The 461,373-nt window shown below is 43.0% G+C and carries 400 protein-coding genes, 1 tRNA gene, 1 other RNA gene and 26 pseudogenes (1 of these 428 only partly in view); 141 read left to right on the top strand and 287 right to left on the bottom strand.

The window, feature by feature from the left end; translation table 11 throughout:
- Window positions 1-11 precede the first annotated feature (11 nt).
- The 21 genes and pseudogenes from FM037_RS10010 to rfaH all read right to left on the bottom strand — a co-directional run bounded on the left by FM037_RS10010 (window position 12) and on the right by rfaH (window position 25,062).
- Window positions 12-1,178, bottom strand: coding sequence for a nucleotide sugar dehydrogenase (locus tag FM037_RS10010; protein WP_144045887.1), 1,167 nt, complete (start codon window positions 1,176-1,178; stop codon window positions 12-14).
- A gap of 8 nt (window positions 1,179-1,186) precedes the next feature.
- A complete protein-coding gene (locus FM037_RS10005) occupies window positions 1,187-1,945 on the bottom strand; it encodes a glycosyltransferase (protein ID WP_144045886.1) in 759 nt (252 codons plus the stop codon).
- Window positions 1,946-1,952: 7 nt separating this feature from the next.
- Window positions 1,953-2,705 carry a glycosyltransferase family A protein gene (locus tag FM037_RS10000; RefSeq protein WP_229381140.1) on the bottom strand — a complete coding sequence of 251 codons (753 nt, stop codon included), beginning with the start codon at window positions 2,703-2,705 and terminating at the stop codon, window positions 1,953-1,955.
- Window positions 2,706-2,711: 6 nt separating this feature from the next.
- Window positions 2,712-3,548 carry a glycosyltransferase family 2 protein gene (locus FM037_RS09995; protein ID WP_185976999.1) on the bottom strand — a complete coding sequence of 279 codons (837 nt, stop codon included), beginning with the start codon at window positions 3,546-3,548 and terminating at the stop codon, window positions 2,712-2,714.
- 31 nt (window positions 3,549-3,579) lie between these two features.
- Window positions 3,580-4,626 carry an EpsG family protein gene (locus FM037_RS09990; RefSeq protein ID WP_144045884.1) on the bottom strand — a complete coding sequence of 349 codons (1,047 nt, stop codon included), beginning with the start codon at window positions 4,624-4,626 and terminating at the stop codon, window positions 3,580-3,582.
- Window positions 4,627-5,016: 390 nt separating this feature from the next.
- On the bottom strand, window positions 5,017-6,483 hold the full coding sequence (locus FM037_RS09985; RefSeq protein WP_144045883.1) for a hypothetical protein: 1,467 nt from the start codon (window positions 6,481-6,483) through the stop codon (window positions 5,017-5,019).
- Window positions 6,473-7,492 carry a CgeB family protein gene (locus FM037_RS09980; RefSeq protein ID WP_144045882.1) on the bottom strand — a complete coding sequence of 340 codons (1,020 nt, stop codon included), beginning with the start codon at window positions 7,490-7,492 and terminating at the stop codon, window positions 6,473-6,475. Before FM037_RS09980 ends, FM037_RS09985 begins: the two co-directional genes overlap by 11 nt.
- Window positions 7,492-8,517, bottom strand: a complete 1,026-nt coding sequence (locus FM037_RS09975; protein ID WP_144045881.1) for a glycosyltransferase family 10 domain-containing protein — start codon at window positions 8,515-8,517, stop codon at window positions 7,492-7,494. Before FM037_RS09975 ends, FM037_RS09980 begins: the two co-directional genes overlap by 1 nt.
- Window positions 8,514-9,947, bottom strand: coding sequence for a lipopolysaccharide biosynthesis protein (locus tag FM037_RS09970; protein WP_144045880.1), 1,434 nt, complete (start codon window positions 9,945-9,947; stop codon window positions 8,514-8,516). Before FM037_RS09970 ends, FM037_RS09975 begins: the two co-directional genes overlap by 4 nt.
- A gap of 104 nt (window positions 9,948-10,051) precedes the next feature.
- Window positions 10,052-11,224, bottom strand: a complete 1,173-nt coding sequence (locus FM037_RS09965; RefSeq protein WP_144045879.1) for a DegT/DnrJ/EryC1/StrS family aminotransferase — start codon at window positions 11,222-11,224, stop codon at window positions 10,052-10,054.
- A complete protein-coding gene (locus FM037_RS09960; RefSeq protein WP_144045878.1) occupies window positions 11,217-12,143 on the bottom strand; it encodes a GDP-L-fucose synthase family protein in 927 nt (308 codons plus the stop codon). Before FM037_RS09960 ends, FM037_RS09965 begins: the two co-directional genes overlap by 8 nt.
- Window positions 12,144-12,149: 6 nt before the next feature.
- Window positions 12,150-13,257 (bottom strand): annotated as a pseudogene (gene gmd, locus FM037_RS09955) (GDP-mannose 4,6-dehydratase).
- A 1,100-nt stretch (window positions 13,258-14,357) separates the two neighbouring features.
- On the bottom strand, window positions 14,358-14,528 hold the full coding sequence (locus FM037_RS28505; protein ID WP_185976998.1) for a hypothetical protein: 171 nt from the start codon (window positions 14,526-14,528) through the stop codon (window positions 14,358-14,360).
- Window positions 14,529-14,603: 75 nt separating this feature from the next.
- Window positions 14,604-16,043: pseudogene (locus FM037_RS09950) on the bottom strand (phosphomannomutase).
- 2 nt (window positions 16,044-16,045) lie between these two features.
- Window positions 16,046-17,458, bottom strand: a complete 1,413-nt coding sequence (locus FM037_RS09945) for a mannose-1-phosphate guanylyltransferase/mannose-6-phosphate isomerase (protein WP_144045877.1) — start codon at window positions 17,456-17,458, stop codon at window positions 16,046-16,048.
- A gap of 30 nt (window positions 17,459-17,488) precedes the next feature.
- A complete protein-coding gene (locus FM037_RS09940) occupies window positions 17,489-17,938 on the bottom strand; it encodes a GDP-mannose mannosyl hydrolase (RefSeq protein ID WP_144045876.1) in 450 nt (149 codons plus the stop codon).
- A gap of 41 nt (window positions 17,939-17,979) precedes the next feature.
- Window positions 17,980-18,969 (bottom strand): sugar transferase, encoded by a 990-nt coding sequence (locus FM037_RS09935; protein WP_144045875.1) that lies wholly within the window; start codon window positions 18,967-18,969, stop codon window positions 17,980-17,982.
- A gap of 19 nt (window positions 18,970-18,988) precedes the next feature.
- Complete coding sequence (locus FM037_RS09930) at window positions 18,989-19,945, bottom strand: Wzz/FepE/Etk N-terminal domain-containing protein (RefSeq protein ID WP_144045874.1); 957 nt, start codon at window positions 19,943-19,945, stop codon at window positions 18,989-18,991.
- Window positions 19,946-20,216: 271 nt separating this feature from the next.
- Window positions 20,217-20,447: a four helix bundle protein gene (locus FM037_RS09925; protein WP_229381139.1), complete on the bottom strand. Its 231-nt coding sequence runs from the start codon at window positions 20,445-20,447 to the stop codon at window positions 20,217-20,219.
- A gap of 199 nt (window positions 20,448-20,646) precedes the next feature.
- The gene (locus tag FM037_RS09920) at window positions 20,647-23,382 is read right to left on the bottom strand and encodes an SLBB domain-containing protein (RefSeq protein WP_144045873.1); all 2,736 of its coding nucleotides are present in this window, start codon (window positions 23,380-23,382) and stop codon (window positions 20,647-20,649) included.
- 1,137 nt (window positions 23,383-24,519) lie between these two features.
- Window positions 24,520-25,062: a transcription/translation regulatory transformer protein RfaH gene (gene rfaH, locus FM037_RS09915; protein WP_144048912.1), complete on the bottom strand. Its 543-nt coding sequence runs from the start codon at window positions 25,060-25,062 to the stop codon at window positions 24,520-24,522.
- Between the two features lie 579 nt (window positions 25,063-25,641).
- Between rfaH and FM037_RS09910 the strand changes: the two genes are divergently transcribed.
- Window positions 25,642-27,174 carry an MBL fold metallo-hydrolase RNA specificity domain-containing protein gene (locus FM037_RS09910; RefSeq protein ID WP_144045872.1) on the top strand — a complete coding sequence of 511 codons (1,533 nt, stop codon included), beginning with the start codon at window positions 25,642-25,644 and terminating at the stop codon, window positions 27,172-27,174.
- 577 nt (window positions 27,175-27,751) lie between these two features.
- Window positions 27,752-29,230, top strand: a complete 1,479-nt coding sequence (locus FM037_RS09905) for a peptide MFS transporter (RefSeq protein WP_144045871.1) — start codon at window positions 27,752-27,754, stop codon at window positions 29,228-29,230.
- 369 nt (window positions 29,231-29,599) lie between these two features.
- Here the strand turns inward: FM037_RS09905 and FM037_RS09900 are convergent, their stop codons facing one another.
- The 3 genes from FM037_RS09900 to FM037_RS09890 form a co-directional block, all read right to left on the bottom strand.
- On the bottom strand, window positions 29,600-29,947 hold the full coding sequence (locus FM037_RS09900) for a four helix bundle protein (protein WP_144045870.1): 348 nt from the start codon (window positions 29,945-29,947) through the stop codon (window positions 29,600-29,602).
- Between the two features lie 381 nt (window positions 29,948-30,328).
- On the bottom strand, window positions 30,329-31,432 hold the full coding sequence (locus FM037_RS09895) for a response regulator (RefSeq protein WP_144045869.1): 1,104 nt from the start codon (window positions 31,430-31,432) through the stop codon (window positions 30,329-30,331).
- A gap of 66 nt (window positions 31,433-31,498) precedes the next feature.
- Window positions 31,499-32,326, bottom strand: coding sequence for an MlaA family lipoprotein (locus FM037_RS09890; RefSeq protein ID WP_144045868.1), 828 nt, complete (start codon window positions 32,324-32,326; stop codon window positions 31,499-31,501).
- Between the two features lie 236 nt (window positions 32,327-32,562).
- Here FM037_RS09890 and FM037_RS09885 point away from each other — a divergent pair, with 236 nt between their 5' ends.
- Together FM037_RS09885 and FM037_RS09880 are read left to right on the top strand one after the other, a co-directional pair.
- A complete protein-coding gene (locus tag FM037_RS09885; RefSeq protein ID WP_144045867.1) occupies window positions 32,563-34,713 on the top strand; it encodes a hypothetical protein in 2,151 nt (716 codons plus the stop codon).
- Window positions 34,714-34,769: 56 nt separating this feature from the next.
- Window positions 34,770-35,114 carry an EscU/YscU/HrcU family type III secretion system export apparatus switch protein gene (locus FM037_RS09880; protein WP_144045866.1) on the top strand — a complete coding sequence of 115 codons (345 nt, stop codon included), beginning with the start codon at window positions 34,770-34,772 and terminating at the stop codon, window positions 35,112-35,114.
- Between the two features lie 292 nt (window positions 35,115-35,406).
- Here the strand turns inward: FM037_RS09880 and FM037_RS09875 are convergent, their stop codons facing one another.
- From FM037_RS09875 to FM037_RS09625, 51 genes and pseudogenes are all read right to left on the bottom strand, one after another.
- The gene (locus tag FM037_RS09875; protein WP_144045865.1) at window positions 35,407-35,811 is read right to left on the bottom strand and encodes a DUF2802 domain-containing protein; all 405 of its coding nucleotides are present in this window, start codon (window positions 35,809-35,811) and stop codon (window positions 35,407-35,409) included.
- 69 nt (window positions 35,812-35,880) lie between these two features.
- Window positions 35,881-36,372 carry a chemotaxis protein CheW gene (locus FM037_RS09870; RefSeq protein ID WP_144045864.1) on the bottom strand — a complete coding sequence of 164 codons (492 nt, stop codon included), beginning with the start codon at window positions 36,370-36,372 and terminating at the stop codon, window positions 35,881-35,883.
- 7 nt (window positions 36,373-36,379) lie between these two features.
- A complete protein-coding gene (locus FM037_RS09865) occupies window positions 36,380-37,369 on the bottom strand; it encodes a chemotaxis protein CheW (RefSeq protein WP_144045863.1) in 990 nt (329 codons plus the stop codon).
- Entirely contained in the window at window positions 37,353-38,144 is a 792-nt protein-coding gene (locus FM037_RS09860; protein WP_144045862.1) for a ParA family protein, read from the bottom strand. The genes FM037_RS09865 and FM037_RS09860 overlap by 17 nt, the downstream gene beginning before the upstream one ends.
- Before the next feature lie 33 nt (window positions 38,145-38,177).
- Entirely contained in the window at window positions 38,178-38,819 is a 642-nt protein-coding gene (locus FM037_RS09855; protein WP_144045861.1) for a hypothetical protein, read from the bottom strand.
- Window positions 38,812-39,933 carry a protein-glutamate methylesterase/protein-glutamine glutaminase gene (locus tag FM037_RS09850; protein WP_144045860.1) on the bottom strand — a complete coding sequence of 374 codons (1,122 nt, stop codon included), beginning with the start codon at window positions 39,931-39,933 and terminating at the stop codon, window positions 38,812-38,814. Before FM037_RS09850 ends, FM037_RS09855 begins: the two co-directional genes overlap by 8 nt.
- Before the next feature lie 26 nt (window positions 39,934-39,959).
- Window positions 39,960-42,116: a chemotaxis protein CheA gene (locus FM037_RS09845; RefSeq protein WP_144045859.1), complete on the bottom strand. Its 2,157-nt coding sequence runs from the start codon at window positions 42,114-42,116 to the stop codon at window positions 39,960-39,962.
- 15 nt (window positions 42,117-42,131) lie between these two features.
- Entirely contained in the window at window positions 42,132-42,869 is a 738-nt protein-coding gene (locus FM037_RS09840) for a protein phosphatase CheZ (protein WP_144045858.1), read from the bottom strand.
- 13 nt (window positions 42,870-42,882) lie between these two features.
- Window positions 42,883-43,266: a chemotaxis response regulator CheY gene (gene cheY, locus FM037_RS09835; RefSeq protein WP_012324268.1), complete on the bottom strand. Its 384-nt coding sequence runs from the start codon at window positions 43,264-43,266 to the stop codon at window positions 42,883-42,885.
- Window positions 43,267-43,307: 41 nt separating this feature from the next.
- Window positions 43,308-44,027: an RNA polymerase sigma factor FliA gene (locus FM037_RS09830; protein ID WP_144045857.1), complete on the bottom strand. Its 720-nt coding sequence runs from the start codon at window positions 44,025-44,027 to the stop codon at window positions 43,308-43,310.
- On the bottom strand, window positions 44,020-44,901 hold the full coding sequence (locus tag FM037_RS09825) for a MinD/ParA family protein (RefSeq protein WP_144048911.1): 882 nt from the start codon (window positions 44,899-44,901) through the stop codon (window positions 44,020-44,022). The genes FM037_RS09830 and FM037_RS09825 overlap by 8 nt, the downstream gene beginning before the upstream one ends.
- 4 nt (window positions 44,902-44,905) lie before the next feature.
- Complete coding sequence (gene flhF, locus FM037_RS09820; protein ID WP_144045856.1) at window positions 44,906-46,297, bottom strand: flagellar biosynthesis protein FlhF; 1,392 nt, start codon at window positions 46,295-46,297, stop codon at window positions 44,906-44,908.
- A gap of 11 nt (window positions 46,298-46,308) precedes the next feature.
- Window positions 46,309-48,408, bottom strand: a complete 2,100-nt coding sequence (flhA, locus tag FM037_RS09815) for a flagellar biosynthesis protein FlhA (protein WP_144045855.1) — start codon at window positions 48,406-48,408, stop codon at window positions 46,309-46,311.
- A gap of 282 nt (window positions 48,409-48,690) precedes the next feature.
- Entirely contained in the window at window positions 48,691-49,824 is a 1,134-nt protein-coding gene (gene flhB / locus FM037_RS09810; RefSeq protein ID WP_144045854.1) for a flagellar biosynthesis protein FlhB, read from the bottom strand.
- Between the two features lie 48 nt (window positions 49,825-49,872).
- The gene (fliR, locus tag FM037_RS09805; RefSeq protein WP_144045853.1) at window positions 49,873-50,670 is read right to left on the bottom strand and encodes a flagellar biosynthetic protein FliR; all 798 of its coding nucleotides are present in this window, start codon (window positions 50,668-50,670) and stop codon (window positions 49,873-49,875) included.
- Window positions 50,671-50,725: 55 nt separating this feature from the next.
- Window positions 50,726-50,995, bottom strand: coding sequence for a flagellar biosynthesis protein FliQ (gene fliQ, locus FM037_RS09800; protein ID WP_144045852.1), 270 nt, complete (start codon window positions 50,993-50,995; stop codon window positions 50,726-50,728).
- Window positions 50,996-51,003: 8 nt separating this feature from the next.
- The gene (gene fliP / locus FM037_RS09795; protein ID WP_407695660.1) at window positions 51,004-51,750 is read right to left on the bottom strand and encodes a flagellar type III secretion system pore protein FliP; all 747 of its coding nucleotides are present in this window, start codon (window positions 51,748-51,750) and stop codon (window positions 51,004-51,006) included.
- A gap of 2 nt (window positions 51,751-51,752) precedes the next feature.
- The gene (gene fliO, locus FM037_RS09790; protein ID WP_144045850.1) at window positions 51,753-52,124 is read right to left on the bottom strand and encodes a flagellar biosynthetic protein FliO; all 372 of its coding nucleotides are present in this window, start codon (window positions 52,122-52,124) and stop codon (window positions 51,753-51,755) included.
- A gap of 7 nt (window positions 52,125-52,131) precedes the next feature.
- Window positions 52,132-52,527: a flagellar motor switch protein FliN gene (gene fliN, locus FM037_RS09785; RefSeq protein WP_144045849.1), complete on the bottom strand. Its 396-nt coding sequence runs from the start codon at window positions 52,525-52,527 to the stop codon at window positions 52,132-52,134.
- A 68-nt stretch (window positions 52,528-52,595) separates the two neighbouring features.
- Window positions 52,596-53,624 (bottom strand): flagellar motor switch protein FliM, encoded by a 1,029-nt coding sequence (fliM, locus tag FM037_RS09780; RefSeq protein ID WP_144045848.1) that lies wholly within the window; start codon window positions 53,622-53,624, stop codon window positions 52,596-52,598.
- Window positions 53,625-53,740: 116 nt separating this feature from the next.
- Window positions 53,741-54,262, bottom strand: coding sequence for a flagellar basal body-associated protein FliL (fliL, locus tag FM037_RS09775; protein ID WP_144045847.1), 522 nt, complete (start codon window positions 54,260-54,262; stop codon window positions 53,741-53,743).
- 105 nt (window positions 54,263-54,367) lie between these two features.
- Window positions 54,368-56,050, bottom strand: a complete 1,683-nt coding sequence (locus FM037_RS09770; protein ID WP_229381138.1) for a flagellar hook-length control protein FliK — start codon at window positions 56,048-56,050, stop codon at window positions 54,368-54,370.
- Window positions 56,051-56,253: 203 nt separating this feature from the next.
- Window positions 56,254-56,700 (bottom strand): flagellar export protein FliJ, encoded by a 447-nt coding sequence (gene fliJ, locus FM037_RS09765; RefSeq protein ID WP_144045845.1) that lies wholly within the window; start codon window positions 56,698-56,700, stop codon window positions 56,254-56,256.
- Between the two features lie 45 nt (window positions 56,701-56,745).
- The gene (gene fliI / locus FM037_RS09760; protein WP_144045844.1) at window positions 56,746-58,086 is read right to left on the bottom strand and encodes a flagellar protein export ATPase FliI; all 1,341 of its coding nucleotides are present in this window, start codon (window positions 58,084-58,086) and stop codon (window positions 56,746-56,748) included.
- Window positions 58,055-59,137 carry a flagellar assembly protein FliH gene (gene fliH / locus FM037_RS09755; protein WP_144045843.1) on the bottom strand — a complete coding sequence of 361 codons (1,083 nt, stop codon included), beginning with the start codon at window positions 59,135-59,137 and terminating at the stop codon, window positions 58,055-58,057. The genes fliI and fliH overlap by 32 nt, the downstream gene beginning before the upstream one ends.
- Window positions 59,137-60,174, bottom strand: a complete 1,038-nt coding sequence (gene fliG / locus FM037_RS09750; protein ID WP_144045842.1) for a flagellar motor switch protein FliG — start codon at window positions 60,172-60,174, stop codon at window positions 59,137-59,139. Before fliG ends, fliH begins: the two co-directional genes overlap by 1 nt.
- A complete protein-coding gene (gene fliF, locus FM037_RS09745) occupies window positions 60,164-61,867 on the bottom strand; it encodes a flagellar basal-body MS-ring/collar protein FliF (RefSeq protein ID WP_185977070.1) in 1,704 nt (567 codons plus the stop codon). The genes fliG and fliF overlap by 11 nt, the downstream gene beginning before the upstream one ends.
- A 72-nt stretch (window positions 61,868-61,939) precedes the next feature.
- The gene (gene fliE / locus FM037_RS09740; RefSeq protein WP_144045840.1) at window positions 61,940-62,284 is read right to left on the bottom strand and encodes a flagellar hook-basal body complex protein FliE; all 345 of its coding nucleotides are present in this window, start codon (window positions 62,282-62,284) and stop codon (window positions 61,940-61,942) included.
- Between the two features lie 228 nt (window positions 62,285-62,512).
- Window positions 62,513-63,874: a sigma-54-dependent transcriptional regulator gene (locus FM037_RS09735; protein ID WP_144045839.1), complete on the bottom strand. Its 1,362-nt coding sequence runs from the start codon at window positions 63,872-63,874 to the stop codon at window positions 62,513-62,515.
- Complete coding sequence (locus FM037_RS09730; RefSeq protein WP_144045838.1) at window positions 63,867-64,988, bottom strand: sensor histidine kinase; 1,122 nt, start codon at window positions 64,986-64,988, stop codon at window positions 63,867-63,869. Before FM037_RS09730 ends, FM037_RS09735 begins: the two co-directional genes overlap by 8 nt.
- A gap of 208 nt (window positions 64,989-65,196) precedes the next feature.
- Complete coding sequence (locus FM037_RS09725; protein WP_144045837.1) at window positions 65,197-66,630, bottom strand: sigma-54 dependent transcriptional regulator; 1,434 nt, start codon at window positions 66,628-66,630, stop codon at window positions 65,197-65,199.
- A gap of 287 nt (window positions 66,631-66,917) precedes the next feature.
- The gene (gene fliS, locus FM037_RS09720) at window positions 66,918-67,328 is read right to left on the bottom strand and encodes a flagellar export chaperone FliS (protein WP_144045836.1); all 411 of its coding nucleotides are present in this window, start codon (window positions 67,326-67,328) and stop codon (window positions 66,918-66,920) included.
- A 10-nt stretch (window positions 67,329-67,338) separates the two neighbouring features.
- Window positions 67,339-67,659: a hypothetical protein gene (locus FM037_RS09715; RefSeq protein ID WP_185977069.1), complete on the bottom strand. Its 321-nt coding sequence runs from the start codon at window positions 67,657-67,659 to the stop codon at window positions 67,339-67,341.
- Between the two features lie 28 nt (window positions 67,660-67,687).
- Window positions 67,688-69,061 carry a flagellar filament capping protein FliD gene (fliD, locus tag FM037_RS09710; protein WP_144045834.1) on the bottom strand — a complete coding sequence of 458 codons (1,374 nt, stop codon included), beginning with the start codon at window positions 69,059-69,061 and terminating at the stop codon, window positions 67,688-67,690.
- Window positions 69,062-69,118: 57 nt separating this feature from the next.
- Window positions 69,119-69,508, bottom strand: coding sequence for a flagellar protein FlaG (locus FM037_RS09705; RefSeq protein WP_144045833.1), 390 nt, complete (start codon window positions 69,506-69,508; stop codon window positions 69,119-69,121).
- Window positions 69,509-69,609: 101 nt separating this feature from the next.
- A complete protein-coding gene (locus FM037_RS09700; protein ID WP_144045832.1) occupies window positions 69,610-70,428 on the bottom strand; it encodes a flagellin N-terminal helical domain-containing protein in 819 nt (272 codons plus the stop codon).
- Between the two features lie 231 nt (window positions 70,429-70,659).
- Complete coding sequence (locus tag FM037_RS09695) at window positions 70,660-71,481, bottom strand: flagellin N-terminal helical domain-containing protein (protein ID WP_144045831.1); 822 nt, start codon at window positions 71,479-71,481, stop codon at window positions 70,660-70,662.
- 80 nt (window positions 71,482-71,561) lie between these two features.
- Entirely contained in the window at window positions 71,562-72,752 is a 1,191-nt protein-coding gene (gene flgL / locus FM037_RS09690; protein ID WP_144045830.1) for a flagellar hook-associated protein FlgL, read from the bottom strand.
- 11 nt (window positions 72,753-72,763) lie between these two features.
- Window positions 72,764-74,680, bottom strand: a complete 1,917-nt coding sequence (gene flgK, locus FM037_RS09685) for a flagellar hook-associated protein FlgK (RefSeq protein ID WP_144045829.1) — start codon at window positions 74,678-74,680, stop codon at window positions 72,764-72,766.
- Window positions 74,681-74,768: 88 nt separating this feature from the next.
- Complete coding sequence (gene flgJ / locus FM037_RS09680) at window positions 74,769-75,776, bottom strand: flagellar assembly peptidoglycan hydrolase FlgJ (protein ID WP_144045828.1); 1,008 nt, start codon at window positions 75,774-75,776, stop codon at window positions 74,769-74,771.
- A 224-nt stretch (window positions 75,777-76,000) separates the two neighbouring features.
- Complete coding sequence (locus FM037_RS09675; RefSeq protein WP_144045827.1) at window positions 76,001-77,092, bottom strand: flagellar basal body P-ring protein FlgI; 1,092 nt, start codon at window positions 77,090-77,092, stop codon at window positions 76,001-76,003.
- A 40-nt stretch (window positions 77,093-77,132) separates the two neighbouring features.
- The gene (gene flgH, locus FM037_RS09670) at window positions 77,133-77,819 is read right to left on the bottom strand and encodes a flagellar basal body L-ring protein FlgH (protein WP_144045826.1); all 687 of its coding nucleotides are present in this window, start codon (window positions 77,817-77,819) and stop codon (window positions 77,133-77,135) included.
- Between the two features lie 10 nt (window positions 77,820-77,829).
- The gene (gene flgG / locus FM037_RS09665) at window positions 77,830-78,618 is read right to left on the bottom strand and encodes a flagellar basal-body rod protein FlgG (RefSeq protein ID WP_144045825.1); all 789 of its coding nucleotides are present in this window, start codon (window positions 78,616-78,618) and stop codon (window positions 77,830-77,832) included.
- A gap of 10 nt (window positions 78,619-78,628) precedes the next feature.
- A complete protein-coding gene (gene flgF, locus FM037_RS09660) occupies window positions 78,629-79,372 on the bottom strand; it encodes a flagellar basal-body rod protein FlgF (protein WP_144045824.1) in 744 nt (247 codons plus the stop codon).
- A 184-nt stretch (window positions 79,373-79,556) separates the two neighbouring features.
- On the bottom strand, window positions 79,557-80,918 hold the full coding sequence (gene flgE, locus FM037_RS09655) for a flagellar hook protein FlgE (protein WP_144045823.1): 1,362 nt from the start codon (window positions 80,916-80,918) through the stop codon (window positions 79,557-79,559).
- A gap of 212 nt (window positions 80,919-81,130) precedes the next feature.
- Window positions 81,131-82,494, bottom strand: a pseudogene (gene flgE / locus FM037_RS09650) (flagellar hook protein FlgE).
- Between the two features lie 210 nt (window positions 82,495-82,704).
- Window positions 82,705-83,520 (bottom strand): flagellar hook assembly protein FlgD, encoded by an 816-nt coding sequence (flgD, locus tag FM037_RS09645; RefSeq protein WP_144045822.1) that lies wholly within the window; start codon window positions 83,518-83,520, stop codon window positions 82,705-82,707.
- Window positions 83,521-83,533: 13 nt separating this feature from the next.
- Entirely contained in the window at window positions 83,534-83,950 is a 417-nt protein-coding gene (flgC, locus tag FM037_RS09640; RefSeq protein ID WP_144045821.1) for a flagellar basal body rod protein FlgC, read from the bottom strand.
- 2 nt (window positions 83,951-83,952) lie between these two features.
- Window positions 83,953-84,351 (bottom strand): flagellar basal body rod protein FlgB, encoded by a 399-nt coding sequence (flgB, locus tag FM037_RS09635; protein ID WP_144045820.1) that lies wholly within the window; start codon window positions 84,349-84,351, stop codon window positions 83,953-83,955.
- Window positions 84,352-84,673: 322 nt separating this feature from the next.
- A complete protein-coding gene (locus FM037_RS09630; protein ID WP_185977068.1) occupies window positions 84,674-85,513 on the bottom strand; it encodes a CheR family methyltransferase in 840 nt (279 codons plus the stop codon).
- 135 nt (window positions 85,514-85,648) lie between these two features.
- A complete protein-coding gene (locus FM037_RS09625) occupies window positions 85,649-86,569 on the bottom strand; it encodes a chemotaxis protein CheV (RefSeq protein ID WP_144045818.1) in 921 nt (306 codons plus the stop codon).
- A gap of 222 nt (window positions 86,570-86,791) precedes the next feature.
- Here FM037_RS09625 and flgA point away from each other — a divergent pair, with 222 nt between their 5' ends.
- The 4 genes from flgA to FM037_RS09605 all read left to right on the top strand — a co-directional run bounded on the left by flgA (window position 86,792) and on the right by FM037_RS09605 (window position 88,667).
- Entirely contained in the window at window positions 86,792-87,496 is a 705-nt protein-coding gene (gene flgA / locus FM037_RS09620) for a flagellar basal body P-ring formation chaperone FlgA (protein ID WP_144045817.1), read from the top strand.
- Window positions 87,497-87,580: 84 nt separating this feature from the next.
- On the top strand, window positions 87,581-87,904 hold the full coding sequence (gene flgM / locus FM037_RS09615; RefSeq protein ID WP_144045816.1) for a flagellar biosynthesis anti-sigma factor FlgM: 324 nt from the start codon (window positions 87,581-87,583) through the stop codon (window positions 87,902-87,904).
- A 4-nt stretch (window positions 87,905-87,908) separates the two neighbouring features.
- Window positions 87,909-88,334 (top strand): flagella synthesis protein FlgN, encoded by a 426-nt coding sequence (locus FM037_RS09610; RefSeq protein WP_144045815.1) that lies wholly within the window; start codon window positions 87,909-87,911, stop codon window positions 88,332-88,334.
- A 147-nt stretch (window positions 88,335-88,481) separates the two neighbouring features.
- On the top strand, window positions 88,482-88,667 hold the full coding sequence (locus tag FM037_RS09605) for a hypothetical protein (protein WP_144045814.1): 186 nt from the start codon (window positions 88,482-88,484) through the stop codon (window positions 88,665-88,667).
- A gap of 60 nt (window positions 88,668-88,727) precedes the next feature.
- Here FM037_RS09605 and FM037_RS09600 read toward each other — a convergent pair whose 3' ends face one another.
- Together FM037_RS09600 and FM037_RS09595 are read right to left on the bottom strand one after the other, a co-directional pair.
- Window positions 88,728-89,174, bottom strand: a complete 447-nt coding sequence (locus FM037_RS09600; RefSeq protein ID WP_144045813.1) for an LPP20 family lipoprotein — start codon at window positions 89,172-89,174, stop codon at window positions 88,728-88,730.
- Window positions 89,171-89,800, bottom strand: coding sequence for a FlgO family outer membrane protein (locus tag FM037_RS09595; RefSeq protein ID WP_144045812.1), 630 nt, complete (start codon window positions 89,798-89,800; stop codon window positions 89,171-89,173). Before FM037_RS09595 ends, FM037_RS09600 begins: the two co-directional genes overlap by 4 nt.
- Window positions 89,801-90,317: 517 nt before the next feature.
- On the opposite strand from FM037_RS09595, the gene FM037_RS09590 reads away from it, so the two are divergent.
- The 7 genes from FM037_RS09590 (at window position 90,318) to FM037_RS09565 (ending at window position 95,641) form a co-directional block, all read left to right on the top strand.
- Window positions 90,318-91,478: a flagellar assembly protein T N-terminal domain-containing protein gene (locus FM037_RS09590; RefSeq protein WP_144045811.1), complete on the top strand. Its 1,161-nt coding sequence runs from the start codon at window positions 90,318-90,320 to the stop codon at window positions 91,476-91,478.
- 108 nt (window positions 91,479-91,586) lie between these two features.
- Window positions 91,587-91,662, top strand: a tRNA-Arg gene (locus tag FM037_RS09585).
- A 50-nt stretch (window positions 91,663-91,712) separates the two neighbouring features.
- Window positions 91,713-91,976: a hypothetical protein gene (locus tag FM037_RS29315; RefSeq protein ID WP_229381137.1), complete on the top strand. Its 264-nt coding sequence runs from the start codon at window positions 91,713-91,715 to the stop codon at window positions 91,974-91,976.
- Window positions 91,973-93,007, top strand: coding sequence for a motility associated factor glycosyltransferase family protein (locus tag FM037_RS09580; RefSeq protein ID WP_229381136.1), 1,035 nt, complete (start codon window positions 91,973-91,975; stop codon window positions 93,005-93,007). The genes FM037_RS29315 and FM037_RS09580 overlap by 4 nt, the downstream gene beginning before the upstream one ends.
- Entirely contained in the window at window positions 93,004-93,261 is a 258-nt protein-coding gene (locus FM037_RS09575; RefSeq protein WP_144045810.1) for a hypothetical protein, read from the top strand. The genes FM037_RS09580 and FM037_RS09575 overlap by 4 nt, the downstream gene beginning before the upstream one ends.
- 297 nt (window positions 93,262-93,558) lie before the next feature.
- Window positions 93,559-94,470, top strand: a complete 912-nt coding sequence (locus FM037_RS09570; RefSeq protein ID WP_144045809.1) for an FkbM family methyltransferase — start codon at window positions 93,559-93,561, stop codon at window positions 94,468-94,470.
- Window positions 94,471-94,693: 223 nt separating this feature from the next.
- Window positions 94,694-95,641, top strand: coding sequence for a glycosyltransferase family 2 protein (locus tag FM037_RS09565; RefSeq protein WP_144045808.1), 948 nt, complete (start codon window positions 94,694-94,696; stop codon window positions 95,639-95,641).
- Here the strand turns inward: FM037_RS09565 and FM037_RS09560 are convergent.
- From FM037_RS09560 to pseB, 18 genes are read right to left on the bottom strand one after another with little or no spacing between them, the layout of a single operon-like run.
- Complete coding sequence (locus FM037_RS09560; protein ID WP_144045807.1) at window positions 95,634-96,797, bottom strand: ATP-grasp domain-containing protein; 1,164 nt, start codon at window positions 96,795-96,797, stop codon at window positions 95,634-95,636. The two genes, FM037_RS09565 and FM037_RS09560, sit on opposite strands and share 8 nt — an antisense overlap.
- 5 nt (window positions 96,798-96,802) lie before the next feature.
- Window positions 96,803-97,849 carry a Gfo/Idh/MocA family protein gene (locus FM037_RS09555; RefSeq protein ID WP_144045806.1) on the bottom strand — a complete coding sequence of 349 codons (1,047 nt, stop codon included), beginning with the start codon at window positions 97,847-97,849 and terminating at the stop codon, window positions 96,803-96,805.
- A gap of 47 nt (window positions 97,850-97,896) precedes the next feature.
- Window positions 97,897-100,227 (bottom strand): glycosyltransferase, encoded by a 2,331-nt coding sequence (locus FM037_RS09550; RefSeq protein ID WP_144045805.1) that lies wholly within the window; start codon window positions 100,225-100,227, stop codon window positions 97,897-97,899.
- Between the two features lie 41 nt (window positions 100,228-100,268).
- Complete coding sequence (locus FM037_RS09545) at window positions 100,269-101,333, bottom strand: DegT/DnrJ/EryC1/StrS family aminotransferase (protein ID WP_144045804.1); 1,065 nt, start codon at window positions 101,331-101,333, stop codon at window positions 100,269-100,271.
- A complete protein-coding gene (rfbA, locus tag FM037_RS09540; protein ID WP_144045803.1) occupies window positions 101,330-102,202 on the bottom strand; it encodes a glucose-1-phosphate thymidylyltransferase RfbA in 873 nt (290 codons plus the stop codon). The genes FM037_RS09545 and rfbA overlap by 4 nt, the downstream gene beginning before the upstream one ends.
- A complete protein-coding gene (rfbB, locus tag FM037_RS09535; protein WP_144045802.1) occupies window positions 102,202-103,263 on the bottom strand; it encodes a dTDP-glucose 4,6-dehydratase in 1,062 nt (353 codons plus the stop codon). The genes rfbA and rfbB overlap by 1 nt, the downstream gene beginning before the upstream one ends.
- A gap of 11 nt (window positions 103,264-103,274) precedes the next feature.
- The gene (locus FM037_RS09530; RefSeq protein WP_144045801.1) at window positions 103,275-104,456 is read right to left on the bottom strand and encodes an acyl-CoA reductase; all 1,182 of its coding nucleotides are present in this window, start codon (window positions 104,454-104,456) and stop codon (window positions 103,275-103,277) included.
- Between the two features lie 2 nt (window positions 104,457-104,458).
- A complete protein-coding gene (locus FM037_RS09525) occupies window positions 104,459-105,541 on the bottom strand; it encodes a LuxE/PaaK family acyltransferase (protein ID WP_144045800.1) in 1,083 nt (360 codons plus the stop codon).
- Window positions 105,538-105,939, bottom strand: a complete 402-nt coding sequence (locus FM037_RS09520; RefSeq protein WP_144045799.1) for an acyl-CoA synthetase family protein — start codon at window positions 105,937-105,939, stop codon at window positions 105,538-105,540. The genes FM037_RS09525 and FM037_RS09520 overlap by 4 nt, the downstream gene beginning before the upstream one ends.
- Complete coding sequence (locus FM037_RS09515) at window positions 105,896-106,927, bottom strand: AMP-binding protein (RefSeq protein ID WP_185976997.1); 1,032 nt, start codon at window positions 106,925-106,927, stop codon at window positions 105,896-105,898. Before FM037_RS09515 ends, FM037_RS09520 begins: the two co-directional genes overlap by 44 nt.
- Window positions 106,928-106,944: 17 nt before the next feature.
- Window positions 106,945-107,175 carry an acyl carrier protein gene (locus tag FM037_RS09510; protein WP_144045797.1) on the bottom strand — a complete coding sequence of 77 codons (231 nt, stop codon included), beginning with the start codon at window positions 107,173-107,175 and terminating at the stop codon, window positions 106,945-106,947.
- An 11-nt stretch (window positions 107,176-107,186) separates the two neighbouring features.
- A complete protein-coding gene (locus tag FM037_RS09505; protein WP_229381135.1) occupies window positions 107,187-107,939 on the bottom strand; it encodes an SDR family NAD(P)-dependent oxidoreductase in 753 nt (250 codons plus the stop codon).
- Between the two features lie 7 nt (window positions 107,940-107,946).
- On the bottom strand, window positions 107,947-108,501 hold the full coding sequence (locus tag FM037_RS09500; protein WP_144045796.1) for a GNAT family N-acetyltransferase: 555 nt from the start codon (window positions 108,499-108,501) through the stop codon (window positions 107,947-107,949).
- Entirely contained in the window at window positions 108,491-109,561 is a 1,071-nt protein-coding gene (gene pseI, locus FM037_RS09495) for a pseudaminic acid synthase (RefSeq protein WP_144045795.1), read from the bottom strand. Before pseI ends, FM037_RS09500 begins: the two co-directional genes overlap by 11 nt.
- Window positions 109,554-110,624, bottom strand: a complete 1,071-nt coding sequence (gene pseG, locus FM037_RS09490) for a UDP-2,4-diacetamido-2,4,6-trideoxy-beta-L-altropyranose hydrolase (RefSeq protein WP_265575346.1) — start codon at window positions 110,622-110,624, stop codon at window positions 109,554-109,556. The genes pseI and pseG overlap by 8 nt, the downstream gene beginning before the upstream one ends.
- Before the next feature lie 9 nt (window positions 110,625-110,633).
- Window positions 110,634-111,362: a pseudaminic acid cytidylyltransferase gene (pseF, locus tag FM037_RS09485; RefSeq protein WP_144045793.1), complete on the bottom strand. Its 729-nt coding sequence runs from the start codon at window positions 111,360-111,362 to the stop codon at window positions 110,634-110,636.
- Window positions 111,362-112,507 carry a UDP-4-amino-4,6-dideoxy-N-acetyl-beta-L-altrosamine transaminase gene (gene pseC, locus FM037_RS09480; protein WP_144048909.1) on the bottom strand — a complete coding sequence of 382 codons (1,146 nt, stop codon included), beginning with the start codon at window positions 112,505-112,507 and terminating at the stop codon, window positions 111,362-111,364. The genes pseF and pseC overlap by 1 nt, the downstream gene beginning before the upstream one ends.
- Entirely contained in the window at window positions 112,507-113,505 is a 999-nt protein-coding gene (gene pseB / locus FM037_RS09475) for a UDP-N-acetylglucosamine 4,6-dehydratase (inverting) (RefSeq protein ID WP_144045792.1), read from the bottom strand. Before pseB ends, pseC begins: the two co-directional genes overlap by 1 nt.
- A gap of 436 nt (window positions 113,506-113,941) precedes the next feature.
- Between pseB and FM037_RS09470 the strand changes: the two genes are divergently transcribed.
- The 3 genes and pseudogenes from FM037_RS09470 (at window position 113,942) to FM037_RS09460 (ending at window position 117,668) form a co-directional block, all read left to right on the top strand.
- Window positions 113,942-116,425, top strand: a complete 2,484-nt coding sequence (locus FM037_RS09470) for a motility associated factor glycosyltransferase family protein (RefSeq protein WP_144045791.1) — start codon at window positions 113,942-113,944, stop codon at window positions 116,423-116,425.
- A gap of 111 nt (window positions 116,426-116,536) precedes the next feature.
- Window positions 116,537-117,015 (top strand): annotated as a pseudogene (locus FM037_RS09465) (DUF2947 domain-containing protein).
- Window positions 117,016-117,074: 59 nt separating this feature from the next.
- Complete coding sequence (locus FM037_RS09460; RefSeq protein WP_144045789.1) at window positions 117,075-117,668, top strand: chalcone isomerase family protein; 594 nt, start codon at window positions 117,075-117,077, stop codon at window positions 117,666-117,668.
- 55 nt (window positions 117,669-117,723) lie between these two features.
- On the opposite strand, the gene FM037_RS09455 is transcribed toward FM037_RS09460, so the two are convergent.
- Entirely contained in the window at window positions 117,724-118,347 is a 624-nt protein-coding gene (locus FM037_RS09455; protein ID WP_144045788.1) for a TetR/AcrR family transcriptional regulator, read from the bottom strand.
- Window positions 118,348-118,491: 144 nt separating this feature from the next.
- Between FM037_RS09455 and FM037_RS09450 the strand changes: the two are divergent.
- Both FM037_RS09450 and FM037_RS09445 read left to right on the top strand, forming a co-directional pair.
- Window positions 118,492-119,621 (top strand): annotated as a pseudogene (locus FM037_RS09450) (efflux RND transporter periplasmic adaptor subunit).
- 5 nt (window positions 119,622-119,626) lie between these two features.
- Window positions 119,627-122,715: pseudogene (locus tag FM037_RS09445) on the top strand (efflux RND transporter permease subunit).
- Between the two features lie 243 nt (window positions 122,716-122,958).
- On the opposite strand, the gene FM037_RS09440 reads toward FM037_RS09445, so the two are convergent.
- Complete coding sequence (locus tag FM037_RS09440) at window positions 122,959-123,768, bottom strand: hypothetical protein (protein ID WP_229381133.1); 810 nt, start codon at window positions 123,766-123,768, stop codon at window positions 122,959-122,961.
- A gap of 280 nt (window positions 123,769-124,048) precedes the next feature.
- Window positions 124,049-124,474 (bottom strand): MarR family winged helix-turn-helix transcriptional regulator, encoded by a 426-nt coding sequence (locus tag FM037_RS09435; protein WP_144045786.1) that lies wholly within the window; start codon window positions 124,472-124,474, stop codon window positions 124,049-124,051.
- Window positions 124,475-124,592: 118 nt separating this feature from the next.
- On the opposite strand from FM037_RS09435, the gene FM037_RS09430 reads away from it, so the two are divergent.
- Window positions 124,593-125,177 (top strand): NAD(P)H-dependent oxidoreductase, encoded by a 585-nt coding sequence (locus FM037_RS09430; protein ID WP_185976996.1) that lies wholly within the window; start codon window positions 124,593-124,595, stop codon window positions 125,175-125,177.
- 516 nt (window positions 125,178-125,693) lie between these two features.
- Here the strand turns inward: FM037_RS09430 and dsbB are convergent.
- The 3 genes from dsbB to FM037_RS09415 all read right to left on the bottom strand — a co-directional run bounded on the left by dsbB (window position 125,694) and on the right by FM037_RS09415 (window position 129,118).
- On the bottom strand, window positions 125,694-126,236 hold the full coding sequence (gene dsbB / locus FM037_RS09425) for a disulfide bond formation protein DsbB (protein ID WP_144045784.1): 543 nt from the start codon (window positions 126,234-126,236) through the stop codon (window positions 125,694-125,696).
- A 189-nt stretch (window positions 126,237-126,425) separates the two neighbouring features.
- The gene (locus tag FM037_RS09420; RefSeq protein WP_144045783.1) at window positions 126,426-127,808 is read right to left on the bottom strand and encodes a serine hydrolase domain-containing protein; all 1,383 of its coding nucleotides are present in this window, start codon (window positions 127,806-127,808) and stop codon (window positions 126,426-126,428) included.
- Between the two features lie 95 nt (window positions 127,809-127,903).
- On the bottom strand, window positions 127,904-129,118 hold the full coding sequence (locus tag FM037_RS09415) for a C45 family autoproteolytic acyltransferase/hydolase (RefSeq protein WP_144045782.1): 1,215 nt from the start codon (window positions 129,116-129,118) through the stop codon (window positions 127,904-127,906).
- Between the two features lie 445 nt (window positions 129,119-129,563).
- Between FM037_RS09415 and FM037_RS09410 the strand changes: the two genes are divergently transcribed.
- Window positions 129,564-131,567, top strand: a complete 2,004-nt coding sequence (locus FM037_RS09410; RefSeq protein WP_144045781.1) for a methyl-accepting chemotaxis protein — start codon at window positions 129,564-129,566, stop codon at window positions 131,565-131,567.
- A 314-nt stretch (window positions 131,568-131,881) separates the two neighbouring features.
- On the opposite strand, the gene cydX is transcribed toward FM037_RS09410, so the two are convergent.
- The 4 genes from cydX to purL all read right to left on the bottom strand — a co-directional run bounded on the left by cydX (window position 131,882) and on the right by purL (window position 139,880).
- Entirely contained in the window at window positions 131,882-131,998 is a 117-nt protein-coding gene (cydX, locus tag FM037_RS09405) for a cytochrome bd-I oxidase subunit CydX (RefSeq protein WP_012324199.1), read from the bottom strand.
- Window positions 131,999-132,013: 15 nt separating this feature from the next.
- On the bottom strand, window positions 132,014-133,153 hold the full coding sequence (gene cydB, locus FM037_RS09400) for a cytochrome d ubiquinol oxidase subunit II (protein WP_144045780.1): 1,140 nt from the start codon (window positions 133,151-133,153) through the stop codon (window positions 132,014-132,016).
- Window positions 133,154-133,167: 14 nt separating this feature from the next.
- Window positions 133,168-134,724: a cytochrome ubiquinol oxidase subunit I gene (locus tag FM037_RS09395; RefSeq protein WP_144045779.1), complete on the bottom strand. Its 1,557-nt coding sequence runs from the start codon at window positions 134,722-134,724 to the stop codon at window positions 133,168-133,170.
- A gap of 1,274 nt (window positions 134,725-135,998) precedes the next feature.
- Window positions 135,999-139,880: a phosphoribosylformylglycinamidine synthase gene (gene purL, locus FM037_RS09390; protein WP_144048908.1), complete on the bottom strand. Its 3,882-nt coding sequence runs from the start codon at window positions 139,878-139,880 to the stop codon at window positions 135,999-136,001.
- A 314-nt stretch (window positions 139,881-140,194) separates the two neighbouring features.
- Here purL and mltF point away from each other — a divergent pair, with 314 nt between their 5' ends.
- Window positions 140,195-141,637, top strand: coding sequence for a membrane-bound lytic murein transglycosylase MltF (gene mltF / locus FM037_RS09385; protein WP_144045778.1), 1,443 nt, complete (start codon window positions 140,195-140,197; stop codon window positions 141,635-141,637).
- A 271-nt stretch (window positions 141,638-141,908) separates the two neighbouring features.
- Here mltF and tadA read toward each other — a convergent pair whose 3' ends face one another.
- From tadA to guaB, 3 genes are all read right to left on the bottom strand, one after another.
- Window positions 141,909-142,388 carry a tRNA adenosine(34) deaminase TadA gene (tadA, locus tag FM037_RS09380; protein ID WP_144048907.1) on the bottom strand — a complete coding sequence of 160 codons (480 nt, stop codon included), beginning with the start codon at window positions 142,386-142,388 and terminating at the stop codon, window positions 141,909-141,911.
- A gap of 184 nt (window positions 142,389-142,572) precedes the next feature.
- Window positions 142,573-144,150 (bottom strand): glutamine-hydrolyzing GMP synthase, encoded by a 1,578-nt coding sequence (gene guaA, locus FM037_RS09375; RefSeq protein WP_144045777.1) that lies wholly within the window; start codon window positions 144,148-144,150, stop codon window positions 142,573-142,575.
- A gap of 141 nt (window positions 144,151-144,291) precedes the next feature.
- A complete protein-coding gene (gene guaB, locus FM037_RS09370; RefSeq protein WP_144045776.1) occupies window positions 144,292-145,764 on the bottom strand; it encodes an IMP dehydrogenase in 1,473 nt (490 codons plus the stop codon).
- A 118-nt stretch (window positions 145,765-145,882) separates the two neighbouring features.
- Between guaB and xseA the strand changes: the two genes are divergently transcribed.
- Window positions 145,883-147,211: an exodeoxyribonuclease VII large subunit gene (gene xseA / locus FM037_RS09365; RefSeq protein WP_144045775.1), complete on the top strand. Its 1,329-nt coding sequence runs from the start codon at window positions 145,883-145,885 to the stop codon at window positions 147,209-147,211.
- A 295-nt stretch (window positions 147,212-147,506) separates the two neighbouring features.
- On the opposite strand, the gene FM037_RS09360 is transcribed toward xseA, so the two are convergent.
- The 9 genes and pseudogenes from FM037_RS09360 to FM037_RS09320 all read right to left on the bottom strand — a co-directional run bounded on the left by FM037_RS09360 (window position 147,507) and on the right by FM037_RS09320 (window position 157,639).
- Window positions 147,507-147,947 carry a DUF1772 domain-containing protein gene (locus tag FM037_RS09360; RefSeq protein ID WP_144045774.1) on the bottom strand — a complete coding sequence of 147 codons (441 nt, stop codon included), beginning with the start codon at window positions 147,945-147,947 and terminating at the stop codon, window positions 147,507-147,509.
- Window positions 147,948-148,562: 615 nt separating this feature from the next.
- Window positions 148,563-150,035, bottom strand: coding sequence for a ribosome biogenesis GTPase Der (gene der, locus FM037_RS09355; RefSeq protein WP_144045773.1), 1,473 nt, complete (start codon window positions 150,033-150,035; stop codon window positions 148,563-148,565).
- A 178-nt stretch (window positions 150,036-150,213) separates the two neighbouring features.
- Window positions 150,214-151,400 (bottom strand): annotated as a pseudogene (gene bamB / locus FM037_RS09350) (outer membrane protein assembly factor BamB).
- Window positions 151,401-151,410: 10 nt separating this feature from the next.
- Entirely contained in the window at window positions 151,411-152,031 is a 621-nt protein-coding gene (locus FM037_RS09345) for a tetratricopeptide repeat protein (RefSeq protein ID WP_144045772.1), read from the bottom strand.
- 13 nt (window positions 152,032-152,044) lie between these two features.
- Window positions 152,045-153,319 carry a histidine--tRNA ligase gene (hisS, locus tag FM037_RS09340; protein WP_144045771.1) on the bottom strand — a complete coding sequence of 425 codons (1,275 nt, stop codon included), beginning with the start codon at window positions 153,317-153,319 and terminating at the stop codon, window positions 152,045-152,047.
- Window positions 153,320-153,476: 157 nt separating this feature from the next.
- On the bottom strand, window positions 153,477-154,592 hold the full coding sequence (gene ispG, locus FM037_RS09335; protein ID WP_144045770.1) for a flavodoxin-dependent (E)-4-hydroxy-3-methylbut-2-enyl-diphosphate synthase: 1,116 nt from the start codon (window positions 154,590-154,592) through the stop codon (window positions 153,477-153,479).
- Window positions 154,593-154,713: 121 nt separating this feature from the next.
- On the bottom strand, window positions 154,714-155,697 hold the full coding sequence (locus FM037_RS09330; protein WP_144045769.1) for a RodZ domain-containing protein: 984 nt from the start codon (window positions 155,695-155,697) through the stop codon (window positions 154,714-154,716).
- Window positions 155,698-155,699: 2 nt separating this feature from the next.
- Window positions 155,700-156,485, bottom strand: a complete 786-nt coding sequence (gene pilW, locus FM037_RS09325) for a type IV pilus biogenesis/stability protein PilW (RefSeq protein WP_144048906.1) — start codon at window positions 156,483-156,485, stop codon at window positions 155,700-155,702.
- Window positions 156,486-156,517: 32 nt separating this feature from the next.
- Window positions 156,518-157,639 (bottom strand): bifunctional tRNA (adenosine(37)-C2)-methyltransferase TrmG/ribosomal RNA large subunit methyltransferase RlmN, encoded by a 1,122-nt coding sequence (locus FM037_RS09320; protein ID WP_144045768.1) that lies wholly within the window; start codon window positions 157,637-157,639, stop codon window positions 156,518-156,520.
- Between the two features lie 288 nt (window positions 157,640-157,927).
- Between FM037_RS09320 and FM037_RS09315 the strand changes: the two genes are divergently transcribed.
- Window positions 157,928-159,025, top strand: a complete 1,098-nt coding sequence (locus tag FM037_RS09315; RefSeq protein WP_144045767.1) for a CNNM domain-containing protein — start codon at window positions 157,928-157,930, stop codon at window positions 159,023-159,025.
- 128 nt (window positions 159,026-159,153) lie between these two features.
- Entirely contained in the window at window positions 159,154-160,902 is a 1,749-nt protein-coding gene (locus tag FM037_RS09310; protein WP_144045766.1) for a bifunctional metallophosphatase/5'-nucleotidase, read from the top strand.
- Window positions 160,903-160,988: 86 nt separating this feature from the next.
- Here FM037_RS09310 and FM037_RS09305 read toward each other — a convergent pair whose 3' ends face one another.
- The 3 genes from FM037_RS09305 to FM037_RS09295 form a co-directional block, all read right to left on the bottom strand.
- On the bottom strand, window positions 160,989-161,489 hold the full coding sequence (locus FM037_RS09305) for a GNAT family N-acetyltransferase (RefSeq protein WP_144048905.1): 501 nt from the start codon (window positions 161,487-161,489) through the stop codon (window positions 160,989-160,991).
- 140 nt (window positions 161,490-161,629) lie between these two features.
- Complete coding sequence (locus FM037_RS09300; protein ID WP_144045765.1) at window positions 161,630-161,932, bottom strand: NrfJ; 303 nt, start codon at window positions 161,930-161,932, stop codon at window positions 161,630-161,632.
- Between the two features lie 151 nt (window positions 161,933-162,083).
- Complete coding sequence (locus tag FM037_RS09295; RefSeq protein WP_144045764.1) at window positions 162,084-162,305, bottom strand: DUF3820 family protein; 222 nt, start codon at window positions 162,303-162,305, stop codon at window positions 162,084-162,086.
- A 614-nt stretch (window positions 162,306-162,919) separates the two neighbouring features.
- On the opposite strand from FM037_RS09295, the gene FM037_RS09290 reads away from it, so the two are divergent.
- The 5 genes and pseudogenes from FM037_RS09290 to FM037_RS09270 form a co-directional block, all read left to right on the top strand.
- The gene (locus FM037_RS09290; protein WP_144045763.1) at window positions 162,920-163,672 is read left to right on the top strand and encodes an AAA family ATPase; all 753 of its coding nucleotides are present in this window, start codon (window positions 162,920-162,922) and stop codon (window positions 163,670-163,672) included.
- Entirely contained in the window at window positions 163,632-164,123 is a 492-nt protein-coding gene (locus FM037_RS09285) for a CopG family transcriptional regulator (protein ID WP_144045762.1), read from the top strand. Before FM037_RS09290 ends, FM037_RS09285 begins: the two co-directional genes overlap by 41 nt.
- A 191-nt stretch (window positions 164,124-164,314) precedes the next feature.
- Window positions 164,315-165,139: a M90 family metallopeptidase gene (locus FM037_RS09280; protein ID WP_144045761.1), complete on the top strand. Its 825-nt coding sequence runs from the start codon at window positions 164,315-164,317 to the stop codon at window positions 165,137-165,139.
- Between the two features lie 301 nt (window positions 165,140-165,440).
- Window positions 165,441-165,779, top strand: a complete 339-nt coding sequence (locus tag FM037_RS09275; RefSeq protein WP_229381132.1) for a nuclear transport factor 2 family protein — start codon at window positions 165,441-165,443, stop codon at window positions 165,777-165,779.
- A 404-nt stretch (window positions 165,780-166,183) separates the two neighbouring features.
- A pseudogene (locus FM037_RS09270) lies at window positions 166,184-166,303 on the top strand (nuclear transport factor 2 family protein); the annotation flags it as partial.
- Between the two features lie 69 nt (window positions 166,304-166,372).
- Here the strand turns inward: FM037_RS09270 and FM037_RS09265 are convergent.
- From FM037_RS09265 to FM037_RS09245, 5 genes and pseudogenes are all read right to left on the bottom strand, one after another.
- The gene (locus tag FM037_RS09265) at window positions 166,373-167,776 is read right to left on the bottom strand and encodes an HDOD domain-containing protein (RefSeq protein WP_227993095.1); all 1,404 of its coding nucleotides are present in this window, start codon (window positions 167,774-167,776) and stop codon (window positions 166,373-166,375) included.
- Between the two features lie 493 nt (window positions 167,777-168,269).
- A pseudogene (locus tag FM037_RS09260) lies at window positions 168,270-169,472 on the bottom strand (malate synthase); the annotation flags it as partial.
- 1,146 nt (window positions 169,473-170,618) lie between these two features.
- The gene (locus FM037_RS09255) at window positions 170,619-172,580 is read right to left on the bottom strand and encodes a tetratricopeptide repeat-containing diguanylate cyclase (RefSeq protein WP_185976995.1); all 1,962 of its coding nucleotides are present in this window, start codon (window positions 172,578-172,580) and stop codon (window positions 170,619-170,621) included.
- A 104-nt stretch (window positions 172,581-172,684) separates the two neighbouring features.
- Complete coding sequence (locus tag FM037_RS09250) at window positions 172,685-172,891, bottom strand: hypothetical protein (RefSeq protein ID WP_144045757.1); 207 nt, start codon at window positions 172,889-172,891, stop codon at window positions 172,685-172,687.
- Window positions 172,892-173,032: 141 nt separating this feature from the next.
- On the bottom strand, window positions 173,033-173,854 hold the full coding sequence (locus tag FM037_RS09245) for an SAM-dependent methyltransferase (RefSeq protein ID WP_144045756.1): 822 nt from the start codon (window positions 173,852-173,854) through the stop codon (window positions 173,033-173,035).
- Between the two features lie 476 nt (window positions 173,855-174,330).
- On the opposite strand from FM037_RS09245, the gene FM037_RS09240 reads away from it, so the two are divergent.
- Window positions 174,331-174,840 (top strand): outer membrane protein assembly factor BamE, encoded by a 510-nt coding sequence (locus FM037_RS09240; RefSeq protein ID WP_144045755.1) that lies wholly within the window; start codon window positions 174,331-174,333, stop codon window positions 174,838-174,840.
- A gap of 67 nt (window positions 174,841-174,907) precedes the next feature.
- Here FM037_RS09240 and FM037_RS09235 read toward each other — a convergent pair whose 3' ends face one another.
- Together FM037_RS09235 and FM037_RS09230 are read right to left on the bottom strand one after the other, a co-directional pair.
- Complete coding sequence (locus tag FM037_RS09235; RefSeq protein ID WP_144045754.1) at window positions 174,908-175,240, bottom strand: RnfH family protein; 333 nt, start codon at window positions 175,238-175,240, stop codon at window positions 174,908-174,910.
- 119 nt (window positions 175,241-175,359) lie between these two features.
- Entirely contained in the window at window positions 175,360-175,791 is a 432-nt protein-coding gene (locus tag FM037_RS09230) for an SRPBCC family protein (protein WP_144045753.1), read from the bottom strand.
- Between the two features lie 301 nt (window positions 175,792-176,092).
- On the opposite strand from FM037_RS09230, the gene smpB reads away from it, so the two are divergent.
- Window positions 176,093-176,590 (top strand): SsrA-binding protein SmpB, encoded by a 498-nt coding sequence (gene smpB, locus FM037_RS09225; protein WP_144045752.1) that lies wholly within the window; start codon window positions 176,093-176,095, stop codon window positions 176,588-176,590.
- A 215-nt stretch (window positions 176,591-176,805) separates the two neighbouring features.
- Window positions 176,806-177,160, top strand: a transfer-messenger RNA (tmRNA) gene (ssrA, locus tag FM037_RS09220).
- Window positions 177,161-177,359: 199 nt separating this feature from the next.
- On the opposite strand, the gene FM037_RS09215 is transcribed toward ssrA, so the two are convergent.
- Entirely contained in the window at window positions 177,360-177,851 is a 492-nt protein-coding gene (locus tag FM037_RS09215) for a HEPN domain-containing protein (protein ID WP_144045751.1), read from the bottom strand.
- Window positions 177,852-177,932: 81 nt separating this feature from the next.
- Here FM037_RS09215 and FM037_RS09210 point away from each other — a divergent pair.
- Window positions 177,933-178,639: pseudogene (locus FM037_RS09210) on the top strand (IS6 family transposase).
- A gap of 93 nt (window positions 178,640-178,732) precedes the next feature.
- Here the strand turns inward: FM037_RS09210 and FM037_RS09205 are convergent.
- Window positions 178,733-179,635, bottom strand: coding sequence for a LysR family transcriptional regulator (locus tag FM037_RS09205; protein WP_144045750.1), 903 nt, complete (start codon window positions 179,633-179,635; stop codon window positions 178,733-178,735).
- Window positions 179,636-179,850: 215 nt separating this feature from the next.
- Between FM037_RS09205 and FM037_RS09200 the strand changes: the two genes are divergently transcribed.
- The 10 genes and pseudogenes from FM037_RS09200 to FM037_RS09155 all read left to right on the top strand — a co-directional run.
- A complete protein-coding gene (locus FM037_RS09200) occupies window positions 179,851-181,551 on the top strand; it encodes an L-lactate permease (protein WP_144045749.1) in 1,701 nt (566 codons plus the stop codon).
- A gap of 13 nt (window positions 181,552-181,564) precedes the next feature.
- Window positions 181,565-182,317, top strand: a complete 753-nt coding sequence (locus FM037_RS09195) for a (Fe-S)-binding protein (RefSeq protein ID WP_144045748.1) — start codon at window positions 181,565-181,567, stop codon at window positions 182,315-182,317.
- Window position 182,318: 1 nt separating this feature from the next.
- On the top strand, window positions 182,319-183,764 hold the full coding sequence (locus FM037_RS09190) for a LutB/LldF family L-lactate oxidation iron-sulfur protein (RefSeq protein ID WP_144045747.1): 1,446 nt from the start codon (window positions 182,319-182,321) through the stop codon (window positions 183,762-183,764).
- Window positions 183,761-184,489, top strand: coding sequence for a LutC/YkgG family protein (locus FM037_RS09185; RefSeq protein WP_227993086.1), 729 nt, complete (start codon window positions 183,761-183,763; stop codon window positions 184,487-184,489). The genes FM037_RS09190 and FM037_RS09185 overlap by 4 nt, the downstream gene beginning before the upstream one ends.
- Before the next feature lie 697 nt (window positions 184,490-185,186).
- Window positions 185,187-185,966 (top strand): winged helix-turn-helix domain-containing protein, encoded by a 780-nt coding sequence (locus tag FM037_RS09180; RefSeq protein WP_152830532.1) that lies wholly within the window; start codon window positions 185,187-185,189, stop codon window positions 185,964-185,966.
- Window positions 185,951-186,469 (top strand): regulatory protein ToxS, encoded by a 519-nt coding sequence (locus FM037_RS09175; RefSeq protein WP_144045745.1) that lies wholly within the window; start codon window positions 185,951-185,953, stop codon window positions 186,467-186,469. The genes FM037_RS09180 and FM037_RS09175 overlap by 16 nt, the downstream gene beginning before the upstream one ends.
- A gap of 333 nt (window positions 186,470-186,802) precedes the next feature.
- Window positions 186,803-187,168 carry an IS66 family insertion sequence element accessory protein TnpA gene (gene tnpA, locus FM037_RS09170; RefSeq protein WP_144045744.1) on the top strand — a complete coding sequence of 122 codons (366 nt, stop codon included), beginning with the start codon at window positions 186,803-186,805 and terminating at the stop codon, window positions 187,166-187,168.
- Window positions 187,169-187,519, top strand: a complete 351-nt coding sequence (gene tnpB / locus FM037_RS09165) for an IS66 family insertion sequence element accessory protein TnpB (RefSeq protein WP_144045728.1) — start codon at window positions 187,169-187,171, stop codon at window positions 187,517-187,519.
- Window positions 187,520-187,599: 80 nt separating this feature from the next.
- Window positions 187,600-189,099 (top strand): annotated as a pseudogene (gene tnpC, locus FM037_RS09160) (IS66 family transposase).
- Window positions 189,100-189,115: 16 nt separating this feature from the next.
- A pseudogene (locus tag FM037_RS09155) lies at window positions 189,116-189,316 on the top strand (DDE-type integrase/transposase/recombinase); the annotation flags it as partial.
- A gap of 87 nt (window positions 189,317-189,403) precedes the next feature.
- Here FM037_RS09155 and FM037_RS09150 read toward each other — a convergent pair.
- The 30 genes and pseudogenes from FM037_RS09150 to FM037_RS09010 all read right to left on the bottom strand — a co-directional run.
- Window positions 189,404-190,561 (bottom strand): type VI secretion system protein TssA, encoded by a 1,158-nt coding sequence (locus tag FM037_RS09150; protein WP_144045743.1) that lies wholly within the window; start codon window positions 190,559-190,561, stop codon window positions 189,404-189,406.
- Window positions 190,562-190,632: 71 nt separating this feature from the next.
- Window positions 190,633-191,244 (bottom strand): hypothetical protein, encoded by a 612-nt coding sequence (locus FM037_RS09145; protein ID WP_144045742.1) that lies wholly within the window; start codon window positions 191,242-191,244, stop codon window positions 190,633-190,635.
- Window positions 191,245-191,520: 276 nt separating this feature from the next.
- Complete coding sequence (locus FM037_RS09140) at window positions 191,521-191,979, bottom strand: protein kinase domain-containing protein (protein ID WP_185976994.1); 459 nt, start codon at window positions 191,977-191,979, stop codon at window positions 191,521-191,523.
- A 66-nt stretch (window positions 191,980-192,045) separates the two neighbouring features.
- On the bottom strand, window positions 192,046-195,507 hold the full coding sequence (gene tssM, locus FM037_RS09135) for a type VI secretion system membrane subunit TssM (protein ID WP_144045740.1): 3,462 nt from the start codon (window positions 195,505-195,507) through the stop codon (window positions 192,046-192,048).
- Window position 195,508: 1 nt separating this feature from the next.
- Window positions 195,509-196,639, bottom strand: a complete 1,131-nt coding sequence (gene icmH / locus FM037_RS09130; RefSeq protein WP_144045739.1) for a type IVB secretion system protein IcmH/DotU — start codon at window positions 196,637-196,639, stop codon at window positions 195,509-195,511.
- A gap of 7 nt (window positions 196,640-196,646) precedes the next feature.
- Entirely contained in the window at window positions 196,647-197,963 is a 1,317-nt protein-coding gene (tssK, locus tag FM037_RS09125) for a type VI secretion system baseplate subunit TssK (RefSeq protein ID WP_144045738.1), read from the bottom strand.
- Window positions 197,963-198,415 carry a type VI secretion system lipoprotein TssJ gene (gene tssJ, locus FM037_RS09120; RefSeq protein ID WP_144048903.1) on the bottom strand — a complete coding sequence of 151 codons (453 nt, stop codon included), beginning with the start codon at window positions 198,413-198,415 and terminating at the stop codon, window positions 197,963-197,965. The genes tssK and tssJ overlap by 1 nt, the downstream gene beginning before the upstream one ends.
- An 8-nt stretch (window positions 198,416-198,423) precedes the next feature.
- Window positions 198,424-199,449, bottom strand: coding sequence for a type VI secretion system-associated FHA domain protein (locus FM037_RS09115; protein ID WP_144045737.1), 1,026 nt, complete (start codon window positions 199,447-199,449; stop codon window positions 198,424-198,426).
- A 97-nt stretch (window positions 199,450-199,546) separates the two neighbouring features.
- Window positions 199,547-200,725 carry an AAA family ATPase gene (locus FM037_RS30525; protein WP_456114959.1) on the bottom strand — a complete coding sequence of 393 codons (1,179 nt, stop codon included), beginning with the start codon at window positions 200,723-200,725 and terminating at the stop codon, window positions 199,547-199,549.
- A 135-nt stretch (window positions 200,726-200,860) separates the two neighbouring features.
- Window positions 200,861-201,631 (bottom strand): annotated as a pseudogene (locus FM037_RS30520) (AAA family ATPase); the annotation flags it as partial.
- 308 nt (window positions 201,632-201,939) lie between these two features.
- Window positions 201,940-202,137 carry a hypothetical protein gene (locus tag FM037_RS29295; RefSeq protein ID WP_229381126.1) on the bottom strand — a complete coding sequence of 66 codons (198 nt, stop codon included), beginning with the start codon at window positions 202,135-202,137 and terminating at the stop codon, window positions 201,940-201,942.
- Window positions 202,138-202,145: 8 nt separating this feature from the next.
- Window positions 202,146-203,129 (bottom strand): type VI secretion system baseplate subunit TssG, encoded by a 984-nt coding sequence (locus FM037_RS09105; RefSeq protein WP_144045736.1) that lies wholly within the window; start codon window positions 203,127-203,129, stop codon window positions 202,146-202,148.
- A complete protein-coding gene (tssF, locus tag FM037_RS09100; protein ID WP_144045735.1) occupies window positions 203,111-204,889 on the bottom strand; it encodes a type VI secretion system baseplate subunit TssF in 1,779 nt (592 codons plus the stop codon). The genes FM037_RS09105 and tssF overlap by 19 nt, the downstream gene beginning before the upstream one ends.
- Window positions 204,882-205,304 carry a GPW/gp25 family protein gene (locus tag FM037_RS09095; RefSeq protein WP_144045734.1) on the bottom strand — a complete coding sequence of 141 codons (423 nt, stop codon included), beginning with the start codon at window positions 205,302-205,304 and terminating at the stop codon, window positions 204,882-204,884. Before FM037_RS09095 ends, tssF begins: the two co-directional genes overlap by 8 nt.
- A 4-nt stretch (window positions 205,305-205,308) precedes the next feature.
- On the bottom strand, window positions 205,309-206,661 hold the full coding sequence (locus FM037_RS09090; RefSeq protein ID WP_144045733.1) for a type VI secretion system contractile sheath domain-containing protein: 1,353 nt from the start codon (window positions 206,659-206,661) through the stop codon (window positions 205,309-205,311).
- Window positions 206,662-206,697: 36 nt separating this feature from the next.
- Window positions 206,698-208,188, bottom strand: a complete 1,491-nt coding sequence (gene tssC / locus FM037_RS09085) for a type VI secretion system contractile sheath large subunit (protein ID WP_144045732.1) — start codon at window positions 208,186-208,188, stop codon at window positions 206,698-206,700.
- A complete protein-coding gene (gene tssB, locus FM037_RS09080) occupies window positions 208,188-208,697 on the bottom strand; it encodes a type VI secretion system contractile sheath small subunit (protein ID WP_144045731.1) in 510 nt (169 codons plus the stop codon). The genes tssC and tssB overlap by 1 nt, the downstream gene beginning before the upstream one ends.
- Before the next feature lie 73 nt (window positions 208,698-208,770).
- The gene (locus FM037_RS09075; RefSeq protein WP_144045730.1) at window positions 208,771-209,295 is read right to left on the bottom strand and encodes a type VI secretion system tube protein Hcp; all 525 of its coding nucleotides are present in this window, start codon (window positions 209,293-209,295) and stop codon (window positions 208,771-208,773) included.
- Between the two features lie 1,145 nt (window positions 209,296-210,440).
- Window positions 210,441-211,061, bottom strand: a pseudogene (locus tag FM037_RS29290) (IS66 family transposase zinc-finger binding domain-containing protein); the annotation flags it as partial.
- Between the two features lie 126 nt (window positions 211,062-211,187).
- Window positions 211,188-211,538 (bottom strand): IS66 family insertion sequence element accessory protein TnpB, encoded by a 351-nt coding sequence (tnpB, locus tag FM037_RS09050; RefSeq protein WP_144045728.1) that lies wholly within the window; start codon window positions 211,536-211,538, stop codon window positions 211,188-211,190.
- Entirely contained in the window at window positions 211,539-211,862 is a 324-nt protein-coding gene (gene tnpA / locus FM037_RS09045; protein ID WP_144045727.1) for an IS66 family insertion sequence element accessory protein TnpA, read from the bottom strand.
- A gap of 82 nt (window positions 211,863-211,944) precedes the next feature.
- Window positions 211,945-212,358: pseudogene (locus tag FM037_RS09040) on the bottom strand (transposase); the annotation flags it as partial.
- A 105-nt stretch (window positions 212,359-212,463) separates the two neighbouring features.
- Window positions 212,464-212,988, bottom strand: coding sequence for a hypothetical protein (locus FM037_RS09035; RefSeq protein WP_144045725.1), 525 nt, complete (start codon window positions 212,986-212,988; stop codon window positions 212,464-212,466).
- A 117-nt stretch (window positions 212,989-213,105) separates the two neighbouring features.
- Window positions 213,106-213,401, bottom strand: a pseudogene (locus FM037_RS09030) (PAAR domain-containing protein).
- An 8-nt stretch (window positions 213,402-213,409) separates the two neighbouring features.
- On the bottom strand, window positions 213,410-213,973 hold the full coding sequence (locus tag FM037_RS09025; RefSeq protein WP_144045724.1) for a DUF6931 family protein: 564 nt from the start codon (window positions 213,971-213,973) through the stop codon (window positions 213,410-213,412).
- Complete coding sequence (locus FM037_RS28810; protein ID WP_407695659.1) at window positions 213,973-214,578, bottom strand: bacteriophage T4 gp5 trimerisation domain-containing protein; 606 nt, start codon at window positions 214,576-214,578, stop codon at window positions 213,973-213,975. Before FM037_RS28810 ends, FM037_RS09025 begins: the two co-directional genes overlap by 1 nt.
- 226 nt (window positions 214,579-214,804) lie before the next feature.
- Window positions 214,805-215,485: pseudogene (locus tag FM037_RS29960) on the bottom strand (contractile injection system protein, VgrG/Pvc8 family); the annotation flags it as partial.
- Window positions 215,486-215,531: 46 nt separating this feature from the next.
- The gene (locus tag FM037_RS29955) at window positions 215,532-215,945 is read right to left on the bottom strand and encodes a contractile injection system protein, VgrG/Pvc8 family (protein ID WP_221937494.1); all 414 of its coding nucleotides are present in this window, start codon (window positions 215,943-215,945) and stop codon (window positions 215,532-215,534) included.
- Window positions 215,946-216,066: 121 nt separating this feature from the next.
- A complete protein-coding gene (locus tag FM037_RS09015; RefSeq protein ID WP_144045723.1) occupies window positions 216,067-216,375 on the bottom strand; it encodes a hypothetical protein in 309 nt (102 codons plus the stop codon).
- Window positions 216,376-217,984: 1,609 nt separating this feature from the next.
- Window positions 217,985-218,085: pseudogene (locus FM037_RS09010) on the bottom strand (IS6 family transposase); the annotation flags it as partial.
- Between the two features lie 183 nt (window positions 218,086-218,268).
- Between FM037_RS09010 and FM037_RS30380 the strand changes: the two are divergent.
- Complete coding sequence (locus FM037_RS30380; RefSeq protein ID WP_407695658.1) at window positions 218,269-218,481, top strand: Tn3 family transposase; 213 nt, start codon at window positions 218,269-218,271, stop codon at window positions 218,479-218,481.
- Between the two features lie 300 nt (window positions 218,482-218,781).
- Here FM037_RS30380 and FM037_RS29950 read toward each other — a convergent pair whose 3' ends face one another.
- The 15 genes from FM037_RS29950 to FM037_RS08930 form a co-directional block, all read right to left on the bottom strand.
- On the bottom strand, window positions 218,782-219,294 hold the full coding sequence (locus FM037_RS29950; RefSeq protein ID WP_185976990.1) for an ATPase, T2SS/T4P/T4SS family: 513 nt from the start codon (window positions 219,292-219,294) through the stop codon (window positions 218,782-218,784).
- Window positions 219,295-219,310: 16 nt separating this feature from the next.
- Complete coding sequence (locus FM037_RS29945) at window positions 219,311-219,778, bottom strand: ATPase, T2SS/T4P/T4SS family (protein WP_144045720.1); 468 nt, start codon at window positions 219,776-219,778, stop codon at window positions 219,311-219,313.
- A gap of 257 nt (window positions 219,779-220,035) precedes the next feature.
- The gene (locus FM037_RS08990; RefSeq protein ID WP_144045719.1) at window positions 220,036-220,554 is read right to left on the bottom strand and encodes a hypothetical protein; all 519 of its coding nucleotides are present in this window, start codon (window positions 220,552-220,554) and stop codon (window positions 220,036-220,038) included.
- 49 nt (window positions 220,555-220,603) lie between these two features.
- Window positions 220,604-220,882, bottom strand: coding sequence for a prepilin peptidase (locus FM037_RS30375; RefSeq protein ID WP_407695657.1), 279 nt, complete (start codon window positions 220,880-220,882; stop codon window positions 220,604-220,606).
- 32 nt (window positions 220,883-220,914) lie between these two features.
- Window positions 220,915-221,937, bottom strand: coding sequence for a type II secretion system F family protein (locus FM037_RS08980; protein ID WP_144045717.1), 1,023 nt, complete (start codon window positions 221,935-221,937; stop codon window positions 220,915-220,917).
- The gene (locus tag FM037_RS29940; RefSeq protein WP_144045716.1) at window positions 221,915-222,847 is read right to left on the bottom strand and encodes a GspE family protein; all 933 of its coding nucleotides are present in this window, start codon (window positions 222,845-222,847) and stop codon (window positions 221,915-221,917) included. Before FM037_RS29940 ends, FM037_RS08980 begins: the two co-directional genes overlap by 23 nt.
- Window positions 222,844-223,467, bottom strand: coding sequence for an ATPase, T2SS/T4P/T4SS family (locus FM037_RS29935; RefSeq protein ID WP_144045715.1), 624 nt, complete (start codon window positions 223,465-223,467; stop codon window positions 222,844-222,846). The genes FM037_RS29940 and FM037_RS29935 overlap by 4 nt, the downstream gene beginning before the upstream one ends.
- A 5-nt stretch (window positions 223,468-223,472) precedes the next feature.
- Complete coding sequence (locus tag FM037_RS08965; RefSeq protein WP_144045714.1) at window positions 223,473-223,958, bottom strand: hypothetical protein; 486 nt, start codon at window positions 223,956-223,958, stop codon at window positions 223,473-223,475.
- Window positions 223,959-224,567 (bottom strand): hypothetical protein, encoded by a 609-nt coding sequence (locus tag FM037_RS08960; protein WP_144045713.1) that lies wholly within the window; start codon window positions 224,565-224,567, stop codon window positions 223,959-223,961. It abuts the gene before it with no gap.
- A gap of 200 nt (window positions 224,568-224,767) precedes the next feature.
- A complete protein-coding gene (locus tag FM037_RS08955) occupies window positions 224,768-225,262 on the bottom strand; it encodes a hypothetical protein (RefSeq protein WP_144045712.1) in 495 nt (164 codons plus the stop codon).
- Window positions 225,259-225,984: a hypothetical protein gene (locus FM037_RS08950; protein ID WP_144045711.1), complete on the bottom strand. Its 726-nt coding sequence runs from the start codon at window positions 225,982-225,984 to the stop codon at window positions 225,259-225,261. The genes FM037_RS08955 and FM037_RS08950 overlap by 4 nt, the downstream gene beginning before the upstream one ends.
- Complete coding sequence (locus FM037_RS08945; RefSeq protein WP_144045710.1) at window positions 225,963-226,685, bottom strand: hypothetical protein; 723 nt, start codon at window positions 226,683-226,685, stop codon at window positions 225,963-225,965. The genes FM037_RS08950 and FM037_RS08945 overlap by 22 nt, the downstream gene beginning before the upstream one ends.
- On the bottom strand, window positions 226,672-227,082 hold the full coding sequence (locus FM037_RS08940; protein WP_144045709.1) for a hypothetical protein: 411 nt from the start codon (window positions 227,080-227,082) through the stop codon (window positions 226,672-226,674). The genes FM037_RS08945 and FM037_RS08940 overlap by 14 nt, the downstream gene beginning before the upstream one ends.
- Window positions 227,079-228,491, bottom strand: coding sequence for a type IV pilus modification PilV family protein (locus FM037_RS08935; RefSeq protein ID WP_144045708.1), 1,413 nt, complete (start codon window positions 228,489-228,491; stop codon window positions 227,079-227,081). The genes FM037_RS08940 and FM037_RS08935 overlap by 4 nt, the downstream gene beginning before the upstream one ends.
- An 89-nt stretch (window positions 228,492-228,580) precedes the next feature.
- The gene (locus FM037_RS08930) at window positions 228,581-229,201 is read right to left on the bottom strand and encodes a type II secretion system protein (RefSeq protein WP_144045707.1); all 621 of its coding nucleotides are present in this window, start codon (window positions 229,199-229,201) and stop codon (window positions 228,581-228,583) included.
- 1,051 nt (window positions 229,202-230,252) lie between these two features.
- On the opposite strand from FM037_RS08930, the gene FM037_RS08925 reads away from it, so the two are divergent.
- Complete coding sequence (locus tag FM037_RS08925; RefSeq protein WP_144045706.1) at window positions 230,253-230,507, top strand: hypothetical protein; 255 nt, start codon at window positions 230,253-230,255, stop codon at window positions 230,505-230,507.
- Between the two features lie 34 nt (window positions 230,508-230,541).
- On the top strand, window positions 230,542-230,823 hold the full coding sequence (locus FM037_RS08920; protein ID WP_144045705.1) for a hypothetical protein: 282 nt from the start codon (window positions 230,542-230,544) through the stop codon (window positions 230,821-230,823).
- 337 nt (window positions 230,824-231,160) lie between these two features.
- Here FM037_RS08920 and FM037_RS08915 read toward each other — a convergent pair whose 3' ends face one another.
- Window positions 231,161-231,628 carry a response regulator gene (locus FM037_RS08915; RefSeq protein ID WP_185976989.1) on the bottom strand — a complete coding sequence of 156 codons (468 nt, stop codon included), beginning with the start codon at window positions 231,626-231,628 and terminating at the stop codon, window positions 231,161-231,163.
- A gap of 279 nt (window positions 231,629-231,907) precedes the next feature.
- On the opposite strand from FM037_RS08915, the gene FM037_RS08910 reads away from it, so the two are divergent.
- Window positions 231,908-232,684: a phage integrase gene (locus FM037_RS08910; protein WP_229381125.1), complete on the top strand. Its 777-nt coding sequence runs from the start codon at window positions 231,908-231,910 to the stop codon at window positions 232,682-232,684.
- 68 nt (window positions 232,685-232,752) lie between these two features.
- Window positions 232,753-232,953 (top strand): tyrosine-type recombinase/integrase, encoded by a 201-nt coding sequence (locus tag FM037_RS29270; RefSeq protein WP_229381124.1) that lies wholly within the window; start codon window positions 232,753-232,755, stop codon window positions 232,951-232,953.
- Between the two features lie 239 nt (window positions 232,954-233,192).
- On the opposite strand, the gene FM037_RS08905 is transcribed toward FM037_RS29270, so the two are convergent.
- The 4 genes and pseudogenes from FM037_RS08905 to madL all read right to left on the bottom strand — a co-directional run bounded on the left by FM037_RS08905 (window position 233,193) and on the right by madL (window position 237,281).
- Window positions 233,193-234,695 carry a malonate--CoA ligase gene (locus FM037_RS08905; protein ID WP_144045703.1) on the bottom strand — a complete coding sequence of 501 codons (1,503 nt, stop codon included), beginning with the start codon at window positions 234,693-234,695 and terminating at the stop codon, window positions 233,193-233,195.
- A 43-nt stretch (window positions 234,696-234,738) separates the two neighbouring features.
- Complete coding sequence (locus tag FM037_RS08900; RefSeq protein WP_144045702.1) at window positions 234,739-236,052, bottom strand: malonyl-CoA decarboxylase; 1,314 nt, start codon at window positions 236,050-236,052, stop codon at window positions 234,739-234,741.
- Between the two features lie 20 nt (window positions 236,053-236,072).
- Window positions 236,073-236,836: pseudogene (madM, locus tag FM037_RS08895) on the bottom strand (malonate transporter subunit MadM).
- A 64-nt stretch (window positions 236,837-236,900) separates the two neighbouring features.
- Window positions 236,901-237,281 carry a malonate transporter subunit MadL gene (gene madL, locus FM037_RS08890; protein ID WP_144045701.1) on the bottom strand — a complete coding sequence of 127 codons (381 nt, stop codon included), beginning with the start codon at window positions 237,279-237,281 and terminating at the stop codon, window positions 236,901-236,903.
- A 1,066-nt stretch (window positions 237,282-238,347) separates the two neighbouring features.
- Here madL and FM037_RS08885 point away from each other — a divergent pair.
- The 3 genes from FM037_RS08885 to FM037_RS08875 all read left to right on the top strand — a co-directional run bounded on the left by FM037_RS08885 (window position 238,348) and on the right by FM037_RS08875 (window position 243,823).
- Window positions 238,348-239,898 carry a phosphatidylserine decarboxylase gene (locus FM037_RS08885; RefSeq protein WP_144045700.1) on the top strand — a complete coding sequence of 517 codons (1,551 nt, stop codon included), beginning with the start codon at window positions 238,348-238,350 and terminating at the stop codon, window positions 239,896-239,898.
- Window positions 239,899-239,990: 92 nt separating this feature from the next.
- Window positions 239,991-241,073 carry a linear amide C-N hydrolase gene (locus FM037_RS08880; RefSeq protein WP_185976988.1) on the top strand — a complete coding sequence of 361 codons (1,083 nt, stop codon included), beginning with the start codon at window positions 239,991-239,993 and terminating at the stop codon, window positions 241,071-241,073.
- Between the two features lie 260 nt (window positions 241,074-241,333).
- A complete protein-coding gene (locus tag FM037_RS08875; RefSeq protein ID WP_185976987.1) occupies window positions 241,334-243,823 on the top strand; it encodes a penicillin acylase family protein in 2,490 nt (829 codons plus the stop codon).
- A gap of 183 nt (window positions 243,824-244,006) precedes the next feature.
- On the opposite strand, the gene FM037_RS29265 is transcribed toward FM037_RS08875, so the two are convergent.
- From FM037_RS29265 to paaG, 12 genes are all read right to left on the bottom strand, one after another.
- A complete protein-coding gene (locus FM037_RS29265; RefSeq protein ID WP_229381123.1) occupies window positions 244,007-245,296 on the bottom strand; it encodes a 3-hydroxyacyl-CoA dehydrogenase in 1,290 nt (429 codons plus the stop codon).
- Window positions 245,254-246,006, bottom strand: coding sequence for an enoyl-CoA hydratase/isomerase family protein (locus FM037_RS29260; RefSeq protein ID WP_229381122.1), 753 nt, complete (start codon window positions 246,004-246,006; stop codon window positions 245,254-245,256). The genes FM037_RS29265 and FM037_RS29260 overlap by 43 nt, the downstream gene beginning before the upstream one ends.
- 227 nt (window positions 246,007-246,233) lie before the next feature.
- Complete coding sequence (locus tag FM037_RS08865) at window positions 246,234-246,551, bottom strand: EthD family reductase (protein WP_144045697.1); 318 nt, start codon at window positions 246,549-246,551, stop codon at window positions 246,234-246,236.
- Between the two features lie 24 nt (window positions 246,552-246,575).
- Window positions 246,576-247,502, bottom strand: coding sequence for a PaaX family transcriptional regulator (locus FM037_RS08860; RefSeq protein WP_144045696.1), 927 nt, complete (start codon window positions 247,500-247,502; stop codon window positions 246,576-246,578).
- 66 nt (window positions 247,503-247,568) lie between these two features.
- Window positions 247,569-248,666, bottom strand: coding sequence for a 2Fe-2S iron-sulfur cluster-binding protein (locus tag FM037_RS08855; RefSeq protein WP_144045695.1), 1,098 nt, complete (start codon window positions 248,664-248,666; stop codon window positions 247,569-247,571).
- Window positions 248,667-248,697: 31 nt separating this feature from the next.
- Entirely contained in the window at window positions 248,698-249,240 is a 543-nt protein-coding gene (gene paaD / locus FM037_RS08850) for a 1,2-phenylacetyl-CoA epoxidase subunit PaaD (RefSeq protein WP_221937493.1), read from the bottom strand.
- 4 nt (window positions 249,241-249,244) lie between these two features.
- Window positions 249,245-250,027 (bottom strand): 1,2-phenylacetyl-CoA epoxidase subunit PaaC, encoded by a 783-nt coding sequence (gene paaC / locus FM037_RS08845; protein ID WP_144045693.1) that lies wholly within the window; start codon window positions 250,025-250,027, stop codon window positions 249,245-249,247.
- A 13-nt stretch (window positions 250,028-250,040) separates the two neighbouring features.
- A complete protein-coding gene (paaB, locus tag FM037_RS08840) occupies window positions 250,041-250,331 on the bottom strand; it encodes a 1,2-phenylacetyl-CoA epoxidase subunit PaaB (protein ID WP_407695637.1) in 291 nt (96 codons plus the stop codon).
- 25 nt (window positions 250,332-250,356) lie between these two features.
- A complete protein-coding gene (paaA, locus tag FM037_RS08835) occupies window positions 250,357-251,313 on the bottom strand; it encodes a 1,2-phenylacetyl-CoA epoxidase subunit PaaA (protein ID WP_144045692.1) in 957 nt (318 codons plus the stop codon).
- A gap of 2 nt (window positions 251,314-251,315) precedes the next feature.
- Window positions 251,316-252,518 (bottom strand): 3-oxoadipyl-CoA thiolase, encoded by a 1,203-nt coding sequence (gene pcaF / locus FM037_RS08830; protein WP_144045691.1) that lies wholly within the window; start codon window positions 252,516-252,518, stop codon window positions 251,316-251,318.
- A gap of 14 nt (window positions 252,519-252,532) precedes the next feature.
- On the bottom strand, window positions 252,533-252,970 hold the full coding sequence (gene paaI / locus FM037_RS08825) for a hydroxyphenylacetyl-CoA thioesterase PaaI (RefSeq protein ID WP_144045690.1): 438 nt from the start codon (window positions 252,968-252,970) through the stop codon (window positions 252,533-252,535).
- A 12-nt stretch (window positions 252,971-252,982) separates the two neighbouring features.
- Complete coding sequence (gene paaG, locus FM037_RS08820; protein ID WP_267874872.1) at window positions 252,983-253,792, bottom strand: 2-(1,2-epoxy-1,2-dihydrophenyl)acetyl-CoA isomerase PaaG; 810 nt, start codon at window positions 253,790-253,792, stop codon at window positions 252,983-252,985.
- 86 nt (window positions 253,793-253,878) lie between these two features.
- On the opposite strand from paaG, the gene FM037_RS08815 reads away from it, so the two are divergent.
- Window positions 253,879-254,535 carry an acyltransferase gene (locus FM037_RS08815; protein WP_144045689.1) on the top strand — a complete coding sequence of 219 codons (657 nt, stop codon included), beginning with the start codon at window positions 253,879-253,881 and terminating at the stop codon, window positions 254,533-254,535.
- On the opposite strand, the gene paaZ is transcribed toward FM037_RS08815, so the two are convergent.
- Window positions 254,494-256,542 carry a phenylacetic acid degradation bifunctional protein PaaZ gene (gene paaZ, locus FM037_RS08810; RefSeq protein ID WP_144045688.1) on the bottom strand — a complete coding sequence of 683 codons (2,049 nt, stop codon included), beginning with the start codon at window positions 256,540-256,542 and terminating at the stop codon, window positions 254,494-254,496. The two genes, FM037_RS08815 and paaZ, sit on opposite strands and share 42 nt — an antisense overlap.
- Window positions 256,543-257,130: 588 nt before the next feature.
- Here paaZ and paaK point away from each other — a divergent pair.
- The 10 genes and pseudogenes from paaK (at window position 257,131) to FM037_RS08760 (ending at window position 266,715) form a co-directional block, all read left to right on the top strand.
- On the top strand, window positions 257,131-258,423 hold the full coding sequence (paaK, locus tag FM037_RS08805; RefSeq protein ID WP_144045687.1) for a phenylacetate--CoA ligase PaaK: 1,293 nt from the start codon (window positions 257,131-257,133) through the stop codon (window positions 258,421-258,423).
- 25 nt (window positions 258,424-258,448) lie between these two features.
- Window positions 258,449-259,868, top strand: a pseudogene (locus FM037_RS08800) (aldehyde dehydrogenase family protein).
- A 137-nt stretch (window positions 259,869-260,005) separates the two neighbouring features.
- Window positions 260,006-261,220: an amine dehydrogenase large subunit gene (locus FM037_RS08795; RefSeq protein ID WP_144045686.1), complete on the top strand. Its 1,215-nt coding sequence runs from the start codon at window positions 260,006-260,008 to the stop codon at window positions 261,218-261,220.
- Complete coding sequence (locus tag FM037_RS08790; RefSeq protein ID WP_144045685.1) at window positions 261,220-261,753, top strand: MauE/DoxX family redox-associated membrane protein; 534 nt, start codon at window positions 261,220-261,222, stop codon at window positions 261,751-261,753. The genes FM037_RS08795 and FM037_RS08790 overlap by 1 nt, the downstream gene beginning before the upstream one ends.
- Before the next feature lie 11 nt (window positions 261,754-261,764).
- A complete protein-coding gene (locus tag FM037_RS08785; protein WP_144045684.1) occupies window positions 261,765-262,376 on the top strand; it encodes a thioredoxin-like domain-containing protein in 612 nt (203 codons plus the stop codon).
- Between the two features lie 2 nt (window positions 262,377-262,378).
- The gene (locus FM037_RS08780) at window positions 262,379-262,903 is read left to right on the top strand and encodes a methylamine dehydrogenase light chain (RefSeq protein ID WP_144045683.1); all 525 of its coding nucleotides are present in this window, start codon (window positions 262,379-262,381) and stop codon (window positions 262,901-262,903) included.
- Window positions 262,900-263,325, top strand: a complete 426-nt coding sequence (locus FM037_RS08775) for a cytochrome c, class I (protein ID WP_229381121.1) — start codon at window positions 262,900-262,902, stop codon at window positions 263,323-263,325. The genes FM037_RS08780 and FM037_RS08775 overlap by 4 nt, the downstream gene beginning before the upstream one ends.
- Before the next feature lie 68 nt (window positions 263,326-263,393).
- Window positions 263,394-263,987 (top strand): c-type cytochrome, encoded by a 594-nt coding sequence (locus tag FM037_RS08770; RefSeq protein WP_185976986.1) that lies wholly within the window; start codon window positions 263,394-263,396, stop codon window positions 263,985-263,987.
- Window positions 263,988-264,016: 29 nt separating this feature from the next.
- Entirely contained in the window at window positions 264,017-265,600 is a 1,584-nt protein-coding gene (locus tag FM037_RS08765; RefSeq protein WP_221937492.1) for an amidase, read from the top strand.
- A gap of 152 nt (window positions 265,601-265,752) precedes the next feature.
- The gene (locus FM037_RS08760; protein ID WP_144045681.1) at window positions 265,753-266,715 is read left to right on the top strand and encodes a porin; all 963 of its coding nucleotides are present in this window, start codon (window positions 265,753-265,755) and stop codon (window positions 266,713-266,715) included.
- A 293-nt stretch (window positions 266,716-267,008) separates the two neighbouring features.
- On the opposite strand, the gene FM037_RS30115 is transcribed toward FM037_RS08760, so the two are convergent.
- Both FM037_RS30115 and FM037_RS30110 read right to left on the bottom strand, forming a co-directional pair.
- The gene (locus FM037_RS30115; RefSeq protein ID WP_322619463.1) at window positions 267,009-267,239 is read right to left on the bottom strand and encodes a hypothetical protein; all 231 of its coding nucleotides are present in this window, start codon (window positions 267,237-267,239) and stop codon (window positions 267,009-267,011) included.
- A gap of 3 nt (window positions 267,240-267,242) precedes the next feature.
- The gene (locus tag FM037_RS30110) at window positions 267,243-267,422 is read right to left on the bottom strand and encodes a type I restriction-modification system subunit M N-terminal domain-containing protein (RefSeq protein ID WP_324617117.1); all 180 of its coding nucleotides are present in this window, start codon (window positions 267,420-267,422) and stop codon (window positions 267,243-267,245) included.
- Between the two features lie 340 nt (window positions 267,423-267,762).
- Between FM037_RS30110 and FM037_RS08750 the strand changes: the two genes are divergently transcribed.
- The gene (locus FM037_RS08750) at window positions 267,763-268,089 is read left to right on the top strand and encodes a hypothetical protein (protein WP_144045680.1); all 327 of its coding nucleotides are present in this window, start codon (window positions 267,763-267,765) and stop codon (window positions 268,087-268,089) included.
- 148 nt (window positions 268,090-268,237) lie between these two features.
- On the opposite strand, the gene FM037_RS08745 is transcribed toward FM037_RS08750, so the two are convergent.
- The 3 genes from FM037_RS08745 to FM037_RS08735 all read right to left on the bottom strand — a co-directional run bounded on the left by FM037_RS08745 (window position 268,238) and on the right by FM037_RS08735 (window position 270,818).
- The gene (locus FM037_RS08745; RefSeq protein WP_185976985.1) at window positions 268,238-269,545 is read right to left on the bottom strand and encodes a HipA domain-containing protein; all 1,308 of its coding nucleotides are present in this window, start codon (window positions 269,543-269,545) and stop codon (window positions 268,238-268,240) included.
- On the bottom strand, window positions 269,529-269,825 hold the full coding sequence (locus tag FM037_RS08740; protein ID WP_144045679.1) for a helix-turn-helix domain-containing protein: 297 nt from the start codon (window positions 269,823-269,825) through the stop codon (window positions 269,529-269,531). The genes FM037_RS08745 and FM037_RS08740 overlap by 17 nt, the downstream gene beginning before the upstream one ends.
- A gap of 405 nt (window positions 269,826-270,230) precedes the next feature.
- Window positions 270,231-270,818, bottom strand: a complete 588-nt coding sequence (locus FM037_RS08735) for a hypothetical protein (RefSeq protein ID WP_144045678.1) — start codon at window positions 270,816-270,818, stop codon at window positions 270,231-270,233.
- Window positions 270,819-271,383: 565 nt separating this feature from the next.
- Here FM037_RS08735 and FM037_RS08730 point away from each other — a divergent pair.
- The 4 genes from FM037_RS08730 (at window position 271,384) to FM037_RS08715 (ending at window position 276,847) form a co-directional block, all read left to right on the top strand.
- Window positions 271,384-272,748 (top strand): phosphatidylserine decarboxylase family protein, encoded by a 1,365-nt coding sequence (locus tag FM037_RS08730; protein ID WP_144045677.1) that lies wholly within the window; start codon window positions 271,384-271,386, stop codon window positions 272,746-272,748.
- 157 nt (window positions 272,749-272,905) lie between these two features.
- The gene (locus FM037_RS08725; protein ID WP_144045676.1) at window positions 272,906-275,005 is read left to right on the top strand and encodes a ferritin-like domain-containing protein; all 2,100 of its coding nucleotides are present in this window, start codon (window positions 272,906-272,908) and stop codon (window positions 275,003-275,005) included.
- An 18-nt stretch (window positions 275,006-275,023) separates the two neighbouring features.
- Window positions 275,024-275,965, top strand: a complete 942-nt coding sequence (bufB, locus tag FM037_RS08720) for an MNIO family bufferin maturase (protein WP_221937491.1) — start codon at window positions 275,024-275,026, stop codon at window positions 275,963-275,965.
- Between the two features lie 18 nt (window positions 275,966-275,983).
- Window positions 275,984-276,847: an HvfC/BufC N-terminal domain-containing protein gene (locus tag FM037_RS08715; protein ID WP_144045675.1), complete on the top strand. Its 864-nt coding sequence runs from the start codon at window positions 275,984-275,986 to the stop codon at window positions 276,845-276,847.
- Between the two features lie 177 nt (window positions 276,848-277,024).
- Here FM037_RS08715 and FM037_RS08710 read toward each other — a convergent pair.
- Window positions 277,025-278,982, bottom strand: a pseudogene (locus FM037_RS08710) (exotoxin A binding domain-containing protein).
- Window positions 278,983-279,410: 428 nt separating this feature from the next.
- Window positions 279,411-279,977 carry a hypothetical protein gene (locus FM037_RS08705; RefSeq protein WP_144045674.1) on the bottom strand — a complete coding sequence of 189 codons (567 nt, stop codon included), beginning with the start codon at window positions 279,975-279,977 and terminating at the stop codon, window positions 279,411-279,413.
- A 940-nt stretch (window positions 279,978-280,917) separates the two neighbouring features.
- On the opposite strand from FM037_RS08705, the gene fliB (FM037_RS29930) reads away from it, so the two are divergent.
- Both fliB (FM037_RS29930) and fliB (FM037_RS08700) read left to right on the top strand, forming a co-directional pair.
- Window positions 280,918-281,241: a flagellin lysine-N-methylase gene (gene fliB / locus FM037_RS29930; protein ID WP_267874871.1), complete on the top strand. Its 324-nt coding sequence runs from the start codon at window positions 280,918-280,920 to the stop codon at window positions 281,239-281,241.
- Between the two features lie 56 nt (window positions 281,242-281,297).
- Entirely contained in the window at window positions 281,298-282,098 is an 801-nt protein-coding gene (fliB, locus tag FM037_RS08700) for a flagellin lysine-N-methylase (RefSeq protein WP_324617133.1), read from the top strand.
- Between the two features lie 321 nt (window positions 282,099-282,419).
- Here fliB (FM037_RS08700) and FM037_RS29250 read toward each other — a convergent pair.
- The 22 genes and pseudogenes from FM037_RS29250 to FM037_RS08590 all read right to left on the bottom strand — a co-directional run.
- Window positions 282,420-282,736, bottom strand: a pseudogene (locus FM037_RS29250) (transposase); the annotation flags it as partial.
- Complete coding sequence (locus FM037_RS08690; protein WP_229381120.1) at window positions 282,717-283,439, bottom strand: c-type cytochrome; 723 nt, start codon at window positions 283,437-283,439, stop codon at window positions 282,717-282,719. The pseudogene FM037_RS29250 and the gene FM037_RS08690, both read right to left, overlap by 20 nt.
- Window positions 283,440-284,693 (bottom strand): molybdopterin-dependent oxidoreductase, encoded by a 1,254-nt coding sequence (locus FM037_RS08685; RefSeq protein WP_144045673.1) that lies wholly within the window; start codon window positions 284,691-284,693, stop codon window positions 283,440-283,442.
- Between the two features lie 85 nt (window positions 284,694-284,778).
- Window positions 284,779-286,245 carry a cytochrome-c oxidase, cbb3-type subunit III gene (ccoP, locus tag FM037_RS08680; protein WP_144045672.1) on the bottom strand — a complete coding sequence of 489 codons (1,467 nt, stop codon included), beginning with the start codon at window positions 286,243-286,245 and terminating at the stop codon, window positions 284,779-284,781.
- The gene (locus FM037_RS08675; RefSeq protein ID WP_144045671.1) at window positions 286,245-286,862 is read right to left on the bottom strand and encodes a cbb3-type cytochrome c oxidase subunit II; all 618 of its coding nucleotides are present in this window, start codon (window positions 286,860-286,862) and stop codon (window positions 286,245-286,247) included. The genes ccoP and FM037_RS08675 overlap by 1 nt, the downstream gene beginning before the upstream one ends.
- On the bottom strand, window positions 286,862-288,190 hold the full coding sequence (locus FM037_RS08670; RefSeq protein ID WP_229381119.1) for a cbb3-type cytochrome c oxidase subunit I: 1,329 nt from the start codon (window positions 288,188-288,190) through the stop codon (window positions 286,862-286,864). The genes FM037_RS08675 and FM037_RS08670 overlap by 1 nt, the downstream gene beginning before the upstream one ends.
- Before the next feature lie 942 nt (window positions 288,191-289,132).
- Window positions 289,133-289,552, bottom strand: coding sequence for a hypothetical protein (locus FM037_RS08660; protein ID WP_144045670.1), 420 nt, complete (start codon window positions 289,550-289,552; stop codon window positions 289,133-289,135).
- A gap of 277 nt (window positions 289,553-289,829) precedes the next feature.
- Complete coding sequence (locus FM037_RS08655) at window positions 289,830-290,597, bottom strand: outer membrane protein OmpK (protein ID WP_144045669.1); 768 nt, start codon at window positions 290,595-290,597, stop codon at window positions 289,830-289,832.
- Window positions 290,598-290,703: 106 nt separating this feature from the next.
- Window positions 290,704-292,080: an NCS2 family permease gene (locus FM037_RS08650; protein ID WP_144045668.1), complete on the bottom strand. Its 1,377-nt coding sequence runs from the start codon at window positions 292,078-292,080 to the stop codon at window positions 290,704-290,706.
- A gap of 222 nt (window positions 292,081-292,302) precedes the next feature.
- Window positions 292,303-293,619: a guanine deaminase gene (guaD, locus tag FM037_RS08645; RefSeq protein WP_144045667.1), complete on the bottom strand. Its 1,317-nt coding sequence runs from the start codon at window positions 293,617-293,619 to the stop codon at window positions 292,303-292,305.
- A 65-nt stretch (window positions 293,620-293,684) separates the two neighbouring features.
- Complete coding sequence (locus FM037_RS08640) at window positions 293,685-295,097, bottom strand: nucleobase:cation symporter-2 family protein (RefSeq protein WP_144045666.1); 1,413 nt, start codon at window positions 295,095-295,097, stop codon at window positions 293,685-293,687.
- Window positions 295,098-295,257: 160 nt separating this feature from the next.
- Window positions 295,258-298,128, bottom strand: a complete 2,871-nt coding sequence (locus FM037_RS08635) for a molybdopterin-dependent oxidoreductase Mo/Fe-S-binding subunit (protein ID WP_144045665.1) — start codon at window positions 298,126-298,128, stop codon at window positions 295,258-295,260.
- 2 nt (window positions 298,129-298,130) lie between these two features.
- A complete protein-coding gene (gene ygfM / locus FM037_RS08630; RefSeq protein ID WP_144045664.1) occupies window positions 298,131-298,925 on the bottom strand; it encodes a molybdopterin-dependent oxidoreductase FAD-binding subunit in 795 nt (264 codons plus the stop codon).
- Between the two features lie 371 nt (window positions 298,926-299,296).
- A complete protein-coding gene (gene pyrI / locus FM037_RS08625; RefSeq protein ID WP_144045663.1) occupies window positions 299,297-299,755 on the bottom strand; it encodes an aspartate carbamoyltransferase regulatory subunit in 459 nt (152 codons plus the stop codon).
- Window positions 299,755-300,687 (bottom strand): aspartate carbamoyltransferase, encoded by a 933-nt coding sequence (pyrB, locus tag FM037_RS08620; protein WP_144045662.1) that lies wholly within the window; start codon window positions 300,685-300,687, stop codon window positions 299,755-299,757. Before pyrB ends, pyrI begins: the two co-directional genes overlap by 1 nt.
- Window positions 300,688-300,781: 94 nt before the next feature.
- Window positions 300,782-301,633: an FAD binding domain-containing protein gene (locus FM037_RS08615; RefSeq protein ID WP_144045661.1), complete on the bottom strand. Its 852-nt coding sequence runs from the start codon at window positions 301,631-301,633 to the stop codon at window positions 300,782-300,784.
- On the bottom strand, window positions 301,627-302,109 hold the full coding sequence (locus FM037_RS08610) for a (2Fe-2S)-binding protein (RefSeq protein WP_144045660.1): 483 nt from the start codon (window positions 302,107-302,109) through the stop codon (window positions 301,627-301,629). The genes FM037_RS08615 and FM037_RS08610 overlap by 7 nt, the downstream gene beginning before the upstream one ends.
- Window positions 302,106-302,876: a xanthine dehydrogenase family protein molybdopterin-binding subunit gene (locus FM037_RS29240; RefSeq protein ID WP_267874889.1), complete on the bottom strand. Its 771-nt coding sequence runs from the start codon at window positions 302,874-302,876 to the stop codon at window positions 302,106-302,108. The genes FM037_RS08610 and FM037_RS29240 overlap by 4 nt, the downstream gene beginning before the upstream one ends.
- Before the next feature lie 14 nt (window positions 302,877-302,890).
- Window positions 302,891-304,294 carry a xanthine dehydrogenase family protein molybdopterin-binding subunit gene (locus tag FM037_RS08605; protein WP_267874870.1) on the bottom strand — a complete coding sequence of 468 codons (1,404 nt, stop codon included), beginning with the start codon at window positions 304,292-304,294 and terminating at the stop codon, window positions 302,891-302,893.
- Between the two features lie 183 nt (window positions 304,295-304,477).
- A complete protein-coding gene (ssnA, locus tag FM037_RS08600; protein ID WP_144045659.1) occupies window positions 304,478-305,806 on the bottom strand; it encodes a putative aminohydrolase SsnA in 1,329 nt (442 codons plus the stop codon).
- Between the two features lie 11 nt (window positions 305,807-305,817).
- Window positions 305,818-308,928 (bottom strand): putative selenate reductase subunit YgfK, encoded by a 3,111-nt coding sequence (gene ygfK, locus FM037_RS08595; protein WP_144045658.1) that lies wholly within the window; start codon window positions 308,926-308,928, stop codon window positions 305,818-305,820.
- A gap of 431 nt (window positions 308,929-309,359) precedes the next feature.
- Complete coding sequence (locus FM037_RS08590) at window positions 309,360-309,953, bottom strand: NTP transferase domain-containing protein (protein ID WP_144045657.1); 594 nt, start codon at window positions 309,951-309,953, stop codon at window positions 309,360-309,362.
- A gap of 24 nt (window positions 309,954-309,977) precedes the next feature.
- Between FM037_RS08590 and yqeC the strand changes: the two genes are divergently transcribed.
- Window positions 309,978-310,910, top strand: a complete 933-nt coding sequence (gene yqeC, locus FM037_RS08585; protein ID WP_144045656.1) for a selenium cofactor biosynthesis protein YqeC — start codon at window positions 309,978-309,980, stop codon at window positions 310,908-310,910.
- Between the two features lie 33 nt (window positions 310,911-310,943).
- On the top strand, window positions 310,944-312,539 hold the full coding sequence (yqeB, locus tag FM037_RS08580; protein ID WP_144045655.1) for a selenium-dependent molybdenum cofactor biosynthesis protein YqeB: 1,596 nt from the start codon (window positions 310,944-310,946) through the stop codon (window positions 312,537-312,539).
- A 475-nt stretch (window positions 312,540-313,014) separates the two neighbouring features.
- Here yqeB and nifJ read toward each other — a convergent pair whose 3' ends face one another.
- The 7 genes from nifJ to ygeW form a co-directional block, all read right to left on the bottom strand.
- Complete coding sequence (nifJ, locus tag FM037_RS08575; RefSeq protein ID WP_144045654.1) at window positions 313,015-316,656, bottom strand: pyruvate:ferredoxin (flavodoxin) oxidoreductase; 3,642 nt, start codon at window positions 316,654-316,656, stop codon at window positions 313,015-313,017.
- Between the two features lie 9 nt (window positions 316,657-316,665).
- A complete protein-coding gene (locus FM037_RS08570) occupies window positions 316,666-318,297 on the bottom strand; it encodes an NAD(P)-binding protein (RefSeq protein WP_144045653.1) in 1,632 nt (543 codons plus the stop codon).
- Between the two features lie 114 nt (window positions 318,298-318,411).
- A complete protein-coding gene (gene arcC / locus FM037_RS08565) occupies window positions 318,412-319,314 on the bottom strand; it encodes a carbamate kinase (protein WP_144045652.1) in 903 nt (300 codons plus the stop codon).
- Between the two features lie 92 nt (window positions 319,315-319,406).
- A complete protein-coding gene (gene hydA, locus FM037_RS08560) occupies window positions 319,407-320,807 on the bottom strand; it encodes a dihydropyrimidinase (RefSeq protein WP_144045651.1) in 1,401 nt (466 codons plus the stop codon).
- A 116-nt stretch (window positions 320,808-320,923) separates the two neighbouring features.
- The gene (locus FM037_RS08555) at window positions 320,924-322,135 is read right to left on the bottom strand and encodes a YgeY family selenium metabolism-linked hydrolase (RefSeq protein WP_144045650.1); all 1,212 of its coding nucleotides are present in this window, start codon (window positions 322,133-322,135) and stop codon (window positions 320,924-320,926) included.
- 106 nt (window positions 322,136-322,241) lie between these two features.
- Complete coding sequence (gene dpaL, locus FM037_RS08550) at window positions 322,242-323,453, bottom strand: diaminopropionate ammonia-lyase (protein ID WP_221937487.1); 1,212 nt, start codon at window positions 323,451-323,453, stop codon at window positions 322,242-322,244.
- Between the two features lie 73 nt (window positions 323,454-323,526).
- Window positions 323,527-324,717 carry a knotted carbamoyltransferase YgeW gene (ygeW, locus tag FM037_RS08545; RefSeq protein WP_185976984.1) on the bottom strand — a complete coding sequence of 397 codons (1,191 nt, stop codon included), beginning with the start codon at window positions 324,715-324,717 and terminating at the stop codon, window positions 323,527-323,529.
- A gap of 386 nt (window positions 324,718-325,103) precedes the next feature.
- Between ygeW and FM037_RS08540 the strand changes: the two genes are divergently transcribed.
- Window positions 325,104-326,843, top strand: coding sequence for a sigma-54 interaction domain-containing protein (locus FM037_RS08540; protein ID WP_227992583.1), 1,740 nt, complete (start codon window positions 325,104-325,106; stop codon window positions 326,841-326,843).
- Between the two features lie 746 nt (window positions 326,844-327,589).
- Window positions 327,590-328,150 (top strand): CBS domain-containing protein, encoded by a 561-nt coding sequence (locus FM037_RS08535; RefSeq protein ID WP_144045648.1) that lies wholly within the window; start codon window positions 327,590-327,592, stop codon window positions 328,148-328,150.
- A 129-nt stretch (window positions 328,151-328,279) separates the two neighbouring features.
- On the opposite strand, the gene FM037_RS08530 is transcribed toward FM037_RS08535, so the two are convergent.
- A complete protein-coding gene (locus FM037_RS08530) occupies window positions 328,280-328,666 on the bottom strand; it encodes a DoxX family protein (protein ID WP_144045647.1) in 387 nt (128 codons plus the stop codon).
- A gap of 114 nt (window positions 328,667-328,780) precedes the next feature.
- The gene (locus FM037_RS08525) at window positions 328,781-329,203 is read right to left on the bottom strand and encodes an organic hydroperoxide resistance protein (protein WP_144045646.1); all 423 of its coding nucleotides are present in this window, start codon (window positions 329,201-329,203) and stop codon (window positions 328,781-328,783) included.
- Between the two features lie 304 nt (window positions 329,204-329,507).
- Between FM037_RS08525 and FM037_RS08520 the strand changes: the two genes are divergently transcribed.
- Window positions 329,508-329,978 (top strand): hypothetical protein, encoded by a 471-nt coding sequence (locus FM037_RS08520; protein ID WP_144045645.1) that lies wholly within the window; start codon window positions 329,508-329,510, stop codon window positions 329,976-329,978.
- A 236-nt stretch (window positions 329,979-330,214) separates the two neighbouring features.
- Window positions 330,215-331,225, top strand: a complete 1,011-nt coding sequence (locus tag FM037_RS08515; RefSeq protein ID WP_144045644.1) for a lipid A deacylase LpxR family protein — start codon at window positions 330,215-330,217, stop codon at window positions 331,223-331,225.
- 108 nt (window positions 331,226-331,333) lie between these two features.
- Here the strand turns inward: FM037_RS08515 and FM037_RS08510 are convergent, their stop codons facing one another.
- From FM037_RS08510 to FM037_RS08490, 5 genes are all read right to left on the bottom strand, one after another.
- Window positions 331,334-332,488, bottom strand: a complete 1,155-nt coding sequence (locus FM037_RS08510) for a response regulator (protein ID WP_227992585.1) — start codon at window positions 332,486-332,488, stop codon at window positions 331,334-331,336.
- Between the two features lie 28 nt (window positions 332,489-332,516).
- Window positions 332,517-333,437: a diguanylate cyclase gene (locus FM037_RS08505; protein WP_144045642.1), complete on the bottom strand. Its 921-nt coding sequence runs from the start codon at window positions 333,435-333,437 to the stop codon at window positions 332,517-332,519.
- Window positions 333,430-337,041 (bottom strand): response regulator, encoded by a 3,612-nt coding sequence (locus tag FM037_RS08500; RefSeq protein WP_229381118.1) that lies wholly within the window; start codon window positions 337,039-337,041, stop codon window positions 333,430-333,432. The genes FM037_RS08505 and FM037_RS08500 overlap by 8 nt, the downstream gene beginning before the upstream one ends.
- 122 nt (window positions 337,042-337,163) lie before the next feature.
- Entirely contained in the window at window positions 337,164-337,835 is a 672-nt protein-coding gene (locus tag FM037_RS08495) for a PDC sensor domain-containing protein (RefSeq protein ID WP_144045640.1), read from the bottom strand.
- 13 nt (window positions 337,836-337,848) lie between these two features.
- Window positions 337,849-339,000 carry an ABC transporter substrate-binding protein gene (locus tag FM037_RS08490; protein ID WP_144045639.1) on the bottom strand — a complete coding sequence of 384 codons (1,152 nt, stop codon included), beginning with the start codon at window positions 338,998-339,000 and terminating at the stop codon, window positions 337,849-337,851.
- A gap of 488 nt (window positions 339,001-339,488) precedes the next feature.
- Here FM037_RS08490 and FM037_RS08485 point away from each other — a divergent pair, with 488 nt between their 5' ends.
- The gene (locus FM037_RS08485; RefSeq protein ID WP_144045638.1) at window positions 339,489-341,630 is read left to right on the top strand and encodes an LruC domain-containing protein; all 2,142 of its coding nucleotides are present in this window, start codon (window positions 339,489-339,491) and stop codon (window positions 341,628-341,630) included.
- A 49-nt stretch (window positions 341,631-341,679) separates the two neighbouring features.
- Window positions 341,680-342,168: a hypothetical protein gene (locus tag FM037_RS08480; RefSeq protein ID WP_185976983.1), complete on the top strand. Its 489-nt coding sequence runs from the start codon at window positions 341,680-341,682 to the stop codon at window positions 342,166-342,168.
- A 127-nt stretch (window positions 342,169-342,295) separates the two neighbouring features.
- Here FM037_RS08480 and FM037_RS08475 read toward each other — a convergent pair whose 3' ends face one another.
- The 3 genes from FM037_RS08475 to FM037_RS08465 form a co-directional block, all read right to left on the bottom strand.
- On the bottom strand, window positions 342,296-343,900 hold the full coding sequence (locus tag FM037_RS08475) for a PepSY-associated TM helix domain-containing protein (protein ID WP_144045637.1): 1,605 nt from the start codon (window positions 343,898-343,900) through the stop codon (window positions 342,296-342,298).
- 97 nt (window positions 343,901-343,997) lie between these two features.
- Window positions 343,998-344,249: a hypothetical protein gene (locus FM037_RS08470; RefSeq protein WP_144045636.1), complete on the bottom strand. Its 252-nt coding sequence runs from the start codon at window positions 344,247-344,249 to the stop codon at window positions 343,998-344,000.
- Window positions 344,239-344,562 carry a hypothetical protein gene (locus FM037_RS08465; protein WP_144045635.1) on the bottom strand — a complete coding sequence of 108 codons (324 nt, stop codon included), beginning with the start codon at window positions 344,560-344,562 and terminating at the stop codon, window positions 344,239-344,241. The genes FM037_RS08470 and FM037_RS08465 overlap by 11 nt, the downstream gene beginning before the upstream one ends.
- Before the next feature lie 232 nt (window positions 344,563-344,794).
- Here FM037_RS08465 and FM037_RS08460 point away from each other — a divergent pair, with 232 nt between their 5' ends.
- The 4 genes from FM037_RS08460 (at window position 344,795) to yecR (ending at window position 350,339) form a co-directional block, all read left to right on the top strand.
- Window positions 344,795-346,819: a TonB-dependent receptor gene (locus FM037_RS08460; protein ID WP_267874869.1), complete on the top strand. Its 2,025-nt coding sequence runs from the start codon at window positions 344,795-344,797 to the stop codon at window positions 346,817-346,819.
- Window positions 346,820-346,947: 128 nt separating this feature from the next.
- Window positions 346,948-347,112: a hypothetical protein gene (locus FM037_RS30105; RefSeq protein WP_324617116.1), complete on the top strand. Its 165-nt coding sequence runs from the start codon at window positions 346,948-346,950 to the stop codon at window positions 347,110-347,112.
- 412 nt (window positions 347,113-347,524) lie between these two features.
- Window positions 347,525-349,762, top strand: a complete 2,238-nt coding sequence (locus FM037_RS08455; RefSeq protein ID WP_144045634.1) for an acyl-CoA dehydrogenase — start codon at window positions 347,525-347,527, stop codon at window positions 349,760-349,762.
- A 253-nt stretch (window positions 349,763-350,015) separates the two neighbouring features.
- Complete coding sequence (gene yecR / locus FM037_RS08450) at window positions 350,016-350,339, top strand: YecR family lipoprotein (RefSeq protein WP_144045633.1); 324 nt, start codon at window positions 350,016-350,018, stop codon at window positions 350,337-350,339.
- A gap of 22 nt (window positions 350,340-350,361) precedes the next feature.
- Here the strand turns inward: yecR and FM037_RS08445 are convergent, their stop codons facing one another.
- Window positions 350,362-351,366, bottom strand: a complete 1,005-nt coding sequence (locus tag FM037_RS08445) for a diguanylate cyclase domain-containing protein (protein WP_144045632.1) — start codon at window positions 351,364-351,366, stop codon at window positions 350,362-350,364.
- Window positions 351,367-351,541: 175 nt separating this feature from the next.
- On the opposite strand from FM037_RS08445, the gene FM037_RS08440 reads away from it, so the two are divergent.
- Together FM037_RS08440 and FM037_RS08435 are read left to right on the top strand one after the other, a co-directional pair.
- Entirely contained in the window at window positions 351,542-351,952 is a 411-nt protein-coding gene (locus FM037_RS08440) for a VOC family protein (RefSeq protein ID WP_144045631.1), read from the top strand.
- Window positions 351,953-352,261, top strand: coding sequence for a YncE family protein (locus FM037_RS08435; protein WP_144045630.1), 309 nt, complete (start codon window positions 351,953-351,955; stop codon window positions 352,259-352,261).
- A gap of 80 nt (window positions 352,262-352,341) precedes the next feature.
- Here FM037_RS08435 and FM037_RS08430 read toward each other — a convergent pair whose 3' ends face one another.
- Complete coding sequence (locus FM037_RS08430) at window positions 352,342-352,692, bottom strand: winged helix-turn-helix transcriptional regulator (RefSeq protein ID WP_144045629.1); 351 nt, start codon at window positions 352,690-352,692, stop codon at window positions 352,342-352,344.
- A 168-nt stretch (window positions 352,693-352,860) separates the two neighbouring features.
- Here FM037_RS08430 and FM037_RS08425 point away from each other — a divergent pair, with 168 nt between their 5' ends.
- The 4 genes and pseudogenes from FM037_RS08425 to rsgA all read left to right on the top strand — a co-directional run bounded on the left by FM037_RS08425 (window position 352,861) and on the right by rsgA (window position 355,950).
- Complete coding sequence (locus tag FM037_RS08425) at window positions 352,861-353,628, top strand: SDR family NAD(P)-dependent oxidoreductase (RefSeq protein ID WP_144048890.1); 768 nt, start codon at window positions 352,861-352,863, stop codon at window positions 353,626-353,628.
- Between the two features lie 94 nt (window positions 353,629-353,722).
- Window positions 353,723-354,223: pseudogene (locus FM037_RS08420) on the top strand (cupin domain-containing protein); the annotation flags it as partial.
- A 23-nt stretch (window positions 354,224-354,246) separates the two neighbouring features.
- A complete protein-coding gene (locus FM037_RS30370; RefSeq protein WP_407695656.1) occupies window positions 354,247-354,393 on the top strand; it encodes a cupin domain-containing protein in 147 nt (48 codons plus the stop codon).
- A 405-nt stretch (window positions 354,394-354,798) separates the two neighbouring features.
- On the top strand, window positions 354,799-355,950 hold the full coding sequence (gene rsgA / locus FM037_RS08415) for a ribosome small subunit-dependent GTPase A (protein WP_144045628.1): 1,152 nt from the start codon (window positions 354,799-354,801) through the stop codon (window positions 355,948-355,950).
- A gap of 214 nt (window positions 355,951-356,164) precedes the next feature.
- Here rsgA and FM037_RS08410 read toward each other — a convergent pair whose 3' ends face one another.
- Window positions 356,165-356,413 carry a hypothetical protein gene (locus FM037_RS08410; RefSeq protein ID WP_144045627.1) on the bottom strand — a complete coding sequence of 83 codons (249 nt, stop codon included), beginning with the start codon at window positions 356,411-356,413 and terminating at the stop codon, window positions 356,165-356,167.
- 410 nt (window positions 356,414-356,823) lie between these two features.
- Between FM037_RS08410 and FM037_RS08405 the strand changes: the two genes are divergently transcribed.
- Window positions 356,824-357,228: a hypothetical protein gene (locus tag FM037_RS08405; protein WP_144045626.1), complete on the top strand. Its 405-nt coding sequence runs from the start codon at window positions 356,824-356,826 to the stop codon at window positions 357,226-357,228.
- Window positions 357,229-357,350: 122 nt separating this feature from the next.
- Here the strand turns inward: FM037_RS08405 and FM037_RS08400 are convergent, their stop codons facing one another.
- Window positions 357,351-357,569: a YbaM family protein gene (locus FM037_RS08400; protein WP_144045625.1), complete on the bottom strand. Its 219-nt coding sequence runs from the start codon at window positions 357,567-357,569 to the stop codon at window positions 357,351-357,353.
- A gap of 301 nt (window positions 357,570-357,870) precedes the next feature.
- On the opposite strand from FM037_RS08400, the gene FM037_RS08395 reads away from it, so the two are divergent.
- The 3 genes from FM037_RS08395 to FM037_RS08385 all read left to right on the top strand — a co-directional run bounded on the left by FM037_RS08395 (window position 357,871) and on the right by FM037_RS08385 (window position 359,358).
- On the top strand, window positions 357,871-358,122 hold the full coding sequence (locus FM037_RS08395; protein WP_144045624.1) for a hypothetical protein: 252 nt from the start codon (window positions 357,871-357,873) through the stop codon (window positions 358,120-358,122).
- A 115-nt stretch (window positions 358,123-358,237) separates the two neighbouring features.
- Entirely contained in the window at window positions 358,238-358,753 is a 516-nt protein-coding gene (locus FM037_RS08390) for an NUDIX hydrolase (RefSeq protein WP_144045623.1), read from the top strand.
- A 161-nt stretch (window positions 358,754-358,914) separates the two neighbouring features.
- Window positions 358,915-359,358, top strand: coding sequence for a universal stress protein (locus FM037_RS08385; RefSeq protein WP_144045622.1), 444 nt, complete (start codon window positions 358,915-358,917; stop codon window positions 359,356-359,358).
- Between the two features lie 78 nt (window positions 359,359-359,436).
- Here the strand turns inward: FM037_RS08385 and gltS are convergent, their stop codons facing one another.
- The 3 genes from gltS to FM037_RS08370 all read right to left on the bottom strand — a co-directional run bounded on the left by gltS (window position 359,437) and on the right by FM037_RS08370 (window position 361,781).
- On the bottom strand, window positions 359,437-360,666 hold the full coding sequence (gltS, locus tag FM037_RS08380) for a sodium/glutamate symporter (RefSeq protein ID WP_144045621.1): 1,230 nt from the start codon (window positions 360,664-360,666) through the stop codon (window positions 359,437-359,439).
- Between the two features lie 194 nt (window positions 360,667-360,860).
- Window positions 360,861-361,292 carry a hypothetical protein gene (locus FM037_RS08375; protein WP_227992589.1) on the bottom strand — a complete coding sequence of 144 codons (432 nt, stop codon included), beginning with the start codon at window positions 361,290-361,292 and terminating at the stop codon, window positions 360,861-360,863.
- 36 nt (window positions 361,293-361,328) lie between these two features.
- Complete coding sequence (locus tag FM037_RS08370; protein ID WP_144048888.1) at window positions 361,329-361,781, bottom strand: DUF3291 domain-containing protein; 453 nt, start codon at window positions 361,779-361,781, stop codon at window positions 361,329-361,331.
- 172 nt (window positions 361,782-361,953) lie between these two features.
- Here FM037_RS08370 and FM037_RS30365 point away from each other — a divergent pair, with 172 nt between their 5' ends.
- Window positions 361,954-362,151, top strand: a complete 198-nt coding sequence (locus FM037_RS30365; RefSeq protein ID WP_407695655.1) for a nucleotidyl cyclase domain-containing protein — start codon at window positions 361,954-361,956, stop codon at window positions 362,149-362,151.
- A 77-nt stretch (window positions 362,152-362,228) separates the two neighbouring features.
- Here FM037_RS30365 and FM037_RS08360 read toward each other — a convergent pair whose 3' ends face one another.
- Complete coding sequence (locus tag FM037_RS08360; RefSeq protein WP_144045619.1) at window positions 362,229-363,518, bottom strand: dicarboxylate/amino acid:cation symporter; 1,290 nt, start codon at window positions 363,516-363,518, stop codon at window positions 362,229-362,231.
- Between the two features lie 344 nt (window positions 363,519-363,862).
- On the opposite strand from FM037_RS08360, the pseudogene FM037_RS08355 reads away from it, so the two are divergent.
- Window positions 363,863-365,115, top strand: a pseudogene (locus tag FM037_RS08355) (dicarboxylate/amino acid:cation symporter).
- 166 nt (window positions 365,116-365,281) lie between these two features.
- Here the strand turns inward: FM037_RS08355 and FM037_RS08350 are convergent.
- The 3 genes from FM037_RS08350 to FM037_RS08340 are packed head-to-tail and all read right to left on the bottom strand — an operon-like array spanning window position 365,282 to window position 367,066.
- Entirely contained in the window at window positions 365,282-365,737 is a 456-nt protein-coding gene (locus tag FM037_RS08350) for a YaiI/YqxD family protein (protein WP_144045618.1), read from the bottom strand.
- A gap of 40 nt (window positions 365,738-365,777) precedes the next feature.
- The gene (locus FM037_RS08345; protein ID WP_144045617.1) at window positions 365,778-366,317 is read right to left on the bottom strand and encodes a regulatory protein ToxS; all 540 of its coding nucleotides are present in this window, start codon (window positions 366,315-366,317) and stop codon (window positions 365,778-365,780) included.
- On the bottom strand, window positions 366,302-367,066 hold the full coding sequence (locus tag FM037_RS08340) for a winged helix-turn-helix domain-containing protein (protein ID WP_185976981.1): 765 nt from the start codon (window positions 367,064-367,066) through the stop codon (window positions 366,302-366,304). Before FM037_RS08340 ends, FM037_RS08345 begins: the two co-directional genes overlap by 16 nt.
- 521 nt (window positions 367,067-367,587) lie before the next feature.
- On the opposite strand from FM037_RS08340, the gene FM037_RS30360 reads away from it, so the two are divergent.
- Together FM037_RS30360 and FM037_RS08330 are read left to right on the top strand one after the other, a co-directional pair.
- Complete coding sequence (locus FM037_RS30360) at window positions 367,588-368,001, top strand: response regulator (RefSeq protein WP_144045615.1); 414 nt, start codon at window positions 367,588-367,590, stop codon at window positions 367,999-368,001.
- Between the two features lie 39 nt (window positions 368,002-368,040).
- Window positions 368,041-370,998, top strand: a complete 2,958-nt coding sequence (locus tag FM037_RS08330; RefSeq protein ID WP_144045614.1) for an ATP-binding protein — start codon at window positions 368,041-368,043, stop codon at window positions 370,996-370,998.
- A gap of 44 nt (window positions 370,999-371,042) precedes the next feature.
- Here the strand turns inward: FM037_RS08330 and FM037_RS08325 are convergent, their stop codons facing one another.
- Window positions 371,043-371,840, bottom strand: coding sequence for a FimV/HubP family polar landmark protein (locus FM037_RS08325; protein ID WP_144045613.1), 798 nt, complete (start codon window positions 371,838-371,840; stop codon window positions 371,043-371,045).
- A 513-nt stretch (window positions 371,841-372,353) separates the two neighbouring features.
- Between FM037_RS08325 and FM037_RS08320 the strand changes: the two genes are divergently transcribed.
- Window positions 372,354-372,512 (top strand): DUF3012 domain-containing protein, encoded by a 159-nt coding sequence (locus FM037_RS08320; RefSeq protein ID WP_144045612.1) that lies wholly within the window; start codon window positions 372,354-372,356, stop codon window positions 372,510-372,512.
- A 100-nt stretch (window positions 372,513-372,612) separates the two neighbouring features.
- A complete protein-coding gene (locus FM037_RS08315) occupies window positions 372,613-373,122 on the top strand; it encodes a hypothetical protein (protein ID WP_144045611.1) in 510 nt (169 codons plus the stop codon).
- Between the two features lie 54 nt (window positions 373,123-373,176).
- Here the strand turns inward: FM037_RS08315 and FM037_RS08310 are convergent, their stop codons facing one another.
- Window positions 373,177-374,565 (bottom strand): agmatine deiminase family protein, encoded by a 1,389-nt coding sequence (locus FM037_RS08310; protein ID WP_144045610.1) that lies wholly within the window; start codon window positions 374,563-374,565, stop codon window positions 373,177-373,179.
- 212 nt (window positions 374,566-374,777) lie between these two features.
- Here FM037_RS08310 and FM037_RS08305 point away from each other — a divergent pair, with 212 nt between their 5' ends.
- From FM037_RS08305 to FM037_RS08295, 3 genes are all read left to right on the top strand, one after another.
- The gene (locus FM037_RS08305) at window positions 374,778-376,175 is read left to right on the top strand and encodes an aminotransferase class III-fold pyridoxal phosphate-dependent enzyme (protein WP_144045609.1); all 1,398 of its coding nucleotides are present in this window, start codon (window positions 374,778-374,780) and stop codon (window positions 376,173-376,175) included.
- Window positions 376,168-377,598, top strand: a complete 1,431-nt coding sequence (locus FM037_RS08300) for a Na+/H+ antiporter NhaC family protein (RefSeq protein ID WP_221937486.1) — start codon at window positions 376,168-376,170, stop codon at window positions 377,596-377,598. Before FM037_RS08305 ends, FM037_RS08300 begins: the two co-directional genes overlap by 8 nt.
- Window positions 377,599-377,745: 147 nt before the next feature.
- Window positions 377,746-378,414, top strand: a complete 669-nt coding sequence (locus tag FM037_RS08295; RefSeq protein ID WP_221937485.1) for a TorF family putative porin — start codon at window positions 377,746-377,748, stop codon at window positions 378,412-378,414.
- Window positions 378,415-378,532: 118 nt separating this feature from the next.
- Here FM037_RS08295 and FM037_RS08290 read toward each other — a convergent pair whose 3' ends face one another.
- Together FM037_RS08290 and FM037_RS08285 are read right to left on the bottom strand one after the other, a co-directional pair.
- Window positions 378,533-380,038: an aldehyde dehydrogenase family protein gene (locus tag FM037_RS08290; RefSeq protein WP_144045607.1), complete on the bottom strand. Its 1,506-nt coding sequence runs from the start codon at window positions 380,036-380,038 to the stop codon at window positions 378,533-378,535.
- 99 nt (window positions 380,039-380,137) lie between these two features.
- Entirely contained in the window at window positions 380,138-381,367 is a 1,230-nt protein-coding gene (locus FM037_RS08285; protein ID WP_144045606.1) for a M20 family metallo-hydrolase, read from the bottom strand.
- Window positions 381,368-381,630: 263 nt separating this feature from the next.
- Here FM037_RS08285 and FM037_RS08280 point away from each other — a divergent pair, with 263 nt between their 5' ends.
- Window positions 381,631-382,512 (top strand): LuxR C-terminal-related transcriptional regulator, encoded by an 882-nt coding sequence (locus FM037_RS08280; RefSeq protein WP_144045605.1) that lies wholly within the window; start codon window positions 381,631-381,633, stop codon window positions 382,510-382,512.
- A gap of 71 nt (window positions 382,513-382,583) precedes the next feature.
- Here the strand turns inward: FM037_RS08280 and FM037_RS08275 are convergent, their stop codons facing one another.
- Entirely contained in the window at window positions 382,584-384,635 is a 2,052-nt protein-coding gene (locus FM037_RS08275; RefSeq protein ID WP_144045604.1) for a hypothetical protein, read from the bottom strand.
- Window positions 384,636-385,075: 440 nt separating this feature from the next.
- On the opposite strand from FM037_RS08275, the gene FM037_RS08270 reads away from it, so the two are divergent.
- From FM037_RS08270 to FM037_RS08260, 4 genes are all read left to right on the top strand, one after another.
- Window positions 385,076-386,113: a hypothetical protein gene (locus FM037_RS08270; protein ID WP_144045603.1), complete on the top strand. Its 1,038-nt coding sequence runs from the start codon at window positions 385,076-385,078 to the stop codon at window positions 386,111-386,113.
- 484 nt (window positions 386,114-386,597) lie between these two features.
- Window positions 386,598-387,494 carry a malate synthase gene (locus FM037_RS08265; protein WP_227992591.1) on the top strand — a complete coding sequence of 299 codons (897 nt, stop codon included), beginning with the start codon at window positions 386,598-386,600 and terminating at the stop codon, window positions 387,492-387,494.
- Window positions 387,442-387,636: a hypothetical protein gene (locus FM037_RS29235; protein ID WP_227992592.1), complete on the top strand. Its 195-nt coding sequence runs from the start codon at window positions 387,442-387,444 to the stop codon at window positions 387,634-387,636. The genes FM037_RS08265 and FM037_RS29235 overlap by 53 nt, the downstream gene beginning before the upstream one ends.
- 297 nt (window positions 387,637-387,933) lie before the next feature.
- Window positions 387,934-388,692 (top strand): GntR family transcriptional regulator, encoded by a 759-nt coding sequence (locus tag FM037_RS08260; protein WP_144045602.1) that lies wholly within the window; start codon window positions 387,934-387,936, stop codon window positions 388,690-388,692.
- Between the two features lie 136 nt (window positions 388,693-388,828).
- Here FM037_RS08260 and uraD read toward each other — a convergent pair whose 3' ends face one another.
- Window positions 388,829-389,344, bottom strand: coding sequence for a 2-oxo-4-hydroxy-4-carboxy-5-ureidoimidazoline decarboxylase (uraD, locus tag FM037_RS08255; RefSeq protein WP_144045601.1), 516 nt, complete (start codon window positions 389,342-389,344; stop codon window positions 388,829-388,831).
- Window positions 389,341-390,269 (bottom strand): annotated as a pseudogene (puuE, locus tag FM037_RS08250) (allantoinase PuuE). Before puuE ends, uraD begins: the two are co-directional and overlap by 4 nt.
- Before the next feature lie 613 nt (window positions 390,270-390,882).
- Here puuE and FM037_RS08245 point away from each other — a divergent pair.
- On the top strand, window positions 390,883-392,247 hold the full coding sequence (locus FM037_RS08245; protein ID WP_144045600.1) for an 8-oxoguanine deaminase: 1,365 nt from the start codon (window positions 390,883-390,885) through the stop codon (window positions 392,245-392,247).
- A gap of 394 nt (window positions 392,248-392,641) precedes the next feature.
- Here FM037_RS08245 and FM037_RS28500 read toward each other — a convergent pair whose 3' ends face one another.
- The 4 genes from FM037_RS28500 to FM037_RS08220 all read right to left on the bottom strand — a co-directional run bounded on the left by FM037_RS28500 (window position 392,642) and on the right by FM037_RS08220 (window position 398,945).
- Window positions 392,642-394,783 (bottom strand): leukocidin subunit S, encoded by a 2,142-nt coding sequence (locus FM037_RS28500; RefSeq protein WP_221937484.1) that lies wholly within the window; start codon window positions 394,781-394,783, stop codon window positions 392,642-392,644.
- Window positions 394,784-396,014: 1,231 nt separating this feature from the next.
- Window positions 396,015-397,190 carry an Ig-like domain-containing protein gene (locus tag FM037_RS08230; RefSeq protein ID WP_185976979.1) on the bottom strand — a complete coding sequence of 392 codons (1,176 nt, stop codon included), beginning with the start codon at window positions 397,188-397,190 and terminating at the stop codon, window positions 396,015-396,017.
- On the bottom strand, window positions 397,190-398,449 hold the full coding sequence (locus tag FM037_RS08225; RefSeq protein WP_144045598.1) for an Ig-like domain-containing protein: 1,260 nt from the start codon (window positions 398,447-398,449) through the stop codon (window positions 397,190-397,192). Before FM037_RS08225 ends, FM037_RS08230 begins: the two co-directional genes overlap by 1 nt.
- A gap of 226 nt (window positions 398,450-398,675) precedes the next feature.
- Window positions 398,676-398,945, bottom strand: coding sequence for a helix-turn-helix domain-containing protein (locus FM037_RS08220; RefSeq protein WP_144045588.1), 270 nt, complete (start codon window positions 398,943-398,945; stop codon window positions 398,676-398,678).
- 328 nt (window positions 398,946-399,273) lie between these two features.
- Between FM037_RS08220 and FM037_RS08215 the strand changes: the two genes are divergently transcribed.
- The gene (locus FM037_RS08215; RefSeq protein ID WP_144045587.1) at window positions 399,274-400,176 is read left to right on the top strand and encodes a LysR family transcriptional regulator; all 903 of its coding nucleotides are present in this window, start codon (window positions 399,274-399,276) and stop codon (window positions 400,174-400,176) included.
- 491 nt (window positions 400,177-400,667) lie between these two features.
- Window positions 400,668-400,985 carry a hypothetical protein gene (locus FM037_RS08210; RefSeq protein ID WP_144045597.1) on the top strand — a complete coding sequence of 106 codons (318 nt, stop codon included), beginning with the start codon at window positions 400,668-400,670 and terminating at the stop codon, window positions 400,983-400,985.
- A 204-nt stretch (window positions 400,986-401,189) separates the two neighbouring features.
- On the opposite strand, the gene FM037_RS08205 is transcribed toward FM037_RS08210, so the two are convergent.
- From FM037_RS08205 to FM037_RS08175, 7 genes are all read right to left on the bottom strand, one after another.
- Window positions 401,190-402,128, bottom strand: a complete 939-nt coding sequence (locus FM037_RS08205; RefSeq protein WP_144045596.1) for a hypothetical protein — start codon at window positions 402,126-402,128, stop codon at window positions 401,190-401,192.
- A 1-nt stretch (window position 402,129) separates the two neighbouring features.
- On the bottom strand, window positions 402,130-402,924 hold the full coding sequence (locus FM037_RS08200; protein WP_144045595.1) for a hypothetical protein: 795 nt from the start codon (window positions 402,922-402,924) through the stop codon (window positions 402,130-402,132).
- Window positions 402,921-403,154, bottom strand: coding sequence for a hypothetical protein (locus FM037_RS08195; protein ID WP_144045594.1), 234 nt, complete (start codon window positions 403,152-403,154; stop codon window positions 402,921-402,923). Before FM037_RS08195 ends, FM037_RS08200 begins: the two co-directional genes overlap by 4 nt.
- A complete protein-coding gene (locus FM037_RS08190; RefSeq protein ID WP_144045593.1) occupies window positions 403,141-403,872 on the bottom strand; it encodes a hypothetical protein in 732 nt (243 codons plus the stop codon). Before FM037_RS08190 ends, FM037_RS08195 begins: the two co-directional genes overlap by 14 nt.
- Window positions 403,865-406,663 (bottom strand): TcfC E-set like domain-containing protein, encoded by a 2,799-nt coding sequence (locus FM037_RS08185; RefSeq protein ID WP_144045592.1) that lies wholly within the window; start codon window positions 406,661-406,663, stop codon window positions 403,865-403,867. The genes FM037_RS08190 and FM037_RS08185 overlap by 8 nt, the downstream gene beginning before the upstream one ends.
- Window positions 406,660-407,142 (bottom strand): hypothetical protein, encoded by a 483-nt coding sequence (locus tag FM037_RS08180; protein WP_144045591.1) that lies wholly within the window; start codon window positions 407,140-407,142, stop codon window positions 406,660-406,662. The genes FM037_RS08185 and FM037_RS08180 overlap by 4 nt, the downstream gene beginning before the upstream one ends.
- Before the next feature lie 334 nt (window positions 407,143-407,476).
- On the bottom strand, window positions 407,477-407,992 hold the full coding sequence (locus FM037_RS08175) for a hypothetical protein (RefSeq protein ID WP_144045590.1): 516 nt from the start codon (window positions 407,990-407,992) through the stop codon (window positions 407,477-407,479).
- A gap of 811 nt (window positions 407,993-408,803) precedes the next feature.
- Between FM037_RS08175 and FM037_RS28495 the strand changes: the two genes are divergently transcribed.
- On the top strand, window positions 408,804-408,956 hold the full coding sequence (locus tag FM037_RS28495) for an RNA-dependent RNA polymerase family protein (protein ID WP_185977105.1): 153 nt from the start codon (window positions 408,804-408,806) through the stop codon (window positions 408,954-408,956).
- Window positions 408,957-409,153: 197 nt separating this feature from the next.
- On the opposite strand, the gene FM037_RS08170 is transcribed toward FM037_RS28495, so the two are convergent.
- The gene (locus FM037_RS08170; RefSeq protein WP_144045589.1) at window positions 409,154-411,511 is read right to left on the bottom strand and encodes an Ig-like domain-containing protein; all 2,358 of its coding nucleotides are present in this window, start codon (window positions 411,509-411,511) and stop codon (window positions 409,154-409,156) included.
- A 226-nt stretch (window positions 411,512-411,737) separates the two neighbouring features.
- A complete protein-coding gene (locus FM037_RS08165; RefSeq protein ID WP_144045588.1) occupies window positions 411,738-412,007 on the bottom strand; it encodes a helix-turn-helix domain-containing protein in 270 nt (89 codons plus the stop codon).
- 328 nt (window positions 412,008-412,335) lie between these two features.
- Here FM037_RS08165 and FM037_RS08160 point away from each other — a divergent pair, with 328 nt between their 5' ends.
- Window positions 412,336-413,238: a LysR family transcriptional regulator gene (locus FM037_RS08160; protein WP_144045587.1), complete on the top strand. Its 903-nt coding sequence runs from the start codon at window positions 412,336-412,338 to the stop codon at window positions 413,236-413,238.
- Window positions 413,239-413,437: 199 nt separating this feature from the next.
- On the opposite strand, the gene FM037_RS08155 is transcribed toward FM037_RS08160, so the two are convergent.
- Both FM037_RS08155 and FM037_RS08150 read right to left on the bottom strand, forming a co-directional pair.
- The gene (locus FM037_RS08155; protein ID WP_144045586.1) at window positions 413,438-415,033 is read right to left on the bottom strand and encodes an Ig-like domain-containing protein; all 1,596 of its coding nucleotides are present in this window, start codon (window positions 415,031-415,033) and stop codon (window positions 413,438-413,440) included.
- Between the two features lie 20 nt (window positions 415,034-415,053).
- Window positions 415,054-416,454 (bottom strand): Ig-like domain-containing protein, encoded by a 1,401-nt coding sequence (locus tag FM037_RS08150; RefSeq protein WP_144045585.1) that lies wholly within the window; start codon window positions 416,452-416,454, stop codon window positions 415,054-415,056.
- A 427-nt stretch (window positions 416,455-416,881) separates the two neighbouring features.
- On the opposite strand from FM037_RS08150, the gene FM037_RS08145 reads away from it, so the two are divergent.
- The 7 genes from FM037_RS08145 to FM037_RS08115 all read left to right on the top strand — a co-directional run bounded on the left by FM037_RS08145 (window position 416,882) and on the right by FM037_RS08115 (window position 423,367).
- A complete protein-coding gene (locus FM037_RS08145) occupies window positions 416,882-417,271 on the top strand; it encodes an Hpt domain-containing protein (RefSeq protein WP_144045584.1) in 390 nt (129 codons plus the stop codon).
- Window positions 417,272-417,605: 334 nt separating this feature from the next.
- Window positions 417,606-418,313, top strand: a complete 708-nt coding sequence (locus tag FM037_RS08140; RefSeq protein WP_185976978.1) for a response regulator transcription factor — start codon at window positions 417,606-417,608, stop codon at window positions 418,311-418,313.
- A 319-nt stretch (window positions 418,314-418,632) separates the two neighbouring features.
- Window positions 418,633-419,370: a sulfite exporter TauE/SafE family protein gene (locus tag FM037_RS08135; RefSeq protein WP_144045582.1), complete on the top strand. Its 738-nt coding sequence runs from the start codon at window positions 418,633-418,635 to the stop codon at window positions 419,368-419,370.
- 115 nt (window positions 419,371-419,485) lie between these two features.
- Window positions 419,486-420,505, top strand: a complete 1,020-nt coding sequence (locus FM037_RS08130; RefSeq protein WP_144045581.1) for a D-cysteine desulfhydrase family protein — start codon at window positions 419,486-419,488, stop codon at window positions 420,503-420,505.
- A gap of 21 nt (window positions 420,506-420,526) precedes the next feature.
- Entirely contained in the window at window positions 420,527-421,981 is a 1,455-nt protein-coding gene (locus FM037_RS08125; protein ID WP_144045580.1) for a Na+/H+ antiporter NhaC family protein, read from the top strand.
- Between the two features lie 15 nt (window positions 421,982-421,996).
- Window positions 421,997-422,380, top strand: a complete 384-nt coding sequence (locus FM037_RS08120; protein WP_144045579.1) for a Rid family detoxifying hydrolase — start codon at window positions 421,997-421,999, stop codon at window positions 422,378-422,380.
- Between the two features lie 81 nt (window positions 422,381-422,461).
- Complete coding sequence (locus tag FM037_RS08115) at window positions 422,462-423,367, top strand: LysR family transcriptional regulator (protein ID WP_144045578.1); 906 nt, start codon at window positions 422,462-422,464, stop codon at window positions 423,365-423,367.
- An 18-nt stretch (window positions 423,368-423,385) separates the two neighbouring features.
- On the opposite strand, the gene FM037_RS08110 is transcribed toward FM037_RS08115, so the two are convergent.
- Entirely contained in the window at window positions 423,386-424,597 is a 1,212-nt protein-coding gene (locus FM037_RS08110) for a hypothetical protein (protein ID WP_144045577.1), read from the bottom strand.
- 199 nt (window positions 424,598-424,796) lie between these two features.
- Here FM037_RS08110 and FM037_RS08105 point away from each other — a divergent pair, with 199 nt between their 5' ends.
- Together FM037_RS08105 and FM037_RS30355 are read left to right on the top strand one after the other, a co-directional pair.
- Entirely contained in the window at window positions 424,797-425,111 is a 315-nt protein-coding gene (locus FM037_RS08105) for a hypothetical protein (protein WP_144045576.1), read from the top strand.
- A 199-nt stretch (window positions 425,112-425,310) separates the two neighbouring features.
- Window positions 425,311-425,523: pseudogene (locus FM037_RS30355) on the top strand (YHS domain-containing (seleno)protein); the annotation flags it as partial.
- Window positions 425,524-425,573: 50 nt separating this feature from the next.
- Here the strand turns inward: FM037_RS30355 and FM037_RS08100 are convergent.
- Together FM037_RS08100 and FM037_RS08095 are read right to left on the bottom strand one after the other, a co-directional pair.
- Window positions 425,574-426,047, bottom strand: coding sequence for a DUF924 family protein (locus FM037_RS08100; protein ID WP_144045575.1), 474 nt, complete (start codon window positions 426,045-426,047; stop codon window positions 425,574-425,576).
- A 570-nt stretch (window positions 426,048-426,617) separates the two neighbouring features.
- Window positions 426,618-427,499, bottom strand: a complete 882-nt coding sequence (locus FM037_RS08095; protein WP_144045574.1) for a LysR family transcriptional regulator — start codon at window positions 427,497-427,499, stop codon at window positions 426,618-426,620.
- A 267-nt stretch (window positions 427,500-427,766) separates the two neighbouring features.
- Between FM037_RS08095 and FM037_RS08090 the strand changes: the two genes are divergently transcribed.
- From FM037_RS08090 to FM037_RS08065, 6 genes are all read left to right on the top strand, one after another.
- Entirely contained in the window at window positions 427,767-428,150 is a 384-nt protein-coding gene (locus FM037_RS08090) for a RidA family protein (protein WP_144045573.1), read from the top strand.
- 52 nt (window positions 428,151-428,202) lie between these two features.
- Window positions 428,203-429,651, top strand: coding sequence for an aldehyde dehydrogenase family protein (locus tag FM037_RS08085; protein ID WP_144045572.1), 1,449 nt, complete (start codon window positions 428,203-428,205; stop codon window positions 429,649-429,651).
- Between the two features lie 10 nt (window positions 429,652-429,661).
- A complete protein-coding gene (locus FM037_RS08080) occupies window positions 429,662-430,654 on the top strand; it encodes a membrane dipeptidase (RefSeq protein WP_144045571.1) in 993 nt (330 codons plus the stop codon).
- Window positions 430,655-430,888: 234 nt separating this feature from the next.
- Entirely contained in the window at window positions 430,889-432,457 is a 1,569-nt protein-coding gene (locus FM037_RS08075; RefSeq protein WP_144045570.1) for a BCCT family transporter, read from the top strand.
- A gap of 75 nt (window positions 432,458-432,532) precedes the next feature.
- Window positions 432,533-434,296 carry a hypothetical protein gene (locus tag FM037_RS08070; RefSeq protein ID WP_229381117.1) on the top strand — a complete coding sequence of 588 codons (1,764 nt, stop codon included), beginning with the start codon at window positions 432,533-432,535 and terminating at the stop codon, window positions 434,294-434,296.
- A 3-nt stretch (window positions 434,297-434,299) separates the two neighbouring features.
- The gene (locus FM037_RS08065) at window positions 434,300-435,040 is read left to right on the top strand and encodes a DUF3726 domain-containing protein (RefSeq protein ID WP_144045569.1); all 741 of its coding nucleotides are present in this window, start codon (window positions 434,300-434,302) and stop codon (window positions 435,038-435,040) included.
- Between the two features lie 194 nt (window positions 435,041-435,234).
- On the opposite strand, the gene FM037_RS08060 is transcribed toward FM037_RS08065, so the two are convergent.
- The 9 genes from FM037_RS08060 to FM037_RS08020 form a co-directional block, all read right to left on the bottom strand.
- Window positions 435,235-435,465, bottom strand: coding sequence for a hypothetical protein (locus FM037_RS08060; RefSeq protein WP_144045568.1), 231 nt, complete (start codon window positions 435,463-435,465; stop codon window positions 435,235-435,237).
- 36 nt (window positions 435,466-435,501) lie between these two features.
- On the bottom strand, window positions 435,502-435,678 hold the full coding sequence (locus FM037_RS08055) for an EAL domain-containing protein (RefSeq protein WP_144045567.1): 177 nt from the start codon (window positions 435,676-435,678) through the stop codon (window positions 435,502-435,504).
- A gap of 173 nt (window positions 435,679-435,851) precedes the next feature.
- Window positions 435,852-436,157 carry a hypothetical protein gene (locus FM037_RS08050; RefSeq protein WP_144045566.1) on the bottom strand — a complete coding sequence of 102 codons (306 nt, stop codon included), beginning with the start codon at window positions 436,155-436,157 and terminating at the stop codon, window positions 435,852-435,854.
- Between the two features lie 165 nt (window positions 436,158-436,322).
- Entirely contained in the window at window positions 436,323-436,865 is a 543-nt protein-coding gene (locus FM037_RS08045) for a hypothetical protein (RefSeq protein ID WP_144045565.1), read from the bottom strand.
- 283 nt (window positions 436,866-437,148) lie between these two features.
- Entirely contained in the window at window positions 437,149-437,613 is a 465-nt protein-coding gene (locus FM037_RS08040) for a winged helix-turn-helix domain-containing protein (protein WP_144045564.1), read from the bottom strand.
- 278 nt (window positions 437,614-437,891) lie between these two features.
- Entirely contained in the window at window positions 437,892-438,749 is an 858-nt protein-coding gene (locus FM037_RS08035) for an EAL domain-containing protein (RefSeq protein WP_144045563.1), read from the bottom strand.
- Between the two features lie 295 nt (window positions 438,750-439,044).
- The gene (locus FM037_RS08030; RefSeq protein ID WP_144045562.1) at window positions 439,045-440,091 is read right to left on the bottom strand and encodes an outer membrane beta-barrel protein; all 1,047 of its coding nucleotides are present in this window, start codon (window positions 440,089-440,091) and stop codon (window positions 439,045-439,047) included.
- Window positions 440,092-440,526: 435 nt separating this feature from the next.
- The gene (locus tag FM037_RS08025; RefSeq protein WP_144045561.1) at window positions 440,527-440,802 is read right to left on the bottom strand and encodes a hypothetical protein; all 276 of its coding nucleotides are present in this window, start codon (window positions 440,800-440,802) and stop codon (window positions 440,527-440,529) included.
- A gap of 257 nt (window positions 440,803-441,059) precedes the next feature.
- Window positions 441,060-441,311, bottom strand: a complete 252-nt coding sequence (locus tag FM037_RS08020) for a GlsB/YeaQ/YmgE family stress response membrane protein (RefSeq protein WP_144045560.1) — start codon at window positions 441,309-441,311, stop codon at window positions 441,060-441,062.
- Window positions 441,312-441,723: 412 nt separating this feature from the next.
- On the opposite strand from FM037_RS08020, the gene FM037_RS08015 reads away from it, so the two are divergent.
- Window positions 441,724-444,438, top strand: coding sequence for a TonB-dependent receptor (locus tag FM037_RS08015; protein WP_144045559.1), 2,715 nt, complete (start codon window positions 441,724-441,726; stop codon window positions 444,436-444,438).
- A 464-nt stretch (window positions 444,439-444,902) separates the two neighbouring features.
- On the opposite strand, the gene FM037_RS08010 is transcribed toward FM037_RS08015, so the two are convergent.
- The 3 genes from FM037_RS08010 to FM037_RS08000 are packed head-to-tail and all read right to left on the bottom strand — an operon-like array spanning window position 444,903 to window position 445,568.
- Window positions 444,903-445,151 carry a hypothetical protein gene (locus FM037_RS08010; protein ID WP_144045558.1) on the bottom strand — a complete coding sequence of 83 codons (249 nt, stop codon included), beginning with the start codon at window positions 445,149-445,151 and terminating at the stop codon, window positions 444,903-444,905.
- Window positions 445,144-445,377 carry a hypothetical protein gene (locus FM037_RS08005; protein WP_144045557.1) on the bottom strand — a complete coding sequence of 78 codons (234 nt, stop codon included), beginning with the start codon at window positions 445,375-445,377 and terminating at the stop codon, window positions 445,144-445,146. Before FM037_RS08005 ends, FM037_RS08010 begins: the two co-directional genes overlap by 8 nt.
- Window positions 445,374-445,568 carry a hypothetical protein gene (locus FM037_RS08000; protein ID WP_144045556.1) on the bottom strand — a complete coding sequence of 65 codons (195 nt, stop codon included), beginning with the start codon at window positions 445,566-445,568 and terminating at the stop codon, window positions 445,374-445,376. Before FM037_RS08000 ends, FM037_RS08005 begins: the two co-directional genes overlap by 4 nt.
- A gap of 426 nt (window positions 445,569-445,994) precedes the next feature.
- Between FM037_RS08000 and FM037_RS07995 the strand changes: the two genes are divergently transcribed.
- From FM037_RS07995 to FM037_RS07985, 3 genes are all read left to right on the top strand, one after another.
- Window positions 445,995-446,345: a hypothetical protein gene (locus tag FM037_RS07995; protein WP_144045555.1), complete on the top strand. Its 351-nt coding sequence runs from the start codon at window positions 445,995-445,997 to the stop codon at window positions 446,343-446,345.
- Window positions 446,346-446,374: 29 nt separating this feature from the next.
- The gene (locus FM037_RS07990) at window positions 446,375-446,647 is read left to right on the top strand and encodes a hypothetical protein (RefSeq protein WP_144045554.1); all 273 of its coding nucleotides are present in this window, start codon (window positions 446,375-446,377) and stop codon (window positions 446,645-446,647) included.
- Between the two features lie 983 nt (window positions 446,648-447,630).
- The gene (locus FM037_RS07985) at window positions 447,631-448,341 is read left to right on the top strand and encodes a response regulator transcription factor (RefSeq protein ID WP_144045553.1); all 711 of its coding nucleotides are present in this window, start codon (window positions 447,631-447,633) and stop codon (window positions 448,339-448,341) included.
- Between the two features lie 86 nt (window positions 448,342-448,427).
- Here FM037_RS07985 and FM037_RS07980 read toward each other — a convergent pair whose 3' ends face one another.
- Window positions 448,428-450,233, bottom strand: a complete 1,806-nt coding sequence (locus FM037_RS07980; protein WP_144045552.1) for an aryl-sulfate sulfotransferase — start codon at window positions 450,231-450,233, stop codon at window positions 448,428-448,430.
- Window positions 450,234-450,536: 303 nt separating this feature from the next.
- On the opposite strand from FM037_RS07980, the gene FM037_RS07975 reads away from it, so the two are divergent.
- From FM037_RS07975 to FM037_RS07935, 10 genes are all read left to right on the top strand, one after another.
- Window positions 450,537-451,292 carry an outer membrane protein OmpK gene (locus FM037_RS07975; protein ID WP_144045551.1) on the top strand — a complete coding sequence of 252 codons (756 nt, stop codon included), beginning with the start codon at window positions 450,537-450,539 and terminating at the stop codon, window positions 451,290-451,292.
- Between the two features lie 36 nt (window positions 451,293-451,328).
- Complete coding sequence (locus FM037_RS07970) at window positions 451,329-452,792, top strand: sulfatase family protein (RefSeq protein WP_221937524.1); 1,464 nt, start codon at window positions 451,329-451,331, stop codon at window positions 452,790-452,792.
- Between the two features lie 53 nt (window positions 452,793-452,845).
- Entirely contained in the window at window positions 452,846-453,511 is a 666-nt protein-coding gene (locus FM037_RS28790) for a radical SAM protein (protein ID WP_324617115.1), read from the top strand.
- Window positions 453,512-453,519: 8 nt separating this feature from the next.
- Window positions 453,520-454,062, top strand: coding sequence for an SPASM domain-containing protein (locus FM037_RS28785; RefSeq protein WP_221937482.1), 543 nt, complete (start codon window positions 453,520-453,522; stop codon window positions 454,060-454,062).
- A 148-nt stretch (window positions 454,063-454,210) separates the two neighbouring features.
- Complete coding sequence (locus tag FM037_RS07960; RefSeq protein ID WP_144045550.1) at window positions 454,211-454,999, top strand: DsbA family protein; 789 nt, start codon at window positions 454,211-454,213, stop codon at window positions 454,997-454,999.
- Between the two features lie 495 nt (window positions 455,000-455,494).
- Entirely contained in the window at window positions 455,495-456,481 is a 987-nt protein-coding gene (locus tag FM037_RS07955) for a SphA family protein (protein ID WP_227992601.1), read from the top strand.
- A gap of 79 nt (window positions 456,482-456,560) precedes the next feature.
- Entirely contained in the window at window positions 456,561-457,352 is a 792-nt protein-coding gene (locus FM037_RS07950; RefSeq protein WP_144045549.1) for a hypothetical protein, read from the top strand.
- Window positions 457,353-457,497: 145 nt separating this feature from the next.
- The gene (locus tag FM037_RS07945; RefSeq protein ID WP_221937481.1) at window positions 457,498-459,090 is read left to right on the top strand and encodes an arylsulfatase; all 1,593 of its coding nucleotides are present in this window, start codon (window positions 457,498-457,500) and stop codon (window positions 459,088-459,090) included.
- A gap of 44 nt (window positions 459,091-459,134) precedes the next feature.
- Window positions 459,135-459,548: a DUF6491 family protein gene (locus tag FM037_RS07940; protein WP_144045548.1), complete on the top strand. Its 414-nt coding sequence runs from the start codon at window positions 459,135-459,137 to the stop codon at window positions 459,546-459,548.
- Between the two features lie 34 nt (window positions 459,549-459,582).
- Window positions 459,583-461,373: the 5' portion of a DUF3604 domain-containing protein gene (locus FM037_RS07935; RefSeq protein WP_229381115.1), read on the top strand. The gene runs 126 nt beyond the window's last position; only the first 1,791 of its 1,917 coding nucleotides appear in the window; the start codon lies at window positions 459,583-459,585; the stop codon falls past the right edge of the window.

Here is a 461,373-nt window from a genome sequence, read left to right as displayed (position 1 = left end):
AAAAATAAAAGTTAGTCGCTACCAAACAGATCGCGAGTATAGACCTTATCTGATACATCCTTGAGCTCTTCAACCATACGGTTTGAAACGATCACATCAGACATCATCTTAAACTCTTCGAGGTTTTTTATGACTTTTGAATGATAAAATTCAGGTTCATCTAACACCGGCTCGTAAACCACAACTTCGATACCTTTAGCCTTAATCCGTTTCATTATCCCTTGAATAGATGAAGATCTGAAGTTATCTGAACCACTTTTCATGATTAAACGATAGATTCCAACTCTAGACGGGTTTCTCTTTAGAATAGAATCTGAAATAAAATCTTTACGAGTAGTATTTGCATCTACAATCGCACTAATTAAACAATTAGGTACGTCGGCATAATTTGCTCGTAATTGCTTCGTATCTTTCGGAAGACAATAACCACCATAGCCAAATGAAGGATTGTTATAGTGACTACCAATACGAGGATCTAAACAAACACCTTTTATTAATTGATTTGAATCCAGTCCATGCGACTCAGCATAGCTATCTAATTCATTAAAATAAGCGACACGCATTGCCAGATAAGTATTAGAAAATAGTTTAACCGCTTCAGCTTCAGTAGAATCAGTAAATAGAATTTCTACATCTTCTTTTACAGCAGCGTTAGCAAGTAAGTTAGCGAACACTTTAGCTCGTTCGGAGCGTTCACCAACAATTATACGTGAGGGGTGTAAATTGTCATATAATGCACGACCTTCACGTAAGAACTCAGGTGAAAAGATAATATTTTGTGTTTTAAATTTTTGTTTAATCGATTCAGTATATCCTACTGGCACAGTTGATTTAATAACCATTACTGCGCTTGGGTTAATTGTTAATACATCCTGAATTACAGATTCAACCGATGAAGTATTAAAATAGTTTGTAGCAGAATCATAATCTGTTGGTGTAGCTATAATCACGAAGTCTGCATCATGATAGGCAAAATTTTTATCAAGCGTTGCAGTTAAATTTAGTTTATGATTAGCTAAATAATCTTCTATCTCTACGTCAGCTATGGGTGAACGCCCTTGATTAATCATCTCTATTTTTCTAGAAACAATATCAACCGCGATGACTTCATTATGTTGCGATAATAATACCGCATTAGACAAACCTACATACCCTGTCCCAGCAATAGCTATTTTCATAAAACCTCTTACTTCCTACTCTTCATATAACCTTTACAAGCGTAAACAAAAAAAGTTATTGACGATCTAAAAAAACTTAGGCCAACAATCTTGCGATAAAATTCCCACTGATAACTCAAGACTTTTAATTTATTTTGAGTCATACCGCTGTCAGTTCTATACATAGCTAACACCTCATCTAGACAGTACGCTTTATTGACAGATTTTAAAATTTCTAACCATAAGCCCATATCTTGCCTTTTTCTGATTAAAGGCATATATTTCTTCCCTATCTCACTGGTATCGTAAATAACAGTTAAGCATCCAATTTCATTACTAAAAAGTAATTTGTTGTAGTTTATCTCTTGAACAGGACTAATAACACCCGCAATGCCTTTAGAAGAGAACTTTTGATACGCAGTATAAGTAAAATAATAGTTTTTTTCTAACATGAAAGTGATTTGTTTTTCTAACTTTTTTGGCAACCAAAGATCGTCTGCATCTAGAAAGGCTATGAACCTTCCATTGGCTTTTGAAATGCAATTATTACGTGCTTTACCTGCGCCTCCATTTTCTAAGGAAGTATATAATTTAATTCTATGATCTACTTTAGCAATTTCTCTTACAATATTTACAGTATTATCAATAGATAAGTCATCTGTAATGATTAATTCCCAGTTTGAATAACTTTGCTTTAATACAGAGTTAATACTAGCTTCTATAGTTTCAGCTGAATTATATGAAGGCATAATTACAGAAACCAACTCACTACTATTATAGATGCTCATTATGCCCCTAGTTATGGTCTAACGAAAACTTTTTGATGTTTTTCAAAATAAATACTATGAAAATAAAAGAACCAAAAAAATGTCCAAATATATAGCGGAAAGCTATGAACCGGGACATGAGACTAGGAAATCCTCTAAGACTATTACCCGATGATTCGACTGGATGCTTACAAATAGTTTTATTAATGTGCGCACCAACTTTACCAGACTTTATAAACTTAGATAGATAAACTGGTTCATCGCAATTTGGATATTTAGAACCTGCACCTAGATCTAATGGGAATTTTATTCTCTTAGTTGCATCATTCAAACGAATCGCTATTTGAATAGTGCCGACGCCTAATATACTTCTTAGGTTATGAAAGGAATCACACAAAGGAGGTTTTAACAGGTCACCATCTGGTGATTCAATATTAAATGTAAGAAAATCACATTCGGGTAAATCTGAAAAAGACTTTAGCACCAACTCGAAAAAATCAGACTCTAGCGTAACATCATCATCTGTAAATAAAGCCATATCGCCAGTAGCAATATCTATTGCTTTGTTTCTACTAAAAGTAACGCCTACATTATTATCGAAGATTACCTTGATATCATTACGTTCGGAGAAGAAGTTTAGCTCATTGAATTTGAAAACTTCCTCATTATTCGCTCCCTGCACAATAACAATATATTCAACATTATTGTTAACCGGTAAGACCATACTATAAACACCATCTAGACGATTATACAAACAAGAAATCAATACACTTAACAACATACTCTCCTACTTAGCTAACAAATATAAAAATAAAAATATACTATGAAAAAACTTCCCCTGCATTAATAATCGACTACATAATTTTAAATTAAGAATATAATCTTTGTTTTGTTTCCGGCTAAACAACATATATTCAGCTTCAGAATAGTCGTTAACAAATGAACAATAACTAACTAGTAAACCAATTGATTTACTCGATTGGCTGCTCGAATTCAAGCGGGAAATACTTGTAGGCAATACTCTATAATTGAACATTAAATCTCTTAAATTACCAAACTTATAGCCTAATTGTCGACAACGTAACCATAATTCATAATCTTCACAATGATGGTGTTGTTCACTATAAAATAAATCCTTCCCGAGTATTTCACTATCAAACAATACAGAAGGATGACAAAAAGGGGAGCCTAAATCCATCATCCAAGAAATCAATCTGTGCTCAGTAGGTAATAATCGGTGTCCAATATCATTGTTCTTCATATCAACATAACGATATGAAGAGCCAATGATAGCCAACTTTTTAGATTTCATTTCAGCTAACTGTAGTTCTAACCTATGACATTCACAAATGTCATCAGCATCCATTCTTGCTATATACCGGTATTTAGATAAAGAAATTGCTTGATTCAGTGTAGCAACCAAGCCTCTATTCTCTCTTGAGATAATCACTATACGATCATCTAAATCAATATACTTTTTTAAAATTTTTAAGCTATTATCAGTTGAACCATCATCAATGCAGATCAACTCAAAATCGCGATATGTTTGACTTAATATACTACATATTGCCTCTTCTAAATACAACTCAGCATTAAATATAGGGAGGATTATTGAGATACTCATATCTTTACACCTTAAATAAGAGCAATCACTCTTATTTTTTAACCCATCCGTATGGACGAATATCATGGATAGTTTTGTTGAAAAAAGTTTGGTATGGAACGCTAGGGCTACGAGTTCCAACTTTTGAATTTGAATATAAAGAAATAATAAAGAGTGTAAATGTTAGAGCTATTAATAACAGTGTAAATTGTTTTTTTCGTATCCTTGAACCAAAAGAAGGAACTAATAAAATAAGAAAAATCAAAAAGTAATAGCTTACTCTTGTAGCCGAAAAACCAATAGGCTGAAAAGTATTATATATACACGCCCCAATAATAAAGGTCACAAAATAAAAATCTGACTTTTTATTATTAATAAGACGTCTAAACATAATAAATAATAAAAACAAAAGAATTAATAGAGCTTGAAAAGACTTCCCTCCTTCTACCTTTACATCTAAGTAATGTGAGTAGAAAGGTAGTAAAGTATCAATTATATTTTGAGCTAATGGGAAAGCAAAAAATGAACTAGCAAAGAAAACAATCAAAAACACACTGGGAATTTTACGACCATATAAATAATACAAACAAACACACATAATAGCAGTGTAATGCAAAAGACTAGCGATAAATATGACAAATATAAAACTTAAAAGTTTCCGTTCAAAAATATATCTTATACTATACAAGACTAAAACCATTGCCGTAAATTGTTTAATAAAATTAAAAGACATAAGGAAGAAAAATGGAACCCCTATGAATATTAAAATTGAATACAGATAGTTTTCACTATGTTTATTCAAACTCAAATGTATAAAAAAATATATGACAGCGGATGTAACTATGAAGTAAAGCTGAGTAAAACCGATGTAATTTGAAAACTCAATTAATCCACCATGTAACAGACCAAATCTAATATATGTCATATCATGAGGTTGAAAGAGTTCAATTGAATTGTAATATGATAAGAAATCAAACCCAACATCAAACCTAGCTGCTGAAACAACAAATAAAGTTATAGCAATAAATTCGTTTTTATTCTTTAACTTTGACAAACCGAGTAACATAACAATAAGGAAAAGTAAAATATAGAAAAACATTTATAATCCAATAAGGGTAATTCATATGATAACAAAGGCAACTCAAGTAATTTGTAACGTACACGCTAGTAGTTTTAATAAAAACAAACATTATCACCAACTAGAATGAAAACTGAACGTTCCTGTTCAACCTTACCATCATTAAGACTTATTTTAACAAATTTATTAATAAACAATACAAACAAAACATCTATCTATATGTATATATCTGAGTCATAATATCGGGGTGATGTGTTAAAACTGCAAATACACACTATATTATAGAGGGTGTCCTATATTAGTTCCCCCGCCCCCCAACCTTGTAATTGTACTAAAATAACATAATAGTATAATACTGAAGTACCCAAAGTTGAATAACCCACTTCAGGTCTAACTAGAAAAACATAAGCATCATTTAAGAGCTTTATACAAATTATAGACAAAATCAAATAGGCCAACTCGTTTTAATATCAAAACTAAGATCTTAAATAGTTTTGCTTTTGTGTAAAAAACTTTCTGCTTAACCCTTCCAATAAATTGTTTTATTATATTATTTTCTAACATACCTTTCATAACCTGAATGTCATTTATATCCTTTACTTCACCTCGATTTAATTTCATATTGTACACTTGATTAAAACAAATAAACTTAACGTTTTTAAAGTAAAAATAAAATTCAGGATCTAGTAATAGATTAGATTTATCTTGGGCATGAAAGATCAAACTATTATCGTGAGATTCAATGTTGTCAGAAACTTCAGTATGTATCTCTACTAAAGATAAATAATCTATATCAGAAGCAGGTCTTATCCCATACAAAGCCAAAAGCATTCCTGTATCTAATGCCACTTCATTTTTATTTAATTTATGTATATCCATAAATTCAATAAACTCATTTAGTTTTATATGAGTATTAATGTAAGTATTTGGTTTTCCATAATTAAGGAAGTGCAAAGCATTATCATTGAAAACAAGATGAGCGAGCTCTATCGCCTCGTTGGTTGTATCTGTAATATGAACAGAGTGTTTCCCAATTTTAAATATTTCTCTAATACACTCTTTAACTTCTAATACCTCTTGTAGACAACTTGCCTGGAAAGCGATAAATCGAACATCATCATTATTGCTAAAACATTCCGAAAGCTTCCCTTTCACTCCTTTGTAATTATTTTTGACATCACCTAACCATTTTTCTCCAGAGTATATTTGAGACAATAAATTATGAGCACCAGTTAAATTTATAGGCACATTTTTTCTATACACTATGTTGGGGATAACCTTTTCTAACTGATCATCATGTCCGATAGCTGATGGCCATATACAAGCAATATAGATGTTATTAGCTACCTCTACAAATTTCGTTGCTGCAGAATCCAGCATTTTAATTGGTACCTGCCTGGAAAAAAAGAACCTATAATCATATTTTTTTGAATCAGCATTCGATTCTATGCAACTTACTTTTTTCCCTAAATGTATAGCACTCGCTAAACGATGAGCTCCATCAAGTATAGAACCATTGCAGGATAACGGTATAAGCGACTCTGTAGAATCAAAACCAATTCTTTGAATTTTTTCATATGTGACATGAAATGATTGATAGAAACTTTCAATATTATTCTTTTTATCATTCCCTGGCTCGGTATACCTGCCGAGACTAAAAGCCCTAATGTGTTCCTTATAAGACTCTTTCGAAAAATAAGACTTAAAACAGATACCATCTAAATAAAGCAACTTAAAAGCCAAATCAAAACGATTATGGGTCAACAGATCTACTGAATTCAATGTGATAATATTATGTTCTACTGAATTAAAATCAGCTTCAAAATGACCTTCAACTAGATTAGTTAAAGTTAGCTTATCGATTTTGTTAACAGTCATTTTTTTTCAACTCTTCCAATTTTATCATGAAGTCAACTATTCGGTGTTTAAATGTATGATTATTTCTTGCTTTTTTTATTCCAGAAGACTTTATTACTTCTCTCTCTTCCTCATTATTTAAAAAATAATGAATCAACTTTTCCGATTCATCAATACTATTATAGCAAGAAATCTCCTTACCAATCAAAAAGTAATCTTCTAAGCTTGGAACATAATCAGTTAATTGAAATCCCCCTTGAACGGGTATCTCGAAATTTCTAGCTTTAGTTTGACTACTGCTTTTTCCACTTATAAAAACAGCTTTAATCCCTAACAACATAGCTTTAAAACTTGAAAACAAATATCTAATATCAAAGCTAGAACTATTTGAAATATTGAGGTTGATTTTTGAACTCAAAAAAATCTCTTCTATCTTTGCGTAGGTCACCCTTCCATTAGGCCAGCCATTGCCAAAACAATCGACCGTGATCCCTCTTTTTCTTAAAGTATCGACAAACCATTTTCTATAACGGTTACAACCACCAACAAAACTAACATTGTATTTATAATCATTATTGTCAATTTCTATTTTATTTTCTAAAGATGCCCATTGGCTACATATAATATTAGGTTGACCAATACTGATATACTTTTCTACACTAAATTTATCTGTTGTAATACAAGCAGAAAAATAGGGTGCATAAACAGATGTGAAGCTTTCGAATCGCCATTGATCATCACCAAAGAAGTTGACTGTAAAAAAACCTTTCATATGTAGATGATTGATTGTACTTACTTTAACCTGATCTTTTTGAAGAATAAAGAATATCAAATCAGGTTTATATTTCTCGGCTTTAATAATGATTTCTTTTTGAATTTCATCTATAGAATAGTCATCATAAAATATTGCATCCACTTCGTAGCCAAGATCAATAAAATTATCATGCCACGCCTTATAATTTAAAGCTAAGCCATTAGATTTAATACCTGATTCATATTTAAAAGCTACATATAAAATTTTTTTAATCATTAAAAATCCTTCAATACATTGCACACGACAACTTCAGCGAAATTTTGGCCAGTAAATTTAAATCCATCTTCACTATTTAAAAAGTTTTGAATATTATTCATATAGTCAATATATTTTTCATCATCAATGTTCGAAATAAAATCAAACAATTCTTCATAAGATTGAAAATCCCTTTTGTCCACAAAACAATTACTTGGGATATGTTTACTAACATTATTTGCTCCCCAGTAAATTGGAACACAACCAGCAAAAAAACTATCAAATATCTTTTCCGTTATATAACCCGGTATATCCTTTACATTTTCGTAGCATATTGAAAACTTATAATTTTCCATAACTATTTTTTTATTTTTAATAACACCTCTATAAGATGGGTAAACCTGACCAGTCAAAATAGCAAATAGTTCACATAGAAACGGCACTCTATTTAATGCCCTAAGTAATATGGGACCTTCAAATCTTCTTTTACCCCATCCGACTCCAAACAAATCAAACTTATCAGCTTGGTTTGACTCAAACCACTTTATAGCATCGACTCTTTTAGAATAAAGTTCATTGATATTATGTGAAGGTGTTTTTTTATTCCCAGAGACTAAAATACAAAGTTTGTCTTTATTTTTCACATCCACTTTGATATTCGGAGGGAACAAGTGAGAAAAGTTAAGTTTGAAATACCGATTATTATCTACAAGCTCATCATTCCAAGTAAATATTCTTTTAAAATATGAATGCTTTTCAAATTCGTAGTTATCAGGTCTGATTAAACTACTTTCTACTAAAATCAAATAAGAACAATTTATTTTATTTTTACTAGGCAGCGTCTTTGGCATGTCAAAGTACAAAACAACATCAGACACCTCTATAGTATTTATATCATCTGTGGACAAGTTCCAATTATGTTTCCTGAACTCACTTTTCAACTTGATATATTTATCGAAAATCCCATCCCGATTCAAAGGACTTTCAATATTAAAAACCTCATTTTTTTGAAGGTATTTAGGTATAACTAAACAAATTTTTTTCATTTTATAATAACACCATCATGCATACGAATTAGTTTGTAAATACATAAAATAAGATACATTCCAAAAAAAACAATAATTAATAAAGAAGAAATAATCGAAGGCTTGCATTCGATTAATGGTACTAAAAAAAATGGAATAGATAGGAAAACACTTTTACAAACGCCTTTCATCTTTATACTTATTGGTAATAACCTCCTCATATTCACAAATAGCAATATAAATATGATAGAGTACGAAACACTTAAGACAACGGCTATCATCCATATATATTGGGAAAAATCAACAAAGTACAATACTGTAACACTACATACGAAGCCGATTATGTAAGGAAAAATGGTTGTTGTAGTTTTAACCTCAGATTGGGATACTAAATAAACTATGTTAGAAGAGACTCTTAATAGTTCAATAATGGCTCCAATAGCAACATATATATATGCGTCATGAAACCTATCAGAAACTAACACATTGATTAAATATGGTGATAAACAAATCACGAATAGTGCCAAGCATATGTAAACAGGGAAAATCACACCTGCTAGTTCATTCCAAGCTGCAGTTCTTTGCTCTTTTGATGCATTAGTGATATTTCGAAAATATATAGGATTAAAATACTGTGTTGCCAAACTAGATACAGCTGTAAATATAGCACTAGAAACAGAAAAACCAACAGCTACATAGGCAAGAGTTTCAATGGAGTATTTATTTTCAATTATTATTCTGTATGAAGAATTCTGTCCCCATTGTAAAAACAACGTAATAGTTATGGGGATTACAAATGCAATTATTTTCTTACATGAGCTTCTATTTAATTTACCAGCTAATTTTGTTCTCTCTCCAACTTTTACAAATTTCACATATACAGGGTAAATAAAGACACACTGTGAAAGCGCAATACCATACAACCAGCCAATACCTGTAGCAGTTACATATTGCGTGATTATTAATGATAAAATAAGCCCCAAAAACAAAGATGAAATGAGATATTTAATAAATAATAAGCGCATTCCGAGCGTGTTAAGGTTATTTAGAAGGACTAAGTAAGTTCCAGATAATAAGGAAATGGAAACGAAAGTTAAAAATTCACCTAAAGTATAGTATTGGTCATAACCTAAAATACTATAAATGAAATAACTAACAGATATTGACACCAATATTGCCAACAATCGTACAGACAATAAAGTATTAGTCGCAACTGATAATTTATTATCAGTTTGCCAACCAATCACATGCCTACCAAAATATTGGCCTACAGGGTTTAGAAATGCAAAATTGAACAGTGTCAGAATAGTTAGTAGAAGGTAATACTGACCAACTTCTTCCTCGCTTAAAAGACTTGTTAGTAACTTAATAGATATAAGCGCTAATAAAACCTGTAATATTTTACCCCCTGCTAATATCACAACATCTTTATTCTTATTAATTATACTCATAACTCTCTAGAAAGTGTTGGTAATGCTTCAACAAATGTTAAAATAGGGAGCGGCATTGACTTCACATTTAGTCAATACATTCCAGTAAGCCGCCCCTAATAAAATCACGAAAGAATAGTACTGAGTAACTTTATCTCTTTTTCTATATCATTTTGATGATTCCCGACAAACAATCCATTTTTATCTAGATATTCTGAGGCTTCAAGTGTTCCAGCAACTTCGTAATCAAAATATTTAAGTACTTCAGTATTTTTAAGGAAGTTCCCAGTTACAATGGGTCTACATTCAATACCATGTTCTGATAATAGCTTAACGAAGTGAGCACGATTATAAGGTGCATTTTCTTTCAAAATTAGCGAGAAACCAAACCAACTACTATTCCCCGTCTCTTGCTGAATATCTATAAACGGATGATTTGAAAATAAGCTTTGGAACAACTGTGCGTTCTTACGCCGCGTTTTGATAAAATCAGGAAGTTTCTTCAGCTGTTCAATTCCTAGAGCTCCACTCATTTCTAATGGGCGGGCATTATAGCCTGGTAACATAAACTTAAATGACTCTTCAAATGGATCGTCACTCTTTTCACCACTAACCATATTAAATTTTGGAAGGTTGCGTGTCCAACCATGAGCGCGAATACAAAGAAGAATATGGTACAATTCTTCATCATCCGTAACAACGCACCCACCTTCCATAGTAGCAATGTGATGTGAAAAGAATGAGCTGTATGTCCCCATAAGTCCGAACGTACCAGCTTGCTTACCATCAATCATCGCCCCCATTGATTCACAGTTGTCCTCTAAAATAAAGATATCACGTCCAGCGATGATTTCATTCATTCGCAAGTAATCATTTGGATTACCAAGCAAATTTACAGATAATATGGCACGTGTATCTTCTGTAATTGCTGCTTCGAGTTTATCTAGGTCCATATTTAACGTCTTACGGTCAATATCAACAAACTTAACCTTCAAGCCATACTGCTGAAGCGGAAAATAGGTCGTAGACCATGAAACAGCAGGGACAATAATCTCATCGCCACGTTTCAGCTTTAATGACTCATTCTTTGTAAAAAATAGCGAAGCTATCATCAGTAAATTAGCAGTTGAACCAGAGCTAACCATCAAGGCATATTTAGTTCCGAAAAAATCGGCAAAGTCTTTTTCATACTGAGCAACTTCTTTACCCATGGTAAACATATCCGATTCAATAACTCTTTGAATCGCAGAATACTCATTGTCATTCCAGGTGCTACTCGCTAAAGCATAATTAGTCATTACAATACTCACTTAAATAAAACTCATAGGTCTTCTGAATGCCAACCTCTAAGCTAGTTTTATAAACCCAGCCAAACTCTTTTAGTTTCGCATCATCAATTAACTTTTGTCTCATGCCAACAGGTTTGCTTAAATCATGTGTAAACTCGCCGGTATAGCCAACTACGTCCGCTACCGCTTGGTAGTATTCATTAATGGTGTAGTCTGTACCTAAACCTACATTAAGATTTTGCGGCATTATGGCAAAGTTATCAAGTGCATAGAAAATAAATTCAGCCAAATCTTCCGCATACATAAATTCACGACGTGCTTCGCCATCACCCCAGATATCAATTTCAGAAACTTGATTATTTTTTGCTTCATCTATTTTCCGAATAACTGCTGGAATCATATGAGAATGATTAGGATCAAACTTATCAAATCTACCATATAAATTACAGGGGATAATTGTTTTGTATAATCGGCTTGGGGTTTCTTTGCTTATGTACTCACATAGTCTAGTGCTAGTAATCTTAGCTAAAGCATAACCCTCATTTGTAGGCTCAAGTTCACCCTTTAAGATCAATTCTTCAGATAATGGGTTAATGGCATCACGAGGGTACATGCAGGAACTGCTCAAATTTAAAAAGTTAACCACGCCGATGTCATTAGCAGCAGTAAGAATATTAATTCCCATCTGCATATTATCGACTAGGAACTTAACTGGTCTTGCCATGTTTGCTTGAATGCCACCAACAACACCTGCCGCATGTATAATCATATCAGGCTGGTGCTTTTCTACATATTGATAAACAGCATTGCCATCTAACAAATCTAGTTCTGAACTGCTCGGTGATAAAAACTCATGATTATGCATAGTAGAAACAGCAAGAATATTCCGACCAACCATGCCATTAGCGCCGGTTAATAATATTTTCATAAGTATTTACTCAACAGCAACTGATTTTACATAACCATGTTCTTTTAATATTGCATGTTGTTTTGCAATATCTAAATCACTAGCAACCATTTCAGAACACATTTCTTCTACAGTGATTTGAGGAACCCAACCTAATTTATCTTTCGCTTTCGATGGGTCACCAAGTAACGTTTCAACTTCTGCAGGGCGGAAGTAACGAGGATCAACTTTAACAATCACATCACCTACTTTTAATGCAGGTGCATCATTACCTGTAATAGCAGTTATCGTGGCAATTTCATCAAGTCCTTCACCTGTGAAATCAAGTTCAATACCTGCTTCTTTGGCTGATAAACTAACAAATTCACGCACACTAATTTGTTTGCCTGTTGCAATAACAAAATCATCTGCTACATCTTGCTGCAGCATCATCCATTGCATGCGTACATAATCTTTCGCATGCCCCCAGTCACGCAGCGCATCCATATTACCAAGATACAAACAAGTCTCTAACCCTTGAGACATATTAGCAATCGCACGAGTGATTTTTCGCGTCACGAAAGTTTCACCGCGACGGGGAGACTCATGATTAAATAAAATACCGTTACAAGCATACATCCCATATGATTCACGATAATTGACTACAATCCAGTATGCGTACATTTTTGCAACGGCATAAGGTGAACGAGGATGAAAAGGCGTAGTTTCTTTTTGTGGAATTTCTTGAACTTCACCATATAGTTCTGAAGTAGATGCTTGATAAAACGTGTCTTTTTCTCTAAGCCTAAAAACGAATAGCTTCAAGTAGTCGTAATGTCCCCATAGCATCGACATCAGCAGTATATTCCGGACACTCAAAGGAAACAGCCACATGTGATTGTGCCCCTAAGTTATACACTTCATCAGGCTGTACATCTTTTATAATTCGGATTAAATTTGATGAATCTGTTAAATCACCATAATGCAAAAAAAACTTTTGATTTTTTTCATGGTTATCTTGATATATATGATCAACACGAGCAGTATTTAATGACGATGCACGACGTTTAATGCCGTGAACTTCATAACCCTTTTCTAATAATAATTCTGCAAGGTATGAACCATCTTGCCCTGTAACACCCGTTATTAACGCAATTTTATTTTTGACACTTTAAAGTCCTAATCTAATTTTATTCATGCTATTTCTAGCTCATCTTTATCGGTTCAATTAACATTCAACTAAGCCATCTGGACAATTTATTAATGATAATAACTAATGAATGTCAATTTTTGACAACATCAGACCCTCCAAGTGTATGACTTACATCTTTATACTTACTATTAATATAAACCTTAACTTACTATATATAAACTGTTCTGTTATTTTGTACCAAATAAAGGCCGCACACACAGTTACAAAAAAATGAACAAAGAATGCAACAGTTATATCCGTAACACCAAAACACAACTTAGCTACATTAAGTGTTATTACCAAAAGGTGAATCAGGTAAAATGAAAAACTAATTGTACCGAGAAACATAACAAGGCGATTGGTTAACAATCTTGTAAAAAAGGCTTTGTCATTTATTAAAATCAAGAGAATAAAAGTAAAAAATGAAAAAACACCTCATTAACATGTCCAATACGATTCAAAAAATCTAAGTTTAAATACACTATAAATACAACTAAAGATAGAACAAATGTAATGTTTGAGACTAAGCAACTAACACTGTTAGAAGTAAAGCTTTTAAACATTTTCCTTAAGTAATATCCCAAACCACCTAGTAAAAACATCCAACCATATTTAAAAGGCATCCAATGTACAAGTAAGCGATCAAGAACTTTAAAATAACTCAACATTAAAAATGAAGCGGCAATAAAAACTGATATAAATAAAGCTATCAATAGATGCTGAGTTTTTAGTTTTATCACTCCCCTAGTTATTAAATAACCTAAAACACAATAAAAAACACTTCAATATATAAAGTCCACTCAACTCCGATCATTGTATTGGCGTATTTTAAATCAAACATCCCAAATATGAAATATGATATAACAAATTAACTAGATAGTTTTCTTCTAAATTAAATTTCAAATCCCAAAAATTAAACCTAGCTCCACCAAACTCTAAATAAGCATAAATAACTATCAAAATAGGAAAGTAGGGGATTGACAACCTTGAAACCCTGATTAACAAAAACCTTTTGAGTGTATATTCGCCTTCAAATAATTGATAGAAAACAGTAAACCCACTAATTACAAAGAAACTTCGACTCCATACTTTCCGATCATAACCAAATTCGAGAATGCACCTCCTAATTCAACTAACCCACCACCACGAGCATGAATAAGGAATACAAGAAAAACAGCAATAGCCCTTAATCCTGTAATGAAATTTGTTCCTTCATAAACTCTATCGACTTTCATTTCAGCCTCTGTATTCTAGATGTAAAAAGTTAATTATTAACTTCTATTCCAGTAATAACACTTGTTATATAAGTCCTATATGTTTTGAATGTTTTTTAAAGCTATTGAAACACATTCACTAGCAACAGAATAACTTGAAGCTTCTGCATAACAACGCAATTCTGGCGCATTACCTGAAGGACGAAAATGCACAATTCGTCCATCTGTTAATGTTACTCTAAAACCATCAATCTCATCAATACTTTCAACAACTCCATTGTACAAGCCTAATTTAGCCAATGAGAGTTCAGGATCTTTTTTATTTTAAGAATTATCCCTTGGCTTTTTTCTGTCGTGATATTCTGAATGCGATCGCTACAAGTATATCGCTGTGGTAATCCATTAACTAGCTTGGATATAGAAGAATTATTAGCTGCTGCTAGTACCATTAACGCTGGCAGTACTGCATCACGCGTAGGCAGGGCTTTTAACTGTTGACCATTAACTCGAACTTCACTGGCCAATAAAAAACCGCCATTAGCTTCAAAACCTGCAATTGAATTGAATTTATTAGATAAATATGCGAATTTAGCGATTACATAGGGTGAGCCAATTTTCGTACGTTCTACATGGATGAACTTATTACTTAGTTCAATTCCCGAATTACAACTTACAGGAACGACTACAGCCTCTATCTCTAACGCAGCGGCGGTTAATAAACCAAGAATGTCACCACGTAACCAAACTCCATTTTCGTCAGCAACTAGAGGTCGGTCACCATCACCATCAGTTGAAAAAATTGCATCAAGGTCATGTTCTTTAGACCAATTAATAGCTTTATTATGATCCTCTTCAGATACGGCTTCTGTATCAATAGGCACAAAATAATCACTACGCTCTAATGCGATTACATCGGCACCTAGCTTTTCGAAAATACGATAATAAAGATCTCTACCGGCACTGGAATGCTCATAAATACCAATACGCTTTCCAGTAAGCCAAGGGGTGTCAAATAGTGAGGTATATCGGGTTATATATACTTCTGCAGCTCTGTTGTTAATAGTTAATTGAACTAACTCCGCTGGCTTAGTAAACTCAATATTCTCATTGGTGATGACTAGTTCATCAGCTTTACTGATTTCGCCATCTGGTCGGTAAAATTTAAGGCCATTACGATCAAACGGAATATGACTTCCAGTTACCATAATAGCTGGCATCGAATCTTCTTGGGCTACATAAGCCAAAGCAGGAGTAGGTACTACACCGTAATACACTACATCAACATTTAATTGTCTTAATGCTGATGCACATGCTTGTGCCATCGCATAACTACTAGGGCGGTTATCTATCGCAATTGCAACGGTTTTAAAATTAAAGTCACGCTTCATACCGGTGATAAAAGCAACAGAAAATGCTGCACATACGTTAGATGTGAATTGAGTCACTAACCCGAGCACCACTAGTACCAAAAACAATGCCACTTTCTCTAATAACCGTTGAACTAATTAAATTGAACTCGTTTATCACAGGTATCATCCTCATATACGCCCGTATCTATCTTCATAGCGTACTATGTCATCTTCGCCCAAATAACTACCTGTCTGAACTTCAATCATTTCCAGTGGAATTTTACCAGGATTTTCTAACGCATGTATTGTGCCAAGCGGAATGTAAGTTGACTCATTTTCAGTCAGAAGGATTGTCTTGTCACCATTTAAGACACTTGCGGTGCCTGACACAACAATCCAATGTTCTGAACGATGGTGATGTTTTTGAATTGATAATTTTTCACCTGGTTTAACTGTAATACGTTTAACCTGATCACGTTGACCAAAATCAATCGAATCATACTTCCCCCAGGGACGATAGACTTCTCTATGGATTTTATGCTCTGTCCGTCCTGATTTTTTTAGATGGGTAACTATTTTTTTCACATCTTGAACTTTGTCTTTATGAGCAACCAAAATAGCATCTTTAGTTTCAACAACTACAATATTATCTATACCTACAGTAGCAATTAATTTATGTTCTGAGTGTAGATAACATTGAGATGAGTTAATTGAAATAACATCTCCTTTGCAGACGTTGTTATTTCTATCTTTTTGGGATACTTCCCATAATGTAGACCAAGAGCCAACATCACTCCAGCCGGCATTCATGGGGACTACAACCACACCTTTGCTTTTTTCCATTACGGCATAATCAATTGAGTCATCTGGACATTTCTCAAATTCAGTTTTATCAACACGAATAAAATCCATATCAAGATTTGTTACTTGCATTGATCTTTCACATGCATTCAGAATTTCAGGGCAATGATTTCTCAATTCTTCAAGATATCGAGATGCCTTAAACATAAACATGCCGCTATTCCAATAATAATCACCACTAGATATATAAGCTTCAGCTGTTTCGAGATTGGGCTTTTCAACAAACTTTTCAACATTAAAGGCATCATTATCACTTTTACCAGCCTTAATATAACCATAACCGATTTCAGCTGAAGTAGGGACAATGCCGAAAGTCACTAATTGATCATTTTCAGCAAAAGGTAATGCTTTAGCCACTGATGATGAAAAAGCTGCAATATCTTGAATGAGATGATCTGCTGCTAACACTAACAAGATTGGATCTTCGCCCAGATCTGAATTTTTTAATGCTTGTATAGCAGCCAAAGCAATAGCAGGTGCTGTGTTACGACCAACGGGTTCCAATATAATACCATTATGACCAAAACCGGCAATGCGTAGTTGTTCAGCAGCAATAAACCTATGTTCTTCATTACAAATCAATAATGGTTCTTGATGCTCAATCCCAGATAAACGCTCAATTGTTTGTTGCAACAACGATTGATTACCCGACACTGTTAAAAACTGCTTTGGGTATAGTTCACGAGAAAGTGGCCATAAACGACTACCTGTTCCACCGGCCATAATTACTGGTAAAATCATTTTTATTCCTAATTTTAAAATTGACAGAAGCTAGGCAAAATACCACTTGGTGTGTAGATGAACATCATCTCTACTGAGTAATTCGTTACCGTCGAACCATTGATAGTGAGCATGTTGCCGTTTTGGTAATTGAAGTAAACTTAGTTCAAGACTCAGCTGATAACCAAGCGCAATATAATGAGTGCTATACTCTTCATTATAAAAATTATCTGGATAAAAATGCTCGTAAGGCCCAAGTAGCACTGCTTGAGTTATATCAATTTCATTACCTAGCTCTATCCTTGTGAGACGTTTAAAAGCTTGTGCGAGAGTTTCATCTTTAAGAATTCGTCCTCCAGGTACAAACCAATGATTCTGAGCGGGTTTATTTATACGTTTTCCAAGTAATATTTGCTTTTTTTCATTTAGAACAATTAAATCTATCGAAACTAATGGGGTATTAGCTACGATAAGTGAAAAAACATCTTCATCCAAATACATAAGAACTTACAACCTCAATCACAACAAAAGCAGGGTATAAATTATCGTCCCATACCAAACAAAACTACTTTTACAGTTTTAAATAGTATTTTTATATCCAACCAAGAGCTGTGATGCTTAATATAAAAAATATCATATTTATGCTTCCAGACGGCATCTTCGACCGAAGCTCCATATGGATAACTAACTTGTGCTAAACCTGTTACTCCTGGTTTAACTGCATGCCGAAAGCGATAATATGGAATTTCTTTTTCTAGTTCACTTATGAATACTTCTCTTTCAGGACGGGGCCCTACTATAGACATTTCACCTTTGAGAATATTTATTATTTGAGGTAATTCATCAATTCGAGTTTTTCTAATAAACTCACCAACTCGCGTAACTCTAGTATCATTTTTGCTTGCCCATTGAGCTCCAAACTTTTCGGCATCAGAACACATAGAGCGAAACTTAATTACATAAAACTCATCATTATATTGACCCGTCCGTCTTTGTCTATAAAGTATAGGGCCTTTACTTTCAACTTTAATAGCAATAGCAGCCAGAATACAAATAGGGATAGCGAGAATAGACAGCATAGTAATAGCAATAATATCGATAATTCTCTTGGCTAATTGTGTCCTTTTTGTCGATAAAATTGAAAAAGCTTTCTGGTGCAAAAAATAGCCGCTATGTAATAATCGGACTTCAGTATAACCTAAACGAGCATCTAAATAGCTAACTAGTGGTTCAACCCAAGCGCCTAATTCAGTAGCTTGCACTAAAAACTGCCGTTTTTCTTTAGATAGATGTGAACTTTCAAAATGACAAATAACCTTACAACTAAAATCGGTAATAGAATAATCATTCACAACTATGTCAAATGAATAATCATCAATAATTTCTCCAATTTCACGTTCACGGTCAACAGGGCAATAAACATAGATCTGTTTTTGATTTAAAACTTGTGTCTTTGACTTAAAACGTTTTATAAGCTTTTCTGTGTGCTGATAATTATCAGTCTCTTCTATTTTATTTACTCTAAAATTCATATATTAATTGCCAAATAATTTATTTCTTTCGTGCGAAGTAGCGGATAAACACAAAAATTAAAGCCAACATTACCCCTAGCATAGTTCCTATGATACTTATGAATGCCCTCTTTGGCTTAAATTTTTCTTCTGAAATCAAAGCTGGATCTATAGTTTTAAATACATATTCATCACGCACCTCAGCAAACATAATCGTTTTTGCTTGCTCTTCGATGAGTTTGTAAAGAATAGAACGAATATCGGCCACATTAGTAAGCGCAATCTGCTTATTTAAAAACTGACTACTACGGTTAGCTTCATCGACATCTCGCTCTTTCATCACACGATTGATATCTTCAATCAACCAAGTCACCCACTGCTGTGCGATAACAGGCGACAAATGCTCGACTGATACAGTTACCATGCCGGTATCTTTAGCAGAGTTAACTGAAATAACCTTATTGAACTCTTTATAGGCTTCTTGCATCGAAGGTTCTGGCTTAAACGGCGCGTTAACTTCACGAACCCAGGTATTAGTAGTTAAGTTATATAATTTATCATCGTAGATGATGCTATTATCGCTCATGTTCCATTTATCAATCGCCATCAAGTCAGGCAAGATCTGGTGCCGTTGAATAAACTGACTGGTAAATTGGCGTGATTTCATCACCTCAATGGCCATTTTAGTCTTATCTACTCCGCCGCCACCGCCCAGGTTAATCCCCGCCATGCTGGCAAGCCCTCCAAAGCGGCCAGCTAAGGCACTTAAACCACCACTTTGCTCTTCTGAGGCTGGTGCTAGAAGAGCTTCAGATTTGTATATGTTGGGCAGATTAATAGCGTAGATGACTGCACCAATTGCGAATACGGCAGTAATGGCTATGATAAGCCATTTTCCTTGCCAGATTACCGCGAAGAGTTCGCGGAGATCGATTTCATCGTCGTTCGTTGTTTGAGCGAACTGTGAGTCGTTATATTTATTTATATCAGTGGACATTGAAAATGTGTCTCATTGTTAAGGTCTTGATGACGGAACGCTTCGCTAAGGGATAACGGAACGTTCGCAGGCTCACTTACGGTAAAAGCTTAGGGCTAAGATCAACGCTTCGCTTACGGAAAAACTTCAAGCCAAGATGAACGTTCGCAGGCTCACTTACAGCAAAACTTTAAAGCTAAGAGGAGTTATTATGATTTTTTAAGCTTTTAATCAATCCTGCTAGCATTGCGGATATTTTCTCAGAATCACTAAGTATTTGTTCAACAAAATCTTAATCTAAATAACTAATTTCTCTACCTATCATTGCTTGTGTCATCATTTCTGCAAGTGATGCTTTAGCAATATAGAGAAATTGAATCTGCTCTTTCACTCCCTGCCGCTCGATTCCCTCTGCTATATTAGAAGGCACAGAGAGTCCAGAACTTGTTAGTTGGTCTTTAAAGCCCCAATCCTTTAGCTCTTTTGTATTTAAATAAATAGAACATGACAGTTTGTAGCTCAATTGCCAGACTTCTAGTCTTTTGGAATTTCATAACCATCCTTGGTTAGGGTAAAAGTTGAGCTTTGCTAAAAAGCGATAACGGTTTACGGAACGTTCGCAAGCTCACTTACGGTAAAAGATGTAAGAGCGAAAACGGATTACGGTAAATTCCGTAAGGACGCAGTCCGTTCCGTAGCCGTTTGCGGCGTTCATCTTAACCTTAAAGATTAGCGACTGTGGCGAATGCAACTGCAGTGTTATAGATGATGCTGGTGACTTGAGTCCATAGAGTTAGGCTGTCTTTATACTCAGTATCTAGCGGTACAATAATGGTGTCACCAGGCTGTAGATCATCTGCACTGCTGAACCACATTGAGTTACTCGGCATCATAACCGAACCGTTGGCCTTGATGACGTAGGTTCTATCATCATCGGCGCGCTCTCTTACTCCGCCAGACATTGCAAGATACTGATCTAGTGTTAAGCCCTGCTTAAATCTATGAGTAGCAGCATGCTGCACTTCGCCCATTACCGCAATGGTCTGCTTAGTCGATGGAATATATAACACATCTGAATCTTCAAGCTGTAAATCGGCTTGTTCGATGCCAATTGAAATAGCTGATAAATCTACGACTAGACGCCCGACTGCTTTGATATTCTCTAAATCAGTTAACATCATCTGTGCGTCGGCGTAATTGACCACGTTACCGTCTTTAGATACACCACGAGTCGCAATATCTCGACGTAGTTGATCGGCGAGCTTCTTGATCTCTAACTGTTCTTGTAAACGAACTGACTCACGTACAAAAACAGATGAAGGAAGGTAGGCATACTCGGTAAAGCCACCAGCACGTTTTAGTACATCTTCAAGTGTCTCACCACGACGTATGTTGTAAACACCAGGGAACTTAACTTCACCACGGATCTCTACAGTTTTGTTCTCTTGCCACTCAGGTGTAGTCATGACAGTTAAAATGTCACGACCTTTCAAAAGAACATTAGCAGTAACATTTCCCTCAATAGCACTTTTAAGATCGACATTGGCATGATTAATACTTGAGCCAGAATTATCTGTCACTGTGCTGGTCAGTTCGGCTCTGGCAGTAAACGCTCCTTCTTTAAGGCCGCCGCCGGCCTTAATTAGATCATTGACTCTGGCATTAACCGCTAAAGGATATATTCCAGGATGTCGCACTTTACCATTAACAGCAACAACCATGACGCCCTTACCCGCACGCCCCTGACTACTGAGCTTCATAACTACTGGATAGAGAAGCTCGCCTCTATTCATTACACTACTAAGTTTAATCAGATCTTTATCGTCAAACAGGTTAATTAACATCTTGTTGACTTCGCCAATGACTGCAGCAGCTTGGTCATCTTCTGGCGCCTCTTTAGCAATAATCACACCACCTAGTTGACTGCGTTGTTCTAAACCTTGCTTTTGTAACTGCGAAAAGCCTGCGCTGAATATGTCATTACCTATCAGGGAATCGCCAGCTAATTTAGTCATCTTTGCAACTCTCTCTTTGACGAGTTTATTCAATTCATAGCGATTTTGTGCTTCGTCACTGAAATTAAAGAAAATCACCTTGTCCCGAGATTTTAGTAACAGGTCTTCAGATGGGATTTTATCACTAATAGCAAGCCCTGGCGCAAACTGATGGATTTCGACATCACCATAGTCATTTATTTCACGAACGATAATACCGTAATCAAGATCTGCTGAGGCTTGTAAGTCACCCCATATTGATGGAACCAGATCACTGATTTTTTGCCCTTGGTACCATTGATACTTACCAGGACGAACTACCGCACCGACAACTGTGATGGCATTTTCATACCGATTCGATGCACTCTTGATTCTGACAACATCTCCAGAGCGTGCTTTGGTGGCTTTTCCGCTGTCGGTGGTTAAATCTAGGTTCGTTACTGTTTTTAAACCTTTGCTATTGAATCGCTCAACGCTACTACTTCTAGGATAAGCCCCAGGTTTAAGGCCTGCAGCCATAGAGATGATATCTCCTATGGTTTCGTGCTTCTTCAACTCATAGATAGCGGGTCGACGCACTTCACCTGTCACACTAACGAGCCCACCCACAGATGGGATAAACACGACATCGCCAGAACGGAGACGCTCGTCTCCTGAAGCATCCCCTCTCATGAGCAAGTCATAAAGGTCCATGATGCCTATAAGTTTGCCATTACGCTTTAACTGAATGTTACGCAGTGAACCAATTTTGTTTACCCCGCCAGACACAAACAAAGCTTGTGTGATAGTCGATAGACTCGAAACCGTATATGAACCCGGCTTGTAAGCATCACCTGCAACAAAGATTCGAATTGAACGTAGCTCGCCCATGGTGATATTCGATTCAATGCCGATCATCTGATGATTGATTCGCGTCGTTAACTGCTTTTTCAGTTCTTCAAAGTTTAAGCCTGCGACATTTATCGGCCCAAGTTCAGGAAACTGGATTACTCCTTCGCGATTGATAACCAAGTCATACTCTTTGTTATCTTTGCCATAGAGTTGAACTTTGATGTTATCTCCAGGACCGACCATATACTCACTCGGTACGGGCACATCCGAAACGGGTGCAAACGTTGTAGGTTCGCCCTGGAACAAGTCATAACCAAATCGCTTTAATTCTGCTTTAGCCTTATCTTCATCAAAATCTAGCTTGGCTTTTTTACCTTCTCCACCTCGGTTATCTATCAGCTGTCTTTCATTTACTAGCTGTGGGTTTTCAAGTTGACGCTGTTGGCTAGAACCACCACTTATCATCGACGGATCGATACCGTATTGCTTTGCGAGTCTTTGCTGCTCTGAAGCAGGGAGCTTTTTGAACTGTTCTATCATCTGAGGAGACGGCATTACAGCCTGCGCCTGTGTACTTAACAAAACGAGTGCACTTATGCCTGCAATGATTATTTTTTTGGTTTTGTGTAACACCGGTGTTCTCCGTCGAAAGAAGTTTTAAGTTGAAGCGAAGACGAACGGTCTACGACCTGAGGAACGCTTCACTTACGGAATTTGGGTAACGGCAATTGTTGATAACTTTGCTTTTTAGACATGCTACCGATCCACGTGGCGGCCATTCCTACAAGGATGTAGGTTAGTAGAACAACGCAGGAGCTGTTGTCGAGAGGCCTTCGGCTCTCGCTTAACGAATGAAACTTTTCATTCGATGCCCTTCGGGCACGCTACCGATCCTGATGGTCGCAGAGCTCTGTCACTCTCGCTAAAAGTATGAAATATTTCATACTTTTGCCTTTCAGGCACGCTACCGCCCATGGATTGCGGCTTCCAGAGTGCCCTACGCCGTAGCGTAAATTCATATTTTTGTTCTGAATAGAGGGCTAAGAAAACAAAGTAAAGTTGCTAAACTTACCTCGACACTCTTGTACTCCGTTGCTAAGAACTTTTGGCCTACCTAATAGAATTAATACTATTTTAATGACCCCATTTATTTGTTTCTGCCTTGATTCAGTCTTCGGTAAAAACACAAACAAATGAAGCGGCGTATTGTACTCGATTTTTTATTTTAATGCTGCTCATTATTACCGCATGCATGTTTCGATGCAGAACTTCCCCCTCCAAACGCTCAAGTTACATTCAACCAAGAAACAGATAACAAAATAACAAGGGTAAATTCACATGAAATCAGGCCACTTTAGTTTGGTTTGTTTAATTTAAGTCTATAAATTATCAATATTTAAAGAGAGCTATGGCAGATCTCTTACAAGAAAAATGGGAAAAGAGAGAGGGAGCTGAGATGTAAGGGAAAGCTGTGATGACGCGATGCTGGTAAACCTAAGGCGGTCTGGAGAGCAAAGACGATGGGAAAGATTCGGGCCTCCTACATCAAACAAAGAGGGCCGCGTAGCCTGTGAAAGCTGAGACGGGATTCTAGATTCGGGGCTAAAGACGCGTCCTCCAAAAATATGATGCGATACCGGTTAGATGTAGGACCAGCTTTAGCCGGGAGGCTTTGGGCACATAAAAAAAGACGAGGCGAAGAGGACGGCGGGGCCTATGAGAGATTAGATGATGGGAAAGATTCGGGGCTGTAGCCCCTCCTACATCACATTAAATGGGTTTAATGCTTTTTTTAGGGACTGATACTCGTTTTTGCTGCCCCATTATTTCGAATAGTACATGACAACGTTTGTCGCCATTCTTCTCTTCGAAGATGCCTTCTAATTCTGCGAATGGACCTTCGGTGAAGCGTATTTTTTCACCTTGTGTAAACTCAATATCGGAATCGTGCAATCCGTCAGATTCAGCCCCTTCAGCCTTGTACTCAGGAAGAAGCTCGGACAGCAGTTTATGCTCACGCATCTTGATACTGTGAATAATACTGTCGTCGACCGTGGTCATTAACTCTTTGCAACCTACGATACGCCCAACGCCGCGGGTGGAATGTATGCGGGCAACACTGGTTATTTGCGGATCAAAATAAATGAATAGGTAACCAGGGAATAGAGGTATACGTTTGACTGTTACTTGACCCTTAACCTTTTTTTCCTCTCCGATTGTCGGTAGATAAGTTTCTATCTCTTGTAAAGTGAGGTTATGTACGGCTCTTGCTTCACCGCGGGGTTTACAATAAAGGAGGTACCAAGCTTTCATTTTTTCTGACTCTAATCTGACAGCACAAATGTATCTGTGCATAAATCCTTACACTGGTAGAAAATGGTAGCAGAATTGTTTTTAGAGTAAAAGGGGAAAAAAGATCGAAAGCTAAGATGGGGGAAAGCGAAGAAGACGCGATGCTGATATGGGAAAAGACTCGTGGCTGAAGCCACTCCTACATCAAACAAAGATGACGCTGCGCTGTAAAAGCGGAGACGGATGACGGAACACTTCGTTTACCGTAAAAGCTTCAAGCGAAGCGTTCCATAGTCGCACCGTGACTTATAAAAATTAAGACGGAATAAAAGATTCGGGGCTGAAGCCCCTCCTACATCAAACAAAGAGGACGGCGTAGCCTGCTGTTATCCGTCAGGACGAAGGCCGTTCCGTGAGCGAAGCGTTCCATAGTCGCAGCGCGTTTAAAGTAGGAGCGGCTTTAGCCGCGATAAACTAGGAAAGGCGGATATTTGGGCTGATTTAGATTATTGCTAATAGGTTTTGAATGGATTCTAGTTTGTAATTCCTATATTTTTTCGGATACATTAGATTACTTACAGATAATACAAGGAAGGTATTATGTCGAATTTTCAGAATGTAGATATCATTCATCATGGCGCTGTTGATGGTGTAACAGGCTCTTGTCATCAACTGAATATCAATTCAGAGTCTGCCGTATTAATTGATTGTGGTCTGTTTCAAGGCGCTGAAACTGCTGGTAAGGCGAACGCTAATACATTAGAGGTCAATTTTGACATTGATAACCTAGTTGCTTTGCTGGTCACTCACTGTCATATCGACCATGTCGGCCGTATCCCCTACCTCCTTGCTGCTGGGTTTAATCAGCCTATTTATGCCACTACCGCAACGGCTGCGCTTTTACCCATAGTGATTGCAGATGCGCTAAAAGTGGGTGTTACCAAGAATAAACGCCTCATTAAGCTTTATCTTAATAAATTACAGCAACTGATTATTCCTATTGAATATAACCTATGGTTTCCTCTGCCAGTTAAGCCTATAGCATTGAATTCATCAGATGAAATCTATTCAAGCTTTAATACGGCTAAAGCTAAGTTTAAGCCTGCCGGACACATCTTAGGTTCCGCTTATATTGAGATAGAACTCAGTGACCTGAACATTAACGCCCTTAGCGATGAAGACAATGCCAATAAACTAGCTAGCATTGCAATTAATGCTGCAGTTGATAGCCGAGTAAATAAACATAGAGTAGTGTTCTCAGGTGATCTTGGCGCTACCTATACACCACTACTTGCGAGCCCTAAGAGCCCTTACCGCGCCGACACTCTGATCATTGAATCCACCTATGGTGACAAAAACCATGAGAGTCGTCAGAAACGAACCCATTGCTTAAAACAAGTGATTGAGAAAGCGGTATCCGACAATGGAGTAGTGCTCATCCCGGCTTTTAGTATTGGTCGCACTCAGGAACTGCTTTATGAACTTGAGCAGATCATTCATCAAAAACGTACCCATCCTCTCTGGTCACAGATGGAGATAATTGTTGATTCGCCACTCGCCGCCAAGTTCACTGAACAATATATTCAGTTTAAACGCCTGTGGGACAATGAAGCCAAGAAGAAACTCAACTTAAATCGCCACCCTCTTGATTTCGAGCAGTTATATACGGTTGATAGCCATGAAGAACATCTAAGTACAATTAATTATCTCGCTAACCGAAATAAGCCAGCGATAGTGATTGCAGCGAGTGGCATGTGTAGTGGTGGTCGGATAATGAACTACCTTGAAAAGTTTCTGCCAAAATCTACTGCAGATGTCATTTTCGTTGGCTATCAGGCTAAAGGCACTCTTGGTAGAGAAATACAAACTTACGGCCCTCGAGGCGGTTATGTTTATATTAATGGTGACAAAATAGATATAAAGGCAGGAATACACACCATAAGTGGCTATTCAGCTCATGCAGACCAGCATAATCTCGTCAATTTCGTGAAACGTATGCACCATAAGCCCAGACATATCCGTATCGTTCATGGTGATGACAACGCCAAACATGCTTTAGCCGCCAAGTATCGGCAATTGCTTCCCAGAGCAGAGATAGTGATAGGAAGGGCTGAGATGATGGATAAAACATAGATGATGGGATGATGGCTGCGCCTGTTTAAGCAAAGACGGTGATTGAAAGCTAAGACGACGCTGCGCTGGCAAAGCAAAGAGGATGGCGGGGCCAGTGAAAGCTGAGATGGTGACTGAAACGAAGACGACGCTACGCTGGACAAACTGAGACGGATGAAAGATTCTGTGCTGAGACTCCTCCTACAAGGTAGACGGTTATCTTTATGTAGGACCGGCTTTAGCCGGGAGGGATTGATAATTTATGTTTGAAGCCCCTTCTAGATTGTGATGTCTGCCCAGCATCTCACCTTTACACTCTAACCTGTCTAAATACTCGGCATTCAAGCCTTCAAAATTGACATTAGCAATAAGAAAAGGGTATATAAGTAGGGTTTCGTAGAATATATAACACCAAATATTAAAATATAACAATAGTCTGTAGCTAAGTTGTTGTTAACAATGGTTGTTAAATTACAATTTATCATAAGCTTAACTAGATATCGCTAAACTAAGTTACAAGACTGTAAAATAAAGCAATAACAATTTTTCTGTGGTGACAATTGTCCCGCAGGCAATCACAAGCAAGGTGGAAGACTTAATGAGCGTAACAAAACCCCAAGGGACGATGCTCGGGCATCCGAAGGGATTGTTCCTGTTGTTTACAACAGAGTTATGGGAACGATTCAGTTATTACGCAATGCGTGCCATTTTGGTACTGTATTTGGTAGATAGTGTACAATCGCAAGGTGGTCATGGTTTAGGATGGACAAGTGCCGATGCCATCTCTCTTTACGGTACTTTCACCGGTTTAGTTTATTTAACTCCCCTCATTGGTGGCTGGTTAGCCGATAACTACCTTGGCCAACGACGTTCAATCATGATTGGTGGCGCTTTAATGGCTGCAGGTCAATTCATTCTAGGTACGCCACACGCCTGGGTACCAGGAATGGAAATCCAAGCCTTTTATCTTGGTCTTGGTGTGCTAATTCTAGGTAACGGCCTGTTTAAGCCAAACATCTCTACCATGGTAGGTGATTTATACGAAGAAGGTGATCATCGTCGTGATGGCGCATTCACCATCTTCTACATGGGTATCAACGTAGGTGCATTCCTCTCGGGTATCATCGTAGGCTCGGTAGTCAGCGCCTATGACGGCAACTTCCAGATGGGCTTCCTCTGTGCCGGTATCGGTATGGTCTTCTCTTTGATCATTCAATTTTTCTTCGCACAACGTCTACTCGGTGATATCGGTAGATACCCAGCCGCAAAACTTGAAAGAGATAAAGCTAAAGCTGCAGGAAAGACTGATGTAGAGAAAGTGCCTTTAACGAGTGTTGAACGCGATCGCATCAAGGTGATCATGGTCATGGGTCTGTTTACTATCATCTTCTGGGCTGGTTTCGAGCAAGCCGGTGGTTTGATGAACTTATTCACCAACGACTTTACCGACCGTATGATCGGTGGCTGGGAAGTACCAACCACTTGGTTCCAGTCTCTTAACGCTATGTTTATCGTTATCTTCGCACCTGTCATTGCATCTATCTGGATCCGCTTAGGTAAGAACGAGCCAAACTCTCCGGTTAAATTTGCCCTAGGTCTTGTCCTGCTCGGTATTGGTTTCCTATTTATGATAGGTGCAGTACTTGAAATGGGCGGAAATCCTGACGGTAAGTCAAGCATGTGGTGGTTAGTCGGTGCATACTTCTTCCATACCATGGGTGAGCTTTGTCTATCTCCTATCGGCCTTTCAATGGTGACTAAACTTGCTCCACTGCGTATCGCATCTCTTATGATGGGTGCATGGTTCCTATTCGTTGCTGCTGCAAACAAGATTGGTGGCTTCGTGGGTTCATTTATCGGACATGGCGGTCCAAAAGAAGAGCAACTTGCTAATGCAATGGCCATCTTCGCTGGTATCGCCATCACGTCAGCTCTTTCAGGCATAGTGCTGTACTTTATGGCTGACAAGCTAGTAAGTTGGATGCACGGCGCCGAAGGTGATCATGTTCATACTGAAGAAGAAGCACTCGAAGAAGAGATGGCTGTCACTGCAGACCATGAAGGGATAAAGCATTAAGTCGCTTTTAACCTGATAAAAAATTGATATAAACGCCCTTTGAGAAATCAACGGGCGTTTTTGTTTTATGATAATAGACGGCCTATGGCCTGATAAAACAAAGATGACGGCCTAGCCTGGAGAAGCACTGACGATATTGAAGCGAAGTCGACACCAACAAGTTGGCTAGAAAACCGAAGACGACACTTGCTTCGCAAGCTGTTCGAAGCGCATCGTACTCTTTTCTGGAGGGCGGTTATACCGGGAGAAATTACCGGCCAGCCCCACCAGCACTGCATCATATTTCCTGTAGGAGGGTCTTTAGTGTTCTCTCGCGGCTAATGCCGCTCCTACAACAGACAATCGCAGCATAATTCAGCTCTAGTCATCTTAACCTTTCATTTGCTTACTTTTAATGAGTGCTGTAATCATAGTGACAATAGTTTTTATATCTTTTATCAAACAATGCCCGATTTCATTATTGATATAACCTATTTTCATTCCGATAAATAACTGTGTAATAACTTCAGCGGCTGAGCTTCTTGCGATATACAAAAATCGAATTTGTTCTTTCGCTGAGGGACGCTCAACACCTTCAGCTATATTTGAAGGTATAGATAGTCCAGCCCGTGTGATCTGATCACGAAAGCCATAATCGTTTGAGTGTCGAGTTATTTCGTAGATAGAACAAGACAAATTACATGCCTTCTTCCATAACTCTAGCTTTTCAAATCGCATATATCTCATCCTTGAGTTATTTTTAATAAGCATAGATGCTTTAAAGCAAAGACGGAATGTAAAGCGAAGATGACGCCAACAAAGTAAAGATGACAGCGCGGCCTAGAGAAGCACTAAAGGTATTGAAGCTAAGACGACGCCAACAGGTTGGCTAGAAAACCGAAGAAAACACTTGCATCGCAAGCAGTTCGAAGCGCAGCGTACGCTTTTCTGTAGGAGGCATCTTTAAACACGAAGCTTTGTTGGTTTGTTCTCTCGCGGCTAAAGCCGCTCCTACAACGAATACAAGCTGCCCTTGATCTTCCAACGAAGCATCATATCAGCCCCACCAGCGCAGCATCATCTCAGCTCCACCAAAGTAGCGTCCGCCTAGGATCTTGTTTAGAACGACACCTGCATATATCCGCCGGTGGGAATTTCGGTGTCGTAGGCCAGACCGTGGAATTGATTATCTAATAGCATCTTCTTGTGTTCCGGTTTACATGAAACGATACAGAGCCGCTCTCCAGGCATTAAAGTTCTGAATTGGGCACTAGGGTGCCCCCAATCCAGAATGCCTAACTGGAGGGAGTCAGGAAGGGCTAAGGGGGTTAATCCTTGTTGATTTCGAATGTAGCAGCGAAGACCATTACCGGCTTGAGCAATCGATGCCCTGTATTGAGTCAGCTCGATGACAACATAGACAATGTCGATACAAATATCTAATCCAGACTTAGTCATACGCTCGTTAAGATAACTCAGCATATTGTATGGCTCGATAATCGCTTGGGTCGTACCATTTCGATATAACTTCAATTTTTGGTTAACGAAGCTCTTGAGCAGAACACTGGCAAATGCCGCCCGATTATCTTGAGGATGAAAATGGGCCATATACATCACAAGATGGTTATCACCGACATTTACGGTATCAATGAAGTAAGCGCTGACCTCATCGGATTTATATAAGCTGTAGTCAACCTTGGCGGTTAAATAGTTTATCTGAGAGGGAGGGAATAACTGCTGTTGTACGCTCTTGGCAGCTTGTTCATTTTGCTCTAACAGCACCAAATTATCCTGAAGCTCTTGATAGGATAGCTCTTCTAAATCTTCTAAATGTACTTCTTTGGACACATTAGATTCTAAACATTGTTTTATGGCATTTTCGATCAGAAATAGATCCGATACTGGCTTAACCAGATAGTCACTGGCACCCAGACGCAATGCTTCGACCACATCGGCCATCACTTGATTGCCGGAGATAACTATAGAGGGGGTATCTGGCTTGAGCTCAGACATCTTCTTCAACATGTCTAGGCCTCCCATGATAGGCATGCTCAGATCGGCAAGCACTATATCGAATGCATACTGCTTAAATTTATCTAGTCCCTGTGCACCATCATTCGCCTCAATGACCTTAGCTCCACGACTGTTGAGAAAGGTGGCAACGATTCGGCGAAAAACAGGATCGTCTTCGACAAGTAATATAACTAACTCTTCTAGCGCCATCTATGGTCCTTTTAGAAGGCTCTGGCTACTATACCGAGTAGAAACTAGTAGTTTTTGAGTCTTCTCTTAATCTAACTCCTGCATATATTCATCGAGCAAATCATCTTCATCTTGATCTACCGGAACATCTCCATCATACACTTTATAATCCATATGTTGAAAATAAGCTTCTTTGACAAAAGTATATGGATCCAATGCATTATCGACTAAGCGTTCTTGATCGATGGCAGCGGCTCTTCTATGCAGATTTTTCAGCCCCCATTTAACGAGTGACTGCCACATTGTAAGCTCTGATAATGGAAAGTATAGATCATCGACCCAGTCTGAGGCGAGTTCACGGGTCACATAAGGCCCGAGAAAAGGTGCCATAAAATACGGACCGTTAGGAACCCCATAATAACCAAGCACTTCATTAAACTCGTCTTGTTTACGTGGCAGACCCATCATATCGGCCACATCGATGACACCTAACAGACCTAATGTAGTATTGATCGTAAAACGGCCACCGGCATTGGCAGCCCATCCCCACTTACCCTGTAAGGTATTGTTAACCATGGAACTGGGTTCTTCAAAGTTCGTTACGAAGTTATTGATGCCGGTTTTTACCGGTCTTGGTACATAATCCTTATATCCATGGGCAACTGGACGATAAAAGTACCTATCCATAAACAAATAGTTGAAGTCCCACATGGCTCGGTTAAATCCTTCAAGTGGATCTCTGTCATCATTATAAAGAACAACCACTTGATCTTGGCTAGACGGGTTTACAGCCAATACTTCAGGTTGGGAATTATTGCCTTGCTCGGTGGCTGATTCTGTAGCAAACACTAATCCATGAATTCCATGATTCAGACCAAGTGCCACTACGACCGATGCTATCCATTTTAACTTCATATTTCTCTCTTCGATAATGCAACTGAATCCTTTTCAGCTTCGACATAAAACTAAAGACACATCGAAATATGTCGATAACCAGATGTAGCCAGTAAAAATTTTCTACACCTGTTAATAACTAGACTTGTGAGTATGATTTTAGTTACAAGATCGCTAAGGATACTTAGCAATAAAAATAGATCAAACTTAAATTCAAAAAAAGTGTAAATTTTAATGATCAATTCTGGGAGTTCTCGATGTCTGACCCATTAAGCTCAGTACCTAAAGCAGGGGCTACGCTGTCTAAAACACAAGTTGAAAATCGGCAAGCTCAAACAACCCAGGGCTCATCGCTTCCTCGCGCTCACAATCAAGAAGTCCTAGACCCAAAAGTACTAAAACAAGATGCACTGACCCAAGATGTACTCAACCGCGAGGCACTAAGGATATCATCTACGAGTCAAGCAAATGTAAAATTAACGCCAACTACAGCAGAGATACAAAGTCTAGCTCTTAAACCTGCCACAATACAATTTTCGCCAAAAACTGATCATCTCTCTGTAGATGGGAGCAGATATTTAGTCTCATTTTCATCGATAAAACATAGACAAGTGGCCGCTGTCGCAACGAGTTACCAGCTAGTCGCCAGTCAACAAGTTTTAGACTTACCATCTGCAGTTACCGGCGATAAAGGTAGACTTGGAGATACTATAAATACGGCGACGACTTCTGGCTCTTCGGTTATCGACAGTAGGCTAACGGCAAACTCACAACACGGGCTTTATCAGAATCAGATAAAGAACATATTACTCGCTCTGGGCAAGTCCGTTAGCATTGCACTACCGATAGCGCTAAAGCAGCGTTTGAATCAACAAGGCTTAGATATCCAGCAGATGAAAGTCTTGAGTAGCAGAGCTCAGGGCTATCCGTTACCTATGACTCAATTAAGTAATAACAAGCTTATTTTTTCAAACGGTACCAGCGTGCCTATTTCAAATATGACTGTATCTGAGATCGCCAATAACGCTCAGTTTAATCAAGCCAAACCAAACCCGTTAAGTGTCATCCCAAGCATTCATTACCAGAACAAACATTGGTTACTGACGCTAAGCCCCGTGATAGATGAGCTACAGATCAAATTAACCCCTGAAACGACCAAGAATCCAACTACCCCCATTAAGGGGGAGCAGATAGTGCTCGCCAAGCCTGAAATAGGCAACATCTATACCCAGCTCTTTAAAATGTTAAGCCAAGCTTCTATGGACAATTCACAAGGGCCCGGTAAATCAGCCTTACCTCCAGAGTTGCAGACTGAGCTGAAGAGTAACCACTCACAGACATTAGCGGTTGCTAACAGTAAAAAGCAGCCATCGGTACAAGCCTCTGACGAGACAACCAACAAACAACTAAGTAAAGAGGCAGGTAAAGTTCAGAGCACAGAACTAAATAAAGTTCTGAGTAAAGAGACTCATAAAGCAATAGACCTAACCAGCACGACTTCAACCTCCAGTGTTAAAACAACCAAGACCGAGCCTGATACTATACAGCCTAGTAAACAAAATATGATGCAAGTATCAATTCAAAAAGCCTACGGAAAATTCAGCGGTAAACAGGCTGTAGTAGAAGCTACAACTAAGCCTGCAAACAGCCTTTTAGCTAACCTAACCAAGCTACTGCCGCAGCTGCGGCCCTTATCCCTGAATGCCTTAGCGTTACCCAGTACCATAAAAGACGAGCTCTCAGCAATAGCGAGTCTTCACTCTCAAGTCAACCCTCTGTCTATTTCTGCTAGTCCCTTGACTCATATCAACTCCATCGGTCTTCTTTTCCAGTTACTCCTAGGGGTCAAGGCTAGTCATGCCAGCGGCAATACAGACAAGCTCAGTGGGCCGGCGCAAAAGTATTTGCAAAAGCTGCAAGCTCAACTCGGGGGAAGTACTTCACTGCTGAATTTGTTAGACAAGGCCGGAGCAACTGAGGCCCTGGGTAAATTGTTCTCAAACTTGAGTCTTTATTCGCAAGCGAGTAATGACACAGGTACTCAAGTAAATTGGTATTTCACCCTACCCTACTCACTCAATCAACATCAGGAAGCGTTAGAAGGACACCTTAGTGAAGACAAAGATGACGACGATAACCCTAAGGCGAATAGCTGGCGCCTTCAACTTAAATTCAACTTAACCAAGGGGCCACTGTTAATACAAGCTCAAGTTACAGATAACAGAATAAATATGACCTTCAATGGCAGTAACGACACACTCTTAAAGAAGATAGATGCGCTATTACCACCGTTAATGAATAAGCTATCAGATATTGGCTTCACGCCAGATAGAATAGAAACTAAGCTGACGAAAGTACCCGCAAGCTTACTACCGGGTGAACATTTTTTAGTTAAGATCAAAGCTTAATGAACCCATTTAAAAAATGGTATTAAACAGATCGTTAAATAGGAACCGAAAGCAAAATGAATGACGATAAAGAAGAAGCCAAAGAGGACGGTGCTGCTCAAGCCAAAACCGAACGAGAAGCCGTAGCTTTAAGTTATGACGGCCAGCAAGCTCCTGTGATCACTGCCACGGGAAAGGGAGTTGTCGCCGATGAGATAATCGCACTAGCCAAAGAAGCCGGCGTACATATCCATAAAGATGCTCACTTGAGCGATTTTTTACAGCGCTTGGAACTCGGTGAAGAGATCCCAAAACAGCTATACCTGTTAATCGCTGAATTAATCGCCTTTGCATATACTTTGGATGGAAAATTTCCCGAGCAATGGAACAACATGCATCAGAAGATCCTGGAAGAGGTTTGACGAGCGAAGATGGGATTAAAACAAAGATGATTTAACAGCAAAGACGACGCCAGCTTCGCAAGCTGTTTGACGGGCTATGCCCTGGTAAAGCTGAGATGATATTTAAATCTAAGATGACGGCGGAGCCTGGAAAGGCACAGACTATATTAATACAAAGACGACGCCAACCAGTTGGCTAGAAAAGATTCTCGCCTTCTCTGTAGGAGGGTGCTTTAGCCCCGATGGCTTGTGGGTTTATTCTCTCCCGGCTAAAGCCGGTCCTACAACTGACAATCGGAGCGTCTTCTTAGCCCTACCCTTTCCCATGTAACCGAATGATGAGCTCTGCTTCCGCCTTTGGTAGCTCACATTCTTGAATCAGTTCATCTATGCTGGCGCCTAAATCAACCATCTTCATCGCTCTCGAATAGAGTCTTGCTTGAGGGTCTTGTTGATTCACTTCATCAAGCCTGGCGTCTTGCTTCGATGTACGCTTTTCAAGCTCCAACATCCGACGCCCAACACCTATTGTGCCACTTCTTAACTCTTGTAATTCACGTTTGACGGTTTCACGCTGACGATCACTTTCTTTTATTAGCAAGGTCAAGGCTTCAACTTTCACACGCAACTTACTCGTTTGCTTCTGTTGATACAAGACAAGGCCAAGACAAGCAATCACGTATACTAAAGCTGCGATTAAAATTCCATCACTGATCATGAATGAGACTCTTAAATAGGGTAGGTATTCCCAATGCCTACTAACCAGACATTGGGAATTCAATAGACATTAAACTTGTGACACTTCCATCCATTCTTCATCTGATAAAAGTTTGTCAAGATCAACCAAGATGAGTAGTTCATTTTCTCGGTTACTCACACCTTGGATAAATTTAGCACTCTCTTCGGTACCGACATTCGGAGCACTATCAATTTCAGAAGCGCGTAAATAAACCACTTCAGCCACACTGTCTACTAAAATACCTATCACTTGCTTCTCGGCTTCGATGATCACGATTCGGGTCGAATCATCAACATCGGACGAAGCCAATCCAAAACGTGAACGTGTGTCGATCACTGTGACGACATTACCTCTAAGGTTGATAATACCAAGTACATAATGAGGAGCCCCTGGCACAGGCGCAATCTCGGTATATCTCAACACTTCCTGAACCTGCATCACATTGATACCGTATGTCTCGTTATCGAGTCTAAAGGTTACCCACTGCAACACTTCGTCATCTTTATTTACTGCTACTGCTACATTATTTGCGTCTGACATATCTACCTCAACCAACAGGGTCTTGACTACTTAAACCTGAATTTAATAACTCTATCAGTGCATGTACATGTAAAATGCCACACATCTGCTCTCTTACCACTCCAGCTAACCAAGGACGCTTACCCGCATTACTTCGCCAATTGACCGCTGATTTCTTAATTTTTACTGCATTGACCAATGATTCACAAGTCAATCCCCAGTTACTATCTTCTAATAATACAACATATTGATAATTTACGGTTTCAGCTAATGCACTATCATACTTTTCCGGCATAACCCAAGCACAAGTATCGACGACATTTAACTGTGATCCCCTGTGAGCTTGCACACCTTTATACCAATCGGGTCGACCCATGATGTGATTAACTCGCTCTAACTTAACAATCCCACCTAAGCTAACCAAGGGCACGGCTAAAGTTAATCCAGCTACCTTAAAGAATAGTACCTGAAACTCATCATCGAGGGTTTCCAGCAGATCTTTTGTGACTTTTGGCGGAGTCACGGCAACCAGCTGCTGAATCTCTACTTCTTGTATAATTTGAGGCTGAATTTTAGCTTTGGCTTCAACCTGTGTTTTAACTTTGGCTTTAGCTTCAATTTGTACTTTAACTTTTACTTCAGCAGGTACTTCAACTTTAGTCTTAAAGACGGGTGCCAGTAACTGCTCCAAGGCCTGTTTATCTAGCTGAGGCTCAATCTCTTTCAGCTTAGGTTGAGTCAATATTGAAACTGCAGGACTGAGCTCGGCAACCTTAGCTTTACTAGGAAATATCTCTTCTTGACGAAGATGACTTATTCGCTCTTTACCAAGTACGATTGTTTCTCTGCTATTTACTCTACCTTGGTTAGAAGCAACTGAAGCGATCTTAGCTTTAGCTTCATTAGAGGTCAGTTTTGCAACGGCTCCTTGATCACGCTCAGCTTCAGTTTGCTCTTCAACTTCTGTGAGCAAAATATTAAAGTAATCGAATACGGCTTCATCAACTAAGCTTGACATGAGATAACGCCCCAACAAGCAGATAGTCTAGTAACCTTTCGTATGCTTTTACGCCACGACTATGGACAGCATAATGTGAAGCAGGAAGATGGGCCAAACTGGCATCCCTAAATTTAGTATCTATTGGAATAACATCCGGCCATAAGTGTTCACCATACTCTTCTCCTAAATGTTTAAGCGCTGAAGAAGAGGCTCTGGTACGCCTATCGTACATGGTCGGAACTACGGTAAAACTGTATTTGGTCTTCTTAGAACGTCCCATCAAGATCATGGTTTTTATCATGCGGTCGAGTCCCTTAATCGCAAGGAACTCAGTCTGTACCGGGACAATAATATGCTCACTTGCCGCGAGCGCATTGACCATTAACACCCCTAATACAGGCGGGCAATCGATCAAGGCGATGTCATAATCATCTTTTACCAAATCTAAGGTTTTCTTTAAGATGAGCCCCATACCTTCCTGATGTCCGAGGGAGCGGTCTATTGTCGCTAGCGCCATGGTCGATGGGAGAAGATCGATCCCATCTACGGCTGTGGAAATAATATGTTGCTTTACTAACTCTGCACTTAACTCCTTGTGGGCTAAAAACACATTATAGAGAGAGCCGGGTACTTCCTCAGAATCGATACCCAGATAATAACCCAGTGAAGCATGAGGATCGGTATCTATCATCAGTACACGTTGGCCACGTTTGGCGAGAGAACCGGCCAGACTGGCAACCGTAGTCGTTTTACCGACCCCACCCTTTTGGTTCGCGATTGTCCAGACTTTCAATAAAATCCCCTAACATTTACTGATAACGACATTCTAATTATTCTCTCGCGTCGTCACTCTAATTCCGCCATGAGGTAAGCTGATAACCTTTACGCCATCTTCATCGACTGAAAGTGTCGCCCCCTTAGGCAAGGTGTCGGCAGCATTCGATAACGTCTCACCGAAGTCATCTAAGCTTAAATCATTCGCGATCAAACTAATAGCTTGTTCGACTTGCTCGGGTGGCTGCTTGTGAGTTCCATCACTCGATTTGGCTCTTAGTCCAGAAGGACTCTGCGCCAAAGGCACTTGTTCCAAAGATTTGGGTACTGAAAACTGAGTATTGTCCTCATCAGCTAACACTCGTTGAGAGGCAACAGGACTGTCCGCTTGAGCTTCAGTGCTGTTAACGCCGGGACCCACTTCCAATGTCACCTTTTCACCTTGCTTGACCTGAGACAGTAATGCCTGAGTCGCTTCCGGGTGCTGTGCCATCCAAGTAGCAAGGGCTTGAGCTTGCTCATCGGGTACCATAAGTAACACCTGGCTTTGTTGTAATCGCTCAACTTCTAACAGTAAAAGTTCATTCTTATGACGAATATCAAGATAAAGAGAGCTTGAAACAAATACAGCGAGTGTAAGCAAAAAAATGATCAGCAAAGAGGAGGTGCTTAGCTTCCTCTGCGACTTAGCCATTACCTGACTCTCGAATTATCGAATCAGCCATATCCTCTAAGCCTATCGACAATGTCGACAGCCCAGCCGCAGCAACCGCTTGTGGCATGCCATAAACCACACAACTAGCCTCATCTTGAGCCCAGATTGTTGCACCTGCGCTCTTGAGCATGCGTGCACCTTCTCTGCCATCGGCTCCCATGCCAGTTAACACCACGGCTAAGGTATCTCGCCCGGCAATTTTTGATGCAGAAGCAAAAGTAATATCGACACTCGGCTTATAATTCATATCGGCGCTGCCGGCGAGCACTTTAAGCCTGCCATAAGCGCCACCTCTTTCTAACATCATCTGCATGCCGCCAGGCGCGAGATAAGCCGTACCAGGTTTCAGCTGATCTCCCGATTGCGCTTCTTTGACGTCAATCTTGCATAATCCGTTCAGCCTACTGGCAAATGCCGGGGTAAATGCCGCTGGCATATGCTGAATTAGCAAGATGGGGTGAGGGTAGTTAGCAGGTAATTTAGTTAAGATTTTCTGTAAAGCAACTGGGCCCCCTGTCGAGGTACCTATCAGTAACAGTTTATATTTTTTACCCGAGGCCCGCACTAGACTGGCAGTCCTTGGGCTAGTGGCTGTCTCTTTGACGCCACGCACAGATGTAGATAAACCGCTAGTCAATTTAGCTTTTGTGCTAGGAGAACTCGGTGTACTTGGCCGCGCTATCGGCCTGTATATGCGCCGACGACCTAAGGTTTTTATGCGTTGCTGCAGCAATAAAATCGCATCGTCTTTATTGGTGGCAATATCTTCGAAACGTTTAGGCAAGAAGTCTAATGCCCCGGCTTCTAGGGCATCGAGTGTCGCTTTCGCACCATCATGGGTCAACGATGAAAACATCAAGATTGGCGTTGGTGTCTTGGCCATAATCTCACGCACTGCGGTGATGCCATCCATGACGGGCATCTCGATATCCATAGTGATGACTTGTGGCTTAAGCTCTGCTGCTAACTTAACGGCATCTGCTCCGTTCACAGCGGTACCTATCACCTCTAAATCAGGATCTTTAGTCACTATTTCACTGACTCTTCGACGAAAAAAACTAGAATCGTCGACTATGAGAACTTTAATGCCCATTCAAATTCCTATACTGCTTATTTTATTTATTTTTTTGCGTAATGCTTAAGTAAGCCAGGTACATCTAAGATCAATGCAATACCACCATCTGATGTGATGGTAGCCCCAGCCATACCAGGAGTACCATGCAACATGGTACCAAGAGGCTTGATAACGACTTCTTCTTGGCCAATTAATGAATCCACAACGAAACCTATCTGTTTGGTGCCTAACTGGACGATAACCACATGACCATTGGCCTTATCACCGTGCTTCAAATTAGACGGCACTCGACTCAACCAATGCTCTAGATAAAAGAGGGGCACCGCCTTCTGTCGTACAATCACAGTCAATTGGCCATCGACGATATTGGTCTTAGTCAAATCGAGATGGAATATCTCACTGACACTCGACAGTGGTAAGGCGAACACTTGAGTGGCGACTTCTACCATCAAGGTCGGCATGATGGCTAAGGTTAAGGGAACCTTGATCTCTAATACTGTCCCTTTACCTTTTAAAGAATCGATATGAATAGTCCCGTTCAGCTGAGCAATACGGGTTTTAACTACGTCCATACCGACACCACGGCCGGAAATATCAGAAATCTCGACTTTAGTGGAGAACCCAGGGGCGAAGATGAGGTTATAAGCCTCTTGATCGGACATCCTGGCAGCCCCTTCCTCATCGAGTACGCCGCGAGTTATGGCGATTTCTTTGAGCATTTTAGGATCCATACCGGCACCATCATCCTCAATTTTAAGCAGGATATGGTCGCCCTCTTGGCTCGCCGAGAGTGTTATCGTACCAGTTCTGGATTTACCACTTGCCTCACGTTCAGCTGGCATCTCGATACCATGGTCCACTGAGTTTCTCACTAAGTGAACCAGAGGATCGGCTAAAGCCTCGACTAAATTCTTATCTAAATCTGTGTCTTCACCTATCATGGTGAGAGTAATATCTTTGTTCAAACTACGGGCAAGATCTCTCACAACGCGCGGGAAGCGACCAAAGACCTTCTTGATCGGCTGCATGCGGGTCTTCATCACCGCGCCCTGCAGATCCGCCGTAACCAAGTCAAGGTTAGCTAACGCTTTTGACATCTCTTCATCATCACGGGAAACACCTAAGCTCAGTAAACGATTACGTACCAATACGAGTTCGCCAACCATATTCATGATCTGATCGAGTCTGGCAGTATCTACACGTACGGTTGTTTCAGCCTGAGGCATATTGGCTGGCGCTGACTTAGCGACCGCTTTTTTCTCTGGCACAGCGGGTTTGGGTGCGGCTTTGGCAGCAACAGGATTGGCTGCAGGAGCCGCTGGCTTAGCCACTGGCATAGATTTTTTGTCAGCTGGTGTTGGAGCCGCACCTCCTACATTGGGTCCGCCACCCGCGCCATGAAGTTCATCGAGTAGCTTTTCAAATTCGTCATCAGAGATATCATCAGAATCTACAGCTGGGGTGGCATCAACAACACTCGCGCTCGATGCTTTCTTCTCAATTTTACCCGATCCATGTAATTCATCGAGTAAAGATTCGAACTCATCATCTGTAATGTCATCGGATTGGCTCGGTGCTGGCACGCTAACTTCAGCTTGCTTAGTTGCAGATGGGCTTTTACCACCATGTAACGCATCGAGCAGCGCCTCAAACTCATCATCATTGATTTCATCTATCCCACCTTCGCCAGCAATACTCGTTGTCTGCTGAGGAGCGGAATCAAACAATTCTATACCTGAATCATCCGCGAGTGGCGTCTCATCAAATAGTTCAATTGACGCGTCACTGGGCGCGGCGGCAGTAGGAAGTGGAGTACTTGAGCTCAGTGATTTCAAATTAGCCAACAAAGTCGCATCTACAGGCTCTTGCTGCTGTCCAGCCTTCGTCTGCACAAACATAGCGTTGATGGCATCAACCGCCTGTAGAATAATATCCATCAATTCGGCAGAAACTTCTCGTTTGCCGGTTCTCAGCAGATCGAAGGTGTTTTCAGCTTCATGGCAAACATCGACCATTGGAGACAAGCTAAGAAATCCCGCTCCACCTTTGACAGTGTGAAAGCCTCGAAAAATTGCATTAAGCAACTCCGAGTCATCGGGGTTATTTTCTAACGTGACTAACTGTTCAGATAAAAGCTCTAAAATCTCACCGGCTTCGATCAAAAAGTCTTGCAGTATCTCTTCATCAACATCGAATGACATTAATATGGCTCCTAATTAAAAACCCAAACTCGACAGCAGATCATCAACTTCATCTTGACCTGTGACGACATCGTCACGTTGTTCAGCGTTCATGATTGGCCCTTCGGCCTCGACACTGCTGTCGATGATTGTCGGATTTTCACTGACGGGTTGTTCACCGAATACCGTCAGCATCGAGACTAAATTATTTTCTACTTCACGGACGAGATCGATAACCCTTTTTATCATCTGCCCGGTTAAATCCTGAAAATCTTGGGCAAGTAAGATTTGGTTTAACAGATCTTTCAAACGGATCGAATCTAATTCACTGCGCTCGACAAATTGTTGAACGTCGTGACACAAGGTTTTAAATTCGCTCAGCTCAATTTCACGTCTCATAAGACGATCCCAAGCAGGTTTAACCGATTGGATATTGGTCGTGAGTGCATTAGCTAAAGGCAGGCATTCTTCAACGGCATCCATGGTTTTATTCGCGGCTTGCTCAGTCATATCTATGACATAATTTAACCGCTCTTTAGCATCCGGAATCTCTGTACTGGTTAGCTCAACCAGTCGATCGTCAACCTGAAAATCGACGATCGCGCTATGAAGCTGACGCGTGAGCCTTCCTACCTCGTCAAACAGTTCCTTTTGAATAGGCGCAGCAATATCTCTGATTAAATCGTCAGCGAGCGACTGCTCGCCTTGAGTCAGCAAGTCTACAAGCTTATTTGCCTGCTCTAACGAAATGAGCCCTGAAGTATTCACCTGCATATCACAACCTTGGTTAGCCGAGTCGTTCAAAGATTTTGTCTAACTTCTCTTTCAATGTCGCTGCCGTAAAGGGCTTAACAACATAACCATTAACCCCGGCCTGAGCCGCGGCGATGATCTGTTCCCTCTTAGCCTCTGCAGTTACCATCAATACAGGGATATTTTTCAATTCATCATCTGCACGAATCGCTTTTAAAAGATCGATTCCTTGCATACCAGGCATATTCCAATCGGTCACAACAAAGTCAAAATCGCCTTTCTGTAACATAGGTAGTGCTGTCGAACCGTCATCTGCTTCTTGAGTATTGTTAAAACCCAAGTCTCTTAACAAGTTCTTGATGATACGTCTCATTGTTGAGAAATCATCAACAACGAGAATCTTCATATTCTTGTCCAAAGTTTCCTCCGCGGAGCTCTTAATTATTGCTCATGTAATCGTTATTTTTTTGTCCAATGCTTAAGTTTAGCTTTTAGTCTGAGCATTGCCTGACTTAATATCTGGCTAACCCGTGACTCACTAACCTCTAGAATGGCCCCAATCTCTTTTAAATTTAAAGCTTCATCGTAATAAAGCGACAAAACCAGTCCATCTCTTTCAGGTAATAACTTAATTGCTGCTACTAGTGCAGAATGAAATTCATCTTCTGCAATCGCTTCATAGGTATCGTCCTTAACCCCATCATCGTGACTAATAACATCGACCGAAACGCCTAAATCTTCAATGCCAATTATTTTCCCTACTGAAACATCATTTAAAATATGATGATATTCATCTAAGGTCATGTCCAGTCTTCGAGCTATCTCGTCATCTTTAGCATCTCTGCCAAGTTCCTGTTCAAGCTCATCGATAACCTGAGCGACTCGTCTCTGGTTTCGATGCACAGATCTCGGCACCCAATCCCCACGACGTATCTCATCTAGCATAGACCCACGGATTCGAATACCCGCAAAAGTCTCAAATTTAGCCCCTTTGTTATCGTCAAACTTCGATGAAGCTTCGAGTAGCCCCATCATGCCTGCTTGTAGTAAATCGTCTAGTTGCACCGATGCAGGTAAACGAGCGAGTAAATGGTGAGCTATTTTTTTTACAAGCGGTGCGTATTGTTCAACGATTAAAGCCTTATTATCTAAACAAGTATACGCAGAGGCTTTACTCACTCGTTCTATCCTCTTGATACTCAGGTCGCTGTACTAAACGCTCAACAAAGAACTCTAGATGGCCTCCAGGTTGCTGCGGTATAGGCCAACTAATGACTTTATTCGCTAAACCATGGTAAGCAATCGTTGCTGGCGATTTAGGATATGCTTCAACGATTAATTTCTGCTTACGTACCGACTTTCGTAAATTCTCATCAAATGGAATGGTAGCAACTAATTCAAGTGCAACATCCAAAAATCGATCGGTAACTTTACTAAGCTTAGCAAAGAGTTCCATCCCTTCCCGTAAACTTCGCACCATATTGGCGACTATTTTAAAACGGAAGACGCCATGTTCCCTGCTAAGTATCTTAATTAGCGCATAAGCATCAGTAATCGATGTAGGTTCATCGCAAACCACAACCAGTACATCCTGAGAGGCTCTGGAAAAACTCAGTACCATATCGGAAATGCCAGCTGCGGTATCGACGATGAGTATGTCGAATTGCGTTTTCATCTCACTGAAAGCCCGAATTAACCCGGCATGTTGTGCCGCAGACAATTCAACCATGGCTTGTGTACCCGAAGTGGCAGGAATAATTCCAATCCCCTTAGGTCCACGCACTATGATATCGTCTAAATCGGTTTCACCAGATAAGACATGGGATAAATTACGTTCGGCGCGCAGGCCAAGCATGACATCCACGTTGGCCAGACCTAAGTCGGCATCCAAGACGAGTACACGCTTACCTTTCTCGGCTAACGCAACGGCGGTATTGATGGCAACACTGGTTTTACCCACACCTCCTTTACCACCTGACACGGCTATTACTTTTACTTTTTCGTTATAAGGTTGATTCATCATACGTAAACCACTTGCTTGATCCCGACTCATTGCTTTACTCAAATGCATAGGCCCTTTCATCTGACCGTTCACTATTTCTGACTGCTGGTTTATTATCTAACACCGACAGCGCTTTGTTTGCTAGCGCGAATGTATCGGCCACTTGCATATCTTCTGGAACTCTTTGCCCATCAGTCACATAACTTAATGGTAACCCACTTTGTATCAAAACACTCAATGCTGGGGCTAAGGAAACGGATTCATCTAATTTCGTCAGTATCGCACCGGATAATGGTATTCGACTGAATTGTGTCACCGCTTCTTCTAAAACTCTTCTTTGACCTGTAGAGGACAGTACCAGATAACTGCGTATAGGTAATCTGCTATTTGCAGCTAAATTATCAAGTTGCTGGAATAAACGCATGTCTCTTTGGCCCATTCCTGCTGTATCTATCAATACTAGCTTGCGATTACGGAATTGATACAGTATTTGTTCCAACTCATTGAGGTCATGAGCCTGCTTAACCGGACATCCCATTATTTTGCCATAGGTTGCCAATTGCTCAAAGGCTCCAATGCGATAATGATCGGTTGTGACCAAAGCAACATGCTCAGCACCGTGATGCGCTGCGTATCTGGCGGCTAATTTCGCTAAGGTTGTTGTTTTACCTACACCCGTTGGCCCGACAAAGGCCACCACACCGCCTTGGCGCACTATATCATCACCTTGATTATCCAACATATTGGCTAAGCTACGAGGCAATGCTCTCACGAGATCAGCTGGTGTATAGTGCTCGCTCAATTCAGAAAGCTTTTTTGCCACCGTCGGGGAAAATTCAGCATCCAACAATTTAGTTTCTAACATGGCACCAACTGGGTCAAGCCGGCTTTTCTGCTCACTCATCAAGGCGGTGACTTGATGAGTCAACAAACTTCTCAAGGACGCCAGTTCTTCACGCATCATCTCAAGCTCAGGACTAGGTTTCCCCTTCGTCTCATGTGAAGGTTTATTTGAATAATTCTGCGTCTCAGGTGACGATTTAGCAAGCGACTGTGGTGCCTGCAAACCTTTTGCCCATTCAGGCATGTCCAATTCTTCACTCTTGTGCTGAGAAACGTGTTGTTCGACCCTACTCTGCTGCCGCTCTAATAATGCCTGGAGCGAATCGGCCGCAGGTGCTGGCTTTACTCTAGCTTCAGAGCGAACAGGTCGCTTGAGACCGAGGGAGATTTTCTCTTCGGCAAGATCCATAAAAGTGGAAGACAATGCTGGCTTTTCTGCAATTAGCGCCTTAGGTTTAGGCTCATCATAATCCACGGCAGCGACGATCTCTATTCCACCTGTGACCTTTTTATTCGACATTATCACGGCATCCGAGCCTAAGGTATCTTTAACCTGAGCCAATGCCGTACGCATATCTTTTGCTAAGAAACGTTTAATTTTCACTTATATGCCCTCTACTGACCCACGGCAGAAACAATTCTAATTTGCTTCTCATCGGGTACTTCCTGATAGGAAATCACCCTTAGGTTAGGAATCGTGTGCTTTACAAATCGAGAGAGAGTCGAACGTAACATGCCCGATGTGAGTAATATAGCAGGTTGCCCCACCATCTCTTGCCTTTGTGTTGCATCTTCTAAAGACTTTTGCATCCGTTCGGCCAAGCTAGGTTCGATGTTTGGCCCCTCTCCTCCCGTCGCTTGCATTGACTGATGCAACATTTGTTCCAACTCTGGCGCCAAAGTAATGACGGGGATCTCTGTTTCCGGCCCGCTGATCTCCTGGACAATCATTCGTTTAAGAGATATACGTACGGCAGCGGTCAGTACTTCGGTGTCGGCACTCTTGGGACCGTACTCGAGCAATGTCTGTACTATTGTCCTAAGGTCGCGAATCGAAACACCTTCGTTGAGTAAGTTTTGCATGACTTTAACCACAGTTCCCAAGGGCATAACGTCAGGTATGAAGCCATCGACTAACTTAGGAGAATGTTTGGCCAACATATCCATAAGCTGCTGAACTTCCTCATAACCGAGAAGCTTAGCCGCATTATTAGTTAATAGCTGACTCAAGTGAGTCGCCACGACCGTTGCTGCATCTACCACGGTATACCCTAAGGTTTGCGCATGCTCTCTAAGCTCTGGGGCTATCCAAACCGCATCTAAGCCAAAGGCAGGATCTTTCGTCTCTATGCCATCGAGTTTGCCATACACCTGGCCTGGATTGATGGCGAGTTCACAGTCATGTCTTATCTCGGCTTCACCGGACGCAACTCCCATCAAGGAGATACGATAAGTATTTGGAGACAGATCTAAGTTATCGCGAATATGCACCGCAGGTACCAAAAAGCCAAGCTCTTGGGATAGCTTCTTACGCACCCCTTTTATCCTGCCTAGCAACTCGCCGCCCTGGCCTTTATCGACCAAAGGGATTAGCCGATAACCGACTTCTAATCCTATGGTATCGACATGCTGAACATCATCCCAGCTCAGCTCCTTCGGTTTAGCGGCTGCCTTATCCGCAGCAGGTTTTTTCGCAAGCGCCAGGGACTCTTCACGCTCCTGCGCTTGTTTTTTATATAAAAAATAAGCTACTGAACCGACAACTAATGCCAGAGAGATGAAGGCAAAATGTGGCATGCCAGGCACTATCCCCATAATAAACAAGACACCAGCAGCAATCGCTATTGACTTAGGGTTGTCAAGCATCTGCGACATCATCATCTGGCCCATGTCACCGGACTCGTTCTGACGTGTGACCATCAATGCCGCAGCAATTGAGAGTAAAAGGCCGGGGATCTGGGCAACCAGTCCATCACCTATGGTAAGAAGAGTATAGATCTCGACCGCAGAAGAAAAATCCAGGTCATGCTGCACCATGCCGATAACGAATCCACCCAAGATATTGATCACCATGATCATGATCCCGGCAATTGCATCACCTTTAACAAATTTAGATGCACCGTCCATTGCCCCGTAAAAATCGGCTTCCTTGGTGACTTCGGCGCGCCTATCTCTTGCCTGTTCTTGGTTTAACACGCCAGCATTCAAGTCGGCATCGATAGCCATCTGCTTACCTGGCATGGCGTCTAAGGTAAAGCGAGCACTAACTTCTGCTATACGCCCAGCACCTTTGGTGACCACGGCGAAGTTAATGATAATAAGGATTAAGAATACTACCAGGCCAACGGCATAATTTCCGCCTATCACAACCGATCCAAAAGACTCAATCACTTTACCGGCAGCATCACCACCGTTGTGTCCTTCGAGTAAGACGATACGAGTCGATGCCACATTGAGCGCGAGGCGCAGTAAGGTCGCAATAAGCAACACACTGGGGAAAGCGGCGAAATCTAATGGTCTGTCGGTGTAAATAGCCACCAGTAACACCACTAAGGCCAAAGCTATGTTAAATGAGAACAGAATATCTAGCAGGAATGGTGGCATAGGCAATATGATCATGCCTAACGCAGCGAGAACAAACAAAGGCGTGCCTAAGCCTTTAAAACTCGAAGGTTTTATTTGTTTCAGTTGACCCAGTCGTGCTTTAACATCCATTCAAGAAATCCAAACTTTTGACATCTAGCTCTAACAAAGCAATTTTTGAGCCAAGTAGTGGAAATAATTTCCGTCATTAATAACTAAGTTATCAATAATGTTTTTATTTTATAAGTCAGCACTATACCGTTAGACTGACGTTAAATGAATGCCTGATGATTTAACTGAATAAATTTACAGCAGAAATACACTATATAACCAACATTGATTGGGTTTTACCGAGAAATCTAGCTTAGGTACATGGCCAGGAGATATCGGATACGGAGAAAACACTCGGTATCATTAATATTTTAAATCCTTAGGTATGGGCTGTTTAAGCGGAATAGCCGTTGGCCTTCGGCCTCCATGTTGTTGGTATTGACGTAACTGGAATACATAAGCTAAAACCTGAGCGACGGCGGTGAATAGTCCCTCAGGGATCTCTTGATCTATTTTAGTCGTATGATATATGGCGCGGGCCAGAGGCGGAGCAGAGATAATAGCAATCTCATGTTCACGGGCTATCTCTCTAATCTTAAAAGCAATTTCATCGACACCTTTTGCCAGCACATAGGGCGCCGTCGACTTCATGGCATCGTATTTCACCGCGACAGCATAGTGCTCCGGATTAACGACGATAACATCGGCATTGGGAACTTCTGACATCATACGTCTCTGAGCCACCTCCCTTTGCATCTGCCTTATCTTACCTTTGACCTCAGGCTTACCCTCAGTGTCCTTATATTCATCTTTGACTTCCTGCTTGGTCATCTTGAGTTGCTTTTTGTGATTCCAGATTTGAAATGGCACATCGATAACCACGATGAGTATGGTAGATGAGCACAGCAAGATGAACATCCAAACTAATAGATCCAGCGCCCGGTATACATTCCCAGGAAGATGATCCCGAGACAGGGCCAAGATATCATTAAAGTAGAAGTTCAAGAGAAAGTATGCGGATAATGCGACAACCGAAAACTTAGCGATACCTTTGGTCAACTCCACAAGGGCTTGCACGCCAAACATTCTTTTAAATCCTTTCATAGGATTCATCTTCTCAGTTTTCGGCATAAATGCCTTGGTAGAGAAGGTGATACCGCCTAAAACGATATTACCTATGAAGGCTACTAAAGCGATGACAAATATCAGGCTGGCCATGGGAAAGGCAAGCTCTCGCCCTATCATGCTCCAAACCAAAACCATCTGATTGGTGTCAAAAATTTGTTCCCTGTCCATGGTGAACAAGGTGGTCATTATGGTGACTAAGCTACTGGCAATACTTGGGCCGACCATGGCAAAACCGACCGCGGCCGACATCAAGACCGCCGAGGTTCCCAGCTCTTTGGAGCGTGCAACCTGGCCTTTCTCCCGGGATTGTTCTAATCGCCTGGGGGTGGCCTCTTCGGTTTTCTCTTGGCTACTGTCATTTTCAGCCATGAACTAGCACTCCATTAGGTAGACTCTGCAGGCGCTCAAGTTGAAACATCAAAATGTCCCATCGGTATTACATTGAAGTTTCACTATATCGCATAACAATAACTGGGCTGACGTCCACACCTCACCAAAGTGCTCCATTATAGGGGTCAAGGTTAACCACAAGATCACTAAACCACTCACCATGGTCACGGGAAAACCTATGGCGAAGATATTCAGTTGGGGTGAAGCTCGGGTCATGACACCGAATGACAGGTTAATCAGCAAAAGCGCAACGATAGGTGTGATAGACATGGTCAATGCTGCACCAAACATATAGCCCCCCCACTCGGCCAACATTCTATAACTTGTGATACTCAGACCTTGATCCGATATGGGAATAGTCTCAAAACTCATCACTAGCATTCGGATCATCACCAAATGACCATCGACAGCGAGGAAGATCATGGTGGTTAACAGTAAGAATAAGTTACCAATCACAGGAGTTTGTTGACCGGAAGAGGGATCGACCATAGAGGCAAAACCTAAACTTGTCTGCATGCCTATGATTTGGCCTGTGAGCACAAAGGTTTGCATCACCAGCAAGGTAACAAATCCCATGGCTATGCCAATTAGGAGTTGTTGCAAGGTGATAAAAATCGCAGACGCCGCAAATAGCGCTACATTTTCCACTGGGGGTAAAACCGGTGCAATGGCAAAGGTAATCGCCATCGATAACAATAATCTGACTCTGGCAGGTGTGGTATTAGCCCCAAACACGGCCATAACCATAAACATGCTAGACACCCTAAACAGTGGCCACATGTAAGAGGCTATCGTGTCCATTATGGTCGCCATTAGAATATCCATCGTGGCTAGCCTATTTGACTCATTGTATTAGTCTCTTGAATAAATAGGTCTTTCATCATCCTATAACCTGGGGGATCATATTGACCATCCGTACAAAAAATTCCATCATGGTTTGGATCAAGGTATGACCCAGAAACATCAGGGCAAACAAGGTCGTCAATAAACGAGGTAGAAAACTCAGGGTTTGTTCGTTAATTGAAGTTGCCGCTTGAAACACCGCCACCACGAGTCCGATGACGAGTCCAGGCACGATTATCAGCGACACGATGGTCACTATGACTGAGAGCGCCTCACGGAAGATGTCGACCAATGATTCAGGATTCATAAACCCACCTAAACACCGAAGCTATTGGCTAGAGTTCCCATCACCAGGCTCCAGCCATCGACGAGCACAAACAACATGATCTTAAAAGGAAGTGAGACGATCATGGGAGATAACATCATCATACCCATAGCCATCAAGATACTGGCTACCACAAGATCCAATACCAGGAAAGGAACGAATAACATAAACCCAATCTGAAACGCAGTCTTTAACTCGCTGGTGATAAATGAGGGAATTAACACGCTCATGGGCACATCTTCGGGTGAGTTAATGTTCTGATAACCCGAGATTTCGATAAATGTGTCGAGATCCGTCACCCGAGTTTGGGCCAACATAAAGGTCTTGATCGGCTCTTTGCCAATATTGAAAGCCTGCTCAATATTCATGGTTTCAGCTATATAGGGTTTAACTGCTTCATCATAAATTTTGTCGAACACAGGCGCCATGATAAAGAAAGTCATAAACATACTTATGCCAATAAGCACTTGGTTTGACGGCGTTTGTTGTAAACCGATCGCTTGTCTTAGAATCGACAGTACCACTATGATGCGCGTGAATGAGGTGAGCATGATAATCATGGCAGGCAGAAAGCTCATTGCCGTCATTAACAGCAATATCTGCATAGTCACAGAGTATTGAGTCCCACCATCGGGAGTCGTGGTCACAGTCAACGCAGGTAAGACACCATCAAGGGCGAATGCACCTGGTGATATCAGCAACAGACTCAAGATGAATGAAAATGATAATAGCTTCATCATTAATTCGTCTTAGCTTGGCGTAATCGTTCAGCAAAGGACTCAGTCTCTATGCTGATGGGGGTGTCTAATTTATCTATGACCTGTATTTGCTGGGCCGTCACACCGAGTAAATATTGCTGGCCACCCACCTCGAGTAATACCACCTTCTCTTTCTGCCCCAATGGCATAACCGCCAAGGTCTTCAATACATTGTGGCTAGATGGCGCTAATTTCAAGCGTTTAACGATATAGGCCAACACAAAAATGAGGGCGAGCACAACAATTAACCCACCCAACATATTGGTCATTGTCGAGATTGCCGATCCCTTATCTGCAGTTGAGGCGACGGTAGGGGAAACCGCTAATCCACTTATAAACAACGAGTTAATCATATCTACCTTATTTTAACTTCTTAATACGCTCGGTTTGGCTAATGACGTCGGTCAGGCGGATACCAAACTTATCATTCACAACCACCACTTCACCATGGGCAATCAAGGTGCCATTCACCATCACATCCAGAGGCTCACCGGCGACGCGATCTAATTCCACCACCGAACCTTGGTTGAGTTGGAGTAAGTTACGAATACTGATAAAGCTACGACCAACTTCCATCGATATGGTCACAGGGATGTCCATGATGGTATCGAGTCTTGCCGCTTCATCGGCAGACAAGGCCTGGCTTTCATCAGTCAGCTCATCAAGCTCGACAGCCTCAGCCTCAGCCTCAGCTTCCTCTATCGCTTGCTCAGCCATTGCTTCAGCCCAATCGTCACCTGTATCTTCTGTACTCATGATTATTACCTTAACTACTTAATTTAGCTTAATACCTTAGCAATTTAGTTCCTTGACTAAGATAGGGTTTATAAATCAGAAATGTCTTTACTCTTATTCTTACGCGTCACTAATTGCAACTCCGATTTTACTGTTTCCGGTCGTGGGATTTTCTCGGTAATCCGCAAAGCTAAATTGTCTCTAGCCTTGCCTAACTTACACCTATAAGTAGGTAGATCTTCGACCCGCAGGACGATATGCTCAGGCAAATCGACTGGAATAATATCGCCAACTTTAAAGTTCATCACATCTTTAAGGGTGATCTCTTGATCCACTATGGTGGCATCTAAACCCACCTTGATGTCCATGATCTCGTCTTTTAATGCCAAAGACCAGCGTTTATCCGTATCTTGAGTATCACTCTGCACACCGGCATCGAGCAGTTCACGTATCGGCTCTATCATGGAATACGGCAATGTGATATGGAAGTCTCCCCCACCGCCATCCACTTCGATATGAAAAGAGCTGACCACGACCACTTCGGTGGGGCTGACTATGTTTGCCATCGCTGGGTTAACCTCTGAATCAAGGTACTCAAATTCGACATCCATCACAGGCGCCCAAGCATCTTTATAGTCTTCGAAGATTATTTTTAGCAATAACTGAACGATGCGTCGTTCCGTTGGCGTAAATTCTCGACCTTCAATCTTGGCATGAAAGCGGCCATCGCCACCGAAAAAGTTATCCACTAAAATGAAAACTAATCTTGCCTCCATGGTAATGAGCCCCGTTCCTTTGAGCGGACTAAATCTCACCATATTCAGGCTGGTCGGAACAAAAAGAGTGTGAACATATTCACCAAACTTGAGCATCTGCACGCCATTGATCGAAACTTCAGCCGCTCGGCGCATCATATTAAACATACTGATGCGCAAGTGCCTGGCAAACCTTTCATTCACTATCTCTAAGGTCGGCATTCTTCCGCGAACGATACGATCTTGAGAAGAAAAGTCATAGGAGCGGGCGTCAGCCTCCCCCTGTTCATCTTCATCTTCATCTACGTCATCTACACCATGCAGTAACGCATCAATTTCGTCTTGGCTTAATAGATCACTCACAATAATGCCTTTATTAAACAAAAATAGGGAAACGTGCTAACTCATACAAGCGCGACTTGAAGCCTGGTTAGCAAAAATCAAAAAACTAAAAATTATTCTTGGTTCGTTCTCATGCACTACTGCATGACGAAACCGGTAAACAGGACTTTTTCAACGACTTTACGCCCTGTCACAGGTTGTAGCGTATTCTGCACATTGAGTAAGGCCAATTGACGCATCTCGTCTTTACCGGCAAGGGTACTTAGCTTTTGAACATCGGCACTGCTAAACGTCGTCAGTAGTGCATCTTCAATCAAGGGGATGTGTTTCTTAATTAACACATCATCGTCAGCACCACGCACCATCAACTGAACCTTGATCTCTACCAGCCTCGAGCGGTTTGCCCCCGGCAGGTTAAACAAAAATGGTCTGGGCATTCCCACATAGAAAGCTTCGCCTACATTCATCGGCTCTTGAATTTCTTCGGTGCCATCAGCATTTTCACTGTTTGCAGAGCTGTCGCTTGACCCCATGAAAAACCATAAAGCTCCAGCAATAACTAGCACTAATACCAGGCCGATAACGCCGAAAATAATCAGTTTCGTCTTACTTTTCGGCTGTTCATTTTCTTCGAGCTCTAAGGATTCTTCTTCGGCCATTTGATTTCCCTTTTAGGCTTAAATCTGCTGCTATATTTCTATAATAGACCAAGGGGTAATGTCTTTTTACCCATCAAGGATCTAATTTTGCTATAGATTACCTTCTTACGCGTAATAATCTATACCTGAACGATAACTAGATGCCTGATTTGAGCTTAATAGTGACTCATCTGCAGATATTTCATCCAATTCTGAATCATAGCCCTCTTGTGACCGCTCCGAATGATCAGCTTCGCCTTGATCTTTTCCCGAATCACGCTGAGAAACTTGGCTATCGGTGAGTTGCAGCCCCTGTTCGGCTAACATCTCTCTCAACCTAGGTAATGCTTGCTCTACAATATCTCGGGTCTGAGGCTGGACGACATGAAACTGCACTTGAGTCTGGTCGCCCTGGACCTGAATTCTTACCACCAAGGGCCCAAGTTCAGGTGGATCTAACCTAATTTCAGCATGCAAGACCCCTTTACTCACCATAGCCACTAACTGTTGCTTCATGACCGGAGAAAAACGCTGGATCATCTCCTGCATCTGACTCTGAGTGTCATTATTCTGTCTTAGTACCAACTGAAACTGGGGAGTTTCAAGTTTACTTGGTGGTGTCGAGCCTACTTGCATCCCAGATAAGGTTTTAATATCTAAGTTTGACGTGGATGTTGTGTCCGTTAGCGTTGAAGATGCCTCTACATTGGCCCTCAAGGGATTGAGCTGTACCGATAACTCAGCCCCTTTAAGCTGTTGCTCAGCCTTAGCCATAGCTTCAACAGGCAGCTTAGTGCTCCCTTGAAGCTTAGCTGACTCTTCCACTTGGGTTTTCTCACCTAAAATTTGACTAAACTGCTTATCTTTACCTTGCTCGATTTGATTTTCCGTGCGGGTTAACACATCTATCCCTGCAGCTTGTTGGGACTGGACCACTTTTGCTACATCTTTGACTTCGGCTGTCTTGTCAGTGGCTTGTGCTTCGAACAATGTCGAGATGCCATTGGGCTGTGACAGACCAGCACTGCGGCTTTCGCTCCTCTCACGGCTCTCACTCCCAACAATAGCAGCAGATCGCACGCTCGCAGCCTGAAAGTCTGAACTTGTCACAGTAGCAATTAGCTGAAGTAAATTTTCAGGGGGTAATACAGTTAATTCGGCCTCGGATAAACCAGACTCCTGTACTAGCTTATCAATAAGGTTTTTATCTAATGGGAGTTGAGTCTCTGGATCTAAGAGCTGAGCACCAGAATCAATGACTAAAGTCTCTAAACCGATAAGTGATACCGTCTGCGATGGCTCAATCACAACGTCACCGGCTATTACCTCTTCGCCTTGTTTTATCTCTTCTGCAGGAAGATTAAAATCTGTATTTTCAGCATCATTTGCCACACTCAGTAAATAATCATCTAATGTTGAATGACTTGACGTTTTCTCATTGCCTTCCTGCGGCAAGGTATCGCCGCTGTTATCTAGGCTAGTATTTCCCTCTAGCTTACTGGCCCAATTTATTTGAGCCAGTACATGATTGACATCGATTTCTGTTCCATCCAATTGGGCTTCACTCTCAGACTCATCGCCCGCTCCCTTTAGCTGTGGATCATTTTTAACCGGTCTTGTTTCAACATTGATATTTTCAGCTCGATTTGACTCTTTCGCTTGAGTACTAGCTTGCTCTAAAGCCACAGAAAAATCATTATTTTCAGATGATTGAGTACGACTCTTATCACCTTGCTTTATTCCACCAACAGATAGGTTATCGGATGTGTTTTCTTTATTCGCTAAGAGTATATTCGTCATTTTCTGCATTAAGCCTCCAACAAGGCTGATGTCCAATCAAGGTAAGCGCATTTTTAAGAGAATCACTGACGCCAGAACTATCTCGTCAAAACAGCTTTGTCAAAATAGTGGCCAAAAAATTAAATGCCCACACGTTATCAATAAATTAAGCAATAAAGATGCCAATATATAAAGGGTTCTTTAGGCAAGTAACAGCATCAAAAGATCTTGTGTCAGCGAATTTTTTTTCTATAAAACATCTGTGATGCAAACTCATCCACCATCTTTTGTTCGAGTCTCATCTCTGCTTTTCTTGCCTTCTGTGCTTTATGTTCTAACAGTAATTCAACCGCCTTACGTTTTTGCCGTTTCTCTTGCCAATGCCGCTGCCTATGCCCCCGCTGAGTATCTGCTTCTGCGACCGAAGTAAGCTGCTTGGTAATTGCTTCATCTACTTGACGTACAAATTGGTGAAATTGATGATAATAACTGGCACTGATATTTTTACCATGATGGCTCTCCATCTGTTTCATATAATCCAAGCGATAATTTCGCAGCGCCTCAAGTTGGCTCTGGCATTTTTGCAGTGCCAGTTGAGCCGATTTCAACTGCAACGCCGCCTGCTCTTCTGCTTCACTCGTCAGTTTCAATACAGTATGAAGAGGATCTTGCTTAGCCATAGTTATTCCTGAGATAAAAGAAGTCCCCTAGGACCTAGAAACTGATCATACCTTACACTGAGCACTCAACTGAGAAAGCATGAGCTGACTGGAATCAAAACTGAGAGTCTCCTTCATTGACTGCCTTAAAAATGCGTTCATCGCAGGCTGAAGCCGTATCGCATTGTCGATTCTAGGATCGCTGCCCTGAGTGTATGCCCCGATCGAAATCAGATCTTTGTTCTGTTGATACAAAGAATATACTTGCTTTACACGTCGCATTGACTCCAGATGCTCAGTGCTGATCACCATAGGTGCGACACGGCTAATCGAGGCTTCTACATCGATGGCGGGGTAATGACCTGAATCGGCTAATGCTCTCGACAAGACTATGTGTCCATCTAGGATTGCCCTAGCCGCATCGGCAATGGGGTCCTGCAGATCATCGCCTTCAGTCAACACAGTATAAAACGCCGTGATAGAGCCTTGACCCGGACCACCATTTCCCGCTCTTTCAACCAATTTGGGTAACTTGGCAAATACCGAAGGCGGATAGCCTTTGGTTGCGGGAGGTTCACCAACCGCGAGTGCGATTTCCCGTTGTGCCTGAGCATAACGAGTCAAGCTGTCCATAAGAAGCAATACGTTATAGCCTAAATCTCTAAAATATTCTGCAATTCTGGTTGATGTTTCACAGGCTCGAAGACGCATGAGTGGAGACGTATCGGCCGGGGCTGCCACCACCACAGAGCGTGCACGTCCCTCTTCCCCCAAAATCTCTTCGATAAACTCTTTAACTTCCCGGCCACGTTCTCCCACTAACCCCACGACTATAATGTCGGCGGTGGTGCCCCGCGTCATCATGCCCAGTAGCACACTCTTGCCCACCCCAGAACCGGCAAAGAGTCCCATCCTCTGACCTTTGCCGACAGTTAACATGGCATTTATCGCCCTGACCCCTACATCTAAGGGCTCAGTGATCGCTCTTCGGGCTAAGGGGTTGATGATTGGTGCATGTCTTGGCGCTTTTTGATCGGTTCGTAATCGGCCTAAATTATCTAAGGGGTGACCATTGCCATCGAGCACCCGGCCTAATAATTCCAGGCCAACATTGAGTCCGGTTTGCTCACCTAAGGGAGTCACCTTAGCGCCGGGTAAGACGCCTCTAAGTTCTTCTATAGGCATTAAGTAGAGCAACTCATCGTCGAAACCTATCACCTCGGCGACCAAGTCTCCAGCCAAGGTCTCTATGCTACACAGACTACCTATCGGAGCCCGACAGCCGATGGCTTCGAGTGTTAAGCCTACCACCCGGATCAACTGTCCACTGGCCTCAGCTACGAATGGATGAACCCTATCATTTTGCAGTCTGATTTTATTCAGTAACTGGCTTTGGCGGTTGCTCATCTTGTTTTACGCCCTCTGAATCTTTAGCTGCTGACACGTTTTCTTCATTAGTGCTAAGTGTCTCTTTTTGTGCACTAGGCTCACTCTCTAGACCCCCGGATGGCTTAAGCTCATCAGGCTGGTCCTTAATCTCAGGTGTTGGTAAGCCATTATCTTCTTGTTCTGGTTGTGGCTCAAGCTCAGATTGCTCCTCTGCTTCATCAGACTCATTCTGTTTGCCATCCTGACTATAGGATGATAATGCTTGCTGTTGCTGTTCTTGAGATTGATTGAGATGTTGAACATTATGCTCCATCTCCTCCAGAACTGTGCTTATTCTCTGCTCGAGTCGCATATCGACACTACTTCGCTGATTGTTGATGACACAATCACCAGGTGACAGACTCGGGTCAGCTTCCAATTCCCAGCGGTTTTTGTCCAACTGATTAGCGCTATAGAGTTCTTGAACCAAGTTATGATCATCGGGATGCAAGCGAATGGTGATCCCTTGTTCTTTCAACGGCAGTGAATCAACTCCTTGTCTCAATGCTGCTAATATGTGCTCGGGGTGAGTTTTTAACTCGTGACCAATAACTGCTCGGGTTAATTTCATCGTCAAGGAGAGTAACTCTTGCTCAATCTCGGTATCTAGCAGGGCTAAAGGCTTTTCAAATTGCTCCAGCAAGGACTCAAATCGTGAGATTAACACTTTGGCTTCCTCGACTCCTTCACTATGACCTTGCTCAATCCCCTGTTTCAATCCCTCTTCATGGCCTTGTTTTAACCCCTCTAACCGACCCGACTCTAGGCCAGACTGAAAACCTTCCTCTTTTCCCTGACCAAAGCCTTCTTGTTCGGCTTGCTCACGGATCTCTTCAATCTCAGTTAATGTAGGGGGCAAAAAAGATTGGGGTTCATCTACTATGGTTTTGTGTGCCGTTCTACGGCCGAACAAGTTTGAAACACCTTCGGGAGCAGCAACTGTGACATCGGGGATCTGCCAATGAGTGAACTCGGTCTCGGATTGACCTGACTCGTTCTCTATTGACTTACCTTCACTATCAGTTTTCATTATAAGAACTCTTCACCACCGCCACCGCCTAACATAATCTCACCACTATCACTTAAACGCCTGGCGATAGATAAGATCTCTTTTTGAGCGACTTCGACTTCACTGATCCTGATAGGTCCCATAGCTTCTAAGTCATCACTTAACAACTCAGCCGCTCGCTTAGACATGTTACCCAAAATCTTATCTTTGAGTGCATCATCGGCTCCCTTGAGTGCCTTCATCAGCACATCTTGCTGAATTTCGCGAAGCAGTACTTGAATACCTATATCATCCACATCACTCAGGTTCTCAAATACAAACATAAGATCTTGTATCTGTTGCGCCATCTCTTCGTCTGACTCTCTCATGGTTTCCATGAGCTGACTCTCAACATTGGTGTCTAGGTAGTTCATGATATCTGCTGCCGCCTTCAAGCCGCCCATTTTAGCAGCCTGGGCGCCGCCTTGACCGGCAAACTGTTTCTCCATGATATCATTTAATTCCTGGAGTGCCGCGGGTTGGACCTCTTCTAGATTTGCGATGCGCATCATAAGATCGAGACGAGTATTCTCAGGAGATTGAGCAACAATTTCTGCCGCCTGATCGGGTTCCAGATAGGAAAGCACGATTGTTTGGATCTGCGGGTGTTCGTTTTGTATTATGGTTGCCACTTGACGAGGATCCATCCACTTGAGTGAATCCAGTCCCTTAGCACCACTGCCCATGATGATCTGTTCGATCAGATTACCGGCCTTGTCTTCACCTAGCGCCGCCGTTAAGGCCTTTCGGACAAACTCTTCACTGTTAAAGCCAATAGATGAGTACTTTTGAACTTCGTCAAGAAACAGCTTATGCACACCTATGACTTTCTCCTGACCAAAATCACTCATGGCAGCCATCGCCATGCCTACCTTTTGAACTTGCTTAGGCTCCAGATGCTTTAAAATTGACGCAGCATCCGCTTCACTTAGGCTCAAGAGTAATATTGCCGTTTTCTCAGTGCCGGTTAGCTCGTCGACACCGTCGGCTTTAGCTTTATTCTCTGATTTATTGCTCATCTTGTTGTAACCAACCTTTTATCACCTGGGTAGATAACTCAGGCTCATTTGCGACTAACGCCCTAATTGCTTTAATCATATCATCATCTTTATGAAGATCCGGTATCAAAATCGAACCGTCATCAGCATAACTGTATTCAGCTTCAGGGCGATTGAGCATTCCCAAGGTATCGGATGCAAATTGATCTTCGATCTCAGCCAGTTCATCACCAAATTTAGGCTCATCAGGAATATTAACGCTATCGGGATAGATAAGACGTTTGAGCATAGGCCTAACGATAAACAAAATTAATGCAAGAATGATCACCCCGCCCATGCCCAGCTTGAGTGCTCGCCAGAACCATGGCTGTTCCCACAGTTCAGGAGCTGGCAACTCTTCGATAAGCTGATCCATAAAGGGAACGGTAACCACTTCAAGAATATCACCACGTTGAGTACTGAAACCTACCGCGCCCTCTAGTAAGCGGCGAATATTGGCTAACTCCTGTTCAGTTCTCGGTACGCGATTAATTTGGCCATCTTCTCCGGCGGCGCCAGCTTTAAAATCCACCGCAACGGACACACTGACACGCCTTACCGTACCAACCTGCTGCCTGGTATGGCTGATGGTTGTGTCCAGTTCGAAATTTCTGGTGGCTTCTCTATGTGATGAGCCACGACTCGCTGATTCTGACTGTGCGTCAGTATTTAACGCATCCTGTGGAATATCACTCTCCATAGGCGGTTGATTAGATAAGGCACCGGGGATCCCGGACTCACTGCCACCATTTGAATCATTCTCGACAGTCATTTCACTTCTAAGGGCTGGAAGATCTGGGTTATAACGCTTAGAAGTTTGCTCTACCGCGGTAAAGTCCATAGTAACATCGACTTGAGAGGTAAAATTCTCGGGCCCTAGAATCGGCATTAGAATCGATTGAACCTTAGTCCTATATTCTGCCTCTTTTTGCTGTACTAACTCTAACTCTCTTCGTGCTCTTGCCGACACCGCATCTTGGCTACCTGAATTTAATAACCGACCATTTGAATCTGTCACGGTCACGCGAGTCGGTATTAAGCCTTGAACGGCCGAAGCGACGATATCGACGACGGCATCGACCTCTTCTTGACCAAGCCCGCCTCGACGAACATTGAGTACCACAGTTGCACTGGGTTTAGCACGGTTTCTAGAGAAGACGTTCTCTTTGGGTATAGCCAGAATAACCTTAGCTCGACTGATACTTCTGAGTTCTTCAATTGCTCTGGCTAAATTTAACTCTTGGCTATGTTTGAGCCTGGCCTGCTCCATTCGCTGGCTCACACCAAAGCCACTATTTTGACTCAGGTAATCGTTTTGATTCGAATTACCATCGATCCCTTCCCGGCTCAATATCAACTTAACTTCTTGATACTTATCTTCAGGCACCTTGATAACATCGACATCGATCTGATACTTGATTTTGTTTTTATCTAAGGCGTCCAATACCTTTACCATCTCTTGGGTATCCATTTTCCCAAGCGGTCTGTATTCCGGCTCTTGTGCCCACAGCATGATAAATACAGCCAATGCCAAACAAATCGCAAGCGCGAGTATCATGGTGATCTGGCGCAGCATATCAACCCCGCCAAACGAGCTGCCACCGGATTTATTTTCTTCCTGGACTCCACCTGCCAGCTGATCGCTTGCCAACGTAGACTCAGAACCTACAACCATGTCAGTACTCAAAATTGATACCCGTTTATTCTATTAATTATCGTATGTATTGCTTAGCAATATTGGCCGTCACTAGACAGGCATGCTCATAATTTCTTTATATGCTTCAACTAGCTTGTTTCTAACCTGCACAGTCGCTTCAAATGCGACACTGGCTTTCTCTCTGGCGATAACGGTATCAGAAAGTGTCACCCTAGTATCTCCCATATCCAGACGGGTGGCCAATGAGCCAGAATTTGCTTGAAGCTCGCCAACGGTACCGATAGCTTGGGACAGAAGCTGACCAAAATCGCTCCCTGAAGTATTACTGACTTGTTGGGTGATCGGTGAACCGAAACCGGAATTGAGTCCAGAAGGTTTAATTTCACCACTAAGAGACTGCATCTCTTGTAATAATGAGTTGGCTCCAATCTGCATATCTTTCTCCCCATCGTCTTACTAAAAATCCAAGCGACGAATAGTTGACGAACTTAACTGTTAGATAAGAACATGCAAAATGTTTGCCAAGTGTTGTTAAGAAGGATAGAGGAGTCGGCTCGTCAACACGATATCGAGTAATAAGCCATAACAGTTAAACAGAATTAAGGTGGGGAAGTTCCTAGAACCTGTGCTCTCGGAGCTAGGAACTTTTCTATGCGGGTTTTTCTACGCAGGTATCTCTATGCCCATGTCTCTCATTTTTGCCATCTTATATCTGAGGGTTCTGGCACTGATACCCAGCTTTTCGGCGACCAATTTCCTACTGCCTTGACACATATTCAGCGTCTCAAGAATGATCACATGCTCCTGTGCCTTAAGCTCATCACCTAACGCATCCAGCTCTACAGGTTTATTCGCTGAGTATAATTGCTGCTCTACAGGTTCTTGGCTAATGAGAACTTCCTGAGTATCGAGAATAATGTCTGACCCCACAATCAGTTCCCCCGTCATCAAGATCAAAGCGCGTTGAATGACATTATCAAGCTCCCGGACATTGCCAGGCCATCTATGGGTCAGCAATCGTCTACAAGCTGCTTCATCCAGACTGGGTATCTCCGATAGTCCAGATTTAGCACCATGGCGAGCCAAGAGATGACGGGCCAAAGGCAAAATATCTGCCGGCCTCTGACTCAATGACGGCCAAGTAAGTGGAAAGACATTAATTCGATAATAGAGATCTTCGCGAAACTCCCCTGACGCAACAACCGCTTTTAGATCACGATTGGAGGTTGCGAGGACCCTGATATCTAATTTTATGCTTTTACGCCCTCCGAGCCGTTCAACTTCCCTTTCCTGCAATACCCGCAACAATTTAGCCTGGAGGCTTAAATCCATTTCGGTAATTTCATCGAGTAATAAAGTGCCTCCCTGTGCCTGTTCAAACTTACCTGGGCACGCTTGATATGCACCAGTAAAGGCTCCTTTCTCATAGCCAAATAACGTGGCTTCCAGCATATTTTCGGGTATGGCGGCACAGTTTATCGCAATAAAAGGGCCATTATCACGACTGCTATGTTGGTGAATATATCGGGCCAGTACCTCTTTACCCGAACCGCTCGGCCCCATTATCATCACCGAAGCATCCGATGAAGCCACCTTTTTGGCAAGATTTAGCAAGGCAAGGCTCTTTTCATCGGCGACAATTGGCATATTCTGAACTATCTTAGGTTTCAGATACCGAGAAACCTGGTTCAACAGTACCTCGGGGGCGAAGGGTTTAGCTAAGTAATCTACCGCACCGAGCTTTATGGCGTTGACCGCATTATCTATGGTTGCATAAGCTGTCATCAATAATACAGGAAGCTGAGCTTGATTCTGCTGAAGGTAGTTAAGCAAACCTATGCCGCCTATACCCTGCATCTGTACGTCACTGATGACGAGGTCGAAAGATTCAGCCTTAAGTTTTATGATCGCATCTTCGGCCGAGCAGACATCGACACATTCATATTGCGCCAACAACAAGGTGTCTACCAGTGCTTCCCTGAGTGAATGATCGTCTTCAACCAGCAATAATTTACCTTCAGACATGTTTTACCCCCTCCACTGCGGATACTGAATGACTCACTGAAACCGATGAGCCAGGCTGCACCATCGAGCTTTTCAATTTAGGAAAATGTAAAGATGCCTTACAACCTTTGCCCTTTTCACAGCGCAATTGAATTTTACCACCATGATTGGCCACTACAGATTGAACAACCGCAAGGCCAAGGCCTGTACCTTGGGGCTTGGTAGTGAAGAAAGGCTCGAGTACTTTCTGTTGCATCTCTTTATCTAAACCTTTGCCGTTATCAGTGACATGGATCTGAATCTGACTCTCTGTTTCACAGCCCCTTAGCTCGACGAGTGTCGCCCCTGCCTCTATGCTATTGATCACCAAATTATTAATCGCAGAACTTAACGCACCGGAATTAGCCAGAAACTCACTCACACAATTATCGACTCGGACTAATTTACACAAGTGTTGCTCAGCAATGGGCTCACAATTGGCCATCACATTATCTAAAATCGTTACAACCTTGTGAGCCTCTCCTTGATCTTGCCCTCTTCCCTTAGCCATCAACAACATGTCATTGACCTGATGCTCTAGCTCATTGAGTCTGTCGACCAGTTTAGTCTGAAAGCGAGCTCTCGATTGCGCCGATATTTTCGTACTGGCCAGATTAGAAGCGTAGAGTAGTGCAGCGGTTAACGGAGTCCTCACTTGATGTGCCAATGTTGCGACCATTTTCCCCAATGCCGACAAACGCTGTAGGTGTGATAGGTTCTTCTGCAACAAACGAGTTTCGGTGAGATCGGTGAGCACTATCAGCTGACCAGGCTCTGGGGTTAACGGAGTAATGGCCAACTTTACCCGGCGGCCATTCTTAAGCGAGACTTCGTGACCATCATCATCTTGAGGAGAGAATGCACGATTGATGATCTGCAGCCATTTAAGTCCTTCTAAGGGTAAACCTAACAGCTCTACAGCAACCGGATTTGCATCGGTGACGAGTCCATCTCCATTGATGATGATGATCCCCGATGGCATAGCCTGCAGAATATGCTCCATACGATTCGACATATTGGCAGCTGGCGCTGTATCCAACCATTTAGGCGAATCTTGGTTCAAACGATTAAGTTGTAATTGAGGACTTACGGACATATCGACTCCGTCAAAAAATTGCTGCTAACGGGGGTGATGCACGAAGTGGGCCAAATGATAAAAAGGAGGCGAGTTCGCAAGCTCACTTAAGGATAATAGCTAAGACGATACTTATTAAGCTGCTAATAGACGCCAGCAAAGCTGGCTATTTGAAAAAACAAGAGGGTTGGCGCTAGTTCCTAGGGGCCTAGGAACTAGAAACTTCTATTTAATCCTTACCCATGCCGTATTTACGCATCTTCTCGACTAAGGTTGTACGCCTGATCCCTAGCATTTCTGCAGCGCGGGCAACAACATTATCTTGTTGTTCGAGCGCTTGTCTGATCATATCGATCTCAAGCTCGGCAAGAAGATCTTTCAAGTTAACCCCTTCCGGAGGAAGTTCACTTGGAAAGCGAGTTTCGGGGATCTCTATCGACTCTTCATCACTAAAGATAGCAGCCAAGGCATCACGTTCTTGCTCCTCCTCACTGATCTCTACACAGTATTCTGGCACATCAATATGACGATATTTATGGGGTAAATCGTTAACATCGACCAGACCGCCAGGATAAAGGATGGTGAGTCGCTCGACTAAGTTGGAAAGCTCTCTGACATTCCCGGACCATCTGTGCTCTTTCAGAGACTCGATAGCCCGCTGGGTAAATCTAACCTTGCCACGGCCTTCATTGTAAACTCGGCTCACCAGCTCTTGTAAAAGTAAGGGAATATCATCTTTTCTTTCACATAGGGCAGGCATTTCTATGGGGAATACATTGAGTCGGTAGTAGAGATCTTCCCTGAAGCTCCCTTCGGAGATCATCAGTTCTAAGTCTCTGTGAGTGGCAGCTACGACACGCACATCGGCCTTGATAGGCTTACTGCCTCCGACACGATCAAACACTCGCTCTTGGAGTACACGAAGTAGTTTAACCTGCATCTGCAATGGCATATCACCAATTTCATCTAAGAAAAGCGTTCCCTTTTCAGCGAGTTCAAAGCGACCCTTTCTGGCACTGATAGCACCAGTAAATGAGCCCTTCTCATGGCCGAATAATTCACTCTCTAACAACTCGGCAGGAATGGCGCCACAGTTAACCGGAATGAAGGGGCCATCGCGCCTATCGGAAATATAATGAATATTTCTTGCGACAACCTCTTTACCTGTACCCGACTCACCCAGAACCAACACAGTAGCGTCAGAAGGGGCAACCTGGCCAATCAAATGCCTGACTTGTGCTATCCCTTGACTTCGACCCACCATACTTCTAAATAACTTAGTCTGATTAACACTGGTGGGAGTTTCTGGACGTCTTGCCTGGCCAAAGACCTGACAGAAATGCAGTAATTCAGTTAATTGGGGATAATTCAGTGGTTCTTCAATATAGCCAAGTATATTAGAGGCGCTGACGCCGTCCTGCTCACCTAGCAATAAAATTGGCTGCCAAGGTAGTTTCCCGGCAAGAGATTGAAATAACTCTTTAGACTGTGAGTCAACAGCAATAACCAGGGCCCGGTATCGAGTACTTCGTAGTCGCAGTTCAAGTTTATCGATTGCGACTAACTCAACTTGCTCACCCAAAAACTCAAATACACATGATAAGCGATTAATTCGCTCAGACTGGTTACCGACAAGTAGAATTCGTTGATCTGTTTGCATCATTAAAAAAGCCGTAAAGCGCTCGTTATTATTCGCATTAATTATTAGTGTTTGTTGCTTAAAAGCGATGTAGTGTTTCCATTACAAATTTGAACAAAATCACTACCATGAGGAATAGTGTATTATCAGCAAGCTATTAGCAAGTCTCTGACGCATTTAATGCTTAACTGGATAGATATTCATTGAACTTATTTGATTCTAGCTGAAAAATCCAACGAAACCATCATGATTTGTCAAATAATTGACTCCGGCCAATTATTTGGGGCTGCACGCCCCGAATAAAAATGGAATTAAACAGCCTCATTATGAGAGACAATATGATGTTGTTCAACTGGAATAGCGTCCCAGCCCTCTTTTATCGTTCTTAGAATCTCACAAACATCATCTATAGCTTGCACATCGCTATTAATATTCGCTTCGGAAATACGACGCAACATAAAATCATAGAGGTCACTTAAATTTGAAGAGATATCTCCACCTTCATCCATATTTAAGCTGTTGTTAAGTCCATTGACAATACCAATCGCTTTTCCTATGTACACACCTTTATTCTGCAAATCATTATTTTCGATAGCATAGCGACTTTGTGCAAGTCTCTGTAAGGCACCTTCAAACATCATCTGAATAACTCTATGGGGTGACGCAACCGAAATTTCACTTTCGAGTGAGACCTTACGATATGACTGTAATGACTTTCTCATAGTAACCTACCTATTTAGCACCAATTGACTTGTAAACATTAATTTGGCGTTTAGTTTTACTTCCCAGATGCAATAGTTCTTGCCTATGTCGCAAGATAATTTGCGCTTGCTGCTCAAATTTCTGAGTTAATTGCAATTGCTTTTCTAACATCTGCTTATCTTCAGCATTTAATGACTGTAAGATCTTATCGAGAATAAATTGACGCCGCTCAACGCATTCATGCAACTTTTGAACCAACTCATCGGCACTCTTGTCCTCCGCAGGAGTTTTCTCCAAAGATGCTAAGCAATTGGTCAAGTTTTTATTTATTTCATCTAGCTCTATTAACATTTGCAATTAGGTACCTACAAATTTATTGCTATTGAGAACTCCTCACTACACCTGGTAGCGAGTTCAGACCATTTATAATACCGGAAGACTGCTGATTCAATTTACCCACAACTAAATCCATGGCATTAAATTGTTTCATCAATCTAGCATTTAATTGCTCCATTTTCAGGGTAAAGGCTTCACGCTGATCATCCAGGCGTTGTTTGTCATTGGTATAAGTGTTATTTCTGCTGTCAATCAAACCTGTCGTCGGTTTGACATAACTTTCAACCAAGGTGTCTAAACGGTTGGCAAGACCTGTATCTTCTGTCGAAAACAGTCCCTCGATACCGCTCATATTTTCTTCAATCGCGATATCGAGCTTGTCACTATTGACCGATAGCTTTCCATAACGATCGGCTTCGATACCGATATCATAGAGTGCCACAGTTTCACTACCGACAGTTACCCTTGAGCTGATCATACTCCTCAATTGAGATTCAATTGAGCGGATCATGGAGTCCCCTTGCAAAGCAGCGGCCTCTTTTTTCTCTACATCATAAGCCGACAGCTTATCAATAGTACTTATTAAGCTGTTATATGCATCGACGAAACCTTGCACGTTGTCTTTAACTGCATCCTTATCGAGGTCAATTTTAACAAGGGTTGTTTTATTCAAGTCTGCATCTGTCAGATTGAGCGTTACCCCGGTAATCGCACCTTTAACTTCATTGGTCTGAGACGTCAATTCCTGGCCATCGACATGGATTATCGAGTTTTTTGCCACTTGAAGCTCGGTAAGGTTGGCCCCACCAAACATATCATTGAGTCCCGAACCCACAGTATCATTGGCCACCACGCCTATTTGGCTATCAGTGCCTTCCGTATCGGAACTTAATACCAGCCTGCTACCCGCATCACTGGTAATAATCGTCGCGGTAACACCGACGTTATCGGTTGCACTATTGATATTTTTAGCGATATCTTCGAGTGAATCGGTCGCACCTACAGTCACGGAAAAACTATTACCATTAACCGTCAGATCTAGGCTCCCTTCACCAACGGGAAGGCTAGGATCCGCAACATTGATGCCAGCAACTTTATGTTGCTGAGCTAACTGCTCAACCTTTACATTATAACTACCAGTCTGGGATGTTTTATCAGCTGTGGCCGTAAGATAACTACTCTCACCGGTAGAAACGGTTCTCTGGTTTAAACTCCCACCATCTTTGAGCTTTTCCAGTGCATCCTGAAATGTCGATAAAGAGCTTTTCAATGTTCCGATAGCCGATACTTTTGCATCGATAGATTTCTCGGTTTTATCAAACGCTGCTTCTTTTGGGATCTTTTCAGCATCAACAAGAACACCGACAATTTTGTTGATATCAAGCCCGGAGCCTATTCCCGTTGCCGTTAATGCCATAATAACCTCTTACTAAACAAATATTCTGTTACTGCTAAATAATCTTTGATAGAACTATCAGGCTTCAGTCTTCATAAGAACACCCGTCACCTCAGTCAACTTTCGCGCCAGTTTTAACGCTTCTTCGTTCGGGATTTGCCGAATCAAATCACCCGACTCTATGTCCATGACGCTAACAACACTTGTGCCTGAATCTTCGTCAATTTTAAATGCCAACCCTTTACGCATGACTGACATCATACTGGACAAGTCTTCAACCAAATTCTGTAACTCTTCCTCATCCAATTCTGGCTCTTCGGAAGCACTTCTTTCTACTTCCTCCACAGCCTTAATTATAGTGTTCGGCTCAAGGTCTGCACCTTCTACGACACCCGCTTTAGCAGTTCCTGTACCTATTTCAATCTTAGTTGCTGCCGCATTGGATGAGCTTGTAAAATTGATATCCATAACCCCTCCTAACTGACTTAGTTTATCCCTAAACCATTAAAGGGAGATCCGTCGCCGAACCTCCCTTTCTACTATTAACTATAACCCTACTGCATTACTCTTTATAGTAATGATAGTGCTATTTGAGGTAGCTGGTTAGCTTGGGCTAACATCGCAGAACCAGTCTGTTGTAATACCTGGTTCTTAGTCATAGTTGAGGTTTCTTTAGCAAAATCGACATCCACAATACGGCTCTTTGCATCGGCAACGTTGGCTTGAGTGTTGGCACTGTTACTGATGTTATGCGCAAGACGATTCTGTATAGCACCTAGCTCTCCACGTTGGGTATCAATTGTTTTAATCGCCGCATCAATTTTAGCAAGGGCTGAAGCACGACCTGCTGAAGTTGTAACAACAATCGCGTTAACTGAAAGTGAGGCTGCATCTGTATCCTTCACTTTGATGGTAACATCCTCGCCATCTTGGTGACCCACTTGGAAGGTTTTACCGGCAGAGAAATCACCAGTCATCAGCTTGGTGTTACCAAACGCCGTCGTATCACCAATTGAAGTTATTTCAGTTGCAAGCTCAGTAATCTCAGCTTGAATGGCAGTCAGATCAGCAGAACTGTTTGCACCGTTCTCGGATTGAATTGATAGATCACGCATACGTTGTAGCATATTTGTCTGCTCTTGCATCGCACCTTCTGAAATCTGCGCGATGGAGATAGCATCATTTGCGTTACGCATACCGACTTCTAAACCACGAACCTGAGAGTTCAAACGATTCGAAATAGCAAGACCTGCCGCATCATCCTTTGCACTGTTAATGCGTAAACCACTAGATAAGCGTTCCATTGACGTTGCTAGATTACCACTAGAGGCATTCAGGTTTTTCTGAGCTTTAAGTGATGTGACGTTTGTATTTACTGTAATAGCCATAATCGATTCCTCTTTATACCTGGCTTGAAAACTTGCCTGTCTGCTTAAGCCAGGCGGAGCTAATTGGTTACAGTATATTTAACGGCAGAGGAATTTTTTACTTTAGTAATTTTTTTTACTTTTTTTAATGGAAAACAAAGTCATTATTTTCAGTGGCTTGAATTAACAGCATCTAGATGATGTTCCATAGTGACTATAATAAAATGCATAGCCACTATTAGAAAACACCGATTACCCTAACAAGGACAATGCGATTTGCGGCAATTGATTAGCCTGAGCAAGCATAGTCGATCCTGTTTGTTGCAATACTTGGTTCTTGGTCATCACTGCAGTCTCTTTGGCAAAATCCACGTCCACAATCCGACTCTTAGCATCAGCAACGTTGGCTTGTGTGTTAGCACTATTACTAATATTGTGAGACAGACGATTTTGAACCGCACCAAGCTTCGCACGTTGGGTATCAATTGAATTAATGGCAGAGTCGATCTTCCCAAGAGCAGAGTTACGACCTGCGGAAGTTAGAACAGTCAATGCATTAACTGACAATACGGCCGCATTTAAAGTACCAACAGAGATAGTCACATCTTCTCCATTTTGATGACCAACTTGGAAGAGTTTTCCAGCAGAAAAATCACCGGCGAGTAACTTTGTATTACCAAAAGCCGTACTATTACCGATAGCTGTGACTTCAGTTGCTAACTCATTTATTTCATCTTGAATGGCTTGAAGATCTGCACTACTGTTTGCACCATTCTCGGCTTGAATCGATAGATCACGCATTCGCTGTAGCATATTGGTCTGCTCTTGCATTGCTCCTTCTGAAATCTGTGCAATTGAGATGGCATCATTAGCGTTACGCATGCCCACTTCTAAGCCGCGCACCTGTGAGTTCAATCGGTTAGAAATAGCTAAACCCGCCGCATCATCCTTAGCGCTATTAATTCTCAAGCCACTCGATAAACGTTCCATCGAGGTTGCAAGATTTCCACTAGAGATGTTTAAGTTTTTCTGCGCCTTCATCGACGTCACGTTAGTATTAACTGTAATAGCCATAATAGACTTCCTCTTCTTGGTTATACTGCCAAGACATCGAGCTTGGCTAAATTAATTTATTAAACTTTATCAATTAGGGACTAGATATAATCAAACAATGACACTGACCCTACTTTACTGAACACACTAGAAGCTGCTTGTAACGCAACTTGCTGCTTTTCTAATTCTGTTATTGCACTTGCATAATCCAGATCTTCCAACAGAGAAAGCGCCGAACTATTAACTATCTTTTCATCTACGTGGTTAGTGCTGTAACTTTCCAAGCTTTTAAGGGCTGTACCAGAAACACCACGTTCAGTACTAATTTGATTGACGCCACCATCAATATTATTCAATATTTGTGCCAGCTCTGCTTTACCTTGAGGCGTATTGACTTTATTCGGGTCTTCGATCAACGAAATAGCTTGATTAATAGTATCGAAAATACTGACAGAGGATTGCGGCGTGATAGAAAAGCTATCCCCCGCGGCAGGCATTCCATCGAGCTTTACTTCAATGCCATTAAACTGGACCGGTGTTGATGGATCAAAGCCTGCGACCGTTGTCACTAACGTAGAGCTTGAATCTCTCACTTCAAGATTTGCTCCCGCCATGGTGAATGTATAGGTATCGGCGACATATGTTGCAGGATTCGATATTTTGGCACTTTCAACATTGAAATCACCTACTTGGGATGACAAATAATTGGCGCTAAAATCTCCTAATCCACTTGGAGCATTCATAAATGCACTATCACCTGGGACATTGGTGCCAATTGTCACTCCCGAGGCCACTATGGAGCTTCTAACACCGTTATCGCCGCTGTAGACGATATTGCCTGAAACATCGAACGTGAAAGGTTGCACGTTGGTTTCAAAACCTGAAAAGAGATAATTGCCAGATTCATCTTTACTATTGGCAATCGCCAGCAGTTCTTCTAAGGTGCCACGTAACTGATCGGCAACAGTTTGCCGATCAGTATCGGAAAGTGTGCCATTAACTGCACGCAAGACTTGCTCTCGTGTTGAGCTAGCCAGCGTCTCGGCCATGCCAAGTTTACTTTCCGTCAATGATAAGCGGTTATTTGCATAATCAATATTCTTCATATATTGATCGACCAAAGCATTTTGCTGAGATAGGTTATCTATAGCAATTGCTGCAACAGGATCATCTCCTGCTGTATTGACTCTTTTACCACTAGATAATTGGTCTATGATTTGGCTGGTCGCTGATTGTTTATTCAGAATACTATTAATGTTCTGACTAAAAAGCTGAGCCGTAGAAATTCTCATATCAACTTTTCCTATCTAACTGCATTGAATAATGTGTCGAAGATTTCATTGGCCGTTGTCATTATCCGCGCCGACGCCTGATAAGCCTGTTGAAAGCGCAGTAAATTTGCCGCCTCTTCATCTAAATTCACCCCGGATTCGCTCTGTACCCGGGTATAAGCCTGTTGATAAACAGACTGCGCCGTTCCTAAGCTAATCACGGCCGCTTTAGCCTTGCCACCAACCGACAGTTTTGTCCCCTCATAAACATCCGTTAGGGTTGAACCGCCACTGTTCATCAACTTGGCTTCACTCAATTTCGCCATGGCGACAGCATTGGTGTTATCACCAGGTGCAAATGAGAGATCGAAAGTAAATCTATCTGTCGCACCAACCGTTGTGGCCACATCGAAGGTAAAACCATGTGCACTAATTGAAGGTGGTGTATAAGCTGCTGGTGCACCAAGGGATGTGCCGTTGGCATCAAAGACTTCAAACATGCTAGTCGTGGTATTGATCTCGAAGGTCAGCTCAGAGCCAGTGATGGGGAAGTTGGCATTGGTGCGATCATCTATGCTCACCATCTCTACTTGAGTGTTACCTGAGTTCGCTGCATCTGCAGTGATCTTAGGTGCAGCGGCAGCAATCCCCTTACCATCGGTCATCATCACCCCGATACCAGCTGCGGCACCGGAACTGGGTCTTATCTCGAATTTATCGCCATCGGCTAAAGTGCCAGAATCTATGTGTACGGTGAAACCATTGGCACCATCGAGCTGAGTGCCATTTAAGGTTAACGGGGTGACAGCGCCTGTTACTGTATCTTTCAACTCATAGGTTGCCGGAGCGGTATACTTCAACTCGAAACTACTGCCGGACAAGAGACCGACATCATCAATATTGACTCTTAGGTTAGCCGAACCTGCATTTGAACCGAATTCACCGACTCGCCCAATCGCCATTGCAGGATCGTTAATATCTTTAAATATGTTCTGGCCCATCTCACCATCTAGGTCGAAACCTTGGCCATTGGCCTGATTGAATGCATCTGCAACCCCTAAGCTGAGTTGACCTAATTCAAGTTCTGCCGGAATAAGCGTTTCATCACGAAATTCAAATAGCGCACCTAGCTGACCGCCCATCTTAATTGGATCTATGACCTGACTCTGACTGCCAACATTAGCGGCGACTCTCAACTCACCCGGATGTGGATCTCCAGCTATAGTTCCTAGGGACATGGATACTTCACCGGAAACCAACATCACAGAGCCACCTAACATGATGCTTTTAGCACCAGTATCGAGTGGGATGACATTGACTTGTGCGTACTGGCTAAGCTCCTGAATGAGCGCATCTTGCCTATCTAACAGCTGAGCATCTTCACCCTGGGACTTCATCAACTCTTGATTTAGTTGACCCAGCTCTTTACTAATCTCATTGATTCGGTCGGTGATGCCGGCGATTTGATCATTGGTCTGCTTCATCTGGCCATCGAGGTGCTTTTGCATCTGATTCAGGTTATTCGCCAGTTGGCCTGCCGAACCTAACACAGTGCCACGAATGCCCATATCAGCAGGCAGATCGGCTAGACTATTTAAACCAGCAAACAAGTCATTCAGACTCTGTGGTATGGATTTGCCAATTTGTGAAAACAGCTGATCGAGTTCACTCATCTTAATCTGAGTGGTCTGAGCTTCACTGACACCGGTTTGACCAATCCTCAACTCACGAGCGGCATATTCGTTATAGATGCGTTTTACATCAGAAATATAGGTCCCAGCACCATAAAAGTTATCCCCCATACGCTGGGATTCCAGACTGGACTGTTCGGCAACTTGCCTGTGGTATCCCTGGGTATTAGCGTTAGCGATATTGTTACTGGTCACAGCAAGCTGCGCCTGAGAAGCCAAGACACCGGTGCGGGCAATATTTAAAAGGTCCATAGACATTACACTCGACTCCTATCTAATTGCCGTTCACCTTGCTGCATACTCTGCTGCGCAAAGGAAAACTCATATCTGTTACAAATAAAAATCATTACCTTGCTCCCAAAGATGGCAGCCTAATATCCGGCTTAATTGATTCCATCACCTTGATCACTTTATCGGCATAGTGAGGATCAGTTGCATAGCCAGCATCTTGTAATGCTTTGATAAATTCGTTGGGATTGGCGGCTTTCTTCATCGCTTCTTGGTACCTAGGTCCATCAGAAATAAAGCTGACAAAGTCATCAAAACTTTGCTTTATGTCTTCGTAGACACGAAAATCGGCTTTTTGCTGTACCGCAATACCTTGTTCGAACTCGAGCGTACTGACTAAGGCCTTATCACCCTGCCAACGTTTATCCGCTTTGATGTTAAAAAGGTTGTTGCTAGATTCGCCTCGAGCCCCTTTTATCATTTTCTGACCCCAACCCGTTTCCAGAGCCGACTGTGCTATCAAGACTTCGGGTTTAGTGCCTAAAGCTAGCGCCGCTTTTTCTGCATGGGGGTAGAGCTTAGCGACAAAATCATCTCTATCGGTGAAGGTCGTTTCCGCCTTTCTTACTTCAGATGGCAAACTCTTGCCTGTCAAAATACTGTCTAAGGGATTCATGGGCTTAGCATCTGCCCTGTCCTCGGCTTTTATGGCTTCATCAGGCATTATTGCCCGGTTCATCACATGAGATTTGAAAGATGCTTGAGATAAACCCGAATGCATATCGCCTCTAAGCACAGATGCAGGTGTGACATTGCTAGTTTCGGGAGACAGTTGTTGCATCATCATATCCGCGAGCCCTAACATGCCCTTTTCTGATAAGTTGACCGACATCTGCTGATCATGCATCTGCTCATAGAATTTAGTGTATTCGCTGTTCATCGGGCTATCGGATTCGAACACAGCATTGGCAGAGCGCATGCTTTTCATCAGCATCTGCACGAAGATCCCTTCGAATTGCTGTGCCACCTCCTTTAAAGCGGCCTTATCATCTTTCAGGGCCTTGGCTCTTAACGAGTCAAGACCTCCAATGTCCAAAAAGTGTGATGAATTTGACAGCTTTTCCATAAGAGTTCCCGGTTGTGCCGACAATAAACAGACGGTATTGTTTTTATAAAGCAAAGCACATGCCAGATCATCAGCATGCTGAGTTTTAATCCAATAAACATCGGTTTTTTTGGGGAAGTATTGAAGAGTAATACACTAATGAACAGAAAGTGTTAGGGCCTGGAACCAGGCCCTAACTGAACATCTTTAAAGGAAGTTAAGACTAACAAGATCTAGCCATATAACTAGATGATGATGAGTTCACCCTGCAGTGCTCCAGCCACCTTCAAGGCTTCCAGAATAGCGAGCACATCCGAGGGGGCTGCGCCCACTAAGTTAACGGCCCTAACCAATTCATCCAGTGTCGTGCCAGGGTTAAACATAAACATACGTCTGTCTGACTCATTGACATCTATGGTGCTGTCTGTAGTCACAACGGTTTGACCACCTGCCAAGGCATTTGGCTGTGATACCTGAGTCGCTTCGGCAATCGTGACAGTTAAGCCACCATGAGTCACGGCCGCAGGTAGCAGACGCACATTTTCGCCCACCACTATGGTCCCGGTACGTGAGTTAACGATGATCTTGGCAGATTCTGCTGCCGGTTCAACCTGAATATTCTCTAATGTTGCCAAAAACGACACTCGCTGAGACACATCTCTTGGCGCACTCACCTGTATTGAAGCCGCATCTAAGGGTCTCGCCATTCCTGGACCCAGCAACTCATTGATGGCATCGGCTAATCGTTTAGCCGTCGAGAAATCGGCGCGACGTAGGTTAAATGTGAGGTAGTCGCCAGTTGAAAAAGGCGTAGCAACAGTACGCTCGACAATGGCGCCGTTAGGAATTCGGCCAACGGTAGGCGTATTTTGAATGACTTTTGAGCCATCTAGACCTTCTGCGCTGAAACCACTGACCACCATACTCCCCTGTGCAATGGCATAGACATGACCATCGACCCCCTTGAGGAAGGTCTGGATTAAGGTTCCGCCGCGCAGACTCTTGGCTTCGCCCAGACTCGACACAGTGACATCCATAGTTTGTCCGGGTTTGATAAAGGGCGGCATATCCGCATGAACCGCGACAACGGCGATATTCTTAATCTTGGGCCGAAAATTATCGGGCAAATTGATGCCAAAGTTTTTCAGCATAGTCTTAAACGTCTGCTCGGTATAACGCGTCTTCTCACCCGTGCCAGGCAGGCCGACAACCATGCCATAGCCTATGAGTTGGTTATGGCGCACACCTTGAACGTTTGCAATGTCTTTTATCCGTTGTGCCTGGCTTGGAGCAGCCACAAAAATCAGCAATAAAAGAGTGATAAATTTATATTTCATAGCGTTAATTCCTTAATCACGACTAGGTTCAATAGCAGCCTTAGAAAGGCCACCAACTCCCCATAAAGAATGAACTGAGCCAACCAACCTTCTGCACATCCGCAAAAGTACCTGTACCACTGTATTGAATACGTGCATTGGCTACTCTTGGTGAATCAATAGTGTTATCAGGACGTATATCTTGTGAGCGCACCACTCCGGTTATGCGCACAAATTCATCACCATTGTTGATACTTATCCACTTTTCTCCGCGAATAACTAAGTTACCATTGTTGAGAACCTGCATCACATTGGCCGAAATGCTGCCACTCAAACTATTACTCTGATCGGCATCGGATTCACGCTTGGTATTCATGCTGTCCTTGTATCTCAGATCCAAGGGTTGTCCGCCTATGGTGATATTACCGCCACCGGCATAGATGGGATCGAGTGTTAAATCCGTCCCCTTCTTGATCTCATTGCTGGCACTTTTTGTCGCTTGCGTCTCCTCCATCAAAATAACTGTGATGATGTCGCCGACTTTAAGTGCCTTAATATCAGAATATAGACTAGATGCCTGACTATCCTGATACATGGAGCCTGTAGCGGCGATTTTAGTCGGTGGCGCTTCAGGATATACGGGAGCGTAATAGGGATCGTCTGGGATCGGTTTCTGACCGCTCGTTGAACTACAAGCGCTCAACAAGAAACCAAGTAATAACGCTAATAATGAGCCTTGCTTGGTCATAACCTTGCCTCTACAGATTCTGATTAACATAAGACAGCATCTGATCGACAGCCGAAATAACTTTCGAGTTCATCTCATAGATACGTTGGCTTTCGATAAGATTAACCAGCTCTTCCGTCACGTTAACGTTCGACGTTTCCAGTGCACCTTGTCGAATAGCCCCCATTCCATCGAGTGAAGCCGTCCCCTGAATGGGTGTGCCACTGGCACCGGTCTCCAGGTATAAATTCTGTCCCATGGGGTCTAACCCGCTCGGATTGATAAAATCAGACATGCTCAGTTGGCCCACCACTTGGTTTTCTATCGTTCCAGGCGTTTTAACTGATACTTCGCCTTCGGCAGACACGGTTATACTTGTCGCATTATCCGGGATAGTTATTGCCGGCTGAACTACATAACCCGAACCAGGAGTGACAATTTGCCCGGTATCATCTAGCGTAAATTGGCCATTGCGGGTATAAGCCGCGGTGCCATCGGGAAGTTGTATCTCGAAAAATCCTGGGCCTTCAACCATCAAATCCAGGGAGTTATCAGTTGTCAGCATGTTGCCTTGGGTGAATACCTTTTGAGTCGCGACAACCTTAGTACCAGCACCGATATTTAAACCGTTGGGTAACTTGGTATTTGACGCGCTGATGCCGCCAGCTTGGTTAACGGTTTGATAAAGGAGATCTTCAAACACCGCACGACTCTTCTTATAGCCAATCGTACTCGCGTTGGCCACGTTGTTAGAGATCACTGCAATATCGGTTTGCTGAGCATCTAAGCCTGTCTTACTAATCCATAACGCGGGATGCATAATATTACTCCTAGCTAATACGCATTAATGAAGAGGAGGCTTGGTCCATCTCTTCTGCTGTTTTCATCATCTTGACCTGCATCTCAAATTGACGTTGTATATCAATCAGAGCCACCATCTCAGAGACGGCGTTAACATTACTGCCTTCCACTGCCCCACTCTCTAATGTAATAAAAGGATCCGCAGGGGCATTGTCGCCAGATATCAATCTGAACAGACCGTCTTCCCCGCGCATCAAATTCTGATTACCAGGATTAACTAACTTGATGCGACCGACTTCTTCGATGACTTCCGCCGTAGAACCTAAGGGTCTGACTGAGATAATGCCATCTTGAGCAATTTCTATCTTCTCGATAGGCAGAGGTAACACGATAGGACCAGCATCACCCATGATGGGATTTCCGCGGTCGTTACGCAGTAGACCGGTAGTGTCAAAACTTAAACTGCCGGAGCGAGTGTATGCCTCTCCGCCATCGGCGCTCTGCACCGCAATCCAACCATCACCTTTGACGGCAATATCGAGATCTCTTCCAGTAGTCTTGATAGGACCCGCAGTAAAATCAGCCGATGGGCTCTCTGTCATGGCAAATACGCGTGTCGGCAACCCTTCACCGAATGCTTGCATCGAACGAGCTTGCTCCATATCCGCTTTGAAACCATCGGTATTGGCATTGGCTAAGTTATTTGCGCGTACAGCCAGCGAATTCATATTCTGTTTTGCGCCACTCATGGCGACATAGAGTAATTTATCCACTGGGTTCCTCCGTCAATCATTTGTTTAATACTTCTGAGTAAGAAAACAGAAGCAAACATCATGCCAGAATAAACACAAATAATTGGCGCTGGAGTAAAGAGGCGTCAAAAAAATAGGCTATAAGGCGGAAAGGCATTGCCGGGCGGCAATGCCTTTTTGTATCAATGACACAATACCGAGCACATTATCGAATCTGTAATATGGTCTGTTGCAGAGTATTATTGACTTCCAGTGTTCTCGAGTTCGCCTGGAAGTTACGTTGAGCAGAGATGAGATCCACCAGCTCTGTGGTCAAATCTACATTCGACTGCTCTAACGCAGATGAACGAATGCTGCCGAAGGTACCACTATTGGCTTCACCTGCGAGTGCCTGGCCCGAATTTTGGCTAGCCTTCCAGGAAGTGTTCCCCACTTGAGTCAAGCCTTGCTCATTGGCAAAACGCGCCAATGCCACCCGAGCCAAAGCGACTGTTGTGCCATTACTGTAACTGGCGTTGATCAAACCATCGGCGCCGACTTCAACATTGGTTAGACGACCCACGGTAGTGCCATCCTGATTTAATTCGGTCACCTCGAACGTCGAGGCATATTGAGTCGGATTATTGAAATCTATCGTCAGAGTTTGCGTGCCATCGGTACCAGGACCCAGCACACCAGCACCACCGACTCCTAACTGCACAGTGGTAATAGTGGCTGGGTCGGTAGTCGTATGAGCCCCTATATCATTAAACTTGATCACCGCACCTTTCCAGCCGCCGGCAGTCACAGCGGTACCGGTTCCATTTGGGGCACCATCTCCATTGGTATCCGTTTGATAGGTGCCAGCTGCGCCTGCCAGATCAACTTGTTTACCATCCACCGCATAGAAAGCGACCCAGTTACTCTCACCGGTATAAGCCGCATTCGGTGGACGCACGAAATAGGTCGTCATGATATGCGGCTCACCCAAGGAGTCATACATGGTCACAGCAGTCGAATTATTATAGGTATCTCGATCGTTGGGATCGAACGAGGCGGGATCTAATGTAGAGTCAGCGGCATTTAAGTTCATCTGTATGCCAATGTTCTCTGTCTTCTGCGGGCTGCCTGCGGTATCAGGAATCGTTACTGGCTTAGTCGTAGTAAGGCTGACAGATGTCGAGTTGCCATCCTTATCCACAGGAAAAGTTTGCAAATAGTTTCCTTGTGAATCAACTAAATAGTTACTCGAATCCACTTTAAACGCACCTGCACGAGTAAAGGATTGCTCCTTGCCATTAAGATCCGAAGAAGTGACAAAGAAACCACCGCCATTAATGGCCATATCCAAAGCATTATTAGTAAACTGCATGCTCCCTTGGTGAAATTGCTGAGCAACTTGGCTGGTTGTAACTCCTCCTCCAACGGCAGTCTTACTATTAGAGAAAATGGAATTTGCGTACACATCGGCAAACTCAGCACGAGACTCTTTAAAGCCTATACTGTTAACGTTAGCTATGTTGTTCGCAGTGGTGTTTAGATCTTTTTGAGCAGCAGCAATTCCACTCAACGCGATATTAAATGACATGATTTACCTATATTCAATCGATTACAGCAGGTGGAATGTTAAATACCACCAAAATTCAATTCATAACAACAGGCAATGAGAGTATCTCCCATCGGTATTCAAATTTTTACGTTAATGTCTTTCCTGATTTAACCAGATTACTGGTAGCCACATTGCACAAAGGTATTGCCGAGCGGCAATACCTTTGTGCATATAGGAAAATAAGAAGCTGATTATCGGATCTGCAATATGGTCTGTTGCAGAGTATTATTGACTTCCAGTGTTCTCGAGTTCGCCTGAAAGTTTCGTTGAGCAGAAATTAGATCCACCAGCTCTGTGGTTAAATCTACATTCGACTGTTCTAACGCAGACGAACGAATGCTGCCAAAAGTACCGCTATTTGCCTCACCAGCCAGTGCCAGGCCCGAACTTTGGCTAGCCTTCCAGGAAGTGTTCCCCACTTGAGTCAGGCCTTGCTCATTGGCAAAACGCGCCAATGCCACCCGAGCCAGAGCGACTGTTGTGCCATTACTGTAACTGGCATTAATCAAACCATCGGCGCCGACTTCAACATTGGTTAGACGACCCACAGTGGTGCCATCCTGGTTTAATTCTGTCACCTCGAACGTCGAGGCATATTGAGTCGGATTATTGAAATCTATCGTCAGAGTTTGCGTGCCATCGGTACCAGGACCCAACACACCGGCACCACCGACTCCTAATTGCACAGTGGTAATAGGATCAGGACTGGTAGTGGTATGAGCACCTGTATCGTTGAACTTGATCACCGCACCTTTCCAGCCGCCAGCTGTAACAGCAGCTGTACCTATAACATCTGCCACACCATCGCCTGTGGTATCTTGATTGTATGTTCCTGCTGCGCCTGCCAGGTCAACTTGTTGGCCATCCACGGCATAGAAGGCAACCCAGTTGCTCTCACCGGTATAAGCCGCATTCGGTGGACGCACGAAATAGGTCGTCAAGATATGTGGCTCGCCCAAGGAGTCATACATGGTCACAGCGGTGGAGTTGTTATAGGTATCACGATCGTTAGGATCAAACGAGGCGGGATCTAATGTAGAATCAGCAGCATTTAAGTTCATCTGAATACCGATGTTTTCCGTCTTCTGGGGACTACCCGCCGTATCAGGGATCCTAACCGGCTTAGTCGTGGTTAAACTAACTGATGTCGAGTTTCCATCCTTATCGACAGGAAATGTCTGCAGAAAATTGCCTTGTGAGTCAACCAGGTAGTCTGCGGAATTGACTTTAAATGCGCCCGCTCGGGTGAAAGAGTGATCTTGAGCTTCGAGCTCTGACGAAGTCACAAAGAATCCGCCACCATTGATCGCCAAATCCAGGGCATTATTAGTAAACTGTAAGCTACCTTGATGAAACTGCTGAGCGACCTGACTAGTGGTTACCCCCCACCGACCGCCGTTTTACCGTTAGCAAAGATGGAATTTGCGTACACATCGGCGAACTCAGCACGGGATTCTTTAAAACCTATGCTATTAACGTTGGCAATATTATTTGCCGTGGTATTTAGATCTTTCTGCGCAGCTGCGATGCCACTCAATGCAATGTTAAACGACATAATTCACCTCGATTCAATTCATTATTTCAGCCAATAGCACCAACCACTGACATTCAATTCATAACTGCAGGCAAGAACATATTCACCCAGTTAAAATCCATTTTTTCAGCTGATGGAATTAACCATCGACATTCAATTCAAATTCTTTATTTCAGCCAATAGCACCAACCACTGACATTCAATTCATTACTGCACGCCAAGAAAGCGATATCACACCTCAGAAACCGCCAAGACGTCACCGAGTTTAATGCCACCGATACCACGTAAGTTCAAGATTGAACCCGTAGACGCTGTACCTAGTGAGACACTAGTAACATGAGCATAGGTAGAGACTGCAAGTTCTTCACTCTGACCATCGACTCTACCGCTGGCTTTAATCGAATAAGTGCCGCTTGGCATCGCCTCGCCATTCTTATCCAATCCATCCCAGGACACATCGACATTACCGCCTTGACTACCATCAATTTCAAAAGTAGTGACCAGTTGCCCTTTCTCATCTTCGATACGGACTACTATGGTGTCGATAGCCTCTGGCGTACTCACGACCCCCTTCAGCACTGGGTCTTCCTCCGAGAGATGACCGGTATCCGATGGGATCAGCACTTTCTGTCCCACCAGTCCTGAAGCTTGCAGTGCCTGACTAGAGGTCATTACGGCATTAAGATTAACAATCTCATCATTGAGATTACTAATGCCATCTACGGTAGAAAATGCCGCCATTTGCGCAATCATCTGGTCGTTATCGACAGGTTTAAATGGATCTTGCATCGACAACTGTTGACTCAAGAGAGAGAAAAAATCCTCTTGGGTCAGCTCTTGATTATTTGCCTCTGGTATTGATTTCTCATCAGGTAGACGAATTGCATCAAGAAACGGATTTCCCGTTGATGTCTGATCAGTAGACTGAGTTGCGGCCGACTGCACAGTACCGGATGTAGCTTGTTTCGACGGCGCAACTGACTGAGTCGACGTTTGTGACTGTCCACCGAGGGGTTGAGCATTATTAAGTGGGTTAATGAGGCTCACTTTTTACCTCCTATTATTTGCCAATTCTTAGGGTTTGCTGAAGCATAGACTTTGCCGCTTCTGCCACCTGAACATTCATTTGGTATGATCTGGATGCCGAAATCATGTTAGCCATCTCCTCCATCACATTGACGTTAGGTTTGTAGATGAAACCATCCCCATCAGCCATTGGATGATTTGGGGAATACTCTTTTAACAAGGGCGCATCACTTTCTACGATGCCCTTCACTACTACTGAAGGTGATGATTGCTGTTGATGGCTGGCTTTGGCCATTTCGGCTTCAAAAATGGGGTGACGAGCACGGTAGGTCTTATCGACACTACTTGAAACAGAATCAGCATTAGCAATATTACTGGCTGTAGTATTCAATCTTATTGATTGAGCCGACATCCCAGAGCCTGCAACATTAAAGATATTAAATAGACTCATGATTAATCTCCTCTTAATGCTTTCTTCAGACCAGAAAACTTACCATCGAGAAAGCCGAGTGACATCTGATATTCGAGTGCATTCTGCATAAATTCTGACTGCTCTTTTTGCATATCAACCGTATTGCCATCACCGGTATCAGGCTGATTTGGCACTCTATATCCATAATTTTGTTGTGATAACGCTGCGAGATCAAAGTGTCGACTATCGCTACGGCTCATAGCCAAGCCACCTTGCCTACTCGTTGCGGCTTGTAATGCCTTATCAAAATTGACATCACGAGCTTTATAATGGGGAGTATCGGCATTGGCAATATTAGACGCGATAACTTCAGCACGCTGGGCTCTGATCCCTAGTGTGTATTGATGCACACCCAATGCATTATCAAAATTAATCGCCATAAAATTGCCTCCTGAACTCGATGTCATAGATAAAGCAATAGTTGTGCCATAAAAAAGGAGGAGTACCCAGCATGGGTACTTGGCAGCTTGACGCTCACAAACTAGCGACAAGGACGCCCGAAAACTGACAAGTTAAAACTTAGCTGGCCATTTGAAGTTGGATAGCTCGAATTTGATATGAATATTGCTCGAAATGAGCCTGTGAACGCCCTGCGAGCCAGATAGATGGCGTCTTCGTAGAGCTGCCGCAAACTAATGAGAGAGGAATGGATGACGAACAGAACTGGTCAGCCCATCTAGCGGCACTGAGTCCAGTCCGCTATTAAGTTTTCTTCTGATAATAGATGCCAGGGTTACATCTGACCATATCAAATTCTTCGGTTAAGCCGGCGATGGACTCGGAAGCGCCAAGAAAAAGTATCCCTTTGGGGTTCAAAGCGGCAGCAAATTGCCGCAATATTTTTGCCTTTGCCTCCGGCGCGAAGTAAATCAGCACGTTACGGCAGAAGATAATGTCAAATTTACCAAGTAAGGTATAACTTTCAAGCAAATTATGAGCTCTGAAGTTAATGAATCTCTTCACGTTATCTTTAATAACCATAGTCCCGGAACTCGTAGAATCAAAAAACTGACGCTTTCTCTGATCTGACAAGCCACGGCCTAAGGCTAAATTATCGTATTCGCCATTTTTACACTTCTCTAGCATAGAGGGGGACAAGTCTGAGGCTAGGATTGATGCACTGCCAGGTAAAGTACCAGGCCTCTTCTGTTGATACTCTAAGATAGTCATAGCTAATGAGTAAGGTTCTTGCCCCGACGAACAAGCAGCCGACCAAATTTTAAGAGGCCGACCCAGTTTGGCGTATTCAGGTAAGAGTACACTCGATAGTAGCTCGAAAGGATAACGGTCTCTGAACCACAAGGTTTCGTTGGTCGTCATGGCATCGATCACAGCAGCCCTGAGTTGACGCTCAGTGGGTTTCATCGAGTGCCTAACAACTTCAGAAAGCGACGGCAGATTATACTTGCCCATCAAAGGCGCCAACCTACTACGCACAAGATACTGCTTATTATCGCCCAGCACTATACCGCTGTGTTGCTCCAGAAAAAGTCTAAATTGTGTATATTCGGTTTCAGCGAGTGATTTATTCGGCACCTTGATATCCTAGTATCAAAAAAACAGCTATAACGACTTAACTAAACTCAGCATAACGAGATCAATTCGAGCGCAGTTTTATACACGAGAGAGCCACAAGAAACAAGCTTAATGTAACTTACTGCGCTCTACTAATAATCATTATAGACTCAAATGCTTATTTACTGCTGCTGCAAGTTCATCTGGATTAAATTTAGCAATAAAATCATTTGCTCCTACTTTCTCAACCATAGCTTGGTTAAATACCCCACTTAAAGATGTATGCAGCACTACTTTAATATTTTTCAACTTAGGGTTGTCTCTAATCTCTGCAGTTAAGGTATAGCCGTCCATCTCAGGCATTTCAATGTCTGAGATAATAAGCGGGATCTCGGTCGATACATCGTCCATTTCAGCGCCAATAGCTTTCAACTTCTCCAGCGCTTCTCTGCCATCTTTGGCAGTATCTATCTGCAAACCTAATGATACTAATGCCCTAATGATCTGTTTACGGGCTACAGCCGAATCATCTATGACCATAATATGGAAATGTTTTTCCCTATCTAAGGTCAACTGCTCATCGACTTCTTGACTTATCTCAGTTTTAACCGGCGAGATCTCATCAAGAATCTTCTCCACATCGAGTATTTCTACAAGCTCGCCTTCAATCTCAGTCACAGCCGTGAGATATGAGAACTTACCAGCTCCCTTTGGCGGGGGTAAGATGGCTTCCCAGTTCATATTGATAATCCGCTCAACCGAGCATACCAAGAAACCTTGAACACTCCTGTTGTACTCAGAGATGATGATAAAACAGTTATCGATACTATCGACTGGACGCCCCCCTGTAGCAGCACTCAAATCGATTACCGAAATCGTTTGACCACGAATATGGGCGACCCCTTTCACATAAGGGTTTAACTTAGGAAGGCTGGTAAGAGGAGGACATTGCAGTACCTCTTTGACTTTAAAAACATTAATACCGTACCTTTGACGACCATTGAGTTTAAATAACAATAACTCTAAACGGTTCTGACCGACTAACTGTGTTCGTTTGTTCACTGACTCAAGAATACTTGACATAATGCGCTTGCCTTGTCGTCTTTTAAATGTCACCTAATACTCATGGTTTTACGAATACTAGGCATACTAATTGCTTATTTACTTATAAGTGTTAAATATCTCACAACTTGACCCTTTATAGTCAAGTTTATGGCGCCTTAAGTTTATTACAGAGAAAGGCGAAATTTTCGGTCACTAAGAAAGTATAGGTGTAATCTAGCCCATCAAGCTAGTCTATTCATTATGAAAGTAAAATATGTCCTCGTTTCTTTGATATTCTTGTCAAATCACGCGCTAAGCACACAAGCTGCGAGTGTGCCTACTCTATCGGCCATATCCCAATTAGCTATAGGGGCTGTAGAAGAAAAAATAGATGTCGCAGAGCATGCAAGAGTAAATATTACCCCGCAAAGTTTAGACACTCGACTTAAGCCACCATTATGTTTTCCACCAATAACAGCGGAATTGGCCAGTAACAGAGCCATTAAACGCAACAATACAGTAAAAATAACCTGTAAAAGTCCACAACTTCAATACCCATGGCAAATATTTATCTCCGTAAGAGTCGACATTCTTTACCCGGTTGTCGTCGCCAGAGCAACATTGGGCCCAGGGGATTTAATCGCTAAAAGCGACATTGTCATCAAGTATGTAGAGCAAACACTTCTACGAGGTCAGCAATTCAACAATCTGGACGAGGTCGTTGGTACCCGAGTAAAAAGAAGAATGGCTCCCGATCAACCAATATTCAGTAATAATCTCTGCTTCGTCTGCAAAGGAGATTCAGTCTCAATTTTTGCACGTACTGATAACTTTGAAATAAAAACCGTCGGAGAAGCACTGCAAGATGGTAATTTAGGTGATAGAATTCGTATAAAGAACACCTATTCGAATAAAGCTGTCAACGCAAGGGTCATTGATGTTGGCAAGGTCGAAGTTAGAATGTAATTTTGCTTAATTTTTATTAAAGCTCAGGGTATCACTGCCGATATACCATTATGTTCTTTTATTTTTTAATTGTTGGAGCCGAATATGGCTATTGATATTAAGCAAGTAAACACTGCAGTAAACACTCACATTGGAAAGTCTCCTGCCAATAAAAGCAGTGAAAAATCCAATGATGACTCGGTCAACTCTCTGAGTACACCACCTAAGAGTGACTCAGTCTCTTTGACTTCTCAGGCACAGCAACTGCAGAGCACTCAAGCAAAAATGACTGATTTCCCAGAAATTAATGAACAAAAAGTTCAAGAAATAAAACTGGCAATCGCAGAAGGTCGCTATAAAATTGATCCAGAAAAGCTGGCTATCAACATAGCTCAGTTTGAAAATGACCTAAAGGGAATGAACGAGTAATTTTATGAGCAAGATAAACGACATCGTCGAACTTCAGTTCGAGTTGCTTAATAAGCTTAAAGTAATCATTACAGATGAGAAAGCTGCACTGACCAATCAAGATGCAGACTTTCTACTTTCGTTGGCGAGCGCCAAGGCAGGATTACTCGATGAGTTGAAAAGTAAAGATGAAGCTTTATCCCTCCATGTTGATAAGGCTTTACTCATTAATGATGTACACTTATCAGCTCGAGTGGCATCGGCCAAAATGCTGCTGGATGAATGTAAACAATTGAATAGTGAAAACTCCAGCCTGATAGAACTGAATATCGCAAGCATGAATCGTTTTTCCCAGGCTCTGCAAGTTAGCCGCAATGCATCTAGCTTGACCTATAATGACAAGGGAAAGACCTCGACAATATCTACCTTGGGCAATGATATACAAGCCTAACAGCCCATCTGATGCTCCCCAGCCATAACACTCTGCTCTGCTATAAACGCCCCAACTTAAGCATCACGGTGACTAAGCCTCAAGATAGCGATTAAGAGCCTTATCAGCCAGATAAATATACCCTATCCCCAAAACAATAGTCCCATAATGGCCAAGAGATACCTAGACCACTCCCACATCACTCTGACCCCAAACACAGCTAGACCTTCACCTTATGAAGAGAAATACGGCTCGGCAGAACAGGAACTTTCTAAGCTAGACAGTCATGAGCCATGTGCCAGAAAATGGCAGGAAGCCATGAAGGGAACGAGTAATGGTAAGAAAGTCATGTGAAATCGAAAAGGAAATTAAAGACAGCAAGCCTACTGCTTTCCTGCCTCCAATAGTTAACGCTTAAAAGTAAGTGATCTCTTTTATCTTTTGTGGTCTATTTTGCTGTTCATACAAGGCCCACACTAGAGAGAAGTCTAACTCGAGTTCGGTCACATAATGATCCCCGGCAGGATAACTCTTCACCACTTTAGCGCCGCGTATCACACCAGATACAGATGCTTGAATGCTATCGTTTGATAACATCCAATCATTGACACTGCTGCTTGCTGACAACTGTTGGCCAAAAACCTGTTCGGCTAACTCTCTGTATGCGGCAATCTTCGAGGCTTGCATCGCCATCACCACTTTTTGCGCCTGAGACTGGGCTGGCTGAGTGTCTAATGGCGCATAGCCTATCGCCGTTAATTTAGGAAAACTTTCGGGAGCCTGAGTTTCCCACTCTATGTACCTGTCCTGTGACGCACAGCCTGAGATAAACAGTAAAGATAAGATTATCCATGTTTTCATTGTGCACCACCTATAACTTGAACTTGCTGCAATCCGCCGACGGGATCTCTATATAACAGACCATCTCTTGAGGTGATCTTCTCAGATTTTTTCAGGTACCCAGGTAATTCGTTGATATTAAATGCTCCCTGTGACGCCGAAACCACTCGATTATTGGTTATGTTCACTATCCTGGAATTAACCACGAGTCCTCTGGTATTGATACTCATCGTCGACACAAGAACATGCTCAACGGCGATCCCAGAAGGGAGTTGCTTCCAATCACGAGTCAATAGGAAGTCCCCATTGGGGGTAACCCTGATGTTATCGCCGACATTGATATCTACCAGATTAAACTTACGCCCATGTAAGGCGGCAATTAAACCTTGCTGCAACTGTAATCCAACTGCATTTGTCTCATTAAAAGACTCCAGTAACACAGGCGTTGCTACCAGCAGAGGCTGATCACTCCCGAGCTCATCATTCTGCTCAACCAACTCACTGACAATTTGCTCAGACAAGTGGTTGATGGCCGATGTCGACGGCAATTGATTGCCTTGACTAAGGTTATCTTTTGACAGGCCTTCACCGCTATTCGCACACGCACTCAAGAGTAACGCTGCTGTAAACACTAGTGCTTTACGCATACTTAATTCCTGGATAAACACTCAATATCAATTATCTAACTCAAGTCTCTGACTATTTCAAAGCTGTAATATCACCCAAGTCTGCCGACACTGAATTTACCTATGTGCCATGAGACTGTTCGGGTTAATCGATGACGCTTCATAAGATTTAAAGCAAATATTAAGCCACCTTGGTCAAAATATAGAATATGAGTAGAGATTTGTTTTGCCTATTAGGTGTTTATCGGCTCAATAATACAAAGCTTAAGCTAAGTTATTACTCACAAAGCAAGAGATGAGCGACACCAGCTCTTGAACATGTTCTTGACATAAACTCTAGACAGGATAATGGCATATTAATTGCTTGGTTTATCAATAGTGTCTTAATCCTTGCTACAAGCATGATAATAGACAGTTTGAGCTAACCAAGTGTCAGAAATGCGACGCTAATAGTGTCAGGCCTCAATATTAAAGCCCATTATTGACGCCCATTGTGTGCTTGAAAATGCCATCATAGATTTAGACGTGGACATCTTACATGAAAATTATCGCTGTAATAATTTGGCTCTTTTTAATCGCTTTTTCCTCAACCGCCGATGCCGCATGGGTTGTGGTCAAAGGCCAGGCAAATATTATCAACGGTAACATAAGCAAAGCCAGGGAAGATGCAATAGAACAGGCACTGACCTATGCCACACTCAAAAATGGTGCCAATTTCACCAGCACCCAAAGAGTCCGTAACGGACAACTCGTTCAAGACAGTTTTTCGCTAACAAACCAAGCCCAAGCCAGCAGAGTCGAATTAGTCAACGAGCTCATTGACGGCGAAAAACTAACTGTCATGCTCCGAGTCGATGTTATGCAATCACAAGGCTCACAATGTGATAGCCAACAGCTAAAAGCCGCAATACTGGTTCCTCAGTTTTTAATTCAGGACAGGGCTCAATTACGCTACGGCAATATCGGATTGTTTGAGAAAGACCTATCCCAGCGACTCGGTGATGCACTAGAAGCTCAGTCACTGACCAGCTTTGTTCATATCCATGCCAACGAGCGCTTAGATGTTGAACAAGAACTCGTCGATATCCGTGGCTATCGTCTACCCAGTTGGCTCAGCGAAATCACCGATAGCCAATACGTACTCCTGCCTGAGATTCTCGATATATCGACCGATCCCGCCGAAAGCCAAATGCTGGGGCTATGGCATAGTGATCCCATTCGCCAATTCCGCATCAGGCTTTCCTTATACCATGGCATCAGTGGAGAACAGATTTGGAGCGATTCTTACACCACCTCCTCTCCCTGGGAGTTTGAACGCCAAGAAACCGTCCCCTCGAATCACCAAAGATTCTGGGCTTCAGCCTACGGCAAGAGTATCGATAAGGTATTAGCCAATGTAGTTGAAGACATAGATAGCACATTGAGTTGCCGACCGGTATTAGGACAAGTCGTCGCCAGACAGCATGACAGAGTCATTTTAAACCTAGGTCGACGCCACGGCATCCGAGTCGGCGATAAGTTTCAGTTAATACTGCAACAAAACATCAACGACCGTTTCGATAAAATGCGCGCCATTGCAGGGAAAAGCCGTGCGGAAATAAAAATCGATCAAGTCACTGAAAAAACAGCGACGGCGATTTTAATCGATAAGAATGCCTCTTATAACGTCCAAATTAATGACCTTGCGATCAAAATGTAGCTAAAACCTGAGTTATTGACTTAAATCGCATGATAAACAAGCAACTGAACTCATTAGCTTTTCATCCCCTCTTTTCATTGAGGCGAAAACCAGTATAATCACAGGCGTCTCCTTATAGCTCAACAGGATAGAGCAGTCGCCTCCTAAGCGATCGATCGGGGTTCGAGTCCCTGTGGGGAGACCAGTTAGTGATCTAATATCTTGTGATGAGTAATACTTTCAAGGATAGAATCAATGACTGAACTATTTTCGACAAATCTTCAAATTATCCAGCAGCGCTGGCCTGTGCTTGCTTCAGCATTAAAGTTTCAATCTTTTGACGATCTCGATGCCAATCTTGTCACTGGTAGCAATCAAACTATCAGCGTTAATGGCATCCAATTAAGCAGCCGCCACAATCGAATGTCCGAAGCCCAACTCTTTATAAGTCAGCTCCCGTTAGACTGTAAACAAGTTACCGTTTATGGCATAGGAATGGGGATGTCCCCAGTTTATTGACTGATAGTAAGCTGATAACAAACATTACTGTCTGTCCGCTCAATCTAGGTCTATTTGCTCTGTTACTCTCTTACACAGACCAACGGGAATGGCTAACTGACAGACGCATAACGATTATAGAGATCCCCAATCAACATCAAATAGCCGAATCATTTATTTCAATAACTCCAGATCTTCTTCTTGCTGACAATGAGAATGCGATATTAAGAGATTTATTAGTACTGGAAAATAACCGTGAGTATGCCAACAAACAACATCAGGTTGATGATCCTCAACTGATTGAACGCTTCAATGAAAATATAAAGTATTTAGAACTAGATCCTGATGCATCGACATTAAGACTGACTCACACCCAACATAACACCTTAGTCATTGGAGCAGGACCTACTCTAGAAGATCATTATGACTATTTGAGAGTACAAAGAGCACTCCCTATTGGAAAGCGGCCATTAATGATAGCGGTAGATACTGCATTTAAAGCGCTATCAAGCCAAAGTATTATTCCCGATATATTAGTTAGCATCGACCCTAATATTACTCTGTCCCACCTACCAGAGGAGATACCTGACTCAGTGACACTCGTATACTTCCCAAGAGTACCTTCAAGTGTTATAGAGCATTGGACAGGGCCTAGGTTCAATGCCTACTCTAAAGCGACACTTTATGATGAGTTGGACGCAAAACATCCCAAGTTAAGGCTATTCACTAACGGTAGTGTTATTCACCCGGCTGTTGATCTCGCGGCCTTTCTCAATAGTTGGGAAATTACTCTCTTCGGTTGCGATTTTAGTTATCCAAATAATAAAACTCATGCTTTTTGGGAAGATGGCTTACTTGGACCAAAGGCCTCCGAAGCGAAACACTGGGTGATAAATGGCCATGGTGACAAAGTAGCCACCGATCTCAACTTTAGAGCATACCTTCGAAGTTTAGAGCACTATATTCGCTTAAAACCACAGGTAAAATTCTATCAATCAAGTCTAGACGGAGCTCGTATTAACGGTGCTCAATATAGGGAGTGTAAAGTTTGAGTAACTGTACAGTAAACACACTAATAGAAAAGTTAATTGAAACAGCCCATAGATTTCGCTTAGGGCAGGAAGCTGAAGGCTCCCAGCGATTACGAGAGTGTATCGACCACCTAGAGCCGATGCTTCCTACGCTGCAACAAGCTAATCAAGTAATACAACTAGTGCCTCTTATGTTGGCAGCTCAAGAGCGACATGACTGGCTTGGGCTAGCCGATGACTTAGAGTATGAGTTACCACGTCTACTTGTCAGCTAGCCAGTACCATAGCTTATACAGGGGCGTCAGCATTACCGAGAAATTAAATACGTTTGTTAAGAGTTGCTCTTTACTATTTACCGATTTAGATTAGCCTAGGAAGCTGAAAGCTTTTTATATAGAGATCTTGCTTAGATAAGGACGTTTTTTATACATATGCTTTCAACTGAGATGTTCACCTAATTGCATCATGATTCGCTATTGCGAACTGATAACATCAAATACAAACAATCAATTTGATCATTAATGTGAGTAAGCCACCGAGTGCTATATAGTGAGATAAGGGAATTTAAATTCATGAATATAAGTCTTCAAAACTTTGTATCAACACAATTATCATTTTTTGAGCAGCATAAAAAAGTAGCAGTGTTTGGCGCTGGAAATGGTGGTCAACAAGTTATCGAGTGGTTACATAAATCCAATATTGAAGTTGTACGCATTTATGATAATGATGAAAAGAAACAGGGGAAGCAAGTTCTTGGAATAGAAATCTGCACCCCAACCATGAAAATCATTAACGACCACCCGGTGGTCATTGCCAGCACATGGAATAAAGAGATAGTCAAACAACTAGAACTGCTAGATTGCAAGCATGTGACAGATGCTAGTATAACAGGCTTATCAAACACGCCATTATCGCCAAACTGGCTTGAACAATTAGATTGGCTAACCAACCGCGTTGCAGACGATGCCAGTTTAAATGTGTTACAAAACATAGCTAACTATCTACATCAGCACGGCGGCCACTTCCCGATGTCTGATTACCCACAATATATTCACCCTAAATCGGTATTAAATAAGCAAGGTGTTATCATTGATGGCGGCGCCTTCGATGGCGATTCAACAATAGAGCTAGCTGACAAGCTTACCTCAAGCGCAAAAATTGTTGCATTTGAGCCCGATATAGAAAATCTCAAACACCTTATGAAAAACGTAGCTCTGCGTGAAGACTCCTGCCGTTTTGAGCTCATTGAAAAAGGACTATGGAACGAAGAAACTGTTCTCAGCTTTAATTCTTCAAGCCTAGTACAAGGCGCCGCTTGTGCATTAACTGCAGAAGGTGACATTAAGGTTAAGGTCATTGATATCGATTCCTTTAGCGCCGCCAAAAACTACTCTGTTTCCATGATCAAGATGGATATTGAAGGAGCTGAACATCAAGCTCTACAGGGGCACAGCACACTATTAAGCAGCATAGACCCGTCTTAGCAATTTGTTTGTACCACTTTTTTGATGACCTATGGCGCTTACCTAGATTCATAGATAGCCTAGATGTTGAATATACATTTTATATCGGCCATCACCTCGATAATTGGTTTGAAACCGTACTTTACGCTATCCCTTTACCAGCTCAATCAGCATAACTAGTCGCTAGAGTTTTCTCAGAATCACCTCTAAAACAGTTAGAGGTAAGCAATAAAGGAATACAATCTTGAAAGTTAGCGTTTTAATTCTGTCATATAACTTTGAACCGTACATAGAAGCATGTTTGCTCAGTGTGCTGACCCAGATCACTGACTTCGATTTTGAAGTACTCTGTATTGATGATGCATCTTCAGACAACAGTGCAAGCGTTATTAAGGCATTAGCTACGCAGCATACAAATCTGCATTTCTTTGAAAATAAAGTAAACCTGGACGGTAAGCTCTCGTTAATTAAAATAATGCAGGCGTCTACTGGTCATTATTTGATATTCATGGATGGTGATGATCTGGCTCTACCTGGAAAGCTCCAAGCCATGGTCAATTATCTTGAGCAACATCCAGAGTGCGCGCTTGTTTACCATGAAGCAGAGAGTTTTGATAGCGCCACCAATCAAACATTGGGTTATTGGAGCCGAGACTTTTATAATTGGCAATACATTCCACAGCAAGCAAATGCTGAGCATTTAGTAAAGTATGGCACTTTTTTAAACACTAGCTCCGTTGGGTTTAGACGGCATGACAAAATGGTAGATGCTATAGATGGATCATACGGTTTAGTCGGCGATTATTCGTGGCATATTCTCAATACTATGTATGCCGGAGGGAGTATCGATTTTATTAACCAAGTTTATGGCCGATACCGTGTGCACAATAACAACTGTACAAGTCGCATAAAAAGTGACCTCAATCGCCGTGAGGCATGTTTGGATTCACAGATATGGGCATGTGACAAAGCTTTAGCACTCGGTATGGATAACGATACAGTAGCAAAGGGTAAAGCACACCACTACTTTGCCACTGCAATGTATTTTTTAAAACTACATGAAGATGCACGATTCACCCGATTTATTACTGAGTCAGCAACATTTAATCAGTTCTTCGATGCACGTCATCACTTGGCCTGGGAGTTGAGAGAAAACCCTAATATGGCAAGAGCCAAGTTATTTATTACTTAGCTGTCACTTGATACCGACTTCTATCAATAAAGTTATCATATAGTGCGATTTTTTGTTGTTCATCTGTAGCTTCAGCGAAAATTATCGCCACTCGCTTTTGCTGCATTATCGCTAACGGCTCACCTAACGAAGAAAGTGGAAAAATGGCTTTGCACGATATTGGATGTGACAGTTCTAGTCCTGTAAAAGGGAGGTTTTTATCTGCACTTACCGTATGCCGAACAATATGATTCGACTCCCTCGGACTACATAAATTATCCATTTTAGTCTCAGTAAAATAAGCAGCATATAACTGGCTATAAGGAATGCCTGTACTGTATTCAATTAATAATGAATACAGATCACCTGGACAGCGACGAGTGATTTCAATTAAATATGCACAATTATCACGAAGTATAAACTGTAAGTGAATCAAGCCATCTTTTAGTTGTAAATGCGCTGATAACTTAGCCATTGCAACGGTTAAATAAGCCTTTACCTCTTCTGGAAAACCTTCATCAATATAGCTGGTATCAACCGCATAGGGGTTTGTAGATGAGCCTTCTTTGACAATAAAGCTTTCCACTACTTTGTGACTTGTCAATAATGCACTAAAACTGTAAAGTTGCCCTTCAATGTAGCTTTCTATTATATAATGCCCGCTTCGACTCACCTGTTCGGCCTGTTCAACAACTGTTGATAAAACCTGTAAGTTATTACCATCAACAATAGAGATCCCTTGACCACTATAGGAGTCGACGGGTTTAACAATAAAACAACCCGCACGAGGAAAATCTGCTAACTTCATTTCAACTGGAGAATATAATCCCATTTGTTGACATAAGTTACGAAATGCTTTTTTATTGCCTAAGTTGGCGTACACCTCCTCGGAATCAAAAAAGTTCCTATAACCCCTAAGTTGCTGACAAACCTCAATAGATAAGTCTGTGCAGCCTGGTACGATATAGTCAAAAGCTTGCTCTTCCACTATGGCCTGTACCTGAGCTACATCACTATAGTCTTGTTTTATCCAGCGCTCTGCAGAGATTAATGCTAAAGCGTCACTCTCTCTATTACCTATAGTCCAAACATCAAAGCCTGATTTACACAGTGCTTGGTAGATTGGTATAGCCGAAAATGCACTATCTACTAATAATACTTTTTTGGGTGTGTGCATAAAGGCTATTCCCTTAGTGAGATGGGTCGTTGCTGAGTGATTGATTGACTAATAGCCTCTATGACGTACATATTCATAAGGCCGTTCTCGGCGCTAACAATAGGTTTAGCATTACGCTTAATAACATCAATAAAGTGATCCAATTGCTTCTCTAGAGGGTCAACAAAATCTATGTGCTTTTCTTGCTTAACAAATCCATTCCACCACGATGCTTTCTCTTTGTCGGCAAAGAAGTTAAATTTCATATTAGGGTAATCTAACGAGCCATTTGTGCCGGAGAAGTGATAACTTGCTTCATTAGGAAAAAAGGGGTAAGCCGGGTTTTCCCCACTTGTCATCTCCCAACTTTTATAGCTGGCAGCACAATCTGATAATAAAAAAGTACCTAAAGCGCCATTCGTAAACCTAAATGAAATCGCCACGGTATCCTCTACTTCATATAGACGCTGACTGTTACTGCCAAAAGCAAATACGGTGGCAATCTCACCACATAGAGAACGTAACATTCCTATATCGTGAATAAGGTTAATCAGTATCGGACCGCCACCGAGCTCAGTACGCCAAGGACCATCTAAAAAGTACTGAGTTGGCTTATAAAATAACGCACTAGCTTGCACACTCACTAAACGACCAAATTGTGGACTAGTAATGATTTTTTTAGCCGCATCAACATAGCTACTGTATGTACGATGATGTCCAACTAATACCGGAACTTGTGCAGTTTGTGATAAATGTACCAGCTCTTCTGCACTTTCAATGGTCGAAGATAAAGGCTTTTCAATCAATAGCGGAATTTGGTTCTTTAACAGCACCTTGGCTTGACTGACATGAAGGTTATTTGGGCTCGCAATAATAGCTCCATCAAACTGATGATGTGATAGAGCCTCATCTAACAGATTATAAATAGGAACGCATAAGTCTTCTGACAAGTCTTTATGTTTGGCTGGGTGTGCCGTCACAATCGCTTCTAACTTACATCGCAGATTATCACAAATCAGCGCTATGTGTTTTTTACCAATTAGGCCAGGGCCTATCACCAATAGTTTTAACATATCAATTATTGCTCGCTCGTCGATATACTCAGCATCGTCATACTTCCTTAAACAATAAGATCACGCACTATACGTGTCGGTTTAAGCCCCAACGTCTGACATCTTTGCATTATAATACTTGTGCTTTGAGAGGCGGAAATAAGTATTGGGTAATCGTTATGAACCAACTCCTCAGGTGATAAGATATCAAATCCCCCAAACTGAGTGCCTATTTTACTTGGCGTATCATCAACAATATAATTCACCCTGTATTGCTCCCTGAAATGTGTATTTTTCAGTAAATATTCCGTTTGTTTACCTGCCCCCCAAATAACTATATTTGTCTGCTTATTAACGGAGGGTGATAACGATGAGTAACCCAATGTACTCAGCTTATCACTGATATACTGGTAGTTTATGTTTGTAGGTTTCAATCTCGCCATAAATAGATCGTCAAGGAAAACGAGTGAAGCCTTGGCTCGGGTTAATAATCCATGCAAAATATACACATAAACTAATGAATCATCATCAATAGTCGATTCATTAAAATCATAACTAATCTGAAAGTTACACTGTTGTAAACCGTATTGTTTTATCTTCTCAACAAAACCAGTGACCTGCTGCAAACTGGTATTCTCAGGCAGAAAAATATATTTAATAGTGATGTTCTTTGGGCGGTGAGTTGCATACTGAGCTAAGTTTGCTAGTACCTTGTCAAATTGTCGGTATTTTCTTACCTGGAAAAAAACGTCAGCATCACCAGCATCAATACTTGTCACTAAAATCGCTTTATCTTGCTCGATACCTAAGGCCAATGCATCGTTTAGTACAGTAGCATTAGAAATAACTCGATGCTTTACGCTAGGGAATGCATCGAATAAGCTATTAATTAATAATGAAAAGTTCTTATCTAGCGTTGGTTCTCCACCGCCCCAAACAATCGACTTACATTGAAAGTCTTCAGGTCTAGCAGTTAATTCACCGATTATGCCTTCAATAGAATAGTTACATTTCTTACCGTCATAATATGTTTCGCTGCAGTAACTACACTTCATATTGCAAACGCTATGATACTCTAGTGAAACATGCTCAATTTTGATATCACTCCATGCTTTAAACTCTAAAAATGGGCACTGATCGCAATCATCTGAAGCCCCTTTATTAATATCAACATACAGCTTACGCTTTTCCTTAAGTACATTATCAATATTGAAGGAATCGTACGAATATTGACTATTATCTAATAGCACCACATCGCCTTTTATTTTGTCTTCAACAAAATAACGTTTACAACATGTTCTTATTTGATTAGGTGCTAAATAAATAGAGTGGTGTAGATCATAGCAACTCCAAGACTTAGGCTTTAAGTCGTCAACCAGTGCTCTTACATTAGTAACTATATTCGCAGTACCTTGTTTAAACAAAGAGATAAAGCCCAGGTATAACTTAATATACTTACTTTCAAACGCAGGCTTTTCCCAGGCCTTTCCGTCCAAATCAGTGTGCTGCATGGTACTGATTACTTGTTCAAAAAGAGTCTGATAAAGCGCTTGATCAGTATTATTTTGCTCTACAGCTAGTAGCACTCGTGTTGCTGTTAAGCCTATCAGCCCCATATTATATTTCTGGGTAAAGTCCGCCGTATTGGCGCTACGCTCAACCATGAAGCGCAACATTTCTCGGTAAGCGTTAAAAAAACCTATTATATGTTCAACCGTTAAGGTATTTACGATTGAACCTAGGCGATCATTTTTCAGGTAAATGGTTTCTGGTAGTACAGAGATCCGCTTGGCGTAAAAGTAAGCCTTAAACGTGAAGTCTACATCTTCGTGCAAACCATCTCTAAACCTGATGTTATTAGTCATAATTAACTTGTGACTGAATAACGAATAAATCACCGAACCATCCATCGTAAGAGAAATATAATCATTCAAAAGCGCTTGTTTAGTCTTGGTTAATGATGCTAAATCCCTTCTCCCCGAGACACGGCTATTATTAGTTGAGTTCTCACTGTATTTAAAGTCAAAACCAAGGATATCAACTTGATTTTGTTGTAATAGATCAGCCTCTATTCTAGACAAATGTCGTAATAAGCATTCAATTGCGTTGTCTGACAGTAAATCATCACTATCAACAAACATTATCCATTCACCAGATGCCTGCTCTAAGCCGACATTTCGCGCCGCCCCAGGGCCACCATTAGCCACAGTCTTGAATAACTTTACTCTCGGTGAACACGCTGCCATGGCTGCAACATTAGCAAAAGTATTGTCCGTAGAGCAGTCATCAACAACCAGTATCTCTAGTTTTTCAGAGTGTAACTGCTGCAATAGGTTAGTAAGGCAATGTTGAATACTTTTCTCTTGATTATAAACTGGAATAATAATAGAAATTTTCACAATAATCCCTGTAAAAAAAGACCGTTATTGGCACAAATGAACTAAACTTTTTGCAGCAGTTTACCTAAGATTTCTAACACAATCTTAGGTAAGTCTGCCATTAAGGGGAAACATAAAACTCTTTGACTAATCGCATTAGAGACCGGGCACAAAACCCCTTTGGAATAAACAACATCCAATGATGGATAAAAATATCGCCGAGCAAAAATGCCTTCAACCTCTAAAGCTTGCTTAACTTGCAACAATTCTGCCTCAGTATCAAATAACACTGGCATATATGAAAATAATTTGGAAGAAAAAGCATTAGTTTTTTGAAATGTAAGCTTATCACCAATAACCTCAGTATATTCAGCTACATGGTTAGAGCGATTTTGGCTGATTTTTGCAATATCATCCAGAACACATAAACCCATTGCGGCTTCAAACTCATTCATTTTGGCGTTAATTCCCAAGCCTTCAGTCTTATTGGGGCCTGAAATCCCAAAATTGATCATTAGCCTGACTTTTGCTGCAACCTCATTGGACGAGGTGATAATAGCTCCACCTTCGATTGTGTGAAATATCTTAGTGGAATGAAAGCTTAAGGTACTTATATCACCATGCTGCAGTACACTGCGATCTTTATATGTCACACCAAATGCATGGGCGGCATCATAAATCACCTTCAGCTTATGCTTATCGGCAATCGCTTGGATCTGCTCAACGTCACAGGGATTACCAAATACATGCACAGGCACAATTGCACTGGTTTTATCCGTAATGTGAGACTCAATAAGCTCAGGGGCTAGGTTAAATGTTTGCGGATTTATGTCACAAAATTTGGGAGTAAGCCCTTCCCATAACAAAGTACTCGTCGTTGCTGCGAAGCTAAATGGGCTGGTAATAACCTCGCCTTCTAACCCAAGCGCTTTGTATGCAACTTGTAGAGCCAGCGAGCCACTCGCGACACATATAAGATGCTTAACCCCTAAATGTTCGGCCAGTCGTAGCTCTAGCTCCTGCACCAAGGAGCCAGCATTGGTCAACTGGCCTGATTCGAATATTCGGTCAACATAAGCTTTATACTTATCTTTATTTGGTAAATAAGTTTTAGTTACCTGAATCATTTTTCATTCTCGATTAAACTGAGCATATACTGTCCATAGCTATTTTTATTAAAGGGCTTAGCCAACTGTTTAATATCTGATGCTGTTAGCCAGCCCTGAAGCAAAGCAATTTCCTCTAGGCAGGCTATTTTATAGCCTTGCCTTTTTTCAATTGTTTCAACAAATTGCGCAGCTTCTAATAAACTTTCATGTGTTCCAGTATCTAACCAAGCAAAACCACGGCCAAGTAATTCCACTTTAAGTTTACCTTGTTGCAAATAGACTTGATTAATTGCAGTGATCTCTAGCTCACCACGCGCTGAAGGCGTAATAGTCTTGGCAATATTAACAACCTGATTTTCATAAAAATAAAGACCTGTGACAGCATAGTATGACCTTGGTTTATTAGGCTTTTCTTCTATCGAAATTGCACAATTATTCTCGTCAAATTCGACGATCCCAAAACGCTCAGGATCTTTTACTTGATAACCAAATACTGTAGCACCTTCACAACAGGCTGCCGCTTGCCTTAATTTTGGGCTAAAACCTTGTCCATAAAAAATATTGTCTCCAAGTACTAAGCAGACACTATCACTACCGATAAAATCAGCGCCTATGATAAAGGCTTGTGCCACCCCTTCTGGCTCGGGTTGAACAGCATAGCTCAGATCAATACCAAACCGACTACCATCGCCTAGTAGTCGTTGGAAACTGTCCTTATCCTCTGGCGTGGTAATGATCAATACTTCACGTATTCCCGCTAACATCAAAACCGACAAAGGATAGTAGATCATTGGTTTGTCATACACTGGCAATAACTGCTTAGATACACCCATAGTAATAGGATAAAGACGGGTACCAGAACCGCCCGCAAGAATAATTCCTTTCATCACTTAGCCCCCAGTCGCTTTAGTTGATACGCGCCGGAAAGCACCCTTTGCCACCATCCGCTATTATCCAAATACCATCTCACAGTTTTGCGCATACCGCTGTCAAAACTCTCTTGTGGTATCCAGCCTAGTTCACGCTGAATTTTTGATGCATCGATTGCATAACGCATATCATGACCAGGACGATCTGCAACATAACTAATCAAATCCCGATAATGTTTAATACCTGCCGGTTTATCCGGTGCCATCTCTTCCAGCAGCACACAAAGGGTTTCAACCACCTCGATATTGGTTTTCTCATTATGGCCGCCAATGTTATAGCGTTGGCCAGCCTCACCACGAGTAAGCACTGTGTAAAGAGCCCTTGCATGGTCTTCAACATATAGCCAATCACGGACTTGCAGGCCCCTGCCGTACACTGGCAGCTCTTTACCTTGCAAGGCATTTAATATCATGTGTGGGATTAGTTTTTCTGGAAAATGATACGGCCCATAGTTATTCGAACAACTTGTGATAATCGTTGGCAGGCCATAAGTGCGTCCCCAGGCACTCACCAAATGATCTGAGCCAGCCTTGCTTGCTGAATAGGGGCTACTTGGCTGATATGAGTTCGCTTCAGTAAAAAGAGCAGCCGTATGTCCCAAGTCACCATACACTTCATCAGTAGAAATATGATGAAACCTAAAGCTGGACTGCTGTGCATTCGTTAGACTTTGCCAATAGTGATAAGCGGTATCAACTAGGTTGAAGGTGCCCATCAGGTTTGTTTGAACAAAAACTAAAGGACCGTCAATTGAGCGGTCAACATGAGATTCTGCTGCCAAGTGCATCACAGCATCTGGCTGATGCTCACTAAAAACGCGCTCTAGCTCAGATCTATCACAGATATTGATAGGTTCAAACCAATAACGTGAATGGTTTTCGACACCAGGTATTGATTCGAGGTTACCAGCATAGGTCAGCACATCGACATTAATGACACTGTCTGAAGTGTTATCTAAAATATGTCTAATAACAGCACTACCAATAAAACCTGCACCGCCTGTCACTAATATTTTCACAGTCTTCCCTATTAATTTATCTGCGAACGTAGGGCTCTCGACTGGCGAGATAACATGGCTATCAAATCCATACCATCCCACAGCAGATCAAAAGCCAGAGCCTGCCCAATAGGTACGATTCTGTCAATTCCTATTATCTGCTCTGCTAACCAACTTTGTAGCTTAACGTGATCAACGCCCCAGTAACTCAGCGTCTGATGATAATGTTTTAACATGGGCGTTAACTGACTAAGCTCAGTCAGCGCTATTTCAATAAACAAACCATTACCACAATGCTCTTTAGCTTGTATATCTGTTAAGCGGCTGGCCAGTAGACGGCAACACCAATCATGCTGCCGGTAGCCCTTTATGCAGTCATCAAGTAGAAGTAGTTGTTGGGCATTAGCAAATGCATCATAAAAATGACTTTCTTTAAACCATTTCTTTTTATTTACACTTACGTCCAATTGTAGCCAAAGTCGTTGCTGGGCTCGCTTTATCGAAGCTGTGTTCCCTAACCAAACAAGTGTCTTTGCTGAACTGCAACCCTGTTGTGCAAATGTCAGCTGATCCTTAATAAAATTTTGAGCCAATTCAGCTAAATCTGAATCACTCGCAGCGAGTAGCGCTATAGAATCGAGTACACACAAAGAGAATTTGTGGCCAAAGGCTAACTCGCGAGCATGGGCAGGTATAGGAAGTTTACGCTGCATCTGTATTGCATTATCACTCCCCCATAATACTCTGGCATCGATTCCTGCAATAAGCTTGCTAAGTTCAGTTGCCTCACGGTCACAACGCAGTAGCTGAATTCTGGCATTTTGCAGGGGAAAGTCTTTTGCTAATGTGCAGATAACATCAACTAAAATATCTGTACTGCCTCCACTTCGGCTCGACAAGCGGATAATATTAGCATTACCGCACAACAGGCTGATAACGCCTGAATAGGCAAATAGGCTATCGACATTACTTGGAGTTGAATGATATACAGTCCCTAAAGGTCGATGGATAACATCCCCTTGTCTATATGGTGCAAGTAGCCTTGTCAAATTACTGCGCCTGAGCCAATACCCCAGCGCAACCAAGTCAGGAAACGCCCGGCTCTGCTTGTGTGTCAATAAAGCCCGACTAAGAGCCTGGCAATATTTCAGATCCTGCTCAGCAAAAGCGACACTGGCCTGTGGGGGAAATTCACTCTGATTAAGCCACTGCATACTTATACTGTACCTGCTGTTTGATAGGTATCACTGCAACCACGGGCTTCTGACTTTGACAAACGCCCTAACACACTAAAATACTTGCCTTTACGGCCACAAGTGCAGTTATCTTCGCCATGGATGACTCCTCGGTCTTCGGTCAAAATACTATGACCCGGATAGCTATGCGGTAGAATTGATAAGAGTTGTAACACGCCTTCCTGTCCATTTTGTGCTAGCTGCCAACTTCCTGGCGTACGTACCATAACGTCAGCATAACTCGGACAGTGTAAGAAGCCCTGTTCACACTCTACGAAAATAGCGCCCACCTGCTCAACCATACCATAGAAATTGTGTACCCGTTTTACCCCTGTTAGCTCTGTTACCTGCTGCTTAAATACAGTATTACTGACAGAAATCTGTTCTAGTTTTTTCCAGCCACCGCTATGAATTAATATACCTTCAGGAATATTGAGTTGCCTACTTTCCATGCGCAGTTGCTGCAGCCAATGCTGCCAAACCATAAAAGTAAAGCCAAAGATTAATACAGGTCCACCGCCAAAGCGTTCACAAAATTCAGTAATGGCAGGCCAATTGAGGCTCATATCATCATTAAGAGCATAACAATGATGACGGCCCATAAAAGATAAGCCTTGAATGCCCGCCCCGCGAGCACTGAAATTAGCCCTATCTTTTACCACGGAAGAACAATCTATAATGAGCATAGGTAAACGCTTTTTCCCTAACCATTGCTGCATGATTTTAACCAAGATACGCGACTGCACTGCCGCAGTATCTGCATCCAATACAATGCGTGAGGGCGTCCCTGTGGTACCGCTGGAGTAGAGAGTTTTGAATATTTGATTGTCTGGGACTGACTGCAGTGCAAACTGTTTAAATAATCTGACCGATAACCAGGGAATATCTGCTAAAGCGCACTCTTGATCGCCAATATTCAGTTCAGGCCATTGTACAGACACCAACTTGGCATAAGCCGAGCATGCGAGTATATGATGCCTGCATAATGCACTAAGTTCTGCAGCTAACGCTGGTTCTTTTTCCCCTGCCATCAATTCATAGGGTGGCTGTTGCAGCAGCTTCATTGGTATTCCATTAGAGTAGAAAGTGCCTGATAGTCGGGCTTGCCGTTCGACAAACGAGGCAATTCAGCGACATGTTTTAGCTTAAATAAACTAGGATGAAGCCCGAGCTGATCCATCGCAAAATTTGTCAAAACCTGTATATCTTCAGCTTGCTCATAAGCTAATTGCAATTCTTCATCTTTACCCAGTGCCCATACATTGCTGCCAACGCTTGCAGCCAGTAAAGTTTCGATATGGTCCAACGACAATCGCTTGCCTCTAACTTTAATAAAGCGGCGTTTTCGGCCACTAATACGATACAAACCGGACGGAGTCAGCTCAGCAATATCACCTGTCGCCAACTCGTTACAACAATCAATACCATGTAAGTCTTGATAACAAGCGGCATAACCTAACATCACATTGTCCCCCGATAATACAGCTCTCCGGCCAGCTCTGAGCTGGTAATACGCAACCCCTGCTCATCTTTAAGGAAAAGCTCCCCCCTGGAATAGCCTTGCCGATGCAATCACCATGAGACTCAAGATGCTCAGGTGGCAAATACGCGATGCGGGCGGTGGCCTCTGTCTGCCCATACATAATATAAAATGACCATCCCTTATCCTTAGCCAGAGCAGTAAAGTGAGTGACTAACGTATGTGGTAACTTGCCACCAGCCTGTGTTAGATAGCGCAAATCAGGTAAATCCATTCCCTCAATTCGCAAATTTTTCAACATCTGATAGCTAAAAGGCACGCCAGATAGAGAATTCACTCTATATTTGATCACATGTTGCCAGAATGTCCGACTCAACATGGCCTCATCCGATAGCAAGACACACGCCCCCAGCCAAAGATGTGAATTCAGTACCGATAAGCCAAAGCTGTAATGCAAAGGTAAACAGGTAATCGCTATATCGTTAGTTCGCATTGGGAGGTATTCAGCTATCGAGCAGGCATTACTGACAATGTTTTTACGGCTTAGCATGACGGCTTTAGGAGCTCCAGTGCTGCCCGACGTGGCGAGCAGCAGGGCAAGATCTTTCCGCACAGGCGCTTCTTTTGGGGCAATTGCCTTATCTTCACCAGCAGTCACATCCAATAGCCAAGCAACCCTATAAAGATCCATAAGGCGATCGTTCACTGAATCTGTTTGTTGTTTATCAAGTAGTAACAACGGAATACCTGCATCCATGCAGGCCAGATAGCTGATAACAGATGTCAGGCTAGGTTGCAGTGCTAGTGCACAAACCTGACCAGACTGAATATTTACCGTTAGCGCCTTCTGTCGGGCTTGTATCGCCAACTTGAGCTGCCGGTAGTTAAGCTCAATATCCCCACACAGTAATGCAGGGCTCCCTCCACGACCGGCAGCTATATGGCTATCAAATTGCGTTTGCCAATACATATTGCGCCCCATACTGGTTAATCCAGATATTTAGCCAAAATAGTTTTTGCCTTTATCACTGAACTCATATCAATAATATCGTCAGTGTCGAGCATAACATCGAACTCAGCTTCCAGTTCAGCCACTAGCATCATATGAGCCGTTGAGTCCCATTGAGGAATACTGTTATACGCCAATTCATCAGTAATTTGCGTAGCATCTACAGACAGCGCGTTAACAAAACATTGGATCAATTTTTCTTGGTTCATATTATTCTCTACTAAATCAACATTCCGCCATCGACACCAATAACCTGGCCCGTGACGTATTGCGCCAAATCTGACGCGAGAAATAAAGCGGTATTAGCAACATCTTGAGGGCTGCCTTTACGCCCCATAGCAATCGATTGCAAGATTTGGTCTTGCTTCTCTACCGACAAAGAATGATTCATCTGGGTATCAATAAACCCAGGAGCAATAGCATTAACCCGTATTTGTGCTGCCGCCAACTCTTTAGCAAGAGATTTAGTGATCCCAATCACGGCCGCTTTACTGCCACTGTAAACACTGTCACCACTGCTGCCAACACAGCCTATGATTGAGGCCATATTGATAATGCTGCCACCACCATTTCTCGTCATTAGTCTGCTGGCATATTGGCTAGTGTAAATGACACTAAAAGTATTAGAAGCAAAGCTTTTCTGTATCTGCTCGTCCGACACCATGCCCACCAGTGCATGTTCTAAAATGCCAGCATTGTTAACTAAAACATCTAAGGTTTTAGTTAATTTAAACAGTGCCTGGAATCCTTGTTTAACCTGAGCTGCATCACTGACATCAAACACCAGTGTATGAATTCTATCACCGTACAGCGCCCTTAACTCGGTTTTAAGGTCACTTAAGCAGGCCTGATCGCGACCATTGAGGTAAACCGTTGCGCCCTGCTCGGCAAAGGTAAGAGCAATAGCTCGACCAATACCACGGCTAGCCCCCGTTACCAGCACACTCTTGCCAGCTAACATTTCATTCATCATTGAATCCTTAATACCGAATAAACCTAGCTAATGGATCGCGAGCAGCTATGTAGGCGTCAGGTTTCAGAGTCATGCCTATTTGCCCCTTGGTTTGCTCACCATTTTGCTGATAGCCACATTTAACGTTAAATCGAAGCGCCGCACTATTCTCGCTAAGTACAATAGCATCTAGCCGCTTAAGTCCTAACTCAAAAAAAGCCATATCATTTAATGCAAAAGCGACACAAAATGGCACAATATTACTACGATATTGTTCAGGGTAAATATACAAACCCGGCTCTCCAGAATCCCTTGTCTCATCGACCCCTAAAATAGAAGCTACACCAATTGGTGTATTCTTGAATATAATTAACCAATAAAGTCTACTTTTATCCTTGATTAGCCCAGAATACCAAGCCTGCTGTTGCACTTGAGATATCTCTCGCTGATCCAGCATATACTGTTGTATTGAAGGACTATTTCGCCATTGCCTTATCATTTCTAAATGTTCAGGTTCAATAGGCGATAACGTCACACCATAACGTTCAAACTTAGGGGGCCACGTGTCCTTGTTATTGCTCATTTGCGAGCATATCCCAATTTAATGCCGTGCCAGCTTTAACATCGCAGCTCACCACTTTGCCAATAAATGTTGTTAGATGCTTTGGAGGCAAGCCTAAGCCAGGGCGAACCGAGCGGATATTTTCACGGTTAAATGTATCACCTTTACGTAAATCCTGAGCCACGTATAACGACCTACGGAACTTTACCGACTCAATTTCTTGTCCGACAGGCCCATAATTGACTTTGCCTAATGCTAACTGTGCTCGGCGGCTTTCTGACACCAATAACTCAAACTCATTAGGCTCCATGGAGAATTCAGCATCGACGTCACCGAGCGAGCGGTCTAGAACAAAGTGCTTCTCTAGTACGCTTGCACCCAAAGCTACTGCGGCAATCGAAACACCTATGCCTAAGGTGTGATCCGACAGCCCCGCCTGACAAGAAAATTTATTAGCAAGATCTGGGATAGTCTGTAGATTGGCATCCACTGGATCCGCAGGGTAGTGACTAGTGCACTTTAACAAAATAAGTTGCTCACAACCTTCGCGCCGCAGTAACTGTACTGATTCAGTCAACTCTTCTTCGCTTGCCATACCTGTCGACATGATAACGGGCTTACCAGTGCGGGCAACTGCTGTAAGTAATTCATGATCGGTATTCTCAAAGGAGGCAATTTTATAACAAGGCACTTCAAGCGCCTCAAGAAACTCAACCGCAGTGACATCAAATGGCGAACTAAAAGCCACTAAACCAAGGGATTTGGCATATTCAAACAGTGGTTTGTGCCACTCCCATGGCGTCATTGCCTTTTTATAAAGTGAATGTAACGACTCGCCTTTCCACAAATTATCTTCATCATTGATGACAAACTCCCCTTTTTGGACATTGAGTGTCATAGTGTCAGCCGTGTAGGTTTGCAACTTTATGGCATGAACTCCACACGCACTTGCGACCCGAATCATCTCCTTCGCTTTTTCAATAGACTGACTATGATTTCCTGATAACTCGGCAATAACAAAAGGGGCACTGCCTACACCTATGATATGGCTGCCAATTACAATAGCAGGCTGCTTATTCATTACGATCTCCAATATATCCTAGATGGACCACACTTGGCTTAAATCTATTTAACTGCTCAATAACACGCTGAGTGCCAGCTGTAGGAACCTGTTGCCGTGCCACATCACTTAAGTTAATTAATCTTTTTTCATCTTGCCATAGATCAACTAACAGCCTAGATAGCTCTATAACGCTAATATCTTTCGCTTTTCCTAGGTTGATACATGCCCCTAAGCTGGCTAAATATGCAGTGGTAGCCAACTGATTCGCTGCCACTGTCATGACTAAAGCTGGCAAGCTACAAGTGCACCGCTCCCAATGACTACTTCCACCAGCACCGATACTCATGCGTGCTTCACTCATGAGTTTGGCCATATAACTACATTGAATGTGCACAGTCAGCCAATCTGCCTCTTTAAACAATTCAATGATCTCATCGTTCCACGGGTTATGCTCACCGAGTACTAAGTCAACATTCATAGGCTCAGGTATCATAGCTATAGATTGCAGTACCATTAAATTAAAATTAGCGGGATCTGAGCCACCCAAGAAAACTAACAAACGCTGGCTATCTGTCACCATACTCCTTCTTATATTGTAGAATTCAGCGCGTAGTATGGAGTATTTAGGCCCCAATAGAGGTGTGCAATTAAAATTGATGAAAGAGTGATACCGGTTAATTGAATTGGGTAAAAGATTTTGATCTAGCAAAACATCACAATGATGATGCCTATCAGCTAAGTCATCAATTACCATAACATGATGGCATTGTTGTCTCATCAGGACTTCAAACTCGGCTCCTAATCCATAATGGTCAACAATCAACAGGTCATAATTTTGATTTAGTTTGCTTAGGCAAGCCTCGGCATCTTTAAGCTGAGTGTCACATGGTTTTATGGCTATCACAGTAAAGTTTTGCTCACGAATCATCCTCTGCAAGTGACCTGAATGACTGGCGCACACAAATGTAATTTGAGCCTTCTCACCTAAACCCTTCGCCTCGGCTATTATCGCATTAGCCAAAGTAAGGCAACGCATTACATGGCCTGAGCCAATGGAGTCTGAAGCATCCGTACGGATCAAATAATGCAATTACGCTGTCTCATTGTGATGGTTACCTTTACTTTCTTCCACCTTTAACAATTGATATAAAATCTCTGCTCGATACCAATCCTCGATAGTATCAATATCTTGAACTCTATGAGTAGGTAATAAAAGCATTCTTCCGTTAGAACCAAAAACTGACCGAGTTGGATCTAAAAACGCTTCAGCCCTCCCCCAATAAAATTGGCCAGCATCATGATATGTTGGTGTTAAGTCTTGAGAGCGCTGGCCTATACTCTTAGGATCAAAAGGCTCAATTCCTCCGAACTCATTTTCAATCAAGGCTCTTTGGATCGGGAAGCTAAAATGACAAGCGCTAAAAACAAAATCCACTGAGTCATCAGAAGTTAATAACTTTAGCCCCCGCTTGAGAGTCTTACCTTGCAAAAGAGGCGTTGTTGCATATAGGCAGCATACCAACTCAACGTCATAATCTAACAATCTTAACTGCTTAATTGCATGCCTTATAACATCAGTTGTGCCAGTGTGATCGTCAGAGAGAGATGCGGGCCTCATAAAGGGCACTACTGCTCCACACTTCTCAGCTAAAGTGGCTGTTACAGGACAATCTGTAGAGACGACGACCTCATCAAAACATCCACTAATTAGGGCCGTTTCGATTGCATACGAAAGCATTGGCTTACCACAAAAATCTTTAATATTTTTTTGGGGTATGCGCTTACTGCCACCACGGGCAGGGATAATTGCAACATTCATTAAACAAGCCCTTTTAAGCTGGTAACAATCTCATCTTGCTGCTCAAAAGTAAGATCCGGGAATAGGGGAAGAGTTAAACAGTGCTGATAATAATGTTCAGCATTAGGGAAGTCGCCCGCTTTAAATCCAAGATCCATAAAGTAGGGTTGAAGATGCACAGGAAAATAGTGAACATGAACACAGACCCCCATCTCACGCATGCGATTAAAAACAAATTTTCGGTCTACACAGTCAGGTAATTGAATGATTAATAGATGGTAAGCACTGACACTGTCAGACAGTGGCGTCACAACCTTTAGGTTCATCGCTACAAATAGTTGCTGATAACGCGCAACCAGCTGATGTCTTCGTTCAATAAAGTCACCAATACGATGCACCTGGCTATTACCTAAGGCTGCATGCAGATCAGTCATACGGTAATTTAAACCTAGATGTTGCTGCTCATAATACCAATCGCCCTCATCAGGCCTCACAAGCTGTTCAATCTCTTTAGTGATGCCGTGACTGCTAAATAACCTCATGCGTTTAGCAAGCTCGGCATCATTAGTGGTCGCCACGCCGCCCTCTGCAGTCGTGATTATCTTTACAGGGTGAAAGCTAAATACTGTAATATCACTATACTGGCAGCAACCTATTGCTCTGCCTTGATAATAGCCTCCGATACCATGAGCTGCATCCTCTATCACCTTGATATTATATTGTCTAGCTAAGCGACCAATCGCCTCCATATTGCAACTGTGCCCAGCCATATGAACAGGAATAATGACCTTAGGCAAAGTACCGCCTTGCTCGGCGAGCTGTAATTTTAGTTCAAGTGCCTTTGGGCACATATTGGCTGTACTGATATCGACATCAACGAAATCAATTTCGGCACCGCAATGTAGCGCACAATTTGCAGAAGAAACAAAAGTAATAGAACTGGTCCATACCCTATCTCCCTTGCTCACGCCTAGCGCAAGACACGCTACATGCAACATAGCGCTAGCACTGCTAGACGCCACAGCGAAACGCGCCTGAGTTAAAGTGGCAATACTAGATTCAAACAGAGGAACTTGAGGCCCTTGAGTTAAATAGTCCGACTTTAAAACATTGACGACTGAATCAATGTCATCTTGATTAATGTTTTGATGGCCGTATGGAATCATTAACACTCACCCTCTTCGAGTTTTTTTATTTGCTCAATTGAAAGAAAATTTGGGTTATTACCGGAATGGTACTCAAACCCTTCTTCAACAAGGCTGCCTTGCTCATTTAAAAGGTTATTTTGATAGTCATGCTCTTTGCCAAAAAAAGATATACTGGGAGTGATAACAAAGTGGTCGTCAAATTCAATGGTATGATGTGAGTCATCAGCAGGGCACATAATCTCATGCATTTTTTCACCAGGGCGAATCCCAACGATGTCATGCTTAAGGCCAGGTCCATAGGCTTGTGCTAAATCAGTAATACGCACAGATGGGATCTTAGGCACAAAAATTTCTCCACCTTGCATTCGCGAGAAATTCTTTAATACGAAATCAACACCATCTTGCAGCGTTATCCAGAATCTAGTCATATCAGGATGAGTGATTGGAAGTGAAGTTGCGCCATTAGCGATAAGAGACTTAAAAAAAGGTACTACAGAACCGCGCGATCCCACCACATTACCATACCTAACAGCGGAGAATCGCGTCTCTTCCTCACCGACAATATTATTGCCTGCTACAAATAGCTTATCGGAAACAAGTTTGGTCGCCCCATACAAATTAATTGGGTTTGCAGCCTTATCTGTTGAGAGTGCAATGACTCGTTTCACCTTATTCGCTATAGCGGCTTTAATCACATTTTCAGCACCATGAATGTTAGTCTTAATACATTCCATGGGATTATATTCTGCGGCTGGAACCTGTTTAATAGCAGCAGCATGGATCACATAATCTACATCATTAAAAGCCTGCATCAAACGATCGCCATCACGCACATCGCCAAGAAAATATCGCATACAAGGCGCATTATAAATCTGCTGCATCTCATATTGTTTCAATTCATCACGGGAAAGGATAATCAACCTCTTGGGCTTATATCTCTCTAAAATCGTCTTAGTATATTTCTGACCAAACGAGCCAGTGCCGCCAGTTATCAGGATCGATTTATTGTCAAACATGTACTCTCCAAATTGTTGCTTAAGCAGTCCGGCTCGATTATTCAATCGTTTATGCCAGCTGGCCAAAGCCAATTTTTAATGTTAGCCCTACGAGTGTCTTTGCAAGTCTTACACCACAATTGATGACTTTCGACTGCAAGCATTAATGAAGCAAATTATTAAAGGTAAAATACTGGCATTTTTAATATTATAAACATCTGTAATTTTAGTAACTTAATTTTAATTGTCTAACCTTATTTTGCTTCTCGGGAAGGAAAATCAACTATTTGTACAAATTTGTATAAAACTGCGATAGATTAATGTTTCATTCCGCGATTGGCACAATTATCGCTTTTGAAATGAAATATGAGGTAAACAGCTTAAGATTGTTTAATTAATCGCCAAGAAATGACAATTAATTGACAAGGTCTGTGCCCATGGAACTAACGAGGCGATAATGCTTGATACCCAATCTGAAATATCCAAAACGTTTGCAATTAGTCAGTTTAACGAGTGCTACCTTCCCAGTGTGAATCGTCATACATTTGAAAAAATAGACTCGATTTCTCTCTATGATGAAAAGTTTAAAAATGCCTTATCTACTCCAGATACGCTGCACATCATCATAGGATCAGACTCAGGACTATTGGCTAACTACGTAATGGAGCGCCCTCTAACTGCTGGCTGTAAGTATATTTTCATTGAATTATCAGAAGTGTTAACTCTGCTTAATATCGATATTCCAAAGGAACTTGAAAACGACTTTAACATTACATCACTCAAGCAGTTTACAACTCTTATTGCAGAACATAAAAATAATATCTATATCGTTAAACAAAAATTCAAAATACACAGGGCGATCTCTGTCGAGGGCAACTACCTCGAATCCTATTGCACGCTTAATGCTCAGGTAGTAAAAGCGATTGAAAGTGAATACTTTCAACATTCTATTGGCTTTACACAGAAAATTTTTGTAAAAGCACAGCTGCACAACCTTGCTGAAAACTTACTGCCAGCAAGGGTCTTAAAACAGAAGTTTATCGGCAAAACCTGCATCGTATTAGGCGGCGGCCCATCACTCGATAATAGTATTGAATGGATAAAGACGAACGCAAACAAATTAGTGATCATTGCTGCATCTCGGGTCGTAGGTAAGCTCGCTAAACTGAATATAAAAACCGATATCGTCGTGTCTGTCGATCCTCAATCCCTTAGCTTCGATGTTAACAAAGAGCTGATGCAAATAGAACATGATGCATTACTGATCAATTCCTATCATGTGGCGCCACAGATTTTGGGCCAATGGAGAGGGGGCTCGCTGTACACGGGGACACGTTTCCCTTGGAATAGCTCCTGCGATCACGATAATATAAAATCTGTTGGTCCAACCGTAACTAATAGTGCGATTGAAATCGCTGTCGAGATGGGATTTAAACAGGTGCTCCTTTGTGGCGTCGACTTTTGCCACTCTCAAACAGGTATAACTCACACACAAGGCACCTACGGTGCAAGCCTAGCCCCTGATATTGGCGAGATGTTTGAATGGGTTGAAACCTATTCAGAAGAAATGGCTGAGACCCCTAAACAACTCTTATATGCCATAGAATCTTTGCAAGCGTCCGTTGCTGATGCTCCTAACACTACTTACATAAATCTATCGAAAGATGCAGCTAAAGTCGATGGCATAGATTACATCGCACCACAACATGTCTCTCTTGAGCCTATAACAGATTGTCAGCGTCAAATGTTGAAACCTGAGACCTATCAAGTTCCCCTATCGCAAAAGTTAGACCTTCTACATAACACTCTGGGTGAACTAACAAAAACTCAGGAAAACCTCGGACGACTCAACACTCTAGTAACAAGCGCACTCAGCCTTGTTGATAAACTTGAATTAGCCGATGGCAACCCAAAACGCATCGCTATTTTGGCGGAGAAAATCGACAAAGTAGAACAAAAAATCAATACAAAATTTGAAAACTTAGCTAATTTAATAAAATTCTACGGTTACTATGAATTCTCTTCATTTTTCTCAACCAAGAAAAACGAAGAGTGGTCACAACAAGATGTCAACGAGAAGACTCGTATCTATTACAAGGCATTTGAAACTATCGCCAACGAGTTGTCAGGGCTAATCACCTCTGCAATTACCCGCCTAAACTCTAGAATGAATGAGTGCCAACCCTCGAGCGACATTAACACATTATTCCAACAGTGGAATGACGACCAACAATGGGGAAGAGCCTTGTTGTGGCAAGAGAAACAACCACAGCAATATGCGAACTTAGCATCAAATAACCTTGCCCAACTTCAGGCTGCTAAAGAAAAGTATAATGAACAATTTATTGTCAAAGAGTTCATTGATAAGAGCGATGACTCCGCTGTTCCATTTATAGACAATGCTTTTAATAAATTACAAATTTTATTACACAACAAACACCTATTGGGCATCTCCAAAATAGTGCAATATACCTACCCTTTTATTGATACTGACCATGAAATAAAAAGGCTTTATCATCTCACGCTGAGTTACCAGCAGATGTTAGAAAACAAACCTGAATCGGCACTTGAAACAGTATTAATGACCCCAGAAGAGCTTCGTCATGAGGCTGAATTTAAACAGATAATCCATCTTGCTCTTAAACTCTGTAAGCTCGAGTTAGCAACAGAAAATTTCACTAAAATTATTCAATACAGCGATGAATACCTCCCTCACTATGCTCAAGTATTAAAGCTCAGTGGTAAACCACAAGAAGCCTTAGATGTGTACCTTGATTATTTAGAGAAATATCCTGAAGATATTCCAGTGCTGCTTAAGCTTGGTATTTTCTTGGCTGAAGTTGGCCAAATCAACGGGGCAAAATCATGCTTTCAAAATATATTGGATTTAGACTCAGATAACCAAGCGGCGCTGAGTTACATGCAGCAGATTAACAGATAAATTAACCAATAAGCGCCAGCAGGATAGACTATCGGCTGGCGCCGTTTCCCTTGTTGCCTACCAAACCGTATAATAGCCGCTGAATATCTCTTCCCCCGACAGCGAGGCCTTGTGGCACATACCTACATCCCCTAGAGCAATACCAACGTAAATGGATTTTTAACCATAAAGATCTACCTGTGACCGATGAAGATAAGGCGTTTATCAAACCGCTGGATCAGAAAGGGGCGATGGAAGTTTGGAACAAATGGATCAGTAATCGTAGCAGTAGTGCAGAGCAGTTCTCTAAAGGCGACTGGGCCGCGAAAGACAAAGCCTGGGTTGAAGCCGATGACTGGCAGAGTGCCTGGGACAGTGAAGAAGTGGCACTTCCTGAGATATTTGCCGCTCATTTCGATTGGGCCGATAATACTCCCGTCTATTTCTGTTATGAGAAGTATCAGGTTATCGAGACTCGTTGGGATGTGTTTGTTCGCAATTGGAAATGTTTTCTTTTCTTCGATGATGGACCCCTGCTAATATCCCCTAAACACAAACAAGCGGCACTGATCCATCAAGATGGTCAATATCAGATTGGTCATAGAGGTTAATGCTATTGTTTTAACTTGGGCTCCCCCCCATAACCAAATAACAAAAAATAAGAGGTTATATGAAGTCCCTCAGTGATTCTTTAACTACAACCACACTAGCCACGCTCATGAGTGCCATTGTCTTAAGCGGGGCTTTAAGCAGCCAGGTTAGCGCACGTGAAATATCCGGCGTCGATATCGCCGAGCAGATTGTTATTAATGACAGCCAGCTTCAGCTCAATGGTGCAGGCGTTCGCAGTAAATTTTTTATCGATCTTTATGTGGGAAGTTTATACCTAACGGCCCCTTCCGCTGATTTGGCTAGGGTTATATCAGCTGAGGAGTCTGCGGTTCGATTAAATATCACCTCGGGCATGATCACCTCAGATAAGATGCGTGATGCCATCATAGATGGTTTCGATGACGCGACCGATGGCAATACCCAAGACATCCAAGCTCAAATAGATGCCTTTATGGCGCTATTTAGTGACGAGATAAAAGAGGGTGACCAGTTTACTCTGGTAACCAGTAAGGTTTCAGGTGTCACAGCCTATAAAAATGGCGTCCCACAGGACACCATTGAAGGTGAAGCATTTCGACAAGCCCTGTTGAAAATTTGGCTGGGTGACAGCCCGGCACAAACCAGTCTCAAAAAAGCCATGTTAGGCAAATAGTTATATCTGGCTTAATCCTGGGCCTCAAGCCCTAGGATTAAGCTGCTTCTAGCGACTAAACCTTATAAGCCTTTAAGAACATAGTAATACAACCTGTTAAGTAGTCAGCACGCCCCTCGACCAGATCATCTACGTTTAAGCCTAACTCCAACTTTAATCTCATCTCACCATACATCATCAAACAGAGTCGCACCGCGCAGCTGCGGCAATCATCAAATTGGTAAACACCTAGCTTGTGCACGTCTTCAAAATAGCCGGTCAATAAGTTAAGTAAGTGTTGTGGACCGGCATCGAAGAAGAGCGCCGATATTCCTGGGTGGGTCTCAGACTGAGCCACACAAGTAGTAAACACTTTCAGCGCTTCCGGGCTGACAATCAAGTCACCGAAATACTCGGCAAAACAACTCAGGGCTATTTCAGGCTGACTAGGATCGGTAAACACATCCTCGGCTAAGCGTTGAACCACACATCGTGACTCTATCGATGCGACAAATAATTCATCCTTGCTGCCAAAGTGAGAATACACAGTCTGTTTCGAGACACCGGCTAACTTAGCGACCTCATCCATACTGGTATTGGGGAAGCCCTGACCGCAAAAAAGCTCCATGGCCGCTTCGAGTATTTGCAGACGTTTTTGCTCGCTTCGAGTTAAATTTTCATTCGGAGTAACCGATTCCATGCACTAGCCTCTTTTAACAAGGTTTTTATATTTCAGACACATTTAATCACAAAGTAGACTAGACAGTCCAGTTCTTTGTAAATAGACTAGGCAGTCTAGTTTAACTTTTTTGCAACTCCAGATTAACCAAGGAAGCGTGTCAGGATGAGTATTATAACAGCCGTCTCAAACTCGAGAGTTTCAATAAGCCTACTGCTTACCATTTCTCTTGCTGCGTGTCAGGGTGAGGTGACTCAGCATGCTGGGTCACCAATAGTGCAAACAGTGACTACCGCCACGCTTACCCTCTCCCCTCTTATCATCATACTCAAGAGTTTACCGGCAAGATTAAGGCCGGTAACACCACAGGCATAGGCTTCGAGTTAGCGGGGAAGATTAAACTCATTGCCGTGGACAGCGGCGACTCGGTTCAATTCGGCCAATTACTGGCTCAGCTAGACACTCGACTGCTCGAAGCCGAACGAGATGAGCTCAATGCCAGCGTGTTACAAAATAGCGCCGATCTGCAACTGGCAAAGAGTACCTTAAACAGAAGTCTGGAGCTGAAAAAACAGGGATACACCTCTGAGCAGACACTCGATGAGCTCAAGGGCCAGCTCAATAGCCTGATTGCCGGTCAGAAAAGACTCAAGGCAGCCGTATATGCCAATGCTCTGAGAATAGAAAAATCATCACTGCTCGCCCCTTTCGATGGTGTGATCAGTAAAAGAAGTAGCAACCTAGGCGAAGTCATCAACTTAGGCAGCGCCATCTTTACCCTAGTCGAGAATAACAACCCTCAAGCCATCATAGGGGTGCCAGTTAATGTGGCACAACACCTGAGTCCCCAACAAACAATATCACTCCGTGTGGCCAATACAGATTATCAGGCTCATATAGAAGGCATTGGCGCCGAAGTTAATTCAGTGACCCGAACCGTACCGGTACGTCTTTCTTTGCCGAAAGACTCAAAGGTACTCAATGGCGAGATAGTCTATTTGGCCTACGAGAAAGAGATCTATCAAGCGGGATTCTGGATACCGATTTCGGCGCTCACCGATGGCATTCGGGGGCTTTGGAACCTGTATGTGCTGAGTTCAGAGCTAAACCTGGATAATCGTGAAACCTTCAATATTGAACGAAGGGACATAGAGATCCTCTATACCAAGAATGACATGGCCTTCATTCGAGGCGCGGTCCATGTCGATGAGGCTTATATCGATCGAGGTCTGCATAAGTTGGTCGTAGGTCAGCGTGTCAAACCCACATCTACAGCTGCCACGGCTGCGAGGTAAACAAGATGGTTAAAGCTTTAGTAGAGAATGGACGCTTAGCAAGCTTATTTATCGCCCTCTTGATAGTGGCTGGCTTAGGCGCAATATCCAGCTTACCGCGAATGGAAGATCCCGATATTACCAACCGCTTCGCCTCGGTGATCACTCAATATCCGGGAGCATCGGCCGAACGAGTCGAGGCCTTAGTCACCGAAGTATTGGAGAATCGTCTACGCAGGTTAGAAGAGCTGAAACTGATCCAATCTACATCCAGGCCAGGCATTTCGGTTATTCAACTCGAACTTAAAGACAGTGTACAAGATACAGCTCCTGTGTGGTCCAGGGCGAGAGATCTCATCGCCGATGCCAAGCCGATATTACCCAAGGCCGCACAGAATCCACTACTGGACGATCAAATTGGCTATGCCAGCACCGCCATTTTAGGACTGGTTTGGAAAGGCGGCGGTGAAATTCGTACCGATATGCTCAACCGTTATGCTAAAGAGTTACAGAGTAAGCTCAGGCTGCTCAGCGGGACAGATTTCGTCAAGCTTTATGGTGCCCCTACCGAAGAGGTATTGGTACAACTCGATGGCAACAAGGTCAATCAGCTTGGACTCACCCCGGCGTCCATAGCCCGTATTCTCAGTAACGCCGATACTAAGGTGTCTGCCGGAGAGATTAATAACAATAACTTCAGAGCCCTGATTGAAGTCTCCGGAGAGCTCGACTCACTCTCGAGGATCCGCCGAGTACCGTTGAAAGTGGATGATCAGGGCCAGATTATCCGCTTAGGCGATATCGCGACCATAGAAAAACAAGCTAAGACACCAGCCAATTCCATTGCCCTCATAGAGCTGGAGCAAGGTGTGATGGTGGCTGCCCGCATGCTCAATAATACCCGGGTGGACCTCTGGCTAGCCAAAGTCAGAGTTGAAGTCGAGGCGATGCAGGCATCGGTTCCGGCCAATATCGAGATCCAATGGCTGTTCGATCAAGAGAGTTATACCAGTGACAGGCTCGGCGGCTTGGTAGGGAGTCTACTCTTAGGTTTCCTCATTATTCTGGTGGTCTTGATGCTGACCTTAGGTTTGCGCAATGCCCTCATCGTATCTCTATCTCTGCCTCTCACAGCACTCTTCACCTTAACGTGCATGAAGTACATCGGCCTGCCTATCCACCAAATGTCTGTCACCGGCCTGGTAGTTGCGCTGGGGATCATGGTCGATAATGCCATCGTCATCGTCGATGCCATCGCCCAGCGAAGACAACAGGGCTTATCGAGAGTCGAGGCGGTCGGCGCGACGCTGAAACACCTATGGTTACCTCTGGCTGGCTCGACCATCACCACCATGCTCGCCTTCGCCCCGATTGTTCTTATGCCCGGTGCAGCCGGGGAATTTGTCGGTGGTATCGCCATCTCGGTCATGTTTGCCCTGCTGGGGTCATACATCATCTCTCACACCTTGATAGCCGGCTTAGCGGGCCGATTCGGTGTAGAAGGAGATCAAGACAAATGGTATCAAAGAGGCATACGTTTGCCACAAGTCAGTAAGCTATTTAACGCTTCGCTGACCCTGGCGCTCAAGCGCCCTCTGCTATCAGGCTTGTTAATAGGCATCTTACCTATCACAGGCTTCATTGCTTCGGGTCAGATGACAGAACAATTCTTCCCGCCCTCAGACCGGGATATGTTCCAAATTGAAGTCTATCTTCCCCCCCATGCGAGCGTGGCGAGTACCCGCCATCTCGTTGAACAAATGGATCAACAGCTAAGAGAGACTCAGGGCGTGACCCGTATAGACTGGGTCATAGGTGGCAATACGCCTTCTTTTTATTACAATCTACTTCAACGCCAGCAAGGCGCGAGCAATTACGCTCAGGCCATGGTCAAAGTCGAAGACTTCGACACCGCTAACCGTCTCATACCTCAGCTGCAACAAGCCCTCGATCTCGCCAATCCGGAGGCGCAGATATTAGTCAGAAAGTTGGAGCAAGGCCCTCCCTTCAATGCCCCGGTTGAACTAAGGGTATTTGGCCCTAACTTAGATCAACTCAGGCTGATAGGCGATGAAGTCAGGCGCATCTTAAGCGATACCCCGGATGTGATACACACGCGAGCCACGCTAAGCGCTGGAGCCCCCAAGATATGGTTTCAGGTCAATGAAGATGCCAGCTTGATGAGCGGCCTCAATTTGACTGAGATAGCCGAGCAGATCCAAATGGCCACGACTGGCATCAATGGCGGCAGTATCTTAGAGCAAACTGAATCGATCCCTGTGAGAGTCAGGCTACAAGACAGTACTCGGGAGCAGCAGACCAAGCTATCTGAGATCAACCTGGTATCCTCATCGGGAGCTGGCATTCCCTTATCGGCCCTCGCCGAAAGCCAGATCCAAGTCAGCCGCGGTGCGATTCCTCGCCGTGATGGCCAGAGGGTCAATACCATAGAAGCCTATATTGTCAGCGGCGTGCTGCCTCAACAGGTACTCGATGATGCTAAGGCGCGAATAGACGGGCTTAACTTGCCTGCGGGCTATCATATAGAAGTCGGCGGTGAGAGTGCTAAACGCAATGAGGCCGTAGGTAACCTACTGTCTAATTTGGTGTTGGTCGTCACCTTACTATTAGCAACGGTTGTCTTGTCATTTAACTCATTCAGGCTAACGGCCATTATTCTGTTTAGTGCGATGCAGTCGGCGGGACTCGGTTTACTGGCTGTCTACCTGTTCGGCTATCCCTTTGGCTTCACCGTGATCATCGGCCTATTGGGTCTGATGGGCTTAGCCATTAATGCGGCTATCGTCATCCTGGCCGAGCTTGAGGACCAAAGTGACGCCAGAGAAGGCAATATAGACACCATAGTCAGAGTCGTATCGGGCTGTGGCCGTCATATCGGCTCCACAACCATTACCACAATCGGCGGCTTCCTGCCCTTGATTATTGCCGGTGGTGGCTTCTGGCCCCCTTCGCCATCGCGATTGCCGGAGGTACCTTGCTCACCACCTTACTCTCGCTGATCTGGGTACCTACTATGTATAAACTCATTATGAGGCCAGTAAGAAAATCTAAAACACACATAAACCCAAGAGAGTTAGTCACCGAAAACAATTAAGTACACTACATCCAAGGGAGTCATTTTTGGGCTCCCTTGCTACCACATAAAATAACTCTGCCAAGTGTTATAGTCTCATGCTAACAAGGTTAATAAAAATGTGTCGTGGCGTCTCGACTATAAAAAAGCCAGCAATAAAGCTGGCAAGACTCTTGATTTAACAATATCTAAATCACCTTATTACTCTTACTAATCATTGATTTTTCACGATTACTATTGAATGACTGGGGGAGTATGCTCCGATTAAAAGTAGTAACTAACTGCTAACTCAACCTTATTATCGTTGTCGATAATGTCAAACTTATTACCAACGTGCTCAACATCACCTTTAGTTTTTGTGTAGGTATGGCTAAGCTCTACCCACCATTTGCCGTTATCGGTAAACGCCATTCCTGCACCAGTCTTAATCTTGAGTACATCGACCTTAGCGCCACCTGATTTACCATCTTTACTATCGATATCAAGCTGCATGAATTGGGGCTGAACCACGATATATGAGCCTGTATCATCAAGTTCCCATGAACCAAATAAGTTAAACTGATAGCCCTTAAGGTCGAACTCGCTATTATTAACACCAGCCTTGGCATTGCCGACAACATAAGCGACATTCGGGAACACGCTGATTGATTCGCTTATCTGAATTTTAGCAATTGCGCCTAGAGCAATTAAATCGGTACCAAGGCTAGCATCTTCAGTGCTGCTCATCTTCCAAGACTTCATATAATCAACACTGAATCCTATTTGAGGAAGTACACCTTCACTTACATCGAACACTTGGAAATAACGTAAACGAGTATTTTGAGCTAGGCGATCATCGTCTGATGGCTTAGTTGCTGAAGTGTGCTCAACAAGGCCAATGAAGTTATTACCCTCTGAATACTGGCCAGCAATGCCGCCCATAACGTTAAGATCACCTTCGTTAGATGTAGAACCACTGATGAATGTATTAACTTGAGTTAAATCACTGGGATTTACATGAACTTCTTCAGAAGCAACTGCTGAGGTAGATAGAGCAATCATAGAAGCTATTAAAGTGGTGTTTAATTTTGTCATTCTCATCTCTTAAATGTTATTTGTTTGCGGTATGACGGTATTAAACACCATTAATTTTCTCAAAAACACACTAGGATTAATAGTTACTATTAGTGTTTTGCAGAAGATGTTCAGAGCCTGTATTGCGATCGATTGATAAGATATGTAGGCTGTGATCATCTCTATCTTTTGGGTTAAATACCTTGAATACCTGCTGCATTAACGAAGTAAGCGAAGGAATTTAGATCTTACAGGGAAGGTCTTGATGATAGCAACGGGGAACAGAGTTCCCCACGATATTTTAACTCAGGTTTTTTACAGTTTTTTTTAGCAATGAAGAAAAAGTAGCAAGTTCATCTTTAGAAAAGTTATCGAACACATTTTCCAAACAAGAATGAGCCAGAGCTTTCCCTTTGGATGCAGTTTCGATCCCCTGCTTTGTTATGGCTAACGAATAACTACGCGCATCATCTATGTCTGGTTTTTTCTCTACCATTCCAGCTCGTTCTAATGCTTTGATCAATTGGGTTATAGCACCTCTACTTTTCATCATTCTGTCAGCGAGTGCTGCAGGTGTTTTATATTCCCCTATTTCTAGCTCTAGCAATAAAACCCACTGCATTTGAGTGATTGAAAGATCTGATTCTACGAACATACTTTCTAGTTTTTTGTTCAGTAATCGACTGCTAATCCCAAGCAATCCACCCATATTTGATTCTGCTCTCATGTTTTCTCATGTGAAAAGTATAATTAAACCCAAAGTAATTTAACCTTAAACTTGATTTGGTGCAAATTTATCTATATTGTGCGATTCAAGTTTAAGCTTAAACCAAATAGGCATGTCAATGAAAGTTCTGTATATCACTGCTAACCCCAAAGAAATTAAAGATTCAGTTTGCCTATCATTAGGCGAAGTTGCTCTAAATGAATTTAAAGCTAAGCATCCGCAAGTTGAGGTAACGACTCTTGATGTATGTGCCAATGAATATGCACATATCAATGGTGACACCCTCAAAGATTACATGAACCCGCATGGTTTATGTGGTCTAGCTGCAACTGATTTTGTTAGTTACGATTATTTTATTGTTGTAGCTCCAATGTGGAATTTGACAGTTCCATCAGCTCTTAAGGCATTCTGGGATACCGTCATAATTCCTAATATTACCTTCAGATATAATGAACAAGGTCGCACTGAAGGTCTTTGTAAGGGCTCTATGCTTTATATCGGTGCCCGTGGTGGTGACTATTCATCAGAGTTTTTACAAGATATCGCTTGTGATGATCGCATGATGAAAGGCATTGCTGGAATGATTGGATGTAAATATCAATCTTATGTCGCTAATGGCGTAGGCGGTTATCGTCAGCGCTCTGTTGCAGACTGGGTCGATTTTGCAGCTAATGACGTTATCAGTGCAGTAGGCGAAATGTAAAGTTTTAGGCTTCCTAATACCTGCCCCTGCCAATAGAGAATTGGCAGGGGCTTTTTGTATCAATAAAGCACCAAGTTCAATCTGCTTCACTGATAGTATTGTCACTGCATCTGCTAGTGCTGCCATTGGGGTTAAACGCTTGCCAACACCACAACTTTGAATATATGTTTCACTTAATCACCCTTCTGCTTATTTCTTACTCTGTTCAGCCTTTGGCTTAGAAAACTCAGCACTTGCTGTTTGAAAGTCGAAACCTTCCCTTTTAATACGCTCGTAAACACCACAAGGCCGGCAGCGCGACACTTATCGATAGCACGAGTAACAAAATAGAGCTCAGGACTTTGACTGACAACACCAAATTCAACGCCTTCGTTATCACTGCAAGTTTTGCGAGTCGTTACCTGCGAGAACTCGGCAATAAGATTGCAAAATCTGGTGAGTGTTTAAGTATAAGGAGAGGTTTTCAGCTAGATACAAAAAAGGCCGCTTAATTGCGACCTTGGAATGAACATTCGATTATTTTTCCACCGTTCGAGATAGTGCAGGGATGAAAAACGCGATGCATAATACAGCATACACACAGAAGGCTACTACCATCCATTCAGCCATAGACAGACCTAGAATGTATATCGGTATCTCATAGCATGATCCGACTGGCAAAAACATAGATGGAAGCCATTCATGCAGTGGCATCCATGCGGGGAAGTTAGGCACGAATGAACAAACTGCAAATGGCGATGGGTTAGTTTGCATATCTAGGAGCTCAAGCGCCACGCTTAGCCCCTGAAAGGCGCTCATACCCCATATCGAAACAGCGGTAAACCTCATGAATCTATTTCTATGACCATAGAAGCCAATTAGACCAGCGATAAGGAGACAAAATGTCGCTAAACGCAGATAGACACACATAAGGCATGGTGCCATATCCATGACATGCTGAAAAAATAGGGCACTGGTTTCCAGCCATAAAGCTGAGCCAGCCAAAATACCCCAAGCAAGTTTAGAGTGAGCAAAGTCTTTAAAACAGTGGAAGATAGAGCAAAAACTTAGATTTCTCATGAAAATAAATAGACCTTAGATTATGAATAGAAAATGATTTCTTAGCCATTGTAGATATGTGAACCATGTTCATCAGCAAGCATTAAATCATTCAATCCAACACTAAATACAACCAATAATCATAGTAATCACCTATTTACAGGTACAAAAAAGGCCGCTTAATTGCGGCCTTTTAATGAGTGTCTCGACTTACTTAGCTTGCTGTACTGCCAATGTGTCGAAGATAGTGAAGATTGTATCCAGCAAATATAGCTTCATCATGCCTAGTCCTGAAGGTTCACGATATGCGCCAGAGATAGCGACAATATTGCCTGTAACATGGTCGAAGGCTGAGAACTGGCCATTAACACCAACCATCATAGAGATCTTGCGGCCTGTTACTGGATGCGTAGCTGTGCGCCACTGGTCTTTATAGAAAGCATTTTCAAAAAGCATATGCTCATAAGAGACCTTTGGCCATGCCTGCTTAACTCCATCATCGCCATTTTTAACAGCATCTACATAAGCTTTTGGAAGTACTTGTTCGCCTTTCCAGTTTTTACCGTCATTAACCATCAAGAAAGAACCGATGGCAAAATCACGCACAGTGACATTTAAAGAGCCAGAAGCTGCACTTTCTTTAGCTTGGTTCACATACATGGTCGCTTCAGAGTTAAAGCCACCTTTTGACCATAGGTACTTATCGAAGAACTCAGAAAGTGTGAGGCCTGAGCTACGGGTGATAGCAACACCTAAAATCTCTGTGTTGATATCTTTGTACTCGTAAACTTCACCAGCTGGATATTTAGGTTCGACATGCTTAACGAACTCGGTTAGATAATCGCTAAATGTTTCAAGATTCCCAAGTGCATCCGCAGGCGGTACCAGATCACCATCATCATTTCTTACAAGGCCACTGTAACCAACAACAGAAGGCATTGAGCTATCCCATGAGCCAGTGGTACCAGCTCCATAGCTACCCCAATGGTAATCAGGACGGTTAGCAGGAAGATCTATAATACCAGTTGTCATATCTGCAAAGTTTTGAAGCGGGATGTTTTCAAACTTCCTTCCCTTAAACTCTGTTACGTACTTGCCCGCTGGATCTGAAAGCTTTAAAAAACCCTCTTCCTGAGCAATAAATAGAGCCATTGAGGTAAATGACTTATGAGCTGACATTAAGTGATTCTTAGTGTTCTTGTCGGTGCCATTCCAGTAATCTTCGGCAAGGATCTCACCCTTTTTATTCATTACCACGTAATTCTGCATCGAGGCTCTATCGCGCATTACGTCATACAAACTAATCTTTCTGTTTGGAATAAGGTCATCAATCATGATCTTGCTGACATCCAAACCGCCAACAAGTTTCATTGGCATTTTTTCAGTTGGCGCACTGATCACTGCATGGTAATGATAAAGGTGTGAATCGGCCAATGTAAGCGGCACTAGACGTGCTTCCTCCCAATTCTTAACACCAGCGCCAAACTCATTCAAATTCGCCTCATACTGAGCATTAGGCTCATGATAAGTCACATTTGCAGACGCACCAAATGCAACAAAAAGAACTGACAAAGCGATTACTGACTTTTTCATGTCTACCTCGGGATTAATATGATTTGTGTTTTATATGGGACTATTAAGGAAATGTTAAAGGCTGCTTAATTGCGGCCTTTAACATTGGTGTTGATTTAGCTTGCTGGTACTGGCGTGTTATCAATAATTACAGAGCCTTTACCTGCACCGACACTGTCAGTTTGAATGATCATTGTTGTTTTGGTCGGTGTAACACTGAATACAGTTGAAGTTACTGTACCCATTAGATCACCACGTCCTTTCCAAACTTTATCAGAGCCTAAGAAATCCTGAGCCTGCTCAACTGTAAACTTGTCATTGGCTCCTAAGAACGAATCAGCGGCTTTCTGACGCTTCAGAGAGTTAGCGGCAAAGGCTTCATCTACAAAGTCATAATCAACGTATAGCGAGTGGTTAGTGTGCGCCTTAGCATTGCCATATGAGTAATGCACTTCTGCAGGATAACCATTTTCAAGACTGAGAACCTTGCCAGAGCCATCAGCAACGGTATATGAGAAATAGGCTGAGTACTTATCGTTAGCTTTGAAGATATCAATTAGATCTGCAGTTTTCTCAATGTTGTAGGCATCCCATGAGAGATAAAATGAAGGTGTAACACCATCACCGATTATCTCACCGCCTGCTTTTTCTCTTGCAGTACCTTCAGTAGCATTAGTGGTCATTAGCATCATTTGACCGCCTTTAGCGATGCCGCCGAACGGGATAAGTCCAGCCCATGTTTGGATAACACTAGTCTTACCATCAAGGCCAGTATGCTTAAGCACAATTAAGCCAGTGTAGTTAGCGGCCATGTAATCGAAGTTAGCCGCGCCCATGGCGTAACCATTCTTTTGGTCTTGAGCTGCGACAGTGCATTTTGCTGGTGCAGCGGGGTTATAAGCAGGCTCTGTTTCTGTTTGTAGGAATCCCATACCGCCATTCATCTGACTTTCTAAAATAGCCTCATCAGACATTGCTACTGATAATAAGAGCTCAGGAGTGCGGTTTAGCGACTCTGACAGGCCTTTGATATAAGCAGCGGCTTCAGGACTGGCAACCTTAAGGCGATTAAATACATCTTTAGCCTCAAAGCTCTTTGAGATTGAGATAACATTTAAGCCGTCTAGCATCATGCCAAGGGTAGAATCAAAACGGTCAATTGAATCTAATATCTGATCTTTAGCAACCTCACCAACATGCTTACCAAGTTCGTAAGACGAACCGTTAAACTGTATTTCAGCGATTTGGTCAGTATGTTGAAATAGTTTAGCCTGAGCTGTGAATGTAAATACTGTGCAAAGTACTAATAGTGCGATTAGTGACTTTTTCATGTCTACCTCAAAATTGTATGGTTTGCGTTTTGTATGTGCCCATTAAACACCCTAATTAATGATGATTCATCATTAAAGCAATTGGTGTCTCTTAGTGTTTAACAGCCCTTATCAGGTAGGTATAAAAGACCGCTAAATTGCGGCCTTTATGTTTATTTATTTGATGTTGGCTTTTATCGCTGGAATGATTGTATGAAAGTAATTAACCAAGTATCGCCGCCAAGCTCTAATACTCTGAACTGATCTTTATAGAAGCCTTCAGCTAAGTCGGCTTCTTTGCCTTTACCCCATGCAGAGCTAACCTCATCATTGCCCTTAGCCTTCACAGAAAAGAAAAATATAACTTAGGTCACACTGATTCATGTCGCTTTTAGATCTATATCAATTCATTGATTGTTAAAGTGATTTAGATTAACACTACAAAAAAATAAGAGTGGACCTCTACATGAATTATAAAAACTGGCCAATTGCGAAACAGATAGGGACATTAGCGTCAATTTTGACCGTCGTCGTATTCGGAATATTGAGTAGTATCTCCTATCTCACAGCCGCCAATGTGTTGGAAGACAAAGGGATCAGTGCCATACAGGCACAAATGCATGGCACTTCAGACTTGATAGAGCTGCAGTACAGTAACCTACTCGCCCTAGCTAGGCGTAACGCCGATGTTTTACGAGCAATGTACCCGGGCCAGTTTAGGAAACCAGATAAAACCGTTCGCGTGTTAGGAAAAGCCACACCGGCACTGGCTCACGAAAGAGAGCAGATAAATGCCTCTAAGAGTAAGGTCGACCGTTACTCAAATCTCACTGGTGGTAATGCCACTGTGTTTGTCCTCGATGGTGATGACTTCCTGCGGATTTCGACCTCACTGAAGAAGGCCGATGGCAAACGCGCCTTAGGGACATATCTGGGCAAGAAGCATCCGGGATATTCACATTTAATCAAGGGTGAAGAGTACGAAGGCTATGCCAAGTTATTTGGCAGAGATTATATGACTGTGTATCGCCCGATTAAAAATATCCAAGGCGAAGTCATAGGTATTTTATATATCGGCTTTGATATCACAGAGTCATTAACTGAGCTTGAGCGGTCAATGAACCAACTAAAACTCGAAGAGTCCGGTTATTTCATGCTTATTCGGGAAAGTGATCAATCTATCGTCACCCACCCACACTATGAAGTCGGCACAAAAGTGACTGCCCACATGTTAGATGGCCTGACCATGACTCAGGCACTCACTCATAAGGGCTCATGGGAATATACCAATTCACAGAGTCAAGCTATGTATGCCTATAGCGTCAAGATCCCAGGCTGGAACTGGGATCTTGTGGGCATAGCAAAAATGAGTGAACTCAATGAAGAGAGCCTTAAATTACTCAGTATTAACGCCATGGTGGCGGGCGTGGGCATCATAGTGATCACCTTCTTGCTTTCTTTGGTACTCGTCAGAACCTTGAAGCCTTTACAAAAATTGCAGCAACAACTGGATATGTTGGGCAAAGGAGAGCTAAACCAGGACTTTGCCAAACCAAACTTAGACAGTAAAAATGAAGTTGATATGATCACTGTAAGTACCTCTCAGATGGCCGATGGTCTAAAAGAGTTAATATTGGCGCTGCAAAGGTCCGTGAGCACCCTCGAGCTTCAGGCATCACATGCTCAGCAAACCGCACGACTCAACGGTGAGGAAGCTCAATCTCTGATGACACAAACAGATCAAATCGCCACTGCCATCGAAGAGATGTCGATGTCAATCAGAGATGTGGCCAGCCATGCCAGCGAAGGGGCATCCAAGAGCCAACAAGTCGATGTGGCATCACGTGAAGGTCATGGACAACTCAACCTAGTAGTCCAAGGCTTGGCAAAACTCAGCCAACAGCTAAATTCAAGCCATGCCAGTGTCGAGAGTGTCACTAAAGAGAGCGAGGCCATCAGCAAGGTGACCGAAGTCATCAATGGCATCGCCGAACAGACTAACTTGCTGGCGCTCAATGCCGCCATCGAGGCCGCCAGGGCCGGAGAGCAAGGCAGAGGATTTGCCGTCGTCGCCGATGAAGTACGCACCTTAGCCCAGAGAACACAAGCGTCTATCACAGAAATAGAGCTGACCATCAATCAACTCCAGTCTCAAGTGAAAACAACCGCATCTCAGATGGCACAGAGCCAGCAACTAGGGGTGTCATCGGCAACTCAAGGTGAAGAGGCCAGTGGTCAACTCAATCAGATCACTAACAGCATAGGAGAGCTCGCCATAGCCTCGAGCAGCATAGCCAGTGCTACAGAACAACAGAGCGCCGTCGCTGAGGAGATCACCCGCAATCTGCATCAAATCACAGAACTTGCCCGAGACGGCGAACAAAGAGCCGGCGAGACTGTCGATTCAGCCATGGAGTTGTCGAATATAGCCGCCGAAATAAAGCAACAGATCAGCATATTTAGGGCCTAAATAAGTTACTGACTTACTATAAACGAGTGACGAGATAACAAAGAGGGACGCTTCATACCCCCTACTACTTCTCGTTACTCTAAACCTGCCAATATCATATCTAATATCAATTAAATAGCTGGTAAGGCGACTCTTGCTTAAAGCAAACAAACTGTAAATCATTCAAGCTGGATTCCGGCCACAAGCATGCCGGAATGACGTGTACCTTGAGCCTTCTGGCTCTATCTTGAGCCTTCTATAGCTCCAATAAATAAAAAGCCCCGCTCCTTTCTCAAGGGCGGGGCTTTTTTAGTATCGACTAGAGCGAAAAATAATTAATCTTTATTCTCTGTATCTCTGTCCATATTCTCGGTGTTCTCAAGCCAAAGGGCATTGATAATGCCGAATGAACACGCCAGCAATACTCCGAGTATCCAAGCAAAATACCACATAGATTAAACTCCTTATTAGTAAAGTGACGTCTTATTGTCTTCGATGAAACTGCGAGATAAACGGCCGAACATCTTATAGTAAGTGTAGATAGTGTATGAAAGCACTATCGGGATAAAGATAATCGCAGCCCAAGTCATCACAGTCAGAGACGTTTCACTCGCCGTGGCATCCCACATGGTCAAGCTCACGTTTGGCTCCAAAGATGAAGGCATGACGAATGGGAACATAGCTGCACCACAGGTCAAGATCACGGCTGCAATAGCCAATGAACTAAACAAGAAGGCGAAACCAGAACGATTCAGGCGACTGGCGACGATGACTAAGAGTGGCATGAGAAGTCCTAAAACAGGGAACATCATAGTCACAGGATACTTGTCATAGTTTGCCAACCAGGCTCCAGATTCGACAGCAACTGTCTTCATGGTTGGATCCGAAACCCCATAAGTATCGAGAGCTGAGGTGATCACATATCCGTCAATACCATTGACCAGCCAAACACCGGCAGCACCAAACAAGACAAACAATAATAAAGCGAGTACCTGAGCCGCATTCGCAGAACGGGCTCTCAAATCACTCTCAGTCTTCATCTGTAACCAGGTTGCCCCTTGCATCATAAACATGCTGACGCAGATAAGACCCGCGATGATACCGAAAGGATTCAACAAGCCGAAGAAGCCACCATGGTAAGTCGCACGCAAGTACTCATCAAAGTTGAATGGTACACCTTGAAGTAAGTTACCAAATGCGACACCTATGATCAGCGGCGGTACGAAGCCACCGATAAACAGCGCCTTATCCCATGCTGAACGCCATCTTGGATCTTCGATTTTAGAGCGGTAGTCGAAACCTACGGGTCTGAGGTATAAGGCAAACAGCACCAACATCATCGCCACATAGAAGCCCGAGAACGACACGCCGTAAACCATAGGCCAAGCTGCAAACAAGGCACCACCGGCGGTGATGAACCATACCTGATTACCATCCCAATGAGGGGCAATGGTATTAATCATAATACGACGTTCGGTGTCATCTTTACCCAGAATAGGCAAGAGAGCACCCACCCCCATATCGAAACCATCTGTGACGGCGAAACCGATAAAGAGCAAGCCTATCAGCGCCCACCAGATAAATCTTAACATTTCATAATCAAACATAATCAGATCTCCTTTTAGGCGTCCAGATTTTCAAAATGATAACGACCCGTCTTTAGACTACTGGGTCCCATGCGAGCAAATTTAAGCATTAGATACACTTCGATCACCAACAGAATAGTATAAAAAGTCGTAATTGAGATGATACTGAACCAAAGATCACCTACGGTAACACTCGATGCGGACATGAAGGTTGGTAAAATCTCTGAAATAGTCCAAGGTTGACGACCATATTCAGACACAAACCAGCCACACTCGATGGCAATCCAGGGCAAAGGCAAGCTATACAGCGCCGCTTTCAGTACCCAAGGTTTCTCTTCGATACGATGACGTGTACTTTGCCAGAAAGCAGCAGCAAACACGAACAGCATAATGATCCCCGATCCCACCATGACTCGGAAGGTCCAGAACATAGGTGCAACGCTTGGAATAGAATCCTTAGCCGCTGCGATTATCTGCTCTTCTGTCGCATCGACTACCTTATCGGTATAACGTTTCAGCAAGAATCCGTAACCTAGATCAATTTTAGCTTCTTCAAAAGCTGCAAGTAATTCAGGTGACTTATTACCTTCGCGTAATTCAGTCAACATGGCATAAGCTTTCATACCATTGCGAATACGAATTTCGTGGTCGGCAATAAGATCATGTAACCCAGTCACTTCTTCATCTAGAGAACGTGTGGCTATGATCCCCATTGCAAATGGGATCTTAATGGCATAATCGGTTTCCATAGTTTCCTGATTAGGGAAGCCTACAACAGTAAATGAAGCCGGAGCCGGTTCTGTATGCCACTCGGCTTCGATTGCAGCCAGTTTGACTTTCTGCACTTCACCGACTTTATAACCTGATTCGTCACCGAGCACGATAACCGACAGAATTGATGCTAAGCCGAAACTCGCGGCTATCGCGAACGAGCGACGAGCAAACGGTAAGTCTCGTTTCTTAAGGATATAATAAGAACTGATAGCCAAGACAAACATGGCGCCGGCAACATAACCAGAAGCCACGGTATGAACAAACTTAACTTGAGCAACCGGGTTAAATAACACCTCTCCCCAGTTCGTCATCTCCATTCGCATGGTTTCATAGTTAAATACCGATCCCACAGGGTTCTGCATCCAACCGTTGGCAATCAAGATCCACAAAGCAGACATGTTAGAGCCAAAGGCGACTAACCAGGTAACCGCCAGATGCTGGCGTTTGCTGAATCTATCCCAACCGAAGAAGAACATGCCCACTAAGGTGGATTCGAGGAAGAAGGCCATCAATCCTTCAATTGCCAGTGGCGCCCCAAAAATATCGCCGACGTAATGGGAAAAATATGACCAGTTAGTGCCGAACTGGAACTCCATAGCTAGCCCGGTAGCGACGCCCAAAGCAAAGTTAATACCAAACAACTTACCCCAAAACTTGGTCATATCTTTATAAACCTGCTTATCAGTCATCACATAGAGTGACTCCATGATAGCCAGCAAGAAAGCTAAGCCCAAAGTTAAGGGAACAAACAAGAAGTGATACATGGCTGTCATCGCAAATTGAAAGCGAGAGAGCTCAACAACTTCTTCTAAAATCATTAGTGACTCCTTAGGTGGTGCAACCATCAACTAAGATTAGATCCCCATCAATCAAAGTTAATGCCTATTGAGGAATTTTATTTTAAGCCTTTTACTCACTCAGCAGCGGTAAAGAGAGGCTAAATATCGTTTTTTACAAAATGTTCGAAATAAGCACGATAATGTTCAAATCAAGCCAATTCCATGACCAAGCTCACAACAAAATATATATTTGCGATAAGTACATGGCTAAAAAATAACAAACTAGAAGCTAAATCTTTATTATCAAAAACTTAACCAAAACACAGACTATTCTCACCGCTATTTTATACCATTCAAATTTGATTCAAATCAATCAATCACTAGGGTTAACATGGGTTTTGTGGCTAAGGACACAGTTCACTACACGACTTTGTTGACCAAGCCTTAATACCATGCTAGGAAGTCAGCCACCTCTAATATAAATCAGAATTTCACCCTCTTACAATAATTTTTTAAACAAACCTTAATAAAAACAAAACAAACATCAATTAACATCAAATAATTTTAGGCTTAAAAACCAACCAATAAATCATAACTAATTGTTTTAAATCAAGTTTACATTAAAGATATATAAATAAACCATAAATAAAAACCAATGTTGATTAGTTTTAGTAATGATTAAGTATAATTTTTCTCGCTTGATGATTAATCCATACAAGAATAATATACGTCTTGTGCTCAGGAGCGACTAATGTAATCCGGTGAAGTAGCCCGGTCTAGTCAAACTCCGCTCACATAACCCTTTAACTGTGTGGAGATACCATTATGAAAAAATTTTTGAATCGTTTAGCAAACAACTATAAGCGTGTTTTTGTTGAACTTTATACTGCTAGAGAACTTTAAACTTCCACTAGACTAGACAGATTTACTTGAAGTTTTGTTAGCGCAAAACGGCCACCTAGCTGATTCAGCTAGGTGGCTTTTTCATATCTAAACCTATCAAAAACCCCTGCCCGCACAGGTTAGCTAAAGCCTAATCAAGCAACAACTTATATACTAGTTGAGTCTATTACTAATCGCTAGCTCAGCATTTACACTCTTGCCAACAGATCTGCAGCTAAGCATGTATTTATCACTGTTTAGTACATCCTAACTCTCTAATACACTCATAACTCTCTATTTAGTAGTGAATAAATTATAGGTTTTTTTCCATAAAAAAAGAGCATCGAAATTTTCGATGCTCTTTTTTACAAGATTTGCTTAAGTTAAAATTTAAAAAACTAAGCTAAGTTTAGACCTTGCTAAATATCAGTTTAACCCAGTTTTACTCGCGCGTTTCTGAACATTCTCATCCAAGGGCTGTCTTCACCCCATGAATCAGGGTGCCATGAGTTTGCCACGGTTCTAAACACACGCTCAGGGTGAGGCATCATGATGGTCACGCGACCATCGGTGCTACAGATCCCCGATAGTGCATTTGGCGAGCCGTTAGGATTCTGTGGGTACTTAGTGGCAATCTTGCCTTGACCATTCACATATCTCAGAGCAATGGTGCCGGAGGATTCGGCTAATGCCATGGCTTCAGGCGTTGCAAACTCGGCGCGGCCTTCTCCATGTGATACAGCGATCGGCATACGCGAGCCTTGCATGCCTTCGAAGAAGATTGAAGGGTTTTTCTGTATCTCCACTAAGCTAACACGAGCCTCGAAACGCTCGGAACGGTTACGTACAAAGCGCGGCCAATGTTCGGTGCCAGGAATGATCTCTTTCAGTGTGGATAGCATCTGACAACCATTACATACACCCAGAGAGAAACTGTCTTCACGCTCGAAGAACTGAGTAAACTGCTCACGGGCTCGAGTATTAAACAAGATTGACTTAGCCCAACCTTCACCAGCTCCCAGCACGTCACCATAAGAGAAGCCGCCACAAGCCGCTAAGCCCTGAAACTCATCTAAGGTGACACGACCACTGAGAATGTCACTCATGTGAACATCACGACTCTCAAAACCTGCTCTGTCGAAGGCTGCAGCCATCTCCAGATGCGAGTTAACCCCTTGCTCACGTAAGATAGCCATCTTAGGTGCTGCACCTTTCAAGATAAATGGTGCGGCGACATCTTGACTCGGGTCGAATTTAAGGTCGACAGTCAAACCAGGCTCGCTTGCATCATGCTTAAGCTTGAACTCTTCATCGGCACACTCAGGGTTATCCCTCAGTGATTGCATCTTATGCGTGGTCTCGGCCCAGATAGTCCTTAGCTCGGTACGCGACTCGACCAGTATTGCTCTGTCACCATCATTGATCGTTATAGTATCGTCAGCCGTTAGGCTGCCAATAACGTGACAGGCAACGCCCGCGGCATTGAACTTAGCAATGATGGCTTCACTTTGTGAACTGCTAACCTGAATGACACCACCAAGCTCCTCATTAAAGAGTCGCTCAATATCAGTACCGTCTACATCGGCAAGGTCGATATTAAGACCTGTGTTGCCCGCAAACGCCATCTCAACCAAGGTGGTAAATAAACCACCATCACTGCGATCGTGATAGGCAATAACATCACGCTGCGCGACTAGCGGCTGTATCACCTCGAAGAAACCACGCAGTAAACTTGAATCTTTCAGATCCGGCGCACTATCGCCAAGCTCACTGTAAACTTGCGCAAGACACGAACCACCGAGGCGGTTATTGCCAGCGCTCAAGTCAATCAATAACAGCTCAGTCTCACCTTTATCGGTGCGAAGCTCTGGCGTGACTGTGTTGCGGATATCTTGTACTGCACCAAACGCGGTAATGACCAGCGACATAGGAGAGGTCACCGACTTATCGACGCCCTCCTCTTGCCATGCTGTCTTCATCGACATCGAGTCTTTACCGACGGGAATAGTCAAATCAAGCTCAGGACACAGCTCCTCGCCGATGGCTTTAACGGCTTCATAGAGGCCGGCATCTTCACCAGGGTGACCCGCAGCAGACATCCAGTTGGCAGACAATTTGATACGCTTGAATGAACCGATATCGGTACCGGCTATGTTCATGATGGACTCGGCAACAGCCATACGTGCAGAAGCGCCAAAGTCCAACAGTGCAAGCGGAGTACGCTCACCCAGAGACATGGCTTCACCGGTATATGAATCGAAACTCGCGGCCGTCACGGCGCAATCGGCAACAGGGACCTGCCAAGGGCCCACCATCTGATCGCGGTTAACAAGACCCGTCACACTTCTATCGCCGATAGTGATAAGGAAGGTCTTCTCGGCGACGGTGGGTAATCTGAGTATGCGGCGAACAGCATCTTTAATATCAATCTTACTTTGATCGACTGCAGGAGACTCGGCTTTGGCACTGACCACATCACGGCTCATCTTAGGTGCTTTACCTAATAACAGCTCCAGTGGAAGATCGATTGGCTTATCATCAAAATGCGCATCACTCAATGATAAGTGACGCTCTTGTGTTGCGACGCCAACGACAGCGAAAGGCGCACGTTCACGTTCACATATAGCAATGAAGGTATCTAGGTTCTCTGGCGCGACTGACATAACATAACGCTCTTGAGACTCGTTACACCAGATCTCAAGCGGGCTCATGCCAGGCTCATCCGATGGCACATCTCTTAATTCGAACTTGCCACCACGTTCGCCATCGTTAACCAACTCAGGGAACGCATTAGACAAACCACCCGCGCCCACATCGTGGATAAATTGGATAGGATTGTTATCACCCATCTGCCAACAACGGTCGATCACTTCCTGACAACGACGTTCCATCTCGGGGTTTTCACGCTGAACCGAAGCAAAATCGAGATCTTCATTTGACTCGCCGGATGTCATCGAAGAGGCAGCGCTGCCTCCGAGTCCGATATTCATCGCCGGACCACCCAGTACAATCAGCTTAGCGCCGACGGTGATCTCACCTTTCTGTACATGTTCTCCACGAATGTTGCCCAGACCACCGGCAAGCATGATCGGCTTATGGTAGCCGCGCACTTCGATGCCGTTATGACTGCTTACTTCCTGCTCGTAGGTACGGAAATAACCTAATATTGCCGGACGACCAAATTCATTGTTAAATGCCGCGCCGCCCAATGGGCCTTCAGTCATGATATCCAGAGCCGTTACGATACGCTCAGGCTTACCGTAATCGGCTTCCCAAGGCTGAACAAAACCTGGGATCTTAAGGTTCGATACACTAAAGCCCGTTAAACCGGCTTTTGGCTTAGAACCACGACCAGTCGCACCTTCATCACGGATCTCACCGCCAGAACCTGTAGCGGCACCTGGATATGGGCTGATCGCCGTTGGATGGTTATGAGTTTCAACCTTCATCAGGATATGCATAGGCTCTGTGTGGTAACTATACACACCATCATCTTCCGGGAAGAAACGGCCCGCAGTATAGCCTTCCATCACAGCGGCATTATCTTTATAGGCAGAAAGCACACCATCAGGAGTAACGGCGAAGGTATTCTTGATCATCTTGAACAAGGATTTTGGCTGAACTTCACCATCGATGGTCCAATCTGCATTGAAAATTTTATGACGACAATGTTCTGAGTTTGCCTGAGCAAACATCATCAGCTCGACATCATTTGGGTTACGACCCAATTTAACGAAGTTTTCGACTAAGTAATCGATCTCATCGTTCGCTAAGGCTAGACCAAACTGTGTATTGGCAAGCTCAAGCGCACTGCGGCCTTCACCTAAAATGTCGACACTCTTGACGACTGCTGGCTCTGTACGCACAAACAGCATAGCCGCCTGCTCGAAGCCAGTAAGGATGACTTCGACCATGCGGTCATGCAAGAGTGCAGTCAGAGACTGCTCTTGCTCGGTCGTTAGCACATCAGATTCTACATAGTAAGCAATACCACGCTCTAATCGCTTAACTTTATTGAGACCACAGTTATGGGCAATATCGGTAGCCTTAGAAGACCAAGGAGAAATTGTACCTGGGCGTGGTGTGACAAAATGAAGTGTGCCTTGTGGCGCATGGGCTTCGATAGCCGGGCCATAGGTTAGGAGTTTTGCAAGTTGCTGGGTCTCGTTCTCGCCGAGAGACTCAGTTAAATCTGCTAAATGTACGTACTCAGCATAGATGCCAGAAACAGGAAGCAAAGCGGTTTCACAAGCTTCCATTAACTTTTGAACTCTAAACGCCGATAAAGCTGGGGCTCCGCGGATGATCTCCATCACGTCATTTCACCTTATATATTATAATTGCAGGGTCAGAACTGGCGACATTATAGGGAAAGATGACAGACAAAGCACCCGTAGTTACTGGAGAAAACAGTGTTCTGTGTAACGAAAAATAGACCTGTATGAATTTTGTTCTCAGTTGGTTCCTAAACGGGAATTAATCGAGTATTTAGATCATAATCTTAACTAGCACTTCGCCTTGACGCGATTACTTTTCGTACCGAAAATACTGTTTTTATTCAGTTCGCGAGCAATATGATATAATCGTCCGCTACGCCCATGAAAAGAACGAGATGATTTAGCGATAAATGAAAAATATTCTGTTTGTTTTACTTACACTTACTTTACTGGCTGGCTGCCAGAAAGTGGCTGTGGAACAAACTGAAGTGATGCCAGAACCTGCAGCTAAAACAACATTAAATGTAGGTACTCTCTATGGGTCACAAATTTTCGTCACCACAGGACAAGGTGAAGCAGGTTTCGATTATGAGATGGCTTCACGTTTCGCCGAGTATCTGCAACTCGATTTAGAGATGAAACCTTACCCCAACATAGGTGAGCTTTACACTGCACTTAATAATGGTGACATCGACTTTATTGCGGCGGGTCTTGCAGACACACAGAATCGACGGGAAAAGTTTCGTCTAGGTCCGCCTCTTTATCGTGTTAATCAAGTTTTAGTTTATAAGCAAGGCACAAGAGTGCCCAAAGATATCTCTCAATTAGAAGAAAATATCACGGTCATCACAGACTCATCTTTTGTTGAGACCCTGTCTCAACTGCAGAAACTATACCCGAATCTCCTCTGGGATCAGGAAAAAGATAAAGACAGCGAAGAGTTGATGAGCATGATTGCCAGAGGCGATATAACTTACACCATCGCCGACTCGACCACTTTCGATATCAACCGCCGATTTATGCCAGAGCTCCGCGCTGGTCCCATATTGAAGGAAAGACAAGCCATAGTTTGGTTACTGCCCCCACATCAAAGTGATCAGTTGATGAGTGATCTCTTGACCTTCTGGCACCAAGAGAAACGCACTGGCACGCTGGCACATCTCAACGAAAAGTATTTTGCCCATGTTAAGCGCTTCGATTATGTCGATACTCGTGCATTTCTGCGAGCCATAGATAACAAGTTGCCGAGATACAAAGAAAAATTCCAATTTTATGCTGGTGGTATAGATTGGCGTAAACTTGCCGCGACCGCTTATCAGGAGTCTCACTGGAACCCTAATGCTCGCTCTCCCACAGGAGTCCGGGGGCTGATGATGTTAACCTTGCCTACAGCAAAGCAGGTAGGGATCGCCAATAGGCTAGATCCAGAGCAGAGCATCAAGGGAGGCGCTAAATACCTCAATGATATTTTAAAGCGCTTACCGGACTCTATTCCGGAAAATCAGCGCATGTGGTTTGCCTTAGCATCCTATAACATCGGCTATGGACATGTGGAAGATGCGCGTAAGCTCGCCGAGTCTATGGGACTCAACCCCAGTGCATGGAGAGATCTTAAAGAAGTGCTTCCATTGCTGCAGAAACGTAAATACTATAAGCGTACCCGATATGGTTATGCTCGTGGTAACGAAGCGGTCCATTATGTTGACAGCATTCGCCGCTACTATGACACCTTAGTCTGGGTAGATAATCAGAATCAAATGATAGAAGATGAGAAAGCTCGAGCCGAAGAAACTCAAGTGGTCGAGCTTTCTAATAAAGAGAATAGTGAACTATCGGGTGCACAACCTCAGTAAGCAAGTTACGCACTCAAGTGAAACACTGACACAGAATAATCAGCACACCCATGCTTTTCACTAGTACTAATGGATTTGACGGAAATATAATGAAAAAGAAACAAATGAAATTTAGCTCTACCACCAGACGCAGAACCCAGCAAAAATCCAAACATCTACGCACTTTAAGCCGACAGAAAATGTTCTTCTCGTTTATCCAGCCAACTGAGTAATAAAGGTGTTTGCCCTTAATCTAAACAGGCAAACACCTAAGCTTAGTATTCAGAGTTTACTACTTCTCAGCCTCAAGCCTCTTCTCTAACTTCCTTAGCTCTTTTTTCTCTTTGCGCCGACGCCTGAAAAACTGACTCAGTTGCTCACTACATTCATCGGCTAACACTCCGTCACTGACTTGCAGCTGATGATTAAAAGCCGGGTGTCTGACCAGATCGATAACCGTTCCTGCCGCCCCTGTCTTCTCATCTTTTGCCCCAAAAACCAGACGTTCGATACGGGAATGAACGATAGCGCCGGCGCACATGGCGCACGGTTCCAAGGTTACATAAAGAGTAGTACCCAGTAGACGGTAGTTCTCGATCACCTTTCCAGCCTGACGCAAGCACTGCATCTCGGCATGAGCGGAAGGGTCGTGTAATCCAATACAGTAATTGAAACCCGCACTGATCACCTGGCCATCTTTGACTAACACGGCCCCTACAGGCACCTCACCGACCGCTTCGGCTTTACGGGCCATCTCCATCGCCATTGACATGAAGCGTTTATCTAATGCCAGCTGTGAAGCGTGTTCATCGGGCTGATCTTGGAACTCTTTTTTCTGCTCAGACAAGGGGGATTCCACCAGATAATACCAGTTCTATTAACGTCCTTTTTCAAGGATCAAAAAAGGCGCCGAAGCGCCCTTTCTATTTTACACCTAAGTGTGAGTTAAACGTCAACTATTCCCACTCGATAGTCGCAGGTGGCTTACCCGAGATATCGTAAACGACTCGTGAGATACCATCGATTTCATTGATAATACGATTAGACACCAGCCCTAAGAAGTCATAAGGAAGATGTGCCCAATTTGCAGTCATAAAGTCAATGGTTTCCACCGCACGCAATGAAACCACCCAGTCATATTTACGGCCATCACCCATCACGCCAACAGAGCGTACAGGAAGGAACACAGTAAATGCCTGGCTCACTTTGTTATAAAGGTCAGCTTTATGCAGCTCTTCGATGAAGATAGCATCGGCAAGACGTAGCAGATCACAGAACTCTTTCTTCACTTCGCCAAGTACGCGAACACCCAGACCCGGTCCAGGGAATGGATGACGGTAAAGCATGTCGTATGGCAGACCCAGTTCCAGACCTATCTTACGCACTTCATCTTTAAACAGCTCACGCAGTGGCTCAACAAGACCTAGCTCCATATCATCTGGCAATCCGCCGACGTTATGGTGTGACTTGATCACATGGGCTTTACCCGTAGCACTACCGGCAGACTCAATGACATCAGGATAGATGGTGCCCTGAGCCAGCCACTTAGCGTTAGCACATTTCTTCGACTCTTCATCGAAAATCTCGACAAACACACGACCTATGATCTTGCGCTTAGCTTCGGGATCGGCCTCACCTTTCATGGCATCGAGGAAACGGTTTTCAGCATTAACATGAACGATGTTCAGTCCGAAATGATCGCCAAACATGTCCATCACTTGCTCGGCTTCATTGAGACGCAGCAGACCGTTATCGACAAATACACAAGTCAGTTTGTCGCCGATAGCACGGTGCAGCAACATGGCAACAACCGATGAGTCGACGCCACCAGACAAGCCTAAGATAACTTCATCATCGCCTATCTGTTGCTTAAGCTTAGCTATCGCATCTTCGATGATAGAAGAAGACTTCCAGTTTGCTTCACACTGGCAGATATCTAAAGCGAAGTGCTCAAGCATGCGCTTGCCCTGACGGGTATGGGTCACTTCAGGGTGAAACTGCACACCGTAGAACTTTTTCTCTTCGTTTGCCATGGCCGCAAAAGGACAAGTCTCGGTCTTGGCAACGCTGACGAAACCTTCAGGGATTTCAGAGACTTTATCGCCGTGGCTCATCCAGACATCGAGAAGTGGCTTGCCAATGTCACTGACAGCGTCTTCTATGCTCTTGAACAGAGCAGAATCTGCTTGAACTTCTACCTGAGCATAGCCAAATTCACCTTCGCCTACACCTTGAATAACTTTGCCACCAAGCTGCTCAGACATAGTCTGCATGCCATAGCAGATCCCAAGTACAGGAACGCCAGCATTGAAGACGTACTCAGGTGCACGAGGGGAGCCTTGTGCTGTCACACTCTCGGGTCCACCGGCTAGGATAATACCGTTTGGAGCAAAGCCTTTAATTTGCTCTTCACTCACATCCCAGGCCCATAACTCACAGTAAACGCCTATCTCACGAATGCGGCGGGCGATGAGTTGTGTGTACTGAGATCCAAAATCTAAAATCAGGATCTTATGCTCATGAATATTGCTCATGGGGAACCTTATTTGTTTATCTAATTTTCGGTATCAATCTTAATTTAACGCTAATTACGTCAACTAAGATCGGCATAAATGGGGATATTTAAAATAGGCGGCTCAATGCCGCCCATTTTTAAACAATTGTAGCCAGCTGAGTTATGAACCAGGGCTGTAGTTAGGCGCTTCTTTGCTGATAGTCACATCATGTACATGGGACTCACCCATGCCAGCCGAGGTGATTTTCACAAACTCTGCTTTTTCATTCAGCTCTTTGATCGTGGCGCAGCCAGTCAAGCCCATGCATGAACGTAGACCGCCCATATGCTGGTGAATGATCTCTTTAAGCTTACCCTTATAAGCAACGCGGCCTTCGATACCTTCCGGCACTAGCTTATCGGCAGCATTGTCGCTCTGGAAGTAACGATCCGATGAACCTTGTGTTTGGTTCATGGCGCCCAAAGACCCCATACCACGGTATGACTTATAGGCACGGCCATTGTGCAGTTCAGTCTCACCCGGCGCTTCATCGGTACCGGCAAACATAGAGCCCGCCATGATACAAGATGCACCAGCGGCTAAGGCTTTAGCTAAATCGCCTGAGAAACGGATACCGCCATCGGCAATAACCGGTATATTTAAATGTTTAACGGCCTCGGCAGCATCGGAAACGGCGGTGATTTGAGGAACGCCCACACCGGTAACGATACGAGTCGTACAGATTGAACCAGGTCCAATACCCACCTTGACAGCGTTAACACCGGCTTCAACCAGCGCCAGTGCACCTTCGGCTGTTGCCACGTTGCCACCAACAATCTGTAAATCAGGATATTTAGCACGAGTATCACGAATACGCTGAAGAACACCTTCAGAATGACCATGTGATGAATCGATCAGCAGAACGTCAACACCAGCAATAACCAATGCATCGACACGCTGTTCATTACCAGGACCGGCACCGACGGCTGCGCCGACGCGAAGGCGACCTAGCTCATCTTTACAAGCATTAGGTTTTTGCTCAGCTTTTTGGAAATCTTTTACTGTGATAAGACCCTTGAGCTTAAAGTTACCATCGACAACCAGCACTTTCTCAACTCGATGAGAATGCATCAACTTCTGCACTTCATCCAGCTTAGTGCCTTCAGCAACAGTGACCAGACGATCTTTAGGTGTCATCACCTGATCGACAGTACGGCTCCAGTCAGTGATAAAGCGAACGTCACGGCCAGTAATAATACCGACAAGTTCATTAGCATCGTTGACAACCGGGTAACCGGCGAAGCCATTCTTCAGGGTCAGAACCTTAAGATCGGCCAAGGTAGTAGTAGGAGTCACGGTCACAGGTTGTTGAACGATACCGGCTTCGTAAATCTTAACTTTACGGACTTCTTCGGCCTGTTGCTCAATCGTCATATTTTTATGAATAAAACCTAGACCACCTTCCTGTGCCATGGCAATAGCCAAACGAGCTTCAGTCACGGTATCCATGGCTGCAGACACTATAGGGGTATTAAGTTCTATTTTATTAGTTAGACGAGTCTTGAGAACGGCGGTATTAGGGAGTACGGTCGAGTGTGCAGGAACAAGTAACACATCATCAAAAGTGAGTGCTTCTTTCTTTAAACGTAGCATGGCAACATCTCCCAAATAGAGTAAGTTTCGAGTGAAATATTGCGGCGAGATTATACCTTGCATATTGGCCTTGGTAAATGGAAAATAGTAAAAAAGTACGGTTAACCGCAAAATCCCTATGAAAATGCCAAAAAATAATGTTTATACCGTTTCACGCCTCAACGGTGAAGTTCGTCAACTTCTGGAAGGCGAGCTGGGTAAAATATGGCTCAATGCCGAAATTTCAAACTTCGCAGCGCCGGGGTCGGGACATTGGTACCTGACCCTCAAAGATAATCAGGCCCAAATTCGCTGTGCCATGTTCAAGGGCCGCAACCGCTCGGTGACCTTCAAGCCAATTAATGGCCAGCAAGTACTGGTAAAGGGCTCAATCAGTGTCTATGAGCCCAGAGGCGACTATCAACTCATCATAGAATCCATGCTCCCCGCCGGCGACGGCCTGTTAGCGCAGCAATATGAAGCGCTTAAGATGAAGCTGGCGGCTGAGGGCTTATTTGCTGCCGATACCAAACGCCCTATCCCATCTAATATTCAGAAGATAGGCGTCATCACCTCGGCAACAGGGGCTGCGCTCAAAGATGTACTCCATGTGTTAGCCAGACGTGACCCCTCTATCGAAGTGGTGGTCTACCCGACTCAGGTACAGGGAGAGCCTGCCGCTCAGCTTATTTGTAACGCCATCGCCATCGCCAATGCCAGACAGGAAGTCGATGTGCTCTTGCTAACCCGAGGCGGTGGTTCCCTCGAAGATCTCTGGTGTTTCAACAGTGAAGATCTCGCCCATGCCATCTATAACAGCGCCCTACCTGTTATCTCGGCTGTCGGCCACGAGATAGATACCACTATCAGCGATTATGTCGCCGATGTTAGAGCACCCACACCTTCGGCAGGCGCAGAACTGCTATCTAAAGATGCTGAAAATAAGGGTGAGAAACTCGAGCTGTTTATTTCAAGGCTCAGACAGAGCTGGCAGCATTACCAGCTAAAAACCAACAGCCGCATGAGCACCTTAACCCATCGCCTGCAACGACAAGATCCCAAGCGTCGTCTACAACAATACGGCCAGAGTTTCGATGAGATGCAATTTAGGCTAGATGCCGCTATCGACAAGAAACTGTCCAGCCTGGCGCTCAAACAGCAGCAACTGAGCCATCGTTTAAATCAGCAATCGCCTGTAAACAAACTTGAATTGGAGAGCCAGAGACTCAGCTATTTAACGTCAAGACTCAAAGACTCCATCAAAGAGAAGTTAGCCAGCAGCGAGAGCAGCCTAAGCGTCAGTGCTCACCAATTACAGACAGTCAGCCCGTTAGCGACACTGAGCCGAGGTTACAGTATTACTCAAGATTCAAATGGCAAAGTGCTACTGAATGCCTCAGACGTTAGCGTCGGGGATATGCTAACGACTCGATTACTCGAGGGAGAGGTTCAATCAAAAGTGGTTTAACCACTTTAATGTTGATTTTGGGTGAGAACTCGAATCACTTGTGTAATAAGCAGTATTTCAGTATCTTTTGTTAGGTTGCTTTGGTACTTAGTTAACCTACAGAGATAGTGATATGGCCCCCTCTCTCATTCACTGAAGCGATCCCATTATCGTCTTTGTGACAACATCACTAGCGAGAGCCTTCACACCTAATTAAGGTTTTAAGAAAGTTACCTCTTCGGTTGAGCTGGTTAGATTACCTAACCAGCTTCTAATAAGTGAGCCTTTACTGACGGGCGATTTACGATCAGATTAGTTAATTATTCTGGCCTACTGCTGCAAATAAATACACTAAAAATGCTCCCCCACTTACTATTGTGCGTAGCCAATGTTTTGGTCCCCAACGTGAAAGCAAGTTTTGAGTATTTTCGGATTCGGGGTCATTTTCGGGCGCTAAGAGTATATCGTTGATAGGCTTGATAAGTATCAACGTTATCGGCACGACTGAAATTAGCATCAGGCTGCCAACTAGCCATAATACTCCCATACCACTAAACCAAGCTAAGACACCTGCAATAAAGCCAGACAATGCTAATGCTATCTGCAAAGGGGCCGCACGTTTGTACATAGGTGGAAAAAATCGCCCACCAACTGAAACTCCAGCCTCTAAGGCTGCAGGATGTTGAGCTAGAGAAATATAAAGTGCGGCTCCATAAAAAGTGCCGCAGCAAAATAAAGCAATAATTTGAATTATCATTATCAAAGTCCTTTGATGTCTAAATAGTGTTTACAAACAATTCCCAGTTATTTTCGAGGTTTTAAAGTGTCCACTTGCTGTAAATTTACCTAACAAGCAAAGAGTTACTCATGAGACTATCGCCATTATCAATCATATTTATTAATACAGCCTTAGCGTACCCATTGCATAAATGATTTAACGGGGTCATTTTACACATTTTTAGAAAACCTCATTTAAGCGGCTTGGCCAAGAAAACGACAGACGAAGTCAAAAATAATCAAGTGTAAATGCGGCTGCGATCTTCGATGGCATGAATGCCATCGCAGAGCCCACATGGACGGATTCACGGCGTTTCGCAAAAGTCTCTGCACATCCCCCGCTGGTAAGCGATAGATAACCATGAAGGTAGGAGTTAACAGTCACTTCCGAATACCTACTTCAGCCAGAAGCTAAATCAAAAAATGCATTAAGCCTTCATTCAAAGCCACCAAAGTCCATATACAAACCCCCTCCTTCACCGTCCATGGCGATCACGGATAAGCATATCCATATGCAAAAAAAACCAGTTAAAATGAATTAACTGGCCTCTTCGATAAAACAAGCTCCTAGAGACTATAACCTAGTCCCTACAACTTATTTCTTATCTTTATCTCTGATGTGACTCATCATGCGCTTGCGGCGGCGTTCTTGACTCACGGTAAGCCTCTTAGTGTGCAAGCCTTCAAACGGGTTAGCACCGTCCTGGAAACGCACCTGGATAGGCGTGCCCATGACTTTAAGCGAACGACGATAGTAGTTCATCATGTAACGCTTGTAGGAATCAGGAAGCTTCTTAACCTGATTACCATGGATCACTACGATTGGTGGATTGTAACCACCAGCATGAGCATATTTAAGCTTAACACGGCGGCCATTCACCAATGGTGGCTGGTGATCGTCTTGCGCCATCTGCATGATGCGTGTCAGCATAGACGTACTTACGCGACGCGTGGCACTGTCATAGGCTTCTTCTACCGACTCATACAAGTGACCAACACCTGTACCATGGAGTGCAGAGATGAAATGAATGCGAGCAAAATCGATGAAGCCGAGGCGACGATCCAGTTCACTCTTAACTCTGTCTTTAATTTCTTGATCGATACCGTCCCACTTATTAACGGCAATAACCAAAGCGCGACCAGCGTTAAGCACGAAGCCCAACAAACCAAGATCTTGCTCCGCAATACCTTCGCGGGCATCGATGACCAAAAGCACCACATTACAGTCTTCGACCGCTTTTAGTGTCTTAATGACAGAGAACTTCTCGACGGTTTCATGGACTTTACTACGGCGGCGAACACCGGCGGTATCGATAAGTACATACTCACGCCCTTCTCGCTCCATAGGGATATAAATACTATCTCGAGTGGTTCCCGGCGAGTCGTACACGACCACACGCTCTTCACCTAAGATGCGATTAATCAAGGTAGACTTACCCACGTTCGGCTTACCAATAATCGCCAGCTTTATAGGCAAATCCTGAAGACGCTTCTGCTCGGCTTCGGCTTCCTCTTCGCTGTATTCTCTCTCCTCAACCTCTATATTATCGTCAGTGTCGCGATGCAGGCCGAGCGCCTCGGCATAGGGTGCCAGAGCATACTCGATCATGTTCGTGACGCCGCGTCCCTGTGATGCCGCCATTTGATAGACTTCACCCAGACCCAAAGCCCAAAACTCGGCACAAGCAGAGTCGGCATCGATACCATCGACCTTGTTGGCCACCACAAAAGTGGTCTTATCACGTCGACGAAGATGCTCCGCAATCGCCTGGTCGGCGGCGGTTAAACCCGCTCTGGCATCGGTCAGAAACAGAACCACATCGGCTTCTTCAATCGCGGCTAAGGACTGTTCGGCCATATGAACTTCTATGCCCTCTTCGGTACCGTCGATACCACCGGTATCGACTACGATAAACTCATAGCCTGATAGGGAGGCGCGACCATATTTACGATCCCGAGTTAGCCCAGGAAAGTCGGCAACCAAAGCATCTCTGGTGCGGGTAAGGCGATTAAATAGGGTCGACTTACCGACATTGGGTCGCCCAACAAGGGCCACAACTGGAATCATTTTTTTGCCTCTAATCTACTGTTTTTAAATCTATAAAATATCAATAACTCGGGTCTTGACCTAATTATGACTAGCCCAAGCCGATACTACATCTTGCTTATTGTGTTTAATATAAAGTACTTAACACAAAAAGCCCCCAGAACAATCTCCGGGGGCTAAATATCAATTCAGATAAAGCTTACGGAAGCGTTATTCTAGCAATTTTTCCCGCACGAGTCTGAACATAAATGCTATCGCCGACAACCAAGGGCTGGCTATACAAGCCAGAACTGTCCACTTCGATACGACCAACAAGTTTTCCCGTCGACTTATCTATAAAGTGCAAGTAACCTTCAAAGTCACCGACAACAAGATAATCTTTAAAGACGGCTGCCGATGTTAAATTACGGTTAGTTAACTCGATATTACTCCAAGTCTCTAAACCATTTCGTCTATCTACAGAGTAGATGCGACTATAATCGTCCACCAGGAAGAGGTTCACACCTGAGTCAGCCAACTCATGGAAACTAGAGTACTTACGTGACCAAACAACACGTCCGGTTCTCAGCTCCATAGAGACCAAGTTACCGTTAAAACTCACTGCATATAGGTTGTCGCCGATGATCAAGGGCTTCATATCTACATCGGCCATTCGGGTAAACTCGTTCCCCCTTTTGGCGTGTAAATAGCTTGTTCCCAAGCAGCCTGACCATTATTTTTTATCACCACGGCAATCTTGCCATCGGCAGTACCAACGAAGAAACCACCGGCTTCATAGGTAGCTGAACCTGTGCCGCGAAGGGTCAATGTTGGCAGCTTAGACTCATAGGTCCACAGCTTTTCACCATCTTCAATTTTAAAGGCTTCCAAGGTACCTGAGCTGGTGCTGACGACAACAACATCTTCTGCAACCGTGGGGGCTGAGAGTAGCTCTCCGCTGGCAATACTGGACCACCTAGTATCACCGGTTTCAGCGTCCAGTGCACCGAGTAGACCACTTTCGCCACCGATAAAGACCATGTCTCTCGCGGCAGTGACTCCGGCCGCTAGCTTAGCGCCTTTGTTCTTGGCCAAGATATTATCTTTAAATGCCGAGCTGAAATTCTTACTCCAAACCTTATCACCTGTCGCTTCATCGAAAGCGACGACTTGGCCATATCTATCGGCAACGAACAGCTTGTCATATCTGGCTGCAGGACGAAGACGAGAATAATAGTCACCGACGCCACTACCAACACTCGCACTCCAACTTATTTCAGGAAATACGCTTGCTTCTATTTCGGGTAATGGACTTATCGGCTCTTCTTCAACATCGCTGGATGAACAGGCAGATAACAAGCCAATACTCAGACTACATGCGACTAGTGTTTTGCACCAAGACTTCATGGGCGTTTCCTTATGCCTTGTTCAAATTATCTAACTTCATCTGTAGCGCAGGGCTTGCACTCGTTCCACCGTTTTTAACGGCGGCCTGATAAGCAGCTTTAGCCTGCTCTTCATCCCCTTTACGCACCAAAAAATCACCTTTCAGCTCATCTCTCTGTGCCGTGAAGGCAGGATCAGAAACCTGGTCTAACGTCGTGATAGCCGTTGCGATTTGCCCTTGCTCCGCTTGAACGCGAGCTAAGCGCATGGTAGCAACCATGACTAAACCTTTATCGGGTGCTGAAGAGACAACACTTTTCAGTGTGGCTTCTGCTTTCTCCAAATCGCCGGCTTCAACGGCCGCTTTAGCAACGATAAGCTCGAGCAGAGACTGATAACCTTTCTGGCTGTGATCTTTGGCAAACGTTTCTGCCGCGGCTAACATACTGGTATCAGAAATATTGCCGGCGCTCACGGCCTGAAAAGCTTCAGATGCCAACTCAGCTTGTGCAATTTTGTGTTCGGAATAATAGTTCCAGCCAAATAAACCACCCAGACCAACCACGGCACCTACAACGATAGAGGTGCCATAATCTTTCCAGAACTGTTTGATAGCATCTACTTGTTGTTCTTCTGTGCTATAAATTTCCACGTAATCTTCCTCTTTAAATCAGTTCTGCGATATAAGCTGCCAATCCGTCACGGGCAACTAATGCTTGTTCTTTCTTCTCTCGCAGGTATTTAACCGCGACTTGGTTACTGGCCAATTCATCTTCACCGATAACTAAGGCGATGAGTGCACCACTCTTATCTGCGCGTTTCATCTGTTTCTTAAAGTTTCCGCCGCCACAATGGCTCATCACTTTCAAGCCAGGTAAGTCGCTGCGAAGTGCCTGAGCAATTTTAATCGCTTCGACTTTACTCGCATCGCCCATGGCGGTGACATACACATCGACAGTAGCCGGAATATCATCAGTCAACTCAAGCGTCTCTAGCATCAAGACGATACGCTCCAGCCCCATAGCAAAACCGACAGCTGGCGTGTTCTTACCACCTAACTGTTCGACCAGTCCATCATAACGACCGCCTGCAAGGACGGTGCCCTGAGAGCCCAAACTTGTGGTAACCCACTCAAAAACAGTGCGATTATAATAATCTAAACCACGAACCAGACGTGGATTAATGACGTATTTGATGCCAACTGCGTCTAAGAGTTCACATAAATGTGAAAAATGTGTACGAGTTTCCTCACCAAGGTAATCCATCAACTCAGGTGCATCGACCAGAAGTGCCTGTACATCAGGGTTCTTAGTGTCCAACACACGCAGAGGATTGGTATACATACGGCGCTGACTTTCTTCATCCAGCTGCTCTTTAAACTGCTCAAGATAAGCAATAAGCGCTTCACGGTAGGCGGCGCGCTCGGCAGGGTCGCCTAAAGTATTAAGCTCCAGGGTCACATGGTCTGTGATACCCAGCTTTTCCCACAGACGAGCAGAAAGCATCAGGACTTCGGCATCTACATCCGCAGACCCCATGCCATAAACCTCAACACCAAACTGATTAAATTGACGGTAACGCCCTTTCTGTGGTCGCTCATGTCTAAACATAGGACCCATATACCAGAGGCGTTGCTCTTGGTTATAAAGTAAACCGTGTTCATTACCCGCACGAACAGTAGATGCTGTACCTTCTGGGCGTAAGGTCAAGCTATCACCGTTTCTGTCATCGAAGGTATACATCTCTTTTTCGACAATATCGGTGACTTCACCAATCGAACGTTTAAAAAGGTCAGTACTCTCTACAATTGGAGTACGGATCTCACTATAACCATAGGCACTCACGGTTTCACGAAGTACGGCTTCTAGTTTTTGCCATAGAGGGCTTTGGGTAGGCAGAATGTCATTCATTCCACGAATCGCTTGGATCTGTTTTGCCACGATATAGACTCGTCCGATTTAGCTAAAAAATTAAAACGCCCCGCAGTATATCCTGCAGGGCAGTATTATCAAACTCAAAACTGTTAATTTGCAAACTGTTCGAAACAAAAGGACAGACTCAAGAATAAACCGTGCTGAATCTGCCTAATGGGAGAACTTATTTGCTGAGGTCTTTGGCTGGAATTCTCTCGTTGATCATAGCGGCTTTGGCTCTAATCTTAGCTTCCAGTGAGTCGACTATGTTGTCATTATCGAAACGCTCTTTCTGTCTGACACCATCATCGAAATAACCACTCTTGCGATTGCCGCCTGTCAGGCCTATGTCTGATACCAGAGCTTCACCGGGACCGTTTACCACACAACCTATGATAGAGACATCCATAGGAGTGACAATATCTTCTAAACGCCGCTCAAGCTCATTGACTGTCGAGATAACATCGAACTCTTGACGAGAGCATGATGGACACGCGATGAAGTTGATACCGCGGGAACGAATTCGCAAAGATTTTAAGATATCGAAACCGACCTTGATCTCTTCGATAGGATCGGCGGCCAATGAGATACGTAAGGTATCACCTATACCTTCGGCTAACAGCATGCCCAAACCGACGGCAGACTTGACAGAACCCGCTCTGGCGCCACCGGCTTCGGTGATCCCCAGGTGCAATGGTTGTACTATTTGTTTTGCGAGTAAGCGATAGGCTTCGACGGCTAAGAATACATCGGAAGCTTTTACACTGACTTTAAACTGATCGAAATTGAGTCTATCTAAAATGTCCACATGACGCATGGCGGATTCGAGCAAGGCTGCCGGCGTCGGCTCCTTGTACTTATCCATCAAGTCTTTTTCTAACGAGCCGCCATTGATACCTATGCGGATAGGAATATTCTTATCCCGTGCACATTCGACAACGCTGCGAATTCGCTCTTCGTTACCGATATTACCTGGATTAATACGCAGACAATCGACACCATATTCGGCGACCTGAAGCGCAATACGGTAATCGAAATGAATATCGGCAATCAAAGGAATATTGGTCTGCTGTTTAATCAACTTAAACGCTTCGGCGGCATCCATGGTAGGAACAGAAACACGCACAATATCGGCACCGACTTTTTCAAGCGCATTGATCTGGGCCACAGTAGCTGCCACGTCGGTCGTACGGGTATTTGTCATCGATTGAACGGCAATAGGCGCACCATCACCAATGGGCACATTTCCAACATATATACGGGTAGAGGCACGTCTTTTGATCGGGTTTTCGTTGTACATCTTATTTACTCTATATCCTGTTTGCCCCATGCAAGGGCAAGTTTAACTCTACTCATCAGAGCGAGATTCATCAGACTAAATTAATGAATCTCAAATCATTATGTCTAGGAGCGAATACTGCTCAACCAGCTGAAGGAACGGTTAATCGTGCCACTCGCCCACTGGGATAGTCGACAAGGCTTACCGCTTCACCGTTAAGTTCAATGCTTACAGCCTGTGGCGCGCCTAAGGTTAATTTAAACGGCGCTTCACCAGACACATTAAGCTGACTGCCCGCTTTTTTAAGATCGTTAATCAGTACTTTACCTGCCGCATCGGTGACATTGATCCAGCAATCGGCAGACAAGCTCAAGGCGAGTGCAGATTGTCCTATTGACTGACTTACTGGCTTAATGGTTAGCTTAGCGAGTGCCTGAGTGTTAATTTTAGTTTCGGTCTCGTTCATTGAGGAGCCCAATTCATCATTCGGTCCGGAAGCTGGTACAGAAATGCGTTCACTGCTTTCTAAACCCGATACATTTAGTGGAGCCGCGTCATCACTTAAATTTTCGATGCCAGTATTAGCGTTACTGTTGCCCGAATCATCACCATTGGAAATGCCACCGGGCTCGTTCTGTGAGGCGGCAATCTCTTCTGCGGTAGGTTGAGAAAAGTCGATGGATGAGAGCGTATCCGATTTCTGCACCCACCAAAGCACTAACAGAGCCAATAGAATGAAGGCAATCAAGTAAGTGACAAACGTCAACCTGCCATCACGTGCTTGGCGCGTCGTCTTACGGGAAAAGCTTTGCATCTGGGGCTCAGGGTCTTGAGGGACTTGGTTGGCTAAGCAGCGCTGAATAGCCTTTTTATCGGCTTGGACTATGCGAGCGAAATTCTTTACATAACCTTTCACATAGGTGGGAGAGGCAATTTCGTCAAAATTATCTGCTTCAATATCCTCAACGATACAGGGCCTCAAATGCAGTTGCTCGGCTATATCGGCAACACTGGCTCCCATCTTTTCACGGGATTGTCTTAACAGTGACCCAATCGTTTCGCTATCAGGTTTGTCTTGGTGAGTATCTGCTTCATCCTTTAGCATATCGATTTTTTTATTTGTCATTATTACATACTGGCCCGATACTGTTTGGCTTCGACCGACGCTGGAAATTTGGCAAGAAGTAGAATACCAAACTTCCTTACTGCATCAGGATCATCTAGGCCTCGCTCAATGGTTATTCCCAACGTCAAACTCTCGGCTGATTCTGCAACGACTCTGTGGTAACGAACGAGTTGAGCACGTGCTTTAAGATAATCGCCGATATCGACGTCGATCTCGGTTAATTCAATTAGAGACACTTGTCTTCTGGGGTCATACTTTAGCGCCATAGCGAAATATGTTTGTGCTTTCTCTAGGTTTCCCGCCTTACGGCTACAGATGCCTAAATTTTCATAGCTAGACGCGGCGCGAGTATACTGAGGTAGCTTGATCGCTTTAAGAAACACCTTCTCTGATTCCACATACTTTTTCTGCTGACAGAGAAACACCCCGAAATTGTTCATGCCATCGCCAGTCGCATCAATACTATTGATGGACTTGCGATAATAAGTTTCAGCAATATCCAACTCACCAACTGACTGATAGTAATACGCCATAGAGACATTGACGGCTTCTATGTTAGGCGCAAATTCAATCGCTTTATTCAAGTTAAACTTAGCTTGGGCGCTATTGCCTCTCTCTAGATACGAGAGGCCAAGTTGTGCCCGCTGTTTGGCGGCCGAAACATTATCAAAGGTTTTCTCGGCAACAGGAATGTCAGTACCAGTATACACTCGCTCAGACACACACCCGGTCAACAAGCTTGAAGACAAGATGAGTAATGGGGTAAGTCTTAGCAATCCTTGTATCATTAGCAATGATATCTACCTAAATATTCAGAGAGTTAGTTTATTGTGACTGATATTTGATTCTCTTGCATGCGTTTTTTCGCTAAACGCTTGGTTCTGTCTCTAATATCCCCCGCCAACTGGCCACAGGCTGCATCGATATCGTCTCCACGGGTCTTTCTCACTATGACTGTGAGGCCATATTCCATCAAGACTTTAGAGAAGCGATCGATACGTGAATTAGAAGAGCGACCGTAAGGAGAGCCCGGATAAGGGTTAAAAGGAATTAAATTAATCTTACACGGGGTGTCTTTCATCAGTTTAGCCAACTCATGAGCCTGATCTGTGCTGTCATTAATGTGATCTAACATCACATACTCAACAGTAACACGACCTCGGTTAGCATTAGACTTGGCAATATAGCGACGAATACCGGCTAAGAACTCCTCCAGAGGATACTTCTTGTTCACCGGGACTAAGACATCACGTAATTCATCATTGGCCGCATGAATACTCACTGCTAAGGCCACATCAATGGCATCACCGAGCTTATCCAGGGCCGGAACAACACCCGAAGTCGACAGGGTCACGCGCCGCTTAGACAAGCTAAAACCGAAATCATCTAACATGATATCCATAGCCGGGATCACGTTTTTAAGATTCAATAGAGGCTCACCCATGCCCATCATGACAACGTTAGTGATCGGGCGCTCGCCGGTTTCTTTGACGAAACCGATAAAATCGGCGACACGCCACACTTGACCTATGATTTCAGAGACAGTCAAATTACGGTTGAAGCCTTGTTGGGCCGTCGAGCAGAAAGTGCACTCCAGCGCACAACCTACCTGGGAAGACACACACAGTGTGGCTCTATCGCCTTCGGGGATATACACGGTCTCAACTTCCTGACCATCACCCACATTAATGGCAAATTTAATCGTGCCATCTTCTGACTTCTGATAACTGGATATTACAGGCGCCTTAATTTCACAACGCGCGGCGAGTTTAGCCCGCAATACCTTATTAATATTCGTCATAACTTCGAAGTCACTGACGCCAAAATGATAAATCCACTTCATCAACTGATCCGCACGGAACGGCTTCTCACCCATATCGGTGAATAACGCTCTCAATCCTTTACGATCCAGATCCAATAAATTGATCTTCTTTTCACTCATTTTGACTAACCTCAACACTTAACTGTTCTAATACCTGTCACAGGGCGGCGAATTATACAGATTTGTGCGTATATTAGCTAGTAATCTACTCTTCTTTCACTTCAGGCTCACGGCACCATGACTCTAGTTATCGACTCTCCCGACCTCACTTTAGTTAGCAATGGGTAAGCGCTGGCAAGATCATTGCTAAATTTTAACTCCTATAGGGCATTTGTTAACCTTGATGTGGTTGGGAGTTATGATAGAATTCACTTGGGCTAATATCGGTCCGTCAATGTAAATCCCTAAATGATCACCCTCATTACTATTGTAGCTGTCGCTATCGGAGTCTCCTTCCTTTGTAGTGTCTTCGAAGCCGTTCTGCTTTCAGTAACGCCTAGCTATGTTGCAAATTTATCTCAGTCCAATCCTGAAGCCGCCAAACGACTCGGACGTCAGAAAAAAAATGTAGAGTCACCACTGGTTTCAATCCTGACCCTCAACACCATAGCACATACGGTTGGTGCCGCAGTCGCTGGGGCCCAGGCGGCTAAAGTGTTCGGTGATGATATGCTCGGTGTATTTTCTGCTGTGCTGACTTTCTTAATCCTATTTTTATCTGAGATCATACCTAAGACTCTAGGCGCAAATCATTGGCGTAAGCTGGCACCAAGTGTTTCGGTCGCCCTGTTGTGGATGGAGCGTTTCACTAAGCCTCTTATTTGGATGTCCAGCCAGGTCACCCACTTTCTGGGTAAAGGCGATGACGGTCAATATATCCGTCAAGAGATGAGTGCCATGGCTAAGATAGGTCATGAATCAGGTGAACTTGACGAACAAGAATCTAAGATTTTGACTCAGATGCTATCGGTGAAAGAGATGCCAGTGACCGCGATTATGACCCCGAGAACCGTTATGTTTAGCTTGCCGGCCTCGCTGTCAAAAGAGGAGTTCGCATTACGTCACAAGAGCACGCCATTTAGCCGAATTCCTATCTATGATAAAGATCCCGATGATGTCATAGGTTTTATCAATCGAAACGATATCTTGCTAGCAGAGCGTAACTCTCCTCAAGCGCCTATCGGTAATTTGAAGCGAAATTTGGTGATCGTGCCTGAAACAGCTAAGATTTTACCCCTATTTCAACTCTTGATTAAGCGCAATACCAAGATAGCTATGGTCGTCAACGAATACGGCACAGGTGAAGGTATTGTGACTCTGGAAGATATTATTGAATCTCTGTTGGGACTTGAGATCGTTGACAGTAATGACCCGGTCACAGACATGCAGCAACTCGCACGTAAACAGTGGGAGAAACGAATGACGGATAAAGGCATACGTCTCTCCGATGACGGTGAATTCGAGTCTTATCTGCAAACCCCAAAGAGTGACTCGGCAAAGCATTAATCTGCTAAAAATCAAACCGAGTGCTTAACGCTTAGTTACAAAAGCAGAAAGGGAAACGCAAGTTTCCCTTTTTTGTGTCACGCGTTCGGTGATACTATCGTCCCCCGAATAGACACTAAACAGACGCTATGCCCCACAAATACACGCTTAAACTTGCCCACATCAATGACACTCACTCTCACTTCGATGCCAGCCGCATAAAATTCTCCTTAACTCATGCCGGTAAGCAGTTCGATGTATACAGTCACACTGGTGGTTATGCGCGTATTCAACATCAAATAAATCACGCAAGAGATCAGGCGAAACAACAAAAGCAAGAGTTTCTCTTCCTCCATGGCGGTGACAGTTTTCAGGGCACCCTATATTTTCGTCAGTTCAAGGGCGTAGCCAATGCCCATCTGTTAAATCAACTCAAGCCCGATGCCATGGTGCTTGGCAATCATGAAATAGATGCGGGTAACGCCCCGGTATTAGCCTTTCTCAATAATATCCAATTCCCACTGCTAGCTGGTAATATGGACTTGAGCCGAGAGGATGCGAGTAAAGAGAGTCCCATGAGCGGCCATCCCCGCTTGCTCGACTATGATAGCCAGACAGGCAGGGCTAAAGTATTAATAAAACAGATCCAAGATAAACCTTTGGCTATTGTCGGTATCACGTTAGATCAGATGGCGCAGATTGCACGCCCGGATCCTGATACCTATTTTATCAATGCCATCGAGACTACAAGAAAAACCATTGAGCACCTTAAGTCCCAAGGCGTTGACCATATCATAGTGTTGAGTCATCTTGGACTCGATCAAGATAGGCTACTTGCCGACACTATGGATGGAATCAGCCTTATAGTGGGCGGTCATAGCCATACCCTGCAGGGTGATTTCAGGCCTCTTGGCCTGAGTGCAACGACTTACGGTGAACGAGTCAACAGCACGCCTATACTGCATGCGGGTAAGCATGCAGAGACCTTAGGCTTGGCCGACATAGAGTTCGATGCTAATGGCCGAGTCACTCGCCTCGAAGGCCACAACTATTTCATGCTGGATCAGCAATTTATTCTCGAGTCGGCTGAAGGAGTAGCGCCTGAAGATTATACTGCTATCCGTGATCAGCTTGAGCAACATCCGGGGATTCTCTGGCAACAGGAAGATCCACACATCATCCGAATAATTACCTCTGAATATCGCCCGGCTATCGCCGCGATGGACAAACAGGTATTAGGTTTTCTACCCAGAGATCTCATTCACACCCGTTTACCCAGTAAATCCCTACCCCACGGCAGTGAAATAGCCCCTTGGGTCTGTAAAAGCATCTACCATGAGGCCAAACGCATACACCCAAGTGTCGATTTTGCCCTGCATAATGCCGGTGGTGTGCGCCAATCCTTGAGCAAGGGTAAATTAACCTTAGCCGATGTTGTCGGTCGCTTGCTGCCCTTCGATCTCCCCTTAGTAAAATATCAAATCTTAGGCCTATACCTGTTCGATGCCCTGGAGTCGGCGATCAACTCAGCGACTAATAACAGCGTGACCGGCACAGGTGCTGGCAGTTTTCCTTATACCTATGGACTCAAGTATTGCTACGACGGCAGAAAGCCACAAGGCGAACGCATCCTAACACTGGAGATACTGTGCCCGAACAGCACACTGGAAAAGTGGATAGCGGTAAATAAAGCGCAACATTATGTTGGAGTTTCTTCGGCCTATACGGCCTCGGGAAAAGAGGGATATCATCCACTGCTCAAGGCCCAGTGGCAACGCCCTCTCGAAGAGCTAACCCTTCCCAACGCCTTTATTCGCTTCATGAAACGTGAGCAAACTCTGGAGCAGGAATTACCGCCTCAGGTGAGTTATACCAGCCACAGAGAAGCAGCCAACTAAATAGATGTACTCACAGTGAGATGTATTAATTAGTACTCTAATAAACCCCAATCAGCACGGCTAAGTTTATCGGCTTAATATTTTATTTAGCATAGCGACTTGCTCATCAAATATCCCATGATCACCTGGCCTAACTTTTCCTGATAGCTTCTATGGTTAACGTTAAATCCATAGGAAAGAAACAGAGGCTTTGACAGACGGGATGCATCGACACTGAGCTCTTTATATCCTTGCTCCCGTGACCAAAGCTCCAGCGCTTGATATAAAATCTTCGCTACACCTTTGCCTTGATATTCGGGGTGAACGTATAAGCTATCTATATAGCCGCGGCTATGAAATCCCATTTCTATATTGATAAAGCCACAGCAAATTGGAAGACCATAGTGCATAGAGCCAGTATCGATCACTAACCAGGCTTTCGTGCGAGTCAGACGCTTATGCCAATGGTAGGCTGATCTTGGTTTAGCCGACCAGGCAGATTTATCAGCCATAGAATACTGCGCCTCATCTATAGCATGAATGGCATCATGGAAAAGCTGACTGACACTTTGAGCATAGGCCGCTCGGTAAGGGATCACGGAGTACATAAATGAAGCACTAAAAAGAAAGGATAGGCTATTTTGCATGAGAAATGCCATGAGATAAACACAAAAATGGTGGCAATCGCCTAAGCAATCAAACCACCATTTATCACGTTAAATGACACTCAACTAATATTGAGCGAACATTACTTTTTATCGATACGTCCTACGAAAAGCAGTTCTTCGAAGGTGCGATCCAGTGACTTACTGGTAAAATCATTCATCCACATCTGCTCTTGAACAACAACAGTGTCGCCCTTGTTAACTTCAACTTGAGGACCCGCAGCCCAAAAAGTCTTATCAGACTCTTTAATTTGCACATAAGTGTAGCCACCACCATTCATGGTATCTAATACTGTGCCTTCATGAACTACCCCTGCCGCCCATGCGCTGGACATGCCTAATGCGAGAGTGGCTACTGCTGCCAACTTTATTAATTTAGCTATCATTGCTGGTTCCTTATTTTCAACGTTATGGCGTCATTAGAACATGGAGCAAATAATAAATCTCTAATGCAAATCACGAAATGCACGACCAAAGTTCGAGTTTTAGAGCAAGATCTCACAATAGAAAAATCTCACGAATTTTACGGAACTTAAATCACCGTCGTGATTTATCTAATAAAGGTTGTAACATGCCTTCTAAGCCGTTGAGTTTAATTTCATACATTAGGGCTAGCTGCTCACCTAACTTTCCTTCAGGAAAACCTTTGGAATGAAACCACACCAGATAGGGCTCTGGCAGCTCAAGCAGCTTCCTCCCGGCATACTTACCGAAGGGCATTTTCTGATTAATTGCATCGAGTAGCACCTGTTCATTCATTTTTTTAAGCCCGACTCATCTTAGAAAATAGCTCTGCAGGATAACGAACAGGTTATAAATCACAAGGAAATATCACACCTTTGTCATTAAAGTGCCAGTCAAAGATACTCATGCCCAAATTATCCCCCCTAGAAGTACTAATTAACCATAACAAATTCGAATAACAAAAGTACTCTCAGTTTATTATAGGAATATAAAACCTCACCAATACCTGCATAAATATGCAGAAATTAATAATTATTACAGTTCAAAGAGCACTAAAACCCAACTTAGAAATGTAACCCACTGATAACATAGTGCTATATTCACGCATGGTGAATCACTAAATTCCACGTCAAAATTCAGTCGAACTCACTGTTCTGTCAAATAGATGTCGCGACATCCTTTTCTGAAAAATACCATAAAATGTCAAAAAATCAGGATGTTGACGACGTTTTAATAAGTCACTAAATTAACATTAACGCTAGCAGTACCCAGTGAGCTGAAGCGCTATCTATGACTTCAACTTAAAAACAAACTAAATATAAAAGCCAGCGTAAGACAGGCACTCAGTGACACAGGTGTAAGAAATTTTAGGTGACTAATTTTAGGCGACTAAAGTAAGGGGAAAACAAATGATCATATTAGTCGGAGGCGAGAAAGGCGGCAGTGGCAAAAGCTGCTTAGCTCAAAATATCGCTGTATTTTTAACTGCCGAGTGTGGTGCATCCATCATCATGGTTGACTGTGATCCACAGCGCACTACATCTGATTGGATCCAGGCAAGAAACAATAACCCGGATCTCCCCAGCATCAACTGTGTGCAACTCTATGGCAAGATACGCAATGACTTACTCAGCCTGGAGCAACACTATGATTTCGTAATAGTGGACTGCGGCGGACAGGATAATTTAGCTCTGCGCGCCACCATGTCTGTTGCTTCACATGTTCTCATGCCACTTAGGCCCAAGCGCCGAGATTTGAAAACGGTAAGCCATATGGATGATATAGTCGCGACCTGTATGATGATCAACCCCAAGATGCAAGCTTCTTTCGTTATCACTCAATGTCCTAGCCTGCCTAATCAGTCAAACCGAATCTTTGAAGCCAAAGACGTGTGCCGCACATACGATATCAATGTACTAGATGCTATTACCTATAGCCGAAACATCTATGACGACAGTGAAGAGTCTGGCTTGTCTGTGATTGAGATAGAACCCCAGGGTAAAGCAGCTGATGAGATGCGGAGTATCGCTTGTGAAATGCTGCAAGCCAAGAATCCGACCGAAATTAGAAATCGTATCGCTACACTACATATGAACAAAATGAATTCGATGAGAGGTGAGTATGGGTCTAGCCGATCTCAAGAAAAACTCTACGCAGTCTAACTCGTCAGGCATCAATACAAAGAGACCCATGCAGATGTCTCTCGATGCCTTGATTGATGACTTTATCGATGATGCCAGCTTGTATGCGGCGGGTCACAATAGCAATGATCCGACCATGGTAGATATCATGGATTTAGCCTCTAGATTTGCGGTACCCGACTCGGTTCCTATGCAGTCAAAACCTGTTCGGTCTGAACCTGAAGAGTTCACACCGCCACAGCTAAAGAGGCAAAAGAATCGCAACCAAGCAATACTCAAAATAAGTAAAGGTGATGAACCGTACAGGAAAGCCACCTTTACCTTGAGTGAGTCTGCGATCTCTCATCTTGCTGAGATAGCCAGTGGCTGTGATGTTGCTAAGTCTAAACTCATACGTTTTCTCATTGAGCATCATTATTCACTCAATGAAGATGAACGTAAACAAAAGGAAACTTCAATCATAGTCGATTAGTGACAATCTCTACCCGTTTCTCCCAACCTTAGCTGGCAGCTTTCTTATCCCAAAGAGTACTTTCCGGGCTGTCAGCATTTTTTTTCCTTCTTTTTCCCACCAATTATTTCTCTCTAAACTCGATCTATGATTGAAAAACAGACTCTTCACCCTTATCTCATGTATTAGGAATAGATAAATATAAGGTAATTATGATCGCCATCTTTCTCGTTAGCTTAATCGCATCGGCCGCCATTGGTTGGATAGTATCGCGCAACTGGCGCATTGCTCGACGTCGCATGCGCATCACCCAAGTGCCCTTTCCCAAACCATGGCGGGAGGTGCTCAAGAGACGCATGCCCTACTTTCGCTCTCTCCCGGCAGATCTTCAGCTACAGCTCAAGAAGCATATCCAAGTCTTCCTCTCTGAAAAGGAGTTTGTTGGTTGCGATGGCATCATTATCGATGATGAGATGCGTGTCACCATCGCCGCCCAGGCCTGCTTACTGTTACTGAACAGATCTACCGACTACTATCCAAATCTTAAACAAATTTTAGTCTACCCTTCGGTATTTTTTGTTAATAACCAGGAACACAGAAGTGGCGGCGTAGTGAGTGACCGCCAACGTATTTTATCCGGTGAATCTTGGCAAAATGGCAAGGTTATCTTGTCTTGGCAGACCGCTCAGGCCGATGCAGCCAACCCGGTGGATGGCAGTAATGTCGTCATACATGAGTTTGCTCATCAACTGGATCAAGAAGATGGCAACGCCAACGGTGCACCAATTTTAGACAGAATGAGTGATTACTCTGCCTGGTCGAAAATACTCAGCCAAGAGTTTGATGTCCTGCAACGCAACGCCGAGCAAGATGTCCCTTCACTCTTTAGTTATTATGGCGCCACTAACCCAGCCGAATTTTTTGCGGTGATCACTGAGGTGTTCTTCGAGCGACCCGATGACTTCTATCAAGATCACAGAGAACTCTATCAAGAGCTGAGCCTGTTTTTTAAATTAGATCCGGTAAACTGGCATTAACTCAAGGCTAAAAGGGGGAGAAGTGTGAAAGGTTACTCTTGTTTAAAGCGAATACACATTCAAAAAACACCCAGTCATTCCGGCAAGATTTTGGCCGAAATCCAGCTTTAGATGGTAAGGCTCAAATTTGACTAAAACAGAAGTACATGTGATAAAACTTGCATAATAAAAGCTAAAATAATAACAAAGAGGTCACCATGGCAAGACTAGCAAACACACATGACCAAGCTAAAATTACAATAGATCTATTTCGGTATCGTCAGCTAACATATTATTTAAGACATCGGTTATAGCATTAACCGTGCTCGCCAGTCTTACTCTGGTCGCTGGACAAGTGTATGCAGCCACTACCACTAATGCAGCAACCCAAATAAAATCTGCCCAGCTAACAGAAGCCGACACCACAGCGATAACTTACACCGAGGCTACTGTAGACAAGTTACATCAAGCGGCGACACGAGCCGACTGGGACACCTATTTCAGCCTGTACTTACCAGAAGCGGTATTTATCGGCACCGATGCCACTGAGCATTGGAACATGTCAGAATTTGAAGGCTACGCCCAACCGATGGCTGGGAGTACACACCTAAAACCCGGGTGTTTGTGTCGGCAAAAACCCAAAACAATGACCGAGTGTTGATGTTCAATGAGCTACTCGACAGTGCCTCCTACGGCCTTATACCAATTCCATTAAATTGATGATTAATTCAGAGCTCTCTCAGGGCTGTTAATTCACGGCGCATTGTTGAGGAAGTGGTTATTCCCTTTTGAGGCAATGCAACACAGAAGTAGAAGTCCTGAGAAGCTCACGTAGTGCGGTTTTAAAAACACTTTATGCTGCGCAAGTGGCTTTCGATATACGACTGCATGGATGCAGGAGGTAGAGCAACGCAGGAGCTTGTTACCGAGAATAACTATTAGCTTCAATCCCCTTATAGCCACACGGATGTGGCGAATGTCTATATTGCAGGAGCAATATAGCCCTTGCCTACAGCGTTTTTAACTCCCGCTGAATGATCACTTACTTAATGGAACTTGTATTACGGAACAGGCACTCTCATCAAGACAGATTATGGTTGGGAAATTGCTCAATATCACCTCAGTTTCCCCATTCCTAATGAGATAGCTAAAGAGATAACAGCAAGGATTAAGTCAGAAAAGTAGATAAAAGAAGGTTCGAGCTAAAAGTTCCTAGGAACTAGAAACTCGTAACCCAAAACTCGATGCTCAAGCCTAATGTCCCATGGATGCAGTGAGACAAACGTTGGCAAGTTGTGCAAAGTGAGTGAAGTTATCAAACTCGGCCTGAGTCAATTTACGCTCTGAGGTCGCGCGGTCAGCATAGATCATACCTATCACTTTGTGATCTATCACCAAGGGGGAAATCATGAAGCCCGTGGCTGATGTTTTGCTTTTCAGATCCGGATCCATATACAAGCGCCATTTAGACGAACTTGGATCATCGACAAACATAGCCTGTTTGAGCTCGATACTGTCACAAAATAGGCATTGAGGTTGCTCTAAGGTAATAATAAATTCGGTCTTCATCGTCTCGGCCCCCTCGCCTAATGCGATGCGCGGCTGCAATCGTTTACGGTTAGGGGATAACAATAAAACACCGCAGCGATCCACACCCACTCCATCTAACAATCCCTCTAACGTGGTGGTGATCACCCGATTAAAGTCGGCTTTGTTTATGGCACAATCCGTGAGTTCGCGTAACTTCTTTAACTGTAAGGTCATGTTCGGCATACGAACCAAGGGGGCATTAATCTCGGCAACCAGATTTTTCTTAAGATGCATGGGGTTAGGAAGATGTTCTATAAGCACTTTAGCGCCATAGGCTTCGGCTAATTTTTTTGTGGCGTTACTACAGCGGACCATGCGAAGTTTCAGTTCATCGACCTCGATACCTAACATGCTGGCAGCTTGCTTTAGCCTAAGCTGAAGTTCCTCAGGCGCCGGATTCTCCTGTGCCAAGAGTTCACTTATCTGATTGGCTAGATAAATACTGCGGATCTCAGGGGTGCGTTCATCGGGATTACTCAGAGATTTAAGTAACACATCTCCCAGGCCCCAGCTTCGTGCGATACCGAGTGTGAGCTTATTGAAAGAGGTACCTAACATCTCACGAATGATCCCTTTCTCTTCTTTATTATCGCTACACTGATCTATAGCCGCATCAAGCGCAACCGCCTCATCACAGCCGGTGCTCCAAAAAGCGCTTTCACCTAAGTGATACAGTAAGGATGCAATAAACACCTCCTCCTGTAACTCTTCATCATGATCTCTGAGCATCATCTTGGCTAACATGGCCGCCTGAAAAGCACGGGCCATCAGTTTGATAAGTCTTTGATATACAGGCTCAGACAAGCCTTTTGATTCGAGTAAGCTACTGAGTAATTTAGCGGTAATACAGATATTACGTATAGTATCGAAACCTAACACCACAGTGGCACGACTCACGGTCGTCACCTGATTCTGACCTTTACTGTAAGTGGCGCTATTTGCCACTCTTAATATTCGAGAGGTCAATGCATTATCGTGCATCACGCTCTTCCCGAGTAATCCCAGGGAAGATACGTCGTCTTTAGCCAGCTTCTCCAGTGTTTTCACCGTAGAGCATAATGCCGGCATCTCCTGATCGCTGATGCGCTTAGTCCAGTAATCGACTCCCTTCGATTTAACCTGAGATTGACTCTGAGTTTGGGAATTCAAATAGTTCTCTTCTCATAGATGCTTATAAAGGATTGAGATAAGCTTTTGCCTACATCTAAAGTATAGGCATAAAAATTTATAACATAGTTAATACAAATAATACCAATAAACATAGCCTAGCTTAAGTAAAATACCGAAACAGTTTGATTTGAAAGTGGTTACCGACATCAACTGCCTATTTATCGACCATGCCTTGTACTATTTGGAAATCAAAAACCACAGTTAAGAAGTGAGTGTCGAAGGGGAAAAACAGATAAAAAAATGCGGCTCAATCGAGCCGCGAACACAAGCAAACATTGTCGTAGCAATGTTATTCTTTAAAATAGTCGTCTGGAATGAAAAACCCATGCAGCACGTAGGAATACTGCACGGGGGACAACGGCTGCAGAGCAGCAAACTGAAATAGTTAAATTCCCTCACAGAGCAGCAGTAACTCCTTGGCACGTATAGGGCCATCGACATCTCGGGTGATGTGTAGCTGATTCTTCTGTCCGGCACCTAGATATTGATTAAAGATCGCCATGGCCGTACCGGCAAGCTCAGGATGTGCCACCCAAGTGCCGTCATGTCCGTTGCGGGCCTCGAGTTCCTTATCTGTCCGCAGCTGTTGTAATACGGTTTCGTTTAGCTCTGCATCTTTCGTCGGAATAAACGCCACCATACCACCCATAGCGAGTGCGCCACGCTTATGGCATACCTTAACCAATAAACGGGAAAAGACGCTTAAAAATGCCTCATCCATGGTTAAGTTCTGTCTATCGGTCAGCACATGTTCACCATGATTATTAAGGGTCTTTATATCACGAAAAATATAATCCCAACGGCCACAGTTGAGTGCCACTATATTCGAACGTAACTCGAATAAGATCTCTTCCATCTCAAATACCGCAGGTAAGGTCTCTATCAGACACGTACACTTAATCGTGCCAGGTAGAAGACAGAAACGTTCCTCGACATAGGCAAAAACCTTAGCCCACCAACGGGCTTCAAGATGACTTTCCAGTTTTGGGATATAGAAATAGGGGCCACTACCTTTATTCAGTAGCTGGCGATAGTTATTGTAAAAATAGAGGGCAAAATCAAATAGCGATGCAGGAATACTTAGCCCATTAAACTCAACATGCTTCTCAGTTAAGTGCAGACCACGGACGCAACATATCAAAACGGCGGGATCTTCATTAAGCCGATAGTGTTTTGCGGTGGTAGGATCGGTATATTCTATGTTTCCTGCCACGGCATCGCGCAAATTAATCTGTCCTTCGACGACCTTATTCCAAGTGGGAGCTAAAGAATCTTCGAAATCAGCCACAAATACTTTTGCATTGGCATTAAGCGCATTGATCACCATCTGACGTTCGACCGATCCCATTATCTCCACCCTTCTGTCTTGTAGATCTTCTGGGATACCACGGATCTGCCAACTAGCCTTTCTAACCGACTCTGTTTGAGCTAAGAAGTCAGGCCGCTTACCGGCATTCAACTCCTCCTGCCTATGTGAACGCTGCACCAGCAGTTCAGGTATTTCTGCAGCAAATTGTTGACACAACACATTCAATAAGCTCAGTGCACCTTGACTAAAAATAGCTTCTTGGCCATCGACATCTTCACCTATGATGTTAAGTTCGTTGTTAGATTCGACATCTCGTTTGCTGCAATCTGGGCTAGCACTATTGGCGGAAGAAGCAGAAAAAGAGACTGATCTCGTGTTTGCCTTAAGCTCGGGTGTTATTGCCGACAAAGCTTGCAGAGGCTCACCGACCTCTAGACTTCTAAATTGAGGTTCACGCTGGACCCTACTCAATACATCTTGTGTCATTTTTCGCTTCCTCTTCTGTGCTATTTAGCGATGCATTCGCTGTGCTTCGCCGACTTCAATCTCGAATCTATTTGCATGTTCGAATCAGAACAACTGCTGGACTCTCGACTCGCTTCAATGAGTCAAGAACTGAATACTATCGCTTCATTTTGAACAAAACCTACTAACAAAATCGATCGTTTGCAATGGTAAAACAGTACAAACTGAAATCATTTATTAAATAGAAACTAAGAGGAACAAGGAATTTTTACACCAACAAAAACAACATAACACACTGAAAACAAACAATATAAATGTCAATAAAAAGAGAGGCGCATTCAAATAAATAAGTTATTGGACAAATTGACCAGAGATCTTAATTGGTAATTTATTACGTAACAATATTACATTAAGTAACTATAACTATACACCTGAGACAAACGGCCCAGAAAATATACACAAGCTCTTCTGTTTGGTACTTCCCCATAGGTAAAACCATAACATCACGATATTTCAATGACTTATACAGTTCTGATAAAACACAGTATTTAAACGATTGTTTTAATTTTACGTTTACGAAAACGTCAACTTAAAAACAGACACGCACAACAAGGCATTAACAACTCCCGACGTATGTTTATCGATCAACATGGGAAAAAACATTGGTTAAATCGGGAAAAACTTAGAAAAAATATCAGAAACTCTATTGGATTGCTCACGAGAAGTCATGCCAATCGGTATAGATTGAACTCAGCTTCGAACTGAAATAGGTGATACTAAGAGTGATAGGAAAGCTAGAAAGCTAGAATGTTGGAATGAGATCTCCAAGGGCCAATAATACTCCCGGTATCATCATGGCATTTGCCACATCCCTGTGGGTCAGATTCAGGAGGTACGAGCACCTTCATACCGATTTTCTAAAAGCAGCTTACTATCTAAGTGCCACTATATGGTCAACCTAAGCCGTTAACCTAGAGCCATCTTACTCTTTTGATAACCAGAGCGACTCTGCTCAATCTCAGGCTTATAAAGTGTGACACAGTTGCGCCCCTGCTCTTTAGAGTGATACATGGCGATATCGGCTCTATGCAGCAAGGGATCTAAACTCAAGTCATCTTCACTACTCGTCGATACGCCAAAGCTTGCCGTGATATTAAAATTGTGGCCAGAAAATCTGGTCTCAATTGATTGAATAAGGCTGCGATACTCTTCCGCCATGGCATTCGCTTTAGCTTCATCAGTACCAGGTAGAAACAGGGCAAATTCCTCACCTCCGAAGCGTGCAAAAATATCATCGCTTCGACTGATTTTATTGATCACTTCCGCCACCTTCTTTAATACCCAATCTCCGGTACCATGGCCATAGTTATCATTGATGCGCTTAAAGTAATCGAGATCGAACATGATGACACTAAACATTCCTCTCTTCGATGCAGTCTTAATATAACTGTTTTCAGCAATGTTCTGAGCTGTACCGCGATTGAAAATCCCCGTTAAAGCATCGTGCTGGGCCAACTGTTTATATTTACGCTTCTGCATCGTCATTACCAAAGCGAAGATAGCCAATAAAACTAATCCACCGAAAACGAACGTATTCATCAACCGTTCATTTCTTCGTTGTAATTCAGTCAAAGTCGCCTTAGCTGTATAGAGCTCGCGATCTTTGTTGAGATAACGTATCTGTCGTTCTTTCTCAATATAATTAAGCTTAGTCGTCTCAAAGGCGATGATTTTACTTTGGGTTTCACCTAAATCTGTTAAATAGTTTTGCAGGTATAATTTTCTGTTTGTTAATGCCGCATCTATATTAGCAAGATTTTCGTTTACTTCGGAGAGTATGAGATAAAAGCTCGCTAACAGCTGTTTGTCTTTAAGGCTACTAATAAGTTCAGATACCTCATTTAATCTTGACAAGGCTTGTTTATATTTAGCCTCACCCATATCAACCTTAGCTAATGCCATATTGATATCAGCAATATCGAGCGGGTAAGGAATTGAAGAAGATAACTCCAATGCTTGCTTTAATATGAGCCTAGCTTCAGTCAATTTATCTAGCTGCATGGTAATCTTACCAAGCCCAATCAAGGAACCAGCCATGACCATCTTCTCATTAGCCAGTGAACACTCATCAAAAGCATCTTGATACATATCAATAATTTTTGTTCCATATCCAACTTGATCCTTAAATACTGCATTCAAGCTTTCAGCATAGGAAAAAGTGGTAAAGCAACGATGTCGCGCTTCTGACATGTTCGGCAATTTTTTATGAAGAATCTTTGCATATTTCAGTGCTTCATTATTCAAGTTCATCTGCACTAACAGCTCAATAGCTAAAGTGTATCCATACACCTCACTCTCTATATCATCAACCTCAGCAAGTAAGGGCAGTAGTTGATGCAATGTCTGTAATGACTTAGCATAGTGGTTATAATGAGAGTAAGTGTTTGCTAACAAATATAGAAACCGACTTTTATACTTAATAAGACCTGTATTGAATGGGCTAGCCAGTTGTTCATTTAAGAGACTTATGGCCATTTCTGATTTTCCAGATAAGGCATATGAATGTGCTCGAAGCAAACTGTAGCGATAAACTTGCTCTTGGCTCATGATTGAAGTAAAAGAAGATAACGTCTTAAGTTGGTCAATAACGACTTCAGGTTGCTGTGTACGGATATGTTCTAGTTTTAAGAGTGCTTTATCTAAATATTCTGGGCTGACATTAGTAACCTCTAGTTGTGTTATTTTTTTATTACCACTAAATTCAGCTAAAGCTTTTGTCGGGAATACACTGAAAACTCCCGAAATCATCATAAAAATAGAAGCTAAAAACAGTTCTCTCATATTAAAAACACTTACTACGCCATCGATTTTTTTAAAAGTAATCTCATAGATTCGAATCACTCTAGTTATCATTTTTATGTTTGACATAGTAGACTCTAGTTCAGCACTAAATAACCTATTAATGATTAAGACAGTAAATATCTTGCAGCTCATAATCCTATTAGAGCTGCATAAAAATTGGCCTTGATACATTAATCAGGATTTCTTATATATTTACTATACGCTCTCTTGTCACTAGTCACATCAGTCAAGCTATTTTCATCACCTGAGCGCATAGCATTTTTCTCTTTATCATTAAGTCCAGCCTCTTCCATCACCTGCTCAGGAGTCTCAAGGTATTTAGCATTTAACTTTGCATCTGAACTTAGGTTTTCTAACAGGTCATTTAACTTTGACATTAAGTCGATCCTTTTATGTAATTACGGTCTTTTATTTATAGCGATACTGCAATGCTACCTAACTTATTCTTTAACCCTTTGTCTTTTAAGTTATAATTTAAATTTAGAACTAAAGTTTATGACTGATTTTATAAAAGTCTATTACCCTAAATCCGCGACGGTGATGCCTAACTTGGCTAAGATATCATGGTTAATCTCAAGCTTTCTCGACGGCGGAATAAGCAAGGTACTGATGGCGCTTAACTGTGCGAAAGGAAGATTTTTCAGGGGTAACTTGTCAATTCTAGGTTGCTGTACCGGTAGAGTTGCTGCTTCATAGAGGATGATTTCATGATCGAGTGGATACCATTCATTTAGCTGTTCCACCAAGACTTGCAAGCGATCCGATGACGTATGAAACTCAGTCAAGGTGTGCTCACCTGCGATGCCTATCTGCCACAATAATAGGTGTGTCGTTGGGTCCGGTGTATGTTTGTAAAACATAAACTGACTCGCTTCAAAACTCTGATGACCAGAATGACCTGGATCTATTCCTAAGTCGGCCCATAAACAGGCCTCCGCCGAAATACCCGGCTCCATCTTAGCCCTGTATCCCTCTCCCCTCGCCAGCTCGATGGCAAAGTGAGATACACAGGCAAATACACCTGGATGACCGTAGAGTGCACAAACCACTTTCTTGCCATCGCGAACCGCATTTAAAATGGCTTGTACCATCTGGTCATAAGTATCACGACGGCTTTTAGTTTCGTCACCTTGAGCATAGTAAGGCTGCAGGCTACGAACATCACTATTGAGGGTTTCCAGCCAACGCTGTGCAAACCCATCTGGCACGAGCGAAAACACCACATCGGCATTTTCTATATAACTCTTGCTGAGAACACTTATCTGACCAGCTAGATTGAGGCCAGTACCGACACAAACTAGGCTACCTTGGTGACATGTACTATTTTGTAGCGTCGGCATTACTTGAGTTCTCTAGATAGACTATTCATCAAAACATATTCTCATAACTTTTCTGTTACTTTGCAAGTTCTTATTACTAAGAAAACAAACTTAAATAAATTAATATGTTGCAGCTCAACTTAGCTGTTTAAAAAACTAAACTTGGTACATTTTGACTATTTTATAGAGTTATCAATCTAAGCTATCTTAGCTAAGCTGCAGCCCACCTAACACAGGACAAAAGTTTCCAACTTAAGACACACTTTTCACACCTCACTTTTAGCTGGATTTCACACCAGTTTGTTGCACAAAAAGAAAACAGTTAAACCTATAATGCTAACTTTCTGAACCAATCGAATAGATGATGGTCGAATCAGTCGGTCTTACCAAGAGATTGGCACGACTCAAATTAACGGAATAATGTTCCATCAACTCTTGTCACAGTAGCTTGTGCTTGGGTATGATGACCGATAGATTTTTATGAAGTAGTGTATTCAATGACAATTAAAAAGAAGAGCCTTACCCTTTTGGGCGCCGCTGCGCTCTCGTTATCAGTAACAGGATGTAGTGTATTTGACTGGCTGATCTATAAGCCAGATATTCCACAAGGTAACTACATGGAAACTCAGCAGGTAGAGAAACTGCGTATTGAGATGACCAAGGAGCAAGTTGAATACATACTAGGCAGACCCGTATTACGTGACAGCTTTTCCGACGATACTTGGTATTACGTGTATCACTATAAGAGTGGACGTGATGCCAGCATCATACACAAAGAGCTGATCATTCACTTTGAAAATGACATTCTGATTAAAGTGGTAGGGGATTACGATCTTGCGGAAGATTTTGATACACCACTAGACCAGAGCCGTCTTCCTGATGCGTCTATGCTAGAAACTGAAGTTGAAAACAATGAAGAGCCATTGATCCCGGAGCAGCGTCCTGATACTAAGCCATTAGTAGAAGAGAATGATCCTGAATCTCAAGCAGAAAAGAAGTTTGAATAGCAGAAGCTTAATGAATTAAGTCGATGTGTTCCTAGCGTCAGGCGTCAGGAACACATTCAATTATTATCTATATCTTTCCGCCCGTGATCTTATTTATCCGGCCTTCCTCTTTCGCTTTTTCGGCACGACGACGTCGTACATCTTTCGGATCAGCAATCAAGGGACGATAAATCTCTACCCTCTGCCCGGGCATTAAGACTTCGTTATGCTTAACCGCACGGCTAAAAATCCCTAGCTTGACCGTTTCAAGGTCGATTTCAGGGAAATAGGTAATCATGCCGCTCAATTCCACCGCTTCAATACAGCTAGTTCCTGGCGCCACTTTTATCTGGATACGTTTTTGCTGTGTGGGTAAGGCATAGATAACCTCTACCGCAAAACCTTCCTGCTCTATGTTCATCAATTTATCTCTTTCAATATGGAACAAGCTAAAAGCAATTAGCTAGTAGCTTATAGCTTATAGCTCGAAGCTTATAGCTCGAAGCTCATAGCTCGAAGCTCATAGCTAATTGCTGACGACTATCGATAGATCACTTTCGCTCTGCCGGTAAACGCCGTCACCATAGATGACATCAACTCTTTAAACACCTTGCCGAAAGCCAGTTCAACGAGAGAGTTAGAGAACTCGAAACTTAACTCGAAATCTATCTTGCAGGCATCTTCGGTCAATTCAGTGAAGCGCCACTCGCCGAGCAAATGCTTGAAAGGGCCATTTTCTAAAGAAAGCTGAATACTCTTACCCGGTATGACTTGATTACGGGTAGTGAAGGTTTTACTAATACCAGCTTTGGACACATCTACAGATGCGAGCATAGTCTCACCGTCAAACTCGAGCACCTTGCCACCGACACAACCGGGCAAAAACTCTTTATAGGATTCAACATCATTGACGATTTCATACATCTGCATTGCGCTAAAGCGCACTAACACACTGCGGGATATTTGGGGCATTCTACTCTTTACCTGAAACAGTTTATCTCAACAATTTGATTAAACCAGTTGCCAAAGACAATCACCTTAACGAACGCTAAAGATGATCACTAATGACAGGATTTTAACACGATCATAGAAAAACGCATATTCACCTCTTTCTAAAGTGAGACACCTAAAAGCACCGCTTGCCTAATTGCCACCTTAAAGCAGGCTTTGTTTGTTCAAAAATCACGCAAACCCTCGTTATTCTGCAGAAATGTCTGAATAATTCGTCGGCAGCAATTCCAAAAAACTTGTCCCTGCGTATAATAGCCAGCCTATGGCTAAGAAAAATGCAAAAAAATCAAAAAACTCCTCCGCATCGATTGCCCGTAATAAACGCGCAACCTTCGACTATAAATTCGAAGAGAAGATGGAAGCAGGTCTGTCCCTAATGGGATGGGAAGTTAAGTCTATTCGAATGGGCAAGGTTAACTTGTCTGAAAGCTATGTGTTTATGAGAGAAGGCGAAGCCTTTCTCTTCGGTTGTACCATAGCGCCATTGAATACCGCATCAACCCATGTCGTCTGTGATCCTATGCGCTCGCGTAAACTTCTGCTCAAACGAAAAGAGCTAGATAAGTTACAAGGGCTCGTCGATCGTAAGGGCTACTCTATCGTACCTATCTCTATGTACTGGCAGAAAGGTGCCTGGGTCAAAATCGAGATAGGTCTAGGTAAAGGTAAGAAAGAACACGATAAGCGTGACGATACTAAAGATCGTGAATGGCAGATTGAAAAAGCTCGAACAATGAAAAAAGCCGTACGTGGTGAATAGCACTCCCGTCTCTCCGGCAATGCTTTTAAGCCGGAGTCCGGTCATGAAACGAAGTTTTAAATGATAAAATGCTTGGTACGAACAATGAATAGCCAATCATTTACTGAAAAACAATAAAAAACACGCAAAACGTACGGATAACGAACAAACGATATAACGAGTTGCAAAACACGCTTGGTAATCGAGTGGCAACGCGTTACAATCGAATTGTACTTGGGGGCGATTCTGGATTCGACAAGATTCTCGAAACCCTGGGAGCATGCCGAGGGGAGGTTGGCCTCGTAAAAAGCCTCACTGTTATAGTTGCTAACGACTCTAACTACTCTCTAGCAGCTTAGGCTAGCTAGCCATCTTGCCGAAACTTCTCAAATGGGTTTGGTTTATAGATGGTCATCTTACATTTGATAGCGAGGGAACCACGTTCAGGGGTGAACCGCGAAATAGTACTGAACTCGCCAATTGCAATCCTGTCTTTCGGAGTGTACTTGGTTAACCAAAAGAGAGACTAAGCATGTAGCGCCTTGGATGTAGGCTTTTTGGACGCGGGTTCGAGCCCCGCCGCCTCCACCAATTACTAAGAAAGGCCAACCACTTCTTATAACAAGAATGGTTGGCCTTTTTTTATTGCTTAAATTCAATCTATTACGCACTATCCCCTCCCCTGATTCAGCGTAAAACGCTTCAAAAACAACCATTCCTTCATCGTTTCTCAATGGCGGCAAAGTGGCGACAGCGCACAGCCATGGCTTCAAAAGGCACGACTCAATGTTTACTCCAAATAACTGGCGTTCTTGGCTTTACACAGACGTTCTGTGAGCGCTTGCAAATATTCCACTCGCTCACCTAACCATTCGAGTTCTTCCAAGATGATCACATAACTGAGTTTATAGCGAGCATCGACATAAGCTTTACGCAACAGTTTAAAGCGCTGACGATCCTCTTCGGTCCCCATCGGGAACACCGTGATAAACTCAAGCTCAATACTGGCCACTCGACCGCCTAATTTTTTTAAATCATGGCTATTGGGTTTATAGCAGGTAAAGACTAATAATATGGCACTATAGAAAGATTCGGTGACTTGATGTAACACGAATGCAGCTTTGTTTAAGAAACCTGATTCCAACATAAACCTAAAATTAATAAAAAACTCATCAGCTCCCTGAAGCCAATAATCCAAATATTCCTGTGCTAAATCATGATGTTCCTTTGTCGTCAGTTCTTTGGCTTCATCAAGGGTAAAGTTACCGGTGTCATACAACATTACCCTTCACGCTTAATGTGGCTCTGTTGCAAAGATCATCGGCTCAGCTAAGCTCCTCTTTTGTTTTAGGCCTGCTAGCTCATGAAACTCTTTAAGTATCGACAATTTTCCTATGAAATTATCATTTGGGCTGCACGTTGGTATTGTAAATACGGGATCAGCTATCGAGAACTCGAAGAGATGCTCTGTGAACGGGGTATCAATGTTGATCACAATACCATTTATCGCTGAGTTCAGCGTTATGCGCCAGAAATAGAAAACAATTAAGATGGTATTGGAAGCCCAAAGCGGGATTAAGCTGGAAGGTCGATGAAACCTACATCAAAGTGAAAGGAAAATGGGTGTATCTCTATCGGGCTGTAGATAAACAAGGTCATACCGTTGACTTTTATTTATCGTCCAGACGAAATGCTAAGGCTGCTAAACTGTTTTTGGGTAAAGCTTTGAAAGGGCTCAAATGCTGGGAGTGTCCTTCCGCCATCAATACCAACAAGGCCGCCTCCTACGGTGTAGCTATTACGGAATTAAAGAAAGAAGGCAAATGTCCTGAAGCGCTTGAACACCGGCAAATTAAATACCTGAACAATGCGGTAGAAGCAGATCATGGAAAATTGAAAAGGCTCATCAATCCTGTGCGAGGATTCAAATCGATGAAGACGGCTTATGCCACTATCAAGGGATTTGAAGTGATGCACATGTTTAAAAAAGGACAGTTCAAGATCTGGTTATCCGGTCAAGGAATAGCAGGAGAGATCCGTCTAATAACCAATGCACTGGTAAATTATTAATAACCAGTCAGATCACCGGAGCCATTTCGGGCTAAGAGCAATCTTTGCAACAGAGCCCGCTCTTGTACTTAGACCCTTCATATTTGGACCGTGTTAAAAATACTCACTGATAGCTAAGTAACGTTGACGTATATGTTCTATTAGTAGGCGTATCTTCTTCGGTGGTTTACGCGTAAAAGGATAAACAGCATAAACGCCAAGTTTTTTTGCGACTTGATTAGGCATCACATCGATTAAATCACCCTTTAACAGATCGTGGTAAACCAAGCACCGAGGTACATAAGCTATGCCATATCCGCCTAAAGCGGCTTTTCTAAGGGCGGAGGCATTGTCAGTGGTAAAGTTGCCTTTAATTTTAAGAATATAGTCCCCCTCATCGCCTTTGAACTCCCATTCGCTTGCCCCTGTTGTCTGGTAGGCGTACTGCAAACAATTATAGTCTATTAATGCTTCAGGCTCCGTGGGCCGGCCGTGGTGTTTGATGTAACCCGGGCTGGCGCAAATGATCCATTGTGACTCTATGATGTGACGGGCGATTAAACTTGAGTCTTCTAAATAACCGGTTCGGATGACAAGATCGTAGTTATCTTCGATCAGGTCGACAAAAAGATTTTCCAGTGACATATCGACGGTCATTCCTGGGTACTGAGCACAAAATTCGGCAACGGCATCGGCTAAGAGCAGCTCTCCAGAGATCGTCGGTACCGACATTTTAATGTGACCTGTGATGCTTTCACCAAATCCAGAGACGGTATTGATGGCTTCAGTTGCGACTTGCTGGACATTGGCTGCCCCTTTGTACAACTTTTTTCCCGCTTCACTTAATGTCAGCTTTCGGGTTGTTCGATAGAGAAGTTGAACACCAAGATCTTTCTCTAATCGTGCAATTCTTTTACTCACCACCGAATTGGTCAGTGAATTCTGTTCTGCAACTCGGCTGAATGAACCTTGCTCAACCACTTGAGCAAATAAAATTAAGTCATCAATTCTTGTCATATTAACTCGTTTTTGGAAAGAATCTTTTTCATTATTTCTCTATATCACAAAAAGTAAAAGAGGTACGGTTGCATTGTTGTAACAAGACAGTCTCACATGAGGGTGAGCAAAAAGCTAATCAGGCTGGATCACAGTCAATAATAAAAGGAATCACTATGAGGGTTGCCCCCTCAAATAGACATTAGGTCAATAGTGAGATTAAAGGATAAATAAGCATGAACCAAACCCTACTCGCGTTAATCGCATTTACCCCAATTGTGGTCGCAGGAGTCCTCCTCCTTCCCCTTAACTGGCCAGCAAAACGAGCAATGCCAGTTGCTTTTATAATGACCGTGATTATTGCGCTATTTAGCTGGGAGATGTCAGTCACCCGTGTACTTGCTTCATCACTGCAAGGTTTGGGCATTACGGTTTCAGTGTTGTGGATCATCTTTGGTGCCATTTTTTTACTGAATACGTTGAAGCATACTGGAGCAATAAGTGCGATACGCAATGGTTTCACTGGTATCTCAGCCGATAGACGTGTCCAAGCCATTATTATTGCTTGGTGTTTTGGCTCTTTTATTGAGGGGGCATCCGGCTTCGGCACACCAGCGGCTATCGCCGCACCGCTGTTAGTGGCAATAGGTTTCCCTGCAATGGCAGCCATATTGATGGGGATGATGATCCAATCGACTCCGGTTTCATTTGGTGCGGTTGGCACGCCGATTATCGTGGGGGTAAACAAAGGGCTCGATACCCATAACATCACAGAAGCCCTTGTTGCTAATGGCTCAAATTGGGACTTCTATTTACAAGAAATCACCACCAATGTCTCGTTAATCCACGCCGCTGTCGGGACTTTTATTCCCGTATTAATGGCCATGATGTTAACTCGGTTTTTTGGTGAAAAAAGAAGCTGGGCCGAAGGTCTGGATATCTTGCCTTTTGCACTATTTTCAGGCTTAGCTTTTACTATCCCCTATGCATTAACCGGAATGTTTCTTGGGGCTGAATTTCCCTCGCTTATCGGTGGTTTAGTGAGTCTGGCAATAGTGGTGTCTGCGGCTAAGAAAGATTTTCTTGTTCCTAAAAAAACATGGGATTTTGAAAAGGAAGCACGCTGGCCAGCGGAGTGGATTGGCTCATTAAAAATGGAGATTAAAGAGGATAACCAGCCGATGAATCTGGTATTGGCTTGGACTCCCTATGTACTGTTGGCGCTTATCTTGGTCGCTAGCCGTGTGAGTGTAGATTTAAAAGGTTTACTGCAAGGAGTGAGCTTCTCTTTTAATCACATCCTTGGAGAGATTGGGGTCAGTACGACTATTCAGCCACTTTATCTACCCGGTGGTATTCTTGTGTTTGTCGCCTTGCTGGCCGCCTTACTGCAATCTGGCAGTTTAAAGCCGATGGCTTGTGCATTGGGTGAGTCGAGTAAAACCTTGATGGGGGCAGGTTTCGTCCTTATGTTTACGATTCCTATGGTGCGGATTTTCATTAACTCTGGCGTTAACGCCGCCGACTTAGCCAGCATGCCGATGACTACGGCTCACTTAGTGTCAGGTGTTATGGGAGACTTTTTTCCTGGGTTTAGTGCCAGTATTGGTGCTTTAGGAGCATTTATTGCTGGCTCAAATACAGTGTCGAACATGATGTTTAGCCAGTTTCAGTTCGAGGTTGCTCATACGTTAGCGGTGTCGAGTGCTGCGATGGTGTCACTGCAAGCGGTTGGGGCGGCGGCAGGAAACATGATTGCCATCCATAATGTGGTAGCCGCTTCTGCCACGGTTGGTCTTCTGGGTCGAGAAGGAGCAACTTTACGTAAAACCATTATTCCCACTCTGTATTATCTTATTATCACCGGCATTGTGGGGCTAATTATGATTTACGGTTTTCATATTACCGATGCACTAATGGTTAGTGAGTCACACTGATAAGGAGCCACCTATGCGGATCTATCCGGCAAAACCTAATACCGTGTACTTTTATGGCACTTGTCTCGTGGATATGTTCGATCCAGAGGCGGGACTCGATGCCATAAGCTTACTTGAGCAGCAAGGCCTGGAGGTGATTTTTATCGAAAAACAAACCTGCTGTGGTCAGCCTGCTTATAGCTCAGGTTATACCAAGGAGGCCAAACTTATCGCACAACATCAGATGGATCTGTTTATCGAGCCTTGGCCCGTGATTGTGTTGTCGGGGTCCTGTGGGGGCATGATGCATCACCATTATCGTCGCCTTTACCAAGGTGATAGCACCCAAGCGAAAGTGGAGCAATTTTGCAACCGTGTATTTGAGCTTACTGAATTTTTGGTCAATGTGTGTCGAATTAAACTCGAAGACAAAGGGGATGCGACGTCTGTGGTGATGCACACTTCATGTGCTGCTCGCCGTGAAATGATGGTCCACGTGACTGCGACTCAGTTATTAAACCAGCTGCAAAATGTAGAGCTTAAAGAACAAGCCTATGAAAGTGAATGCTGCGGTTTCGGGGGCACTTTTGCGGTGCGCCATCCTCACATCAGTCAGGCTATGGTGGAAGATAAGACACGTCATTTATCTGAGACGAAAGCGACGGTGCTGGTCAGTGCTGACTGGGGATGTTTATTGAATATTAATGGGGCCTTTGAGTATCAGGGACAATTGATGAAAGGTCGTCATATTGCCAGCTTTTTACTCGAACGTACCGGAGGCAAGTGAGATGAGTCATTCATCAGCGGGTCCTGAACTGTTTCATTCTCAAGCTAAAGCAGCGCTTGGCGATCCTCAGTTGCGGCAGAACTTTCGTGGGGCAATGGATTACCTGCAGTACAAACGTAAAAGCGCCTTTCATGATCCTGTCGAAGAGGACAAAATTCGCGACCTATCTGAAGCGATACGTCAGCGTTGCTTGAGTAAATTACCTCAACTGCTCGAGCTGTTGGACACTACCTGTACCCGAAATGGTATTCAGGTACATTGGGCGGAAAATAGTAACGAAGCCAATGATATTATTGCCAGAATAGCTCAACGTCATGAGGCCAAATTGATCATTAAAGGCAAATCCATGGTGAGTGAAGAGATTGAGCTCAATCATGAGATGGCCAAGTTGGGTGTTGAATGTTTGGAGAGTGATATGGGGGAGTATATCGTCCAACTCGATGGCGACAAACCTTCTCATATCATCATGCCTGCTATCCATAAAAATAAGCAAGAGGTGAGTGATACCTTTGCACGTCACTTAGATAATTTCACGCCTACACTCGATGTCGATGAGCTAATTCAAACGGGACGTACTCGCCTCAGGCAGAAATTCTACGATGCTGACATTGGTCTCTCAGGGGTTAATTTTGCAGTCGCCGAAACTGGCAGTTTATGTTTGGTAGAAAATGAAGGCAATGGCCGCATGTGTACCACTGTCCCTAAGGTTCATATCGCCATTACCGGTATAGAGAAAGTCGTTGAGTTTTTATCCGATGTGCCGCCGTTGTACAGTGCCTTGACTCGCTCAGCCACAGGACAAGCTATCACCACTTACTTTAATATCATCAGTTCTCCACGCAAAAGTGGGGAGCGAGATGGTCCTCTGGAGGTGCATCTTGTCTTGTTAGATAATGGCCGAACTCAGGCTTATCAAGATGTAGACATGCGTAAAACGTTGCAATGTATCCGCTGCGGAGCCTGCATGAATCATTGCCCTGTTTATACTCGTATTGGCGGACATGCTTACGGCACAGTGTATCCAGGTCCGATAGGTCAAATTATCTCACCGCATCTTATGGGACTAGATAAGACAAAAGAGTTAGTGACGGCCTCTAGCTTTTGCGGGGCTTGCGCTGAAGTCTGCCCGGTTCGCATTCCTATTCCTGATATATTGCAGCGATTACGTACCGCAGCAAAAAATCCCCCAGAGGCAGATATGATGTCGATGACAGGTCAAGCCTCTGCGGCCAGTACCTTAGAGTCATTAGCGATGAAAGGTTTTGCGTTTGCCGCGACGACCCCCACGATCTATCACGCTGGAACGTGGTCGGCAACGAAACTCAAAGGCTTAATGCCTGACAATATAGGCCCATGGACACAATGTCGGACCTCGCCCAAATTTGCCGATAAAACCTTGCATCAGCTTATAAAAACGCGTAACAAAAAAAAGGGAGAGACATCATGAGTCTAACGACCCCCAGCATGGTAGCTAAACGGGCAATATTAGCTCGACTTAACCGGGTTAAGCTCCCTCCCATAGAGAAAGAAACCTTGAGTTATCCAAGGTGGAAAACCCAAAATGAGCAATTACTAAAACAACGATTTATCTCGGGCTTATCGGCGAATCATGCAGAGGTTATTTGCGTCAACTCATCAGAAATAACTGCAACACTGGCACTGGTAATTAGTCGTAAGGGATGTCAGAGAGTTGCGTTAGGGAGTGCTTGTGATGAAACCTTGAGTGATAGCCCCCCTAGTGACTGCACTGCTTATCACTGCGAAAGGGGGGAGTTTTATGCTGAGATACTTGCAGGGGCTCGCCACTGTGAGTTACTTCGGTTTGAATCCGTTTTTGAAGAGCTCAAATCCCGTCTGTTTAATGAGGTCGATGCGGGGATCACTCACTGTTTTGGCGGAATAGCGGATACCGGCACCTTAGTGCTTTGGCCTGATAGGGCAGAGCCCAGAACCTTATCGTTAATTCCACCTTGTCATATCGCGTTAATTAAGCGTTCGACTATCGTTAGCAATTTCGCTGGGATGATGATTGATCAAGCGTGGCAGGAGAAGATGCCGACCAATATCGTCTTGGTATCTGGTCCCTCAAAAACTGCCGATATTCAGCAGACGTTAGCCTATGGGGCTCATGGTCCTAGTCAGTTAATTGTTATCTTGATTGAGGACAGGTAATGGAGGCTGTTTATTAGGTTGTGTCGAAGGGTTTAGTCTCCCTGAACACGGACTGATTTTTTGATAGAGCTGCTAACAGCTTTAAATGATACTGTCATAAAACAGAAAACCGCCGATTAAGGCGGTTTTTTGTTTTCCTAACGGTTACGTGTGGTCAATGCGTGGACGCCAAAACTATGGTGCCAATATAAATCAATAACTTACAAGCTTACAGTAAGCCGCAAAGGCAGGTCTTCTGGCTCTGTTGCAAAGATTGGTCCTAGCCCGAAAGTACTCCGGCAATCTGGCTGGTTATTAATTGTTTACCAGTGCATTGCTCATTAGACGGATCTCTTCTTCTATTCCTTGATCGATGAACCCGTTTTTAAATTTTTATTTTTAAACATCAACCTGCCTTCAAATCCTTTAGGCCAACCACTTCTTATAACAAGAATGGTTGACCTTTTTTATACCTGTAAAATGGCATTCTTACACGCTGGTGATGTAAGCGAATTAAGCGAGTGAAAAAATAAAGATGGCCAAACAGAATGGACCGCGATAGCTCAAACTAATGGTCAGCAATAGCAAAACTAATGACCATATATAGCAAAACTAATGTTAGTCATATATTCCCTCTTTTCACGGATAAACCATTACCCAGAGATCGAAATACGCTACAATTATGGTCATTTAACGAAGACATCATTATGGAATTCTTTTGGATAATCAACAGGAACTAGAGATTTTTGATATTGCAAATAAATACCTCTTTAACACACAGACTCATAAACTCACGGCAAAGACCAATAACGGAAAAGCGGTCGTTGAGCTGGGGTTAAATGAATCTAGATTGCTCACCCTCCTGATTAAACATGAGGGAGCGCCAGTAACTCGCGAGAAAATATTACACGAGGTCTGGAAGAAACGGGGATTAGTGGTCGATGAAACTAGTGTCAATCAGACTATTTCACAGATCAGAAAACAGCTCAATGACGATGCAAAAGTGCAGGCAATCATTAAGACCTTACCAAAATTAGGTTACTCGCTTTCACCAGGCGTTAGCGTAAAAAGGTTGTCGCAAGCAGAAGCAGAAGCCACCTATCCCAGTAAGCCATGCATGCTCAGCAAAAAATCTATCTTGGTGCAGGTTGCAATTGCTGCCGCACTGGCCATAACGTTGAATGTAATTTTCTCATTAAACTCTGTTGACACCTCGCTACAGAACGCAACCACGCCTTGGACCGAAGCCAAAATTGCTGGGGTCAATTTGTTACAGTTGCAGCATAATCCGATCAACAAAACGCTAACTCCCCTGATAGAAAAATGCGTGCATGCTTTCCTCACGCAGTCCCCCAATCAGATAGATACGTTACTCATTTCTTCCGACGAAAATAGATCACTGACCTTAATGCCACTAATACAAGGAAGTAGCAAGACATTGGTCACAATACTAAACAGAGACATCGCGCCAGGAGAGAACACATGTTTTCTGAAATAAGAAATAAAATGCCATTGATTGTGAGTTTCATCGCGTTTTCAATCTTATTGGCTCTACTACAAAATAAGTTATGTGATACTCAATCGTTCGTCGATTCGAGCTGGTCATTCGACAAGGAGCAGTACATCAATCACACCCATGCATTCCTTAAACATGACATACAAACTCGGTGGCACGGACGGATACACTTTTACCCCAATGATCAATTCTCCACCAAAATAAACGTCAGCACAAACAATGCGGTCATGGACCAACATTTTGAATATAACATCACAGTTAACGGTCAATGGAATATCGTCGATGGGGTGCTCAACCTATCAACGCAAAACATCACCGAACTGAAACCCGTTGATGAACATAATAAGGAGCATTTCGGCTTACATATCGTGAAGAACATGATTAGGCAGCAACTAAACCAAAATCACACCATGCATTTTTATGGTGAGGACACTTTAGTATTAAATAATATCACTCGAGCATTAACCCAATTAAATAAGATCTAATTGCCAAGTCAAATGCTTAACGTAAAGGGAGTGGGCTCCCTTTACGCTAACTTACCATCATATAATGAGTTCGCTCAGCTTAAAAAACGGCACTGTCTGAGATAATGATTTACCCCATAACCTCACCATCTGTGCAGGCATCATCCATAATTGGCTTACATTACTTGAATCTGGACACTCTTCATTGTTGACCCCCTTCTATCCTCTTGATCAATCCCGACAGAACTTGATCAGAGCAAATCATCAACCAAGACGGTATCGGTAAAGATCACTCGCGTAGATCAAGTTAAGCGTAAGCAGGTGGCGATCTACACCTAACTCTTGTTGGGGTTAGTGAGTAGAGTCTTTGTTACCGATACTTTTCGAGTCACTGAGATGGCCTCGCGTAAACATAAGACACTAGAACAATGGCTTGAACTCATAGAGCTTCACAAACAAAGCAAATTAACGATTGTTGATTTTTGTTCCCAGCATCACCTTGTCGTTAAAACCTTTAGCCGCAAGAGAAGCGATTTGATGAAGGCTAAGGAAGCATTCCATTCAACCTTTGTAAAACTCACGCCCAAAGCAGAGGCATTAACGACAGAGCCACCACAAGAAGTGGCGGTGATTAACCTGGCCGTAGGGGCAATGTCATTGACGCTTCCGGTCAATACTGACCCACGTTGGCTAGGCCAGCTACTCAGGGAGTGCCGCTAGATGTCACAGTTCTCTGATATAGAGACCCTCTACTTGCATCGAGATGTGGTCGACTTTCGCAAGTCCATTAACGGCCTGGTCGTCATCGTCGAGCAAGATATGCAGCTATCACCGTTTTCAGATGCGTTATTTGTCTTTACCAACAAAGCCCGGGACAAGCTTAAAATCTTATACTGGGACCGAACAGGATTTGCACTGTGGTATAAGCGTCTCGACAAGGAACGCTTTAAATGGCCTTCGAAAATAGAGTCTGAAACTTTGTCGCTCTCACATCAGCAGTTGCAATGGCTACTGCAAGGTTTTGAGGTGATGGGACATCAAAAACTGGACTATCAATCAACGGTACAGTAACCGATTGAAAATGTGCAGATAAATAGAACTAAATAAGCTGTAAATCATCGTGCTCATGGGTGTAGTGGTATAATAACGCCATGAATAAAGCACCGATAGAAACCAAGTTATCACCCCAACAGCTTCTGGCTAAATTGCTAGAAACTGAGGCGCTTTTAGCTGTAACGGAAAATAAATATCAACGTTTACTCGAACAGTTTCGTTTAGCTCAACATCACCGGTTTGGTAAAAGCAGTGAAGTGAGCCCAGAGCAAGCTTCGCTGTTTAATAAGGCTGAAGAGGAATGTGACAAGGATGAGTCAGCAGACGTTGAGACCGTTACCTATACCCGTAACAAACCCAAGCGTAAGCCGCTACCAGCAGAACTTCCTCGTACAGTTATTGTGCATGACACCCCTGATGAAGATAAGACTTGCGAGTGCTGCGGCCACGACTAACATAAAATCGGCGAGGATATCAGTGAAAAACTGGAGTTCGTGCCAGCTAAAGTGGAAGTGCAGTATGCTTGTCGCCATTGTGAGACTCACAACACGATAACCCCGATTAAGTAGGCACCCGTTCCGCCATCACCTATCCCCAAGGGTATCGCAACGCCGAGTTTACTCAGTCAAATCATTACCGCTAAATATCAATACCATATGCCGCTTTATCGTCAGGAAACTCAGTTTAAGCAATGGGGTATCCACTTAAGCCGCCGCACCATGTCAGACTGGATGATGAAAAGCAGTCAATTACTGCAAGTGCTGTACGATAAAATCAAATCCATCCTTATCAAGCTGCAAGTCCTGCATGCTGATGAGACTACGCTGAATGTGCTCAGTGAAGACCGGGCTAAATGTTACATGTGGGTGTATTGCTCAGACACTGACTCGCCTGGCAATCATGAACAACCTAATATCGTGCTGTATGACTACCGCGTGAGCCGGCACGGCTATCATGCCGTTGATTTTCTCGATGGTTTTAACGGTTACCTGCACTGTGATGGTTATCAGGGCTATGCCCAGACCAAAGCGAGCTTAGTCGGTTGCTGGGCACATGCCAGAAGAAAGTTCGTGGAAGCGCAGCGAGTCCAGGTGAAAGGTAAAATCGGGAGCAGCGACTGGGCCATCAACCATATAAAGAAACTCTACCGACTTGAGATAAAGCTTAAAGGTAAACCCGCGGCTGAAAAATACCAACAAAGGCAAAAGGTCGCAGTCCCTTTGCTCAATACTCTCAAGGAGTGGTTGGATAAAGCGGTCATGCGTATCTCACCCAAAACCAAACTGGGTGAAGCCATTAGCTATACATTGAACCAGTGGCCAAAACTGATGCGCTATATCGAAGACGGGCGACTCTCTATCGATAACAATCGCGCAGAGCGGACCGTCAAACCCTTTGTGGTGGGGAGAAAGAATTGGATGTTCTCCAATACGGCCTCTGGTGCTCAGGCTAGCGCCGTGCTCTACAGTATTATCGAAACAGCCAAGGTTAACGAGCTCATGCCCTTTGATTATATCAACCACTGCCTGACTCAGCTTGCCATAGATCCTAATGAAGTCGAGTCCTTACTCCCTTGGAACGTTAACCTCAACGTGTAGATCACCACACGCATACGTTAAATATTTGAATAATATTGTCGAGCAAAGCCATCGAAAAGTGAAAAGAAAAATGCATCAATGTTTGGGCTGGAAGTCTTGGGAAGGGGCTGAATCGACCTTAGCGGATATTGAGCTTTGGTCCATGATTAAGCAAGGACAAATGGACACAACTGAAAATATAACCTCATGGGAACAATTCTATTCTTTGGCGGCCTAATTGTATCAGAGAGATCTTGCGCCCTCAAATTATAGCGGCGAGATCTCAGTTTGCGACAGAACCATTGTCGCTCTACTCATAATCGAGCTAATCCGGTCTCTTTACTCCCACAAGATTGAATATTTGACTTCTAACGTCGCTATCTTGACCATCGAATAGTTCTTCTAGCAATTCTGGAAAGGGTTTGTTGCCCCAACTAATTGCTTTTTGTAACAAGAAAGAAACTGGGCTGTGAGGTTCGCTTTCTCGGAAGTACTCAGCTACATCTCCAAGTAAATTCAGTGCTTGCTCTCGATTATGTACATTTTTTTTAGCAATTTGTTTCAAATTGCTCATGGTAAATGCGGGAGGAATGTCAGTTATTTCGTCAGACTCCATCTCTGCGTGATGTTTATCTTGTGGATGAATAGTTGTTTGCTCCTCTATATGATTCGAAGGGGCTGTTAATCCTGATACTTGCTCCAAAGCGTAATTGAATTGTGTAAATATATTCTTCAGCACACTAAAATTTGTAGGTTTTACCCCACACATTTTGGCTTTATCACTAACCGTGATATTCAACCTTTCAATTTCTTTAAGACAACGTTCAACATTTATCAAACGAGTAATGATAATGCTTTCCTCTCGAGAAACTTCCCCTAGCGCCCTCTCCTTCAGCAAATTTACCTCACCTTTTCGCTGTGCACTTTTGTAATCGAAGAAAGTAAACTCTCCAACTAATGGTTTTAGTAATAATGGTCCATATAAAAGGTTGCTCTCTTCACTATCACCAGCTAACTGAAAAAAAGATTTACATTTGAAGCTTGCTTGCTCCGCAAGATGCTCAGCCTCGGTACCCCCTTGTAACTTTTCAATTGGTAACACCGGATTTAGGGTATCCCATCTAGACTCAATTAAATCAGCTAACCAAGTTAGACTATTAGCAACACTCTCAAAACTATTATCCAAAATCACCTGCGCGGTAATAAACCAAGCTATAAACTCAATATCTCTGCTCACGTGGCGAAAGCTATGCATCAAACTCTCAGCGAGTGCTTTCCAGAGATGTTTATTTTCCTCCATTAATTGCTCTTTATCTTCAACACTTGGATTTTGAGATAACTTACGCAGAGATGTCTTGGCCAAATTGAACTTATTACGCAGAGGCCGAAACGCAATTTTATCTGATTTTAAATAGATACCACAGGGTAAGTCTTCATCTATGGGGATCAATAAATCGACAATTTCAGTATTAGACAGTAACATTTTTACTCACTTCTCAATTAACTCACAAATCATAACTATAACTAAACCGCAATTATTACTGTTTAATTCCGCTAAAACATAAAATGATCGCTCATATCTATCATGATTTCGATCATATCTGTATATTTATCAGTCATTTCAAATGCATCATAGCATTCTTGAAAAGAGTGGAAGCCGATCCCAACAATAAAAGCAGACATTATTTTTTCAAGGTTCTGTCCTTCGCTACTATTAATTCCAATATTAAGAAGACTTAACGTATTACAAAAACCATTAGCCATCCCAGATGTGCCGGCCAAGTATGGAACACCTTCCACTTTATTTCTGGTATAAATTGATTTTTTTGAAAGACCATTATCAGTCTTCTCAATATAATGACTACTAAGTTGGTAAAGAGGGTTTAAATTATTTAACAGCTTACTTTTAATCTGTGCTGTTCCAAAAATATTCTTAGCCATCAAAATTTGACTTTTAACTCCCAAATTAATAGTGTTATGATTTCTACCAAATTCATCAAAGCTAGAATAAACACTTGATATTTCACCCTTTCTTTTCCCATCAATTACTGACAATAGATATTTAGGGAGAATCCATATAACCGTAAGAATGGCAATGATTGCATCTTTCTTTTTTGATGAAGTCTGCTTTTTTAGCAATTTTATCAAGTCTTTCTTTTCTGACACTCCCTTCACTTTAGCGTGCGTAGGAAATAAATTACTGGTTCTAGAACCATTATAAAATCTGCCAAATTCAGAAATATCATTACTGCTGATATCTTTATTTTTTTCTAATACATTAATAATTAACTTTGTTATTTTAATGATGATTTTATATTCGAACTATCTGTTAATATCAACAAAGCTTGCTCAGATTCATATCTAAGTTTATCGTCTCGACTTACAATACCTTCAGGGTAAATAAATTTCATTTCAACATCCTCTATATTATTACATGATAGTCTATATCTTTCCCAATAACTTACCTTCAACTTGTTGCATCATTTTCGCTAATGCATACCAATCATCCTCTTCCTCGACATAACCTACACCTAACTTTTGATTTTCTGAGGAGAACATTGGTGTGAGTTGCCATTTATTTAATGCGTTTCGATTAGTTCCTATTGGATTACTGGCACCAAAATCAATGAGCCGCACAATGCCAAGCGTTTCATTAAACAATATATTAGAAGGTTTTATGTCACCATGAACCCAGCCCTGTTGATGACAGTGGGCGATTGCATCAATCACTTTCGGCAACACAAACACCCACAAATCAATTTCGTGCTCTTTTAATTCATTGAGCGAACGAGAGTCTGGGTAATACTCCAAGTAAATAACAAGCTTATGCTCATCAATTGAAATTGCTTTTTGAATACAGGCGCTATAACAAGCATTCACAGCCTGCCACTCACGCCACATTTCCTCCTGGCAACAATAATGCTTAATCAAATAGTCCTGCTTAAGATAAATCGTAGAATCCATGCTCTATAAATGTTTAGGAAGTAAAAATTGCGTGAACAAGAGTTTATCCAACACTTGGCTAGAATTACGTAATGTGTATTGCAGTGCTATATTCTTTCCTTCAATAGAATAATTAAATTTACGAACCCGCCTAGCTGAAGTACTGCTAGAATTACCCTCCAACAAAAATCTAAAGAGCGCCCATTGCCCTGTGTATGATTTCGTAGCGACTCGATCTTGTCCCAAATAAAAATTCGCGCTCAAATAACCATCAACATCACTCGCTGGCCAATTAAGCTCTTCCCATATTCGAGGACCATGCTTGTAATCAAAAACATTTTCAACCTCTCTCAATTGAAATTCAGTCACACTAGTACTCATTGACCCCACTTTCAGCTCTAACCCAATGCCTAACTCTTGCCCAACTGGACCAAAAAAAATCTCGCGAACTTTATTGGCTTGCCGAAGTTGTGAGCGAGCTCTATTACTGATAGCCAATGTCATGCCATCAATCACGCGCAGCCTTAAAACACCATTATCCCAATACACAAAAGGTTTAAGTATTTGCTCAACAAATTGATCCAACCGTCCTTCTGGTTTAAAAAATGAAGTAAAGTCATTAAGATCAACTTCTCCTCGTCCTTGTAAATAAAAAGGAAATCGTCCTTTAATTGACTCTGCATAAAACAAGTACACACCTTCATACCACTGTTTATTGATATATTTTGAACTACCAAGGATAACTTGTTCCCATGATTGCTTGGCAAGATCACGAGTCCATTTAGTCACTACTTCAGGTTTTTTTCCTACCAAATTATTAAGGTTTGTAATAGGATCTTGATCACTTTTAGCGTGCTCCACCGCATATTTGTAGAGCACTTTACTCGGCTCAGAATTGACTTGTGCAATGTTCAGATAACGACTCAATTCAGTCACCGCCTCTAACAAACTATCCACAGGAGCCGCCTCACCAGACTTACCATAACCTTTTAAATAGCCGGAAAATTCACTAAAAGCTTCATTAACCACATAAGCAGGCTGCATACGCAGTAATTTATTCCCACCAATTCGTTTAACTTGGTTAAGTTTATTTAAAGAAGTCGCCACCCGATTTAATTTTAATTTACTGGCCGTGGCCGCACTATTCTCAGTATCATCAACTTGCTCTGTTACGACCAAACTAGTGTTATTCACCACTACAGACAGTACATCTAACATGGGACTTATTGAAACATCAGCGATATTTTTTAACCCATAAACTAACCCTGGTTGACTATTGAACTGTTTGATATGGATATTGCCTATCAAGCCTTCCCAATATCGAATATATTCAGAGAAGTAGAGTTTTTGAATTTTTTTACGTAAATCTGCTAGCTCCATAAACGTAACATCAGGTTCTTGTCCTGTGATCAGTTTAAATACACTCAATTCATGACGAAATAGGGAGGATTCAGCACTAAAATCCAACTTGTGGTATCCCGCTTTAGTGAAAATTTCAGGCACTAAATAACCATTGAAGTCCTCAGTAAAGGTAAATACGCTATCGAACTTAGGCCCCAGCATACTTCGTAAATCCACCTGATTTCGATATTGAGGCAAGCTTTTAATTTGAGCATATATCAATCGCTCTGGCGACAAGCCCTCCAGGTTATTTGTTGCCAACTTGATAAGCTCTTTATCCGGCTTCAGAAACTCGTCATAGTTACTTTTGAGTAAATCTTCGACCAAATAGGACAATTTGACTAAATCATCAAGAGGTACCCCTCCTTTAACTTTGATAATATCAAACAGAAATCCTTCAATTGCAGCTGCATCAAGCTGATTTTTATCAAACAGCATCAGATAATAACGAAGCACCTCTAAAATTTTACCTGGGTTACCCATACTCGTCTGTAGGTAAAGCTCCTTGCTGATAATCCCTTCCAACTTAGGTAATAAAAGGTACCTTAACTGCATCTGATAAGTTGAGTTCATGCGTAATGCCGTCTCCTCTTGTTTGACACTGACCCTTTGATACCAAGCTCTAGGCTCTATACCTTTACGTGCCGTAACCCTCAATGCATTTAAGGATGATATGATATCTACAATTGAATAATTTGCTGACATCTTGCTGGTATTACGCTCGAAATCAAGTATTGTTGCCATCGACTCCTGCCGCCACAGCTCATCCTCGTTCCAGTTATTTTTTAAAACGCTCCCCGAAAATATTAAGCCGCATAGCATAACAACAAGCATCACAGTTCTTGCTGTAATATAGCCAAAATCACGCCACTTATTAAGACCCGTTATACCTCGCTCAGGTAAGATCACATGACTAAATACACGTGAAACAAAATAGTTTCGATTTCCTGACCACTGCTGCCCTTGCGTTTTAGCGTTAAACTCAGCCTTTTCAGCAATCACTTGAGTAAGCAGATCACATTTGCCCCCCTTTTGCCCTGAGGATAATAAATAAGCTCCGCGGATCCAAACAGCTTGGCGAACTCGAGTCTCACGGCCAATATCATTAAGTAATTCAGTCACACGCTCAAAGAATATTTGCAGTTGATAAGGCAATGCGACGACCCCACTAGCATGTTCACTATTCGAGTTATGCATGAGTTCAACCTGCTGCTTTACCAAAGAAGAAAGTAATACCTGTACCTCCAATTCAAATTGCTGTTTATTGAAACGCCGCTTAGTGTCACATGGTAAGGTTACCCCAAATGGGTTTTCTAAATCATCAGCAGAGAAACTCTCAAAAAAATCGGTAAAATCAGCGAGGTAATTCGCCTTCGAAAATAAGCAATATAGTGGTAATTCAAGCTTTAGATCTTTGCTCAGAGAAATAATACCTCTCTGATAAACATCGGCTAATTTTTTAAGTGCTTTTCGATCGCTCTTTAAGATTTGATCACATTCAAAAACAGAAATAACTCCCGTTAAAGCCTGACGTGGACGGTATTTTTGTAATTGTTGCAACAATACTTTCCATAACGGTTCATCGATTCCCGTATGGTTAATAATACGATCCCCTAATTCAATAACGACCGCTGTATCATTACTCCAAAAACGCAGATACTGAGTATCGCCTTCCCCCGCTTCGAACCGTTGCTCGTTAACAAGCTCCAATCCATTTTCTTGTAGTATTGTTCCTGTGGTCTCCTTTTCACCACCAATAACCAAATACCAGGGTAAAGCGTAAACACTGTTAAATTTATAGCTCCCTTGACCACGAATTTTACGTGCTGCCGCTTCGAAATATTGCTGAATGATACGGGTATCTTGTTTAAGCAAACGCTGCTGAGCGTGTATTGCCTCATGATTTTGCTCTACAGCATTCTGATTACGCCACCACAACACAGTTAATACCGACGTCAGTACCAAAAAGAGTAACGTACCCACTTTCAGCCAAAGATAATCTTCCGCTGGTAAATAAAACCAGGCCCCAAGCGTTGCACTCAGACTCAATGCAGCAAAAAAAATTGCTATTATTTTCTTAATCATATTATTGAGCCCTTCGAACTCTAGCATTGAAACCGAAGCGAATATTAATCTCATTCTTTAACTTACGTATTCCAGAAATATTTTTTACAGCTTCTACATACACTTGCATGCCTGAACCTGTATCTCTCATCAATGCGTGATAACCTGCTAGCTGCAATTTTTCGACGACGCTAGTAGCGTCCTCTGAACGAGAGAATACGGCTAATATTACTTCCCAATTCGTTGGGATATTAGCGAATGTATCTTGTTCCTCATTCTCAGACGTTTCATCAATCAAACGAGTATTCCTAGCTGAAGTAAACCTTCCCTCCCAGTTTTTAGTCATGTGATTACGCTGTGAAAGTGAATCAAGTTGAGCTAAAACAGGCTGACTAAGTTCACGGTACTGGTATTCAGAAAACACATAACTAAATAAAATCGTCAACATAACCAATAACGCAACTTTCCTTTTACTCAACAACAACCAAGGTTGCTTACGCTTAATTAACTCAGGAGTATTAGGGGTTAACGTTAGCTTTTCGCTTCGATAAGGTCGTAATAAATGATAGGTCTGCGATTTAATTTCATGTAAAGCGCTCTCATCGCGATAGCGATATCGCCCTTTGAATCCAAGCATCAGTAAGATGTATTGCAGCTCGATAAAATCCGTCAACTTGGCAGGCTGTAAAGCTGCATTTTCTAACAAACTAAAAAAAGCTTCTCCACCATTTCTCTGTGAAAACACCTTACTCATCAAAGAATAATTTTCCCAACAAGCCTTTACCCCCCAATCGGTGTTCAGAATCGCTTCATCAAATGCCGCACAGAAAACAAAGCAACTTTTTTCTATAATACTTGGGTGATAATCAAGACTTAATCCCTTCTCTTTAAATACCCCAATAGTATCCAGCAACTTTTGCCGAAAGCGCTCAATGTGTCTCGGTGCTCCCAGCCGTGGAATGGAAACCAGAATAGCCAATAATTCGGCTGCCGTATTCAGCAAAGGATTACCGTATGCTGTTAACTTATCGAGTGAATATCCAACTCTTGAAATATCAACATAACTCGATTTCTCAACTACCTGCTTGTAACCGGGGTTAGCTTCACAGCGTCGAATTAAAACGGTGGGTTCTTCATTAAATAATTTAGACACAGCTCACCTACTTAATTACATGGAGTTCAACATCGATATCATCAATACGTTCATCGATATGCAAAGCAATAGGCTCTTCTTTTTTAATCAAAGCTTGCCATAAGGCTGATTTATCATCGACCTCGAAATAAGCAGCATCATGACGAGCTTTTAATTCTGAAGGTGCATAAGGTAGGTGGCGTAATGTGACTCCAGACAAGGCATTTCGCACTAAACCGACAATATCACTGTTACCAGCCAGCTTACATGCCTCTGGAAACTCCTTACCTAAACGTGCTGAACCGATAGGTGAAGTCACCACCATGATAAAGCGGCCTTGATGATAAAGACTCCGATCCGTGACCTGAGCCTGTAATAATCGCCGGGTGGCAAATAATTGCGTTTGCCAATGCAGTGTCGATACGTTATCTACTTGTACCTCCCGCAATAGCAACATTAATTCTGAGAAGACTTGTGAGAAACAGCGATATAAATCATTCAGATCCCAAATAGGAAAGGAACTCGGCACTTTCCCCTCGAGCCCCTGCATTTGCCCAGCCATAGAAACACACTCAAAATAAAGTTGCTGCGTTGACAACCCGCCAACTTCATTCCACTGTTCCAATTTAGGCATCCAAGAGCCCAATGCTTGCAGCCATAAATAATCTCGCATTAGCCCCTGATAACTTTTACTACTGTTGTCTGAATGAAGGCGGCTAGAGGTTGTACGAGCACGGTATTGAACATGAGCGAACACATCAGCGACGCAATCTTTAAGGTAACCTGAAACATTAAATTGAATGCAAGGCGGAATAAACGCTTGGTTGAGTGTCAGCTTCCCTTCTGCTGTGTACTCACTAATTTCAGCAACCGCAAGTAAGGTATAGTTTTTAAGCTCTTCTCCCTCTATTTTTAACTCAATATTCAAATGAGCTAACTCTAACTCCAAAGCATCACTGTGCTCTCGGCTAGTATCAAATACATTCTGCTTCACTGACGAATGACGTTGGTTTTTGTCCTCTCCCACATTGACAATGCCAGGATGAGAAACGGGCAGCGCAAGGTAAATTTTCTTTTTACTGGTATCTTTAGCGATATCAAGCTCTAATCTATGCTCTATTTCAAAAGGTGATCCATCCGGAAAGATACCTTTAGCATGACGAACGATTAACTTTCCGATATTGAGCATGGAACAGTCTAGTTTTAGTGAGCTTAACCCATAGCATTGAGATACATGTTGGCCTACAAATTGACGGATAAAATGTTCAACATATCGTTCTTGCTGCTGAAAATGCTGTGGTGATAAAAACATACCTTCATTCCAAAGAACCTTATTGCAATCCATCACTCTTCCTCTTTGCTCGATATCGATAAATTAATACCATCCAAACTGACATTAACCTCAGTGTCTTCCAACTCTATAACTTTATAAATAACCTTATTTTTTGCTTCTCTATAGTTGGAAAAACCCGCGATAACACCAATGAATTTGGTTTCAGATGACAAAGGAATAACTTCCTTACGTTGCTCTCCAGGCATAACACTGGCGAGCCTGCGTACAACCAAAAGATTGGCCTTTAATACTCCTTGATCGCCATGAAAAATTTGCATGAAATTCGCCTGAGAAAAAGCTTGGTTGTCACTTAACTGGTAGACTCTGATCTCAACGGGTGAGGGTTTTCGCTCGATATTGGGATTAATATTCAGCCCAGAATTAATATCAAGAAATAACTTAGGTTCCACGGGGTCCCCCCATAGACTGCAGCCAGTTAATGTCAGTATTAACCAAACATTCATCAATATTTTCACCAAGGTTCTCCACCAAAGCTATTTTGCTGGCGTAGTGCTTCATGAAAATAAGCATGCAACTTAATTTGCCAATCTTGATTATCAATCTGGCGATTAAAATAGCGCTTGAACATTGTCCAATAGTTAGATTTACGACGCCAAAAAGCTGGCCTAACCAAGTCATCGAACATCGCCTCCATTGATGCTGGTGAAATATCATCCATCAATCTCGCAAACGCTATTTCTAAGGCTTTATCGGTACGCTCTTTTTGTCGAAAATCCGACATCACAGATATAGGATCTTGACGACTCCTTTCCTCTTTCTGTAGAGGTGCGGTTAATTTCGTCTGATATTCCATATTCGTTAGAGGCGCCTCCCCCAACGCATCGAAATGAAATTCGAGATCCCAATGCGATCGAGACTCTTGCTGCTTTTTTTCTGCCCGGTAGGGGTCTCCATCAAAAGAAAAAATATCTTCTTCTGCCTGAAATAACGGCATCGCAGTGGTCGCAGGAGAGGCATCAGCCAAAGCCAACTCAGGTTCGCTATTAAATGGATCATCAATCAACTTGCGAACCGGCTCTGACGTATCACAAGTAGGGGAGGTTAATAATTCGAGATCCTTGGCGAACGGATCATCAATAATTTGACTTTCATTATGTAACGAGTCATCAAAAATTTGATTGTCTTGAGCTAACGTAGGTCTTTTTGCCAATTCAGGCGTAAAACATGAAATCAATAACCGATAACGACCCACATCCAGTATATCTCCATCCGTCAGAGCATACTTATTCCCCTTACCTATCGGTGAGTTCGAACCATTAACAAATAGGCCATTTGTACTATTGTCCACCACCTGGTAACCATAAGAAGTCTTTTTGACAATGGCATGCACCGCAGATATTTCACGATGAGAATCTGCCAACTGCATCGTAACACCTAATGAACGGCCTATATCCCCTCCTTCTTCAGGAAAGGATTTATGCTGCTCGGAGATGGACTCATCATTTGGCGAGCTTATAATTCTGATTGCTAGTGGCATACTATTTTTCCTTATGCGGTTTTACAGCATGACCGTCATCGTTCAAAAGCCAGAAATATTTTTAAGCTTATCTGGCATAAGTTCTTTGTCTGATAAACTACAAAATAGTGATGACAAATTGCTCATCATCCACTGAAATTTGCACTGTATTAATGGCTTGCGACAGACTCATGCGCACAATACACTGATTGGCAAGCTCAGGAACAAGTTGACGATTAATAAGCTGCTCGATTGCCCTTGCTCCTGTTTCCGGTGACCGATTCATGTTAACTAACAGTTCAATCACATCGGAGCTGCACTCAAAACTCGCGCCATAACGATCTCTTAAGCTATTTTCGATACGTTTAAGTGATAGGTGAGCGATGTTGCTCATTTCCTCTTTATTTAATGGGAAATAAGGTACGATCGTTGCTCGTCCCAGAAACGCTGGTTTAAAAAAACGCTGCAACTCAGGTAAAATAGCCTGCGTCAATTGATCGATATCAGGCCTTTGTTTTACGCATGCCTGCACGACAACACTATCTGCAACATTAGAAGTCATAATAATAATCGTGTGTCTAAAATCGATAGCGCGCCCTTCTGCATCCGAAATGGTACCTTTATCGAAAATCTGATAAAAAATGTCATGAACTCCCGGATGAGCTTTCTCTATTTCATCCAGAAGTAGCACTGAGTAAGGGTTTTTACGTACAGCTTCTGTGAGCACTCCGCCTTTACCGTAGCCAACATAACCAGCGGGCGACCCCAACAACATAGAGACTTTATGTTGTTCCTTAAATTCGGTCATATTAATGGTCGTAATGTTACGCTCCCCACCATATAGCAAGTCAGTCAAGGCCAAAGCGGTCTCTGTCTTGCCAACCCCACTGGGGCCACACATAAGAAAAACACCGACTGGTTTACGTGGATCCGTTAAACCCGCACGGGACATACGGATCGCCTTAGCTATTTCAGTAATCGGCGCCACTTGACCAATGACCCTCTCACCAATATGTTGCTCAAGATTCATCAGGCTCTCAACCTCATGTGCCACCATGTTTCCCACAGGGATCCCTGTCCATAATGAAATAACTTCTGCAATAACGCTTTGTGTAACAAGAGGTTGAACTAGAGGATCATCCCCCTGCAAACAGGAAAGCTCGGTCATTTTCTCTACCAAAATGGCTTTTTCTTCCTGTAGTGATACGCCTCCTTTTGACAGGAGTTGCTTTTCTAAGCTCGTTTGCAGTTCGAAAATGTCAGTAACTAAAGCCCCTTCTAACTTCCAACGAATCAACAACTCATCATGTTCAGCTTTTAATTCTTGCAACTGTGACAAGGCCTGTTCAGCCCCACCCTCATTATGAGACCACAATGCAGCTTCATGACTTAAGTTAGCTATTTCGCTTTCAGCATAACGAATTTGCTCTGCAATTGACTCAAGCTGCCTTGGTGTAGAACTCTGACTCAATCTGATGCGAGAACACGCAGTATCAAGTAAGCTAATGGCTTTATCTGGGAGCTTACGCTCAGGCAAGTAACGAATTGACAATGACACAGCGGCATCGATAGCTTCTTGCATCACAGTAACCTGATGGTGCTTTTCTAGATTTTGTTTTACCCTTGTAACATATGAACTGCATCTTCTTCGCTGGGTTCTCCAATCGACACCAGCTGAAAGCGGCGAGTTAACGCTGCATCTGATTCAAAATATTGCTTGTATTCCGACCATGTTGTTGCTGCAATAGAGCGAAATTCCCCTCGAGCCAATGCAGGCTTTAGAATATTAGCAGCATCATTTTGTCCAGCAGCCCCCCCGCACCAATCAACGTATGCGCTTCATCAATGAACATGATAATGGGCGTTACCGATTGCTTGATTTCGTTAATGACATCTTTGAGGCGGTTTTCAAATTCGCCTTTAATACTTGCTCCAGCTTGCAACAGTGAAAGGTCTAAGCTGCGAAGCTCCACTTTAGCCAATGATGGTGGAACATTTCCAGAGGCAATCTGTTGCGCAAGCCCCTCAACAATAGCGGTTTTTCCTACACCAGGCTCACCAACTAGAATTGGACTGTTCTGACGACGCCGACACAGAATGTCTATCACCATACGAATTTCATCGCCACGGCCAGCAATAGGGTCTAGCCCCCTTGACGAGCGGATTCAGTCAAGTTTTGTGAGTATTTATTTAACGCTGGGGTGCCCCCAGAGCCGATATTTATTCGTGAATGGCTCTCATCACTCTTAGCCGTATCCATCTCAGCTAAAGAGTCAAGCCACTGTGTAGAAAGTTGTTGCAGCCACTGACTCAATACACAATGATAAGCACCTTGTTCAACGCGTTGTTTGAGCACCATCAGCAAGTGGTAAGCATTAATAGCAAACTGATTATTATTCAGTGATGCTAGCATCCAGCTGTCTTTTAATAATTCTACAAGCAGTGGAGACAAAGACGGCGAAGTATCATTCCCTCTTGGCTGGCGGGCTAACACTTGAAAAAGTTGTTCCTCTAAAGGCCCCTGACTATTTTTGCCTTCTCAAGTGACACACGCCATGCCGAAGATAACTTTAATAACTGGACAAACCAATGCTCTGGTTCTATGGCAAAATGGCCACGACTAACACACTCACCAGCCGCCCCCTCTAATGCTTGCTTTAACTCTGGATCCAGCCTGGTTACTAAATTTTGTAATTCTACATTTATCATATTGCTTCCTAACTTAAAGACAGTGGCATTGCCACAGCTTGCTCGACGTCAGATTGAGCTTTCATCCATGCAGATTGACCCACTTTCAGAGCGCTGCGGGGATCACTGGTTAAGCAAACGCGAGGTAACAACTGGCTGTTAATCTTCATATGTAGCCTATAGTCCGTATCCTCTCCCATATAACTTTTCACCAAATCATCTAGAGCAAGCATCATTTTGTTATTGGAACGAATATTTTCAGAATGCTGATAATCAAGCGGAAAGATGAAAATATTCAATTTCTGGCTTAACATCGGCGTCATCTTGCCTAACATCGCCCCAGCCCCTAGACGAGAGCTGTTTGTTTTTTTTCCTAATCGTGTCAATGAACAAGGTGTTACCGGTTGATATTCAAGTCCGTAACCCTCGACCTCAAAACGGACTTCAAAGAAATCTTCCAAAATTGCTTTTAAGGTAATTGGACAAGTCAGCTTCATCCCCATTAAACCTGAATACTGAATCATCCGCTCTTTGGGCAGTCCGCTAGCTTCTTCAGTGCAGCCGCTCAAACTGCTTAACATATCAGTCATCGATAATTGCTGCTGATTCCAGAAAAATGTCTCTTCTTCAAGCTGGGAACTTAAGTCATTCTTCTGTTCAACTTGACAATAAAGACGAAAATAACGGTTATTAAATGTGTCGAGAAAATCACTAGGTGCTTCATCTCCTAAATCAAGCTTGGTGTGCATGACCTGACGATAAATAGCCCTAGGCATGACACCATCATTGCCCGATAAACCACTTATAGAGGTTTTAAGTACATACTCACCAACTGTATTTTCATAAACCCTTGTCATTTCACTGTGATAATAAGCTGGCAGAAATTCAGCACTAAAACGTACATCTGGAGTTTGTCCAGAGTTTGCCGCATTACGCTTAAAACATTGCCAAGCCTTATCTAAAGCAACACGGTTAAACGTGTTATTTAGCCTCGCTAAAGTAGACTCTTGCATCCACTTCTCCTTGGAAACGATCGATACACTTCTTCTCCGCCTTCAAGACGAATGTCAACTTGGGTAAAACTGTTGAAACCAGCAAAAAATGCAAAAAAATGATCCAATAAATGACTGAACAAGCACAGGCCAGCACTCACACTGGCTGAATCTAAAGTGACAATAATTTTAGTGCCATAGGCAAAACACGCTTTACCTGACACATATATAGGGGCAACGACTTTCTCTTGCTTGAGCCCAACAAGCGCATCAATGTAAAGTTGATTCAAAGAGCTTTGATTAAAGTTATAAAGCTCAAACATCGTCTTTAATGTACTTACCGGATCATCCGATCCCATCACTGAGTGATAATTGAAATGTAAATGACGTAATAATGCCCAGACACTTTTATTCGTTTCTTTACTGCGTACCGGCATGGTAGGTCGACGTAACATCCGTATTTCAGCTGGAATCGTCAATGACTCTCTACATTCAATGGTACTGGTTACCCCTAAAGAGCCAGCATGGATACCATTAGAGGCTGTAGCCCTCACAACCCAAGTCAGAAGTTCGCTACCTATATGGTTATGTGATAAATCAGCCACTCGAATATAACTATCAAGTACGCCTCGAGTATGTATCGACTGCTGCAACTGCCAACGAAGTCCCGTTTGAGAATCATTGAATTTTTCACCATAAATATGTGGAATATCGATAGCTTCTGCACCACTGACGTCAAGTACCTGATCAACAGAAAACAACTCCAGAGAGTCCCCTCCTCTGGCATCAAGCACAATGGGATATTGCTTCTTAAAAAAATCGACCTCAATCGGTTCAGATACCACTTGAGATAGATTGATGATTGGAACCGTAAATAAGGAAAAATGCTGCTCAGATAAACTTCGAGCGAGATCCACTCCCAGATCATCCACAAAAATTTGTACTTTAAACTGATTGCCAACAACCTGCTTGAACGCTGACCCAAATTCCAGTTGAAAACCATAGAAACGCTCAGAGAACATAAAGAACTCTGTCAGCAGTTTAAATCCACCAAAGCTATTTGACTGATACGGTAAGACACTTTCAGCGAACTTAAAACCAGTGGGCTGCATGGCGTCTCTACCTAATTCGATACACTCACCATTAGCCTCAATACTGATCTGTAAAACGCCTTGAAATAACAGGTCATACAAACGCAGTAAAAAGCTACCATCCCCTTTTAATTGCACCTTCAATCGCTCAAGTGACAAAGAAGAGAGATCCATATTCTCATCAAATGTGGAAATTGAAATTTCAATTAGCGCCTTAGCATGCTCAACTCCTGATTGCTTCCCTCCTTTAAATGGTGCAAAAGATACGCTCACCTGATCAATTTTCAGTGGTAATAGTTCCACCATTTCGGTAGTACGAAACACGGCACTAACTTTATCATCAGTTATTTCAAACTCAGTACCGATAGGGATTTCATGCACTGCATTTATATCTTCAGTAATAACAAAATCCAACATACTAAAGCTCGGCGTGGGACGAAGATAATGAGGGAACAATAAGCGGATTAAACTTTCAGCTAACTCAGGAAAAGTATCGTCCAATCGCTTTTGTAAACGACCATTTAAGAAAGCCACACTCTCAACCAAGTGTGCTATCTGAACATCATCAATACCATCTTTGCTAATACCAAGTGCGCGGGCACTCCCTGGATAACGCTCAGAGAATTGCACAGCCTCTTCACGAATAAATCGTAATTCCTGCTCAAAATAAGAGAGAACATCATCAGACAAGGTTCGCTCTCCTTACAATAAGCCGATTAATGTTAAAATCTAAAAAAGAGTCCAGTACAACCTCTTCTTCAGCAATAGCTGAGTGCATTACGGCAAAAATACGAAAGCGTAAACGGTTTTCATTGGTTAATGTTTCTTGTATTTCAATTTCAACCTGACTTAATCTTGGCTCGTAGCGCTGAATCAATGCCGTCATTTCAGTTACGATACCGTCACTGTTTGATTGATTTTGCCAGCGTGACACACAAGTCATGCCCATATTCACAATCGTGCCAGATAAACGGTCACTTTGTTCACTCTTCAGCCATATAGGAGCTCTGGCAGATATAAGACCACATAAATTATCAATAATATCGTCATGAATATTATCAAGATTATCACTCCAACACTGACCCAGTTTCGTAATTAAGCTCATTGTGTCAATCCGATTTATATCCCAATACAGAGGTTTCCAAAATCAACTTAGCATCCATCATTCCGAACTGGTTCTGAGGCTGGAGAATAAATTTACACATGTAACGTGTTTTATCATTTGGCGATTCTTTAATGTGAACTTCAAAAGACTTAAGTGGATAACGCGCCATGATTGAGTCATCAGCGAATTGTCCTGAATTTGTATAATATTGTAACCATTCACTTAGCCGATGCTGACACGCTGCGGCACTGTCATATAAGCCCACAAGCTCCCTTAACTGCACCTTAATGTAGTGACCGAAACGACACCCCATCAAGTTTGTTTGTAACATGCCTTGTAAATGAGCAGTATCATCGGGGGCTTTCCAAACTGAACAGTTACTGAAAAAACCTTTCTGGCCAGAAAGGTAGATGCTACTGAGTGCTATAAACCCTTCCTCAGACCAAAAACCATCTTCTTCACTGTGAATATCGACTTTCGTTATCACCTCTTCAGACTGACTGACGATTGCACCAGAATTTTTTGAGTCATCGTAAGAGCTTAAAAAGCTAAACCAACTCACACGGTCAAACTCGCGAACGATATTACTTGCCAATAAAAAAACACTATTACCCCATAAACTTTTAGCATCCAATTGACTCTCGCTAAACATAAACCCTGCTGCATAATGCACGTAAGGTTTACGTAACAAATATTCCGGCAATACCAAATGAATAAATCTTGATGTGATCCTGTCGCGAAGTAATTGCCAAGATGAAAAATCATCACTTTGTAAAATACGTTTCACACGTAATGAATCATTTAAAATATACTTTGGGTTATCGCCAAAAAAATACTCATCGATCCCTAATATGGCAGGACAAAACGCCATTTCACACAACTCTGAAAGCAATTGTAAGGTGTATAAATCTTCGAAGTGCTGTGATTCTTCATAACTTGAAGTTATCTTATGCCCTAACACCAGCAGACCAAATGGGGTTCCGCCTGCCATATCAAACTCATCTGAATATAACTTCTTGAACAAAGCACTACATTTAAGATTAAAAAATGTATTGAGATCTTCTGACACCTCTTGCCATGTCGCATCAAGTATTTTAATTCTGACCCTACGCTGAGAAACAGGTAAAGAAACCAGCGATGAAACTTCTAACCAAGATGCTTCGAGCTGCTTAAAACAAGGATATTGTATAACCTCTGATAACTGTTCACTTATCAACGAATCAAGCTTTGCAATCAGCCGAGTTAACACCAGCTTAAGCTGATCCACCGAATCTATCATAGAAGGAGAATCTCCCTCTTCCAATTGAATTTCGGTAAGCCATAATCTAGAAATGGTTGTTTTAGCTTTAGTCATCATCGGTTATCCAATTCAAAACAGTACGACTGGAAAGACTTAACTACCAGGAATATTAGCCACCATCCTAATTGAACTCGTCAGCTCTTCCATTTGTAACCAAGGACGTAAATGAGCGATAGCAGAAAATGCTCCTGGACGACCGGCATGCTCTTCAACCGTAACTTGTGCCTCAATAAGTGGGAACTTTGCCTTCGACTCATTACCTACAGCGTTAGCATTGACATACTGCTGTAGCCAATTATTCAGATGGGATTCAATCGCATCAGCACCCAAATTTGAGCCAACTTGATCTCGACCCATTACTTTTAAATATTGAGCAATACGGCTACTTGCCATGGTGTAAGGTAAGCGTGCAGAAATAGCAGCATTGGCATTGGAATCATCATCGGCGTAGGTTTTGGGTTTATGCGTCGACTGAGCACCCATTGATACCGCATAGTTGGTGTTTTTGTAATGTAATAAGGGTAAAAAGCCAAGGTCACTCAATTCTTTTTCACGCTCATCAGTCAGATTGACCTGAGTAGGGCATTGCTGAACCCTATCACCCGCATCAGTAAAATAAGTGAAATTAGGTAAATTCTCTATTTTACCGCCATTTTCAGCACCTCTGATCGCAGTACACCAACCATATTTTGAATAGGCATTTGTCAACAACAAGCCAAATTCATAAGCGGCATTGCTCCAAACAAAATCATCTTCAGATGATACTATTTGCTGCCCATTTTCTCGTACTGGTAACTCTTCAAAAGCAAAAGATGACACCTTAGTGCTTTCTTGTCCGTAAGGTAGGCGTGCCATGGTCTTTGGCAAAGTTAATGCAACGTAGCGCGAGTCATCACTTGCTCTAAATGCATTCCAACTCGCATAAGCAGGTGAATCAAAGCCAGACGCAACGGGTTTACCATCTGTAAAAGTGGTAAACGAATCAAAATCAAACATATTTGAACTGGCAGCTGCGATAAATGGTGTATGTGATGCAGATCCCACCTCAGCCATGTAACGAAGCAAGGCTACATCTTCATCAGCATAACCAAATTCATAGTCACCTAAAAGCACACCATATGGCAAACCACCTGCTGTACCAAATTCTTCTTGATAAACCATATTAAAGAAGCGACTACGATCGATGGCTGTGGCATCTTCAAACTGCTCTAGTAACTCTTCTTGGGTATAATCAACCACTTTAATTTTTAAATCTGATCCAAGCTCACTATTTTTAACCATTTTATGTAAACCAAGCCAACTGCCTTCTAATTTTTGAAAGCTTGGGTTTTTCATCACTGCAGATAACTGTTCAGAAATTTTACGATCAATTTCTGCAACCGCCTGCTCAATGGTTAGCGTGAGATTCTTATTCCACGTCACAGTCCCTTCCATCACTTGTGATGTCATGATAGACAGTAGTTCTTTGGTGGTATCAGCTGGCGTTTGCGCAGTCGCAGAAATAGCACGCTCAAGAATACTCTGCTGTGCTACTGTTTCTACCTCAACTTCAGCTTGAGTCGTTGCTTGTTGTTCAGTGGACATTACTCTGTCTCCTCTTTATTCAAACCAAGCTCTTGAGCTAGCCCTTGAATCGCATCTGCATCTTTAAAGACTTCTTTTAACAAGCGGTCTAAATCTCGTGAACGGTCGGCTTTACTTAATAATGTTTTCAGATGATTGCGCGTTTCTACCAACTTAGTCAGTGGCTCAATTTGCCCAACAAGCTGCTCGGGTCGAAAGTCTTTCATTGAACTAAAATTAAGATTAACGTCAAACTGACTATCATCATCCGTCAGCTTGTTATCTACCTTATAATTTAAACTAGGGTTAATTTGCCCCATCACGGTATCAAAGTTATCTTTATCGATAGTAGAAAACTCACGTTCCTCAAGATCCACTTTATCAGCAGCAGGTTTATGACCAGAGTAATCCCCGATAACACCGACAATAAACGGCAGTTCTTTCGTTTCTAGACCTTCCGTGGTTTCGACGTCATAGGTGATACTTACCCGATTTTTACTAACACGCTTATGCTGAGAGTTCAATGTCATAGAGAATTCCAATTGCATTTTTAGATGGTTTAATTGCCTCCCTCAAGAAGGGAGACAAATTGAAATAACCGAATTAAAGAGCGAGTGAAGTAGGTTTATTAACCTTACGGTCATAACCCACTTTACCAATAGAAGTACCTGTACTGTCATCGCCTTCAATATAAAAGTCTTCTTCTGTCTTATTGTAAGAAAAAGTAAAGTTTTCATGTGCAACTGAATCTGGTATAGAAGAAATTGAACGCCCTATTGTACGAGCTTCATCCAAAGTAACTTTGTGAGAAATCTCAACACCATCACCTTTAGAAGCTGGTTTAGTCTCAACAATTTCTAACTGATAGGTTTTATCAAATTTAAGCATCATGGAATAAAGAAGTGGCGAAGCACCACTTTTTAACATACTAATATTAATTGGATCGAAATGGATTGTGCCCTGATCTTGGTTCTTGGTATCGGTATTCATTGATACTGTGCGCGACATAGACATTGACCAGTTCATAATTTCAAAGAACTCACCATCACCACCACCTGGAATTTTAACATCTGTTGCATCTTTAACTTTTTGGCCCACAACACGCATATACATACCATTACTAGACATATTTTCAACCTCTTTAATTAGTGCCTCAATTAATAAGGCAACTTACAATGATGGATACTCTATATGAGTATCTTCGGAATATTACCTACCATAAGAATGTTAATATCACTGGTTATTGACATAGTTGGAGTCATTTAAAACTCTACTTCTATTTCTTTTGTATTCTTTAGACGTCATCATCGCAATGGGAATGGGTACAGTTTTCACGTCAGTATTATTGGTCTCCATGAGTCTAATTTCATTCAAAGCATAGGTACCATCGAAAAACGGCATCACCATATCCAGACAGATAAGGGAATACGGGTCATGTTCCTGTAAAGATAATTTAAAACACTCTATCGCTTCGCGGCCATTAACCGCCAAACCCAAACGAGATAAAAATATCCTTATTCACCCTTCTTGAAATCGGATCATCATCCGCCATCAATATTCGCTTCTTTGCCTTTAATGCGCTTTTTTGTCATTATTTCTGTCATTCCATACGGCTAAAACTTCTGATTCAACATAGTATGCTCCACCATCACATAGCCAAAATAAAAAGATATAAATCATGGTAAATCACTTTTCCAAAAACGAACAAATACCCAATTTACATATAGACATCAACATTCTGGAGAGAGCTTTATTTGCTGCAACGGTATTTTCCGCTAAACGCTCTACCCAGCTTTAGCATGTAAAAATAACACTTTAAGCGCCAAGGTAGCCCCTAATGCTCTATCACGGCTACAACAGCATTAGTTTAAGCATTCAGCATACTTTAAAAGTGACGGCAGAATGGCGTCAAACATTGATAATCAATGATAGATTATTACACCACCAAACTTTAACCTTCTAAAATTAAAGAAGAACAAGCCATCACCAATGGCCATGATAGGATTCAGGATAATAGGTGACCACAAGAATCAAACATATTGGGCAACCACGCATTACAACCCTAACCTTGAAGTTGAAAATTTTAGGGGAAAGCTTATCCATCTATAAACAAATCAAGAAAAGCAAAGAACCAGAAGGTGAAATAATAGAATCGTGGATGATTAACTGGGGTTAAAAATACAAGATGACGATCTATAAAAGATGAATGTTTTATCAAATTGAATTCTGTTGATTCAAGTACAGCATTTTTAATGAGCTCAATCGTAACACCGACTGCTTTTCATCATCCAGTCTGACATGGTGCGGCGGCTTAAGTGGATACCCCATTGCTTAAACTGAGTTTCCTGACGATAAAGCGGCATATGGTATTGATATTTAGCGGTAATGATTTGACTGAGCAAGCTCGGTGTTGCGATACCCTTGGGGATAGGTGATGGCGGAACGGGTGCCTACTTAATCGGGGTTATCGTGTTGTGAGTCTCACAATGGCGACAAGCATACTTTGGACGGACATGTTGTTGCACTTCCACTTTAGCTGGCACGAACTCCAGTTTTTCACTGATATCCTCGCCGATTTTATGTTAGTCGTGGCCGCAGCACTCGCAAGTCTTATCTTCATCAGGGATGTCATGCACAATGACTGTACGAGGAAGTTCTGCTGGTAGCGGCTTACGCTTGGGTTTGTTACGGGTATAGGTAACGGTCTCAACGTCTGCTGACTCATCCTTGTCACATTCCTCTTCAGCCTCATTAAACAGCGAAGCTTGCTCTGGGCTCACTTCACTGCTTTTACCAAACCGGTGATGTTGAGCTAAACGAAACTGTTCGAGTAAACGTTGATATTTATTTTCCGTTACAGCTAAAAGCGCCTCAGTTTCTAGCAATTTAGCCAGAAGCTGTTAGGGTGATAACTTGGTTTCTATCGGTGCTTTATTCATGGCGTTATTATACCACTACACCCCATGAGCACGATGATTTACAGCTTATTTAGTTCTATTTATCTGCACATTTTCAATCGGTTACTGTACCGTTGACTGATAGTCCAGTTTTTGATGTCCCATCACCTCAAAACCTTGCAGTAGCCATTGCAACTGCTGATGTGAGAGCGACAAAGTTTCAGACTCTATTTTCGAAGGCCATTTAAAGCGTTCCTTGTCGAGACGCTTATACCACAGTGCAAATCCTGTTCGGTCCCAGTATAAGATTTTAAGCTTGTCCCGGGCTTTGTTGGTAAAGACAAATAACGCATCTGAAAACGGTGATAGCTGCATATCTTGCTCGACGATGACGACCAGGCCGTTAATGGACTTGCGAAAGTCGACCACATCTCGATGCAAGTAGAGGGTCTCTATATCAGAGAACTGTGACATCTAGCGGCACTCCCTGAGTAGCTGGCCTAGCCAACGTGGGTCAGTATTGACCGGAAGCGTCAATGACATTGCCCCTACGGCCAGGTTAATCACCGCCACTTCTTGTGGTGGCTCTGTCGTTAATGCCTCTGCTTTGGGCGTGAGTTTTACAAAGGTTGAATGGAATGCTTCCTTAGCCTTCATCAAATCGCTTCTCTTGCGGCTAAAGGTTTTAACGACAAGGTGATGCTGGGAACAAAAATCAACAATCGTTAATTTGCTTTGTTTATGAAGCTCTATGAGCTCAAGCCATTGTTCTAGTGTCTTATGTTTATGCGAGGCCATCTCAGTGACTCGGAAAGTATCGGTAACAAAGACGCAACTCACTAACCTCAGCAAGAGTTAGGTGTAGATCGCCACCCGTTTACGACAATCCCTTAGCTTCATTACCAAATATCGGAGCTAATGCAGGCTGCATATCTCCAGTAGATATACCTCTAAGATATAGCCAAGATATTAATTCTTCGATGTTTTTTGTTTTCTTTAAATAAGGAGGGATCAGTGAACTATTAAATTTGACGCCCTCTTTTTTTCGATCTCTTACTTTAGGCACTTTAACAGGAATATCGCCTAATCCAGTTTGTATTGTCCGCTCAGGCTGATAGCCATTACGCACGACACGTTGTACCCCTTCAACCTTATCATCTTGATATTGCTCCAGGAGCAATATCAACTCAGCCTCAACGGCTTGAGCTAAAAGCTGCTGAGCACCTTGTTTTAAAATCTGTTCAAGCGGGTTTTCTGGTATTTGAATCGACACTATATTATTATTTTGACTCATTGCGATGCTTCTCCTGTTAATTGTTGATCTGGCAAGATCAATTAACAGATTACATCGCAATGACTTCCTTCATACACCAGAAATGACTATAGCTCCTAAATTCCTCTACATTGGGCTTTCTTTCGAAAACCAATTCGTCGTTTTTTGGGTGATGTCATCATCACGACGTACAGCAAGATATTTCAACTCTTCAGGCGGAATGACCATTTGAAGCCACTGTGAGCGATGAATAAAAAAATCGTTAAGTGCTTGATGACGACCTTGTTCAGATTCATTTAACATCATATTCATCACAGAAAAATCAACGGGGTTCATTGAATTCCATTTACATTGCTGTAGTGGCTTTGTTGTGTATATTTTGAGGATGGTTCTTTTTGCATTGTTTGGAAGAAACGGATTGTGATACTCACCAGTAATACGGCTTACAATCGTTCGCCATATCCACATGTGATGCCGCGCCGGTGCTGTTGCTTGAGTTGCCCCCCATTCTGGGAGATTCCCCTTCATTTTAGCGATGTAAAAACCGGGGCCAATTTGACCTGTTGGTGGCAGGCACTCACGCCGAACACCTGTTTTTAAAATATTTAGTGCAGATGATTCGCTAGTACCATGATATCCAATAAATTGCATAATATTTCTCTTAGGTTATTTTGCTTCAGGCATCGTACCTTTTAACTCGTCTATTTTTGGCATTAACACTCGTACACGTGCTTATTAATTTCATCTCTTTAATCATTGTTGGACAAATTAACCTCCAATTAAAACCGTGGGCATCCCCATCACAATTGTGCCGCCATGTGCTGTGCTATCCCCATTCTAGCCGCAGGCTTATTATTAATGAGCACCGTTGCGCTGCCTTTTATTATGCTGTCCGGAGGACCAACACAGATACACATTTGCCCTAGCGTCGCGGCGGGTAATGCACCTATTAGAACCGTCGTTGGCAGGGGCAATAATGGACCTCCGACATGAGGTATGGGCACCGGTGCTGGGGTTTGCATCGGGCATATATGCATGTCAGTGGCGCGTGCTGCAGGTAACATATTTACTCCTAAATTTGTCCGTTGCCGCCTTTAGCGATATGTAGTGCAATATCGATAAACTGACGATAGCGCTTTTTAGCCTTGCTTCCATCGGGAAGAATAGCGGTAAGACTGATACAACCAGCCGCCGCCTGGGCGTATAAATAGGGAGGCGGAGGCACGATTGGATCATCGGGTTGTGTAATACTTCCTCCACTCCAAAATGCGGCCTGGGCCGCCCATCCTGCGCCTGATTCTAATCCTGATTTGTTCGCCATGGCCTCTGCAAAGCGTCGACTCGCCTCATCAGGTATATGTACCCAAGCCTTTGCTGCTCTGATTGCGTTGGCTTCAGCTTCATTCCAATCATCACGACTGTGGGCGCAGCAATATGCCCACCAGATGGTTTCTCGTAAGGGTAAAGCATGAGCTAAATACATCACTGCTTCAGCATAAAGTTCGTTTTCAAAAGCAATCTCTATCAGCTCTAGTGGCAACATCTTTTTATTAGCTAGCTGGCTAAATGACACTTCTGGAGTGTAAAGATCTAAGATGTCCTGAGCGGATTGATATGGGATTTTTAATAATGTCATTAATTAATCTTCGCTATTCCTCCTTGAATTTGAACCATAGCGCCTCCTTTTACTGTCGTTTGTACATCACCTTTGAGGGTGAGGAGAGCGGATTTGACTTCTGCGGTAGCATCACCTTTTATTTTGATTAATGCGGCGCTCATTTGCGCTTGGCCACTGGCCTTGATGTTAATTGTAGAGCCATCGATTTTAATCGAAGTACTTTTGATGGTTATCCCTGATGAGGTAATATTAATACTGCTAGCACCGACTTTGAGTTCGATATTTTTTTTACCCGTTAGCGTGATATTGTCACCATCCACCGTGACAGCTGATTTTGCAGAAAGCGCTATATCTTTATCACTTTTTGCAGACCAGTTGTCTTTACTATTCGATTGGAGTGACTTGTCAGATTCGACTAAAATATTATCTTTAGCTTTTAAGGATACGCCTTTATCTACCTGAGTTCTTTTTTCGCCTTTAACTGTTGAGCTGTGGTTGTTGTTGATATCGAACATCAGGTCTTTTTCTGCATGAATAAAAAAATGTTCTTTATCTTTTTTATCTTCAAAACGAAGTTCATTACCCTGACTACTACTGCCCTTTGGGCTGGTTCGTGTTTTAATACCACTTTGCGTTGCTTCAGAGTAGGGATTAGTATTGACCTTAGTGTACAGTGAGCCAACAATCTATCTATCTGGATCTCCATCAATATATTGCACCAGTACTTCATCGCCGACACGAGGGATAAATTGACTCCAAATCCTTTACTTGCTAAGCTTTGCGATACAGATAACCAGCAGGAAGAGTTCTCATCTTCCTTGCCTTGAGAGTCCCAATGAAACTTCACTTTTACTCTTCCCAGCTTATCTCGGTATATTTCTTGACCTTTGGCCCAGTTATTGACGCTGTATGCACACTGTGAACTCGTGGTTTATTGATTGGCTGAGGTCGATAAGTAGAAGTGGTGGGCATACAGACAAACTTGTTGTGATAAATGGATGTGTTTTTGTTATGTTCGCATTCTATAAGGAAGTTAATTTTAGTGACTAGATATTCTTGATTACTCTTGGAAATTGGATGATTTTTAAGGTTGAATTTTCTTCCGCATGACAATCCTGCTAAATCAGACTCTGCATATGTAGTCGATAGCTCTGAATCTAATGCTTGAATATGACGATCTGCGGCCGAACGAATGGCATTTTTACTTTCATTACCTAGACCAAAATGGCTTGCTGTAAATTCTGCAGGATTGTGAGGAAAGGTGCTTTTCATTTCGCCACTGTCAAAGACTTCAGCTTGGTTTTGTGTATGATCTGTTAAAGACACTTTACTTGTCCCAATACGAGTTTTAGTTACCCAATTGTTTATGGTGAACTCGTCTGCATCGGTTGTTCTACCTGCATAACCAATGGTACTTAATTTACCTATTTTAAATTTGTGATTTGAATCACCAATGACCACGTAGGGTTTATATTTACTATTGTCGTATTCAAGATGGTAATGCCAGCCCTCACTTGCTAGTAAACGTTGAGAGAACTGGAGTCTGTTTCATCAAGCTGGACACAATATTCGTGTTTCATCCCATTAACAGCAGTAGAGAAACTGAAGTATTTTCCGAACCAGAATTGTCAAAGAGTTCTTGTAATATTGCTTTTGTTGTCATGTTCTGAAAAATTTTACGATTATGACGATAAACCAATAATGAAAGGGGATCACAAGCACAGATCGTATAGTAATAATGCTGATCAAATTTTACGAGCTCAATACTAGAAGCGATCCCTTGATAAAGCTGTGTATCAATGGTTTGCACATATGTTACTTCAAGCGGTTTACCTAATACTTTAATGTTTATTTCGTTATCAGCTATAATGGAAAGAGTAAATAAACAACTGGAAGAAATCGATTGTTCAGATTCAACTCTTGTCACTGTATGGTTTGTTTTATCCGCCAGTTTAACGCTAACTGGGCAAGATGGATAACATAATGCCAAATGTAGTTACTCCCCCAGTCATTTAAAAATTCTATCGCTTCGCGGCCATTGACCACCAAATCAACGTCAAACCCAAACGAGGTAAAAATATCCTTATTCACCCTTATTGAAATCGGATCAATCATCCGCTATCAATATTCGCTTCTTTGCCTTTATGCGCTTTTTTGTCATTATCTCTGTCATTCCATACGACTAATAATTTCTGATTCAACATAGTATGGTCCCTCATCACATAGCCAAAATAAAAAAGATATAAATCATGGTAAATCACTTTTCCAAAAACAGAATAAATACCCAATTTACATATAGACATCAACACTCTGAATAGAGCTTTATTTGCTACACGGTATTTGCCGCTAAACGCTCTACCAGCTTCTGCTTTAGCTGTGAGTTTTACCAAGGTTGAATACTGTGTTTTCTTGGCCCTCATCAACTCACTTATCTTGCAGCTAAAGGTGTTAGTCACAAGGTAATGCCGAGAGCAAAAAATCGTTAACTGACTGTGCTTATGAGCTCTATGAACTCAAGCCATTGCCCTAGTGTCTTATGCTTATGCGAGGTCACCTTAGTGACTCGGAAAGTATTGGTCCTCTGTAATAGTTAGGTGTATATTGTCCCCATGTACCATACATCAGCCAATAGAACGAAACGGTTTTCTGAATTTAATCAAGAAGACCTAAAACCTAGGAAGGCAAGGGATAGAGCGACATTTCAGACTACTTATGACCTACTTTCACACGTATTTCGACTTACCCCGGTAAAAACAATCAAGAGGCTGTAAATATGATTGCCGATTTATCACCAGTGGCATGACGGCATATAAAATTGGCAGGTAATTATACGTTTGGAATTAAGAAAAATAACATCAGCGTAGACAGATTGTTGAAAAATATTGACCCACTAGCGAACGAAGAGTATTCAAGGTAGCAGCCTAATCTTTTAATTTATATTGCGATGCTCTGCAGGCTAACTATGAACTTTCCGATGAAATAGCCCTCTCTATCACGAGTTAAGGCAGAATATTAGATTATTGCTTAATGAAGGAAAAAGTTGGTCCCAAGTGCAAAGCTTTTTAAAATGTAGCCGTTCAACGACCGCAAAAGTGATAAGTATCATATTTAACGAAAAACAGCGAATTCTATGAGCTGACCGACATTCTAGACAGAATGTGATCTATATTCAGAGGTATCGTTTAAGATCAAAATTAGTAGATGAGGGATTGGTTAAACCATCCCCAATAAGATATTACACTTTTATCACTCATTCTAAAGGTAGAGGAAATGACCATTCACTACTTAAAGCGCAACATTATCAGGCTTATACTTATTACCAGTGCTAGCTTTTCTTTAACGCAGCTGTCAGCATCCTGGTTGTCCCTTACTCTGGTTCAATTTCGGATAGAACGAGATTCTGAACAATTTATAACTAAAATAAAGTACAACTTTAATCATGAAAGAGCTTACCTTTCGACTTTGGTATTGCCCAATACCTGCTCTAATGATGTGCATCAAGCTTTACAAAAAAGAGACAAAATTTTCTTATGTGACTCCCTTGACATTCTATTATCATCAGCAGTTAATATTTTCATTCATCCCTCTTTTTTAAGCTGCAACACGTTATCAGAAAATAATAACGCTTTTCCCCTGAACACTTCAACATCAATTCCGACCTAGGTAAAAATCGTCAGCTAAGTTCCTTCTTTAATTTTTTGCTTGGCTCACTCAAAACACTCTTTAAAAGGTAACTGATGGGTAATGACAATAGAATACATGACAGATAGCGAATGACAAGACCTAACCCAGCCATATAGAGCGACAATTACCTTGCTCAGTCTAAATCAACCAATAATATTCATGGAGATACTTTCTCCTCAAATGTCATTGTCCATTTTATAGCCTATAGGTGTGTTCACCCCCTACTCTTTTACACAGAATCGAGTAGCCATGCTAACAGTGCCTATATCCATAATAAAATTTAAAGGCGACGACTAGGCTGACACAGAAGGTTATTGAGCGATCTTTCTCATGTGTTAATACCCAATAGGTTTCATCGACCTTCCAGCCCAATTCCTCCAATACCATCTTAATCGTTTCTCTATTTCTGGCGCATAACGCTGAATCCAGCGATAACTTGTACTATTTATATATACGAGAATTGAGTTCAAAAATATTGAGCCAAATCCTCTAATTGCCTTGACAAGCCCCCTTACTTATACTGTAGGACTTGTACAAAGGTTATCCACTAAATCTGTGGATAACCTCATCAATACTCATAAAACTGGCATGGAAATATGTTCAACTTTGACATCAATCTGAGCCACTAAATCATCAACACTTCAGCTTACTTCGTCAACTTTGCGACAGAACCAACAATACCCTGTGGTCAGGAAGATCAACTGGGGGCTCTTGGCTTAATACTGAACATGATCGTCTACTGGAATGCGCTTTATATTGAGGAGACGGTTAGGCAATTAAACATTGAAGGTTTTGAGGTAAGTGACGCAGACATAGACAAGGTATTTACCTTTACTTTCTAGTATATGAATGGGAAGTATGTTTTTTAGCTCCTAAAGAGGTAAAAGAAGGTAAGGTAAGACCATTAAGAGAGCTGGTTGAAGAGGAAGATCATTCCTTCTCATAGTTTTTCGTTCCGTTGCACCTTATAGGCCAGGTTCTACTACAACACTAACGGGCGGAGAGCCGAATTTAGCTCAAATCTAAACTAACATGCTCTTCAAAAAACGGGTAATTGTCAGATCAGATCTGAGCCACTACAGATTATAGATACCGGATGTGGCGGATTTTTAAGCAAAGGCGCCTAGAGCCAAAATACGAGATCAATTGTAAGAAGAGGGTAAAATACCCTTCTTTATTAATCTCTTAATATGATCTTTTCTGGTGATCATGCCTAAAGAATTATCCAATTGTATGATTGAAGGTATTTGCAATGATTTATTCGTTCTAATTAAGTTAGAAACTGCCTTGTTATTTATAATAATTTCTTGAATTGGAATAATGTTTCCATTTTTATCTAACGTTAATTCCTGTGATATTATGGATGTGAGCGTTTCAGATAAAATGTCTCTCACTAAAGGCTGCTCATCTCCTGAGAAAAAATTAATAATTCTATCAATTGTTTTTAAGGAAGAATATGTATGTATAGTAGCAATCACTAAGTGTCCGGTCTCTGCCGCTAATAATGATGCTCTTAATGTTTCTCTATTTCTTATTTCCCCTACAACGATAACATCAACATCTTCCCTAAGAGCGGAATAAATAGCATCTTCAAATGAGGCAACATGGATGCCAACTTCCCTTTGATTGATAATTGATTTTTCTCTTTTAAACACTGTTTCTATTGGTTCTTCAATAGTCAGAATATGAATGTTTTTTCTTTTTTATATAATCAACCATCGATGATAAAGTTGTTGATTTACCACTATTTGTACTTCCAGCTAATAAAATCAATCCTTTTTTATGATCGGATATTCTTTTTAAAACTTCACCATTATCATAACATCCTAAATCAATAATACTTTGATTTAAAATCCTAATGACTAGTCCCAACCCAAAATTATGCCTAAAAAAGTTAATTCTCAACATGGTGTCTTCATTAAATCTGTAAGCATAGTTAATATCTTTCGTAAAATTAAAACCTGTTTCCTGACAGGTTTCACGTATAAACTCAATAATTAAATCATCATTTACCGTAAAGTCTGAAATTTCAAAAATTGAACCTTTTTTTCGGACATGTATTTTTTCTTTAGTGGATAAATGAATGTCAGAATATTTACTCTTTATACTTAATAATATTATTTCATTAATATTTTTCATTTATAGTTTTGCCTTAGTTTTAAAAATATTTCCAGTTTTTAAATAATAACCATCCTGACATAGGGGAAAGATAACGTTCTCCAACGATGACGAACAGGTAAGAATGATCATTATAGAATCCACAGTTAATTTATTGACGTTTTTATCGACTGAATCATTAGACCCAATATTTCACAGAACCCACTAAGAATAGACTTAAGGTCATCGTTAACTTAAAATTAATGCACAGTTAAATACACGTAGAGAACTATTAAATATCACATGGTCTCAAAACGGAGTAGTGTAAATCTACAGTCACGCTTATTATTAGTAATAAGGCCAGATACAATAGTTTTATTAATATCATTCTGATCTATTTTATAGTTAGGATTAAAACTACAGATAGTATCTTCCGCACTAGCGCCATCTTGATCCATAAAAGTACCATCGAGTGTAAAAAACGGATGTCTAGCATCCGACATCACGATAGCACTAGGAGGACTTACTTCTATATTATATTGTTTATTATTTGTATGGTTTTTTTTATCATATTCCCATATTATTGAATCAATTGGTTTATCATTCATAACAGGAATAACAATCTTACCAAACCATTCCAACCCACGACCAAATAGCCCATCATACCCATCAGTCGTTACTCTAAACGTGATATAAAACGGCTTAATTGATCCTTTTATATATGATGTAGAATGTATAATGTCTCCATCACTATTAGCATGAACCACTGAAGAAAGTAACAGTAGAGTGGTTCCTAATATAGATAAACACTTAAGCATGGATTAACCCCTTGATATTAAATTAATATAAATGATCTTATATTCCATATCATGAAATGGAATATAATGAATTTAAAACATAAAAAAAAGCCATAACAAAAACTAATACCTCAGCAATGAAATACTTTAGCGAAATAGACTCGTTACAATATTGACATGATCCTTCTGAGATTAAAAAACCATAAATAGGAATGAGAAAAATAGCATTTATTTTACTCTGACAATGTTCACAATGTGAAGGTTTAAAAAGTATATCAACCAAGCTAAATCCAGACTTCATTCTATAAAAACAAAGTTGTAAAAAACTAATAATACAGCTACAAACCATGGCAATAATCAGAGACATTAAAATATTAAACATTACCGTGCACCCGCAATTGAACCACTCAACATAAAGGTTGAGCCAAATATCGCTAATACAACACAAGCAAAGAAGATTAATGATAATAGATTCAGTAATCCAGCTAATTTTTCAATACTTTTAATGGTGGATTCGTTAGATTTATTCGAGATTTGAGTTAACATTTCCACGAACCCATTCAGGGAGCTGTATATACTGATGACAAAAATGTCCTCTTTGGAAAAAAATCCCGTGTTAAGTGCTTCCTTATAGGAACGTCCTATCGACAGGTTTCGATACATCAAATCATAATGATATTTTACCCAACCGGTGGACATCTCAGCCTTTTTTTCAATCGCATCTGCAATAGGAACACCTGACTTGATCAAGATAGAGATATCCATCAAAAACTGGGACGACTGCAGTTTCTTATATGTCTTGTAAGGCTGAAGTTTATCAAGCACTTTATTCCTAAAATTACCGGTTAACGAAGTCATTGACTTAGAAATAATAACAAATAAAACAATAAATATAGCAGATAAAATAATCAAGCCTGATTTCACCAACCATAGTCCCGAGCTATACATGAAAAAAGACAGATCAGGCCATTGATCTAATGGTATAACCGCTTCAAAGGACGGAAAAATCATTTTGCTATACATGATAATAACTAAAATACAGGCAAAGATTAATATGGCTGGGACCGTTAGCGCACTGGCTAATTTTGCATTTATTTGTTTTTTAACCTGAACAGTAATAATCACAGATTCAAAGCCTTCAGCCAGGTCGCCCGCGAGCTCCGATGAGGCTAACACCGATTGTTCTCCATCGGGAATAATACCTGAAAACGCAGCAGAAATGGATGAAGACTGCTGCAGTTGCTCTGTAATCAATTTGACTTTTTTTAAAAATGACGCTTTATATATTCCAGTTCCTTCTTTTTGTATGAGACCTAATGACTCAAATAAAGGCAAGCCATCTTTCATTAAGTCAGCTAACATTTTATACAGCTGTATACGGTCACTGGTTGATAGTTTTCTCATATATCTCTCTCATAGTTGTTTCGTCTATTGCACCGTAAAAATTGATGAACCATTGGTAGTCGACTATCCCTTTCATAACCAAAACAAATATCTTCTCTTTCATCAGATAGCCTTGATTGAATTTCTGCTGTTCATTATGTTTATCACGCCAATATTTATAGACCTTTGTCGGATTACCCGCTGCGATTTCCTGTAAAATATTGAGATCCGGCAGCAACATTTCAAATACTGGCTTTCTCCCTGATGTTCCCGAATACTTACAGTTTTCACAACCAGGGTTATGCTTGGTAAAAAGTTGATTTTCAAAGTTATCCGTCGCGCAATATATTTTACAATGTTCACATAGTGTCGGGATTAGTGTTTGGGTGACGATCCCCGCGAGAAATCCGGGCGAAGCTAAACGGTCTTTTTTGACCCCTAAGCTTTCTAATCGTTGAATGGCTGTAGTCACAGATCCCGCATGTACTGTCGTCACCGCATAATGGCCACTTTCAATTGCCCCAGTTAGCGCGGTCGCAGTTTGCTCATCACGGGTCTCACCTATCATTAACACATCGGGGTCTCGCCTCATGGCCGATTTCAATGCCGGTAAAAAAGGATTCACATCCGATTTAAGCCGGACGACAGAGCTTTGTACTGCCCCCATGATCCGATATTCCACCGGATCTTCTACCGTCACGAAACAGGCATTAGTTCCGTACTTTTTGGTATACATCCACTCCAGTATATTTTTAATTGTGGTTGATTTACCGGATCCTGTGACACCTGTGATTAACAAAAGGCCATGGGGGCATTGCATCATAGTTTGTAAATCCAGTTGCTCATCAGCGCTGAGCTGCAGTATTTCTAACGGGTCTTTGTCTTCAACAACATCAAATATCTCGCCGGTTTCCGCCTTAATTATCCTCAATACCGTATGATAGCACCCCCCAATCTGCCAAATATTGGCATATGAGCGTACCTAAACCGATAGGAGCCAGAAGGCAAATCCCGCAATATATTGGCATCCTGAGGAATATTTCTATTCCATGTGGACTCCTTTGTGGTGGCGAGGATATTGTAAGAGACAAACATCATCTCATCGCAACTTTCTGAGGATATGGTCTTCATTTTTGTCAATGAGCCATTAACCCTAAGAGATATCACTGCAACTTGATCATTTCTGACAAAATGAATATCACTGGCCCCAGTAATGATGGCACTTTCAAACAAGGCATCAATAGAATCTACGATATCCGTGCTTTGTTTCGACTCATTATCTGAGCTAGTATCCAGAGCGGTAAATATTTTGTAAAAATCAGTATTAGAGATAATCGCAACGGCATTAAATTTAGGTAAAGCACCAAATTCATTATTAAAATTATCCAATATCAAGTAATCAAAGACAGCTTGTTTTCCATCACTATCGTCAACCAAAAAGTAATCATTGTGACTGGTTAACCAACAGATCATTAACCCTTTTTTACCCGGTACAATGTGGCTCTTCTCAAGACTGATATCATCGAACTCAGCAGTAATTATATTTTTCATCGGCGCTAATACCCAAACGTATAATCTTGTCCGTTGTAGTTGAAAACAACATCATCAGCATTAATTAACACATTGTAACCTTTAAACTTTTCGCCGGGTACACGATTATACTTGCGACCATAAAAGCTAAACACCACCATTTTTTGGCTATTTTGTAAAGATGTCACGGATAAAAGCCTAATGCCATTTTTACTAAATGGTCCATCCGCCGGATTGTCAACTTTAGCTCTAGTCACACTATGATATTTATCGATTTCTTTTTTAATTTCGATATTACTTAATAATTCTTCATTTAAAGATTTATCCAGCTTTTCTTTTGCAAGCTTAAGCTCTAATAGATTAATTTCATCCATTAGGTTTGCCGTTTCTAATACATCCCCTGCAACTTGTTGATCCCTCACTTTCTTATTATCAGCATCATTGTCCTCGGTGACAGCAAAAACGTTAACAGAGACTAACAAGGTTAATACACACAATAATTTAATTTTCATCTAATTCGCCTTACAATAAATTGTTCCAGTCACGCTGTAACCTAGGTTATTTTTACCATAACGTTTACGCATTGCTGATATCCCAACATTTTTTCGATTTAAAATATATCTGGATAAATAACTTATTTTCATCCGGTCAAATCCCTGTGCATTCCAATTAATACCATAGATATCTAGATAGTTAGCCCCTGCTTTATCTAGCAAGTTTTTACTCTTTACTAACGCAGCAGGTTGCTGAAAAGTAAATGTCGATGCGTTAGCGCCTCCTTGATTACCCACTGAAAAGTCTGCAATATCAGAAAATTTCCTCATATCAGATAAAGAATCAGTACACAAAGGCAAGCTTTCATAGGCGGCTTCATCAAACACTCGCTCTACTTTCACAAGATTAATGCCCTTTATCATCAAGTTGTCGCCCGACATAAGGGTATTTAAACCTTGATACCCCATGGCCACATTAGGTATGCCAACATAATGCTTATTGTCAGTATTTAATGTATATTCACAGGCTAGAGATTGACATGTAAACTCTACCGGCTGCCAACCAAGTAAATTGAGATTCGAGAATTCACTTTCTACTTTTTTATAATCCGAGAGAGAGAATGACAACTTTTTTTCGACACTGCTCGTTAATGTTAAGTAGTCTTTTTTAGCCGCACTAATTTTTCTCAGTTCCTGTTGATGTGCTTCTTCCGTTTTCTTTTTTTCTTTATAAACATAGGTGCCAAAGCCCCCCCCATAACCACCGCAGATACTGCAGCGACCAATAAATACAACTTGGCTTTACTTAATACGATATCCATAATGGTCTATAAAAAAAAGTAGGCTAACGATGCCAATGCCGACGAGGTAAATATACCAAGCATTATTTTTATTACTGTACTCATTTTAATCATAATCTCTTCATTTTTGACCAATTTCAGGTCTTCTTTACCCAGCACAATCGTTTGAGTGTCCTTGATAGAAAAAAATCGTTTTAATTGCTTAACGATATGCTCACTGCACACTCGGTCTGAAAAAGGATAAATCATGTCATTCTTATAAAAAATACTATATTGGTTACCATCTTTATAATCGACATAATAGTGACCTTCATGGGTAATATATTCTTTATCTATAAGAAACTTTGCCAATGGAATATTTTTAGATTCATCTTTTCTTTGTAATTTCAGATTGATACAAAGATTTATTTTCCCCGATTCATCACTATTAAATATGAGTTTGTATATACCTTTATTCTTCTCGAGGAAGTTAAGTTTTTCCGGGTGGCTACAATACCATATTGAATCAGTGATAATTTTCATGTCTTGGTATCAACCTTAACGATGAGCATGGTAACACTCCCTGAATCTGAATCACTCATTGACTTACCCATTAACCCAGTAAAATCACCTCGAGTGATTTGCTCCTCCGTGAATATGGCAGCCACGGTTTCTTGGCCTACTTCTACGATAAAGTTATTAATATTCTCATTGCGTGATAGATCGGGTAATTGCACCGAATCCCCTGTCGCGCCAAAGGATACTAATTCATTTAATTTTTTTCTTGAATATCCCATGGTGATATTCACTCGACCATCGGCTAACACTTGCGGGACAATCATAAAAGACATGCCCGTTTCTAACGTATCGGTTTCGATTGTCTCCGCCGCATCGTTATCACCGGTACCTGGCTCCCGAGTAATGGTACTCACATAGCCTATTTCATTTACCGAATTCACAGGGATAGGTTTGCCGTTTAAACTCACGGCTACCCCTTCGTTCATCACTCGAGCGCCACTTTTTATTAATTGTGCGGTTAACGACCCCCCAATTTTATCTGTACTGCCATCTACCGCAGAGCCAAGTAACGCAGAGCCCACATCGAGACCACCAAAGCCATTGGCTGCCGACGCATCGATTTGGAATGATGAGCCATCACCGCCTTGAATATCCGCGCCAATGGCCTTCAACGTCGCTTGACTAATGGTCACTATTTTGTAGGAAATCTTAATTTCCGTAGAGGCTAATTGATTATAATTTTCCACAAATAGCGCGATACGATCCAATTCTTTTTATCACCTGTCGTCGATATTTGAGAAAATTCTCTAAAAATAGAATACCTAAAAGAGGCATTCTCCTCTTTCATCGACTCCAAATAATCCTCAACCTCTTTCCATAAATCGACCGTACCACCAATTTCTATTGAACCTGAAAACCCATTTCCTCCACCTTCGCTATCGACGATCGCTGAGCCAAACGCATATTTTGATTCATTTTTCAGATAGCGTGAATTATAGAGTGTATATATTTTTGTCTTATGGTTTCTTTTTACAATTTTACTTTTATCCACATCGATAAACACATCATAAGCATCCGCTAGATATTTAAGATAGTCATCCACCGAGCCTTCAAACATGATCTTTATTTTGAGGTTGGTATTCTCTCCTTTGTCAAAATAAGATACATGCATTTCATTGGCGAGCTTGTTAAGCACCTCATTAATGGTAACGGGGGTAAAATAAGTTGTTTTTATATTCAACCCCCAATAACTATTTGGATATACGCTATTATCTCGCAGGTCTAAATAATTAGTTCCTGAGACTTTAAAGGCTGAAAACTGTTTATCCATTTCAGCTTTATTACTATCAATTTCATCGACTTCCCGTGAAAATGATGACATATCTGCACATGCCGACAAAAGAGCTGTAATTGTAACAACAATAACAGCCAATTTATTTACTTTCATTTTCTACCACCAATATATTATTCTTGTAAACAGTGGCTTTAATTAGCTTACCGTTTTTACGAACATCATTCACAAATTCTTTAAGAACATCCATAGGATCTTCGCCTTCATAACTCACTCTATAGCCCGAAATAAAATCTTCGGTATCCCATTTTATTTGATAGTCAAACTGTTTAACAAAATGGGTCACAATCAACTCGACACTATTACCTTTTTCAATGATGAGACTTATTTTTTTACTATCATCATTTGCTACTAAATGACTATCTACACTAATTCCTATATTACTGTCGTCATTCATTACTGTATTATCATTTGCAAACGCAGCTATCGGCAATATGCTTAAACTTAATGCTGCTATTAATATTGATTTAAATATATATTTTATTTTCATCATGATTTTTCAACTTCACACCAACGTAATGCCACTATTTGTAATGATTCTGGATTTTTTCCATCATCACCGTTTACATCATTTGGAGAGCCGACAATGCCCGTCAGCGACCAAGATAGTCCGTCTATATCCTCCCATCTAAATAATACTCCCGACACCAACTCTGCAGGTTCATCAGCACTAGAGATACTATTATCCCCATAGTCAGAAGCATCCACTTCAGGGAAGTCACCAAAATGACTGCCCGAAAAAGAACTGCTGATCACAGACAGATGGGGCAGTAACTCATTTCCTTGGATTGTCGGGCACACGGGTTTGGCAATTATAATATCGTTACCAGAGGCATCGAAAGCATCCACGACCACTTCTACCGGGGTGCGATAAACCTTATCCGGCGACACTTGATCCGCTGTCTGGTACAGTAAGTTACCGTCGGTTTGTAAAAACCTTGATGGCTCCAGGTTACCATCGAGGCCATTATCAATATTAGCTATTGATGAAATGGCCGATTGACAAATAACATCATTCTCGGCAGCACCAACGGTGACATTCCAGCACAGCGAGCGACTTTCTTGCATCGCCACCATGCCATCACTTCTTAACGCTTGGGTGCCATCTAGCTCAAAAACAATGGCAAGCCCCATGTCTCCAGTTATCATCATTAACCTGTCATCTAACAGGGCTTCATGGGCATTAATCCCTGTATCATAAGTCGTCACCGCCCCACTGAAATCTGCAATATGGATATCCGCATAGGCGCTGTTCTCCATGTCATCGATTTGTGACACTTGCTCACTCACCGCTTCTGCTACATCATAAATATCCTTAAGACCCTCTTGTCCATGAAGACCATCAATAAATATGGTGATAACTGTGGGCTTAACATCACTAATATTTGAGTTATCAATATGATTTATCGAAAAAAATGATTGCTCTGCACCATTAACTTTTATGCCCCTAACCCTGTAAATCGTGCCCAAGATAACGGTGTCTCTCAATCCAGCTGAACAGTTAACACGCTCATTATCCACCCCTAAAGAGGGGTCACAACTATCATTACTGGTACCATATTCAGCCCCATTAAAAAAATTGGCGACTATTTGGTTACTTGATGTTTTCACATCAAGATAGATATATTCAACTCCAGTCGTAATGCTATCTTTTAATCCTTTAATAGTGTCATTGATTTTCCAAGATGAAATATCATCGGTTGAATCTTTTCGTTTTACTAAGGGATCAAACATGACCTGAGTACTGAGTTGATAGATTTTAGCCACTTTTGCTGCTGCTAAAGTTTTAAACTGACTCTTCATCTGTCTACTTTGAAGTTGCATAACCCCCACAGTAATAACACCAAGAATAGAAACAGCGATCAAGACTTCTAATAGCGCCATGCCATGTTGCTTTTTCATAATAAGACATCCAAGGAATTCAAATTATTGGCTAACAATGTTCAACCGCTCAATATACTCGTTGAGCGGTTGTTATTTATTTAACGATATTATTTATAACCGATCACGATAAGATTTTGGTCAGTCGCACTAGGACATAATGTAAGCACAATTGTAGGGTCGTATATATCTTGGTTAATGCCATCAGTTGTATTTTTAATGTCAATAGTACCAGCGACATCAAAAGTTTGATCCGCAATAGACCCACCAGTATCCATAACCGTAATGTAATCTGCATCATCAAGCAGTGGTCCTGTTATCAACGCATTACATGCGGTTTGATTTGCATTATCAATCCCAAGTACAAAACCAGTATCTAAGGTATCGGTAGCACGGACCTTAGCCACACTAAAGAGATAAGCCGAATTTGTCAGTGGGTTAATTGCTACACTTGGATCAATTGCTTTTGAGTCTGCAAATTCTTGAACGGACAGAGACGAAGTATCAACATATTGTGCAGCGCGGCTATAGACTTGTTGAAGCGCAATAGAAACATCAGTCATATCCGTTTGAATATCTTTAAGATCTTGCTTTTCAAAAGTTCTAGAAGCTAAGGTGGCAACACCCGCTGCTATTAATCCTAAGATACCAATGGCGATTAATATCTCGAGTAATGCCAATCCGCGTGCTTTTTTGTGACCGTGAAAGTTTTTACGTGTTTTACGTTGCATTTTAAAGTTTATCCTAAGTTAGCTAATTTGCCGTTTATCCAAGGGCTTTCGCCCCATTTCTTTTATTGCTGCAGTTGGCCTCCTTAATATATTGAAAATTAAAGAGGGCTAACACCCCGACAAAAATTGATGGACGGGGAGCAAAACGACTGATATCAATGAATGCCTGTCGATCGCCATGTCGATATTTGAATACTCAAACATCGATGTGGACAATGATTCTATTCGCTGTAAAAGCCGTAACAATGTGTTTTTGAGTTAACAAAAACCAGTTTAACCGTCATTCGGTAATTGGTTTTTAGCTTTATTACCTAAATCGGTGAGCGGCGCTACTTTGAATGAAGATACTGTAAAAGCGTTAGTGAAATGATGTGATTTATATTTTTTATGGCTAACCCTCTGTCTACTAAAGATTTAATCTTTTCTATATATTTTATATATGCTGTGAATTTACTTTAAACATAAAATTGACAAATATCCTCTTGCTTCTTGCTCCAGTTACAGGAGGCTTATCTATAGGGAAGTGTAATTAATTTGTATGCTAAATAGGCTTTGCTTTGATTAAGGGAATTGTATAAGCGAGCCTAATATGAATCTTAGCGTACGTGTCATTGTTGAAATCGTAAATGAAGCTGGCTAAGTAAAATCTCACTCGCTCATTAATATCAAGTCGATGACCTCGATGTAATAACAAAATCATCCGCAATGGTTACGTGAAATCCAATTTTCATGGCGTCTACACTGACCACAAAGTTTCCACCAGAAAGCAAATCTGTCTCAAATATAAATGGAAAAGTATACCCAGTATCAATTCACTTTTTGGTAGCGCTATTCACCCTGATCTTGCTAGGATTCAAACTGAAATGGGCGCTAAACACAGTTACCAGGATGCGGAGCATATAATGACTTTACTCTCATCAAAGAAGCGGAGTATTAATAGCCATGAGCGGGTTAAAAAGCTACAGAATACATCGGATAATATCTTAGTTTATCGGTAGGTACTGATAACTCTATCCAGCCCCAAGTAGCTGATAAAAAGCGCTTTGAAGTCATGACCGCGGTCATCTTTGATCCAGAGCAGATTGATTACCGCGGGGGACAGCTAAAGCAGGAGGGGGCAGTTTCGACCTTAAGGGGTAAATTAACCATCAAACACTGCACCGCTTCGGCCGACGAACAATCATACCTTAAACAAGCAGCTCTGGAGTCAGCCATCAAGCAAGGCATGAGCAAAGATACCTCAAGGACAGCGATATGTGGCGGTGCTGATAATTGCTGGAATGTGATAAATGCGGTAGCGCCATGATGTCACACGGATACTGGATTGATTTCATATTGCCATGAAATTTGAGAATCTTTCACTAAAAAATCAAACGCTACTAGAAAAAGCAAAACGTGCTAAACGGCATTTGTGGCGAGGCTACCCAGACAGGGCAATAATCCGGCTTGAGGAGATAAAAAATCACCTCCAAGAAAAACAGGAACAGCGGCAACAACATATGAAGTGGTCACGTAAAGGGCTGCACTCTCTACTTCAGGTTAGGGCTTCAATATCCAGTAATAGCGGGCAACAACATTGGGAACGCTATGCCGGTGAAGCAATGTTGAAAACAGCAGCGTAAGCATACAATCAATTACACTGCCGATCCCCATTGCCGTTTTTCGCCCGTCATTGGCTCTTTCTAACATTGGCTCAGCCTCTGCCACAGCGGCTAAGCTTTTGATCACCCTCTCCCCCGTGGGGCCTTTGGTACTCAGTCCATTGCTAAAACTTAAGTCTAGTCCCCCTTTAATAACTACTGTCCACAATATGGTGCACTTTCGCCCTAGGAGCAAACGTTGCAACAGCAGCGTTAACAGCCCCGCCATTTTGATTAAAAGTAGCGGGTATATTCCTTCAATGACAGTCAACGAGGCAGAAATACTAAGCGATGGAGGAGTAGACTGTCTCTTCATGATCTAGACAGTAAGGAATGGATAGACGGGTCTGCGTTCCTGAGGCTTAATATTCAGCTTTATCAGTAATTCATCCATGACATCTATGGATAATGGCTTTAGTAAATAAGCATTTATTAAGTTTTTCACACTCAATATACTGTTTCTATTTCTTTTGCATTTTTTAGACGTCATCATCGCAATGGGAATGGGTACAGTTTTCACGTCAGTATTATTGGCCTCCATGAGTCTAATTTCATTCAAAGCATAGGTACCGTCGAAAAATGGCATCACCATATCCAGACAGATAAGGGAATAGGGGGAATGTTCTTGTAAAGATAACTTAAAACATTCTATCGCTTCGCGGCCATTGACCACCAAATCAACGTCAAACCCAAACGAGGTAAAAATATCCTTATTCACCCTTCTTGAAATCGGATCATCATCTGCTATCAATATTCGCTTCTTTGCCTTTATTCGCTTTTTTGTCATTGTCATTCCACACGACTAACATTTCTGATTCAACATAGTATGCTCCCCCATCACATAGCCAAAATAAAAAGATATAAATCATGGTAAATCACTTTTCTAAGAACAGAACAAATACCAAATTTACACTTAGATATCAATAGCCTGAATAAACGTGAGATTTAACTTCATCATCTGCAATGTTAAGGCAGCCCTATCCGTACCGGAGCCAACATCATGGACTGAGTTCCTGATTGACGAGGAAGTATATCCGACAGCCAAGTCCGTGTTCGACAATGAGTTTTGAGCACCACTCCTTTTGGCGTTGATATCACTATGTCTATCCGTAATCTCAAAAACGACACTAACAAACCGTGGCTATGTGAATGCTACCCCCATGGACGGGGCACGGTAAACGTATCCGTAAAAAGTTTGCCACTAGAAGGTGAGGCTGCCGCGTTTGAGCTATTCACCATGAAGAAAGTTGATGACAAACCCTGGCTAGGTGAAAAGGTCGATCACCGTCGATTGTCAGAATTGATAAAGAAGTGGCATGATCTTCACGGGCGTCAATTGACCAAACCCGAACAGCGCATGGCTAAGTTAACTATGATGAGTCATGCCATGGGCGACCCTGTTGCCAGTAAGATCTGCGTCAATGACTTTGCTAACTATCGCCAAATGCGACTCGATGGGGAAGTGGAAGATGCCCAGGGCAATAAGAATAAAGTGAAGCCGCACACGGTCAATCATGAACATGCCTATTTAAATACTGTCTTCACTACGCTTAAAAAACTCGGTGAATGGACACACCCCAACCCGCTAGAGGGTCTTGAGCAATTTAAAATAGAAGACATCGAGCTGGCGTTCCTCTACCCGGAAGAAATTCCACTTATTTTAACCGAGTGTGACAACGCTAAATATAAACACCTGAAAACCATCGTACTCACTTGTTTAGCCACCGGCTGTCGTTGGTTAGAGGCCGAGGGGCTGCACGGCAGTCAAATTGCACACAATCGGATCACCTTTATTAAAACCAAAGGTAAAAGAACCGCACGGTACCGATTGCCCAAGAGTTAGCAGACATGCTCCCCAGAGTACGTGGTCCACTATTCAGGCCCTGCAGGAGATCCTTTGAGCAAGCGATAATGCGAACCGGCTTACAGTTCCCTGATAGACAAATGACGCATATCTTACGGCACACGTTTGCCAGCCATTTTATGATGAAGGGTGGCAACATATTAGTGTTAAGACAGATACTCGGACATTCAGATATCAAAGACACCATGCGCTACGCCCAGTTTGCCCGATCATCTGGACGACGCCATTACCAAAAATCCGATAGCTGATTTATTAAGTTCAGCGATTTAACGATATGGGTATTGTAATTAAGTGATATTTAATACATTCACTTTGGTCATATCCGCAACATAAAAATAAGCAAGTTTACCAACACTGGCCGTAATCTTTCTTGAGTAAGCATGAGTATTCGTTTTCCCCCATCCTGGCGGCAGCGTGCTCGAACCCAACGATGCCGCAGCCTGGAAAATGCGCTCTCTGAAGAGATCATCATTGATAGGGCTAGCGCCTAATCCATAAAGGTTTCACGTAACTTGTTTTTTTGCACTTTTCCCATGGTATTACGGGGGAGTTCATCAACAAAAAATATTCGTTTAGGTTGTTTGTAACGAGCGAGCTTGTTGCTAATTTGCGTAAGAACTTCACTTTCTGAAATATTCGCTCTGTTGTTGAGTACAACGACAGCAACGACAGCTTCGCCAAAGTCTTTGTTCGCGATCCCAATAACGGCTGATTCGAGGATCTCCGGCACGTCATCCAGAGAGAGTTCCACTTCTTTGGGGTAAACATTAAAACCACCGGTAATAATCAGATCTTTGGAGCGGCCAACAATTTGGAAATAACCATCTTTATCGGCTGTAGCTAGATCCCCGGTAATAAAATAACCGTCATCAGTAAACTCCTCACGCGTTTTTTCCGGCATATTCCAGTAGCCTTTAAAGACATTAGGTCCCTTGATTTCCAAGCCACCTATGTCACCCTGAGCCATTTCTGCCCCAGTATCTGGATGACAAATACGTGCCGCTATGCCTGGCAGTGGGAATCCAACTGATCCGGGCCGTCTTTCACCATCATAGGGATTAGAGATATTCATATTGGTTTCTGTCATGCCGTAGCGTTCCAGAATACAGTGGCCAGTACGCTCGGAAAACAGCTCATGGGTTTCCGTCAACAGAGGCGCGCTGCCTGATACAAACAATCGCATGTGAGCAGTCAATGTCTGGTTAAAACGTGGGTCATTTAACAGGCGGGTATAAAATGTCGGCACCCCCATCAGGACTGTCGCATTGGGCATTTGTTCAATCATTGTATCAACATTAAAAGCGGACATAAATATGACCGAACTGCCCGCGAGCAAGGTAACGTTCATCGCGACAAACAAGCCATGAGTATGAAATATTGGCAACGCATGCAGTAATACATCGGTTGCACTAAACTGCCACAGGTCAACCAATGCTTTTGAATTAGATAACAAATTAGCATGTGACAGCATCGCTCCCTTTGGCCTCCCGGTGGTACCCGAGGTATAGAGCATTGCGGCGAGATCATCATCAGCACGCTCAACGATGTCAACCTGCCGAGTTTGTTCTCGTGCTAGCTCAGCCAGTGATCCACTGCCATCACGATTAAGTGTCATCACGGTCGCACCGACAGTGTCGGCAATATCAATGATACCGGCATATTTACTTTCGTCACACAATAACACTGCGGGGCGTGCATCATTGAGAAAATACGCTAGTTCCGTTGTGGTATAGGCAGTATTGAGCGGTAAATAGACGGCGCCAATCTGTACACTGGCAGCATAAATCGCCAGCGCTTGCGGCGTTTTATCAACCATAACCGCGATTCGGTCACCAATATCCACGCCCACATCCTGCAAGACCGCAGCAAATCGATTGGCAGTCGACAGGAAATCATCATAGCTTATATGTTCGCCGTCAGTCATTCTCAAAAAAATATCGCTGCACCCTTGGTGTGGTTTGAATAACGCGTCATATAATATGTTTGTCATAATGTCAGATTCCTCAAAATAATCTCAAGACAGGAAATAGGTTTTAATGATCCTGTAAAGCGGTAATACCTTTGGTAACGGCAACTATATTGTTATTGCTATAAGCCTCGTGATTCGCCTCAAGACTGGATAAATCATAGAGATAATTAACCATGATCCCACTAGATTGACGCAGACCTTTGTCAGAAAGATCTGCCAGCCAGTTTATTTGTTTTAAGATCGCGCCATTACCCAAATGAAAACGGGCAACCGGATCTAAAGGTTTGCCGAGCTTATTTTTGGCGGTAAGGAAATAAGTCGCTACTAGTTTCATCAACCGATCCCGATGTTGTTCGCCCTGATCTCTCCATTGTTGTAGGCTCAATTCGTTGATGGTTAAATACAGCTGATTGATTTCACCATCCGGATTTTGTTTCGCTTGTTCTCGTGCCTGGCTCCCGAACCATTTCATGAATCCTGGCACAGGAGACAAGGTGACAAAAGTTTTGACATTGGCAAGCTCATTTGACAACTCTTCAACCACCTGTTTAATCAAAAAGCTACCGAACGAAATCCCTTTAAGTCCTCGCTGGCAGCTGGAAATGGAGTAAAAAACTGCAGTATCGGCGTTCAATTCACTGAGCTCTGGTCTATCTTCGGCTAACACGGTTTGAATGGATTGTGGGATCCCTTCACACAGGGCAACCTGGACGAAAATCAGTGGTTCGGTTGGCATCGATGGATGAAAAAAAGCAAAACAACGTCGATCAGACGGTAGCAAGCGACGGCGCAGATCATCCCAATCATTAATGGTGTGGACCGCTTCATAGGCAATAATTTTTTCGAGAATTTCAGCGGGTGTCGACCAATTTATCGGTCTTATCATTAGAAAACCGCGATTAAACCACGACATAAACAAATGCTGAAAATCGATATCGGTTTTGCTGATCTCGGGGTTATCCGCGGTTAAGTCCAATAGATCTGTACGCATCCTCACCAACTGCTCGGTTGCCCCACTAACTAAGTTTAAGCGGCGCAGTAATTCCTGACGTCGAGGTTCTGTTGCTTTGAGTAGGGCGTAGAGATTAGCCGACGAGTCATTGGTATCGTAAGCTTGAACAGCGTCAATAATATCACAAGTTGAGATGTCGAAATTGTCGGTAAGATCCCGGAAAAATCGGCATTGATCAGCCTGACTGGTTTCACTGTATTTATTGAGAATACTGTTAGCCAGTTTCGCTACCGTCACTTCGCTGTTTTCTACCAGCAATGCCTCACATAAATCATTAAGTTGTCTTTTATCTTGATCCTTACCCAATTTTACAGATTTGCTGAATATGTTAGCGAACATATCATGTAATATTCTGCCATAATTCATTGCTTATCCCTCACCATTAATCACATCAGACCACGTACCATAAAAAACAACACTGAAGGTGCAAGCAAACACCCCACACCGGTATAGAAAGTTGCCGTCATTGCACCATAAGGAACGAGTTTGGGATCGGTCGCAGCAAGGCCGCCAGCCACACCGCTGGTTGTCCCCATCAATCCGCCGTAAACCATAGCCGCCTGGGGATTATCTAGCCCGATATGACGAGCAAAAAGCGGTGTCCCTACCATCACCAGCACTGACTTTACCAGTCCGGCGGCAATGCTCAGTGCTATGACTTCGCTCGATGCCCCCAGGGCCGCACCAGTCACTGGCCCAACGATATAGGTCGCTGCACCGGCGCCAATAGTCGTCACAGAGACAGCATCGGTATAACCAAAAGCCACGGCGACAACCGCCCCAACGACGAAAGAAAGCACCACGCCAATAATCACCGAAGAGGCGCCGACTAAACCGGCCTTTTTTAAGTCATCGGTATCGACACCGAAGGCCGTTGCAATTATCGCAAAATCACGAAACATCGCACCGCCCATTATAGAAACACCTGCCAGCAGCGGATAGTCTGCAACACCTTTACTCCCCCAGTATCGAGTCCGGCGAAATAAGCCAGCAATAAACCAAGCGTTATCGCAATCGCAGAGCCGTGAATTCGGCCAAAGGTTAATTTGCTGGAGATCAGGTACGAAAACCAAACAACGACACCAACAAACAAAAAAGCAATAATCAGGCTATCTTTACGGATAATACTGTCAAGGGCTGTGGTAATCATGAGTTTTCCCTTTCCTGTTTGTTAGAAACCGTCTCTGAATTTTCCCCGAATGAGCCCTTATTTGCTACGCTTTGCCCCATCGGGTCAACACAGGGATCAATGCGAAACTGGCGGCAACAGAAAGTACTCCAGCAACCAGAGCGACAGGACCTGCGGACACGGCGGCTAATACGTTTTGTTTGGCTGTCATCGCAACAATTATCGGAATATACATCGCGCTCCAAAAACTGATGCCGATGGCCGTGTCATTATGCAATTTAAATGGGCGGTCACCACTACTGCCTCCTCTTCGACCATAAAAGTGAATAAAGGTGACTAGCAGCAAAATTGCGATACCCACACCACCAATATTCGCCTTCACTCCAAGTAATTCACCCAGAATATTCCCCAGATACAAGCCCAAAAGCATGCACACTGAGAGTAGAGCCACACCGTAAACAACCATAAACCTTACCTTTATTATACTTACGTTAATTGTTAGAAAAGAGTCAACAGACGTCACTTGGGGGTTAGGTAATTCCAGTATATTTTTTGGATAACGTTACGACCCAGAAAATAATTAAACAGGTAAGCACGTTTAAACAATTCATCATTTACACCCCATACCATTAACAATCGAATTTATTAATATACATATATTAATGCTGCCATCTAGCATCGTTTTGTATCCTTGGGGTTTCTTATTGGCGGGATCAGCCTCTGTTGCACGGCTAGCAGATCCCTGCTAAGGCGTTTATATCTGTAGATATAGCCCTATATTTAGTGATATCGCCATTACGGAAAATTCATCTTCAAACGGTAGATAGTGAATGTTCCGTATGTTTAACTATTGACCTTATGGATTGCTTAACCTTTATATATATTGTCACGTTCTAGGAAGATGCAGAGAAGAACTTTTACCTTTTCTTTGCACTGATGACATATTACCTTTGGTTTAACCACTTCAAATATAGAAGCTATATGAGATCCTACAGTAAAACCTACTTCACTCTGCACGTTACCTTCCTCCACAACGCCCAACAAACTTGTATTATAAGTTAACTCACTCTAGGAATTAACACGTCACTTATAACAACCAATAACCTCTATAGATATTATTAACTGCTGCACAACTTCTTTAACTTAGATTACTCACGTAGCGATTTAAAGTCGACAGAAGAAAATCAACCTTAACTTTACCTCCTAATACACAACGTACGCAAAACCAAAAAACAAATCAATTAATTAATTAGTTCCAACTCAATTCAAAAACAAGCATAGGAATCACATCATTTAATTCATAGAAATAAAGTCGAAACACTGCAGATACAAACAAAACAACACAAAGCCAGCAGAACACCATAGTATCCAACTTGTAATGTTTATATAGATAAAATTAATATCCCACAAACAATGGTGACATTATTAACGTTCAACTACTCAATTATAAATATTACGCACCGTCATTTATAAAGTTACATGGACCAATTAATATTTTCTACCACCAATTAAAAATTTAATTAAGGAAGTGTATGAAATTCTCAAAATCATTAATTTTTATATCTATGACACTCGCTAATATGGCCTTCGCAGATGATAGCGACCTTATAGGCACACCAGCAGAACAACAAGTAAGAGTAGACAATCTCAATATTTATACTCAATCTACAGGCGCGGATAGAGGTGAGCTGTTATTTACTCAAAGCCAAGTTGAAGCTATCACCAATTCCGCTTGTGCTAATTCTCTGGCCTACTTAGCTGACAAATACAGTAATAACGCCGCCACTATTGGTAACTTCATAACGATGAATTCTAAAATGCATTCATTACCTGAGTCATATATCGGTGTCTATCCCCTAAACCCTGATACCCCCGAAGGTGAAGACCCATCTGCACTAAACCCTTGGGAGGGAGGCACCCCAGCCCAACTATTTCAACGCACTATCGATGTCTTTACTAACTGGTGTCAGTTTTTACCTGATATTGAGGGTGACAAGGATACTGGCCTTGCCTACATTCAAGAGTTTGCTTGGTTTTATTACCGAAATGACTTAGCAAAATTATGGGTCCAAGGTGAAGATCCTGAGGGAGGGCTTTTAGGTGAATATGTAGGCTATAACTTCGTGAACAGTTTTACTACTGAGCGCGGCACCTATATGGACTCTTCGGATTCTCTTGGACTGGTAGATAATTGGACTACAGATGATAGAATTGAAATCGAAGATTATACTGTTCCAGAAGGTGGATTCAGTAGTTGGAATGATTTCTTTACTCGCAGTATCATCATTGATGTCGATGCCGACTCCGGCGCACAAACCATCAGAGATCGACCCGTCACAAAGCCTGATGAAGATTATATTATCTCTTCACCAACAGATTGTATCATGAACCCGCTCACTCAGGTGTTGAGTATGGATGATACCCTTATCACTGAAACCGCCTATATTGAAAATCCATTAGAGTTAAACGATGTGATCGATGTAAAAAATACCCCAATCAGTATCAAGTCTTTATTGGGAGATGCTACCAACGAAATGAAAAATCATTTTGTCGGTGGAACGGGCTTATCTTGTGTCTTGATGCCAAACACTTACCACAGTTTTCATACGCCAGTATCAGGAGAAGTCATCTATAAAGAGGTCGTTAACACTGGCACTTATGGCTATCCTGATTTCGTTAACTGGGTTCCATTATCGGGTAACGTCGGCCGCTCTGGCACTGATTTTTCTCAATTCCAAAAATTCCAACGCGGTGTTGTCATTATTGAAGTTCAATATGATGCAATAGACGATGAAGGGCAAACGGTATCCAAGACAGGGTATGTAGCCTCCATTCCGGTTGGGTTAGATACTATTGGCTCAGTGGTATTATCCGATGAATTTATCGTCGGCGACACTGTAAAGCGCGGATTCACCCGCTTAGGTAATTTTAGATACGGCGGCTCTTTGGATATATTATTATTCTCAAAAGGCATGGTTGCGCCTGCTATACAAACCCGCTTAGGGGCGCAGATTGCAATTATAGATGCAGGTACAACACCTGAAGTCTCTCCTGCTATACCGGCCAGTAATAGCGGGATCTAAACAACACGCTCAGCTTATGTGCCTCTTTGTACTTGGTTGCTAAGAGGCATTTTACTTTACCACGTCCCCATTTAATGAATCGCGGAGTGCTTATGCGTTATTTAAACAGTTTAAGTCAACCTCATTTAACAGCCTGGATGAGCATAGGTATCATTGTTTGTTTGTTGGTTACAATCTCATTCAGTTTTGCTTGCACTAAACTGGTTTGGGACACAGATGACTTTGGGGTCATCATCTCCAGAACCGAAGATTTCGGTTTCCCAACAGAGCCCAGCCTGGAAGTGAGGGCTAAGGGACAAACCTATAAGGACCCGAACTCAAATAACCCTGTGATCTGGACGTCAAAATACAGCAGTATTATATCTACGTTAGCCCATTTTACCGCCGTTGAGGGCATCAATGAAGCCGGACTGTCTATGAGTGCCCTGTCACTAGATGAGGAAACCAATACCCGCCCCATAGAAGGACAACAAGATTTAATGAACACCTTGCTAGTCCCTTACGTTGTAGATAACTTTAAAACGGTCAATGAGGTCGTCAACAACATAGGTAAAATCAATATTTATAAACACCTGTTGAATGGTTCAATTGTCGGTGGCCATTATATGGTTCAAGATAAATCTGGAGATTCAGCGGTGATTGAGATTTTAGACGGAAAATTTAAGATTTATCATGGTCCGGAAAATAATGTGCTCACCAATAGTCCAGCTTATAACTTCCAATTGAAAAACTGGGAAAAATTAAAACCCAAGAGTACCCGTGACATAATAGGTTCCTTCCCTTTACCCGGGAATGCAGAAAGTTCACAGCGATTTGTCCGAGGTAAATATATGTTGGAGGCTTTACCCACTCCTACAAGCTATATCAACGCCATCCTTACCCTAGAAAGCGCCTTACCGAGTTCAGCCATTAATATTCCCTATAAACATAAGAAGGGGAAAATGATAAAAACGGCGTCTCAGTACAGTATAACTTATGGGTTAAATCAGAAAATAATTTATTTTCAGTATCGGTACCAAAATAGTTTCACGCTATTTAGCACTGATTTTAATAAGTTGAATGATGGTAATAATTATACTCTAGATGCGACACGCGCAGATCTTGCTGGCGATGTCACGGGTGAATATAAAGAAGGTCTAGGTGTTATGCAATTATATCTGGTTAAACATAGCTAGCCCGTTATTCCTTCATGGGGTTTGTTGAAGTTAACTAGTCCATTCTCACCATTCGTTTTATGTCTAAACGCACGAATTCAAATAACCGGCGACAAATTTAAATGACAACACTAAAAACATCAGCTGACCAACCTCCAAAGGCATAATGATGATATTTGGGACACAAGCTCAATACTTCAGAAAGACTATGATTAGAGGTAGAAATGCAAATAAATCAGACTGTAATAACACAGTATTTTGAGTCTAGACAAGGAGCGACTATGTTTCATAAATATTTAGTGATAATATTTCTATCATTAATCCTTTCAATTATTGGTGGTTGTAATAGTTTATCTGAAACGCAAAAAGTGACCATAATACGTGACACTTACGGTACACCACATATTTACGCAGATACCCATTATGGACTATTTTATGGTTATGGATATGCGATTTCTCAAGATAGACTCTTCCAATTAGAAATGGCAAAGCGAAGCGCTCAGGGAAATGTTGCACAAGTCATGGGGCAAAAATATCTTCCTCTGGACATCAAGATTCGAGAACACTACAACCCTCATACTATTCATGCTGCAATGCTTAAGTTATCACAAGCAGACTCCGCCATTTTTAAAGGGTACGCAGATGGCATTAACCAATGGATAGTTAAGATAAATCGATCACCAGACACATTAATGCCAAAACAGTTTATTGATCATCAGTTTACTCCGACAACATGGACTGAATTTGATGTGATCATGGTATTTGTTGGTTCTATGATAAACAGATTCGGTGATTATAATACCGAACTCGACAACCAGCAGCTTTTAATGGCTCTCATGAATAAGCATGGTTCCAACAAAGCGAATGAAATTTTTAACATGTTGTTACCTCACATGAGTAAAGATGCCATAGATACCATTGCTCCCGGTGAGTGGTCAGTTACTGGCAGAGATCGTTATAAAACCGAATTAGTTAACAGATTAGAAGGCAAAAATACTGCTTCCTCCCCGTTACTGACAGCTAAAATACAACCTACAGTGTCGACATCTGGCCGTCATGGTACTTTGAGATGGCAAGATTTTAATGAGGCGCCGTTTAGTAACATTCTTATTCTGGGAAAAAACAAACTTAAAGACGCTGAGGCAGTGCTTATTAATGGTCCTCAATTTGGTTTTTATCGTCCAGCCTACACGTATTCTGTTGGACTTCACGGGGCTGGCTACAACGCAGTGGGCAACTCTCCTGCAGGGTACCCGCTTATCCAGTTCGGTCACAATGATCACATATCATGGGGCAGTACTTGGGGAGCGGGAGATAACGTCGACATCTTTCAGTTAACGTTAGATCCTCAAGATAGCAAAAAATACCTTTATAAAGGATTGTATATTCCTTTCGAACAAGAAAAACAGATCATAAAAGTCAAAAATCAACCAGATAAATCCATCACAGTCTATCGCTCTGTTTATGGCCCAGTGATTAAATACCAAGCCAAACAAGGCATCGCCTATGCAAAAAAAAGAGGTTGGGCTGGAAAAGAGTTATCCACTTTATTGTCATGGAATAAAGTCTCTAAAGCACAAAACTACCAACAATGGGCAGACTATGTTGCAGAGAGCGCAATCAATGTTAATTGGTATTATGTCGACCAATCAGGGAATATTGGTTACACATTAGGGGGATTTTATCCCGTTCGTCGACCGGGCTTTGATGGCAGAACCCCGACTCCTGGTGATGGCAGTGCAGATTGGCTTGGCTTGTATCCCTTTCATACCAATCCTCATGTCCTTAATCCAATCAGTGGTTACATTGCCAACTGGAATAACCGTCCGGCGGCTGGCTTTCCAAATCCTGATCAGTGGTGGTATAACTGGAACACCATAGATCGCGCACTAGAGCTCACCACACAGGTAGATGCTAATTCAACACTCTCTCCTAAAGCAGCTTGGGAGGTCATGAAACACGCAGCATTTGTTGACCCTAATGCGCGTCATTTTGTCCCTTCATTAATCTCATTAGCACAAAACAGTAATGTACCGTTACACCGACAGGCTGCTAACATCCTTACTCATTGGGATTATAGTAATACCGATAATAATAATGATGGAAAATATGATAACCCAGGTTCAACACTATTTAGAGCATGGCTTAAAGAGGCCCTTAGAATCACTTACTCTGCTGTCATCCCAGACAGTCATCTACACTGGTTCACTAACCCGGGATATGGCAATAAAGATAAATTAATGACCAACAGCTATAACATTTCAATCGGCACTAAAGTGCTTAACACAATCTGGACCAATTCAAGTCTATTTAATCACCAAGATAGCAACAAAATTCAGCTTGATTCCTTAACGGCAGCAATAAAGACTTTGACCCTGCAATACGGTGAGAACAATCAAACTTGGCTTGAAAACGTCGATACATTGCGTTTTAACAATAAAAACTATATTGGTGTACCGCAGGCGAATGATGATGAAACACTCGATACGCCCATAGCGCTTAATCGTGGTACTGAGAATAATATGACGGTATTTTATGCCAATAAAGTGGCAGCCTATGAAGTCGTTGCACCTGGCCAGTCAGGGTTCATAGACCCTCATGGTTTAAAAGCCAAGCACTACAATGATCAATATAAAAACTTCATTAACTTTCATCTAAAACCCGTTAGTAATGAATACGATAATCTAAAAATAGACAGCACTGACAAAACGGTACTTGTCATTCCATTGTCTGGTTCTGTCAAACCTTCACAGCGTAATGAGTCACAATAATATGGCTAAAGAGGTATGACACTGGCCTTAACCCGTTTTCTCATTGAGTTCAACGACGGTTAACAGTGTTGTATCTGACGCAAGTAGTGACAACGAATTATTCACCAACGTCTAGCAATCAACAAGGTATAAACAGGGCCTACGCTAAGTCTTAACCCAAACATCAGCCCTTAATAATGACGATCATTGTAAAGCCAGCTTCTCGCTTGTTTCAACTAAGCGCTCCAGTATAGGGGCAATGACCCAATGGCCTTTGCCAGTCAATTTTTTAAATCCCTTTATTATTGCCACAAGCTCAGCTAACCCGAATTCATCTGCATAGAACATCGGTCCCCCCAGGTAACGAGGAAATCCATAACCATTAAGCCATATCACATCGATATCACTAGCACGGTCAACAATACCTTCTTCCAGAATATAAGCCCCTTCATTAATGAGAGCAAATATCAAGCGATACTGAATTTCTTCATCGCTAATATCACTACGCTGCACGACTCCCAACCTATCAGCCTCTGCAGATAAAAACGTTAACACCTCAGCATCCTCTATCCTGCTCCCGTTGTCCTTATCGTATCGATAAAAGCCAGCAGCGGTCTTTTGGCCTAAACGGTTAGCCTCAACCATAAGATCTGCCGCTCTGAAATAGTGCGGATCATTGCTATAGCCCCCATTCTCTTGCCGTGCTTTATAAGCTATGTCAATGCCGGACATATCATTCACAGCTAACGGCCCCATTGCCATGCCCCATTGTTGCAGCGCTCGATCAATCTGGCCAGGTGTCGCCCCTTCAAGTAACAAAGCGTTAGCCTCTCGCCCATAGCAGGCATACATTCTATTGCCGACATAACCATAACAGACTCCAACAGCCACACAGACTTTGCCTATTTGCTTACCCAGCGCCATGACCGTTTTCAGACTTTGTTGATCGGTCTTATCGGCGCGGACCACTTCCAGAAGTTTCATGATATTAGCAGGGCTGAAAAAATGCATGCCTAACACTTTATGAGCTCGATGGGTGGATTGCGCTATTTCATTGATATCTAAATATGACGTGTTGCTCGTGAGTATGGTCTCAGGCTTACATACCTCATCTAAAATTGAGAAGATCTGTTTTTTCACCTCCATGGATTCAAAAGCCGCTTCCACCACCAAATCCACATCGCCTACATCTCGGTATTCACACGTACCTGTTATCAACGCCATAGCCTCCGTTAACTGAGCCCCACTGATGATCCCCCGCTTGACAGATTGATGGAAACGGCTTTCTATCGCACTCAGTCCTTTTGCTACACTCTCTTGCTTCATATCTAATAAAACGACGGCAATACCAGCCTGAGCAAAACACATAGCAATACCGACCCCCATAGTACCCGCTCCAATAATGGCGACTGAATGAATCTTCAATGCCAGTGCATCATCTTCATATTTGGTCAGCTTAGCCGCCATACGTTCAGCAAAAAAAGCATGACGCATAGCGTGTGATTGAGCAGAATTTCGACATTCATTAAACAATCTTCGTTCTTCTTGCATAGCTTGTTCAAATGGTAATGACAACACATTTTCAATGGAGTCGATAGCATATTGGGGGCCTGCTGTCCGCGCATCTTCTTAGCTATCTTTGACCGCCAGAGACTAAACAATTGAGCATATTCTTGATGATGTGCTATAACAATTTTCGATGTTCGCCGTATGTTTTTTTGTTGAACGAGCACATTACGACTAAATTCAATCGTACGTTCGAGTAACGCTGCACTATCATCAACAGTGAGATCGATCACTCCTGTATCAGATAGCGATTGCACCGATTTGGGCTTACCCGAGGTGATCATCTCAAGTGCCAATTCAATCCCCCCAATACGAGGTAATAATTGTGTCCCACCGGCGCCGGGAATGAGGCCTAACGTCACCTCTGGTAATCCAAGCTTAGTTCCGCTAACAGCGACCCGATAATGGCATGACAAAGCCAATTCAAACCCTCCTCCAAGCACAGTCCCAAACAATGTTGCGACTATTGGCTTGGTGCACTGATCAATTTTTTCCAGCACATAGGGTAATTGAGGTTCGAGAGGAGGATGACCAAACTCAGAGATATCTGCGCCGGCTATGAAAGTTCGCCCATCGCATTTAATCACTATACAGGTAACGCTATTATCGGTGGTCGCTCGCTCTATACATTCAACCAATCCCTTTCTCACCGCCTGAGATAATGCATTAACAGGGGATTATTAATACTAATAACGGCAATATCACCATCATGGGATAAGGTTACCGGATCCGCTGACTTATATTGTAAAGCATCCATATTTCCTCCTATGTATAAAAGACGGCTCGATGAAAATCCGTCACCTAAAACCTCAGGTTTAATAGCCTAAGATGTGTCTTATCAATTTTTATGACTGGTCATTGATGATTAAGTAAGACGAGTGTATTCACTGATCTGAATCTTAGGGGCTATATTAGTAAAATTAATGATGTCTTTTAACAAATGGCTGCCAACCTCATCATAAGCCGTCATAAATTGTTTAACCGAATCGAAAAGCAGATAGCCGATCGCAATGTAAGGCGCGGCTTGAGGTCCATTTTTCACTTTCGCTTCATCTATTTCCACATCAATAAGCCCTAAGCCTTGATACGCGTTGATAACTAACGGCATGTGTTGATTGCGATAATAATCACAATCAAAATGCTTATCGGGTTCGTTGGGATACATCACGGCTATCCGGATCATTGTCTGCTCCTCTTGAATAAATAGTTAACTGTTAATCAAACCACCGAAACGCGTATAAAAATGGGGAGACGCATCAGGGAGAGTGCCTTGAGCATTATTGAGGTTTTGCTGAATATACAACAGAGATGACTTGGCCAGTAATTTATAGCTTCGTTGCACGAGATCCTGTGCCTCGTATCCAACCCAGCCTTGGGGGAGCATGGCATTGGGGAAATCAGGGTCTCGTAACAGTATGCGTCTAAAATCATGGACCATAGCCAGTCGCAACATAAAACAATCACGTGGTTCGGGTAAGTTCGAAAATATCTTTTGACACCAGGGGCGATAAAAAGCCAAGAAATCAGTGTAATACCCTTCAAGTTCAGTAAACTTCCACAATGATTTAGTTAACCCCTTGAGCGCGCCTTGAGAATAGAGATCAGCAGTCGTTGCCTTGAATACGACAACGTCGTTAAGTATGTTTAACTCATGAATAACTTCATCCAAAGATGAACGCTGTGATGAGGGGTGTGCGAACAATCCCGAGCTTAGCGCATTAAATCCCAGCCAAATAAGACTCTTGCGAAACTCTTCTTTTTTATCATCTGCTATTGAAACCAGTAAAACCAGCGTCCAGGTATGGTCCCATTCACCATGGTCACTCGCATAAATCCGCCGGGAAGCTTTCTCGTAATGTCCCGTGGCAGATTCTGTCAAGCAATAGTAACTACAACGCCCTACTTTATTCACCTGTAGCCAATCGCTTTGTACTAAGCGATAAACGGCGGTACGCACCTGGCGTTCATTAAAGCCAAATGGCTCTAATGCCGTTATCAGACTCGAGAGCCACACCCAATTACCATGTTGAGAAATTACATCTCCAAAAACTGTGACCACCATAGAGGTACAGCTCACACCCTGTTGTTTTATGTGTAGGCTAATATCGTCTGTCCGCTTGCTAATCGATGTCAAAACACGTCCTATAATGAGTTATTAGAATGTGAGCAGTTTAACTCACTGTCGATATCTTACTTACTATTATCGTTCATCAAAACTCACGACAAGCTCATCCGATAATGGATGTGCCTGACAAGTTAAAATGAAACCTTGTTCAATTTCATGGGCTGCTAACCCATGGCTAATATCCATGTCCACTTTGCCTTTAATCACTTTGGCCTTGCAGGTGGAACAGACACCAGCTTTACAGGAGAAAGGTAAGTCAAGACCATTTTCAATTCCAGCATCTAAGATATTTGACCCGACTGTTGCCAACTCAAAATTGATGGCTCGGCCATCAGATATCAAGGTCAATTGACTGGTCTTATTCTCGCCATATTCATGTACACGTTGAAGCGATTTTTCTAAAATCACTTCCGAGTCCACGGCTGAATGAGCAAACAACTCGTAATGGATTTGTGACTGGTTTAATCCCTCGAGCCTAAACCCTCGTGAAACTTCAGAAATCATCGATTCTGGACCACAGATAAATACGTAAGCTGTATTATGGATATCGATCATTTTTTTCTTTTGCAGTTGATATCCTTTATCATTATCTATCTTGCCGTTAAGCACATCTGAACCTTGATCTTCCTGACTCATGATATTGATCCACTTGAATCGTGCTAAGTAACGGTTTTTTATGAAACTTAACTCCTCTTTAAACATAACCGACTTGGTTCGTTTATTGCCATATATTAAGGTCACCTTACTCTGGTCAGACGATGATAAAATAGATTTTATTATCGATAAAATGGGGGTTATACCACTGCCAACAGCAAGGCACATATAGCTGTTAGTATCGTCAGCATAGAGTAACGGGTAGAAGTTACCTTGGGGAGGTAGTACTGATACTATATCGCCGACCTTAAAGTGATCATTAGCATAGTTTGAAAATTGACCATGTTTGATTCGTTTTATCCCAACACGCAGATGAGTATCATCAACCCCCGAACAAATAGAGTACGCTCGGCGGATCTTCTGGCCGTCAAGCGCTATTTCTAATGTCAAAAACTGACCAGGCTTGAATCTAAATACGTCCTTCAACGCCTGCGGCACTTCAAAACTGATACATACAGCACTTTCTGTTTCAGGCTGAACTTGTGATATTTTTAATGAATAAAGCTGAGTACTAGACATAATATACCTTTAGGTTTTGCTATTTTGTCATTTAAATATGTTTAAACAGATCAAATGGTTCCAAGCAACGGTGACATTTAAACAACGCTTTACATGAAGTGGAACCAAACTCGCTGATCAGACTGGTATCATCACTGCCACAGTGGGGACATAACGCTCTGGTGTCTTCATCGACAATATTTGATTCTGTTGCCACCACATCCTCAGGTGCTGCGATACCAAAGCTTCTGAGGTGGTCACGCCCCCTAGCCGTCATCCAATCAGTAGTCCAAGCGGGTGAAAGCTCCACAACCACCGAGACTTTTTTAATACCAAAAGAGACTAACGCGTGGTGGATATCTTCAGACATCACATCCATCGCGGGACAACCTGAATAAGTCGGGGTAATGATCACTGTCACTTGCTCACCCAGCCGCTTGATATCTTTCAGTACACCAAGATCCCACAGTGATAACACAGGTATTTCAGGGTCGGTGACCCGATCTAATACCGCCCACAGCTCAGGGACGGCCGAATGACGACGATATTGTTCTCGTTCAAATTGAACCGGTGATTTAGTCGGAATTACCAACATGACGTTACCACCTAGCATCGGGAATCGATCGATGAACAAACTGTAGCTCGGTCAAGATATGTCCCAAGTTTTCAGTATGGTAACCTTCACGGCCACCGCGCACCGACCATTGTGCCTCAGGCAGTTTGAGCCCGCTCTGTGATATTATTGCAGTGATATCCTGTTCCCATGCCTGTTTAAAACGAGCACAATCTACGGCAACCCCTCTATCAATAAGGCGTTGCTCTAATTCATCCTGTTCAAACATTTCATGGGTATAACCCCAGATATCATCTAACGCATTCTGCATCCTCAGCTTACTTTCGGCAGTGCCATCACCAAGACGTAAAGTCCATTGTTTACTCCTGCGACTATGGTATGAGGTCTCTTTAGCGGCTTTATGGGCAATGGCAGATAATTGCGCTTCACTTGACTGTTTCAATGCCTCGAGATAGTACACATTATAGAGATCAACGATAAGTTGACGCACTGTGGTATAAGCAAAATCTCCCCGGGGTAATTCATTAATTAAGTGATTTTGATACTGGCGTTCATCACGAAGATAAGCATAATCATCTTCAGATTTAACGTTCATCTCACCGCATTGATTGTGAATATCAGCAGCGAGACTATAATACATCCTCGCACGGCCAATATAATCAAGAGCGATATTACCCTGTGCAATATCTTCTTCTAAAAAAGGTCCATTGCTGACCCATTCAGAAAGGCGATGACCCAATATTAAAGAATCATCCCCAAGACGAATAGCATACTGTATAAGATCTTGTTGTTCTGCAGATACATTCATACCAATTAACTTCCTACATGTTGGTGACAGCTTTGGGGATCGGATAATAGGCAGCATGGCGATACGGTTTATCATCTGAGGGGGCGAAAAAACTATCACAATCATCTTCTTGCGATGCACAAATATCATTTGACTTAACCACCCAAAGACTCACACCTTCACTGCGGCGGGTATAGACATCTCTTGCATATTCCAACGCTTGCTCTTGATCCTCAGCATGTAAACTTCCGACATGTTTATGATCTAAACCACGCTTCGAGCGTACAAAAACTTCAAACAAGGCTAAATTTTCTACATTCATCATAATCTCCAGTCTATTGCCGTCTGTTCTATGCGACATGTTGAGCTTTAATGTGTTTATTTTTATACGCAGCCATCGCCTCACGTACCCAAGTCCCTTCTTCATGTGCCTTAATATGATGTTGAATACGCTGACGATTACAATGACCATTACCATTGATGACAGCGTAAAACTCGTCCCAATCGAGTTCACTACTATCGTAGTGACCTCTCTCCTCATTCCATTTCAGGTTTTTATCCGGATGTTCAAGGCCTAAAAACTCTATTTGACTCACGGTTTGATCAATGAATTTTTGCCGCAGATAATCGTTAGTCTCACGCTTAATTTTCCATTTCATGGATTTAGCAGAATGCGCAGATTCAGAATCATGTGGGCCAAACATCATAAGGGCAGGCCAGTAAAATCGATTGAGCGAATCTTGCGCTAAACATTTTTGCTTTGAAGAACCTTGGGCAAGCTCTATCATCACCTGATAACCTTGACGCTGATGAAAGCTTTCTTCTTTACAAATCCTAACCATGCTACGCGCATAAGGGCCATAAGAAGTTCGTTGTAATGAAACTTGATTAACAATAGCCGCACCGTCAACGAGCCAACCAATCGCTCCCATATCTCCCCACGTTTGAGCAGGATAATTAAAAATTGATGCATATTTGGCGCTGCCATCCTGCAAAGCAGCGATGAGTTCACTGCGAGATACGCCTAAGGTCTCAGTCGCACTGTAGAGATAGAGTCCATGCCCTGATTCGTCCTGTACTTTAGCCAATAACACCGCTTTTCGACGCAAAGAAGGCGCCCTTGTGATCCAGTTCCCCTCGGGTTGAGTGCCTATGACCTCTGAATGCGCATGTTGTGACATTTGCCGGATAAGGTTTTTACGGTAAGTGTCTGGCATCCAATCTTTAGGCTCAATTTTTTGTTCATCCTCAATTCTTTGCTGAAAAATAGCGTCAAGCTCAGCTTCAGTCTTACTATGCTTGCTCATTATTAGACCCTCTCAATAATCAGTGCGATACCTTGGCCAACTCCAATACACATGGTGCAAAGTGCATAACGACCATTGACACGATGTAGCTGATACATCGCTGTAGTCACCAGCCTTGCCCCACTGGCGCCTAACGGATGACCCAGCGCAATGGCGCCACCGTTCGGATTAACATGCGCCGCGTCATCTTCAATGCCCAACTCGCGAAGGACCGCCAGTCCTTGTGCAGCAAACGCTTCATTAAGCTCAATGATATCCATCTGCTCTAAACTTAATCCGGTTCTAGCAAGCACTTTACGGGTCGCCGAAACAGGGCCAAATCCCATAATTCTGGGCTCAACGCCTGAAGTAGCCATGCCGATCACACGGGCTTTGGGAGTTAAGTTATGCTGTTTGACACCAGAAGCTGACGCCAGTAGCAAGGCACAGGCGCCATCATTGACCCCAGATGCATTCCCCGCGGTGACGCTCCCCCTTTCACGAAATGGAGTCGATAACCCTGCCAATGTTTCAATACTACTTATACGCAAGTGTTCATCGGTATCAAAAATGACATCAGGTTTCTTACGTTGTGGAATAATCACAGGTGCAATTTCCTGAGCAAAAATACCGTCTTTTTGGGCCCTAGCCGCACGTTGTTGACTATTAAAGGCAAAGGCATCTTGTGAAGCGCGATCTATACCAAACTGAGCTGCGACATTTTCTGCCGTTTCAGGCATTGAATCGACACCGTAGGCTTGTTCCATTAATTTGTTAACAAAGCGCCAACCCATCGTGGTATCACACATTTCGGCATTGCGACTATAAGCACTATTGGCCTTTGCAACGACAAAAGGCGCTCTAGACATAGACTCGACTCCGCCTGCAATGATGAGATCCGCCTCATCGGCTCGAATCGCCCTCGCCCCCGTTCCCACCGCATCCATGCCAGATCCACATAAACGATTAAGAGTGATCCCCGCTGCCTCAATGGGTAAACCAGCGAGTAATCCGCTCATGCGAGCCACATTACGATTATCTTCACCCGCTTGATTGGCGCAGCCAAAATAAACATCATCCAGCATGCGCCAATCTACCCCTTGATTACGTGCTATAAGTGCCTTGATTGGCACAGCACCCAGATCATCGGCCCTAACACTCGCGAGGCTCCCGCCGTAGCGGCCAAAAGGTGTTCTTATTGCGTCGCAAATAAAAGCATCATTCATTTTTATTCCTTAACTCATTGGGGAAGTACAGTACGCTTTATCCTGGTAGAATTACCTTTAAACAGTGCAACAGTTTGATTATCTTGATTACACATCTGTACCAGATAAATCCCTGTACGCCCGCCTTGATGTGACAGTTTGGCGTGTGCAGTTAACACATCCCCTTTTAACGCTGGTAATATATAATCAATGGTGCAACTTGCGGCCACAGCGGCTTGGTTCTGTGAATTACAGGCAAGCGCAAATGCGGTGTCGGCCAAGGAGAATATATATCCACCATGGCAGGTAAGATGACCATTTAGCATCGCACCAGTGACGGTCATACTCGCCGTGGCGCAACCCGAAGATACCCTGTCAATGTGAATACCCAGTATTCTTGACGCGGTATCATTTGCCATCATGTACTCGGCACAGGCTTGGGCTAATGCTTGTTCCTTTTCGGTATAGTCCATTATCTTGTGTCCCTATTGACCCATAAAATCAGGCAAACGCTTTTCCTTGAAGGCACTCACACCTTCTCGATAATCATCCGACTGCCCCAATGTCTGCATCATTTCTCGTTCTAATTCCAATTGGTGATGCAGCGGATTTGAGAAAGATCCATTCAATAATGTTTTAATCGACGCTAAACCTTTGGTAGGTTGAGTTGCTAAATACCGAGCCATTGTTAAGGCTTTATCCATTAATAGCTCGTCATCAACACAATCCCAGATCATGCCCCATTGCAGTGCTTGCTCAGCACTCAACTTATCACCAAGCAGCGCTAGCCCTTTAGCACGAGGCAGACCAAGAGCACGGGGCAGGTTAAATGTGCCGCCAGAATCAGGAATAAGACCAATTTTACAAAAAACTTGTACAAACTTGGCACTACGAGCGGAGATCACGATGTCACAAGCTAAAGCAATGCTCGCTCCTGCTCCTGCTGCAACGCCGTTAACCGCACAAATGACTGGCTTCTCCATCGTCATAATGTTACGAATTAGCGGATTATAATTTTTCTCAACGGAGTCCCCGAGATCTGGGGCTGTGTCACTTGCAGTGACAGCACGATCGCTTAAGTCTTGTCCCGCGCAAAATCCACGACCGTTGCCAGTTATCACTAAGCAACGTACTTTAGAATTGTTACGGGCATCTTTCATTGCTACACGTACTTCGTCATGCATTTGACTATTGAAGCTGTTTAATGTTTCAGGGCGATTTAGGGTAAGAATACCCACGCCTTTAGTTAACTCATATGTAATGGTTTCGAAATTCATCATAATTTCCTTACTCATCTATTAAACTTCAAATGTATAGACATAAGTGTTTTTTCCAGCCACCATAGATCCAAAATAAATTTAGATATCAATAAGGTAGCCAGATGCCCATATATGCCATAGAAGATTTGATCCCAGTGATCGACGCCTCAAGTTATGTCCATCCTACGGCCGTGATCATCGGAGATGTGATTATCCAAAAAAACTGCTACGTAGGACCTAATGCCGTGTTACGTGGCGACTTTGGTCGTATCGTCCTTAAGCAAGGTTGCAATGTGCAAGATACCTGTGTGATCCACAGTTTTCCCGGCACTGACTGCATCATCGACCAAAATGGTCATATTGGTCACGGGGCCATTCTTCATGGTTGCCACATTGGCCAAAATGTTTTAGTGGGTATGAATGCGGTCGTCATGGACCATGCCATTATCGGTGAAAGCTCTTTTGTTGCAGCGACCACCTTTGTAAAATCTGGCTTTCAATGTCCGCCAAAAAGCTTGCTTATCGGCAATCCGGTGCAAATAAAGCGGACACTAAGCGAAGATGAAATAAAGTGGAAAGCCTCTGGCACTGCCGAATATCAGGAGCTGACCCTACGTTGTTTACAATCCATGACCGAAACCCCCCACTCACCGAAGTTCAGCCACAACGTCCACGCTTTACATCAAGCTCTCATCACACCAAACGATGAACACTTACACGAAGGCAACGAGATGAACTTATTCACTCAAACGCTCAACCAAAGTCAAAATGTCATATAAGGCAACGACTGTGCCGTGTTGATTCATCACCTCAACATCCCATACCACGACACCTGATGCTTTCTTCTCTTCAGGTCGTTTGTCCTTCTTGATCTTTTTCTTTGCGGTGATTTTTACCTGGATGGTGTCGCCTATGGCGACAGGCTCGACAAAACGCAAATTTTCCAGACCATAATTTGCTAATACTGGCCCTGGAGCCGGATCAACGAACATCCCTGCTGCTGCAGAAATAATAAAATAGCCATGTGCAACGCGTTGTCCAAAGAGTGAATCTTTTGCAGCAAGATCATCAAAGTGGGCATAGAAGTGATCACCGGATAAACAACCAAAATTAACAATATCGGTTTCTGTCACAGTTCTACGATGAGTAGTTAAGCTTTCGCCAATGTATAATTCTTCGAAATACTTTCGAAAAGGATGACTGGAAGAACTCGAGGTATTAGCGCCTGCCACATACTCTTTTGTTACCGCCATTAATGTACTGGGTGAGCCTTGAATGGCAGTACGCTGCATATAATGTTTAATGGCCCTCGAACCGCCTAACTCTTCTCCTCCTCCAGCTCGACCCGGTCCCCCATGCACTAAGCCGGGTAATGGTGAGCCATGACCCGTTGATTCTTTGGCGCAATCGCGATTGAGGATCAAAAGACGACCATGATATGCAGCGGCGTTGAATACAAAATGAATAGATTCTTTATCATCATGAGTCACAATAGAACCGACTAAACTTCCTTTGCCAAGCCGCGCAATCTCAACGGCTTGGTCAAGATCATCGTAGGGCATAATCGTTGCAACGGGACCAAATGCTTCTATATTATGAGGGGCGTGTATCGTTAAGGGTTTATCACAAAGCAGTAACGTCGGAGGATAGAATGCGTCAATTTTCGTGTCAGGCCCTACCAGCTTAAAGCTTGCGTCATTACCTCCATAGATCAACTTACAAAAATCACTCAATTTTGCGACGGCATCTTTTACATCAAGACACTGATCTCTGCCCGCCAAAGGGCCCATATTGACGGCACTCGATGCAGGATCGCCCATTACCACTTTATCCAGTCTGAGCTTTAAGGCTTGACTCACTTCATTAACCTTGGCAGCCGGCACTATAATCCGTCGAATTGCCGTACACTTTTGACCCGCCTTAACGGTCATTTCTTTAGCGACTTCTGTAATAAACAAATCAAATTCAGGATCGGTAACCTTGACTGTCTCTCCCAATATGGCGCAATTAAGGGAATCAGCTTCCATATTAAATGGAATACTTTTCTCTACTATATTGCTATGACTGCGAAGCTTCTTGCCTGTGGTAGCAGAACCGGTAAAAGTCAGTACATCTTGTTCATCTAGATGCGCCAATAAATCGCCGACAGAACCACAGATCAACTGAATGGCGCCTTCCGGTAAAAGGCCTGACGCTATCATCTCTTTAACCATAGCTTGTGTTAGATAGGCAGTCGCGGTCGCGGGCTTGACAATGACAGGCATACCCGCAATCAAACTAGGAGCTATCTTTTCGAGCATGCCCCAACATGGGAAATTAAAGGCATTAATGTGAACAGCCACACCGCGTTTAGGCGTCAGAATATGGCGAGCGATGAAACTCCCCTTCGCCGACAAGATTTCAGGCCCTCCCTCGACAATAAACGCTTCATTCGCAAATTCTCTGCGAGCGATACCTGAATAGCTGAACATAGTGGCTAGCCCACCCTCAATATCTATCCAACTATCCACTTTAGTTGCACCTGTTTGAGCAGCAATGTCATAAAAAATATCTTTCTTACTCATCAGGTGCTTAGCAAGAGCCTTAAGCATATTGGCGCGATCATGTATGGTCATTTTACGCAAAGCAGCCCCGCCAACCTCCCGGCTATATTCGACCATACGCTTAAAATCTACACCATCACTATTCACCTTGCACACCAAGTTACCATTTATAGCATTATAAACTTCAACACCTTCATTCAGGCCTTCCAACCACTCACCGCAATGGTAACTAGGTAACTTCATTTTCAATCCTCAAATTAATGCGAAACACAACTTACTCGAATATCACTCACAACTATCAATCACACATTACGATACTAAAAATAAATAACATGTCAATATACCGTATCACTTTTAATCTGGTTAAACGTTTTACGTCAAAGTAAACTTTGATAAAAGAAACACTGGATAGGTTAAAGGCTCACATCAAAAAACAAATGATAAAAAACGCATAAAAGCCATCTTTTAAGATCGGTGAAAACAAACGAAAGAAAAATAACGGAACAAAAACAACGGAACAAAAAATAAAATAAAACTTTAAAAACAATAAATTAATAACAACCAGAATCTATACCCGCTATCAATCACTCCATCACCAATACGATAAATAAATTTTAACCTCACTGTAAGTCAACAATAAAACAGGTGATACCCAACTGAATACTCAAACATTATCTCCGGGTAAAATGACAAGAAGTTATAACAACAAACCACGATATGAAACATTGCCGAAACAAACTAGCGATACATTTATATTGATCTAAATCAAATTAATGCACTACATTATAATCGATGTTGAAAAATTGTAATAATTCAGTGAGGAGGTCGAGTATGGGAAATGATAGAGCAGGTCTGGATGAGATAGAGACGGCGAGTATCGATGAATTACAAGCTCTACAGTTAAATCGACTGAAAAAGACGCTGAATCATGCGTATACGAACTCCTCAGTATACAAAGAAAAATTTGATCTGCACGGTGTTCATCCCGACGATTTGAAAACACTCAGTGATCTCAGTAAATTCCCATTTACCACCAAGAAGGATTTACGCGAGAATTACCCATTTGGCATTTTTGCCAGCCCTATGAACGACATAGTCCGTCTCCATGCTTCCAGCGGAACAACAGGGAAACCGACAGTTGTTGCTTATACCCAAAACGACATAAACAACTGGGCTCATCTAGGTGCCCGCTCTATATATGCAGCAGGCGGACGTAGAAAAGACAAAGTGCATATCTCATATGGTTATGGTTTGTTTACCGGAGGATTAGGGGCACATTACGCCGCTGAACGTCTGGGCTGCACAGTGATCCCAATGGGTGGCGGACAGACACAAAAACAAGTTCAGCTAATCACTGATTTTGATCCAGACATCATCATGGTTACCCCTTCTTATATGCTAAACATCGCCGATGAGATAAAGCGGCAAAATATAGATACAAAAGAGTTGGCTCTACGGATCGGTATCTTCGGTGCCGAGCCATGGTCCAACATGATGCGCAATGATATTGAAAGCAGAATGTCAATGGATGCTGTTGATATTTATGGCCTATCAGAAATGATGGGGCCCGGTGTCGCACAAGAATGTATCGAAACAAAAGATGGCCTTACTATCTGGGAAGATCATTTTTATCCTGAAATTATCGACCCAATTACAGGTGAAGTGTTACCGGATGGCTCAGAAGGTGAATTGGTATTTACCAGTCTCAGTAAAGAAGCCATGCCAATGATCCGCTACCGTACCCGTGATCTTACACGTTTGTTACCAGGATCAGCGCGTACGATGCGACGCATGGACAAAATAACTGGACGTAGTGATGACATGCTAATCATTCGTGGAGTCAATGTATTCCCGACTCAAATTGAAGAACAAATTATAAGAACCGACGGCCTTTCTCCCCATTACCTTATTGAAGTCAGTAAGCGTGGAAATATGGACACGATAAATATAAGAGTCGAGGTCGACGCCAATAATGATAAACAAGATCACGACATTTTAATTAATAAGTTAACTCACAACATAAAAACATTTATCGGTATTTCAGCAAGCATCAATATAGAGGCTCCTTTTAAATTACCTCGCTCTCAAGGTAAAGCAACAAGAGTTATAGATAACAGATTATAAATTCATCAATGAGAAAGGAGGTAATATGAAACAGTTTAATATGTTTATCGATGGCCAAAGTATCAATATGTCATCAAAATTAGACATTATAAACCCTGCTACAGGACAGGCATTTGCCCAATGTCCAAATGGTACCCCAGCAAATGTAGATAATGCCGTATCTTCAGCCCGCCGTGCCTTTAAGCTCTGGGGCCAGACATCATCAGAGGAACGTAAGCAAAAAATACATCAATTAGCCGATACCATTGAAGCCAATATGCCTGAGTTAATGACGCTGATTACTCAAGAAACAGGTAAGCCAATAAATGGCTTAAGCGGGGTTGGCTCAGGCATGGAAGTCGGTGGTGCAATTGCATGGACGCGTAGTACAGCCGAACTAGACATACCCATTGATGTCATACAAGATAATAAAGATGCCCGCATCGAGGTTCACCGTAAACCTTTGGGTGTCGTAGCTTCAATCACACCATGGAATTGGCCACTGATGATTGCTATCTGGCACGTGATTCCTGCGTTGAAAGCGGGAAATACAGTCGTCATCAAGCCTTCAGAATTAACGCCTTTGGCAACCATTCGATTCGTAGAACTGGCCAATGAAATTCTCCCTCATGGGGTTCTTAATATAGTGACGGGTGGTAGCGCCGTAGGCACAGCCCTATGTGCGCACTCGGGGTGGATAAAATAGTCTTCACAGGTTCAACAGCAACCGGTAAAAAGGTCATGCAGACGGCATCTGCGACATTAAAGCGTCTGACGTTGGAGTTAGGTGGAAATGATGCCGGTATTGTACTCGCGGATGTTGATATTCGATCCACAGCTAAAAAACTGTTTGACGCTTGCTTCCATAATAATGGCCAAACCTGTGCAGCGTTAAAAAGACTCTACGTACACGAAAGTATCTTTGATGATGTCTGTGATGAAATGGCCCGCTTAGCCAGAGAGGTTAACGTTGGCAATGGTGAACAAGAAGATACCGAATTGGGGCCAATTCAAAATGCTCAGCAATTAAACATCGTGATGGATCTGGCAGCCGACGCTAAACTTAACGGTGGCCACTTTCTAACCGGTGGGAAAAAAATAATTGGCGCAGGATACTTCTTTGAACCAACCATAGTCACAGGCCTCACAGATGGTAGCCGACTGGTCGATGAGGAGCCGTTTGGTCCTATCCTCCCTATCATTAAATATACTGATATCGAAGAGGTTATTGCTAGAGCAAACCTTAACCAGTCAGGCCTTGGGGGTCTGTATGGTCGAAGGATATAGCCAAAGCGACGCACATAGCTTCCCGGTTAGAATGCGGCTCCGTTTGGGTTAATACTCATGGTGCATTGCAACCAAACGCACCTTTTGGTGGTATCAAACAATCAGGATTTGGCATTGAATTTGGACTCCAGGGGTTAGCAGAGTTTACCTCTATTCAGACAATAAAAATTAACAAATAAACTGCAGATAATAATGAAATTATTATCTGTAGATGAATTTATGACGTGACTATAAATTCATCTGGTTAAAAAACATAATTTACGATTGTTATATATAGTAAACCCAATAATAACTATAAAAATATCAGGTATATAAAATGAATATCCGATCGAACATTAACACGTTAAAAATACTAGTGGCACTGTTATTACTTCAATGTGGATATGCTTTTTCTATTGATTCCTCAGCAATTAAAAAGGCAATAAACCCTAAGCTTCCTCCATTACCCATTGAAGAAACGGGTAATGTCATGATATTACCCGATGTATTCCCTGAGACCTGGATGTTTGTCGATGAAACAAGCTTCACGAATATGTTTGGCGGCAAAATGATCCTGCTCGATGTCGCCGAAACTCGTCACTCAAAGCGAATAAAAGGCACGGCTGACAAAAATTTAATGGGCAATTTTATTCAAGCAAAAACGCGACCTGAGTTTTACATCATGGAAAGCTTCCACACCCGGGGGGCACGTGGACCATTAACCGATGTACTCACTATTTATAATAAAACAACCATGGCGGTTATTAAGGAGCTCGTGTGGAAAGATCGGCGTCTGCAGGCATTACCACGCCGCAATGCAATGGCTCTTTCTGCCGACGAGAAGTTTCTTTATGTTGCAAACTTTAGCCCTGCTGGATCATTTACAGTTGTTGAACTTAATAGCAAAAAAATTATTGAAACTATAGAAACACCTGGCTGTGTACTGACCTTCTCAACAGGAATTCGTAGTATAAGCTCACTTTGTAGTAATGGTGGTATGTTAACCACAGTCATAGATGAGAAAGGACATTTAAAATCCAGACACAGGCTTAAACCTTTTTTCGATACCGATAAAAGCCCTATTTTTGAACGTCCTGCAATTATCGATGGCATCGCCTACTTCCCATCATTTGATGGTCTACTCCATGAATTAAATCTCAGTGGAAAGGTAGCTAAGCATATTACAAGCTGGTCATTACTTAATGAGCAAGAGCGTAAACAAAATTGGCGACCGGGTGGGCTAGCGCTTAATGACAGTGATGAACAGGGTTTAATGTATATCATCATGCACTCTGATGGCCATGATGGAACTCAAACTCAAGGGGGCAGTCAAGTATGGATATTTGATGTGCGAGCGAAAAAAAGAATCAAAGTGATTGATATACCTAACTGGGCAGTATCAATTGCGCTTACCCGCGGTATAAAACCACTATTAGTAGTCACGAATGGCGAGCTCAACCTCGATATTTACAATCCTGAAAGTGGTGAATTAATCCAAACATTAAAAGACTTTGGAAATATTAGTCCTCTGGTTATTCATAAGGCTTACTAATGATGAGTACACTTCTTTCTGATGCTAGCGCATTATTTACCCTTTGGCTTTTCATTCAGTCAGGTTGGAGGAAAATAATGCACGATAATAATAGTTACTATCAAGATCTCATCAGTGATTATTTTAATTTATCGAATAACACATATAACTCAAGATTATTAATTAAAATTATAGGGTTATATGAAATATTACTTTCCATCAGCATCATAATTCCTGGCACGCGTACTGTCGCTGCTATCGGAGTTGTTTTCACCCTATGGATATATTTCTTAATCATGGCTTATCAACTTTACCGAGGAAAAACCAATATGGACTGTGGCTGTGGCGGACCAGAAGGCAAAATAATAATAAGCACATATTCACTAATAAGAAATCAAATTTTTACAGGTATAACATTACTTGCTCTAATGCCTGGATCAATTACTTTCAATGCATTATCAATTTTATCACTCTCTATAGCGATGATTGTCATCCTAATAAACTTATGCGTTGAGCAGCTTATTGCCAACACTCAACTAAAAATATTAAAATAGAGGATTCATCGGTGAACTTATTAATAGTTTCAAATGCTGTTTTATGGATAGTTATAATTTGTATCGTTTTCATTATTTATGCTTTAACCCGTCAAATTGGCGTACTTTACGAACGTGTGGCTCCCGCAGGTGCACTGGCGATCAATCAGACAATTGAAGTGGGACAGTCTAGTCCTAATTTGGCATTACAGTCCATATCTTCAGGTCTCATAGAGATTGGAGCGGGTAAAAATACCGGCAAGTCTCAACTTATTTTTTTTATCTCACCCGACTGTCCTGTATGTAAGACCTTGATGCCTGCAATTAAATCGAGTGCACAATCTGAATCCGATTGGGTCGAGCTTATTTTCGCCAGTGATGGTCAAGAGCAAAATCATCAAGGGTATATACAACAACACTCTATAGAAAGTTATCCCTATATCATTTCTGAAATACTAGGAAAAAGTTTTGGTATTGCCAAACTTCCTTACGCTGTCTTAATCAACAATGAAGGCACCATTTCTGCTATGGGCATCATTAACTCCAGAGAACACATAGATAGTTTATTCGAAGCAAAGGATCTAAAAACGGCTTCAATTCAGGAATATATGGCCAATCAAACACATCTGGCCAAAAGGGTATAAAAATGAGTTTATTCGATAATTTTTTTGAAAAGAAAGCTCGTAGCATAGCGCAGACCAACGGCAGAAGAGGGTTTCTTAAAAGTTTAGGCTCTACTTTAGTTGGGGTTACCACGATTCCATTATTACCTGTTGCCCGCGCCGCAGATGCACCGGTATTGCCACAAGAGAGCGGCGACCCATCAAGTTGTGATTATTGGCGTTACTGTGCAGTCGACGGCTTTTTATGTGAGTGCTGTGGTGGTAACTACAACACCTGCCCTCCAGGTACTGAAATGTCTCCTATTACTTGGATAGGTACTTGTCGTAATCCCGTTGATGGAAGAAATTACGTTATCTCTTATAACGATTGTTGTGGAAAAACTCAATGCGGAACCTGTTTATGCCAAAGGGATGAAGGTGATAGGCCTATTTATCGTTCAGATAAATCCAACGATGTAAATTGGTGTCTAGGTGCAACAAGCTCTGTATACCATTGTTCAACAGCCATTGTTGTGGGTGTTGCATTCGAACAAGGCCACGACAAGTGAATATCTTAACAGGATTGATAGGACTGCTAATCCTATTAGCTGCGTTATTTAGCACACCGTCACAGGCAACCGACATCAATAATGAGAGAGCCAAATACAATTACCAACTGCTCTGTCAAGGGTGCCATACACCCGATGGGAGTGGCAGCAAGAACATTCCTCAAATAAAAAATCATATTGGACGCTTCTTGGCCACTTCTTCTGGTCGAGAATACCTGATCCGCGTGCCTGGTGCGGCAAACTCCACACTTGATGATAGTCAGCTCGCTGAGGTACTCAATTGGATGATACTTGAATTTGGAGGTCTTAGTACACCAGCTAACATGGAGTTATATACCGCAGATGAAGTTAAAGTATTGCGTCAATCGACATTATTTGAAGTAACTGAATACCGTAATTTTTTATTATCACAATTACCATAATGCATATGGATTTCCCCATCTCCCACGATGGTCTCATACAATTTATACCCCATAATTCAGGACATAAGATGAGAAATATAAAGCAAACCAATTCAGGACTTAGATTATTGTTTTTTATGCTGATGATAACTTCTAGTCAGTTTACCTCAGCTGCATCAAATGAAAATATCGATTCACTCATCACTCAATGCGAGTCTTGTCACGGCACTAATGGTGTGTCAATGGTTGCAATCCAGCCAAACTTAGCCGGTCAAAAAAAGGGCTATTTAGCTAAACAAATAAGAGCATTTCGTGATGGTAACCGCAAGAACTCAATGATGAATAAGATAGTCGAAGGCTTATCCGAACAGCAAATGGAGAGTTTAGCCGACCACTTTAGTAAACAGGTTAACTCCACAGCAGCGAAGAAAGTTCAAAACATAGCTGGTAAGCATGTTAGGGCTCGCTGTATATCTTGTCATGGTATGAAGGGATTTACGGTCAACAGCCTATGGCCAAACCTCGCCGGTCAACATAGTGATTACCTGCAAAAACAATTATTGGATTTTAAGAGCGGGGATCGTCAATCTCCTACGATGCAAGTGATCGCCAATGAACTGAATACAGATCAAATACATGCTGTAGCAGAATATTTCAGCCAACAGAAAGCCAGTCTTCACTAGATCATTATCCTATATAAAGGTAAAACAAAATGAAAACAGCTATCGATAACCAACCAAGTGAAAAAATAGACAAAAAAAAAAGAACACTCTGTAAAGCGATAATTGCCAGCAATATTATAATGGTACCAACAAATGTTTTCTCTAATAAAAAATCTATTGGTCATCAGTTTTCAAGCGCTGATGACATCATAAAAAACACCAAGGCAATTAAATTATCTGAAGCAATAAAAAACAGATCTATATCCTGTGTTGAAGTCATGAATGCCTATTTAAATCAAATAAGCAAAAAAAACCCATTAGTTAATGCAATTGTGGCATTAGAGGAAAGAGATAAATTAATAGAACAAGCTCAACAAAAAGATAAGGATTTATCCAACGGTATATACCATGGCTGGATGCACGGTTTTCCGCATGCAGTTAAAGACCTTGCATTAACCAAAGGTATCGTTTCATCCATGGGATCGCCAATTTTTAAAGATTACATTCCAAAACATGACGATATTATTGTTGAACGGATTAAGAACTCTGGCGCAATTTTAATAGGTAAAACAAATGTTCCAGAATTTGGACTCGGTTCCAATACATATAACAAAGTATATGGCACAACAGGTAATGCATATAATCCTAAATTAGTCGCCGGCGGCAGTAGTGGCGGTGCTTCGGTCGCCCTCGCAATGAACATGGTTCCAGTTGCTGACGGAAGCGATATGATGGGTTCTTTAAGAAATCCTGCTGCTTACAATAATATAATTGGATTTCGTCCATCATTTGGCCGCGTGCCCTCTGGACCCACAAATGAAGTGTTTATACAACAACTTGGGTACAACGGCCCCATGGGAAGGAATGTTAGAGATACAGCCATGCTTCTTTCCACCATGGCTGGATATGATTCACGATACCCACTGTCAATAGATGATGATCCACTCCAATTTACAAATAACTTGGATGTCGATGTTAAAGGTAAAAAAATTGCTTGGCTAGGTGATTTAAATGGCTACTTGCCTATGGAGAAAGGAGTACTTGCATTGTGCGAAAGTAATTTGAAAATATTTGAAGGTTTAGGGTGTCATGTTGAAAGTGTAATCGTTGACTTTAATATGGAACAGCTTTGGGAAACTTGGTTAATAGAGCGACATTGGCTTATAACAGGTATTGCTAGCAAGCTTTATTCAGATCCCAAGAAGAGAGAGCAGTTAAGCAGCGCTATGAGGTGGGAAATAGAAAATGGATTGAAACTGACTGGCGTTGACACTTATAAAGCTTCAATTAACAGAACAAAATGGTACAGCACATTAAACAGCTTATTCGATGAGTATGACGCTGTCGTTTTACCATCAGCACAAGTTTTTCCCTTTAACAAAGAAATTCATTACCCAACATCAATTGGAAGTAAGAAAATGGACACTTACCACAGATGGATGGAGGTGGTAATTCCAGGAACCTTATCTGGTTGCCCTATAGTTAACATACCAGCCGGATTTAACTCTCAAGGCTTACCTATGGGCATGCAATTAATAGGTAAAAACAAAAGAGACTTTGAAGTTCTTCAGCTCGCACACGCTTATGAAGAAGCGATGCCAAAAATAATCAGGCATGCATTTAACATCGTATAAGAAGGAGTATTCATGAATTATAAGTCTATTGGTATACATAAAACAAAGAATAATTACATATTAATATTAGTGATATCTTTTATAACTCTATGCATACCCACAAAATATTGCCATTCAATAGAATTGAATATTAATAAAAACACAAATTTTGAATTCGGGGCTGGATCGCAGCTGAATACAATTACAATATTGACGACAGCCCATACGATCTAGGATTAAACTCTAATGCTTCCCGTGTATTTGTATCAGGAGAACACTCAATATCAGACTCATTGAAACTATATGGAAAAGTTGAATATGGGATATCTTATATAGAAAAACAACATAAAGATGTAGATTTCATTGAACGCCTTATGTATATAGGTATAAGTTCACATTTTGGCTCAGTAGAAATAGGTCGAGTATGGAGTCCATTTTATGATATTGCGATGTACAGTGATACTAACTTCAGCTTTAAAGATACAGCTTCTGGCGCTTTTTTCTCTCCCGTATCACACATTGCAGGGTTTGGTCGTAGTAATAACTCCATAAAATACAAGACAAGTTTCAAATTAGATACTAGCAAACTTTTTTTTAGTGCGTTAATCGGTGACCAAAAGGGAGATAACGTTAACTCAAGAGTCAGTATTAATACAAACTATGGTGCATCTATACGTTATAAATATAAAGGGTATCAAGTAGGACTCGCCCATCAAATTGCTAATGCTGATGGTTTATCAAACTATGATGATTCAATCAATGCTACAATAATAGGAGGCATGTTTAATTCCGATTCATTCCTAATAGGCGGGAATTATACCATAGGTAAAAACAACCAATATGACATGGGATTAAGTGGTAACTTAGTTAACTCAAAAGGTATCGAAGGTTCCATACACTTCAGGTTTTCTAAGAGTTACAAGGTATATACAGGATATAATAAACTGACGACTAAAAAAGATTTATATAGCACAGAGTTTGTGAATTTCGGTTTATTAAAAAACTTCAACAAAAAAATTGCCATATATACTGAGTACCGATTAGATCTTGGAACAACTAAAACAAGTTTATTTTTTGGAGATGCAGTTTCCGTAGGATTAGTATATTTCATCTCAGATTACTCCCACTACTTTTAACCTTGGCCTGAAAGGATCAGGATTCCAGTAATAAGCGCGTGAGCCGCTATATGTTGAGATCAACGCGCCAAGGGAGTAAGGACTCTAAGACACAACTCAAAACAGATAGATAGTGTGTTTATTGGACGTTCTGTGTAAATTTAAACTCCCATGATCTCACCCTGAAGGTATGCCAGCGGTATCATGAGTGGTTGGTATCGATAGAGAGTGCCCATTCTCGATCTTGCTTGCGTATCAGCTTTAGCCACTGATTTAACGTATAGCGACTTTCTTCGTCAAATTTCGATGACAATTCATATAACTTCTGGATTTGGAATAACTATGAGGGATCTGTAAGGTTTGCTTGATTGATACAAGAGGCAACAGACACAAGTCCTGAGGTCAAAGCCATCAATATAACTTTCGAGGTTGGCCTTAATCCCCGTTTCACCCAGCTTGGACATATCCATTTTTGATATATTAAAAAATGACAAACCACTGGCTCGCAAAAGCATTTTTTCTGGTGCTTCTTCAGGCAAGTTCATCTTCTAAACCTTTTCATGCTCTGCCAGTACAGCTTCTTTGCTCTGTTCCAGCACTCCTTCCAAACGACGCAGTAAGGTGAATGGCAGAATGATGCGGCCGTATTGGCTTTGCTTAAAATCACCGCGTAATAGGTCTACAATTGACCAGCAGAAGGCGGCAAGATTATTTGGAGTTTGAGACATTAAGGAACACCTAGTTTAGATAAAGTCGTCCAGTTTACGGTTGAGAAATTACGATTAGGTTACGTAATTATTCAGAGACGTCTGCGGATATATGGACACTATAATGGATAACGAGTCTGCCATAAATGCAAGGCGAAACACAGGGGTTAAGTCAAAGATATGGAAGGTTATTCCTGTTAAAGGTTGATAGCGAATGCTTAATTGTTGGAGTCTGTTACATGAAAGTAACGGTTTGCCTTCGAGTGGCAAAAGCCAACTTGATAACGCACTTAAAATCAGCTAGAAATTTAGTCATTTTTCACTTTTGCTTCATACTCATCTATTTCGCGTGGAGCATGTTATGACTGAGAGTGAATTTGTATCGACAATATACAACGCTATTAAGATTGGTGACATCATTCATAAGCCACGAGTGACTTCGGCAATATTAGATATTAAAGAAAACGGCAACATCTATTACCGAATAGGTGAGGCAGACAAGAAATTTGTTTCCACTAGAGAGCTGGTGGACGTGTATGCAGTGCTCAGTACTAATCAACTCAGCATCAAGGAGATTTGCAATATTGCTTCAGCATCTTGCAATTCAACTACGATTCAGTGGCTGCTAACCCATGCACGACTCGCTAAACGAAATCAGCATGGTCATTTCTCAAAAAGCTGGGAGTAAATTTCAGAGCGAGTGGTTTAGACCTACACATAGAAAGCCACCCTACACGCTCAGGTAATACTCATTAGCCGCGTTCAACATGCAAGTGCCCCTTACATCTAATACGTCTTTCAGCTTAGTGAGTTGCTCTTGGTATTTCACTAGGTGCTCACAACTCTATCTTAGGGATCTCTTGCGCTTGCTCGATAAAATGCTGACAACGCTTTTCTACTTGCTGGTGGTATTTAGCCATATAAGCCTGTTGAGCGGGACTTAGCTCCCCTAACAGACCAATTGCACTGCTAAGCTGTTCAGTGATTGCTTTAGCTGTTTTCAGTAACTGTCGCATAAGTAGTTTATTGTTGATTTGACAGCCATCGGCAAACTCCATGAGCTGGTAAGCATTTATAGCATGGGGGTTGAACTCATCCCCTATTGCCATCGCAAGCTCTTGTTCAAACTCTGGGTACATCTGCACATTCACTAGGTCATACAAGGGTGTTGGTTCTAAACCTGCTTTACTGACAAAGAAGCTCATGTTCTTACCATGGGCGTCATGGTTAAATACACACAGATTGAACAGTACCCAATTCAGCAGAGTTAACTTTGCGGCAATGGGGTTCTGGCACACTTGAGTTAGCTCAAACAGCTTTTTAAGACTGACACCATCACGAATATGAGCAACATCACGCTGCTTACCTAAGTTACGCTCATACTTTCTATCAACTCCCAAGTTACAGGCCTGGCAGGCATCGATAAGATGCTTTCTCTTTACTACGTCATTAATCAATTTACGGTCAAAGCGCTCAACCACCAGCGCGGGATATTGGTCAAAGTAATGCAGCTCAATATTGGCTGTTGGTAAGCCTATCAACTGGGCGAGTTTCATTGTCACAAACTCATTAATGACTAGATGCTGCTGAGTACTCTTTTCAAACTTGATGATGTGAGTTGAGCATAAGTCACCACTACCAAAACCAAACTCGCCATTTAGCTGCAAGACGTTAATTTTTGACTGTACACCGGCAACAGAGAGCCTTGGTTTGTCGTCCCACACTTCCATGGCAAATAAGCTAGGGTCGCTTAAGCGCTGCACTATCTCAGCGGTTGTTATAGGTCTAAATTCTGTTTTAGCTTCGATATTCTCGCCCTGTCGGACAAACAGTAAAGCCCCCGATGTGTCTTGCCCTATCCCATGGATCAGTGCAAAGGTATTTTGCTTAGATACCGCAAGGTAGTCGATTAAGTGATCTAATCCTTGGTTCTCTGGCAGTAGATTTTGCAGGTAGCGCCGAATAGCACTTGATTGAATGTTACCTTCAAGTGGTAAGTAGGGTGATAATGCAAAGCCCTGCTGCTTCCATTGTGGTTGGTAAAAAAAATGCAAGTTATCCGTATCTGGATCAAAGCTTAATTCAGCAATAACCTGCTTATTAAAAAGTACATTTAAACGGTATGCATTAGACCCAGCCATCATTAGCCTCACTTTCAGCGCTAGTCACTTGTTGCTCCCATGGCTTAATTGAAAGTTGAACCCCTAAGCCTTGCATTACATCTATCAACGCCGACAGGCGAATATCATCTCGACCTTGCTCTATTTTTATATAGGTCTGCTTAGCGATGCCACACAATGCTGCTGCGTCGGTTTGAGTGATGCCGCTTTGCGTACGCTTAGCTTTTATTGCGGCCCCTAATAATTCAACCGAAAAGGTCTTTGAGAGATCGGGGCTTGCTATGGCTTTTACAGATTTGGCCATCTAATACCTCCTATTGTGAACTCCAGCATATAGGGTTAATTTAAGCTGCGATTAGCTAAACGCTAACGTAATAGTATAAGTCTACTTTAATAGACTTATAGAACAGATTATAGGCTGAAAATGATAAAGTCTATCTTTTTAGACTTTTATCCGAAAGGTACGTTCAGGAAGTATAAAATACATAAAGTTAGACTTTATGTACTTGAAGGGTATTCACTTGCTAGAATGATACAAGAAGGCCGTGGATGAATTTTTTAAAAGTTTTTTGAATATTCTTACACTAACTCGTAGTGACTCGCTTTTATTGTAACACCAATAGGAACACCCAGATAAGGAGCTACAGGAAAAACTCAACCCTATCAACTCGTTATGATTGAAACTAGAGCCCCGCCGCTTCAACACCTATTAAGTTAATCCTAGGCGTATATCAAGTTTTTCGACCCAGACATCTTCTTTGTAGTAAGGCTCAATAGCCAGTGGCGATATAATCAACTCCCCCAGGATAGAGTCATCTTCAGTCGTCATCGAGACGCTAGTGCCATCGGATAGCTTGATGTTGATCCCCCAGTCATACGTAATAATTTCATCCGACGGGACCCAGCCACCAGCCTTTGTTTTATCTACAATTGCACACTGACAGCTAAGCCGAAGGATCGCTATAGAATCGATGATCACGCCAACTTTCTCCGTCAACTTAATCTCAGAACATGGGCCTATAGAATGATCTATGACACTGTATTCTATTTCAGTCGGTTGCAATACTTTTCTAAAGATTGGAAGATGAAAGTCATGACCTTGAGGGCTCGTATTCCACTCGTTAGTCATCTCAACAAAGCCAGCCTCCACCCTAAAATATAATGGGGATAAACATGTGGCATTGCCCTGACTAAAATTGATATCGACACTCTTGGTTAGTAAATTAATTTCTTGGCCTATCAGGCTCTGCAGTGATTCAATAGACTCAGCATCTAATTCGTAACTCGTTTGTGGCATGCTTTACTCCCCCCCCAAAAAAAACGCCCAAAAATCAGGCCGTCCATTAGTTATCCACAAATATAACGATACGAGATTTAACTTTCAACTCTGCCTGGAATTAAAAGGAAAATGAACCTGCTTTCAGAAGTAACGGATTGTTGAATCGTGCAGCCCTAGCTATAGGGTCTGCCCCAAAATTAACTGGCGTTGTCTGTTGATGAATGGGGTGGCTTAACGTTTCTACTTATGCCTAGTTAACATCGAATACATTCACGTTAATGCGACGACGTGTATTCAGGTTCTTGAGATATTTATTTGCAGTTTCTGTCGATCCCGTCTAAACATATCTGAGTGAGGTTTTTGGGTTGTGTCAGTTTGATAAAACTAAAAACCACAAACAAACCCTAATACTTCAATGCATTAGGATCACCATTAAAAATGACGGCCCCTTTTTTGATTGAAAAGCGACCAGATTGAACATTTTGAATGTCGAGTGGCTGAAACGATGAACGAGGACCAAGTCAACCATAACGTCACCCAGTAAAGGACTACGACATAACGTCACCAAGTAAAGGATTACAACATGGATAATTACAAGCAATCCGCACAAGCTGCCGAAGGCGCTTTAGCGTCAGACACACTTGCTGCAAAAAAAGTTTTTGAACGTCATTACTCCCAAAAAATTGGCGTATTAGCAGGATACCTCCCCAAAGAAAGCAAATACGTTGCAAGCTGGTTAAGCGGGATTGTTAAAGAAGCCCTGGCCGCGCGTGAAGGCAAGTCTGCCGAGGATCTTCAACCTGCCGTCCTTGCCATGGCAGAGCTTCTGGAACATCACAACGAGCTGCGTGATCTGGTGCGATTAATGATCGCCGAAGGGCAAGACGTTCACAGGCAATATGAGCCGGACACAACATACACCGTCAACTCGATAGAGACGATGCTGTATGCAATGAATCACATCATTATGAGGGCTCCGCCTTTTACGCCCGATGTGCCCCACTCCGCCTTTCCTATGTCGGGCCTCTTTGTATACATGATGTGGACAAGGGGCGGCGAACGCGTCTTCAAAGATGACAAATTTAACGCCAAACTCGCCGATATCCTGGACGCTTGGTGCACCTACCTCGACTCACCCACCTCATTAAATGTGATCACCACGGGTGCAGAAGGCTGGCTCAACACAAAATCCTACACCGATAACGACCTCGATCAATTCGTTAGTAAACAACAGCAACGAGACGATCCCGTGCACTGGGGTTATACGTCATTCAATGACTTTTTCCACCGTCAGATCATTGCCAACACCCGGCCGATTGATGGAGCTGGCAACCCTGCAGTGGTGACTTCAGCCAACGATGGCACCGTCTACCGCATCGCTCGAGAAGTCAAACGCACCGACAGTTTCGATTGCAAGAGTCAAAATTACTCCCTGGAAAACATGCTGGATGGTCGTCACGTTGACCGTTTTGTCGGCGGCGACGTTGTGCAATCGTTCCTCAGTGGCAACAACTATCACCGCTGGTGGGCGCCAATCTCCGGCACCATTATTGAAAAGCGGGTGGTGCCGGGTTTCATGTTCAGTGAACTGTATGGCGAAGGTTTTGACGACTCCGCAGGCACCCAATCCCAAGGTTATGAAGCGAATGTCAACACGCGTGGGCTCGTCTTTATCGAAAGCGACGATCCGTCGATTGGCATGGTATGTGTGATGCCGATCGGGATCACGGAAATATCGTCTGTGGATATTCAGGTCGAAGTGGGCGACAAAGTGAAGAAAGGTCAGGAACTTGGCTGGTTCAGCTACGGTGGCTCCAGCATGTGCCTTATTTTCCAGTCTGGTGCGATCAAGCAATTTACCATCGTCAATCCTGAGCCAGATTCAGATTCTGATAACGGCCCCTTTATCCGTGTTGGCGGGCAAATTGCGATAACACATACCCGATAATTTTTTTGCTTTCCGGCATGAATAACAATGCAGGTCGTACTGTAAAACATCGGCTACAGCCTGCGCTCACCCCCACCACCATACATTGAGTAAGGAATCACTGATTATGGCAACCCCATCATCTAAAGAGCAAGTATACGCGCCGTATTTAAAACAAATGAAAACCCAAATAACTACAGATTGTGAAAATCGCAGTCTGGATTATCTCGATGCCGATCTCGCCTGCGTGCAGGCCATCGCTCAGGCAGCGGTTAACGTGGAACTGTTTACCATTCCGCTCTATATGACCTCGCTATATTCGATAAAGGGAACCCACCAAATTAATAGCGAAGGCAGCACCTTATATACCGGCCGATGGTGGCCTGGAACAGCTCCAACTGCTGGCAAAACACTGACCACGAATCAACAAGTTTTCAATAATGTCTATAGCGTATTCATTGAAGAAATGCTGCATTTGCAACTCGCTGCAAATATGTCAAGCAAGTTGGGTTTCACCCCAGTTTTCACCAGCAATGCGCTGCAAACAGACAACTACGGCTGGCATTGTTATGCCAAAGACAACACCACTATTCCGCATATTCTAGATTTTACCGATTGGAAGGGCAGACACCCGGACCTCAGCACAATGACGGTCGAACTCAGAGCCATGAACGAGACCCAGGTAGAGCTATTTCTAGCCATCGAGGAAACCGCAGCCTTAGCCGCTACAAACTTGCATAATCCAGACATTCCCCTACCAGATGGTGGTTCGCGGCCTAAATACTTTGAACCGGCGCCCTTTGACTGGTTTACCGCCAGCATGACCGAAAATAACCTGCCGTTGTTTGGCTCCATCGGCCATATGTACCTGTGCTACTGGAGCTATCTGGAAATTAAATATGATGACGGCTCGACCCTGCTTGAGCGCTTGACCAACGTCCAGCGAGATCAGTTCAACAACGTGCCCGAAAGGCCCGAAGCGCAGTACCCGGGCATCAATGGGACGTTATCAAGCACTGACCTACTGAAGTGCGAACTAATCAATAACATCGATGCCATTACCGATCAAGGGGAAGGTGATGCCGTCGTGCCCAACATCCTTGAAGTCTGGGGGCATCAACCTTGGGCGACACTCTATAGACAAAAATCGGCAGAAGTCGCTACAGGCATGTTGGGGGCAGTACAATCTAAATACCAACCAGATCCAGTCGCTCTGGCAGCAGATTATCCTGGTTATAACGATGTCGGTAAGCCCACTGAAGAGATGTCCGGCAGTGCACAAGCCCGCAGCGACGCGGCAAACAAAGATCACTATGAGTTATTCGCTGAAGTAAAAGCACTCTTGTCGCATTCTGATTACATGACCTGGGATACCTGGCACCAACAAGGCAACAGCTGGACCTCTGCCATGCTCGGCACTAACGATGCACAAAACCTACCTTCCACTCAAGATGTTGCCCAGGCCCTTAATAATCTGATCTCAACTGAAGAAATTAAGGCAAGCACCTACGACACCTTCAGCCAATCGGCAGTAGGCACCATCAAAGGCATTACCACGCAACTTAATGCCTATTGGCGTGACCGCTCGGTATTTTTTCCAGGGCCTGCAATGGGTGGCTCCGGCGACCGGGTATCCATCTGCTGGGCCGTCACCGGCGAAGTCCCCGATCTGGTCACAGGTATTGTCTCACAGGACACCAAAGCCATGCTTTATCACGCCTGTCAGGGGATGGACTTGACCCCAGACGCAGTGAGTGATCCCGATAGCTGTGCCGCTAAACTGGCGTATCACAGCTGTAAAGGCTCTAACGAGTGTAAAACCCAGGGCGGTTGCGGCTTTGTACAAAGCGCCAGCGGCGGTGGCAGTTGCAGCGGTACGGCAGCAAAGGGAATTAAAAGCGCACCGGCGGATAACCTATGCAGTAATTTAGGGGGCTGTGCAGTGCCCATCTCGGCGTCGCAACTGTTTCCCAAACAGACTGACGACTGCTATGAAATGCAGCTCTATAAATTTGGCGGCGCGCCTGATTTCAAGGCGACACCAATAAGTTGGTTGAAATTACATGCCCGCGACATGCTACCGCCAGTCGTTAAAGAAGTAGAAACCATGCCCTACAAAGTTGGCGATTCTGTTTATGACGTGGCTTGGAAAGCCTATTGTACTGCTGCGGGACTGGTGAAAGTAAAAGGTAACCAACTTGAACACCACCGTTCAATTGAAATGCCCACTCAGCCAGAACCTAGTGACATTCGTCTGGCATTGCCACCATCTACCTAATCAGGGAAGCCATTTACTTTGAGCAACCATATTAAATCAATGCAGAGCCTTTCAGGGGAAGGCTCTTCAACTCTTGGATTGAGAAATCTCGGTTTTGGCGTGGGTTTACGCCCACAGCATTTCCCCTATCTGATGAAAAATGACGATCCACTCGTTGATTGGTTTGAAATCATCAGCGAAAATTTTATGGATAATCATGGCTACGCACGTCATGTACTCCAACATATCCGTTCTAAACGTCCGGTGGTGATGCACGGTGTGTCAATGAACATCGGCAGTACTGATCCGCTCAATTGGACTTATCTACACAAGCTAAAAGAGTTGGCTGATGTTGTCCAACCCGAGTGGATATCCGATCACCTCTGCTGGACAGGATTTGCCGGGGTTAACACTCACGACCTGCTCCCCTTGCCACTTAACGAAGAAAGCCTGATGCATGTCGCTGGGCGCGTTAGAGAGATACAGGATTTTCTGCGTCGCCCGCTCATTATCGAAAACCCTTCTACCTATCTGGAATTTTCCCAAAGTGAATTGTCTGAATGGGAATTTTTAGCGTTACTCGTCGAACAAACCAACTGCGGGCTCTTGCTTGATGTGAATAACGTCTATGTCTCCGCCCATAATCACAGCTTTGACGCGACTGAGTATGTACGAGGACTGCCCCATCAAAATATCGTCCAGCTCCATGTTGCTGGCCCGACGGATGTCGGTGACTGCCTGATCGATACCCACGACCAACCGGTCCCCACCGACGTTTGGCGCTTATACAAGCTGGCGCAGGAGTTAACAGGCGGTGTCGCTACGTTGCTGGAATGGGACGCCAATATACCCGATTACCCGGAACTGGTTGCCGAACTGGATAAAGCGAAAGCGGTGCTGGCTGGAGAGGCTATTCAAGACGTGCCAATTCATAGGCAGTCCGATGACACGCCCGTCCTATCGACCCCTGTTGTTTTTTAGTATGGAGGACTTTGTGTCATGAACAACTTGAAACAGCCTTCTCTACAGCAGATCCAGCAGTGGATGAAAACCATCCTCACGGTTCGCGGCAGCCTGCGAGAAAAATTAGCGACCGCAGCGACCCCGGGCAACCTGCACCTCGAACAAATAGTAAAAACCCAGCAAAGCGTATCGCCCTACCGGCGACTTGACATCTATGCCGCTGGATATGTGATGCGCTTGGTTGAGTGTTTAAAGTCCGAGTTTTCGGTACTGTGCGCCTATATGGGCGACGAGTTTTTTGAGACATTCGCCAAAGCTTATATTGTGACTGTGCCATCCGAGAACTGGAGCCTCTACTATCTGGGCGAGCACTTCAGTGACTTTCTAAAAAACACCCAGCCACAAGGCCTGCATGCCCCAGAGCAAGCAGCCTTTATCGCCTTGCCCGCGCAAATAGCTCAATTTGAACGGGCATATGCAGAAGTGTTATTGGCGAAAGGTTTGGAAAATAACACCGATATCGTCGCTTCAAAAATGGGATATGAACTGGCTTTTTTACAAGGGGTAATCATGTTGCAAACACCCCCCTGCCTTAGGCTTCTTAAGCTGGATTATCCGATCCTTGAGTTAATGAATTGCGTAGAAAAATCTGAGGACTATACCCTGCCGCAGCCAGAAAAGAGCCTGCTTGCACTAACCCGAGTCGATTACCGAGTAACCACAACTGAATTGGATGATTGGCAATTTTCGTTCTTAACCCACTGCAGCGAGGCTATATCCGTGCAAAAAGCCGTACAGATGACCGCGATAGCTTGCGGCATCAGCACTAGCGACCTACTGGCAAAACTGATGATCTGGCTGCCCATAGCCCAGAGCAGCGTATTTTTGGTTTCCTTGTAGATTAAGAGCCAGTTGATTAGATTTTTCAATATAACTATAACCAAGATATAACCAAGACACCCATTCTTGCTCTAAGGAAGATGGCCAATAGGATCTTCATCCGAAAATTTTGGGTGTCTTAGTGATTTTTATCGGATAAACGGTGCCTGTTTTCAGGCATCGCTTATCCGACGACTCCTATAATTCGTCGTGATGAGGTTTAGTGACATTGTCTGGTAATGCACTGATATCACTTTCCTCATCAGGAATACTCGATGGGTCGAGATCACCGCCGATATTACTCGGATCTGTCGGTATCGTGGAGGGGATTGCTACAGCCTGTTCAGCCAGTTCCCAGCCGAGAATGGTTTCCGGGCGCCCGCCTGCTTCTTCGGGGCCAGTGATGGCTTCCGTTTGTAAGGGAAGTGGGTGGCCAATCAGGTGACCTACAGCATCGACAGCTTCAGGATCGGCCAGAGTCAGAGGCGTTTCATAGAGGTATGCTGTGGCAGTGCCTGGTACATAGACTCTCAACATAGTGCCATTGCGGATCCGGCCACGCGAGTCAGGCTCTTGATCTTGCGCATATCCATAGGCGACGGCAGGGTCACCTGATATATACAAGCCTTGCCATACATCATCCAGTGCCTGTGTTCTGGTTCTGATCCCCCGAAAACAATGCTTTGAGCACCTTCCAAAGAGCTGCCGTGATAGCCCACAAAAACATACCCTCGCGCGATCAGTTGCTGATGTGCATGATTCAAGCGTGCTGAAGACCAGTTTCTGGTTCCCCTCGTGGTAAAGCTTACCGCCTCCCCCGCTCCTAGAAAGTTTGCACCATTGGGGTGTTCTCGTTCGAGTAACGCGTTGGCACTGTCGGCTGGCGCACTACAATGAAGCGCACCTGCAGAGCAGGATAGGCTCACCACGTCAGCACTTTGGGCTTGTTCAGGCGTATTGCCAGCGGCCTGATTATCAAATTGATTGACCTGCGCAGCTGCCAGGGTCAGGGTCACCCTAGCTCTCTCTGGTGCTTCTCGAATAGCATCATCCAGCGCATTACCAGGAGTCGGGTTGGTCAAAGCATTGTGGATCACTTGCTCTACCCTGTCCCATGATAGTCGGGCCAATATAAAGAGGCTGACAAGGTTACGTACCGGATAACCACAATTATTGAGTTCTTCCCAACCTCTGGGATGGCGGGTACGAGCTAGAGATTCAAGAGGAATACCGCATACCTGATGGGCAGTTAAGGATGCTAGGCTGTTACCTCTATCGAAATGGATTCGATGACTGATAACGGCCGGTGTCGTTGAGGGAGCGGTTGTATCCAGGATCGCTGGATTACCTGCCAACACGCGATAAATTTGCCCTTCCCACGTGTCATCAGGATTACAGGTGTGTTGAGTCACGTAATTGTAGAACGCATCGAAAGGGTCAAGGAAGCAGAGTAATTTACCTGTGTGCCATTCACTCCAGCGTTTCTGTCGATGGTGCTGCTGCGGCGCTGCCACATAGCTCACTCCGGCACTGCTGATATTGACCATTGACAATGTTTGGTTATTGTCGAAAGCCCTAATATAAAACGTGGATTTATGCGCCAAACTATTTAACAGGTTGTTACTCACCTCTATACTGTAGATGGGAGATATATATCTGTTCAGGCCTACGGCGTCCTGTTCAAGGAAGAATATTTTAATGCTGGCTGGAGCATCATCACCAACGGGAACAAGCCAGTTTAGAGACCAATTATTTTCTCCCTTACGAATATATGAGTAACTGCGAGGACCGGATTCCGCCGTCTCACTGGTAAAATTAATCGTTGAATGAGTAGTATGTAGTGTCAGAGCATTATCGATAGCAAGTTTGAGCCCCTCATTACCTTCTCCCAGTAGCATAGAGTAGTGCAGTATGCCTTCTTCATTACTGGTTTCAAATAAGGGAGTCAGATCCAATTCACTTGATCTAATACCTTGGCTTAAATCGAGTTGGCAGTGAGTAGCACATTCTTGCCATAGATCGAATGCTTCATTGACTTGAGCTGCTGAGGTTATCTGTGGTTCTAAGCCACGCAGATCCGTTGCATTTACGCTAGTTATTGCGAGAAACAGTGAGCTAATCGTAACACTCAAGCAGAGATATCGTGTTTTTATCATAAAGAAATCCTTTTAATTAAATCAACGTCAAAGTGATACCATTGAGCCTTATTAAGTCAGTACCTAAAAACGAAGCGATGGGCTTTCATATAAAAGGTCTGTCCAACTTTCATTGTTAGCAGTAACATCCTCTCCTGCTGAATAAAATTAAATATTTCATTGGATTATTTGGGAGCTGACATAAAAAATCTCCACAAAAAACACCATTAACTTGGCTAATAATAGTTATTATTACGATCACATCAATATTAGCCGCGCCTCTCTATTATTTTAGTGTACAAGCAGACACTTACCCACGCCCCATTAACAAACCTGCAACTTAATTAAGTTTAATGAATGCACAAGATTAATAGACAACATGGCCGTACACCTGAGAATATTTAATAGAGTCGATATAAATTTATTCGAATGCCAAAGCTTAAATAACTTTATTTAACAGAAGATATATTCAGATTGAATTTTGGATTAGCTTCTATGAATATACCGACACTCGTCAGGTAGTCATGGTAATGCCACTGCACATCTGTTGGACCACTCATTCCTTTTAAATAATATTGACCACTACCATAATATTGTGCAAGACACTCTTCATCGAAAATCAATTCAGATGGTAGGTAACAATCCGATCTTCTACTATTTAGGTCAAGGCCATAACCGTAGGAGTTATAGTAGATGGGAGCCTGGCTACCAAACTCGCCTCGCTTAAACTTTATAGCTGTAAAATCAATAGAATAGACTTCACTTCGACCTTGCTTGGTCACATCACAACTTATAGCATGTTTCCCATCACCCAGTCCTGCTAACAGCTCCGGGATATTAAACCTTATCGCTCTCTCCAAATCTTCGCCTGAAAATAACGTACTTTCATCCACAGTACACTGCACTAAAATTGATTTATCGATATCTTCTCCATTAGAGGGGTAAACAAAATCCAACTCTGTAGCACAAACAGTTTGAGAAGTGATGAGTGCGGCTAATATTATACAATGTTTCATTATATTTAAAATTCCATTTTAATTGATATACGAATGGTATTCTCTTAAATAATTATCGATAAAGCAATAAGAAACGGATGAACTTTACAAAAAACAAACAGATTTTTTAAAAGCTCTACTTAAAATAAAAACTCAAAACAAAAAATGCAACATGGTTTGAATAACTTACCTCTTACGAAACACCAGACCGTTATAAACAATCAACACACTCTTCTATGAAATTAGATTCAAAATGGAATCTTCTAGCCTTCGAAATAGAGATTAAAACTATAACCAAGACACTCATTATTATTCTAAGAAAAATGGCTAAAAGGACCTTGATCTGACAATATTGAGTATCTTCGTTATTTTATTGACACTCTTAGATGTCTTCGTTATTTTATTGACGATCTTATTCCCCTTCGTTACTTCATTTCTTTCCCCGCCTAGAATCTAAAAAAAAACAACTTTTATTGATAATTACCTTCTGTACTGGAATGCTAATATTTAATCTAAACAATAGCATTCCAGTATAAAGTTCAGTCAACGTTTTAAATTGATTGTTAATACGATTCATATCAACTATTCATTGATTGGATAATTGTGGAGAAAATTATATGTTTAATCTAGATAAACACTTATTAAAGATCTGCTTATCTTTAATATTATTACTCTTATCCACTTCGAATAGCTGCTAGTCTTTTTCATGCACTTGATTCGAGGCCAAGAAAGTGTCTTAATTACAAGACACCTTTTGAAATCTATACTGAAATGAGTGGTGCACTTCTACTTTGAACCAGGGCAAGGGATCTTCATCTGACAATCTTGGGTGTCTTCGTTATTTTGATATAAACAGTTAAAGTAACCAGAGTTATTAACTCCTACCCCCTCAATTCCTTATTTGACTAACTCGCTGACTTTGCTATTTTATATCTATATCTCATGATGCTTTGGAAAGATAATGGCTAGCGGAATTGTTACCCCTAAATATGTCAGTGATTTTAGCTGTATAGGCCCAGATTGTGAAGATAGCTGCTGTATCGGTTGGAATATCTATATTGATAAGCAAAGCTATAAAAAAACAGTGGCTCATCGAGATTTGAAAACATTGGCTAAAACAGCCATGAAAAAAATTAAACGAAGTGATGATAAGTGGGCGATAATTCGTGCCGATTCAGATGGGGCATGCCCTTTCCTCGATGTCAATCGACTGTGTAAAATCCACTCTTTAGCCGGTGAAGATACCCTAAGCGATACCTGTAAAACCTATCCAGAACCAGCTTAGTCAAAGAGGGGGATAAATATCAATCTCTCTATTTATCCTGCCCAGAGGCGGCAAGGCTGATCCTATTTAGTCCCGATGCCTTTATGTTTGAACGTAAAGAGAGTGGTTTAAAGAACCTTTTAAGTACAAGTCCTCTTTGGGCCAGTAAAACTTACGATAACAGCATCGATCTGTTACTCAATGAGCACCTTAGTTGGCAGCAAGCTCTGCTTGCGATCGGTTTATTAATTAATACTGCCGATAAGGTCTGGGGAAATGAGGTTGACGCGGATCAGTTAGATATTCGTTTAGAGCAACTGATGTTGTTGGCAGAGAAAGGTGTACTGCAAGAGCAATATAAAACCTTAGCATATGCTGATAAGCATCAGGTGCAAGCTTTCGCAACCATTCATGGTATGTTTATCGATGTACATCCAAGGCGTGATGGTGAAAGATTTAAGACCGTTAATGATGCTATCAGTACCTTGCTTAATGACGACAAAACCGTGGATATCGATAAGATAAACCATGCATGGAATACCATCGCATCACCTGCGTTAGAGGAGCATGGCGATATCTTTAAACGCTATATTCTCTACTATATTTACCATGAATATTTTCCGCTTACCTTAGGTGACGCACCTCAGTCTGCGTTTAGATTACTGGTATTGGACTGCTTTATGTTGCGCTGCTATTTAGCTGTGATTGCCCATAAGAATAATGGCCTATCGGAGAGTGATATACACCTCTGCTTTCAAGTTTATCATGTGGTACGCCAGCATAAACCAACCTTCATTAAAGGCGCCACAGCCATGATGGAGAAGTTTAATTTTTCCAGCGTAGCAGGGATCATAAGCCTGTTAAAAACAGGGGTTTAATCAAGATAAGTTAAGAGTTAAATATGGAAAGGCGAGTGCTTCATGCATTCGCCTTTTTTGTTTTTGTGTCTTGCTCTGAAAAATCGAGCCAATGAAAAATCGGAAAAATCGAGCCAGCCATTATTAATCAATAACATATGAAGTCTGTGGCAAGCTATCAATATTCCACTTACCCATAAATCCAATTACAGTGGGAAATCCTAACTTACACTAGCAAAAATTAATAAAATGAGGTTTTTGAGGGAATATGTGAAAATTCAGACAGGTCTTATTCGTTCTTTATAAAAAAGAGTCAGGTTTAAACAGAGAGAGCGAGCAAAATTACCAGCCAGTTTGAAGGTACTGACAATCTTTAGAAAAATGCCGTCGGCGCTTCCCTAAATTGTCACAATAATTCGTCAGTTCTTGTAGTGTGCCTACTGGACCATGGAAAATTTTACCGAAATCAGAAGTTTTTTTCACCCAGCTTTCACTGGAAATATTTAGCCTGCTTAATATCTTAGATGCCTTCAAAGAGATAGCCCCACGCTTATCATCGCGAAGAACTCTCCCTGTTTCATCCACCAATTCAAGATAGTCCTTCGGCGCGAAGTGAATTCCTTTAGGTGATTAAGGCGCTCATTGCCAATAAAAGGCACTGAGCGTTAAATGTTCAGTGCCTTTTATGGGAGATTGGATGTACATACGTTTAATCATTTGCAATAAATGATAGCTAATTACACTGATTTCAGGAACTGATCTATTTCCCCCCTCATCAAGAATAAATTTTGCAATAGCTTCTGATTCATGGCGGTTTATAGGTGGCTTAGGCATGCCAAGACCCCCTAACTTAATAGCGACTCCCAATCTATCTACAGCATTATCTGTGCCTTCATATTTAGACCGCATCTCTTTGATAGAAAGAGCTTCCGAATCTTTATGACAAGTTAAGCAATCATTATCAGATAATAGCGATTGCACATCTAAGTTATCCGGATGATAGATTATTTTGGCGTTAGCGAGTTTAGTTAAGGCTATTATTTCTTCATCGGTTTCTTTTGCAGACCCATAAGCGACTGACAAATAAGCGGCAATAAACTTAGCTTCATCCATACTGATAGGTGCACCGTAAGCGTTTCGCATTTTATACATCTCACCAGTCCACTCTTTTAGATCCATTTCTGGTGGTTGATACATGACATAATCAACTGAATGACAAAGGTGACATTTAGATTGCGCAAGCCCATACCCGGGTAATGCCAATGGCTTAAGTTTTGTATTATCCATAGGTAATGAAATTGATACGACTTCAGCTTTAACAGTCAATGAAAATAGCGTTAATATAATAAGTAAAAACCGCATCTAAACCACCTTAATACTTGTACGTTCAATAGCATTACGGTTATAACCACCATGATTCCAAGTTGCATTTACAGGTTGTGTTTCACCGCTCTTACCTGTTGCTCTGACCATCACAAGTGTTCTTCCTTTTTCACTGAAATTATGGCTTAACTTCCAACCTCTAAAGGAAAAGCGACCAAGATCTTCTCCAAGTGTCGCTTGCATCCATTTTTTGCCACCATCGACTGACATTTCGACTTTTTTTATACCACTACCACTGTCAAAAGCAATTCCCTTAATTTCAATACTGCTTGAAGCGTTAACTTCATCACCATTTTCTAAACTAGTAACAAAACTTCTTATTGGGAAACGATTTACAGGTAACGTCGTTTTCGCCCTTTCATTTGGTAATTCACTCTTCGAATCGTTATCTGGTAGACGGTATGCTGTCGTCATAAAGAACGCATCAAAGTTATCAAACTTATCCTCTATGACTTTGAGATGTGATACATGCTTAACCCAGTATGTTGCATACCAACCAGGCACGATTAATTTAACTGGAAATCCATTTAAAAATGGTAAGGGCTCACCATTCATTTCCCAGACCAACATAGGTTCGCCGGTCATAATATGGTCAATAGGTAATGATTTTTTGAAATCTGGTGTCGTGTCTCGTACCGGCTTATCCAAACCATCTATGATGACACTTTTCGCTGCACTTGAAATACCTGCTTTCGCTAACACATTTTTAAGTGGCACACCTTTGAACTTCGCATTACCCATTGCGCCATTACTTAATTGTGCACCAAAAACACGTGGTGATGAATAACCTCGGCTATTACCAGTACATTGTTGTACCGCTACGATTTCTTGCTGGCCTTCAATCGACTTTAATTCAGCCAAACTTAGCGTAACTTCCTCATCAACAGCTCCAGAGATAGTAATGGTATATTTATCAGTGTCTATGGCAACAGGTAAGTCAGCTAAGTGATAACGAACAAAAAAACGATTATTGGGTGTTATTAACCCTTCATTAAATACATTAAAAGGAGTCTCAAGATGAGGTGGTCTAGTATGTACAATCACAAGATCATCTTTTTGAGGAAATGTACTTAGTACGGGCTTAGGGCCAGCAGCATAGCTCACCCCTTCACCATCCGAATACATTTTCCCATCTTTCATAAACTCTTTGGAAAAAGCAGTCAATGGCGCAGCAGCTAGTGCGACATAGCCCCCAGCTTTAATGATTTCCCTTCTTAACTTATTCATTTTCATAATTACGGTATCCTATTAATCTTTAAATCTATTAACCTTTAAATCCACTAGCCTTCAATCTATTAGCCTTTAGCCAGCTCAGCGATTATTTAATTTTTGATAAATATTTCGAAAGGGATTTAATTTCATCATCTGTCAGCTTTCTAACCACGTTTTGCATCATTTGACCTTGATCACCAGATCTAACACCCGTTCTCCAGTCAAATAATTGCTTCTCTAAATAGTCAGAAGATTGACCTGCCAACCTTGGAAATGATGGGTTACCTTCCGTTTTTTGACCATGACAAGTAGCGCAAGCTGGGAGCGCTCGTTGCCAATCACCTTGGAATATTAGGCGTTCAGTAGGATCTTTAATCAGCCCTTCTGCAGATTTATCTGGGAAAATCTCACTTATATCTGGTGAATCTAGCGAGCTGAAATAGCTGGCAGCAAGCAACTTATCTTCAACACTTAAGTTTGCAGTCATGCCTTGCATCGTCGTATTTTGTCTTAAACCTGATACAAACAAGTTCAATTGATTATAGATATAAGCTTCTTTCAAACCGGCTAGTTTAGGCGTCCCAGGTACACCGCCAAGACCATCTGCACCATGACAGCCCACACAAGTGGCTAACACTGCGGGCAATGGTTTTTCATTTCTAGAAAAAATATATGTTTTCGCTTGCATAAGCCCGATATTTTCTTGTGGTTCATTTTGTAGGGAGAGAATATAAGAGGTTAAAGACAACATTTGATTTCTAGTAAGTCGCTCAGAAAAAGCAGGCATAGTGTTGCTCATGCCATTCTCAATAACTCGCTTAATATCATCTTTGGTTGAACCATGAAGCCAGATATTATTCGTTAAGTTTGGTGCACCTATGCCATGTGTCCCTTGGGCATCTTTTCCGTGACATGATGAGCAATTAGCATCAAAAAGATCATTACTTTCAAATGGTCCTTTATTTAGCTGAGAAACATACTGCGTAAGTTCATCTATATCGTCACCGTTCAATACCTCTTTCCAAGCAGGCATTTTACCGTGACGGCCATTATATATAGTCGTATAGATATCTTGAGGTGAACCGCCGTATAACCAGTCTTTATCCACTAAGTTTGGATAGTTATGCTGCCCTGTTGCATCCAGACCGTGACAAGCAGAACAGTTATCTCCAAATATTGCTTTACCCTCTTGTATAACAAGAGGCTCTTTTTGTAAAAGCGTGAATGTTTCCTCATCAGTATGAGCATTGATTGCGCCATTAATATCATTGTTAATATCAACTGATTTCGCTACATAAGCGTCATCGGCCTGTGTCCAGCCGACAAAACCTTTCCAGGAAGCCAAGCTTGGATATAGAAGGACATAAACAATGGCGCCTATAAATGCAATAAGATAGGCCGCAAAGAAAACTTTAGGAATAGGAGCATCTTTTTCATCTATCCCATCAAAGTGCTCTATTGTTTTATTACTATCTGCAGTTTTGTTTTTTTTAAACTGCGAATAGATAACTGCGACCATGATAAAAAAGAAGATAATCGATAGTACGCTAGATAATATTTTTGTGGATTCCATTAATTTAAATCTCCAGCTTTTTCCTGTGTATCCACACCGAGGCTCATTAAGTAAGCAATAAGTGCATCGCCTCTCGTTTTACCCTCAACTTTGTTTACTGAGTTTTCAATTTGAGTGTCTGTATATGGAACGCCTAGTTTTTTCATCGCTTTCATTGAAGCAACAACATGACTACCGTTAATCTCTTTTTCAAAAAGCCACGGATATTGAGGCATGATTGAAGCAGGTACAACTGCTTGAGGGTTTATTAGATGCTGCTTGTGCCAGCCTTCAGTGTATTTCAAACCAATATTAGTTAAGTCTGGCCCTGTTCTTTGTGAGCTCCACAAAAAGGTAAACTCATAAACATCATCTTCCATTTTATTAGGACGACCATATCTTTTTCTTTCCGGCTCCAAGTTTCTAACCATCTGGGTATGACACCCCACACAACCTTCTGCCATATAAACATCTCGCCCAGCTAATTCTAAGGCGGTATATGGTTTGGCCGTTGTGATTTCCTTAAGGTCATTTGTGAAGAAAAATCCTGGAAAAACCCACACAAAGAATGAAAATAAAACAACGACTGTCGTGATAGTAATAAATGCTTTTACAGATTTAGATATTGAATTTTCCATTAACAACCTCCTTTAATCATTGCTTTTTGTGGATTATTTATAGTCATGATTAGGTTGTAAATCATTACCAACATACCGGAGATAAACAGAGCACCACCAATTGCACGCCCTAGCATATAAGGTTCAATAAACCGTAAGATATCAACAAACGTATAAGTGAGTGAACCCGAATCAGTGAGGCTTAACGATTTAATACCTTGACCTATACCACCAATCCAAAGAGCAACGACATAGAAGGTTATACCTAAATGAGCTAGCACAAAATGCACCTTAACTAGACCAAATGAGTAGAGTTCTTTTTTATATAACTGTGGAATGAAATAGTAGAAAGTTGCGATACACGTCATAGCAACCCAACCTAGTGCGCCAGAGTGAACGTGTCCTATAACCCAACTTGTATTGTGCGCTATCGTATTAAACGATCTGATAGCCATAAGAGGGCCTTCAAATGTTGCTAATGCATAATAGGCGATTGACGATAAGAAAAACCATACAATGGGATTTTTTTTCATCTCCTCTTTATTGGAAGTACAGGTCATCCAAGCATTAAATGCGCCAGCCCATGAAGGGATCCACAACAGAAGAGACATCACTATGCCAATATTTTGAATCCAAGTTGGAACTGATGTACCAATTAAGTGGTGTGTACCAGCCCAAGTATAAAAACCAATTAATCCCCAAAAAGTAATTAATGAAAGTCGATATGAATAAATAGGTCTGTTAACTAACTTGGGAATAAAATAATAGTTGGTACCAACAAAGCCAGCTGTCAATAAGAAGCCAACCGCATTATGACCCCACCACCATTGTACAAGCGCATCACTAGCACCAGAAAATATCGAGTAACCTTTAAATGCATATACTGGGATGGATAAATTATTTACCAAGTAAATTAATGCTATAACAACAATAACACCACCACTAAACCAGTTTGAAACAAATATATGATTTGTTTTCCTTTTAGCTAGTGTTCCAAAAAATATATATCCAAACGTTAGCCAGAGGACAACAATAGCGATATCAACCGGCCATGTAAATTCAGCATATTCTTTGGTTGATGTATAACCTAAAGCGATTGATATAAGGCCTATTATCAATGTTATCTGCCAACCCCAGAACAAAAACCAAGATAAACCTTTGGATATTAGATTAACTAATGAAGTTTTAGCCACAATATATAGCGACATACCTATAATAAAGTTACAAACCAATCCATAAATGACCCCGTTCGTATGCAGCGGTCTTATTTTTCCAAAATTAATATACTCATTGGCAAAGTTTAATTGGGGCAGGTATAACTGTAGAGCCGCCAATAAACCTATACACATAGCTACAACCCCCAAGCGATGGAGGCAATAATAAATGCTTTAACTATTTTTTCTTCATTTTCATACATGAGTATGTTCTCTGTTTACATCGGTTAATACGATGTGTTTTGTGATCAAGTAAAACTTGTACACTTAGATAGGCGTTTAAAATCAGTTGCAGCTTCCACCATCATGCTACTGGTATAGCTATTTAAATCATCGCCCTTCTTCACTAGTGGATTAATATCCATCAGCATTAGATCTCACCGTATTTCATACCCAAAATGCATGTTGGTTCATTTCCAGAAGATGACCTAAACAGGAAGCAGAAATAAAACCACAGGTGATATGATCAGCGGCGTAAGGCTCAATAAGCCGATAGAGATAGACAATAGAAAATAGACACGTTTTCAGTTAATAATAAGCAACTAATTCAAACACATAGAACCTATAACCACCTCTTTCTCAGTGAAAATAGTATAACCTTCCCTGCAAGTTAAAATAATTAAAATCAAGTTAACCAGAAGCTCAATAAAATTGAATCACGATAAAATAAATAAAATCACCGAAATGGTGCTGAGATTCAACCCAGTAATGTCTATGGTGATAGTTTTTTCCAGTGCCCTCATCATCTCCCAGCAGCATTGCACGTCTGGATACACGAGAGCAGTAGTGGACATAGGCGTGTCTTCTAAACTCACTTGGCTTCATCTTGGGCGGGGCATAACAACCTCTCACTTAACCACTGTTAGTCAAGAGTAGCGAGCCAAAATCGAGCCAGCCATTATTAATCAATAACATATGAAGTCTGTGGCAAGTTATCAATATTCCACTTGCCCATGAATCCAATAACATAGGGGAATCCTGACTTACACTAGCTAAAATGAATAAAATGAGGTTTTTTGAGGGAATATGTGAAAATCCAGGCAGCATTTAATGTGGGTGGCACTATTAATTTTCCAATTAAGTTAATCGTAGGCAAATATCAAGTTGTTCGACCCAGACATCTTCTTTGTAGTAAGGCTCAATAGCCAGCGGCGATATAATCAACTCACCCAGGATTGAGTCATCTTCAGTCGTCATTGAGACACTAGTTCCATCGGATAGCTTGATGTTGACCCCCCAGTCATATGTAACAACTTCACCTGACGGGACCCAATCACCGGCCTTTGTTTTATCTTCAATCGCGCACTGACAGCTAAGGCGAAGGATCTCGACAGAATCGATGATTACGCCAACTTTCTCCGTCAACTTAATCTCAGAGCATGGGCCTATAGAATGATCTATGGCACTGTATTCTATTTCTGTCGGTTCCAATACTTTTCTAAAGATTGGAATATGGAAGTCATGACCTTGGGGGCTCGTATTCCACGCGTTAGTCATCTCAACAAAGCCAGCCTCCACCCAAAAATATAACGATACAAGATTTAGCTTTCAATTCTGTTTAAAATTAAAAGAAAAATGAACCTGATTTCAACCTATGTAATCTTTCCAATCTCGGTGAACAAACTCGCTTGCGACGGCCCCTAAGGGGTAACCTCACGTTAAAGATACTTGGATGATACGAGTCATCCCGCCGTCCACCAACCAAGAAAAAGCCCCGACACTTTCATGTCAGGGCTTTATTATTGCTGTATCCCGTTCTGCGTTAAGTTAACGCTTATAGATGATACTTAATCAAGAGCGAGAAGACACTTTGGTCAACTTCAAGACCGGGAATACCATTGGGTATGCCGTATTTGTTCTTCCAGTAATCATATTCGACACCGACATAAAATTGGCCGCTCTTACCATTGATCACGGCACCTAAGTCATACTTAAGTTGTGGATTAATGTGCAGCATAGGCTCATAAGAGTCTTCAGATGGACTAAATACCCAGTCAATAAAGCCATCGAACACTATGCCAGTGTCACCAAAATCGATTCTCCAGGCTGGGGTTAGCTGCCAACCATCACTGGCACCTCGTTCTCCTGCAGAATTACTCAATTCGGTGCGCTGATAGACGTTCACATTAAGGTAGCTAAAACCAGGCACAGCCCAATCTGAACCTATACCATAAAGCATGGTACTCGCCGCAGCAGAACCTTGCTCATATTGCAGTGCAAGAGACAGATCAGTTAAGGGGCCAAAACCTATTTTGCTATCAAAAATCTTACTGGCACTAAAGCGAGTACCATACTCACCATAGTTAACGTGATTACTATCACTTGGCGCATCATTGAAGTAAATAAAATCCTGGAACGCAAACCAATCACCGTATTTCCAACCGCCGGCGGTTTCTAGCGTGATGGTGGTTTGCTCCGCAGGGTCGACCTCAAAGTTATCGCCGTAAAGGGCTGTCACACTGAAATCAGACCATTGAACTAAGCTTTCAGCAAATACTGTAGGGCTTGCTAGCAATGCTACTAATATCCATTTATTGTTCATATTCCTCACCTGTAATTGACAAACTTATTATTTTTTTAAGTGGTTAAACTTGTGTAAAGTAACTCTTTATATCATGACTCAGTTTTAAAGCTGAGTCAGACTAATACTAAATCGCCCAACCGCCAATATAAAATGCAACTAATGTAATGGTAATAATAACCGTACCTAGGTTGAGTTTCTTCCATTCACCTGAAGTCACCCGCCCTATCACCAGCACTAAAAATCCCAGCATGATGCCGGTAACAATATTACTGGTCAGCACGATAAACACGGCGCACATCAAACCAGATAATGCATCCACCGAATCCTTGAAATCTAACTTGCTGACATTAGACATCATCAAGAGTCCGACATACATCAAGGCTGGTGCTGTGGCATAAGCCGGAACCAGATAACTAAGCGGTGCCAAAAATAACATACAGATAAACAAGCCACCTACCACAGTGGCAGTTAAACCTGTCTTGCCGCCTGCGGCAGTACCCGCTGCTGACTCTATATAGACCGCAGCCGGTGCACCACCGACCATGCCAGCAAAAATACTAGTCACAGAGTCAGAAGTCAGCGCCTTGCCACCATTGATGATCTGCCCATCCTTATCCAGCAGATTGGCCTGACCGGCTACCGCACGAATGGTACCCGTAGCATCAAAGATAGCGGTCATCACCAGAGCAAATACCGTGGGCAAGATCATAGGGTTCAACGCCCCCATGACATCCATAGTGCCAATCAGGGAGTTCTCACCACCAAAGTCAGGCATGGCAAATAAGCCTTGATAAACCACATTAGGATCGAAGATAAGACCAAATACCGAGATAGCCACGATCACAAGTAAGATACCGCCAGGTACGCGGAGTTTCTCCAGCCCCAAGATGGCCGCAAGACCTATCACGGACATCAACACCGACAATGAAGTGAATTCACCTAATGCAATGGGCAAACCTTCATGGGGATTTTTTATCACCAGTCCTACACCATTGGCGGCGATGAGCAGTAAAAACAAGCCGATGCCGATGCCAGTACCGTGAGCGATACCAAATGGAAGATTAGTTAAGATCCATTGACGAATACCGGTCACGGTAATGCCGGTAAACACGACCCCCATAAGGAAGACTGCACCTAAGGCAACAGGAATACTGACCCCTTGCCCCAGCACCAGACTGAATGCAAGAAATGCCGTGAGTGAGATGGCACAACCAATGGCCATCGGCAGTTTTGCCCATAAGCCCATCAGCAGGGAACCAAACGCGGCGATCAGACAGGTAGCGATAAAAACGGCGCCAGGATCAAACCCTGCGATACCCAACATACTGGGCACCACGATAACCGAATAAACCATAGCCAAGAAAGTGGTCACACCGGCAATTAACTCTTGCCGGACCGTGCTCCCTCGTTCGGTTATCTCGAAGTAATTGTCTAGCGGACTCTTTGAAGCTAACTGAGTTTGTTCTAATGATTCATTTCCAACTGTATTACTATCGGTCATATCATTGCTTCCTTTTTGCCACAAAATATGAGCCTTGATAACATCATGCGAGTGTCTACTCAGACTTCAAGCAATGGCGCCAGGGTATAGAACGACGAAGATTTATACCTTGGCTTGATGTTAAAATTAAAGTTCAATATGACTATTGAGCTTTTATTTTCGGCCCATACTTCCACATATACTCGGCTGCAACAGCCGAGTATTCCAATTTCTGACTCGCGCTTAATTGCGTGCGTAGACTAATTGTCCATCGACATAGGTACGATAGATGCTGCGATCATCACTTAAGGTAATGAGCACAAACAGCTCATCGGCGAGCGACTTAGAGTTGTCATATCTCAATTGCTGTAAAGGGGTCGCGCAGGGATCGATAACCACAAAGTCGGCTTCCTTACCTATCTCAAAGTTACCGATCAGGTGATCTAAAGACAGAGACTTAGCCCCGCCTAATGTCGCCAGATAGAAGGCCTCGAATGCAGACAAACGATAGTCCTGCAGTTGCATCACCTTGTAGGCTTCATTCAGGGTCTGCATCATGCTAAAGGTGGTTCCCGCACCAATATCGGTGCCGACGCCTACCTTGACCTTACGCTTCCAGGCTTCCTGTAACTTAAACAGGCCGCTGCCGAGATACAGGTTTGATGTAGGACAGAAAGAAACCGCTGAATCTGTCTCATGCAGACAATCCCACTCACAATCTTCGAGGTGAATGCTGTGGGCAAATATACTCTTAGGTCCCGTGAGCCCATGGTGATGATAGACATCTAAATAGCTGGCACGCTCAGGAAACAGCTCTTTAACCCACTTAATTTCATCCTTATTTTCACACAGATGAGTGTGTACATAAGTATCGGGAAACTCTTGCTTGAGTCTACCGGCGACATCGAGTTGCTCAGGGGATGAAGTCGGTGCGAAACGTGGCGTGATGGCATAGAGCAGACGTCCACGCTTATGCCACTTCTCAATCAGTTCCTTGCTCTGGTTGTAGCTAATCTCAGGCGTATCCAGCAGATAGTCAGGTGCATTCCTGTCCATCATCACCTTACCCGCTATCATGCGCATATTGATGTTTTCAGCCACTTCAAACAGTGAGTTAACTGACTCAGGATGCACGGTACCAAATACCATGGCCGTGGTTGTGCCGTTGCGCAGCAGTTGTTTTACAAAGAACTCAGACATCTCTTTGGCATAATCTTTGTCTTTGTAACGCGCCTCAGTGGGGAAAACATAGTTATCTAGCCATTCGAGTAACTGCTCACCATAGGCACCCACCATCTCAGATTGCGGATAGTGAATATGGGTGTCGATAAACCCGGGCATGACTATTTTCCCCGGATAACTGCGCACCCTGACATCTGCAGGGATCTTGTCTTTGCCCTCTTCCCAGGTGCCGATCCACTCTATGCGTCCATTGGCAACAAACATCAGGCCATCTTCAATAAACCTTAGATTTTTCTCGATATCAGCTGGATCATCGACCACACTCAAGATATCCAGAAACGAAGCTCTAATGACTTTTATCGTATGATTACATCCCATCCAAAACCTCAACTTATCTCTTATTATCAATAGATTGCGTTAAAACACAGACTAAAACTCAATATTTAATTGTTATAATTCGTTTTTTCATCTAATTCAGACAGATTGTCGGCTTCAGACAGGTTGTCAGCTTCACTCTCTTCAATCTGCTCTTTCAACGACTCGCGTTTCTCTGCCGTACACTGAACTTCATCGGAGCGACTGACCCTAAGTACCAGGTTAAGCAGCAACGCCACTAATGAGCCTGCTGTGATACCTGAGCTGAAGATCACCCTAATTGAGTCGGGAAAACTGTGGAGGATTTCGGGGCGGAAGGTTACTGCCATACCAAAGGCGACACCTACAGCTATGATCATCATGTTGCGCTTAGTGAAGTTAATGCGAGCTAAGATACCGATACCCGCTGAGATGATCATGGCGAACATCACCAGGCCAGCACCACCGAGCACGGGAGAAGGTATGGTGACAACCAGGGCACCGATCTTGGGGAATAGTCCGGCGAACACCATGATAAGGCCGGTTAGTGCCACCACATGTCGGCTGGCCACCCCGGTTATCGAGACTATGCCTACATTTTGGCTAAAAGATGAGAATGGTGTGGTCCCTAAGGTCGATGCCAAGGCGCTGCCCAGACCGTCACATAAGATGCCCTTGGAAAGCTTACTACCGGTCAACTTAGTATTGGTCGCATCACTCAGGGCTAAGAAATCTCCGGTGGACTCCATGATAGTGACCAGGTAGGCGATAGACATGCCTATTATGCCGCTGATGGTAAAACTGAGACCGAAGGGAAGTAGACTGGGTAAGGCAAATACCGGTGCACTACCCACTGGAGAGAAGTCGACAATTCCTAAGATGATCGCAACCAGATAGCCAACAAACATACCGATAACGATGGCGGCGGCAGAGACTATGCCCTTGCCTAGCTGTGATAAGACGATGACCACCACTAACACCAGCAAGCCCAGCAGCAGGTTATTATAATCTCCATAGCCCTCCTGGCCGACAAAACCACCGGCGAACCAATCTACAGCCACAGGTAAAATCGTTAAGCCAATAAGCAAGACTACTGTGCCAGAGACTACGGGAGGAAATAACTTTCTGATCTGCGGCATAAAACGACTGCCAATAATCATCACTAGCGAGCCTATTAACGCCGAGCCAAAAATCGCCGAGACCCCGGATTCCAGACCGATGGAGATAGAGATGGCAACAAAGGTAAAACTGGTGCCCATCACCACGGGTAAACGTATTCCAACCGGGCCTGCACCTTTACACTGAATAATGGTCACCAGGCCCGAGACCATTAATGCGGCATTAACCAGGATAACCATCTCATCTGTGGCCATACCTATGGCGGAACCAACCACTAGAGGGACAGCAACAATCGCCCCCATAGCGGCTAACATATGCTGCAGTGCCAACACAATACTGACACCCATTGGGGGTTTATCTTCAATCTTATATAACAGTTTCATCTCGAATCCTTATCTAAACTTGGTGGTAAGTCATGCGCTAAGACATCAACAAACTTGGTGGGTTTTTAAGTAAACTTCAGATCAAACAGGAACAATTAAGGTGTAAAATTGAGGGCGAACGCGGCAAATGTCGCGTACGCCCTTAGCTCTCCTCAGGGGGTTATAATTTATTCAGTCCTTCGAGGACTTTTTCGGGAGTGAAATGCCAGTCGCGGATCCACACGCCACAGGCATCATGAATAGCCGATGCAATAGCGGGCGCTGCTCCGTTGACCCCGATTTCAGAGATAGACTTAGCCCCGTAAGGACCCACTTTGTCGTCACTCGGAACCAGTACCGCCTTAAATTCCTTAGGAATATCGCCAATCATAGGCGCACCATAACTCTTAAGGTCGCGGGTTAGCGGGATACCATTTTCATCGTAGATAAGCTCTTCGGTTAAGCTGTGACCGATAGCACGTAAACTGGCACCATAGATCTGGCCTAGGGCAAGGTTTGGATTGATAGGAGTACCGCAATCGAGCAAGGCATGGAACTTCTCCAGCTTGATTTCACCGGTACGGACATTGACCGCCACTTCGGTAAAGTTGGCACCATAGGGGAAGGCGAACAGTGAGGTCGTGTAACAACCGTTGGCCAGTAACTGTCCCCAACCTGTGCCGCTCTCGGCGCGACGGGCAATATCGAAGTAGCTGACTTCACCTTGCTTACCTTTAACCACGCCGGGCGCCGCAAGAACCACATCTTCGACGGCCTCATCCAACATCTCGGCGCCACAGGTTAAGATCTTAGTGCGCATGGCTTCGGCAGCAATTTTGGCGGCATTGCCGGAGAAACAGGTACCCGAAGAGGCGTAAGCGCCCTTATCGAATGGGGCATGATCGGTATCACCCGAGTGTATGGTGATCTCATCGATGGGACAGCGCAGCACCTCGGCGGTGAGTTTGGCTACCACAGTATCGAGTCCGGTACCGATATCGGCACCACCGGAGTGAACGATGAAGGTGCCATCGGATGCCATCTTAATCGAACAGTTAGCCTGATCGATATCTGGAATGCCCGATTTTTGTTGAATAATCGCCACTCCGCGACCAATTCGCCAATCACCATCCGCTTGCTTGTCACCATCCCAGTTAATCAGCTCACGTCCCTGCTTAAGAATTGGCTCTAGGGCACAACTCAGGGCTCTTGGCGCCGTTGCCGGCATCTTACCTTCACCGATAGCCGCCAAGATCTTAAGTTCCTGACCCTCACGAACTCGGTTGATCTCGACCATATCCAGATGATCAATACCCAGAACTTCGGCCATCTCAGCCATCGCCATGGTTAAGGCGAAGTTACCCTTAGGCGCACCATAGCCCTGATAAGCACCTGTCGGGCAGATATTGGAGTAGTAAGTCGTCACACGAAAATCGACGTTATCACACGGGTATAGTGGCAATGACAAGGCTGGACCATTACAAGGCACCGTCAGGGCGTGGTTACCGTAAGGACCTGTGTTAGCCAGAAAATCCATATCGATCGCGGTCAAAGTACCGTCTTTCTTGGCACCAATTTTTACATGCACCTTAGCCACGTGACGGGTAGAGTTAGCGATAAACTCCTCTTCACGTGTGTAGTGAAAATACACGCCTCTGCCAGTGATCCAAGTCGCCCAACCACAGACATCTTGCAGCAAGATATCTTGCTTAGAGCCAAAACCACCGCCGACACGCTCCTTGACGATATGCACCTTGTTCTGCTTAACACCGATAATTTTAGCCACCTGACGACGCACATGCCAAGGCACCTGAGTCGAGTCGTGCATCACCAGACGATCGCCATCCATATAGCTATAACAGATGTGAGTTTCCGTCGGTAGCTGCTGTACCTGCTTAGACTCATAGGTACGCTCTATGACATGATCGGCCTCGCTAAAACCTTTGTTGATATCACCGATATGGCCACGAATACTCGCCGCTATATTTTTCCGCGGAAAACAGCCAATGGGGAAGTTAAGGATCACCTTACCGTCTCTGATATCGGCATTTTCATTTTGTTCAGCCAAGTCATCGGGGGCGCCAACAACATACTCTATGGGACCATTGTGGATAATGGGCGCATCGGCGGCACGGGCCTCATCTATGCTGATAACAGGCTTGAGGACGTCATATTTAACCTCAATCAGCTCCAGAGCCCGTTCGGCTATCTCAACGGATTCGGCCACCACGGCGGCGACCCTATCACCCACATGACGTAGTTTTTGACAAAACATGCGTCTATCTAATGGCGAAGGCTCTGGGGCACTCTGCCCACCTGGGGTGTAAGGAATATCCGGACAATTCTTATAGGTGATGACAGTCACCACCCCCTCCAAAGCTTCGGCTTTAGTGACATCTAAGTGAGTGAGCCAGGCATGGGCATGTGGACTGCGGAGCATCTTTATCACGCAAGCATCTTTAGGGATCCTATCTTCTACATAACAAGGTTTCGCCTGCACCATTTTGGCCGAGTCTAGCTTAGGGGTGTTCTTACCGATAAAGGTGAGATCGTCTCTGAACTCTGGCGCGTACTGCTTATCATGCTCTGGGTCTTTCAGGCGGTTTACTGCTAACTCGATCACTTCATAATATTGCTGGTAGCCAGCATCACGGCTAAATATGCCGGTCAAAGCATCGTCTATCTCGTCACGATTTGGATTCGGGTTATCCTTTAACAGCTCAGTTAAGATCAGAGCCATGGCGGGATCGTTATATCCCGATTGCACCACACCCACGTCGATCATCGCTTGCTGGACATGGTTCAGCTGGTTCCACTTACCTAATGATTCGGCCGTATAGATCTCGGCGCCCTCAAGCTGAGCCGCGATCAACAAGGAAGCGTTCAGTAGACGGCCATCGACTAATATCACGTCGGAACCTGCAAAACCAAAACCGTCATCACTGTTACGTACGGAGCGAAAACCTGCCTTGTTCAGTAAGGTTTGGACATTATCACCAAGACGACAAGCAAGTTCTTGCTGGCGATCATTTATTGTTAGGTTAATACTCATCACTAAGCCTCCTTTACTAGACGTTGGCATTCGGCAAGTAAATCAGTCACTAAGATGCCTGAAATATATTGTTTATAATCGACGCTGCCGCGAATATCAGCCTCTGGAAATACTGAGTTTGCCACCGCTTTTTCAAGTTGTTCATCAGTTAACTTTTGTGCTTCGACGTCTCTTAATCGAACAGGAATGCTGTAACCAGCTCTGCGTGGTGAGACACCATCGATGGCGATCACGCTGTCACCAGCCTGGTCTAAAGATACGGCCACATTGATAATAGAGAGGCCCGCCGCTGAGCGAGTCATGTTGTAGGCCAGACAAACCAAGTTGACATCCGGGATCACGACTTGAAGGATCAAGCCACGGCTGGCACTTTCCAGATAATCTTCGATCCCCATCTCTCCAACGTCGGCCGTCACGATGCGCGCCTTAAGGGCTATCAAGACAGGCAACAATAAGGCTTCTTCTTGAAAGGCGGCGATCTCTCCGCCAATAGTGGCTTGATTACGTAGATGTTTTGAATAAATGAATTTTGCAGCCTGCTTTAGACCATAAGGAGTTAACTCATTTTCCAGCACAGACTGAACCCGACACATGGCATCGATATACAGGGAGTTGCCGCGCAATTCAATGGTTTCCAGGGCTAAGTTATTCAGAGAAATCGCGACAGTTTTTTTAGTCAGACTCGGTCTGGCATTGAGTTTTGAGCCACCAGCAAACCAAGTAGCATTGGCTGCGTGCTCCTTCATTAAATTCAGAGCTTGGTCCGCGCTGCTCGGCTTTAAAAAGTGTTCAATCATAGTACTTTCCTTCTCAAATAAGCCTATTTTTCAACCAGTATTAAATGATTTAAAAATAAGTGATGCAATTGAGCTAACTAGTGGCAACATTTACGCCAGAATCAGGATTGACTTGGTTATTGTTTTTTTTTGTGATTCGGGTCAAGTTTATGCCGCCGTCGATGAGACTCTTGACGCTATACGGCAGCATAGCGACCTAGATTCAACTCTCAGCAGGAGAAATTAGCCTGATAAAGCACGAAATAAAGGGGGGAGATGGGACGGAAGCGGACGATTAATATCAAGGGCTATCAAAATAATAATAAGGGCTATCACTTTGATAGTGATAGCCCAAGCTGGATAAGTTTGGCCACAGTAAAACTCTGGTGCGACTAATGAAACTCGCGGAACACTCCGGAAATAAATGATTTCTCACAGTAATGACACTTCAGCTTAACCCCGATGCGCTCTTGCTTAATATTGAAGCGACTGTCGACGGGTTCATTATGGCTGATACAGTTGCTATTAGGACAGGTCAACACCCCAGAGATACGCTCGGGGATAGCCACTTTAAACTTGTCTACCACGTCAAAATTTTCGATCACATTGATGGTCGCCTCAGGTGCAAACAGGGCTAACTGGTTGGCCTGATTTTGATCGAATACCGTATGCTCAATCTTGATCAGATCTTTAAAGTCGCCGCTACTGGTCGGCAAGTTGAAACCTATGGTGAGACGCTGTTGCCCCTTGGAGAGTTCAAAAAACTTCAGGATTTTAATCCCTTGCCCGGGTGCGATATGGTCGATAACGGTTCCATTTTCAATGGCTTCGACTTTTAAATGCTTCTTCATTACTCATCTCCATATTCGTTGGTCAGCACTAAGGCGAGCAGCGCTTGGCGAGCATAGACGCCATTTTCAGCCTGCTGAAAGTAATAAGCATAAGGGGTGTAGTCTACATCTGTGGTGATCTCATCCACCCTGGGCAATGGGTGTAATACCTTAAGATTGTCTTTCACTCCCTCCAACATCTTAGCGCTCAAGATAAAACTGGATTTCAAATGCTGATATTCAGTTTCATCGAAGCGTTCCTTCTGCACCCGAGTCATATACAAGATATCTAAGTTATCGACCACGCCGTCTAAGGTGTCATGCAGGGTAAATTTACACCCTTTGGCATTAAGCTCATCGATAATGTAATCGGGCATCGACAGTGCAGAGGGGGCAATGAAGTGGAACTCACAATCAAACAGAGATAATGCCTGGGTCAGAGAATGCACAGTACGACCATATTTCAGATCACCCACGAAGGCCACCTGCAGCTTATCTAAGGTGCCTTGGGTCTCATAGATACTGAACAGGTCGAGTAAGGTTTGAGTCGGATGCTGATTCGAACCATCGCCGCCATTGATCACCGGAACCGAAGAGAACTCACTGGCAAGACGGGCAGCGCCTTCTTGATTGTGGCGCATAAAAAACGCGTCGCAGTAGGAGGAGATCACCTTTACCGAATCGGCCAAAGTTTCACCTTTTTTGCCTAAGGAAGTATTACCACTATCGGGGAAACCGATAATGCTGCCCCCTAGTCGATGAACCGCGGTCTCGAAAGACAGGCGAGTTCGCGTCGAGGCTTCAAAGAAACAGCTGGCGATGACACTGTTTTTCAATAGTTCAGGATTAGGTTTTTTTTTCAGTTTATTGGCGGTAGAAACAATAAGTTCTAATTCAGAACGTGAGAGATCGGAGATAGAGATTATATGTTTATTATATAAGGGGTTACTCATTCTTGCAGTGTCCTTTTCCGACGATGAAATCGGAGGAGAATTGTACCCCTTTTAGGTCAATGAGTATAGTGATATACACTCATTGACCTATGATTTACCCTATATTTTCCAGCCATCGTCGCAAGAGGTTGAGTGCCGCACATCGGCGATACTCGGCGGTTGAACGGTGATCATCGATAGGGGCTATCTTCTGGCTATAAAAATCGACGATCTTGTCGATGGTTTCCGCTTGTTGTAATACGTCCGCACTCTGCCCAATCAAGCCCTGCTCAAACTCGACATTTCGGACCACTGTTGGCCCTATGGCGCCGAATGTCAGTCGCCAATCCTGGATAATGCCCGATTCTATTCGCACCCCGGCTAATATCGACAACTTAGTGAGCGCATTGGCTTTGCGGGTCCCGACCTTATGATATAAATAGTCATCAAACATTGGCAGAGTCAGGCTTACCTTAGTCACTATCTCATCGGCTAACCTCTGCGTCTGACCGGGACCCGAGATAAACTCCTCTATAGCTAACTCCCTTTTACCGCCGGGACTGCCGAGCTCGATACGCGCATCGAGCAGATACAGGGCGGGCAACATGTCAGCCGCGGGCGATGCATTGCAGATATTACCCACTAAGGTAGCCCGGTTACGCAGGGCCGGCGCTGCGATTCGCCTAGCCGCATCTTTAATCATGAAGGGAACAGACTCGTGAGCAATCAACTCGTATAATGTCACCCCAGCCCCTATCACTAGCCTAGGCTCACTGGTTTTATTATCGAGCTCAATCCCCTTGATCTCGGCAATATCATCGAGAAACACCACAGCATTATCGCTGTCACCATAGTGAGCCATTCCCTGCACCATAAGATCTGTGCCACCAGCAAATAACGTAGCGCAGTATATTGCATTCAACTCAAGCGCTTGCTCTAACTTAGTCGGACGATAGATATTTACCATAGACCTTCTCCCTTTCTGGCCGCAATTTTACCCGCTTCGACTATCATGGCGTAACCGGTACAGCGACACAGATTGCCGGCTAACGCTTCCCTTATCTGCTTATCCGTTGGCGTAATACTCGCACAGACACGATTATCCAGCAGGTGATAGAGGGCTAATACCATGGCTGGCGAACAGAAGCCGCACTGTACGCCCTTTGCCTCTAGCAGAGCATCGATAACGCACAGCCCCTTCGGCGTATCCCTTAAGCCTTCTAAGGTCACCAAGGCCGTTCCTTTCGCTTGGATGGTGGGGATTAAACAGGTATTGACCAGCTGGTTATCCATGATGATCGAACATGAACCACACTCACCTTCACCGCAGCCCTGCTTCGCCGAGGTCATCCCTAGTCGTTCTCTTAAGGTATGCAGTAGAGGCTGCAGTGGATCGACATCCACCTTGACTGCCTGGCCATTAAGCTTGAAACAAATCTTCATCGCGCTACTCCTTGAGTCTTGCCCCTTGTAACCGTTATATTGCTGAGGCATTGCTTCTTCGCCCCATAGAGGAGATCACACACCACCTCTGGCGTAATAGGGATCGATGAAATAGGCAGGCCGATAGCACTCTCAACCGCGGCACAATAAGCCGCAGCGCCGCCATTATGGGTCAACTCGCCTCCCCCTTTAGCGCCCTTAGGCCCATATTTGTAAGGATTATCGACTAATGCGCTGCTGATCGCGGGCACATCCATCGACGTAGGTATCACATAATCGGCCATGGTGGTTTGTTGGAATTTACCCTCACTGTCTAAGGTCATCCGCTCTAAACTGCCATAGCCCAGCGCCTGTACCAGACCACCGTCTATCTGGCCCTTAAATACCATTTCATCTATCGCATGGCCCACATCGTAGATGGCCCACAGGCCGGTGATCTCAGTTTCCCCCGTGGCTGGGTCCAACTCGATCTCAACGATATTCATGCCATAGCTGGTCACCTGATAGGCATTTCCCTCAAACTTTTCTTGATCCCATTTATGGTAACTGGGCTTTTTATAATCTTCTTCGACGCATTGCTCGGTACCATTTATCCAGATACTGGCCAATTTCTTTGCGGCGACCTCGATAAGGTAGCCCACGATGACGATTGAACGCGATGCGACTGTGGGTCCGGAATCAGGCACCACACCGGTATCGGCTCTCGCGAGTCTGACTGAGGTTAATGGCACTTTCAGCGCATCGGCGACAATTTGACAAAAGGTCAGGCTGAGTCCCTGGCCTAAATCTGTGTTAGAGACCTGGATCTCAACCTCATTATCGGCCCCTTCACCAGACGCACTTTGGCCTTGACTAAGGTATCTTCGAGATCCCCGGCGAAACCACAGCCATGCTGAAACATCGCCAAGCCGATCCCTGTTAACAGGTCACCGTTCTTTGACTGCTGGCGGTAGGCTTTGGCCTTCTCATGGTAATCACTGGCCTCACAGATCTGCTCATACATCTGCTCGAGCACTAAGTCACCGAAGATGCTAGCCCCGGTTAGCGTCGTCGAGTCTGTGTTTAACAGATGATCATGTTTAAAGTCCGCCGGCTCCAAGCCAAGTTGCTTGGCAACATGACTAAGGTGGGTCTCTATGCCGAAGCACGTTTGAGGGGAACCAAAGCCTCTAAAGGCACCGTTAGGTGAGGTGTTTGTCGCCCAGGCCGTGGCATCGACTCGCACATTGTCAATCTCGTAGACATTGATACAACTGGTGATCGCCCTCTGTAGCACTATGCCTGATAGACTCAGGTAAGCCCCCGAGTTTATATCCACCTTCACTTCCATGGCGACTATCTTGCCCTGTTTATCGACTCCGGTGCGGTAATGAAAATCGATAGGGTGGCGCTTCGAGGTGAAGGCAATATCTTCACTACGGGGCAGGACGAGTCTTATGGGCTGACCCACACGCTCAACCGCGACACATAAGGCACCGGCAAGCACATCGGGATAGTCCTCTTTGCCACCGAAACCACCGCCTGTGGTGGCCTGAATCGCTCGTACCTTATTGTGACCCAGCACCACTGAGATACAATGATGAACATACCAGGGGCACTGCATCGAGCCTTCGATAACAATCTTGCCATCCAGTGGATAGCCGACCATGCCTTGTGGCTCCAGATACATATGCTCCTGATAGCTGGTAGACAGCATCTCTTCAAAAATATGCTCAGCCTGAGCAAAACCCCTGTTTACATCACCTTTATTGATCCTGTGGCTATCAAATTTATTGTCCTGGCCATGGATGGCACCATCAGTGAGTTTTTGCGAATCCGGGAGGGTGAAGGCAGGGGTGAGCGGCTGATACTCTACGTGTATTTTGTCTAAGATCTGCTCGAGAACCTTAATCTCGGGTCCCACCACAAGTAAGATAATTTGACCTAGATAACGCACTTCATCATCGGCGAAAACGGGCCAATCCGCCTCCACCATCTGCAGCACGTTGCGCCCAGGCACGTCTTTAGCGCCAAAGACAAAATAGCCTTCGGGTAAGTCCGGTAACCTAATACTTTCGATCTTACCTCTTGGGCATGAAGAGCGAAACAAGCGCCCTTCCAAAAGATTATCGAAATGACGGTCGGCAATAAACTTCGCATCTCCTGTAGCTTCTTGCCATTTGAATTGCGTTTTATCCCTTTTCATAACGTTTCTCTTCTTAGCTGTATTTGTGGTATTGCACCAGATACGTATTGCTAATGTGTGCATCCATGGGGCGATACCAAATGAAACACAATAATGAAAAAGGGAAAAAGTACCGGCTCTTAATATCGAGAGGCTCTATGCCTCTGTGAGCAATACTTCTTCCCTATTTCAAACGCTTAATGGTTAACTGAGCTTATCCATATTGGTCCAGATGCGTTGAGCTACTTTTCTTGCCTCAGCGTAGATTGGCGCAACATCGAATGGGAACTGGCGATCTTGGTAGACGAAGCGTCCCTCAACCATCACAGAGTTAACGTTACCGGCATTGATACCGAAGGCGATATGACCGGGTAAGTTATCTGCCAATAAAGGTGTAGGACTCATGTAATCTAAGATAGTGAGATCAGCCTTATTACCCGCTTCGAGTCGGCCGAACTTAGCACCGAAATTCTTGGCTAAGATATCGTTACCCAGCCATAGGTTACGCAGGAAGCTGTCGGGCCACAGTGGCCCGCCGCTGTCCCTGTGCTTGAAGAATGAGAACTTAAGCTCTTCAAACATATCGGCGCCGATACCGTCAGTGCCTAGCACGACATTATCGAACTTAGCCAGCTGATGGTTGTAACCCACATTGTTGTTCATGTTCGAGCGTGCATTGTGCGCCAGGAAGCCGCCACGAGCGTTCAAAATCTCAATATCTCTATCCGATAAGAACAGGCCGTGAGCCAGTAAGGTCTTATCATTGATCAAACCGAAGCTATCCAAACGCTCAACTATGTCTTGGCCATAATGATGATGACTGTGGGCCACATCATAGCGGTCTTCGGCGACATGAACATGGATACCACGACCTGTGACCTTGACGGCTTCGGCCATCATAGACAAACCTTCATTGGTCACTGTAAACGGTGCATGGGCACCGATATGGGCCTCAACCAGATAAGGTTCATCGCCCTTCTTCTTAGCCGCATCGATCAGTTGAGCGAAGGCGATATTTTCCTCGACGCCGGCTTGCATCTCTTTCATGCCAGCGTTTCTATCTGTGGTTTCATAACAGGTCATGCCACGTAGACCCGCCTTAATGAAACCGCTACGTAAGGTCTTAAGTGAGCCCGCGATATAGTTAGGCGATGCGTGGTGATCGATCACACTCGAGCAACCATTCTTAATCGCTTCAAGGGAACAGATTAGGCCACTGTAGTAGACTGCTTCCTCATCGAGGGCCAGATCCAGACGCCACCAAAGGTTCTTCAGGATGGAGATAAAGTCGGGGCTAGGCTTAATATCAGCCATCACCCCTCTCGCCAGGCCAGAATAGAAGTGATTATGGGAGCACACTATCCCAGGCATAACGAGTTTACCTTTCATATCCGTCACTTCTGCTTGCGGATATTCACTGCGCAGGTTTGATCCCACCTCTTTAATCGTAGTGCCATCAATAAGGATATCGACACCCTCTTTAACGAAACATGGCTCAAATTGAACAGCTGTTACATTTTGTAATAAAATCATAAGACTATTCCTTATTCACCTAGTTGACCAAGTAAGTAATCATGCTCGGTAACCACGAATTTAATGATGCGTGAAATATCACTTAAGCTGTCAGGTAGCGTAAAATACTTGCCATTATTTAGCTCACAGGTGTAGATCTCTTCATTGGCGCGAACCGTAAGACGTTCGTCTTCGACGAGGAAGCCGCTATTGTGACTGGCGTTCATGTCTGCTAACGAGTTGAAGATGGTCAACTTGTCATGGTAAGGACGGCCGTTCCACGGACAGAACTGAGCACAGTTACCACACTCGTTACAGTAGGCATCGATATGCAGTACCTGGAATTTATCTTTAAAGCCCGGGACTGCCAGTGAGATATTGGCACGGTTAGGACAGACATCCACACACTTAGAGCAGACATATGAACACTCCAGACAGCGCTTGGCTTCTTGCTCAATGAAGGCGTCCTGATCGTCGGAGTTAACCAGCTTAACTTGGATCTCGGCTTTACGCTGGTAGAGCTCTTCCACATCAAGATCTGAGATAACGCTATACTGACACTCAGTAACAGACTCTTTAGCAAGAATTGATGAAGCCGCTTTGCGACCACCTGAGATAGCCGATACGATAGATGAAGGACCCGTGTTCGCATCACCTATAAGGTAAACATTCTCGAGGCCTGTCTCGCCGGTATCGGCAGAGACGATTGGCCAGCCATCTTGACCCATAGGGATACCGATTTTGCTAAGCACATCGCAGTTACTCTGCTCACCGACGGCGGTGATTAAGGCATCGACATTGAGCTCAATAGTCCTATCGGTCGCCACTGGGCGGCGGCGTCCCTTAGCATCTTTCTCACCTAGCTCCATCACGCGAGCGACAAGCTTGCCATCTTGGCTTAATGACTCTGGGTTGGTGAGAAACATGAACTGCACGCCAGCGGCTAACGCTTCATCATACTCATCTTTATAGGCCGGCATCTCAGCGACAGTACGACGGTAAAGTACCGTGACTTGCTCAACGCCATCCACTTTCAGTGCCGCACGAGCACTGTCCATTGCCGTGTTACCCGCGCCAACCACAGCCACATGCTTACCTAGCTTGTTATCACGGCTATCGAAGAAGCCATTATTGTACTGGGCCAAGAATTCAAGTGACTTGAATACGTGAGTGTTGCCACCTTCGAGTGACATTGGGTTGCCTTTGTCGGCGCCTATGCCTACACAGATATACTTGAAGCCACTAGCGCGCAGTGCATCGACGGTTAAATCTGTCTTACAGCCATACTCTATGTTCACGCCATGGTTAGTGACAAACTCGATATCGTGCTCAATCGCTGCGGCTGGAATTCGAAAGTGAGGAATGATGTTCTTGACCACACCACCGGCATTGGCTTCTTTTTCAAAAATAGTCACAGGGTGACCCGCGCGCGCTAAGAAGTAAGCCGCTGACAGACCCGCTGGACCCGCGCCCAATACGGCGGCAGGCGCCTTATCCGTAAGACTCGGCTGATGCCACTTCGCCTTATATTCATCCCAACCTTTCTCCAGGGCGATCTTCTTCATCTCACGAATATTTAACGCGCCTTCATAGTCACGACGAGTACAGTTGTACTGACATTGATGGTCACAGATCTGACCCGTGATAGCAGGCAGCGCATTACGTGAGTAGATAACCTCGAGGGCCTCGGCATACTTTTTCTCGCCCATTAAGCGTAAATATTCTGGAATATCTTGGCTGATAGGACAGGCGGTAACACAAGGTGCAACCGAGCAGTCAGTTAAAGGCAGTGCCTTATTGACTGTGATATCTTCGGGGCCACGCCACTCTTTTTGGGTGTAGTCGACCGTCAGTGACTTCTTCGCCAGCTCAGCTAACTTAGGGATATTGACCTTAGTCATGCCCCACTCGCTGCTATTGGCGAGCTCGTTCACGCAATCGGTTAGGCGCATGTATCCACCAGGCTTAAGTAAGTCTGTCGCCATAGTGATGGGGCGGATACCCGCTTCGAAGATCTCTTTAATGTTGAACTTGCTCGCACCGCCAGAATAGGAGATCGGCAATTCACCATCGAACTCATTAGAGAGTTCGAGCGCCACATTGATAGAGAGGGGGAACAAGGCGCGACCCGACATATACATCTCTTTATCGGGTAGACGGCCTTTCTTGTTGATCGTGCCTAAGGTGTTAGTCAACTTAACGCCAAAGCCAATATTGAGCGTTTTACCGAGGTCGACCAAACGATGCAGCATGGCTTTAGCCCCATCGATCTGTAGATCATGACTAAACGACTCTTCGCTCAGTACCACATGGGTAAAACCTGCATTATCTAAGATTGAGCGTACACGCTTAAAACCTAATAAGGTTGGATTGAGTTTAACGAAGGTGTTTAGCTTCTTCTCTTCAAGCATGTACTGACAGATGGCTTCAATCTCAGCTGGCGGGCAACCATGCATGGTTGAAAGGGTGACGCCCTTAGAGATCTGTGGAGAAATAGCGTTAAGCAGGCCGTCGATTCGATTCGCCGCAACTTTAACCCCATATTTCTGCTCGAAATCACCAGCTGCAACGAAACACTTGAGCTGCTCAATATGCTGCACAAACAAGGGGTGCTTGCTGGAGTCGATCATATTATCGATAAAGGCCTGCATAGGCGCAGTCTTAATGCCGTCCAGATCGTAGCCAACACTCATATTAAATACAAATGACTTCTCTTCACCGTCAACAAGAGGCTGGAACACCTCTTCTAACAGATAAAGCGCAACCCAAGCTTTAACATACTCATCATACGCCTTAGGCAAGGTAAATTCGCTTGACCACTCGGTATTGAAGCACTCATCTTCCGCATCAATACACGGCTTAGCAATCTCTAAGGTATCGAGCTTTTGAACCGTTTTGAGCTCCATAAAACGACCGCCGGCTAACCATGAACAGATAATGTTCTGCGCTAGCTGGGTATGAGGACCCGCTGCTGGACCTACGGGTGTTTGGCAATTCTCACCCCAAACCGCGAGCTTATTAGCATCATTTTTACGATAAAACTGCTTGGCTGGGATCCCGAATATCGATTGACTCTGTTTGAACTCACTGAACATACGATGAAGTAGTTCGTCAAACGGGACGGGACGCATGATGTCTCCCATGGTAAATCTCCTGATTTCTGTGCTGTTGTTATCTACAAAGCCGCTACATTTCATCAAGCAATGATAAGGACTCTTAAGTTAGGAATGACCTTTGTTAAGCAGACAGGAGCAACTACCACGCCAAGGTGACATTTTTTACAAACAAGCAAAAAAAATCGTGATCTTGGTCAAGATTGAGCAGCAAATATTGTATTTTCATCTGAGATGGCAAGCTAACGAGGTGATAAAACAAGCAGAAACAGAGCTTTGTAGCTCAGCGAGATAGGAGATGATCTCCACCGAGTGATCTTCTCTATCAATTTGATAAGTTATTTAAGATCAGGGTCACATCAGAGCATTTATTTTAACGTCATAGGACATTTATCAAGGCCTGATAAGTCATCGAGAAAATCATCTAGGGTAAGGATCACATCAGAGCATTTATTTAAACGTTATAGGGCATTTATCAAGGCTTGATAAGCCTCTGGGGTATCGACATCCTGATGGATCACAGGCGTAGTCAGCCCCATATAAGTCACGGTTTTCCTGTTGAGGATGGACTTCATTTTACTGCCAGCCGGCGCCGCTATGATTGCCAAAGCTAAGGAGGAAGGCAGCAACACAGGATGACCACTATGTTCAGTATCTCCCGGAAACAGGCTAGATTCGCCTCTTAGTTGCCACATAGCGCGAAACACATCTGCGCCTATATTGGGCATATCACCGTGAGCGATAAAGAAGTACTCACTGTTAACCTGAGCCACTCCAACCTGAATAGAAGTAAACATGCCTTGGGTAAACTGCTCATTGATCACCACCAAGACATTAGGGCGATCACGATATCGCTCAAGCAGTTCCTGACCCCTATGGCCTGCAACTAAGATGACTCGAGAGCAAAAACTCAGCGCATTTTCAATACTTTGATCAAGAATTGTATGATGGCGATATGCTAGCATCATCTTCCAGTCACCCATACGCGATGACAAACCCGCGGCAGGCATCACGCAATCGATGTTCTGGTAAACAGGCTCTGGAATCAATGGCATGCTGGTATTCTCCTGGATAAGTTTATGATGTTATTCGACGCTATTTATAATCAAGATCATGCATCGACCCAACTGCTGGCCCTCGTCGGCGGCGGCGGTAAAAGCACCACAGCCTTTGTGCTTGCCCGCCAGGCTAAAGCCCGAGGATTAACGGTCTTAATCACCACAACCACTAAGATGTACCTGCCCAAATCGGACCAGTTCGATACTATCATAGACGCTGAGAATTTAAGCTATCAAATTGATAGCCATGATAGCTCAGCTAGCCAAGCAGCCCCTCGAGCGTTTATTTTTACAACAGTCTCTCCCGGCTGCGGCGATACGACCGAGTCAGCGCCTTCACAGACAAGGCACTATACTCCTTCATCATGGCCGACAGCAAACATCTGCTTCTGCTATCAAGACATTATTGAACACCCTGAAAACAAAGAAAAAAACAAAGTTACCGGCATATCGTTCGCCATGTTGGATAAGCTAAAATCCGCGGCATTATTCGATCTAATCATCATAGAAGCCGACGGCGCAAAACACTTACCGATTAAAGCCCCTTCTGGGCATGAGCCTTGCATTCCTTCCTCTGTTGATACTGTGATTGCGGTCACCGGTTGCGAAGTGATTAACCAGAAAATCGATCCTAGACAGATCCATCGTTGGACTGATTTTCAACATATCACCCAATGCAAGACTAGCGAGATTCTGGATCAACAGGTTTTGGGTAGGCTAATAGCCCACGAAGACGGCATGTTTAAACACGCTCCCAACAGAGCAAAGCGAGTCTGGATCATTAATAAGGTCGAACTTTCACCTAACTATATAGCAGTGAAAGCACTCGCAATGGCTCTACTCAGGCAGGAGATGCAGCTCGACGTCATCTGCTTAGCGAACATGCAAGCATCTATACCCATAAAAGAGGTGATGACTAAAAGGTCAATCACTATGAGTGACGAGGACGGATGAATTAGCCGCCTCCTTTCGTACAAGGTCAAATTTATGAATATTTTTGCTCATGCTGCTGAATTAGAAGAACTCAATATCCCTTTCGCCCTGGCTAATATCCTCGAAACATCAGGCTCGGCTCCCAGACATCAAGGACAAATGATAATTAAAGCCGACGGCACCACACTAGGTACCATAGGTGGCGGCATGATTGAGCGCTATGTTATCGAACAAGCCATCGAGGCTATCCAGCAAAGAGATCCCAGAGTGGTAAAAGGCCGTATGACCCGCACCGGCCCCGATTCCATGGACATGGATTGTGGCGGCACTATGTCGATACATATCGATGTATTTGGATTAAAAGCCCCCTTAATTCTTATCGGTGCGGGCCACGTCAACCAAGCCGTGGCTCAGGCCGCCCATGTCTTAGGTTTCGACATTACTGTCGTCGATACCTATGCCGACAGCTTAGCCGAGGAGAACTTCCCACGAGGCTGCAAGCAGGTCTTTGCTGAAACCATGGAACAGGCCATCGATAAGCTCACTATCACAGATCAAACTTATCTGGTTATCGCCTCAAACCATGAAGATAAAGACGCGATCACTAAAATTATCAAACAAGAAACCAAATATATCGGCCTGTTAGCCAGTAAACGTAAGTTACAGACCCTGTTTAGTCACCTGAAAAATATTGGCATAAGTGATGAGCGAGTCCAAGCCGTCTACTCTCCTATCGGCTTTAGCATAGGGGCTGAGACGCCGGAAGAGCTCGCCGTCAGCATCATGGGCGAGATATTGAAGGTCAAAAATGGTGCCGCCGGTGGCCTGATGAAAGACGATCCCCGCATCAACCGCAAACGTTTAGTACTGATCCGCGGCGCCGGTGATATCGCCACCGGGGTTGCCATACGTCTGCACAATGTCGGCTTTAAAGTCGTGATGACAGATATTGCTAAACCTGAGGTTATCCGTCGCTCCGTCTCCTTTGCCCAGTGCCTATTCGATGACACAGCCACAGTCGAGGGGATCACCGCCCAAAAGGCCAACTCTTATAATTCGATCTTTAAGCTCATCGATAAGGGTATGATCCCTGTATTGGTCGATGAAGAGTGTAAAACTGCCGCCAAGTTACAGCCAAATTTTGTGGTCGATGCCATTCTGGCTAAGCGCAATTTAGGCACCACAAAAGCACTGGCGCCACACACAGTAGCACTCGGTCCAGGCTTTATGGCTGGGGTGGACTGCGATGCCGTTATCGAAACTAATCGTGGCCATCATTTAGGCCGCATCATATATCAAGGTGAAACAGCCCCTAATACCGGTATTCCCGGCAACATCGGCGGTTACACCCACCAAAGGGTATTAAGAGCCCCCGAAGCCGGCACCATGCGCTGCCATGTCAGCTTGGGCGACATAGTCAAAGAGGGCGAGCTTATCGCCCAAGTGAACGACACCCCCGTCATAGCGCCCATGTCCGGCAAGGTCAGGGGCCTGCTTAATGAGGGGCTAGAGGTTCACCAAGGTCTTAAGATTGGTGATATCGACCCAAGGGGAGATAAAGCCGATCACCTGAGCGTATCCGATAAAGCCCGTGCCATCGGCGGCAGTGTGCTGGAGGCATTGCTACACTTAGATATGCGCAGCATATAACGACGGAGCCAAAGATTTAGCGAACCATAGTTTAACTTGAGCAACAGGCAAGCTTAAAGCAAGAGCTAGGCAAGAGTTAAGCACAAGAGATTCAACCTTAGGGAGCCAGCAGGCTCCCTTTTTAGTGTTTGATTGGTCTGATGCGCGAGTATTGAACAAGCCAACGGCAAACCTGCTGGGTGTTCTCTTGATTGAATAGTGAATAGTGAATAGTGAATAGTGAATAGTGAATAGTGAATAGTGAATAGTGAATAGTGTGATGAACGAGCTTGGAGCGACTCAATAGCCATGGGTATAAAATAGGGATGGCTATAAGAGTGGGATGATAAAGGTGTCACCTCTTGTCGATGACACCTAATACCATTCCATATAAGTATCTGGTCAGTTCAGATACTTACTCGGAATGGTATAAATGAACGAATAAAAAATTGGAGGCGCGGTCGTCACCTCCATAGGATTAAGTCCACTCTAACGATTAATGGATATCCTCAACATCGACTTCCACATGAGCCGCAACCGCACCTCCTGGGCGTGACGCTATCTCCTCATAGAGTTTCCATCGACGCTCCAGAACATGCTGGGCCCGGTTTGTTAGTGACTCGGCTAAATCAGGATCACTGCGTGTCAGCATATTGAATCTAGCCTCATGGGAGCGATACTCCTTCAAGGAGATGCTGGGTCTCAGTGAATCGAGTGAGAATGGATTCTCTCCTACCTCACGCAATTGCGGGTTGTACCTAAACAATGGCCAGTGACCCGACTTAACCGCTAACTGCTGCTGGCGTAGCCCTTTTTCCATGTCGATACCATGGGCAATGCAGTGACTGTAAGCGATGATGATCGAGGGTCCTTTGTAGGCTTCTGCTTCTCGCATGGCCAACAGTGTCTGCTGTGGATCGCCACCTAGGGCAATACGAGCAACGTAGACGTTGTTATAGGAGATAGCTTGCATCGCCACATCTTTCTTGGTGGTCTGCTTACCCGCTGCAGCGAATTTAGCCACGGCGCCCAGAGGCGTCGATTTAGACATTTGACCGCCGGTGTTAGAATACACTTCGGTATCCATCACCAACACATTGACATCAGCACCGCTGGCTAACACATGATCTAAACCACTAGAGCCAATATCGTAAGCCCAACCATCACCGCCTATTATCCAGATTGAACGACGGATCAGCTGATCGGCAACCGAGATAAGATTAAGCGCATCTTCCGTTCCATGCTTCTCAAGCTCAAGTTTCAGCTCGTCGACGCGTTTAATCTGCGCCTGTATATCAGACTCAGATGCTTGTTCGCAATTGAGTAGCTTATCGATGAGTTCAGGCCTGAGATCCCCTTGCGGGTCTTGACTGATACGAACCAATAACTGCTTAGCCATCTCTTGTTGCTTAATGGCCGCTAAACGGAAACCAAAGCCAAACTCGGCGTTATCTTCAAACAGTGAGTTAGCCCAAGCAGGACCACGGCCGGCATCATTCTTAGCCCAAGGTGTGGTGGGTAAGTTACCGCCATAGATAGATGAGCAACCTGTCGCATTGGCGATCATTAAGCGGTCACCAAAGAGCTGAGACACTAGCTTAAGGTAAGGTGTTTCACCACAACCAGAGCAAGCACCCGAGAACTCGAACAGAGGCTGCAGGAACTGAGCGCCACGAACATGTGAGAAATCCACTCGTGATCTGTCGTTGTAGGGGATTGAGGTAAAGAAATCGAGATCTTTCTTAGCTTGTTCCATATACGGCCCTTTAGGCTGCATATTGATGGCTTTAACCTCAGGACTTGTATCTGTTGCCTCTTGTATCACCATAGGACAAGCATCGACACACAAGGTGCAACCGGTACAATCTTGTGCATAGACCTGCAAGGTGTAACGGGTATCGGGGAAACCGCGAGCGGTAATGGTATGAGACTTGAAGCCATCCGGCGCCTTGTTAAGCAGAGACTTGTCATAGAACTTGGCGCGTATCGCCCCATGAGGACAGACGATTGAGCAGTTACCACATTGGATACAGGCTGTCTCTTCCCACACAGGGATCTGCAGGGCGATATCGCGCTTCTCCCACTGGGTCGTGCCCGATGGGTAGGTACCATCTACAGGTAGCATAGACACAGGGATGAGATCGCCCTTACCTGCCATCATCTTAGCGGTAACTTGTTTGACAAAATCAGGGGCTTTTTCATCAACTATGGGTCTATCAATCACTTTGGCGGTGACTGATGCGGGTATCTTCACCTCTTCGAGGTGGGCTAAGGTGTGATCCACTGCGGCGAAGTTTTTCTCAATGACCTTAGGCCCTTTATGGGTATAGGTTTTAACGATGGACTTTTTGATCTTATCGATGGCGACGTCTTTTTCTAACACCCCAGAAAGGGCAAAGAAACACGTCTGCATTATGGTGTTAATGCGCTTGCCCATGCCTGTATCTTCCCCCACCTTGTAGGCATCGATCACATGCATGCTCATCTTTTTCTCAATCAATTGAGACTGCATCTTGGCGGGTAGTGTATCCCACACTTTGTCGGCACTGGCTTGGGTATTAAGCAGAAACACGGCGTTTTCTGTCGCCTTAGCTAACATATCGGTTGTATCGACGAAGGTCGCCTGATGACAGGCTATGAAGTTGGCCGATTGAATAAGGTAAGGGCTGTTAATGGCATGGTTACCAAATCGCAGGTGTGACTCGGTTTGTGAGCCTGACTTTTTCGAATCATAGACGAAATAGCCCTGGGCGAAATAATCAGGATCTTCACCTATGATCTTGATGGTATTTTTATTCGCACCTACGGTGCCGTCGGCGCCTAGACCATAGAAAATAGCCCGCACCACATCCTTTGACTCTATGTCATAACTGGCATCAAACTCGAGGTGAGAATGGCAAACATCATCAATAATACCTAAGGTGAAATGTTTCTTTGGCTTGTCCTTAGCTAAGTTATCAAACACAGCGCTAACCATAGCTGGGGTAAATTCTTTGCTAGACAGACCATAGCGTCCCGCCACTAGCATAGGCATCTGCGACAGATTATCTTGCTCACTATAACTGTCGACCAGAGAAGTTAAGATATCTTGATAAAGAGGGTCGCCGTTAGCACCTGGCTCTTTGGTTCTATCAAGCACGGCTATCTTGTTAACCGTCTTTGGTAAGGCCGCAAACAGATATTCAGCACTCAATGGACGGTACAGTCTCACCTGTAATAGACCCACTTTTTCACCCGCCCGGTTTAAGGCGTCGACTGTCTCTTTAACGGTCTCGATACCTGAGCCCATGGCGATGATCACCCGCTCTGCGGCTTCATCACCATAAAACTCTATCAGTTTATAGTAACGGCCGGTGATATCACCGAGCTTATCCATGCAAGCCTGCACGATTTCAGGCGTCTTATTGTAAAACGCTGTCACGGTTTCACGCCCCTGGAAATAGACATCAGGATTTTGCGCGGTACCTCTAATAAAGGGCTTATTTGGGCTCAGACCTCGCTCTCTATGGGCTCTGACAAGTTTATCATCGATCATAGTGCGAATATCGCTATCACTAATAAGCGCAATCTTATTCACTTCGTGGGAGGTTCTGAAGCCATCGAAGAAGTGCATGAAAGGGATCCGCGCATCTAACGTGGCGGCGTGAGCCACCATCGCCATATCGTGGGATTCTTGCACCGAAGAAGATGCTAATAGCGCGAAGCCTGTGCCTCTGGCTGCCATCACATCCTGATGATCACCAAAGATAGATAACCCCTGGGCCGCCAATGAACGCGCGGCAACATGAAATACCGTCGCGGTGAGCTCACCGGCAATTTTATACATGTTCGGCAACATCAAGAGTAAGCCTTGAGAAGCCGTAAATGTGGTAGTCAGTGCGCCACTTTGCAGTGAGCCATGCACGGTACCAGCTGCGCCACCTTCGCTCTGCATCGAGGCGATAAGTGGGATCCCTTGCCAGATATTACGAATATCTTTAGCCGCCCACTCCTCTGCGAGCTCCGCCATGGTCGAAGATGGCGTAATGGGATAGATGGCACATACTTCACTGACACGATAGGCGATATGGGCCGCGGCCTCATTACCATCACAGGTGTGCATCGAAGCCGTGACTGAGTTTAATTCTGTTGTTTTCATATCTTGCTCCTAAGCCTGCTCGGCCGCTACCATCTCTATGGCATGACATGGACATTGGGAATAGCAAGCGTGACAACCGGTACACTTGTCATAATCAATCTTATAGCCTTTACCTTTGCCTAAGTAAGTGATCGCTCCATGAGGACAGGCTGCTAAGCAGCCATTACACTCGAAACAGTTACCACAGGAGTAACAACGCTGGGCCTCATAAAGGGCCTCTTGCTCGGTTAATCCGCCGAGCACTTCGTCAAAATTAGTGCGACGTTCGACAGGATCTGTGGCGGGTTGCTCACTTTGCTCTGCATCGGTTTTATACCAAAGGTGCAATTTATCTAGCTTGATGAGGGGCGTTTTTTCGACCTTAGTAAAGATGCGCCCTTGGAGGAAGGCATCGATATTAGCCGCTGCTTTCTTTCCATGGCCGACCGCGATGGTGACAGTGCGATCGCAAGGCACCATATCACCACCGGCGAACAAGCCTTTATAGCCTGTCATCATGTTGTCGTTAACCACAACACTGCCATCCCACTTATGCTCAACATCCGGAATGGCCTTAGTGAGCTTGGTATCGATATTCTGACCTAGAGCCAGAATTAACGAGTCGGCTTGCAGCGTCTCGAACTCGCCTGTTGGTTGAGGCTTACCCTCTGCATTGATCGCCATCTTCTCTAGGGTAAATTGCTGACCATCTATCTGATTGATAGTGCGCTGCCAATGAAACTCGACCCCCTCTTCCATGGCTTCGACACATTCAAAATCATGGGCAGGCATATTAGCCCGGTCTCGACGGTAGACCACTTTAACCTGGGCGCCAAAACGTTTAGCGGTACGCGCCGCATCCATGGCCGTGTTACCACCGCCATAAACCACCACGACGTTACCCAGCTTGGGTGCCTTGCCTAGCTCGACATCTCTTAAGTAAGAGACCGCATCGGTCACCTTTTCAGGATCGGCATTGGGGATGTCTACACCGCGGCCAATGTGAGCACCAATGGCGAGGAATACCGCATCGAACTGGCCACTCACCTTCTCGGCTAAGATAGACTCGACCTTAGTATTGAGCACAATCTTAATGCCCATATCTTGGATGCGTTGGATCTCTTGATCTAATACTTTGCGCGGTAAACGATAGGCGGGAATACCAAAATGCATCATGCCACCAGCCATGGGGGCACTATCACGGATCTCGACATCATGGCCCTTGCGCTTCAGATGATAAGCCGTTGCCAGACCACTGGGGCCGGCACCGATAATAAGTACTCGCTTACCACTCGGTTTGGCCTCGAAACGCACAGGCCATTTATGCGCTATGGCTTGATCGCCCAGATAACGCTCCACCGCGTGAATACTCACTGATTGGTCGACATCATTACGGTTACACGCACTCTCACAAGGGTGATAACAGACGCGGCCATGAATGGCTGGCATGGGATTATTCTTGATCAACGCCTGAAATGCGGCTTCATACTCTTCTTCTTGAGCGAGACTCAGCCACTCTTGAATATTACTGCCTGTCGGGCAGGCATGATTACAAGGAGGAAGTGAGTTCGCATAGATGGGAAACTTACTACGCACCGCGCCAGAGCCTTTCTTTGTAGTCAGATCTGGTGGTAGCGTCATATCTTTGGAAGTATGTCTCATATTTTTACTGCCTTAATATGGATCATATAATGCACCTAAGCTGAATGTATGCGTGGCGCAATCTATGTTTAAGCTTGTGCTAGCACAAGGAAATCCCCCTGTGCTCTACAGTGATTAATTACTCACGCAGGTTCCTGAGCGTTCAGCTAGTACATCGAGTCCATGCTCCAGAGCACCGATATAAGCCTTGCCGCCAAACGCGGCGAAGTCACTTACGGCTTCAACTTTGGGCCCCATGGAACCAGCTGGGAAATCATACTGGCTTAATTCAGCAGGCGTTGCATTGCGCAGGGCACGTTGGTTTTCAGTACCCCAGTCGAGATAGACAGCATCGGCATCGGTAAGAATAAGTAACTTCTCTGCGTTCAACTGCTTAGCAAGTAGTGTCGCCGATAAGTCTTTATCGATAACACCTTCTACACCCACATAACCGAGATCAGACTTACACACTGGAATACCGCCACCACCACAGCAGATCACCACTTCGTCAGCAGCTAGCAGAGTATCGATAGCATGCTTATCCAGAATATTGATCGGCTTAGGTGAAGGCACCACACGACGGATAAATTCACCATCACGCTTCATGATCCAGTTATTAGCTTCAGCTAAAACACCGGCTTCATCTTCGTTATATACCGGGCCAACAAACTTAGTCGGATCTAGCATGCTCTTATCATTAGCATCCACTTCGATGCGCGTCAGCAGAGTAGACACTTCGCGATCTGGCATTAAATTTTGAACTTCTTGAGCCAACATATAGCCAATCATGCCTTCAGTCTCGGCGCCCAACACATCTAATGGATAGGGAGATACCTTGGTATAAGCTAAGTTCTGTAGCGCTAACAGGCCAACTTGTGGGCCGTTACCGTGTACGATAGCGACGCGATAATCTTTAGCGATTTCGGCGATGGCTGCGGCAGCAATCTTTATATTGGCTAATTGGTTAGCATAAGTTGGTGCATCACCACGGCGTAGTAATGCGTTGCCTCCTAGGGCAACTACAGCGATAGGTTTCATAAATATTCCTTGACTCTCCGACTCATTAACCCGCGGTTCTGAAAGAGATGACTCTGAAGCCATCGCGAGTTAATTGTGGATAAAATGATGAATTAGATGTTGTTTTTATCGAACGGCTTGCGGTGCACGAAATGCCCTGCACCGGCTTTCCCTAGAAACTCACCATGATTTGCAACGACTTCTCCACGACTGATGGTCATGACTGGCCATCCAGTAACAGCATGTGATTCATAAGGGGTGTAGTCAGTATTGTCATGTAATCTGTCATGACTGATATTGACCTTAAGTTCAGGATCGAATAACACAATATCCGCATCCGAACCTTCCAGAAGGCAGCCTTTTTGTGGGTAAAGGCCGAATAGTTTTGCAGGTTTAAAACTGGTTACCTCGACAAATTTTTCAGGAGATATCCTGCCTTTAGACACCCCTTCGGAGAAGAGGAGTGGCATACGGGTCTCTACACCCGGCATGCCATTAGGGCAAGCGGTGAAGTCATCGACTCCCTTGTGCTTCTGGTCGTGGTAAGTAAATGAACAGTGATCGGTAGCGACCGTGTCTATGCTGCCATCCTCTAGCCCCAACCAAAGCTTTTCAAGTTCGGCTTTAGGCCTAAGAGGCGGGCTCATCACATATTTAACGGCATCTTCATTTTCATAGAGGCTATCGTCCAGCAACAGGTACTGCGGACAAGTTTCCGCCCAAACAGCTTGCTGGTTCTTCCTGGCTAAGCGGATATAGTCCAGGCCTAGGCCGTTAGAGAGATGGACGATATACAGGGGCGCGTTACCAGAGAGGCTAGCAAGGTTGATCGTGCGGGCAATCGCTTCCGCTTCACATTCCAGTGGACGACTGACGGCATGGTATTTGGGGGCAATTTTGCCCGCTTTAATTAGCTGAGCACGACGCTGTGCTATGGCGGCATCATTTTCTGGATGAACCGTTGTGAGTGCATTTAGCTCATTGAGACGCGCCATGGCTTTAAGGGTACTGTCGTCATCAAGCTTATAACCATAGGTGAGGTAGAGTTTGAAACTAGAGATGCCCTCTTTTTCAACCATGGTTTGCATATCAGCAAGCACTTGCTCATCTACATGCTGGATAACGCCATGAAAGCTATAATCGATCACCGCCTTATCTTGAGCGTACTCTTTATACACGGCGAGCTGGTGCCCTAATGAACAACCTTTAGGCCCAAAACCCATATGATCTATGATCATAGTGGTGCCGCCACAGGCCGCTGAACGGGTACCTGTGTAAAAGTCATCTATGCTGCGGCTAATGCCTACATCTATGTTGAAGTGGGTATGAACATCGATCCCACCAGGCATAACGTAGAGGCCTTGTGCATCGATAATCTTGGTCTCAGCCGGGGTGTCAGTGATGGTCTCACTCACTTTGGCTATCTTACCATCGATAAGTAGCAGCTGTTTTTTGGACTGACCATGGGCATCGACAAGCGTGCCATTAATGATCAGTATCGCTGTTGATGTCATCGAAACCGCTCCCAAGAAAAAGAAAAAAGAAAAAAAGAGAAAGTACAGAAAATAAAAGGCTTGGTATAAATGACACTTTAAGGGCGATGCAGTCGCCCTTAAAGTGTCTTGATTAATTACTTCTTAAGCTGATCTAGGTACATCATTGGGATCACGGCGTACATAGCCGCACACGTCACAAGATGAGCTTTCCAGGTCTTCTCGTTTGGTGCATGAGCTTCAGGCTCTTTACCCGGACCGAAACCGATAACGGGAATACCATGACGACCCATGATAGAGACACCGTTAGTTGAGAAGGTCCACTTATCAACGACTGGCTTCTTATCAAATAACAACTCGAATGAAGACTCGAGAGCCTTAGTAGCAACATGCTCGCTATCGATCTTCCAAGTTGGGAAGTAACACTCAGTGGGGTAAACAAGACCCGTGTAAGAAGGACGGTCGTACTCGTACATAGAGACAACGCCTTTAGCCTTCTGAACTGCAGGTAGAGCACGAATTTCTTCTAGTGCGCCTTCCCAAGTCTCACCCCAAGTTAAGCGACGGTCGATAGAAACAGCACAGCTATCGGCAACAGCACAACGGCTGGGAGATGTATAGAAGATCTCTGATACCGTTAACGTGCCTTTACCTAAGAAGTCATCATCGCCTAGGTTTTGCGCTAGCGCTTCAACTTCACCTAAGATGTGACCCATCTTGAAGATTGCGTTGTCGCCACGCTCTGGAGCAGAGCCGTGACAGCTGACTCCTGGAACGTCGATACGGATTTCCATACGACCACGTTGACCGCGGTAGATCTGGCAATCTGTAGGCTCGGTAGAGACGACAAACTCAGGACGGATCTTGCTCTGTTCGATAATGTACTGCCAGCACAGGCCGTCACAATCTTCTTCCTGAACGGTACCAGTAACGAGTAGCGTGTACTCACCTTCAAGACCGAGGTCTTTGATGATCTTACCTGCGTAAACCATAGAAGCCATGCCGCCTTCTTGGTCTGAAGTACCACGACCACCGATAATTTCGTCATCTTCCATGCCGATGTAAGGATCGAAAGTCCAGTTATCAAGGTTACCCACACCCACAGTATCTATGTGTGCATCCATGGCGATTAAATGTGGACCATGACCTATGTACCCCAGAATGTTACCCATAGGATCGATTTCAACTTTGTCAAAACCAACTTTTTCCATCTCTTCTTTAATACGTAAAACCACTTTCTCTTCGTCACAGCTCTCACTAGGAATAGCGATCATGTCACGAAGGAACTTAGTCATATCAGCTTTGTATTCTTCTGCTTTTACTAGTACTTCATTGAATGGAATTGTCATAATATTTCTCCAAGCTTGGATGGTGGTCATCACATCCAGCTTTTCTCGATTACTAAAAATACAGCTCAGTCATTGATGACGACACTAGGCTGTGTCTATTGAAAAATCACGCCATAGTTGGGTACTTGCCGCCCCAAACGATGTCACGGTAGTTAAGCGGGTCGGTATCGCCCTCGGTGTTGATTAACAGCACGACTGAGTCTTTGTTAAGACCCATCTTCTGCATCAAATCAGCTTTGTCTTTATGGAAATGAATCGCGGCGAGAAGTCCAAGACCAACGGCACCCGACTCTCCAGAAACTACACGAGGGTCTGTGCCCAGTGGATTACCGAATACACGCATACCAAGTGCAGCTACGGCGTCATCACACGAAACAAATTGTGTCGCACAGTCACGTAGCACTGGCCAGCCGATTGGGTTGGGCTCACCGCAAGCCAGACCCACCATGATGGTGTCAAGAGATCCATCGACATTGACCATCTCGCCATTAGCACTGATGCCAGAGCGATAGATACAGTCTGCAGTCTCTGGCTCAATGACCACTGAGTGCAATTTGTCCGGGCCATAAATAGAAGCCAGATAACCTAAGACACCACCGGCTAATGCGCCAACACCCGCCTGTAGAAACACATGGGTTGGTGCTTTCACGTTTTGCTCTGCCATCTGCTCAACGGCTTCAAGGGCTAACGTGGTATAACCTTGCATGATCCAAGTTGGGATCTCTTGGTAACCTTCCCACGCCGTATCCTGAACCACTTTCCAGTTGTTCTGTGCTGCAGTCTTGATGGCTAGTCGAACGGTATCGTCATAGTTCATGTCGGTAACAATACACTCGGCCCCTAGAGACTTGATGCTGTTAACTCGCTCGACAGCTGCGCCTTTTGGCATGTAAACGACGGCGTTCTGACCTAGCTTGTTAGCAGCCCAAGCCACACCACGACCATGGTTACCATCGGTAGCCGTCGCAAAGGTCATCTTTTCGGTGATATCATTTTTCAGTTTATCGAAGTCAAACGCATTAATATCAAGCTTGAATTCATCGCATAACAGACGCGCGATAGCATAGGCGCCGCCGAGCATTTTGAAGGCATTAAGATCGAAGCGGTGCGCCTCGTCTTTAACTAAAATTTTACCTAAACCAAACTCTTTGGCTAAGCAATCGAGAGATTGAAGTGGTGTTGACTGATAGCCTTCGATACCGCTATGGAAAGCGAGGGCTTTCTTAGCTTCCGCCGCAGTGAAAAGTGAAGACAGTTGACCATTGTAATGACGGTTATCAGCTATCTCCATATTGAGTGAGAATGTAGACACGGGCATACCTCATAGGTGAAAACAGATAGAGGGGCAGAGCTTTGCCCCAAGAATGTGTAAATGAATCAGCAAGAGTTAATTACTTAACGCGCTTTTTAGCATCTGTTAGTAACTCTTTTAGTATTTTTCCTGGCTCGGAAAACTTACGGTTTAGGATCATTGAGGCTATGATATATGGCTTCCAGCTTGCTTCTTTGTAAGTCGCGATACGGTACTTTTCAAATACTGACTCTTCAACTTCACCCTCTTTGCAAGACACCCCTGAGATATCGGCAGGTAGACAGTGCATGTATAATGCTTCGCCATCTTTAGTCTTAGTCATCATCTCTTCGGTACAATGCCAATCTTTATGCTTTGCATTTTGTGCAAGACACGCTTGCTCTAGCGCTTTTAGGCCCTCTTGGTCATTGGCACGTAACAGCTCGGTACGCTTGCCCATGACCTGATATGGAGCCCAAGATTTAGGGTAAACGATGTCAGCACCTTCGAACGCTTCGGCCATGGTATCGACCTGTGTGAAGCTACCGCCTGAGGCTTTAGCGTTCTTCTTCGCTTGCTCAACGACTTCAGGAATTAAATCGTAACCTTCTGGGTGAGCTAGCGTCACGTCCATACCGAAACGAGTCATCAAGCCTATGATGCCCTGAGGTACAGAAAGGGGCTTACCGTAGCTTGGAGAATAAGCCCAAGTCATAGCAATCTTCTTGCCTTTAAGTTCTTTAAGGTCACCGAAGTGCTCTTCAAGCCATGCAAGATCGGCCATTGACTGTGTTGGGTGGTCAATATCACATTGAAGGTTAATCAGTGCCGGACGGCTTGGTAACACGCCTTTTTCCACACCTTCATCCAGTGCTTCACCCACTTCACGCATGTAAGCGTTACCCGCACCTAAATACATATCATCACGAATGCCGATGGCGTCAGCACAAAATGAGATCATGTTGGCTGTCTCACGCACTGTTTCGCCGTGAGCAATTTGAGACTTACCTTCATCGAGGTCTTGTTGAGCCAGGCCTAACATGTTGATTGCTGATGCGTATGAGAAACGAGTACGAGTGGAGTTATCTCTAAATAGTGAGATACCCAAGCCATTGTTAAATACGTTAGTGGCAATGTTTTCATCGCGCATGGTTTTAAGGACTTTCGCAGTCTTAAGTACACGCTCTAACTCAGCAGGAGTTTGCTCCCATGTGAGTAGAAGATCTTTTTGATCTAATTGAGATTCAAGTTCATTAATTTCCTTGATAAGTGTATTGATGCTTTTCATCATTATTCCTACTTCTTTTGTGATTTTGTTGATACCTACTTATTAAAATAAGAGGCGATTACTGGAATTTTTGCAGAGGTCACATTGGATGTAGAGACTAAAAGCAAGATGGATGCCAAAACCAAAAAATAAAGGTAAGGCGTTGTTTTAAATGTTATTTGTGGTTTCAAAACAATAAAGTAGAGGGTTTGAAGTGAGAGGCACTATCATTGATAGTGATTAAAATGATAGCTCTCAGATGAGAATTATCATTCTGATACCCACAATGTGATGCGGGTAACATTTCTACACAAGCGCGTAACTTACTTAAATAAAATTATTCCATATCAAAACAAAAGAATGCCAGACACCTAATATCGATTGATGACAAAAATCATAAGATCACACAATTGAATACTGCATATACCTCTGAGCTGATGAAACTTCAGCCCACCATATTAGAATTCACCCAGAAGTTATCCGCCGTGTTGCAACTCGACGCGGAAGTGGTTGATGCCAATTTAGTGCGTATCGCAGGTACTGGGCCTTACAATAAATTCATAGGAAAGAAACTAAACACCAGTTCGAGAATTTTCAGATACATCATAGAAACCAAAAATAATAAGGTGGTCGTAAAAACTCGCACCGATCCTATATGTGAAGGCTGTACAACTCGGGACAGCTGTGAGGAAACCGCTTTTCTTGGTGTGCCAATCATACTCAATGAATCTTGTATCGGTGTGATCAGTTTAGTGGCATTTAATCAAAAATCACGGGAATTAATTAAGAATAATACTCAGTTATTTCTCGATTATATTCAGCATATTTCACAGATTTTTGTCATCAAGGTATCTGAATCTAAGAAGAGTAGCTCCGGGCTAGATGATGTTTTTTCCAGCTTAATAAACAATATGGATCAAGGGGTACTGGTTCTCGATGGCAGTAATCGGGTTTTACATGGCAACGCCCCAGCCTTAGCCAACCTGAATATCAGCCAAACGGAACTGACGAGTATCGAGATCAATATTCAGCCTTTGCTGGTGCATGACAATAAATTAAAAGGACCTGAGCAACATATTATTACCTTGGGAAAACGCCAGGAGCTAGTGGTAGGACAGTTTCATGTCATCAAGAGCCAGCAGCTGTTTTTAATGTCTTTTTATCAGCCCCACAACGCGATCTCCCAAGATGATACTTCGATGAATTTATTTAAAGATATCATAGGTGAATCCAGCCAAATGCTTCAGTTAAAAACCTTAATTTCCCGCGTAGCCAGGAGCCCATCGAGTATCTTGATCGATGGCGAGAGTGGCACGGGTAAAGAGGTCTTTGCTAAGGCTATCCACGCCCATAGTGATCGTAATAAACAAAGCTTTATTGCCATTAACTGTGCCGCCATCCCGGAGCAACTGCTTGAAAGTGAGCTGTTTGGCTATGTCAAAGGTGCCTTTACCGGTGCCCTGACGAAAGGTAGAGTCGGGTTAATTCAGGCGGCGAATAATGGCACCCTGTTCCTCGATGAGATCGGCGATATGTCAATGACACTTCAGTCTAAGCTGCTGCGCGTCCTGGAAGAGCGCGAGGTAATGCCCATAGGTTCTAACAGCCCAGTGCCGGTAAATATTCGTATTATTTCTGCGACCAATCGCAACTTCAAAGAGATGATAGCCCAGAATGACTTCCGTGAAGATCTCTACTATCGCCTCAATGTGATCCCTATGCATTTACCTGCATTGAGAGAGCGAAAAGGCGATATAGAACACTTAGTCTATCACTTCCTAGAGCGCCACTCTCACGCCATAGGCGCCTGCTATCCGGGGATCACAGAGACGGTGATTAACAGCCTGAATGCCTACCACTGGCCGGGAAATATTCGTGAACTGAGTAATCTTATCGAGTACCTGGTCAATATCGTGCCAGTTGGCGATCAGATCGATGTCGACCTGCTGCCCCCCTACTTTGATAATCAGGTCGAGGTTAGTGAGACCAAGACCAGAGTCACAGATGACTATCTAAATCTTGAAGAGATAGAGAAGATAAAAATAGAGGAGTGCATCTCCAGACTAGGTAACCGTAAGCTCGTGGCGAAGGAGCTAGGGATAGGGGTTGCCACTCTCTATCGCAAGATTAAGAAGTACCAACTGTCTTAAACTAAGCGTCTGGCTCGATTGAGGATTCGTGGATACTTGAGTAAACAAGAATAAAAAAACCTGCTAGTAAGCAGGTCTAATTAATCACAGGTGAAATAGGTGAAAAGCGCGTCGGGGGCTAGCTCATACTTACATTCTTACACACAGGGTTGTGCTATATCCCTCGCTAACCGCGCTGTAAGCCCAGAAACTAACACGGTTGCTACTCATAGACATGACATCAAAACTTACAAACCCAATCACTACCTATGATACGCTTTTCACTATTCAGTATAGTCAATATTTAGCCACTATTGCGTTTAAGAGACTAAAAATTTCAGTTATTGCGTAATGGGAACGTATTTCTACACTGGAGCCACTTCCCCTAATTTTCCTAGTTCCTTCAATATCCGCAGCAACGACTATGTCTCCCTATGAGTCTGGCCAATTAAAACTGAGCTACAACTGCATTTTAGCTATGCACTATTTTGGCCCCTCAAACGCTCAAACCCAAATAAGTTACAAAAATTAACATTAACCATCAATAAGTTACATAAATTAATTGTGATTAATGTGATTGACCCGCTTGCGTTATCTAACTTAACTTGGTAGGGCGCAAGCTTACTTCTGTAAACTCAGTGTTCGATGGCTCTTTCGCCTAACTGCTGATCATCTCGATAATCATGTAGCCATCCGCACGCATACAGAAGCCCCGGTCTCCCCTACAGACCTAAGCCTAAACCTTAGCAGTTTAAGGAATCATAAAAATGAGAAATTTAGAACTATTCAGTACCGCCTCAATCGATCATCTTCTCTGGTCATCAGATGAAGATATTACTAAGTTAAGCTCACCAGCCCTGTCTATCTTCACAGACTTCGATCACTCTCAGCCTATGGTCATCGACTCATCGACCCATGCACTCGAGGCTTTGGAAATCATGAATAAGACCCATGGTTTTATGCGCCTGGTTGTGGATAAGAACAATCACTTCTTAGGCGTCATCACCAAGCACAGACTGCTTCACAGAAAGATGGTCAAGCTAGCGAATAAGTTTGGCTCGAGTCTGGAAGAACTCTTAGTTACCGATATGATGATTCCAAGGGATAAGCTAATGGCTCTGGATTATGAGCAGATCACCACCGCCAATGTCAGTGATGTCGTCAGATCCTTACAGCAGAATGGTTTACACCATATTTTGGTGGTGGACCATCAGCAGCATCACATCAGAGGGCTGATCTCCGCCAATGATGTGGCACGAAAGCTCAGAGTTCCCATTGATATTGAGCAGCCACCTTCATTTATGCATATTTTCAAGACTGCAATCTAAAACTGATTGGTACTGGTACAGCTCCTGTAAAACCTGTACCAGTATCAATTGTTAGGCTGCTGAACTGGTGTCACATCTGCCGCATCAGCCAGTCTTAAAACAGTAAGCCACCAATGCTGGTTTACTGTTTTACTCAGCCTTCTCTTTCATTTTCGATGAGTGTCCGGCTAACACCAACAAACCAGCAAGAATACCTAAATTTTTGATGAAGTTTTGCATCTCATGGGCTCCCTCGATACCGGTATAGTTCCAGAAGTCATGTAAACTGAAATTGATTACAACCACGAGTGCAGCAAGCATGAGTGACACGGCTACAGTGTATCTATTGGCCATTAATGCCAGGGCGGCGAGTATCTCGAACGCCCCAGCTGTTGCCAATAACACAGGGATCATCACCATATTATGCTTAACCATCAGTGCCACATGCATATCCCAGCTAACAAACTTCATGATCCCGGGTAATAAGAAGTAGAGGGCTAACAATATTCTTCCACTGGTGATTAATGTTAGGTTCATAACTATTATCCTCTGATCTTAAAAGAACCAGACTCTGTTAATAGAGTCTGGTTCTTATTAGGAAGCTTTGCTTCGTTAATTAAGGTCTTTACTAAATAAACCGTTAAACAGCAGTTATATCAAGTGATCATTGACCGTCAGGGCCACATCGATATTACCTCTTACTGCATTTGAGTAAGGGCATACCTGATGTGCAGTCTTGACTAATTGCTCTGCCTGCTCTTGAGGTAGATCGAGTGTCACAGATAATGATGCAGTTAATCCAAAACCACCCTCTTCTCGTACACCAATCGTGACAGTCGCCGTAACGGGTGCCAAGCTTAATGTTAGTTTCTCTTCCCGTGCAACGTGTAAAATCGCATTGGAGAAACAAGCACTGTAACCGGCCGCAAACAGTTGCTCTGGGTTGGTAAATTCTCCGCTGCCCCCCATCTCTTTGGGGTAGCTAAGTGATAGACTTAACTTGCCATCATCTGTGGCCACATTGCCGTTACGACCAGCGCTCGCGGTTGCTTTAGTTTGATAGATTGCTTTCATAATTAGTCTCTCTTCCTGTATTAGTTCTCTGATATGAGTACTCTTGTTCAGTGCTTAGGTATTAGTACTCGGATTAAAATTTCAGCTCACACGCCAAATTAGATTGTGCGCAATTCAATTTAAGGCAACTCTATCAGCATTAAGCTAATCGCGCAACTAACTTGCGCGCAATTCAAATTATTATAAAGCTAATTCCCAAGTTAAAAGTAACGGAATGGTGTTTTATTAAGCGAATCGATTCAGCAATTGTTAAGTAAACTGACGCTAATATGCTCTGGTACTCGACTCATTACAGGAGGTAAATATGATCAAACCTATCTTAGGCTTCTTAGGGTTAGGCTTATTGGTGTTATCCGTAGGTATCTTTGCCGGTGAGATAGGCAGGGGGGACTGGACTCATCAGCAAGACTCTGGCAATGCTGCTGTAATAGCGACTTATGGTTATCAGAAGATGAAGGTATTAGACGCTGGTTCGGGTAAAGCTTCTGTCATTTTCACCAATGTTAACGACCGTGAATACTGCGCTGGCCAAGACGCCCTGTTTAACCCCATTAATGCCAATATAAATATTGAATTAGAGATAGATAGTCAACTGACAACCATAGCACTCCCCGCCTTAATTGGTTGTGATGATGGCGAGTCTTTCGCCCAGATAAAAGACACGGAAAGCATGCAGTTGATCGCTATGATGTACGATGCGAAAAGGGTACTTTTTCATCAACAAAGCTACTCATTAAACGGGTTTGAAAGAGCAGTGAAAAAGGTCATAGACTAAATTCTTGTAATCAAAATCGCGGCTAATGCAGACAAGATAAACATTGGCTAATACAAAACGTCACATTTATTTTATTGTGATATGCGACTGGCTTTGTTTATGCTTTTCTCTAACCATGCTCAAACCTGCCTCACTCACATTTGAAGTGAGCGCAAACTTTGCTTGGCAATAACGAGTTTCTTGTCTTTCAAGGAGAAGATTGACGAGTGAAATTCCCTCTAAGCTAGGAGTAAAATTTGTCCCATCTATTTTCTCGCTCCAATGTATTCGCTTCTGGTTTAGCAGCTAGTCTAGTATTGGGTATTCCAGCCGCACATGCAGGCCAATGGCATCTCCAACTCGATAATGACATCATTTTTGGCGATGATGGTAACTATACCAATGCCATCATCCTGGGCTGGGAAAGCGATACAGAGGCTGATTTGTCTTTTGCTCCGATGCCGGCTCAATGGCTTGGTTCACTCACCTTCTCACAAACCGATGCTGAGCACGCTTGGGGCTGGAAGGTCACCCAACAGATGTGGACACCAGGCATGATCGAAGTCGATGCACCACAAGCTGAAGATAGGCCTTATGCTGGCTATCTGGCATTTGAAGGTCATACGGCAAGCTATTCAGCTAGATTAGCGCAAAAAAACTGGCTCTCATTAGGAGTCGTTGGTCCAGCATCGGCCAATGAGCAAGTTCAATCCTTTGTGCATAAGGTCACGGGTTCCTCCGCTCCTCAAGGATGGCAATACCAAGTCGAAAATCAACTGACGCTCCAAGTCGCCTACGAAATTGACAGTTTGTTCATGCGTGGAGCGGCATTTAATAATGACTTTCTCGGAGAGACCCAATGGGATATTGCAGGCTTTAGTCATACACAATTAGGTAACTTTAGAAGCCAAACAGACTTAGGCTTAACCTTGAGATGGGGAAACGAACTGGCAAGTTCATTCGGTCGACTGAGTCAACATGCTGGCCAGTATGGCAATCTGTCCGCCACGGCCCAAAGCAGCAGCTTCATGGTCTATAGCCGCGCTTATCTAGGTTATCGCTTCAACGATCTCACCCTCGATGGTTCTCTCCCCTATGATTCACAAGTCGAGCTAGAAAGCAGACAAGCAGGCATCAATACCGGCATTATCTGGGCCCATCCAAGCTGGTCTATTGCCTGGACGTTCAATACCTACACCAAGGAATATCAGAGCGACACAGACAAGTGGCATGGCTATGGTTCTTTAGTGGTCAGTTGGAACTTGTAATAGAAGAGTCTACAAACGTTAGAGAGTGATGATGAACAGTCTCGATTGTAGACATGTTAGCCTTAGAGAGTATTCAATAAGGCTAACAACTGAAATAGAGAAAGTAAGTTAAGATAGATCGCCTTTTGAAGGCTCGTTGAGTGTATTAAAGAAGTCATACAAGCTTTCGAGAATTGCGCCAAGCTCACTGCTCACCACTTGTGTCTGACCCTGAGTCTCCTGCAGTTGCAAGGAGGTCTGGTCTGCCAAGGCCATCAACTTTTTCTCCTGATCTTCCTCTAATCCCAGGCCAAACAACATGCCTTCTAACTCGGACACCATGCCATGCATGATGCCTTGAGAGTTTTTATCGTGTTCAAAAAGCCGAATCGTAGTTCTTTTTATCTGCTCTTCCGCCACCGAGATGACTTGAGTAAAGATCTGTTGGCGCTGCTCTAGCATCACATTACGGGTCTTGATGTTAGCCAGTTGTGCATCTGCGATATCCATCAATACCGCTAAATGGTCTCTAAAACGACCACAGCGCTTCTCATCGTCTAAGGGCATATCTTTGATCAGCAGGACGATGTGAGGGTCTCGAATTACGGTGCGGATCCCGACACTTAAAATCCGCTCATGATGGACTACGAACCGAGACAAGACTTCGGCCTCTATACTCTCTTCATCACAGCCAATGTACGCTACAGAACCTGTATCGACTCGAGCCACCGCGTTCATACCAAACCTAGAGAGAATATTGATCATGGCACGGCCCACATCCTCGGCATTCTTGATCGATTGAACATCTTTAATAAATTGCACCACTTGCCCTAGCTCACTGTTGACAGTCATCGCCTCCATGGCAATGCTCACGGCCTCGGTCTCACTCGCCTTAGCTGCGCCCATATTCTGACGCTGCTCTAAACAATTGGCCAACTTAGCAAATAAGATCTCAGGCTCGACAGGCTTAACAATGTAATCATCGGCGCCGGCTTCATATCCGGCAAGACGCTCTTCATATGAGTCCAAACCAGATACAAAAATAATAGGCAAGCACTCGGATTGGTACTGCTTCCTTAAATGGACACAGACCTCATACCCCGAAATCCCAGGCATGTCGACATCGAGTAAAATGAGGTCAGGCAGAGACTTAGCCACCTCAATGAGGCACATTTCACCGGAAGCCACTTCGGACACTGAGTAATCACCTTCAAGCATAGCGCTGAGCATCAAGCGACAATCAGCAGTATCATCTACTATTAGTATATTTACATTTTCGCTCATGATTAATCCCATCGAATAAATGAATGAATCAGACTATTTTTTTGTCTAAATAAGGCTCAGAAATCGCATCTTCTGCGGCAACCACCCGATTACGTCCCAGCTCTTTAGCCCGGTAGACAGCGGCATCAGCACGGGTAAGTAGTTCGACAAATGTTTGCTCATGTTTCATTAACTGAGCGACGCCAAAACTCGCAGTCACAGTTATCCCCATCGGCTCTAGCGCTTCAATTTCAGCTCTTAATATTTCAGCCTTCTCGACAGCAGAATGGAGGGAGCAATGTTCCAGTAACACCACAAATTCCTCGCCACCGAAACGTGCCACTACATCTTCTTTTCGGTTACCTGTCTTGAGTATTTCCGCTATAGCCTTGAGTACCTGATCGCCAGCATGATGGCCGAATTGATCATTGATGTGCTTGAAAAAATCGATATCTATCATAAGCAGTGATAGCGGATTACCATGTCGATCGACATGGGCCAATTTATTCGCCGCGGATTCGATTAAAAAGTGACGGTTATACAGTTGAGTCAGTTGGTCATGGAGCGCCATGTTACGAAGTTCATCACTTTGATACTTAAGCTTTATCTGGGTAGACACCCTAGCCGTCACAATCGCAGGACGTATAGGTTTAGCGATGTAATCCACCGCACCGAGCCGCAAGCCAAACTCCTCATCTTCATCTGAGTCTCGACCCGTGACAAAAATAATCGGAATATTTTTGGTATTTGGGTTTTCTTTAAGTTGACGGCAAACTTCATAGCCATCCATCTCAGGCATGATCACATCGAGTAAAATCAGATCAGGAAAGGGGGGATTTTGGGCGAGCTCGAGACAACGTTGGCCATTCATGGCGATTTTCAATCGATACTGATGCTTTAAGCATCCGGCCAACAGCTGAATGTTGGTTCGAGTATCATCGACCAATAGAATCGTTGCTTTTTCAGCCATTGGCAATCCCCTTAGATGGACTCGAATCAGTATCAACAAGATAGATGGAGAGCTCACTCAAACATACACAGGCTTGCTCATGTTCAAAATCGGCCAAAAGTTGCAGTAAAAGATCAAACTTCTGCTGCAGTTCGGCTCGTTCACTGGCTCTTTTTAGATGACCATAATCCTCTACATCTATGTAACTGCCTTCACTGAGTTTTACTGAGATATCCGCTAAGCTTTCTGAAATCAACTGTTTACTGGCACGGGTTAGCGTAACCTCTTCTTCCGGAGACTTTTCATGCAGGTTGAGCACTGAAATTAATTCTTCATATCGGATCTGTAACGCGGGGATCTCGGCTCGTATTTTATCCAGCTCTTGCTCTTTTGCCGCTTTCTCTATCGTCGCTGCACAAGCTTGAAGTTTACTGCCACTAAGATTTGCTGCGACACCTTTTATAGTATGGGAAATTTGACGTAATTGATCAACATCCCCTATTTCACTGGCCTCCAACAGGGACTCGATACGCTTAGGCATATCCTCTACAAACAGATTCACTATGGCATTTAACAGGGATTCTTTGCCCATTGAACGCTTTAATAGCGCCTCTTTATCCCATATTGCCTTATCGACCTCAACACTGACTTGGTCGGTTTTAACGCCAGTTATTGCGCTGACTGCAGAATCCGATGCCTTAGCAGACACATGCACATCAAAGCCATCTAGATTGAGATCCACTTCATCAGACTCAGCCAGAGGAATCCAATGTATGAGTTTATCGAGCAGCTTATCTGGATCTATCGGCTTTGGCAGATAATCATTCATCCCTGAATCTATGCACTTCTCTCTATCTCCCATCATGGCATTCGCTGTCATGGCAACTATGATAATGTCTTTATTCCCTTCTCCCGCATTGCCGGTGCGGATCTCACTAGTGGCTTGATATCCATCCATCTCAGGCATTAGGCAATCCATCAAGACCAGATCGAAAGGGGAACCGACTACATTTTTCAGTTTATTCAATGCTTGCAAACCATTTTCAGCGACGACCACATCTAAGTTAAAATCTTCTAAAATCCCCATGGCCACTAATTGATTAACGTAGTTATCCTCAACTAAGAGAATACGGGTGTCATGAGACCATCTCGGTATCTTGGGCTCGTTCGCTTGATGATGTAACGCCTGAAGATAATGATGAGTCACCAAAGGCCGAGCATTTTGAAGTGCCTCACCGCCATCGGCGACGACGTTGAGCGCATCTAAAATATCTGAGGTGGTGGTAGGTTTAGGGAAGTAGCCACTGAACCCAAGTTTCGCGAAGAAACTGGCATCCCCCATCTGAGACATAGAGGTCATCATTACCAGCTTGATTTGAGCAAATCTAAGATCGGCTTTTAATTTCTGTCCAAGCTCGGCTCCGTCCATTGCTGCCATCTGCATGTCTAAGAAGGCGACATCAAACTTAGGACTGCCAGGCTCTTTATCCCTTTGAGAGCATATATCCAAGGCGTCCTGGCCGCTGCAGGCCTCAACCACAGTCGCTCCCCATAGCTCAAGTTGCTCCCGGATCACCTCACGGTTAGTCGCATTGTCATCGACCACCAACAAGCTTAGCTGACTAATATCGACCTTAGGGATCACTAAAGTCGACCTGTTACTCCTGCCAAGCAAGACCTTAAATTCAAAACAACTGCCTACGCCATAAACGCTGCTCACTGAAACATCCCCGCCCATCAGGCGCGATATCTTCTGTACTATGGCGAGTCCCAATCCAGTACCGCCATACTTTCTGGTGGTTGATGCGTCGACCTGGCTAAATGATTTAAACAAACTGTCAATTTTATCCGCGGGAATCCCTATCCCCGTATCGGACACGGAGCAAGTTAACCACCATTGCCCCTTATTGGCAGGGGTTAGCTCGGCTCTCACCACCACCTCACCTTGCTGAGTAAACTTGATCGCATTACCGGTTAAGTTAGTGATCGCCTGACGCAGCCTACCAGGGTCTCCGGTAACCATAGATTGTTCGACCCCTTTAAGATCTAAAATCAGCTCTAGGTTTTTATTTTGAGCCTGATGGGCAATGCCTTCGGCAAAATCACCCAGCATTCCCCTCAGGTTGAAATCTATCTGTTCCAGCTCTAACTTGCCGGCATCGATTTTGGAATAATCTAATATGTCGTTAATCAGCGAAAGCAAAGATTGTGCACTGGACTGAGCTATGTTGACACGGCGGTTTTGATACTCGGTCAACTTAGAGTTAGATAGCAGACCCAACATGCCGATGACGCCATTCATGGGGGTACGTATCTCATGGCTCATGCTGGCTAGAAACTCACTCTTAGCCTTAGTGGCTAGCTCTGCCTGCTCTTTCGCCTGCAACAGGGCATTTTGATTTTCAGTTCGCTCGGTAATATCCCTAAAGCTCCAGACTCGACCAAAATACTCACCATCGATTTCCATGGGAGAGGATGCACGCTCGAAGACTCTACCATCGATAAACTCAATGGTATCGAATGCCTCTAACTCTCTATCCAGATAGACTTCCTCGACACGTTTAATGAAAATATCAGGATTTTTCAACTGACTCATGATCTGCTTTAATATGACTCTATCGTTAACCCCTTTGTCGAGTAACTCTTTAGCGACTCCCCAGAGATGTGAAAACTGACTATTAGTCCTTAATATCTCGCCATCACTACTGGTCACCAAGATACCATTACCGGTCGACTCCAGTGTGGCATTCATCAGGGTCAACGCCTCTTTAACCTCTAACTCATTACGCTTTCTCTCGGTAATATCGGCTCGAATGGCGATGTAGCTCTTAGGTTGATTTCGCGCATCTTTGAGCGCCATGATGGTGGTATCAACCCAGTAGATCTCACCTCGCTTATTGCGATTACAGATCTCGCCATGCCACACCTTGCCCTTAGTCACGGTCCTATACATCTCAGAGAAAAATTCCACAGAATGAAAACCTGAATTAAGGATACGATGATTCTGGCCAACTAATTCGTTGACTTTGTAACCACTGATCTCGGCAAATTTATCATTGGCGTAGGTGATGGTGCCTTTCAAATCTGTCACAGCAACAATCGCATGCTGATCTAAGGCAAACTTCTGCTCTTCCAGAGAATCCAGCGCCTCCATGACCAGGCTATTAGCCTCTATAAGTGCCTCTTCATTACGCGCTTTTGCTTCAAGCATATGGTTAAAAGCACTGGCTAGCAGGCCAATTTCATTCTTGCCTTTAACATCCACCCGAGTCAGATCTTCTCCAGCGGCGACTTTCCGACTGGCTTCGGCAAGCTTAATAATCGGTCGAGTGATCTTGCGAGCAATAAATACCGAGGCAAGTAACACGCCCATCGCCGTTAGCAGCACGAATAAGAGGGTGATTTTTTTCAACCAGTTGCTGGCTTGTAACGTCTCTTCGCTATCTATCTCACTGATCAATAACCATTCTATGTTGGCAAGATGAACCGTGTGGTAAAGCCCAATCACCTCTTTGCCGGAAGGTCCGATATACTCATAAGCTATGCTCCTTTTGCCATCTGTGCCAGCATTAGTCCCTCTCCCCTGCCAGGCGATAAAAGGACGAGTATTAATTTTTCTTTGCAAGACCTGCTCCCAATTATCTTTTATTGGCGTCCTGAGAATACCGTCTTGACCAATAATGTAATGAGTTAAAGAGCTAGAGTCTGATATGGTCGAGTGCAGCATATTCAATATTTTATCGAACTTTAATTCGATAACATAGACCCCGATAGGAGCGCCAAATTCATCGAGAACGGGGCAGAAATAAAGCCTGTGATTTGACCTTGGCTCAATGGGCTCCTCTCCAAGCCAGAAAAGTTAGCCTTACCAGAGTCCATGGTCACTTTTAAACTTTGAGTAAACTGCGAGGCCACTAAATTGGCCGAGAAGACATTTTTGCCTTTCGCATCATTACTCACCACGGAATAAAGAATGTCACCATCGAGATCAATCAAGAATATATCGCTGATATAGTCATATTGACGACTTAATACGATAAGGTCGTTTTGCAGGCCATCGACTCGCTTGGTCCAATCGTAACTCGTCACATATTCATCAGCTTTTTTACCACTGGATAGCTTCCCCTCAGAGAGTGAATTCAAAATAAGCCCGGCATTGATAGATTCGGCTTCGACGTTGAGGTCTACCATGCGATAATTAAACCAGCTCTCAATGGACTGTACACTCAGCAGCGAAGACTGAGTTAACTCCTCTTCAGCTGCATCGACCAGACTCTGCTTGGCCTGCTGATAACTGAACCAGGCAACAATTGTCAGAGGCAGTAAGGATAAGATCAAGAACCAGATAGTCAGGTTGAAGCTTAAAGAGCTTAGCTTGTCTACCTCTTTCATCGGTGCTTGTGTGAACTCATGTTTCATTGGCTCTCTCACTTTAGCGGTTCAATTGGGCCTGGCTCACTCCGGTTAAGTCATTGCGACTAAAACCTTCATCTGCAAACTTGTCGATATCGATAACATTTTTGATGATGCCTCCCTCAACCGCCAGATCCATAATCAATTTAAGACCCGGTTTATCCACATTCAGGTTTTGATAATTAATCACTCTCAAGTCGGGATCAAGGCTCGCGATAATGGCTTCACGGGTATGGGCCGGAATATGCTTACGCACTAATTTGACGATTTCCTCTAATGCTTCTCCTCCTTGAGCACGAGCAACCTCAATGTCCTCTCCCGCCTTATGAATATAATCCATCACTTCATGGACCGCCTGACGCTTATATTTAATCGCAGCATCAGTTGCCAAAGCAATACATTCCACATGCCCATGCTCCCAAGGTATCACATCTTTTGAATACCAGGCCACATGCCCAAATCCCCCCGTCTCAACCACATCAGCCCAGGGTAAGGACTGTTCGAAAGCCGCCGCTTGGGCTCTATTACTCTTACTCTTAATAAAGCTTGGGGATTTAGGTGGCGCGACGGCAATCGCCAGTACGTGGGTGCCTGAATTGGGCGTTAAACTCATGGTGAGCCCATGCTCTTTTAGATAGCGATATAGCACAACGGTATGGGTCGCCAGCAGATGAGGCATACCGATTTCGGTTGCGCGGCCTGTCGACTCAAATACTTGCTTCAATGCCTTGGCAACCTTGTCATCGGGCTTTCTTTCATGCCTCACAGCGGGAAGCTTGACCTGCTCATTTAGCAGGTCGTTAATTGCCAATGCGTTTCCATCCCTGTGCATCAAGCCTATCCACCTGAAATGCGGTTTTTCGCTAAACATATCCATCGCTAATGGGCTCATCACATAGGCCATGTCGACCTCACCGGATTGGAAATACGCCCGTAATAGATCCCAGTTTTTCATCTGCTCTATCTGATAATCGGCGTACTTCATCTCTTCGCGATAGCGCTCATAGGCCACGATCGATGCATAATGATCTGCAAGAGGAATATACAGTGCCTTGATCACTTTTTTATCGGCGGCATGAGCACTAGCTGATACAGCCAAGACAAAAAATAGTGTGATAACAAACGCTAAATAGGTGATGAATCGGTGTGGCGAACGAACACTAGCCGACATGTGTCTCTCCCTGACCTGTGATAATAAGCAACTACATAGTAGTACTCACAGAGCTTAGTAGAGCATCGTCAGCTTTTCACTAAGGAAGAGGAAAAAACACTAATGAAGCTTAAGGTAAGTCCTTACATTAAGTAAGGTAATACTTATTTGTGCACTTGCTTGGGAACTCACTTATGAATAAGTTATGGATGAATACGAGTTGGCTGAAATATATGGAGAGCATGCACCGTCAACGTCGAGTTAACTAACAAGCACTATCGATAATAATAAGCATGGGACGGCCGCCGGCTTCATTTTCCAGCATGTAATGACGACTCTTCATAGAAGTTACATTTCCCCTCTGAAGGCCACTTTTTAAGTGGTGCAATTTGAATCGCAAATTGCGAGCTGAAATGAAAAAAAACACAAATGCCATAAAAATCAAATTATTACAAAATGGCACATCTCATGCAGTTCATAGTAAAATCCGTTTCATATAGGGACTAACTATGAAATATCTCTCTCCTCTCATTCTCTTTACTATCTTATCTACCTTTGCCAATGATGGCATTGCAGCTGAGTTTGAGTCATGTCCGACTCAGGCATTCATCATACAAACGCCTTCTTCTGTTCCCATTGCATACGGTGTCGAATTGGCAACGGGTAGCTATGTGATACTTTCAGACGACATGAATCGCCTTGCTTCCTATAACGGTGTGGGATTTAATTATCACGATAACTATATCTATGGCTGGGACTATGAAGCCAGCACCTTAGGTAAAACCGGTGATGACTATGTGATCACCCCACTCACCATTATTAAAGATGCCGACGCATCTGCTGCGGGAAACTTCTTTGTCGGTGACATCGCCATCAATGAAAATGCCTGGTATGGATATAGAAAAAATAAGGGTCTATTTAAAATCCCCTTAGATGACCCAAACAACTATCCAATGACACTCGTTGCCGGAAGTACAGCTAACGCGACCTATAACATCACCGACTTTGCCTTCCATCCAAGCGATGGATATATCTACGCCGTCACTAATGGCTATAATGCCAGCCTGCTTCGCATCGACCCGTTTGACGCCTCCGCCACAAACCTGGGGGTGGTGGTCGTCTCAACGGGTTCAAAATTCACCTTTGGCGCGCAGTTCTTCGACCCCGACGGTGTGCTTTACCTGAGCAATAATAGTAACGGTAAGATCTATCGCCTCAATGTTAATGAGTCAAATCCCATTGCCGATATATTTGCTTACGGCCCTTCATCATCGAGTAATGACGGTGCCCGGTGCGCCTTGGCTGAAGTGCCTGTTGGTGAGAATGTTGACTTTGGTGATGCGCCTGATAGCTATGGGACATATATGGCTTCCAATGGTGCCAGACACTCCATCATAGATGATTTTTATTTAGGTGCCAGTGTCGACGGTGAAGCTAGTGGTTACCCTACTCCTTTGTCAGATGATGATAGTGACGGCATGGATGATGAAGATGGCATTAGCTTCCCTACTGGTTTTGAAGTAGGTGAATCCGCTGTCATTCTTGCCACCGCAACGGGCAGTGGCGGTTTTCTCAACGCTTGGTTTGACTGGAATCGAGATGGTATTTTTGACAGTGACGAGCAGGCTATCACAGGCCACGCCCTTTCCCCCGGCAGTAACAATGTCAATTTAGATGTGCCTACATGGGGAAAAACCGGTCAAACATGGGCTAGATTTCGCTTCAGTAGCCTGGCCGACATTGGCCCTACCGGGGGAGCCGGAGATGGGGAGGTCGAAGACTATCAAATCAGCACAACTGAAACCGGCGTGACCATTAACTACTATCCATCATCTTCAACTTTCACCTCAATAGTTTTTGAAGATCTCTACCCAACCCGAGAAGATTACGACATGAATGATGTCATTTTCCATTTAAGGCTCATTGAATATGTCAAATATGGTCAAGTCAGACGAGTAGAGTTTGTAGCTAAACTCGCAGCAGCAGGCGCTTTTTATCACAACGGATTTGCCATTCAATTACCGGGTATCGCGATGAGTAACATCAAGGAAAATACCATTGAATGGAGTATTGACGGTGTTGCACAGAGTGCTTCGCCGCTGGAAAGCGGTCAAACTTATGGCGTACTTATACTTGCCCAAGACCTTTGGGATTACATTACTCTCACTACTGGGTGCGAGTTTCTTCGTTCAGAATCGGGCTGCGGAACTAGCTACCGCACCACTTGGAATATGACTATCCCCTTTGTGAATGCAGTGCCAGAATCCCAGATGCCAGACTTTCCCTATGACCCTTTTATCTTTGCAACCCCAGAAAGTGATCATGGACAAGCAGCAAAGGAACCCACTGGTGAGCATCCCGGACGAAAACTTGAGATCCATCTGAAAAATAAAGCACCTACAGATAAATTCGATACGGCCTATTTTGGCTTCAGAGAAGACAGATCCGTTCCAAATCAAGGGCTCTATTTTCTTAATGAAAATGGTATGGGTTGGGCATTAGAGGTGCCTACCAGCTGGAAACACCCACTAGAAAGGCTACGTTTAGATGCGTGCTATCCAGAGTTTATCGATTTCGCAGCAGATAACAGCGGCAATACTAATCCCTCTTGGTATCTTACCCCTATTTCGGCACTCGTTTTTCAGGACTAACGTTAACTTGACCTGAACAATACCCTTGAATATGGGAAAGGAGATGAATATGAAAAACTTAACAAAAATGACGAGTATAAAACGCTATTTATTGCTGTTAACTTTCAGCATCCTGCCTGCTTGTGGAGGCGGAGGAGATGAAGGCTCTACAACAGATACCAGCACCCCACCTCCGGTAACTCCACCAGCAACATCTACCCCGAAGCCAACTTCATTAGATGATCTCATTATTGACCCTCACAATGTCATGCAGAGCGTTTTCCAACTTGCAATCGATATCAGTATCGACTCAAGCAAGCGAGCCTATTTCTCACTGTGCGATGAATTTAATGGCAGTAATAACACTTACTCGGTGAACTTTGATTCCTGCCAGTTCAGGGGGCCACTGGATAAGGGCCTACTCACGACCAAGATCAAAGTAGCGAATCATCAGAATAAATTGATTGCCGTTCTCTGGTTTTATGATGGCAAAGAGCCACAATACCAAGTTTGGCAATATGACACTGGACTTGAGCAACAAGTATTGATGATAAATTAATCATCTCACCAAGTTTTTAAGAAGGCTCTACAACAAGAAAGCGCAGCCATATGGCTGCGCTTTCTATTCCTGATAAAAGTATGGCTAAACAGGTATAAAGTTTATCTGATGGCACTAATCCGTTGAGTTAACTTTGAGTTAGCCCCTCATCGGCCAGGCTCTTATTCAGTTCAGGGCTGTAACCCGAATCAGGTACACCAGCTTTTTGCTTAGCAATTAGAGAGAAAGCGACTGTGATAAACAGTATCACAGTGATCGCCAAGCCAACCTGCACCCCGGCAACGGCCATAAAACCCGCATTTAACGCCATCACTATCTGCTCATGGAAAAGCACCCAATCCGCTAAAATGGTGGTTAATAAGATACATGCTGTAGCAATGAGTGAGATAAACAGCATTTTTCGCTTATCAGACACAAACCAAGCCAGCACCAGATAGAGTCCAAGACTCGCCACGAAACTGCTCATCATCAATTCGTCTCGCCCAACCACTCCCAGGGGCACTACTCGCTCGAACAAGAATGCCATCGCGGTGGCGAATATAACTCCCATGGTCGAGCCTAACGTCATGCTATTAACCAATGCGATACTCTTTGGCGAAGATTTTCTCTGCTGCGTCCGTTTCTCGGCCCAAAGTAGATTACCACTGACGATAAGCACACACACACCCATGCCAAGTAATAAATAGATCAGTCTAAGATCCGTGCCCGCATAATCACCAAAGTGCAGCGTCGAGAGTACAATTCTCCCGGTTGTCATCGTATTGGGAGTCTCTGGCGCCCTTGAGAACAAGGTTTCGCCGCCATCTAAGGTAAACACCTGCTCGACAGGACTGACAAATTTTCCTGACTCGTTACCGAACATGTGCAGCAGTGCACTGCTATCACCATAGTTATAGGCGCGAATGACTCTAGGTGGCTGACCAAACGCTGCAATATGCTGAGCCACTAAGGTATCAACTTCTGCACTGGTATCCTGCGGCTCATCCAGCCACTCAGGCATTTGCTGGGTATAACCAGCATCACTGAGTAGTGCTTGTTGATCGCCTTTATACAAGACTAAGGCGAACGCGATCTGATAGATGATAACTAAGTTAAATATCAATCCTGTGATGGCATACATCAAGGTAAACGGCAGGGTCATCACGCCAATGACATTATGCATGGTGAGCAGCTGATCTCGCTTACCCTCGTTAGTGCGGTAAAGAAAAAACTGTCTGAACAACTTACGAGCGTGAATGAAAATCCCAGATATCAGCGCGAAAAAGAAAAATAGGGTCACAAAACCTATAATATAACCGCCATTGGGAATATTAAGATTGTAATGTAACTGGTAGATAAAATCGGCCAGATAGAAGTCATCGACATGTGCCAGGATCTCGCCAGACACAGGGTCCATCAAGAGTGACACATAATCGATATCCGTCGTCGCATCTTCGGGGAGGACGATGTCCACATAGACTTTATAAAATGGCATCTCTGCAGTCGGAGACACTAGTGTCAAATGCTCCTTGGCATTGAAGGGACGATCCTTAATTGCCAGTGTCATTATCTCACTGGGAGACAAAACCTCGCCTTGGGCAGGTGTATGATGTGGCAACACAGACCAGAGGTATATTTCACTGCGAAATAAACTTATTGAGCCCATAAAAAAAACGATGAATAGCAAACCAGAGATGATCAATCCCAGCCAACTGTGAGCCTCGGTTAGACGCTTTAAAAATTGTTTATTCATAATGACTTAGTTTAATGACTTAGTTTAATGACTTAGTTTAATGAGTTATGTTTAATAAGCTGTTGTTCACTTGACCTCAGTTCAGATAAATCTCAATTTAACTGAAAAAAAACAGAGTATTGAATCCAGCCGATACCAACAATAAGCCGCCACAACGTCGCCAGGCATGCCAACCTGAATCACTGGCATAACACCAGATCATGGCACTCACCCAGAGTGGAAAGGCCATCAATAATCCGACAAATAGCCGAGTATCGACGTCTAATGGAAGTATATAATTGAGATTCAACATCACCGAAATCGAGATAAGACAACCACCGAATATGGCGGCGAAGGTTTTAGGCCACATGTTGACCTCCCAGCTGAACCACAGCGACCCAGAAGATTAAATTGAAACAGCTCAAGGGAACCAATTTAGCCTTAACATGCCCAAGCTGTAGCACTAAACTCAGCCAGATAAACATGGTAAACGCTAATACCATCAGCGCCGAAGCAATCGGGTTATAGATATATGTTAACAACCAGATACTAGCCATTAAACAGACGACAAAAACAGAGATGGAAAAGCACTTCATCAAAGGTTTAGCCAGTAAACCTTGATGCTTACTGGACAGAAATGCGGTTAAACATCCAAACCAGAGTACGACAATCGTTACGCTCATCTTAATACATGCAAATAGTTATCATTTAGATAACAGGCGAGCCTACCACCTCTCACAAACTTTTCAGTAAAATTTACATTAAAAGCTGCACATCTGTGGCCTGGCAATGGATACGAGACATATTAGTGTAAATACTCTTGCCTCAACACCTTAACTTTGTGTTAACATCCGCCGCGATTTTTAATAATGATTCTCATTCGTATAGATATACATCGAAATGCAGACAGGACCTATGATGAAACATAACCCAATAACACTCGCTATTCGCACCAGCATACTCTTCTCACTCATGCTTCCAGCCATGTCTAATGCCGATGACCAAGCCATAGAAAGGATCATGGTCACAGGCCAGAAAATAGACAGAACACTACAAGAAACCACGGCTAGCGTAGCTGTGATCACCAGCAAGCAGATCGAAGATCAAAACATTAACGATCTTTATGATGCACTCGAACGTACTCCAAACGTTAACGGTGATCTCCGTAGTGGTTTTAGCATACGTGGCATAGATGCCTATAACGTTTCAGGTGGCGGCAGCAGCAACTTAGCTTCTATGTACATCGATGGCGCAGTGATGCCCTATGGTGTTGTACGTCAAGGCGGATTCTCAGCATGGGATGTTAGCCAGATAGAAATTCTGCGTGGTCCTCAATCGACCCTGCAGGGACGTAATTCCTTGGCCGGTGCCATCATAATGCGCACGGTCGACCCGAGTTTCGAATGGCAAGGAAAAGCCAGGCTAGGTGTGGGTGAAAATGGTCAGAAGGAGTACGCTGCAGCCATAGGCGGTGAGGTTATTGAAGATGAAGTCGCCTTTAGAGCCAGCGCCGATAAAAATGATTTCGACGGTTATATCAACAATACAGTGACAGGCAAGCCTGCCGGATATAATAACAATGAAACCTATCGCTTTAAGCTGAAATATCAGCCTTCAAACTTGCAAGAGTTCTATGCCCAAATAGGCTATACCAAAGCTAAAAGTTCAGTGGGTATGCAGAGCACTAAAACAACGGCTCAAGATGGCAGTCCGCTAAACGATCCTTTTGGACAAAGAGAAGTATCAATCGATCAAGACAGCTTTACCTTCACCGATGTCGATATCTACACCTTAGCGCTCAACTACGATATCAATGATGATTGGACAGCCTCTGCTGTCAGCGCCTACTCCACTGTCTATGGAGGATTTAGCTGGGATGATGATAGAACTCCTGAGCCTACAGCAGCAAGATTTTGGGACAATCAAGAAGATACATTCAGCCAAGAGCTTAAACTGGTATTCGACACGGACAAGGTTTCCGGTGTTATCGGTGCCTTCTATTCTAAACAGGATATTAACACTAAATCCTATGGTCAAAGATACCTTAGCTTCCAGCGCTTAGGCGTACCGACTCTGTTAGTCACTCCCCCGGAAAATGGCGGGTTAGGACTACCACAATCACTTGCAGACATGGTCTTAGGCCTATATGCCGATGTTGATCCAGTACGGATTTATAATGAAGCAATAACCAAACAAAGTGTCACTAACTTAGCCATGTTTGCCGATGCGGTTTATGAAATCAATGACAATTGGGACATCTTTGCCGGTTTCCGTTTCGATCGCGAAAAACAGGAAAATGAATCCGATGGGGATATAGCGATCACCAACGCTCATCTGATGCCAGACCCTGCAAATCCAGCATTTGACCCTATGACAAGCGCCCTGATCACTGGGATCAATGCAAAACTGCTAAGCATGGCGGACAGCGCCTCTGGGGCAGAGCCCTTGGTTGATGCATCTTTCAATGCCTTCCTGCCAAAACTCGGTGCCAGCTATCACTGGAGCAGTGACATCACCACCAGCTTTACCGTACAACAAGGTTATCGCTCCGGTGGTGTAGGCACTAACACGGCCCAAAACACCACACATACCTTCGATCCCGAATATACCTGGAACTATGAACTGGCATTTCGCTCAGTCTGGCTAGAAGGCAGCTTAAGTGCCAATGCCAACTTCTTCTATGTTGACTGGCAAGATCAACAGGTAGATGTACAGTTCTCGGGTAACAGATATGACAGTGAAACCCGTAATGCGGGTAGTTCAACGGTTCAAGGCTTCGAAACTGAACTTTACTATCAGATAGATAGCGACTGGAGCGTCTATGGCGGCGTGGGTTATGCCAAAACTGAGTTTGAAGAGTTTTTGGTCGTACTGCCAACCGTGACTTACGACCTATCCGGTCGAAGCTTCGAAGATGCCCCGAGTGGACGGCAAACATAGGCTCCACTTATCGCAGTGACTCTGGTATCTTCGCTAACCTAAACGTCAGCTATGCAGGCACATCATCAGCCCTAAATAACCCCGAAGCATCAGGGCTTGATTACGAACCTGAGAACGATGCAAAAACCTTGGTCAATGCCCGTATCGGCTATGAATGGGATAACTTCTCAGTCTACGCTTTAGGCACCAATCTGTTGGACGCTGAATATGTAGCTTCAGCTGACACCGGCTATGGAGTCCACACCTTAGGTGATCCAAGACAATTGACTCTAAGAGTCGAAGCTCAGTTCTAACCTAGACGAGTCAGTTTAATCAGTAAACTTAGGTAAGCTAAATGAGCAGCATTTGCTGCTCATTTTCATTCCAGGGTCAGTCTCCATTCACGAGTTTATTCCCCCAGTCCTTCTCCCCTTAGGCAAGGCGTTTAATCGCACTAAAGTGTACTCAAGCCTTTTTATCACTATAAGCCTTTATCGAGTCTTAGCTTTGCCAGGCTTTACTCACTCTACTCAATAAAAATTAACCCTTAATATAAATAATTCATATCTCAGCGCACACATGTAAGCCAATGAAAAATCAGAATATAACTTTCACAGCAAACGAACAATTAAAACAATCGTTTAAATTACTCGTTTGGAGTTATTGATCTAAATTTGATTTTATGTAGTAATGTGATCTGAATTTCTGGTCGGATGAGCGAAGAAGATGAGCATAAGAACCCAATTAAAAAAGATAATGCCGAGTATTTCTACCACAGAGCAAGAGGCACTCGATGCCGGTGATGTATGGTTAGAGGGATCGATCTTCCAAGGCAAACCTGACTTCGCTGCACTGAGAGACATTCCGGTCGCTAAGTTAAGCGTAGATGAACAGGCCTTCCTCGATGGTCCTGTGACCACTTTAATAGAGATGATAGATGACTTCGCTATCCAGGGTGATAAACATATACCGGATCACATTCTTAGCTATCTTAAAGAGAACAAATTTTTCTCACTGATCATTCCAAAATCCTACGGCGGACTCGAATTTAGCCCTTACGCTAACTCAACCATAGTTGCCACCATATCGGCCAAGAGCTCAGCCGTTGCCGTTACTGTCATGGTGCCTAACTCTTTGGGTCCGGGCGAGCTATTGATGCATTATGGTACCAGTGAGCAAAGAGACTACTGGCTACCGCGTCTGGCTAAAGGTCAGGAGATCCCGTGCTTTGCCCTGACCAGCCCGGAGGCTGGCTCTGATGCCGGTGGTATCCCGGATGTTGGCATTGTGACTATGGGTGAATTTGAAGGTAAGCAGGTACTTGGTCTCTCGATCACCTGGGATAAGCGCTATATCACCTTAGCCCCTATCGCCACAGTACTTGGACTGGCGTTCAAGGTTCAAGATCCAAAGGGTCTGCTTGGCGGCAAAGAAAATCTTGGCATTACCTGTGCGCTGATCCCTAAGTCTCACCCGGGGGTACAACTTGGCAATCGTCACGATCCTATGGGCGTTAACTTCTATAATGGCACCACACGCGGCGAAAATGTATTTATCCCTATGGATTTCATCATAGGTGGCCAGGCTAAGATTGGCCGTGGCTGGGCTATGCTCGTTGCCTGTCTTGGCGCGGGACGTGGTATCTCTTTACCTGCCCTTGGTGCAGCGGTGAGCCAGTGCTCATTTAAGTCTTCGGCAGAATATGCCGCCGTCCGTGAGCAATTTGGATTATCTATCGGCAAGTTCGAAGGCATTCAAGAAAAACTTGCAGACATTGCCGGTAAGACGTATTTACAGGAATCCATGCGAGTGCTGACCACAGAAGGCCTAGGTATAGGCCTTAAGCCTTCGGTAGTGACTGCAATCGCAAAATATCATATGACCGAACTTGGCCGAGATATACTCAACTCAGCCATGGACATTCAAGCCGGTAAGGCCATTCAACGTGGTCCACAAAATACCTTAGCCTCGGCTTATGTTGCCCAGCCTATCGCTATCACGGTCGAAGGCGCTAACATTCTGACCCGTAACCTGATGATTTTCGGGCAAGGCGTAATGCGTTGTCACCCTCATATGCAGAGCATGGTTGAGGCGATTCACAGCGATCATAAGAATGCCGATAAGGTGTTTAACAGCATATTCCGTAAAACCATAGGTTACAGCGTCAACAACAGTTTGCGCGCATTCCGTTTAGGCCTGCTGCCATTTACAGCCCCTTCAAGCTCTAAGCTAGCTGAAGTCGCGACATACGAGAAATCAGTCAACAAACTGGCTTCGAAACTCGCAGTATACGCCGACTTCTCTTTGCTGGTACTTGGCGGAAAACTCAAGCAAGCCGAGATGCTATCGGCGCGCCTGGGTGATGTGATGAGTTACTTGTACGCTGCCATGGCGTCGATTCGTTATTACGAGCAGAAACTGCCAAGCGAGCAAAGAGCACAAGCAGCGCCTTACTTTCACTATGCGACCCGTTGGTCTCTGTGTAAGGCAGAAGAAGCACTGCTTGCCTTCCTGGAAAACTTCCCGTCGTCGCCAGTACGTAAGTTAATGCGTGCATTAACGGTGACTTACTCAGCTAAAATGCCGAAAGTGAATGATAACTTAGTCAGAGAGCTTGCCGAGCAGGCCCAGCTCAATACTGAGTTCAAGAAGAACCTGACTCACTTGATTAAGCCTGTTGTCGGTGATGGTAACTACATCAACGAGCAAGCCTATCTGGCTAAGATGGATTGCCTCGAGTTACTGGCTAAGGTGAAAAAGGGGCTTAAGGCGCGTGCATTCAAACCTGGCACTCGCTTCCCTATCACTCTCGATAATGCTCTGGCCGCTAAAGTCATCAACGCCACAGAGCACAAACAATTGCTGAGCTACAACCTCAAGCGTGAGCGCGCGATCCGCGTCGATGAGTTCGATTTTAATATGAATTTAATCGGTGAAAAAGCAGAGCTAAAGATAGCTAACTAAGTTCAGTTTTCACTATACCAAGAAGAGATGCAGCCAAGTGGCTGCATTTTTTTTAACTCAATACTGAGCATCAAGGTAAGAAATATGTTTCACGTATGCTAACCATAATGAGGCATCTGAATAATATTTGGACGAACACACTTCATTTACTATTTTCAATGTGCTCTTAAGCAACTCATTGACTATGATGCCGAAGCCTAGAAGGAAGCTTATATAAGCTTCCTAATCAATTTAGAATTCGAATCAATAACTTATGAAAAACATACTGAAACAAACGCTCGTTATTGCAACCCTTGCTCTCACTATATCGGCATGCACTTCAATGAAAACCATGGAAGCCACAGGCGGCAGCCTAGCCGATGGGGTCATTGAACTCTCCTACACCCGTACGCCAAGTGAAACATCTATCTTCGATGAACAAGATGCCTTAAAGACAGCAACAAAAAGATGCAAAGCTTGGGGATTCAAAAAAGCAGATGCTTTTAGCGGTGAACAAACCAGCTGCCGGGATCAGCTTGGCTCAAGATGTGATGTCTATATGGTCACCAAGAAGTATCAATGTGTTGGTAAAGGCTAGGTTAGCTATAGGCTATTAGCCTTTAGCTAACCCGTTTTGTTAGTTTAAGTGCTTGGGGATCATGGTTTTGCCAAAAGGCATAATGATGTTTTCCCCTCTGCTTCACCTGATACATGGCCCTATCAGCCTGTTCGTAAATCGCAATAAATGGATCGGAGCAATCAAATAGACTGATACCGATACTTAACCCTAATTTGATTTCACAGGAATCAATCTGAACGGGTCTGCAATAGTGTTCCAATATGCTTTGAGCTAACTTAGCCAGTACCTCTTTATTGATAGCAGTATGCAAAATCACGAACTCATCACCACCAAAACGCGCTAGCTTGGCTAACCCTCCCGCCTTATTTTTAAGGGTCTGTGCCACATCCATCAACACCAGATCGCCGAATCGATGACCATGTTTATCGTTAAGTAACTTGAAACCATCGAGATCGATGAAGAAAAGTGCACCGCCAATGCGTGGCTGACTGTGTTGTTGAATATAAAATGCTTGCTCCAGCGCCTTACGGTTGAGTAGATGGGTAAGAGGGTCACAATGAGCCAGCCTGGCTAAATCAAGTTCGTAGCGCTTCTCTTGGGTAATATCAATATGAGTCCCCATCATACGAACAGGTCGACCTTCATCATATTCGACGATACGGCCTCTGTCTGAGACCCAACTTACGCTGCCATCTTTATGCAGCATTCTGTGAACGACCTGATAGGACTCAGCTTTACCGGATACATGATCTTCAAAAGCGGCGATTACCCAGTCTCTGTCTTCCGGATGAAGTTTTCCCTTCCAGCTATCCACATGAGCCGACAACTCTTGCTCCGTATAACCCAGTAGATGCCCCCACTCACGATTGAAAATAGTGAGCGTACCACTGGGGATATGCTGCTGCCAAAGACATAAACCTGTGCCATCCAGAGCAGCGGTCAGCTTCTCCTCGACACTTAGCATCTGCCTTGTTAACTCGAGATTATCATCTTTCAACGCTTTGATTTCGGCTTGTAATTGTCTGATGGTTTTATCTGCGCACATCCCCTTGCATCCCTAACATACTTTCAAAATGGTCCTTTTATGAGCTTAACGGAATGGCGCCCCGTATTAAAGAGCGGAATACATGTTCAACTAAAACTCCTAGTGATCTATAGAAAAGCAAACAAGCTGATAATGACCAACACATTCAAATCTATCGGTAGATATAGGGAAAAAGATGAACTTTGATTGGCAAGAGCTACATACTCAATATTTTGATACTTCTGTCGCTTTCTATACGGCACATTTCAATTGCACCATCAGGGAGGTTCGCGGAAGAAATGGTAAGCGCTACGGACTCATCATTCCTCATGGTTCTGTCAAACCTATGGCCGGCATCTTCGAGACCGCAACTAACTGTCAGGAAACAGCGAAGGATGGACAATTTCATATGCCTATATCGGCTTGGGTGGGGTATGTCACTGTCGACAATATTGATCAATCCGTAGAACAGGCATTAGCTGATGGGGCCATTGAACTTGCCGCATTTGAGATCCCATATATCGGCTCAGTCTCAGTGCTCAAAGACCCAGCAGGCCAAGAAATCAACTTGATTGAGTACAAGGCAACTGGCAGTTCACGCAAATAAATGAGTGAGTCTAGTGTTATTGTTAACTATTTAAAATGGCTAAGAAAATGTATTGAAAGTGATCCAGGTAGGCAATGGCCATGGGGAATAGATCTCGCCCCCGATGATAGCTTTGTGGCCACTGCTGCCATTAGCGATAACAAGATCTCAATCATAGATCCTGTCAACCTAACGACTCAACACATAGTTGTCGGTCAAGGACCCCACGGTATCCGTACCAGTAAGGACAGCCAATGGATCTACGTCACCTTAACTAAAGACAACCAAGTCGTGGTGATCAATGCCCAGATCATGACCATAGAGAAATGATTTATTGTGGGTAATTTCCCGTTCTGGATTGCGGTCAATGGCAGCCCTTAGCTTGCTCCAAGGTAGAATGAACCCAAAGTCTATTGCGCCTCTATCTCTTGTTGCAGCTCTTTAAGCGCATCCAATATTGTCATAAACTTACTTCCGAAAGGCGTCACGTGATACTCCACACGCGGCGGGATCTCCGGATAGCTGATTTTTTCTAAGATCCCAAATTCGACATTACGCTTCAGGCATTGATTAAGTACCTTAGTGGTTAAGCCCTCAACACGGCGTACCATCTCACCAGGGCGATTGATATCTTGAGCCAATAGCTGAAAAACGGTCAAAGACCATTTACAGCCCACTATGGTTTCGACCATGCGTGTGCTTTCACTCGGGCTTACCACTCGTAACTGCAAAGTTGAAATTTCTTTTTCTTTTAAAGTCATAAAGATGTACCAAAAAGTACCTAGCGAACCTATTTGTACTTACTATTTTAATCTGTCGATGAGCCATAAGATTATCACATCAAACGGCTTAAACGCCGACGAAATAAGTAATCAACGAATAATCGACAAGGATTCATTATGACAGCTACAGAGACTCATTCTTCAAACCTGGCTTTTTCACATTCCGGCATCGCACTTATTGTTGGCGGCTCGAGTGGTATGGGCTTTGAATCGGCCAAACAACTCGTAAAATCCAATATTCAAGTGGTTATTGTCGGCAACAACGCCGCTAAGCTTGAGAAGGCCGTTGCCGAGCTGAGTGAATTTGGTAAGGTATCAGGGTTACAAGCCGATCTTTATCAAAAAAGCCATGTTCAACGCATCATCGACTTTATTGAATTACCTTCAAACAAGGTTAGTTATCTGGTCAATGCCGCCGGCTACTTCAACCCAAAGCCCTTCCTTGAGCACAGCGAGAGTGATTATGAAATTTATATGGGCTTAAACAAGTCTACTTTTATTATTTCTCAAGCCGTAGCCAAGAACATGATGCAAAATGACGGTGGCAACATAGTCAACATTGGCTCTATGTGGGCAAAACAAGCGGTTAAGGCTACCCCCTCTTCTGCTTACTCTATGGCTAAAGCCGGACTTCATGCCTTGACACAACATATGGCCATGGAGCTGGCAGACGCTAATATCAGGGTCAACGCCGTCTCTCCTGCCGTGGTCAAGACGCCCATCTATCAAGCCTTTATTGAACCTGAGCAGATGGATGAAGCCTTAGCAGGCTTTAATGGCTTCCATCCAATCGGTAGGATAGGCACTCCATCAGATGTTGCCAATACCATTAGCTTTTTGCTTTCAGATGCCTCCAGTTGGGTTACTGGTGCCATCTGGGATGTCGATGGCGGCGTGATGGCTGGGCGAAATTAAACCAGTTTCGAGCATCGAGCATCGAGTATCGAGTATCGAGTATCGAGTAAGAAAGAGTAATCATGAGAACTGTGGAATCAACAAGGGCCAGGAAATGAATCCTTTATTAAATATAAATCTGAATATGGATTTTGCACACAGAGTCGTTATCGACAGCAATGATATGGACTGGCTTCCTAGCCCCCTTGAGGGAGTCACCCGTAAGCCTCTGGCAAGGGAGAACCAAGAAAGCGGCCATGCCACCAGTATAGTGCGTTATCAAGCTGGTTCACATTTCAGCGCACACCGTCACCCAATAGGTGAAGAGATATTGGTGTTAGATGGCACCTTTTCCGATGAGACGGGTGACTACCCGGCGGGGACTTACATTCGTAATCCGCCAGGCAGCAGTCATAGCCCGTTTAGCACGAATGGTTGCACCCTTTTTGTCAAACTCAACCAGTTTAATATTCAAGATACTCAGCAAGTGCGAGTCGATACCAAGAGACAGGTATGGCAACAAGGTATTGGCGGGCTCGAGGTCATGTCACTGCATGATTTTGAGGGGCAGCACACAGCGCTGGTGAAATGGCCTGCCAATGAGGTTTTTCAACCCATCGACACTTTGGCGGCGAAGAGATACTGGTATTATCGGGGCAGTTTGAAGATGAACATGGCAGATATCCGGCAAACACCTGGATACGCAGCCCGCATCAGAGTGAGCATCATCCTTTTGTGAAACAGGAAACGGTTATTTTAGTCAAGGTGGGACATCTGATGATTTAAAAGCCAAAATAAGTAAAAATCAGCAAGGAGTAGCTAGTGAAACCTAGCGGATTTTGTTATTGTTGAGCTCACTTTGAAGTCGAATGACCACGCTGGAAGTTCGACTGACTCTAATACTATTACCAACTTAAACAGATAGGAGATTAATTGATGATTGTTACAGGTTTTAACTGGGCAACAGGCGCTTTAACTTAAACAGTTATAGATCAAAGCAATTTTTGCTTAGCTCTTTTAAGTAGTTGTTTATGTAAATAAGGTTCCACTGCCCGGTTGTATTTATCGTTACGACTAGCGACGACTCGTCCTAGCCTCAAGTAACGCATAACACCGGGATCTCAGATATACCTCAGGTTAGTTGACGATCCCCTGATCCAATCAGTTCAGGCGCTTTGCGCTGGGATAAAAATGAATAAACACAATCGATTCTCAATAATCAAATCTAAAACAATCTCGAGTTCAACTTCTAGCTCAAATTCTAACTCGCTCTCTATTGATGGCAGTACAGTTACACATCAAGAGAAATCAAACGACTCACTCACTCGATTAGGTTGGCGTCCCTTTTTTGCACAACAAGTGGCAGAGGAGAATATCACCGAGATTCAGTTCGCTAAAGTGATGGCCTGTCACCGAAATCAATTCGAGCTAGAGACAAGTACCCACACCTTAACGCTCCCTATCACAAACCAGATGCCTGATATCACAGTGGGTGACTGGTTGGTGCTTAATGATGACCACAGCTTTCGTCATCGGCTGGAACGTATCTCATTATTTAGCCGTAAAGCCCCTGGAAGCAAGGTGCAGACTCAGCTCATTGCGGCCAATGTCGACACGGTATTTATCGTCTCATCCTTGAATAATGACTTTAATTTAAACCGTATAGAGCGATATCTCACCTTAGCCAATGAAGCCGGGGTAACCCCGGTATTCGTACTGACTAAAGCCGATCTTTGCGATGACACTCGAGTCTACATTAAGCAGATATTGGGCATTTCTCCGCTGGCTATGATAGAGACAGTTAATGCGCTAGCACGAGAGAGCGTGCAATCTCTACACACTTATTGCTCTGCGGGGCAAACAGTAGCAGTCATGGGCTCATCCGGAGTTGGAAAATCAACACTCATCAATAGCTTGATAGGGAGCCAGTCACAGTTAACCTCTGACATTCGGGAGGATGATAGCAAGGGACGCCACACCACAACGGGGCGAACTTTACATCAACTGAAATCAGGAGGTTTACTCTTAGATACACCGGGTATGCGAGAGCTACAACTTGCCGATTGTGAACAAGGCGTCGCTGACACCTTCGAAGAGATCATCTCTTTAGCAAGGCAATGCAGGTTTGGTGATTGTCATCACCAATCTGAGCCTGGATGCGCGGTGCAAATGGCGTTAACCAATGGAGAGCTAGAGTCCAGACGTTTAACCAGCTACCAGAAGTTACTCCGGGAGCAGGCATTAAATACGGCGAGTTTAGCCCAGAAGCGCGCTAAAGATCGTAACCGAACCAAGTTCCATCGCTCGGTACAAGATGGGGCCAGAAGGCTTAAGGGAAAGTAAGTTCTCAGTCACAAAATAGTGTGTGGACACAAGCTACAAGGGCGCTTTCTACAAGCGCCCTTTTAAGTCAATACAACACCGAAGTGATTTGCGACTCGATTACGCCCGCTCAGGGGATAATGATGCGATACATGTATCAGTAGCCGAAGCGTTTTAGATCAGGACTCGTATCCAGATCTTAGTTACACTAGGAGTCTTCCATAAACCTAGCTTGTTATCCCATCAAGTTCACCGTTTGAGCGCATAATTGCTTGAGTTTTTCCCATAGGCTTAGACTAGTTACACTCTTATGCTGGCTAGAAAGACCTTGCCGATAATGCTCTGTGCTATCTCGGCGCTCTTGGGCACGATTAGCCACTTCAGCGAAACGTTTACGCTGAGCAAGAGTCATACTGGCCATAAAACTTCTAAAGGGGGTTTCAGGCATTTTAGCTGCCAGGCTTGTCTTAGGTGTGCTGCACATAATCACTCCAGCAATCAAAGATACATAGGTAATTAAATGACAAAGCTATAAACTCAAAAAATTGTCATATCACAAGATGCTTGCTTATATAGACCTTCACAAGGGGTATTTTATTTCCTGTTTTTTCTCTAACAATACCCTCCCTTTCTCCCAACAAAACCAGCATCATTTTCTTGCCATATTTCACCTTATTCCGGTCAGGTTTAAGGCAAGAATCTCACAATTTCATTTCATTATAACCAAAACAATATAATATTTATTTGCCATAAATTTCAATAGATTATCATTATTTGGATTTATCACGAATTAAGCCTGAATTCGATTGATATAGAGAGACGGTTTCAATAACCTTGCCCCATCGATGGCGACAATACCCTTAGGTATATGACCATTCCATTTAAAGGTGAAACATGAAATCAATCCGATATATCTTCAGTCTGCTCGCGTTTGTGATAATAGCCAGCTCAACGGCTGTGGCCGCGCCTCAAGTCGGCGTCATGCTTGGCAGCGATACCGGGATAAATGCTAAATTTGGTGATATTAAAGTAGGAGTTGGGTTAGATAATTTTTCAATCACAGTAGACAAGATGATTAATTTTAATAACACACCGCATTTTTACTATGGCTTTGGTGGCAAGATTGCCGATATCAATTCCAATCATCATGATGTTAAATTGGGTGCCAGAGCCATATTCGGTGCGCAAACCTCAGTAGAGAAGTTCACTTTCTTCGTTGAGGCTCAGCCTATTCTTTACATTATTGATGATGTAAAAGTCGAGTTAGAAGCCATAGCGGGAGTTCGCTATCAGTTCTAGAATCACTCAACTATGTCAAATAGTGTAGTCATTGAGGAGCCCGCGCTAACACCAAACGGGATAAGATGAGTAAAAATGCGCTTAACCTCTTGTCTTATATCTATCGGTATTAGCCAGTCATCTTAGATTGCGGGTTTACCTCGTTTAGACATAAGATCGGCTTTGACTATCTCGATAGCCGATAACGCGACTTCGGTTTCTATCTTGTTACTTTCGAAGAGGTAGATAAGATCCACGGCCAGTTTAATATCCTCTGCAGCATCATCCAGAGAAGAGGGTCCTTCTTGCTCTACAGGATTTGTTGGTACTTTCTCTGATTCTGGTATGTTTAGCTTGGACATCTTGTCATCTGAAATTTATCGGCTACTGGTTAACTGATATTGTAGATATTTCTTATCTTAGCCACAAGCCTGCTAAAAAACTCGCTCACTAAATTGTAAGCTTGGTTGATAAGTGAGTTTATACACTAATTGCTCAACTTAGGATCATAAAAAACTTACCGTTCGAGCTCACATTTACTTTACCTCATAGGAAAATGGCGAGAGAGAAGCTCTTATCCATGCGATTAAGCCTTTAGTGTTTGCTCAAGCAAAGATATACTCGACAATAGATAACAAAGATGACTAACTTAGATGGCGGATCATGAGCGAAACTAGCCCAGGCAAGACACAGAAACTCGATTTCTCAGCAATTAATAAGACCACAGCCAAATCGTTTAACGCACAGAAAAACTTGATTAAGCGCCTCTTCAAAGGCAATACTGTCTTGTGTGAAACCTGTAAGCAACCTCTCAAACTCATCGTGCCAACAGACAAGCAACAGACTGGAAAGTATGGTGTTTTTTGCAATAAAGGTTGTACAGATATTGAGTTAGAGCTAGAAGTGGTGCTTTAAGCCATCCCAAATATTCTTGCTAAAGCCTTCAATCTGAGGGCTTTTAAAATCACTCCTCATGTTTAGCCTTTTCTTAACGTTCCATTTCTAGAATATGTCATTTCGCGAGAGAATAATGCGCAATTTAAGAACCACTACTCACCCAGAACTGAGTTCACTCGAAGGTAAAATCTTCCATCGTAGAGCTGCCCGCGGCATCATTCTCGATGGTGAGAACATTCTCATGCTCTATACGGAGCGATATCATGATTACAGTATTCCAGGCGGGGGAATTGATGCAGGAGAAGCCATCGAAGCAGGCCTGCTAAGAGAACTCGAAGAGGAAACTGGCGCTCAACATATCGAAGTGGTGAGCGAGTTTGGTCTGTACCAAGAGTTCAGACCTTGGTACAAGGAAGATTTTGACATCATGCACATGGAGTCATACTGCTACGTATGCAATATTCACCCCGAACTCGGTGAAACGAAACTGGAAGCCCACGAAATTCAAAATGGTATGACACCTGTGTGGATCAACATATTCGAGGCCATAAAACACAACGAGCACACCATGGCTAACAGCCCCAAGAAAGGCATGTCTATCGAACGAGAGACCTACCTGCTCAAGCTCATCGTCGAAGAGCTCTTGTAAGCTCTTTTAGGTACACACTCAAGCAGTAAGATTTATTTATCCTCTGCCTAAGTAATTCTCAATATTATTAATTCAACAGAGGTTTAAGCTTGCTTCATCAGGCTTAGCGGAAGTTAAGCGCTAACAAATAATACCTCTAGGTATAAATAGGCAGGTTGAGAATGAATTACAAACATATACTCTTGTGTGTCGCACTGAATAAAGACAGTGGGAAAATCTTAGCAAAAGCGGCTAATATTGCCAGACAGAATCAAGCGTTGCTGAGTCTGCTGCATATCGACCTGGACATTCCCCACACCTATGAGGGGATGCTAGGAAGCGATTATAAAGAGCAGGAGAGCATCGTCAGAGAAGAATCTACGACTTCGATGGCTAAGCTTATCGACTCTCTCGACATGGATATAAAACATCACTACCCGATCCACCAGCACATCATACACTCAGGCGATCTCGACAGTGAGATCCTCGACAATATCGACAAATATGACATAGATCTACTGATCATGGGTCACCATAAAGTGAACTTTATCACTCAGTTTTTGCTTTCACCCACTGAGCCAGTTTTGCGCAATATGCCCTGTGACTCGATGTTCATCAAGTTATAAGCCTTACCTTTAATCCAAAAATAAAAAGGAGCCTGGGCTCCTTTTTATTATCAGTTAACAGTCCTATCGCAAATATGTTTAGAAATTAACGAACAGGTTGATGATCATGGCATTGACGATATCGATAAAGAAACCACATACCAGAGGCACTATGATGAAGGCTCTATGAGCCGCGCCATATTGCTGAGATACCGCCGTCATATTTACAATCGCCGTCGCTGTCGAGCCCAAGGTGACCCCGCCAAAGCCGGAACATATGACTGCTGCCTCATAATCTTTGCCCATCAGCCTAAATACGATAAACACAGTGAACAGAATCGACAGCAATACCTGCAACGTCATCACCACAGAAATATAAGCCAGACTACCTTCAAGCTCCCAAATTTTCAGGCTCATCAAGGCCATGGTTAAGAACATGCCTAGACAGATATCTTGAATGAGTGATAAGCCTCTGGAAGCATCCTCTACATAACTTCTGTCTTTCTCTTTGTCACGATTGAGATAAGCTCTGCCTACATTACCAATGATAATACCCGCTAACAGACAAGCAACGAACATAGGCAGCTTAAGCCCAGCCTCTTGTAATCCGATGTCGATAAAATAACCCACAATCAAGGTCACGTTTAACCATAACCAGGCACGTAATACCCCAAAATAATCGACTTGAATATGATTGCGGTTACTATTATGGCTAGCACCGATATCTAAGTTAGTATCCAGATTCGGTTTCACATTATGACGTTTCATCAAATAAGCGGCAATTGGCCCACCAATGACACAAGCTGCAATAAGGCCTAATGTATTGGATGCTATGCCTAGCTCACTGGCATTCGGTATGCCTAGCTCCTCGACGAAGGTGGGTGTCCAAGCCATGGCCGTACCGACACCACCGATAAGGGAGACAGAACCAGACATCAAACCCGCTTTAGGATCTAAACCAAACAGGGTCGCGACACTGACCCCCATAAAGTTTTGCAAGAAGATAAAAACGGTCGAAAGCACTAGCAAGATAAGCAGCGGTTTACCGCCTTTTAGCAAGGTGACAATATCGGCCTTAAGCCCTATACCGGCAAAGAAATAGAGCAGTAGGATATCTCGGACATCCAAATTAAATTCAATCTGGATGCCAAAAGCATAATAGAGAACCCCGACAATAATCGCACAAGCAAAGCCTCCGACCACGGGCTCTGGAATACTGTATTTTCGTAACAACTCATAGCGAGAGATGATCGTTTTACCTATAAACAGCGCAATAATGGCTAAGGTAAACGAAACAAAATCTCTAATTTCAACTATCTGGGGTTCCATCTATTTCTCTTCCTCCAAAAACTTTTCAGCATTTTACATTACATTAACACTCAATGAAAAGAGCATCATGAATAGGGAACATGAATATAGAGAAATAATGCTGAATTAGAGTTGAATCAAAGAGATAAAAAGCTGATGATTCAGCTTTCTAAACCCTAAAATATTGTCATAGATATGAAAAATCAGCATTAGCGTTATTGGCGGGTATAGATCTGTAGAATGGGGGTCTTGTTATTACCAAATGAAAGTGTCATTGAGATGCTTTCTCCTCGTTTAAACTTCTGCTTATAGGTATGTGGAGAGAGACGTCTGCCATCTCCCATGAGTGCCATAACCTGATCACTTTTAAAGATTCGGCTACCCGATGATTGATTTTCCAGGGTCACCACGGCGCGACGATCGCCTTTTTCATTACTCATCAAGACGTAATTGACCACAATAAAGTCACTGATTTTGGGCTGTATATCACCGTCATTGATGAAATTAAGCTCTACATTATCAGACACAATACGGTCGACATTAAAAACATCACTCAAGTTGTTGTCGTCAGGCTTGTTAGCGGAAAAACTACTAAAACTGATCAAGGAGGCGATCAATACTAGGCTTGTTGTTAATTTACGGCTCAAAAGAACCTCCTGTTTATAATGAAAGAGCAGAATTTATTATACATTTTCCTCTAAAACTTTATCGCCTTTATGCTTAAAGCTAAAGGCATAGTCTGACTCGCCATGTTTTCTTAGATACATGAGTCGCTCTTTCCCCTCTTCAACATCAGGGCGATAACCTTCAGGCACCCACCAGATCACGTAGTTAGCTTGCTCTAGCCTATCAAACCATTCACTTTTTCGTTTTAAAAAACGAATATGATGAGTCTTAAAGATAAAGCCTTTGAGCGCTTCTACTGACTCCCACACCGACATGTTCACGATAATCGAAGGATCATCGAAAGCTTGAATACTGGTTGCATCGCCACTTTCATCTTGCAAGCGCCACACAAACCCTTGGCTTGATTCGGCGATGGCATTAATAGGTTCTAAGTTATCGACAAACTCTTTCATTAAAGGTTCATCCATTGCCGCTTTGGTACGGGCAATATTTAATTGGGCTAACTGCATTTTCTCTGACATTAAACTTCCCTTTTAAAGCAAGATTTGTGATGGACCAATCACAGAAAATAAACATAAATTTAGGTTATCTGACTCTACCTTAATTTTCCTTATGCTGAAATAATCAGCTCATACTCAAATGTAATAAACAATCTTCCGCGGATAACACTTAGCCAAGCAGATCCAAAACAAAGTCGCTGATATGAAAATACCGCTGGGTGTACATCATTGGTTAGCCAGTATCAGTGTGGGATTAGCCGTTCAATCTGGATTTATGTCTCACTATCACGAACTAATAAAGCAAGCCGATAATTCACTATACCAAGCCAAATCCAGTAGCATTTTTACAAATGAAGTTAATCATTGTCAGGTTCTGTGACCTCGTGTTCTTGTTCAGGGGAAATTAATCACCAAGTTTCTCTTAAACCTAGAATGACAACACTATCACTAAAAAGGTTAATCATTATCTGGCTCTGTGACTTCGTGTTCTTGCTCAGGAGAGAGTACCCACGACTCTCCCTCGGTTCGCGCAATGATCACAGTGCCGCAGGCGTCGCTATACACATTGACCGCGGTTCGCATCATATCCAAGATCCTATCGGTGACTAAGAGCAGGCCAATCGCCTCGAGTGGCAGACCTATCGCGGCTAAAATCACGGTAATGGCCACTAAGCTTGCCGCAGGGATCCCTGCGACTCCAATAGACGTTAATAGCGCCACGAGAACTATGGTGAACTGGGTAATAAGTCCCAATTCCAGACCATAGGCCTGAGCAATAAACATGGCTGCGACGCACTCATACAAAGCAGTACCATCCATATTCACCGTAGCCCCTAAGGGCAGCACGAAACTGGCTGTCTTATGTGATACTCCGGCGCGCTTTTTTACGCACTCCATAGTCAGAGGCAGAGTGGCAGATGATGAAGCGGTAGAGAATGCCATCAACATGGCTGGCGACATCACAGATAACTGCTTTAGCGGACTCACGCCTCCTACAAATTTAAGCAAGAGTGGTAAAGCCACAAAGGCATGCAGTGCTAAAGCCGTGATCACAGTCAACAGAAAAACCAACATGGGCGCGAAGGCATCGAAGCCTGTGGCACTCACGGTTTTAGCGATTAATGCAAAAATACCGATAGGGGCAAACTTGAGGACAAATTGAGTGATAAGCACCATGGTCTTAGACACACCCTTCCAAAAGTCTCTTAGCACCTCTCCCCTGCGCCCTTCCACACGTCCCATAAAGAAGCCAAACAGCAAGCTAAAGAATATCAGGCCCAGCATCTGCCCTTCTGCCGCTGCGGCGATTATGTTGGTAGGGATCATGCGAATAAAAATTTCAATCAGATCTTTACTGCCTCTGCCTTCGACTTTCAACAGAGTCGACTCGAGTTCAGCGTTATCGGCGTGCAGGTTTAATAGCTCCCCCGCAGGCGCACCATCGATAATGCCAGGGGTAGTAATATTAACGACCGTGAGTCCAATCAAGATGGCAATAAGACTCGTCGTGGCGTAATAGCCCAAGGTCTTAAGCCCCAAACGGCCCAAATTATCCCCCTGATTAAGGCTAGCCATACTGGAGATAATCGATGCCATGATTAAGGGGACAATCACCATTTTTAAAGCATTAAGAAACAGGGTACCGAAAAAGCCATAGACTTGGTAAATGTGACTGTTAGGAGGCGTAAGCAAGCCAACAAAAATGGCTATAACAATCGCTATCATTATCTGCCAATGAAGTTTCATCTGTCACACCTCAATGAATAAACATGGTCACTACCCTACAAATACTAGTAAAACACAGAGGAATTATCTAAATAAGGCAGTCAATCAGCATCCCAATCTGACAATTATCATTTTTGTTTCTAATAAGTTAATTTACCCCGCCCCGTGTACAAGTCTCGTATTTCAGACGTTAGCGCCAGTGGTTTACTGAGTTATCGCCTTAAGTAAAACAGGTTAAAGTTCACCCTAATCACCGTGGTTGGACTTGTTAGCACCTTGTATATAACAGAGTATTTTTAATACAAAGAAAGGAAGTAATGCTCTATGGAAGGAGTAATCATAATTAAAATTGAAGGTGCAGACTTATGTTTAAATCTCTATCATCCCGTATATTTGTCGGCTTATTTGCCGGCCTGATATTAGGTACAATAATTCAATATGGTTTTGCTGGCAGTAGCTTTGCCAACACCACCTTAGTCGATATCGCATCAGGTGCTGGCAGCATGTTCGTGCAGCTCATCATGATGCTGGTCGTCCCGCTGGTTTTTTTCAGTATAGTTACTGGTATTGCCGAGCTTCGCGATCTCAAATCTTTCGGCCGCTTGGGCAGCAAGACCTTCGGACTATATCTCGTCAATACTGCAGTCGCAATTATCGTCTCAATTGGTTTAGCCATGTGGATCGCACCAGGGGCGGGCATGAATCTAGTAGGCGATCAAAATGCCAGCCTGACATCGACAGAACTTCCGGGCTTTATCGACATGATAGTCAACATAATCCCAAGCAATCCTATTCAGGCATTCGCTTCGGGTAACATGCTGCAGATCATCTTTATGGCGTTGCTGACAGGCGGTATCGTTAAAGCTTTGGGAGATGAAGTACAGCCTGTGGTGGCCTTCTTCCAACTAGGTAACAAGATCATGCTTAAGATGATCACCGTTGTGATGAGCATCGCCCCTATCGGTGTATTCGCCCTCATGGTTAAACTCGGTGCGACCTTCGAACCTGAAGCCTTCTTGAGTGTATTTAGCTATATGGCGGTCATCGTCGGTCTACTGGCATTCTGGGCACTTGTGGTATACCCAGTCGTTATCGGCATGACCACCAATATCTCAGCATCTGAGTTTCGCCGTAAGACGCGTGAGCAGTTCCTGTTCGCACTGTCTACTGCCAGCTCAAATGCCACGATTCCGGTCACCATGCGTACCCTAACTGAAAAACTCGGTGTAAAGCGCAGCGTGGCAGGTTTCGGCGTACCTATGGGCGCAACCATGAACATGAGTGGTGTGGCTATTTATATCACAGTTGCAGCCTTCTTCGTCGGTAACGCCTTCGGTACACCCATCACCATGGATCAAATACCCGTGCTGGCTTCAGTGTGTTCCTGCTGTCAATCGGTGCAGGTGGTGTTCCTGGTGGCGGTATCGTCATGATTGGCGTGCTCATTCACCAGATGGGTCTACCTGTAGAAGCAATTGCTCTGGTAGCAGCCCTTGACCGTATCATCGACATGTTCTGTACCAGTACTAACGTAGTGGGTGACTCGGCGGTAGTAACTATGGTCGACCACAGCGAAAAATTAGAAGAAGCTAAGCTCAATGAGCCAGTTAAGGCTTAAGTTATAAGTTATAAGTTATAAGTTAAGAATAAAACAAAGGCGCCAAATGGCGCCTTTGTTATTACTAACCCAGTCCCAGAGTGAAATGTGGGCACCTGAGATAAATGTAGAAAACCAGAATTAAGGGAAGCAAAGCACAGATAAGTATCTGATGAAGCTAGGGCTGTTAAGCAGGTTTGTGGTGCTTAGTGATAAATCTATCGAGCTCGTTAGCAAACGCCTGTCGTTCACTCTGACCCAAGGGTGCCGGGCCGCCAGTTTGCACACCACTGGCTCGCATGGTATCCATAAAATCACGCATATTCAGAATAGCCTTAATATTTTGCTCGGTATAAAGCTCACCACGGGGATTAAGCGCCACGCCGCCTTTATCGATCACCTCAGATGCCAAGGGGATATCGGCGGTTATCACTAAATCGCCCGCATCGAGCCGCTTAACTATCTCATCATCGGCCACATCGAAGCCCGACGAGACTGTCACCATCTTAATAAAACGAGATGGCGGCACACGCATCGAATGATTGGCCACCAGCGTCACTTCAACTTTAGCTCTATCTGCTGCTCTAAACAGCGTCTCTTTTATTACACCGGGACACGCATCGGCATCAACCCAAATTTTCATATGTTTCCAATTACAATAAATGTACATAATATCAGTTAAATCATTTACCATTGAAAATGGTTTGTACATGATTCAGATTATTCAACAAAAATGTTTTATCATCTATCCAATAAATTATCTGGTTATCAGAAAATGCTCGTTTTATTACATTTTCAGCCAAATTCAAAATAAACTCATTGTCAGTACCGGCAATGACAGGTTTTAATTCAGATATATCTTCAGGCATAAAATTTAACACATTCCCATTAACCTCCCACCTTCCATTACTGTTTATATTATATTTAAATATAACTTCCTCATTTGTATCTAACTCGAGAAACTGAATATGAATAATAGTAGAGTAATCATTGTCACTATGGAACTCTAATTCACCATCAAAGTTAGCTGTCACATCACCTTCAAACCGACCTAACATTGCTGAATTATTATTAATGTAAACCTCCTCATGAAATTCCCAGCGACCTTCCAAAAAGGCGTTGGAATTCCCATATCCTGTTCCATAAGTAAGTCCAAAAAAAACACTGAAAAAACACACTAAAAAAATAAACAAATAATTCATGTTCTTCAAAAAATAAGACATTGATTACTCTCCAGTGGAATATTAGAATTTAGCCCGATCCGAAAAGAAAAACTACTGCTGTCATCATAAAAAAACAATAACGACAAAGTTCTTTCATCTTTAGATGAAATAAAAACTTTACTTAATTTTCCCGAGTATTCATTTGAAATATAAATTATACACTTCTTAATAATAGGGAATAAATCTGAATTTATTTCGCTATCAGCAAACCCCAACAACTCTACATTGTCTATTAATAAACCGGTAAAAGACTCAACCTTAACTTCCGGATCATGTTCAGTTACAACCCAAGAAATTAAAATAGCTAAGCATATAGCTGAAAATATTGAAAAGGTCATTTTTAGCGTAGCTGGGTTTTGATAAAATGATGCAGATTTATTTTTACCAAACATACCAGAGTTTTCAGTTATCTCTACACCAGGAGTCAACATGTAGCCCATTTTAGTTACGGTTTTGATATAACTCTGCTCTCTGACATTGTCGTCTAAAATCTTCCTTAATAGGGATACAGTTTGGTTAACACTGGTTTCATCAACAACTAAACCACGTTTTAGCCAAACTTCCTCTAGTATTTGCTCCCGGGAAACCACATCTCCCTTATGGGAAATAAAAAGGCTCAATAATCTGGATTCATTAATCCCAAGTTCGATAGTACTGTCATTTAACGTATCGGTTAATTGATCCGTGCAGGCATTAAACACATACCTCTTACCTAAGCCATAAACCTCAGTAACATCATTATCTTTCACAAATTTCTCCATTGTATCAATTGAAGACCACAGTAAGTTTACATTAACTCTTTGAGGACTTAGCTGAGGCGGTGACCACGTGTTTCTCTCAATAGCCAAGTGTATCAAGGCTAGATTAATACTCAACGACAATTGCTACATTAATGCTACATTAATGGAACATTAGAGCGTAAAAACAGATGTAAAAAGGTAAGTGGAGCGCCAGAATCATTTTCATAAGATAATTTTATATAATTATTCAAAGTATCACAAACATTCCAAGCTCCCCAAAAAAACCAACGACAAAAAAAATCAATTAAAACAATTGATTGGAAGTAGTTTTAGGATTGTTTTATTTGGAGTAAATAATTTAAACACATTTATATCGATTTTAGATTATTCACACCTCAAACTGCACTAGCCACAGTATGCTTATACCAATAAAAGTGCAATTCACACAAGCTTAAGCTGGCTATGCTAACTGTATTTACATCCATAATGCGTAATGTCATCGAGCTAAAGTGGGTATAACGACAGTTAATATGAGACTAATTATGTTAGAGAAAAAAGAAAATATCCCAACTAATGATGATATCAAAGTATTGATCGTTGATGACGTTAACATCAACTTGATTCTGGGGAAGAGGCTGTTATCTAAGCTAGGGGTCAAAGTAGACACTGCAGACTCTGGAGTGCAGTGTCTAGAGAAAATGAGACAGGATGACTATCATCTAATCTTACTCGATATACAAATGGAGCCTATGACGGGCCCAGAGACAATGGCCGAAATAAGGAAAAACACACACTGGGACCAGGTCTCGATAGTCGCTGTATCCTCTAGCCTCACCGAAGAAATCATCAACCAATGTAGAGCATTCTCTGTAACACATTTTTTGAAACGGCCTTTTCTCAAGTCAGACTTGAACACGATATTAACTTCTTTAGTAAGCAGCTAGTTTCGAATAAATAACATTTTCCTACAAGAGAAATTAGATATGGACTCACGAAGTAATAATAGATTACTTACCAGTAAAACTAAGGTTAATAAAATCTCATTACGTTTTTATATCCTAATAAGTATTTTATTTATCGTAGGTATCATAGGCGGAGGCGTACTCTCAAATTTAAGCTACCATATCGATGATTACATCACAGTAGATCAGGCAACAACAGCATTAGACAAGGCACGTTTGAATGAACTCGTGTATGCCCGTGATGGTAGTTTGTTATCGGCTGGTACGATTCAGAACAATATGGATAAAATTCTAAAAAGTATCCATAGGGATGAGTTAGCAAGCTATTTCCGCAATGATAATGATGGTGAGAGCAAGTTTATTTTTTCACTAAACAGTTATGAAGAACAATTTAAGCTCTTTGTGAAACAACAAAATAAATTCAACAATGGAAAAAAAAGAGTTGCATTAACTGCAGCAGAAATGACCAACAAACTAATTGAGCTGACCCAATATCAGGAGAAACATATCAAGGTTGATGTGAATAGTATTAACAACCTAAGAAATATAGTCGATAACATATACAGAATAGTAATGATAACTACGGATACAAGAACAAAATCTCAGCAAGTAATGAGTCTTCTTCGTAATTACGAAAAAAATAAATTCCAAAAACAAGCTTTACTAGAAATAACGGGGCAGTTAATAAAAAACCTGTCATCTGAAAGCTTTAATATGGATAGTAGCTATTACTTTATAAAAACAAAACAAGCTGCAGAAAACTTTTCAAAATTAGCATCTAAATCTGTCCCTATCAAAAGATTGAAAGCGGCGGGAGTCACATTGATCGATGCTTCGAATAAGCTTGACAATGTTGAACATGAAAATCTTAACGGTGCTCAGCAAAGAATCTGGAGAGTCCAAACTTCAGTTTTGAAGCGGGTTAACATCTTAAAAGAGATCAATTTACTCACCCAAGGCTTCAACAAGTTAAGGCTTTATGAAGACGAATTTTACACATCCATTAATGATGATGTCTATTTTGATGAATCAAAAGTGCTTACACAGCTAGAAAAAACTGAAGAACAAGCTAATTTAGTCACAGGAACACTGCTTAAAAATGATGAGAAGCAGCAGTTATCCATGACAATTGACACCTTGGACCAGTACCGGAATAATTTCGAATCGTCAGTCAGTAGAGCAAGAAAAATCGCCATCATCAAAAACAAAATGCATACATCGGCTGTTGCTACCGACAAGTATTTAACAGACATGCTAGAAAAAGAATCTCAGGACATAAAAAATGCCAACAAGATAACCTCGAACATGTGGTGGTTAGGCGGCCTATTTTTCATGGCGCTTGTGATATTACTCATTTCTGTCCGCCGCTCACATAATGAAATAGTCGATCTCACACAGGACCTAAATCAGGCGGTTACTGACGCTGAGAAAGCAAAAGAGGCGAAATCTTTTTTCCTTGCTAATATGAGCCATGAAATCCGCACCCCGATGAATGCCATCATAGGCATGACAGATTTGGCTCTACAGACAAACCTAAGCTCAGAGACATCATCTTATATCAAGGATGCTAATCAATCTGCAAAATTATTACTTGGTATTATCGACGACATACTCGATTTTTCAAAAATAGAAGCCAACAAGTTAACATTGGAAGAAGTCGATTTCGATATCCGAAAAGTAGTCAAGGATTTCGACGTCGTTATCCGTAATAGAGCACAGGAATCCAGTTTAACCCTGCAGATCCATATAGATGAAAACGTACCCAACTTTTTAAAAGGTGATCCATTACGCTTGTATCAAGTCTTGCTAAACTTGGGCAGTAACGCAGTTAAATTTACTTCTAAAGGTAGCGTAACGTTAAGCGTTAGCAAGCTCACGGAAGAAAGTCCTCCGAAAAGCATAGGTTTACAATTCAAGGTGCAAGACACGGGAATTGGCATGAGTAAGCAGGAAACTGAAAATCTGTTCCAATCATTTACCCAGGCTGACTCCTCCACTTCACGAACATTTGGCGGCACTGGACTTGGCTTAGTCATTAGCCGGCAACTAGTCGAATCCATGGATGGTGATATTAGCATCGAAAGTGAAAAAGGCGTAGGAACTACATTTCTAGTTCGCGTTTATTTTAAGCCTCCAAGTTCCGATAAATTATCCATACTCTCTGATGACGCCCTTAATACTGATCAAAGTGTCATGTCTAAGAATATAGCCTCGCTTATCGGTAAAAAAATATTATTGGCAGAAGATAATGAAACAAACCAGAGACTGATAAAAGCCTTATTTTTGAAGAAAGGAATCGAAATCACCATAGTTAATAACGGGCTTGAAGCCGTCAAATTATTAGAAAAAAACACATTCGATGCGATGCTAATGGATTGCCAAATGCCGATACTGGATGGTTACCATGCGACTCAAAGAATAAGAAACGAGCTCAATTTACAAGCGCTTCCAATCATAGCGCTCACGGCAAATATCATGTACGAAGATCGTCAAAAGGCGTTCGCTTGCGGAATGAATGATGTGATAGGTAAACCATTAGATTTTGAGAAACTAATAGCCACATTAGTTAAACATATAGAAATAGCGGGTGAAAATGTTGAGTTAGCAAAACCGAATCCGGGACAGCCGGAAATAAAGAGCATCCAGAGTAAACCTATCCTGGATGTGAACGCAGGATTAACAATTACCGACCATGATGAAGACTTGTATATCGAACTACTCGGTTACTTTATCGAAAGCTACTCGACACTAAATCTTTTGGCTAACGACCGAACTCCAAGTGAAATAAAAAATTACCTGCATGAATTAAAAGGGGTAGCAGCCAATATAGGAGCTACAGCACTCGCAGATCTTTGTTCAACTTATGAAGCCCACTCTGACTTAACAGGTTTAAATAGCCAACAAATGAATGGAATTACAACATTGTCAGATAAAACCAATCAGGAAATCACCCGATATTTAAAAGAAGGTAGACCGTAAATTTCATATCCTATTTAAATGATATGAAATTTTGATTACTTACACTATTGCTTACTTAGTCGATTAAATTTCTCTCTAGCCAGCCCTGTTTCATTTATGGTTAGAATCAGTTTATCACTAGGACAAGTCAGGTTTGCACCGCGAACCAATCGATTGATGTTCTGGTTTTTAAACTTAGTTAGATTGTTTTTATATATCGCCAGCACAGCGCCATAGATGCTTGTTCCCCAATCATTTTTATATTGCTTAGCTATACTCCACAGGGTTTCACTCTCATCAAAGCGCAAATAACAAACGCTTCCTGATCTGCCTACTTCCGATGCCACCACTCCCATCCTTGAGGTCTTTATGGCTTGATTATCAACAATATCACTATGAGTAGTGTTAACTGAAATAGTCTGATTATGGCTAGACTGGCTAAATCCAGTAGAGTAAATTTTATCCCAGTGACCAGATTTACTCTCATAAACATTAATTTTGGCACCTTCAAGATCTAACCTTGGATCCACAAGGGCCTCCAGCATAAAATGATTAATTATTTTATGCTTAATAATCACCTCCTCCTTTTGTTTATTTGAAAGTGTGACTAAGAGCCGGCTATTAGATTTATCCCCCTCAACTAGATTTAACTTTACAGACAACATTTTAATCTCAACGGAGCTGACATCGTGCATGCTGATATGCTTTATTCCAGCTAACGCAGGATCGCAAAACAAAAATATAAAAAATACTAGAAATAAAATAAAAACATGAAAGCCCCTATAAAAACAACTCTGACCATAACGGTAGTTAATACTGCAGTTATGACTTTCTCTAGATTTATATAAATTTAACAATACCATTCGAATAACACACCCTAAACTATAATTACATAGCTGAAGCCATAGTCTGACAAAGACTCATAAATTCCAGTTTTAAAACGATACTAAGTACGTTTACAAGTAAGTTTATCGCTTTTTTTAAAATATTTAGTATCAAAAAGGTACTTATGATAAACCATGGAGATCTGATTGATTTTCATAATAATTATCAATATAGGATTAAGGGGGAAACCGATACTCAGGTGAAACACAAAAAACACCAATGATAAACTCAGATAGAAACTAATGAGTTAGTGACATAAAAACACCTGTTAAGTATATAATCGTTATGTATATTGTAATTTTACATGCTAAATAAACTCATTAAATTAGATACAAAAAACTTAGTCAAAACAAGAGTTAAATATACTGAGAAAAACGATTTACCTTATCAAAAATGATCGACTCTTACAGCTAAAACACTGACGATACCAAAATTTTATTGAGAAATGATAAATTCCGTAAAAATAAATCATCATTAAGACTGGAATGATCATGAAAAAAACGATCGGTATTATCTTAGCTTTATCTCTTCTATCTGGCTGTGCTCCTGAAATAGGCAGTAAGGATTGGTGCAAAAACATAAAAGAGAAATCTAAGGCTGATTGGACGATAAAAGAAGGAAAAGAGTTCGCTAGCAACTGCATTTTCTAAAGAATCAGCAGAAAAACTAAGTCGGATATTTTCGACTTAGTTTCAGCTCAAGTTAACTGCCCCCCTACCTGACGATTGATGATATTCCAAGGAAGTAAATTTGATCACAACCATCTTTGAAGCGAGCGCCTGGCTTCAGTATGAACGAGTCCTCATTATTTTAAGCATCTTCTTAATTAGCTGTACACTTCTGCACTATAAATACAAAAGAAATATTCCCTGGAAGATCATGAGCCTGACGGCCATATTCGCGTCAGCCTTGATCACTAGCCGAATTTCAGCATTAGAGTTTGATGGCATGTTAGCAAATCCAAAAAACATCGAAATAGTTAATGGTTTATTTCACCATGGAGAGTATAGATTTACAGACATAGCCAGCGATAGCATAGATTATCGTGAGATCAGACTAAGCGACAGAATGATTAAACTGTATCATTCAGGCTATATGTACAGCTCCAGATGCTATCGAAAATTCTTTAGTTCTAACAGCATAGAAGAGAACAGCAAGTTACGCATGTACATATATTGGTTTGAACATGATTACATTTTTAATGAAAAGAGCCATAAGTTGAAAACCCCCTGCATTTTAAAGATAGAACAGGTAAGTTAATCAATTCAGCTAAATGACTCACCCATTTGATGAGTCACTAACTTACATCAGCCCCTAACAAACTAAATGCCTAAGCTGGTTGATGCTGGGTGACACAGTGTATCCCCCTCCTGCATAATTTAATGCATCAGCATCTATCTGAATGACTTTATGTTTCGGGTAAGCAAGGCTGAGTACCTTCTTGGCTTCGGCATCTTTCTTCGGGCTGTTATAACTCGGCGCTATGATCGTATTATTGGTAACCAAGTAGTTAGCATAGCTTGCCGCTTTCACCACCTGGATTGGCTTCCCCTTCGGAAATGCCACCGCATGTGAGGGATAAGTATATGACTCCAAATACTTATACATATCTTGATCAGGTTGTACTTCAATATACTCGAGATCCGGTACGGGAAGCTCAATAATATTAAATGGATTTCCGTCCTGATCTTTCGCTGCAGACAAGGTGCGATGCGCATGCTGAAGCCTTGCATAATTAACACCATGAATAGGATCGCTGGCCGCTTCTTCGGCTGTAGGCATGGTCAGAATAATATCAGTTGCGTTAGCAAATCTTGCACATTCGTCCGTATGCCCACCCACTGTTTGCGGGCCATACAAGAAGAGGGTTTCAGTTGCAGATACCGCATAGGGTAACGGCCCCCAGAAGGCTAACGGATCTTCATAAACCCCGGAATTGAGCCAAATCACATTAGTCACACCTAACGCACTCTCTAATTTAGCCGTAATTTCATCTTCAGATAAGTTGGGGTTGCGATCAAATTCCACGTCTCTGCAGACAATAAGCGTCCCCTTGCCGTTGGGTATTCTGTCACCCCCTTCACTCACCAGAGATGTCTGATAATATTCATTGGTCGAGAACTCTTTCAGTTTTGATACTTCGAAAGGAAGTTTGCTCATAGCGACGGACGTTGCATCGTCCGTCGTCGAATAGCCCCATTGATTCTGAGTAAAACTTGATATGGCCGTCTTGCCGGTTTTACGATTTTTCAAGAAAACTGGGCCAAAGTCACGCTGCCAGATATCCACCGGATTGACATAAACATAGTTGAGGAAGCGGTTCGTGCCAATCTCATAACCTTGCTCTTTGAACCAAGCTTTAATGACCTGTTCACCCGCTAAATCTGTACACATAAGCTGAACGGTAACGCTTTCCTGTACCAGCGCCTGAATGATATTCGCAATGGCAAATTTAGTGTCGAGTTTGGGATCGGTATACCATTGAAATGTAGGCCAACCAAGCCAAACAGCCTTTTGCTTTTCAAACTCACCGGGAATGGTAAATCCGTCACTTTTAGGTGATTTTTCTATATCTGATAATGGCTCTGCGGCTTGAGCACTCCCGGAAATAACCAAGGAAGATAAGCCAGAGGCAAATAGGGTGGAACCGCCAGTAATCACGGCAGCAGATTTTAATAGATCACGTCTGGATTGTTTAAACATATTGAGTCCCAATTTAATTTTAATCGTTTTTATCAGTAAACTTTTTTATGACTTCCCATTACACAAGTTCAGTACAAACAGAACACTTGTTAAACACTCTAATCAATATTTAATGGTTTAATGAGCTCATGACAATAACCCCTCGGGGGTATTGCTCACTTCACGCAGAACTTGTTTATTAGAGGTACATCAACAAAAAGACAGGTGGTAATGTGACCGATTCAATTAAGACAGATAAAGTATGGCAGCAAGATAAAAATCATTTTATTCATCCATATACAGACTTTTCTACTTTCCATGAAGAGGGAAGCCAGGTAATTACTAAGGCTAAAGGCAATTTTGTTAGTGACTCACAAGGGAACACATTTTTAGACGGTATCGCAGGACTTTGGTGCGTCAATATCGGTCATGGCCGTGAAGACATGGCAGATGCTATCCATAAGCAGATCACCCAGATGCAATATTTTAATCCCTTCGGTCACTCCACCAATGCACCAGCCTCAGAATTAGCCGCTGAGATAGCCAAGAGAACCCCTGGGGACCTCAATCATGTATTTTTCACCTCAGGCGGCTCAGTCTCCAACGACTCAGCTTTTAGAATAATCCACTACTACAATAACCTACGCGACAAGACCACCAAGAAGAAAATAATCTCTCGTGATAGTGCGTATCATGGTTCAACCTATTTCGCAGCGAACCTTACCGGGATACAAGCCACCAAGAGCAGCTTCGACTCCTTAGGCGATGAGCTCATCAGTTATGTCTCAGCCGCCGATATGTATCGACGCCCAATAGGTGCAGAGCAGCTAACCGAAGACGAATACGCTTGTTTTCTTGCCAATGAACTTGAAAATCATATTTTACGCTTAGGTGCCGACAACGTTGCAGCCTTTATTCTCGAACCTGTGATGGGTGCAGGCGGCGTACTGGTTGCCCCTAAGGGTTACCATAAAAAGTGTGCCGACATATGCCGTAAGTATGATGTATTGGTCGTCGCCGATGAAGTTGTCACGGCTTTTGGACGTCTTGGACAATGGTTTAGCAGTGAAGCCATATTCGATTTTGTACCCGATGTATTAATCACCGCCAAAGGCATTAATTCAGGCTACATCCCCCTAGGCGCAACGATTATATCAGCAGACATCTATCGGGTTATCAGTCAGCCCCAATGTGAAGGCGGTGTCTTCTCCATGGGCTTCACCTACAGTGGACATGCTACAGCTTGCGCCGCAGCATTGAAGAATTTCGAGATCCTTGAACAGGAATCCCTGTTTGATAATGTCAATAAATTGGGGCCTTATCTGCAACAAACAGCCCGTGAAACACTTCTCACAAACTCAATTGTTGGTGATGTGCGCGGTACAGGCTTTATGCTGGCCATCGATCTGGTATCGAACAAGCAAACGAAAGAAAGACTGTATCAGGCGCAGCGAGTGTTCGAGAAATGCCTCGAGAAAGGCCTCATCATTCGCCCCGTGGGCAATATTATCGTCATATCCCCACCACTCACATTAACCAGAGACAATATAGACAGCTTAATTTCCAAATTGAAAGAAGCTATAGATGAAGTGTCATCAGAAGTGCTCCTTGGGGATAATCTTGATGCCTAACGATAATGCAATGCCTCTACCAAGCAGCGACAAGCTATCAAAAAAAATCGGCTATTTGTTAGGTTTTGCGACTCTCGTTATCTTGTTCATCTATATTGGCCAAAACCACGTACAGGGAGAAAGTTTTGGCTGGCTAAGTATATTGCCAACCTGCATCGTCTTAGGCATTGCATTTACAACCCACCGTTCGGCTGAACCTTTAGTTATCGGCACCGTTGCAGGTCTTATCATGCTCAACCCAGGTGAAACGGTTCCAGGCATCGTTGAGGTCACCCAAGCCGTACTGGTGGATCCAACCATAGCCTGGATCATCTTAGTCTGTGGCTTAATGGGGGGCTTGATAGCCTTACTGGAAACAGGTGGCAGTATATTTAACTTCAGCCGGGTCTTACTCAACAAGGTAAAGAGTAAAGAGCAGACCATGCTGATCACCTTCTGTCTGGGAATTCTAATCTTCATCGATGATTATTTAAATGCCCTGGCTATATCGACATCCATGAAGCTACTCACCGACAAATACAAGATTTCACGGGAGAAGCTTGCCTACCTGGTTGATTCAACCGCGGCGCCGGTATGCATATTGGTGCCCTTCTCCACCTGGGCGGTATACTTCGGCTCTCTACTGGAATCCAATGGCATAGCCGAATCCGGTCAAGGACTGGCAATCTATATCGATGCCATTCCTTATATGGCCTATGGTTGGGCAACCTTGGCAGTGGTATTTCTGGTCGCCATTCGCAAGCTGCCAGATCTTGGTCCCATGAAAGCTGCTGAACAGAGGGCACAAGCTGGGCAGCCCAAACCTGATGGTGTCGATGAAATAGACCTTGAACTCGTACAGGACAAGCAGACCTCAGATCTGATGGGAGTGATTAACTTTTTACTGCCTATGTTTGTTCTGGTCATCGCCAGCTGGCTTTACGGCATAGACTTACTTGCTGGTGTCATAGTGGCGATAACATTCACTATTGGCCTGTATTGGCTACAAAACATCTTATCGATTACCAAGATGTTCGATTCCATGTTCAAGGGTTTCAAGGTGATGTTGGTCCCCCTGGCAACGGTGATCGGTGGCTTTATGCTTAAAAATGTCAATGACCAACTGGGATTGACTCAATATATTATCGACACGATAGTGCCATACATTTCACCCGCCATATTCCCGGCTGTTATATTTCTGGTGTTAACAGCCATGGTATTTGCAACAGCGTCGATCTGGGGCTTGTTTGCCGTCGCCATGCCAATCGTCTTTCCTGTTGCCATCGCCATAGGAACACCTATGCCTATCATAATCGGCGCCTTACTCTCGGCCGCCGCCGCAGGTAGCCATTCCTGTTTCTTCAGTGATTCGACTGTGCTTTCGGCTCAGGGAAGCGGCTGTACCCCATTCAACATGCCAGGACTCAGCTGCCTTATACCTTAATAGGCATAGCTATCACGGCCATTTTCTTCTTAATCATCGCTTAGTAGGAAATAAGTAACAAGCTGGGGGAGAGTTAACCTCTCCCCTTTTATTTTCACAATCCCCCGAGATGTTATGAACAGATCTAATGTATTTATGGCAAGCTTAATGTCATTAAGCTTTTCCCCCGTGATGGCCACCGAACTCTCAACCAATTTAGGCGCAACGTCAGATTACCGTTGGCGCGGACAATCATTGAGCGCTGGCGATCCAGCCCTACAAGCTGGAATAAATGCAGACTTTAGCAATGGACTCTTCGTCGGGGCTTGGGCATCCAACCTGGACTACGGCGGCGATGAGAGTGTCGAGACTGACTTTTGGCTAGGTTACTCAAATAATTTATCTGCAGATATCGATTACAGCGTGAGCTTAATTAGCTATCAATATCTCGGCTCACATGATGTTGCCGGATTTGAGGAGTTGCTTTTAGGCTTATCTGGATTTGGACTGGATGTCAGTTATTACTTTACCAATGACATGTCAGGTTTAGGCGATATCAGCCATTACATCAGTGTTAATTACAGTTACCAAATCATGGAGAAATACAGTATAGACTTACACGCAGGTAGAAACTGGGGAAACTACTGGAGCAATTGGGATATTGGTGCCTATACAGACATGTCCGTTGGACTATCGACCCAAGTCATGGGGATAGACATATCCTTAGCCTACTTATTTAATGATATAAACACAGAGATGAAAGTTGATAGTGGCGTGTTTAGAAACGATAACCATCTGCTACTCTCCATCAACAAGTCGTTTAATTTTACTCTTTAAACCTAGAAGTCATAAGTGATTTTTCTTACAACTTACCGCTTACGACTCACAGCTCATTCATCAAGGCCCAAAAGGTTACCTCTTAACCTTTCGGGCCTTTCCTAGTCAAATAGCTAACTCAATCGCCATAGTTAATCCACACCGTCTTAGTCTCAAGAAACAGATCCAATTGCTCTTTGCCCTGCTCTCGCCCGAAGCCTGACTGCTTCACCCCGCCAAAAGGCATGGATGCATCGACAAGATGATGGGTATTAACCCAGACTATGCCCACCTCGAGACTGTCAATCATCTGATGGACAAGCTTGATATCATTTGACCAGATACTGGCAGCAAGCCCAAATGGTGTATCGTTAGCTAGCGCTATGACCTCCTCCAATGTATCGAATGATTGCGCAACCAGCACAGGGCCGAAGATCTCTTCACGGACTATGGTCATATCATGGTGAGTATCTGCAAATACGGTCGGTTTAACAAAATATCCAGGGCCTTGCCAGTCACACCCTCCAGCCAGTAATCTAGCCCCCTCTTCGATACCTATTTTGATAAAATCCTGGACTCGCTCTTGTTGTACACGGGAAATCAGTGGCCCCATATCAATCTGACTGTCCATTCCATGAGTGAGAGTCATATCATTTGCAATCTCACTGACGCGTTGAATAAATGCCTCGTAGATCCCCGACTGAACATAGAGGCGAGAACCCGCGACACATACCTGACCATGATTAAAGAAAATAGCGCTGGCCGCTCCCTGAGCCGCCTTCTCAATATCAGCATCATTAAATACGATAACCGGAGATTTACCCCCTAGCTCCAACGACACCCGTGTCACATTCTCCATCGCCGCCTTACCAATCATCTTGCCTACTGGTGTCGAGCCCGTAAATGCAATCTTGTTAATCCCGGGATGGGAAGATAGCGCCGCGCCAGCAACATTCCCAAAGCCAGTAACCACATTGAGCACACCTGCAGGCAAGCCGGCCTTGATGCCTATTTCAGCGAGTAGCAGGGCTGTCAAAGAGGTATTTTCCGCAGGCTTTAAGATGATGCTGCAACCAGTAGCCAAAGCTGGGGCTATTTTCCATGCCGCCATAGATAAGGGGAAGTTCCAGGGAACAATCGCCCCAACCACCCCTATGGGGACTTTCTTGGTATAGGTTGAATGTAAACCAGGCACGGACACAGTTTGCGTTGTCCCCTCTATCTTGGTCGCCCACCCCGCCATATAGCGGAAAAACTTGATCGTCGACTCCACATCGACATGGCGGGCGATTTCAACAGATTTGCCATTATCGAGGGACTCAAGCATGGCAAAATCATCAGCATGACATTCGATTAAGTCGGCAAATTTTAAGATAACCTGTTGACGCTCATAGGGCAGCATACGAGACCACACTTTAAAACCAGCTTGAGCCGATATCACGGCCTTATCTATATCTTGTTTATCCGCCGCGGGGATTTTAGCCAGTAACTCACCGCTTGAAGGCTCGAAAACATCGATTGTCTCCCCTGAACTGGCGCTGAGCCACTGCCCACCGATACACATCTTAAGATCGGTGCTGAGATATCTCTGTACTGTGTCACTGACAGGGACATCATTTAAAATACTGAGTGATAATGGTGACATAAAGGATTCCAAATATTCATGGGCTGATCGGCTCACTCATATGCTTAACTATGAGTGAGATAAGATCTTGCCATTAATTGATAATATGATTAATAGACGCTAAACAGCCTGGGATAAGATGGCATTGAGCAAGACATCGGCACCCTTCCCCACATCGGTAGGAGATGCGTACTCGGCTTCGTTATGGCTCAATCCATCGCGACATGGAATAAATATCATGCTGGTATTCACTATCCGAGCCAGGTTGACCGCATCATGACCGGCGCCGCTCACCATGGTCTTGTTGCTGTAGCCTAAATCGTCGACAGCCTGCTGCACCGAAACAATACAAGCGTCCGAAAATTCAACACCCGGAGCATGCCAGCTCTGCTTGAGCTGAAATTCTAAATCTAAACTGCCACAGCTCTGTGAAATAATCTGCTCGCTCTTCTCTAACATATCAAGATAAGTGGCAAGATCCGGATGACGAATATCCATAGTAAGCATCAACTTACCCGGTACGGTATTGGGTGAAGCGGGTTCGACATCGATCGTGCCAAAAGTGATGCGGCTATCAGGGGAATATTCCTCTGCCAATTGATAAAGCTTGGGTAGGAAAAGTGATAATGCCATCATGGGATCGCGTCTTGAAGACATGGGTGTTGGGCCAGCGTGAGCCTCCTGGCCCCAGACGGTAATATTATGCCGACTCATGTGCTGAGCGCCCTTTACCACCCCAATAGTCAACTTCTCAAGCTCCAGAATGGGCCCTTGCTCTATGTGTAATTCGAAGGCGGCTTTTATCGGAAAGTAACTGGCGGCTACCTGGCCTTTTTGCCCTAAACGGATAAGCTCATCTTCGACTCTGGCCTGATTGTCGAAAGCCTGAAGATCATAAGCCAGTTGCAATGGCATTGACTGAGTCCACACCGCAGAGCCCATCATGGCACAATCGAAACGACAGCCCTCTTCATTGGTCCAGACAACCAACTCTATGGAGTGCTGGGTATCGATACCTTTCTCAGTCAAGGTGTGTAACACCTCTAACCCACCTAAGACACCATATACCCCATCGAACTTGCCACCACTGGGCTGGGTATCCAGATGACTGCCAACGAGTATGACTGGCAACTGTGGAGACTGACCCTCCCGACGAATGAACAAGTTACCAATTTCATCATAATGATGACTGCAACCAATCTCATTGGCCCATTCGATCAATAGACTCCTGCCCATGCTGTCCAGATCCGTTAACGCTTGCCTGTTACAGCCTCCGTTCGGCGTCGCACCTAGTTTGGCCATCGCCATCAAGCGAGACCAGAGTCGCTTGTGATTTGTTTTTTCCGTCATCTGCTTTTCCTTTTAGCCCGATAAAGAGAAACCATATGAAAATTTCAAATGGGAAATTGATCTCATACCAATTGGTGTAAGACTAATTTAGCGAGATAAATGACGGAATAACCCTGTAGGGGTATTGATAACAAGATTATTATTTCAAGAAAAATGGCGATTAAAATGGCACAAGATCAAAGGTAAATTTCAGCTTAAAACTTATTCGACAGATTAATTTAAAGCCAGTATTGTGGTTGAACTATGTTTGACTGGAATACATTTTGAACAAGAATAATTATAACAATATTCAAACTGAATTTGATTGGCAGCACATATTACCTAAGCTCATTTCTAAAATGGGCAGCAAAGATTTTCTTGGTGATTTATCAGCCATACTGCAATCCATATCTCCCTATGGCAGTAGTGTGGTATTTGGCTATTTTAAAGAGTCATCGCCAATTTTACTCTATAGTGATCTGTCCGATAGAGAGCAACACTCTACCTTAGAATTATACCTACGCGGCGGCTACCTGCTGGATCCTTTCTACGGCGCCATTCAGCGAAGTGTACCCGAAGGTATTTATCAACTAACCGAACTGGCACCCGACGACTTTTTTCAGACAGAGTATTATTTAAACTATTACCAAGCCACAAGGCTTAAAGATGAGCAAGGTGTGATCATCCACCTATCCGATGAGGTGTCAGTGGTCATCTCTCTGGGCCTGCGAGACGACTCCACAGACGATATAGATGAGCCTTTTCAAGCTGTCGAACCGATAAAGTTTATCTTGCTCGAGTTAATCCGCAAACACTTCCAGCTATACGACCTACAGTCACTGATAACCGACCAACAATCGGTAAAAGACAAAAATTTTAGCAATAATCTCAACAAAGCCTTCAACAACTTTGGTCGAGAGGTGCTGAGTGAACGAGAACGTGAAATTGTGTTATTTATTTTGAAAGGTTACTCCAGTAAGGCTATCGCTAAATCACTGGATATCAGCTTGGAAACGGTAAAGGTTCATCGGAAAAAGATCCACTGCAAGCTAAACATCAGCTCACAGGCCGAGTTATTCTCCTTGTTTATCGTATCTTTACCTATGCTGGACAAGGATGCAGATGCAGATCCACTCGCCCTGTATCTCAGAAAATTTGAAGATTAAAAGTCTCAAAATTTCACAAAAAGTGCTCTGCCTTGCAGAGCACTTTTGATTATAACTGGATATTTAACTCACTAGTCGTTGTCTACAATAACTGTTTCAGCGACAAGGCGATCAGCTAAATCACCGGCTATCCATGCAGTGAAATAAAATACTTCATCAGGCTCTTGAATATCATCATCGACACTATAATAAGTAATAATGACTTCACTCACCCCTGCTGGTATATTTAGTACCTTAAAATTAAGTAAATTGACATCATATTGATATGTCCGTGATGCATCAGTATATATCAACTCAACATCGGCACGAAGATCAATCCATACTTGTGCACTATTAGTGAGAAGTTGTATACCTAAACCTGTATTACGATATGTAGCACGATCAAACATCACATGACTCGTATTAAACTCACCCTCCATTATAGTTTGTTTATCAGTTAGCATCTCTTTTAATTTAACGTTATTCTCAGAGTAAGAACCACTAATATCGAGAATGAAATTTTTCTTATCTGCTTGCATTTCATCTAACCAGGCAAATAATTCAATCTTAGTATCATTATCATTATCATCAATTAACGTCAGAACTCTCAATAGTATGCTTTGACTTCCAATTGGAACAACTAAACTCCCATTTGTATTAATGTCGACTACTTTTGGCCAGGTTTTACCGCCATCAAAACTGGCATAAACTAAACTACTGAAATCAATTTTAACAATACTTTCAAAGGAGTTAGAGAATTGTAGCCCTAGAACTCTTTCACTAATTGTTGGTGTCTCTAAGTGAATGTTGAAATAAGCATCGTTACCACCTACAGAACCCATGATATCACCCACTATGCTCTGAACTGGTGGTTCTACTGGATCAACCGGACCTGTAATCTCAGATACCCGCATAGAGTGAGGTTCAGAAAAATCAAGATATTCACCATTAAATGCCAAAACATTGATTAAGTCAGCATTGTCTGTGTCTTTCGTAAAAAAGCCTAAACGGTTGTAAGATAAATTATCAAAGTCCGACAGGATCACCTTCAACCCATCAGGAACAATCAGGTCGACTTCATGGCCACGAATATAGTGAGGCAAAGCATAACCTGAACGCTGGCCTGCAGTTAAGCAGTATTTTTCGTTGGTTATACGACTAATGATACAGGCTTCAGGAAGCCTTTTACTCGGAACAACTAACATTGAATAGGGTGCAGAAAAGTCGAGATACTTGCCATTTCTAGCCTTTACATGCTCCAACTGCTTATTTTCAGTGTATCTATCAAATGAAGCCGTATGATTATTTGGTATACTTCCATCATCACTAAGAACCATTACCAGACCACTGGGTATTTGCAAATCAACTTCATCCCCTTTTATATAAGCCGGTAATGTATAACTAAGCTCACCTGCTGTAAGACAAAATTTTTCACCGGATTTACGGCTAACGATGCAAGCTTCAGTAACTTTCTTCGTCGGAACAACTAGCATAGAATAGGGTGTAGAAAAGTCGAGATACTTGCCATTCCTAGCTTTTACATGCTCCAACTGCTTATTTTCAGTGTATCTATCAAATGAAGCCGTATGATTATTTGGTATACTTCCATCATCACTAAGAACCATTACCAGACCACTGGGTACTTGCAAGTCGACTTCATCCCCCATTATATAATCCGGTAGTGTATAACTAAGCTCACCTGCTGTAAGACAAAATTTTTCACCGGATTTACGGCTAACGATGCAAGCTTCAGGAACCTTCTTCGTCGGAACAACTAGCATGGAATAGGGTGTAGAAAAGTCGAGATACTTACCATTTCTAGCCTTTACATGCTCCAACTGCTTATTTTCAGTATATCTATCAAATGAAGCCGTATGATTATTTGGTATACTCCCATAATCACTAAGAACGACTTCCAGCCCACTAGGAACCAGTAAGTCAACTTCATCTCCCATAATATATTTTGGTAGGGTATATGCAATTTCTCCAGCTTTAAGACAATACTTATCGCTGGTATCACGGGTAATGATACAGGCCTCAGGTATACTTTCAGCATATATAAGAGTGCTATCACTAGCTATAGAAATATTGGAGACCGAGGTTAAAGACATACCAAACAATAAGAGTAAATAATTTTCTTTCATAAGTAACCATTAAATAAATATTGAAAATAATATTTAACACAGTAACAATTAAAAACAAAGATAAATATTTAAACACGCCAACGCATTAATAAAAAAGCAATAATAGTTCATTTTAAAACCAACAGGATACACTTTAGATACACTAATTAAGTATCAATAACCCCTCTACCAAGTAATTATTTATGAAGATTAGTAAATCCTAGCTTTCAATCTAAGTTTCTAATTAGAAAATAACAAATAAAAATTCAATTTATTGGGAAACATATGAATAATCATAAAAGAATATTTCTAAACATTTCTGCCAAAACTTGTTTAATTACAGCACTAAGTGGATACTTATTACCAAATATTGCATCTGCAGAGGACTTAACAGCTAAGATATTAGCATCATCCCCTACTTTTCTGAAGTGCATGCAAACCTAGATACAAATACCATTTCAATGTCATTTACTAATGATCTTAGTTCATTACCTGGTTTCTATGTCAAAGCAGAAGTGAATACTCAGTACAAAATGTCTTGCAAAGAAGAGAAATGTTTTTATTCTAAAACGAGTGTAACTAGTAATATTAAAGAGGTGTATAAAAGCACCCTTTTATCTTCAGGTGATAAAGTCATTTTCACTATGAAATGGGGTGGTAAAGATGGTGTCATAATCGATACAAGAGAAGTGACGGTTTCCGATTATAATTTTGATTCAGATTATGACGGTGTCATAGATAGTATGGATACAGAACCCGAGTTAAATTCATCCATAGAGACATTTGAACAAATTGGCGCCCAAGCCTGGTTGGACTCTCTTGATAAAGAAGATTTACTAAAAACTAAGGGTAACTTCGCCAAAACGACAGATTATAATAGCTTCATAATTTACGATATTGATAATTCTGGCAACCTGATATTTAATACAGTTTATCCATGTCCGCCAAACTTTGCCTTCTTTGGTGATATAAAAGCATGCCTACCACTTGATAAGGTGCTACCAAACAACGACATTTTTCATGGTGAAGTTTTAAAAAAAGAAGATGCACAGAAAAATTATATCGAAAGCCTTACACCTGAATCTATTGCATTAATTAGCTCTGTTAGCGGTATCGATTATGATTATGATCATGACGGCGTTATAGACAACATAGATTCTGAACCTCAGCTCCATTCTTCCATAGAAACAATGGAAGCCATTGGCGGCCAAGCTTGGCTAGACTCTCTTGACAAAGAAGATTTACTAAACTCCTCGTTCGCCAGAACTACAGATTATAATAGTTACATAATTTATGATATTGATAACTCTGGCAACCTAATCTTTAACCAAGTTAACCAATGCCCACCAAACTTTGCCTTCTTTGGTGATATAAAAGCATGCCTACCATTAAAAGCAATAGCAGATTATGAATTCTATCAAAAAGAAGATGCCCTTAGAGATTATGTAGACAGTCTTACCCCTGAATCTATTGCCTTAATAAATTCAGTTACCCACTAAGTCACATTGGCAATGACTCTCATTAGCTTAGTAAATAAGGAAGAATAATCAGGCTGCCTGTACTTTAACAGGTATGCCTGATTTTATTCATTACCTGTATTCTACCAATGTCCCATCAGCTTTATCGCGATAAGCTCATAGGCTAACTTGTACAATCCAACTGCACAATATCCAAACGATCAACACAGGTAATGACAGTAAGTCATTACTAACTCATATTAAGACACACTCACCACACAAGTCTCAAACCAAGTTAAGTAACTGTTAAAAATGGATTATACCTTATCACCCTAAATTATATTTATTCATTTCATCTAGTTTAATATCCCGTCTACAATGTCGAACGTCTGATGAGATTTACAAGAAATAAATTCCCATGAAAATTTTTATAGTAAGTGAATTTGAGTTAATTAAAACAACCATTAGAAAATGCTTAAGAGTTTCATGAAAGATGCGCTATCCAGGGCAAGAGCATGAGTGTTTAATGGATTTTGCACTCTACTTCTTCCATAACTATCAGACTCGTGCAGAACAAGGGCTGGGAATGTATTACTACATACCTAAGCTCGAAAGCATGGAAGAAGCACAGTGGTGGGATGATATTTTCAGTTTCACCGAAGCCTATTTCAGTGTAAGTACAGGTACGATTAGAGCAACGGTATTGATCGAAACTCTCCCTGCGGTGTTCCAGATGGATGAGAGCCTATACGTAATGCGTGACCATATTGTTGCGATGAATTGTGGTCGATGGGATTACATTTTCAGCTACATAAAAACCTTAAAAAATCACCCAGACCGTATATTGCCAGATCGCCGTGAAGTCGGTATGAATAAGGCATTTCTCAATGCCTATAGCCAACTATTAGTACGTACTTGTCATCAAAGAGGAGCTTTGGCTATGGGCGGCATGTCTGCCTTCATTCCAAATAAAGATCCTCAAGTCATGCAACTTGTACTCGACAAGATGGTTGAGGACAAACGACGGGAGTCTAACAATGGGCACGACGGCACCTGGGTCGCTCATCCACACTTAGTGGTCCCGGCGATGGATATGTTTAACCAGCATCTTAAAGGTCAAATTAACCAACTGGATTTTGACTCTAGCGACATGGGCGAAATAAGCGCAGAGCTTTTGCTGCAGCCATGTACCGGTGGGTGTAACCAAGCTGGTGTGCGGAAAAATATCCGTATCGCGCTCTATTATATCGAGGCATGGATTCAGGGGGTGGGTTGTGTGCCTATCTATGGCCTCATGGAAGATGCCGCAACCGCCGAGATTTCACGCGCGAGTATCTGGCAGTGGATCCATCACGCAGTGAAATTGGACGATGGACAAGTCTTCACCGCAGCGCTTCCGCACTTGGCTAACTCAGGAGCTTGACACCATCAAGGCTGAAGTCGGCGACGCTAGATTCGACTCGGGTTGCTTCCATGAAACGGCGCGCCTCTTCGATGAGATATCTACCTCCGCCGAATTTGCGCCTTTCTTAACCTTGCCTAGTTACCCTCTGTTATTAGACTAGGATTGGAAATAATTCACAACATAGCATCTGACTCTTAATACAATCGGTATAACAACTAGAATAGAGTCAGATGGTAGCTGTGGTGTGATTGCCCTTTAAGCCTTTGTTATTTATCTTCACTTTGCCCCAATCAACAAGTACAATTTCTGATTAGCGCGCGTTTTTGGCTAACTGTATACAAAACTCAATTTTATGCTAAAAATAAAGCTGATAAATTGTGTACAAAACACAGTAAAGTTAACTGAAAAACGTATAATGAACGGCATTTCACCCTCTATCAAAGAATCTGGCAACCTAATGACAAGTCACCTTAAATCGACACAGGTAAAACCCAAATCTAAGCTTTCTAATCAGACTTTGGATGACATCGTTTACTGCCATATTTTTGATGCAATTCTAGAGCAGCGCCTACCGCCTAATACCAAGCTCAACGAAGAAGTGCTGAGTGACATATTTGATGTCAGCCGCACCATGGTTCGCCGCGCCTTACTGCGATTATCTCTGGAGCAAGTCGTCGTTATCCGGCCTAACCGAGGTGCCATCGTTGCCGCACCGACCGTAGAGGAAGCCAAGCAGATCTTCAAAGCCCGTGAAGTCATGGAGTTGGCGATCACTGAGCTGGCTGTAGAACACGCAACCGCCGAACAGATAAAGCAAGTTCGCAAGCTTGTAGCAGATGAGCAGAGTGCATTCGAGAAAGGCGATTTTGGTAGTGGTATCCGCTTATCTGGTGAGTTTCATCTACAACTTGCCGAAATGGCTAACAATACTCCCCTGTTTAATTTCCAACGCAGCCTTGTCTCACAAACATCATTATTGATTGCTCAGTATGAAGTGGGTAACCACATAAACTGCTCCCTGGATGAGCATACGGCGCTGTTAGATGCCATCGAAGCTGCCGACAAAGGCAAAGCCCTTACTTTGATGCAGGAACATCTAAACCATATTCGCTCGAAATTAAACCTCGATGGTGAATCTGTGTCTAAGGATCTCCATGTAGTTTTTTCCAGCTTCACCAATAAGAACACCAACAAAGGTAAGATCAACAAGGCCTAAAGGTTTAAATTCAGTCAGCCTCACTGTTTATTGCGCTCTTGCTGATGATAACTCGTCATAAAAACAAAAAAGGCCATAAAGGCCTTTTTTTGATTAACGCGTTAACATGATGATTAGACTACTTTCCAACAGCGACTCACATATCCTGCAATCGAAACAGGGCTATCTTGTTTATCTCAGCCAAGGCGGTACTGAATTCGGTTTCACTGTCGTTATCTAAGCGCATTTCAAAAGACTCGAGGATTTGATGGCGATTGGCCCCTTTCACAGCCTTGATAAAAGGAAAGTTAAAACGATTCAGATAGAGCTGGTTAAATCGCGTAAAGCGCTCAAATTCCTCTGCCGAACAAAGATCTATGCCCGCACCAGCTTGCTCCGAAGTGGATGCCTGGGTCAGCTCGCCATTGATCGCTGCGCGTCCCGCAAGATCCGGGTGAGCATTGATCAAAGCTAATTGCTTACTCTTGTCGGCTTGCAGCAGTGTATCGGCCATTCGCTGGTGCATAATATTGATGTCGTCTTCATTGCCGGAAAAGCCGGCATCAAACACCCACTCTGCTACCCAAGGGCTGTGTTCATACACATCTTTGAAGTGTGCGACAAATTCGCTTCGGTTCATTTTAGTTGGCTGACAATGTGAAAAGTGCATCATAGTTCCCCCTCCTTTATGCTTGGATGCGGGTGATGCTGGTGCCAGTGCTTGGCAATATCTATTCGTCGGCACAGCCACACCTTATCATGTTGCTTGACATACTCGAGGAAACGCTTGAGCGCAGCGATGCGACCGGGTCGACCGATGAGGCGGCAATGTAAACCAATCGACATCATCTTAGGCGCCGTTGCTCCCTCTTCATACAAGGTGTCGAAGGAGTCTTTTAAGTACTGATAGAACTGCTCACCCGAATTGAAACCTTGCACTGTGGCAAAACGCATATCATTGACATCTAAGGTATAAGGGATCACCAGTTGCGGCTTAGGCCCCTCTTCATGCCAGTAAGGCAGATCATCATCGTAGGCATCAGAGTCATAGAGGAAACCACCTTCTTCAGCCACGATTTTACGTGTATTTGGCCCGGTGCGCCCCGTATACCAGCCCAGTGGCCGCTCACCTGTGATGCGCTCGATGATCTCAATCGCCTTATGCATATGCTCCCGCTCCTCGGCATAATCCATATGTCGATAATCTATCCAGCGGTAACCGTGACTACAGATCTCATGTTTATCTTCCATCATGGCTCTCGCCACGTCCGGGTGACGCTCTAAGGCCATAGCAACGGCAAAAACAGTCAGCGGAATATCATATTGTTTAAACAAACGCAGTACGCGCCAAACGCCGGCCCGGCTGCCGTATTCATAAACAGACTCCATACTCATATGCCGCTCGCCCACATAAGGCTGTGCGCCGGGAAGCTCAGATAAAAAAGCTTCGGATTCTGAATCACCGTGTAACACACAACGCTCCCCCCCTCCTCATAATTGAGCACAAAGGAGACAGCAACACGCGCCTCTCTAGGCCAATGTGGGTGTGGAGGGACAGCGCCATAGCCAATTAAGTTACGCGGATACTCATTATTCATCGAAGGACTCCTTATCTAAACCTAGCCACAAACAAGCAAGCAACAAGCGTTAACCAACAATGAGGCCGATTCGCTTGCTTCTCTGATCTCTGTTTTTATTTTTAAATCTGTTTTAAAAATTGATTGGTTAATCTTGCGCCACACATTGTACAAAATCAACCGTAAAAATGTGTACAAAAATAAAAAGCAAATAAAAAAAGCCAAAACCAAAAGAACTACCACTTAATAATCAATAGGTAATGTATGGGTGAGACTTTAATTCTCAATGAAAAAAGCACATTTATGAAACAAAAAAACATGGTGTAAGGCTTTACTATCCGCTCACGTTGTGTACATAGTTAGCATGACAAGTGAACAATAATCTAAGGCTATGCCGATAATATGGCCATAGATAGCCAACGTCTTCCACTCAGGGATCACCACTGACGCCATAGTCACAGCCTTGCTGAAGCAAACCTACCGGAGCCCGCTTGCGATAGGTCCTCCCTGAGACCGAAGAGAAATATAAGCTAAACCCATGTAATAAGCAGCAGAGTACAAAATAGAATAAACACTAGAATAACAACAGATAAGCCCACTCTGACTGAGTTGGAGGTGGGCTAAGGAAGTATCAATGGAAACAGTATGGCTTAAAAACCCCCTCGCTTTCTACACAGGCACAGATGAAGATGCCCGCGGTGGTGTAGTGATATCCGGCACTAAAGTTGTCGAAATAATTAAACTGGGAGCTGAGCCAACACTAAAAGTCGATGTTGTAGTGGATGCCAGCCAGCATGTGGTTACCCCAGGATTAATTAATGCCCATCATCATTTCTACCAGACCCTGACGCGGGCCTACCCCGACGCACTCAATAAAGAGCTATTTCACTGGCTCAAAACCCTGTATCCCGTTTGGGCCGGGCTCGATGAAGAGATGATTAGTCTGGCAACCGAGGTCGCATTAGTAGAGATGATGATGTCAGGCTGTACTACGGCATCGGATCATCACTACCTGATCCCCAACGGATTAGAGCACGCCATTGATCTCCAGGTCGAGGTGGCTAATAAGTTAGATATGCGGGCAATTTTAACCCGTGGTTCCATGAGCCTCGGCGAAGATGACGGCGGCCTGCCGCCTCGCCATACCATTCAAACTGAACAGGTCATAGTCGATGACAGCTTGCGTTTAATTCGCGAGTACCATCAGCGTAATGATGGCGCCATGATACAAATCGCTTTGGCTCCATGCTCTCCCTTCTCGGTCACAACAGACCTTATGCGTGAGACAGCACGCATTGCTAAAAATGAGAATGTCATGGTGCACACTCACTTGTGTGAAACCATAGATGAGCAAGACTTCTGCCTCGAGCGCTTCGGTCATCGTCCGGTGGATTACCTCGAAGAGGTTGGTTGGTTAAATCACCGCACCTGGCTAGCTCACGGTATTCACTTCAACGACGAAGAAATTAAGCGTCTGGGTCAGGCACAAGTGGGGATAAGTCACTGCCCTACGTCCAATATGATGTTGGCCTCGGGCATATGTCGTAACAAGGAGCTGGAAGCCGCAGGAGTGAAAGTCGGACTCGGCGTCGATGGCTCAGCCTCTAACGACGGTTCTAATATGATAGGTGAAGTTCGTATGGCACTGTATTTACAGCGCTTACGTTATGGGGCTGCCGATGTTACTCACTTTGATGCACTACGCTGGGCAACCCAAGGCTCGGCTCGCGCCATGGGCCGTGACGACATAGGCACCTTAGCCGTAGGCAAGCAAGCCGATATCGCCATGTTCAAACTCGATGAAATCCGCTTCTCTGGCTCCCACGATCCTCTGGCAGCGCTCATATTGTGCGGCGCTCACAGTGCTGACAGAGTTATGATAGCCGGAAAATGGCGTGTCCACGACGGCCAAGTGATTGGACTGGATCTGGAGCGACTGCTCTACAAACACCGCAATGCCGCCAAGCGCCTAGCAGAAAAAGCACTAGCACTACGCTAGTTGTTATAACTCAAGATAAACTGCAGTACAGCCGACACAATGCACTTCAAATTGCGTCGGCTGTACTTAACCACACCGCCATAATATACATGCACAATTAACATCGTTTGATACGAATCAGTATACACATTTTGTTGTTTGAACTTAAAGAAGTGATAATTTCAATTGAAGATAAAGCTTAGCTGGAAATCATAGAAAAATCACTGGTAGGCGTATATCAAGGCTGCAGATAAAAATTTGATTACTTTTAAATAGGAATGTACAAGTAATAAGCTGACTAACTCTACATGTACGTGGCACTCACTCTTAATAAATAATGCATAACCAATCTTATTAAAATAAAAACAGCCCTAGCTAATAAAGGACTGTTTTTATGGTTAAATATTAATGGTCTCTAGTCATTATCAACAATAACTGTTTCAGCAAAAACACCATCAACAAATTTACCCGCTAACCACGCGGAGAAATAGAACACTTCATCAGGCTCCTGAATATCATCATCAGCACTGTAGTAAGTGATTATGACTTCTTTCACCCCTTTAGGTATGTTTAATACCTTAAAACCGATTAAATTTACATTATATTGATATGTTCGAGATGAATCTGTATATATCAACTCAACATCCGCTCGAAGATCATTCCATACCTGTGCAGTATTAGTAATAAGCTGTATACTTAGCCCTGTATTGCGGTATGTCGACTTATCAAATATGACATGACTGATATTAAAGTCACCTTCAATAATGGTTTGTTTTTCAGTTATCATCTCTTTTAACTTAACAGTATTATTAGAGTGCTCATTACTGATATCTATACTGTATTTTTTCTTATCTTTCTGTAGTAGATCTAACCAAGCGAGTAATTCAACCTTTTTGTTCTTATCATTTTTCCCATCAACTAAAGTCAAAACTCTCAATACTACACTCTGACTTCCGTTCGGCACAACTAAGCTACCACTTGTATTAATGTCGACCACTTTAGGCCAAGTTTTACCATTATCAAAACTGGCATAAACTAAACTACTAAAATCTACTTTTACAACACTGTCTAATGAATTAGAAAACTCCAGCCCTAAAACTCTTTCGCTAACGGTTGGTGTATCAAAATTAATGTCGAAAAAAGCATCATTCCCACTAACAGTCCCAGTGATAGCAGCAACTTGACTTTGAACTGGTGGATCAACAGGGTCAACAGGGTCAACAGGGTCAACAGGGTCAACAGGGTCAACAGGGTCAACAGGGTCAACAGGGTCAACAGGGTCAACAGGGTCAACAATGATCGCAGAAGAAGAGACTCGCATAGAATGAGGTTCCGAAAAATCCAAATATTGACCATTAAATGCCAGAACATTTGTTAGTTGTGAATTAGCTGTATTTTTCGTAAAAAAACCTAAACGATTGTAAGATAAATTATCAAAGTCCGATAAGGTTACTTTTAATCCATCAGGAACAATTAGGTCAACTTCATGACCGCGGATATAATGAGGTAATGCATATCCTGAACGTTGACCTGCTGTTAAACAGTACTTTTCATTGGTAAACTGACTAACAATACAAGCTTCAGGCTGCTTACTGGTCTTGATTACTCTCATCGAGTGCGGATGAGAAAAATCAAGAGTTTTCCCATTTCTAGCTTTTACCCCCTTAAGATCTGCATAAGCCGTATATTTATCAAACACAGCTAATCGGTTATAAGACAGATTATCAAAATCACTCAACATAACACTTAACCCACTGGGCGCCATCACATCAACTTCATGTCCACGAATATAATGAGGGAGTGCATATCCAGAACGCTGCCCAGCCTTTAAGCAATATTTTTCAGCCGTTTCTCGGCTAATGATACAGGCTTCCGGTTCCTTAGTTTTTGCAATCACTCTCATCGAGTGTGGGTGGGAAAAATCGAGGAATTGGCCATTTCTCGCTTTAATATTTTTAAGGTCTGCATATGCCGTATACCCATCAAATACAGCGAGTCGGTTATATGACAAGTTGTCATAGTCACTCAACATCACACTTAGCCCACTAGGTGCTATGATATCAACTTCATGGCCACGAATATAATGAGGTAGAGCATAGCCAGATCGTTGCCCTGCTTTCAGACAGAATTTTTCACCTGTTTTTCGGCTAATAATACAAGCTTCAGGCACCTTCTCTGTAGCAATGACTCTCATCGAATGTGGATGGGAGAAATCCAAAATCTTACCATTCCTAGCTTTAATATTCTTAAGGTCTGCATATGCCGTATAACCATCAAATACGGCGAGTCGATTATATGACAAATTGTCATAATCGCTCAGCATGACACTTAACCCACTGGGGGCTAGTACATCAACTTCATGCCCACGGATATTTCTAGGCAGCGCATATGGAGAACGTTCGCCTGCTTTAAGACAATATTTTTCACCAGTATCACGAGTTATCAAACAAGCTTCGGACGTATTCTTTAATTGTGATGAATCATTGCTGGCAAGGCCAGCTTTAGAAAAAGAGACCAATGAGATCCCCATCATTATTAGTACAGATTTTAACTTCATATATTGCCTTCAGTGTTCAAATTTATTAGTACCTAACAAGTAACTTAGCTATTTCGATCCGACGTTTTAAGTTCGCAAAGAAATAAACCGCAGAAGTATCTAACAAATTTAAAAACAACTGGTAGTAAATAAGTATAAAAACTTATCAAAAATCATAATAATGTTGTTTTAAAAGAAAATATTCAATACCTGCACTCATCACTATAAAAACAGAAACACCCAAGATACGCACGCACTCGAAAATCATGACATACTAAATATTTATTTTCATTATCAATAACTCAATCGAAATCTGCTCAGCTTAAAATAAAGTTTCACATTCAATACAAGATGGTAAATCATTACGATCAAAATCAATTCAGAGCTTCACACTCAACAGGAAATCGATTCAAAAACCTAACTTTAGTTGTACACTAAAAATAAAACTAGAGCAGTTCAATATAATGGTGGTTTGATATCAGGTGCGTCAGAGTAAACTACTGGATTACATATAGAAAGCCTAGCTCTTATTTCTGAATCGTTCCAATCTACCCACAGTTTCATAAGTGCGGAATTTAAATTTAACTAACAAACACTCTAGGACGTTTAAACCTTATTTAGTACAACTAATAGAGCACTTTACAGCTGTTATATCGTTACATGTAATTTAACCAATAAGGGGCAACATCTCCATTAAATACGAGAGGGGAAGTGCCCCTCCCCCTTAGAACAGACCTCAACTCTATATTCCACATCATATTTATCTTTAGATGAATCAAGCAACTCAAACAGGTCAAGCACCAAATACATGGTTATTGGAAATAATAAATTTCATGACGAAATAGGAAAACGAACAGGAGGTCATGAGGTCAAAGAAAGTGGCATCTGTAATTTACGAAGTGCATCTTTTAACACAACCTTAGCTCGTCACTCGTGGTAGTAAAACCTGACTTTTAGGTTTTCTCAGCCATTTCCCAGGTAGGAGCCCATAAATAGCAGTGACTGCACACTTATCTTCTCAGTTAGCTATAAGCAACTTGATATTTGTTCATTCTGTCCTTTAAGCTCACAACGCATATCCTCTTCAAGCCTGTAAATGGTCAATAAAAAACCAGCGGCATGACACCGCTGGCTTTTCATTTCAAGACTCAATCAAACGACTTGAAGATTAGCCCATTTAAATATGTGTTAGCATAAGTGACACCATTAATCTTGCTTTGCGGCATATTGATGGGCCACAATAAAATCAACGCTACCCTTTAATACATGAAACATAGTTACTATAAGAGACTCCTGCACTGGCACTACCTACACGTCTGACACCTCTTGTAAGATCAACATCATAATGTCCATCTCCTGACACAGTAGATGACCAAAACCAGTCGTTCATCGGCCAGCCCTTCTCAGTAAAGAGTCTGTCATTACTATCATCAACCCCATCAAAGGTATTAAACAACGAAAATAGCTCATTTGTTGTTGGTAACCTCATTCCTTGATTTGTGCAAAAAGTATTTGCGGATGGCCAATTATGCACAACGTTTATCTCTCCCGCTGGTGCTGTATTACCATCCCCAGTGAGTGAACCAGTATAACTAACTCCTTGCGCTTTGGCTTCAGCTAGCGTTAACGGACGAGTAAACGTTAGCCCTCCAGCAATTAAATCTCCAGATCCGATGAACTGACTGGCCACCTCTTTATTACTCGACGCTGTAACATTAGTAAATAAAGCTCGAGTAATTACGATTTCTTCTAGCGTATTGGTAACACCAAAATTTACTACGCCATCGGTGCCGGATATCAAATTTCCATCAACCAGTTGGGCTGTCACACTATCACCGAAAGAAACCTCAACTTCTGCGCCCCCTACTTGATTACCATAATCATCCAGTATGGTAACCTCAAATAAATTCTGCTCACTGCCATCGGAGATAGCTTCATCACTAAGCAACACTAGGCTATCGACTCGCGCCGTATCGATGTCACCGATAAAGTTCACTGTCCTCCACACATAAACGCTAATCCCATTATCCCCTATATAGGTCACGGTTATCTTTGAGTCACCAGATTTGATACTAGTCACCTTGATAGTCGCTAATCCGTTCTCGTCTGTCGTGTATGTACTGCTATCAGGAACCGCATCATTTGTTGTCTCTACAGACAAAATTGCATTAGCGACCGGGCCTGTATCACGTACCAAGGCAAAGTCCAGCTGTACCCTATCAGTCCCATTTGCAACAGCAACTCCACGTACAACATCTACAGTGAGTCCGCCACTGTCAACACAAGTCACATTGTAAGTGTCTGTCCCCATTACATTAGGCGTCCCATTTTCAATTGAGTACAAACCAGCATTCGAACCGTCTTGAGTGATATAAGCTTTACCTGCTGGCCAAAGTTTATTCACTTTAGGGTCAACGGCATCATACATTACATCCATTTCAGCTGACGTAGGTAAACGCCCTCGCCCCCACAATATGCTTGAGCACCAGCGTAGGTAAATGTGGCTAACTGCAGAGCTGGCGTGTAGCCATTATCTGTATATGACCCTTGATATTCACTAGTCGTTTGTTCAATTTCAAACTTGGTTTTAGGGGCTGAAAATGTCAGTAGACGTTTAGCAGGATCATCCCAATAATCGATATCGGTCCATCTGGCCACTTGGTTGGCATCAAATGCTGTAACCTCAACTATCCCCGTAGCAAAGCCGCCTCGATGGTCTGACACCATGTAACTGACATAATGCTCACCATCGGTAGGCGCCTCAAACGTAAACACGGTATTAGTTAAGTCTGCGGCGTTTTTTGACGCCACATTGGCGGTGTAACTTTTAACTTCGATAAGCTGCAGCTCATCGCTATCGATGACATCTTCGATATAGCCACTGACATCGATATCTACACTGGTGTTTATCTCAACATCTTCATCGTATGCAAAATTTGCTGCCGTAGGCGCATTATTCAAGCTATCCGACACAGCATAATCTAAAGTCCCCATCTTGATGTCAGGCACGCCAGCGATGTTACCTTCAAGAGCATAAACCACACGGGATACACCTTCAGCGGTGGCCTGATAGGTAATAGTAAAATCATCGGTACTTATATCAACTTCGCCATCACCTAACACGCTGAAATCTTCAGATAAGGTATAACCAGCGGGGAAATCAGTTCCCAGAGCCGCTTTGATATCTGTCTCTAACTCTGGATCACCCACCGCCATGGCTATCGAGATAGGAGGCAGTACTGCCGCGCCACCTGCACTACTCGCCACCATGACTTTAGCCCTGGCACGTGTCTTAGTCTGACCCGCCAAAGCAACACTTTCCACCTCATAACCATATTCACAAATGGCCGCGCCTTCAACTGTGACATTAAAGCCCTGACCTAAGATGTCGCTGCCTTCGTCACCCGTTTGTACCTGACCACACTGGCCACTGCCCTGGCTGGATTCGAGATAAACATCGGTCACCTTAGCACCTGCTGTCCCACTCTCAATCAGACTCGACAAATCGACATAACCTGCCTCGTCGGGCGCAACTACATTAAAACCATCACGAGCCGATACCGGCGCCTGCTCAACTACAGGACCTTCAGCGGGAGAATCAGAGCCTGAATCTCCTCCCCCACACGCTGACAACAACAGGCTAGACAGCACCACAGAAGTTAATACATTGAGTTTACCCATTCTCATCCCAGGCCTCCTGATAGCTTGATGTCCATACATTTGAAATGTCTAAATGCATTAAATAGTGCTTGAGTGGCCGCCAGGCCAATGACACTGGTCATGTTAAATCCTTAAATTGTGTTAACTGCACACATCCTTCCCCAAAGCGCTTAACGCTCAGGATGAAGGTGATTGCAATGTTATTTGTGTGTCGCTGTTTCTATGAGCTGCGTTATATACGTAGTGACACTCCCTAGGAGTGCATCGAAATGGCTCGTATCTCGTATCTTGTATTTTCATAGCGCGTCGGCCAGATATCCTGAGGTTTCATCTCCAAGGCTTCAGCTATAATTCGCTCCCCCTTAGTCCAGGGGCGGTCCAGCGCCTTACTCAAGGTTCCTGCCGCCAACCCCGCCTCTAGCGACAGTGACTTGATGGTTAGCCCTTTTTTATGCAGCGAACAAACGATATCCAAGCGGTGCATATCGACAACAGTGTGACTTTCTACATGGGCTGATTTCATCTCTGGAACCTCATTTGTTAACTAGAGCATCTACCGCACATTTTGAGCGGCCCGCAGGCAACGCTTACTGACTTAATTTTTATATCGAACAAAACTAAAATCTAAATATACGATCGAAGATTATTGCTTGATCTATTAAATAGATCTAACATCCAAGCTTTGTTTCACCAAGGTTTCAAATGAGGCCAATCTGCACATTTCATACTTAACAATGATTAATGAATGTTTTAATTACAGCTACTGTCGAAACATTACAGTTGACTGCTATAATTAATATTGATTCAACATTGACACCACATAGATAAACAATGGAAAACCAATCGCTTATATGAATGACTTACCCAGTTTTAAGAACCTCGTTTACTTGGTTAACCTGCACCAAGAGCTTAATTTTCACCGTGCAGCCAAAGCATGCGGAGTGAGTCAGTCGACCCTGTCTACGGGAATTAAAAACCTGGAGGATATGCTTGGCGATAAATTACTCGAACGTCACGGCAATACATTTACTTTTACTGCGATTGGTGAAGATGTAGTGCAGAGGTCAAGGAAGTTACTCGCTGAAGCTAATGATATGGTGTCGCTGGTCAGGCAACAGGGGAATGTAATGACCGGCAATGTTCGATTGGGTTGTATCTCCAGCATAGCCTTGTTTGTGCTCAAGAGTATCTTTAAACACTGTGATGAGGCCTATCCGGACCTAAACCTGACGATTAAAGAGGGCAGTACTGATGAGCTTATCGAGGCGTTAACCAAGGGCGAGTTGGACATGATATTTGTGGCTCAACCGGTAGACATAGGCCGTCACCATTATATGAAACTGGGAATTGACCCGTTTAAGTTTGTTGTACATCCAGACCTTGCCGAGCAACTAGGCGAACCACTGGACTACCAAAACCTCCCAGACGAAAGTATCTACCTGCTAAAAGGAGAAAGTAGCATGTCAGAGACTGAACTAGGCCCTTTCTTTCTCGATAATAAAAAGAAATTTAGCCATCAAAGCGCCACGAATCTACAAACCTTAGCCCTGCTCGTCGATGCAAAAGTCGGCGCCATATTCCTGCCTCAAATGGCCATCGATTATGGCCTGATTAAGCACTCTAATGCGGTTGTGATGCAGCCACCCGGCGAAGCACCCTACCGCGAAATAGGCCTGATGTGGCGTAAAAGCTCAATCAAGGTGGCCACACTGAGAACTCTGGGACTGGCAATACAGAAACTGAGATACAACTAACGTCCAGTACCCTTTTTCGGCACCCAATAAAAAGACCAGCAGCAAGTGCTACTGGTCTAATAAAACCGTCAACCTATTTCAGGACGGGACATTCTCCAGATACCCTTGCCTGAATAAATCGAAACTCAACCAAAGCCAAATCAAACAAGTGGCACCAAACGAATAACACAGTCGCACAATGTCAGAGCAAACTGGCCGCATAACACTCAAGAAATGCAGCGAGAACCAAAAAAAAACCAAACATTCAAAAGTGAGATAAAACCAAGAGGAGGATATAGATCTCATTTTTAAATATTTTTTAAATAATACGCAAAAAAATCTAAAAATATAAAGCACCCTAAGACATGATCAAATTAAGATAAACCCGAAGATGTCAAATATTTGTCGCGACATTTTCGTATCCTGAGTGTATCTTTATTTTAGATCTTGGATTATAAATAAACCTGAAGTTACGACAATGTTGAATCAAGCAGATAATTTACGGGTGAACTATGAAGAACACAATTCTATTATTAACACTACTTTTTACAGCAGCCCAGGCGAATGCAGGTAACCAAGCGGTTTTTCAATGGTCGGGTACGGTTCCTATGGCACATGACTGGAGCTCAAAACCCTTAAATATCACAGAGAATTATTGGCAAAAGGGATTAAATCTACAAACTAAGTTTATCACCATTGAAAATCAGACCGAAGTTGCCAGAAATATAGTGATTAGCATAGAAAAAATAATAGATAAGAATAAATTCAAAGTTGCAAGCTATAACACAGATGCCAGAACCTATAAGTTAATAATAGAATCAAAAATATGAACATTCATAATTATCGGTATTTTCAAGATAATTAAAAATACCTTTTCTTTATATGGATATATTGAAATAACAATCATTTAATTGGTACTAAGACTCACTCAACTAAACCATACAATCAAAAACGGTCAATAACTTAAGTCATTGACCGTTTTTGATTGTAAATGAGCATTATCAGAAGCTACCTATAAGCTTGGCATCGAGGTTTTATCTAATAGGCAGGCTTAATTTTTCCTTTGGAAAAACAAACTTATTGTTATCTACTCTGACTTTAATCCAAGGATTGAGCACACTCAAGGCATCGATTGTTAAGCAATGTTCCTGAGCAATTAAATGTAACCAAGCCCCTTGTACGATCACATGGTCCTCTAGATTCGCACTATCCATACCTAAAACATCCTGGACATCGAAAACATGTTCACAATGGCCATAGCTATAGAACCTTTGATAAATATTACAGTCATTAGGCTCATACACCTGATCTATATTATCCAAATCAGTCATTGCTATGGTGGTTCTACAAGTTTCAGATGACTCCTCTAGCAAAGCCACAACCGCGGGAGCCGTGACTACAGGAGCAGGCTTGGACACAGCAGGAGTAGGCTCGACTGAAATCTCAACAAAATCATAATTGGATACATGCTGGTATTTGTTTGACTGACCAAACAGGTACTGTACTCCTATGGCTAAGGTATAGCTGTCACCACGAGACTCACTTACCGGTTCCTGGTACCAACGATAGCCTAAGTTCACTTCCCAGGATGGAGTCAGCTGATACTTAACACCTAACCCAGCAAACAGGCCATCGCCCTCATCACGATAACCCAGCTCAGAGTACAGAGAATACCCCTCCCCTAAGGAAAACGTAGGCCGCATAAAGGCTTCAACAGCCTCAGAGTTGGCCACACCATCATGTAAACTACTCACAGCCACACCTAAATCAAGATACTGATTAAGACGGTAACCAGTTCCTGCACGCCAATACAGATTGCTCTCTTCAGCCTCTTTACTTAAGCCCAAACCAGTGGCACCTTCGATAAACCAGGCTCCAACTTGATCGGCTGAACCGGTATCACTCTGTGCAAATGCCTGAGGTGCGAGTCCACCCAGACCAACAAGCAGCAGTGCTGCTAACCTCTTATTCATATTATACATCCGGTTCAAAAATTAACGTAAAGGTGTCAGTGTAAGAACCTACCTCAAGTGGATCTAGCGGGACTGAATTAAACTCAACATCAATTTTAAAATTGATGTTGTTCACCTCAACTCCAGACACTTTTAAGCTAGGATCACTAGGGTTGCTGACGACCCCCTCTTCGACTAAGTATTCGCCATTACTACAGCCAATGCATTTAATACTGTAAGGGATCTCTGACCCAGAATTTCTCAATATGTAATCATCAGAGCTATTTAACATCACTTTCATACCGTCGCTGAAAAAGCCGCTGGCAGTCACATCAAAGCTGGTTTTGGCCGACACAGTGTCGGTGCCTACGCCATAGACAGTTTTCATCTCTGACTCACCAGTTAGCTCCACCGAGGTGATATAGGCCGGAGTATGATCAATTTCCAAAACAAACGGCTGACTGTCGATAAACTGAGTTTTTATATCGCCAAGGTAATACTGATAAAACTGACTGAGCGACACACTGCCGCGATAAAGACCTGCATCTTCCCCATCAAAAGCATCGGCCAAATCAGTCTCGTCTATACTAAATATCGGACGGATAAAAGCGTAGGGCGTCACGACCTTAGTACCTGTGGTTAATATATTTGGAAAAAGGCAACTACTCCCTAATACAGTAGCGATAGGTGGACTCCAGGTGCCGCAAGAAGAACCACCAGGAACAGGGTCGCCTGAAGTAGGGGCCGCAGAGCCTGTGTGGTATTCAAACCCCTTGAACGTAATCGGCACGACGAAATTAGTACTAGCTGAACTCATCGTAATACCAGTTGGTATCGTTCCGACAAAAGCCCGGGGATCCACTTAGCAGTAGGTGTTAAGCCATGTGTCGGCGTCCAGAACGAAGGCACCATGCCATCACCGCTGCTACTGACAATGGCATTATCCCAACGAACAACCCCGCCGGTAAGATCCACGTTCAGGGTCGATGCCCAGCCATTCGATATACTAAAAAGTAAGCTTACCAGCAGCAGATTAACTCTTTTCATTATTCGCATCCCTGATCACTACACGCATGTCCTTTAATTTATTACCCGTAGTGCGAACTTCTAGATTGAGCTTACCCTTATTCATATCAGGCTGAAGCTCCATCTCGAAACGGCGACCGGCCAGCACCTTAATGTTCTTGCGGCAAGTATCATTCAACGTGCCTTCACAATTGTTGACACTGATATTCAGGAACGTCTTACCTTTGTTATATACCACAAGCTTATTATCAATATAACGGGTTGAATAATTGAGCTTATCAGCCTTACCAGGGACGATAAACAAGGGAGCAAAACCCACCGCCATCTGCACCGCTTGCTCAGGACGCACTGATTCATCAAAATAAGGCGTCGGTACTACGGCAAGCTGGAAAACTCGATCAGTATCGCTAACACAATCCGGTAAACAGCTCAGTGACACCTTAAGATCTTTCTCAAACCCCGGATTGATCACGGTGCGCGCCGGACGTACCGTGAGTTTCCACTGGTCTAAGTTATCTCGTGTATAGGGAGTCTTTACGATCTCACCATCAACCATAGTGAGTTCATATATACCGATATTGAGAAATATCTTCTTACCCTCAGTGTTGGTGACGGTAAACACACCTTCGCTATTTTTATCAGCAACTTTAAACATAGAGCTGACCTGAATCGCTTCGGCTGACTGGATACTGATAAACAGACCCAAGACGGCTGCTAAAACATATTTGATATTAGGCATCGTTACCTTCCTCATTTTCTAAAAGAGTAAGCAAGTCCAATTCGCTGTCTTTGATTAATACATAAGCATCCAACTCTTGTAGCAGCTGACGCTTTGCTGATGTTAAGTTAATATCCGTCACATAAATGTACTGCTCACCGGCAACGGTAACGCTGGTAAATATGACGTTTTGACTGTTAAGGCGCGCGATAACATTTTTCGCATCTTTACCTACGGTAAACTGTCCCAGGTATACTAATGCTTGCTCTAAGTTATCCCCCTGTAATAAATAAGATGTTTTCTGCCATTTATCACGACCAGTCTGCTCTAACCCCGGCAAACAGAAGCCCTTAAGCGTATTCACCTTAGTGTCGCTGGCCTTACCTTCGTAGATACACAAGCCTTTACGTGAAATAAGACGGAAATCAGCATTCTTACGATAGTTAACTCTGAACACACCATCGTCAGACAGAGGTTCGGCGCTGATACAGCCATCACCTAAACACTGCACTCTGGATATAGGGTTACCGAAAATATCATCCAGTACCAGGATCTGACTTGCCAGTTCGGTAACATCTGCAGAAACATTAAACACAGTACCAGGGTGGCTGAATCTGTGATCTCGCCCTCGCTGGACTTCAACGTTGTCTCCAGATGCATCGAAGTCAAAATCGAACGCCGAGTACTCTTTTAACGGTAGCAAAGATACTTCATCGGACACTGTCACCCTGCGGTTGTAACGGCCGTCTTTACTCAAACCAAGCTTTAACTCGGGAGAGAAATCTTCATCCTGTGTCAGGGCACTAACCTGAGCATAACTGCGTGACTTATCCTTAGTGAACGACAAGCCACTAGATGACAATACCTGAGTGCTATTAAAACCAGCTGACAGTGTTTTTTCGCCTCTGTCATTTGTGTAGCCATAACTGTTAGCGGTGAAATAGTCGTTGTCACCCGAAGCCGTTACCGAAAGATCACCCATCACAGAGTTATCATTGAACACATGCGCGCCCGCCGAGGCATTACCACGCCAATTATCACCTTGATAATCGCCCCTTAGGTAATTTACATTGCGATCGAAACCATCCTGATCGACATACAAACTGCTCTGAGCCGATATACCACTATCACCGAACGGCATGGTCCAACTTAGTGATATGCGAGAATCCACATCAGTAACACTGTTATCCATATATTCGGCGTTAACACTTAAACTACCGGCATCGAAACTCTTTGATAAACCGGCAGATAACGACCAGAGTTCAGACTCACTCTCGACCACAGCACTAGCAACTTTGACAACATCTCTAGAGGTATAGTACGCAGCCCGTAAGAAACCATTAGCCCCCATGACCTGACCCGAAATACCAACCCCAATGTCTTCGAAACTGCGCATGCCATAAAGGTGGCTGGCCATTCGGTACTCAGTATTTTGAGCATCGTATTCATAGCGACGATAGTCCAAGAAAATCCCAGAATATGACAGACTGCCTCTCTGATAAAAGTCATCAGCATTAAGAAAGCTACCATGAACAAAATCCAGACTCAGAGCTTCATTAAAGTAATAACTTCCACCAAGTTGAAGATATTGCTCATCAGTCCCTATGGTTGCCGAACCACCAAAGAGAAGCGCTTCGTTAAATCTATAAGTGCTACTTGCCTTAATAATATTACGGTCGTAATTGTCATAATCCGCCATCAGAGAGTCTTGATTTAAAGGAGAGTCTCCAAAATCAAAGTCTTCTAAACGGCCCACACCGAATACATAGTCAAACTCACCCACAGGAATGGAGAATTGGTTATTATTCACCACCTGACGACGCTCTTTAAGTACGGTATTTCCTGAAACCTTCAAGATAATTGTGATGTCATACACACCTTTTGGCAGATCTTCATAACTGAGGAATTGTTGTCCCTCATCTACCACCTGAGTCAAGATCAAGCGATCGTCTCGATAAACCTCTAATTGCCCAAGCTGAGGTGCATAAAAATAGATCTTTTGCTGACTATCCGCACTGCCCTTAATCAAGTTCCTGCTGGAACCGACAAAGGCACCATCTAATGCCATTCTGGCACCAGTATCGAACATATCGGTCGAATTAAAAGACAGGTTATAGCGACTACGACCCGCCTGCAGGGTATGGCCTGAAAAATCTAATGTATAAAGACCTGAATAGAGATCAAACTCATTACCTGGTGTGTGATATTGAGTATCGAAAGTGAGATACCCCAAAGGCAGGCCAATTGTGGTGTAATTCGACATGGAGCCGCTATTTCTGCCATCAAAATCGGTATATCCATAGAGGCGAGTCGAGTTAATCAACGCATTACTCTCACTAAATGCGCTCTGATACTCGACCTCGGCCAGCTCAGCTTTAACCGATGTCGATGGCACAAAAATTCTTAGCTGACCATAATCGAAATCAAACACATAACCAGCATTGTCAACCTCAGGTGTCACCAAACAGCGAGCCAAATTCCCTGTACATGACTCATCGGTGGCAACCCCAACAACTAACTGCTCGAGAATCGCATCCACTGCAGCAGATTTAACCTGACTTTCTAAAAAATAGCTTTTTAACTGCTTGTAGGCACTGCTATCACTCTCGACTCTAAACGTATCGTAACTGGCTAGCCCCTTAACTAAGGTACCTTCACCAGCTCCCACCACCACCACGTTGATTTGTTGTTGAGTCTCATCGAAAAAATCCGAAAATTCACCGGGGAAATAATTTGTTTCAGCCAAAGCACTGGCAACACCACTGAGTGTCAATGGCAGTGCAATCAATAAACATGTACTTAGGCGGCTCATATTTTTAACCTCGCATAGACACTCAGGGTTCCGTTACACACTTGCTCGCTATCGGTTTGCGCTAGCGTAGGATAAACCAGAGTAAATTTATGCTGACTAGTTCTTAAACCATTGTTTGTGGTTTGAAAAGACATCGCTGGAGTCACGTCATCAACGACAAATGGAGTATCGTCAAACAATGTGCTAACAGCCAAAGGAGCACCATCACACTGATGATCTGAGCCCATTAATTCAATCTCATAATCTTCAGTGTTTGCCATCGGACTGGAAATAGTAAACCCCATATCTAAATCGTTAAACCCTTGGTTTTTTGTGTCATATAAAGCGGTAAATATTTTTTTATCGGCCTCAATAGAAAGTTCTGCTGAATTACTGTTTTTTACAATATCAACATTTATATTGACACTCTTAGTTACTGTCCCAGCACTTACGCTAGCCGTAAAAAAAATCAATATATAAAAAAGTAAACTTGAATACATTTCAGTCCCTACATTTATTTCGAATACTTCAATATCAATATATTTTCAAGTATTAATTTTAGATTTAAGTTGAACTTTAGAATTAAATAAAACCAACTTGAAAATAAATAAAACAATTTAAAGTGAAGACAATATATTAAGCCATGTTGAGCTTATCCACATTCAAAGTAAATAATTCACTCTACGCGACACTCAAATCTATTGACTAAAAGCTACAACTTAAAAAGCCGGATATAAAGATATAACATCTAGCATCCGGCATTATCTACTTACAAAGGCTTAGTTCATAATCAATAAAATAAATAGTTATGAACATAGCATCTGGATAATTAAATTAGATTGCAGCGTCAGAAATCAAAACTGTCGCCTGAACAACAACTTCATCACCTTCAGCAACACTAGGCATACCAGATGCACCAGTTTCTAGAGTCATAATTACTGACTCAGCAGCAGCAGTGCTAGTATTTTTAACAAGAGCGCTTGAATCAACCATCACAGAGAACTCTTCAGCTGTATCTTCGCCAAGTAATCCACCACCAGAAGAGAACTTAAGGTTAGTTAGTGCGTAGAAGTAATTGGCTTGAGCACCAGTGCTGTCTTCTACATTGAAAGAAAGCTCAGAAGATGATGAAACAGTTACTGCTTTAGTAGTCTCGTCGACTGCAAAAGTAAGTGTACCGTCATTGTGGCCAACAGTACCTGTATCAACAATAACCAATTCAGGGTCAATAACATTTGCAGCAGCAACAGTACCAGTCCACTGGAAGTTACCTGTAGACTCAACAGCTACTGCATTACCTGCCAACATAACTAGTGCACTGATTGTTGCGATTTTGAATACGTTTTTCATTTTAAAGCTCCGTAAAATAATAATTTGTTGAAGTTCTTCTTTCGAACTGGAGCCAGTATATGCTTTTGAAAAACGCAATTTGTATCACGAAAGTATCGAATGAAAAGCGATTTCATCTACAGTGTAAATACCTTGTAGTATGAAATAACGAAATCAGCTTTCATCTTGCTATAAAAACCTTCCCCTTTTTAACAATGCTTTTAACTGTGCCACCCATGTTAATTACCCCTCATTTACTTTGCCTTCAAACTTAATAGCTCTACCATTACCAGCTCAAGTTTGTTGACTTGCTATAAGTATCTAGGCTTCTCAAAACTGCTCTATATAATGAGTGATAACTAGTAAATAGTCATAAACATATATAAATCACCCAGTGAATAGACAAAGTAAATATAAAACCTACATTTCAATAGCTTGAAATCACCTTGCTGAGCATGATTATGAATTGAGCATGCATTTTATGCCGCGTTACCTTTCTCACCTACCTGATATACTTAAGCCCCCCTTAACCGTGCCACCCAATATAGTGGCCACCCTGAGAACTCTGGGACTGGCAATACAGAAACTGAGATACAACTAACGTCCAGTACCCCTTTTCGGCACCCAATAAAAAGCCAGCGATGTCATGCCGCTGGCTTTATCAATATTTGAGCCCTCCTAAAACACACAAAAATGATTGCGCGCGCATTAAATCATCCTTGATGACCAATCGCCCCCCATGCGCTTAATTCAAAAACCACACGACGAGCGAGCTACCACCTTTAACTACATGCAGTTGACCAATCCCTGTCAACAATAAAAGACGATTACCATGCCCACATGCAATACCCGCTATACGCTGCGAAAAGCGGTCAAACAACTCAATCAGTGGTTTAACCACTTTGGCTTTGTGCAGCATCCCAATAAAACCTTTATTGGTAAAACCACCAAAGGTTTTGACTGGCTCGGTGTCAATACAACTTAAACGGCCATGTAGGCACAGGAAAACGCGCTCTCACCAATTTCACCGTAAAATTACGCCAGCTTTACGAGCAGGTGGCGCTGTATACTCCTAACAAATACAGCGCGATGCATAACCCCCTAGCATCCTTTAAAGACACTCCACAAAAAATGTTAGCAACAAAACAGCCGGCTTTAGAGGCGGTACCTCAATACAGCCTTTTAGTTACATATAACTGTCAGATCTGAAGCAGTACTGTCAATTTTGGACTCCATTCTTATAGTGCCCGTCCCTCTACTTGTACAATATATTTGCCCTGGGTAAGCATACTGCTTAAGCGGCCCCCCAAAAGTATAAGTAAAGTCAGATCCGCTCTGAAATTGCAGCATATTCTTTCGCCTTGAACTACAACTACCTGCAAGTATTTCCTGACTATTACTAAGGGTAACTTGGGTCACATTCAAAGGCCCCGGCCCTTGAATCGTCTTCCGAGTCGCAAACCCACAACTACTAGTCCAATATCCATCATAAAAATTTCCAGATAAAATAATTGCATTCGAGTTGAATGTAATATCAGCTTGTTGACTTGAAAGCCCATTCAGCAAACTGGTAAAAGTACTAGTCACCGATACGACCTCTTCCACATCGTTCGTTACCTTGATTTCGAAAAAACCGCTATCATCCGTATATAAATTAGGTGGCGGCTGTATCATTGCAGTCCCGCTATCTAAACTCACTTCAACAAGCGCACCTACAACAGGATTACCATTAGCATCAAGCAACTCCGCTCTTAAGCTGTTTTCCTCAACACCATCACTACTAGCGTTATCCTGAAGTACTGACAACTGCGCTACTCGCGCCGTATCGATGTCACCGATAAAGTTCACTGTCCTCCACACATAAACGCTAATCCCATTATCCCCTACATAGGTCACGGTTACCTTTGAGTCACCAGATTTGATACTAGTCACCTTGATAGTCGCTAATCCGTTCTCGTCTGTCGTGTATGTACTGCTATCAGGAACCGCATCATTTGTTGTCTCTACAGACAAAATTGCATTAGCGACCGGGCCTGTATCACGTACCAAGGCAAAGTCCAGCTGTACCCTATCAGTCCCATTTGCAACAGCAACTCCACGTACAACATCTACAGTGAGTCCGCCACTGTCAACACAAGTCACATTGTAAGTGTCTGTCCCCATTACATTAGGCGTCCCATTTTCAATTGAGTACAAACCAGCATTCGAACCGTCTTGAGTGATATAAGCTTTACCTGCTGGCCAAAGTTTATTCACTTTAGGGTCAACGGCATCATACATTACATCCATTTCAGCTGACGTAGGTAAACGCCCTCGCCCCCCACAATATGCTTGAGCACCAGCGTAGGTAAATGTGGCTAACTGCAGAGCTGGCGTGTAGCCATTATCTGTATATGACCCTTGATATTCACTAGTCGTTTGTTCAATTTCAAACTTGGTTTTAGGGGCTGAAAATGTCAGTAGACGTTTAGCAGGATCATCCCAATAATCGATATCGGTCCATCTGGCCACTTGGTTGGCATCAAATGCTGTAACCTCAACTATCCCCGTAGCAAAGCCGCCTCGATGGTCTGACACCATGTAACTGACATAATGCTCACCATCGGTAGGCGCCTCAAACGTAAACACGGTATTAGTTAAGTCTGCGGCGTTTTTTGACGCCACATTGGCGGTGTAACTTTTAACTTCGATAAGCTGCAGCTCATCGCTATCGATGACATCTTCGATATAGCCACTGACATCGATATCTACACTGGTGTTTATCTCAACATCTTCATCGTATGCAAAATTTGCTGCCGTAGGCGCATTATTCAAGCTATCCGACACAGCATAATCTAAAGTCCCCATCTTGATGTCAGGCACGCCAGCGATGTTACCTTCAAGAGCATAAACCACACGGGATACACCTTCAGCGGTGGCCTGATAGGTAATAGTAAAATCATCGGTACTTATATCAACTTCGCCATCACCTAACACGCTGAAATCTTCAGATAAGGTATAACCAGCGGGGAAATCAGTTCCCAGAGCCGCTTTGATATCTGTCTCTAACTCTGGATCACCCACCGCCATGGCTATCGAGATAGGAGGCAGTACTGCCGCGCCACCTGCACTACTCGCCACCATGACTTTAGCCCTGGCACGTGTCTTAGTCTGACCCGCCAAAGCAACACTTTCCACCTCATAACCATATTCACAAATGGCCGCGCCTTCAACTGTGACATTAAAGCCCTGACCTAAGATGTCGCTGCCTTCGTCACCCGTTTGTACCTGACCACACTGGCCACTGCCCTGGCTGGATTCGAGATAAACATCGGTCACCTTAGCACCTGCTGTCCCACTCTCAATCAGACTCGACAAATCGACATAACCTGCCTCGTCGGGCGCAACTACATTAAAACCATCACGAGCCGATACCGGCGCCTGCTCAACTACAGGACCTTCAGCGGGAGAATCAGAGCCTGAATCTCCTCCCCCACACGCTGACAACAACAGGCTAGACAGCACCACAGAAGTTAATACATTGAGTTTACCCATTCTCATCCCAGGCCTCCTGATAGCTTGATGTCCATACATTTGAAATGTCTAAATGCATTAAATAGTGCTTGAGTGGCCGCCAGGCCAATGACACTGGTCATGTTAAATCCTTAAATTGTGTTAACTGCACACATCCTTCCCCAAAGCGCTTAACGCTCAGGATGAAGGTGATTGCAATGTTATTTGTGTGTCGCTGTTTCTATGAGCTGCGTTATATACGTAGTGACACTCCCTAGGAGTGCATCGAAATGGCTCGTATCTCGTATCTTGTATTTTCATAGCGCGTCGGCCAGATATCCTGAGGTTTCATCTCCAAGGCTTCAGCTATAATTCGCTCCCCCTTAGTCCAGGGGCGGTCCAGCGCCTTACTCAAGGTTCCTGCCGCCAACCCCGCCTCTAGCGACAGTGACTTGATGGTTAGCCCTTTTTTATGCAGCGAACAAACGATATCCAAGCGGTGCATATCGACAACAGTGTGACTTTCTACATGGGCTGATTTCATCTCTGGAACCTCATTTGTTAACTAGAGCATCTACCGCACATTTTGAGCGGCCCGCAGGCAACGCTTACTGACTTAATTTTTATATCGAACAAAACTAAAATCTAAATATACGATCGAAGATTATTGCTTGATCTATTAAATAGATCTAACATCCAAGCTTTGTTTCACCAAGGTTTCAAATGAGGCCAATCTGCACATTTCATACTTAACAATGATTAATGAATGTTTTAATTACAGCTACTGTCGAAACATTACAGTTGACTGCTATAATTAATATTGATTCAACATTGACACCACATAGATAAACAATGGAAAACCAATCGCTTATATGAATGACTTACCCAGTTTTAAGAACCTCGTTTACTTGGTTAACCTGCACCAAGAGCTTAATTTTCACCGTGCAGCCAAAGCATGCGGAGTGAGTCAGTCGACCCTGTCTACGGGAATTAAAAACCTGGAGGATATGCTTGGCGATAAATTACTCGAACGTCACGGCAATACATTTACTTTTACTGCGATTGGTGAAGATGTAGTGCAGAGGTCAAGGAAGTTACTCGCTGAAGCTAATGATATGGTGTCGCTGGTCAGGCAACAGGGGAATGTAATGACCGGCAATGTTCGATTGGGTTGTATCTCCAGCATAGCCTTGTTTGTGCTCAAGAGTATCTTTAAACACTGTGATGAGGCCTATCCGGACCTAAACCTGACGATTAAAGAGGGCAGTACTGATGAGCTTATCGAGGCGTTAACCAAGGGCGAGTTGGACATGATATTTGTGGCTCAACCGGTAGACATAGGCCGTCACCATTATATGAAACTGGGAATTGACCCGTTTAAGTTTGTTGTACATCCAGACCTTGCCGAGCAACTAGGCGAACCACTGGACTACCAAAACCTCCCAGACGAAAGTATCTACCTGCTAAAAGGAGAAAGTAGCATGTCAGAGACTGAACTAGGCCCTTTCTTTCTCGATAATAAAAAGAAATTTAGCCATCAAAGCGCCACGAATCTACAAACCTTAGCCCTGCTCGTCGATGCAAAAGTCGGCGCCATATTCCTGCCTCAAATGGCCATCGATTATGGCCTGATTAAGCACTCTAATGCGGTTGTGATGCAGCCACCCGGCGAAGCACCCTACCGAGAAATAGGCCTGATGTGGCGTAAAAGCTCAATCAAGGTGGCCACACTGAGAACTCTCGGGCTGGCAATACAAAAACTGAGATACAACTAACGTCCCGTAACCCCTTTTCGGCACCCAATAAAAAAGCCAGCGGTATGACACCGCTGGCTTTTTTATTGTGGGCTCTATCAATTTATTTGAAGATTGTGCGTACTTACAAAGTACGCTTTAAAGTGACTGGCGCCGTTAAGCCAGCCCCTTAATCCAAATGTAAACTTATACTGAATCCCATCGTAAATGAAATCTATAGTTAGTTAGTACAAGTAACATACCTAGAATTATTATTATGTTGAGTACTGGTACTATTATCATGGAGACGAACTTCCCAGTGGTAGTCTGGATTAGTATCATGCTCTGTACTCGTCCAGTATGCCCAATATGTAGGCCAACCGAGTGCGGTCCACATGTTTCCTTCGTCTGCGTATAGTAATTCAAGCTCATCGAAACTCGGCAGGCGTTTGCCCTGATTAATACAAAATGAACTTGCTTCAGCCCAATTCATCCTCGCGAACGTGACATCATCAGGTCCATAACTGCCATTCTCTCTCTGAGTAGAGCTATATGGAACACCTTGTTCAATCGCTTCTTGCTCGGTCAATGGATAAGTAAATGGCAGCGGAGCAGCAAATTGACTTGTCGTAGAAAGAGATGTGAAGCCAGATATATAACCAGTGTAAGACACCTCTACAGCGACTGGTTCCCCTACAGTGTTAGCCAAATGAAGCCTGACCTGCCCTCGCCCATCCGACACTAGCAAAGCTATATCTTCATCAGTTGAAACAGTGTTACTACCAAGTTGAACATTGATATTAGCCCCTGGTACCGGACGATCTTCACTATCGAGTAAGGTGATTTCAATCACGTTCCGCTCAATGGTATTCGCTCTGGCATTATCTTCCTCTATGGTCAGACTGGCAACTCTTGCCGTATCTATTTCACCACCGTCACTGACGCAAGCAAATTTTGAGATATCTGCAGGGTTGTTATTCGAAACAGATCCATTAGTAAGGTTAAAGTCATAAGTTCTACCCTGACCATCCATTGTACTGGACCAGTAATAATCGCCCATATTCCAACCATATGCAGTTCCCATGTGTCCATTTTCTTGAAACAAGGCTAACAGTTCATTTATGGTTGGTAAGCGTGTACCAGTATCGTTGCAATAATCTTCAGCTTCAACGGATCTCAATGAAGCATCGTTATGTTTCTTAGGGCAGACAAATAGAATTTCTCCACTGATAACATCAGAACAGATTGGGTCACTAAATACGCTATATCTGGATTCAGATGTGAAAGCACCTCCGGCATTAGTGAAACTTGCGGTAACCTCAACACGCTCCTCGATAGAATCAGTTAGATTAAAAATGACTTGACCATCCACACCAGATATTAGCCCTAAGGGGTTTTCGAACAAATCAGCAGTGACGCTGTCCTTCTCCAACTTTATAAGTGCCCCGCCAACTGGATTACCGTAAAAATCATGTAGGGTAACGCCATATTTATTCATTGCTAAACCATCGGCAGCTGCATTGTCATTAATCACTACCATAGAAACGACTTCCGCAGTATCTATATCACCGATAAAATTAATATCAGTAGACACACGAACTGTTTCCGATGTGTTGTTTACGTACTCTAAATTTACCGCCGCCGTACCTGCTTGAGTACTCTTCACACTAAACTTGGCTTCACCTTGTTCATCTGTAGTAATGACAGTTTTTTCTGGACTCGATGAAAGACTATAGCTGAGTACAGCACCAACGACCGGTCCGGTATCACGAACAAATGAAGCAGTCAGTTCAACCGTGTCAACGTCGTTGGCAATTGCTGTGTTTTTATTTGCCAAAAGACGAGGTCCACCACTATCTACACAAGTGGCATAATAAAGCCCCCATTAACTTGAGCAATCTTGTTATCGAGTAAAGATACAACGCTAAAACTAGTACCATCCAGAGCTAGATACCCTTGACCCATCGGCCAAGAATAACTTGAGGCCGGAGATTTAACGTTATACAAATCCTGTATTTCTGCGACAGTGGGCAATCGGCCTCGCGTAGCACAATATGCCTCGGCCCCCACTGATGAGAAAGTTGACATGCTAATATTGGGTGTATATCCGGTATCAATCCAGTTACCCTGATAAGTTGCAGCAGCAGCTTCAATATCCATTTCAAATTTAGTCTGAGGAGCTGTAAAAAGTAACTGGTCATTCTCGATATCTGACCATCTTGCCATTTGATCTTGATTCGCCACACTGACTTCTATAATGCCTGTAGCAAAACCACCGTGCTGGTCGGAAACAACGTAAGTAACATAGTGTTTACCACCAACTAAACTTGTAAATGTTAATACAGTATTACTTAAATCATTTGGGTCTTTAGCCGCCACTGTAGCGGTATAGCTCTGAACCTCAACCAATTGCAGACCATCACCATCACTATCATCTATATGATTATCAGCACTGAGATCGATTTCATAGGAGGTATTTATCTCATCAGCATTGTAAGCAAAACTTGAGGCTGTTGGGGCATTGTTTAAACTGTCTGAAACCGCATAATCTAATGTGCCCATTTTGATATCAGGGGCATCAGGGTCGACACTTTCCAGGGCGTAAACCACACGTGATACACCTTCGGCTTCCGCCCTATAGGTGATAGAAAAATCAGTCGCCACCATAGTGACATAGCCGTCACCCAGTACACTGAAATTTTCTGATAGAATATAGCCTGTAGGGAAGCTTCCTTTTGCCTCCAGCTCCGCTTTAATATCAGTCACTCTTGGGAGGTCATCAATCGCCATGGCTATCGAGATAGGAGGCAGTACTGCCGCGCCGCCTGCACTACTGGCCACCATGACTTTAGCCCTGGCACGTGTCTTAGTCTGACCCGCTAAAGCCACACTTTCCACTTCATAGCCATATTCACAAATAGCTGCACCTTCAACTGTGACACTAAAGCCTTGATCAGAAGCTAAATCATCTGTAGAAACTTCACCACATTGCCCACTACCCTGGCTGGACTCAAGATAAACACCCGTTACCTTAGCCCCTGCGACGCCACTCTCAATTAGGCTCGACAAATCGACATAACCCGGCTCGTTGGGCGTAACCACATTAAAGCCATCGCGGGCCGATACCGGCGCTTGTGAAATAGGGGGCACATCAGGAGTAGTGGTGGTATCACTACTGTCGCTGCCACCACAGGCAGTCAGTAGTAACGCCGAGGCCAACACCGATAACCCTGTTGTCATTAACTTAATTTTTCTCATTGTGTTTATTCCTAAATTTACAATTTTCGCACCTAAACCAAAGATCCGGCCCGGGAACCAACAATCTCTTATACAACCAACTCTGAGTAAAATTATAAGCAGTGGTCAAAGGTAAGTGTTTCACAGAGGTATCTGCTATATATCACAGTAGGGGAAAGAGGCCATAATGCTGAAACTAGCAGGCGAGTGGAAACCAGATAAAATTAGTTGACAACTGATTTTCATACTCGTTACGTATTTTATTGATGAGTAGCCTCAGTTTGATACTTTCGGGGTACAAAATGGATGTCAAAACGAATGGATAAATGTCCTCGTTAAGCGCATCATGCCCGCAATTGAGTAATTTTATACGTATTAGTTTATTCTTGTATCTGGCTCTTGAATATTTAGATTAACTCACCAATAACTTCAGACAGGTAGTTTATAAATGCAAACAACGGAAAAATCCAAACTGCCCGATGGATTAGCGCGCTTCTGGAACGATGTGTGTGATCAAGATATCAAGTTTGCATTAGAAATTTGTACTCAGTATGAAGATTATATCGCAGCTCAACTAGACCAGTTAGAAGCATTAGTCAATAACGCGACAAACACTAAACTAAATCAGCAAAATATACAGCTTACCGAAGAGATACTGCATAAATTAACAGGAAGTCTTGCCCTGTTAGGCTTCGATCCACAAAGTCACTATCTGCATGAATTAGAACTCAAGTTTTCTAGCAAAACAACATTCTTGGATCAAGCTACTTTTGACAATATCCAAAGTCAAGTAAGGGGAGTGTCAACTCTTATAAGGCAATGTTGTCATTTGACCTAAGGCAATTGACAGCCATGGCTGATGTGTTTATCACAATGGGTTGAGGCATCACTGACAAGCACTCCCAATATAGTACAAGCTATTGATGTACTAAAGTATTCGAGTCAAACCACCTAATTAGTGTATAAATTGTTATAACCCAAAGTAAACACACCCTTCAACACCCTGTATTACATGGCTTTTATTGTGGCTTATGATTTTCACATTTTTTTACTACCTTCATACTGAATCCTACGTCAGACTTGAAACAAATCTTGTGCGAGCTGGCGTGTGTTTAGACATATGTCCGTCTGCAACAAGAATTACAATCAAGATACTTGGAAGGAATGATTCAATGATAACTAAAACTTTGTTGATCGTTGAGGACGATCTATTTACCTCACGACTGATTAAAACATTTTTTGAACGCAAAGGTTTCATCGTATATCAAGCCTATGACACAGGTGCCGCTTATATGTATGCCACAGAGAAGCGTCCTGATTTAATCATCCTTGATATTCAATTACCGACAGACTCAGGGGTGTCCATTTTCAAGGCACTAAAAAACATACATCCTTGCCCTATTATCTTCTATACCTCGATATCGACGGAAGATATGGAGGTTAAAGCAATAGAAATAGGTGGCGATGACTATGTCAACAAGCAACGTGGTATGCAGGTGCTTCACTCTAGAGTTATCCGCCTGATTAAAAAGAATAATACCCATACTCAGGAAGCGATTAGTCCCTTTATTGAGATCAACAATATTAGCCTAAATGCCGAGTTAAACCTGTGTCAAATCGGTGATGTTTCAATTGAATTACAAAAAAAAGAAAGCAAGCTATTAAGCTTTTTAATGTTACATAAGAATACTTTGGTAAATAGGGATGAGTTGTCTTTTATATTAAATGGATACTCCCATGATGGTTGGAGCCGAAGTATCGACTTAATAGTATGTAGGATCAGAAAAAAATTGCGTCAGGCTAATATTCCTGAATCTGCAATCAAGACACTTCGTGGAAAAGGATATAGTTTAGTGGAAACTGAGTTTAAGGCCGCTTAGTCACTATCAGCGTTATCAACAGTTTAAGTATAGTATTTACCTTGACACATTAAGTTGATGGGATCTGCAAACATGGAAATGTCACCAGATTTCATTAACAAACTTTCTCCCCCCCTCACATTTTCACATTTAAGTTCCATACATCTCTGATAACCTTTCTAAATAACAAGAATTAAAACTAAAACCCTTTCAACACAATAAAAATTAATAAATATTTTTATGCATAACATTAATGTATACCCGCAAAAAGAATAATGATTTGTCATAATTGGTGATGTTATTGAATATAGACATTAACGTTATTAATGATTTATATTTTATGAGTATATTACTGCTTCTATTTGTTACTTTCATCGCAGCTAGCCTACAAGCCGCTACAGGGTTTGGTTTTGGCATAGTAGCGGTATCCGCTTTCTTAATTCTATTACAGTCGACTGCTGCGGTGCAGATTGTCATTATTCTCACCTTAGCCATGTCAGTGATCCACTGGTTTAAGGTCCGCTCTCTCGCTCCCAAACTATTGGTAAAACAACTCATCATCGGCTGTTTCATCGGCTATCCAATCGGCGTAGTACTCTTCTACCTGGCGGATATTGATACGCTAAAATTAGCCGTGGCCATTCTCATCCTATTGATGGCAGCGCAAAATTTAGTAGAGCGATTTCGTAACCGTAATGATGAAACCAGTTTTCTACCAATGAATCAAAAGCTATGTGCTTTTGTTGGCACCATTTCCGGCACCATGGCCAGTGCCTTGGCGATGCCGGGCCCTGCCGTTGTGAGCTACTTAACCCAATGTGAACTCGATAAAAATGCCATTCGGGCAACGGTGATCACCACTTCCACGGTTTCTTATTCTGTGTCGCTTATTCTGCAATTCTCATTTGTAGGCATAGAGAGTCAAACCTGGGAGTCATCACTCATGTTGTTGCCTATGGTATTTGCCGGCCTTTTCTTCGGCGAGTACATATCAAAATTTATCAATCCAAAATTATTCAAGAACATTACTTTGTTCGTACTCGTCGCAAGCGGAGTAAACATCTTAGCCACCTTGTGATAGATGAAACTCGCTTTCCAGAGAATGACTAGTTCTAAAAATAAGTTCTAAAAATAAGTTCTAAAAATACACGTTAACTCAATAAATAAAACACAAAAATAAGAAGGTTGAAAATATGATAACTAGCAAATTTACCAAGGCACATCTGGCTCACCTACCCACTCCATTTGAATTAATGCCCAACATGACCAAGAAATTTAAGGGTCCGAATTTATATATCAAGCGAGATGATGCCACAGGCCTGGCTTTTGGCGGAAATAAGGTTCGCCAATTGGAATATTATGTCGGCCATGCCATGGATCTAAATGCCGATGCCTTACTCACTACAGGTGCCGTGCAGTCTAACCATGTTCGTCAGACTGTGGCTGCAGCTCGAAAGATGGGCTGGCACGTAGAAGTGCAGCTGGAACACAGAGTCGACACTCACGCTAAAGAGTATTCAGAAAGCGGCAACCCATACCTGAATAAACTTATGGGCGCAGTAATTCACAATTTTGATGTAGGTGAAGATGAACTCGGCGCAGATAAAGCCATGTATGACCGGGCAGAAGAACTAAAAGTACAAGGATATAACCCTTATGTGATCCCTCTCAGTGCCACAGACAAGACACCATGGGGCTCCCTAGGATACGTGGAATGTATAGAAGAGCTCTGTCAGCAAGCCAGCGAGAGTGAAACTCAGATAGACGCTATCATTTTAGGTTCTGGCTCGGCCAACACTCACGCCGGTGTATTAGCTGGTCTGATTGCTCTGAACATGAACATCCCTGTTTATGGTTTCTGTGTCCGCCGTGATAAAGCCGCTCAAACTGAACGCGTCGAAATAAAAACACGCAAGGTACTCACTCTTTTGGGCATAGACGAAAATAAGTTAACCTCAGGCATGGTGATGTGTGCCGACTGGGTGCTTGCGCCTGGTTACGGTCTGCCATCGAGCGAGGTGGTCGATGCCATACACACCACGGCTTTCGAAGAAGGCATATTGCTGGATCCGACCTACACAGGTAAGGCCATGGCAGGAATGCTCGGTATGATCAAAGAGGGCAAGTTTAACGATAACGATAATGTCGTGTTCCTCCATACGGGCGGGACTCCCTCCCTGTTCGGCTACCCCGAACTTGTTGCCGGTAAATAGCTAACAATAAGAGGAAGAACTATGTCTACACATAATCAATCCCCGAAGCTTGAGTTTTATGTTGGCAAGATAGGCGGGATACTCCCCCTATTTGCCATGGTCACCTTGATGCTTATTCTCACAGCCTACGGCATGGGAGGGCCAAAAGGCGCATGGGCTCCAGGATTTATCGCGATTTTACTCGGCCTATTGCTGGTAAAGAATAAGACTGATTACTGCCAATCAATTCTCACAGGTATCGCCAACAAAACCGGAGTTGTCGTCATTACGGCCTGGATGTTTGCTGCCGTGCTCGGCGCACTGATGAAAGCCGGTGGTTTAGTCGATGGCATCTTATGGTTTGGATTATCTACCGGTATTCACGGCAGTGTATTTCTGGTGGTGGTATTTTTCTCCACCGCGATATTTGCCTCTGGGACAGGTTCCTCAAACGGGGCAAATTTAGCCCTGGCCCCCATCTTATTTCCTGCCGCTGTCATGTTAGGCGCCGATCCTGTTTGGGCCGCATTAGCACTCCTGTCCGGCGCCGTATTTGGTGACAATGTAGCGCCGATATCGGATGTGACCATCGTCGGTTGTGCGACACAAAATGCCGATCTGGGGCGAACCGTTAAGGAACGTTTTCCACTGGCTGTCACCGCAGGTGCAATCTCACTCGGTATATTCATCATCTTTGGTGCCAGTGGAGAAAACGCGTTAGATGTGAACACCATAGATCTGGATAGACTTGAGCCAAGTAACTTATTGATGTTAATCGCGGTAGCCGTGGTCATAATCACGGCATTGAAAGGGCGTCACCTCATTGAAGCCTTAGGTTACGGTATCATCACTGCCATGATGGTCGGGGTATCTTTGGGAAGATACGAGATCTCAGATCTATTTCATATACCCGCAACCCGAGGCGATAGCAGTGGTTTAATTGAGACCGCCATAGGCGGTGTGACAGGCGCCGTGATGTTTGTGCTATTGCTGCTGGGGATCATCAGGATTTTCATGGATTCAGGCTTAATGGACAGCATACTTAAGTTCATCATGAAAAATCTGGGCGACAGTGTCATAAAGAGTGAGATGATCATCTTCTTCTCTACTGCAGCCTCTTCACTACTGGTGAGTGCTAACGCGCCATCGCAACTTCTTGTTGGGCCAACAATCGTTCGTCCAATTGGAGAAAGACAGGGAGTGAGCCCAGAGCGTCGCAGTAACTTGATGTCAGCGGCGGTATGCTCAATCTTCTATATGATGCCTTGGTGTTTAGCCGTCATGGTGTGGTATTCCTCAATAGAGACCGCAGCATTAAATTCAAACCTGCCCGTCCCCTCGGCCGCCATTAGTTTTGTCGCCCCCTACCCTTGGGCCCTGTTTTTAGTGTTTATGTTTTCGATTCTCACTGGCTGGCAACGTAAAACAATGACAAAAGAAGAGATAAGTTCTGCCAGCCTCAAAACGACGAATTCAAAATCAGAAGTTAGTACATAATAGAAGGAAAGAAGTATGACCATTAGATTAAATACAGAATTAGCACCCGCTGCTATTGGCCCCTACGTGCAAGGTGTAGTCACTGACGCTTTTGTGATAACGTCGGGTCAACTGCCCATAGATCCAGCTACAGGGAATATGCCCGAAGAGGTTGCCGCTCAGACGCGCCAGTCACTGGCCAATGTTAAAGCCGTGATTGAAGAATCTGGACTGAGTGTTGGCCATATTTTTAAGACCACGGTATTTGTGAAAGATCTTAATGATTTTGCCTTAGTAAATCAGGCTTATCAGGAGTTCTTTGATGCATATGACGCACCCTATCCTGCTCGCTCTTGTGTCGAAGTAGCTCGCTTACCAAAAGATGCCTTAGTTGAAATCGAGGCCATGGCAGGAAAATAAGATCGCCACGCAAAAAACTCAACATAATGAAGGCGGTTTTTACCGCCTTTTTTTCGCTCAATATTACTGAAGAGAGTCTCTATGTCATCAAATAGTAAGCTCAACCCACGCCAGATTGAGGCATTCCAAAAATTCATGCTAACAGGCAGTGTCACTAATGCCGCGTCATTGATGCATGTCTCTCAACCGGCCGTCAGTAGATTGTTAGCCGATCTTGAGAAACAACTTGGTTTCAAACTCTTCGTCAGGAGTCATAATAAGTTAGAGATAACTCCAGAAGCTCACCTGTTTTATCAAGATGTAGAACGTCTGTTTACTGGTTTAGATAGCTTAAGTCGCTCCGCAGCAGCGATAGTAAATAACAATAGGGGAAAATTGAGGATCGGTGCTATGCCAGTGTGTTCCGACAGTTTTCTTCATGATGTGGTTGCAGATTTTGCCATCTCTCACCCCCAAATAAGGATAGAATTAGAAACAGCCCCAAGAAACCAACTTATCGAGATGGTGTTAGACAGAAAAGTAGATGTTGCTATCATCGCCGATGTCAATATCGATGATGAGGATTTTGATTGTTGGGAGCTCTATAAACAAAAAGCCAGAGTGTTCTTGCCTCAAGGCCATCCACTCGCTAACAGAGACTCTTTAACACCTAAAGACCTGCAAGATGAGAGATTTATGACTCTGAGCTATGGCAGTCCATTCAGAACTCGCGTAGAAAATTTATTTATAGGCCAAGGGATAAAACGCAATATTGTCTTTGAGGCTAGATCGCAGCACCTGTTGCTTCAGCTGGTTAAAAGAGGGGTCGGTATTGCCATTCTCGACCCCTTTATTTTACTCGCCGACGATAGAGGTATTGTGACACTCCCCTTGGAACCAACAGCACAATGGAGCTATTTTTTGGTTCAAGCCAGAGTGCCACAACAAAGTGCCTTAGCAAACGCCTTTAGATCATCTCTACTCGCCTATATGAAGAAGCTAAAATAATCGGCTTTAACATAGATATTAAAAACGATAAATGAGCTTGGTCCTTAAGTCCGTCATGCTTCTGGCATCGTTATCAAAAGTCATCACAGAATAGTCCATCATGGCAGAGACTTGTTTCAATGATTCGAATTGGTAACTCAAATTTAACGTATGTTCCGTCATACCCCCTTCTTCGTCTAAGGGATTAAAGTTCGTCCATCTATATTTTACCTTTACCGAATCAATCTGATAAGCGACACCGAGTTGTAATGAGTTACTTCCGGCCTCAAAACCTGTATCGCCAGAGGTTTTAGTGGTTGTGGTAAAATTAGCATAGGCATTGTTGCCTAAACCATGAAGGACTTTACCGTTATCATTGGTCTTGTTATAACCAGTAAACAAGTCAAGGTTATCTATCAATTCAACTCCCAGTTTTAGCCCCAACATATCCGAATCCTGTCCCAGAGTATTATCGTGGTAAACCGTCTTATAATATTGCCCACCGATATAAGGCTTAAAACGAGTATCGAACTGATAAAACATGTCAGCATAGCCCATAAACGCAATTCCTTGGGTCTCCACCAGATGGACTTGTACATTAGTATTTGCTATCGACGTATTACTCATATACAGGCTATACATTCCATATTCACCAATATCCAAAAACTCACCAGGTTTACCTTTAGCATCAGCTTTAGCCTGAGTGAAGGGAGTAGTCGATTTAAAATCGGTTCTGGCTTGATATCGGTCTATTTTACCGGCAACAATGACAGTTTGAGGCAATGAACGATCGGTGATCAAGTATGCCTCATAGGACTCAGTGACGCTTTGAGCCGATGAGCCACCCAGCAAAGGCATGGCTAAATATCGCCTACCGAGATGGACTCGAGTATTGGCATTCGAAAAATCATAACTAAGATACGCTTCAGATAACACGGCACCATCGGCGCTCATGGACGTTTTGTAAGCATCGTCAACGTCATCTCTCCAAGTTACGTCTACAACTTGGAGAGAGCTACTAAGGCTAAATCCATGGAAGTCACCAGATACTAATTTGAACTCTCCTCCATTAGTCCAAATTGAGCTAGTTTGCTTTCCTGAGCTATCAGAGAAATCTTGTGAAAAATACAGTGATTTTATTTCTCCGCTCACCTTAGCCTCATTAATAGCATCGACGATGGCATCCGATGCGAATGACTTTGGCATACAGATAAGTGATATGACAATGGAAAGACAGAGCTTCTTATTCATAATTATTACTCTTTTTAACAATCAAAGACACGAATATTAACAAGTGTCATTGTCAGCAATGATGTATATTCCGACAAATGATTGTTTGTTTAACGAGCATGACTAAATGTTATCCTGAATAAATACACTGCACTTACACAAGAAAAATAATAGGCATGATAAATTTATACTATTGTAGATAACTTAAATTGAAGGTCTTATGAATACTGCGAACCTGTTATCAAGAGATGAATTGGCTATGTTTGCAGACTTATTCTCCGTCGATAACATTACAGACGCTAATCATTCAGATGTTAATCAGCAAATAGATCTCAAAGATTACTCTTCAGATAGTTCAGAGCTCCTCATCGACAATATTGATAGATGGTCAAATTTAATGGCACTAGGAAATGTTTTATCTGAGGTTAAAGAAGATGTTACTGACCCTAATAAAGTGGCTAACGGGATTCAGTTAGCCATAGAAATTTACAATACGATTATTAACAAAGATTTAGTTAATCCTTTACAGGTTTAATCAATTCCCCCCTTAAACTTCTAGCTTTAAGGTGCATCATGTCGACAATAGCAAAAAAACCATCATTTATTTAGGTATTATCATATTTTTAACGGCAATCATTTTTTTCACTGTAAATAAAATATCGCCTACAAGTATGAAATGGTGGGGAGAGATCAATAGCCATATAAATGTAGCCATCCATTAATTCGATCCTGTCGCATATCAGACAAAGAGAGAGACGATAAGAGAAAATAAAGAAAACAACTTCATCTGGAATAAGATTGAATGGCATTTCAGCAATCGAGTCAACATGATGCTATTTAAGCAAAGTCCAAAGCATTATGCGCCACAGTATGTAGGTTATTGTGCTTTAGCCGTTAGTAAAGGAGTAACAGTAGAAATAGAGTCAGATAAGAACTGGTCTGAATAACAAAATATAATTTAATACCTTAGCGGTTATTTATATCAATTATTTATATCTCATGCCGTAGGTTGTAACCCATGGCAATCACTCTGTATTAAGGCTTTCTCATACCAGATACTCCAAGCATGTTGATCATCTCCCTGTGCTTGGGATTGCATCCCTATAAGCAAAAGTACCAATAGTTTATGATCTTCTAATTGTTCAGAACAGAACAAGGGATCATAGAAGCAGCGACGCTGAACAAACTCTAACTGAGTATCGAATCCTTTCTCTATACCACTGATACAAAGCGCTCTGGCTCTTTGATGCAGATTTCTATAATCATCACTCAGCAAAAATGCAACAGGTCCCAGGATTAATATCAGTGCTAAACACCCCAATGGACTTTTTTGCCACTGATCCAGTTGCCCGGCTCTCGCCTGCTCCAGTAATTCGAACCAGTCCAGCTTGATTTCATTAGAGAGCATATAAAGCTCGATTCCCTTACCTTTACTGTATTGGCTGAACCATTGCCTCAAAAAACTATTCATATTCCTACTCTTATTGATAATGGATTATTTACTCTAGTAAATATCAGTAAACACATGCCATTATAAAAATATAAAACAAAATCGACCATGATTTTAAATTTACATGGCTACTAAGTTATTTACATCCTTGATTATGTATCTTCAACGTAATCCTAATAGCGTTAATTCTAAAGATACAGTTATTTAGGACAAAAATAACATCGTGGGCAATGCGGGATACACTGTAGATACAAAAGACTGAGTGCGAACAATAAACAAACAGACTAAATTATAATTTAAAATCAATGGATCCTTAAGTGAGTAGATGATGGAATATTTTGAACTGTTTATGATTTATGCAGGTGTTTTTTCTGCCGGAGGTTTGTCAACCTTCCTGACAATACATTGGATTATCTCTTCATCTAAGAGGGATGCCAATCCATATAGTAACTAAATCTAGTTAACTAATTAAACCTATATTACCTTGGCTCTTAATCCCCCTAACTATTTGTTAAGAGCCTTTTTTATACCTTATATATTTCAAACTTTTAAAACCCTTAATAAAATTAATATTTATCAAATGCCCTCCCTCTATTGTTCAGGCATTAACTCCTTGATGCACAAATTATAAAATATCATTGCCTGAGGCGAACTATGGCGATCCTTTAGCCTGAATATACCAATCTGTCTCTCGACCAGAGGATCCAATAAGGGGATCCAACACAGTGAAGGCACATTTTGAGGAAAGGCTAACCTTGGCAGAGTTGTCACACCGATCCCAAGTTCAAGCACTGAAAACAGTGAAGTGATGTTCTCAACGCTATATAGGGCATTTTGAGTCAATGGGCTGGCACAGCTAGCCTCTAATAGCTTACAGGTCCCATTATTGATGAAGGGGTAGCGACTTATCTCTTGCCAACTAACGCCTTTTTTCTGTTGCGCTAACGGGTGTTCTTTTAGGCAGACCAGTCCCAGAGGGTCTAACAATAGCGAGGTGAAATCGACTCTTGTATGGTTTATGTTAAGGCAATTCCCCAAGGCGAGATCCACTTCACCCGCCAGTAATCTTCTCTCCACCCCAATAGCATTGTCATCGATAAGTGACACCTTTACCTTGGGATGATCACGGGTAAACTTCGCCAATACCTTAGGAATAATCTTAGCGGCAACCGAAGGTACACTGGCGATACGCAGCTCGCCTAGCTCACCCGCGGCTGCGGCGCTAAAGTCATAGGTTAACGCACGATATTGACTGAGAAACAGAATAACCTTAGGCAGACAGATCTCACCAAAAGGGGTCAACCTAGCCTTGTGGCCAGTTTCGAACAGAGGCTGGCCCAGAGTGCGTTCCAGCTCCTTTATCGACGTGGACAGAGCGGCCTGAGAGCGGTTCGCCCTCGAGGATGCAGCGCGAAACCCTCCCTCCTCGACCACCAGAGAAAAATGCTTGAGCTGCTGCAACTTAATATCCATTGGCTAGTTCATTCCTATTGTATTTCTCTGATATTGGTACTGAATTCTATTTACTAAGAACTGTTGTTTAGCATTGTAATAAAGAGCGCTAGATTGATAAGTATCATTTATTTTTTTTGTAATCTAAAGCATTTTATTTATCAACTTTTTCATCATCAGTTGATAAATAAAACTTATCAATTAGACAAAATTAACCGTTAGTCTTATCGAAAGGTGTGTGCAATATTTGAACTCACACATTTTTTGATTCTTGATGAGTAATAATTCATGGCCAAGACTAAACAAGCAGTGCCCACATCACTTTTCGCTTCGACCGCTCCGTTAGAGTGGGCCATCACAGCTAACGGCACCCTGTATACCGCGCAAATACCTATCGATAACCAAGGTATTGTGGTCGAAGGTGGAATTGAGGCCCAGACCCGCAAAACACTGGATAATCTGGTGCATACCTTGGACTGTGCAGGCGTTGATACAGATGCCGTATTACAAGTGATGATTTATGTAACAGATGCCAGTTACCTACCTAAGGTCAATGCCATTTATGCCGAGTATTTTAAGGCGCCCTTCCCTAATCGCGCGGCCCTTGTGGTTGCCGGTTTAGCCAGAAAAGAGATGCTGGTCGAGCTGGTTGTGTATGCGGCGGTTGCATAAACCCTAACATCTAGCTATTTCCCAGAATTTAAGTAAAAGAAAAGGAATAATAATGAGCATCAATACAGAACAAGCTATCTATATCGGCGGTGAGTGGCAGGGTGGAATATCGACCATTACCAATATTAACCCGTCTGATCTATCCCAAGACTTAGGTCAATTTTCTCAGGCCAGTCGCCAACAGGTAGACCAAGCGATCTCGGCGGCGAGACAAGCCCAGCCTATCTGGGAAAAAACGCCATTGGAGCAAAAACAAAAAGCCCTGCAAGCCATAGGCGATGAGTTGATAGCCCGTTGTGATGAACTCGGCACCTTGCTGTCGAAAGAGGAAGGTAAACCTTTTGCAGAAGGCAGAGGTGAAGTCTATCGTTCCGGTCAGTTCTTCCATTATTTCGCCGCCGAAGTACTGAGACAGATGGGCGATCTCGCCGACTCGGTCAGACCTGGCGTGTCTGTAGAGGTCAGTCGGGAAGCCGTGGGGGTGGTGGCCATTATCTCTCCCTGGAACTTCCCCGTCGCCACCGCCGCCTGGAAAATCGCCCCCGCATTAGCCTTCGGTAACAGTGTAATTTGGAAACCCGCCAATCTGACACCGGCAAGCGCCGTCGCATTGGCAGATATCATTCATCGTCAGGGCTTACCCGCCGGTACTTTTAACTTGGTGCTAGGCAGTGGCAGTGAGGTCGGCGACGCCTTGATCAATTCTGATAAAATTGACGCGGTAAGCTTTACAGGCTCGGTAGATACCGGCCGTAAGATAGCCGCAGCAACGGCGGCTAACTTTGTTAAGTGCCAGCTGGAGATGGGCAGTAAAAATGCCTTAGTCATCGCCGATGACGCCGACATTAATATTGCTGTCGAGGCGACCATTGCCGGTTCCTATTCGGGTGCGGGTCAAAAGTGCACCGCCTCGTCTCGCTTAGTCGTGTTAGGGAGTATCCATGACAGGTATGTCGACGCCCTGATTAAACGCATGAGTCAATTAAAAGTTGGCCACGCACTAGAAAAAGACGTTTTCATGGGGCCTGTGGTCGATGACAAGCAGCTGACTTCTAATTTTGACTGGATTGATAAGGCGCACCACCACGGCGCCGAACTTGCCTTCGGAGGACAGAGATTAGCGCTTGAGCATGAAGGCTATTATATGTCGCCAACCTTACTGCTTAATACTCAAAATGATTGGGACTTGAATCAGGAAGAAGTGTTTGCGCCCTTAGCCAGCGTCATCAAGGTCAAAGACCTCGATGAAGCCATAGCCACAGTCAATGACACACGATTCGGCTTAACCGCCGGCATCATCACCCAGAGTCTACGCAGTAGCGCCCTGTTTAAGCAACAAGCACAAACCGGGTGCGTCATGGTGAATTTACCCACGGCAGGCACAGATTATCATGTGCCATTTGGTGGACGTAAACAGTCGAGCTTCGGCCCCAGAGAGCAAGGTCAATACGCTAAAGAATTTTATACCGTTATCAAGACCGCTTACCAGCGCCCTTATTAAGGATCCCGCCATGTACCAAGATCAAATTATCATAGATGGTCTGCAATATTGTCATTGGGATCGAGATTACTTCAAGTCTCTCAGAGACAGCGGCATCACAGCGATCCATGCCACCTTGGCCTACCACGAGAATGCTAGGGAAACCTTGAGCCAATTTGCTAAGTGGGATCAGCACTTCGAAAATAACAGGGATCTCATCATGCCAATCTTCGAAGTGGAAGATATCTATCAGGCTAAGGCCAGTGGCAGGGTCGGCATTTTTTTGGGGGCACAAAACTGTTCCCCCATCGATGACGAGATTGGCTTAATTGGGGTAATGCGCAAGCAAGGCCTGCTCATCATGCAGCTCACCTATAACAATCAAAGCCTGCTCGCCAGCGGTTGTTATGAGGCAACTGACAGTGGTGTGACCCGCTTCGGTCGACAGGCCATTGCCGAGATGAACCGTGTCGGCATGATAATCGACATGTCCCACAGCGCAGAAGAATCGACACTGCAAGCCATTGACCTCTCTTCACGGCCCATCTGCATCAGTCATGCTAATCCGGCTTTTGCTCATCCGGCCCTGCGCAATAAATCTACCCTGGTGATTAAGGCACTCGCCGAACGTGGCGGCCTGATAGGTTTTAGCCTATATCCCTTCCATCTCCCGGGCGGTAGTCAATGTAGCTTGAGCACCTTCTGTAAGATGGTCGCTGACACCGCTGAGCTTATTGGGGTCGAGCACCTCAGCATAGGCAGCGACCTTTGCCTTAACCAGCCAAAACAGGTACTGGAGTGGATGAGAAATGGCCGTTGGTCTAAAAAAATGGATTATGGCGAAGGATCGGTCAGCAATACAGGTTGGCCCAATGCACTGCCCTGGTTTAACACCAGCCAAGGGATGGAAAATATCTATAAGGGCTTAGTCGAACAGGGGTTCTCCCTTGAGGATACCCAAAAGATATTGGGCGGGAACTGGTTGAATTTCCTTCGGGAGGGATTGGTCCCCGAAGGCACTTAGGCTTAATTTTAGGGCTTGGGGGGCTTAGGGCTTAGAACCTAGGAGTTAGATCAAAAGCCAGAAAGTCATAGATGAACTGAATTCTCCTATGACTTCTTGGATAACTTCAGAGAAGAACGCCCTATGAGAGGAAACAGAAATATACATGTGCAGCCCTGAATAACCTATAACTCAAAACCGGGCAGCTTAAAAGGATTTAGCCACTGGCAAGTCCAATAACCTGTGGAGCAGAATATGTCTGATGCAATCAATACCGCGAACGCGGAGATTTCAACAGCAAGGAAATCAACAAATAAACACCAAGAGCTCAATTTAGATAAGTCTGTACTCTGGCTAAGTGGTGGCTTTATCGCCCTATTTGTCGCCATTGCCCTCTTCGACGATAAGCTGCTTGCCAAGATCGTTGATGTGGGTTTTAACTGGTCGGTGATGATCTTCGGACCCTATTGGCAGGTGCTTCTTTTACTCACCTTCCTGATTAGTCTAGGTCTTGCGGCAGGCAGAACCGGCCATGTAGTACTCGGGGGCTTAGATAAACCTGAGATGGACGGCTTTCGCTGGTTATCGATAATCCTGTGTACTCTATTGGCCGGTGGTGGGGTATTTTGGGCCGCTGCCGAGCCCATTGCTCACTTTGTCAGCCCTCCACCAGTGTTTGCTAGTACTGATGATGTTAAGCAAATTGCCATTAATGCTTTGTCACAATCTTTCATGCACTGGGGTTTTTTGGCCTGGGCCATACTCGGCAGTCTGACTTCAATCGTACTGATGCACCTGCATTATGATAAAGGCCTGCCCCTTAAGCCACGCACCTTACTGTATCCGGTTCTGGGTGAGCGAGCACTTCATGGCATAACTGGCACCCTGATCGATACCACGAGTATTATCGCCGTCGCGGCTGGGACTATCGGGCCGATAGGTTTTCTTGGGCTTCAGGTCAGCTATGCCCTCAACGCTTTATTTGGCTTGCCGGACTCCTATGCTACCCAGCTTGTGATCATCTTATTAGCTATCGGTATGTATACCCTGTCGGCTCTGAGCGGCGTCAATCGCGGTATTCAGTTTTTGAGTCGATGTAACATCATACTGGCCATAGGCTTGATGATTTACATTCTGATATTTGGTGATACTAGCTTCATTATCAACGGCTACTTGCAAGGCGTTGGCTCCATGCTGAACAACTTTTTTCCTATGGCAACTTATCGAGGTGATGAGGCCTGGTTAAGTTGGTGGACCGTGTTCTTTTGGGGCTGGTTTCTGGGGTATGGCCCCATGATGGCTATCTTTATCGCCCGTATCTCTCGTGGCCGAACTATTCGTCAATTGGTGTGCGCCGTCAGTATTATTGCCCCCCTAATCACTTGCTTCTGGTTTACTGTGGTTGGCGGTTCAGGCCTGGCATTCGAGATAAGTAATCCGGGATCTGTTAGCGCCGCCTTCGAAGGCTTTAATTTGCCCGCATCTCTGCTAGCTATCACTCAGCAGCTGCCGTACCCGACGGTTATATCTATTTTGTTCTTGCTACTCACAGCCATTTTTATCATCACTACAGGTGACTCCATGACCTACACCATCAGTGTCGTGATCAGCGGAAACAGTGAACCCAGCACGGCGATTCGCGCATTTTGGGGGATCATGATGGGCATCTCCGCCTTGATATTAATCTCCATGGGTTCTGGCGGGATCACGGCATTACAGTCGTTTATTGTGATAACCGCAGTACCAGTCTCCCTCATTCTGCTGCCTTCTTTGTGGAATGCGCCAAAACTGGCTATCGAAATGGCCAAGGCCCAAGGTTTATAACAATAATTCGAGCCTGTAAACAGGCTGAAGCTATTAACAAATGAATAAGAAGTGAATAACACTCAAGGATTCAACATGATAAATAATTTAGGCTCAACAAACCTGATGGATAACGGGACATTAAGAGAACCGGACATTGTGATGAACCCGAGTCGTTTGGGCGCCATGCACCAGAGTCGATTGAGCTTCGTACGTAGCTTAGTGCGCCGTATGGCACGACAAAAATGGACCATATCCCAGTCTGAATGGGCCCTTGATGGGCAAGGTTTTGGTCATGTGATATACCGAATCGATACCTTAGAGAATCACTATCACCTGCTGATTTTTTCAGATGAGATAGCCAATGATGAGCGTAACGATCGCGTTATTGCCCAGAAGTGGGATATCACCTTCGCACTCGTCCATGGGGATGTCGACTCTGGCTTATTTTCCAGACTTAAAGACAATGTGCCACTACAAGAAGCGGGTAGAAATTGCAGTCAGGTATTAGTGCTAGCAAGGGCCAACAAGAGTATGCGGGTGTTCGAACATCTGGTGGACTCGCTTTCATCTGGAATGCAGCCCCAGCGGGACATTCTGGCTAGCGTCGGTTATATTTTGCGTACTACGGCGGTATATGGCAACGGTAAATTTGGCATCGCAGATTTTGAGGTTCTCAAACAGAATCTAGATTTCGAGCCGTCTTTCAGTGCTCAGATGTGCGCAGTATATGTGTTGCGACAATTCAGTCTGGACTGGGTACATTATCTGGCTAAGCAGCGCGGCGGCGATCAAGCCGTCGAGTTAATTAAGCCACTGCAAAGATATTTAGGTGTCGGTAATGCCACTGGTCTGGGCATGGTGCCTTACCTGATCAATCACCCAAAGATCATGGACAGGTGGTTATCTCAGCGGGAACATGCCATAGCCGCAACATCATGCCAGCCACTGACACAGGCGAAAAGTACCAGCTTAGTTAAGCTACTAAGGCGAGCCGTTATTCACTTGCAACAAGTGATCACCATAGATACCAATCAGCAGGAGAAAAACAGGCTAAGTGTTCAGGAACTCGATACCTTGATCTCAAGGTTAACCCAAGAGCTGTATCACCAATGGCAGACACTTATCCAAGACACCCAGACTTACAGCTATGAATCTCAAGAAATCGTTATCACTTGCATGCTGGAGCTGTACCCTGATCTAGTCGATAAATATGAATTGACCATGAATGCCGATGAAGCTTTGTGTCTCAGACCTGGTTTGCTTATCGAGGAGATACTGCAAATATTGCAACATCGTTATCTCTGGGCTCTGAATATTGATTTTTCATTAGCTAAAAGTAGTCACTGGTTCTGGTATCGCTCTAAAGATAAAGAGGAGCCCAGAATGGGAGTCAGGGGAGTAGAACCAGGAGATGAGCAAGAGATGAGCCTAGATATAGCCAGACAAGTCTCACGCTTACACCAAGCACTAATCAATAAGCCAGTATCGATGCCAGTTAGTGAGTTCTTACTAGAGCAGCCACAATATCGCAGCATCACCCGTCGAGTCTGGGCTATGACTCAATGCCCCCTGGGGGATATACAGGTTAACTTGTTAGATAAACAGACGCTGCCGATGGATCTATTGCGCTGTAAGTTAGCCATGTTCGGTGCTACTAAGTTTGACCCGCGATCGAGTCGCTGGGTAAGAGTAACGCTATTCCAAGGAGCGCCCATGAGTGATGAGTTACACACAGATGAGTGGCTGTTTCCTGTCTTTCCTCAAGAAGGCTTACTTCAAAATCAGCTCCAAAATCAGCTGCCACAAAACAATGCCATTCCAGGCTCTAGCCTAACAACAAACCCGGACGAGGCTTAGACTATGATTCAGATATCTCATAATGAATTAGTGACACTCTGCACTAAGGCCTTTATCGGCTTACATAAAAACTGTGGCGAAGCCGACGTAATAGCCAACATGGTGGCGGATCTGGAGATGGTAGGCCTAGATGGCATCAAGCACTTCATCAAGGCACTAGACTTTCTGGCAGATGATCTCGACTCACCGGTTAAGGTCGATACTTCATCCGAACAGAGATTAAGCGTAAATCTTAAGGGCAGCAGTATCTTATGTCACCTACCCAGCCTACTGGACTACAGTTTGGAGAAACTCGCCGATCAACAAACCGTCAGCTTACAAATCAGCCATTGCCACAATCGTTGGCTAGCCTTCGGTGAGCTGATAAAACTCGCTCAGAATGGCTTGTCAGTAAAGGCCAGCTGGAATAATGGCCCAGAATCGATACAGCTAGTGTACATACTCGGTGCAGGCCAGAGTTTACCCGAACTTTACTTGACCCAGCAAAAAGCCGATGATCAGCATTCACTATCAATAGAGATCAGTCGGCAGTCCATCACGCATCCGTTAGCAGGTGATATGACACAACACATCACATCATCGATGCAGGCGGAGAGAAAACGAAAGGCATGGAAGCAAGGTATATCGGTGAGCAGGGAAAATTGGGACACCATCAAGTCGGTTGCCAGCACTATTTTAGTCGAATCTAATATCGTGTCTTTAAGGGGCGCCGGAGCGGATCATCAGCTGCTAGTCAGCGAATAAAACACTCAGCTTAGAGGTGAAGTCCCTCTACTCTAAGTATATTGCCCCTTTTGGAGAAGGATTGGCTCGTCTGCTATTGAAGATGAGGAATTAACCTCATCTCACTGAATAATTCATTGCGGAAGTTTTCTGACGATAAGTACTCTTGTAAACGTTTGCTGAACTCATTGACATCCCCCTTTGGACTCTTTAAATCAATCAAAGCTTTGCAGCTCGATAAAATGCTGCAAGCCAAAGGTCAAAGAAACAGAGTCATCAAAATCGATGTCGTTATCAACTTCCATTGACTCCACTAGCATCTCTTCACTGGATAAACGATTAATCACTAAGGTGATACTGGCTAGCAATTTTTCGATCAACACTTGCAGGTTTTCAACATAAAGTGTGTTGTTCACATTGAATGTTTCAATGTTCATGCCTGGCATACATCTCTCCAATTATTACGCTACAGCTAAATAGTTTTAGCTTTTTTTACTTTTAAGAAGACGACCTTGATATCCATAGATGAGTGCCTTATTTAATGACTTAAGCTGAGTCTTAGTCTCTACTGCTTCAACGATCACTTTGAGCCCATTTAAGACAAGTTCAGAGTGAATAAACTCAACAAGCATATCCATCTCATCATCAGTGTTCGGCATGGTAAGTTTTACAAAGTCATACAAATGACTCTTAAGCTCAGAGTCTCTGAAATCTTGATCTCGATAATTAAAATTATTAGCCGATATTAAAATATCATGCTCTTTAAGGAATAAGAGTCCTTGCTGTACCCTAGGACAGCGATTACAGGGGTTTGCGTTCGTTAAGCCTACAACTAGGTTCCCCCCAGATGATGCAGAAGAATTGAAAGCTCTCTTATCTGGTTAAGCCCATGCACATCACACAAACTCGCCCTTTCGGTATTGACAAAAATCAGTGTATGTTTTTCATTGAAAATTGATCTGTCACTGTCTATAGCTAATTTTTTCACCACGTCGAGTAGTTGATTCAAGGTTCGACCTGTATTAAATTCGTGTAACTGCTGCTGATTAACACCCTGCTCCGGGGTCAAAATCAGGTTCATCTCGGTAGCTATGGCTACTCCATTGCGATTAACAATAGAATCAGAGCTAAATTTCAAATTTAGCTCTGATTGCTGCAAATTAAAACAAGGGTTGTAAACCACTGAATTCAAAATAAAACAATTATCTAGCACAAGGACCTCACTAACCTAAAAATTGGGGGAAATATACTGGCACGGTAAGTTAAATCAGTTTATTTATAAAAATAAGACCGGCAGCAAGGTTCATGTGCCATTCGATTTATTGAATATAATTTGCGACTGATTTATATTGTTCAAAATAAAAGTATTCCCCCTAAGCCAAGTTATTTTTTGTCCTTCACCAAAAGTTCTATTCAAAACATTAATGGCTAGATGAATAAGAAACTCTTCATCACTATCTGACCCCATAGGTTTTAATGTATGGAAGTTTTCGAAATTAAAGTTGATAATGTCTTGTTCGGCATCCCAGATTCCATTTAGATTAACCTCGTTATTTACATTAACAACTTTATCTTTATTTAATTCTTTAACGACTATACTGAATGTAACGGAGTAATGATTATCATTGTAAAATCGTAACCTACCACGAAAAACGCCCTGAAGATCGCTATTAAAGCCAGCCAAATAATCATCTGTATTATTAACATAATGCCTCACATCAAACACCCAATCGCCATCCTTAAAAGCATGGATATTTCTTCCACCTAGATCGGAAAAAAAGTAAGCTGACACTGAGATAACAAGCATAGAAAACAAAAAAACTAATAATTTAAAATGACCTGACATAGGTTATCATCCAGTGGTATACTCTTGTTGATTTTCACCAACAATGAATAGTCAACATTATCAGAAACAACAAATAATATTGTGAAAGAATAGCTTTTCTTAGCTGAAACAATTACACTTTTTAACTCACCAAGGTTTAGATCAACATTGGTTAAAATACATTTCCTGATGAGATTTGAGAGCCCATCGTCAATATTATTGTTTTTAAACTTAAGTATTTTTACCCCATCGATTTTTATCTTACTATAACCTGTCAACCCCTCACCGAAACTTTCACCTTGCTTTACTCCCCGAAAACATACAAAGAAACAAAGATGGTAAATAGAACAATATAGAGTCCATAAATAATAGATTTTTCGTTTACTCTATTCATAATTGAAGATGATTGTTTTTCAACCTCAACACTCTCAATATTTACACCAGCTGTGAGCCTATAACCCATTTTAGTCACAGTTTTAATAATTTTTTGCTCTTTGACATTGTCACCCAAGAACTTACGTAAAAGGGAAACGGTTTGATTAACACTAGTCTCATCTACGACCAAACCACGCTGGTTCCACACCTCTTCTAATATCTGCTCACGGCTAACAACCTCGCCATTATTGCAGATCAATACAGCTAACAAGCGTGACTCATTCAAACCAAGCTCAACGCTTGTGCCGTCCTTTTGATCAGTTAGCTGATGAGTTTTAACGTTGAACAGGTATCTCTGACCTATTTTGTAGGTAATATTTTTATCACTATTCATTGTAATTTACATCTACACTGGTCCCACAGGACACGAATAATTCGCAACAATCTAATCCACAAACTAATAATGATTGGATCATATATCTCCTTTAACTAGTTTATGTATCTACAGTGTATCCTTACTGTTATAGGTGTAAGTCAAGATGGGGAATGTAAAGCAATATGAGGGGGAGCTGAGCGGGTATTTCACTATATTCAAGCTAGAATACTAGTTATTAAACGAGTTCAATACTCTTCTGAGCCACTCCGTGGCTGATACTACACAGGAAATTGTTACTAACGATTACCCTTCCAGTCGATGAAATCTATTACAGGCATAGGTTGGCCGTATACATAGCCTTGAATGGCCTTCACTCCACGTCTCTTAAGATAGGTTACTTGATTCAGGCTTTCTACTCCTTCGGCTACAATTTCCAGTTTTAAGCTTTTAGCTAGACCAATGATTGAATCTAATACTGAAGTATCTTTGTTTTCTGCTATGGTATCGATAAATCTTTTATCTAATTTTAATGAGCTAAGTGCCAACTCCTGGAGATAGAGAAAGCAACCATAACCAGTACCAGCATCGTCTAAGCTGGCAGTAATACCGAGTTGGTAAAAATCTTCAAGATATGAACGAGCCCCTAACAGATCGTTAATTTCCAATCGCTCGGTGATCTCAAGCTTGATCTGATTCCCATTGATCACGCCTCGAGCGACATAATCTTGGATAAACTTAAATAGACGTCTCGACTTCAAATGCTCCGGTACTATGTTAATACTTAAATACTTGTCACTACCAGCCCAGCCTAATTTATTAAAATCATTGAAAGCTTTAGATAAAAACTGTTCAGTTATCTCTATGATTAATCCAGATTTCTCTGCATAATCAATAAACTGTAATGGCGATATGACTCGTCCGTTATCCATGACTAATCTGACCAGCAGCTCCGCACCTATCACTTTACCAGTGTCGCTGTTGATTATCGGCTGATAGTAAGGAACAAAGCCATCTATTGCCAAGCCATCTATTATCAGTTCCTCTTCAACTTCGACAAATCGGTTATTTTGAAAATGAATCTGACTCGGCTTAAAAAATCTATCAAACAGTAAACTAAGTCCCCTGTTCCCACTGTAACTTAAAATGTTTTGCATATGGTCTCACTCAAGCTCGAATTATGATTACAATCAGAAAATGTTAAGTGCAATGTTAAAAATAAAAGTACACACAGCCTTGTTCTTATAGATTCTATAAAAGCCACAGGCTTAAATTGTTTCACACGAGTACAAGTGTTCTCGCACGCCCTTAATCTGCTAACTCAATTCCTAGGCAATGGTCACATAAACAGAGCGGGTCAACGAATGGCCAGCTATAAGCAAAACTAAACATATTTTAAACATTAAGGCTCATCCTTGAGCATAACCTTCCCTTCACAGCTCAAGCTGCGGCTTATAGTGAACTAATTAATATTTTTTTTGTGCTTGTAAGCTCAACTACAACAACTCGTTCGAGTGAACGTGATTGTGTGCTATTTGCGCGTGACTCTTTCTCACCGATAGCTTGCTTACTCATGTCAGCAACTTGCAGACCTGAATCCAAAAGGTAATTAGCAACAGCTTCAACGCGTTGCTTAGAAAGCTTCATGTTATAATCTGCCGCACCTTGATTATCAGCCTGACCAATTAACACGATAGAGTCATCGATTGAATTTTTAGACTCTCTGACAATCTTATCCAATTGACGTTTTCCGCTTGAACTAAGCTCAGATGAGTCAAAACCAAATAGAATAGTCACTTCTTCTTTTTCGATTTTAGTCTGATACTTTGGTTCTATTTTTGGCTCAACTTTGGGTTCTACCACGGGCTTAGTTTCAGTTATAGCTAGTGGAGTAGGCTCAGATTCTATACCAAAGCGATAAGTGAGCTGGAGACCTATAGTCTGCGCGTCCATATCAACTGTGTTCCATGCAGTTTCATTCACATCTGAAAATCTACGGTATTTAGCTGAGATAGCTAATGCATCAGTGATGTTATAACCAAGACCAATACCGAAGTATGCAGCAGTATCTGTTGCACTAACGTATTTCCCCTGACCCATTTCATGGGCTAAATGATACTGATAAGCACCAATTTCACCTGTAGCAAACCACTTATCATCTAAAGGAAGCGTACCGACTAAGCCTAAAGTGAATCCATCAACATCAATTGCTTCACTACCATCAGTGTTACCACCCCATAGATGAGTATCGTCATCGGTACCTAGATCTTGCCAGCCAGCCTCAATCGCAAAATATTTGTTTAGCTGATAACCAACCAAGGCATTCCATGCAAGGTCGCTGTCGTCTTGCAGATGACTTGTAGCATCTACAGACTGATAGTTGTTTTGACCGAGACCAGCACCTAGGTACCAAGAATTGTCTACATCTGCAGCGCTAGCACCGAAAGAGAAAGCTGCAATAACGAGTGTACCGATCAAAGTTTTATTAAAATTTTGCATTAAAAATCATACTCCATATATTTTTTATCGTATTTAAATCGTATGCGTTACTCGGTTGTAATAGTTAATAAATGACATTAACGATTAACGACAATCCCAAGTAATCCAGCACCGATTTATGAGCGGTATTGTAGAGTAGATGCCGAACCACAGCAAAAGCGCAACCAATTGATATAAAAGGGCTTTATGTTTATTCATAAAGATTTATAATTTTATATATGACAGTTGAAGTGCGAGGTACGGTAAAAAGGGAGAAACCAAGGGAACGAGGAAGCTAGGAAGCCAGGCCAAGGGGTCATGCAACGAGTAGGCTTGGAGTTTTAGCCGAACACTCTTGGATAAAAACTCTTGTCTTTGCACTACAGAAGAATATCGAAGAGTGACCACCTTCAGAAAGGAGTCTTGCTAACTTTAGGGGTTATGCCTAGGAGAGAGTTAATCTTGAAAGGGAGGGCAAGAGTGAGCGTTTTCTGCACGCATGATAAGTTCAATATTATCGAAAAGTTGAGATATCCACTGAAAGAAAGGAAATTTAATAAAAAGGAAGTCAATTTCGACCGCCGAATACTTATCTCTCAATTTATAATATTCTGGTATCCAAAATTCAACATTGTTAAGTACTTCACATGTCCAAATCTCAATGTCTGAATAAAGTTCAAAATAATCATTGATCATCTTCACTTGTAATAGATCTTGCTCACTAATATTCATGTTACGCACCTAGAATTAGGTTAGGACAAATTAGGCAGATGCTTGAGATTTTAAGTGATGGCATTACTGGAGTAATGACTCTGCTTGCTAATTAACAGGAACTTGTTCTGTAACAAACACGAGGCTAATTATGTGTTACAGATAACCTCAAGCATCTGCCTTTAATATAACAGTGACTTAGTCGGTTAATGTTTCGAGCCTGTTTCAGGCATCTTATTCTACAACAAACATTTATGCTTAGGCTTTAGATAGGGATACTAGTTTTTCTTGATCAAGCCAATCACAAACAATAGTAGAGCAGCTCCTACAGTCGCCGCAACAATAGAACCTAATATTCCTCCCATGGATATACCGAGGAGACCAAATATAAATCCACCAAGTATGCCACCTATCACTCCGAGTATGATATTAACGACTAAGCCGAAGCCCTTACCTTTCATTAGCGTTCCGGCTAACCATCCCGCTACGGCACCTACGACTAAATAGAGAAGTAATCCCTCTATACTCATACATTCTCCTACATTTGTTTGAATTTTAAATTCCAGGTCGATAATTTCAGATCAATAATTTTAGCGAATGCTTAGGGAAGGAACATAACTTCCATTTCATGTTTACATACTAACCCACTGAATGAGCAATAATCTTCCTGTTTAACTATGTATGAAGGACCTAATTTCATTCATAGCCTCCCTAAGCACTCAAACACATTATTCATCAAGTCACTGAAGTTCATGTTTCACAAAGTTTTCAATTTCGCTTCTAAAGCATGCAGATAACTCGATATACCTCACAGATAAAACCTTGTGGATACAATATACCGAAATTCTGAATGCACTATTCCTTCGTAACGACTTTGTTAAAACCTTATTAACGTCATATATCAAAACTCCAATAATCTAACAAACAATAAGAAGGGATTAGATGAACAAACTAAATCGGATAAAGGTCAGTTATTTATCAGGATTGATAGCGCTCAACCTGGGAATATCCGTGAATGTTAATGCCGTAGAAAATTCACAGGCAGAAGCCAATGCTGACATAGAAGTGATTGCTGTTACCGGGATCAGAGGGAGTCTGATCAAGTCCAAAGATATCAAGAAAGAGTCAGACACTGTTGTCGACGCGATCACCTCAGAAGATATCGGTAAGTTCCCCGATCAAAATGTCGCCGAGTCTCTGCAGAGGATCACCGGCGTATCCATCGACAGATCCGGTGGCGAAGGCCAGTCGATCACGGTCAGAGGGCTCGGGCCAGAGTTTAATACCACCTTGATAAACAAGAGAACCATGGCCACAACCAGTGGTGGACGTTCTTTTAGTTTCGATATCTTAGCCTCTGAACTCATCAGCGGCGCCGAAGTATATAAGACTCAGTCGGCTAACCTACAGGAAGGGGCTATCGGTGCAACGGTCAATATCACCACCTTCAAACCCTTAGCCATTCCCGGTTTTCAAGCCACGGGCAGTATTAAGGCCGTGTATGACAAGATGAGCGGCACCACCAGCCCACAATTCTCAGGGCTCATCAGTAATACTTTCGATGATGAGAAGTTCGGTGTACTGTTATCCTTGGCTCATAGCCAAAGAGACAGCCGCTACGATGAAGCCAATACCGCCTATTATGAACGAACAGATCTAACGCTAAACGATGGACGCACGTTCGATGATGTCTATATGCCACAAAATTATAATCAGATAGCGCAAACTGAGTCCCGTGAGCGCACAGGAGGTAATCTGGTATTTCAATACGTGCCTCTGGACAATCTGACCTTCACGCTCGATGCCCTCTATTCAAAGTATGAGGTCGACTACAGGCAAGATATTCTCGCCCATTGGTTCGAAGAGAATAAGCTCACCGATGTCACTTTGGATAACAACCGCACAGTGGTACAACTGTCCATGGGCAATGGCAGTCACAGTGATTTCATGGTGCGTCAATCGCAAACAGAGAACCAATTGACCGCCTTTGGTTTTAATGCGGACTGGGACTTAAATGACACTGTCAGCTTAGCCGCCGATATTTCGTACTCCCAGGCCTCTTCAGATCCATTAGGCGGCATGACAGATACCGTCGCCGCGCGCCCTGGGGATTACAGCTATGACAGAAGCTCTGGTGCCCTACTGCCGACGATGACCTTCAATGCCAACAACTCATCCAATGGCTTAACCGCAGGTTGGGGAGGTAGAGACGGTACAAAAATAGATGATGAAGTTTTAGAGGTTAAATTAGATGGTGAATGGATCGTCGATAACGGTGCATTAGCAACCATTAACTTCGGCGTGCTCTACTCAGACAGAACCTTCGGCAGCACAGACTATAGTACAAAGTCGCCAGTACCTGTCATATGGGGTGATAACAGCTCTCCTATTTATTTAGATCCAAACCTGTTCAGTAATTTCGATGCCGATGGTTTCTTATCCGGTAGCGACGGCGCTTCCGCTCAAAACTGGCTCACATTTAACTCTGAGGCCTGGTTCGACTACGTCACATCCGATAAAGTGATGGCACAGCTCGACGACCCGGCTGCAAGCCGTGCTTTACTGGCCCAATATGGTACACAGATGCATGCTTCACCGACAGCCTATGAAGTCAATGAGACGCTCGACGCTTTATACGCTGATTTCCATTTCGATGGCGACCTCTATGACATGCCATGGAAAGTCGTCGCCGGCTTACGTTACGTAGAAACAACCAGTAAATCTAAGGGAAATCAGATCGCCTTACTGGATCTGGTGCCAGCACCTAATGAGGACGGAGTCGTACGTGTCGTAGAATCTGAAGATTACTTACCGATAGAAGCCAGCAATAATTATGATAACTGGCTACCTAGCTTAAATGCCAATATTGAAGTTATCGAAGATGTTATCGCACGCGTGGCGTATTCCAAAAGCATCACCCGCCCAGAACTCGATGAGATGTCACCCCTGTCTAGCTATAGCGGTGGACATCAGAATAGCTTAAAGGGCGAAGGGGCTAACCCCATGTTAATGCCATTCACCAGTAATAACTTTGATCTGTCTCTGGAATGGTATTATCAGGAAGGAAGCTACGCTTCTGTAGCCGCCTTTAGAAAAGATATTTCCGGCTATTTGGAAACCGAAGAAGTACAGGAAATAGTGAGTGTTCCCAGTGGTGATTACGACTATAAAGTGACGCGCCCAGTAAACCAGAATGATGCTCAGATAACGGGTTACGAGTTTGCCATACAGCACATGTTTACCAGCCTGCCAGAGCCGCTCGATGGATTAGGTGTTATTGCTAACATGACTATAGTCGATAGCGATTCGAGTTCTTCGACCTCAGGAGGTCTACTGCCTTTGGTTGGCCTTGGTGACTCACAGAACTTGATCTTATTCTATGAGAAAGACGCAGCCCAGTTCCGTATCGCCTACAATAATCGCTCGAGATTTATGCAGTCTAAGCCTTTGTCATGGCGCGGTGCTCATTATGTAGAAGATTATGCCCAGGTTGATATCAGCGGTAGCTATGATTTCAACGAAAACTTAACCCTGTTTATAGAAGGGATCAATATTACCAATGAGTTAACCGTGAAGACGGCTGAATACTCGAATCAGGTGTTAGAAGTCACAGAAACCGGCCCTAGATATTCATTAGGCATTAGAGGAGTATTCTAGCGCCTAGTAGGCTATACACTTAGTGAGTGGCTTATTGATCCTGATGACTAAAAAGAGTCAATAAGGAAATGCAACAGGAAGCTTAGGCTTCTGTTGCATTTTCATCTATTTATCTTCCTCCCCCATATTAAGCCCCTTTGATCCTTCTTATGCTTTATACAAGCGCTTATGCATCTCTTATTCAGAACACAGACTTCAAAATCTTCGGCTAAACTCTTTACGACCTAAATCCTCAATAGCTAAACCAGCTGAAACTACGTTAGTTTTTTAAAGAGAAATTCATCGTACAAAGGAATGTACAGAGATGATTGCAGGCGTTTTGACCGGTAGTGTTGATTAGGTAACGATGAAACCTGCTGAATACGCAAGATAAATATTAGAGAACAGCCACGACTCGGAATCTAGTCGCTAGAGATAGGAGGGCTAGCTGTTTAGCTGCTAGTAAATAAAGAGGCTAAGCCTCCTTATTTCATGACGACCTTCTTATTTTTTAACTGTCCAAGCAACTGCTTGAAAAGGATGATAGTCTCTTTTTCCAGCTGATTGATTGTCGCTATGGGATCGTAAAAGTCAGGATGGGTTAAATACCAAAACTCGCCAATCTGGGAAAAAACGTAACGACCAGGCTCGAAACTCAGGACACAGGTATTCACACAATATTGTTCATTGATAAGAAAGCAATATTGGCAATGTTTCATAGTATTATCACTCATAATCATGACTTAACAGAGAAATAATTTCTCTCTCTTCGAGATCTAATGCTGAGCTCAATGCACGCAGCTCCATTCGTACCTCTATATTATGACGAATAGCACGTAGCTTTATATCAGCTTTACCTTTTGGCTTTGGCTTGGTTTTTTCTTTAGCTCCTGATTCGATAGAACCAGCATGCTCTTTACTAAAATTAAGCGGGATTACCCTAGAACTCACACTTGTCATGCATCCGCCTCTGCTGACTCACTGAAAACTTTTGCTTCATCTAAACTCTTAAAATGCTCAAGAATCTTTTTACGCCCCTTAGATTGGATGATCTTGCTCTCACATACCTCGAGCATCCATAACCAACGATTGACACTAGACTGAGTGCACTTATGGTCTATTGGATGAGAGTTAGCAAATAAAAATGGCATAATTGGCTCTTTAATTATTGGAAAATGATAAAAAATGTGTAAAAAAAAGCTCTTAACAATATTGAAAAGAGCGACAGTTTTACAAGCATCTTGAAAAGTCCATAAAGACTCGGACAGATTATCGCCGATAAGCTCAATTACTTTGTTTCATTAAGGTTACACACCTCCCTTTGCCTCATTCCTCTCTTCAGCACAATTCACTTAATCGCTTCACTTGGCATACTTAGAAAAAGCGGTGGAAACCTTCCACTAATACCTACATGGCAATGACCTACCTATATAATTTTCAATGGACTAATATCAATACCGAGAAGGCTTAAAGTTATAGCATAGGAATTCACGTTTTGATTAAAAGTCTCTTTCGCATCACTTTATGCTTGTTAAACAGTTTTATATTAATGGCAGGCTTAAATAGTATGGCTACCAGTGAGTTACAATGAACTTGGTTTAATACAAGAGGAGATGCAAAACTTTAACAAGAGTGATATCGAGTTTTTACGCAGCCACTCATTCGTCCCCTCTTTTCCTCTTGCAACAATTGGGATCAGAAACTACGCCTCTTTTGAACTTGAAGGCGATGGTGTCACTCAAGCCAGCTTCGAACTGGAGCAGCTCTATCTATCTGCAGGCTTACCTATATTAATGGACGAAAAAGACGCAATCGCTATAGATGGATATGTATCTCATAATAATTTTTCCTCGAAAGATGCTAAATACTTATCCTTTCATGTTAACTCTGTGGGAATACCGCTAGCCTGGCTGAGACAAGTAAAGTAAACCCAAGCTGGCAAGCAGCAGCTTTTGTTATGCCTATGGCCAATAAAAGCTCACTAGATCATTCAAATTGGAGCTGGCAAACTCTCGGCGGCGTATTTGGTCGATATGTTCAAAGCGAAACCTTGTGGTGGGCATTTGGCTTTTACATCGATGTGGGTGGCAGTGAAAACACCTACTTACCCTACGTTGGTGCCTCATGGGAAATCAATGAACATTGGAGCATCAATGCCATGTTACCTTGGCCCTCCATCCTCTATGCCCCTGACGATAATTGGTTATTCACCTTGGGCTCCTCACCCTAAGGAACCTCTTGGGAAGTTGATAACCAATCAGGCGAAGCTAAAATCAATTTTGATGCATGGGATTTTGGTCTGACACTTGAGCGTAGAATAATCAGTAATCTGTGGATATCACTCAACGGCGGTCTGGGAGGGATACGAGGCCTCAGAGTAACAGGAAGTCAAATACACGGCATAGACACTCAGGTATCATCCAGTGGATACATAGGCTTAAATTTGAATTTTAGACCAACACTTTAAGTCAGCGCTATAGATGCTGACTAATATACTGCCGATTATACCTTCGACGTTTTTTGAAAGCAGTCTTACCTAGTGAATACACGACGACTGTGCCACCAAATCAACCTCCATCCCTTCAAGCATAAGTGATACTCGCTTAAATCCAAGGTAGCTCTTATATAAGAGCACTATTTCCTTAGCCGGATATTTTTTCTTCAGCAGAAAGTAATCTGGTACCCAGAGTTGTATCATTCTCAACTCTTCGAGCGACAAATAACTTAGCTCGATAAAAGGTAAAAAGACTTCATTTACCAGCCTGATTTTTACAAAATCAACATGCTCGATACTCAAGGAACACCTCTATAAGATTAAACTAATCAGCCTAATAATCAGCCTAATTATCAGCCTAATAATCAGGCTAATCTTTAGCCGTCAGATTTACATTGTGAACCCACACCATGTGTATCCTTAACGTATCAGGCGAGCAATCAGGCGCTATCGAGACAAGTGGGAAAACTCCATATGCTCAATTATCGATTTCTTCCAAGTAGCCTCAAGTTCATGGTTCCCAAAAGATAATTACCACATAAATTAATATAATACTTATAAATTCTCGACTTTTATTCCACTTAAGCATTTGTATCTTAAGTGTTTCACGTTGACCTTTTTCCAACGAGAAAATTCACATCTATTTACTGTATTCACACCAATTTCTCATCCAAGATAACTCCAGTAGCAAGAACACAATCACTTAAGGAGTAAACATTATGAAAGCAAAATCGATACTAATAGTTGAAGATGACTTGTTTACCTCACGCCTTATTAGCAGCTTCTTTGAGCGTAAAGGTTTCATCACATATCAAGCCTACGACTCTGGCGCCGCATTCATGTATGCGGCAGATAAAAATCTGGATATGATCATTTTAGATGTAACTCTACCCACAGATTCTGGTGTCTCTATTGTCCAAAAACTCAAGAGCATTAGTCCATGCCCTGTCATTTTTTATTCATCGGTTACCACCGAAGAGATGGAAATTAAAGCGCTAGAGACGGGAGGAGATGACTATATCAATAAGCAGCGTGGTCTGAATGTACTTTATGCTCGAATTAATCGCCTGTTATCCAAAGTTGCTATAGAAAATGAAATCACGAGCACAAGCACAACGGTATCAATCAATAACATCTTACTCAATGCAGAGCTCAGCCAATGTAATATTGCTGGAAAAACAATCGAGCTGCAGAAGAAAGAAAGTAAAGTGCTTAACTTTCTAATGCTACATAAGAACAGTCTAGTCAATAGAGATGAAATCTCATACCTCCTCAATGGATACGCTTATGACGGTTGGAGTAGAAGTATTGATTTAATCATCTGTCGGCTTCGCAAAAAGCTAAAAGCGGCAAACATCCCAGAAGGCGCAATCAAGAGCTTACGTGGCAAAGGCTATAGCCTCATAGAACATGAGTTTATTGCGGCCTAGTGTTTTGTTATTTGAATTTGAAGGAGCACTCCAGTGAGTGCCCCTCATGACTTTACAAGCTACTGTCACATAGTTAATATTATGAGTTACTCATACAGCCCTTTTTTGATAACAAAGAAATTGCTCATATCTATCCGCCATGTATTACCGTCACCATCATCAGGTGTTTTCACTCGACCCGACGTAGCCACTAATTCAAATAGTTTGGTATATGAACCATCCTCATTCTGCTGCACTTCTACGAATATAGGACGACTCTCACTGGTATATGGATCTACATCTGGATCCAAGGGACCTGTACCAGAATCAAGTTCTGTAGGTATACCATTACCATCAACCATAGCACCACCTGAGTTGATTAGCATGTTTCCGTTTATAGGGTCTTTAAAAACGTTACCGACGTATGACGAGTAGAAAATACCACCGAGTTCTTTACCCCACTCAGCCTCTTTTTTAATGGTCATTTTCGATAAGTCGATAGTGTACTCTACGTAACGCCCCCAATTATCAGCGGCTACTAGCTGTAAATCAGGATCGTATGAACGATAATTACCATCATCAAACATGGCGACTTTAACAATACCTTTCACACTACTTGGTAGAGGAGTAACTCCATGTTGACCCCAAGTCCAAAACTCTTTATCCGCCTTATCAATATCAGCAGCATCTTCTAGATTATAAAGAGCCTTACCATCTGAATCTACAGGAGTTAACAAGTATTGCTCTAACTCTGCAGACCACTCATGATGAGAGCCCGCTATAAAACTAATAGCCGCATCAGCATTGTCTTGTGGAGTAATACCAACAAAAACATTTTGATTACGTAACGAAGCGATGATAAGGTCCTGAGTAGCATCATTATAGGCTGCATTTAAATGAGCCCAGTCATTACGATTATCACCATCACCATTAATAATGGTAGGCGCACGATTAATATCCAATAGTTTTGAAAAGTCATAATAGTTAACTTCAGTACCAGTAGCTCGGTCTATAATGGAAACACCATCTTCACGAGTTAATTCAGCACCATCATTATAGTCTGACTTCTCAGATGGCAGTAATAGTTGCGAACTATCTCCATCAACGAGAATGGTCGTATGGTGTGCTTCATATTGCATATTAGTTACACTATAAACGCGACCCATGATATCCCACTCGTAGATTGTTTTGTTAGTAGCTGGACTACTAACTGTAACATTATCAACAACGGTTGAACCATTGGATACATAACGACCATCGCCAACTAGGTTAAAATTAAATGATGGGATGACGTCATTGGTTAATGCCCAACGCACATCTCCATTATTATCTAGACCGTAGTGCCCACGACCATAATAGCTCGTCATGTATATGCCATCACTACGCTTGCTGAAGTCTGGATCAGAATGTTTAACATCAAAGATCGGCGTACCAGAAATCACATACTCACCATCAACCATTTCGGCGTCAGTTGGTGGTAACGGCTCTGTTTTCAGATCAAAAGTAAAAGTTTGCGTTGTATCTGCATCTGTCACTCCTACGATAATAGTATTTAATGTATCTGGTTCAAGACCTGAAACTGGTACTAGGTTAGCACCATCAACAGTAGTATAAATATAACTTAACGTAATTGGAGCTCCTAAATTTTTAGAAGTTACTGATATTTCGATAGAATTGATTAACCCATCATTCCAAAATCCATAGTATGCGCTTAACGGTGCTGTGCCATATGGATTTAATGTGGTAATTGCTGTTTGACCAGGTTGGTTAATTCGAGCTAACTCAGCTAGTAACCCATTATATATTTCAGTATGCGATGTAACAACGGCGTTGTTATAAGCTAATGTCACTGTTGTTGATAACGTTGTGACTGTAAATATAGCGGCCATGCTTATTGATTTTAATATATTCATTTATACATCCTTAATGATAAGAATAAACAAAAACAAATTTTATGGACAAACCCCCTTCTCTCAACATACCTAATAGAAATCATTAAATACTTTAATGAAACACATTGTTTTACAGCATTAAACCAGAACCTGAAATAATCAGAGTGTTTCAGCAATGTATCCTTACAGTGTGAAATCACAGTACAAAACAATGCAGCCGATAACATCTACTACTTTAAAGAAACAATGGAGAGTAACTAAAAGGTTAAAAAGTGTTTCATTTAACAAGAATAAGTTATTAGCAACAACAAGGCAGTAGTATTTATGAGGTCTAATTTAATTATAAAAACATTATTTTTATATTTACTTTTCGTAACAAACTCTCAAGCCGTTGAGCTTAAATATACATTCGGCTCTATAAAAACGGGTTATGCCAACTGGGATATTGGCGCTGTAGATACGGACCGTGGTGACTTATGGAAACTAGTTGGTGATTTCGGTGCAGTGTTTGATAAAGGAGAGTTATATTCATTCTATGAATATAACAAGTTCGATCATGACATAGACAACCGAAATGTATCATTTATGGCGAGTGGTCATTATCGTTTAAATGATTCTGATTTCACCATATTTGGCAAAGCATACGCCAATTTAGACAATAAATGGGGAGATGAACTAAATACCATGATAGGAATGGGGTATTTAGGCTTTCAAAGCAAACAATTCTTCTTCAAACCTTTCATTAGCATACATGAATTATCATCTGATTATCAATCGACGGTAACCGGAAGTTCAGCGAATGGTTTCAATGGTTATGTACTTGGTTGGACCTCTGCATTCTTCTTTAAAGTATCGGAATACAACTTCACCCTTTCGAATTGGAATGAATTTGAAATAGACCGCAATGAAGCTTATTCGGAACAACAGTACGGAAATATTGGAATCAATGGTGGCTTAACCCTTAACTGGAAAATGAATAAGTCGATGAGCCTAGGACTTACCTATCGTTACTTCCAAAACAAGCTCAGTTATGAAGGTTACGGCGACCAAATGATTTTCCTATTTGGCTATCACTTCTAAACTCGATAAAAAAGAGAGAAAAATGAAATTTAAAAAATCATTAATTACAACTTTAATCGGTATGTCACTACTTGGGGAAATATAGCCCTTGCTGAGGAGCAGACAAACGAAGATCAACCCAACTTAGTTATCTTTTATGTAGATGATTTAGGCTATGGTGACTTAGGCAGTTATGGGCACCCAATATTAAAAACGCCAAATATCGATAAATTAGCTGAAGCAGGGATTAAATATACTCAATATTACTCACCGGCTCCTCTGTGCTCGCCTTCTAGGGCGGGCATGCTCACAGGCCGAACCCCATACAGAACAGGAATTCGATCTTGGATCCCCCATGGCAAAAACATACACCTTGGTGAAAATGAAATCACTATCGCAAATATATTGCAAGATAAGGGGTACGACACTGCGATCATGGGAAAGGTGCACCTCAATGGTGGCATAGAAATGAAAGATCACCCTCAAGTCGATGATATGGGCTTTGAGTATAGTTTTATCATTCCTGGTGCCTTCGCCGATAATCAAAAAGTAAAAAATGCTAAGCCCCAAAATGGTTTCAGAAACGGTAAATTGTATCCCGATAACTTTTGGCGTAATGGTAAAGCTGTAGGTGCAACATCTAAGTTCAGTGCCGAACTTGTCACCGATGAGGTAGTTAATTACTTGGATGAACAGAATGGGGAACAGCCCTTCTTCCTGTACATTCCCTATTCTGAAGTACATACCCCAATAGCCTCTCCGGACAGAATTTTGAATATGTATTCAGACTATCGTTCTGATTTTGCACAGAAGAATCCAGACGCTTTCTATTTTGATTGGAAAAATCTCCCCTATCGAGGACAAGGTGAATATTATGCCAATGTCACTTTTATGGATGAGCAGTTAGGCAGGGTTGTCGATAAAATTAAGCAGATGGGTGAGGAAGATAACACCATCATTATTTTTACCAGTGATAATGGCCCAGTAACCCGAGAGGCTAGAAAGCCTTGGGAACTCAATATGGCTGGAGAGACAGGAGGATTCCGCGGCCGAAAAGATAACCTGCTTGAGGGTGGGATACGTGTACCTGCTATATTCAAATACAAATCCATAAAGTCTGGTCAGGTGTCCGATGAGCCAGTATATGGATTAGATATTCTACCTACACTTGCTCAATTAATGCATTTTGATCTTCCCTCTGATAGAACACTCGATGGCCAGTCTATTGTCCCTACATTCTCAGGTAAAACGATAGAAAGAACGAAGCCAATGATTTGGACTATTGACATGCCTTTTCAAGATGATGCAGTTAATGAATGGGCTATACGCGTCGGCGATTGGAAATTGATCTTAGACCGAGACGAGCAACCAAAATATTTATTTAACCTAAAAGTTGATAAATACGAAGTGTGGAACCAAATCGGTAAACAAGATGAAATACAGAAATCATTGATGGAAAAGTTCAAGCTATATAAGAAAGATATCGAAACAGACTCCATAATGAAAAAAAGACAAGGTTAAAAATAAAAACACCTCCTAATTATTTAGGCGGTGTTTTTATTTGAGATATTAATATGAATGATTTCCTGCCAATAAGTTGTCATGTAATGGCAAAACCATCAGGATCAATCTGCAACCTGGATTGTACCTATTGTTTTTATTTGGAAAAAGAACATCTATACCCAAATAGAAAGCTGAATTGGAAGATGAACTTAGCCACTGTTGAAGCGTTCATTAAGCAGCAGATCGACGCTCAACATGGAGCAGAGGTTGTGATCGCTTGGCAAGGCGGTGAGCCCACGCTACTAGGATTAGACTTTTTTAAAGCGGCGATGCTGTTTGTAGATAAACATGCCAGAGAAAAGACTGTAAGCCATACCATGCAAACTAACGGAATACTCTTAGACAATGCCTGGTGTTCATTCTTCAAAAAAAATGACTTTCTGATCGGAATATCTATAGATGGGCCCGAAGAGATGCATGATAAATACCGTCTCACTCGTTCAGGAAAACCGACTCATGCAAGAGTGCTAGAAGCCATATTATTATTGCAAGAACACCAAGTTGAATTTAACACCTTAACGGTTGTGAGTGATTTCAACGTTAAATCCCCATTGAAGCTTTACCATTACTTAAAATCGATTGGCAGCAATAATATTCAATTTATCCCCTGGTCGAACGCATATCAAATCAAGCAGATGAAAATGGTTTGTACCTTATCAGCCCCCAGTCTAATCTAGCATCGACAGTGACGTCTTGGTCTGTCAAACCACAGGAGTTTGGCAAATTTCTCGCGGAGATATTCACCGAATGGATCAAGCATGATATCGGTACTGTCTATATACAAACTTTTGAACAAGCGTTCGCTGCATGGGCAAAAATGCCTGCTATCATTTGTGTTTTTGCACCGCGCTGTGGAAGTAATTTTGCGTTAGAAGCAAATGGCGATCTCTACGCTTGCGATCACTATGTCTACCCTGAATACAAATTAGGTAATATTCATGAGACTAGCATTAAAGCAATGAATGAATCTTCCTCTAACCTTGCATTTGGCAAGAGTAAATCCTCATCACTGACTAAAAAATGCCAGCAATGTGAATTTAAATTTGCCTGCTATGGAGGTTGTCCTAAGCATAGATTTACCATCAATGAAAATGGCGAGCCTGGCCATAATTATCTATGCGGTGCATACGAAATGTTCTTCAAATCCAGTAACAAAAGCCTGAAGCTAATGTCGAACCTATGGGAAAGAGGCCACTCACCTATGTTAATAAAAGAAATACTAAAATAGTAGAGTCCTAAACAGGGAAAATAGAGCTGAATAAACGATTCATCAAGCTAAGATGATCAAAGATTAACTTTTATAGCTCGCGCATAAACTTTATTTTGGTCAAACATATAACTTCGACCTTTGAAGGCCCAATCATGAAGGCTAAAAAATGAAACAAGTCCTGATCCCGATATTTATTGCACTTGCAGTAAGTGGCTGTGACGCCAATAAATTAGATTTAAGTAACCTCAATCCAGAACAGCAGGAACAATTAGGGCAAATAGCCAGCGACTACCTAGTCCAGCACCCTGAGTTTCTACTAAAAGCCTCTGAGAAGCTAAACCAACAAAAACAAGCAGCAATAGATAAACAGTCTGTTGAAGCCGCTAAAGTGATGGCGAAACAATTGACTCAAGATGTTAAAACCCCCTTTATTGGTCCTAAAGATGCACAAGTCAGTGTGATTGAATTCTTTGATTATCAATGTGTATTTTGCTCAAAGATTGCCCCCGAAGTGAAACAACTTGTTGAAGACAATACCGATGTGAAATTTGTTTTTAAAGAAACCCCTATATTTTCCAGGCGCTGGGAGTCATCGGGGTATGCTGCACAAATGGGGCAATGGATCTTTGAGCAAAAAGGAAGTAAAGCCTACGCCATCTTCCATGACAATCTCTTTGCTACCGGAAAAAATGAAGGCAAGTTAACCCAGAAGGATATTAACACTCAAGCTGAAAAGGCTGGGGTGGTGGTTGCTGACTTTAGGCTAAACGAGCAAGGCACTGACAGTATCAAGGCTAACTTCCAACTGTTTTCACGCCTTGGCTTTCAAGGAACGCCAGCCCTGATTGTGATGCCATCGGTCAATCCAACGATAGAAAATATCAAGATCATCAAAGGTTTTGACCCTGATGGGCTAAAAGCGGCCATTGAAGAGGTAAAAAACAAGATTTCTTAATCCTTGCTAAGCCTGCTAGTGGTCACTAGCAGGCTATAATTCTTTGTATATGTATTCACTCAAAGCATAAAAATCACCATTGAAGTCTGGCTGGTAAGTAACATCCTATTTATACACTTTTGGGTATCCAGCCCAATATTCCCCACACCGATAAACACCAGTAATCATGTACCAACTTATTTCCTATTGTGCTGTTATCATAGATTTATTTAGACACTGCCGACGTCAATCCTTCTCAAATAAACACATCATTAGCTCTTTAAAAATACAGAAAAACATTCACTTCCTCTAATAAATAAAAACTGTTACCTTTAAATAATTAACACCTGAAAAACAACAAACTAACAAGATGAATTTTACAGGTTGTTTTTCGTTCTTATATAGACAGTTAACCTGATACAAGATGTCGATAGTAAAATTAAATTTATCGTTCAAAAAACAACATGGAATCAATGACGTTAGGTAAGCGACGTCGAGTAGATGACAGGGAACCTCATGAGTATTCAAACACACTCCAAGCACATCAATAGGCAACAACTCGGTCATATCATGCTATTCACTTCAATAGCTTGTTCTTCCTTAGCTCACGCCGAAGAGGGTGGCAGCGGCCACTATATGCCAGGGTCGATGGCCTCTTCTATTGATGGAGTACCGGCAACCGAGACGGTTATTGCTCGTATCAACTACCTCACCTATTCTGGCAGCTTCGATAAAGATGTTGTAGTGCCTATTGCAGGGCTTGCCGCTACCGAAGTGGACGTAGAGTCTCAGGCTCTTGGCCTTACCTTACTCTGGCGCCCACCGGTAGAGTTTGCCAAAGGTTGGAGCTACGCCATGAGTACCACCATCCCCTATGTAACCATAGATGTGACTGCCAGTGTCAGTGACGTAAGCAAGAGCATTGGCGCTAGAAAGTCTAGTAGCGTCTCCGGCATTGGCGATATCATACTGATGCCACTCATGCTCAACTACACCATAACCCCAGAGCTAAACACTAACTTTCGCATCAGCGCCTACGCACCTACAGGGAATTACGAAGTCGGCAGGCTGGCCAATACAGGTAAAAACTTCTGGAGTTTTGAGCCCACGGCATCACTGATTTATTTAAGCCCGAAGACAGGCAGAGAATTTTCTACTTACGGCGGTATCACTTTTAACCAGACCAACAGCGCCACAGATTATAAGTCTGGCAATCAGGCACATATCGAGTCCACCTTCATTCAACATTTGCCCATGTTTGGCGGTGTGGCAGGATTCGGCGCAACTGCCTTTTGGTATCAACAGATCTCAGGTGATAGTGGTAGCGGGGCTAAGTATGGTGACTTTAAGGCCCGTAGCATAGGTGGTGGCCCGACTCTTTTCTATTCGGCAAAAACGGGCAATACCGATATTGTCGCCGAACTCAAATGGCTACACGAGTTCGACACCAACAGACGCGCCAAGGGCGATACCATTTTCTTCAAGATCTTAGCTAAGTTCTGATTAAGATTAAGTTGGTTTAGCCTCACTTAACCCATTTTGTTAAGCCGAATAAGCTAGATAATGGGCAGGAATTGTGAATATGGATATTAAGAAATATGCGGGTAAGGCCATATCCGCCCTTTGTACTCTGATGGTGCTTGCACAGGCACCAGCTCAGGCCGAGCAATCCTTAGAGCAGGCGGCAGACGATCCCACCGCCAGCTTGATGTCGCTGCAGCTATCCGACTGGTATACACAGAGTTACCATAATATAGATAATGAAAGCGCCAACAACTTTGTGCTGCGCTCTGCCATGCCTTTTAAAATAGGCGAACAATCCCACATCATGCGCATTACCGCCCCTATCATCACCTCAAGTCCATTTCAAGACTCTGGCTTGTCGGACATCACCTTGTTCGATCTGGCCACTTTCGATAAAGACTGGGGACGCTGGGCGGTAGGTGCCGTCGCCCTACTGCCTACTGGCGGAGAGCATAGAGGTGCAGAAAAATGGGGCATCGGCCCGGCCATAGGTTTTGTGGTTCACGAGAGTCATCTCTTATGGGGACTATTCAATCAAAATATCTTCACTATCGCAGGAGAAGATAACCGCGAAGATATTAACGTCAGTATCCTGCAACCTCTGCTCAGCCTGTCTATAGGTAAAGGCTGGTCTATGGGGGTATCCGAGATGACAGCCACTTATGACTGGGAACAAGGCGAGTGGAGCAACTTACCACTGGGATTCAAAGTCGCCAAGCTGCATAAGTTCGGCAAGCTGCCGGTGCAGTTTAGTGCTCAATACGAGTATAATTTTGCCGACAGTGCCTTGAGCACCCCTGAGGCTACTGTCCGCTTGACGGCCAAACTGATATTTCCATCAATCTTGTAATTGTCGCTTCGCCGACAGTGATTTGCCAAAAAATGGAGCAGTCTTGAACGATTTATTAAATAAGACTTGAACCTATAAGTGCAAAGTTTGAACCATTTAAAAGTAACACCAGTTAACGGAATACATAATTAACAGGGAGAGATACATGAAGATGCAAGCTAGAATATTGCTGCCCATGATGGCGCTAACCTGCTTCTCGATACCGACTATGGTGTCGGCAGAAGCCGTATCGGCACTGAGCGACGCCAAGAAATTTAAGCAAAACATGGAGGCCGCAGTACCTCGCCCCGAGCAGCAGAAACAAGCCGACGAGAAACTTGCCGCCCTGAAGCTGAAAACCGGCAAGCGACCCAATGTATTAATCCTAATGGTGGATGATTTAGGCTATGGCGATGTCGGCGCCTTCGGTGGCGGAGTGGCCATAGGCGCCGCGACACCCAATATCGATGCGCTGGCTCAAGGAGGACTCAAGCTCACCTCCACCTATTCGCAAACCACTTGTACCCCGACACGCTCGGCGATGATCACCGGACGACTCCCGGTCAGAACTGGCCTCTATCGCCCTATTTTAGCTGGAGATAAGCTCACCGCTAACCCTTGGGACGATGAAGTCACCTCGGCCAAGCTGATGAGTGATGCAGGTTATGAAACCATATTGACCGGTAAATGGCATGTGGGGGAAGCTGTGGGCATGCGCCCGCAAGATGTAGGTTTCGATGAGTTCTATGGCTATTACCGGGCCCAGAAGGAATACGTTCAGGCCTACGACAAACGTCGCTACCCGGATCTGGTGCTGGATAAAGCGAAATTTGCTAAGTATCAATCCATTGAGCAGAGTCAGGGCCTGGTCCATGGCTTCAAGAATGGAAAAACCGAAGATCTGACTCCCATCAGGAGCATAGACGATATGGCCAACGCCGACCGTCTGCTCAAGGAGTTCACCGTCAATAAGATTAAAGCCCTGGCGAAGGGAGATAAACCTTTCTATCTGCAGCACTCCTTTATGAAGACCCACGCGGACAATCATCCCCCTAAGGCGTTCGAAGGTGCCAGCGCCAGCAAGTATGCCTTCAAGGATGCCGTGGTGGAGGTCGATGCCTATGTGGGTGAAATCGTCGAGGCCCTGCGTGAATCGGGTCAACTTGAGAACACCTTAATCTTCTTCACCTCGGATAATGGACCACAGAGCGATAGCTGGCCCGATGCGGGTTACACTCCGTTTCGCGGCGGCAAGGGCACGGGGTGGGAAGGCGCGGTGCGTATTCCCGGCATTGCCTACTGGAAGGACATGATCACACCCGGCCAAGTCAGCGATGGCCTGTTCGACCTGATGGATATCTTCAACACTTCGGTCGCTCTGGCCGGTGTTTCGGATAAAATCCCCAGCGACAAATATATCGATGGCATAGATCAGACCGCATTCTTGTTAGCCGATAACGGTAAATCAATGCGTGACAAGGTGTTTATCTGGAGCCAGAAAGACTTTCTCGCCATGCGCATGAACGAGTACAAGATCCACTTCAAGGTGATCACCACAGACTCCCAGTTCCTCAATATCGATATGGCGACCATCAAGGATATCGGTCTCGCTCCCTGGTTATTTAACCTGTATATCGACCCCAAGGAGCAATACCCAGTAGGACACAGACGCAATGCCTGGCTGGGCTCCATGGGCGCCGAGTCTAAGGCTCACGCCGCAACCTTTAAGAAGTACCCACCCAAGGACGTTGGCTTATAACTTGATGGCTTTTAACTCGTGAAACGATAATTTGAGGATCGAATATGAAATACCTAACACTTATCTTAATATCACTTTCTTTGCTACTCACTGGCTGCGCCAGCACTGAAGAGTCGCAAACTAAGGCAGCTCAATATGTGTTCCCGGATCTCGAAGAGGTTAACTCCATAGATAACTTCAGAATGGATGGCTGGAGCAGCGTGGATAACCGCTCTGTGATTGTCGACAATAGGCCCAGAGAGTCATATCTACTTATCTTAGATGGACCCAATAATGATTTAAAGTTTGCCCAGGCACTCTTGATCACTTCAACTATGGGCAAGGTCGAGGCTGGATTCGATTCAGTGTCTACCGCAGCTGAGCCTAGAATCAAGTTTCGCATCAAGCATATCTACCGCCTGAAAGATAAAACCCAGAAAGAAGAGATAAAACTGCGGATCAGTAACTTTAAACATTAATTTCTATTTGTCTAAAAACTAAAGGAATAGCCAGATGAACAAGTCTATTTTAATGCCGACACTCTTGGGCATGACTATCGCCGCGACCTTGAGTGCCTGCTCGCCTCAGAAGAGTGAAGAAACACAGAGCGCCGCCGCGCAATCAACCCAGACCGTTAGCACTACGGCTGTTAATCAAGAGTCCAAACAAGAGACAAGCGGCGCAGATCAGTCTGTGGCCGTCAATCCCACTAAGGATGTGTATTTCGGTGAGACCCATATGCACACAGCTTTCTCACTGGATGCCTATCTCGGTGGCACACGCTTAACCCATGAAGACGCCTACCGCTATGCTCAGGGCGAAACTGTTAACCTGATGGGCCGAGACCTTAAACGTCATCGCCCGCTGGACTTCATCGCAGTGACCGATCACGCCGAATATATCGGTGAAATGTATACTAACCTGACTGAGGACGCCGAAGGCCACGATCAAGAGCTACTCAAAGAGCTACGCGGCATGACAGATATCAAGGACCGTGAAGCCTGGTTTATGAAATATGTGATCTCCAGTAACCGCGGTGCGAACCCCGCTCACCCGCCATTCTTCACCGGTCCAGAATCGGTAAAGAGTGCCTGGAAAATCATGCAGGAGACGGCGGACAGATATAACAAACCCGGTAAATTTACCGCCCTTAAAGCCTTCGAGTGGAGCGGCGCGCCTCAAGGAGGCAACCTGCACAGAAACGTGATATTCCGTGGTGCTCAGGTACCCGACGCTCCCATCAGCTATATCGATACTAACCGCGAAGATGGATTATGGCAGTGGATGGCCCAGCAAGAAGCCAAGGGCATGCAGCTGCTGGCCATTCCTCATAACTCAAACGCCAGTAAGGGCATGATGTTCCCCAGTGTCGATGCCGAGGGCAAACCTATCGATCTCGAATATGCCCAGACCCGCCAGCACTTCGAACCTTTGATGGAGATGATGCAGGTTAAAGGTAACTCAGAGGTTCACAGACAGTTCTGGCCAGAGGATGAATTTGCCGACTTTGAGAATGCCGATTCGATTCAGAAATCCAGTGGCCGAACCTTTCATAAGAAGGACTTCGTCCGCGAAGGCTTAAAAATGGGACTCGCCTATGAACAATCTCTCGGTGTTAACCCGTTTAAATACGGCACCATAGGCGGCACTGATAACCATAATGGTCTGCCCTCCGCCGTGGCTGAAGACAGCTTTATCGGTGCCCATGGCGCCGATGATGGCAGCGTAGAATCGCGCCGAACTGGAGCAGTGGTCGGTTGGATCGATGGCAAAGATCTCAGTATAGGCACCTTAGCTGGCGTCTGGGCTACCCAAAATACCCGCAGCGGCTTATGGGATGCCATGAAGAGTCGTGAAACATATTCCACTACTGGGCCACGCATCAAGGTACGTTTCTTCGGCGGCGTAGAACTTCCAGCAAAACCTAAGAATGGTCAAGAGCTGGTCCAGCAAGGCTATGATTTAGGCGTCCCTATGGGCAGTGACTTGCCTTCGATTGGCGCAGCCCCGACCTTTACCGTCCATGCGATGAAAGATCCCGACGGCGCGAACCTTGACCGAGTGCAGATAATTAAAGGTTGGGTCGATGTTAAGGGGAAAACCCATGAGAAAATTATCGATGTGGTCTGGTCCGATAAACGTAAAAAGGGTGAAGATGGCAAGCTTGCGCCAGTTGGCAATACCGTCGATCTGACAACAGCCAAGTACACCAATACCATAGGAGCCACGGCCCTTATCGGCAGTTGGACCGACACTGAGTTTGACCCAGAGCAGCATGCTTTTTATTACACTCGGGTCTTAGAA

Origin of the sequence: Shewanella psychropiezotolerans (assembly GCF_007197555.1) — a bacterium.
GTDB lineage: Bacteria > Pseudomonadota > Gammaproteobacteria > Enterobacterales > Shewanellaceae > Shewanella > Shewanella psychropiezotolerans.
This window is presented reverse-complemented; position numbering and strand designations above follow the sequence as displayed.

What these genes read in the sequence shown, in the direction of transcription:
- FM037_RS08945 (WP_144045710.1), bottom strand. Translation starts at nt 226,685, where the DNA reads ATGAAAGTAAATAAATTGGCTGTTATTGTTGTTACAATTACAGCTCTT.
- FM037_RS08790 (WP_144045685.1), top strand. Translation starts at nt 261,220, where the DNA reads ATGATGAGTACACTTCTTTCTGATGCTAGCGCATTATTTACCCTTTGG.
- fliP (WP_407695660.1), bottom strand. Translation starts at nt 51,750, where the DNA reads ATGAAGCTATTATCATTTTCATTCATCTTGAGTCTGTTGCTGATATCA.
- pseB (WP_144045792.1), bottom strand. Translation starts at nt 113,505, where the DNA reads ATGTTTGACAATAAATCGATCCTGATAACTGGCGGCACTGGCTCGTTT.
- FM037_RS08660 (WP_144045670.1), bottom strand. Translation starts at nt 289,552, where the DNA reads ATGACTAACGCGTGGAATACGAGCCCCCAAGGTCATGACTTCCATATT.
- FM037_RS08330 (WP_144045614.1), top strand. Translation starts at nt 368,041, where the DNA reads ATGGACTCACGAAGTAATAATAGATTACTTACCAGTAAAACTAAGGTT.
- FM037_RS09320 (WP_144045768.1), bottom strand. Translation starts at nt 157,639, where the DNA reads ATGAGTGAAAAGAAGATCAATTTATTGGATCTGGATCGTAAAGGATTG.
- ssnA (WP_144045659.1), bottom strand. Translation starts at nt 305,806, where the DNA reads ATGATTTTATTACAAAATGTAACAGCTGTTCAATTTGAGCCATGTTTC.
- rfaH (WP_144048912.1), bottom strand. Translation starts at nt 25,062, where the DNA reads ATGAAAGCTTGGTACCTCCTTTATTGTAAACCCCGCGGTGAAGCAAGA.
- FM037_RS08705 (WP_144045674.1), bottom strand. Translation starts at nt 279,977, where the DNA reads ATGAAACATTGTATAATATTAGCCGCACTCATCACTTCTCAAACTGTT.
- FM037_RS08185 (WP_144045592.1), bottom strand. Translation starts at nt 406,663, where the DNA reads ATGAGCCGCCTAAGTACATGTTTATTGATTGCACTGCCATTGACACTC.
- FM037_RS09150 (WP_144045743.1), bottom strand. Translation starts at nt 190,561, where the DNA reads ATGTTACTGTCTAATACTGAAATTGTCGATTTATTGATCCCCATAGAT.
- tnpB (WP_144045728.1), top strand. Translation starts at nt 187,169, where the DNA reads ATGTCACAGTTCTCTGATATAGAGACCCTCTACTTGCATCGAGATGTG.
- FM037_RS08940 (WP_144045709.1), bottom strand. Translation starts at nt 227,082, where the DNA reads ATGATGAAAATAAAATATATATTTAAATCAATATTAATAGCAGCATTA.
- FM037_RS08175 (WP_144045590.1), bottom strand. Translation starts at nt 407,992, where the DNA reads ATGAAAAACGTATTCAAAATCGCAACAATCAGTGCACTAGTTATGTTG.
- yecR (WP_144045633.1), top strand. Translation starts at nt 350,016, where the DNA reads ATGAAAAACATACTGAAACAAACGCTCGTTATTGCAACCCTTGCTCTC.
- flgB (WP_144045820.1), bottom strand. Translation starts at nt 84,351, where the DNA reads ATGGCGATTAATTTTGATAATGCATTGGGTGTGCATCAATACACACTA.
- FM037_RS09610 (WP_144045815.1), top strand. Translation starts at nt 87,909, where the DNA reads ATGAGCAAGATAAACGACATCGTCGAACTTCAGTTCGAGTTGCTTAAT.
- FM037_RS09115 (WP_144045737.1), bottom strand. Translation starts at nt 199,449, where the DNA reads ATGCCACTAGCAATCAGAATTATAAGCTCGCCAAATGATGAGTCCATC.
- FM037_RS08080 (WP_144045571.1), top strand. Translation starts at nt 429,662, where the DNA reads ATGTACCAAGATCAAATTATCATAGATGGTCTGCAATATTGTCATTGG.
- FM037_RS09410 (WP_144045781.1), top strand. Translation starts at nt 129,564, where the DNA reads ATGAATTATAAAAACTGGCCAATTGCGAAACAGATAGGGACATTAGCG.
- FM037_RS08105 (WP_144045576.1), top strand. Translation starts at nt 424,797, where the DNA reads ATGAATACTGCGAACCTGTTATCAAGAGATGAATTGGCTATGTTTGCA.
- FM037_RS08140 (WP_185976978.1), top strand. Translation starts at nt 417,606, where the DNA reads ATGATAACTAAAACTTTGTTGATCGTTGAGGACGATCTATTTACCTCA.
- rfbA (WP_144045803.1), bottom strand. Translation starts at nt 102,202, where the DNA reads ATGAAAGGAATTATTCTTGCGGGCGGTTCTGGTACCCGTCTTTATCCT.
- FM037_RS08905 (WP_144045703.1), bottom strand. Translation starts at nt 234,695, where the DNA reads ATGACAAACATATTATATGACGCGTTATTCAAACCACACCAAGGGTGC.
- FM037_RS08485 (WP_144045638.1), top strand. Translation starts at nt 339,489, where the DNA reads ATGAAATATCTCTCTCCTCTCATTCTCTTTACTATCTTATCTACCTTT.
- FM037_RS08410 (WP_144045627.1), bottom strand. Translation starts at nt 356,413, where the DNA reads ATGTGCAGCACACCTAAGACAAGCCTGGCAGCTAAAATGCCTGAAACC.
- FM037_RS30360 (WP_144045615.1), top strand. Translation starts at nt 367,588, where the DNA reads ATGAGACTAATTATGTTAGAGAAAAAAGAAAATATCCCAACTAATGAT.
- FM037_RS09940 (WP_144045876.1), bottom strand. Translation starts at nt 17,938, where the DNA reads ATGTATTTGGATGAAGATGTTTTTTCACTTATCGTAGCTAATACCCCA.
- FM037_RS08295 (WP_221937485.1), top strand. Translation starts at nt 377,746, where the DNA reads ATGTCATTAAGCTTTTCCCCCGTGATGGCCACCGAACTCTCAACCAAT.
- FM037_RS08180 (WP_144045591.1), bottom strand. Translation starts at nt 407,142, where the DNA reads ATGTATTCAAGTTTACTTTTTTATATATTGATTTTTTTTACGGCTAGC.
- flgE (WP_144045823.1), bottom strand. Translation starts at nt 80,918, where the DNA reads ATGTCATTTAATATCGCGTTGAGTGGAATTGCTGCTGCTCAAAAAGAT.
- FM037_RS08230 (WP_185976979.1), bottom strand. Translation starts at nt 397,190, where the DNA reads ATGTATGATGCCGTTGACCCTAAAGTGAATAAACTTTGGCCAGCAGGT.
- fliH (WP_144045843.1), bottom strand. Translation starts at nt 59,137, where the DNA reads ATGAAAACTGATAGTGAAGGTAAGTCAATAGAGAACGAGTCAGGTCAA.
- FM037_RS08290 (WP_144045607.1), bottom strand. Translation starts at nt 380,038, where the DNA reads ATGTCACCATTATCACTCAGTATTTTAAATGATGTCCCTGTCAGTGAC.
- FM037_RS08310 (WP_144045610.1), bottom strand. Translation starts at nt 374,565, where the DNA reads ATGTTTAAACAATCCAGACGTGATCTATTAAAATCTGCTGCCGTGATT.
- FM037_RS08360 (WP_144045619.1), bottom strand. Translation starts at nt 363,518, where the DNA reads ATGAAACTTCATTGGCAGATAATGATAGCGATTGTTATAGCCATTTTT.
- pilW (WP_144048906.1), bottom strand. Translation starts at nt 156,485, where the DNA reads ATGATACAAGGATTGCTAAGACTTACCCCATTACTCATCTTGTCTTCA.
- ccoP (WP_144045672.1), bottom strand. Translation starts at nt 286,245, where the DNA reads ATGGAATCCACAAAAATATTATCTAGCGTACTATCGATTATCTTCTTT.
- FM037_RS09515 (WP_185976997.1), bottom strand. Translation starts at nt 106,927, where the DNA reads ATGTATTGGCAAACGCAATTTGATAGCCATATAGCTGCCGGTCGTGGA.
- FM037_RS09330 (WP_144045769.1), bottom strand. Translation starts at nt 155,697, where the DNA reads ATGACAAATAAAAAAATCGATATGCTAAAGGATGAAGCAGATACTCAC.
- FM037_RS08885 (WP_144045700.1), top strand. Translation starts at nt 238,348, where the DNA reads ATGAAATTCTCAAAATCATTAATTTTTATATCTATGACACTCGCTAAT.
- pseC (WP_144048909.1), bottom strand. Translation starts at nt 112,507, where the DNA reads ATGATTCCATACGGCCATCAAAACATTAATCAAGATGACATTGATTCA.
- FM037_RS08440 (WP_144045631.1), top strand. Translation starts at nt 351,542, where the DNA reads ATGAACTTTGATTGGCAAGAGCTACATACTCAATATTTTGATACTTCT.
- FM037_RS09200 (WP_144045749.1), top strand. Translation starts at nt 179,851, where the DNA reads ATGAACCAAACCCTACTCGCGTTAATCGCATTTACCCCAATTGTGGTC.
- paaZ (WP_144045688.1), bottom strand. Translation starts at nt 256,542, where the DNA reads ATGAAGTTACCTAGTTACCATTGCGGTGAGTGGTTGGAAGGCCTGAAT.
- FM037_RS09240 (WP_144045755.1), top strand. Translation starts at nt 174,331, where the DNA reads ATGACAATTAAAAAGAAGAGCCTTACCCTTTTGGGCGCCGCTGCGCTC.
- hydA (WP_144045651.1), bottom strand. Translation starts at nt 320,807, where the DNA reads ATGACATCAACAGCGATACTGATCATTAATGGCACGCTTGTCGATGCC.
- FM037_RS08325 (WP_144045613.1), bottom strand. Translation starts at nt 371,840, where the DNA reads ATGGTATTGTTAAATTTATATAAATCTAGAGAAAGTCATAACTGCAGT.
- pcaF (WP_144045691.1), bottom strand. Translation starts at nt 252,518, where the DNA reads ATGAATGATGCTTTTATTTGCGACGCAATAAGAACACCTTTTGGCCGC.
- FM037_RS10000 (WP_229381140.1), bottom strand. Translation starts at nt 2,705, where the DNA reads ATGTTGTTAAGTGTATTGATTTCTTGTTTGTATAATCGTCTAGATGGT.
- FM037_RS08685 (WP_144045673.1), bottom strand. Translation starts at nt 284,693, where the DNA reads ATGAAAATGAATAAGTTAAGAAGGGAAATCATTAAAGCTGGGGGCTAT.
- FM037_RS08980 (WP_144045717.1), bottom strand. Translation starts at nt 221,937, where the DNA reads ATGAGAAAACTATCAACCAGTGACCGTATACAGCTGTATAAAATGTTA.
- FM037_RS08195 (WP_144045594.1), bottom strand. Translation starts at nt 403,154, where the DNA reads ATGAAAAGAGTTAATCTGCTGCTGGTAAGCTTACTTTTTAGTATATCG.
- FM037_RS09285 (WP_144045762.1), top strand. Translation starts at nt 163,632, where the DNA reads ATGGGTCTAGCCGATCTCAAGAAAAACTCTACGCAGTCTAACTCGTCA.
- FM037_RS08225 (WP_144045598.1), bottom strand. Translation starts at nt 398,449, where the DNA reads ATGAGAATGGGTAAACTCAATGTATTAACTTCTGTGGTGCTGTCTAGC.
- FM037_RS09190 (WP_144045747.1), top strand. Translation starts at nt 182,319, where the DNA reads ATGAGTCATTCATCAGCGGGTCCTGAACTGTTTCATTCTCAAGCTAAA.
- FM037_RS08880 (WP_185976988.1), top strand. Translation starts at nt 239,991, where the DNA reads ATGCGTTATTTAAACAGTTTAAGTCAACCTCATTTAACAGCCTGGATG.
- guaB (WP_144045776.1), bottom strand. Translation starts at nt 145,764, where the DNA reads ATGCTACGTTTAAAGAAAGAAGCACTCACTTTTGATGATGTGTTACTT.
- fliE (WP_144045840.1), bottom strand. Translation starts at nt 62,284, where the DNA reads ATGCAGATTGGAGCCAACTCATTATTACAAGAGATGCAGTCTCTTAGT.
- FM037_RS09980 (WP_144045882.1), bottom strand. Translation starts at nt 7,492, where the DNA reads ATGATTAAAAAAATTTTATATGTAGCTTTTAAATATGAATCAGGTATT.
- FM037_RS08635 (WP_144045665.1), bottom strand. Translation starts at nt 298,128, where the DNA reads ATGAGTATTAACCTAACAATAAATGATCGCCAGCAAGAACTTGCTTGT.
- der (WP_144045773.1), bottom strand. Translation starts at nt 150,035, where the DNA reads ATGATTCCAGTTGTGGCCCTTGTTGGGCGACCCAATGTCGGTAAGTCG.
- FM037_RS08465 (WP_144045635.1), bottom strand. Translation starts at nt 344,562, where the DNA reads ATGAGCGTAACGATTGTCGTACTCTGGTTTGGATGTTTAACCGCATTT.
- FM037_RS09865 (WP_144045863.1), bottom strand. Translation starts at nt 37,369, where the DNA reads ATGTCAAGCTTAGTTGATGAAGCCGTATTCGATTACTTTAATATTTTG.
- FM037_RS08745 (WP_185976985.1), bottom strand. Translation starts at nt 269,545, where the DNA reads ATGATGGCTGGGTCTAATGCATACCGTTTAAATGTACTTTTTAATAAG.
- guaD (WP_144045667.1), bottom strand. Translation starts at nt 293,619, where the DNA reads ATGGGATGTAATCATACGATAAAAGTCATTAGAGCTTCGTTTCTGGAT.
- fliG (WP_144045842.1), bottom strand. Translation starts at nt 60,174, where the DNA reads ATGAGCAATAAATCAGAGAATAAAGCTAAAGCCGACGGTGTCGACGAG.
- FM037_RS07975 (WP_144045551.1), top strand. Translation starts at nt 450,537, where the DNA reads ATGAGGTCTAATTTAATTATAAAAACATTATTTTTATATTTACTTTTC.
- FM037_RS08875 (WP_185976987.1), top strand. Translation starts at nt 241,334, where the DNA reads ATGTTTCATAAATATTTAGTGATAATATTTCTATCATTAATCCTTTCA.
- FM037_RS08370 (WP_144048888.1), bottom strand. Translation starts at nt 361,781, where the DNA reads ATGCAGTTAGCCCAATTAAATATTGCCCGTACCAAAGCGGCAATGGAT.
- FM037_RS09265 (WP_227993095.1), bottom strand. Translation starts at nt 167,776, where the DNA reads ATGCCGGCATTATGCTCTACGGTGAAAACACTGGAGAAGCTGGCTAAA.
- cydB (WP_144045780.1), bottom strand. Translation starts at nt 133,153, where the DNA reads ATGTTTGATTATGAAATGTTAAGATTTATCTGGTGGGCGCTGATAGGC.
- FM037_RS29295 (WP_229381126.1), bottom strand. Translation starts at nt 202,137, where the DNA reads ATGATAAATGTAGAATTACAAAATTTAGTAACCAGGCTGGATCCAGAG.
- FM037_RS09090 (WP_144045733.1), bottom strand. Translation starts at nt 206,661, where the DNA reads ATGATGACTAAAGCTAAAACAACCATTTCTAGATTATGGCTTACCGAA.
- FM037_RS08145 (WP_144045584.1), top strand. Translation starts at nt 416,882, where the DNA reads ATGCAAACAACGGAAAAATCCAAACTGCCCGATGGATTAGCGCGCTTC.
- FM037_RS09695 (WP_144045831.1), bottom strand. Translation starts at nt 71,481, where the DNA reads ATGGCTATTACAGTTAATACTAACGTGACGTCGATGAAGGCGCAGAAA.
- FM037_RS07940 (WP_144045548.1), top strand. Translation starts at nt 459,135, where the DNA reads ATGAAATACCTAACACTTATCTTAATATCACTTTCTTTGCTACTCACT.
- flgL (WP_144045830.1), bottom strand. Translation starts at nt 72,752, where the DNA reads ATGAGAATTTCTACGGCTCAGCTTTTTAGTCAGAACATTAATAGTATT.
- FM037_RS09600 (WP_144045813.1), bottom strand. Translation starts at nt 89,174, where the DNA reads ATGAAAACATGGATAATCTTATCTTTACTGTTTATCTCAGGCTGTGCG.
- FM037_RS09990 (WP_144045884.1), bottom strand. Translation starts at nt 4,626, where the DNA reads ATGTTTTTCTATATTTTACTTTTCCTTATTGTTATGTTACTCGGTTTG.
- FM037_RS08210 (WP_144045597.1), top strand. Translation starts at nt 400,668, where the DNA reads ATGAAGAACACAATTCTATTATTAACACTACTTTTTACAGCAGCCCAG.
- FM037_RS08220 (WP_144045588.1), bottom strand. Translation starts at nt 398,945, where the DNA reads ATGAAATCAGCCCATGTAGAAAGTCACACTGTTGTCGATATGCACCGC.
- FM037_RS08135 (WP_144045582.1), top strand. Translation starts at nt 418,633, where the DNA reads ATGAGTATATTACTGCTTCTATTTGTTACTTTCATCGCAGCTAGCCTA.
- paaG (WP_267874872.1), bottom strand. Translation starts at nt 253,792, where the DNA reads ATGAGTAAGGAAATTATGATGAATTTCGAAACCATTACATATGAGTTA.
- paaD (WP_221937493.1), bottom strand. Translation starts at nt 249,240, where the DNA reads ATGTTGGTAATTCCGACTAAATCACCGGTTCAATTTGAACGAGAACAA.
- FM037_RS08190 (WP_144045593.1), bottom strand. Translation starts at nt 403,872, where the DNA reads ATGCCTAATATCAAATATGTTTTAGCAGCCGTCTTGGGTCTGTTTATC.
- FM037_RS08095 (WP_144045574.1), bottom strand. Translation starts at nt 427,499, where the DNA reads ATGGATATTAAGTTGCAGCAGCTCAAGCATTTTTCTCTGGTGGTCGAG.
- FM037_RS08675 (WP_144045671.1), bottom strand. Translation starts at nt 286,862, where the DNA reads ATGGAAAATTCAATATCTAAATCTGTAAAAGCATTTATTACTATCACG.
- fliL (WP_144045847.1), bottom strand. Translation starts at nt 54,262, where the DNA reads ATGGCCGAAGAAGAATCCTTAGAGCTCGAAGAAAATGAACAGCCGAAA.
- FM037_RS07960 (WP_144045550.1), top strand. Translation starts at nt 454,211, where the DNA reads ATGAAACAAGTCCTGATCCCGATATTTATTGCACTTGCAGTAAGTGGC.
- FM037_RS08130 (WP_144045581.1), top strand. Translation starts at nt 419,486, where the DNA reads ATGATAACTAGCAAATTTACCAAGGCACATCTGGCTCACCTACCCACT.
- FM037_RS09505 (WP_229381135.1), bottom strand. Translation starts at nt 107,939, where the DNA reads ATGATGAATGAAATGTTAGCTGGCAAGAGTGTGCTGGTAACGGGGGCT.
- FM037_RS09290 (WP_144045763.1), top strand. Translation starts at nt 162,920, where the DNA reads ATGATCATATTAGTCGGAGGCGAGAAAGGCGGCAGTGGCAAAAGCTGC.
- paaC (WP_144045693.1), bottom strand. Translation starts at nt 250,027, where the DNA reads ATGAATGTATCTGCAGAACAACAAGATCTTATACAGTATGCTATTCGT.
- FM037_RS08655 (WP_144045669.1), bottom strand. Translation starts at nt 290,597, where the DNA reads ATGAACAATAAATGGATATTAGTAGCATTGCTAGCAAGCCCTACAGTA.
- FM037_RS08470 (WP_144045636.1), bottom strand. Translation starts at nt 344,249, where the DNA reads ATGTGGCCTAAAACCTTCGCCGCCATATTCGGTGGTTGTCTTATCTCG.
- FM037_RS08920 (WP_144045705.1), top strand. Translation starts at nt 230,542, where the DNA reads ATGAAATTTGAGAATCTTTCACTAAAAAATCAAACGCTACTAGAAAAA.
- FM037_RS08085 (WP_144045572.1), top strand. Translation starts at nt 428,203, where the DNA reads ATGAGCATCAATACAGAACAAGCTATCTATATCGGCGGTGAGTGGCAG.
- fliR (WP_144045853.1), bottom strand. Translation starts at nt 50,670, where the DNA reads ATGGATATTCTAATGGCGACCATAATGGACACGATAGCCTCTTACATG.
- FM037_RS10005 (WP_144045886.1), bottom strand. Translation starts at nt 1,945, where the DNA reads ATGAGCATCTATAATAGTAGTGAGTTGGTTTCTGTAATTATGCCTTCA.
- FM037_RS09675 (WP_144045827.1), bottom strand. Translation starts at nt 77,092, where the DNA reads ATGAAATATAAATTTATCACTCTTTTATTGCTGATTTTTGTGGCTGCT.
- FM037_RS08855 (WP_144045695.1), bottom strand. Translation starts at nt 248,666, where the DNA reads ATGTCTAGTACTCAGCTTTATTCATTAAAAATATCACAAGTTCAGCCT.
- FM037_RS08265 (WP_227992591.1), top strand. Translation starts at nt 386,598, where the DNA reads ATGGATTTTGCACTCTACTTCTTCCATAACTATCAGACTCGTGCAGAA.
- FM037_RS08765 (WP_221937492.1), top strand. Translation starts at nt 264,017, where the DNA reads ATGAAAACAGCTATCGATAACCAACCAAGTGAAAAAATAGACAAAAAA.
- FM037_RS08715 (WP_144045675.1), top strand. Translation starts at nt 275,984, where the DNA reads ATGAACAACTTGAAACAGCCTTCTCTACAGCAGATCCAGCAGTGGATG.
- FM037_RS08275 (WP_144045604.1), bottom strand. Translation starts at nt 384,635, where the DNA reads ATGAAAGAAAATTATTTACTCTTATTGTTTGGTATGTCTTTAACCTCG.
- FM037_RS08725 (WP_144045676.1), top strand. Translation starts at nt 272,906, where the DNA reads ATGAAAACCCAAATAACTACAGATTGTGAAAATCGCAGTCTGGATTAT.
- FM037_RS08935 (WP_144045708.1), bottom strand. Translation starts at nt 228,491, where the DNA reads ATGAAAAAGCAACATGGCATGGCGCTATTAGAAGTCTTGATCGCTGTT.
- FM037_RS09715 (WP_185977069.1), bottom strand. Translation starts at nt 67,659, where the DNA reads ATGTTAATAGAGCTAGATGAAATAAATAAAAACTTGACCAATTGCTTA.
- cydX (WP_012324199.1), bottom strand. Translation starts at nt 131,998, where the DNA reads ATGTGGTATTTTGCTTGGATACTCGGAGTATTGCTGGCGTGTTCATTC.
- FM037_RS07985 (WP_144045553.1), top strand. Translation starts at nt 447,631, where the DNA reads ATGAAAGCAAAATCGATACTAATAGTTGAAGATGACTTGTTTACCTCA.
- FM037_RS09530 (WP_144045801.1), bottom strand. Translation starts at nt 104,456, where the DNA reads ATGCAGTGGCTTAATCAGAGTGAATTTCCCCCACAGGCCAGTGTCGCT.
- FM037_RS08915 (WP_185976989.1), bottom strand. Translation starts at nt 231,628, where the DNA reads ATGACAAAAAAGCGAATAAAGGCAAAGAAGCGAATATTGATAGCAGAT.
- tssM (WP_144045740.1), bottom strand. Translation starts at nt 195,507, where the DNA reads ATGATTAAGAAAATAATAGCAATTTTTTTTGCTGCATTGAGTCTGAGT.
- FM037_RS09520 (WP_144045799.1), bottom strand. Translation starts at nt 105,939, where the DNA reads ATGTTAGGTTATGCCGCTTGTTATCAAGACTTACATGGTATTGATTGT.
- FM037_RS08345 (WP_144045617.1), bottom strand. Translation starts at nt 366,317, where the DNA reads ATGTCTTATTTTTTGAAGAACATGAATTATTTGTTTATTTTTTTAGTG.
- FM037_RS08070 (WP_229381117.1), top strand. Translation starts at nt 432,533, where the DNA reads ATGATAAATAATTTAGGCTCAACAAACCTGATGGATAACGGGACATTA.
- FM037_RS09095 (WP_144045734.1), bottom strand. Translation starts at nt 205,304, where the DNA reads ATGAGCTTAATTACGAAACTGGGTCAGTGTTGGAGTGATAATCTTGAT.
- FM037_RS09625 (WP_144045818.1), bottom strand. Translation starts at nt 86,569, where the DNA reads ATGTCAAGTATTCTTGAGTCAGTGAACAAACGAACACAGTTAGTCGGT.
- FM037_RS09555 (WP_144045806.1), bottom strand. Translation starts at nt 97,849, where the DNA reads ATGTTAAAACTATTGGTGATAGGCCCTGGCCTAATTGGTAAAAAACAC.
- FM037_RS08040 (WP_144045564.1), bottom strand. Translation starts at nt 437,613, where the DNA reads ATGAATAGTGATAAAAATATTACCTACAAAATAGGTCAGAGATACCTG.
- FM037_RS07955 (WP_227992601.1), top strand. Translation starts at nt 455,495, where the DNA reads ATGAGTATTCAAACACACTCCAAGCACATCAATAGGCAACAACTCGGT.
- FM037_RS09975 (WP_144045881.1), bottom strand. Translation starts at nt 8,517, where the DNA reads ATGAAAAAAATTTGTTTAGTTATACCTAAATACCTTCAAAAAAATGAG.
- tssJ (WP_144048903.1), bottom strand. Translation starts at nt 198,415, where the DNA reads ATGAATGTTTGGTTAATACTGACATTAACTGGCTGCAGTCTATGGGGG.
- FM037_RS08445 (WP_144045632.1), bottom strand. Translation starts at nt 351,366, where the DNA reads ATGTGCGCAGATAAAACCATCAGACAATTACAAGCCGAAATCAAAGCG.
- FM037_RS08320 (WP_144045612.1), top strand. Translation starts at nt 372,354, where the DNA reads ATGAAAAAAACGATCGGTATTATCTTAGCTTTATCTCTTCTATCTGGC.
- FM037_RS28790 (WP_324617115.1), top strand. Translation starts at nt 452,846, where the DNA reads ATGAATGATTTCCTGCCAATAAGTTGTCATGTAATGGCAAAACCATCA.
- FM037_RS30110 (WP_324617117.1), bottom strand. Translation starts at nt 267,422, where the DNA reads ATGTCTCAAACTCCAAATAATCTTGCCGCCTTCTGCTGGTCAATTGTA.
- FM037_RS08740 (WP_144045679.1), bottom strand. Translation starts at nt 269,825, where the DNA reads ATGGCCAAATCTGTAAAAGCCATAGCAAGCCCCGATCTCTCAAAGACC.
- FM037_RS09570 (WP_144045809.1), top strand. Translation starts at nt 93,559, where the DNA reads ATGAATATAAGTCTTCAAAACTTTGTATCAACACAATTATCATTTTTT.
- FM037_RS08640 (WP_144045666.1), bottom strand. Translation starts at nt 295,097, where the DNA reads ATGAAACTGTTATATAAGATTGAAGATAAACCCCCAATGGGTGTCAGT.
- FM037_RS08385 (WP_144045622.1), top strand. Translation starts at nt 358,915, where the DNA reads ATGAATTACAAACATATACTCTTGTGTGTCGCACTGAATAAAGACAGT.
- FM037_RS08690 (WP_229381120.1), bottom strand. Translation starts at nt 283,439, where the DNA reads ATGCGGTTTTTACTTATTATATTAACGCTATTTTCATTGACTGTTAAA.
- FM037_RS09825 (WP_144048911.1), bottom strand. Translation starts at nt 44,901, where the DNA reads ATGAGTCGGGATCAAGCAAGTGGTTTACGTATGATGAATCAACCTTAT.
- FM037_RS08525 (WP_144045646.1), bottom strand. Translation starts at nt 329,203, where the DNA reads ATGAAAGCAATCTATCAAACTAAAGCAACCGCGAGCGCTGGTCGTAAC.
- FM037_RS09845 (WP_144045859.1), bottom strand. Translation starts at nt 42,116, where the DNA reads ATGTCATTCGATGTTGATGAAGAGATACTGCAAGACTTTTTGATCGAA.
- FM037_RS08780 (WP_144045683.1), top strand. Translation starts at nt 262,379, where the DNA reads ATGAGTTTATTCGATAATTTTTTTGAAAAGAAAGCTCGTAGCATAGCG.
- FM037_RS09215 (WP_144045751.1), bottom strand. Translation starts at nt 177,851, where the DNA reads ATGTTGTATGACACCGGTAACTTTACCCTTGATGAAGCCAAAGAACTG.
- FM037_RS09295 (WP_144045764.1), bottom strand. Translation starts at nt 162,305, where the DNA reads ATGAATGAACAGGTGCTACTCGATGCAATTAATCAGAAAATGCCCTTC.
- FM037_RS08350 (WP_144045618.1), bottom strand. Translation starts at nt 365,737, where the DNA reads ATGAAAATTTGGGTTGATGCCGATGCGTGTCCCGGTGTAATAAAAGAG.
- FM037_RS09395 (WP_144045779.1), bottom strand. Translation starts at nt 134,724, where the DNA reads ATGATTTTAGAAGAAGTTGTTGAGCTCTCTCGCTTTCAATTTGCGATG.
- paaK (WP_144045687.1), top strand. Translation starts at nt 257,131, where the DNA reads ATGGGAAATGATAGAGCAGGTCTGGATGAGATAGAGACGGCGAGTATC.
- flhB (WP_144045854.1), bottom strand. Translation starts at nt 49,824, where the DNA reads ATGGCTGAAAATGACAGTAGCCAAGAGAAAACCGAAGAGGCCACCCCC.
- FM037_RS08215 (WP_144045587.1), top strand. Translation starts at nt 399,274, where the DNA reads ATGAATGACTTACCCAGTTTTAAGAACCTCGTTTACTTGGTTAACCTG.
- FM037_RS09705 (WP_144045833.1), bottom strand. Translation starts at nt 69,508, where the DNA reads ATGGATATCAATTTTACAAGCTCATCCAATGCGGCAGCAACTAAGATT.
- fliF (WP_185977070.1), bottom strand. Translation starts at nt 61,867, where the DNA reads ATGGTTGTAGGTTCTGAGTCTACGTTGGCAAGCGATCAGCTGGCAGGT.
- FM037_RS08610 (WP_144045660.1), bottom strand. Translation starts at nt 302,109, where the DNA reads ATGAAGATTTGTTTCAAGCTTAATGGCCAGGCAGTCAAGGTGGATGTC.
- tssC (WP_144045732.1), bottom strand. Translation starts at nt 208,188, where the DNA reads ATGTCCACTGAACAACAAGCAACGACTCAAGCTGAAGTTGAGGTAGAA.
- FM037_RS09960 (WP_144045878.1), bottom strand. Translation starts at nt 12,143, where the DNA reads ATGAAAATATTATTAACCGGCGCTAATGGCATGGTTGGTCGGAATATT.
- FM037_RS08430 (WP_144045629.1), bottom strand. Translation starts at nt 352,692, where the DNA reads ATGACTTTAAAAGAAAAAGAAATTTCAACTTTGCAGTTACGAGTGGTA.
- FM037_RS07980 (WP_144045552.1), bottom strand. Translation starts at nt 450,233, where the DNA reads ATGAATATATTAAAATCAATAAGCATGGCCGCTATATTTACAGTCACA.
- FM037_RS08075 (WP_144045570.1), top strand. Translation starts at nt 430,889, where the DNA reads ATGTCTGATGCAATCAATACCGCGAACGCGGAGATTTCAACAGCAAGG.
- FM037_RS09175 (WP_144045745.1), top strand. Translation starts at nt 185,951, where the DNA reads ATGTTTTCTGAAATAAGAAATAAAATGCCATTGATTGTGAGTTTCATC.
- FM037_RS30375 (WP_407695657.1), bottom strand. Translation starts at nt 220,882, where the DNA reads ATGGTTTGTAGCTGTATTATTAGTTTTTTACAACTTTGTTTTTATAGA.
- rsgA (WP_144045628.1), top strand. Translation starts at nt 354,799, where the DNA reads ATGAATAAACACAATCGATTCTCAATAATCAAATCTAAAACAATCTCG.
- madL (WP_144045701.1), bottom strand. Translation starts at nt 237,281, where the DNA reads ATGGTTGTTTACGGTGTGGCTCTACTCTCAGTGTGCATGCTTTTGGGC.
- flhA (WP_144045855.1), bottom strand. Translation starts at nt 48,408, where the DNA reads ATGGATGTTAAAGCACGACTGGGTCAACTGAAACAAATAAAACCTTCG.
- FM037_RS08260 (WP_144045602.1), top strand. Translation starts at nt 387,934, where the DNA reads ATGACAAGTCACCTTAAATCGACACAGGTAAAACCCAAATCTAAGCTT.
- pyrB (WP_144045662.1), bottom strand. Translation starts at nt 300,687, where the DNA reads ATGAGTAACCCCTTATATAATAAACATATAATCTCTATCTCCGATCTC.
- FM037_RS08750 (WP_144045680.1), top strand. Translation starts at nt 267,763, where the DNA reads ATGACTGAGAGTGAATTTGTATCGACAATATACAACGCTATTAAGATT.
- FM037_RS08435 (WP_144045630.1), top strand. Translation starts at nt 351,953, where the DNA reads ATGAGTGAGTCTAGTGTTATTGTTAACTATTTAAAATGGCTAAGAAAA.
- FM037_RS09590 (WP_144045811.1), top strand. Translation starts at nt 90,318, where the DNA reads ATGAAAATTATCGCTGTAATAATTTGGCTCTTTTTAATCGCTTTTTCC.
- FM037_RS08510 (WP_227992585.1), bottom strand. Translation starts at nt 332,488, where the DNA reads ATGAGCGAAAATGTAAATATACTAATAGTAGATGATACTGCTGATTGT.
- FM037_RS09510 (WP_144045797.1), bottom strand. Translation starts at nt 107,175, where the DNA reads ATGAACCAAGAAAAATTGATCCAATGTTTTGTTAACGCGCTGTCTGTA.
- FM037_RS29945 (WP_144045720.1), bottom strand. Translation starts at nt 219,778, where the DNA reads ATGAAAAATATTAATGAAATAATATTATTAAGTATAAAGAGTAAATAT.
- FM037_RS08930 (WP_144045707.1), bottom strand. Translation starts at nt 229,201, where the DNA reads ATGCAACGTAAAACACGTAAAAACTTTCACGGTCACAAAAAAGCACGC.
- FM037_RS08160 (WP_144045587.1), top strand. Translation starts at nt 412,336, where the DNA reads ATGAATGACTTACCCAGTTTTAAGAACCTCGTTTACTTGGTTAACCTG.
- FM037_RS08865 (WP_144045697.1), bottom strand. Translation starts at nt 246,551, where the DNA reads ATGATCCGGATAGCCGTGATGTATCCCAACGAACCCGATAAGCATTTT.
- FM037_RS09470 (WP_144045791.1), top strand. Translation starts at nt 113,942, where the DNA reads ATGCTTGATACCCAATCTGAAATATCCAAAACGTTTGCAATTAGTCAG.
- FM037_RS09360 (WP_144045774.1), bottom strand. Translation starts at nt 147,947, where the DNA reads ATGATAATTCAAATTATTGCTTTATTTTGCTGCGGCACTTTTTATGGA.
- FM037_RS08480 (WP_185976983.1), top strand. Translation starts at nt 341,680, where the DNA reads ATGAAAAACTTAACAAAAATGACGAGTATAAAACGCTATTTATTGCTG.
- flgJ (WP_144045828.1), bottom strand. Translation starts at nt 75,776, where the DNA reads ATGGAAAAGCTGTCAAATTCATCACACTTTTTGGACATTGGAGGTCTT.
- FM037_RS09025 (WP_144045724.1), bottom strand. Translation starts at nt 213,973, where the DNA reads ATGACATTATTAAAAATCCCATATCAATCCGCTCAGGACATCTTAGAT.
- tadA (WP_144048907.1), bottom strand. Translation starts at nt 142,388, where the DNA reads ATGTCAATGGCGATGGAGATGGCCCGTAAAGCCGAAGCGGTCGGTGAG.
- FM037_RS29935 (WP_144045715.1), bottom strand. Translation starts at nt 223,467, where the DNA reads ATGAAAAATATAATTACTGCTGAGTTCGATGATATCAGTCTTGAGAAG.
- FM037_RS08900 (WP_144045702.1), bottom strand. Translation starts at nt 236,052, where the DNA reads ATGAATTATGGCAGAATATTACATGATATGTTCGCTAACATATTCAGC.
- ygfK (WP_144045658.1), bottom strand. Translation starts at nt 308,928, where the DNA reads ATGGGAGACATCATGCGTCCCGTCCCGTTTGACGAACTACTTCATCGT.
- FM037_RS09855 (WP_144045861.1), bottom strand. Translation starts at nt 38,819, where the DNA reads ATGGCTAAGTCGCAGAGGAAGCTAAGCACCTCCTCTTTGCTGATCATT.
- arcC (WP_144045652.1), bottom strand. Translation starts at nt 319,314, where the DNA reads ATGAAACCTATCGCTGTAGTTGCCCTAGGAGGCAACGCATTACTACGC.
- guaA (WP_144045777.1), bottom strand. Translation starts at nt 144,150, where the DNA reads ATGAGCAATATTCATGAGCATAAGATCCTGATTTTAGATTTTGGATCT.
- FM037_RS09075 (WP_144045730.1), bottom strand. Translation starts at nt 209,295, where the DNA reads ATGTCTAGTAATGGTATGTATATGCGTGTTGTGGGCCAAAAAGTTAAA.
- FM037_RS07945 (WP_221937481.1), top strand. Translation starts at nt 457,498, where the DNA reads ATGAAGATGCAAGCTAGAATATTGCTGCCCATGATGGCGCTAACCTGC.
- FM037_RS08735 (WP_144045678.1), bottom strand. Translation starts at nt 270,818, where the DNA reads ATGCCACAAACGAGTTACGAATTAGATGCTGAGTCTATTGAATCACTG.
- FM037_RS08170 (WP_144045589.1), bottom strand. Translation starts at nt 411,511, where the DNA reads ATGAGAATGGGTAAACTCAATGTATTAACTTCTGTGGTGCTGTCTAGC.
- FM037_RS09460 (WP_144045789.1), top strand. Translation starts at nt 117,075, where the DNA reads ATGAAGTCCCTCAGTGATTCTTTAACTACAACCACACTAGCCACGCTC.
- tssK (WP_144045738.1), bottom strand. Translation starts at nt 197,963, where the DNA reads ATGGATTGCAATAAGGTTCTTTGGAATGAAGGTATGTTTTTATCACCA.
- dpaL (WP_221937487.1), bottom strand. Translation starts at nt 323,453, where the DNA reads ATGCCCGTGTCTACATTCTCACTCAATATGGAGATAGCTGATAACCGT.
- ispG (WP_144045770.1), bottom strand. Translation starts at nt 154,592, where the DNA reads ATGTACAACGAAAACCCGATCAAAAGACGTGCCTCTACCCGTATATAT.
- flgK (WP_144045829.1), bottom strand. Translation starts at nt 74,680, where the DNA reads ATGTCTATGGACCTTTTAAATATTGCCCGCACCGGTGTCTTGGCTTCT.
- uraD (WP_144045601.1), bottom strand. Translation starts at nt 389,344, where the DNA reads ATGATGCACTTTTCACATTGTCAGCCAACTAAAATGAACCGAAGCGAA.
- FM037_RS07990 (WP_144045554.1), top strand. Translation starts at nt 446,375, where the DNA reads ATGCCTATGGCCAATAAAAGCTCACTAGATCATTCAAATTGGAGCTGG.
- FM037_RS08475 (WP_144045637.1), bottom strand. Translation starts at nt 343,900, where the DNA reads ATGAATAAACAATTTTTAAAGCGTCTAACCGAGGCTCACAGTTGGCTG.
- FM037_RS08055 (WP_144045567.1), bottom strand. Translation starts at nt 435,678, where the DNA reads ATGCCGAACACTGATGATGAGATGGATATGCTTGTTGAGTTTATTCAC.
- FM037_RS28505 (WP_185976998.1), bottom strand. Translation starts at nt 14,528, where the DNA reads ATGAAAGTCGATAGAGTTTATGAAGGAACAAATTTCATTACAGGATTA.
- paaB (WP_407695637.1), bottom strand. Translation starts at nt 250,331, where the DNA reads ATGATGAATGTAGAAAATTTAGCCTTGTTTGAAGTTTTTGTACGCTCG.
- FM037_RS09440 (WP_229381133.1), bottom strand. Translation starts at nt 123,768, where the DNA reads ATGACAAAATTAAACACCACTTTAATAGCTTCTATGATTGCTCTATCT.
- FM037_RS09560 (WP_144045807.1), bottom strand. Translation starts at nt 96,797, where the DNA reads ATGCACACACCCAAAAAAGTATTATTAGTAGATAGTGCATTTTCGGCT.
- FM037_RS08200 (WP_144045595.1), bottom strand. Translation starts at nt 402,924, where the DNA reads ATGAGTTCAGCTAGTACTAATTTCGTCGTGCCGATTACGTTCAAGGGG.
- fliS (WP_144045836.1), bottom strand. Translation starts at nt 67,328, where the DNA reads ATGAGAAAGTCATTACAGTCATATCGTAAGGTCTCACTCGAAAGTGAA.
- FM037_RS30115 (WP_322619463.1), bottom strand. Translation starts at nt 267,239, where the DNA reads ATGAACTTGCCTGAAGAAGCACCAGAAAAAATGCTTTTGCGAGCCAGT.
- flgA (WP_144045817.1), top strand. Translation starts at nt 86,792, where the DNA reads ATGAAAGTAAAATATGTCCTCGTTTCTTTGATATTCTTGTCAAATCAC.
- FM037_RS09015 (WP_144045723.1), bottom strand. Translation starts at nt 216,375, where the DNA reads ATGAGGGCCAAGAAAACACAGTATTCAACCTTGGTAAAACTCACAGCT.
- fliB (WP_267874871.1), top strand. Translation starts at nt 280,918, where the DNA reads ATGGCTAGCGGAATTGTTACCCCTAAATATGTCAGTGATTTTAGCTGT.
- FM037_RS09430 (WP_185976996.1), top strand. Translation starts at nt 124,593, where the DNA reads ATGAAAGTTCTGTATATCACTGCTAACCCCAAAGAAATTAAAGATTCA.
- FM037_RS09700 (WP_144045832.1), bottom strand. Translation starts at nt 70,428, where the DNA reads ATGGCTATTACAGTAAATACAAACGTCACATCACTTAAAGCTCAGAAA.
- FM037_RS09500 (WP_144045796.1), bottom strand. Translation starts at nt 108,501, where the DNA reads ATGAGCAATAACAAGGACACGTGGCCCCCTAAGTTTGAACGTTATGGT.
- FM037_RS08395 (WP_144045624.1), top strand. Translation starts at nt 357,871, where the DNA reads ATGAGCGAAACTAGCCCAGGCAAGACACAGAAACTCGATTTCTCAGCA.
- fliD (WP_144045834.1), bottom strand. Translation starts at nt 69,061, where the DNA reads ATGGCATTAACGGCAACGGGAATAGGCTCCGGGCTTGATATCAACAAA.
- FM037_RS08650 (WP_144045668.1), bottom strand. Translation starts at nt 292,080, where the DNA reads ATGACCGATAGTAATACAGTTGGAAATGAATCATTAGAACAAACTCAG.
- FM037_RS09195 (WP_144045748.1), top strand. Translation starts at nt 181,565, where the DNA reads ATGCGGATCTATCCGGCAAAACCTAATACCGTGTACTTTTATGGCACT.
- fliO (WP_144045850.1), bottom strand. Translation starts at nt 52,124, where the DNA reads ATGATTAACTCGTTGTTTATAAGTGGATTAGCGGTTTCCCCTACCGTC.
- FM037_RS08505 (WP_144045642.1), bottom strand. Translation starts at nt 333,437, where the DNA reads ATGGCTGAAAAAGCAACGATTCTATTGGTCGATGATACTCGAACCAAC.
- FM037_RS09250 (WP_144045757.1), bottom strand. Translation starts at nt 172,891, where the DNA reads ATGTCAAAGTTAAATGACCTGTTAGAAAACCTAAGTTCAGATGCAAAG.
- pseF (WP_144045793.1), bottom strand. Translation starts at nt 111,362, where the DNA reads ATGAATGTTGCAATTATCCCTGCCCGTGGTGGCAGTAAGCGCATACCC.
- FM037_RS08670 (WP_229381119.1), bottom strand. Translation starts at nt 288,190, where the DNA reads ATGTGTATAGGTTTATTGGCGGCTCTACAGTTATACCTGCCCCAATTA.
- FM037_RS09905 (WP_144045871.1), top strand. Translation starts at nt 27,752, where the DNA reads ATGAGCGTAACAAAACCCCAAGGGACGATGCTCGGGCATCCGAAGGGA.
- FM037_RS08530 (WP_144045647.1), bottom strand. Translation starts at nt 328,666, where the DNA reads ATGAACCTAACATTAATCACCAGTGGAAGAATATTGTTAGCCCTCTAC.
- fliJ (WP_144045845.1), bottom strand. Translation starts at nt 56,700, where the DNA reads ATGGCTAAGCAAGATCCTCTTCATACTGTATTGAAACTGACGAGTGAA.
- FM037_RS09730 (WP_144045838.1), bottom strand. Translation starts at nt 64,988, where the DNA reads ATGTCCGTAAGTCCTCAATTACAACTTAATCGTTTGAACCAAGATTCG.
- FM037_RS09435 (WP_144045786.1), bottom strand. Translation starts at nt 124,474, where the DNA reads ATGAGAGCAGAATCAAATATGGGTGGATTGCTTGGGATTAGCAGTCGA.
- FM037_RS08125 (WP_144045580.1), top strand. Translation starts at nt 420,527, where the DNA reads ATGTCTACACATAATCAATCCCCGAAGCTTGAGTTTTATGTTGGCAAG.
- FM037_RS08270 (WP_144045603.1), top strand. Translation starts at nt 385,076, where the DNA reads ATGTCATTTACTAATGATCTTAGTTCATTACCTGGTTTCTATGTCAAA.
- mltF (WP_144045778.1), top strand. Translation starts at nt 140,195, where the DNA reads ATGAAAAATATTCTGTTTGTTTTACTTACACTTACTTTACTGGCTGGC.
- flgG (WP_144045825.1), bottom strand. Translation starts at nt 78,618, where the DNA reads ATGCATCCCGCGTTATGGATTAGTAAGACAGGCTTAGATGCTCAGCAA.
- FM037_RS08615 (WP_144045661.1), bottom strand. Translation starts at nt 301,633, where the DNA reads ATGGTAAATATCTATCGTCCGACTAAGTTAGAGCAAGCGCTTGAGTTG.
- FM037_RS09315 (WP_144045767.1), top strand. Translation starts at nt 157,928, where the DNA reads ATGATCACCCTCATTACTATTGTAGCTGTCGCTATCGGAGTCTCCTTC.
- FM037_RS09545 (WP_144045804.1), bottom strand. Translation starts at nt 101,333, where the DNA reads ATGATTCAGGTAACTAAAACTTATTTACCAAATAAAGATAAGTATAAA.
- flgH (WP_144045826.1), bottom strand. Translation starts at nt 77,819, where the DNA reads ATGACCAAGCAAGGCTCATTATTAGCGTTATTACTTGGTTTCTTGTTG.
- FM037_RS08570 (WP_144045653.1), bottom strand. Translation starts at nt 318,297, where the DNA reads ATGAGACATACTTCCAAAGATATGACGCTACCACCAGATCTGACTACA.
- FM037_RS09900 (WP_144045870.1), bottom strand. Translation starts at nt 29,947, where the DNA reads ATGCGATTTGAAAAGCTAGAGTTATGGAAGAAGGCATGTAATTTGTCT.
- FM037_RS09525 (WP_144045800.1), bottom strand. Translation starts at nt 105,541, where the DNA reads ATGAAGCTGCTGCAACAGCCACCCTATGAATTGATGGCAGGGGAAAAA.
- FM037_RS08285 (WP_144045606.1), bottom strand. Translation starts at nt 381,367, where the DNA reads ATGACGGAAAAAACAAATCACAAGCGACTCTGGTCTCGCTTGATGGCG.
- FM037_RS08405 (WP_144045626.1), top strand. Translation starts at nt 356,824, where the DNA reads ATGAAATCAATCCGATATATCTTCAGTCTGCTCGCGTTTGTGATAATA.
- FM037_RS09725 (WP_144045837.1), bottom strand. Translation starts at nt 66,630, where the DNA reads ATGATGCAAACAGATCAACGAATTCTACTTGTCGGTAACCAGTCTGAG.
- FM037_RS09895 (WP_144045869.1), bottom strand. Translation starts at nt 31,432, where the DNA reads ATGGCGCTAGAAGAGTTAGTTATATTACTTGTCGAAGACGATCCTGTT.
- FM037_RS08100 (WP_144045575.1), bottom strand. Translation starts at nt 426,047, where the DNA reads ATGAATAGTTTTTTGAGGCAATGGTTCAGCCAATACAGTAAAGGTAAG.
- FM037_RS09310 (WP_144045766.1), top strand. Translation starts at nt 159,154, where the DNA reads ATGCCCCACAAATACACGCTTAAACTTGCCCACATCAATGACACTCAC.
- FM037_RS08795 (WP_144045686.1), top strand. Translation starts at nt 260,006, where the DNA reads ATGAATATCCGATCGAACATTAACACGTTAAAAATACTAGTGGCACTG.
- FM037_RS08045 (WP_144045565.1), bottom strand. Translation starts at nt 436,865, where the DNA reads ATGTCAGGTCATTTTAAATTATTAGTTTTTTTGTTTTCTATGCTTGTT.
- FM037_RS09985 (WP_144045883.1), bottom strand. Translation starts at nt 6,483, where the DNA reads ATGACTGTTAACAAAATCGATAAGCTAACTTTAACTAATCTAGTTGAA.
- FM037_RS08060 (WP_144045568.1), bottom strand. Translation starts at nt 435,465, where the DNA reads ATGCCAGGCATGAACATTGAAACATTCAATGTGAACAACACACTTTAT.
- FM037_RS08245 (WP_144045600.1), top strand. Translation starts at nt 390,883, where the DNA reads ATGGAAACAGTATGGCTTAAAAACCCCCTCGCTTTCTACACAGGCACA.
- FM037_RS09735 (WP_144045839.1), bottom strand. Translation starts at nt 63,874, where the DNA reads ATGTCTGAAGGTAAATTATTGCTGGTTGAAGACGATCATTCACTCAGG.
- FM037_RS09280 (WP_144045761.1), top strand. Translation starts at nt 164,315, where the DNA reads ATGATCGCCATCTTTCTCGTTAGCTTAATCGCATCGGCCGCCATTGGT.
- FM037_RS28495 (WP_185977105.1), top strand. Translation starts at nt 408,804, where the DNA reads ATGCCCACATGCAATACCCGCTATACGCTGCGAAAAGCGGTCAAACAA.
- FM037_RS09235 (WP_144045754.1), bottom strand. Translation starts at nt 175,240, where the DNA reads ATGAACATAGAGCAGGAAGGTTTTGCGGTAGAGGTTATCTATGCCTTA.
- FM037_RS08965 (WP_144045714.1), bottom strand. Translation starts at nt 223,958, where the DNA reads ATGAAAATTAAATTATTGTGTGTATTAACCTTGTTAGTCTCTGTTAAC.
- FM037_RS09995 (WP_185976999.1), bottom strand. Translation starts at nt 3,548, where the DNA reads ATGAGTATCTCAATAATCCTCCCTATATTTAATGCTGAGTTGTATTTA.
- fliN (WP_144045849.1), bottom strand. Translation starts at nt 52,527, where the DNA reads ATGAGTACAGAAGATACAGGTGACGATTGGGCTGAAGCAATGGCTGAG.
- tnpA (WP_144045727.1), bottom strand. Translation starts at nt 211,862, where the DNA reads ATGGCCTCGCATAAACATAAGACACTAGAACAATGGCTTGAGCTCATA.
- tssB (WP_144045731.1), bottom strand. Translation starts at nt 208,697, where the DNA reads ATGACATTGAACTCTCAGCATAAGCGTGTTAGTAAAAATCGGGTAAGT.
- FM037_RS07950 (WP_144045549.1), top strand. Translation starts at nt 456,561, where the DNA reads ATGGATATTAAGAAATATGCGGGTAAGGCCATATCCGCCCTTTGTACT.
- FM037_RS09300 (WP_144045765.1), bottom strand. Translation starts at nt 161,932, where the DNA reads ATGATAGCTAAATTAATAAAGTTGGCAGCAGTAGCCACTCTCGCATTA.
- FM037_RS08090 (WP_144045573.1), top strand. Translation starts at nt 427,767, where the DNA reads ATGGCCAAGACTAAACAAGCAGTGCCCACATCACTTTTCGCTTCGACC.
- FM037_RS09255 (WP_185976995.1), bottom strand. Translation starts at nt 172,580, where the DNA reads ATGTCAAACATAAAAATGATAACTAGAGTGATTCGAATCTATGAGATT.
- FM037_RS09935 (WP_144045875.1), bottom strand. Translation starts at nt 18,969, where the DNA reads ATGAATTTTAGAGTAAATAAAATAGAAGAGACTGATAATTATCAGCAC.
- FM037_RS08115 (WP_144045578.1), top strand. Translation starts at nt 422,462, where the DNA reads ATGTCATCAAATAGTAAGCTCAACCCACGCCAGATTGAGGCATTCCAA.
- FM037_RS29270 (WP_229381124.1), top strand. Translation starts at nt 232,753, where the DNA reads ATGCGAACCGGCTTACAGTTCCCTGATAGACAAATGACGCATATCTTA.
- FM037_RS08730 (WP_144045677.1), top strand. Translation starts at nt 271,384, where the DNA reads ATGGATAATTACAAGCAATCCGCACAAGCTGCCGAAGGCGCTTTAGCG.
- FM037_RS08815 (WP_144045689.1), top strand. Translation starts at nt 253,879, where the DNA reads ATGCCCATATATGCCATAGAAGATTTGATCCCAGTGATCGACGCCTCA.
- FM037_RS09415 (WP_144045782.1), bottom strand. Translation starts at nt 129,118, where the DNA reads ATGAAAAAGTCACTAATCGCACTATTAGTACTTTGCACAGTATTTACA.
- FM037_RS09305 (WP_144048905.1), bottom strand. Translation starts at nt 161,489, where the DNA reads ATGTACTCCGTGATCCCTTACCGAGCGGCCTATGCTCAAAGTGTCAGT.
- FM037_RS09870 (WP_144045864.1), bottom strand. Translation starts at nt 36,372, where the DNA reads ATGTCAGACGCAAATAATGTAGCAGTAGCAGTAAATAAAGATGACGAA.
- FM037_RS08455 (WP_144045634.1), top strand. Translation starts at nt 347,525, where the DNA reads ATGAGCATAAGAACCCAATTAAAAAAGATAATGCCGAGTATTTCTACC.
- yqeB (WP_144045655.1), top strand. Translation starts at nt 310,944, where the DNA reads ATGAATATTTTTGCTCATGCTGCTGAATTAGAAGAACTCAATATCCCT.
- FM037_RS09595 (WP_144045812.1), bottom strand. Translation starts at nt 89,800, where the DNA reads ATGCGTAAAGCACTAGTGTTTACAGCAGCGTTACTCTTGAGTGCGTGT.
- FM037_RS08300 (WP_221937486.1), top strand. Translation starts at nt 376,168, where the DNA reads ATGCCTAACGATAATGCAATGCCTCTACCAAGCAGCGACAAGCTATCA.
- paaI (WP_144045690.1), bottom strand. Translation starts at nt 252,970, where the DNA reads ATGGACTATACCGAAAAGGAACAAGCATTAGCCCAAGCCTGTGCCGAG.
- FM037_RS08770 (WP_185976986.1), top strand. Translation starts at nt 263,394, where the DNA reads ATGAGAAATATAAAGCAAACCAATTCAGGACTTAGATTATTGTTTTTT.
- FM037_RS08025 (WP_144045561.1), bottom strand. Translation starts at nt 440,802, where the DNA reads ATGAATATTAGTGAGCAAGATCTATTACAAGTGAAGATGATCAATGAT.
- purL (WP_144048908.1), bottom strand. Translation starts at nt 139,880, where the DNA reads ATGGAGATCATCCGCGGAGCCCCAGCTTTATCGGCGTTTAGAGTTCAA.
- FM037_RS08925 (WP_144045706.1), top strand. Translation starts at nt 230,253, where the DNA reads ATGACCGCGGTCATCTTTGATCCAGAGCAGATTGATTACCGCGGGGGA.
- FM037_RS08205 (WP_144045596.1), bottom strand. Translation starts at nt 402,128, where the DNA reads ATGAATAAGAGGTTAGCAGCACTGCTGCTTGTTGGTCTGGGTGGACTC.
- FM037_RS08010 (WP_144045558.1), bottom strand. Translation starts at nt 445,151, where the DNA reads ATGAGTGATAATACTATGAAACATTGCCAATATTGCTTTCTTATCAAT.
- pyrI (WP_144045663.1), bottom strand. Translation starts at nt 299,755, where the DNA reads ATGAAGAAGCATTTAAAAGTCGAAGCCATTGAAAATGGAACCGTTATC.
- FM037_RS09455 (WP_144045788.1), bottom strand. Translation starts at nt 118,347, where the DNA reads ATGGAATCGGTTACTCCGAATGAAAATTTAACTCGAAGCGAGCAAAAA.
- FM037_RS29315 (WP_229381137.1), top strand. Translation starts at nt 91,713, where the DNA reads ATGACTGAACTATTTTCGACAAATCTTCAAATTATCCAGCAGCGCTGG.
- FM037_RS09880 (WP_144045866.1), top strand. Translation starts at nt 34,770, where the DNA reads ATGAATGACGATAAAGAAGAAGCCAAAGAGGACGGTGCTGCTCAAGCC.
- FM037_RS08535 (WP_144045648.1), top strand. Translation starts at nt 327,590, where the DNA reads ATGAGAAATTTAGAACTATTCAGTACCGCCTCAATCGATCATCTTCTC.
- FM037_RS08000 (WP_144045556.1), bottom strand. Translation starts at nt 445,568, where the DNA reads ATGCCATTTTTATTTGCTAACTCTCATCCAATAGACCATAAGTGCACT.
- FM037_RS08400 (WP_144045625.1), bottom strand. Translation starts at nt 357,569, where the DNA reads ATGTCCAAGCTAAACATACCAGAATCAGAGAAAGTACCAACAAATCCT.
- fliI (WP_144045844.1), bottom strand. Translation starts at nt 58,086, where the DNA reads ATGAGCAACCGCCAAAGCCAGTTACTGAATAAAATCAGACTGCAAAAT.
- FM037_RS09105 (WP_144045736.1), bottom strand. Translation starts at nt 203,129, where the DNA reads ATGCAAGAGTCTACTTTAGCGAGGCTAAATAACACGTTTAACCGTGTT.
- FM037_RS09605 (WP_144045814.1), top strand. Translation starts at nt 88,482, where the DNA reads ATGGCCAAGAGATACCTAGACCACTCCCACATCACTCTGACCCCAAAC.
- FM037_RS09885 (WP_144045867.1), top strand. Translation starts at nt 32,563, where the DNA reads ATGTCTGACCCATTAAGCTCAGTACCTAAAGCAGGGGCTACGCTGTCT.
- flgC (WP_144045821.1), bottom strand. Translation starts at nt 83,950, where the DNA reads ATGAGTCTATTTAATATCTTTAATGTTGCAGGCTCTGGGATGTCGGCT.
- FM037_RS09850 (WP_144045860.1), bottom strand. Translation starts at nt 39,933, where the DNA reads ATGGGCATTAAAGTTCTCATAGTCGACGATTCTAGTTTTTTTCGTCGA.
- FM037_RS08460 (WP_267874869.1), top strand. Translation starts at nt 344,795, where the DNA reads ATGATGAAACATAACCCAATAACACTCGCTATTCGCACCAGCATACTC.
- FM037_RS09910 (WP_144045872.1), top strand. Translation starts at nt 25,642, where the DNA reads ATGTCGAATTTTCAGAATGTAGATATCATTCATCATGGCGCTGTTGAT.
- FM037_RS08005 (WP_144045557.1), bottom strand. Translation starts at nt 445,377, where the DNA reads ATGACAAGTGTGAGTTCTAGGGTAATCCCGCTTAATTTTAGTAAAGAG.
- FM037_RS09840 (WP_144045858.1), bottom strand. Translation starts at nt 42,869, where the DNA reads ATGCAGGTGAATACTTCAGGGCTCATTTCGTTAGAGCAGGCAAATAAG.
- paaA (WP_144045692.1), bottom strand. Translation starts at nt 251,313, where the DNA reads ATGAGCAAGCATAGTAAGACTGAAGCTGAGCTTGACGCTATTTTTCAG.
- FM037_RS08030 (WP_144045562.1), bottom strand. Translation starts at nt 440,091, where the DNA reads ATGCAAAATTTTAATAAAACTTTGATCGGTACACTCGTTATTGCAGCT.
- FM037_RS08490 (WP_144045639.1), bottom strand. Translation starts at nt 339,000, where the DNA reads ATGTCGGCTAGTGTTCGTTCGCCACACCGATTCATCACCTATTTAGCG.
- FM037_RS08555 (WP_144045650.1), bottom strand. Translation starts at nt 322,135, where the DNA reads ATGACAATTCCATTCAATGAAGTACTAGTAAAAGCAGAAGAATACAAA.
- FM037_RS08495 (WP_144045640.1), bottom strand. Translation starts at nt 337,835, where the DNA reads ATGAAACATGAGTTCACACAAGCACCGATGAAAGAGGTAGACAAGCTA.
- yqeC (WP_144045656.1), top strand. Translation starts at nt 309,978, where the DNA reads ATGATGTTATTCGACGCTATTTATAATCAAGATCATGCATCGACCCAA.
- FM037_RS09035 (WP_144045725.1), bottom strand. Translation starts at nt 212,988, where the DNA reads ATGCAATTTATTGGATATCATGGTACTAGCGAATCATCTGCACTAAAT.
- FM037_RS09230 (WP_144045753.1), bottom strand. Translation starts at nt 175,791, where the DNA reads ATGCCCCAAATATCCCGCAGTGTGTTAGTGCGCTTTAGCGCAATGCAG.
- FM037_RS08015 (WP_144045559.1), top strand. Translation starts at nt 441,724, where the DNA reads ATGAACAAACTAAATCGGATAAAGGTCAGTTATTTATCAGGATTGATA.
- FM037_RS09965 (WP_144045879.1), bottom strand. Translation starts at nt 11,224, where the DNA reads ATGACTAATTATGCTTTAGCGAGTAGCACCTGGAATGACAATGAGTAT.
- FM037_RS08035 (WP_144045563.1), bottom strand. Translation starts at nt 438,749, where the DNA reads ATGCAAAACATTTTAAGTTACAGTGGGAACAGGGGACTTAGTTTACTG.
- FM037_RS08990 (WP_144045719.1), bottom strand. Translation starts at nt 220,554, where the DNA reads ATGCTTAAGTGTTTATCTATATTAGGAACCACTCTACTGTTACTTTCT.
- FM037_RS09875 (WP_144045865.1), bottom strand. Translation starts at nt 35,811, where the DNA reads ATGATCAGTGATGGAATTTTAATCGCAGCTTTAGTATACGTGATTGCT.
- FM037_RS10010 (WP_144045887.1), bottom strand. Translation starts at nt 1,178, where the DNA reads ATGAAAATAGCTATTGCTGGGACAGGGTATGTAGGTTTGTCTAATGCG.
- flgM (WP_144045816.1), top strand. Translation starts at nt 87,581, where the DNA reads ATGGCTATTGATATTAAGCAAGTAAACACTGCAGTAAACACTCACATT.
- FM037_RS08065 (WP_144045569.1), top strand. Translation starts at nt 434,300, where the DNA reads ATGATTCAGATATCTCATAATGAATTAGTGACACTCTGCACTAAGGCC.
- FM037_RS09140 (WP_185976994.1), bottom strand. Translation starts at nt 191,979, where the DNA reads ATGTGGCGTGAGTGGCAGGCTGTGAATGCTTGTTATAGCGCCTGTATT.
- FM037_RS08110 (WP_144045577.1), bottom strand. Translation starts at nt 424,597, where the DNA reads ATGAATAAGAAGCTCTGTCTTTCCATTGTCATATCACTTATCTGTATG.
- pseI (WP_144045795.1), bottom strand. Translation starts at nt 109,561, where the DNA reads ATGAATAAGCAGCCTGCTATTGTAATTGGCAGCCATATCATAGGTGTA.
- FM037_RS09420 (WP_144045783.1), bottom strand. Translation starts at nt 127,808, where the DNA reads ATGAAAAAGTCAGTAATCGCTTTGTCAGTTCTTTTTGTTGCATTTGGT.
- FM037_RS08590 (WP_144045657.1), bottom strand. Translation starts at nt 309,953, where the DNA reads ATGCCATTGATTCCAGAGCCTGTTTACCAGAACATCGATTGCGTGATG.
- FM037_RS09205 (WP_144045750.1), bottom strand. Translation starts at nt 179,635, where the DNA reads ATGACAAGAATTGATGACTTAATTTTATTTGCTCAAGTGGTTGAGCAA.
- ygfM (WP_144045664.1), bottom strand. Translation starts at nt 298,925, where the DNA reads ATGATTGAACACTTTTTAAAGCCGAGCAGCGCGGACCAAGCTCTGAAT.
- FM037_RS09890 (WP_144045868.1), bottom strand. Translation starts at nt 32,326, where the DNA reads ATGAAGTTAAAATGGATAGCATCGGTCGTAGTGGCACTTGGTCTGAAT.
- FM037_RS29235 (WP_227992592.1), top strand. Translation starts at nt 387,442, where the DNA reads ATGGACAAGTCTTCACCGCAGCGCTTCCGCACTTGGCTAACTCAGGAG.
- FM037_RS28500 (WP_221937484.1), bottom strand. Translation starts at nt 394,783, where the DNA reads ATGAAGTTAAAATCTGTACTAATAATGATGGGGATCTCATTGGTCTCT.
- FM037_RS08390 (WP_144045623.1), top strand. Translation starts at nt 358,238, where the DNA reads ATGCGCAATTTAAGAACCACTACTCACCCAGAACTGAGTTCACTCGAA.
- FM037_RS09185 (WP_227993086.1), top strand. Translation starts at nt 183,761, where the DNA reads ATGAGTCTAACGACCCCCAGCATGGTAGCTAAACGGGCAATATTAGCT.
- FM037_RS29265 (WP_229381123.1), bottom strand. Translation starts at nt 245,296, where the DNA reads ATGCGTCATGCTTTTTTTGCTGAACGTATGGCGGCTAAGCTGACCAAA.
- FM037_RS08520 (WP_144045645.1), top strand. Translation starts at nt 329,508, where the DNA reads ATGATCAAACCTATCTTAGGCTTCTTAGGGTTAGGCTTATTGGTGTTA.
- FM037_RS09770 (WP_229381138.1), bottom strand. Translation starts at nt 56,050, where the DNA reads ATGCAGAAAATGACGAATATACTCTTAGCGAATAAAGAAAACACATCC.
- FM037_RS08605 (WP_267874870.1), bottom strand. Translation starts at nt 304,294, where the DNA reads ATGAAAAGGGATAAAACGCAATTCAAATGGCAAGAAGCTACAGGAGAT.
- smpB (WP_144045752.1), top strand. Translation starts at nt 176,093, where the DNA reads ATGGCTAAGAAAAATGCAAAAAAATCAAAAAACTCCTCCGCATCGATT.
- FM037_RS08955 (WP_144045712.1), bottom strand. Translation starts at nt 225,262, where the DNA reads ATGAAAATTATCACTGATTCAATATGGTATTGTAGCCACCCGGAAAAA.
- FM037_RS09930 (WP_144045874.1), bottom strand. Translation starts at nt 19,945, where the DNA reads ATGTCCACTGATATAAATAAATATAACGACTCACAGTTCGCTCAAACA.
- FM037_RS08020 (WP_144045560.1), bottom strand. Translation starts at nt 441,311, where the DNA reads ATGAGTATAGAGGGATTACTTCTCTATTTAGTCGTAGGTGCCGTAGCG.
- FM037_RS08150 (WP_144045585.1), bottom strand. Translation starts at nt 416,454, where the DNA reads ATGAGAAAAATTAAGTTAATGACAACAGGGTTATCGGTGTTGGCCTCG.
- FM037_RS08165 (WP_144045588.1), bottom strand. Translation starts at nt 412,007, where the DNA reads ATGAAATCAGCCCATGTAGAAAGTCACACTGTTGTCGATATGCACCGC.
- fliQ (WP_144045852.1), bottom strand. Translation starts at nt 50,995, where the DNA reads ATGAATCCTGAATCATTGGTCGACATCTTCCGTGAGGCGCTCTCAGTC.
- gltS (WP_144045621.1), bottom strand. Translation starts at nt 360,666, where the DNA reads ATGGAACCCCAGATAGTTGAAATTAGAGATTTTGTTTCGTTTACCTTA.
- FM037_RS09245 (WP_144045756.1), bottom strand. Translation starts at nt 173,854, where the DNA reads ATGCCGACGCTACAAAATAGTACATGTCACCAAGGTAGCCTAGTTTGT.
- FM037_RS09970 (WP_144045880.1), bottom strand. Translation starts at nt 9,947, where the DNA reads ATGAGTATAATTAATAAGAATAAAGATGTTGTGATATTAGCAGGGGGT.
- ygeW (WP_185976984.1), bottom strand. Translation starts at nt 324,717, where the DNA reads ATGATGAAAAGCATCAATACACTTATCAAGGAAATTAATGAACTTGAA.
- xseA (WP_144045775.1), top strand. Translation starts at nt 145,883, where the DNA reads ATGAAAATGCCAAAAAATAATGTTTATACCGTTTCACGCCTCAACGGT.
- FM037_RS09945 (WP_144045877.1), bottom strand. Translation starts at nt 17,458, where the DNA reads ATGATTTTACCAGTAATTATGGCCGGTGGAACAGGTAGTCGTTTATGG.
- FM037_RS08120 (WP_144045579.1), top strand. Translation starts at nt 421,997, where the DNA reads ATGACCATTAGATTAAATACAGAATTAGCACCCGCTGCTATTGGCCCC.
- tnpB (WP_144045728.1), bottom strand. Translation starts at nt 211,538, where the DNA reads ATGTCACAGTTCTCTGATATAGAGACCCTCTACTTGCATCGAGATGTG.
- nifJ (WP_144045654.1), bottom strand. Translation starts at nt 316,656, where the DNA reads ATGAAAACAACAGAATTAAACTCAGTCACGGCTTCGATGCACACCTGT.
- dsbB (WP_144045784.1), bottom strand. Translation starts at nt 126,236, where the DNA reads ATGAGAAATCTAAGTTTTTGCTCTATCTTCCACTGTTTTAAAGACTTT.